This window comes from Halorussus lipolyticus, from assembly GCF_029338375.1.
GTDB classification, from domain to species: Archaea; Halobacteriota; Halobacteria; order Halobacteriales; family Haladaptataceae; genus Halorussus; species Halorussus lipolyticus.
The window spans coordinates 441,984-888,182 of sequence record NZ_CP119804.1 but is presented as its reverse complement, the minus strand read 5'-3'; the positions used below and the strand labels follow the sequence as shown (position 1 = coordinate 888,182).

Genomic DNA, 446,199 nt, shown 5'->3' with positions numbered 1-446,199 from the left:
ACGCCACGACGGTCAACGTGACCGACAACGCGGGCCGACAACTCGACGCCTACACCGATGTCCGCGGCGGGAACGGCGGTTGGATATTCCAGTACGGGCACGGCCAGCAACTCGACCGGCCATCGAACACCGACACCCGGACGGTGGACCTCACCAACGGCACCCACCCGGCGACCATCCACGACTCGTGGACCCACGACGTTCTCGGAACTGGCTTCGTCACGGTCCGGGGCACCGACCGCACCACCACCTTCGGCGTCGATAGGTTCAACGGCACCCGCGTCTCCGGCGCTGTCGGAACCGCGGTGGCCCGCGACCTCCAGACGCCGACCGACGACCAGACCGCGCAGGATGTGCTGAATCAGGGCGTCAACGTCCGACTGTTCGTCCTGAACGCGACGAGCGAGACGGACCTGCACGTCGCCGAACTCCTGCCCGAGGGCTACGAACTGAACGGAACCACGGCGAACGTCTCGGCCGACGGGCCGGGCCACATCGAGAACGTGACCTACGGTAACGGCGTCCTCACCTTCGACGTGAAAGGCGAGGTCAGCGAAGTCCGGTATCGGGCCGTTCCGAACGGGACGGCCTCCTCGGAAGTCCGGTTCGCCGGTGAGTTCGGCGGCGACACGCCGACCATCGGGCAGTCCTCGCTCCCGGCAGAGGCCAACGTCTCGGTGTTCGCACCCGCCGACGGCGCTGTCGTCGGGTCCTCGATGCCGACCGTCCAGTTCGTCACGCGCCACCCCGACGCGGCCAACGTCACCGACGTCGAGTACCGCGTCGATGGCGGTTCGTGGCAGGACGTTTACGGCACCCCGGCTATCGGCGGCGCACAGCTATCCAGTCTCGCGGACGGCCAACACACCGTTACCGTGCGACTGGTGAACGAGAACGGAACCGTCGTCACCGACACCACGACGTTCACCGTGGACACGGCGTAGCGACTCCGTTCTTCGTATTTTTGCTATTTTTCGAGGAGTATCGTATCGAGGGCCGAAAAGCGGAGGGAGTGGAACTCGATGACATCGGTACCGCGTCGGATGGCACAAACGCGGGCCACGGATGACAGGCGGGCGGGCGGCTCGGTCATGGGCCATTTGGCGGCGCAACCGGACGCAACCGCAATTAACTCATTTGGTAGTACCTAGTTAGTTGTTATGGCCGTAATCCGAGTATTTTTGTCCGGACCGCGCTTTTCCCGTCCGAATCGGTCCCGGTCGCTAGTGACCGCTACTCGCGGTTCGGCACAGCGCCTTCGAGTTCGAGGAGTCGCCTCTTGAACGCCACGCCGTCGCCCGCCGAGTAGCCACCGAGCGAGTCCGCGCCGACGACGCGGTGGCAGGGCACGACCAGCGGGACCGGATTCGCGCCACAGGCCCGGCCGACGGCGACCGGTGCTGTGTCGAGGCTGGCCGCGATTTCGCCGTAGGTCCGAGTCTCGCCGTAGGGGATGTTCTGCATCGCGGCCGTGACCTCGCCTGCGAAGTCCTCGGGCAGGTCCACCGAGAGGTCGAACTCCCGGCGCTCGCCCGCGGCGTACTCCTCGACTTGCGCTCGGATTTCGGCCTCCGAGGCCGAGACGCGACTGGCGTCGAGTGCGACGGTGCGGTCGAAGATTTCGACGTTCATCGCTCGGAGGGAGGTGGAGTGGAGGCTTCTACGTTGGGGTTAGGACCGGCTAGGTATCGAGAGTAGCGCACCTACCAACCGGTTTCGGCCGGTGGACCAACCGACCGCCTCGGCGGACTGAAAGGGCGAGCGCGGTTCGCGTGTAGTTTAGTCGCCTCAGCGACCCCTATCTGAGACGAACCGAAGGTGAGTCGAAGATATGTCGCTGAGCGACCGCGAACCGCGCGAGGGCTTTCGAGACCCTTGCCGTTGCGTTCGTGGCGTGATTTGAATAGGGGCAGATAGATGTCACGACCTACTTCACATCGACCGACCGACGTTGCTCGTACTTCGGAAGCGTAATCCGAAGTTGGCCGTTCAGGTACTCGGCGTCGATTCGCTTCTCGTTCACTCGCTCGGGCAGTCGAATCGTCCGACTCACGGGACCGTGGTCGCGCACTCGCCGGACGAAACTCCCCAGCTCGGCCTCGGACCCGTCGGGGTCCACGGCGATTTGGACGCGGTTCTTTCTGGCCCGCAGGTCGATGTCCTGCTTGCGGACGCCGGGCAGGTCGGCGGTGATAACGTACTCTCCGTGTCGGTCGGCGACATCGACCCGAATCTGTGGCTTCGGCCGGGTGTCGCTCGGGCGTCGCTTTCTGGGCGTCATTCGTGGTCTCCTCCGACTCTCTGGGCAACGGCGAGCGGCGTAAGCGTTCGGTCGAAGCGTGCGTCTGTTGCCCAACTAGGGAATTGTATAGATATTCTTTAGAAATATTTTTGTTTTCTTCAGTAGCATAATATTGTCTTGAAGGAGAAAGAGAACGAGGAGGTACCGGGACCCAGCACGAGGATGAAAGGGAACCGAAAGTAACCGAGACGATGGAAAGGGACCAGAAGCTAGCTTCAGGCTTGAGCAAATGAGTCTCCGCAACCGCACCGCCACCGCTCCGCACGGCACCGCGACCGCGGGCCTCACACCTCCCCAACCTCCTCGCTCACTCCCGCCGGTCGTTCACTCGTCCCTCGCGCGATTCGGCGCGACCAGCAAGCGGTCGCGCCAGCGCGCGCCGGAATCAAAATTCAATTGGTACCAGACCGAACCCCCACATCCCGCCACGTCCCGAAGAACGCAGGTTTAAACGCGAAGACGCGCAAGCCTCGGGCATGACCGAGGACACAACCCGCCCGGACGAGACCGCCGGGTGGTTCGAGGGGGTAGCCCCCGACGACGCCGAGGCCGGCGCGGCCCGAATCCGGGAGGGCCGGGCCGACGCACCCGACGACTGGCCCGAGCGGGCGATTGCGGCCGGGTTCGCCGACGACGCCGACGACTACTACGCCAAACTGCGCGAGGCGTCGCTCACCGCCGCCAGAGAGGCCGTCGCCGAGCGAGAGCAGGCCGGCGACAAGCAACTCGTCCACGCGGTCCGGGCGATGGACGACTCTGCGGACGAGGCCAACGAACTCGCCGAGCGCGTCGCCGAGTGGGCCGGAAGCCGGTACCCTGACGCCGGGACCGGGGTGGACTACGCCCGCGAGTTGTCCGCCCGCGACCCCGAGTCGCCGACCGACGAGCGACTGATTTCGCTGGCCGAGCGGGTGGCTGACCTCGCCGACGAGGCCGACGACCTCCGGGAGTTCCTCGAACGCGAGACGCCCGAGGTCGCTCCGAACCTCTCCGCGCTGGCCGGGCCGGTCCTCGGCGCGCGACTCATCTCGCTGGCGGGCGGCCTCGAATCGCTCGCCAAGATGTCGTCGGGGACCGTGCAGGTCCTCGGCGCTGAGGACGCGCTGTTCGCGCACCTCCGGGGCCGCGCTCCCTCGCCGAAACACGGCGTCATCTTCACCCACGAGTTCGTCCGGGGAACCCACCCCGACGACCGGGGGTCGGCGGCCCGGACCCTCGCCGGAAAGCTGACCATCGCGGCCCGCATCGACCACTACTCCGGCGAGCGCAAACCCGAGTTGGACGACGAGCTACAGCGCCGGATGGACCAGATTCGCGGACGACGGAACGACGAGCAAGGAGGTGACGGCGAATGAGCGACCTGCCAGACGACCGGTCGGCCGACCTGCCCGACGGCCTCCCCGAAGGCGTTGAGCGCCGGAGCTTCGGCGACCGTAATCGCCTCGCCACCCGAGGAGAACCGGTCTACGGCGAACCCACCGACGAGGGCTGGCGGTGCTGGGACGCCGGGCGCTCGAAACTCGCCGCGATGGTCGAGTCCGGGATGGACACCGGCCTCGCGGGCAGAGAGACGGTCCTCTATCTCGGCGCGGCCAGCGGAACCACCGTGAGCCACGTCGCCGACTTCGCCGGACCGACCTACGCCGTGGAGTTCGCTCCTCGGCCGGTCCGGGATTTGGTCGGCGTCGCCGAGGACCGCAAAAACCTGTTCCCCCTGCTGAAGGACGCTCGCCGACCCGACACCTACGCGCACGTCGTGGAGGCCGAGGTGGACGCCATCGTCCAAGACGTTGCGACCCGCGGTCAGGCCCGCGTGGCGGTCGAAAACAGCCGGTTCCTCCGGGACGACGGGCGACTGCTGGCGGCCATCAAGGCCCGGAGCGAGGACGTGACCAGAGACCCCGAAGACGTGTTCGAGGACGCGCTGGCGGACCTCCGCGAATCCTACGAGGTGCTTGAGACCGAACGCCTCGAACCGTACCACGACGACCACCTCGGCGTCGTCGCCCGGCCGAGGTAGGTTCTGGCACGCTCCGGCGACTGGGCCTGCCGGGTTCGGAACTATTTATACGCCGGATTTCGAAATTCCGGGAAATGGACTCGGGTTCGGCTGCAAGCTTCGAGGAGATGGGCACGCTGGGCATCGAGGAGGAGTTTTACGTAGTAGACGACCGCGGGGTCCCCACCGCGGGAACCGACGAACTCGTCTACGAGCGCGACCCGCCCGAGATACTCGAGGAACGACTCGACCACGAACTGTTCAAGTGCGTCATCGAGACCCAGACGCCGAAAATCGAGCGTCCGGGAGACGCCCGCGAGAACCTGCTGGCGGTCCGGAACGCCTTGGTGGACCACGCCGAGGCCGGTGGGTTCCAAATCGCGGCGGCGGGCCTCCACCCCGGCGCGAAGTGGCGCGAACTGGAACACGCCGAGAAGGAACGCTACCGCGCCCAACTGGAGCGGATTCAGTACCCACAGCACCGCAACACCACCGCGGGCCTCCACGTCCACGTCGGGGTTGACGACGCCGACAAGGCGGTCTGGATTGCCAACGAGATTCGGTGGTACATCCCCGTGATGCTCGCCCTCTCGGCCAACTCGCCCTACTGGAACGGCTTCGACACCGGCCTCCAGTCGGCCCGCGCCAAGATTTTCGAGGCCCTGCCGAACACCGGGATGCCGACCTGCTTCGACTCCTACGACGACTTCGCGGACTTCGAGGCGACCATGCTTCGCTCCGACTCCATCGCCGACCGGGGCGAACTCTGGTACGACGTGCGACCCCACACCGGCCTCGGCACCGTCGAGGTCCGGACCCCCGACGGGCAGGCGAATCCCGACCGCGTGATGGCGTTCGTGGAGTACACCCACGCGCTGGTCGAGGACCTGTCTGCGAGGTACGACGACGGCGAGGAGGGCTATCGACACCGCCGGGAACTGTTGGACGAGAACAAGTGGCGCGCGCTCCGCTACGGCCACGACGCCGGGTTCATCCGGCGGGACCGCGAGGGCGAAATCGGCCTCGGCGAGGTCGTAGACCGCGAGTGTGAGCGACTGGGCGTCTCGGGAATCCGGGACATCTACGAGGCCGAGAGCGGCGCGACCCGCCAGCGCCGGATTCGAGACGACGAGGGCGTGGGTGCCCTCTACGAGTCACTGCTCCTCGAACGCCGGTAGGCCGCGAGCGTCCGGCGGTTCGCCGACATCGACGAAGCCCGAGAGCGCGTCGTTTCCGGCCGTAAGCAAGGTTTTTACTCGCGGACAGCTTTTGTCCTCGTAGAGAGGACATGTCCGGGGAAAATTCAGACGACGACGAAATCGACGTGAGCGTCGAGGACGATACCGTCGAGGAGTCCGAAATCGACGACGTAGACGACGACGTAACCGTCGAGGAGGAGTTGGAGGTCGAAGACGACGGCGACGTGACCGAGGAGGTCACAGTCGAGGTGGCCGGCGACAAGGCCCTCTCGGTCGAGCAGGAGGTCGAAGACCCGGAGCGCGACCGCATCTCGAAGGGCCGCGAGCGCCTCGAGGAGGAGGCCGACCGGGCAGTGGACCAGTTCGACCAAGGCATCGTGGACCTGCTGTCGTGGGTGCTGGACACCGAGACGCGGGCGCGAATCTACGTCTACCTTCGCCAGCATCCCCACAGCACCAGCGAGGAGATAGCCGAGGGGACCGGTCTGTACCCCTCGACGGTTCGGGAGTCGCTGGCAGAACTCCACGACGAGGAGAAGGTCCAGCGCCGAAAGCGCGAGAGCGAGGGGGCCGGGAACAACCCCTACGAGTACACTGCCATCGCGCCGAGCGAACTGGTCGGCGGCATCGTCGGGCAGGTCCAAGACGAACTCAACACGGTGTTCAACCTCGACACGCACCTCGAATCCGACGACCGGTCGGACCGGACCGACGCTGTCGAGACCACCGAACCGGTCAGCATCCGGGTCGAGGAGCGCGAATCGGACGATTCGACCACGGAGTCGGGCGAAACCGACGAATCCGGCGAGTCCGACGACGAGTAAAATTCAGCGAATCGGCCGCTATTCCGAAGGCACTAAGCCGCGGGGAACCCTTCGCGGGGGTATGAGGGTTGCCTTGGGCGGGACGTTCGACCCGGTCCACGACGGCCACCGGGCGCTGTTCGAGCGTGCGTTTCAGGTCGGCGACGTGACGGTCGGACTGACCAGCGACGAACTCGCACCGAAGACGCGCCACGAGGACCGGTACGTTCGCCCGTTCGAGGAGCGAAAAGCCGACTTGGAGGCCATTCTCGCCGAGTTCGCCGACGAGTACGACCGCGAGTTCGAGGTCCGCGAGTTGACCGAACCGACCGGCATCGCCACCGAACCGCAGTTCGACGCGCTGGTGGTCTCGCCCGAGACGACCGACGGTGCCGAGCGCATCAACGAAATTCGAGACGAGCGCGGATTCGACCCGCTCGAAGTCGAAATCGTGCCCCACGTCGAGGCCGAGGACGGCGACATCATCTCCAGCACGCGAATCGTCAAGGGCGAAATCGACGAACACGGGAACCTGACCCCCGAGCGCGACGGCCGAGACGCCGAACGCTGAGACGACTCGACTGCTGGTTTCTCCAGACTGCTGTCCTTTTCCACTGGAAGTGAGGAGCGCCGGCGGTCCTCGGGGGCACTCGGTGACACTTTCCACGAGGACGCGCTCGGTGGAGCAATTGCGTCTGGGTGGATGAAGGGGCCGCCCGGTCGCGGGTCACGCGAGCGAAGCGAGTGTGACCCGCGACCGGCGGGGGCTTCAAAAAGACACCACTCCAGCGATTCTGCGGTTCGCGGTCGCAGTTCTACCGAGACCAATCCCGATTACTGCACCGTTTCCAGTACCTCACCAAGACGGCGGTTCCAAACCCGCTTCCCGAAGCAGTTCCTTCCAGCGTTGCTGAATCGTCAGTCGCGCGACCCCCACGGCCTCCGCAACCTCGCTCTGGGACCGCTGGTCGCCCTCGATGAGCGACCCGGCGTAGAGGCTGGCCGCCGCGACGGCCCGCCGGGAGTCGGCGTCCCGGTCGCTTGGGTCGTCCCACTCGGAGACGGTCGAGAGGAACAGGTCGGTCGCTCGGGAACGGGCCTCGGTCCCGAGTGCTAACCGGTCGGCGGACTCCTCGATTTCGGCCAGCCAACGCTCGTTTTCCACGTGGTCGCGTGCCCGATACACGAAATTTGGTTGCGTCTGGGGTTACATAAGTATCTCGGGGATGCTTGAGAGAATCGCGCTATAAATCTCTATTTGGTCCTCGCGTTTTTCGATGACGACGAGTGCGGACAGCAGAACTCTTGGGTGCTGTCCTCTTGAAGCCCCCTTCACCCAACCCACGGTGGTTCGGCCGGGCGGGCGCTCCGGTGGTCTGGTCCTTCTTGCGTCTTAGGCAAATGTACATGTATTGTAAGGAAACAATTTCAATTCCCTACTGATTGTTTTGGTTTCTCTGGTCGCCGTAGTAGCATCTGACCGTACCGCGTGCCCACCCGGCGCGGGTCTCGCAGAGAACGACAGTTTCTTATCGGCCTCGCCGGAATTGGGGGATGCGCGCGGGTTGCCAAGCCAGGCCAACGGCGTAGCGCTTAGGACGCTATCCCGTAGGGGTCCGCCGGTTCGAATCCGGTCCCGCGCATTTTCCACGTATACATTTTCCACGTCGAGAAAATCCACCAACCATCTGCCATCTATTCTGTCCTTCCCGGAGCAACGCCATGCAGTCCCCGGAACGTCACTCGGACCCGAACAGACGGGTTGGCGACATATGTCCCCACAAACCTTTTCTCCGGTCGCTGAGTCGTTTCGGGTAATGGCTGACGTGAGCGAACTGTTGGTGGACGTGACCGACGATGCGGACGCCGTCTTTTTGTTCTCCCCGAGCGGTTCCTACTACGACCGCTACGCGGACCTCGACGCGGAGGTGGACCTCGTTGTCGTCGGCCCCGAGAACTCGGTGGGGGCCGACTCGTTCGTGGAACTCCCGCTGGAGTTCGACAACGTTCACGAGCGAATCCGGTTCGGCGTCGAAGGCGCGATGGAACAGGGACTGGTCGAGGACGGCGACGTGGTCGTCTGCGCGGTCGGCATGTTCGAGGACAGCATCGACACCGTGACCAGAGCGCAGGCCAGCGACTCGATGCACTCGGGGGTCTACGACCTGTTCGCCAACTCGCGGGCCGACCCCGGCGTCATCCGGGACGTGTTCGAGGTCGCAATCGAGTTGGGTCAGAAGGGCCAGAAGGGCAAACCGGTCGGCGCGCTGTTCGTCGTCGGCGACGCCGGGAAAGTGATGAACAAGTCCCGGCCCCTCAGCTACAACCCCTTCGAGAAGTCCCACGTCCACGTCGGCGACCCCATCGTGAACGTGATGCTCAAGGAGTTCTCGCGCCTCGACGGCGCGTTCGTCATCTCCGACGCGGGCAAAATCGTCTCGGCCTACCGCTACCTCGAACCCTCCGCCGAGGGCGTGGACATCCCGAAGGGACTGGGCGCGCGCCACATGGCCGCCGGGGCAATCACCCGCGAGACGAACGCCACCGCCATCGTCCTCTCGGAGAGCGACGGACTGGTCCGGGCGTTCAAGGGTGGTGAACTGGTTCTGGAACTCGACCCGGAGGAGTACTGATGGCCCTCGCGCAGGTCGATTTCTCGGTCCTCCTCCGAGACCAGTTCCAGTTCGTCCTCGCCCTCCTCATCCTCGTCGTCGGTGGGGTCGGCGGCCACGTCATCGGCCGACTCAATCGGCGACTTCTGACCGCGGCAGGGGTCCCCGAGGCAGTCGAGCGCACCCCCTTCGAGCGCACGGCCCAGAGTCTGGGAACCGATACTGTCTCGCTGGTCTCGCGTCTGAGTTCGTGGTTCATCTACGGCGTGGTGGTCCTCATCGCGCTGAACGTCGCGGAACTGCTGAACGCCCGCCTGTTCTGGAACGGCGTGCTAACCTTTATCCCCGACCTGTTCATCGCCATCCTCGTGTTCATCGTCGGGTTCGTGGTCGCCGACAAGGCCGAGTTGGTGGTCGGCGAGCGCCTGCGGTCGGTCAAACTCCCCGAGGTCGGTCTCATCCCGCGACTGGTCAAGTACACCATCGTCTACCTCGCGGCGCTGGTCGCGCTCGGGCAACTCGGCGTGGCCGTCGTGGCCCTCCTCATCCTGCTGGGGGCCTACGCCTTCGCCATCATCCTGCTCGGCGCGGTGGCGCTCCGGGACCTCCTGCGCTCGTCGGCGGCGGGAGTCTACCTCCTGCTCAACCAGCCCTACGGCATCGGCGACGAGGTCCGGGTCGGCGAGGACAGGGGCATCGTCCAAGAGGTTGACGTGTTCGTCACGCGCATCGAGAACGACGGCGAGGAGTACATCATTCCGAACAGCCGGGTGTTCGAGCAGGGCGTCGTCCGGATTCGGGAGTAGGATGCCGGGAACCCCAGACCCCGTCTTGGGAAGTGACGCGCTGACGCTCGCTGTCGCCTGCTTCGTCGGCGCGCTCGTTGCGACCGTTCCCTACGGTTTCCGAGAGTCGCTCCCTCGTCCGGCCCTCCTCGCGGTCGGCGGCGGCGCGGTTTACGCCGTCTTCTGTCTCGCGGTCTGGGCCGGTGCGCGACTGGCGACGGTGGGCTTTCCACCGGCGGCCGCCGACCGGCCTGCAACTCTCGCGGTCGTGGTGGTCCTGAACGCGCTCGTCATCGGCGCGCAGGTCGCGGTTCCCTACTACCTCTACGCCCGGTTTCGGTTCGTCGCGCCCCTCGTCGGTGCGTTCGCCGCCACGGTCGCCGTGCTGGTCCTCTTTCTCGGCGTCGGGGGCGAGACCGACCCCATCGCGCTCTACCCCCTCCTGTTCGGTCCCCTCCTCGTCGCGGCTATCTGTCTCCTCGGACTCGCGGAGTTCGGCGTCCGGCGATTCCTGCTGGCTGGCTGAACAGACAGACGAGGGTTAGTCCGGCGACTCGTCGCTTCCCATCGGTTTCGCTGGCACCCCTGCGACGGTCTCACCGGGTGGCACGTCCTGCGTGACCAGCGAGTTGGCGGCCACGCTCGCGCCCTCGCCGATTTCGACGCCCGGCAGGATGATGGCCCCCGCGCCTATCATCGCGCGTTCGCCGATTCGGACCTCGCCGGTCCGGTACTCGTCCTGTAGGAACTCGTGGCACAGGATGGTCGCGTCGTAGCCGATGATGGCGTGGTCCTCGACCGTGACGAGTTCGGGCCAGAACACGTCCGGAGTGGATTCGAGGCCCCACGAGACGCCCTCGCCGACTGTCACGCCGATGCTCCGCAGGAGGAGAGTCTTCAGTTGCAGACTCGGCGAGATGCGCGCGAGGACGATGACGGCGTAGTTCAACGCGACGCGGAGGGGATGCTTGGCCCGCGTCCACGACTGGAGGGAGTTGCCCGGTCCCGGCGTGGCGTGGTGGGCGATTCGGTCGTGGCGTGAGGTCTCCTCGGCGTCGGAACCGTCTCGCTCGTCGGGAGTATCCCGGTCTCGGGGGTCGTCCGTTTCGTCGGGCACGGACTGAGTTTGGGCGGGTTCGGCCTTGAAAGTAGCTAGTCAGACCGCCTCGTCTCGGGCATCTCACTCGGAAGCGTTGGCCTCGATGACCTCAAAGTAGGGGTCCAAGTCCTCGGCGAGTTCAGTCAGTTCGACCTCGCCGGCCATCGGGTCGTACTCGGCGACGTTCGCGTCCTCCAACCGGGGGAGGTGGGCGTGGTGCAACATCGCCGCGGTTCGCTCGCGCCGGTCTTCGGAGATGTCTCGTGGGTCCGCGTTCTCCCCGCGGGCCGCGGTCTCCTCGGCCAACTCGTCCAATTCTACCGTGCCGTCGGCCTCACGGAGGACGCCGATAGCACGCCGACGCTGGCCGTCCCCCAAGAGGTCGAACACTTGGTCGGTCGTCAGCGAATCGGCGGGCGGGTCTTCGGAGGAGGCGTCGTCGCTCAGGGACATGCCCGGCGAAACGGCCAGAAGTGGGTTTGTTATGAATCGCCTGCACGGGCGGTAGGCAGACCCTGAACAGCGGTAACCGTCGCTTAGCCTACCTTACTCGCCCTGCTCGCCGCGAAGCTCTGCCATGTGGTCGATGCGCTTTTGCACGAGGTCGGATTTGCCGATGTCGTGGCGCACGTCCAGACCCTCCTCGCCGGCGACGGCGAGGGCGTCCTCGGCGATTTCTTCGGCGTCGGCGATGGAGTCGGCGACACCCACGACGGCGAACGCTCGGGAGGTGGTCGTGTAGATGCCGTCGTCGCGTTCGTCCACGCTGGCGTAGAACAGGAGGGCGTCGCCCGCGCTGTCCTCGTCCACTTCGACTTTCGCGCCTGCGGTGGGATTCTCGGGGTAGCCCTCGGGGACCGCGTACTTGCAGACGGTCGCCTTCGGGGCGAAGGAGAGTTCCGGCAGGTCGCCGTCGCGCGCGCCGGTCAACACGTCGAGGAGGTCGGTGTTCAGGACGGGCAGGGTGTTCATGGCCTCGGGGTCGCCGAAGCGAGCGTTGAACTCCACGACCTTCACGCCCTCGGCGGTCAGCATGAACTGGCCGTAGAGGACGCCCTTGTAGTCGCCCAAGGCCTCGACGGTGGCTTCGAGGACCGAGACGGCCTCGTGGTAGTCGTCCTCGGACATGAACGGCAGGGCGAGGCCCGAGTCGCTGTAGCTTCCCATGCCGCCGGTGTTCGGCCCCTCGTCGCCCTCGTAGGCCCGCTTGTGGTCCTGCACCGCCGGGGTGACGCGCAGGTCGCCGTCGGCGACGAAGGCTTGGACCGTGAACTCCTCGCCGACCAGTCGCTCCTCCAAGACCACCCGGTCGTAGTCGGAGTTCCGGAGGTACTCCTTGGCCTCCTCGGGGGTCACTTGGTCGCCGATGACGCGGACGCCCTTACCGCCGGTGAGTCCGGCGGGTTTGACCGCCAAGTCGCCGTCGTAGTCGTCGATGAACTCGCAGGCAGACTCCATGTCGTCGAAGGTCTCGAAGTCCGGACACCCCGGAACGTCGTGTTCGCGCATGAACCGGCGCTGGTAGGCCTTGTCGGTCTCGATGCGGGCCTCGGCCTCGTTCGGGCCGAAGGCGTAGATGCCGGCGTCGTCCAGCGCGTCGGCGACTCCCCCAGCGAGCGGGCCTTCCGGGCCGACGACTGCGAGCGTCGCGCCGACCTCCTCGGCGTAGGAGACGACCGCGGTGGGGTTCTCGGTCTCCAGCGTCTCGAAGCCCTCGGCGATGGCTGAAATGCCGGGGTTGCGGTTTCCGGCGCAGGCGTAGAGGTCCGCGTCGCTCTCCGCCAGCGCCCGAGCAATCGCGTGTTCGCGGCCGCCGCCGCCGACCAACAGGACTGTTTCGCTCATGCCCGGAGAAAGTAGGCACGGGAGTGTAAAGGTTGCTCTTATCGCTGTCGAAAGTATGCAAGAATGTGGTTCGGCGGAGATTTCTCGCGGGCGAAACGGCGCGAAACGGCGCGATTCAGGCGGCGTCCTCGGCCAGCACTTTCCGGAGCGAGACGGCCAACTCCTCGAAACTCTGGATGTCCATGCTGTCGGTGGTCAGCAGGACGCCGTGGTCCCCGACGATGACTCGACTGACGAACCCGTCGGAGAACACCCGGACGGTGAACTCGTATTCGCCGATGTCGGGTTCGGAGTCGGCCTCCTCGTGGAGTTCGCGGTAGGTCTCCTGCGACCCGAACCCGAGTCGCTCGTTGTCCACGAACCGGCCTTTGACCCGGCGCGTGCGCTCCGGGTCGCCGCCGTAGAGGTCCGACCGGGTGTAGAGAACGTCGAACTCCTCGGGCGTGAAGTAGACGATGGTTCGGAGCGTGTCGCCGAGCGCGGTCCGGGCAGTGCTGACGAGGCTGTCGCTGAGGGATTCAGAGATGTCTGTTCTGGTCATACGACTGTCCTAGGTGGCGACGGAGCATCAAGCTACCTAGCAGTTCGATAGGAGAACGACTAACTTCATATTTCTTTCTCATATGTTTATATATACTAAAGCAACCTCTGTATTTCCGCCACCTAGCGACCGGAGAACTATCTTCCGCGAAGTGGTATCATCCCGCATGACAAAGTTCACCGGCGCGTGGACCGAGGAGGAAGTCGAATCGTACCTCCGGGACGCCGCGATTCCCATTCGCCTCGCGTGCCACCGGCCCGACGAGTCGCTCTGGATGGTCGCACTGTGGTACCGCTACCGGAACGGCACCTTCGAGTGTTCGACGTGGGCCGAGGCCGACGTAGTGCGGTACCTACGCAACGACTCGGAAATCGCCTTCGAGGTGTCGTCCAACCACCCGCCCTACCGGGGCGTGCGGGGCAACGGTTCAACCAGTCTCGCCGAGGACGAAGGCAAGGCGGTCCTCCGGGACCTGCTGGAGCGGTACCTCGGGGGCACCGATTCCGAACTGGCGAGGTGGCTCCTCTCGGAGGACCGCGAGGAGGTCCGCATCCGGGTCAACCCCCGCCGGGTCTACAGTTGGGACTACACCGACCGGATGCAGGGAGTCGCCACCGGGGAATAGACCCTTTCGGAGCGTGGGCGCTCGGCCGACTCACCGCCGAGGGTTCGCTCGGTGAACCAAGCCACCGGCGAACGCTCGATTGAGCGACCGCACGGGCGGGATGAAGGGGCCGGCCGGTCGCGGTCACGCGAACGAAGTGAGTGTGACCTTGGAAGACGCGGTTTGTCTTCCAGCGTTTACTGTAGTCGCTGGTCGGCCTCTATCCGGGCCGGGTAGTGCGGAGAGGCCCGGATATGCCGGCCAGCGACCGCGACCGTCCGGGGGCTTCAAAAGATATCACCGTGGCGATTCTACAGTTCACGGTTGTACCGAGGCTTGCTTCTCCCCCTACTCCTCCAAAACGCAATTCCGAAAACCCGACCGCTCCAACCACAATCCGAATGTACGAGGTCGAAGTCAAGGTCCCGGCCGACCACGACGAGGTCCGCGAACGCCTCGCCGAACTCGGGGCCGAACCCGTGAACGAAGTCACCCAAGAGGACACCTACTACGACGCGCCCCACCGCGAGTTCGCCGAGACCGACGAGGCCCTGCGCGTCCGCCGCGAGACCCCTGCAGACGCCGAGGAGTTCGCCGAACTCACCTACAAGGGGCCGCTCGTGGAGGCCGAGTCGAAGACCCGCGAGGAGATAGAGACCGTGGTCGAGGAGGGCGAAGCGACCGGAAATCTCCTCGCGGCGCTCGGGTTCGACCCCGCCGCGACGGTCCGCAAGGAGCGCGAGCGGTTCCTCCTCGACGGCTACACCGTCACCCTCGACGCGGTGGATGGTCTGGGCGAGTTCGTGGAGGTCGAGACCGAAGTAGAAGGCGAAAGCGAGGTCGAATCCGCCCGCGAGAAGGCCTACAGCGTGCTTCGGGACCTCGGTCTCGACCCCGACGAGCAGATTCGGACCTCGTATCTGGGACTGCTCCTCGAAGCGTCTGAGGAGTAGCCGAGCTAGTTTGTCGGTCCGAGTCCAGCGACTCCTAAATCGAAGTTGCGTCATCTGACAGGTGCCGGAGGAAGGGTCTCGAAAGCCCCTGCCCGGCACTTGGTTTCAGGGTCTGCGTCCGAAATATCGGCCGAATTTTCCGGGAAACCAGATAACCGGAGGTTATCGCCGATACCCCACTTCGTTTCCGCAAGTTATAGAATCCGTGACCGGATAGGACAGGGTAATGACCGAACGGAACATCCAAGTCGAACCTATCCACCGACCGGCAGTCGAAGACCAAGAAATCGAAATCGTTGAGCGAAAGGGCCTCGGCCACCCCGACTCCATCTGCGACGGCATCGCCGAGCGCGTCTCGCAGGCGCTCGCCAACGCCTACCTCGACCGAGTGGGTAAGGTTCTGCACTACAACACCGACGAGACCCAACTCGTCGCCGGACGCGCGGACCCCGAGTTCGGCGGCGGCGAGATGATAGAACCCATCTACCTCCTCATCGTCGGGCGCGCGACCAAGGAGTACGAGGGCGAGACCATCCCCACCGAGACCATCGCGCTGAAGGCCGCCCGCGAGTACCTCGGCGAACACTTCCCCGAACTCGACTTCGGCACCGACATCATCGTAGACGTGAAACTCGGCGAGGGGAGCGGCGACCTCAAGGAGGTCTTCGGCGAGGACGGCGTGACGGTCCCGATGGCCAACGACACGAGTTTCGGCGTCGGCCACGCGCCCCTGACCGAAACCGAGCGCATCGTCCTGAACGCCGAGCGACGACTCAACGGCGAGTTCGCCGACGACAATCCCGCGCTGGGACAGGACGTGAAAATCATGGGCAAGCGCGAGGCCGACTCCATCGACATCACCGTCGCCGCCGCCCTCATCGACAAGTACATCGAGGACCGCGCCGACTACGACGACACCATCGAGGCCATCCGGGAGTTCGTCCGCGACGTGGCCCACGAGTACACCGACCGCGACGTGAGCGTCTACGTCAACACCGCCGACGGCGAGGGCGAGTCCGAGGAGAACATCTATCTCACCACCACGGGCACCAGCGCCGAGATGGGCGACGACGGCTCTGTCGGCCGGGGCAACCGGTCGAACGGTCTCATCACGCCCAACCGCTCGATGTCGATGGAAGCCACGTCGGGCAAGAACCCCGTCAACCACATCGGGAAGATTTACAACCTGCTGGGCACCGAAATCGCCGAGTCGGTCGTCGCCGAGGTGGACGGGATTCGTGACCTCCGGATTCGTCTCCTCTCCCAAATCGGCCGGCCCATCGACGAACCCCACGTGGCCGACGCGCAGGTCGTCACCGAGGAGGGCGTCGAGATTTCGGACATCGAGGCCGACGTGGTGGACATCGTGGACCGCGAACTCGCCGACGTGACCTCCATCACCGAGCGCGTCATCGACGGCGAACTCACGACGTTCTGAACGCTCCGCGCCGGATTTCTCTCTTTTCCTCGCTTCGGGTTCGCAATCGAACTTGAATCGGGTTCGTGATGGTTTCCGAGGCGGTTTTCCCGTCTCCACGGGAGATGGTTTTCCCGCCTCGCAACCGAAGGCTGTTTTCCCATCTCCATGGGAGATGGTTTTCCCGCCTCGCAACCGAAGGCTGTTTTCCCATCTCCACGGGAGATGGTTTTCCCGCCTCGCAACCGAAGGCTGTTTTCCCATCTCCACGGGAGATGGTTTTCCCGCCTCGCAACCGAAGGCTGTTTTCCCATCTCCACGGGAGATGGTTTTCCCGCCTCGCAACCGAAGGCTGTTTTCCCATCTCCACGGGAGACGGTTTTCCCGCCTCGCAACCGAAGGCCGTTTATTCCCGTCACGTCTACCCCCGGATATGCGACCCCCCGGAGCCGAGACGGTCCTCGTCCGCCACGCCGACATCGGCGTCAAGAGCGGCAAAGTCCAAGCCGAGATGGAGCGACGGCTCCGGGACAACATCGAAGCCATCGTCCGCGACCGGAACATCGACGCCGAGGTCGAACGCCGCTGGTCGCGGATACTCCTCCACGCGGATTCGGAATCGGTCGATGCCGCGACCGAGGCCGCGGCCGACACTTTCGGCGTCCGGTCGGCGAGTCCCGCCGTCGTGGTCTCGCCCGAGAAGCAGGCCATCGTGGACGCGCTGGCCCGGACCGCTCGGGCCTACGCCGACGCCGAGGACAACGAAGACCATCCTTTGAGAAACAAAAACAATTCTAACGGAAACGAGAACGATGCCGAGAGCGTGCTGGGCGACACCTTCGCCGTCCGCGCTCGCCGGGCCGGCAACGCCGACGCCCACCCGTTCACCAGCGAGGACTTGGAGCGCGACGGCGGCGCGGCGGTCTTCGAGGAGTTGCCCGACCCCGAGGTGGACCTGACCAATCCCGACACCACCTTCTCGGTCGAGTGCCGGAAGAACGAGGCGTTCGTCTACACCGAACAGCGCGACGGTCCCGGCGGCCTGCCCCTCGGGAGTCAGGCCAAGGTCGTCGCGCTCGTCTCGGGCGGCATCGACTCGCCCGTCTCCGCGTGGGAGGTCATGAAACGCGGCGCACCCATCGTGCCGGTCTATCTCGAACTCGGCGACTACGGCGGTCCCGACCACGAGGCCCGCGCGATGGAGACGGTCCGCCGCCTCGCCGAGTTCGCGCCCAACTACGACATGCGCGTCCGGAAGGTGCCCGCCGGCGACGTGATGGACCTCCTCGGCGAGGAGGTCGGCCCGGCCAGAATGTTGGTCTATCGCCGGTTCATGTACCGCGTCGCCGAGCATATCGCCCGGAAGGAGGACGCCACCGGCATCGTGACCGGCGAGGCCATCGGCCAGAAGTCGTCCCAGACCGCCCGGAATCTGGGCGTCACCAGTATGGCAACCGAGATGCCGATTCTGCGCCCCCTGTTGACGATGGACAAGACCGACATCACCCAGCGCGCCCGGCGAATCGGGACCTTCCGGGACTCGACGATTCCCGCGGGGTGCAACCGAATCGCGCCCGACTACCCCGAGACCAACGCCACGGCCGAAATCGTGGACAACGCCCAACCCGAGGGCCTCTACGAGCGGGCGAAGGAGGCCGCCGACAACGCGACCATCGTGGACATCTGAGGAAGCAGTCGGCGAAACCGTTTTCTTCGCGTCCGTCGCGCTTCCGGTCGGGACTGGGGAAGATGACCGCACACACCAGACGAGCAGTTCTCACCGCACTCGGGAGCGCCGCGGCGGGGTGGCCCGCGCTCCGACGAGAGACGCGAACCGCCACCGCCGAGCCAGACGCTTTCGGCGCGTTGCTGACCGGCGCGAACGAGCGCCCGCCGGTCCAGACCGATGCCCTCGGATTCGCAGTCTTCAGCGTCGGTCCCGACGAGGAGCGAATCGACTACTGGCTCGTCGTCGCCGGCATCGAGGACGTGGACGAGGCCCACATCCACAAGGGACCGCCCGACCTGAACGGCAACGTCGTGGCGTACCTGTTCGGGCCAGCACCGGAGCCTGTCTCGAAGACCGGCCTGCTGTCGTCGGGCGCGCTGAACGACGACGAGATGATTTGGCCCCTGACCGACGCGGCCGAGATGGCCGACCAGATGCACGACGAGAACGTCTACGTCAACGTCCACACGACCGCCCATCCATCGGGAGAGATTCGAGGCCAGATTCGTTCGCTAGACACCTGAATCGCCGCGGAACGAAATCGCTTTAGGACGTAGGGACCACCGAACAGGTGTGACTCGGGTGTGTCTCGTCGGTTCCGAGGACGTGGACTTGCGCGCCGAACTCGTCTCGCGGGAGACTGCCCGCGAGGCGCTGGCGACCTACGACCTCCGGGAGCAGTACCGAAACTCGCTGTCGGCCGAGACCATCAGCCTCGGCTCTGCGGTGGCACTGCTGAACGACCTGAACTGGTACCTCGTGCGGTTCACCGACGACGCGCTGGTGCTGGAACCCAGCGTGAGCGACGACGAGTGGCTCTCACGGGACCTCGCCGAGGCGGTCCGGGACGGCGCAATCGACCCCGCCGAGACCGGAGAATATCTCAAAGTCTACGGCCTGACCGAGGAGAAAGAACTGGTCGAACCGATGTACCTGACCCGGCGCGACGGCGAAATTCCGGCCTACGACCTCCGAGACGTGAAAGACACCGTGGTCGTCCGCGTGACCGAATCCGAGTTCGGCGGCTAAGTCGGACTCACGCTGTTCTCTGCACCACCAATCGCCACCCGACCAGACCGAAGACTGCGAGGAGCAACCCGGTTCCGGCGAGACCGACTCGCAGATGGCGGGTCGGTGCGACGTGGGCCACCTGTATCCCGGCCAGCGGCGGGGCGAACGCGAACAGCGCGACTGCGCCCCGAGCAACCGCGTCGCCGACAAGACCGGCGGCCACGAGCGCCAATCCGCCGGCGAGCGCGCAACCGACCGCGACCACCGGGCCGAGGACGACCCACGCGCCGAAGGGGTTGACCAGCGATTTCTGGACAGTGAAGAACGCCAGCGTCGGGAGGGAGGCCGCTGTCGTCAGGACGACGCCGTGGACGCCGACCACCGCCAGCACCGACTCGACGGTCGCTCGGTCGGCGTCGTGGTCCAATTCGGTCGCGGTCGTGACGCTCCCGAACTGCCAGCCGTGAACGAGGACCGAGGCCAGCGAGAAGCCCAGAATCGCGCCGAACAGGCCAACCAGATACGGTCCCTGATAGAGCGCCATCACGAGGCCGGCGGCGTGGGGCCACGCGAGACCGGGGTAGAACTCGCCCGCGGTGGCCCGGACCGCTGTCCGGGTCGTCGGCGTGAGGGTACCGGGGTCGAACGCGGTCGAGACCACGAGTCCGGCGGCCACGAGGCCGCCGCCGACCGACCACAGGTAGAGTCGCCAGCGAGTCACCAATCGTCGGGTCAGCGTCTCGTCCATCGTCCGACCAATCGCCGTTCCGAAATGTAGGTGTTTCCGGTTCGGTCCGGGATTAGACCTCGGTCTCGGCGACGTGTTCCGCAAGGTCGTGGACCGCCTCGCGGAGCGCCGACAGACCGTCGCCGGCGTCGGGCCACGAGAAGCAGACCCACTCGCGGTACTCGCCCTCGTCGTGACGCTCGGGCCGGTTCTTCCGCCGGGGGTCAGCCACCGGCGCAGAATCGAGCGCCCGGTCGGAGAGACCGGTCTCGACTTCCACGAGGCCGCGGAACTGGGGCGCGTCGTCCACGTCGGTCCGCTGAATCTCGCACTTGCGGCCCTTGTACGTCCATCGCTTCGCAGTCTGCCAGAGTATCATCGGAAAGGCTCTGGCTACGTCGAATCGAGGGACAACAAGTACTTTTTGGTGTCCGGTTCCCGGCCGAAATAATCGTGAGAGACGGCTGACGGGAGGTCGCGGAGATACCGAGCAAACATAACTCAAAAGTTCCCTAGAATAGGAACTCAGTTGCGAAGGAACGAATAGTATTGCTTCTGGGCTTAGTCGAACATCCCGGTCGAGAGGTAGCGCTCGCCGCTGTCGGGGAAGACCGTCACGACCAGCGGGCAGTCGTCGTAGCCGTCGAGCGAAGAAGACGGCCAGAGGAGTTCACAGAAATCGGCGGGTGAGTTTTCGTCTACGGAAACAAAGATTTAAGCGGCGATTAGGGCTGTGAACAGACGTATGGATGTTGGACTTGTGAGTTGTTCGAGTTCGAAGACAGATGAAGCGAGCCAACCGAGGGACCTCTACATGGAATCCATACTTTTCGAGAAAGCCCGTCGGTATTGTGCGGAGTTTCACGATACGTGGTACATTCTCTCGGCGAAACACGGATTACTGAAGCCAGATGGTCCCGCGATAGAACCGTACGACCTCGCCCTCTCGGACCTCGACGCCGAAGAACGGCGTGAATGGGGTGCCGACGTTGCGACGGAACTCCGTCAGCAGAACGTGACCAACGAGCGACTCGTGATTCACGCCGGGAAGGACTACTACGAACCGCTGTTGGCTGGTCTCGGCGAGGTCGAACACGAGTTACCGACCGAAGGACTTCGATACGGTGAATCGCTTTCGTGGTACAACGACCAGATGGAGGACCTATGACTCGGCGAGCCGACCTCGATAGATTCTACGATTTGCTTTCCGAACTCCACGAGCGGGTTGACGGGTACCGGTATCTGGCGAACTCGACCGGGCATATGGATTGGCCCGAGCGAGGAGTGTATTTCTTCTTTGCTCGTGAATCGACTCGTGCCGACGACGACCAACGACGGGTATCCAGAGTCGGTACCCACGCTGTTTCGACCGGAAGCGGGACGAAGCTATGGGACCGCCTTCGCGGCCACAGGGGAACGTTCAGCGGTGGTCACGAAGACGGTGGAAACCACCGAGGCTCCGTCTTTCGGCTTCGAATCGGGGAAGCACTTATCGAACGTGAAGGGCTGACCAACGAGTATTCCTATTGGGGAGAGGGGTCGAGTGCCCCGAAAGACGGTCTGCGGGACGAAGAATACGACATGGAGAAGCGAGTGAGTTTCTACGTTCGTGGAATGCCGTTACTTTGGGTGGACGTGAACGACGAACCGGGTCCGGATAGCGACCGTGCGTACATCGAACAGAATGCGATAGCACTTTTGAGCAACTATCAGCAGAACTCGCTCGACGCCCGCGATACGGGATGGTTGGGGAAGGATAGTCCGAGTGCAGAAATTCGTCGGTCCGGTTTGTGGAACGTGAACCACGTCGGAGAGAGCTACGACCCGAAATTTTTGGACGTACTCGAAGACTACGTTGCCGAAATGGGGGACTAGTCGAACATCCCGGTCGAGAGGTACCGCTCGCCGCTGTCGGGGAAGACCGTGACGACCAGCGGGCAGTCGTCGTAACCGTCGAGCGCGCCGCCGTCGGACTGGACCTCTGCGGGTGTTCCGGCAGAGGACTCCCCGCCGTCCGAGGCCAGTTCGTCCGCGAGGTCCCCGAGGTTCTCGGGCGCTTCGGGGCAGTTGAGTTCGGGTCGGGCGATGCGCTCGGCGACCCGGCGGGCGGCGACCGAGGCCGCGCCCGACGACTGGCCGACCAGAATGCCCTCCTCGTGGGCGAGTCTGCGGGCCTCGTCCTCGGCGTCCTCCAGCGCGACGGTCTCCACCGAATCCAACAAGTCCGTCTCCAGCAGGTCGCTGACGAACCCCGGTCCCATCCCCTGATAGTCGTCGTCGCCGATAGAGTGGGCCTCGTCCGACTCGTCCGCCAATTCCTTCGTGAGGACCGCGCTCCGCTCGGGTTCGACCGCGACGACCTCCATGTCGGGGAACTCCTCGCGGAGTCGGGAGGCCGTGCCGGTGATGGTGCCGCCGGTGCCGACGCCCGCGACGAAGGCGTCGATTTCCCGCCCTTCGACCTGTTCGAGAATCTCCTCGGCCGTGGTCCGGTAGTGGGCCTCGGCGTTCGCGGGGTTCTCGAACTGGCTCATCTGGACCGCGCCGTCCTCCTCGGCGATGCGGTCGGCGCGCCGGCGGGCCGACTCCATCTCGCCCTCGACCAGTTCGAGGTCCGCGCCGTAGGCTTTCAGCAGTTTCCGGCGCTCGGGCGACTTCGATTCGGGCATCACGATGGTCAGGTCGTAGCCCCGTGCCGCAGACGCGACGGCGAGGCCGATGCCGGTGTTGCCGCTGGTCGGTTCCACCAGTCGGTCGCCGGGGGAAATCTCGCCTGCGCGTTCGGCGGCGGCTATCATCTCGCGGGCCGGTCGGTCCTTGGCCGACCCGCCGGGGTTGAACCCCTCGATTTTGGCCGCGATGGTCGCTCCCTCGGGTGAAGCGACTTTCACGAGAGGAGACCCCACCGCGTCGAGGATAGAGTCTTGCATTACCTGCGAATAAGCACGGACCGTATAAACGAATGACGGCTTGGGGCAGGATATGCCGGATGTTTTCGGGACGAGTCGGGGGTCGGTCGTCAACTCGTAACTGGCGCGGAGCGACCCACCGGGACCCGTGGGTCTAAACCCCTCAAGCGACTACCTCCTCGCATGGAGACCGCCCAACCGAATCCGACGTGGGACGCCGAAGCGCACAGCGAAGTCGTAGACGCCCTCGAAGCGGGCGTCGGCGAGGTCAGTTACCGAGTCTGGGGTGCCGACTGGTGCAAAGATTGTCGGTCTACCCTGCCGGACTTCTTCGCCGCGCTGGAGTCCGCGGGCGTCTCGGACGACGACGTGGCAGTCCACGAGGTGGACCAGAACAAGGACGGCGAGGGCGTCGAGGAGTACGACGTGACCCTCATCCCGACCATCGTCGTGGAACACGAGGGCGAGGAGATAGCGCGGTTCGAGGAGAGCGAGGACTACCCGCCGGCCCAGTACGTCGCCGACCGACTCCTCGACGCCGACGTGATGGTGTAGCCCAGCGCGACGGACCGCAACGCCGACGCGACGTTTCGACACTTTTTGCGGCTTAAGTACCCAATTCGAGACCTTCGATGCCGGCAGTGGCCGACAAATATTTATTTGTCTTCGACTCGTCTGCTCATCTTAACATTACATCTAGTTTTAAATTAAATTTTTCTGTTACAAAGTATTAGAAAATTAGAATTTCAGAGCCTGAGAATGCTAATTTGCGATGCGAAGCAAAGCTATCGGTCGAGCCGAAATCCAGAATTGGGTCGCAGAGAATCCGAAACTGCTCGGTGCCCTCTGGGCACTCACGCTATTGCTAACCGAAGTTGCGCCCGTCGTGGCGGGAGGAGGCGGTTCGTCGCAGGGGCCGTAACGCGCTATTCGGCGGCGTCGCCGCCGAACCACTTATCGGTCCATCGGAGTTCGCCGCCGACGACTATCGGCGCGGAGTAGTCACCCAACACCGATTCGATTTCTTTCCCCGTATTCGTGAACTGCTGAGAACCGGGCACGAGGTGGAAGTCGGCGTCCTCGTCGTTCACGAGGTACGAGTCGGCCACCGACCCCGTGGAGTACTCCGGCGAGGGATGGCTGGTGACGGTCGTGGCTACCTCGTCGTCGGGACCCGGCGGCGCGTCGGCCTCCCAGTCGAGTTCGTAGAGTCTCGGCCCGCCGTCCTCGCACTGGGCTACCGAGACGCTCGGGTCGCCGACCACGACGTAGTGGCGACCGATGCTGGTGTACTCCTCGACGATTTCGAGCGCGATGCCCACGCCGAAACCGTAGTTGAGCAGGCGGGCGAACGTCTCGCCGACTTCGACCGCACCGAGGTTGCCCACGTCGCCCCAACTCACGATTGCGGCCCGCGCTCCGGCCTCGACCAGCGCGACGCCTTGGTCGTGGGACCGACAGGCGTTGAGGAGGATAGTCTTCGCGCCGGTCTCCGAGACCGTCTCGGCGTCCAAAATTCCGTCAGGGCACGCGAAGCCCCGACCGTCGATGTGGCCGATGAAGTGAAACAGGTCGTGGTCCTCGGCCAACAGGTCCCGGAGTTCGTCGGTCGAGACGCCGAACCGACAGTCCACGTCGAACGCCACCACGTCGCGCGTGCCGTAGACTTCCGAGACGGTATCCCACTCCTCGCGCATCTGTTCGTCGTTACAGACCACGATGACGTCGATGACGCTGTCGGTGGGTTCGAGGCGGTCCCGGTCGAACGCCGACCCGAGGAGCTTCGCGCCGTGGACCGGCGTCCCGTCGCCGACCCACGCTCGCTCCATCGCGTCGGTTTCTGGCAGGGGGACGTACTCGCTCTGGTCGGGGACCCCGGCGGTCTGCTCGCTCGGCGGCGAGGGCAGGTCGAGGTCAGCGAACCCCGAACTGCGCTTGAACGAACTCAGCGCGTCCTGCTGGCGGGTACGCTCTGCGCCCTGTGCGTCCTGTCCGTCCTGTTGGTCGGCGGTCGGCGACGGTTCCGGAGCGGCGGACTTGGTTCGGACCAGCGAGAGGTCGTTGACGATGAACGGGAGGAGTTCGACGCTCTCGGGGGTCGGCCGGACGTGGGTCACCCGACTCCAGAGGGTCATCGCGTCGTCCGACACCGGCGCGGGGACCGAGAGGTACGCCGCCAGTCGCTCGGCAGGCGAGGCGTCGTAGAGGTCCGGAAAGTCGAGGTCGGCGACGGCCTCAATCGCCCGACGCTCGGTGAGGTCCATCGGGTGAAAGCCCTCGGTCCGGGTCGCACAGTCCAGCGCGAACACCTGTTTCAGCACTCGCGCCACCTCGTCCTCGAAGCCCCGGTAGGTGTCGAGGCGATGCTCGAAGTCCTCGTCGGTGGTCAACCGCGGCGTCTCGCCCGGTACGACTTCGGCCCCGAGGTAGTACGCCAGCGGCGCGACCGGGTAGAGGTATTCGTAGTCCGCGGGAACCCGAATCGTGATGCCGGTGTCGGGCGCGTCGAGGCCGTCGGGAATCGAGAGTTCGTCGCCGCGCTCGACGCGGGGCGGATGGCCCCGGAGCGTGGGCCACGACCGCTCGGGCGAAGTCGTCTTGAGCGCCGAGGAGAACGCCGAAATCGCTTCCATCGCGTCCTCGGGGTCGTCGGGCACCGTAATCGTGTCGGCGGGGGAGTTGTGCGACGACCGCGCGCCGACCTCGACCGCGGTCGGGCCGTCGAACTCGATGCGGATTCGCTCGGTGGTGGCGTCGATGGTGAGTGCGGACGCGAACCTGACGTAGAGTTTGATGGGCGCGCTCACTTCCAGCAGGTAGTCGTCGGCGTCGAGTTCGTGGGTCTGCTCGTGGCCCACGTCCCTGAGGTGCGACCCGTCGTCGTCGCGTACCGCGGCCGTGACGTTCTCGGGAATCGTCAACGCCGAGGTGACGAACTGCCGCGCGACCGATACCGGGAAGGTGAACGCCTCGGTATCGGTCGGCGTCGGCGTGACCTCCTCGGGCGTGTGGAAGACGTAGCGGTTGCTCTCGATTGGGTCGAGTATCTCGACGCCAGTTCGTTCGCCCAGCGAGTTAATTTCTGGTCCCATGGTGACAGACCTCGAACCGGGTTCGCTGGAGGGCGACGCCCGCGGTCATATGGGGAACCACTCGGTGGTCAGGTCGCGGTCGGAGACGTGCCAGCGCTCCTCGGCGTCGTGGCCGCGTTCGGCCGAGTCCACCGCGCGAATCTCGACCACGGCGTCGAAGGTGTCGGCGAGACGCTGAACCCGGTCGCTTTCGAGGGGTTCGGCCAGCACGTAGTGGCCCATCGCCCGGTAGTCCCGGACGTACCCGGTGACGACTTGGAGGCACCGGCGCACGACATCTTCGTCGTAGTGTTCGAAGAGTGCGCCGAGCGAATCGACGCCCACGCGCAGTTGGGCCGGGCGGAGGCCGCCGGCGTGGCGGTTGAACGCCGCCATCGACTCGGCGAGTTCGGCCTGCAAACCCGCGAGTTGGGGGTCAACGACCCGGCGCTCGGAGACGTCGCCCAGCGGCGGCAGTTCGGATTGGGGGTCCGAGGACCGGTCGGCGCTCACCACAGACCGCGGCGGCGAGGCGTGGTTGACGATTTCAGTCGTCTCGGCGAACTCGCCCGGCGTCTCGTCTGGGTCGGGGAGTCGCTCGACCACGCTCTGGGGACTGGCGTCGGTGACCGCCAGCAGGCGGTACCTGCGCTCGTCGGTGCCCCCCAGTAGACTCCCGCTGGCCGCGGTGAACAGTCGCCGGGGCGCGTCCCCCACGACGAGGAGATTACAGCCTTCGGACTGTAACTCCCGGAGCACGTCGAGAAATCGCTCGCCGCCGTCCGACACGGCGTCGCTCCCCGAGTCGCCACCCCGATTGCCGGAACTCCCTGCGCTCATTCGCCGAATCGTTGAAGATGTAGAGTTAATAAACTTTCGCACGCCGGACAGCGGAAATCTGCAAGCAGGCAGAGTCGAACCGGTTTGCACGGAATCGGAACTTTCGTCGTCTCGTCGCCGAGTCGGCGAGGTGCGGGAAAGAGTGCCGACCGGTGGGATGCCCACAGGCGAACTCCCGACCGAATCCCTAGACAGGGTAAAACACCTAGTAGAGAACAGTATCGAATTAGGAGAAGGGTTAATACTGTGTCTATCGGTAACTATGCTCATGGTTCGGGAAGATTCCTACGAGGCCGGTGGGGGAACCTACGAGTGTAACGGCTGTCGCCACCGCGAGCAGGCCGACAGCTATCCGGGGACGTGCCCGGAGTGCGGCGGCGAGATGCGGAACATCGCCGTGCCCCGCGAGTGACCCGCGGACCCGCCGAGCGAGGAGACTACTCGCCTTCGGCCCAGTCGAGGGCCTCGGCGAGGTCCGTGTTCGGGGGTGAGCAGGCGAAGTTTCGGCAGACGTAGGCGGTGGGTTCGCCGTCGCGTTGGGTCCGGTCAGCCCAAATCGGGGGCGTTTCGGCAATATCGAGTTGTTCTAACCAATTCTGTAGTTGGTCTTCGCCGGGCGGTCGGCGCGAGAGCAGTCGAGTGGGGAGGTAGCGCCCGGCGATTTCCTCGTGCCACGACTCGGGCAGGTCGTCGGCGACGGCGGTTATCTCCAGCGACCCGCGGGCGTAGCGGTCGCCAGCGAGCGCGAGCGAGGCGTGCTGAAGCGGGTTCGACCGAATCTGCTGGCCGCGGCGTTCGAGGACCTGCTCGGCGATTTGCTGATACTCGTCTCCGGTCTCGAAGTGGTCCAGCGCCAGCAGGGTTTCGGTGGCGACGCCGAGACTGGAGGGCGTCGATTGGTCGTGTGGTTCCTGCGGGCGGGCGACCAACTCCTCGCCGCTCTCGGGCGTGAAGTAGATGGTACCGTCGTCGGCGTCCCAGAACTCGGCGACGATTGCGTCGGCGAGGTCCAGCGCGAACCCGAGATGGTCGGCGTTTCCGGTGGCCTCGTAGCAGTTCAGCGCGCCGCGGGCGAGGAAAGCGTAGTCTTCGAGGTAGCCCCGTATCGCTACGTCCTCGTCCTTGAACCGCCGGTAGAGGGTCCCGGATTCCCCTTCGTCGGGTTCCCAGAGCGTCTCGCGGACGAAATCGAGGGCGTCCTCGGCGAGGCCGGCGTAGCGGTCGCCCTCGTCGGGAAGCACCAGCGCGCCCTCCGCGAGCGCCGAAATCATGAGACCGTTCCACCCGGCCAGCACCTTCTCGTCGCGCCGGGGTCGAGCGCGCTCGGCGCGGGCCTCGAAAACCTGCTCGCGGGCGTCCTCGACGGTCTCCTCGATTTCGGTCTCGGTTAGGTCGTACTCGTCGGCGAGGTCCGGAATCGACTCGCTGACGGTCAGGACGTTTTTGCCCTCGAAGTTGCCCGACTCGGTGACGCCGAACCGATTACAGAAGATTTCTGCGGCGGTTTCGTCGGCTATCGCGTCCCGAATCTGGTCGGGCGTCCAGACGTAGAATTTGCCCTCCTCGCCCTCGCTCTGTGCGTCGAGGGTGCTGTAGAACCCACCGCGGGACGGAGTCCCGCGAGCCTCCGAGTGTGACTCGGAGACCCCCTCAGGATGGGTCATCTCGCGCTCCACGAACTCGAAGGTCCGGCGGGCCGCGGTAGCGTAGCGGTCGTCGCCCGTGACCTGATAGCCCGCGAGCATGGCGCGGGAGATTTCGGCGTTGTCGTAGAGCATCTTCTCGAAGTGGGGCACGACCCACTCGCGGTCCACGGTGTAGCGGTGGAACCCGCCGCCAGCGTGGTCGAAGATGCCGCCCTCGGCCATCGCCGAGAGGGCTTCGTCGGCGATTTCGCGGTACTCGTCGGTCTTCTCGTCGTCTCCGGCACGCTCGGCGCGGTGGGCGGCCCGCAAGAGGAGATGGATGCGCCCGGACTGGGGGAACTTCTGGCCGGTTCCGAACCCGCCGTGTTCCCGGTCCGCGCTCCGGACTGCGGCGTCCGCGGCCGACGAGAGGAGGTCCTCGCCCGGAGCATCGCCGGGGTCTGGGACCGACTCTAACTCGCACTCGATGGCGTCGGTCCACTGGTCGGCCCGGCGCTTCATCTCCCGGCGGTCGTCGTCGTCGGCCCACGAGTCGGCGATGCTTTCGAGCAAGTCCCGGAAGCCGGGTTGGCCGCGCTTGGCCTCTTTCGGGAAGTAGGTGCCGACGTAGAAGGGCCTGCCGTCGGGGGTGAGCCAGACCGACAGGGGCCACCCGCCCCGGCCCGAGACGGCCTGACAGATGGTCTGATAGATGCTGTCCACGTCGGGGCGCTCCTCGCGGTCCACCTTGACCGGGACGAAGTTCTGGTTCAGTACCTCGGCGATTCCCTCGTCCTCGAAGCTCTCCTCCTCCATGACGTGACACCAGTGGCAGGCCGAGTAGCCGACCGAGAGGAAGATGGGCACCTCGCGCTCCTCGGCGGCGTCCAGCGCGGCGTCGTCCCACGGTTGCCAGTTGACCGGGTTGTCGGCGTGCTGGCGGAGGTAGGGGCTTTGCTCCTCGTCCAGCCGATTCCGCGAAGTCGGGTCTCCGGAGTCGCTCATGACTCGACGGAGGGGCTTGAGAGACGTAAAGTCGGGGCTTCGGGAAGGGCGGCTTTCGCCTCGGTGCGCTCCTCAGCAGATTTCGCCCCGCGAATCGACCATCGTCCTCGGCGGACCGAACGGGCGAACGCGGTTCGCGGGCCAGCGGCCGGTCCGAGAGATTTCGAGGCTACAGTCGGTTGCTCCGGTGACTAGACCGAATTCGACCGAGGTCACAAAGTAGTGCGACAAACTTCAGCGGTTCAGGGGGAGATTAAACCAACACGAAACTCCCCGGAACCGATAGGTATTTGTGTCGTGTTCACATGCGACTAACAGTATCGCTATGCAACCGTGCCAAAACTGTCAGGCGGTCATCGACGAGTACATCTTGGACAAACAACTCGAACCCCTGCGGGAGCTGACGGTAGACGACTTCAACGTCTGCGCCGACTGCGCGACAATCGTCGCGGACGCCTGCGTGGAGTGCGGCGGCGGGGTCTACGTCCCCCGAGGAGTGGCGGGCACCCCCGACTACTGCCCGGCGTGTCGGTCGGACCTCCTCGACCGAACCGGCACCGACCCCGGTTGGCATCTCGATACGACGCCTTCGACCTGAGCGGTCCTCGTTTCGTCATTTTTTTTCCGGGCGTTACTAAGAAAACGTTACATTGGTAAAGAAAGCAAAAACGGACTCGAAACTATTCTCTACGGTTTGCTATGGCCACCCGAAAGCAAAACTGAGTTACCCGAGCTGAATCGCGCGCTGTTCCTCGTGAGACCGGTAGATGCCGTCGATGACACGCTGGACTTCGAGGGCTTGGTCCACCGTGTTCACGGTCGGGGTCACGCCGTCCCGAACCGCCTCGAAGAAGACGCGCTGTTCGGCCTTGTGGGGGTCCTCGTGGCGGGTCTGGATTTCGGAGTCCGAGAAGTGGTCGGTGCCCTGCCGGCCCGTCTCGTAGATGGTCAGCGAGTCGTCGGACTTGTCGAAGTTCGCGCCCGCTTCGGTGCCGCGGATGACGAACTCCTCGTTGGGCGAGCGGTTGGCGGCCCACGCGACTTCGAGCGTGAACGTCTTGCCGTTCTCGCACCGGACGAACGCGCTCACCGAGTCGTCCACCGAGAACTCGCCCGACTGGGCGTCCTCGCCCCACATTTCGAGGTAGGCGTAGTCGTCACGGGACCCGAACTGCGACCGGATGGTGCCCGAGACTTCCTGCACTTTCGGGAAGTCGTGGAAGTGGAGCGCTAAGTCGATGGCGTGGACGCCGATGTCGATGAGCGCACCGCCGCCTGCTATCTCCTGATTCGTGAACCACGACCCCCGTCCGGGCACGCCCCGCCGCCGGATGAAGTTGGCCTCGACGTGGCGGGTGTTGCCGAATCGGCCCTCCTCCTGATAGGACTTGACGACCTCGACGGGATTCCGGAAGCGGTTGTGGAACCCGACCATGCAGAAGCCCTCGGCGTTGCGCGAGGCCTCCGCGATACGCTCTGCACTCTCTAAGGAGTGGGCAAGCGGCTTTTCGAGGAGCACGTCCAGTCCGCTCCGGAGGGCCGCGACCGCGTACTCCTCGTGGAACTTGTTGGGCGTCGTGACGATAACCGCGTCCACCGCCGCGTCGTAGAGGTCCTCGTAGCTCTCGAACGACTCCACCCCGTACTTCTCGGCGAATCGGGCGCGGGCGTCGGGGTTGATGTCCACCCCGCCGACGATGTCCACGCCGTCTACGTCTCCGAGTCGGTCGGCGTGGTAGTGGCCGATGTTCCCCAACCCGACGAACCCGACCCGAACTGGCTCATTTTGTCTGGACATGAATAGTGTTACTAGTGGTAGGCAACCCTGAGGCGGTGTTAGGTTTTTCCCTTCGAGCGTCTATCAGAACGCCAGAACGTAAACTTTCCCGAGGATTCAGTTCCGGACACTTCGAACGGAACGCGGACATCCATCAGTAGAGTTGGCGCTCTTTGTCCTCCCGTTCGCCGTCGCGTTCGGCCTCCCGCTTTCGTTCGCGTCGGGCGGCCACCCACTGGCGAAGCAGGGGGAGGAACTTGTGCTTGCAGTCGAGCGCGAACGAGACGATGCCGTAGGCCCAGAAGAAAAACAGCACCGTCCCGCCGACCAGATAGAGCCATCCGACGGTCGTCACCATCAGTCGTCGCCCTCCGCCTCGGTCTCGGTTTCCGCTGGACCGGCCTCGGTCGCCGGGAACTCCAGCGTGTGACTGATGGCGTCACCCGTCTCGGTGTCGAACAGGTGGACTCGCTCGCGGTCGAGGACCACCTCCACGTCCTCGTCGCTCTCGATGTCCGAGTCGGGACTCACGCTCATCAGCAGTTGGTTCTCGGATGTCTCGGGGTCAACCTCCATGCTGGGTTCGGCCGCCTCGCCGGTCAGCAGGTAGACGAATATCTCGTCGCCCATCGGTTCCAGCACGTCGGTCCGCGCCCGAATCGGCTGGGTGGGATTGGTGACGCTCTCGCTCCCCTGTCGGAGATACACGTCCTCGGGTCGGACGCCCAGCGTGAGGTGGTCGCCCTCCGCGACTCCCGAGAGCTGGCCGGGGTCAAACTCCACGTCGAAGTTAGGTGTCGAGAGGCCGGTCGAAGTGACCTCGCCCTCCACGAAGTTCATCGACGGCGACCCGATGAACCCCGCGACGAACAGGTTGGCGGGTTCGTTGTAACACACCAGCGGCGGCGCGATTTGCTGGAGTTCCCCGCCGTCGATGACCGCGATGCGGTCGCTCATCGTCATCGCTTCTGCTTGGTCGTGGGTGACGTAGATGATGGTGGTGTCCAACTCCTTGTGGAGTCGCTGGAGTTCGGTCCGCATGTGGACCCGGAGTTTGGCGTCCAGATTCGCCAGCGGTTCGTCCATCAGGAACACCTCGGGTTCCCGGACGATTGCTCTGGCAATCGCCACGCGCTGACGTTGCCCACCGGACATCTCGTCGGGCATCCGTTCTAACATGCCCTCCAACTGCACGATGTCGGAGGCCCGGTCTACCCGCCGGTCGATTTCGTCCTTCGGGTAGTCCCGAAGCCGCAACCCGAAGCTGATGTTGTCGTAGACGTCCATGTGCGGGAACAGCGCGATGTTCTGGAACACCATCGCAATCCCGCGGTCTTTCGGCGGGAGGTTGGTGACCTCGCGTTCCGCAATCGTAATCGTCCCCTCGGTGGGGATTGTGAGTCCCGCGATGGTCTCCAGCGTCGTGGACTTCCCGCACCCCGAGGGACCGACGAGCGTGACGAACTCGCCGTCCTCGATTTCGAGGTTCATGTTGTCTACTGCCGTTACGTCCGCGTAGCGTTTCGTGACGCCGTCCAAGATGACTTTACCCATTGTGAATCACTCCTTGAGCGCACCTGCGGTGAGTCCGCTGACGATTTTCTCCTGTGCCACGACCACGAGGATGGCGACGGGCAGGACCCCGACGATGCTCGCGGCCGCCATGAGGTTGTAGAGTTGGGTGTATTGGCCCTGATAGCTCAGGATGCCCCAGACGATGGGTGCCCAGTTGTTCGCCTCGCCCGAAGTCATCAGGAACGAGAAGAAGAACTCGTTGTACACCGAGATGAACGTCAGCACCCCCGCCGTCGCCACGCCCGGTGCCGACAGCGGCATGATGACACGGAACAGCGCGCCCAACCTCGTGGTCCCCTCGATTCGCGCGGCGTCCTCCAGACCGTCCGGAATCTGGCCGTAGAACGTCGAGAGGATGAAGATGGACAGCGGCATGAACAGCGCGCTGAACGGGAGCATCATCGAGAACGGCGTGTTGAACAGGTTCGGACTCGACACGCCCAACAGCGAGACGTTCCCGGTGAATAGCCGGAACAGCGGGATGATGAACGCCGCCGGCGGGAAGTACGACACCGCCAGTATCAGCAACATCAGCGGTCCCTTACCGGGGAAGTCGAGCCTGCCGAACACGTACCCCGCGAGACTCGCCAGTACCAGCACGATTGCGGTCGTGGCGATGCCGAGGACGAAGCTGTTGAACATGTAGATGTGGAACGGGACCGTGGTGAACACGTTCACGAACGCCTCGGGGTTGAACCCGTTGGGCACCGGCGGGAACCCGAAGCTAGTGATGGCCTCGTTCGGCGTGAGCGCCAGCACCAGTAGCCAGTAGAACGGGAACAGCGTGGTGAACAGGAAAAAGAGCATGGCGACGTAGAACATCGCCCTGTACACCTTCTCGGGGTTCTGTATCGCCGAATCGACCCACCGCGAGAACACACCTTGATTCGAATCAGTTTCCGTAGCCATGTTATGTCCCCGTCTCCGTGTCCGCGTATTTGACGATGTACACCGTGACGACGAGGCCGATGAGGCCCGCCGTGATGAACGCGACTGCCGCCGACGTGCCGTACATCCGCGACCCGCGGAAGGTCGTGACGACGAGACACGACAGCGACGGCACCGTGTTACACCCCACGACCGTCTCGATGAGACCGTAGATTCGCATCGCACCGATGGTCCGGAACAGCATCGCCACCAGCACCGACGGCAGGACCAGCGGTAGGGTTATCATCTTGAACTGCTGGTACTTCGACGCGCCGGCGACCCGGCCCACGTCGTAGAGGCTCCGGTCCACACTCTGGAGTCCCGCGAGGATGATGAGCGCCATGAACGCCGAAGTCTTCCACACGTCGGCCACGATGAGGATTATCATCGAGTCCACCGGGTTCGACAGCGGCGTGGCGGTGAAGATGCCCCAGTTCTGAAGCGGGTCCACGAGGAACCCGATGTTGGGCTGGAACAGCAGGAAGAATATCATCCCCTGAATCACGATGGGCACGGCCCACGGGATGATGACGGCGACCCGGACCCACCGCCGACCCCGGAACTCTTGGTCCAGCACCAGCGCTTGCGCGAACCCGACCAGCGTCTCGAAGAAGACGCTGAAGAACGTGAAGATGAGCGTCACGGTGAGCGCGCTCCGGAAGGGCGTCGCCGGGTCGAAGAACGGCCTGACGAGCAGAGCGTCGCGCTCACCGGTCAACAACGCGACGTAGTTCTCCAAGCCGACGAACTCGCCGAGCGCGGCGCTCCCGACGAGGTTGTCTGCGAACAGCGACATCCGGAAGGTACTCAGTAGGGGCCAGAACGCGATGAGACCGAGCAGGAGCAGTACCGGCGTCAACAGCAGGTACGCGAACTGGGTATCGCTCAAGTTCTCCATCCAGCGTACTGCCGAGACGTATGCCCCGGACCGTTTGGAGTCACGAACCCCCTCGTCAGTTGTTGACATAAAAGGCGTGTAAGGTTTGAGCGTCCCTTGTCTCTATGCGCTACTCTCGATGGCTTCGAGTTGTGCTTTGAGCTGGGTCATCGCTTGGCTGGGGTTGCCGCCCCGACTCATCGCGCCGTTGACCTGCTGGGCGATTTTCGAGGACTGGGCCGGCCAGACCGCGGTAACCGGTCGCGGAATCGCGTTCTCCCCAGCGATGCGAAGCTGTTCGAGGTACCGACCCATGATGGGCACCTCCTGCGCGCGGTCCGAGGTCAGCAGTTGGGGTTCCGGCGGCAGGAAGCCCAAGACCTCGAATAGCTTGTACTTGAACTCGTCGCTCATCATCGCTTTGAGGACCTCAACCGCGGCCTCCTGGTTGTTGGAGTTAGGGTTGACCGCGTTGTGCCAGCCACCGAGCGCCGCGACCGGTCCGCCAGTCATCGGGTACTGGGCCTCCTGCTGGGTCTTGGCGTAGGGAATCGGCATCACGCCGAGGTCCTCGCCGAGGTTGTCCTCGGACCCCGAGATGTTGATGGCGTAGGGCCAGTTGCGGTGCATGATGGCGTCCTCGTTGGTGAAGGGTTTCCGAGACGGCTCCTCGGTCCACTGCATCACCGCGGGCGGCGCGATTTGGCCCTGATAGTTGTCCAGCGTGTTGTTGGCGTCCGACCCGTGGATGAAGGTCCGAATCATCCTGATGGAGTCCACGACCTGCTGTTCGTCCACGGTGATGGGTCGGTCGCCGACCGGGCCGAACAGGTACTGCTCGGGGTTGCCGAAGTAGGCTCCGCCCCAACTCGACATGAACTCGTTGAAGTCACAGCACGACAGTCCCTCGTAGGCGCTCCCTTGGAAGGTGTAGCCGTACTGGACATCGTTGTTGTTCATCGCCTCGGTCGTGACCTGCGAGAACTTCTGCCACGTCATCGAGTCGGTGGCCCACGTGTCGAAGTCCGACTGCCCGTATCCCGCGTTCCGCAGGTACTCCTTGTTGTACTGCATCGTCGGGAAGTCCGGGAACAGCGGGACGGCGTACAGGTCGCCGTTCGGCCCCTTGGCAGTCGAGACGCTGGCTTGGAAGTAGTCGTTTTCCAACTCCTGCATCCGCTCCTGCGGGAAGTTCCCGGCCTCGCTCAGATTCATCAGCTGATTCCGGACGATGAACGGAATCGTCCACCCGCTGTCCACGTAGAGGATGTCGGGCTTGGCGCGTCCCGCGGACAACCACTGTTGGTACTGCGCGCGCCGATTGTCGGTCACGGACGGTCCGGCGAGAATATTGACCTCGATGTCCTTCGAGAGACCGTTTTCGTACAGAATCGGTTGGAGTTCTTGGTTCCACGTCGAACCTTTGAAATCCGGGTCGGTGGCCCACTGTAGGGTGGTCTTTTGCCCTTGATTGTCTACGTTTCCGACCGTGCCCGCGTCTTTCGGTTGGTCACTCCCCGTACACCCCGCGATGCCCGCCGCGGCTCCTGACGCCCCCACAGCCTGCACGAACTTCCGACGCGAGACTCCCCCATCCCGCTCGGCGTCGTCAGGCTCGTGTGAACTACTGTCAACCATTCCAGTCACTAACACGGCGTTTCCCCATATATACCCTAGTGATAGTAACTACATTCGTTGTTACAAATATGCCAACAGTAAGGTCTGGTTTCCGAACGGGCGCGGTTGGTTGTGTGACGCCTAATCGAGGAGTCGGTTCTTCACGCCGAGTTCCGGCGGAAAAACAAACGCCATCTACTGTTCGGAAACCGACCGTTTCGACCGTTTCACCTCGCGTCGGAGAGACGTTATGCTCGATAGCTACCGACTAACCGCAGTCTACAAGTCGGCTATCGACCGGGACCAAACCGGGTTTTTCGGCGCTTCGAGGCGTTGGACCTCGTTGTCGGTGAGTGATACCTCGAACGCGCCGAGATTCTCCTCCAAGTGGTCGAGGCTCCGCGGGCCGACGATTGGCGCGTCTACCACGTCCTTGTGGAGAAGCCACGCGAGACTGACCTGCGCCGGGGTCGCGTCCTTCTCGTCGGCGATTTCGCGGACCGCATCGAGGACCCGCCAGTTCTCGTCGGTGAATCGCTCGCGGGTGTGTTCGTCGGTGGCGGCCCGGCCCTCGTCGGGGTCGTCCTCGCGGTCGTACTTCCCGGTCAGGAACCCGCCGCCGAGGGGACTCCACGGGATGACGCCCACGCCCTCGTCGGCGCAGACCGGCAGGACGTTCTCCTCCTCTTGGCGGTCCACGAGGTTGTACTGGGGTTGCATGCAGGTGAACCGGGCGTAGTCGTGCAGGTCGCTGTCGTAGAGCGCCTTGGTGAACTTCCACGCTGGCATCGTGGAGGCCCCGATGTACCGGACTTTGCCGGTCTCGACGAGGTGGTCGAGCGCGTGTAGGGTCTCCTCGATTGGGGTCGAGTCGTCCCACCGGTGAATCTGGTAGAGGTCGATGTAGTCGGTTCCCAGACGCTCTAAGCTTCCCTCCACTTGGTCTAAAATGTGTTTGCGCGAGAGGCCCTGCTTGTTCGGTCCCTCGCCCATCGCGCCGTAGACTTTCGTGGCTATCACCAACTCCTCGCGGTCGTGGTCCTCGATGGCGTCCCCCACGATGTCCTCGCTCTCGCCGTGCGAGTAGACGTTGGCGGTGTCGAGGAAGTTGATTCCCAACTCGATTGCCCGGTCGATTATCTCGTGGCTCTGCTCGTCGTCGGCTATCATCCACTCGCGGTCGCTCCCGAAGTTCATGCACCCGAGGCAGAACCGCGAGACTTCGAGGCCGGTGTCGCCGAGGGTCGTGTACTCCATGTCGGTGTCTGGCACGCCCCGGCCTACGACGACGTTCGGTAAAACGGTGCGGGGCGGAAATCGCCCGCGGGCGATTTCCGGAGACTTCGGCGGCCAACCACCGGCAGACGCTCGGTGAACCAATCAACGCCCCTCGGCGGACTGAAAGGGCGAGCGCGGTTCGCGCCCGAAGGGCGTGGTCGTCTCAGCGACCCCTATCCGCAGGCGAACCGCAGGTGAGCCGAGGATATGTCGCTGAGCGACCGCGAACCGCGCGAGGGCTTTCGAAACCACCGTTTCAGTTCCATCTACGTATTCGAAAAGTACCGCGTATTCTAAGCCGACTCTCGCCAAAACCTGAAGCCCCGTCACGTCGATAGACACAGTATGACCTCCTTCCTCGACCGACTCCGGAATCCGGACCACACCGGCGAGCGCCGATGCTGGCCCTGCACCGTGACGAACGCGGTCCTGTTGGGCCTCGCGTGCGTTGGCCTCGCCCGGCGACGCTCACGGACCCTCGCCGCCGCGCTCGGTGTCGGCGGCGTGGCCGCTATCGCGCTTCGAGGCTATTTTGTTCCCTTCACGCCCAGATTCGCGCCGCAACTCACCCAACGACTTCCGGGCAACGTCTTCCACGCCGACGCTGGCGAGGACCGCGAACAGCGCCACGCCCCCGACTCGCCGGGGTCGCTCGGGGGCGAAACCGACGAGGAGACCGGCGAAGCAGTCCTGCAATCGCTCCTTGAACGCGGCGTGGTGGTCGCCGACGGAGAAACGCTCTACCTCGCCGAGGACTTCCGCGACGAGTGGCGCGAGAAAGTACAAGCCCTCCGAGGACGTGACGACCGGGGCCTCGCCGACGCGCTCCGCGAATCAGCGCCCGAGGAGACCGTCACGGAGATAGTAGAGCAGGACGGCGGCCGATTCGGCGAGGCAGAACGCTGGTTCGTCGTCTCCGACGGGAGCGGCGACCCGGCCCGCGAGCAGTGGCTGACTCGACCGATTGCGGTGGCCGAAATCGGGGCGGTGCGAGCGCTAGCTGACAGCACTTCGCTGTCGGCGACTCGGCGGGCGCAGTCTGCTGGGGCGCTCCGGATGCTCCTCGAAACCTGCCCGGTCTGCGACGGTCCGGTCGAGGAGACCACCGAAGTCGAGTGCTGTGGCGGACCGGGCGGGACGCGGGCCGACGCGCCCGACGACGTGCTGGCTTGCGGGGATTGCGGTTCTCGGCTCTACACCTTCCAGTGAATCTTGGGGCGTCTTGCTCCGCTCAGACCTCCGGAGGACCGTTCCGCGCGACCCGAATCTCGTGGGCTTCGATGTCCTCCAGCGCGGCGACCTGTCCGCCGACCGTGACCTCGCCCGCCTCGGTCTGAATCTTCATCCCGGCGACGCGCTCGCCGGCCTCGAAGGAGAAGCCGACGACTTCGCCCTCCACAACCCACGACGACCCGGTTTCGATGTCACGGCCCTCGATGGTGGCGTAGAAGTCGCCGTCGAGTTCCTGCAGTTCCTTCACACAGCGCCGGATGGACGAGTACCGGCGGGGGAACGGGCGGTCCTCGCCGTTCGTGGCCAGCGTGCGCTCGGCGGTGGTCCACAGGACGGTGCCGAAGAACCCGGAGACGAGGAACCCGAGCGCCGAGCGGTTGAAGATGACGCCGTAGCGGTCCTCGTCGTCGCGGAGGGCGTCCTGCGTGGCGTAGATGGAGTACTCGCCGTCGGCGACGGCGATGACCGGCGTGGTGATGCCCCGGCGGGCGCGGGCGGTGGTCGCCACGCTCAGGTAGTCGAAGTCGTCGGGTTCGGGCGCTTCCGAGGCGGGCGTGACCAGCAGTTCGACGCTCACGCCGTCGTCTACGGCGTTTCGGAGGTCGTCCTCGAACCGCTCCAGCAGGTCGGGCGTCAGCGAGAGCGCCAACTCGAACTCCGCGGCGGCGATGACGTCCTCCAGATAGCGAAGGATGGTCGAGCGCGACTTGACCAGCGAGACGGCCTCGGTGTCGCGGGCCGGCGCGGTGTACCGGGCTTCGAGCTCCGACACCATGTCCATCAGCGACGACTGGATGCCCGAGAAGGCCTCCTCGGGGTCCACGGCGATGACTTTCATCGGCCGGGACTCGCGCAGTTCCACGAGGCCGCGGTCGCTCAGACTCCGCACGGTGTCGTACACTCGCGGTTGCGGGATGTCGGTCCGGTCGGCGATTTGGCTGGCGGTCAGGTCGCCGTGTTCGAGGACGGTGAGGTAGGCGTCGATTTCGTACTCCCCGAGGTCGAACCGGTCGCCGACCTGTTCCATCGTCGCGTGCAAGTTCTCCGAGGTCATATGGGAGTATCTTCTCGCAAGGGGTAAATGATTTATCCGATTTCGAGTAGCACCGATTTCCGTAAACGGGTTTCATCCTATGTGTAGTTGCGGGCGACGACTCCGCGAATCGACCGCCGAAAGAAATGTAGAGAAATATTATAGCAATAAATACAATTTCTAGATAAATAATTTCGTTTTCATTCGACGGATTCGGGTCTCGCTCGGCACGCCACGGGGTTGCCGCGGCTTTATTTATAAATTCTCGGCAAAGGAGGTGGCTTCGAAAACCACTCTGCGACCGGCGAACCGAACCACCGGTCCAAGCAGTTCTACCGCGAGCGAGGAGCGATAGCGACCGACTGCTCGGAAGGCGCGGTTTGCCTTCCGGTGTTTTTCATGAAAGTTTTGCCAGCGAGGAAGCGCCGCTGGCGCTTCCTCGCGCAGCAAAAGTTTCACATGAACATCCGACCTTCCGGTTGGTCGGCCTCGGCGCGCTCTTGGAGTCGCTCGGCCAACCCCTCGTAGTAGCCCTGCACCTCGGCGGCGAACTCCTCGAGCGGTCCGGTGTCGATTTCGAGGCCGTAGACGGTTTGGACCGTCTCCAGTAGTCGAATCGCGGCCTCCACGTCCGGTGCTTGGGCGTGGACCGGCGTGAGGAACACGGCGGTCCGGAGGTCCGACTCCATCCCGCGGGCCATCAGTTCGGCGTTCATGCCGTCCAAGAACCCCCGGCCCATCGCCGAAATTCCGGCGTCGGCGAGTCGGTGGTCGTGGTAGTCCTCGGTGGCGACGTAGAACACCTGATGCTCCTCGGGCGCGTGGGGAATCGTGACCCCGTGGAGGACCGCCACCTCGTCTACGTCCTCGGTCTCGGTCCATTCGAGGACGGCCTCGCTGAACGGTTGGGCCGCGAACGCCGGGACGAACAGTTCGCCGACCACGACAGAGAGACCGGCGTCCTCGTGGGAGAAGACGCGGGTGTGGTGGCGCGGTTGCCCGTTCTCGAAGGGCGTGATGGCGGGGAGTTGGTCGGCGGAGATGTGGCCGACCTGCTGGAAGTCGAGGTGGTCCACGAGGTAGTCGGCCGCAGTCAGTCCTGCGAGGCCGAACTGCGAGAATCCGGCGATGACGGTATCCTCGGGGTTTTCAGCAGTGATTTCGAACGAAGCGCCTGTCGAGCGAGCGTCCCGACTCATGGACAGCCATACGCTAAAACCGGTCTTAGCTCTTTGTGAGCCAACAACTCTCCGAGCGGACGAAACGAAGGCGAATCCGACAGCAAGCGACGAGTCGTGGGGAAAGCGTTTTGCCAACTGCGGGAAAGGTTGGTGTCATGGTCGGTGTCGCGGACGTACTCGACGAGGCGATCCGAACTTTCTGGACCCTGCCGGGCGCGGGATTCATCGCGGCCATCCTCGTCCTCCTCGCCGGATGGTACGGGAGCAAGTTTCTCATCCGGTTCGCCGGGCGGCCCGTCGCCCGGCGGTTCCAGCGCCCGAGTCTGACCAAGACCGTCCTCGGCGGGATACGCGCCATCGTGATGGTGTTCGCGGCGTCGATTGCGGCCAACCAACTCGGGTTCAAACCCGGCGACATCCTGCTGTCGGTGACGGTCTTCTCGGCCGTGCTGGGTCTGGTCCTCGCGCCCATCATCGGGAGCGTCATCAACGGCTTGTTCCTGCTGGCCGACCAGCCCTACGAAATCGGCGACATGATAGAACTCGTGGACCGCAACAAGCGGGGCTACGTCGAGGACATCACGCTCCGGTACACCAAGATTTTCACGCTCGAAAACACCTTCCTCGTGATTCCCAACTCCAATATGCGCGACCGGGACGTTATCAATTACTCCGCCGAGGACACCCGGTCTCGCCTCTCGCTCGAACTCCTCGTGACCTACGAGGGCGATTTAGACGAGGCCCGCGCTATCATGGAACGGGCGGCCCGCGAGACCCAAGAGGTCGTGGAGGGCGGTCCCGACATCCGAATCGGGAGCGCGCGCTACCCCTCGGCACCGGTCAGCTACATCAAGGAGTTCGCGGACCACGGCGTCCTGTTGGACCTGCGCTACTGGGTCAAAGACCCCTACTACGTCCCGCGGGTCGAGTCGAAGATTCAGGAGAAAATCTGGACCGAAATCGAGGAGGCCGACGTGGAAATCGCCTACCCCCACCAACACCTCGTCTTCGACGAGACCAGCGGAATCGCCCGCGTCGAGGTCGAACGGGGCGAGCGCCGCCCCCGGCCCGAGGAGTTCGACTCGACGGACTGATTCGTCCGACTACGCTTTGCCGACCGTGACGACTTCGGCGTCCAACTTCTCCCGGAGGTAGCCGTCGATGTCCGGATTCGAGGTCAACTTCTGGAGCATCTGTCGCCATCGACCGACCTGCTTGTGACCGATGACCACCACGTCGGCCTCCTCGGCCGCGACCTCCTCGAGGATGGTTTCTTCGACCAGAAAGCCCTCGCGGACGACGTACCGGGCGTGTTCGACCCGGCCGACTTCGGTCTCGACTGCTCGCTTGAGCGCCGCCCGCGACACGTGCCGCCCTTGGTGGTAGAGGTTGACGTGGAGAATCGTCAGCGCCGCGTCGCGCTCGTCGGCGATGCGGACCGCCTCGGTCAGCGTTCGCTTCGAGTGGTCGGTCAGTGGGTAGCGGACGGGGACGACGACGCGAGTCACGTTTTCAGCAACGCCGTCCGGGTCCTTCTACCTCTCGGTCGCACCGACCTCGCGGGTCGCCCGCTGTCAGTCGGTCGCTTCCGATTCGGCCGTCTCCGTCCCGACGATTCGGCCCTCGATTTCCGGCGCAATCTCGTTCTCGCGGACGTACTCGACCAGCACGTCGTACTGGATGCCGCCGGTCTCGACGCGGTAGTCCTCGCGCAGGGTCGGGAACTCGTCGTCGGTGTGGAGAACGTAATCCGAGAGCGCGACCGAGTAGGTCCGGTCCTCGGCCAGCGGTTCGCCGCCGACCCGGACCGACTCGACGGTCGCCTCGTCCGGGTTCCAGACCACTTCCGCGCCGCTGACGTGAGCGTGCCACCAACCGGGTTCGGCGAATCCCAACTCCGGACTCGCGGCCCACTCGAAGGCCTCGTGGAGGGCGCTCCCCGGCACCTCCGCGAGGACGATTCGCTCCTCGAAGGGCGTGACGCTCACGAGGTCGGCCGCGGTAATCTCTCCAGCGATGGCGTCGCCGGTCCGGACCCCGCCGCTGTTCTGGAGGCCCACGTCGGCCCCGGTTGTCCTCCGATAGGCGTCGGCGACCAGATTCCCGAGTCGGGCCTCGCCGCCGAACAGGGTGGATTCGGCCCGGTCGAGTGGTTCCGAGACGGTGCCGACGACTTCGTTCAGTCCGGTTTCGGCGAGTCTGTTGCGCATCGCCTCGGCGACTTCCTCGCAGAGTGGCGCGTCGGCAACTCGGTGGCGCGTGACCTCGCCGGTCCCGAGGTCGATTTCCAAGACCACGGAGCCACCGTCTCCGGGGCGAGTGAGGAGCGTCCCGTCGATTCGGTCCCGGCGCTCGGTCGGGACGTGGCCGCCGAGGATGGCGTCGGCCTCGACTGCGCGGGCTAACTCCTCGTCGCCCTGACCGAGGTGCGAGACGACGACCGAGTAGTCGGCGTCCATCTCTGCGAGGACATCACCGGCTGTCTCGATGGGGTCGGTGAAGTCGAGGTCCGTGGCTTCGGGATTGATGGAACCGGTTCGCTCGGTCGTGACGCCGACGAACCCGACTGTGTAGCCGTCTGCTTCCGCGACTGTCGAAGGGACGACCCCGGCCTCGGCGGCGAATCGGTCGGCGTCCGACCGGTTGGCCGGGTCGGCGTCGTCCTCCCAGACGTTGGCGCTGACCCACGTTTGGGGTGAGTCGGCGACCACCGCTCTGAGGGCCGGGAGGCCGTGGTCGAACTCGTGGTTGCCGAACGTCTCCACGTCGGGGTCGACCGCATCGAAGAAATCGATGGCCTGCGCGCCCTCCTCGACCAGCGCGAGGACGCCGGGCGAGGTGTTGTCGCCGGACCCCGCGAGGAGGGCGTCCTCGCCGTCGAGTTCGCGGAGGAGGCCGGCGAGTCGGCCGGCGCGCTCGGGGGTGTCGTAGACGTTCTCCACGTCGGAGTAGTGGACGAGGCGGGGAGCCATTTGGTCGGAGTTGCGATGCCGGGGCTATGATTCCTTCGGCACGGAGCGGGAACCCTAAATTACTCGGGAGACAACTCCGAGGCGATGGACGAGACCACGACGGAGGACGGACAGACGGTGTACGTCTCCCGCGACGAGGGCGACCGGGGTTCGAAGGGACCTTTCTTCGTCGTCTACAGCGACGAGGACCGCGGGAACCGGTACGGCTACCTCTGCGGGAACTGCGAGCGCATCGACAACGCGATGGACCCGATGGGTCGCATCGAGTGCAACGTCTGTGGCAACGTCCGGAAGCCGACCGAGTGGGACGCCGCCCACGAGTAGTTGGCCAGTTTGCTTTTGGGGACAGTTCCCTAACCCCCGCCATGACCGACCCGAGAGACGAGGTTGTAACCCAACTCGAAAAGCACGAGGAGACCCTGCGACTCCACGAGTTCGTCCGACTCGTGGAGATTCACCACCGCGACGAGGGACCGGGCGTCGAGCGCGAACTGCTCGAAGCCTACGCCGACGCGGTGTCCTTCGACGTGGACTCGTCGGCGATAGACGACCGACTCACCGACAGCGAGCGTTGGGAACTCGGCCATCGCCTCTACGAACTCGACAGCGAGCGAATCAGCAACTACCCGCCGGACTGGCACGACCGACTCGTCGGGACCGACGACGTGCGGGAGATAATCGAGGTGATTCAGTCCGAGGTCACGGAACCCGAGGGCGACGAGCGCGAGGCCGTCACCGACGAACGCGGCGTCCCGCAACCGAAGGTGGTCCGGGTCGGACAGGCCATCGCCGACATCGACCCGGATACGACCCGCGAGCGAATCAACCAGATGCGCGACGACGACGACGTGGAGGAGTTCGCCACCCAGCATCGGGACCCGACCATCCGGTTGGAGTGAGTCGCAAGAAGGTTTATTAGCTTCTCCGTGCAACCTCTACTCGGATGGCCACTGTTAGCACACCGCCCATCGAGCAGGCGAGGACCATCTTCGACGACTTGGGCTACTCCGTCTCCGGTGACGGTGACGAGTTCCGAGCCGAGCGAAAATGGCGGGTCGTGCGTGTCACGGCTCTGACCGATTCGGACGAGACGCCGGACGACGGCGAACTGCGCTGTTTCGTAACGTGGAAAGAGTATGCGTCCGACCTCCGAGCGCGACTTCGGCGGACCGACCCCGAGTACGAGTGGGCCATAATCGGGGTCCGAGACTGTGGCGACTACGAGGTGCTTCGCGCGCCGCCGAGCGGGGCCGCCGCGGTTTGAATTAATTTCGGCCGGGGATTCCCGGCCCGACTTCTCCGAAACTCAGCGTTCGCCCAGTTTTTCGGCCGTCACAGCGAGGCCGGCATCTACGTCCACGTCAGCACCCTGCTTGTTGAGCGCGTCACCGAGCGCGCCCATCAGGTACGAGATGGTCTCGGCGCGCGACGAGTAGCCCATACAGCCGATGCGGAAGATGTCGCCCTCCAAGTCGCCGAGTCCGGTGGCGATTTCGAGGTCGTACTGGTCGATGAGATACTCGGTCACGTCCGTATCGGTCACACCCTCGGGGACCCTGACGGCGTTGAGGCTCGGAAGCCAGTACTCGTCGGGCGCGTTCATCTCCGCGCCCATCGCCTCGACGCCCGCTTTGAGGGCCTCGGCGTTCTCCCGGTGGCGCGCCCACCGGTCCTCGATGCCCTCCTCGGCGACGAGCCGCAAGGCCTCGCGGAGCGCGTAGACGTTCGTGATGGGGGCGGTGTGGTGATACGACCGGTCGTCGCCCCAGTACCCTTCCAGCAGGGAGAGGTCGAGATACCACGAGCGAGCGTCCTCGTCGCGGGACAGCACCTTGTCCATCGCGCGGTCGTTGAGGGTCAGCGGGGCCGCGCCCGGCGGACACGAGAGGCACTTCTGGGGGCCGGAGTAGGCCACGTCGATGCCCCAGTCGTCTACCTTCAGTTCGACGCCGCCGAGCGAAGTCACGGTGTCGGCAATCACGAGGGCGTCGTGGTCGTGGGCCACGCTGGTAAGTTCGGACACTTGGGGCTGGAGGACCCCCGTACTGGTCTCGGCGTGGACGAACCCGAACACGTCGGGTTGGTGTTCGTCCATCGCGTCGGCCACGTCGGCCGGGTCCAAGGGTTCGCCCCACGGGGCGTCAACGTGGACGACTTCGCCGCCCGCGCGCGACGCCATCTCCTCCATCCGACCGCCGAAGTAACCGTTGGTCGGGACCAGCATCGTGTCGCCGGGTTCCACGACGTTGCCGATTGCGGCCTCCATCGCCGCGGACCCGGTGCCCGAGACCGGAATCGTCCACTTGTTGTCGGTTCGGAAGGTGTACCGCAGGAGGTCTTGGACCTCGTTCATGATTTCGATGAACGAGGGGTCCAAGTGGCCGACCAGCGGGGTACTCATTGCCCGGAGTACCCGCGGGTGGACCTCGCTCGGTCCGGGACCCATCAGCGTCCTGTCCGGGGGTGTCAACTCGCCAACGTCCGGTTTCTCCACCATGGAGCGTGGTATCGCTCCGGGGCGACTTAAAAAATTTCACCGGCGAACCCGCGTTATTCGACCATTGCGCCCGAATCGACGAGTCGTAACGCGGCGTTTCCAGAGTCCGAGACCCCGGAACTGGGGGAAACGTATCGTTGCGACAACTGAACAGAAGAAACGGTCGTATCGGTTTATTCGGGTCTCTACTGTACGAGATAACGCCCCGACGGACGCGACGGGGGCGCGTTCGACGGGCGAGATTCAGAAACGGCACGACCGGACCCGCGGGGACCGCCACCGCGGGAGCGACCGACGACGGCCACGATTCCAGCGCGCACGAGGGTCGAACCAAACGGGGGAGGTTGGTTCGACCCCGTGCGGGCACCCAGCATGCCCGCTTACGGGCGGCCGCTCGGTCGGTCGCAACCGCTTGCGCGGCGACCCGAGCCGTCTCTTTCGACACCACTGGCGGGCGTGTTTGCCCGCCGACCGTACTGCTTTCGGCAATATTTCAATTTTAAAGGGCAATAAGAACGTTTTCTTGAGCATTGTATATAATTATGTAAGCAATGTGACGGGCGCGATTCGCGTGTCTTCCGGCGGTTGACCCGAACGCTATCTTCGATGCTTCTCTGAAGTACGATACCTCATCCCACGACCGACAAGAAGCTTATATCTCCTGAGCGCCAACCCTCTTTCCCATGATGGTCGGCCACGCGATGCTGGCGTTCGCCGTCGCCACCGCCGTCGCCATGCGGCGCTGGCCTTCCGAGCGGGCGCTGGCGTTCGGCATCGCGGCGGGCGCGTTCGCCGCCGTGCCGGACGTTGACATGTTTTACGCCGTGGTCGGCCTCGCGCAGGCCGGCGTCGGCGGCGTCTGGGAGATGACCGAGGCCTTCTGGGGGAGTTCCCACCTCGTCCACCGCGCAGTGACCCACTCGCTGGTCGTCGGAATCATCGGCACGGCGGGGTTCGTCGGGAGCGTCACCGACCGCTGGCGGCCGATTTCGGGACTGCTCCTCGCGGGACTGACGGCCGTGGCGTTCGCCGAGAGCGGTCTCCTCGGCGGAATCGTCATGCTCGTGTTCGCCGTCACCGGCGTCGCCGTGGCGGTGGCGCTGGCGCGGGCGACCGACCTCGGTCCTCGGGCGCTGGTCTCCGCGGCGCTGGTCGGCCTGCTGAGCCACCCGTTCGGCGACCTGTTCACGGGAGCGCCGCCCCGGTTCCTCTACCCGTTCGACGTTCGCCTCCTGACCGAGCGCGTGGTTCTCCTCGCGGACCCGACGCTCAACCTGCTGGCGGTGTTCGGCGTCGAACTGGCGACGATTTGGCTCGCGGGGTACGTCTACCTCCGGGCGACCGACCGACGGGTGTTCGCCCACATCGACACCCGCGCCGCGGTCGGGGTCGCCTACGCCATCGCCGCGATTACGATGCCCGCGCCGACGATGGAGGTTTCGTACCACTTCGTGTTCTCCATTCTGGCGGTCGGGATGGTCGGAGTCGCGCCCCACCTGCTTCCGTCGCGGTCGGTCCTCTCGGCCGAGTGGGACGAGGGCGTGACGTGGGTGCTGACCGGCCTCACCGCGGTCAGCGTCGCCGGCCTGACCTACACGCTGGTCTACGTGATTTATCCCTTCCCGTGAGTCCCGGTCCGGGGTCGCCACTCCCGACCGTCCCGACACCCCTGCTTTCTTACCGGATGGCTGTCTACGCCCCGATATGGCACGTCGCGCCGGCACGCTCGACCGAGTTGTGGAAGACGAGCGCGTCAACGCCGGACTCGGGTGGGCGCTAGTCGCATTTCTGGCACTCGTGGCGACCGAGGAGGTCCTCGACGGGAACCTCCTCTGGGCGGGGTTCTCGATGTTCGTCGCTGGCGTCGCGGTGGTTCCCTCGGTGGCGTACCGCGACTGGACCGCGATGCTCCCGTGGGAGGTGCTGGCGATGTCGGCGCTCCCCATCCTCGGGCGGGCGCTGGCCAACGAGGTGTTCGCCTCGCAGGTGGCGACGTACCTCTCGGTGGCGGCGCTGGCGCTCGTCGTCGCGGTCGAGTTACACGCATTCACGCCGGTCGAGATGACCGACTGGTTCGCGGTGCTGTTCGTGGTCGTCGCCACCATCGCCACCGCGGGCGTCTGGGCCGTCGTCCAGTGGCTCTCGGACATCTACCTCGGCACGGCGTTCATCCACAGCGAACACCGCCTGATGTGGGACTTCGTGGCCGCCACCGTCGTCGGCGGGATGGCGGGGGTCGTCTTCGAGTGGTACTTCCGGCGGTTCGCGCGGGTCGAGACGCGACTCCCAGACCACGCAGAAACGCTCCAGCGAGGTGACAACTCGTGAGAATCCGCGACCGACTCAGAATCTCCGAACGCCGACAGAGCCAGTTGACCAGAGCGATGGAAATCGGTCTCGTCGGCCTGTTTTTCATCGGTCTCGACCGAGGGAACGTCGGCATCGTGGTCAACTCGGCCATCGCGTTCGCGGTCACTTTCCTCCCCGCGATTCTGGAACGGGACTACGACATCCCGATGGACGCGGGCCTGACCCTCTGGATTACGGCCGCGGTGTTCCTCCACGCGCTCGGGACCATCGGCCCCTACCGCGACCCGACCCTCTGGTGGTGGGACCACATGACCCACGCGCTGTCGTCGTCGCTGGTCGCGGCCATCGGCTACTCGACCATCCGCGCCCTCGACGCCCACACCGAGGACATCTATCTCCCGCCGCGATTCACGTTCGTCTTCATCCTGCTGTTCGTCGTCGCCTTCGGCGTCATCTGGGAGGTCATCGAGTTCGCCATCGGCGGCGCGGCGAGTCAGTTCGGGAGCGCCAAGATACTCACCCAGTACGGTCTCGAAGACACGATGAAGGACCTGCTGTTCGATACCGTCGGCGGCCTCCTCGTGGCGATTTGGGGCACCGCGTACCTCTCGGACGTGGTGGGCGCGCTCACCGACCGCCTCGACGGCCACCAGCGCGAGGGCGACTGAGCGCAGTGAGAGTCCGCGAGGCCCCGTCCGGCCGATTGGCTTTAAGACGCTCTGCGTCGTACCCGTGAGGCGCGATGGTTTTCAAGAAAATCACGCTCATCGGGACGAGCGAGGAGAGTTTCGACGCCGCCGCGGACGACGCCATCGAGCGCGCCGAACAGACGCTGAACAACGTCAAGTGGGTCGAGGTGGACGAGTTGGGGGTCGAAATCGCCAACGCGCCGGACCGCGAGTACCAAGCCGAGGTCACGGTGGCCTTCGAGTTGGAGGAGTAGCGAACCGAATCGCGGTCCTCCTCGACCGGAGACGTTCGGGACCCAGCGTCAAGGTTAACATCCCGGACGCGAAACCATGTACCCATGAGTACCGATACCGCCCCGAAGGGCGACCCCACGACGAAAATCGAGGTGACGGAGGAGGCCGCCGAGGAAGCCCTCTCGCTGTTGGAGGGCGAGGAGTTAGACACCGACATCGCCGGACTCCGCCTGTTCGTCCAACAGGGCGGGTGTGCCGGCCTCTCCTACGGGATGCGCTTCGACGAGGAGGCCGAGGAGGACGACACCATCTACGAGCATCACGGCCTCCGGGTGTTCGTGGACCCCGCGAGCATGAACTACATCGAGGGGAGCGTCGTGGACTACGAGGACGGCCTGCAAGGCGAAGGCTTCCACGTGGACAACCCGAACGTGGTCAGCGAGTGCGGGTGCGGCGAGAGCTTCCGGACGTAAATCCGCAGAAAACTCCGTTTGTCAGTCCTCTTTCTCGAATCGCTTGCGAACGCTTTCTGCGTGCGCTTCCAACCCTTCTGCCTCGGCCAGCGTCGTAATCGTCTCCGAGAGGTCGCCCAGTGCGTCCTCATCCAGTCGCTGGACCGTAGTCGAACGCAGGAAGGTATCGACCGAGAGGCCGCCCGTAATCTTGGCGAGTCCGTTGGTCGGCAAGACGTGGTTGGTCCCGCTGGCGTAGTCGCCCGCCGCGACCGGGGTGTAGGGACCGAGGAAGACGCTCCCGGCGCTGTCGATTCGGTCGAGGAGGTCCTCGTCGTCCTCGGCCTGAATCGAGAGGTGTTCGGCGGCGTACTCCTCGGCGAACAGGATGGCCTCGCTCGGTGAGCGAGCGAGGAGGACCCCACTCTCGTCACTGTCGAGTGCCTCGCGGGCCACCTCGGCGCGCTCGCGGTCCGGGAGTTGGGCCTCGACCTCCTCGGCGATTGCCTCGGCAGTGTCCTCGTCGGCGGTGACGGCGACGACCGAGGCCTCGGGGTCGTGTTCGGCCTGCGCCACGAGGTCCGCGGCGACGAATCGGGGGTCTGCGGTCTCGTCGGCGAGGACGAGGACCTCGCTCGGACCAGCGAGGAAGTCGATGGCCACGTCGCCCTGCACTTCGGCCTTGCCTGCGGTGACCCACTTGTTTCCGGGGCCGACGATTTTCTGCACGCGGTCGATTTGCTCGGTGCCGTAGGCCAGCGCGGCGACTGCTTGGGCACCGCCGACGTTGAACACGCGGTCCGCGCCCCCAGCGTGGATGGCCGCCAGCGTGACGGGGTTCATCTCGTCGGCCGGCGGGGTGGCGACTGCGACCTGTTCGACGCCTGCGACCTTCGCGGGGATGATACCCATCAGCGCGCTGGAGGGGTAGGCCGCGGCCCCGCCGGGGACGTAGACGCCGACTCGTTCGAGCGGTCGGAACCGCCTGCCGAGTTCCCGCCCTTCGGAGAACTCCCGCCGCCAGTCGTCTGGCAGTTGGGCCTCGTGGAACTCCCGGACGTTCTCGGCAGCGGTCTCGATTGTCTCGCGCATCTCGTCGTCCAGTTCCTCGTAGGCGCGTTCGGCCTCGTCGGTGATGTCTAAGTTGCCGACCGACACGCCGTCGAACTCCTCGCAGAACTCCCGGACCGCCACGTCGCCCTCGTCGCGGACTCGGGACACGATGTCGCGCACGTCGTCGCGGACCTCCTCGACGCCCGCGTCGCGGTCGAAGAAGGCCCGGCGCTCGTCGGGTCCGAGGTCCGGTAGCGTTCGTACTTCCATGGGCGAAGGTTCGGAGCGCGGGCGAAAAACGGTTGTCCTTCGGCCGAGGTGTCCGCCACGTCCGCGCGGGGCGACCCGCCGAGATACGACGCCCTACATACGTAAAGAAATAAATACAGTCATCGAAACAACTCGGGATAGATGAGACGTTCGCTCGTTCGCGGTTCGATTTTCTTGTGCGCCGTGGTGGTACTCGTCCCGATGGCCGTGAGCGGCCTCGGGGCCTCGAACGACGTCCTCGCGGGGTCGGGGACCGACGCTCTGGGTACCGGTAACAAGACGAGTGACGTCATCAACATCTCCAACGAGCGGACCTCGATATATCTCTCGTCACAGCGCGTCGTCGTGGAGAACGGCGGCGAGGCGCGTCTCGATTTCAGCGCGGTCAACTACGTCACGAACGAGCGACCGATGACTGTCCAACTCATCTTTCAGGCACCCAGCGGGGTGTCGGTCACCGGCGTAAACGACGTAGACGAGGGGGACAACCAGTACGTCGCCACGCGAACGCTCGAACCCGGCGGCGAGTTCGGGACCGGCATCGCCATCGACCCCGAGAGTCCGGGCACGTACACAGTCACCGCCAAGGCCGTCTACTACTTCGGGACCGACCGCGCCGACGGTGGCGGGAAGGAGGTCGAACTCGAAATCACCCACCGAGCGCCGCCCAAGGCGAGTTCCGAGAAGGTCGTCTCGAGCGTCACGAGCGCGCCGTCGGGACTGTTGTCGGAGTTCACCGACCCGTTCCCGGCAGAGTACGCGCCGCTGTTCGGTTCGACGCTGGTTCGCATCAACGTCGTCTACGCCTTCTTCGACTACCTCTTTCTGCTGTTTTTCCTCTTTCTCCTGTTCGACGCCAACAGCAGTGGTAGCAACGACGAAGACGATAATTTCAGTTTGGCGAACATCCTGTCGATGATTCTCACCCCGATACTCCTCGCGGTCGGGGTTACGAGACCGGTCCTCCTCGTGGGTATCGGGCTTACCGTCTCGGCTATCGCGCTGTTGGTCGGGATACTGTTGTTCCGGACGGTCCTCGGTTGAGACCAGTATCGTTCGTCTCGCGGACAAGGAAATAATATTATTTTCTTCGGAATTAGATATAGATGGGATAAAAATAGAGAGTTATCTCATCGTCGTCGAACCGGTAGCTCAGCAACTGTCCACGATTTCGTAGTAGCCCTCTGAGGTCTCTTTCAGCGTCGTGGTCTCGTAGGTGTTGTACAGGCCCATGTTTTCGTCGGAGCCTTCGGCGTAGGCGTAGCTACCGTCGGTCCACGCCCGGCCCTGCTGGACGTGGGTGTAGTTGTCCGCGGTGCCGCAGTAGCCCTCGAAGCTACCGCCGCCGACCGAGATGGTGACTGTATCTGTGTCCGTCGCGCCCGCGTCGTCGGTGACGGTCAGCGTGGCGGTGTAGTCGCCCGAGGAGCTATAGCTGTGACTCGCAGTTTGGCCCGTGGCGGTCGTCCCGTCGCCGAAGTCCCACTCGTAGGACGAGATGGACCCGTCGGAGTCCGACGAGTTCGACCCGTCGAACGAAACTGTCTCGTCCACCGCGGGGTCGGTCGGCGAGGCGCTCGCGGAGGCCGTCGGCGCGGCGTTGTCGTCACCACCACCGCCGCCGGACCCGTCGTCGGGGCCGTCGAGGGTGAATCGACTGAAGAAGTTCCAGATGCGCTGGCTGGCGTCGGGACCGCCGGGTGCGGTGTAGGAGCCACCCGACGCGCCGCCGGACCATGCGTGGCCCATGCTATCGACCTTGTACTTCTCGACCCAGACGGTTCCGTTGTCGTCGGCGTACTCGTACTTGGTGTAGCTCAGACTGTCGCCCGAACCGGTCGTGGTGTTGTCGGCGGTGTAGTCGAGGTTGTCGTCGTCGGTGCCGTCGAGCGCGAGGTCGTTGGTGTAGGTGGCGCGCTCGGTCTCCTCGTCGCCGTTGCAGGGGTAGACCGTGTAGTCGCTCGTACCGTGGAACACGATGGTCGGCACCGGTCGGGTGATGCCGAAGTCCTCCATTCGGTCGTAAGCGTCTTGGCCCTCCTCGGCAGGCGAGGGGCCGGAGCTACAACTCGACATCACGGTCGAACCGTCGGATTGGGTCTCGGCCACGTCGTACATCAGACCGGAGTGGACGCCGCCCGCGGCGAACACGTCGGCGTACTCCACGACGAGGTTCGGGACGAATGCGCCGCCCGCCGAGAACCCGGCGGCGTAGACGCGCTTGTCGTCGATGGCGTGATTGGACTTCACTTGGTCCACCATGCCCTTGATGAGTGCCAACTCGCCGTTCCCGCGGGTCGTGTTGGCGTCGTTGAACCACTGCCAGCACTCGTTGAAGTCGGCCGTCGTGGTCTGGTCGGGGTAGATGACGATGAAGTTCTCCTGTTCGGCGACCTGATTCATCTGGGTCTCGTCTTTGAACCCGTCGGGACTCTGGGTACACCCGTGGAGCATCACCACGAGGGGGACGTTGGTCGAACCGTCGGCCCCGGTCGGGACGTACTTCTTGTAGGTCCGACCGTCGTAGGTTTCGGACGTGTAGGTGCCTTCAGCGCCCGCCGAGACGCCTGCGAAGGAGACTGCGCCACTCGCGCCGACTGCGCCACCGAGAGATTTCAACAGCGTGCGTCGTTCCAAATTCATCGTTATTCACTCCGCGTTCGGCCTTCGAAGAAGTTCCAGAGAAGCTGGCTCGCGTCGGGACCGCCCGGCGCGGTGTACTCGCCGCCCGACACGCCGCCGGACCACGCGTGGCCCATGCCGTCCACCATCATCTTCTTGACTATCGTCTCGCCGTTCTCGTCGTGGTAGTCGTAGGTCGTGTAGTTGTAGGACTCGGAGGTGCCGTCAGTCACGACGTCGGCGGTGTAGTCGGTGCCGTCGTCGTCGGCGTCGTCGGTGGCGAGGTCGTTGGTCTGGGTGGCCTGTTCGGCGGCCTGATGCCCGTTGATGGGATAGACGGTGGTGTCGTCGGTGCCGTGAATCACCATCGTCGGGAGGTTGCTGGTGATGCCATAGTACTCCATCGCGTTGTAGGCTTGCGTGCCTTGGTCTTGGGGGTCGGGACCGCCGTAGGTCATGGCGGTCGTCCCGCCGTAGGAGGTTTCGGCCGCGTCGTACTCCAGTCCGGAGTGGACGCCGCCCGCGGCGTAGATGTCTGCGTACTCCGCGAGCATGTTCGGGACCATCGCCGCGCCCGCCGACAGACCAGCGATGTAGACGCGCTCGGGGTCCAGCCCTTCGGCGTCTACGGTCTCTTGGGTCATCCCGGCGATAACCGCGGCCTCGCCGTCTCCCCGCGTCGTGTTCGCGTCGTAGTACCAGTTCCAGCACAGCGCGCCGTTTCTGGCGTTATACTGGTCAGGATAGATGACGGCGAAGCCTTCACGGTCGGCCACCGCGTTCATCCGGGTCTCCTCGCGGAACTGATCTGCGGTCTGGGAACACCCGTGGAGCATCACCACGAGCGGGTCGCCCGCGCCGACTCCATCCGGGACGTACTTCCAGTAGTCGAAACCGCTGTAGTAGTGGTTCGTGTACGACCCCGAGGCCGCGGCGGAACCGGCACCGCCGAGGACGCTTGCTGTGCCGATTGCGCTTCCGGCCGACTTGATGAAGGTTCGTCTGTCGTAGTTCATGACGTGACACTACGTACCAATACCTACTAATAAATCTAAGCCTAGGTTAATATGTAAAATACGTCGGGCGCACCGAGGTCGTCGGCGCGCGAGAACGGTCGCCGACGAACTCCCAGCGGTCGGTTCGTCCAGCGACTTCCGCGAGGGCGCAGAAACAGCAAGGACACCCGACACCAGCGGATTTATTCGAGCGTTCGAGCAAGTTGGCCCGTGGCCTCCAAATCGAACGACCGGGACCTCGCCGTGGAGACGCCGGACGTGGGGACACCGGATTCCGACGCGGGAACGCCGAACCCCGACGCGGCGCGCGACTCCGCCGACGAGCGACTCGAAGACGCGCTGGAACGAGTCGCCCACGGCGCGACGATTTCGGTCCCGTCGATTCTCGTCCAGCGCGGACTGACCCTCGCGTTCACCGCGATGCTGACCAACGGATTCACGGCGAGTTCCTACGGGGCATTCGCACTGGCCCGGCGACTCCAACGGTTCCTCCTCAGACTCACGCTCGGGTTCCGGAGCGGACTGAGCCGATTCCTTCCCAACGCGGATTCGCGGGCCGAGCGGGACGCGCTGGCGACGTTTGCGAGTCTGCTGTTGGTCGGGGTTGCGACCGCGTTCGGGGTCGGCCTGTTTCTGGCGGCCCCGGTGGTGACTCGGATAGCGAGCGAGGGCGCGCAGTTCGAGTTGGTCCTGCGAATCTTCGCGGTCGGCCTGCCCGCGGGGGTCTGGCTGTTCACCGTCACCGAGATTCTGCGCGGCATCGAGGCGGTCGGCCCGCTCAACCTCACCTTTCGAGTCGGGTTCCCGACCGCTCAGTTGGTCGCGGGCGCACTCGCCGTCGTCGTCTTTCGGGACTTGGCGGCGGCCGCGGTGGGAGTTCTGCTGTCGATGGGGGTTGTCGGAGTCGGCGGGGCAATGTGGCTCGCTCGGGAGCGAGACTTTCGTCCTCGGGTCCGGGGTCCCGACGCGGCCCGACTCCGGCGCAAGTACCTCTCGTTCACGCTCCCCCTGTTCGTCGGCGGGTTCGCCACCACGACCCAGCGGTTGGGGTTCTACCCGCTCATCGCGGTGTACCTGTCGAGCGTCGCGGGCGGGGTGTTCGCCATCGGGGTGCTGTTAGGGACGCTGGTCCGACTCCCACTGATGGGCATCAACCAGTTCATCCCGCCGGTCGCGGCGGCGCTCAACGAGGAGGACCACCGGGAAGCCCTCAAACGGCTCTACCACGTCACGAGCAGGCTGGTGCTGGTCGGGGTGACGGGACTGGCGATTCCGGTCGTCGTCTACCGGGAGTCGGTGATGGCGCTGTTCGGACCGACCTACGTCGAGTACGCCCCGCTCCTGCCGGGGTTCATCGTCGCCCAGTACGCGGCGTGCGCCGCGGGGTCGGTCGGGATTCTTCTCAAGATGACCGACAACCAGCGGGCGCTGTTGGTGGTCAACGTGGTGATTACCGCGTTTCTGGCCGTGACCGCGATTCCGCTGACCACGCGGTTCGGCCTGCCGGGACTGGTGGTGGGATACGTGCTGATGTTGACGGTGAACAACGGACTGGAGGTCGTCGTGCTGTACTACCTCGAAGGGCTTCAACCGTTCACGCGCCTGCACACTGCGCCGCTGGTCGCGGCGGTCCCGCTGGCGACGGTGGCGCTCGTGGCCAAGACGGCGATTCCGGGTCCGGTCGGGCCGGTCGTCGGGACCGCTGGGGGACTGGTCGCCTACGCGAAATCGCTCGCCGCGCTCGGGTTCACGCCGGTCGAGCATCGACTGGCAGAGACGCTGGTCGGTCGCTACCGGGCGGCGTTCGCGGGCCGGTGGCCACTCTCCGGGCGGTAGTTCGGGGGTTACTCGTCCAGAATCGTCTCGGCGAGCGCCGGGAGGAAGGTCCCGATGTCCGTGACCATGCCGATTGCCTGCGCGCTCCCCCGGTCGAGGAGTTGGGTGACGGTCGCAGGATTGATGTCCACACAGACGACGCGAGTCGTCGAAGGCAGACAGTTGCCGACCGCGACCGAATGCAAGAGCGTGGCGAGCATCAATACGAGGTCGGCCTCGTGGGCCTGCTCGCGGATTGCGTTCTGGGCCTCCACCGCGTCGGTCATGGTATCGGGAAGCGGCCCGTCGTCCCGGATTGACCCCGCGAGGACGTAGGGCACGTCGTTCTCGACGCACTCGTACATCACGCCCTCGTCCACGAGGCCCTCCTCGACCGCTTCGTGGATGCCGCCCGCGCGGATGACCTCGCTAATCGTGTAGATGTGGTGTTTATGTCCCTTGCGGGGGTTTTCGAGCGTCTCGACGTTCATCCCGAGCGACGTGCCGTAGCGGCCGCTTTCGAGGTCGTGGACCGCAAAGCCGTTGCCCGCCGAGAGCATATCGACGTAGCCCTCGCTGACGAGTCTGGCGAGCGCATCGCCCGCACCGGAGTGAACGACCGCGGGACCGGGAACTGCAAGGACGGACCCTCCTTCCGCCTTGGTCTCGGCTACGGCCTCGGCGATTTGCCGGATGAGCGACTCGGAGGGCCGCTCGGCCGAGACACCACCCTGCATGAACCCGAAGGGACCTCCCGAGTCGCGGGGACGCTCGGGCGGGTCCACTCGAACACCGGCGTCGTCAGTGACTACCAAGTCGTCCTCGTCTATCGCATTCAAGACCTTGGTGTACGCGCGCGGCCCGTCGGGGTCCACGACGACGGCACAGTCCATCTCGATATTCTCGACGGGAAGCCACTCGCCGTCGTATCTGACCTTCGTCGGATGGTTCGTCGTCGAGTAAAAGCCGTCCGGAACCACACGGTCCTCGGGTGCCGGCTCGAGGGTCGCGTTCGGCGGGTCCGAGAGGTGCGCGCCGTTCTGGTTGAGTTCGTGCAGGATTTCTCGAAGTTGGTCCTCGTCGTCCGCTTGGACTATCATCCGGCAGTAGGACTCCTCGTCTTTGTGCTTGCCGACATCGAAGACTTCGACGTCGAAGTTCCCGCCGAGGTCCATCACCACGCCGAAGCACCGTTGCATCATCCCCGAGTCGATGATGTGTCCCTCGAGTTCGACACTTCTTGCTACTGTCATACTGTGACGACGAGCGACGATACGATGAACGTTTTGCCGAGTGGAGATGGTGCTGGTCAGTCAGTTCGAAATGAAAAAACCCCCACACAGCATCGTGCTGTGTGAGGGTTGTATGAATGGAGGCGGCGAATCGGGGTTCCCAGAGGCTCGCGCACTCCAGTACTAACCGAAACGCAGGCAGGCTTAACTTCCGTGTTCGGGATGGGTACGGGTGTCACCCTGCCGCTCTGGCCGCCTTAACGCCGACTCACGGAATCGAACCGTGATGGTATGCCAGTGTCGGTGGTTCGACTACGACCGTAATGTACGTGCAATCCAGTTTGCGCCTGGACCCGAACGCTGTGTTCGAGTCAGTGCGAGAGTTGCAACACCTGATATGAGTGTTGGCTTGACCTGTTAGTGCTCGCGGACTGAACGCCTCGTTGCCTCGGCGCGTACATCCCGAGTCTATCGAACTCGTCTTCTACGAGTGGTCTCGGTGGTGTCTCTTTTCCAAGTGGGTTTCGAGCTTAGATGCGTTCAGCTCTTACCCCGTGTCACGTGGCTGCCCGGCACGCGCCCTTTCGGACGACCGGTACACCAGTGGTGACCAATCGTAGTTCCTCTCGTACTATACGATTGTTCTTGTCAGACACCGTAACACCCCCAATAGATAGCAGCCGACCTGTCTCACGACGGTCTAAACCCAGCTCACGACCTCCTTTAATAGGCGAACAACCTCACCCTTGCCCGCTTCTGCACGGGCAGGATGGAGGGAACCGACATCGAGGTAGCAAGCCACTCGGTCGATATGTGCTCTTGCGAGTGACGACTCTGTTATCCCTAAGGTAGCTTTTCTGTCATCAATCGCCCGCATCAAGCAGGCTGATTGGTTCGCTAGACCACGCTTTCGCGTCAGCGTCCCTCGTTGTGTAGGACACTGTCAGACTTCCTTTTGCTCTTGCGCTCTGTTCCGGGTTCCCGACCCGGATGAGGAAATCTTGGGGCACGCTCGATATCTTTTCGAGCGTGTACCGCCCCAGTCAAACTGCCCGGCTACCGGTGTCCTCCTCCCGGAGTGAGGGTCACAGTCACTGACGGGTAGTATTTCAATGATGGCTGGGTGGCCCGCTAGCGCGGGTACCTCTGTAATGCCTCCTACCTATGCTGCACATCAGCGACCGTGTCCCAGCGACAGCCTGCAGTAAAGCTCTATAGGGTCTTCGCTTCCCCTTGGGGGTCTCCAGACTCCGCACTGGAACGTGCAGTTCACCGGGCCCAACGTTGGGACAGTGACGCTCTCGTTGATCCATTCATGCAAGCCGCTACTGAAGCGGCAAGGTACTACGCTACCTTAAGAGGGTCATAGTTACCCCCGCCGTTAACAGGTCCTTCGCCCCGTTGTACCGGGTGTTCAGATACCTGCACTGGGCAGGATTCAGTGACCGTACGAGTCCTTGCGGATTTGCGGTCACCTATGTTGTTACTAGACAGTCGGAGCGTCCGAGTCACTGCGACCTGCCTCTATCCGAGGCAGGCATCCCTTATCGCGAACTTACGGGACTAACTTGCCGAATTCCCTAACGTCGGTTGCTCCCGACAGACCTTGGCTTTCTCCGCCTGAGCACCTGTGTCGGATCTCGGTACGGACGCTATGCTCCCTTTTCACGGGCCCTAGGTAACATCAACTTGCGCTATCTTCAGCTTCGTTCGCTTCGTGCCATTACGGCTTCCACGAAGTTCCTGAATTCGACCGGGCGAATGCCCGGCTTGATGGTTCCCAAGGCGTCGGTTTCACTGCATAGCGGCACGGGAATATTAACCCGTTTCCCTGTTGTCTCATTCGAGTTGCGGTGAGACTTAGGACCGGCTAACCCTCGGCTGTTCAGCATTGCCGAGGAACCCTTGCTCGTAAGGCCGTCGGGGGTCTAACCCGACTAACGCTGCTACTATGACCAGGATTTTCGTTCCCGTTCGGTCCACGCGAACTCTCGCCCGCGCTTCCATCCGACCGGAATGCCAAACCTACTCGATCACCCTGTGATGGGTGCGGCCAGGTCTCGGTGGTAGACTTGAGCCCCGATCATTTTGGGCGCCTCAAACCTCGGCCGGTAAGCTGTTACGCTTTTCTTAGAGGGTAGCTGCTTCTAAGCTCACCTCCCGGCTGTCTAGGGCTTGAGACCACCTTCAATCGCACTTAGTCTACACTTTGGGACCTTAACCCGGCTCTGGGTTGTTCCCCTCCTGGTGCACAGGCTTACCCCGCACACCGGATTCCCCGCGTCGACAGTGTCCGTAAGTTTGGAGTTTGACAAGGAGACCAACTCCTCTCGGAGGTGGTTCTCCTAATCGGTCGCTCTACCTCACGGACGACCTCGGCGGAGGTCATGCTTCGACATGTTTCGGTTGGAACCAGCTGTTGCCAGATTCGATGGGCCTTTCACCCCTACACGTAGGTCACGGGAGGGTATTGTAGGACACCATCCCTAACAGGCCTCCACGTGCCTTTCGGCACGCTTCACCTTGCCCACGCGTAGATCATCTGGTTTCGGGTCGTGTCCGATTGACTCCCCGCCCTTGAAGACGGCGGCCCTCGTCAAAGACTGCGGCCATGTTGGTTTCCCTATGCCTTCCCGGGTTCACCGGTTAGACTTGCCAATCAGACACACTCCCTGGGTCGTTTTTCAAAACGTACGACGAGACACCGGCTTCCAATGAGTCCTACTGCGACCTTGCGGTCGTGTCGTTTATCATTGGACCTTTTGAGCCTCGTCGCTCGATCGCCAACTGATTTCAGGCGCTATTGCACCTCCCTTTGTGGGGTGCTTTTCAGCGTTCGCTCACGCTACTTGTTCGCTATCGGTCTCGAGTCGTGTTTAGTCTTCGCGGTTAATGCCCGCGGTATTCACAAGGAATATCCAATCCCTGCTACTCTGGAACTAACGCACGCTGTACTAACTCAACGTACGGGGCTTTCACCCTGTATCGCGCTCCATTCCAGGAGACTTCGGTTGAGTGGTCGAGCGCTGAGAGTTAGTCCGAACACCACATTGCCCGTAAGGGCTTCGGTTTGGACTGGGTCGCGTTTACTCGCGGTTACTAACGACATCCCATTCGGTTTCTTTTCCTGCCGGTACTGAGATGTTTCAATTTCCGGCGTTCCCCATTGCGCAAGGCAATTGCTGTGGGGATTCCCATTCGGAGATCCTGAGTTCTTCGCCTCCGTGCGGCTCCCTCAGGCTTATCGCAGCTTGGCACGTCCGTCATCGGCGCTCGAGCCGAGCCATCCACCAGCTGGCACAGTAGCCACGCTGTTGGTTATCGTGTGTTGCATCGCACTTGACCCGGAACACTGCATTCGGATCCAGTGGACGCCTGGATTGCACGTACATACGGTCGTCATCATCACGTCCCATAGGTGATACGGGAGCGTGCATCGAACCCTTCCTACTCGCGCTTTCACGGAGTAGTGCATCGGTTAGTGTGGATTCAATCATTACCCCGCATCCCACTTAAGGGACACGGTTCGATTCAACCCACGGCATGGACCCACTAGGAGTCGAACCTAGGGCTTCCTCCTTGCAAAGGAGGCGCTCTGCCACTGAGCTATGGGCCCTTCCCCAGAACGGGGAAGTGAATGTAGCCCTGGTAGTTCAAAGGTGCTCGGTCGGCACCAAGATGGGTCGTCGAGGAACCCTCGTGTGTCTGTCGTGATGACAGACGGTGGTGGGCCAGGTCGTGTCGACCTGGTCCCGTGTGTTAGGAGGTGATCCAGCCGCAGATTCCCCTACGGCTACCTTGTTACGACTTAAGCCCCCTTGCGAAGCCCAGATTCGACCACCGGATGGTGGCCTCATCCGGACCTCACTCGGGTGCTTTGACGGGCGGTGTGTGCAAGGAGCAGGGACGTATTCACCGCGCTCTTCTGAAGCGCGATTACTACCGAATCCAGCTTCATGAGGGCGGGTTTCAGCCCTCAATCCGAACTACGACCACGTTTAAGAGATTACCGTCCTCTTTCGGGGTTGGAACCCGTTGTCGTGGCCATTGTAGCCCGCGTGTAGCCCAGCTCATTCGGGGCATGCTGACCTACCGTTGCCCGTTCCTTCCTCCACGTTAGCCGTGGCGGTCTCCCTAATGTACCCAACTACCACAAGGGTATTGCTGGCAATTAGGGATGCGGGTCTCGCTCGTTGCCTGACTTAACAGGATGCCTCACGGTACGAGCTGACGGCGGCCATGCACCTCCTCTCTGCAGCTCGGGTAAGCCCATCAGACTGACCGTCGTTACTGCAGTCGGAGCTGGTGAGATGTCCGGCGTTGAGTCCAATTAAACCGCAGGCTCCTCCGGTTGTAGTGCTCCCCCGCCAATTCCTTTAAGTTTCATCCTTGCGGACGTACTTCCCAGGCGGCTCGCTTCACGTCTTCACTGCAGCACAGCACACACTCGTAGTGTGTGCCATACTTAGCGAGCATCGTTTACAGCTAGGACTACCCGGGTATCTAATCCGGTTCGTGACCCTAGCTTTCGTCCCTCACCGTCGGGTCCGTCTTCTCGAGGCGCTTTCGCCACCGGTGGTCCGTCCAGGATTACGGGATTTCACTCCTACCCCGGACGTACCCCTCGAGTCTTCCGGCCCCAAGCCAGCTGGTTTCCGCCGGACGCCCACGCGTTAAGCGCGTGGATTTCCCGACGGACCTGTCTGGCTGGCTACGGACGCTTTAGGCCCAATAATAGCGGCCATCACTTGGACTGCCGGTATTACCGCGGCGGCTGGCACCGGTCTTGCCCAGTCCTTATTCGTACACCACCTTACGGTGTACAAAAGCGAGGACTATATGCCCTCGCACTCGGAGTCCCCTTATCGCACTATCGTGCAGTGTAAAGTTTTCGCGCCTGCTGCGCCCCGTAGGGCCCGGAATCTTGTCTCAGATTCCGTCTCCAGGCTCTTGCTCTCACAACCTGTACCGATTATCGGCACGGTGGGCCGTTACCCCACCGTCTACCTAATCGGCCGCAGCCACATCCTATGGCGCCGGAGCGTTTCTAACTCTCGTCACTCCAGACTGAGAGTCGTATCCAGCATTAGCCTCAGTTTCCCGAGGTTATACTGGTCCGTAGGGTAGTTTGGCCACGTGTTACTGAGCTATCTGCCACGGGTCTAAACCCGTGCGACTAGCATGGCTAAAGCGGACTCCGATAGCAATGGCCTCCGGCAGGATCAACCGGAATGGTTGCCGAGCACAAGGCTCGGTGGGTTTCTGGCGGAGACACGCTATCGTGTCTATCTTCTATGGTCCGTTAGTTCGACGACCTCGTTCGTGTTGCCGACCGAGTGTCACCGAACTACCAGGGCTAACATCAGATCCCATCATATACGGCGGACCGCAGGGGTGGAATCCTCATTGGTGTGTGACTGTCGGACGAGTTGAACGCCCAACCATCACGTCGTATCTTCTTCGCATTACGGTTCAAGGAACCCATACTACTTAAGGGCACCGAACCGCGTTCGTCCTTCGGTGGGAAGACCCCCGAAGGCTCGTTCACACCCAATCCGAGTGCCCTTATACACTTAAGGGCATCGAATCGGAGGTGTTTCGCACCTCGCAAACCGCACGAGGGCGCTCACATCCAATCCAAGTACCCTGTTACACTTAAGGGCATCGGACTGCGTGCGTGGCGAACGTCCCGTGGCGCGGGACGCCGCGTACACCAATACGAAACCACCGGATAAGTTTAAGCCCGTCGAATCAATGTCGCATTGCGTGGTGTTTCCACCCGTGTAACCGTGACACGCTCGCAGGCCGACGGCTGACTCCAGTATTCTCGTGGAAAGAGGAGCATCAAGAAGACCAGACTCCTCACACGCGTGCGCGCAAAGTACAATAATATGTGCTTACCAAGGCCTGTCAAAACAGTCAAGCTCAGCAACTGGACCGACGGCAGACAGAGTGTACCGAAATGTCGCCCGGAACACTAACCTCCAGCGTCATCCGTGGCGGCGTGCCGAGTCTGCTGGCAAACCCTCGTGCCGGGCGGGTGCTGATGTCCAGCACCGAACTGCTGTCAGAGGAGCAACCTCGTAACTGTCGCGTACCCGGGTTCTCCGCGCTGTCATCGCTCCCGAGTGGGACTGCTCGGGCGGGGACTTGAGGTACGCGTTCGTAGGTAGACGCTCGCCGGGATTAAGCGTTTCCGACCGCGCGTCAGAGTCGGCTCGAATCCACGTCCACGTCGGCGGGTGTCACGAGGAGAAACTCTCGAAAGTGAACCAGACTCCCGCCGCGTTCTTTCACTCGCGGTACGAGGCCCTCGGCCAATTCCGATAGTTCACCTTCGACCGCGAGGACCAACACGTCTCCGCGGTCCACGATTTCGAACCACTCGCGTTCGTCCTTCGTCCCGTCGAGGGTTCCGAGGACGATACTCCGGTCGGTGTGGCCGTCGCCGCCGCCGCCGCTCTCCTCGATTTCCTGTTCGACCGTCTGGAGGTCGAGGTCGAAAGCTCGGCTCATACGCGCTCGCTCGCACTCCCTCGGCAAAGTCCTTGCCCCCGAGGCCCCTCCGGGGATGGCACATTTTAAATAAATGGCCGTAACCTTTTTCAAGAAGTTTTCTATTATCATCTTTTAGATAGATTCAACATCGTCGGGTGCCTTGACAAAAGTGGACATGGCACAGACGAAGGCAGACAGCAAGATAGCGACGTTCCTCGAAGACCACCCGCGGATGACCGGCGCGCTGTTCACGATGAGCATCCTCCTGATGCAGGCAGGAAACGTGGCGGCGAATGCGGCGTCGTCGAATAGTGGACCGTAGTTAGAACGTATCGGACGTAATCTGTCCACTCCAGTACAGCTTTCCGTCGTATTTGACTGGCATCGCTTCGCGGTCCAAGAAGTCGTCTAGTTCCTCCGCCGAGACCTCAAACGTATCGATAACGCCGGACGAGAGGTATCTAGTCTGTCCGTCTTTGAGAACGGGCATAGACATAGTACCCATTCCATAGCCCGAGACCGGATGCATGATAACGTCAACTGTGAAACTGCACTCTGCATCCCGGACAACCAACTCGATGGGAACGCCACTTTCGCTCTGACACAGCGCCAATCCGCCGTCGCCGACGGTCGAATACTGGTAGGCGGGCGCGATGGTATCCTTGACGATGGCCAGCGCGACCCGGAGCGGGAAGCCGCAGTTGAGGAGTCGCGCCAAAATCTGGCCGATTTCGGTGGCGACGCTGTTGGCGATTTCCGCGAGGGTGACGACGCCGCCGTAGCTTCCGGACTCGACCAGCGCCTCGCCCTGCGCGTAGGACCGGCAGGCGTTGAGGACGAACGCCTTCACGTTCACCTCCTCGAGCGTCCGGGCGTCGAGGTGGCCGTCCGGGCATCGCATCCCGTGGTCGTCCACGTGGCCGATGTAGTGAACGAAGTCCGCGGGGTGGGCAAGCAGGTCCCGGAGTTCGTCGGTTTCGAGTTCGTAGTGGACCGACACGTCGAACTGGAGGAGGTCGCGTAGCCCGTAGAACTCCTCGACAACGCCCTCCTCGCGCATGCGCTCGTCGTTGCAGACGACGTGAATCTCGATGTCGGTCTGTTCGGGGGCCGACCGCTCGACGCGCCGCCGGTAGGATTCGGCGGTGGCCTTGTTCGCGCCGACCGGGAACCCCTCGCCGACCCACGCGTGTTCGACCGTCTCGGCCGGTTCCGGGTTGAAAATCTCGCGCTGGGCGGGCGTGGCGGGGGCCGCGTCGGTCGTACTCCGGGTGAAGTCGTCTGCCGGCGCGTCGGACCCGCTTCGGAAGAACTCGTCGATGGGTTCGGGCGTCGGATTCACCGAGGCTGTAGTCGGTTCGCCGGGGCACCGGACAAGCGCGAGGTCGTTCGCCACGAAGGGAAGCACCTCGGCGTTGTCGGGGGTCGCCATCACGTCGGTCGTCAGGTTCCAGTCTGGCACGCACGCCTCGATGGTCTCGAAGGGGACCGAGAGGTAGGCTTCGAGGCGCTCGGCCAGCGACAGGTCGTAGAGGTCTGCGAAGTCCAACTCCACCGCGGCCTCGACCTGCTCGCGCTCGTGGAGGTCCACCTGATAGTAGCCCTCGGTCCGGGTCACGCAGTCCAGCAGGAATGATTGGCGCAGGACGCGCCCCACCGTCTCCTCGTACCCGAGCGGTCCGGCGAGGTCGTACTCGAATCCCGAGTCGGTGACGAGTCGCGGGCGGTCGCCGGGGACGACCTCTGCCCCGAGGTAGTACGCCAGCGAGGACGCCGGGTAGACGTACTCGTAATCGGCTGGGACCTCGATGCGGACGCCGGTCTCCGGTCGCTCGATGCCCTCGGGCGCGTCGAACTCGTCGCCGACCTCGATGAGGGGCGGATGGCCGCGAAGCGTCGGAAAACTCCGCTCGGGCGAGGTCGTCTTGAGCGCGGACCCGAGGAGCGAAATCGCTCGCATCGCACCCACCGGGTCGCCAGTCGTCGTAATCGTCCCGGCGGGTCGGTCGTGGAAGGAGCGCGCGCCGACCGCAATCTCGGTGGAGCGGTCGAACGCGATGGTGACGGTCGAGTCGTCGTGGCGCACGTCGAGGGCACCGTCCGCCGAGAGGTAGAGTTTCATCGGCGCGGTGCTGAGTTCGACGTTGTACGCGCCCGATTCCAGCGACCGGTCCACGTGGTCGGCGTTGTCGGCCACGAGGTCACCGGATTGTGTTCGGACGAGGACGTTGGCCAGTTTCGGGACGACGATGGCGCTGGTCTCGACCGTAATCGCCGAATCGACGGGAAAGTAAAACTGGTCGGCGCTCACGGGCGTCGGTTCGACGGCCGTGGGGGTGTACAACTCGAAGCGGGCGTTCTCGATGGGGTCTGCTATCTCGATGCCGGTGCGGTCAGAAGTTTCCGTGAACGTCGGGTCCATGAATCACCTCACAGGCGCACCCAGTCGGTCGTCTGTTCGTACTCCGGGACGTGCCAGCGCTGTTCGGTCGGGAGGCCGTCGCGCTTGCGGAGTTCGATTCGCGCGTCGAACAGCGGCGAGAGTCGGTCCACTATCTCGTCGTCGTCCGGTCGCGCGAGGTGGTAGTGGGCCATCCCGTGGACTCCCTGCACCATCGCCGACACAGACCGGACGAACCGCGCAATCGCGTCGGCGTCGTGTTCGTGGGCCAGACGACCGAGCGACGACACCGACAGGCGGAGTTCCGAGGGGTCGAGACCGTCCTCGGCGCGCTGGAAGTAGTCGATGGCGACGATTACCTCCTCGCGCAGATTGGTCAGCGCGTCCTTGTCGCCGTCGACGGTCGGAAACTCCACCTCGCCGCCCTGCGCGGCCTTCGGAATCGACCGTTGACACGTCTGCTGGTCGATTATCCACACGTCGGAGTCGTCGGAATCGACGCCCGTCGGTAGTCGCTCGGCGACGTTCCCGCGCCGAGAGTTGGCCAACGCGACGACTCGCTTGCGCTCGGCGTTCGGCGCGCCAAGCAGTGTTCGAGTCGCCTGCACGGTCACGTCCTTCGATACCGCACCGGTCACCAGTAGGTTGCAACCGTCGTGCTTGAACCGTTTCAACACCTCCTGAAACTCGTGGGTAGAGCAGTCCCCACGAAAGCTTGCCCGCTGGAGTGACATCTCGTCTCATACCACAGAGCCGGTGAAAATAAAATTTTGTATTCTTTCGGAACAGAACAAAATGGTCCGTTCCGGGAGACACGTGCCTAGTAACCAACTCGTTTTCTTCGCCCTCCATACAACGTGAACAGGTAGTCGGCGATTAAAAACATGGCGGCATGCCATATCATGCCAGTGGCCTAAAATCGGCGAAATCGGCGACTTCAGTCGTCGTCGTACTCGCGCTTGAACCCGCGGAACTCGGTCCGGTGAGCCTCCTCGTCGCTCAGAATTGTCACGGCGATGTCCTCAGTTACGGGGTCGTCGTCACCTGCCGCCTTGATAAGCGACCGGTAGGTCTCGATGGCGTCCTCCTCGGCGTCGAGGACGCCGTTGATGACCGACAGCACGTCGGTGGTGTCCTCGGGTGGCTGGAGGCTCTCTTGGCGGGCCTCGAAGTCGTAGGAGGCCGGCGGGCGCTCGTCGAGTTGCTTCAGGCGCTGGCCCAGCATCTCGGCGTGGTTGAGTTCCTCCTGAATGTCGGTTTCGAGGCTCTCTTTGACCTCCTCGGCGCTCACGCCGTCGAGGACGATGGAGTTGGTCAGGTAGTTCATCACCGTCTCGATTTCGTCGCTGTACGCCTTCTTCAGCAGGTCCGTGACCTCCTCGGATGTCATACGCCCTCTACTACGTCCGCCAGCCTTCTTACTGTTCTGGCAGTGACAGTCCCTCTCGGTCGATTTACCGAGGCGTCGAGCGCGACCGACCCCCGACCGAGCCGTTCGAAATTGGTGGCATCTCCTCGCCGAGAGACAACTATCTAATTCTAAAGAGGTTGGAAAAATTTGTGAAGCAATTTTCTTTGATTCCCTCAACGCCGCCGCCGGGTTCACCGCTACTCGGGGTCCGCGTCCCGCCTCCGCTCGCGCCCGAGGACGTTCCGCGTCTAGATTCGTAATATAAACGCAGATTAGAGCCGAGTAGAACACTACTCGGAATTCCGAATTTAAGGACCATTAAGGACCCTCCGACAGTCACAGGACGTTTCAGTCGGGCGATTTTCCCGATAGTGTAATTATTTATAACATATTGGCCGTCCGAACCGACCTGTCGCTACGGAACCTTTAAATAGCAGAAAGTGGCCAGCACGAGATACGATGTCTGACAACGACATGCACTCGTCCGATACCAGTCGGGCGGGTCGAGTTCTTCGACGGTACGCTGAGAACTAACACCGAATTCGAGTCCGCGCGGGTCTTCGACACGACCCTGCGCGACGGCGAACAGGCCCCCCGCACGTCCTTCTCCTACGACGAGAAGCGAGCAATCGCTGAGACCTTGGACCGGATGGGTACCCACGTCATCGAAGCAGGGTTCCCGGTCAACTCCGACGCCGAGTTCGAGGCCGTCAGCGACATCGCCGACAGCACCACCGCGACCACCTGCGGCCTCGCCAGAGTCGTGGACAAGGACGTGGAAGCCGCAATCGACGCCGGCGTCGAGATGGTCCACGTCTTCGCCTCGACCAGCGACGTGCAAATCGAGGACTCCATGCACGCCACCCGCGAGGAGGTCCTCGCCCGCTCGGTCGAAGCGGTCGAGCGCGTGAAGGAGGCGGGCGTCATCGCGATGTTCTCGCCGATGGACGCCACCCGGACCGACGACGAATACCTGAAAGAGGTGGTCCAAGCCGTCTCCGAGGTCGGCGTCGATTGGATAAACATCCCCGACACCTGTGGGGTCGCAACCCCGACCCGGTTCGGGGACCTCGTGGAGATGGTCGCGGACAACACCGACGCCAGAATCGACGTTCACACTCACGACGACTTCGGCATGGCCAGCGCCAACGCCGTCGCCGGGTTCGAGGCTGGGGCCGACCAAGCCCAAGTCTCCATCAACGGCATCGGCGAGCGAGCAGGCAACGCCGCCTACGAGGAGGTCGTGATGACGGTCGAATCGGTCTACGGCGTGGACACCGGTATCGACACCACCCACATCTCGGAAGCCTCCGCGATGGTCGAGGAGTACAGCGACGTGCCAGTCCCCGCGAACAAACCGATTACCGGCGACAACGCTTTCGCCCACGAATCCGGCATCCACGCCGCGGGCGTCATCGAGAACTCCGACACCTTCGAACCGGGCGTCATGACCCCCGAGATGGTCGGTGCCGAACGCGAGTTCGTGATGGGCAAGCACACCGGCACCCACTCGGTCCGCAAGCGACTGGAGGACCGCGGATTCACCCCGACCGACACCGAGGTCCGGAAGGTGACCCGCCGGGTCAAAGACTACGGCGCGGAGAAGAACCGCGTCACCGTCGCCGACCTCGAACGCTTCGCCCGCGAGGCCGGGGTCGCCCGCGACGAGAAAGACGCCGCCCGAGACGACAAGGAGGTCAGAGCCTGATGACCGCCCCCGAAGTCGCCTCCTCCGGCCAGCGGCGCGCGGCGCACTCCGGGGAAGATTCGGAGCGAGCGTCTCGCAGTTCGAGACGATTGCATGCACCCTGTAATATGCAAACTCTTGTCGTGAGGACTTGTACCGTGTCACAGCCCCGATTCCCGTGCAAAGGTTGCGACAGGGGAAAACGTTATTTCGGTCGGCGTTACTACGTTCCCAGTAACGATGCGACAGTCGAATCCCGCCGCGTGGACGCTCACCACGAGCGGTGCGACTGTCGAGCGCGTGATTATTGTAGGGGTCTAAGCCCCTACACTACCACTTTTCCCGACCGGTTCGCAACGCCGCCGACCTTCCAGTCGGACCCAAACTTCGCATCGACTTCGAACAGCCCAGCACGCGCTCGACAAATCGTGACACTAACTGACACGAAGCGAACAAGCTACGCACGGACTCGGAAGTATCGACCAACGACTGTATCGACCGACGACTGCTACGGGGGTGGCCGGACGTGAGTGAGTCCGCACCGCCGCGGTTCGAGGACGGCGAAGAAACCGAACCGGTAAATGGCGACCCGATTACCGGAGACGCCGACTCGGCCGCCAAAACCACTCGGACCGGCGCGCAGTCCGTGGTCGCCGCGCTCGAACGCGCCGGAGCGGAAACCCTGTTCGGCGTGCAGGGCGGGGCAATCATGCCGGTCTACGACGCGCTCTACGACTCTGACCTGCGCCACGTCACCATGGCTCACGAGCAGTCCGCGGCCCACGCCGCCGACGCCTACGGCATCGTCTCGGGAACGCCGGGGGTCTGTCTGGCCACGTCCGGACCGGGCGCGACAAACCTGACGACCGGCATCGCGGACGCCGACATGGACTCGGACCCGATGGTCGCGCTGACCGGGCAGGTCCCGACCGATTTCGTCGGAAGCGATGCGTTCCAAGAGACCGACACCACCGGTCTGACCGCGCCCATCACGAAGACCAACTACTTCGCCCAGCGCGCCGACACGGTGGGCGACACGGTGGGCGAGGCCTTCGCGCTCGCCGGGGAGGGCCGACCCGGCCCGACGCTGGTGGACCTCCCGAAGGACGTGACCAACGCCGAGACCGACGCCGAACCCAAAGACGCCACCACGCCCGACACCTACGACCCCCAGACCGAGGCCGACGACGAGGAGGTCCGGGCCGCGGCCCGAACCCTCGAACGAGCCAAGAAGCCGGTCATCTTGGCGGGCGGTGGCGTCGTCAAAGGCGAGGCCAGCGAACAACTCCGAGCGTTCGCCCGCGAGTACGGCATCCCGGTGGCCTCCTCGATGCCTGCGGTCGGGGCCTTCCCCGAGGACGACGACCTCGCCTTGGAGATGGTGGGGATGCACGGCACGGGCTACGCCAACATGGCGACGACCCACTGCGACGTGCTGTTCGCGGTCGGATGCCGGTTCGACGACCGACTGACCGGGGGCGTCGATACCTTCGCGCCCGAGGCCGAGGTGGTCCACGCCGACATCGACCCCGCGGAAATCAGCAAGAACGTCCACGCCGACGTGCCTCTCGTCGGGGACGCTGGCACGGTCATCTCGCAGGTCGGCGACGAGATGGAGCGCGCCCCGGACTGCGACGAGTGGCGCGACCAGTGCCAGCAGTGGAAAGACGAGTACCCGATGGACTACCGGACGCCCGACGACGAACCCCTCAAGCCCCAGTTCGTCGTGGAGGCGCTGGACGAGGCCACCGACGACGACGCCATCGTCACCACCGGAGTCGGCCAGCACCAGATGTGGGCGGTCCAGTACTGGACCTACACCGAACCCCGGACGTGGGTCTCCAGTCACGGATTGGGCACGATGGGCTACGGCCTGCCCGCCGCAATCGGCGCGAAGATGGCCGCACCCGACCGAGAGGTCGTCAGTTTCGAGGGCGACGGTTCGTTCCTGATGACGATTCAGGAGTTGGCCGTCGCGGTCCGGGAGAACTTAGACATCACCGTCGCGGTCCTCAACAACGAGTACATCGGGATGGTCCGCCAGTGGCAGGACGCCTTCTTCGACGGGCGGCGGGCGGCCTCCGACTACGACTGGTGCCCCGAGTTCGACAAACTGGCCGAGGCCTTCGGCGCGGAGGGGTTCGCCGTCTCGGACTACGACGAGGTGACCAGCACCGTCGAGTCGGCGATGGCCTACGACGGCCCCTCGGTCGTGGACTTCCGCATCGACCCCGCCGAGAATGTCTACCCGATGGTGCCCTCGGGCGGCGCAAACGGACAGTTCGCGCTGTCGGAGGACCAGTTATGAGTGACAGCGAGCGCGGAACCGGGGACGCCGGATTGCAGGGTCCGGCCCCCGACGAGCGTCCTCACCCCGAGGGCCGCCGGAACCGTCACGGCGAGCGAATCGAGTCCGTGACGGACGCCGAGCAGGACCCCCGGACCGGGGTGGTCTCAGCGCTGGTCGAACACGAACCCGGCGTGCTGGCGAAGGTCTCGGGTCTGTTCTCCCGGCGGCAGTTCAACATCGAGAGCCTGACCGTCGGGCCGACCACGGTGGACGGTCACGCGCGAATCACACTGGTTGTAGAGGAGACCGACTCGGGCATCGAGCAAGTCAAGAAACAGGTCGAAAAACTGGTCCCGGTCATCGCGGTGGGCGAGTTGGGCGACGACGCGGTGCAGGCCGAACTCGTCCTGCTGAAGGTCCGGGGCGAGGAGCCGGACAAAGTTCACGCCATCACCCAGATGTACGAGGGCCAGACCCTCGACGCCGGACCCCGGACCATCACGGTCCAGATTACCGGCGACCAGCAGAAGATAGACGACGCGGTGGACGCCTTCCGGCAGTTCGGCATCATCGAAATCGCCCGGACCGGCCAGACCGCCTTGGCGCGGGGCGACACTCCGACGACGCCCGGCGAATCGCCCGCGGCCTCCGCCGAGAGTACCGCCGACACCGAGACGACAGCAAACACCACGATAGCAACCGACGATGACTGACGAATTCGACACCACTGTATACTACGACGACGACGCGGACAGCACCCACATCGAGGACGAGACGGTCGCGGTCCTCGGCTACGGGAGCCAAGGCCACGCCCACGCCCAGAACCTCGCCGACAGCGGGGTGGACGTGATTGTGGGACTTCGGGACGGGTCCTCCTCGCGGGAGGCCGCCGAAGCCGACGGCCTCGACGTTGCGACCCCAAAAGCGGCCGCCAGCGAGGCCGACATCGTGTCGGTCCTCGTCCCCGATACGGTTCAGCCAGCGGTCTACGACGACATCCGGAGCGAGTTGGAGGCGGGCGACACCCTCCAGTTCGCTCACGGGTTCAACGTCCACTACGGCCAAATCGAACCGCCCGAGGACGTGGACGTGACCATGATAGCCCCCAAGTCGCCGGGCCACCTCGTCCGGCGCAACTACGAGAACAGCGAGGGCACGCCCGGCCTGCTGGCGGTGTATCAGGACGCCACGGGCGACGCCAAGCAGGAGGCGCTGGCCTACGGGAAGGCCATCGGTTGTACCCGAGCGGGCGTGGTCGAGACCACCTTCCGCGAGGAGACCGAGACCGACCTGTTCGGCGAGCAGGCCGTCCTCTGCGGCGGCGTCACCGAACTCATCAAGGCCGGCTACGAGACGCTGGTGGACGCGGGCTACAGCCCCGAGATGGCCTACTTCGAGTGCCTGAACGAGATGAAACTCATCGTGGACCTCATGTACGAGGGCGGGATGGGCGAGATGTGGGATTCGGTCTCGGACACCGCCGAGTACGGCGGGTTGACCCGCGGCGAGATGATTGTGGACGAGACTGCACGCGAGAACATGGAGGAGGTCCTCGAAGCGGTCCAGAACGGCGAGTTCGCCCGCGAGTGGATTACCGAGAATCAGGCCGGACGCCCGAGTTACCACCAGCGCCGGACCGCCGAGAAGAACCACGAAATCGAGGACGTCGGCGAGCGCCTGCGCGAGTTGTTCGCGTGGGCCGACGACGCCGACCAGACCGAGGAATCGAGCGACCAACAGACCACCGAGAAAGCGACAGCGGACGACTAACCCAATGAACCGAGCAAACCGACGCCGAGAGACCCGAACCGACCGACGCAACCAGACCGACCGGCGCAACCGACGCAACCGGACCGGCCGACGAACCGACGATTCGACCGGGAAAACGATGGGCGAGGTCAGCCACACCCATCCCTATTCGGACAACGGTGCAGTCAACCGACCGTTCCAGCGCGGGCCAATCGTGGCCGCCGACGGAGGAGAACGGGAATCCTACGACGAGGACGCCGACGAGGAGCCGCCAGCGACCGAGAGCGCCGACGCCCGCGAGGAAGACGACGAGCGGGAAGGCGACCAGATGAAGGACGTGAACCACACGCCGCCCCACGGGGCGAGCGCCAACCCGGTCTTCGAGCGCGGTGGGAAAGAGGAACCAGTCGAGTCCGAGGAGTAAGCCCGCCGAAAGCGACGAGCGTATCGACTGCTTTTCCGGGCGTCGCGCCGACCACCGGCCGGTCCGGAGCGGCGCAGGAAGACACCTATACAATCGCGAGGGAAACACAGACAATGTTTAAAGAAATAGAAAGTACTGTACCAGCGACGAACGGGGACGAGAACGAGAGCGCGGGGCGGTCCGTATGAGCGAGGACACCCTCTACGACAAAGTGTGGGACCGCCACAAGGTGACGGAACTCCCGACCGGACAGGACCAACTGTTCGTGGGTCTCCACCTCGTCCACGAGGTCACGAGTCCCCAAGCGTTCGGGATGCTCCGCGAGCGAGGACTCGACGTGGCCTACCCCGAGCGCACCCACGCCACAGTGGACCACATCGTCCCGACCGAGGACCGAAATCGACCCTACGAAGGGCCAGCAGAGGAGATGATGGCCGAACTGGAGCAGAACGTCCGGGACGCCGGCATCGACTTCTCCAGTCCCGACACCGGGAATCAGGGCATCGTCCACGTCATCGGCCCGGAGCAGGGCCTGACCCAACCCGGCATGACCGTGGTCTGCGGCGATTCCCACACCTCGACCCACGGCGCGTTCGGTGCCCTCGCGTTCGGCATCGGCACCTCCCAGATTCGGGACGTGCTGGCGACCGGCACCGTGGCGATGGAGAAGAAGGACGTGCGCCGAATCCGCGTCACGGGCGAGTTGGGCGAGTGCGTCGAGGCCAAGGACGTGATTCTCGAAATCATCCGCCGACTCGGCACCGACGGCGGCGTCGGGTACGTCTACGAGTACGCCGGGGAAGCCATCGAAAACCTCGACGTGGAGGGTCGGATGAGCATCTGCAACATGTCCATCGAGGGCGGCGCGCGGGCCGGATACGTCAACCCCGACGAGACCACCTACGAGTGGCTGAGAGACACCGACGCCTTCCGCGACGACCCCGAGAAGTTCGAGAAGTTGAAGCCCTACTGGGAGTCCATCGCCTCCGACGCCGACGCCAAATTCGACGACGAGGTGGTCATTGACGGCGACGAACTCGAACCGATGGTGACGTGGGGCACCACGCCCGGACAGGGCGTCGGCGTCACCGAACCGATTCCCGACCCCGACGAACTCCCAGAGGACAAACAGGACACTGCCCGCCACGCCCAAGCCCACATGGGCGTCGAACCCGGCGAGACGATGGAAGGCTACCCCATCGACGTGGCTTTCCTCGGGTCCTGCACCAACGCCCGACTGCCCGACCTCCGGCGGTCTGCCCGACTCGTCGCCGGCCGCGAAGTCCACGACGATGTTCGCGCCATGGTGGTCCCCGGAAGCCAGCGCGTCAAGTCAGCGGCCGAGGAGGAAGGCCTCGACCGAATCTTCGAAGACGCCGGGTTCGACTGGCGCGGGGCCGGTTGCTCGATGTGCCTCGGGATGAACCCCGACCAACTGGAGGGCGACGAGGCCTGCGCCTCGTCCTCGAACCGGAACTTCGTCGGGCGACAGGGGAGCAAGGACGGCAAGACCGTGCTGATGAATCCCCGGATGGTCGCCGCCGCCGCAATCTGCGGCGAAGTCACCGACGCCCGCGAACTGGACGAGACGAAACTCGCCGACTCGGAGGTGGAAGCATGAGCGAGGAAATCGAGACGATTGAACACGTCTCGGGCACCGCCATTCCGGTCCGGGGCAACGACATCGACACCGACCAAATCATCCCCGCCCGGTTCATGAAGGTCGTGACCTTCGACGGACTGGGCCAGTTCGCCTTCCACGACCAGCGATTCACCGCGGACGACGAACCCAAGGACCACCCCTTCAACGACGAGCGATTCCGGGACGCCTCGGTTCTGGTCGTGAACGCCAACTTCGGGTGTGGCTCCTCCAGAGAACACGCTCCGCAAGCCCTCAAGCGGTGGGGTATCGACGCCGTGGTCGGCGAAAGCTTCGCCGAAATCTTCGCGGGCAACTGTCTCGCGCTCGGCATCCCGACAGTCACCGCCGACTCCGAGCAAATCGAGGCCCTCCAGAGCCACGTCGAGGAGAATCCCGAGGCCGAAATCTCGGTGGACGTGGCCGACCAAATCGTGAGCTACGACGACCGCGAAATCGACGCCACCGTGGACGACGCCCAGCGCAAGGCCCTCGTGGAAGGAGTCTGGGACACCACCGCCCTCCTGAAGTCGAACGCCGAGACAGTGGCCGAAACCGCCCGAAACCTGCCCTACGTCGAGGAGGTCCGGTAACATGAGCGAGAAGATTGCAGTGATTCCCGGCGACGGCATCGGCAAGGAGGTCGTTCCCGCGGCCAGAGAAGTGCTGGAAGCGGTCGCCCCCGACTTCGAGTTCGAGGAGGCCGACGCGGGCGACGCGGTGAAAGCCGAAACCGGCGACCCACTCCCCGACTCGACCCGCGAACTCGCTGAGAGCGCGGACGCCACCCTGTTCGGCGCGGCGGGCGAAACCGCGGCCGACGTCATCCTGCCCCTCCGCCGGGCGGTCGATTCGTTCGCCAACGTCCGACCGGTCCGGGCCTACCCCGGCGTGGACGCGCCGAACCCCGAGACGGACCTCGTTTTCGTCCGAGAGAACACCGAAGGGGTCTACGCCGGCCACGAGTCCGAGATTGCGCCCGGCGTGACCACGCTGACACGGGTCGTTACCAAGTCGGCATCCGAGGAAATCGCCCGTTACGGCTTTCGATACGCCGAAGAACGCGGATTAGGCGTGACAATCGCTCACAAGGCAAACGTGATGCGGACCACCGACGGCCTCTTTCTGGAAACCGCCGAGGAGGTCGCCGGCGAGTTCGACGTGCCCCACGACGACGCGCTGATGGACGCGCTGGCGATGCACCTCGTCCAGCGCCCCGGCGAGTACGACGTGGTGGTCTGTCCCAACCTCGCCGGAGACCTGCTGTCGGACCTGTCAGCGGGCCTCGTCGGTGGCCTCGGTCTCCTGCCGAGCGCGAACGTCGGCGACGAGCGCGCGCTGTTCGAGCCAGTTCACGGCACCGCGCCGGACATCGCCGGCGAGGGCGTCGCCAACCCGTCTGCGGCGATGCTCTCGTCCGCGATGCTCTTGGAGTACTTGGGCCACGACCACGCCGGCGAGCGCGTTCGCTCAGCGGTCGAAGCGACGCTGGAGTCCGGCCCGCACACGCCCGACCTCGGCGGCAACGCCACTACCCGAGACGTGACCGACGCGGTGCTGGCGGAGTTGTAGTACACGAAGAATCCACCGCGGCCCTTTCTACTGCGATACGTTCGCCGGAACGATACTCAAAGCGGTCGAAACCGTTATCGGAGCGGTTCTCGGCCGCCGATGAGATTGGTCGTGTCCACCTCGTCGGCCCGCGCCCCGCCTTTCTTGACCTCTGTCGCGGTCATACACTCCAGACAGCCGAAGACCTCGTTGTGGTTGTTCCCGAAGACGCGAGCGAAGTCCCGCGTGACGAAGGAGCCACAGCTCTGGCATCGGTTCTCGGCCATCGTGTCGTCGCCGTTGGTGAGTCGGTTGTCGGTCGTGGTCATGTCTGCGCGATAGATACACACAATCCTATCCACTTTGTTATCCAGTACCTACACCCCCGTAATCAACCATTAGCGGCCCCAGTAAGCGGTTGTTACGCCGTCTCCCACCGCCCGGTTTATTCCGAAAAGATACCCCTAATTTAAGGTAACGGGGTGAGAAAGTCAGGCTTCGTCCGATTTACTGGGTCACGTTACCGCACCACGTGCCCCTGTCGCTTAAGAGGTTCGCTGGCTTACGAGGAGACGATGCCGAAGATTCAACTCGACGAGGACACCATCGAGCGCCTCGACAGTCTCCGGGTGGAAGACGAGTCCTACGACGAAATCGTCACCGAACTCATCAACATCTACGAGGCCGAGGAGCGCACGCTGTTCCACGGCGGCGACTACAGCGGATAGGCCCGCCCGCTATCGGCGGGCCAGCACCGTCTCGCCCGCCCGGACCTTCCGGCCGCGTTCGACCGCCACGTCGTCGGGGTCGAACTCGGCGGGGAGAAGCACGTCGGCGCGACTCCCGAACGAGATGTGTCCCAGTCGCTCGCCCCGGCCGAGTTCGTCGCCGGGTTCGACGTAGGGGTGGATGCGCCGGGCGAACGCCCCGGCGATTAGCGTGACCACGTGGTCTGAAAACCGGATGTGAAGTTTCTCGTTGTTGTCCGACTCCTTGGAGAACGCCGGCCGGTGCTTGCCGGGTTCGTGTTCGACGGCCTCGATTTCCCCGCCGAGGGGCGCTCGGTTCACGTGAACGTCGGTGACGTTCATGAACACGCCGACCCGGACGCGCTCGTCGCCGTCGGGACCGGTCTCCTCGCGGACGACCGAGACCCGGCCGTCGGCGGGCGCGATGACGCCCGAACTGGCTACGTCGGGGGCCGGATTTCGGTCGGGGTCCCGGTGAAAGAGCAGGGCACCCACGGCGAGGAGAGGGCCTGCAACGCCCCATCGACGCGCCCACTTCTCGGACCGCGCGACGAGCGCAGACGGAATCGCCACCGCGAGCGCCAGCAGGGCGTAGCGCCACGCACCCGGCGTGAACCCGTCTCCGAGCCGCCAGCGCGAGGAGTCTTGTTTCTCCCCCATCAGTTTTCTGCGGCCTCGCGGACTCTGGCCCACTTGCCCTGCGATTCGAGGCGTTGCTGGAGTTCGTCGGCGTACTGCTGAGCGAGTCTGCTGGCGTCGTCGATGCGGTCTTGGTCCGCACCACCACCGCCGCCGCCGCCGAGGCCGAGCGCGTCCTTCACCGAGTCGAAGACGCCGCCGCCCTGCTTGCCGCCTCCGCCCCCGCCGCCAGCGCCGCCCGCCATCGAGTTCATCTGGTTCCGGATGTTCTCGAGTTCGGGCATCACCTGTTCGATTTTCGAGGTGTCGGCGACGATGCGGGCCTGTTCGGCGTCGCCGGGGTTTTCGATTTCGAACTCCACCGCGGTCATGATGAGTCCCCACTCCTGCCGGGAGAACTGCGAGTCAGTGACCTGCTGTGCGAACTCCTGATCGACGGCCATCCGGTCGCCGACGATGAGGTCCTGCCACGCTCGTTCGGTCATACCGGACACTTCGATTGGGGACCGTATCAGGGTTTTCCTGTCCGCTGGCCGGGATTCGGTCGCTTCGGCGTGGTCGGGTCGGTCGGACGAGAATTCCGCGCGGGCCTCGACGCCGGACGGGAGTGGTCGCAAGTCGGTATCGGATACTCGCAAAGCCTCCTCTTAGTTTATTAGAACTATATTTTTATAGTCTAAGGAAACAATAAAGTTTCTTTCTCGCCGAGGACGCCCCCGGCCGACCACCCACCAGCAAATGCTCGGCCGACCAGACCACGGGGTGGGATGAAGGGGTCGGTCACGCGAGCGGTGCGCGGCGCTCCGCGCCGCGACTGGCGAGCGGTGGAACCGCGAGCAAAGCGAGTGTGACCTCGGGAGTCGCAGTCCGCGCAGGAGCGAAGCGACGAGCAGAACCGTCTTCCGGTGCCCGGTCGCGGGCTTCAAGAAGACAACATAACTCCAGTTCTGCGGTTCGTGCTTAGACCAAATCCAAACCACTTCGCCACGCCTAACGACAAGGTTCATTTCCGCAGTTCCGCTACGTACACCCAGAATCGCAGACGACGAATGAACGACGAAACCCACCGAACCGACCGCCGACCCGACGAAAGCCCCACAGTCGTAACCTCTTTCGAGGAGTTCCGCCAAACCGCAGAAAGCGCACCCGAAGGAGCGCGGGTCCCGGTCGAGGTCCGAATCGAGGTCCCAGACCCCTTCCTCGCCTACCGCCGCGCCCGCGACGAGTCGGGCGGCGTCTACTTCGAGACCACCGGCGGGGAGTCCGGGTGGGGCTACTTCGGCGTCTCGCCGGTCGAGTGGCTTGAAGTCGAACCCGACGGGGTTCGGGACGTGGCCGACGAGACCCGAGGAGGCGACCAGCGAACGACCAGTTTCGACGCGCTCGAAGGTCTCCTCGACGGCGAGACGCTGGCCCGAGGACACTGCGACGTGCCCTACCCCTGCGGGGCGTTCGGATGGCTCTCCTACGACGTGGCCCGCGAACTCGAAGCCCTGCCCGACACCACCGCCGACGACCGGGGCCTGCCCCGATTGCAGTTCGGCGTCTACGACCTCGTGGCGGCGTGGGAGGAACCGTGGGACGAGAGCGCCACGCTCCGGATTACCGCCTGTCCGAGAGTCGAGGGCGACGACTCGCTCCGCGTGATTTACGACCGGGCCAAGAATCGCGCCCTCGACCTCGCCGACGAGGCCACGACCGGGGACTCCTCGGTGGGCGACCCGCCCGCAGACGGCGACACCGCCGAGTTCACCAGCCAATGCGGCCGCGAGGAGTACGCCGACCGGGTACGGAAGGTCAAAGAGTACGTCCGAGACGGCGACACCTTCCAAGCCAATATCTCCCAGCGACTGGTCGGCCCGGCCATCGTCCACTCGGTCGAGGTGTTCGAGGCCCTCCGCGAGGTCAACCCCGCGCCTTACTCCGGACTGTTGGAGTTCCCCGGCGTGGACCTCGTGAGTACGAGTCCCGAACTCCTGCTGGACGCCGACGGCCGGGACCTGCTGACCGAACCCATCGCGGGAACCCGGCCCCGAGGAGCGACCCCCGACGAGGACGCCGAACTCCGCGAGGCCTTGCTCGACAGCGAGAAGGAACACGCCGAACACGCGATGTTGGTCGATTTGGAGCGCAACGACCTCGGCAAGGTCGCCGAGTACGGGAGCGTCGAGGTCACCGACTACCGGCGCATCGACACCTATTCGGAGGTGATGCACACCGTCTCGGCGGTCGAAGGCCGACTCCGCGACGACGAGTCGATAGTCGACGCCATCGCCGGGATGTTCCCCGGCGGCACCATCACGGGCGCGCCCAAACCCCGGACGATGGAAATCATCGACGAGGTGGAAGACTACCGCAGAGGACCCTACACCGGGAGCATCGGCGTCCTCGGCTTCGACCGGAAGGCCACGATGAACATGACCATCCGGACCCTGACTCGCCACGAAGACCGGTTCTACCTCCGGGTCGGGGCCGGCATCGTCCACGACTCGGTGCCCGACGCCGAGTTCATCGAGACCCTCGACAAGGGCCGGGCGCTGGTCAACGCCATCGACACGGCGCTCGACACCGGGCGCGAACTGACGACCGCCGACTGGCCGACCCGCGACGACGTGGGGGAGAGGTAACGCCGCCATGATTCTGGTCATCGACAACTACGACTCGTTCGCCTACAACCTCGTCCAGTACGTCGGCGAGTTCGCCGACGAAATCGAAGTCCGGCGCAACGACGACATCGACGTTGCGGGCATCCGAAATCTCGACCCGGACGGAATCGTCGTCTCGCCGGGACCGGGAACCCCGGAAGACGCCGGCGTCTCTATCGACGTGTTCGCCGAGACCGAGTACCCCGCGCTCGGGGTCTGTCTCGGCCATCAGGCCCTCTGCGCCGCGGAGGGGATGGCGGTCGGCCACGCCCCCGACGTGGTTCACGGGAAGTCCTCGATGGTGCGCCACGACGGGAAGGGCCTGTTCGCGGACCTGCCCGACGAAATCGAGGTCGGGCGCTATCACTCGCTGGCCGCCACCGAAAACCTCCCGGCCACGCTGGTCGAGACGGCCCGGACCGCCGACGACCGCGAGGTCCTGATGGGCGTGCGCCACACCGAGAAGCCCCACTTCGGCGTCCAGTTCCACCCCGAGAGCATCCTCACGCCGACCGGCAAGCGGATGATAGAACGCTTCTGCGACGACATCGCAAATGAATCGTGATTTCAGGTAGACAGAATTAGGTTTCGAAGGCCCGTTCGCCCTTTCAGTCCGCCGAGGTAGCGGTTGCTTCACCGGGCGAAACCAGTCGCTGGACGTGCTTATCGAAACACCGTCAAAAATGAGAAGTTGCGAAAACCGGTTCAGAACGCGCCGGACTCGACGGTCACGTCGGCTTCGAGTTCGGCCTTCAGCGCGTCGTGGACCTTACAGAGTTGATTCGCGCGCGTGACCACCTCGTCGGCCTGCTCGTCGGTCAGGTCGGCCTCGGTCTTGACCGTGAACTGGACGGCTTCGAGTTTGTCGTCGTCGTTCAGGTCGCCGGTTACGTCGATTTCGATGCGACCGAGGTCGCCTACGTTGCGCTGTTCGGCACCGACGCGGAGCGCCGGGACGTAGCACGACCCGTAGGACGCCAGCAGGGTTTCGAGCGTGCCGGGACCCTCCTCGCCCGTGGCGTCGATGGTGACCTCGAAGTCGCTGGTCTCGTTTTCGGACTTGTACCCCTCGTCGGAGATAGTGGTGACTTGCTTCGTCATGCGCCCGGACGTTGCCCCGCCAGTGCCCTAAGACTTGCTCAAAGTCGAGACACATTTCGCCGGAGTCGCTCACAGTCCGGGCCGCCACCCTCGCAGGAAAGCGACCGCGAGGCCGCCCGCCGACAGGGCGAACGGGAGACTCGCGGTTCGCACGACCAGCACCGCGGCGGCCGCCCCCGCAGACGGCGCACCTGTCGTCGCAACGAGCGCCCCGACGAGGAGAACGTCGTACGCGCCGATGCTAGCCGGAATCGGGACCGCGCTGGCGACCTGCGGGAGAGGGACGATGGCGACGATGGGAAGCACGGCGACGTGGGTTCCGGTCCCGGCGAGTGCGACCCAGAGGGCGGTCGCGGTCAGAAGTTGTTCCAGCACGCCGCCGAGACCGATGAGCGCGACCAGTCGCGGTTCGGCCCGGAATCGGAGGATTCGGGTCCAGAACCGGTCGAGCGCGCTCTCGACAACCGACTGGTCGTGCGGAGTCTCCCGGTAGAGCGACGAGACGCGCGCGACGACCGGTCCGAGGACTGCTGTGAGACCCTTCGAGACCGTCTCGCGCGACCGGACTGCCAGACCGCCGACGACCGCGAGGCCGACCAGCGACCCGCCGAGCGAGACCACGAGGAATCTGGCCGCGGGCACGTCGAGAAGCAGGATGGCCGCCAGCACAGTCGAAACCAGCAGTTGGGTCCCCGACTTGACGTACTTGGCGACCGACCGGACCCCGAGGGCATCGCTGTAGGTCGTTCCGGTGGTGACGGCGAAGAAGCGGGCCATGATGGGTTCGGAACTCACCGGGCCGGCCGGACTCAGGGTGTCGAAGAAGTCCCCGGCGAACGCGAACTGGACGGATTCGCCGGGCGAGAGGCCTCGGCCGAGCGGTTTCACCGAGGCCCAGACCCCGATGCCGTCGGCGAGACCTTCGGCGACGACCAGCGCGACGACGACCGGAATCGCCCACGATGCGATGGCAGTCGCGCGTTCGACCACGCTGTCCACGCCGACGAACCAGAGGTAGGCCGCGAAGGCCCCGCCGCCGAGGACGACGCCGACGAGGAACCGGGCTACGCGGCGCATCGCTGACCCTCCTCCAGTGAGAGTGACTCAGTAGTCGCCGAGCGACGGGGACGCTCCATGCGAGTTGCACTCTCGGACGCCCGGTTTACGGTTTCTATGAGAACTATATTCTGCTATATATTTTCGGCGCGTCCGAAAAAAGGAACCGTCGGCGGGAGCGGACCTCAGTAGCCCAGTTCGTCGCCGAGGTCGAAGGACTCGTCGCCTTCGAGAATCTTCACTTCGGCGTCGCTTCCCGTGCCCTTGACCTCCTTGCGGAAGTCCTCGGGGTCCTGCTCGATCGGCGGGAAGGTGTCGTAGTGCATCGGGAGCGCGTAGTCGGCGTCCACCCAATCGACCGCGATGGCGGCCTGCATCGGTCCCATCGTGAAGTGGTCGCCGATTGGCACCGCGACAGCATCGGGTTCGAGGTACGGGCCGATGACCTCGCGCATCTCGGTCTGGAGCGAGGTGTCGCCGGCGTGGTAGAACGTCTGGCTGTCCTCGTCGCTGATTTGGGTCGGCTTGGTGTCGCTGACGACGAATCCGCCGGGCATCCCGCCGGAGGTGCCGTAGGAGGTATCCATCCCGTTGGTGTGGTCGGCCCGGACCATCGTGACGAAAGCGTCGTCGCACTCGACGGTCCCGCCGAGGTTCATCCCCATCCCGCCGACGGCCTCGAAGTCGCCGAACTCGTCGCGGCAGTACTCCACGACTTCGGGCGTGGCGACCAGTTCCGTGCCCTCGTAGCGGTCCACGTCGCCGATGTGGTCCGCGTGGCCGTGAGTCAGCAGGAGGTAGTCCGGGTCTAGCTCCTCGGGGTCGGTGTCCGTCTTCGGGTTGTCGAAGAACGGGTCGATGAGCAGGTCAGTGTCGCCGACCGCTACGTGCCACGTCGAGTGGCCGTACCAAGTGAGTTTCATGGACGGGCAGGACTACGCCCGTTTCGCACTTAAAGGATGTTGGCGTCGCGGAGAGTCACTCGCCTCGCCCGCGGTCGGACGCCGAGAGGCCCACCCCGCGACCCGACGAGCGCCCCAGTCCAGAAGCAGGCCGACCCCAATCACGGCGAGCGAGAATCCGCCGAACCGAGAACCGAAGCCAGACAATTCTGTAGTTAGTCTTAGAAAATAATATCAATTTTTTAAGTCAACTGCAGATATTCTTCTCCCCTTTCACGACACCAACGACATGACAACCCCTAAGTTTTAGGCCGACCTAACTCCGCCGACATGGAACTGACTCGTCGGGACGCGCTGGCCGCGGTGGCCGCGACCGGGGCGGCGGTCGGCACCGGCGCGATTCTCGGTGACGACCTCGCCAATCCATTCGCGGGAAACGCCTCCGAGGCCTCGCCCGAGGACCGCCTCGACACGCTCCTCTCGGTCGCGGATGTCGTCTACCCCGCCGAGGTCTCCGGCGTCGAGGAGTTCGTCCGGACCTACGTCCTCGGTCGAGTCGAGGACCGGCCCGCCTACCGCGAGGAGATGGTACAGGCGCTCTCGACGCTGGACGACTACGCCCGGACGTGGCACGACGACCTGTTCCGCGAACTCGACGCCGGGACCCGCGAGTCGGTGCTGGACCAGATGGGCGTGGACACCGCCGACCCGGACCCCGAGGGCGGCGACCCGGCGCGGGTCCGGTACTACCTCGTGAACGAACTCCTCTACGCGCTGTACTCCTCGCCCACGGGCGGGAAACTCGTCGGCATCGAGAACCCGCAGGGCCACCCCGGCGGGAGCGGTAGCTACCAGCGAGGGCCGCGAAAATGACCGAAACAGCAGACAGAACCCCGTCGGAGCGCGCCGACGTGTGCATCGTCGGGGCCGGTCCGGCGGGCGCGCTCTCGGCCCATCGACTCGCCCGGCGAGGCTACGACGTGGTGGTCCTCGAAGCGGGCGAGCGGTTCGACTTCGAGGACCGGAAAGCGCGAATGGAGCGAGACATCCGACCGGGCCACGGCCCGCTCTCGGTCTGGGAGATGGGCGGCCCGAGAGACCGGTTCTCCTCGGAAGGCGAATGGTTCTACCCGCTGAACGCCGCCCGCGTCAAGGGCGTCGGCGGGACCACGCTCCACTGGCAGGGGATGGTGATGCGCCTCCACGAGACGGATTTCCACTCGTGGCCAATCGAGTATTCGGACCTGCGGCCCTACTACGCCCGAGCAGAGGAGGCCCTCGGTGTCGCGGGCGCGGACGACAACCCCTACGCGCCGCCCCGCGAGCGACCCTTCCCGATGCCCGCCTTCCCGCCCTCCCACAGCGATTCCATCTTCGCGGAGGCCTGCGAGGACCTCGGCGTGACGATGCACTCGGTACCAAACGCCCGCAACTCCGAGGCCTACGACGACCGAAGCGCCTGCGTGGGGTACGGCACCTGCAAACCGGTCTGCCCCTCCGGCGCGAAGTACACCGCCGACCACCACGTCGAGAAGGCCGAATCGGAGGGCGCGCGCGTCATCGACCAAGCCCCGGTCCAGCGCCTCGAACACGACGACTCGGGCGAGCGCGTGACCGCCGCCGTCTACGCAACCCCCGACGGCGCGACCCATCGACAGGAGGCCCGCGAGTTCGTCCTCGCGGCGGGCGGCGTCGAGATTCCGCGCCTGCTTCTCCTCTCGGAGTCGTCGCAGTACCCCGACGGACTGGCGAACTCGTCGGGTGCGGTCGGTCGGTATTTCATGGACCACCTGTTCGCGGGCGTCGGCGGGACCGTGGACCGCGAGACCCGCCAGAACCACGTCGGGTTCATCACCAGCGAGTGCCACCAGTTCTACGACGACCCGACCCGAGGCACCGAGGGAAGCGACGGCGGGATTCCCGAGTGGACTGCCGAGGACGGGTCGGAACCCGCCCCGGACAGCATCAAACTGGAGTTCCTGAACTACGCCGGCCCCTCGCCGGTCGAGATGGCGCTGTCGGGCGACGAGTGGGGCGACGACCTGCTCGACACCCTGCGCGAGGGGTACGGCAACTCGATTGCGATGGGCGGACTGGTCGGCCAGCGTCCTCGGAAGGAAAATTGCATCACGCTGGACTCCTCGACCACCGACGACCACGGCAACCCGGTGCCCGAAATCCACTGGCGCGTGGACGACCGGACCAAGGCCTCGCTCCGGCGCGCGAACGAAATCCAGCGTGCCGTCATGGATGAGTTGGGCGCGGACGTGTCGTGGACCGTCGGCCCGGAGAACACCGGACCGGCGTTCCATCACATGGGCACGACCCGGATGGGGACCGACCCCGCCGAGAGCGTGGTGAATCCCCGACTCCGGACCCACGACCTGCGGAATCTGGCCATCGCGTCGAGTAGCGTCTTCCGAACCAGCGGTGCCCTGAACCCGACGCTCACCATCGCGGCGCTGGCGCTGAAGGCCACGGACCACGTGGAAGAGCGGTTGTGAGTCGAGTTTCGGTCGCAAGCCGTGGTCTGGGTTGGTCCTCGTCCCTCGCGCGTATGGGCGCAACGCACGAGCGCCGCGCTAACGCGCGCAGAGATTTTGAATATAGCACCTAGTCGGCCGAGGTTGGAGAAAAGATTTTGGCGTCAGTCGTCGTCCTCGTCCGAGGAGTCCCCGGCGTTTCTCGATTGGGGCGACTCGGGCGCGTCGGGGCGGTCCTCGCCGGTCGAGGACCCCGACTTGCGCCGACGCCAGAGGGCCACGACTCCGACGACCGGAATCCCGAACGCCAGCACGTAGGGGAGCGCGTAGGCCAGTCCGACCGCGAGGCCCCGCGTGACCACGACAACACCGTGGGCCGACGAGGCGAACGCCGACAGCAGGCCAGTCTCGTACCACGCCGACGGGGCGTCGTCGGTCGATTTCGTCTTCGGCGGGCGCTCCTCGAGGCGGACCGTCAGCGTCGAGTAGGCCACCTGCCGGTTCAGGGACTTGCGCTGTGCTTCGAGTTGCTCGATTTCCGACTGGACCTCAGAGAGGCGCTCTTGGACTTCGAGGACCGTCTCGGTGTCGTTGGCCTCGTCGTAGAGGGTCCGGAGTTTCTCGCGCTGGGCCTGCAGGTTCTTCAGTCTGGCCTCGATGTCCACCAGTTTCTTGGTAACGTCTCGGGTGCTGGTGCTGGCCTCCCGGACCTCTCCCGACTGCTTCGCCTGCGAGACCAGCGCCGAGAAGTTGTCCTTCGGGACTCGCAAGACGAGTTTCCCGGAACTCCACGACTGGTTGCCCCACGTATTGACCTGCTCGGTGGAGTCGCTGACGAACCCGCCGCGTCGCCGGGTCTCCCGCGAGAGGTTCCGACGGACAGCGTCGTAGTCGTCCACTTCGACCACGACTGTCCCGGTCCGAATCAGCGCGCGCTGACTCGCCTGAAAGTTCGCGCTCCCACCGCCCGCGCTGTCGGCGTTCGGACCGCCTTTCGAGGCGTCCTGTCTCTGTGCGCCCGTTTCTTCCGCTTTGTCGCCCGCGGTGGCGCTCATCGCGTCTCCGCCGCTACTGCCGGAACACCCGGCCAGCACGAGGAGGACCGCGAGCGCCACGGCGACCAGCAATCGTCGTCTCTCGCGTGCCATACAACCTACACGAAACCCGACTGATGTAAAACTGCGGATGGGTGAAACCCGCGTTTGAGTCACGCCTAAACCGGCGACAGGGGCCGGCCCAAAATCAGCCGGACCGCGGGACAGTTGCGCGCATCGAAGTCGAATTCGACGGCGATGCTAATGTGGAGTACACAAAGCTTACTTTACTACTCTAGAAATAGGGGTACTGATGATGTCATCCGTACTCACAGCGACATCTGAGGCCGGTGTCACGCTGTATACCGTGCCGATTGTCGGTATCGAACTGGGCCAGATGGAGGTCACCGCAGTCGGCATTCTCATGATTCTGTTACTCCTCATGGGGTCGGGGTTCTTCTCGTCGTCGGAGATTGCCATGTTCTCGCTCTCGCCCCACCAAATCGACGCGATGGTCGAGAAGGGAGAGCGGGGCGCGCGCGCAGTCAAATCGCTCAAAGACGACCCCCACCGCTTGCTCGTGACGATTCTCGTGGGGAACAACATGGTCAACATTACGATGTCGTCTATCTCGACCACTATCGTCGGGTTCTACTTCGACCCCGGCACGGCCGTCCTCGTCTCGTCGTTCGGTATCACGTCGATGGTCCTGCTGTTCGGCGAGAGCGCGCCCAAGTCCTACGCCGTCGAGAACACCGAACTGCACGCGCGGCGCGTCGCCCGAGGACTGAAAATCGTCGAGACAGTGCTGTGGCCGCTGATTACGCTGTTCCACTATCTGACGAGCGCCGTAAACAGGATTACCGGCGGCGACTCGTCCATCGAGTCGTCCTACGTCTCCCGTGACGAGATTCGGAACATGATTAAAACGGGCGAGCGCGAGGGCATCCTCAACGAGGAGGAACGCCAGATGCTCCAGCGCACCCTTCGGTTCACCGACGCCAGCGCCAAAGAGGTGATGACTCCTCGCCTCGACATGGCGGCCATCTCCAAAGACGCGACTGTCGAAGAGGGAATCAAAGAATGTATGCAGGCGGGGCATGCCCGTCTGCCGGTTTACGCGGGGTCGCTGGACAACGTTGTCGGCGTCTTCGACATCCGCGAACTGGAAGACGACAACTTCGACACCTTCGCCGACCGGACCGTCGAGGACGTAGTTAACCCGACGCTTCACATCCCGGAGTCCAAGAGCGTGGACGAACTCCTCTCTGAGATGCGCGAGAACCGGATGCACATGGTCATCGTCATCGACGAGTTCGGTGCCACCGAGGGCCTCATCACGATGGAGGACGTCCTCGAGGAAATCGTCGGCGAGATACTGGTCGGCGACGAGGAGCATCCAATCGAGTTCGTGGACGACACGGAAGTAGTGGTCCGGGGCGACGTCAACATAGACGAGGTGAACGAGGCCCTCGAAATCGACCTGCCCGAGGGCGAGGAGTTCGAGACCATCGCCGGGTTCCTGTTCAATCGCGCCGGTCGCCTCGTCGAGCAAGGCGAGGAGTTCGAGTACGAGAGCGTGATGTTCCGGGCCGAACAGGTCGAGGACACCCGCATTCAGAAGGTCCGAGTGACGGTCAACCGCGACACCCTTGACCCGGTTGAGGAGCAGTCGTCGGGAGGCAAAATCGACTGACGGGGTGTCTCAGCAGTCGGGACCACCCCCTCGACAGACAGGTGAAAACCATTAGAAGGCCGGGAAACGTAGTCCGTCGTATCGAGTCATGTACGAGGACATCCTCCTCCCGTTCGACGGTAGTGACGGTGCGGCCGAGGTACTCCATCACGCCGCCGAAATCGCCCATTGGGCCGACGCGACCATACACGTACTCTACGTTGCCGACACGACGCGCGATAGCGTCACCGTCGTCGAGGGAGAAACTGTCGATGCCCTCGTACAAGAGGGCGAAGACATCCTCGACGAGGCCGCAAAAACGTTGGACACGCTCGGGGTTTCCTACGACACCAACGTCGTGCAGGGGAATCCGGCCTCGACAATCGTGGAGTACGCCGAGGAGTACGACCAAGATTTGGTCGTGATGCCGACCCACGGCCGGGAGGGCGTCTCACGATACCTCATCGGCAGTGTCTCCGAGAAAGTCGTGCGCCTCTCGTCGGTCCCGGTACTCACGGTCCGCATGCAACCCGACGAGACGCTGAAATTCCCCTACGAGAACGTCCTCATTCCGACCGACGGGAGTGGCGCTTCGACCCACGCCGCCACTCATCTCGTGGAGTTCGCGGCGGCGCTCGATGCGACCGTTCACGTCCTCTCTGTCGTGGACGACACGACGCTCGGGGCGGACATCCGCTCGACGTCCGGGAAAGAGAACGAACAAGCCGCGACCGATGCTGTCGAGACTGTCATCTCGGAGGCCGAGTCCCGCGGAGTCACGAACACGGTTCGCCACGTCGAACACGGAACGCCGGTCGAGGAGATTCTCGATTACATCGACGCGAACGACATACAGGTCGTCGGGATGGGCACGACGGGCAGACGCGGCACCGACCGCATCCTGTTGGGGAGTGTCGCCGAAAAGACCGTGCGCTCGGCACCGGTCCCCGTCATGACCGTCGCGGAACGCGAATAACGCGGTCAGGCCGGTGGCTCACCGGAATTCGGGCAGAATCTCGTCGGCGTAGAGGTCGAACAGGGCTTCTTGGTCCGGACCGATTTGGTGGACGTACACGTGGTCGTAGCCCGCGTCGGTGAACTCCCGAATGCTGTCGATGTGGGCCTGCGGGTCCGGGTCGGTCAGGATGCTGTCGGCCTCGCGCACGTCCTCCTTCTCGACCATCTGGCAGGCCTGCTCGAAGAACTGCGGCGTCCCGAGTTCGGTGGCGAGTTGGCCCGGCAGGAGACTGTTGGGCCACCACTCGTAGGCGGTTTCGACCGCCTCGTCCTCGCTGTCGGCGTAGCAGACCGTGAGTTGGCTGAACTTCGGCCCCTCGCCGCCCTCGTCCTCGAAAGTCTGCACCACGTCCTGCGGACCGACCGACCAGAACCCGTCGCCCATCTCGGCGGCGTGGGCGGCGGTCTGGTCGCCGTAGGCCGAGACGCAAATCGGCGGGTCGTCGTCCGGGAGCGTGAACAGTTTCGCGTTCTCGACGGTGTAGTGGTCGCCGTGGTGGCTGACCATCTCGCCGGTCCAGAGCTTCCGAATCACCTCGACAGCCTCTTCGAGCATGTCGAGGCGGACGCTGTGGGAGGGCCACCGCTCGCCCGTGACGTGTTCGTTCAGGTTCTCGCCCGTGCCGACGCCGAAGTAGAACTGCTGTCCCGACTCCTCGAACATGTCGGCGACGGTGGCGGTGGCCTGCGCGAGGAGCGCCGGGTGGTAGCGGATAATCGGGCAGGTGACGCCCACGCCCACGTCGATTTCGTCGGTCGCAGACGCGACCCCGCCGAGGGTTGACCAGACGTAGGGCGCGTTCCCCTGCTGGCTGACCCACGGGTGGAAGTGGTCGGAGATGGAGGCGAAGTCGAAGCCGACCTCCTCGGCGCGCGTGGCGTGGTTCACGAGGTCCATCGGGCCGTGTTCTTCGCTGGAGAGGGTGTAACCGAGTTCGACCATGGAAGTGCCACGGTAGTAGTCGATAAGGGGGTTGTGGCCACTCGATGAGCAACTAGATGGATTGCTTAAGAAATCTATATATTTCTAAAGTAATTGTTTTTATTTCCAGAACGGGACGAAGCGGACCTCTCGGCGAACGACCCTCGTTCCACCGAAAAGCGTTTCAAATCGCTGTGAGATACACCGATTGACATGAGTCCGCCCAGTGATACCTCCTCCACTCTGCGAACGCTCGCCCAACTCACGCCCGATAGCCGTCGGTGGCGTCGGCGCGTCGCCGGACTCGCGGCGGTGGGGGGCGCGCTGTCGTTCTACGCGGCGTTCGCGGTCGCCTCTGGCGTCAAGAGTGGGTTAGTGTACGACCTCCTCATCGTTCTGTTCGCCTTCCTCACCCTGACTCTCCCGGCGATTGCGTCGGCGACCCTGCTCGCTCCCGACTCGGGTCTGCCCCGGACGAAGACGGCCCGAGCGGAAACGACCCGCACGGAGGCGTCCCGCGACGAAAACGCAATCGAGACGCTGAAAGCCCGATACGCCGCTGGCGAAATCGACCGCGAGGAGTTCGACCGACGCCTCGACGCTCTCGTGGGTGCATCCGGCGATACCAGCGGCGGTGCAGTCGAAGTCGAGACTCACACCGGGCGGGGTTCGGAACTCGACCGCGCCGGCCGATAAAAAGGAAGGTTCGGAGCGCGGTCCGCGGTCAGTAGTTCGGGCGCTGGTGTTCTTCGCTACGACTCCCGCGTTGGGACTCGTCGTCGCGGCCGTGCTGTTCCTGACCGCGCATCATCGTCTGCTCGACGGGGTTGAAACCGCTCTCAGAGCTACCGCCGTACTGATTTTGTCCCTCCTCGCGCCGGCCGGAGTCGCGGTCCGACTGGCCGTGGCGCTGACTCGTCTCGTGCGGACCGGTCTGCTGGTGGCGTTGTCCGGACTGCTGGTGCTGTTGACCGCGGTGTTGGCGGCCGGACTGCTGTTGGCCGGATTGGTGCTGGCCGGTCTGCTGGTGTTCGCCAATCTGGTGCTGGGCAGACTGTCGATGCTGGCCCGACTGCTGGTGTTGGCCGCTCTGCTGGCCGGACTGCTGGTGCTGGCCAGACTGCTGGCCGGACTGCTGGTGCTGGCCAGACTGCTGGCCGGACCGCCGACTCCCGTACCGGCCGCCGCTTCCGCCGTGCTGGCTCAGTTCGTGAACGCCGCTCTGCTGACGCCGGGACTGGCCGCGCTCTTGGTTCTGCCCGACCTCGTGGCGCTGACTGGCCTCGTGTCGGCCGGACTGTTGACCGGACTGCTGGTGGCCGGACTGCTGACCGGATTGCTGGTGGCCGGACTGTTGGTGACTGGATTGCTGGCCGGTCTGATGCCGACCGGTCTGCTGGTGCTGACCCATGTGCCCGGACTGCTGACCGGTCTGCCGGCGGTCGCTTCCGTATCGCTTGCCCTGCTGGCCGGACTGGTGGCGACCGGACTGGTCGTGACTGCCTCCACCGGACTGCATGTGGCCTCCTGAACCGGAGTGTTGTCCTCCCTGCCGGCCGGTTTGGATGTCACCGCCGCGCGTCGAGTGCTGGGCGGTCTGATGGCCCGTCGGTTGCTGTCCGGATTGTTGGTGCCGTCCGGATTGCTGGTGCTGTCCGGACTGGTAGCGTCGCCCGGACTGCTGGTGTCGTCCGGATTGCTGGTGGCCGGACTCCTGACGCCCGGACTGTCGGCCGCTCTCTCCTCGTCGGTCTCGGCCACCCGACGAGTACCGGCCACCTGCGGTATCACCTTCGCCCTGCGAACTGCGCTCGTGACGGTTCTCGTCTCCGCGATTCTCTCCCCAGCGGTTGCGATTGTCTCGTGCCATAATCAGGTCCTCCCGTGGGGAGACGCCACGGGATTTTCCTTATGTGTACTGGGCGGAGTCTGACAGAATTCCGGCCGGCGTCGGGGCGCGGGCCGCGCTATCGGAGGTGAGCACGCTTAAGGCGAGTCGCCTACACCTCTCTCACATGGAACCACGGGACCTCTCCTCGCACACGGTGTATCAGGCCGGGCGAGGCATCGAGGAGGTCGCTCGGGAACTCGGACTGAATCCCGACGACCTCGTGAAACTCGCCTCGAACGAGAACCCCTTCGGCCCCAGTCCGGCCGCGGTCGAGGCCATCGAGGACGCCGCGGGGTCGGCCAACTCCTACCCCAAGGCCTCCCACGCCGACCTCACCGAGAAACTGGCCGACGAGTGGGGCGTCGAATCCGCCCAAGTCTGGTTGGGCAACGGCGGCGACGGGGTGCTGGACTACCTCGCTCGCGCCACGCTCGAACCCGGCGACACCGTTCTCGTGCCGGAACCGGGCTTCGCCTACTACGGGATGAGCGCGCGCTTCCACCACGGCGAGGTCGAACAGTACCGCGTCTCGAAGATGGAAGACTTCGCGTTGACCGCCGAGACGGTCCTCGACGACTACGACGGCGAGCGAATCGTCTACCTGACGAGTCCCCACAACCCGACCGGCAAGCGATTCGACCTCGACGCAATCAAGGAGATTGCCGACGAAACCGGCGACCACACCCTCGTCGTGGTAGACGAGGCCTACGGCGAGTTCGCCGACGCGCCGAGCGCAGTCGAACTTCTCGAAGACCGAGACGACATCGCAGTCCTCCGGACATTCTCGAAGGTCTACGGATTGGCGGGCGTTCGACTCGGCTACGGCATCGTCCCCGAGGAGTGGGCCGACGCCTACGCCCGCGTCAACACGCCCTTCGCCGCGAGCGAAATCGCCTGCCGGGCGGGCCTCTCTGCGCTGGACGACGACGACCACGCCGAGAAGACGGTCGAGACTGCCGAGTGGGCACGGGAGTACATGTACGAACACCTCGACGCGCCGACGTGGGAGAGCCACGGCAACTTCGTCCTCGCGGAGGTCGGCGACGCCGAGACGGTCGCCGACGAACTCCAGCGCCGAGGAGTAATCGTCCGAGACTGCTCGTCGTTCGGCCTGCCCGAGTGCGTCCGCATCACTTGCGGAACCAAAGACGAGACCCGGCGCGCGGTCTCGGAACTCAACGAGGTGCTGTCGCCGTGAGAGTCGTCGTGACGGGCACGCCCGGCACGGGCAAGACCTCGGCGGTCGAGCAGTTAGACACCGATTTGGAGGTCGTCCACCTCAACGACCTCATCGAATCCGAGGGCCTCTGGACCGAGCGCGACGACGAGCGCGACAGCCTCGTCGCCGACCTCGACGCGGTGGCCGAGCGGTTGGAGGGCAAAGACGGCCTCCTCGTGGAGTCGCACCTCGCGCACCACCTCGGCGCAGACGAGGACGACGCCGCGGACGAGGGAGTGGACAAGGTAATCGTCCTGCGGTGCCACCCCGAGGAGCTACAGCGCAGGCTCACCGAGCGCGGCGAACCCGACGCCAAAGCCGCGGAGAACGCCGAGAGCGAGGCCCTCGACGTGATTCTCTCTGAGGCGGTCAACACACACGGCGTCGAGAACGTCTACGAAATCGAGACGACCGACCGCACGCCACCAGAGGTCGCCGCCGAGATTTCGGCGGTCGTGGCGGGCGAACGCGAACCGAGTGCGGGCGAGGTGTCGTACATAAACTACCTATGACGCTCGACCAGTTCCGACACGTCGCCGACCGGGCGCTCGAACCGTTCGTCTCGCTCTCGACCAGACTCGGCCTGACACCCGACGCGGTTAGCGTCGTCGCCTTCGCGCTGGCGGGCGGTGCCGGCGGGACGTTCTATCTCGGGAGCGACGAGCCGATTTGGTATCTCGCCGGGTCGGTCCTCGTCTTTTTGAACGGGTGGCTCGACCTGCTGGACGGCGCGCTGGCCCGCGAGTTGGGAACCGACTCGAAGGCCGGCGACCTGCTGGACCACGTACTCGACAGGTACGCCGACATCGTGGTCATCTCGGGGCTGGCGGCCGGAATCGGCGAGTACGCGCTCGGCCTGCTGGCGGTGACGGGCGTGCTGATGACCTCGTATTTGGGCACGCAGGCCCAAGCCGTCGGACTGGACCGGGTGTACGGCGGCCTACTGGGCCGGGCCGACCGCCTCGCGCTCATCGGCGTGACGGGCGTCCTTGCCGCAATCGTGACGGACGCGTTCGCCGGATTCACGGTCGTCGGGTGGTTGCTGGTCGTCTTCGCGGTTGTCGGGCACTTCACCGCACTCCAGCGATTCTACTACGCGTGGCGCGAACTATCGTCGTGAAAATTGCGCGCCGTTTAGATACCTTTTTCATCCCTGATAGAAACGAAACTAACCGAGGTAGCGACGTGTCATGACGGACAAAAGACCCGGCGAGTCGGGCATCAACGTAGATTTGGAAGATATCCTGCCGGCGAACAGTCACATCACGATGGACGAGTTCCTCGAAACCGCCGAGGAGGTAGACTCCCTGTTCGAGTTGAGTAGAGAGACGCGCCTCTCGCGCGAGAAGTGCAGGCGAATTCTGAAGTACTTCGAGCGAAGCGAGGAGGTAAAGCAGGGCTTCGGGTTCCTGCGCGACCAGCGCGACGAGCGCGTGCCGTAGCTCTCGGACAGGGATTTCGGTTCCGACTCGTCCCGCCATCGGCGTGGAATTTAAGACCGGCGACAGACTACCTCTCGGTATGGTTCAGTGTGAGATGTGTGGCGCCGAGACTGGCTCCCCCAAGACCATCAAGGTCGAGGGAGCCGAGTTGGACGTCTGCGACAACTGTTCGGACTTCGGGACCGAGGTCAAAACGCAGGACGATGCGAGTTCGACCTCCACGAAGTACTCGACCTCCTCGTCGAGTAGTTCGTCGTCCTCGTCGTCGTCCAGTACGTCGTCGAGTTCCTCCCAATCGCGGCGCTCGGACATGTTCGACGATATGGACGAAATCGCCCCGGACTACGACGACCGTATCCGAAACGCCCGCGAGAGTACCGGCATGAGCCAAGAGGACCTCGCCAACGAACTCAACGAGAAAGCTAGCCTCATCCGGAAACTCGAACGCGGCGACGTGCTTCCCAGCGACGAAGTGCAGAAGAAACTCGAAAGCGAGTTGGGCATCACGCTAACGACCGGCGGGTCCGGCGACGACGAGGAGTGGAGCGGCGGCAGTTCCACCGGCGAGTACACCCTCGGCGACGTGGTCAAGCGCAAGGACTAGAGACGAGGTTTTTGTTGCGAGAGGAGTCGCTCCCTCGCGGTGCAACCGCTGGTGCGCTCCGCGAGGAGTCGCGTAGCGCGTGCCGAACTGATTTCACACCCGCGAAAGCTATCTGACCAGTCTACAGCTTTCGCGGGGTGGATGAGTCTGATCTCCCGCTCCACCCTTTCCGTCGGAACCGTCCCCATCGAAGACAGGACACGACAATCGCGCTCCCTTTCGTTCTCGCAACCTATTAGTCGCGCCCGACGGTCGGTTCAGGTATGGAAATCGTCGTCAATCTCAAGGCGTACCCCTGCGACCCAGTGGAAGTCGCCACCGCCGCCCGCGAGGTCAGCGAGGAGACCGGCGCGAGCATCGCAATCGCACCCCAGTCAGCGCACCTCCAGCGCGTGGCCGAGACGGGCGTCGAGACGTGGGCACAGCACGTCAGCCCGGTCGAACACGGCAGTCACACCGGTTCGACGCTCGCGGAGGCCACAGCGGAGGCGGGCGCGACCGGGACCCTCATAAATCACTCCGAGCGAAGACTCAAACTCGCCGACATCGACGCGGCGGTCGAAGCGGCCGAGCGCGCGGGTCTCGAAACCTGCGTCTGCGCCAACAACCCCGACCAAATCGGTGCCGTGGCCGCGCTCGGTCCGGACGCCGTGGCGGTCGAACCCCCGGAACTCATCGGCACCGGCACGCCGGTCAGCAAGGCCGACCCGGACATCGTGACCGACGCCGTGGCCGCCGCCGAGGACGTGGACGACTCCGTGCCGGTCTACTGCGGCGCGGGCATCTCGACCGGCGAGGACCTGACCTCGGCCCGAGAGTTGGGCGCTGAAGGCGTCCTGCTGGCCAGCGGCGTGGCGAAGGCAGACGACCCCAAGGAGGCGTTGGAGAATCTGGTCGCGCCGTTGTAATCCCGCCCCAGAATTGTAATTCGTTGTTTTGCAATTGTCCTTCGTTCTTTGAGACTGCCGTGTCAGGCTTCGATAATCCAGTGGTCGTCGTCCTGCTTGCGGAGCGTCGATTTCTCGCGCATCCGGACGACGTAGCCCGTGACGGTGTTCTCTAACTCGTGGTCGGCCTTGACGCGGACGAGGTTGCCCAGCACTTGGGCAGAGGGCGGTTTCTGGGCCGCGCCGCAGTCGTAGATTGTCAGCAGTTCGGTCTCGCGCTCGTCGTAGACCACGACGTAGGCGTGTTGGGGGAGTTGCCACTCGTCCTCGGCGTTTTCGTCGGTCCGGGCCAGCGTGTTCATATCCGAGGATTGTCCTCGGCGGGGTAAAAAGCCTCGTCGTCGGACGCCAGCAGTCCGAATTCGGGAGTCAGTCGTCCACGTCCGGCAGTTCCTCGGCCACCTGCGCTAAGGTCTCCTCGCGGGTCTCGTCGTCCATCTCGCCGTCGGTCAGCGCCGCCAGCAGACTCGGCAGGGCGGCGACGTACTCCCCGCTCCCGGCGTGCTGGACGAACCCGCGCTGGCGGAGCGTCCGGTTGTGGTTGTACGCGAGGTGGCGGTCCTCCGGGCCGCCAGCAGAGACGTGGGACTCGTCCGGACTCGCGGGACCCTCCCGGAGGTAGTAGGCCAGCATCCCGCGCTCGACCGGTTCGAGGGCGTCTAACTCCTCGCGGATGGCATCGAGGGGGCCGCGCTCCTCGTCTCGGCGCTCGGCCTCGGCGTCACCTCCGGTCTCGGTCCCCGAATCGGTCGCTCGGGTCTCGGTTCCCGATTCGGCGTCTTCGGGGTTCATCCCCGGCCCGGCGTCTTCGGGGTCGAACCCGCCGAGGTCGGCCTGTTGGGCCTGCTGGGCCTGCTGATTTTCGCCGGCAGTACCGCCGGCAGGGCCGCCTGCCGGCCCCTGTCTGGCGGGTTGGTCTCGGACGATTCGGCCGCCGCTCTCGCCGCCCCCGCCAGCGTCGATGTAGGGATTCGCGCGCCGGTTCCGCGACTGGTCGAGCATCGCCTTGGCGAACTTGTCGGCGACCTCCTCCATCTCGCGGGCCTCCTCCAGTTGTCGTTCGAGGTCGGTGATTCGCTCGTCTTTCTTCTGGAGTTTCTGTTTCAGTTCCTCGATTCGGTCCTCCCTGCGGGCCTCCTCCTCGCTTATTTCCCGGAGGTCCGAAACGAGGTCGTCGCTGACCGACTTCAAGTCCGGGCGCTCGAAGTCGTCCAACCCCGGCGTGGCCCCGGCGTCGAACGTCTGCTTGCGGTGGAACTGGACCCGGCGGGTCTCCTCGGACCAGTCGGTCGTCAGGAAGGCCTCGCCGTCGCCCATGTCCTCGATTGCGTCGGCGTACTCCCGGCCCAAAATCCGCCCGACGACCTTGGTGTCGTTGTTCCACGTGAGTCTGTGCCACACTAGCCAGTCGCATTGGGTGATGAAATCTTTCTTCACATCTGCGGGGCGCTGGCTGATGCCCGCGATTCCGAGGCCGTGCTTGCGGCCCCGCTTGCCGATTTTGATGAGCATCCGACCGCACTCGTCCATTCCGCCGCCTTCGGGAATGTACTCGTGGACCTCCTCGACCACCATCAGGAAGGGCTTCTTGAGTTTCTTCTCCTTGGCGAACAGTTGGCGCGCGACTTCCGTCAGGAGTTCCTTGCCGTCGTCCTCGTTCAGGTAGCCCGACACGTCGAGGATGATGGGCACGTTGTCCTCCAACGCGAGCGAAGCGAGTCGCTCGGCGTGTTCGGGGTTGACTTGGATGTCGCACTCGTCGTCCGCCCCGGCGTGTAAAAGTTCGTACTCCTCTTTGAGACCGTAGTACTCCCCATCTGTGTCCACCAGCATTACCGGGTATCCGCCGTCTAAGAGCTTTTCCGCCACGACGCTCATCGTGTTCGACTTCCCGCTTCCGGACTTGCCGGTGATGAACGCTCGGCCGGTCAACACTTCCACGACGGGCAGTTCCACGGGGTCGCCGGGGTCGCCAGCGGTGCCGCCCTTCCCGGCGCTGACTTCGGCCACGTCGATGGTCTCCTGCGACATTCCTTGCGGGCAACCTCTCACCCGGCCCTCATAAACTGTCGGGCACCGACGTTTCGCCGATTTCGAGAGGACGCCCCGGACCGAAATCAGCCGAAATCGCCGAGTGAGACCTGTCCCTCGGACCCGGAATCGTCGGCGCGGTCGGCGTCCGCGTTTTCGTCCTCGTCGTTCAGGGCCAACTCGTCGGCGGCCTCGTCCACGGCGTCCCACTCCCGGCCGAGCGACAACTGGCCATCGGGGTCGGACTGGTCGGTTGCTCCGTCCTCGGAGCCGCCGGAGTCCGCGGGTTCACCCGGCGAATTCGGCCATCCAGCGCCGAGCGATAGCTGGTCGTCGTCCGCGGGACCGCCGGTTTCCGGGTCTGTCTCGGCGCTCTCTGCCGACTCCCACCCGTCGCCGAGACTGGCCTGCTCGCCTTCGGCGAACGAGAGGTTCGAGACTCGGACGCCGACCTTCCGGACCTCCTCGCCGTCGAACTCAGAGAGGAGGTCGAGGCCGATTTCCGTCACCAGTTCGGGTTCGTCTACCGGCCCCGGAAGCGACTTGGCGCGGGTGTTCACGTCGAAGGGCGGCGTCACGGCCTTGATGCCGATGGTCTGGTAGAGCGCGCCCTTCCGACTCGCCCGGTCGGCCACCGCCTCGGCGAGCGTCCGAATCTGGTCGCGCTTGGCCTCGTCGTCGTCGGTGGCCTCGGTGAAGGCCGACTCGCGCGAGAGGCTCTTGGGCCGGCCGGTGGGCGTGACCTCGCGCTGGTCGTCGCCGCGGGCGCGGCGGTGCATCTCCGCGCCGCGCTCGCCGAAGGTCGCTTCGAGGACCCCGCGGTCGGCCTCGGCGAGGTCCCCCGCTGTTTCGATGTCCATCCCGCGCAGTTCGCGGGCCGTGACGGGGCCGACGCCGTGAATCTCGCCCACGTCGAGGGGCGCGAGGAAGTCCCGGACCTCACCGGGTTCGACAACCACGAGACCGTCTGGCTTGTCGTAGTCGCTGGCGATTTTCGCTGTGGACATGTTGGGCGCGACCCCGACGCTGGCGGTGACGCCGACCTCCCGGTCGATGCGGTTCTTGACGTGACGGGCGAACCCCTCGGCGACCTCCCACGCGGTCCGGTCGGTCACGTCGAGGTAGGCCTCGTCGATGCTGACCTCCCGCACCACGTCGGCCGAGTCGTGGAGGATTTCTTTGACCTCCGAACTGACCTCCTCGTAGTAGTCCATGTCCACCGGTCGGTAGTAGCCCGCGTCGGCGGCGTCCTCGCCCTCCGCCACCTCGGCTTTTCGGGGGAGGCGTTCGAGCGCGGTCGAGATGGCTTGGGCGCTATCGACGCCGTATTCGCGGGCCTCGTAACTCGCGGTGGCGACCGCGCCGTGGGTCGCGCCCTCCTCGTAGCCCATTCCGACCACGACCGGTTCGCCAGTCAGCTTCGGTTCTCTGCGGCGCTCGCAGGCCGCGTAGAAGCAGTCCATGTCCACGTGGAGGACGATTGGGTCGGCGTCCTCGTCGTCGGGCGTCCCCGGTAGACGCGACCCGCCAGCGGTCATTGACAGGGGTTGGTTTCCGCGGTGGGTTAAAGGTTCAGTTCGGGTGCCGGTTTACCCGAGGACCCACTCGTCCACGAACCGATAGGCCGAGGAGACGCCCGAGTAGACCGGATAGGGGGTGCGCTGGGCGAGGGCGTAGAGCGCCCGGTTCCGGTTCGAGTCGGCCGGGTCGGCCCCCAGATTCTCGACGTTCTGGTTGCGCAACCACGCGAAGAACGCCTCGGCCTCGGGATAGGGGTACTCGTCGCCGGGGTTCGTCCGCTCCTGCATGTCGCGCCACATCAGGCGCTCGTAGTCGCTGAGTCGCCAGTCGTCGGTTTCGAGTCGTCGCCGGACGTACTCGAACGTCTCGCGGTCGAACTCGTAGCCGTGGTCGGCGGGGTCCAAGCCCGAGAGCAGGAGACCGACCGCGGTCCGCATGCACTTCAGGCACTCCGAGCAGTTGTCGCCCTCGCGGGAACACGACCGAATCTGGAGGTCCGGGGCTTGCTGGCGGACGTAGTCGGCGATGCGCTCGATTCGGTCCTGTCGAGTCAGGTCGTAGACGGCGTGTTCGACGGTGGTGTCGGCCCACGCCACCTCGTCCACGATTCGGTGGTGTGAACCACCCGGCGGTTCGCCGCCCTCCCACCCGGAGGCCGCGATGCGGAGGGTATCGACGCCCTCGGCCGCCGTGAGGGGCGCGCAGGTCCCTAGCAGACTCAGGCCGTAGCCAACTGAGGTTATCCAGTCGTCGGCGTAGTGGTCGCCGAACCGGGCGTTGAGGAGGAACACGTCGAGCGCCGAGTGGAGATTCATCCGGACGAACCGGTTCTTGACGCCGCGGGACTCGCCGAACTCGCGGAGTTCGGGCGCTCGCTTGGCCCACGCGGTCCGGTCGTCTAACTCGATGTCGAAGCCGTGGATGGAGACCAGTAGGGGGTCGGCCTCGCGGTGGCGGACGTAGGAGGCCACCGAGTCCACGCCCCCGCTGAACAGCACCGCGTCGTCGCTGTCGGCGAGCGACGACTGCGGGCCGGTCCCGTCGCCCGACGACCGCTCGACGCTTCCGCCGTCGAACGCCACGTCCGAGGTTTCGACGCGCCGGTCGGCCCGCACCTCGCTGGCGGATACGAACTCGGGGTATAGCTCCTCGAACCCCTCGCGGACCGCTTCGAGGGCGTCCAGAAACCGCGAATCGACCGCCGGGGCCGACACGTCCGCGCCGGTGGCCCACGCCACCGGGCAGAGGTTGGCCAGACAGGGGATGACGAGAACGCTCTCGGGGACCGCGCTCACGTCCACGTCGTACTCGACGGCGAGGTCCTCGGCGAAGAACCGGCCGACAGAGGTCGAGCAGTCGTACTCGTACTCGACTCGCCCGCCCGCGACCGCTACGTCGGTGATTTCGATGTCGGGCATCTCAGGTTCTCGGAGGGTCGACGCGGGTCCAGTTTCGGGATGGCGCGGCCGGTGGTGTCGCTGTGCGCTGGTCGCTCGGTTGGCGGTCTCCCGGTTGCATGCTCCCCTCTGGGAGACGCGCGCCATTAATTCGGGTGGCCGCCGCCGACGACCGGCCATACCGCGGATTCGGAGCGGTTCGGGCGGGCGCTCCGCCATTTTCCGCAAATAATTCTGATTGGTAAAGACACGTTTATATAGTTCTAGAAAAGGTTCTGTTGTGTTTGGGACCTACCCCGACAGGCGCTCGTCGAGGTAGGAGTACGCCGAGTAGAGCGGCGAGTAGACCCCGGCGGGCGTGTGGCGGGCGACGGCGTAGAGCGCCCGGTTTCGCACCGAGTCGGTCGAATCGGCGTTCGTGGACCGCACTGCGAGCGCGTCGATGTCGGCGTTCCGAAGCCACCGGAAGAAGTCCTCGGCCTCCGGGTAGGGATACTCACGCTCCGGGTCGGCGTGGTTCTGGATGTCTCGCCACATGAACCGCTCGTCCGCGCCGAGGTGCCAGTTGCCCGCCTCGAACTGCTCGCGGACGTATTCGAGGGTCCGGCCGTCGAAGTCGTAGCCGTGATTCGCGGGGTCGAGTCCCGCCAGCAGGAGACCGGCCCCGGTCCGGGCGCACTTCTCGCACCGCGAGCAGTTGCCTGCGACCGCCGAGCAGGTCCGGAGTCGGAGATTCGGGGCTTCGTTCCAGACGTACTCGGCGATGCGATAGAGTTTCTGCTGGCGGGTCCACTCGTAGGCGTCGTGTTCGACGGCGGTGTCGGCCCACGCCACCTCGTTGTCGGTCACCGGGTGAGACCCCCACTCGTGGTCGAACTCCGCCGAGTGGGTCGCCGCGATGTAGAGGGTCCCGATGTCTTCGACTTCTGCGAGTGGCGCGCACGCCCCGAGCAGGCCGAGACCGTGGTGGACCGAGGTTATCCAGTTGTCGTCGTAGAACCGCCCGAAGTGAGCGTTGAGCATCACCAGATTCAGCGACGACTGCATGTTCATCCGGACGAACCGGTGGTCGAGGCCCCGGTCGTCGCTGAACTGCCGGAGTTCGGCCCGGCGTTCGGCCCACTGGTCGGTCGCGTCGGCGGGAATGTCGAACCCGTGGATAGAGACGAGGAGCGGGTCCTCGTCGCGGTGGCGGACGTAGGACGCCACCGAGTCCACGCCCCCGCTGAACAGCAGGCCGCTCCGGGCGTCCGCGCGCGAGGAGTCCGTCGCGTTCTCCACGATTTCCTTGGCGTACACCGTCGCCTCCTCGGCGAACTCCGGGTGGAGGCGCTCGAACCCCTTCCGAACTTCCGTCAGCGCCCGGAGGAAGGTCCCGTCGATTTTGGGGACGTACACGTCCGCGCCGGTCGCCCACGCCACCGGACAGAGGTTCGCCACGAGGGGAATCACGAGGAGACTCTCGGGGACCTCGCTCACGTCCACGTCGTACTCGACGGCGAGGTCCTCGCCAAAGAACCGCCGGACGCCGGGCGAGGGCCGGTAGTCGTACTCGACCCGCCGGCCGTCGGTCCGCACGTCGGTCACGACGATACTCGCTGAGTCGCCACCCGAGGACATACCTCTGTTCGGGGGCCGGACCGCCAATAACTCGTTCGTCCGTTTACCCGAGTAACATCTCAGTTCGCCGACTAACGTCTGACATTCTTCGGGATGGCCCGCTTACGACCGCAGAACCGCGTCGGAGGGGGCGGACAATCGGTCGTTGAACCCCGACCGACGCTCGGTCGTCGTCCGGTCGCCGCGAGTATCGGCCCGTGTCTCGGCAGATGCTCGCGCCGAGCGAGCAGTAGCGTCCTATCAGGCGATGTCGCCGTCCCGGAGGAGGTCGGCGACGACGTGAACGTAGAGGACTCCCGCGGTAAAGACGGCGTACACCGGCGCGACGAGCGCGAGGCCGGAGACCAGCGCCCCGCCGACCAGCGCGTGGGTCAGCAGGCGGTGGGTTTCGAGCGTCCCGGTGTCCACGCCGTCGAAGACCTGCTCCTGCTCGGTGAACGCGAACTTCGGGTCGGTGACGCACCGCCGGAAGTGCGACCAGTCGCCCGCGTGGTACCGTGCCACGGCGAAGTGGTCGAGGTCGATGAACACCGACAGCAGGACGCCGTAGGCGAACAGCGCGAGGGCCTCGGTCGGCACCGAGACGGGGAGCGCCGCGACCAGCAAACCGGACGCCACCGCGCCGAGGGCGGCGTGTTCGGGGGACTTCATCGGCCGGGGGTTCGCAGGCCGGGTAGTTAGTACGTCGGGATTCCCGGCTTACTCGCTCTCGCTGACGGGAATATCGACCGCGTTCTCCGGGTCCGAGTCGGGGCGCTCGGGGACCGCCTCCCGCACGGCGTCGGGAATCCGGACCTCGGGCTTGTCTGGCAGGTCATCGGTCCCCGGCAGGTAGAGTCGCTTCTCGGTGCCCGGAATCCCGACGCCCGACTCGGCGCTTGGCAGGTCGATTTCGTCGGCCACGTCGGGCGTATCGCGGTCCACCGACCGGAACTGGCGGTAGGCCTCCGCGAAGTTGATGGCCTCCTCCTCGGTCCCCTCGAAGGCCTCGTTCAGGGCCTCGACGTTCTCGCCGAGGTACTGAGTGAGGGAGTGGTCCTCGCCGTACTTTTCGGCGGCGCGGTCGTGGAGGAACCCGCCGATGGCGGCTCCTCCGGTGTTGGCGTACTTGACGATGGTGCCCTGATTCTCGTAGACGATTTGCCCGGCGAACAGCGCCGCGCCGAGGTAGTTGGTCGAGATGCCGAGTTTGGTGGCGACGGGTTTGACGACCGTGAGCGGGATGTCGCTGTGTTTGACGAGCCACGACGCGATGTGATGGGTGGGCATTAGCTACGTTGGGTAGTGGACGAGGACGGGTTACTGTTGTGGCGGTCAGATACCCGGAGTTCGGCGGTCGGTTCGGTAGCGCGAGCAACTACGCTGTGGCGCGAGTTTGCTTACGCTGTGACGCGAGTCGGACGTGCCGACAGCTTCAGCTATCGGGCTACACGGCGTCGCTCAAAATAAGGACAGTTGAAACGGATTTTACCAAGTCGAGAACGGACTGCAGGTGAAGCCACAGCCGTCACTGTGGTCGGACTTCTGCTCGGGGGCGTCCTCGACGGACGTGTTGAACTCGCTGTCGTACTGTGCCTTGCTACCAGCGTCAGCCTCGATTGCAACGGACATAGCAAAAGGTATATTATTATTCCCTAGTGTTAAGTTTTTATTTCCATCTAGACTCGAAACTTTAATAATTGCTTTGTATATGGTTGTATTAACGGCTAGACAACAACACTACTCTAATTTTTTCTATGGAAAAAGTAATAAAATTAGATTTGTGGAGGGTGGCGTACCCGCCGGGAAAATAAGCCATCCCGAGAGAACTGCCAGCGCGAGGAGCGAGGCCTACGTGGCGGTCATTCGAGCAGAAGGACGCAGGGTAACTCCTCGGGGTTCCGCAGTCGGAGGAGGGCGTACGCCGGACCGGAGGCCCCATCGAAGAACGTCGGGTTCACGAACTCGCGGTGGTGTCCGGGAAGCGAGAGAGCGCCGTCACGCTCCCGGCGAGCGAGACACCGATTCGCTAGTTCCGGCGCGAGCGCCTCGTCGCAGTCGGCGCGCCGCGCGCCGACCAGCAGAGCCTCGGTACGGCCGAAGTTCCCGCAACAGAGGTTGTCGAGGTTCGACGGTTCGGCGGTCCCGGTTTCGGCCAGCGCGTCGCTGGCCTCGGCGAGCAGTGCGTCGTCACCGAGGTGAGTTCCGATACCGATTCGGGCGAGCGCCATTCCGGCCCGTCCGTGGCACCACCGGTCCTGATAGTCCTCTACTCCGGCGAACCGCGGCCAGTTGGCTTGGTCCGGCGAGTACAACTCCGACTCGAAGTCGAGCGCCTCGCGCGCCGCCTCGGCGTACCGGGACTCGTCGGTCGCCGCGGCGAGCCGAGCCAGCGCGTAGGCGATTCCGCTGGAACCGTGCGCGAAGCCGGTGTACGGAACCTCGTCCTCGGTCGTCTCCCAGACGCGGTGCCCCTCGACCTCGGTTCGGGCGTCGAGCAGTCGGTCGCCGCAGTCTGCGGCCCACTCAAGAACCGCACCGTCGCCTGAGCCACCGAACCGCTCGTGGTACGCGAGCAGGCCGAGCAGGGTCCCCGCAATCCCGTCCACCACGTCCAGCGAGTCGGCGTCGGCTATCGGTTCGTCTGTCACGGTTTCGGCCGCGGCCAGCGCGGCCTCCCGGTACCGGTCGTCGTCGAGGAGGTCGGCGACGACCGAGAGGACGTAGACGACCGAGCCGATTCCTTGGAACCCGCCGTGGTCGGCGGACACGGTTCCCTCGGTGACCGCCTCGACGGTCGGAGCGAGCGTCTCGTCAACGAGTTGGCGGTAGCGTTCGTCGCCGGTCTCCTCGTGGAGCGCCGCCGCCGTCAGCGCGATGCCGCCCGTACCCCAAAAGAGCGAGCGGTCCGCCGAGTAGAGATTGAGGCCGGACTCGGGAACGATGGATGTCCAAGCGTCGTTCCCGTTGACCTCGACCGACGCGTCGAGGACATCGTCGAACAGTTCGACCGCTTCCCGCCGGAACCGGTCGTCCGAGGCGTCGATACCGGACGGCGGCGGTCCCTCGGCGGTCGTGGATTCGCCCAGCGCCTGCCGAACCAGCCACGTCTGGCGTCGCAGGTCGGAGTCGTCCATCGCGTCGAGTCGCTGGCGGGCGAATCGGTAGCCCGTCTCGTCCGCGGTCACGTCCAGTCGCTCGCCGCGGTGGAACAGCGCCCGGTCGTCGGCGCGCGACGCGAACCGCGGCACGTCGAGATTCCGGAGCGACCGACGTTCGCGGGCGTACAGCGGCCAGAGCCGGTCCGACTCGATGGTCCCGTCGAAGAAGGGTACCGCGAGTTTCTCGAATTCGACCGAGAGGCGAGCGCCGTCCCGGAGCGGATTCCAAGCGGCGGCCGACCGGAGAGTCTCGGCGTACCGGCCCGTCGAGCGGTACAGCAGTCGCGTCTCGACCTCCTCGACCAGTTCGTGGGGAACGACCTCCGACAGGAATCTCCCCTCGTCGTGGAGTTCGCGTATCGTCTCGTAAGTCTCCTCGAACCCGCGAATCAAGGCGTCGGCGTGGTCCTCCGGTGGAAGGTCCTCGCCGTCCACGGACGCCGTGTTGGTACTCGGATCGACCGTGACAGACTCCATCTCGACGCTCATCACGTCCGTGTTGACGGCCTCGATGGTCGGTCGGGACAACCCTGGGAGGGGCGTCTCCTCGCTATCGCTTCCCAGCCCTGCGACCTTGTCCGCGAACCGTCCACCGCGTGCTTCCCGAGGGTCGCCGGTCGAGAAGGGCAACAGCACCGACAGCAGGACCGACCGGTCCACCACGGCGCTGGCTTCGGTCTCGAAGGGCTTGGCCTCCGAATCGACGTGTGGGTGAAACACCGTCTCGCCGTCGAGCAACGTCGGGACCTCTCCGTCGATGAGCAGATTCTCGTAGTGACAGTCGGTGAAGTTGAGCGCGTAGGCGAGGCACGTCAGGGCTCCGGCCCGCTCGTAGTAGCGGTCGGCCGCGGACGCTCCGGGGAGGTCGCGGTACTCGACTCGCTCCATCCAGCCGTACCCCTCACGTTCGAGGAGCGACGGCCTCTCGAAGTCCGGCGTCGAGAGGTGGTCGTCCAGTCTGTCGAGGACGGTGTAGAACACGCTTTCACCCCCGACCGGCCGGGGTTTGTAGACGACCGACCCCTCCTCGAAGGAGACCAGAACCGGCACGCGACCCCCTGCGTGGGTGTCCGTGGTCAGCGGGTCGAGGTCAGTCACGTCTCCGGCGAGGTCGAATCGCTGGCGAAGCGCGTCGCGGTCGTCGCGCAGACGTCGACACAGCTCCTCGACCGCGCTCCGCCAGTTGTCGAGCAACGTCGCCAACTGCCGCGCGAGTACCGGATACTCCAGACAGAGGTTTCGGAAGCCGCCGTCGAACATCGCCGCGACGAACTGCTCGTAGTACTCCGTGGGGTACTCGGTGAGCGAGTCGAAACTCGTCGCCGCCAACTCGGCGTCGTGGACCTCGACGAAGCTCTTGAACTCGACGTACATCGCCCGAACACAGCGGGTTTCGAGTCTCTCGACCAGTTGTGCTTCCAGCGACGACGTGGCGGCCGTCGGAACGACCGCATCGGACAGCCGCTCGCAAGCGAAGCTAGCGACCGCGGCGAGCAGTTCCCGAAACGGCATCTCGTCGGGCGTCTCGACGGACTCCCACCGGTCGGGCCCCTTCGTCTGGACGTGTCGAACCAGCGCCGAAACGGTGTCCAGCCACTCCGGAAGCGCCTCGTCGGCGGGCCAGCGGGTCGCGGCGATGTGTTCACGCACCGCCTCCTCGGTCAATCCGTCGTGTTCGAGCCGCGCACGAAACGACTCCTCGTCCGGAAACTGGGACCGCCACTCGTCAAGGACGCTCTCGGGGTCTATCGGTGGCGACGACCCAGAACTGTTGGCCGGGCCGTCGAGCCGTTCCGCGAGCGTCCTCGCACGACCGGCGATTTCGCGTCGCTGTTCTTCGGTGAATACCGAACTCATTCTGTGCAGTATCCTACGAGTGACGGGTTTAAGAATTGCTGTCCTCTGCAAGAAAGTTCAGATAACGCCCAATGTGTCAGAATCATATATTTTCGGGCAGTTCCGTCGGTCAGGGTCGAAGATTTCGAACGACAGTAATCCTCCTATCACGTTTTCACGGCCCACAGTGCGGCGAGCAGACGAGCTACTCGTAGCGTAGTTCGCCTCGAAAAGTGGGGTCGGAGGGATTGTGAACTACGGCAAGAGATTCCTGCTCACTTCGTTGCGCGGGCATGCCTCTTGCCTCGTTCAAATCCTCCTCCGATCACGATTTACCGCTCGTGCTTTGGCGAGCAGATGAACTGCTCGCCGTTTTACTCGCGGTAAAAGTTAGTGGGGTCGGAGGGATTTGAACCCCCGATCGACTGATATCTCCGGTGTGTGCGCCTCGGAACTCCAGAGGGTCGTCGTCGCGGACCGATGATCAGTCGGCCGCTCGGTATATCAGCTGGAGTTTCGTCCCGGGCGCGTAGCCTCTGGAGTCAGTCGCCATCCCTGACTTGGCCACGACCCCGCAGGCATTCGTTGGTCCATTCGCACTAAAGGGGTTTCGATTTATTCTCGGTCGGTATCTGACCAATCACACTCTTGGCACTTCCAGCCGGTGACGAACTCGGTCACGCTCGGCATGTACCCGACCTCCAGTACGTCCTCGCCGCAGTCCGGGCACTCGCGGTCGGTGTCTTCGATGGACTCGGCGTCCATCACGTCCTCGCCCTCGATTATCTCGGCGAGAGCCTTCGGCGTCACCATGCGACCCTGCACGACGCGGTTGTCGGCCATATCCTACGAAAGCGGGTCCGCCGGGGTAAGCCTTCCCGTCTCCGGACGCCGAGGAGCCTCGCGGAAACAAGACAATCAAGAATCAGACTGCAACTACAGCCACGGTTCGCGCTCGTCGCCGTCCTCCTCGCCGGGGTAACCGTAGCCCGCGTCGTCGGTCTCAGAGCCGCCCGAGCCATCGGTGGCGACCGCCTGCGTGCCGTCCGAACTCGGGGCGGTGTCGGCCGCGTCCGCGGCGTCAGCGTTCATCGCCTCGGTGGCCGCGGTCTCCTCGGCGGGGTCGTCGTCGCTCTCTGCGTCCGGGTCCTCGGCCGAGTTGGGGTCGAACGCGAGGAGGCTCGTGACCGCCAGCACCGCCAGCGGGGCGTTGCCGGGGGCGAGACCCAGCAGGCTCAGGGGCAGGACGCCAAGTGCGACGGCGCTCCCGAAGCGGAAGCGGTCGATGTCCACGACGCCGCGGAGCCACGGCGAGGTCAGCGCGACGGCGAGGGCGAACGCGACGCCGGTCGCGGCGGCCGCCGTGGCGCGCAGGATGAGGCCGTAATCGACCACGGCCAACTCGAAGCCGGAGGGTTGGAAGCTGGCTATCATCCCGAGGCCGACGATGACGCCCGGACCGGGCAGATATTCGCCGATTCGAGAACTCGCGGTTTTGGCGGCGATGGCCAGCATGACCAGCGCGGCGAAGCGCTTGAACGTCTCGGGCCGGAGGACGCTCTCGATGGTCGGCGCGAACGCGGCTTCGACCGCCGCGAGCGCGACGATGCCGACGCCGACGGTCAGCACGGACGCCGCCTGTTGGCGAGGAGTCCCGTCCATCTCGGCGAGGATGACCGCGACGGTTGCGCTCCCGCCGAAGACCAGCAAGCCGACCTGCAACATGCCGGCGATGCTATCGACGCCGCCCGCGAGGACCAGCGCCGGGAAGATGCCGTCTACCAACGGGAGGCCCATGACCGTGGCGAGCAACTTGGTCGCGCCGCCTACCTGTCGCTCTAAGCGGAGCGCGACTGGATGCTGTGAGCTACTCATTGGACACTAGCTGGCGCGGCCGTAACCACCGGCCGAACGGTAGTGATACTCGCGGTACCTACGATGGTCGCCGACTGGTGGGTTGGCGTCGAAATCCCATCGTCGTCCCACGAATAGATTCTCTACCAGTGTAAGGAGTCCCATCGCAAAAATCGGTTTGCAGGAGTTCGCGGAGTCAGCACTCGTCTGACCTGCAATACACGCGGCGATGGGACTGGTAGAGTCCATGTTAGACAAAAGACGGTTTTTCAGCATAAACGTTGCGTGAGAGACAACCCCAATCAACAGAAAATCGTAGATTTGATTCTAATACTCGGGTTCGAATGGTGATTTATAACCGCCCGATTTCTACTACTTTCGAATACTCGTATTGACATGGAAGCCGGGTGGGATATTACACGACCGTGCATATCGGTGTGTCACTGACTGGTAAAGGTTGCAGAATCTCGCAACGTTTTTGACGGGGCGCTACGTTCGCCTTACATGGAGAGAGATTCTGACCGGACGGGAGCGTTCACCGACAAACTCCGCGTACCGGAGGCGCTGACGTTCGACGACGTACTTCTGCGACCGAAAGAGAGCCGCGTCGAACCCGACGAGGCCGACGTTTCGACTCGCGTCTCGACCAACGTCGAGTTGAACGTCCCGATTCTGTCCGCCGCGATGGACACCGTGACCGAGAGCCAGATGGCCATCGCCATGGCTCGACAGGGTGGTCTGGGCGTCCTCCACCGGAACATGGACGTGGACGAAGTGGTCGCCGAAGTCGAGCGAGTCAAGCGCGCGGACGAACTCGTCATCCGCGACGTCGTGACCGCCGACCCCGAGCAGACCGTCCGCGAAGTGGACGCGATGATGGACCGAAAGGGTGTCTCGGGCGCGCCGGTCATCGATGACGACGACCAAGTACTCGGAATCATCTCGGGTACCGACATCCGGCCCTACCTCGAAGTCGGCGAGAGCGACGAGGTGCGCGAGGCCATGACCGACGAGGTTGTCACGGCCGGCGAGGACGTGACCCCGCGCGAGGCCCTCGAACTGATGTACGAACACAAAATCGAGCGCGTCCCCATCGTGGACGACGACGAGCGACTCACGGGCCTCGTCACCATGCAGGGCATCCTCCAGCGCAGAGAGTACGGTGACGCCGCCCGCGACGACAACGGCCACCTGCTGGTCGGGGCCGCGGTCGGTCCCTTCGAGACGGACCGCGCCGTCGCCGTGGACGAGGCCGGCGCGGACGTGCTGTTCATCGACTGCGCTCACGCCCACAACCGCAACGTCATCGAGGGCGCGCGGGAAATCCGCGAGTCGGTCGAGGCCGACGTGGTGGTCGGCAACGTCGGCACCCGCGAGGCCGCCGAGGACATCGTGGACTTCGCCGACGGCATCAAGGTCGGTATCGGTCCGGGGTCCATCTGTACGACGCGAGTCGTCTCCGGCGCGGGCATGCCCCAGATTACCGCGGTCGCAGAGACCGCCGACGTGGCCGCCGAACACGACGTGCCGGTCATCGCCGACGGTGGCATCCGGTACTCCGGCGACGCCATCAAAGCAATCGCGGCGGGTGCCGACGCCGTGATGCTCGGGTCCTACTTCGCGGGCACCGACGAAGCGCCCGGCCGGGTCATCACGGTTGACGGCAAGAAGTACAAGCAGTACCGCGGCATGGGGTCAGTCGGAGCGATGCAGTCCGGCGACGGCGACCGATACCTCAAGGACGAACCCGACGAGGAGGAAGAATACGTCCCCGAGGGCGTCGAGGCCGCCGAACCCTACAAGGGAAGCCTCGAAAGCGAACTCCACCAACTCGTCGGCGGGATGCAGTCGGGCATGGGCTACGTCGGCGCGGAGACGATTCCGGCGTTCAAGGAGCGTTCGGAGTTCATCCGGGTCTCCTCGGCGGGCCAGACCGAGGGCCACCCCCACGACGTGATGATTACCGACGAGGCTCCGAACTACAGTCCCAGCGAGTAACGACCAAAAAATCGGACTCGGTTCGACCGATTCCGACAGCGAACTACGCCGTCGTCTGGCACTTCGGACTACAGTACCCGTTTTCGGCGGCGTTTGCGCTCTCGTGCGCCTTGAACTCGTCACCGCAGTTCTCACAGGTGTAAGTCTCGAAGTCAGACATCGCGCCGGGCGATTCGACCGCCGAAGCCAAAAATTTCTCGTTCCGAAACGTTCAGGCCGGTGCGACAGGTAACCCGACCGATGAACTACCACTACCGAGTCTGTCGGGCCGAAACCGACGCCGAGGAGGCCGACGCCCTCGAAGTCCGGCGAAGCGTCTTCGTCGAGGAGCAGGGCGTCCCCGAGGCGCTGGAAATCGACGGGAAGGACGACGAGGCCGCCCACGTCGTCGCCTATCGAGATGCCGAGGACGATTCGACGCCGGTCGGGGCGGGCCGACTGCGGGAAATCGAGGACGGCGTCGGCAAACTCGAACGCATCGCGGTGCTGGAACCCCACCGCGGGGAGGGAATCGGGAGCGAACTCGTGGCCGAACTCGAAGCCATCGCCGACGACAGGGGCCTCTCGATGCTGACCATGCACGCCCAGACCCCCGTCGAAGGGATGTATCGAAAACTCGGCTACGAGACCACCAGCGACGAGTTCGAGGAGGCCGGGATTCCCCACGTCGAGATGGAGAAATCGCTGTCGTGAATCCGTTTCGGGACTGCCGAGCGAGGTGGCGTCACTTCCCGGCCTTGATAACGCCAACCGCACAGACGACGACGAGGCCCAGCAGGAGTTGTCGGTCACTTACGGTACCGTCTTCTACGATTCCGGCGATGGTTTCTCCGAGCATCACGCCACGGTTGTCATCCGACGAGTAAAAGTATTATTTTTATATTCTTTTTAGTTTGTCCATCTTCTAGAATGGGAAAATATCTGCTCTGGTGACGGGAGAGAGCGACAGTAGTCGGATTTCTAACTATGTATTTCCACCAATCTTTTTACGTGTCTCCGCGCAGTTGTCGTGCGTACTCACACCAAATCTCCGCGGTCCGCCTCGCGGTCCACCCCTGCGGTCGATACCCTCGCGGACCATCCCCCAGACCACAACCCGAACTCGCCATGTCCGAGAAGCCGTCACCGCTGTTGCCCGCCGACGAACAGTCCCGCGACCGACTTCGCGCCGCGCTCGCGGTGTTCTGCGTCCTCGCGGTCGTGTTGGCGGGCACCGTCGTCCCCGCAGTCTCGGGTGCCGGACTGGGCCGGACCCCGCTCGGGTCGGTCGTCCCGACGCCGAACGTCAACGTCGGCGGGATGAGCGGCGGCGGAGCAGGCGGCTCCGGGGGCGACCTCGGCGCGCTGAATCCGGGCGAGGAGACCTCTCTCGGCGGGTCGCTGGCCGAGAACGGGAGCGCCTTCCGGTCGCAGAACGCCGAGGTCCACTTCCGGGTGCGAAGCACCTCGGCGTCCTACTGGCGGACCGGTGCCTACGATAGCTACACCGGGTCCGGGTGGAAGAAGTCGGGCGACCGGCAACCCTACTCGGGCCCCATCAGGGGCGCGGGCATCCAAGGCCAGCGAGTCGAGTACCGCGTCACCCTCGGTCAGTCGGCGTCGTCGCTCCCGACCGTCTGGCAGGCCAATTCGGTCTCCCAGTCGGCGACCGACTCGCTGTCCGTGACCGACCAGCGCGCGTTCGTCACCGACAACCCCGTGCCCGCCGGGACGACCTACTCGGGGGTTAGCCACCGGCCGCCGCGGGACCCGACCGTCCTCCGGACTGCGGGCCGGAACTACCCGAGCGAAGTCGAGCGCCGGTACACCGCGCTCCCGAACGACACCGACCCCCGCCTCGCCGAGTTCACCGAGCGCCTGACCGACGGGGCCTCCTCGCCCTACGGAACCGCCGCGCGCATCGAGTCGTGGCTGGAGGCGAACAAGAACTACTCGCTGAACGCCTCGAAACCCTCCGGCGGAGACGTGGCCTCCGAGTTCATTTTCGAGATGGAGCAGGGCTACTGCGAGTACTTCGCCACCGCGATGACCGTGATGCTCCGGTCGCAGGACATTCCGGCCCGATACGTCGTTGGCTACTCCACCGGCCAGAAGGTCGGGGCGAACACCTACAAGGTCCGGGGGATGAACGCCCACGCGTGGGTCGAGGCCTACTTCCCGCAGGTCGGATGGGTCCGGTTCGACCCGACGCCGGGGCGAGAGCGCCTCCAGTCCGAGCGACAGGCCTTCGGGAACCAGACTCAGAACCCCCCGAGCCAGTACGACCACGCCGAGTCCGGAAGCCCCGGCGAGATGTTCTCGGCGACGGACGCGGGCGGTCGGCCCGGCCTCGGGACCACTACGCCCGGCGACGGCGGTAGCCCCGCCGAGGACACCTCCTCGGAGTCGGGAACGACCGCCGCCGAAACCGGGACGCCCGTCGAGTACGACACCCGGACCACCGAGGACCCCGGCGAATCCAGCGGTGACGAGGCAACCACGGCGGCCCCCGGCGAGACGACCACCGCCGACTCGGGCGGGGGCGACGGCGACCGCTCCTCGAACGGGTACGACGTGACGCTCAACCGGACGCCGGTCCCCGGCGCAGTCGTGGAGGTCACGATAACCGACAACGCCAGTGCCGTCGGCCGTGCGCCGGTCTACTTCAACGGCGAGCGTATCGGCGTCACCGACGTTGACGGGACCGTCACCGGGCAGGTCCCCTACGCCGAGACGCTGAACATCCGAGTCGGCGGTGACGGAAGGCGTGACGGCGACGGCGCGAACGCGAGGACGGACACGCAGATACAATCCTTTAAGAATCAGTTTTCGATACCTAAGCATTCATATGAAGTGTCCGGGCCGCCCGTCGGCCTCGGCAGTGTCTTCTCGCTGGCGGGTCCGCCGCCGACCGGTCTCGGGGACGGCGAACCACAGACTGTCCTCGGGGACGACACAGTACCGGCCCACAACCTCGCGCCCGGCAACGAGACCAACGGCACCGACTACTCGCTGGTGACGAACGCCACGCTCGCGGTCTCCGGCGACGTGATAGCCGGACGCGAAGTCGTCGTGACGGCGACGGTCCGGGGCGTCCCGGTCCGGAACGCCGACGTGACCCTCGACGGCGAGACGGTCGGCACGACCGGGAAGAACGGCCGCGCCAGCGTTCGACTCCCCGAATCGCCGGGCAACGTCACGGTCGGCGTCTCCCGAGGCTCCGTCGAGGGCGAGACGACGCTGGTCGTCCCGAGACTCGAAGTCTCTGCCGACCCGAAACTCCCGCTCGCGCTCCCCGGAACCGGCGTCGAAGTCAGCGCGACCTACGGCGGCGAACCGATTAGCGACGCGGAGGTCCGGGTCGGCGACGCGAAGCACCGGACCGACATCAACGGCACCGCGACGGCCTCGCTCCCCTTCGGCGGGAGCGCCGAAATCGCGGTCTCGGCCCGCGGCCAGACCCGCCGGACGACCGTCTCGGGCCTATTCGTCAACCTCGCGGGACTCGTCGGCGGGGCCGCCCTCGTCCTCGGGGGTCTCGGATTCACAGCGCGCCGCGCTGGCATCGGTCCCCGGCAGGCCGTCGCGGCACTCGTCGGTGCGATTCGGGCGCTCCCGGACCTCGCTGTCGCGGCGCTGTTCGGGACAGCAGACCGCCTCTCGTGGGCCGTCGAGCGCCTCCTCGACGCGCTGGCCGAACTCCGGTCGGGCGAGACCACGCTGAGGGAGCTACTGGCCAGATTCCGGGCGTGGCTCGCCGACCGCCTCGAAACCGTCCGCGAGAGCAGTCGCCAGTCGCTTGCCGACCTCGCTGGCGACGGCGCGCAGTCCGGGCCGCGAGCGGACGACGACTCGGCAGACCGGTCCTACCGAACGCTCCGGGACGCGTGGACCTCCTTCCTCCGGACCGTCTCGGTTCGGCGGCCCGGCGCGATGACCCCCGGCGAACTCGCCACCCACGCGGTCCGCGAGGACGACCTGCCGCCCGGCGCAGTCGTCACGCTCCGAGACGCCTTCCGCGACGTGGAGTACGGCGCGCACTCGCCGGACGACCGACTCCCCCGAGTCGAGGAGGCCATCGAGGACATCGAGCGAGCGCGCCACGAGGAGACCGACCGGGCCGACCCCGAGCGAACCGAATCGCCGAACGGACCCACCATCGCCGACTTCTTCGGAGGTGACGACTGATGCGCGCTCGCCTGCTGGGCGGTCTCGGCGTCGTCGTGACGCTCGTCGCGGCGGCCCTCGTCGCCGTCCCCGGCCTCGCCGACCCGCTCTCGGCGGTCGTTTCGGTCGTCGAATCCCAAAGTTCCGAGCGCCTGCTGTTGGTCCTCGGGTCGGTCGTCGGTCTCTACGCCGCGTGGGCCGCCCGCGCCGGGTCGCCCGACGCCCCCGCGCTCGACGGCCCGGCCCGCAGATTCGAGAGCGCGCCCGACACCGCCGAACCGCTCGACCCGCCCGAGACGGTGAGTGCGACCGACCGGACTCTGACCGGCCAGTCGCTGGACGAGCGAATCGAGATGGCCTGCAAGGGCGACGACGCGGCTTTCCGGGCGGTCCGCGCCGACCTCGCCCGGACCGCGGCCAGCGCCTACGCCCGGACCGCCGACCTCGAACCCGCCGAGGCCCGCCGGGCGATTCGGTCGGGCAGGTGGACCGACGACACGATTGCGTCTGCGCTCCTCGCCGACGAGTCGGGACCCGACTTCCCGCTGGTGGCCCGCCTCAGGTCGTGGCTCGACCCCGAGACCGAGCGCCGCCAGCGAGTCGAGCGAACCGTCGAGGAGGTCGAAGCGATTTTCGGCGGGTCCGGCGAGACCGGCCGCGCCACCGCTGACGAGGAGGACGACCGATGAGCGACGAGCGACGAGCGACGAGTCGGACCCGCGAGCGAGTGCCCCGGTTCCGGGGCGCGCTGGCCGGGACGTTGCTCTTGACCACGCTCGGCCTGCTCTACGCCGACCCGCGACTGTTCGCGGCCGCCGTGGTTCCGCTGGCTTACGTCGCCTTCGGCGCGCTGTCGTCGCTGTCGGGGGCGACGAAACCGGAAATCGAGCGGGCTTTCGACTCGGCGAGTCCCGCGCCGGGGAGCGAAATCGAGGTCACGCTGACGGTCCGGAATCCGGGCGAGTCGGCCCTGACCGACGTGCGAATCGTGGACGGCGTGCCCGACGAGTTGTCCGTGGTCTCGGGGTCGCCCCGGTCCGCGCTCGCGCTCCGCCCCGACGAGGAGGCCACCGTCACCTACTCGGTCGTGGCCAAGCGCGGCGAGTACGACTTCGGCGACCCAGCGGTCAGGGTCCGGACCGCGAGCGCGACGGACAGCGCCACGCTGGCGGTCGAACCCTCGGGCGAGACCACCCTCGACTGCGCTCGCTCGGTCTCGGACCCGCCGTTCGGGGAGGCCTCGCCCCGGCGCGTCGGGACCCACACCACCGACTCCGGCGGCGAGGGCGTCGAGTTCCACTCGACCCGCGAGTACCGGCCCGGCGACCCCATCAGTCGCATCGACTGGCGGCGCTTCGCCAAGACCGGCGACCTGACCACCGTCGAGTTCCGCGAGGAGCGCGCTGTCCGGGTCGTGGTCGTGATAGACGCCCGGCCAGTCGTCAGAACCACGCCGAGCGCGGGCTATCCCAACGGCGCGGAACTCTGCGCCTACGCGGGCAGACAATTATACGACGCGCTAACCGCAGGGAACGTAGCGACCGGCGTGACCGCGGTGGGTCTCGCAGACGAGGACGCGCCCGGCGGACTCCCGGCAGACGGCCTGCTCTGGGCGGCCGCCGACGGGGATTCGAGCGCGCGACTCGTCTTCGAGGCGGTCGGGAGCGCTGGGGACCGCGACGCCCCCCGGCAGGTGCCCGGCGACGGGACCGGTCCAGCGCACGAGGCCGAAGTCGGTTCGGACGCCGGCGACGGGACGCCCGACGAGGCACCGATTGGGACGGTGGCCGACGGCGGTGAGCGAACCGGGAGTTCCGGGGCCTCGTCGGAGGCAGACGGGGCCGAGGACCCGACCGTCCGGCGACTCCTCGCTCGCCTGCCGGCCGACTCGCAGGTCGTGGTGGTCTCGCCGGTGCTGGACGACTGGCCGCTGTCGCTGGCCCGGTCGGTCACGGCGCGAGGCCACGACCTCGCCGTCCTGAGTCCCGACGTGACGGGCGCAGAGTCGGCGACGACCGCCGAGTCCGCTGGCCGGACCATCGCCGGAACGCGCCGCGAGGTCAGACTCTGGGACCTCCGGACGACCGGCGCGAAGACGGTGGACTGGTCGGTCTCCGACCCGCTGGAAATCGCGCTCGAACGCTCGCTGAGAAACCTGCTCTGACAATTAAATAGATTTTTCTAACAATTACAGAACTTGCTTTGCCGATGATGGAAGAACCTCACGACACGGCCGACCGCTCGGAGACGAACTGGGCACCGACGCGCGCGAGTACCGCCGTCGCGCTTCTGGGCACCGTCGTCAGCGTCGGGGCGCTCGTCCTCGCGGTCGGGGTGCCGAAGGGCGCGGCGGTCTCTGCGGGCGGCGCGATATGCCTCGCAGTCGCGCTCTGGCTGTTGACCTTCGACCGGTGGCAGGTGCCCGCCACGCTCGGCGCGAGTCTACTCCTCGTCCCGGCCGGCGCGGGCATCACCGCGGGCGTCGGCTACGAGGCGCTGGTGGCGTTCGCGGTTTCGTTCCCGGCCGGGTCGCCGACCAACGTCGTCGGCGAGATTCTGCGCATCGTCGGCGTGATGGCTGTCCTCTGTGGCTGTACGATTGCGGTGTTCGGCGCAGTGGCCTCGACTCGCGGGGTCGGGACCTCCCGGTCGGTCTCGGAGTGCATGGCGCTCGTGACTCGGGTCGCCCTGCTCCCGGTCAACCTGTTCATCGCACTCGCAGGCTACGCGCTGGTCGATAACCTCCAACTCGGCGTCGGGAGCGTCGTCGGCGGTGCGATTTCGTCGGCGACCGACTGGCTGTTCGCGCCCACGCCGGGAAAGGTCCACCTCCTCCAGTTCGGCGTGCTGGCCGGGGCCGCGACCTACGCCGGCTATCGCGCCCTGCGAGACCTGCCGACCGAGGAGTTCGCGGGCGAGGCCACTGTCGGCGACGTGAAGGTCGCCGACGCGCTGAGTCTGGTAGAGCGAGGACTCGGCGGACTGCTCGCGGTGGCCGCGCTCGGGATTCCGGTCGCGCTCGTGGTCGAGCTCGCGGTTCCGGCGTCGGTCGGCAGGCAGTACCTTCCGACGGCGGGCCACGACTTGCTCGTGGCCGTGACCTCCTCGGCGGGCCTTCGGGACCTCCTGTGGTGGGCCACGCTCCTCGCCGGGGCCTCGGCGGCCGTCGCCACGCTGGTCCGGCGCTCGTCACGGGCCTCGGTCCGGGAACTGCTGGTCGGCTACGCCCCCTTCGTCGCCGGCGGAGTCGTCGTCGCCGGCGTCCACTTGGCCCACGGGCCGGTTCTTCGGGGGCTAATCGGCTTCGTGGAGAGCCGACTCGAATCGCCGCTTTCGGGCCGGTTCGCCGACCTCGCGGACGGCGTGGTGACGTTCTACGGCTCCGAGACGGTGGTCTTGGGACTGATGGCGGGCGTCCTCACGCTGGCGACCGTCGGCGTGTTCGCGCTCTGGTTGGCGTTCGCGCTCGGGTTCGTCTCCGACCGGGTGGCCGGGTCGTCGCTGGCGGGCGGCGGCCTGTTCCTCTCAGCGGCGTTCGCCGGAACGGTGGACGCGCCGTTCTGGCTGGTGCTTGCCGGGTTGGTCGTCGCGCTGGTGGTCTGGGACGCCGGGGAGTTCGCTGTGACCCTCGGCTCCGAGGTCGGTCGGCGCGCCCCGACCCGGCGCGTCGAACTGCTTCACGGACTGAGCGCGCTCTCGGTCGGGGCGGTCGGTGCGCTCGCGGCCGGGGCGCTGGCGACGGTGGTCTCGTCCGGTGGCGAGTCCGGCATTCCGAACGGCGGCCTCGGCGACCTGTCTGTCGCGCTGTTCGGCGCGGTCGCTGGCGTGGTGCTGTTGGTGATGGCGTTGCGCTGAGTGGCAGTTTCAGCGCCTGTTTCGGTTGATTTTCGCGCAGGGTTAGATATATACCCCCGGTGGTTCGGCGAGGGCTATACACGTACCTGCTAAGCCTATCCCCGTCACGCCACTACGAGAGGGTGAACGAGCCATGAGCCAGACAATCCACATCGCCCCCGAGGAGTCCGCGACGACGACCGTCATCGAAGCCATCGCCGACGAGACCGGACGAGACCCCCGAGACCTCCCGACGCTGTACCGCGTCGTGGACCCCGACGCCCTGAATCGACTGGCCGAGGGGCCGCGAACCGGCCGGGACCCGAACGTGACCGTGACGTTCGCCGTGGCCGGTTGTCGCGTCGAAGTCACCGATACCGGCGCGGTGACAGTCGAGGACGACCCGGATTTCGACGTTCCCTCGGAGACTGCGCGAACCGAGACTGCCCGGACCGAACCCGCCGCGGTCGAATCCGGCGACTCCGGCGCAGTCGAGTCGTCCGGTGGCGAAGTGGCCTTCGAGGGGACCCGATGACGGACGCCGACCAGCGCCGCGAGGCCCCCTCGCGCTACCGGTGCATCGAGTTCGAGGACGACGACGCCGACACCATCACCATCGTCCAAGACACCGAGAACGACCGCGCGTGGATTCAGTCCACCGTGGCGTTGCCGGTCGAACCCTAGCCACGTCCCCGCGCTACAGTTCGTGGGTCCGCTCCTCGCTCCCCGAGTCGGGCACCGCCTGCGGTCTCTCGACCGCCTCGTTTTCCTCGGCCGCCGAGAACCGCCGAATCTCGTCGGTCGGACAGACCCAGACCTCGTGAGCGTACCAGCAGAACAGTCGGGTGGCCTCCTCGTGGGCCTCGCCGGCGTCCTCGGCCCGGACGGTGCCGACGTATCGCGGTGGGTCGCCGGGTTCGTCGCGGGCCAGAATCTCCCACTCAGGGTCGGCGTCCGGGCGGCCCTCCTCGACCTCGACTCGTCGCGCCTTCTCGACCATGCCGGGCGATTTGCTCGCTGGAAAAAGTTCGCTTCGGCGATTCTCCCGGCACGAAAACGGGGGCGATGACGTTCGGGACCGGATTGATTTTGAGCGTCGGCGGCGGCGGTCGGCCCACCGCGGATTCGCTTCGCTCCCGCGCTACGCGGACGAGGATTTCACCGCCGGCACCTCCACGCGGTCCAGCACGTCGGCGACGACCGCACTCTGGTCGGCCCCGCGCACGCTGGCCTCGTCGGTCAGCACGAGGCGGTGGGCGAAGGTCGGTTCGGCGACGCGCTTCACGTCGTCGGGGACGACGTACTCCCGGCCCGCGATGATGGCGTTGGCGCGGGCGGCCTCGAACAGGCGCTGGATTCCGCGAGGAGAGACGCCGACCGCTACCCGGTCGTCCTGCCGGGTGGCCCTGCCGAGCGCGACCACGTAGTCCCGAATCTTCCCATCGACCCGGACCGCTTCGAGGACGCGCTGGACCTCGGCCACGTCCTTGCCCTGCAAGACCGGTTCGACGCTCGGGGCCTTGGCGGTCCGGTCGGCCCGGCGGTCCACCAGTTCGCGCTCGCCGTCGAAGTCGGGGTAGCCCATCGTGGTCTTGACGATGAAGCGGTCGCGTTGGGCCTCGGGCAGGCCGAAGGTGCCCTCCTGCTCGACGGGGTTCTGCGTGGCGAGGACGAAGAACGGTTCGGGGAGTTTGTGGGTCGTCCCGTCTACCGTGACCTGCCCCTCGCCCATCGCCTCCAGCAGGGCGGCCTGCGTCTTTGGGGGTGCCCGGTTGATTTCGTCGGCCAGCACGACGTTGGCGAAGACCGGGCCGGGCGAGAACTCGAACTCGCCGGTGCCCTCGTTGTAGACGTTCGACCCGGTGATGTCCGCCGGGAGGAGGTCGGGCGTGAACTGGATGCGCGAGAAGGAGAGACCGAGCGCCGACGCGAAACTCCGGGCGGTCAGGGTCTTGCCCGTTCCCGGCACGTCCTCGAGCAGGACGTGGCCGCGGGCCAAGATGCCGGTCAGGACGGTTTCGAGGAACTCCTCGTCGGCGATGACGGCCGAGCCAACTGCGTCGAGAACGCGCCTGCATCGCTCGGTCGCCGTGGACTGATTCATGCCGAGTAAGTCTCAGCGATTCGTAAAAAGCGTTGGTACTGTCGGGTGTCACCGAGAACCTTCCTTCGACCGACACCCCCTTGCTCCAGCCACCCTAACCCCCTGCCATGCGCAGAGTCGGTCTCCGCGCGCTGATGGTTCTCGTCGGCGTCGGCCTGCTGGTCGTCTACGCCGGGGTCGCGTACCTCGGCTACCGACTCCTCGGGGCGATTTGGCTGGCCCGAGGAGACCTGCTGACCGTGATTGCGTGGACCACCGTCCTCACCGTCCTGCTCGGGTACCTGAGCTACCGGTTCGGCACGGTGCAACTCCTCGGGAAGGTGCAGGCCGCCGACCTGTCCCGAGGACGAGCGCCCGAGGTCCACGCCCGACTCGACCGACTCGCCGAGGAGATGGACGCTGGCCGTCCTCGCTTGCTGGTGGGTCGCCTCGGGTCGCCCAACGCGATGGCGCTCGGCGGGATTCGGGGCGGCGTGGTCGTCCTCGACCGGTCGCTGTTTCATCTCCTGTCTCCCGACGAGTTGGAGGCCCTGCTGGCCCACGAACTCGCCCACCTCGAAAGTCACGACAGTCTGGTCCAGACGCTGGCCTACAGCGCCGGGCAATCGCTGGTCTGGGTCGTCGTGGCGCTGGCGCTCCCCTTCGTCGTGGTCGGGGCGGGCCTGCGTCGCGGCCTCGACTGGATTCGAGGCCGACCGCCCGCCGACTCGCTCGCGCCGGTCTCCGCGCTCCGCAGGCGGGTCGGACAGGTCGTGATGTTCGGGTTCGTCGTCCTCACGCTGGTTCTGCTCGCTCACTCCCGTCGCCGGGAGTTCGCGGCCGACGACCGGTCTGCGGCGGTCACGGGCAACCCGGTCGCGTTGGCCCGCGCCCTTCGGAAAATCCAGCGCGCGACCGACCCCCGGTGGACGATGGTCTCGCCCCTGCAAGTCCGGGGCGACGACGAGGGCGCGCTGGGGCGACTCCTCTCGACCCACCCCGCGATGGACGACCGAATCGACCGACTGGTCGAGCGCGCAGACCGAGAGCGCGGCGCGGTGTCCATCGAAGTTCGATAAGCGTTGAGAGTCGGTGAGCGCCGGGATTCGGTGAGCGCCGGGGCGCGGCGACTACGAGCGATACCGCCCGGACGAGAACGGCGCGACGGTGGCGGTTCGCTGGGCGACCCACGCGAGTCGGAGGACGAACGCGAACAGGATGGCCAGCGGCGCGAACCCGAGGACGAACGCCACGGCCACGACGGCGTAGACGACCAGCACCGGAATCGTCTCGGGGCCGAGCGCGTTGTAGAACACCAGCGCGAGGCCGTCCACGACGATTGCGGGGACCCCGACGTAGAGGAGGACCCGCGAGAGGTACGCCAACTCCTTCTGGACGTAGACCGTCTTGAAGTAGTTGCGCGCCACGTCGATTTGGAGCAGGGTGGTTTCGAGCGTGTCGAGCAGGTCCCGGAACTCCGCCGACAGCGAGTCGGCGTGTTCGTCGGCGAGCGCGGCGATTCGCTGGAGTTGGTCGGCGTGGTTCGTCGCTATCGTCGCCGACACCACGCTGAAGATACCGTCGTCGGCGTCGAGGGTCCGGTTCACGAGGTCCACGTCGTCGTAGAGCGACGAGGTGAGCGTTCGGGCCTCCTCACGGACCGCCTCGTCGTCGAGACTTGCGGTGGCCGCGTCGAGTCGGTGGGTCTGGTCCTCGACTCGCTCGTGGAGGAAGCGCAGGAACCGGGTCGGCGACTTGGGCAGGGTCCCGGTTTCGGCGGCCTCCTCGACGTCGCCGCGGTACTGCAACGCGCCCTGAATCCGGTCCTGAAGCGTGCCCGGTGAACCGAGTTCCCGCGAGAGGACGAGTTGGTTGATGGAGAGGACGACGGTGACGAGCGTCAGGTCGCCGGTGACGAGCGCACTGAACAGGAAGTACATCGGACTCGACGCTCGGAAGGGGGTGAACCCGTAGGCCCACACCAGCGAGAACAGTCCGACCAGCGCGAACGCGAGGACTCCTCCCGCGACGACGAGGCGGTTGCCATCCACGAGGAGCCAGTTTTTCGCCCCGCCCGAGCGGAGTCTGCCGTCGCTGTCGGAGTCCGACGCCCCGGCGGGTCCGCCCTGCTCGGACCTCGAAGACACGACGTTCGGTAGGATTTCGAGGGGCAAAAGCCGTTGGGCGGACCGAGAGTAATGTTTAGATAAGCAGTGGGAACTGGGGACGAGCAGGGCACCGTGTTGTTCCTCGGCCGGGTGACCGACGCCGGGTCGGCACAGAGCGACGCGTAGCCCCGGTGATTCGATTGTTCAGTGAGAACGCGAGACACACCTAGCCACATCCGTTATTCTGCTCGAAGCCCTACTTCCGAGTTGTGAATCGACGCACACTTATCAAAGCGATGAGCGCCGGCGCGACTGGGGGTCTCGTCGGCCTCGCGGGGTGTAACGCACCGGGTGGAAACGGTGGGGACGAAACCACGACCGAGGCGGGCGGCGAGACGACCACGACCGAGGGTGGAACGACTACCGAAGGCGACGGCGAGGAGACCGAAACCACGACCGGCGGAGCGGGTGGCGGCACCGAGCAGGTCCGGATGGTCACCGAGGACAGCGAGTACTTCTTCGACCCAATCGGCCTGTTCGTCGAACCGGGAACCACGGTCGAGTGGGTCAACGAGGCCGGGTCGCACTCCTCGACGGCCTACGCCGAGAGTCTCGACTCGGCCGACGTGACCCGGATTCCCGACGACGCCGAACCGTGGAATAGCGAGATTCTGACCGAGGAGGGCGCGACGTTCAGCTACACCTTCGAGGTGCCGGGGACCTACGACTACTTCTGCATTCCCCACAAGGCCCTCGGGATGGTCGCTCGCGTGGTCTGCGGCGAACCCGGCGACGTGGAGGGCAACCCGCCGGACGGGGCCGTGCCCGCCGCGCAGGACATCGTGGACGCCGGGGCGATTTCCTACGACGAGTTCAACGCGGACGGCGGCGGCGGCGATGGCGGGAGCAACAACAGTAGCGAGTAGCGCACCCGCCAGCGTCGGCTACGCGGCGGGGAAACGAGGCGAGGAGCCTCCGGAGAAGTGTCGGTTGCACGCCGGTCGCGCGAGGACCGCGCCGGTCCTACGAGTCGTCGGTCACGGCGTCGAGGTTGGCCTCGGTCAGCGCGTCGCGCCACGACCCGAACCGGCGGTGATAGGTCACGGGAGCGTACTCGCCCCGGTCGTCCATCTCGGCGGCCTTCGGCGCGCGGCCGAGTTCGCGGGCGAGGCGCTCGATTTCTCGCAGGAGTTCGGCCTCGGAGATGCCGTCGTTGGTCTCCAACATGGCCTCCTGTAGCGCCGCCGACCAACTGCCGAATCGGAGTTGATAGGTTCGGTTCGAGTACTCGCCGTGTTCGGTCATGTCGCGCTGGGTCGGGGGCTTGCCGAGTTCGGTGTAGAGGCGCTGGAGTTCCGCCAGCAGTTCTCTGTCGGGAATTCGCTTGGTCCCGATTTCGTCGGGGTCGAGTCCTGCGGCCTCCAGCGCTTCGTTCCAACTGCCGAAGACCTCTTGGTAGACCTTCGGCGCGTACTGGCCCTCCTCGTGCATGTCCACCACGGTCGGCGTCTTGCCGAGCCGGGCGGCCAGCGACTGCAGTGCGGACCGTAGCGTCTCCGGAGACACTTGCTGGCTCATCAGTTTCCAGATAGGAGCCAATAGTCTTAAATGTGAGCGTTATCGGACGTATTCCGTATGTGATAAAAAAATATGTAAATTCCAGCAGAGCATCAAATTCTATAATCGCATTTTCAGGTAAGCAAGTATTTATATAGGGGGACTACGAACGAGCCAATTAAGCACGTATCATCGCCAGAGAAGTGCCGGTCCGGGGCGGCTTTGGCGGTCCCCCGCCGACGAGTGACCGTTGCTCGTCGGCCATCATAAAGTGTATGGCCACTTCTCAGGGATGATAACGTGCCGGAAAACGGAGAAATACGAAACATGAACCTAAAAGCACTCTTCGAAGACGACGGCGCGGTTTCGCCGGTCATCGGCGTCATCCTCATGGTGGCGATTACGGTGATTCTGGCGGCCGTCATCGGTACGTTCGTCCTCGGACTCGGACAGAACGTTCAGTCTTCGAGTCCGACGGCATCGATTTCGTTCGACCAGCAAGGGTCGGCAGGTAGCGCAGACGTGCAAGTCGCACACGATGGCGGTGACCCGCTTGAGAAGGATCAGATTGACATTACTGTTACTGGCAATAGTATCAGTAACCCGAGTAATCCTGTCGATGATTGGGCTAGTGACAGTGAAATTACTGCAGGAGAATCTGTCACTCTTAAAGCCTCCAGCGGTTTCAATGCAGAAGACACCATCAAAGTTGTCTGGACCGCTGACGGCGGAGAGTCCTCGAACGTCCTCGGTGAGTTCACGGTTGAATAAACAATGAATCTGAAACAACTCCTTCACGACGACGACGCGGTTTCGCCGGTCATCGGCGTCATCCTCATGGTGGCGATTACGGTGATTCTGGCGGCCGTGATTGGCACGTTCGTCCTCGGCCTCGGTCAGAACGTTCAGCAGTCGTCGCCGACGGCTTCGATCTCGTTCGACCAGTCCGGAGCAGGTAACAGCGCAGATGTCACTATCTCTCACGATAGCGGTGACCCGCTGAAGCAAGGGAACATCGAAGTGATGGTTGACGGTTCCCCTGAGGGCGTTGCTAGCTCGTGGGCCAGTAAGTCCTCGCCGAATGACAAGGTTACTGCTGGCGAATCGATTAACATTCCTAGTGGTAGTCTCAACGGAGATTCGGTCATCAAAGTCGTCTGGACTGCTGACGGTGGCGAGTCCTCAAACGTCCTCGGCGAGTACGAAGTCGAATAACTACCTTCTGACGCGGTTTTCCCGATTTTTCGAGGCCTCCTCGCTCACTACTCCCAAGTCTGCCTAGCAGTACTGAAACCACTCTCTAATTCTCTAAACCAACTATAAAATCCTAAAAGAAATAATTACAATTCCTTACACCTCGACCTCACCACTCGCCAGAAACAGCAACTGCTCGCCCACGTCCTCCACGGCGTCCATCGCGGCGTCGAGCGTCAGCACCAACTCGCGGACCACCAGCGCGTCGGCGGTCGAGTGGGCGTCGAACGCCGCCGAGAGCGCGTCGTACTTCAGGCCGTCACACTCGCTTTCGAGGACCGCCAACTCGTCCACGCGCTCGGTGACGCCGGGGGTCGGGTCGTCGGGCGCGGCCTCGGGCGCGACCAGTCGCGCTACGTAGTCGGCGGTCAGGTCGGCCAACGCCGACGCGGCCTCGTGGACGAGGAGCGCCATCTCCCGGCAAGTCTCGCGGGTCCGGTCGTCCAGCGCGGGGCGCATCGCCCGGAGTTCCCGGACGAAGCGCTCGGCGCGGTTCGGAATCTCGTCGATGGCGGCGTAGAGGCGCGACACGTCGTCGATGCGCAGGTAGAACCGACTGTAGTTCGGCGGCATCGACTTGCCCACCGCGGTGCGGAGGTCCCGGAGCGTCTCGTCGCAGGCCGACTCGTGGTCCGCAACTGTCTGGGTGGCCTCCTCGAAGGCGTCGGCGTCCTCGTCGTAGGCGTCGAGTGCCGCCGGGAGCGCCGCGGTGGCCTCCGCGACCCGTTCGAGATACTGCTCGGTCAGCGCGCAGACCTCCTCGGCGTACCCCGACTCGCTCGGCGTGGTCGTCATCGACTGGAAGGGGGCCGACGACAGAGGAAAAGCCTACTATGACCGATACGTTCGTGAATGTACGCCACGTTCGGCGGGCATCCCGAACGTTAATTTCACGCTCCGTCCAAGTTCGAGCGTGTTCCCCGACATCGCGTATCTCGACTGGATTTCCGGGCGGCCCGAGGAGGCCGAGTACGACCTCGGGTCGTCGGACCTGCGCCGCGCGCCCGCCGAACCGAACGAGGTCGTTCCGCCCGCGCTCGCCGGGACGCCGACGCCGGGGGCGACCGTCGAGCAACTCGTCGCCGACGAGTACGGCGTCGGTCCCGAGAACGTCCTCGTGACCGCCGGGGCGACCCACGCCAACTTCCTCGCAGAGGCCGCCGCGCTCTCGAAGGCCGAGGACCGGGCGGACGAGGACGGCGAGGCGGACGACGAGGAGTCCGCGACCCACCGCGTGCTGGTCGAGAAACCCGGCTACGAACCTCTGCTGGCGACGCCGGAGGGACTGGGCGCGACCGTGGACCGATTCTTTCGCCCGCCCGACGAGGGCTATCCCCTCGACCCGGACCGAGTGGACGCCGCGCTCCTCGAGGATACCGTCCTCGTGTCGGTCTCGAACCGCCACAATCCGAGCGGTCGCCGAACCGACCGCGAAGACCTCGCAGAGGTCGCTCGCACCGTCGGCGACGGGGGTGCCACGCTCCTCGTGGACGAGGTGTACGCGCCCTTCGGCGGGGAACTAACGCTGGACTTGTCCTCCCAGCGTTCGTCGCCGGTCGGTCCCTTCGGCGGCCCCTCGGCAGTCGACCTGCCGAATACGGTCGTCACGAACTCGCTCACCAAGTTCTTCGGCTTCGGCGACCTGCGTCTCGGATGGCTGGTCGCCGACGCCGATTTCGTGGCCCGCGCGCGGTCGGTCAAGAACCACGTCCCGGCAGTCGCCGAACCGAGCAGGCGACTCGCTCGCCGGGTCCTCGCCGACGCCGACAGCCTCGTCCCCGAGTCCCGCGAGCGCATTCGGACCAACCGCGAGGCGTTGGCCGAGTTCGCCGACAAGCGCGGGGACCTCCTCGGTCGTGTCGAGGAGGGTTGCACCTACGCTTTCCTGAGCCACGAATCGGCCGACGGCGACGAGGTTGCACGGTCAGCGTGGGACGAGGGCGTGCTGGTCGTCCCCGGTCGCTTCTTCGACGACCCCGAGAGTTTCCGAATCAGCGCGTGCGGGACGCCGAGCGAGGTCCGGGCGGGCCTCGACAGGTTCGGGGACGTGCTGGACGGACTCACCGAGTAGACCGAAAAGAGCGCGACGGGCCTCACGCCGACCGGACGACCCGCAACGCGCCGAACCCGACCTGTATCAACACGACCAGTCCGGCCATCGTTATCGAAATGGCCCAGAGGACGTTCGCCAACTCGTGGTCGAACACCGCCAGACTCCCGTAGGCGAGGCCCACGAGGAGCGCGACAGCGACCAGTCCCTTGACCATCCAGAAGTTTCTGGTGAGCCAGTTCCCCTGTGTCGTGTCCTCGTCCTGACCGCTCCGTGAGCTGTCGATGGCGTCGGACACGTCGGGCATTGTTCACGAAGTCAGAAAAGCTCCGTGGCAGTCGGTAGCATTGACCGGGCAGTGATTGGCCGGGCAGTGATTGTCGCGGCGGGAGTGTCGCGGGCGCAGTCGTCGCGGCGTCGCGGTGTCTCGATTCTGCGGCTAATTTCGTGAGACTCTGCCAAAAGTTAAGACCCACCCTTACCATCGTTTCCCACATGGACGGAACACCGCAGGAGATTACGAGTCTAGTCGGCCGGGAGGTGTACTCCAACAACGGCGTCTTCGTCGGGGAAGTCGAGGACGTTCGATTGAACGTGGACGCCTGTACCGTCACGGGCATCGCGCTCGGCGAACTCAACAGCGAACTGTTCTCTGACGTGGTGGGCGACGAGAACGGCGTGATGATTCCCTACCGCTGGGTACGCGCCGTCGGTGACGTGGTTCTCATCAATGACACCATCGAGCGCCTCCGCCAACCCGACGCCGACGACGAGGACATCGCGGTCTGAAATCGGATTTCGGGTAGACTCTCCACTCGGGAATTTTCGATTTTCGGGGGTTCCGGTGATAGCTATCGACTAGCGGTAGTTTCGGGCCGTGGCAATGCTGTTGCAGGGCCAAAGGAGCTAGCTACTGCCGAAGCCGAGGAGGACCGCACTGCAACCGCCGCGCGCCGGACGGAAACGTATCGAATCGAGGGAACAAACGTCGAAAACAGCGCCGAGAAATTCGGAAATCTCCGCCTTAGCTTCCGTTACTGCCTTCGCCGCTCTCGACGCCCATCGCGTCGAACAGTTTGCGCTTGACGGCCTCCTCGGTCAGCGAGAGGAGCGTGTCGCGGTTGTCGTCTGTGGTCTCGATGCCGGTAAAGATGCCCAGCGGAATCTCGACGCTGGCCTGCGTCGAGTGGCCCGCGGCCTCGCCGATTTCGCTGAAGGCGTCCTGAAGCACCTTGCCGATGTTCATCCGGATGTCCTTCGACCGGGCGGCGAGGTAGATGGTGTCGTCGGCGATGCCGAAGACGGCGGTGGTCGTGATGCCCTCCAGATTCAGCAGGTGGGAGGCGGCCTGCGTCAGGGCGTCCCGGTCGCGGATGAACCCCGCGTTGCTCACGAGGTGACTCCCCTGCACTTCGCGGTTGGTGATGGCCTCCGCCAGCACGTCCAGCGTCTCGGGGGACATCGAGGGCGATTCGACCTGTTCGAGCGTGTCGTGGTTGGCGAAGGGGTAGAGGTAGGCCGCGGCGGTCAAATCCGCTGGCGTCGTGTCGCGCTTGAAGTCCAGCGTCTCGGCCCGGATGCCGTAGAGCAGGGCGGTAGCGACCTCCTCGCTGACGTTCAGGTCGAACTCCTGAATGTACTTCGTCATGATGGTGGAGGTCGAACTCACCGAGGGCCGGATGTCCACGAACTCGGCTTCGTACTCCTCGTCCGGTTCGAAGTGGTCGATAAAGATGTCTACCGGTTGGTCGAAGGTGGCCTCGGTCGCCTTGGCGTGGTCCACCAGCGCGATGGTGTCGTAGTCGTCCACGTCGGCCTCGGCGTAGGGGAACAACTCGATGCCCAGCAGGTTGACGAACGCCCGGTTCTCCTGATGGCCGATGTCGCCGATGTAGAGGATGTCGGACTCGACGCCGAGCGTGTCGGCGATGGCCTGTAGCGCGACTGCGCTGGCGATGGAGTCGGGGTCTGGGTTGTCGTGGGTGACGATGGCGAGTCGGTCGCCGGTCGCCTCCAAGACCTCGGCGAGCTGTTGAGCCTTGTACTCCAACTCGCCGGTTTCGAGCGCCCGAAGCGCCGAATCGGCGATGACCTCCGAGGGATTGATAACCACGTCCGCCCCGAGGTCGGTGAGTTCGTCTTCCGAAACCGGGTCGCTCGCGCGCACGACGATAAACTGCTCGCCGTCGTGTTCCCTGATGTTCCGAACGGCCTCCTTGTTTGCCTCCACGTCGGAGGCCATGATGAGGACGACCTCGTTGTCAGAAATAGTCTCGTAGAGGTCGTCCTCGCGGATGTCGGCGGTCTGGGCGTTGAGGTCTTGGTCTCGCAGGGCTTCCACCCGGTCGGCGTCCCGGTCGATGATGAGTACGTCTTTGCCCTGCTCCACTAGCTCCTCGGCGACAGCGTGCCCGACGCTACCACAGCCCAAAATGGCGTAATCGGACATAGAGGAGATGGTAATCCCGGCGCTCATGATACTGTGGCGTAGCTTCGGACCACACTTAATGTTCCCGGAGAAGTTTTTCGGCGGAAATTCGGGGACTACGGCCGGACGCGACCGGGAAGCCTTCACCGGGTTTCGCCGGGAATCGAAAGCCGTAACAGTTCGGCGAAACGGAAACGTATTTACGTAACCCACGGCAAGAATGGGATGCGTTGGGCCGGTAGCTCAGTTAGGGAGAGCGTCTGACTCTTAATCAGACGGTCAGGGGTTCAAATCCCTTCCGGCCCGCTATATTTTGCGACGAGCAACACGGTGAGCGCCTTGTGCGCTCGCCACTCCGCGAGTCGCAAATTCGCATCGCCGGAAGGATTTGAACGAGGCAAGTCGCACGCCCGGAATGGCCCGGAGGGCCACACGCCCGGAACGTCTTGACGTAGTTCAAATCCCTTCCGGCCCGTATTCTTTCCGTGAGCAAATCGGCGAGCACCGCGTCTTGCCAATCAAAAGTAGAAAACTTATCACGTCGGAGCGACCGCACTCCGGAGAATGGCCGATTGGACTCGCCGCGAACTCCTCGCAGGCCTCGGCACTGCCGCGGTCGGCGTCGGCGGCTACTGGTGGTTCGAGGAGGACCACTGCATCGACCGGCGCGAACTGCGGTGGAACCTCGACGGCAGGCACTGGTCGCCCCCAGTCACCGACGAGTACTCGGTCTACGTCTCCGAGAGGCACGGCTACACCGGCGAGGACCTCGTTTCCCGAGTAGCATCGCTGAAACGATTCGACGGGGAGCCAAACTGGGTGTTCACCGTGACTGGCGGCGGTGCGGGCGTCCCGCTGGTCGGTAGCGAGACGATTTACGTCGGGACTGGCGCGGACTACGTGTACGCCCTCGACAAACAGACCGGCCACGTTCAGTGGCGCTACGACGCCGGCGGCCGGGAAACCTACGGCGGCGGCGCGTGGGGCCAACCCGAGTGGGTAGACGGCCTCGTGGTCGTCGGCATCTCCCACACCCCGGACTCGGACGCCGGGCCGAGCGACGGCAGTTTCGTCCACCGGGTCGTCGCGCTCGACGCCGGGACCGGCGAGGAGGTCTGGGCGCGCTCCGTGGACGCGAAGATCTGGACCGGACCGGTCGCAGTCGGTGAGACCGTCGTCGCGGCGACAGAGGCCGGAGGAGTCTACGGGCTTGCGGTCGGTGACGGAACTGAACGCTGGCGAACCGACGTGGGCGAGAGGGTCTGGGAGTCGATATTCGGGGGCGACGACGGAGCAGTCTACGTCGCCAGCGAGGACGAACAAGTCGCAGAAATCGCGGCGCTCGACGCCGAATCCGGGGACGAGCGATGGACGGCCGCGGTGTCTGGCGGCGTCTCGGCGACCGAGCGCGACGGCGAACGCTTCTTCGTCGGCACCGACTCGGGGAGCCTAACCGCCTTCTCGTTGGCTGATGGTCAGGGCCAATGGAATTTCGGCAGTGAGGCCGCGATAGCCGCGGTCTCGTCAGATGGCGCGCTGGCCTACGTTCTCGACCAGCGAGGGTACGTCTTCGTCCTCGACGCCGGGACCGGCGAGCGCTGGGACCGATTCCGCGTCGTCGAGGAGTCGCTGGGGGACAGATGCGGGTGGAGTCCCAAGTACGAGCGAGCGACTGGACTGGTCGCTGGCGACGACGAACTGTTCGTGACCGGGCCGTGGGTCGGGAGCGTCCAGCGCCACCGCGAGGAGTAAGACCGAACTCGTCTCACCGCGCCAGCCGCCACCGTTTTCGAGGTGCGAGTCCATTGGACTGCCAGATGCCAGCCTACAGTCCCGGATTCCGGTCGCTCGACACCGAACACGACGGCCTCGCGCTCGACGTGGACGGCGAGATTCCTGCGTGGCTCTCGGGGTCGCTGGTCCGCAACGGCCCCGGCAGGTTCGAAGTCGGCGGCGAGCGCGTCGAACACTGGTTCGACGGACTGGCGATGCTCCACAAGTTCCGGTTCGAGGAGGGCGGCGGCAAGGTGTGCTACTCGAATCGCTTCCTTCGGACCGAGGCCTACCGCGAGGCGGTCGAGGAGGGCCGACTCACCAGCCAGTTCGCCACTTCCGGGAGCTACCTCGACCAACTCAGGTCGTTTCTGGACGACCCGACAGACAACGCGAACGTCAACGTGGACCGAGTGGGCGGGGAGTACGTCGCACTGACCGAGACGCCGCGGCGCGTCCGGTTCGACCCGACCGACCTGTCGGCGCGGGGCGACCAGACCTACGCCGACGACATGACGGTCCACCACGTCACCGCCCACCTCCGGCACGACGACCGGCGAGGTGAGACCGTCGGCTACGCGACCCAGTTCGGGCGCACGAACAAGTATCACGTCTATCGCGTGCTGGACGATTCGACCGCGAACGGTGCCCGACCGAGCAGGGTTCCCGTCGCCTCGCTCGAAGTCGAGCGACCGGCGTATCTCCACAGTTTCGGGCTGACGCGCCGATACGCCGTCATCGTGGAACCGCCGTTCGTGGTCAACCCGATGCGGTTCCTCCTGCCGGGGAGCGGCGGGTTCATCGACAAGTTCCGGTGGAAACCCGAGCGCGGGACGCGATTTCTGGTCTTCGACCGGGAGACGGGGGACCTCACGGCCGAGCGGACCGCGCCGCCCTTCTTCTTCTTCCACACCGTCAACGCCTTCGAGGACGACGAGACCGGCGAAATCGTCGTGGACCTCGTGGCCTACGAGGACGCCGCCATCGTCCGCGACCTGTTCATGGCCTCGGTCGAGGGGGACCGCGAGGACAGCGCGGCCGACGCCGGGCCGGTCCTCGACGCCGCGACCGGAGAACTCGCGCGATTCCGGGTCCCGGTCGAGGACAGTGGCCGGGGTGCGGACGGTGGCCGGGTCGAGCGCCGGAATCTATACACCGGGATGGAACTCCCGCGAATCGCCCCGCGGGCGAGGATGGAACCCTATCGCTACGCCTACGGGCAGGCCACGGCCCGCAAGGGCCAGAACGGACTGGCGAAGGTCAACGTCGAGACTGGCGAGGCCACCGAGTGGTGGGCAGACGGGTGCTACGCGGGAGAGCCGATTTTCGTCCCGAAACCGGCCTCGGAGGAGGACGACGAGGATTCCGTCGCGCCCGAGGACCGCGAGCGACCAGAGGACCGCGGCGTGGTCCTTGCGCCCGTCCTCGACACCGAAACCGAGGAGTCCCTGCTGGTCGTTCTCGACGGCGAAACGTTCGAGGAACTGGCGAGAGCGCACGTCCCCCACCACATCCCGTTCGGCTTCCATGGCGAGTTCTTTGCCGAGATTACAACGTAGTGTCAGTCTGACAGAAAGATTACGACGCAGTATTCCGGGCGACAGAGGAAACAACCTCGGTCTCGAAAGCCCTCGCGCGGTTCGCCACCGGAAGACATTCCTGCTCGTCGCTACGCTCCTGCGCGGGCTGTGACTTCCGAGGTCACACTCGCACCGGAAGACAAACCGCGTCTTCCGAGCCGTTGCCTCGCTTCGCTCGGCAAGACGCCAGCACGCGCCGGGTTAGAGGTGGAAGATTCGGAGTATTTCGTCTTGTCTACCTATCCCGCGTCACCACTTCGCCCGGTTTCGTCGTCGCACCTTCAGAGAGCTTCACGCCGGCGTTCAGACTCGCGTTGATGCCGGTCTTGGCTTCGTCGCCGACCACGACGCCGAACTTCCGTCTGCCGGTCGAAACCCGGTCGCCCTTGACCGTCAGTCTCACCGGTTCGCCGTCGTGGCGGAGGTTGGCGACGTTGGTGCCTGCGCCGAAGTTCACGTCCCGGCCCAGCACGCTGTCGCCGACGTAACTCAGGTGCGCGACGTGGGAGCCTCGCCCAAGGACGCTGTTCTTGATTTCGACCGAGTGGCCGACGTGGGCGTCCTCACCGACGAGGGTCGCCCCGCGGATGTAGGCGTTCGGCCCGACGCTCGCCCCCGACCGAATCAGGGCGGGGCCTTCGACCACGACCCCGGCGTCGATTTCCGCGCCCGATTCCACCACCACGTCACCCCGGAGTTCGGCGTCGTCGTGGACCTCGCCCCGAATCTCGCGGTCCAGTTCGCCCAGTTTCCACTCGTTTGCCGCCAGCAGTTCCCACGGCCGACCCACGTCTAGCCACCGGTCCATCACGGCGACTCCCACGTCGTACTCCGCGATGACCTCGGCCACCACGTCGGTAATTTCGTGTTCGCCGCGCTCGCTTTCGGGCACGTCCAACCAGTCGCGGGCCTCCGCGGGGAAGGCGTAGGCCCCGGCGTTGGCCAGATTCGTCGGCGGGTCGTCTGGCTTCTCCACGATGTCGGTCACGGTGTCGTCCTCGGTGGAGAGGACCCCGTAGTTCGTCGGGTCCTCGACCCGGACCGCGCCGACCGCCGGTCCCTCCTCGAACAACTCGGCGATGGCCTCGGGTTCGTAGAGGTTGTCGCCGTTGAGAACCGCAAAAGGACCGTCGAGGTACTCGCTGGCAGACCGAACCGCGTCGGCGGTCCCGGCCTGTTCCTGCTGGACCGCGTAGGTGACTGGGACCCCGGCGTACTCGTCGCCGAAGTAGTCCCGGACCTCCTCGGCCTCGTAGCCCACGACCAGAATCAACTCGTCTGCGCCCGCCTCGACGGCGGCGTCGGCGGCGTGGGCAGACAGCGGTCGGTCGGCCACCGGGAGCATCGGTTTCGGGAGCGACGCCGACAGCGGCCGGATTCGGGTTCCCTGACCGGCGGAGAGAACGACTGCTTGCATGGTGACTACCTTCGGAACCCACCGGTTTCAGTCTCCCGAAGTCGCCCACCCCTCGAACCCTCGGCCTCGGGTCGTCAGGTCCCTCGCCGAGTTCGTCGGTTCTATCGCCGAAATCCGACGTTTGCATTTAAACGGCGTGACCAGTCACCCCGAGTCCTTTTCCCTGTGGCACGTTTGACTTTACCTGATAATGCAGGGCGCTAAGGCCCCACCCTCAAGGAGCGACCGACCAGCGGGAGGGAGCAAGTAGGGTGGGGATACAGCGCCCGTCATCATCTGAGAAACCATGTGCATCGGTGCCCTTACTACCCCTGCGGTCAAAGCGGGTAGTAAGACGGTCGTCGGTCGGCCCTGCGTTCAAATCCAAAAACACGGATGCGCAGTCAGCCACTCCCGACAACAGGACCGTCGAACAGGTAGGACGGGGACGGTCCGAACCCAACGCCCTCGGAGACTGCGCTCCCTGTGCGACTCACCGTCGTAAAAAAGCGCGCCGGAGAACAGGGAAGCCCCACCCTCAGCGAACCGCCATTGCCGGTGAGCAGGGTTGGGGTAGTTCACAGCATATCTCGTTTAGCGGGTATCGTCGCTGTAACGACCGAAGCGTCGGGCCTCGGTCGTGGACGACCGCTTACGGCACAGGAGATACTGATAAGCTAACAGTCATCGCTCGTAGTGATAACAGGCGCTCTCCTCCGGACGGCGCGTCCGAGGGCAACGACTTAATATTTGTTAGAACGTCATTACCTATCACTCGCGGTGACTTCGGGCGGATTCACGACCGGGGACGAAATCACGAACCATGGCCACAAACGAATGAACATCGATACATCTGATAGAAGACAGTTAGAGCAGTCCTCTAACGTCCTCCTGTTGGCACCGCTGACGCCGACGGGCAATCGGACGTGTCTCGAACTGCTCGCCTCAACCACGTCGCCGGACGAGGCGAACGTCGCCGCAGTAACCTACACGCCGCCGCCGGAGACGTGGATTTCCGACTGGAAGACCCACATCGACCGACTGCCCGCGGAACTGGCGTTCATTCACGCGAACACCGTGGATACCGACGACGAGGAGACCGCCGGTATTCCGCCGGGAGTGTCGGTCTCACGAGTGGACCCCAACCAGCCGATGGACATCATCGCGCCGCTGAGCGAGCGCCTGACGCGCTGGAAGGGCAACGGGAATCGGACGATGGTGTCGGTCCAGACGCTGACGATTCTGCTGGAGTACGTGGACTTCGACACGGCGTTCCGGTACCTCCACATCCTGACCCACCGGGTGCAGGCGGCCGATGCCATCGGGTTCTACCACATGGACCCCGAAATCCACGACGAAGAGACCATCAACACGCTGAAATCGCTGTTCGACGCGGTAGTCGAAGTCTCCGACGACGGCGAGAAGTGGTCGGTCACGGAGACCTACGGCGACCAGCGAGCGACCAGCGACCACGCCCAGTCTCACGATACCGACGTATCGGTGCCCGACTCCGAGACCGGACTGGTCGCGTCGATTCGGGACTCGCTGACCGGCGTGTTCTCGGGGGCGTCCGAACCCGAACCGGTCGGCGCAGACGCCGGGACGGTACCCCCGGACCTCGACGACTCGGATTCGGCCGACGCCACCGACGAGTCGGGTCCGGATTCGGGCGTCGAGGGACTCCCCGAGGAGGCCATGCTGACCGACGAGGACCGAATTCGGGAACTCCTCACCCAGTACGGCGGTCGGATGAAGCAGGCCGACGTGACCGAGGAGACAGACTGGTCGAAATCGACCGTCAGCCGGAAACTGTCGAAGATGGAGGAGAAGGGACTCATCACTCGGGTACAGGTGGGACGAGGGAACCTCGTCTTCCTCAGCGGCTACGAACCCGAGACCGCCAAATCACCCTTCGAACAGGGAGGGACCGACTGATGACTCGATGCCGACCGAGCGCAATCGACGGTGCGACAGGCGTCTCGAAGCGACAGACGAGTAGGATGGCGAGACAAGGTAGTTTAACACCCACGCAGTATGAATAACTCATCAGAACGGGAAGGCGACACCGGACTCATGCCCAACAACGCTACAGTGCTCATCGTCGACGACGAGAAGCCGATAACCGATGCGTACGCCCAGTGGCTCGAAGACGACTACAGCGTCCGCACGGCCTACAGCGGGTCGGAGGCCCTCGAAAAACTCGACGAGGAGGTCAACGTGGTCCTGCTAGACCGCCGGATGCCCGACCTCTCGGGCGAGGACGTGCTGGACGAGATTCACGAGCAGGAACTCACCTGCCGGGTCGCGCTCGTCTCGGCGGTCGAACCCGACTTCGACATCCTCGAACTCGGCTTCGACGCCTACCTCGAAAAGCCGGTGTCCGACCCCGACGAACTCCTCGAAACCGTCGAGAAGTTGCTCCGGCGCACCACCTATGACACCCAGATACAGCAGTTCCTCTCGCTGGCGAACAAGAAGGCGGCCTTGGAGACCAAAAAGAGCGACGAGGAGCTACGGGCCAGCGACGAGTACGCCCAACTCACCGACGAGTTGGCCCAACTCCGGGCGGAACTCTCGAACACCGCGACGGAACTCGACGACGAGGACCTGCGCGCGGAGTTCCAAGGGTCGGACGCCGACCGCGGGTCCGACGAGTGAGTCCTCACGGGGCGTGTCGCCTCCCGAGACCGGCGTGAGTCGTTTAAGTGCTTCTGGCGACAAGGGATAGATACGAGGGAAGACGGCCTCGTTCTGACGAACTCACACCGACCAGACGCCAGTCCGTGCGTCGGCGCAAATCTCTGAATCGCCAGCGATAGCTCGGCTCGCTTTAAGTGCTTCTGGCGACAACGGGTAGATACGGAGGAAGACGGCCTCGTTCTGCTGGACTCGCACTGACCAGCGGTGGGTCCGACGTATCGGCCAGCGACGACTCCATTCGTTCGCCACGCCCCGCGCTCCCGATTTCGTTTAAGTACTTCTGGCGATAACGGATAGATACGAGGAGCATTCGCCCGCGGTTTCTCACGGCTCTCACTCTCCCGTAGCCTCTCGCTCGTTCTCGCCGTCGTCTACTGTTCGTGTGCTTCGTCGGCCCGCCGGGCCTCGACGCTCGGCAGGTTCGGGTCGCGGTGGGGGTTCCGGCCGTAAACGGCCTCCTCAAGCCCCTGCTCTCGGAGTTGATCTTTGAGCGTCCGCCGGAGTCGGTTCAGACTCGTGACGTTCAGGTCGTGCTTGGACAGTAGCTCCTCGAATCGGTCCTCGTCCGAAATCGAGTCGAACTGGTCGTAGAGACTTTCGAGGCGCTCGGGCGAGAGGCCCCGAATCCACTCGTCGTCGTGGAGACCCAGATAGTGTTCGCGCTCGCGGTCCACGACGTGGCGGATGACCACCAGCGCGACCTTCGGAATCGCGCGCTGGCTTCCGAACGCGGTCAAATCGAGGTCCGACATGACGCCCACCACCCTGTCGCGTTGCCACGGCGTCAGCGACAGGTCGTTACAGAGCGCGTGAGCGATGCGGAGTTTGTCGAGGCGGTGCATCCGGGCGCTGTGGCCCGCCATCGCCGAGTGGCGCTCCTCGTGGAGTCGCCGAACGCTGTCGGAGAGGTCGGCGTCGGGCGACTCGGCCCGGCCGATTTGGGTCGCGCTCGGCGTCACCGGACCCCACTTCCGGACGGTCTGGTCGCGCTGGAGGTCGGCCCGCGCCACCGCGCCGTCTCCGGGACGCTGGCTCAGCGGTCGCTGGGCGTCTGGGTCGTCTGCGAGAGACTCGGACTGCCACGCCGGCAGTGAGTCGGTCCACCCCTCGGTCATCGGTATCAGTACCACGTACTCGGCGGGAGTGGGTTAAATGTGTTCCCCGCGGTTCGAAGCCGGGGCTATGGGATTTGGTCCGACAGAACGAGGCCGTCTTCCCTCGTATCTATCCCTTGTCGCCAGAAGCACTTAAACGAACTCCGAGGATGCCGTTCGAGTCGAGGACGGGTAGTCGAGGACCACGCCGGTTGTCCCACTCACGACGCGCACCAAAGTATAGACAACTATATCATTGTTATAGAATTCTAAGAAACTATAATACAAATATAAATAATTATTTCGGGTGAGGGCCGACGGGACGCTCGCGGACCGACGGCGCGGTTGCTTTCGCGGAGGGAACCACAAAACCAAGTTCCCCCGGCGAACACACCCGAATAATTAGATGATAGAAGTCGAAGACCTCCGGAAGACCTACAGCGGGTTCACCGCCGTCGAGGGAAGCACCTTCTCGGTCCCCGAGGGCGAAGTGTTCGGCGTCATCGGTCCCAACGGCGCGGGCAAGACCACGACGCTGAAGATGCTCGCCGGATTGGTCGAACCGACCGGCGGCACCGCCCGCGTGGCGGGGTACGACGCCCAAGACCCCGAGATGCGCAAGCACCTCGGCTTCCTGCCCGAGGAGTCCCCGCTCTACGAGGACATGACCGCGATTTCCTACCTCCAGTTCTTCGCGGACCTCTACGACGTGCCGGGCGACGTGGCCGACGAGCGAATCCACGACACCTTGGACCGCCTCGACTTGGAACACCGCGAGCGAAAAATCGGCGACATGTCCAAGGGGATGACCCGGAAAGTCGCCATCGCCCGGTCGCTGGTCAACGACCCCGAGGTTCTGATTTACGACGAACCCGCGAGCGGCCTCGACCCTCTCACGACCAACTACATCATCGAGTTCACCCGCGAACTCGCCGAATCTGGCAAGACCGTCGTCTTCAGCGCCCACAACCTGTTCCACGTCGAGAGCATCTGCGACCGCGTGGCGGTCATGAACGACGGTCGAATCGTCGCCCGCGGGAGCGTCGAGAACATCCGCGAGGAACACGGCCGGACCGAGTACCGGGTCTACACTACCGTGGAAGTCGAGGGGTCGGTCCGCGAGAATGGCCACTTCCGGCGCACCGTCGAGAGCATGGACGCGGTGGAGGAGACCCGCGAACTCGCCGCTTCGGCCGGTGGCGAAGTCGCCGACATCCAGACTCACACCCCGAGCCTCGAAGACATCTTCCTCGACCTCGCCGAAAACTCGCCGGACGTGGAGGGCCGACCGTGAACCTGCGAAAGACCCTCCGCATCGCGCGCTGGGAGGTCTCGAAGAACGCGGGCCAACTCGACCGCCGGACGCTCGCGGTCGGTCTCGCGGTCCTGCTGGCGGTCGGCGCGCTGACCCCGATGGTCGCCCAGAAGGGCGTCACCTTGGACGACGGCATCTACAAAATCGGCGTCTCGCCCGACAGTCCCTACTACGAACCGGTCGCCGACGACCCGACGTTCGTCCCGGTCGAACCGGACCGCAACGCCGCCGATGTGGTCGTCTGCACCGACGAGACACCCGGTTGTCCAACTGGCGAGATTCTGTGGGACGACACCCGGAAGGGCGAGGCCGCAGTGGCCGAGTTCCGCAAGACCGTCAAACGCTACAACGACGGCCTGATGGCCAGCGAGTCCGACCAGTCCGCCGCCTTCCCAGTGTCGGTCTCGGTGCGCTACGAGGAGCAGACCGGTCTCAATCCGACCGGCGCAGGCTCCGACCCTGAAACCCGGCGCACGACCCGAGAGGACCAAAAGCGCCTCGGCGGTGGCGGAAGCCAACCCGACGGCGCGGACTCGCCCGGAGCGACCACCGCGCCGGGGGCCGGGACGGGCCAGAGCGACGGCCCGGTGCAGGCCCCCTCGGTCGGGAGCGGCGGCGGGTCGCTGTTCGGCGGGAACGCCCGCGGCGGCACCCCCTCGGACATCGCGCCGCCCTTCCCCTTCGAGTCGCTGGTGCTGGCGTTCGCGTTCGTCCTCCCGATGAACTTCGTGATTCAGGCCTACGCTTCGACGATTCTGGACGAGCGAATCAACGAGCGCGGCGAACTCCTGTTGGTCTCGCCGGTGAGCAGGGGTGACATCATCGCGGGCAAGACCCTGCCGTACCTCACCGGCATGATTGCCATCGCCTCGATTACGGCGGTCGGTATCGCGGTGCTGACGCCCGCCGCCGAGGGAGCGATGGCGGTCGCCTCCACCGCGGCGGCCGCAGTTTCCGCGGTGGTCCCCATCGCCCTGCTGTTCCTCGCGTCGGCGTTCGTCGGCGGGATGTTCGCCCGGTCGTTCAAGGAACTCACCTTCGTCACGGTGACGCTCTCGGTGTTCCTGACATCCTACGCGTTCATCCCGGCAATCTTCACCAACGTCCACCCGGTCGCGGCCATCTCGCCCCTGACGCTCGTGGTGAAGGCCCTGCGAGGCACCGCGTTCTCGCTCGGCGAGTACGCCTTCTCGACCGGGCCACTCTACCTCTCGGCGGGCGTGCTGTTCGCGCTCGGTGCCGGCGTCTACCGCGAGGAGGACATGTTTACTCAGCGCCCGGTCCCCCTCAAATTCCTCGACGCCCTCGACAGCCAGATTTCGGGACGGCGCTCGATGGTCAAACTGAGCGCGCTCTCGATTCCGTTCGTCTTCGTCGGCGAACTGTTGGCGGTGGCCCTGCTCTTTGCGCTCCCGGTGTCGCTGTCGATGCCGGTCCTGCTGGTGGCCATCGCGCTGGTCGAGGAGGTGGCAAAGAGCGTCCACGTCTACGCCGGAATCGCCCACGACAGATTCGACCGGACCCTCCGGTCCGCGGCGACTCTCGGGTTCCTCTCGGGACTGGGCTTCTTCCTCGGCGAGAAGGCGACCGCGGTGGCCCAGTTGGTCGGCCTGCCGAACCTCGAACTCGGGCAGGCCGCGTTCGGCACCGTGACCGGTCTCGGCGTCGAAACCTCGCCGCTGGTGTTGGTCGGCCTGCTGTTCGCACCGCTCGCGCTTCACACTGTCACGACGACTATCAGTGCGGTCGGGGCGACCCGCAACCGAAACTGGTACGCCGGGACGCTGGTGGTGGCGACGCTACTTCACGCTGTCTACAACCTAACGGTGGTGAGTTACCTTGGGTAAGCGCCTGACGGTCGCCAAGCGCGAGTTGGCGTCGCTCCGGAGCGAGAAGACCATCGTGCTGGCCATCCTCATCCAGTTGTTCGTCGCGGCGTTCTCGTCCTTCCTCGCGGTCGGGTTGGTCTCGCTCTACGACCCCGGTTCGGTCTCGAACCAGTTCGTCGTGAACTTCGGCGTGACCGGCGAGGCCCGCGAGGACCTCGTGCCGGTCATCGAGGAGCAAGACGGGTGGCGCGCAGTCGAGTACGGCGACGACGCCGCCGCGCGGCGCGCGTTCGACCGGGGGGTGATTCACGCCGTACTTGAAGTAGAACGTACGCCCGACGGGCGGGCGCGCGTGAGGGCAGTCGCCCCCGATGGAAACGTCAGGACCACGCTGGTCGTGACCCAAATCAAGGGCGTGCTGGAGGCCTTCGAGCGGTCCGAGCGAAAGCGTCTGAGCCATCGCCTCGAACGCCAACCGGTCGAACTGCCGCCGGACTCGTCGTCCAGTCCCTACTTCGGGTTCACCTACACCGTGCTGGTGCCCCTGCTTACCTTCCTGCCGGTGTTCGTCAGCGGGAGCGTCGCGGTGGACGCCATCGCAGAGGAGTACGACCGCGGGACGCTGGAACTCCTGCGGGTGACGCCCCTGACGAGCGTGGACATCGTGGACGGCAAGATGCTGGCGATGGGCGTCCTCGCGCCGGTGCAGGCCGGGGCGTGGCTGGCGCTGTTGTCGTTCAACGGGACGACGATAGCGAATCCGGTGGAGATTCTGGTCCTCGTGACCGGCTTTTCGGTCGGCGTGGTGACGATGGGTGCGACCGCCGCGCTGGCCTTCCGGGAGCGCAAGCAGGCCCAGTTCCTGTTCTCGATGGGCGTGCTGGTCGTGTTCAGTTCGACCTACCTCCTGCCCGAGTCGCCCGCCAACGCGGTGGCGAAGTTGGCCATCGGGAGTCCGACCCGGTTGACCCACCTCTCGGTGGTCGGCTATCTCGCGGTGTCGCTCACAGCGTTCGTCGTCCTCCGGCAGTTGGTGGCACGGCGAGGACTGGGTTCGTAGCTCAGAGCGCTACGACGAACGCGCTCGATGCGAGAATCACGTGGGCACTCGCGTGACCGACCATCGCGGCTTCGAGGCTGTCGCGCCAGAACAGCCAGCCAAAGAGTATTCCGCCCACCGAGTTCAGAAGAATCGTCCGGGCGACAATCAGGGGTGTCAGCCCGGCAGTCTGCGCGACGGCCGGGAGGTGGGCGAGACCGAAGACCACGGCGCTGACCACGATGCTCGTCCACATTACTCCTCGACTCGGGGTCCGGCCCTGTCCGGCGACGCCGGCGATGACCAACGCGAGCAACGCCATGAACCCCCACCGGAGCATCACTTCCTCGGCGATACCTCCGTAAAGGAACCGCATCGGGAGCGAAGCGATGACCGCTCCGACCGTGGACCCCCCGGTTGCGAGCGACAGGTCGGTGACCGCCGCGAACGTCGCGTCGAGTCCGACGAGGAGGACGCCCGCGAACAGTCCCCACGGAATCGCGTGGCGGGCCTCCGCGGTGACTCCTCCGGTCACACCGTTCGTCTCCGTCGCTCGCTCGACGGATACACCGGCGATGTGCGACCGGAGGCCCACTCGGGGCGCGCAAAACGCGCCGACAGCAGACGCGACTAACAGCAGTATCGCCGGCGTGACGAGCGAGAGCGCGACGGCCACGGTCGGCGACACCTCCGGAATCGGCGGGAGGGTGTCGCCGAAGTAGAGACTGATTCCGAGGCCGGCGATGCCGACGAGCGAGACGGCGAACACCCGAAGTGTTCGCCCGATGAGAGACCCACCTCCTCGTGTGCGACCGACGCTTTCGTCATAATTGGTTTCCATACCGACTGATATTCGCCCTTCAGTCTTAACCGATAGGGACCGACTTCATCGCGTGTAGTCGGCCGTGTCGCTTTATGTTCTCATAGGAGAGGTATTCACCGTGAGCGAGGAGAGCGACGTGTCGGACGTGGCGGCGTTGCTGGATAACGCCACCGTGCGTCAGATGCTGGTCGAGGCTCGGACCGAGGCACTATCGGCACGCGAACTGGCCGACCGGTGCGGCGTCTCGACCCCGACCGTCTATCGCCGACTCGAAGCGCTCCAGAGATACGATATGATGACCGAAACCATGCACGTGGACGACGACGGCCACCACCACAAGGTGTACAGTTCGGACCTCGAACGCGTCTCGTTCGAGTTCACCGACGATGGCGTCGAAGTCGTCGTCTCGGGCGGCGAGAGCATGTCCGAGCGGTTCGTCAGGCTCGTGGAGGAACTATGACCGGCGTCCTCGCCGCGGTGTCGCTCGCAGGCGGTCCGTTGCAGGTCGCGGTCCCCGAGGCAGTATCCGGGTTCGTAGCGTTCACCGAGGCCGTGAGCGTCTTGCTGGGCCTCGTTATCAGCTATATTGCGTTCCGGGGGTATCTCGACCACCAGAGCCGGCCGATGTTCTTCGTCGCCCTCGGGTTCGTGCTGATCGTCGGGGTGCCCGCTGGACTGTTCTTGGTCTACCTCGCAGTGCCAGCTATCGGGGAGACGCCGATAGCTCTCCTGACCCAGACCAGCAAGGTCGGGGGAATGGCGTCGATCCTCTATGGACTCCGAACGCGAAACTGAGACGTTTGCTCTCCGGTTGCGTCGTCGGCGGGGCCACCACGTTTAGCCCGTAGACTCCCGTCAGTTCCGTAGGATGAACGCTGACGCGCCCCAGCAGTGGGAGTACCGAGTCGTCCAACCGCCCCGCGAGACCTCTCAGAAGGAGGCCCGCGACCCCTCGTCGGTCCTGAACGAGGCCGCCGACGAGGGGTGGGAACTCGACGAGACCATCGACTACGTGGGTGGCGGGACCAAGTTCCTCGTGTTCAGACGCCCCGCCGACGGGGACGATGGCGGGAGCGACGAGACGACCACCGATTTCGAGACCGACGATGAGTGAGTCCGGCGACTCCGACGAGATTCGGTCCGCCAACACCCTCCGCGAGCGCGTCGGCCTGAACCGGTTCTACGACTGGTTTCTGCTGGGCGGAAACCGATTCGCCGTGACCGGCCTGCTCGCTGTCGCCGTCTTCGGCGCGTTCGTCGCGGTCAGCACCGTGGCCTTCCCCTCACTGCAGACCGCAGTTCAGTCGGCCGACACCATCGAAACCATGTTCTCGACTATGATAGGCACCGTCATCACCGGGACGACGCTGGTCGTCACCATCAGCCAACTCGTCATCTCCCAAGAGAACGGGCCGCTGGGCGACCAGCGCCAGCGCATGAGCGACGCGATGGACTTCCGGACCTACGCGACCGACCTGTTCGAGTCCGCGCCGGAGGCCGACCCCGCGAAGTTCCTCGGGCAACTTCTGGAAGCCAACGAGCGCCGGGCCGACGACTTGGAGGAGCAACTCGCGGACAACGACGACGACGAGTTACGTCGGCAAGTCGGCGAACTCCTCGACAGCCTTCGGCAGAATGCCGACAAGACGATGCGGAGACTCGAAGACACGCAGTTCGGCACCTTCGGCGTGTTGGGCGCGGCGCTCGACTACAACTACTCGTGGAAAATCTACCAAATCGAGCGCATCACCGAGGAGTTCTCGGACAGTCTGGACGACGAGGACGACGAGGCGTTTCACGACTTGGAAACCGCGCTGACGATGTTCGGCCCCGCCCGCGAGCAAATCAAGACCCTCTACTTCCAGTGGGAACTCGTGGACCTCTCGCGGTACATCCTCTACGCGGCAGTCCCGGCGCTGGTCGTGGCCGGGACGATGCTGGCGTTCGTCGGCGCGAAGACCTTTCCGGGGGTCACGCTCGGCGTCCCGAACATCACGTGGGTCGTCGGGGCCGCGTTCACCGTCACGCTCGTCCCCTTCCTGCTGTTTCTGACCTTCATCCTGCGAATCGTGATGGTGGCCAAGCACACGCTGGCCATCGGCCCGTTCGTCCTCCGGCAGTCGTATCAGGAGTGACTCACGTTTCGTCGGCGTCGTGCTTCGCCGGACGGTGCTATCGCCGCCGGAGTACCGCGGTAGCGGTGAACCCGATTCTTGTTGTACCTCGTTTTTAACGCGGGCTACTTGGGCGTCCGGGCCGTAGCCGAACTCATGACACACCGAGGGGGAGAGACGCCCCGAGGAGGACGCACGCCACCCGGACCCGACGGTCTTCCGGTACTCGGAAGTCTGCCGGAGTACGCCCGCGACCCGTTCGGCTTCGAGCGCCGGGTCCACCGCGAGTACGGCGACGTGGTGCGCTGGAAGGTCCCCGGTGGGTGGATGTACAACCTCGCCAATCCCGAACACGTCGAACACGTGCTGGTCCAGAACAACCAGAACTACGTCAAGGGCGAACTGTTTCAGGAGACGCTCGGGCCGGTCCTCGGGAACGGCGTGCTGAACGCCGAAGGCGAGTTCTGGCGGCGACAGCGCCACCTCGTGGAACCCGCCTTCCACCCCGACCGCATCTCGACCTACGCCGAGATGATGACCGACGTGACCGAGGACCACATGGGTCGGTGGCGGGCGGGCGAGGTCCGAGACGTGCATTCGGACATGACCGCGCTGACGCTCGAAATCATCGGACGCGCCATGTTCGGCATCGACCTGAGCGACGAGTCCGAGGAGGTCGGCGAGGCGTTGGAAACCGTGATGAAGGCCTCGGAGTTCTCCTACGCCGACCTCCTCCCCGAGCAGGTGCCGACGCCCGAGCGCCGGCGCTTCGAGACGGCCGTCACCGACCTGAACCGCGTCGTGGCCCGAATCATCAAGGAGCGAAAGCGCAACCCGACCGACGAGGACGTGGTGTCGATGTTGCTCACAGCGCGCGACGACGAGGGCGAGGGGATGAGTCTGCGGCAGGTCCGCGACGAGGTGATGACGCTCCTGCTGGCGGGCCACGAGACCACCGCGCTGGCGCTGACGTTCACCTTCTTCCTGCTGGCCCAGCACGGCGACGTGGAGCGGAAACTGGTCGAGGAGTTGGACGACGAGTTGGGTTCGAAGACGCCGACCTTCCGCGACCTGCCGGACCTCACCTACCTCGAACAGGTCGTCAAGGAGTCGATGCGCCTCTACCCGCCGGTGCCGAGCATCGTCCGCGAACCGGTCGAAGACGACCGGGTGGGCGACTACCGGATTCCGGCGGGCGAGACGGTGGGGATGAGCCAGCACGTCGTCCACCGCGACCCCCGGTGGTACGACGACCCGATGGCCTTCCGGCCCGAGCGGTGGACCGGCGACTTCGAGCAGTCTTTGCCCCGACTCGCGTACTTCCCGTTCGCGGCCGGACCCCGGCGGTGCATCGGCGACCGGTTCGCCATGCTGGAGGCCCGCCTCGTGCTGGCGACGATTCTCCAGCGGTTCCACCTCGAACAGGTCTCGGGGCCGAGTCTGGACCTCCGAATGAGCATCACCGCGAGACCCAAAAAGCCCGTCCAGATGAAGGTTCACGAGCGCGAGGAGTGGCGCGAGCGACGGGCACCGGCCGAGCAGTCGGTCGAGTCGCCCGCCGAGTAGCCGCGGGGACCGGCGTCGTTCACGCGGACGGCCGTTGTAGACAGAATAATAATTCCTTTGAATATCCATATAATTCTTTTAGAAGCATTTGGATTTCCTAAAGCATTGTATATCTTTCCAACGCCACAACGGCAAAGCGCGTCGTCTTCCCGCCGGACCGCCGGAACCGGCGGGATTTATCGGCGTCGTGATACCACCTTCGACCATGAGCGCCGACCTCGTTCCGACCCGCGACGTTCGCCGCGACGACCTGACCGGCACCCTGTTCGCGGGCCTCGGCAGTGGCCCGCACCCCGGTCTCCTCGTCGTCCACGGGTCTGGCGGCGGTGGCGGCTACGAACGCCACTACGCTCGCCGCCTCGCGCACCACGGCTACGCCGCCTTCTGCGTCGAGTACTTCGACGGGCCGGGCCGCCCCGACGGCCTCGACCGCATCCCGCTGGAGTACTTCGGGCGCGCAATCGACTGGCTGGTTGACCAACCCGAAGTAGACGGCGAGCGCGTCGGCGCGGTCGGATTCTCGCGCGGCGGCGAGGCCGTGATGCTGACCGGCGCGCACTTCGACCGAGTGGGCGCAATCGTCGCCTACTCGGCCAGCGGCTACACTTTCCCCGCACCGACGTGGATGCCCGGCGTCGAGGAGGAAGGCCCGGCGTGGACCCTCGACGGCGAGGTGATTCCCTACCTCCCGGTGGACGAACTCGTGACGGCCGAACAGGACGGTTTCGAGGACGTGGTGGAGAACGACGACGTAGACGCCTCGACGCTCGCGGTGGAGAACGCCACCGACGAGCAACTCCGCGAGGCCGCGATTCCGGTCGAACGCATCGACGGGCCGGTCCTGCTGGTTTCGGGCGGCGACGACGCAATCTGGCCCTCGGCGGACCTCGCGGGAGTCGCGGACGACCGTCTCGCCGACCACTCGTGGCCCGCAGAGCATCTGGTCTTCCCCGACGCGGGCCACGCGATTCGGACGCCCTACCGACCCGACGGGCGCACGAATCCCGACGCCACCCACCGACTCGGCGGGACCCACGGGGCGAACGCCCGCGCCGCGGCGGACGCATGGCAGGCCACGCTCGACTATCTCGGTCGGGGCCTCGGCGGCCACTCGTCGCCGGACAGTTCACCGGGTGCTCGCCGGTAGGAAATCCGCCGGGCAGTTGCCCGTCAAAAACCACCGAGTGCCCCGACAGCAGTCGTCACCGGACGCTCGGTCGTCACGCGGCGTCTCTCGGCGGTCGGCCGCCGAACCGCCGGTTTCCGCGGTCAGTCGCTACGCCGAGTCGTTGATGCGGCGGTTGGTCGAGTAGGGCGCTTCGCCCCGGACGAAGTGGCCCGCCGGGTTGGCCTCGCCGTCGCGCTCCATCGAGAGGAGTTCCACGAACCACGCTTCGTGTTCTATCTCCTCTTGCAGGATTCGACTGGCCATGTCGTAGGTCCGGGGGTCCTTGCCCTGCGTCATGTCACAGATTTCGGCCCACGTCCGGATGGCGCACCGCTCTGCTTCGAGTAGAACCTCCAGAATCTCCTCGGCGTCGGCACCCTCACTAATGTCGGCCGCTCCCTCGCCCTGATAGGACGCCGGCAGTTCGGCGTGCGGACACGACGCCCGACCCATGAAGTCGCCGATGTCGTTGGGAAGCGACCCGCCGAGTTCGTAGACGCGGGGCGCGACCAACTCGAAGTGCGCGCGGTCCTCCAGTCGCGCGTCCTCGGTGATTTCCTTGTAGTCCTCGTGGCCCGCGAGGTGCATCCGGAGGTTGGTGTAGTAGTGACTTCCTCCCCACCCTATTCGCTCACCGCTGACGCGGTTCGTTCCTTGAGGGTGGGGCTTCCTGCTTCGATGACGCGCTTTGCAGACACCGAATCGGTGTCCGTAGGGAGCGCAGTCTCCACAGGCGTTGATTCGGGACAGCCCGTCCCTACGTTGTCGAAACCGCGAGAACGAATGTTCCACGACGCATTCGCGTCTCTGTCCGCCTCGAACCCACACGACGGACACGAATGCTCGCGTACCCACAACGGCTTGTCCGTCTCGACGCCACACGACGCGCACTCTTTGGTCGTGCCTCGGGGGTCCACGGCGACGAAGTACGTTCCTTCGCGTTCGCACTTGTATTCGAGCATTCGGAGGAACGTCCCCCACGAGGCCCCGGCGCGGTTTCGAGAGTTGCCCGGTAGTTCGACCAGTCCCTTCGCGTCCAAGTCCTCGACAGCCACAAGGTCGTACTCGCGGGCGTAGTACGCCGAGAGTTTGTGCAAGAAATCACGTCTCTTGCGCTTCAAACCGGCGTGGCGTCGAGCGACCGTCTTGCGTTGTTCCTCCCAGTTGTTCGAGCCGTGTTCTTTCCGCGAGAGGTTGCGTTGGGCGCGTTCCAACCGCTCGCGTTCGTCGGAAAGGTCCGGCGACTCAACAGCAGTTCCATCGCTGTCGTGGACGTATTTCAGAATACCCACGTCGATGCCAACTGCGTCAGTCACTTTGTCGGGTTTCTCGGGTGGGTCGTCGGGGGTTTCGACGCCGAGGACGGCGTACCACTTGCCGGTGGGTTCGCGTTTGACCGTGACGGTTTTGATGGTAGCGTCGTCGGGCAGGTTGCGGTGAAATGTGATGGGGATATCACCAATCTTCGAGAGCCAGAGTCGAGTCCGACCACTCGTGTTTTTGAGTTCGAAGCCGGACTGACTGTAAGTGAACGATTGGTACTCGCCCGGTGCTTTCCACTTTAACTCCCCGACGCTGTAGCCGTTCTGCTTCCGGGCTTTGAGCGTCGAGAGGTTGTCGTACAACCGCTGGACGACTTTCTGCAACACCTTCGAGTGAACGTCTCGCAGGTCAGTCCACCAGTCTTTCAAGCCCGGCAGGCGCTTCTGCTCGGAGTACGACGAGGTATCGTCGTGTCTATTGAGGCGGTGGAGGAAGTGGTTGTAGACCTGTCTACAGGTATCGACAGTCCACGTTAACCGCTTGTGGAGGTCATCGGACGGTCGGATTCGATACCTGTAGTTGTAGTTCATCTATTCGTCGGTAGGGTCGGATGTGCGGACGACTTTCACGTCCGCGCCACGCCACCGTTTCGGGACGTAGACATGAGCGCCGTTGCCGGTGGCTTTCACGTCGCCGTCCACGACTTCGTGGCCGTTGATTGTGAACTGCCCCATGTACAATGTAGATACATTGTCGGGGCTGATAAACGTGTCGGTTGGCCTGTGGGCCTGTCGTGCAGAGTGTCTGTGAGACGATGACGGCGCTGTATCCCCGCCCTACTGCGCTACTCGGCCTTCGGCCTGCGTTGCTCCTTGAGGACCGGGCATTAGCGCCTGTTTTTTAGGTAAAAGTACTGAACTCCGCGCCGATGGCGTCGATGAGTCGCTCCCGAAGTTCCTCCGGGTCGAGTCCGCGCTCTTTGAGAACTTCCATTCCCACTCGCTTGCTCGTATCTCCCGGTTCGACGCTCCCGGAACCGTGTCGGCGTTCGTCGTCTGCCGTTTCGAATCTCCCCCGACGGGGGACACGACTTTCAAACGCTTAATTATTCTTCCCAGATTACAAACACCGTTTCGGGCTCATCGGTGGTGGTTCCGCCGATTATTTCTCGACGGTGGTTCCGCCGACCACTTCGACGTTGGCCCGTCTCCGGTCGGCGGGCAGTTCGAGTCGGAGAACTATCTCGTCAGTCTCGGCCGAGATGTGGTCACCGAACGACCACGTCTCCTCACGTCGCTCGCCGGCCGGGACCGAGAGTTCGGCGGGATAGGGAGCGTAGGTCGGACCCAACTGGTTCAGGGACGCTCGAAAGACGCCGGCGCTCTCGCCGACGTTCTCGACGGTCAGCGATACCTCGAACGTCTCGTCGTGGGCGACCGTTTCCGGTGCGTCGAACGAGACCAGACCGAACTCGGCCGGGGGTTCCCGGAGGTCCGCGGCGAGGCCGGCACCGACCGACTCGCGCCGGTCCTGATACGCCAGCGCGATGTCGTCGGCGTCGAGGGGATTGGGAACCTCGAACGCGACCCATCCGGGTTCGACCTCGCCGGAGTGGTAGCCAGACCCCAGTTCGTACACTCGGTGCGGCCCGGCCACGTCGCCCGGCGCGAGCGTCCCCCAGAACCGGCGGCCGTCGGCGACCACCGAGAAGTCGCTCGGCGGGGGCGAGTCGGTCTGGGGTCGAACCTGTACGAAGGCGAATTGGGTCTCCTCGGCGGTGACGACGGCGACCGAATCGGGCGACGGGCAGTAGAAAAACGACGACTGGACGCCGACCGGAACGAACTCGACCGCCGACGGCCCGGCAGTCGCGGTGTCGGTCTCGGCCGGTTTATCGGTCCCGACGGTAGCCGAGGAGTCGTCACCGGTAGCAGTCCGGCGCTCGCTCGTGGTTTCGGCCGGGCCTTCGCCGAGGCCGCCGATGCACCCGGCGAGGCCGCCCATAGCGAGGACGCCGGTCCGGAGGAGGGCGCGGCGATTCCGAGGACGTGTCATTGGTACCGAATTTCAGCCATGGTTGGAATAAGTTTTGGGTCGTCTGCGGGCCGTCCCGGCGTTCACTTTCGCTGTGCGGCGAAAGCGGTTAGGCACCCCGACCCTATCGCCGACTCGTGGACGAGACCATCGATTGGCTCCGAGGTCGGCCCTACTACGACGCCCAAATCGAGAGCCACCGGACCCTCCTCGGCCGAGACGGCGAGTTCTGCGACGTGGACCTCGAAGCGCGACTGGCGGGCGCGTTCGACGAGCGGGGCATCGACGGCCTCTACCGCCATCAGGCCGAGGCCATCGAGGCGGTCCGACGAGGAGAGAACGTCGTCCTCGCAACGCCGACCGCGAGCGGAAAGAGCCTCGCGTACACCGTTCCGGCGTTCGAGCGAGCGATGGACCACGGCGGGCGAACGCTCTACGTCGCGCCCCAGAACGCGCTCATCAACGACCAAGACGAGACGCTCTCGGCGTTGGCGCGAGACCTCGGATTCGGGAGCAAGGTCTCGGTCGAGCAGTACACCGGGCGACAGAGCAAGTCCGAGAAGCGCGAGGTTCGGGACCGGCGACCGACCGTGGTCCTCTCGAATCCCGATATGCTCCACTACGCGCTCCTGCCCCACGCCCACCGCCTCTGGGACTGGTTTTTCGAGGGATTGGAGACTGTCGTGCTGGACGAAGTTCACGAGTATCGAGGCGTCTTCGGGAGCCACGTCGCGCTGGTTCTGCGTCGGCTTCGGCGAATCTGCGACCGATTCGGCTCCGACCCGCAGTTCGTCTGCTGTTCGGCGACCATCGGGAATCCGGTCGAACACGCCGCGAGCGTGACGGGGACCGACCCGGACTCGTTCTGCCTGATAGACGAGGACACCAGCGACACCGGGCCGACCCACTGGTTGCTCTGGAACCCGCCGGAGTACGAGAATCCGCAGGCCGGGACTTCGGGCCGGCGCAAGTCGAGTCACGCCGAGACCAAGCGCGTCTTCGCGGATTTGGTCTCGAAGGGCCACCAGACGTTGACCTTCACCCGCGCCCGGCAGGCCGCCGAGCAGTGGGCGATGGAGAGCGCGAAGGAACTCCGGGAGCGGGGTCGCGGGGACCTCGCGCCCGACGTGACGGCGTATCAGGCCGCGCTGAAGAACGACCGCCGGAAGGAAATCGAGGAGGGCCTGAACTCCGGGTCGGTCCGGGGCGTCTGGAGTACCAACGCGCTGGAACTCGGCGTGGACATCGGGGGCCTCGACGCGGTGCTGTTGGACGGCTACCCCGGCACCCGGATGGCGGCTTTCCAGCAGGCCGGGCGGGCCGGCCGGGGCGACGACCCGAGTCTCGTGGCGATGGTCGCGGGCGAGGACCAACTCGACCAGTACCTGATGGCCAACCCCGAGGACTTCTTCGCCGGGAATCCCGAGCGCGCGGTGGTCAACCCCGAGAACGACCAACTCCTGCCGAATCACGTCGTCTCGGCGGCCCGCGAGACGTGGCTCTCGCCCGACGACAGCGACTACTTCGGCGACTCCTTCCCGGACCTCGTGGCGGACCTCGAATCCGAGGGTCTGCTGGAGAGCAGGCTAACCGACGACGGCCTGCGCTGGACCTACGACGGCGAGGGGAGTCCCCAGCACGAGATGAGTCTGCGCTCCATCGACGACCGCGAAGTGGAGTTGCTGGACCGCCGGAACGACGACACGATTGCGAGTCTGCCCTTCGAGGACGCCCTGACCGACGCTCATCCGGGAGCCATCTACCACCATCAGGGCCAGTCCTACGAGGTCGTGGACCTCGATTTGAGCAAACAGGTCGCGGAACTCTCCCCGACGTGGGCCGACTACCACACCAAGGTCCTCCACGAGAAGGAGATTACCGTCGAGGAGGACATCCGCGAAAAGACCCTCTCGACCCGCGAGGACGTGCCGGTCCGGTTCGCCGACGTGACGATGCGCAAGCAGATTACGGGGTTCGAGCGCCGGGACCGGTCGGGCGAGACGCTGGGCAGGGAGACGCTGGACATGCCCGAAATCTCGCTCCGGACCAAGGCGCTGTACTTCACGGTGCCCGACGACGTGGAGCAGACGATGCGCTCGCGGGGCGACTTCAACGGCGGCATCCACGCCGCCGAACACGGCATGATTTCGCTGTTCCCCCTCGAACTGCTGTGCGACCGGGCGGACATCGGCGGCCTCTCGACGCCGATGCACCCCCACACCGGCCGAAGTACCATCTTCATCTACGACGGCTATCCCGGCGGCGTGGGCCTCGTGCGCGAGGGCTACGGGACTGTCGAGGACCTGATGGCAAACACCGCGGAGATGATTGGGGCCTGCGACTGCGACGAGGCCGGCGGGTGCCCGGCCTGTGTGCAGTCTCCTCACTGCGGGAACGCGAACGACCCGCTGGACAAGGAGCAGGCCCGGTTCCTGCTTGAAGAACTGACCGACACCGACGCCGATTCTGGGGAATAGCCTCACCGAAAGCGCGCCCCAGCGGGCCGCCGGGGCGCGCTCGGTTGTCTCAGCAATCTCTATCGGCGCGCGAGTGGTGCGGAGAGCGCGCCGGCATGTCGCTGAGCGACCGGGTGGGGCTTGAAGAAGCGTTCACGGCTACGATTCTGCCGGCTATCAAAACGAATCCAACTCCCACAACCCCCTAAAACACCCAGTCAGAATTATCACGTCCGAGAAAAGCACCGTAAAATTAAGTCACGTGCCGTGTAACCCCCGACTAGCATGGAGGACGACGACCTCTCGGAGGTGCGGGAGCGCAAGAAGCAAGCGCTCATGCAGAAACACGGCCTCGGAGCGCCCTCTGCGCCGGTGTACGTCGATGGCTCGCAGAACTTCGAGCAGACCGTGGCCGCCCACGAGGTCGTACTGGTCCACTACTACGCCAACCGCGGTGCCGGCCAGCGCCTCCACCCCATCGTGGAATCGGTCGCAAACGAGACGCTCGCCGGGGTGGCGAAGGTGAACGTCGTGCATCACCAGAAGTTGGCGCTGGAGCAGGGCATCGAGTCCACGCCGACGTTCGAGGTGTACGCCGACGGCGAGTGCGAGGAGCGAATTCAGGGCCACGTCGAGAAAGCCGACCTCGTGGAACTGGTCGAGGAGTACACGGTCCTCTGAGCGCCATCGGTTGGGTCGGAGTCGGGACGGTCCGGCCTCCGGCAGAACGACTGCTACCACCGAACCACATATTCAATTTCATACACATTGTTTTTGTTCGTTTTAGAAATACTCAGGATGTACACTCGCCTATCCGAAACACCTTTTAGGCCGACCTAACTTAGATTAGGCTGACCTAAACCATGTCCGACTCCCTCGAAGCGCTCCGCCGCCAAATCGCCGAGTGCGCCACCGACGACGGTGATTTCTACGTCGCGTGCGCCGAGACCGACGAGCGCCCCGCGCCGCTGACCGGCCGGCGATTCCCCTCCGAGGAGGCCGCCGAGGAGGCCGCCCAACTCGCTCGCACCTACCGGAGTCGCCTCCGCGAGACCGACCCCGAACTCCCCGAGCATCGCTTCGCCGTCTACGAGCAGTCCGGCAACCCCCTGACCATCGTCTCGACCCGCGAGCGAACCGAGGAGAAGCGCGAGAACGGTCTGCCCCGGACCGAGCGGTCGGTCACGGTTTCCGGCGACGGCGAACACGAGTGGCTCCGGATGGACAACGCGCCGGTGGTCCACGTCCGGCAGGACGGCGAACCGCTCCCTGACGATGCGGTCGAGCGCCAACTCGATTCCAAGCTATGACTCTCAAACAGACGAGTGCCGAAACGACGACGGTCGAACGCCGGACCGCCGACGCAATCGAGCGCGCCGAGGCCGAACGCGACCGAATCGAGGAGAAAGCGACGGCCTTCGAGGAGTTCGGCGAGCGCGTCCGGGAAGTCTCGGCCGACGCGGGCCAGCAGGGCGGCGGTGCGACTGCCTCGGCGAACGGCCGACTCGGCCAGTCCGCCGGAAGCACGCTCGCCGTGGGGACCGCCACGGGAACCGCGAGCGCCAGCGCCGCCGAATCCGTCCGCGAGGCCTTCACCGAGACGGTCCTGCCCTACGCCGACGCCGGGACGCTCTCGGAGGCGATGGCCGACGAGTTGTCCGCCGAACTGGCCGCGGCGCTCTCTCCCGCGGCGGGTGGGTTCGCGCCGGGACTCAAGGCACAACTCGTCTCCCGAATCGAGGCCCGCCGGAAGGAGGTCGGACTGCTGGCCGACGCCATCGGGGCCGAGCGCGACCGAATCCGGGAGGTCGCCGACGAACTCGACGCGATTACCGAGTGGCTCGCCGACGCCGACGAGACGCCCCTCCTCCAACTCGGTTTCGAGGAGTTACGGGAGCGCCACGACCGGTTGGCGTCCTTCCGCGAGACCTGCGACCGACTCGCGGACGAGCGCCAGTCCGCAGTTCGGGGCACTCAGAACGACGGCCTGACCGGCATCCGGGAGTCGGAACTGCTGGACCACCTCTACGGCGAGTTCGAGGCGGACTACCCCGTCCTCGCCGACCTCGCGGAACTCGACGCCGCGCTCGCCGACTGCCAGCGCGCGGTCCGGAGCCATCTCTGCGCTCGGGTCTGAAAGTCCTACCTATCATTCTCTCTACCAATGGCGATTCCGAAACCTCTTAGCGACTCCGCTGGCGTCTCCCACCGAACCCCCATGACAGACCGTCTCGAACACCTCCACCAGCGGATAGCCGACTTGGCCGACCCCGATGGCGATTTCGCCGTCGTCTGTCCGCTGTCTGGCAAACGCCCGGTCCCGGTGCGCGGCGAGTCCTTTCCCTCGGCGACCGCCGTCGAGGAGGCCGTCGAACTCGTCCGTGAGTACCGCACGCTCCTCCGGGAAGTTGACCCGCACCTCGAAAACATCCCCATCGTGGCGACCGAGCGCGGTGCCGACCCCCTCGCACTGGACGACGATTCGGCGGGAATCGGGCGGTCCTCGGGGTCGATTTCGCTGTCGGGCGAGACCGACCGCGAGTGGCTTCGGATGGACGACGCGCCCGTGGTCCACGTCCGGCGGGACGGCGAACTGCTCGACGACGGGTCGGTGGCGTGGCAACTCGACGCGAAACTCTGACCTCACCCGGCGTCTCGAATCTCCCGGCGGAGTTCCGGAATCAGGTCGAAATCCCGGTCGGTGTCGCCCAGTACCAGCAGTGAGTGGTACCGGAGGTACGTCTGGACCGGCACGAAGACCACCGCGAGCGTGGCGGTCAGAAGCACGAAGTACGACAGCACCAGCAGGACCGCGACGGCCACCGCGAGCGGGTTCGCCAGCAGTCCGGCCGGGCCGCCGAGCGCGGGGACGGCGAAAATCCCGACGACCACGAGCGGCGCGACCAGCACCGCGCCGACGACGCCGCCGATTATCGACGCGAGGACGCCGACGGCGAACGAGAGGCCGACCCGGACCAGCGCGTAGACGCCGTACTGCTTCCAATCGCGGGTCAGCGTCGGCCAGAATCGCTTCCACCCCGCGGCGACGCCGACGTTCTTCAGAATCATCACGGGGACGACGAAGTTGACCGTGAAACCGTCTACGATTGCGACGGCGATGCCGACGAGTATCAACAGCGGCGCGAGGACCACCAGCAGGCCGACCGGAAGCGCCGGGGCGATTCCCGCGAGCGAGAGGACGCCCGCCACTACCCCGAGCGCCGGGAGCGCGACCAATAGCCCGAGCAACACCCGGAAGACGAACAACTGGACGGCCTGCCCGGTGTGCTGGCCCGCGTAGTCCCGAATCCGGACGCGCCGTCTGCGAAGCGACTCCACGAAGACGAACTCCATCACCGACCCGACCAGCGCGTAGAGCAGGCCGACCACCAGCGCGACGGCGACGACCCCGACGAGTATCGGCAGGAACTCGCCGAATTCGGCGGGGAGGTCGGTCTCGATTCCGGTCGGTCCCGGCGGGCCGCCGGGAGTTCCGGGACTGGTCGAACTCCCCGTAGAGGCAGAGGAGCCGCCGCCTCCTCCGCCGGCGTTACCGAGGAAGAAGACGACCAGCGCGAGTTTGAGCCATTGGCGAGCATCGAGCGGGGTCAGAAACGCCTTCGTCGCGTCGAAGGCGTCGTCCAGCACAGCGACTGCGTACCACGACATGTCAGGGGGTACACGGCCGACCGAGAAAACTGTCGGGGGAGTGTGAGAAACGAAAATCTACTCGAAAGCAAGAAAAATAATCGGAAAGTAAATATTCTCGTTTCCTACACCGATACAGCTTCGCCGAGGCCGCCGTCGATGAGTTGGATGAGGACCGCGGCGATGCCGGTCCGGGACGACCAGATGGCTGTCTCGTCGTCGAGTTCCGCGTTGTCGCGCTGGTTGCGGACGCTCAGCAGGACCGTCTCGGCGTCCACGACCACGACCCGACCCACCGGGTCGTCGCCGTGGGGGTGGTCGGCCGGGACTTGGACGACCTGCACGTCGCTGTCGGCGAAGATTTCGCCGAGCGCCTCGTCGCCGATGACGACCACTTCGACGCCGGAATCGGCCTGCTCGCGCATGAGGTCCGCGAGTTCGTTGGTCAGACCGCGGGCGTCCCGCCCGACGCCGAAGACGACCCGGTGTTCGGCCTCCTCCAGCAGTTGCTCGACCCGACCGTCGATGCTGGTCCGACCGTGGACCGTCCAGATGTCCTCGCGCTCCTCGTCGCCCTCGCCACGCTGTTCGCGGGCCGATTCGAGGTAGTCGAACGCGCGTTCCTTGGTGCGCTCGAACTCTCCTCGGAGGTGCGACCGGGCGGCTTCGAGGCTGACGGGCCGGTACTGGATGGGCTTGGACTGCTGGACCTCGACCAGACCGCGCTCTTGGAGCGACTCGGCCGCACCGTAGACCTGCGACCGGGGCACGTCCGTCGCCCGATGCACGTCGCGGGCGGTGCCGGTCCCGAGTCGCTGGAGCGCGGTGAAAACCTTGGCCTCGTAGTTCGAGAGACCCAGATTTTCGAGGGCCTCGATGGCGTCGGGTTCGTCCATTAGTCCTCTCCCACCTCCGTCGCGCCGCTGTTTGCGACCGGGCTACCGGCGGTCTGGGTCGTGGCCTCGCCGGTCTCGCCCGGCCCGAGGTAGCGCGTCCACAGCACCAGCAGGCTGGGAAGCACCAGCACGCTGGCGAGGAAGGCGTAGATGATGGTCAGGCCGGTGATGATGCCGAACTGCTGGAGCGCGGGCAGGATGGCGAACGAGAGGACGCCGAACCCGCCGACGGTCGTCGCCGCGCTTCCCAACAGCGCGCCGCCGGTTCCGGTGACGCTCTCGTGCATCGCCTGCCAGATAGTGTCACGCCGACCGAGTTCCAGCGTGAACCGCTCGCTGAGGTGGATGCTGTAGGCGACGCCCAACCCGACCGTGAGGCTGGTAATCATCCCCGTCAGGACGTTGAAGGGCATCCCCAGCAGGTACATCGTCCCGAGAATCCACGAGACGCTGAACGCCACCGGGAGGAGCGTGATGGCTCCGAGGGTGGCGCTCCCGTGAGCGAGTCGGTAGGCTATCATCAGGAAGCCGAACGTCGCGCCCAGCGTGATGATGAGGCTCTGGATGACCGTATCGAGCAGTTGGTCTTGGACGATTTCGAAGACGATGGGCTGACCGGTCGCGGTGGCGGTCAGGTCGTCGCCTTCGACGCCATCGGCAACTTCGCGCATCTGCTCGGTGACTGCCGACGACGAGGCCCCGCCCTTGACCGAGACGACCATCCGGACCGCGGTGTACTCGCCGTCCTCGCGGGCGACGACGCCCTCGGCTTGGTCGGGTGCGACCTCGTAGAGTTCGTCGTAGACCTGTTCGACGTTCTTGTCGGGCACGCCGTCACCGTCGGTGTCCGCAGACTGAAGCGTCGCGTTGAACGTCTCGTTCTCGGCCGCGACCTGCGACATCACCGAGAGCGGACTCTGAATCCGGGGTTCGCCGTTCGAGAGGACGACCACCACGTCCTTCTCGGCGGCCGAGTCGCGCGCCGACTGGACTTGCTCTAAGGCTGACGCGCTCGCCACGTCACCCTCGATGAGAACTTGGGCCTGCGAGTCCTGTCGCAGGAAGTTCTCGTTGACGTACTCGAGGTTCGCCTTCGCCGTGTAGGTGCCGGGCGCGAACGGTTCGGGCAGGTCCTTCATCCACCCCGGCGGGTCCTCGGCGAGGAAGTCGCTCTGAGAGAAACTGGTATCGACCTGCGTCGCGCCGTATGCGCCACCGGCCGACAGCACCAGCGTCAGCGCCAACACCACGATGGGGGCCTTGCGCGCCGCAGTCGCACCGACCGACAGCATCGACCCGAGCGCGCCGCCGCCGGTTCCGAACGCTCGCTTCTGGCGGTCGAAGCCCTTCGATTCGAGGAGACTGTCGATTTCGACCTTCAGGGCCGGAATCAGGCCCCCGAACACGACCAGCGCCGCCAGAATGCCGACCGAACTCACGATACCGAAGTCCTGAATCGGCGGCAGGGGACTGACGAGGTTCGACATGAAGCCGATGACCGTCGTCGCCGTGACCCAGACGAGCGCCACGCCGACGCTCGCCAGCGCCACCGACATGCCTTCACGGACGCTCTCGCCTTCGTGTTCTTCGCGCTCCTCGCGGTGACGCATGAAGACGTGAATCGCGTAGTCGATGGAGAGACCGATGAGGAGGACGGGCACCGCGATGAAAATCTGGTTGAACGTGATGCCTGCCCAACCCATGAACCCGAAGGTCCAGACGAGGACCGCGAAGATGCCGAACACCCCGAGGAGGATGTCCAGCAGGTCCCGGTACGCGATGATGAGAGTTATCACCACGAACAGCAGGGCCATCGGGCCGACGATGGCGATACTGTCGGCCATCGACTGGTCGGTCTCCTCGCTGATGATGCCGGACCCGAAGACCAGCACGTCGCGGTCTATCGACTGCTGGGCGAGCGTCTGCATGGCGGTCTGGGACTCCACGATGGTCGAGGAGGCCATGCTTTGGACGGTCTCGCTCTGCTGGGTCTGGAAGACGACCAGCATCGTCGCGTCGGCCTCGGTGCTACCCGGTTCGTAGGAGGTCGGCATGAACGCGAAGGCCTGCTCGGCGGGACCGTTACCGCCCTCGGTCAGGACCGACCCGACGAGCGATTCGACTTCCGACTCGTTCATCGATTGAAGCTGTTCGATTTGCTCCGAGAGGGTCGGCGCGGAAGCGTTCTGCAACTGCGCGCGTTGCTCCTGCAACTGCGTGCCCTGTTCTCGAAGTTCGGCGAACTCCCCGCGGAGGACGCCCGGCAGACCCTTCGTGTAGGTCTGCTCGAAGCTCTGTTGAATCGGTGCGGCGCGCTCGCGGTAGGTCGAGCGGTTGATTTCGCCCGCGGCCAGCGAGGCGTTGAGCGTGTCGAGTTGCCCCTGAAGCGTCCGGGTCTGGCTCATCAGCCGCGTGAATCGAGCGGCCTGCGTGTCGGTCAGGGATTGGTCCACGCCGCTCCGAATCTGGCGAAGCTGACTGTCGAGTTGACTCGCTTGCTGGCGGTAAGCCGAGTCGTTAATTTGACCGCGCTGGCGCGACCGGTTCAGTTGGTCGTACTGGCGCTGAATCTCTCGCGTCCGGTTCAGCGCGTCGGAAAGCTGGCCGGCCGTGGCGTTGAGTTTCGCGCGCTTCTGGCGGAGCGCCGCGCCCTCCTCGCGGAGTTCGGTCGCCTGCTCTTGGCGAATCGCCACGGTGGCGACGATGTTCGCCACCCCGGAAGTCGGGGTGTTGTTCGCCAGCGTCTGGTTTATCGTCCGGTTGTTCCGGAGCGACTGCTGGAGTTCGAGCGTCTCGATTAGTGCGCCCTTCGAGAGGACGTTTCCGTCCTCGTCCCGGACGATTAGCTGTACTGACGTTCTGTTCTGGTCGCCCGAAGCGAAGTTCGACTCGATGAAGTCCAACTTCTCGGCGGCCGTACTGTCGCTTTGGAACTGCTCGAGCGACGACGACTGGCCGACCATCGGTGCGCCCGCCCCGACCAGTACGGTCAGGACGAGGAGAACCGCGATAATTCCGCGACTGTACTCCGTGACGGCCGCAAAGAGGTCGCTCGCCTTCACGCGACGACCCCCTGCGGTGCTGTTTGTAGGAACATACTATCAGCGGTGTTGTTAGAAGGGTACTAACAGCTCGGCCATAAAGGTCTCGGATTCGAAATCGCCCCGTGGAGATGGTAACTCCGGCAAACGCCGAGACCGAACGCGAGCAGTCGAGGAAATATTCCAATAATTCAAATGACCCTATATACGTCTAAAACATAGAAATATACTTTTCAAATGAACACGTGGCGTTGTTACGCGCGTTCGATTCCCGGCGGTTCGACACGACCTCGAAACCAGTCGGTCGTCCGTCAGTATCGAGCGACGACGCACCGTCAAACGGGCCGAATCGACCACTAGACGCCTTCTTTCCGGCAAATCGCGCTTCGCTCGACACCTTTTAGAGCGGGGCGTGTCCAATAGAGACGTATGCCAGTTTCTCGAACCGCCCTCAGCGACGACCGAAAGGTGAGTACGGCGGTCGTCGAGGCGGTGGCCGAGGCCGAAGGCGTCACACCGGTCGAAATCGACACGCCGCTCCACCGCGCCATCGACCCGGACGCGTTGAACCGACTGTTCGGGCGCGAGTGGACGAGAGCAGGGACTCCTCGGGTGCGGTTCACCTACTCCGGGTACGAGGTAACTGTTCTCGACGCGGAGCGAATCACCGTCCGGTCCGCCGACGAGGACGAACGCGGCGCTCCCGACGACTCAGCGAGCGGCCAGTAAAAAACGGTTGAACGTTCGGTCTACTTCAGCGCGGCGTAGGGGTTCAGCACGCCCGAACTGTAGTAGGCCTTGTCGAACTCATCAACTTCGTCCGCGCTGTTCTCCAGCGTCTGGCGGACCTCGTTTGCGTTGAGACCGGGGTTCTGACTCCGGACGAGCGCGGCGGCACCAGCGACCTGCGGTGCGGCCATCGACGTACCGGCAATCCACGAGTAGTCGTAGGTGGCACCGAGGTAGTTGCCCTCGTCGTCGAAGTTGGGCATGGCAACCGTGTTGAACACCATGTCGTAGTACCAGCCGGCGGGGAACTCGGCGTCGTAGTTGCCACCGGGTGCGCCGATGTCCACGGCGTTGGTGCCGTAATTGGTGTACTTCGCGGGCGTGTAGGTCGGCGATTCGAGACCCTCACCGCCCCAGTTGAAGCCGATGGGACCGGTCGCACTGACCGAAATCACGTTGGCGGCCTCTGCCGGGAGGCTGACGACGTTGCCGTCGTGCTGGAGGTCAGCGCCGTCGTTACCGGCCGCGACGACGATGACGGTGCCCTGATTGTTGGCGTAGGTCGTCGTCCGGTTGAGGACCTTGCCGTAGAACTTCCCTTGGCCCTTCCGGGTGGAGGGGTACGCGCCGAGGCTGAGGTTGGCGGCGTCCGAACCGATGCGGACGCTGTAGACGATTGCCGCGAGGATGTCGGCGAACGACGCGAGCGAACTCGGCGAGAAGACCCGGCAGTCCACGATTTCGGTACCGGGGGCGCTCCCGACGACGCCGGCGTCGTTCTGGTCGTCGGCCGCGACGATACCTGCGACGTGGGTACCGTGGTAGCCGCCGTAGGGACCCGCCGCACCGTAGCCGTCGCCGGTGAAGTCCTGCGAAAGCTCCTCGTTGACGGCGTGTTCGAGGTCCGGGTGGCCCGCCGCGACACCGGTGTCGATGACGGAGACGCGGGTCTCCTCACCGCGCGTGATTTCGTGGGCTTCCGGGATGTTCTGGGCCTGCTTGTCCCACTGAATCGGGTACGCGGGTTCGTCGCTCGCGTCCTCGGCCGTGATGGGCGACTCTCGCTCGATGGGGAGGTCGAGCGAGTAGGCGCTGTCGGCGGCGTAGTCGATGCCGAGCGATTCGACGTCGGACTCCGACCCCTTCACGACCAGCACGTTGATTTCGTGGAGGTCGTGGACGACTTCGAGGCCCGCTGATTCGACCTCGGACTGGGAGGTCTTCGCCGTGTCCACGAGGAATCGCTCGGTGGACGCCGCGGCAGTGACGGAACTGCCGACCGCGATGCCGCCGAGTGCTGTACCGCTGAGCTTGAGGAACGACCGTCGGTTGTAACCGGCCATAAGAGATTTAATTGGGATGTTACTTTATAACATCTTTGGTATGGCATTCCATTACTTGTGGCATACATAAGTAAGCACTCTCGGTCGGGAAATAATTAGCCACCGATAGGTCCGGGTTTCTCCGGAGGGTTCGCTGGGCCGACGACGAGTCCCCGTCAGTTCACCCACTAACTTTATGCGTCTTTCGCGTCGATTTTCGGACAATGGTTGCGTTGGATACGGTCCTGCGAGTCGCCGGTGGTGGCTTGCTGTTACTCGGCAACGGCTACTTCGTCACCATCGAGTTCGCCATGACTCGCGTTCGGCAGTTCACCGAAGGCGAGTTCCAAGGGTCGATGGGATTGGAGCGCGCGTGGGAGATGACCGACAAGTTGGAAATCTTTCTCTCGGGGTGCCAACTCGGAATCACCATCTGTAGCGTCGGCCTCGGCGTGGTCGCCGAACCCGCGCTGGCGACCCTCCTCACACCGGTCATCGCACTAACCGGCATCAGTTCGCACGCGGCGAGCGCCATCGCCGCCCTCACCATCATCAACCTCCTGCACGTCATCGTCGGCGAGCAGGCCCCGACGTATCTGGGCATCGAGCGCACCCGGTTCGTCGCCAAGTACGGTTCGGCACCGCTCTACTACTGGACCAAGATTTTCTCGCCCGTCATCATCCTCTCGGACAAGGCGGCGAAGTGGCTCCTCTCGCTGTTCGGCGTCGAAATCACTCGGTCGTGGACCGAGGCCGAGGAGGGCGAGGACACCCAAATCTCGACCAGAGGAGACGTGCGCCGGGAAATCGGCGACCTGCTGAGTCGGACCGACCTCGAAGACGAGCGCGAGGAGGAGGTCCTCGCGGCGTTCGCCATCGACGACATCCTCGCCAGCGACATCATGGTGGACCGCGAGGACGTGGTGTCGCTGTCGGTGGACGACGACCCGGACGCGGTGGTTCGGACCGTCGAGGAGCATCCCTTCTCCCGGTTCCCGCTGGTTGACGGCGAGTTAGCGGAGTTCGTCGGTGTCATCCACGCACCGGTCCTCGTGACCAACCTCGACGGACTCCGGGCGGGCGAGACGACGCTCGCGGAAATCGCCATCGACCCGATGACGGTGCCGGCCGACCAAGCCGTCAGCGAGGTCATCGACCAGTTTCAGGCCCAACACCACGAACTCGCGCTGGTCGAGTCCGAGGGAGAAGTCGTCGGACTGGTCACGGCGACAGACGCTTTCGAGGCCGTGATGGGCGACCTCGAAGACCCCTTCGACGAGGAGGAGAGACCGGAAGCGACCTCCTGAGAGTCGCTATCCGCGAATCGTGCCCGCGGAGAGGTCTTTCAGTTTTCCTTCGACGGTGTAGCCCGGCGTCTCGACTTGGATGGTCGAGTCGGGACCGACCTCGTGGAACTTGAGGTGAAGCTCGTAGCTACCCTCGTCGGCGATGTCGGTCGATTCGACCTGTTGGGTCTTGCGGTGACGTGCCCACGCGTTCTCTCCGGCAAAGTCGGCTTGGGTCTCTCCCTTAATGACCCAGTTTTTGGGCGTGCTGTCAACGTCGTTGCCACGCATCGGGTAGCCGCGGTCGTGCCACTCCCAGAAGCCCTCGTCGATGACGTAGACGTTCTCGTAGCCCTCGTTGATGAGTTGGGACGCCCGGATGGACGAGAGGTGGTGGGGACACCCGCAGTAGCAGACGATGCGGTCGTCTTTGGGCCAGTCCATCACGGGATCGTCCGACGCCCGGCGATTCGGCGAGGCCTGACTCAGGACCGAACCGTAGACGCGGGAGGTTTTGTACTGCTTCTCGCCGCGGGCGTCGGCGATGCGGGCCTCGCCGCGCTTGTACCAGTAGTGAACCACGTCTACCGGGGCCAGCGGGACCTGCACGCCGTTCTCCTTGACCGTGCCGAACGACGAGGTGTCGATGTTGCGCTTCTCCGGTTGGTCGTCGAACGCCGGCGGGTAGCCGTCCAGATTCCCGTCGGTCGGCGTGACAGCGAGTTTGCCCCCGCCACCGCCGCCGCCGAGACATCCGGCGACTGCCGACAGCGAAACCGCGCTACTCGTCAGAAAGGCTCGTCGTTTCATCTATGAGTACCCTTAGCAAATGCCGTGGTATTAATTTTACCCTTACTCCTTCCGCATCCAGTTCGGGGAAAATCAGCGCGAGCGCGGACTGAACTATTCGATGGAAACGCGAGCGACCTACTCCAGCGAGACGGTGCGGTCACAGAAGTTCCGAAACCGAGAGTACGTCTGGTCGGTGACGGCCTCGCGGACCGTGCAGTAGGCACCGCAGGCCTCCTTGGCGCGGGCGCTGGATACGACCGACTCGAACAGGCGAAAGACCTGCTCCTCTCTGCCGTACATCAGCAGGACGTTCACGTTGTCCACGACCACCCACCCGCCGCGCATCACGTACTCCATCGCCTTCGAGAACCGGATGCTGATGCCGGTGAGGTCGCTGGGGTCCACCGCGTCGGTGGTCCAGAGCGGCCCGTCGTACTCGACCTGCGACCCCGTGACCGGGACGACCCCGACCTTCTGAGGGTCGCCTCCTCGCTGACGGACGATGGCCTCGACCTTCTCGGGGGCGGCCGTCGCCGAGACGACCAGCAGGTTCTCGAAGGCCTCGTCGGGCAGGACCGACAGCGGCGACTCCATCGAGGGCACCGAGACCAGCGCCTGCTCGCCGGGCGAGAGGGTGAACGACCCGCCGTCAGTCCTCCTCTGCACTCTCGAACCCCCCAGAGGAGTCGGTGACGGTCACGGTGGCTTCGACCTCGCCGCCGTCGAACCGGACGAACGGTCGGGCGAACTGCCAGAGACCGAGCGCCGCCAGCAGGGCCGACACCACGTCGAGGACCGCCGAGGTGAGTGTCATGCCCAGCGGAATCGCCGCGACGTACGAGACGGTCAGCGCGAGGAAGGCACCGCTCAGCAGGAGGAGTCCTCGCGTGTGCGCGACGTTCTGAGCGTAGGCCAAGACCGGATAGACCAACAGCGCGCTGGTCAGGACCATCATCGTGGTCTGGGCGATGAAGACCAACGAGACGAAGTTGTTCATCGGATTCATAGTTTCCTCCGTTCGGTCAGGAGGACGAGGACCCGCGCGGCCGACACCAGCGCCCCGAGCGTCGCCACCGACGACACCACGAGGGCGAAGGAGATGGAGGCGGGCATCTCCACCACTGCGCTGGCGTTCAGTCCGACGTATCCCACCAGCACGACCGGGAGCGGTCGCAGGACCGCACCGAACGGCGCACCCCGGAATCCGCGGGCCGCGATGACGGCAATCGGGACCGTCCCCGCGAGGATGAGCGTGGTCGCCAGCGTCAGCAACTGTTCGAGTTCCATCGAGCGCGGGTTTTCGCTAATAGATTAAATAACCCGTTGTTGAACCGGGTGGCGCGGACCGCCGACAAGTCCGGAGCGCCGAGTGGACCGGTGGAACCGGGAAAATCCGCTCCTGAATGGTCAAAGAAAATATAAAATTGGGGCGGTGAAACCGAAACGATGAGTTCCCAAATCGACGCGCTGGTAGCGGCGCTCGAAGAACGGGTCGGCGACGGCCTGCGCGGCGTCTTCTACGGCGACTTCCGGGAACGGGAGTACTCGGTCGCCTACGCCGACGACGGGGCGCTCGAAGGCTACTCGGTCGAGGAGGTCGGCAAAGTCATCGAGGACGTGTCGTTCGAGAAACTCCACAGCGACCGACGGAGCGACCTCCACGAACCGCTCGGACGCTACACCGCCACGGTCGAGGTGTTCGACGACGGCATCAACCTCGTCGTGGTCGGGTACGACGACGCGCCGACGATTTTCGTCGGGATAGAGGGCGACGTGGCGAACGTCACGCCTGCGCTCGAAGCGATGCGCGAGGTCTTGGACTAAAACAATCCGAACAACCGTTTTAGAATTGTTTATATGGTTAAAATAATCCAGTAGTTGTTTCTCGGACTACTCAAGCCACTCGTCGGCCAGCACGCCGAAGTAGCGCATATCGACGTACTCGCCGTCGGTGAACGCCTCGTCTCGGTGGACGCCCTCCTCCTCGAAGCCCAACTTCTCCCAGATGCGCGCCGAGGCCTCGTTAGTCGCCAGCACGCGGGCCATCACGCGGTGCATCCGGAGTTCGCGGACGGCGTAGTCGGTCAGCAGGCGCGAGGCCGCGGTGCCGTAGCCCCGGCCGTGGAACTCGGGGGCAAGCCAGATGCCGATTTCGCAGTGGCCCGCCCGCTGGTTCAGGTCGTGGAGACCGATGGTACCGACGATTTCCTCGTCGTGACAGATTGCGAGGTTCACGTCCTCGCGGTTCGACACCTGCTCCTCGAAGTACTCGCGCTCCTGCACGGCGTTGAGCGGGAACGCCGTGGTCAAGCCAGCGCGCACTTCGGGCAAGTTGATGGTGTCGCGCAGGAACTCGATGTCGTCCTCCTCGATGGTCCGGAGCGTCACGTCGTCGCCCCGAAGGAATACCGCACCGGGCATACGAGAGGCTTCTTCGGGAACCGATATAAACGGGCAGGATGGCGTGGGGGTTTCTAACAAATGAAGGTTGGGAGAAGCACAACTGACCACGCGCTTCACTCGGTGAAACGGGAGACTTCCTTGGCGGACTGAAAGGGCGAGCGCGGTTCGCGTACATCTTGGTCGTCTCAGCGCGGCCCTATTTCGCGGGCGCAGAACCGCGCCCGCGAAATATCCCGGTGAGCGACCGCCGGAGGACAAACCGCGTCCTCCGAGATCACCCTCACTTCGTTCGCGTGACCGCGAACCGCGCGAGGGCTTTCTAAACTGCAGTTGGTGTTCTCGTTGTTTCGCTGAAACAGTACCCGAGAACTGCACCGTCGCGCCAGCAAATCAGGATACTTCGAGAATCCCTCCCACCTCTCGCACGAATCGCTTTACTCCTCGAAACCGAACATCCGCCATGCGCACCGCAGTCCTGAAAGAACCCGGCCGACTCGAAATCGAGGAGCGCCCCGAACCCGACCCCGCGTCCGACGAGGTGCTGGTCGCAATCGGCGAGGTCGGCATCTGCGGGTCGGACCTCCACTACTACGAACACGGCAGAATCGGCGACTACGTGGTCGAGGACCCCCTGATTCTGGGCCACGAGAGCGCGGGCGAGGTCACAGCGGTCGGCGAGCAGGTCGCTGACCTCCGAGTGGGCGACCGGGTGGCGCTCGAACCGGGCGTGCCCTGCCGGCGGTGCGCCCACTGCAAGCGCGGCGAGTACAACCTCTGCCCGGACGTGACGTTCATGGCGACGCCGCCGGACGACGGGGCGTTCGCGGAGTACGTCGTGTGGCCCGCCGACTTCGCCTACCGCCTCCCCGAGTCGGTCTCGATTCGGGAGGGCGCGCTCTGCGAACCCCTCAGCGTGGGCATCCACGCCGCCCGGCGCGGCGAGGTCGGGGTCGGCGATTCGGTCCTCGTCACCGGCGCGGGACCCATCGGTCTGCTGGCGATGGCCGCTGTCCACGCTGGGGGAGCAAGCGAGGTCCTCGTCTCCGAGGTAGTGGACGCAAAGCGCCGCCGCGCCGAGGAGCGCGGTGCCGACGCGACCATCGACCCGAGCGAGACCGACCTCGCGGAAGCGGTCGCCGACCACGCGAATCGCTCCGGCGTGGACGTGGTAATCGAGGCCTCGGGCGCGAAATCCGCCATCGCGGGGTCGCTCGACGCGGTTCGCCGGGGTGGCACCGTCGTCTTCGTCGGCCTCGCGCCCGAGGCCGAGGTCCCCCTGAACGTGCTGGACATCGTGGACAACGAACTCGACGTTCGGGGGTCCTTCCGGTACCGGAACACCTACCCTTCAGCCGTGGACCTCCTCGCAGACGGCGCGGTGGACGTGGAAGGCATCGTGGACTTCGCGGCCGACTTGGCCGACGTAGACGACGCGTTCCGGCGCGCGATGGACGGAGAGACGGTGAAAGGGATGGTGACGGTCGGAGAGTAAGGTCAAAACCGACGAGGGTTCTTCTCGGGTTGGCGGTAGACCTCTGTCGTCCGGTTTCTACAGCACTGACACTCCAGCGTCTCGCGGATGTAGACGCCCGAATCCGACTCGACTGCCGACTCGTTGCGGACCGGGCGCTTGGCGACGCGCTCTCTGGCGAAGGCGGTCCCGCACTCCGAACAGGCCGTGTGGTCGCGCACGGCGTAGTAGTTCACGCCGAACCCAAACAGGAGGACGCCGCACAGAACCGACCACGGCGGGAGTCCCGACCAGTCGCCGGGACCGAAAATGAAGGCGTAGAACTGCCGGACTAAAACGAGGAGACCGACCGTTCCCATCCCGGCAAAGACCTCGGTCCGGGGTCGCACGGCGCGGTGGAGAAAGCCGTAGAGCGATACCCACGGGCCGTAGTTCGGGAGTGCGACCTCGCCAGTCTCGTCGGATTCCTCGGGTTCGGTGTCCGGTTCGTATACGTTTCTGCTCACGCCACCAACTGCCTCTGGACAACAATTACCACGGTCATTATTTATGTTTTCTGGTAATTGCTGAGGTGACGTATCATTACCCGCGACGGAACGCCGTTGGGCGATTATTCGGCGTTACCGCCCTCGGGGGAGTCGCTCTCGGGGTCGTCGTCCGACTCGGGGTCGGTCACGGCGGACGACTCGCCTGCGCCGACGATGGCCTCCACGTCGGCGTGGTCGTGGAGCAGGTCACGCATCGTCTCGACCGTCTCGGCGTCTCGGGTCCGGCCGCTCCGCACGATGTCCTCGGCGCGTTCGATGGTCGTCAGCGTGTCCGACTGGACCAGCAGGACGGGGACGCCCTTCTCCTCGGCCTTGCCGACGATTGCCCCCGGCGGCCGGAATCCGCCGGTCAGGATGAGGCACTTCACGCCGGGCGCTTCGAGCGCGACGCGCTGGAGGTCCGGCCGGTCGCCCCCGGTGATGAGCGCGGCGTCCTTGGTCCGGCGGAGGTGCCTGAGCGCGGAATCGCCCGACATCGCGCCGACGAGGAACCGCTCTACGAAGGCGTCACCCGGCGCGTCGTTCAACTGCTCCGCGGAGAGTTCCGCAGAGAGGCCGTCTACGGTCACACCGGCCAGCGACTGCTCGCGGGGGACGACCCCGAGGACCGGGACTCCTCGGCCTTCGAGGAAGGGCACCACCTCGGTTTCGAGGTCGTCGAAGTTGGCGTCCGAGATGGCGTTGAACAGCACGCCGAGCAATCGGTCGCCCACGTCGTCGGCCGCCGCCAGCAGGTCGTCAACGTCGCCGCCCTTCGCGTACTTCGAGAGGAGCAGAACTTCGGCATCGAGCAGGTCGGCGACTTCGGGGTCGGTGAGGTCCACGATGCCGCCCGTGGTTAGCTTGCCGCCGCCCTCCACGACCATCAAATCCTTTCCTTCAGCAAGTTTTTCAAAGCTCTTGCGTACCTGTTCACGGATTTCGTCGGCGTCCTCCCGGCCTCGAATCGCCTGCTCGATGAACGTCGGCGAGTAGACGATGGGTTCGAGATTATGCATCTCGGCGTCCAAATCCAGCAGGTCGCGGGCCAGCATCGGGTCCTCGTCCAGCGTCTTGCCGACGTTGGACTGGAGTCGGGTGCCCTTGGGTTTCATGTAGCCGACCGACAGGCCGCGCTCGGCGGCCAGTTTGGCCAGCGCGAGCGCGACCGCGGTCTTGCCTGTACTCTCCTCGGTCGCGGTAACGAGTATCGTTTTCATAGTTTATCAGGGTCCACAGTCAGTCGCACGTCCACGGCCTGCACCCCGTCGGGACCGGCCACGAGGGGGTTCACGTCGAGTTCCAAGATTGCGGGGAAGTCGGTCACGAGTTGCGAGAGACGCTGAAGGCTCTCTACGATTGCCTCCCGGTCGGCGGGTTCGCGCCCCCTCGCTCCTCGCAGGAGGGGTGCCGACCGGATTCCCTCGACCATCTCGGTGGCCTCTCGCTCGCTGACCGGGGCGACTCGGGTCTCGGTGTCCTCCAGAATCTCCACGAAGATACCGCCGAGACCGAACAACAGCAGGGGACCGAACTGCGGGTCCCGGTTCATCCCGATGATGGTCTCGGTGCCCGAATCGAGGTCCACCATCTCTTGGACCTGCACGCCCAGAATATCGGCGTCTGGCTGGTAGTTCCGGGCGCGAGTCACGAGGTCCTCGTAGGCATCGTACACGTCTTCCGGGGCGACACCGACCTTCACGCCGCCGATGTCGGACTTGTGGAGAATGTCGGGGGAGACGATTTTCATCACCACGTCGCCCTCGATGTCTTGGGCCGACGCGACGGCCTCCTCGGGGTCCTCGGCGATGGTCCCCTCGGGGGTCGGAATCCCGTAGGCGTCGAGCAGACCCATCGCTTCCACGCCGAGGCGATTGTCGCCGCGCTCCTCGACGCGTTCCAGAATTTGGCGGGCGCGCTCCCGGTCCACGTCGAATTTTTCGGGGTCCTCGTACTCGCGCTGGCTGATTTCCCGGTAGCGCGAGAGCGAATCGAGACTCCGGACCGCCCGCGCCGGGTCGAAGTAGTTCGGAATGCCGCCCTCGCGCAGTTTCTCCTTGGCCGACGAAGTGCGCTCGCCGCCCATCAGCACCGACGCGACGGGCTTGTCGTACTCGGCCTGCAAGTCGGTGACGACCTCGGCGAGTTCGTCGTAGTCGAGGACCGCGGTCGGTGCCGAAAGGACCACCGCGCACCCGACGTTCTCGTCGGCCAGCGCGATGTCCAGCGCCTGCTCGAATCGCTCGATGTCGGCGTCTCCGATGGCGTCGATTGGGTTGTAGATGTTGGCCTCCTCGGGCATCGCCTCCGAGAGCGCCGAGAGAGTCTCGTCGGAGAACGAGGCCAGCGAGAGGTTCGAGTCGCCCACCGCGTCGGTGGTCATCACGCCCGGACCGCCAGCGTTCGTGACGATAGCCACGTCGTCGGAGTCGGGCAGGGGTTGGCCCGACAGAATCTGGGCGAAGTCGAACAGCTCTTGGACGTTCTCGACCCGGAGGACGCCCGCCTGCTCCAGTCCGGCCTCGTAAGCCTGCTCGCTCCCGGCGAGGGTGCCGGTGTGCGACGAAACCGCTTGCGCGCCGGCCTCGGTCCGGCCCGACTTGACCATCACGATGGGAGTGTCGCCGGTCACTCGGCGGGCCGAGTCGATGAACTCCCCGCCGTTCTCGACGCCCTCCAGATAGCCCAGAATTACGTCGGTGTTGGGGTCCTCGCCCCATGCTTCCACGAAGTCGGTCTCGTCCAGTACTGCCTTGTTGCCCAGTGACACCACGTCTTTGAAACCGATTCCCTCGTCGTTAGCCCAGTCGAGGACCGCGGTGATGAACGCCCCCGACTGGCTCATGAACGAAATCGACCCGGAAAGCGCGTTCTCGGGGCCGAAGGTGGCGTTCATCCCGTTCGGGGTACTCATCACCCCGAGGCTGTTGGGACCGACGAGGTTGAGGTCGTACTGCTGGGCGACCTCGGTGAGTTCGGCCTCTCTGCTCGCACCCTCGCTTCCGGTCTCGCCGAATCCGGCGGTGATGACCACCACGTTCCGGACGCCGGCCTCGCCGCACTGGCGGACGGCCTCGACTGCGATTTTCGGGGGCACGACGACTACTGCGAGGTTCACTTCGCCCGGCACCTCGGCGATGTCGGGGTAACACTCCAGACCCAGCACGTCGTCGTATTTGGGGTTCACCGGGACGATTTCGCCCGCGAAGTCGGCCTGCAAGTTGCTCGTAATCGCCCGACCTATCGACCCTTCGCTCTCGGTCGCGCCGATTACGGCGACTCGCTCGGGGGCGAACAGTCCCGACAAACCGCCCGTATTCTCGTCCACGCCCGGAGGTTCGCCCGGTTTTCGCTTAAAAGTGGTGTCCGGTTTCAGCCGGGTGGGAATCCGAGGAGTCGAGCCATCTCGGGCACGTCGGCGGCGAATCGACGCCGGACGAATAATCCGCGAGAGGACGCGGTTGCTTTAGCGGGCGGATAATTCGTACCTACTCAGACACAATCGCCACCATCCGCCACAAAACCCAGATTATTTACTCGCATCCGAAATCAAAAATCCGCAGAAGAAGACGCAACACTCGGGTAAATGGTGCATAATTATACGTCCCCGTACTCTGTCTTCACTTGATGTCAGAATCCGGGAAGACAGTTCAATCGCTGGAGACAGCACTCCCTGACCCGGCCGAAGCGGACGACGTGATTTATAATCCGTCGATGGACCGACTCCGCGAGTTCTCCGAGCATCTCGAAACGACGACGGAGTTCGGTTCTCCGTCCTACGTCAGCGAGGAGCGCTCGCGCAACGCCGACAAGACCAAGAACGCGGTCGATTCGAACTTCGGCGCGGACGATTACTCCCGCATCGAAGACGCCTTCGCCGAGGCCCGCGAGCGAGAGATGGTCTGCGTGGACCGCCAGATGGGCCGCCACGACGGCCACTCCTACGTCTGCCGACTCTACGTCCCCAAGGAGTTCGGCCGCATCGCGCTGGCGTGGTCGAAGCTTTTCGAACCCGTCCAGTACGACGGCGACGAGACGCCCGACCCCGACTTCGTGACGGTGCAGGTGCCCGACGCCGACGAGGTGGCCATCCGAATCCTCCCCGACGAGGGGACCACCGCGGTCCTCGGGAGCGACTACACCGGCGAGGCCAAGAAGTCCTTCCTTCGGCTATTCATGTACTACGCCAAGCAGAGCGGAGGACTCGGCCTCCACGCCGGAAGCAAGCGCGTCCGCCTCGAAGACGATTCGGGCGAGTTGTCGGAGGTCGGACAGGCCTTCCTCGGACTCTCCGCGACGGGCAAGTCCACGCTGACCGCCCACGGTCTCTGGCTTGACGAGGAGTCGGGCGAGGAGGCCACCATGCTTCAGGACGACGTGTGCGCGCTCCTCCCCGACGGGACGATTGCGGGAAGCGAGGGCCACGGTCTCTACGTCAAGACCATCGGACTGGAGGAAGAAGAACAGCCAGCACTCTACAGCGCCGTCACCGACGAGTCGGCCGTGCTGGAGAACGTGGACGTTGCTGAGGATGGCACCGTGGACTTCGACAGCGACCGCCACACCTCGAACGGACGCGCCGTCATCGAGCGCGACGAACTGTCCTCGGCGGGCGAGGACATCGACCTCGGTGGGGTTGACCAAGTGTTCTTCATCACGCGCAACCCGGTGATGCCCCCGGTCGCCAAGTTGACGCCCGAGGAGGCCGCCGTGGCGTTCATGCTCGGCGAGTCCATCCAGACCAGCGCGGGCGACCCCTCGAAGGCCGGCGAGTCCATCCGCGTGGTCGGCACCAACCCCTTCATCATGGGTTCGAAGGGCGAGGAGGGCAACCGATTCCGGAATCTCGTGGCGGACCTCGACGTGGACTGCTACGTGCTGAACACGGGCCACCTCGGCGAGGGCCAGAAGGACATCGGCGTCGAGGAGTCGGTCACCATCCTGCGGGAAATCGCCCGCGGGACGGTCGAGTGGGGCGACGACGAGGCCACCGGCCTGACGACACCGACCGAGGTCCCCGGCATGGACATCTCGGCGTTCGAGGTGGCCGACAACGTGGCGAATCTGGACGAGAAACTGGCCACGCTCCGGACCGAGCGCCGGACCCACCTCGACACGTTCGAGGACCTCGCCGACGACATCCGCGACGCGGTGTACTGACGGCGGGACTGCGGCGGTTCTTCTCTCTGTGCTTTCTACTGCTTTCGCGAGCAGGTGTCGATGCCGAGGAGCGCGTTCAGGCCGCAGAACTGGGTTGCGGCGTTGAACAGGAGACCAGCGCCAGCGAGCGCCGCGGCGGTGGCGACTCCTCGGCGCGCGGTGAGGAACGCGCCGACTGCCACCGCGACCAGCGCGACGCCGACGACGGCGCGAGCGATTCTGTCGAGTCCGCCAACGTTTCGTTCGAGTGCCATACTCGGGTGTGAGGACGCGAGGCAGTTAGTTCTACCCCGGAGCGCGACGGTCGGGCGGTTTCGTAGAGATGCGCTCGGTGGGAGAAATCACCGGGACGCGCTCGGTGACGCAAACCACCGGCAAACGCTCAACTGACCATCCGCCAGCGAACCCTCGACTGACCAACCGACAGAACACTCGGCCGACCAAACCACCAGCAAACGCCCGGAGAACCGGCCGACGGGTGGGATGAAGGGGCCGCCCGGTCGCGCCGGAGGCTTGGTCGCTGGTCGGCCTCTATCCGAGGTCGGGGGGTGCGGAGAGACCGAGGATATGCCGACCAGCGACCGCGAGCGGGCGGGGGCTTCAAGAAACGTTCATCACGGTAGTCCTGCTGTTCACTCTCACAATCAAATCCGGACGAAAGAAGCCATGCCGATACTCTACTCCGTCGCCGTCTCGTGCGCCCGTCGAACTCCTCGCTCTAAGGCCTCACGCTCGGCCGCAAATTTCAGATGCGAATCGCAGTCGCAGTCCGAGGCCCCGAGGCCCGCGATTGGTTCGGCGTCGAGTTCACGGCTCACCTCGCATTCCACGTCCTCGTCGGCCGTCTTTACGACCTCTGCGACCCTGCTCTCGGGGTGCCCGAGGAGGTAATCGACGTGCCAATGGCGGACATCGCGCTCCTCGGCAGAGAGTTCGCGGTGGCGTTCGACCCGCGAGAACCCGCCGGTGCCGAACGCGCTCCCGGTGTAGGCGTACCACCCCGACGAGAGGGCGCGCTCGCCGACAGCGCCGAACTCGACGGTGGCGTCCGATTCGAGTTCGATGAGCAACGTATAGGTTCCTTTTGCCATCGTTTTTATTTTCTTAGCAAACGCATAGCATTCTCAGACGTGCGAGAGGACCAACGCTGTGCCGACGGCCAGCATCGTCACGCCGTTGAGCGCGACCGACTGCTTGTGGTACTGCGCGAAAGCGTCGTCGCCAGCACGGTCCATCTTCGGAATCAGAACCCATCGGGCGTAGGCGTTCATCCCGATACCGCCCCCGACGAGTGCCAGCAGGCCGATTCGCGGTGCGTCGAAAGCGGTCACGAGGCCAGCGACCAGCACCGCCACCAGCGCGGCCGCACCGAGACCGACCCCGAGGAGGTAGTACTTCGGGAAGATGGCGTTGACCACCTGCCCGGCGTCGTCGCCCAACACGTCGAAGGTCGTCGGCGCGCCGACGAACGAGAAGAACAGGATGGTCCCGAGCCAGATGCCGAGCGCGGCGTCCGTGGCGGTCGTGAGCGCGGTCTGGAGGAGGCTCATGTTCGGCGATTAGGATGGGTGGGAAATCAAGAGTTCGACTTCACCGAAGCGTCTCGCCAGCGACACCGGATGCGGAGGCCTCAAGACCATCGCATCCGTGTCCGAGAGTAGTGAGTCAGGACTTTCTCGCACCCCTGCTGGTGGACCCCTTCACCGCGATGAACACGGTCGGATTGGTGGCGTTCGCGCTCGTCGGCGCGACCAAGGCGATACGAGAGGAGTTCGACGTGTTCGGAGTCGCAGTCGTCGGGTTGGTCACGGCGTTCGCTGGCGGGGCGACACGGGACCTGCTGGTGAATCGCGTCCCGCTGGTACTCCGGTCGCTCGGCGAAATCGGTCTCGGCCTCCTCGGCGTGGCGCTGGCGGTCGGACTGAGCGTCGTCCTCGACTCTCCCGACGACCATCCGGTCACGCTGGTCTCCGACGCAATCGGACTCGCCGCGTTCGCCACTGCCGGAGCCATCGTGGCGGCCGACGCCAGCGTCTCGGGGTTCGGTGTCGTCGCCGTTGCGACCATCAACGCGGTCGGCGGTGGTGCCTTCGCGGACATCCTCCTCGACCGCTCACCGTTCATCTTGTTCGACGATTTCTACGCGAGTTGCGCGGTGCTGGGCGGAACGACCTACTGGGTCGCGGTGACGCTCGGCGGAACGGCGGGGACTGCCGCGGCGGTGTGCGCGGCGGTGACGGTTGGGACGCGGTTGGCGGCGGTCAACTACGGGTGGAGCCTTCCAACGGCTCAGACGCTCGGGTTAGCTCGTGATAGCTCCTAAACGGTCGAGAACCGCGAAAGCAGTTACTCCGCCACGTCGGCGACCTCAGCACCCGAAAGCGTCCGAAGCTCCTCGGGGTCGATGGGAAAGACCGCCTCGGGCGTCCCCGCGGCGGCCCAGACCGTCTCGAACTCGGTCAGCGTCTCGTCCAGATACACCGGGACCTCGGCGTCGTGGCAGAACGGCGGGACACCGCCGATGGACCACCCGAGCGCGGCCTTGATTTCCCCGGCGTTGGCCATTGCTACGTCGTCCTCGTCCAGTCCGAGGAGGCCCGCCAACTTCGCTTCACTCACGCGGTTGGCCCCGCTGGTCACGACCACGACGAGTCTGTCGCCGGCCTGCATGGCGATGCTACTGGCGATTTGGGCCACGTCGCACCCGATGGCCTCGGCGGCGTCCTCGGCGGTCTTGGTTCCCTCGGGGAACTCCTTGACTTCGACCTCGAAATCGTACTCCCTGTCCGCCCGGTCGGCGAACTCCGCGGCTCGCTCGTGCATGGCCGTGGATTGTGTTGCCATTGCACAAATATTTCGGGGGCGTCGGCCACCTTGAGGCCGACTCCGCGGCCGCGAACTTCGAGGACAGGAGCGTCGTCGTAGCTTTTCGCTCGTGGGGTCGCCGCGGTCGATTCAGTCCCGGAACTCCCGGACCGCCTCGCGGGTCGGCAGGGCCGCCATCGCGCCCTGCGCTGTGGTCGTGACCGCGGCGACAGCGTTGGCGAACCCGATGACCTCGGACAGCGAGGCCCCGTCGCCCTGCTCGGCGAACGCCGCAATTGCTCCGGCGGTGAAGGCGTCGCCAGCGCCGGTGGTGTCAACCGGGTCCACGTCGTACCCCGAGTGAGACGCCGCGCCAGCGCCCCACGGGGCCGCCTCGGTCGAGAGGGCGAACGCGCCGGTCCCGCCGAGGGTGAGGAGGACGGTGTGCGGGCCAGTCCGATTGGAGCTGGCCTCAGCAGGACCGGCCTCGGTGACGCTCCGGGCGAGCGCCTCGGGCGAGTCGCCCTCGAACCCGGCGTCAGCGAGGTCCTCGGGCGTGGCCTTCACTACGTCGGCGAGGTCGAGCATCTCGGCCACGAGGTCGGCAAAGTCGCGGTCCGCGTCTCTCCAGAGTTCGGGGCGAGCGTTGGGGTCGAAGACCACGGTGCAGTCGCGGTCGGCGGCGCGCTCGGCGAGGTCCAGCGTGGCCGACCGGCCGGGGTCCGCAGACAGCATCACCCCGCCGACCGAGACCCATTCGACCGAATCGAGGGTTTCGTCGGGGACTCCGCCGGGTTCGACGCGAGTGTCGGCGGTGCCATCGCGGTAGAAGGTGAACTCGCGGTCGGCCTCCTCGTCGTGGCTGACGAACGCCAGCGCGGTCTTGGCCGAGGAGTCGCGCTCGACGAACCGGTCGGGGACCCCGAACGACGAGAGGGTTTCTGCGAGGTGGTCGCCGAAGGGGTCCTCGCCGACGCGGGTCCAGAACCACGGGGTCGCGCCGAGGTGAGCGAGCGCCACGGCCACGTTCGCTGGGGCACCGCCAGCGCGCCGGGAGAAGTTCGCTACGTCGGCGAGCGCCCCGGCGCTATCGGGCAGAAAGTCGATAAGCGATTCTCCGGCGACGAGGACGTCGGGGTCTGGGTCAGGCATGAAGGGGATTTCACGAGTTGGTCGTAATTACCCTTTCGCCGGGGAGCCTATACTTCGACTTTACTGGCCGAAACCGTTCCGTTTTTCCGGAGTTCGAGTCGATAGCCCTCGTACCAGCGAATGGTCTCGTTCCACGCAAGCGACCCGTTCGTATAGAGTCGGGCTTCGACCACGCCGTTTCGGGGAATTTCCTCGCTCAGGTCGATTATACCACTCTCCGAGTCGGTGTAGTTTTCTTCGACCAAGACCGTCCCAGTCGAAGCATTCACGACTTCGACAGAGAACGGTCCCCGATAGTTGTCTTCGACGACGAGTTTGGTGGTGGGCGGGTCCATCCTCGTGGTCGTCCGGTCGGTACCGTCGGAGAGAACACTCGCTGTGTCGACACATCCGGCACTAACGACAAGGACGACTAATAGGGTAGCAGCTAACTTTCTCATTAGTCGAAAAAAGTTCGTACTAAAATAAATCGTTTCTGGCTACACCTGAATCCGACCGATCATGATTCGGTCGTCTCGGAGCGCGATGGAGACGGCCTCGTAATCACGCTGAGATACGTCCGCAAACGGAATCGTTGCGGAGTCCGAGCGACCGTCGCTGGTCGAAATCGAGACCTCAATCTCACCACCGGGCACGTCGAGCGCATCGATTTCCCAGCGATGCTGCATCGACCCTTCGCCGCGCGGCGACTGGACCGTGACGGTGTGTTCGATGGAACCGCTCACTTCGGGATGAGAGGCTTCGATACTGAGTTCGAGTTCGTCGTCCACTCGGTTGACGACTTCGAGGTCGTGGTCGATAGTTCTGTCGTGGATGGGTTCGTCAGTAGTTGTTTGTGCTGCGCCACCCATCGTCCCGACGGTGGCGGCAGTAGTCGATGCGCCGATAGCCTTCAGTACGTTCCGGCGATTGGTGTCTTCGGTCATTATTGGTGGTTGGTGGTGTTGGTGAAGTGGTCAGTCGCACAGTCCGGGTCCCAGTACATCGCGTTACAGCTGTCGTCGTGGTCGCTCGGGATGTCGTCGTAACAGGCGTTGGTTCCGGCGTCTCCACCGTGTCCGATAGGCGTTCGATACCAGTTGCTACAGAAGTATCCACAGTCGTGCTGGTAGACGTTACCGTGGTCGTGTTCGTCGGTCTCGTCGAGGAAAGCGTGAGCCATCTCGTGAAGGACGTTCTGCATGTCCTCCCACTTCTGGCCGCAACCGAACTTCGAGTAACTACCGTCGAGTTTCGCAACGTCTGGACCGCCTTCGACGACGGCGTAGTAGTTCTGCCACGTCGAACCAGAACCACTGTCTTTCGCGGTGAGAAGGAGCATACAGTCGTTTCGTTCGGTGAGGTTACAACTCACGTAGTCTTCCCACCAGTACACGAGACCGTTGTAGTCTTGAGTCGTCGGGGAACCACACGGGTCGTTAGTACTGATGGAGTCACTCACGTTCTGCACGGGAGCGTACACGTCCTCGAAGGGATTGTCCACGTTGACTGTGTGCTGATTCCCGCTATGATCGAACGCACCCTCGATGAACGTGCGCATCGCTTTGCTGGCTTTGTATCTCTCACCGTAATTGGACTCGAGTTTATCCCCGAGTTCCGCTGTTTGGAATACTGCTACTTCGAACGATGACATGCATCCATATGTTAGTGGAGTTAAATTTGTATTTTTCTAACTAATTATTACATAATCAAAGTAGGTTAGTTTTCCTACTAGAACGACGTCGGGTTATCAGTTGATGGGATTTAGTACGCCATCGAGATACTCCTTGCTCACGCCGATGTAGCCGTAATCCAGCGTGAACACCTCCAGCGAGAGCGTCCCGGACCAGTCGTCGGGGAGCGCGCCCAGAATCTCCTCGAAGTCGATGGTCCCGGACCCGAAGGGCAGATGCTCGTCCTGCGGTTTCCGGGTGTCGTTGAGGTGGAAGTGCGAGATGCGGTCGGCGTGGTCGGCGACGAAACTCGCCATCTCCGCCGAATCGAGGCCGTCCACCCGAGCGTGGCCGGTGTCGAGGGTCATCGCGGCGTCGGTGGCCTCGAACAACTCGGGGAAGTCCCGCGTCGAGCAGGGATTCTTGGGGATGTTCTCGAAACAGACCGCGAAGTCCTCGGGCGTCCGGATGTTGATTTCCCGGACCGACTCGAAGACGCGCTCGCGGAGGTCGGCGTCGTCCCACGCTGAACCCCACGCCTTCGAGTTGGCGTGCGCCACGCCCTTCCGGGCACCCGCCGCGGTGGCGACTTCGGCGGCAGAGACGAGTTCCCGAATCGCGCCCTCCCGGACGTGTTCGTAGGCCGACCCCACGTCGAGCGCGAACGGGAGATGGACCAGCAGGTCGAGGCCGCGTGCCTCGGCGGCGTCGGCGACGGCCTCGGGGTCGAGCGCGCGGCGTTCGTGGTCGCCGTCCATCAGGAGTTCCACGTAGTCGAAGGATAGCTCCTCGGCCACGTCGAAGGCCGTCTCGTAGTCCATGCCGAGTTGGGTGACGAATCCGGTGCGAGCGTCCATGGCGGCGAAACGGTGGCGAGGGAGTTAGTGGTTATCGACGCGGGACGGCGGAGAGGAGATGCCTTCTGAAGCTCCACTCGCTCCGTCTCGATGAAACCGGAACCGAAGACAGCAAGAACCATCGTGATGAACGCTTCCTGAAGCCTCCCGTCGGTTGTCGATTGAGGATAAGGAAATGTTTTCATTACTTAAGACTGTATAAAAGAGTGTCAAAGATGCTTCTGTAATTGCCCGTACCGAAATCGCCGCGACGACCGAACGTGTCCGGTGGCCCGTGGACTCTTACGGATTCCCGGTGAAGGTACCCAGAGAGGGAGATGATGGGGGAATCTTCGACTGCCGAGAGCGAGCGGGCGGGGTCTGCCGAGGACGAGATAGCCAGCGAAACCGACCCGACGAGCGAGGACGAGGAGGCCCTAACCCGGCGCGGATTCGTCCAGCGGGCGGGCACAACAGCGGCCGCTGTCGGGGCGGCCGGTATCGCCGCGAGCGGGTCCGCGACGGCCCAAGACACCGAGACCTACCGGTTCGGCGGCGAGGTCGCGGCGTGGCGGGGCCGCGAACCGGCCCCAATCGAGGGCGAGGACAACCCGACCATCGAGTTGGAGGCGGGCCAAGAGTACGAATTCTGGTTCGAGAACATCGACGGCGCGCCCCACAATATCACGATACAGGACGGGAGTGGCAACGCCATCGTCCAGAGCGAACTCGTCACCGGCGAGGGTACGACGGCCTCGGTGACGTTCACCGCGACCCCGCAGATGACGCAGTACATCTGCACGATTCACCCGACCACGATGGTCGGCGACCTGAACGTGACCGGGCAGGTCGAAGGCGGAGGCGGCGGGATTCCGCTCCCGATACTCCTGTTTGCCAGCGCCGTCGTCCTCGCGTTCGTCTCGCCAATCCTGTTCGCGGTGTTCCTCTTTTCGCGGGGCGGCGGGCGCGGAGGCGGGGAAACGCCTGCTGGACCGCGGTAAATCGTCCCTTTCCCGGATTTAACGGTCGCTCACCGAGTGTGGCGTTATTGTTCTCGGGAACGCATTAGCGTGTCATGAGAACCACAGTCGCGTTCGTCGCCGCGGTCGTGACGGCCGCGTTCGTTGCGACGAGCGGAGGTCCCGCGTTCGCCGCGACCGCCGGTAGTTCCGCACTCGCGCAAGACGAGGGCACGGTCGTCGGTCGTCCCAATATCGAACTCTCGGCGACCGAGAACCGTCTCGGGGCGGGCGAGCAGGCCGTCCTCGACGTGTTCGTCTCCAACAGCGGCGACTTGGACCGCGGCGGCCCCGCCCAGTACGAACAGCGCGTGACGACTGCCCGGAACGTGAGACTCGAAATCGACGAGACCCGGATGGACGACCGACTGGCCCGGAATATCGAGGTCGAGACCGGGACGGTGTTCGCCGGAACCGTTCCCGAGGGCGTCTCCGGGCCGTTCGGGTTCAACGTCGAGATTTCGGACTCCATCGCGCCGGGCACCTACGAGATTCCGGTTCGGGTCGAGTACGACTACACCAACTTCGTGCGCTACGGGCCGAACGCCGCGCCGGAGTACGGCGACTCCACCAGAACCACCACCGCGTACCTCACTATCGTCGTAGAGGACCGTCCCAGATTCGAGATTCGGACCCAGAACCTCACGCGCGTCACCGCCGGTGACACCACTACCTATCGGCTCAACGTCACCAACACCGGCACCCAACCCGCCACGAACGCACAGGTCCGACTCTCGGCGGCGAACTCGTCGGTTTTCTTCGGGGGCGCGAACGACCGCCGACAGCGCACCAGCGTCTTCTTCGACCGCCTCGAACCCGGCCAGACCCGGACGTTCGAGATTACAGTGGGCGCGAGCGCCGACACCGCGCCCGGCACCTACCTCGCCGACGCCGTGGTGGCCTACGAGAACCCCAACGGCGTCACCGGGCAGTCCAAGCGCCTCACTTTCGGCGTGGCGGTCGGCACCGAACAGACCTTCGCGGTCCGACAGGTCGATAGCTCGCTCCGGGTCGGCGACACCGGCCTCGTCACCGGGCGCGTGGTCAACACCGGCGAGACCGAAATCTCGAACGCCGTGGTTCTCCTCCAAACGAACGGTTCGAACTTCCGACCGAGAGCGACCGAGTTCGCAATCGGGGACCTCGCACCGGGCGAATCGACCAACTTCAGTTTCACCGTCGAGACCGGAAACGACACCGAACCCGGCCCTCGCAGAGTCAGTTTCCGGGTGCGCTACCGCAACCCCTCGGGCGACACCCGGACTAGCGACGCCATCGACGCCCGCGTCGCCGTCGCCCGCGAACAGACCTTCGGCCTGCGAGCGACCGCCGCCGGCCTCTCGGTCGGCGAGCGCGGCACCATCTCGGGCACGGTCGTCAACACCGGGACCCGAAACGCCTCGGACGCCGTGGTGGTCCTCCGGACCGAAGGTACCAACTTCGAACCCAAGACCACCGAGTTCGCGGTCGGTGACCTCGCGCCCGGCGAGTCTGCCCAGTTCGACTTCGAGGCCTCGGTCCCGAACGAGTCCGACCCCGGCGTCCGACAGGTATCGTTCAGGATACGCTACCGGAACGCCGACGACGAAATCCGATTCAGCGATTCCCTCGACGCCAGCGTCCGGGTCGGCGGCGAGCGCACCTTCGCGGCCCGGAGCGTCGTCAGCGACCTCCAAGTCGGCGACAGCGGTACCGTCTCGGGCACGATTACCAACACGGGCGAGACCAGCGTCTCGAACGCCGTCGTGGTCTTCGGCACGGACGCGACCAACCTCCGACCCAGAAGCGCCGAGTTCGCACTCGGGACCCTCGAACCCGGCGAGGAGGTCCCCTTCGAGTACACCGTAGACGTGCCCAACTCCTCGGACGCCGGTCCTCGGCAAGTCTCGTTCCGGGTGCGCTACCGCAACCGGGACGGCGACCCTCGCGTCAGTTCTCCGCTCGACGCTCGCGTCCAAGTCGGCGAGGAGCAAGCCTTCTCGGTCGGAAACGTCCGGGGTGACCTCCGGGTCGGCGATACCGGGGACCTCGCGGGCGAAGTCGTCAACGCCGGGAACCGCACGGTGTCGAACGCCGTGGTGGTCCTGCGGACCAACAACCCGAACCTCGACCCTCGCGAAACCGAGTTCGCGGTCGGACAACTCCAACCCGGCGAGTCGGCCTCCTTCGAGTTCACCGTGGACGTGAACGGCGAGGCCGAGGCCGGACCCAGACAGGTCTCGTTCAGAGTGCGCTACCGCAATCAGAACGACGACCTGCGAATCAGCGACACCGTGGATGCCCGCGTCACCATCGCCGAGGAGAGAGACGAGTTCCGGGTCGAACCGGTCAACGCCACCGTCTCCTCTGGCGGGTCCGAAGTCGTCGCCTTCCGAGTCACCAACACCGCCAACCAGACGCTCAGAGACGTGGAGGCCAAACTGTTCGCCAGCGACCCCTTGTCGAGCGACAATGACGAGGCGTTCGTCTCGCGTCTCGAACCCAACGAGTCCGCAATCCTGCGGTTCGCCGTGGCGTCTGCCGGCGGCGCGATTCCGAAGACCTACCCGGTCTCGGTCGATTTCACCTACGAGAACCAACGCGGCGATACGGTGCTGTCGGACACCTATCGCGTGCCGGTCGAAGTAACCGAGCGAGAGCGCCGAGGACTCCCGCTCCCCGCCGACCTGCCACTCACCGGACTGGTAGTCGGCGGCGCGGCGCTCGTCGCGCTGGTCCTCGCGTGGTGGAAGCGAGAGGCCATCGCAGGGCTGTTGCCCTGACTCCACCCCGATTGGTTTAAACCCCTCGGGGTAACGACTCCGGAGACGAGGTACACAGCTACTTACTGGCGTTAGCCTCGCTCTGTGGACCCGCCTACCGAGCGAACGGACCACAATCGAGGGATAACGGCATATAAGCGATGGTACTTGCCCTTCGAACGAGAGTCGAATACGGACGTGACCGTACCGAGACAGTTCAGTTGGATTATCCTAACCGGTCGGCTCTCGTATGCTTTCGCAGATGATAGGTCCTCGGAGTTCATTCCGTGCGCAAATAGAGGTAACACGGCATTCTACGCGAGTTTCGTTCTCAGACCGGGGCGACCCGTGGAACTCGCACGAATCGCGGTATGACCGAATTCGGATACTACTCTCGGCCTATCCTCAATCTCTGGGAGAGATATTCTTGGCCTATGTGAGTAACCTGCGTTGTCCGGAGTTCACTCTCTCGTGGACTCGGCGTATTAGGGAATACCTAAGCAGTCGGGCCGAAAACGGTCTGCGCTCTTTATCAGTCAATCTGGCGTCCAGTTCGTCTGAGGTGAAACTCGGTAGCAGTCAGGTGCGGAGACGACGATTTGACGGGTGACGACGGGATGGGGGGTACCGCTAGCCGAACACTGGTAGGGGTCTGAGAATCCCCATATCAGAAGCAGATAATAGAAATAATGATAAAAATAACATCAAGAAAGAAAGCAAGTGCACTCGTACTTACAGCACTGATGGTTCTCTCGACCATAGCGATGTCGGGGGCCGTGTTGGGTGCCGACGTACAGCGCGGGGGGAATCAACCGACGTTCAATCCGGGCGTCGGCGGGCCGAACGACGTAGTCGTCTCCGAGCAGAAGCCGGTCGTCTTCCAAGGTGAGGACGACATCGACTTCGTTACCGACAACGGTGAGCAGGTCAACCCGGCCAACCTCATCGGCGTCTCGGGGAACGCTGAGGGCATCCCCCTCGAATCGCCCGTTCCCGAGGACCAAGAACTCGGTCAGTACGCCATCGACGGCCGCGCCGCGAACATCGGCGTGACCGTCCAGCGACCGCGCGTGACCGACCTCGAAGTCTTCAACACGCGCGGCGTGGACGTGGAGGGTTCGACCGTCCAAGAAGACGAGACGCTCCTCATTAGCGCCGAGTGGAACTTCCAGCGCGCCGAGGACCTCTCGCTCGAAGTCACCGACGAGGACGGGAACGAAATCACCGGCGACGTGCTGACCAGCGTCGAAGACCTCTCGGACCAGCAACGCCAGCGTCTCACCGGTCCCTACGCCGATAATCCCGGACTGGTCGAGAGCGTCGGCCAGCGCGGTACCGAGACCGGTGTCGAGTACCTGCAGGGCCTCGGTCAGTTCAACGATACCGAGGGTCCCACGCAGGACCTCGAAGCCACGTACTGGGCAATCGACCTGAGCGACCAAGACGCCGGTGACTACACCATCACGGTCGAAGGGTGGGACGAACTCGACACCGGGTCGGCCACTCGTTCGACTGTCATCTCGGTGACCGGCGACGACAACCCGGTCCTCGACCTCGACAACGACGAGGCGACGCGCGGCCAGAACGTCAAGTACACCATCCGGGGTTCGACCGCCGGTGCGACCCACATCGTCACCATCGAGGACACCGACTTCCGGAACAATCAGGTCGATGAGCGCGTCTTCCGCGACGTGGAAGACGTCATCGACCGCGGGAGCATCGACACGAACGACGACGACCGCGCCGACTTCGCGTGGGCGCAGATCGAGGTTGACGACGACACCGGTCTCGGCGTCGGTCAAATCGACACCACGTACCTCGACGACACGAGTGTTGACGTGAACCTCTACGACGCCGACCAGAACATCTCGGAGGTCGCAGAAGACCTCGGCGACACCGAGGACGACTTCTCGCTCGACATCCGCGAGGGCGTTCTCAACATCGATAGCCCGGCCGGGACGTACATCGCCGGACAGGAAGTCGATGTGAGCGGTACCGCCGCACCCGGCGTGGACGACGTGGCAGTGTACGTCCGCGACCAAGGCGACTGGGAACTCGTGGACATCAGCGAGGACGGCGAACTCAACCAGCAGGACCTCATCAGCGTGGACGCCGACGGCGAGTGGGAGGAGCGCGACGTGCGCCTCTCGCAGGCCAACGACATCCTCTCGATTCCGGGTCGCTACCGCCTCGGCGTGGTCGAAGCCGTGGACGTGACCCAGAACGGTGACATCGCCGAGACGCTCTCGACGTCCGAGTTCAGTAGCGCCACCAGCGAACAGAGTTCCATCATCGTCACCGAGCCGACGCTCGGCGGCGGTGGTGGTAACTCCTCGATGGTCGCGTACTTCGGTGACGGAGCCGGAATGAACATGCAAACACAGCAGAATCAGACTCAGCAGGAGAACCCGACCTACGTCTTCCAGACGTACAACGACCAAATCGCCGTCGAGGACGGCACCGTCGAGGTCACGGGCGTCGCGCCCGGTCTCGACGAAGTTCTCGTCGTGATGATAGACTCGCGCGGTCGGACCGTCACCGAGACGGTGAGCGTCGACGACAACGACGTCTTCGAGGAGGACGACATCGAACTCGTCACCCGCGAGGGCCGACAGCTCAACGAGGGCCAGATTCGCGGCATGGTCATCGGCCTCGGCCGGGACGCCGTCGTCGGTGACGGTGTGCTACCGGGCGTTGACGACGCCGACATCGCCGGACTCGAATCGTGGATTGCCACCTTCGGGACCGGGCTGACCCAACAGCAGGTCTCCGAGCGCATCACCGACGAGACGACCGACGAGGCCGGTAGCGACGACCTCATCCTGACTCAGAACTTCCGGTACGCTGACGCCGCGACTTCGGTGTCGGCGATTCTGCCGGCGGGTGAGGCCGGCCAGCCGGAGATGCCCGGATTCCAGACGCGGGTCCAGCCCATCGAGGTCGGGCAGGACATCGTTGTCCGGGGCGTGACCAACCGGCGGCCCGACGATAACACCATCACGGTCGAGGTCATCGACGGCCCGAGTGCCGCCGAGTTCGACTCGGCCGCGACCGACGAGTGGAGTCGGAACGGCATCTGGTCGGTCAACCTGAGCGCCCAGAACGTCGAACCCGGCACCTACACGCTCGAAGTGGACGACGGTGACAACACCGACATCGTTCAGTTCGAAATCGTGGCGGAAGGCGAGGGCCAACAGGACGGGACCGACGAGGCGACTACGACGACCACCACGAACGAAACCGAAGCAGGAGGTAACGAAACCACGACCACCACGACCACAGCGGGAAATGAGACGACCGCGGCGGGGCAGGGCGACGACGATGCAGGAAACGAGACGGACGCCGCCGCGGGTAACGAATCCCAAGCGCAAGCACAGGCAGGAAACACGCTCGAAATCCGGACCGACGGCGGACCGCTGAACTACACGCTCACGTTCGCCGGAACGGTCGAAGGCGTCAGCGACCGGACCGAGGCCAGCGACCGGATTCGGGGCAACACCGTCACCGGGCAGGTGGGTGACGGCGACTCCGCCGACGCCTACCAGTTCGTCGGCCAGATTACCGACGTGTCGGCCGAGGGCGACCTGAGCAGTGCGACGTTCGTCCTCAACGGCGAAGAAGTCGAACCCGGAGAACTAACCAACGCCAGCGCGACGAACTCCGCGCTGGTCGGTCCTCCGGTCGTCGGTCTCTCGGCGTAGCGAGCGCCGACCGGATTTCGATTTCGCGGCGATTTTTCTTACTCCGATTCGCTCCGAGCGACGGGTGACTCCGGCGTCTCGGCGTCGGTCCTCGCGGCCTCGAACCGCGCCCAGACCGAAAGCACCGAGGGCAAAATCAGGACCGACGCGAGGTAGGAGTAGACCACGCTCAGTGCGGTCAGGAGGCCGAACTGGCCGATTGCGGGGAACACCGCCAGCACGAGGACCCCGATGCCGAAGACGGTGGTGAGCATGCTCCCTGTCAGCGCGCCCCCGGTCCCGGTGATGGTCCGCCGGAGCGCGGGGAGCGTGTCGAAGTGTTCCCGTTCGTCGGTAAATCGGTGGACCACGTGGACCGAGTAGTCGATGCCGAGACCGATGGTGATGGCGAGGACCGTCGCAGTGAAAGCGTTGAGCGAGATGCCGACCGCCCGCATCGTCCCCGCGAGGGCAGAGACTGTCACCACGATGGGCACGAGGTTGGCGAGGCCGAGGGTCGGATAGCCGACCAGCACCCAGTAGGCGAACACGAGGAAGACGGCGGTGCCGGCGAGCGCGACTGCGAGACTGACGATGGCCGACTCGAAGATGAGGTCCGAGATGGCCTGAAAGACGACGATACTGCCCGTCGCGGTGGCCTCGTAGCGATACCGGTCCGCGACCTTGCGGGCGTCCGCCGTGACCTCCGCGGGGTCGGCGTCGGCCTCGACCGAGTAGACCACGCGGGCGCTCCGGCGGTCCTCGGCGAGGTACTGGCTGGCGAGGGGCGCGAATTGGGAGTCGAAGACCTCAGCGTAGATTTCGTCCAAGTTGTCGTCGGGGATACCGTTGCCGTCACGGTCGTTGCGCGTGACCAATCGGGCGAACTCGGGGTCGGTCGCCGACAGCGAGCGAATCACGGTGACGATGCTCCGCTCGCTGGCGCGGCGGCCCTCGCCTTCTGCCGATTCCAGTGGCGAGGCCCTGACGAAGGTGTCGGGCGGGTCAGCGCCCGCCCGGTGGATGGCTTCGAGCGCCGTATCGCGGGTCATCGGCCCCTCGACGTAGATAACGACCTCCTCGTCCTCGCCGGTCTCGAAGTTGTCTTCGAGGAAATTTATATCGCGGGTGACGGTGTATTCGTTGGGTCTGAACGGTTCCGGAAGTGTTCGAAGGTAGTCAGGAGTCTCCTCGGGCGGCAGAAACTGCTCGTCGCTGAAAGAAGTGTCCACCCCGGTCGCGTACCCTGTCGCTCCGGCGGTGAAGGCGGCGGTGAGCAGGAGGAAGGCCAGCGGTGCGCGCCCCGCGATGGCGACGCCGCCGGTCAGCGCGCGGCCGAGCGCCGAGTCCTCGGACCCGAGGGGCGTCTGGCTGAAGGTGGGAATCGGATATTTTTCGCGGGCGTAGTCCAGCAAGACCTTCGCGGAGGGCAGGAACACGCCGAAGATGAGCGCGGTGAAGACGATGCCGACGCTGGCGACCACGCCGAAGTCCCGGATGGGGACGAGTTGGCTCGTCAGGTTCGAGGCGAAGCCGATGACCGAGGTGGTCGTGACGATGAAGAAGGCCACGAGCAACTGGTCAGTCGCGGTCCGCATCGAGTCGGCGACGCCGACGCCCTCGACGCGCTCCTCGCGGTAGCGGTTGACCGCGTGGATGCCGAAGTCGATGCCGACCGCGAGCAAGAGCGGCGGGACCGCGATGAGAATCTGGTTGAACGGGATGCCCGCGAACCCCATGAAGCCGAAGGTCCAGACGATTGCCATGAGCAGGGCGACGATTCCGAGGAGCAAGTCGGCGAGGTCCCGGTAGGCCACGACCAGAAATAGGACGATGAGGACCGCCGCAGAGGGCACGACGATGAGCAGAGTGTCGCCGATGACGGTCCCGAACTCGGCGTCGATGATGCCCGCGCCGAAGACCCGGATGTCGCCGCCGACCGACTCGGTGACCGACTGCATCTCGCGCTGGATGGCCGTCATGGGGTTGGTGCCCGCCGATTGCTCGCCGGCGACGAGTTCCGGAATCGCGTGTTCGACAATCGTAATCGAGGACGACGCCGCGGCGGACTCGGAATTGAAGTCCTCGCTCAGGAGGTTCCGAAACGAGGGGTTGTCCCGCGCCGACGCTCGGACCGCGGCGTCGATGCGGTTGGGAGTCGCGCGCTCGACGGCGCGAAGTTGCTGTTCAGGCGTGGTGGCCTCCGGATTCAGGGTCCGCGCGACGATGCTCGCGGGACCGGTCGCGCCGGTTATTCGGAGGTCCGCCCGGCGTTCGAGGCGGTACTGGACCGTGAGCATCCGGACCAGCGCGGGCTTGGAGAGGACGTTTTCGCCGGTGTGGATGAGTTGGGTCGTGGTCCTCCCCGCCCCGAAGGCGGGTTCGAACTCGCGGTTGACCGCTTCGAGGGCGTCCTGTTCGGGCACGTCCTCGGCGAAGCTCTCGGTCCCCGATTCGGTGGAGACACTGGCGAATCCGACCGCGAAGACGGCCGTGACGACCAGAAAGGCGGCGACGACTCTGCCCGGTTGGTCCACGATGCGGTCGTCCAGCCAGTCGATGACGCGCTGGTAGTCGAGTGCCACGGTGTTTTCCCCTGTTCTTCGGTCTCTCTGCGTTAGCCTCGTTTCGCCCCGATTTCCTCCTACGACGATGGAGTACAGACAGGGTAATACGGCGAGCAGGTTATAGACGGGGGTCGATGCGTACGCAGAAAATATTCTCCTATATTAAAATAATATAGAAACACATTATTTATATACTTATAATTGTTTAAGACATGTATAGAAATGCCAGAAGAAGACACAGACGATGAACTGACCGAAGACGAGTTTCGAGAGCTACTCGAAGATAATGACGACGTAGTGCGTTCGGTTCTCCGTGACGAACTCGATAGTCGAGCAGTCGAGAAAGAAACGTCTTCTCGCCGGGACGTACTGAAAGCCATGGGTCTCGGCGCGGTCGGTCTCGGTGGGAGCACCGTAGCAGTGAAAGAGTCGGTCGGGACCGCGAACGCGGCACTCGATAGCCAGATTCCCGGCATTGACATGGCGGCCGGATACGGTATCGAGTGGAACAACACGCCGTGGCAGGTCGGACACAACATCGATACGGGACGACTCGAATTCACCACCGACAACAACGGCAACACTGCCTACATTCCGGCGGGAGCGAGCGGTGACCTCACCGAGGGCGGAAGCGGAGTCATCAGTGTGCCTGACGACTACTCCACCGTTCAGGCCGCCCACGACAACGCGTCGCCCGGTGATACCATCAAGCTCACCGGAGTTTCGAACGAGAACGGGACGACGATCACGAAGCCCCTACGAATCGTCGGTGGCGGGACCTCTTACACCGACTCACAGGACCCCGATACTTATATCGACGTTTCTGGCGGGGATGGAATCACCTTCGACGCACCAGTGGTGGTCGAAGATCTCCTCGTAGACGGCAGTGGCGGGTCGTTCAACGCGAAGTGGATCGGGACTGACAACCGTAATATCACTGCTCGGAACGTCGTGGTTCGGAACGGAGGAGGCGTCGGTCATCTGCTGACCGGTGAAACTCAGCAGATGGACCTCCATCTCGGGGCAAACGCCAACGCCAGTCACGGAATCCACGTGCTTCTGGACTCGAACTCTGAATACTTCAGCGCGAACCGTTGCGTCTTCCACGCGGAGAACAACGGTAGCGACGGAATCCACGTCTCCACGACCAGTTCTGACCGGTCGCCAGTCACCGGAAACGTGTTCTCGAACGTGCTGGCCGAGAACAACGGCGGATGGGGACTGTACGTCGCTGACGGCGTCTCCTTCGAGGCGAACACCGTGACGGGCTACGGATTCGAATCGAACACGGCTGGCGGATTCCGCGTAGTCGATACCGGCGCAGGAAACATCGGGGGAAGCGGCGGAAACAAGATGAACGTGCGCCGTGCCGGTGACAGTACGTTCAACGCCGCTCTCTTCGAGTCGCTCGACGTCACCGACCTTCCGAACACGGTCGGTTCGTCGGCACCGCGACTCTCGAACTACTTCTACGACGACTTCGAGGACGGGTCGCTCCGGGACCGTGTGGGCCGTCGGACAGGTCAGTACGTCTCTTCAGACGAGCCGGGTCGGGTCTACGCTGGCGTTGAGCGACCCATCTGGAAGACGGGTGACGGGTCGCCGTCCGTCTCGAACGGCGCGTTGGAAATGCCTGCCGCCGACACCACTAATCAATTTGTCGTTGCGACACCGTACCGATTCGAGGTCGGAACGTACGAATTTACGTTCCAGTTCTCGTCTACTCCATCGACCGGACGGGTTCGCTTCGAGTTCCTGACTGAGACGGCGGCGAAGTGGGTCCAAATCATTGTTGACCCCGATGGTACACTACGACTAGAACGGAACGACGGAACGGGTAAAACGACGATTATTAGTGGGTCGTGGAACGGGGACACGAATCAGCACACGGCCAAGGCAACTCGTGACGAGTCCGGAAACTACGAACTGTTTGTCGATGGAACTTCTCAAGGGACAGCATCTGATACGTATCTACCAAACGCCAAGCGCGTTCGGCTCATAAATACGTCAGATGCAACCGTTTCGATTGACAGGGTAAAGATTCGCTAAAATTTCTATAAATAGTCTTTGACACTCGCGTGGACCCCCATCGACTCGAAGGTTTCTTCGAGGGCGTCGAGGACAACCGCCAAATCTTGCTGGAGGTCGTACTCCCGATACTTGCCGCCTGCGGACCCCTCGTTGATTTCGGTGACGTTGAGGATGCCGAGCATGGCGAGGTCGTCCAGATGCTCGCGTAGCCAGCGGGCCGTGAGCGAGTCCTTTCCAGCGGCGTCCGCGAGGGATTTGTAGCGCGTGTAGATTTCTCGGGAGCGAGCGGGCGTGTCGCTCTCGGCTTCGAGGGTGGCGAGGGCGTAGACCACGAGGCGCTCGTGGTCGTTCAGGTCCGCGATGCCGCGGGCGACCTGCTCGCGTTCGAGGAGTTGCCGACCGCGCCTGACGTGCTCCTCGGCGACTTGCTGGTCGTTCTCCTCGCGGGCGAGGTCCCCGGCCTTGAGCAGGAGGTCGAGGGCTTTCCGGGCGTCGCCGGACTCTTGGGCACCGAACGCGGCGCACAGGGGTACCACGTCGTCGGTCAGCACGTCGTCCTTGAACGCGACTTCCTTGCGCTGTTCGAGGACCGCGCGGAGTTCGTTGGCGTCGTAGGTCGAGAAGGAGATGGCGCGTTCGCAGAGCGACGAGCGAACCTTGGGCGAGAGGGAGTCACGAAACGTGAGGTCGTTCGAGATGCCGATGAGACCGATGCGGGCCTCGGTGAGGTTTTCGTTCTCGCGCGCACGCGAGAGTTGATAGAGGATGGAGTCGTCTTTGAGGTGGTCGATTTCGTCCAGCACGATGAGGATGATGCCGCCGTACTCGTCGAGTTCCTCCCACATCAGGTCGTAGACCTGCGAGCGCGAGTAGCCCGTCTCGCTGATGTGGTTCGAGGGGTCGCGCATCGTGTTGACGAGGTTGCTGGCGACTCGATAGGACGAGTTCAGGCCGTCGCAGTTGATGATTTCCGTGCGAACGTCCAAGTCCTCGTACTCCTCGGCGTTGTCCTCGAGTTTGTTCAAGAGGAATCGCGTCGCGGCGGTCTTGCCCACGCCGGCCTTGCCGTAGAGAAAGATGTTGTCGGGCTGTTCGCCGTAGATGGCGGGTTGGAGCGCGCCGTGGTACTCGTCCAGTTCGTCGTCGCGCCCGACCAGCGTGTCAGGCGTGTAATCGTCCAGTAACGCCTCCCGGTTAGTGTACGGCGAATACTCGCGGACGAAGTCGAAAGACCCCATGGTACTCGTGGCGGAGTAGCGGGCCGACCTTCAAGGTGTCGAAACCACCCGTTCCGCTGATTCCGCTGATTCATCTGAATCGGTTGTTTAAGAAACACCCCCACCCCAGCGTTCCGCTGAATCTCGGTAGAGAAGGGTAGGGTGGGGTATCTCATCGAAACAGTCTATAGAAAGGGGAAGTTTCTTGTGGTAGTTGTCGAAACAGTATCCGCAAACTAGTCAGAGTAGTCTATTTCGTCTGTTTAGGTGTGGAAATAACTGCACGACCTCCGTCCGGCAGTCCATCGCTCCGAAATCGTCCTCCCCCCGCCCCACCTTTCGCGGACGATTCAGCGGAACGCTGGGGTGGGGGAGTTTATAAATGAATCGAAACAAACGAAACAGCGGAAATGGTGGTTATCCGTACCACGGTTCGGCGTGGCGTTCGTCTGCTTGAACAGTACGGGCATCCAACACGAACCGAGACCAGTTCCCCGAGACCAAAAGACCAGTTCCCCGAGACCAAAACGTCCAAGATAGCACGACAAACACCTGTTTCGAGGCCCGAACGTTTTTATCTCGGGTTCACTCACCCTCTCCGTGGACGGTGACTTCCGACCCCGTGGACAGTGACTCCCGACCCCGTGGACAGTGACTCCCGACCCCGTGGACAGTGACTCCCGACTCCGAGGACGGAAGGGCGCGGTGTACCTCCCGCAGAAAGATTGGAACGCCTACCAGATGTGGGCCGACTACAGCAACCCGCTGGTCGAGCGTGACCTCGGGTACGCCGCCGACCTCGGCCTGAACAGTCTCCGGGTGTTGGCCTCCTACGAGTGCTGGCGCGAGGAGGGACCGACCTTCTTCGCCCACGTCGAACACTTCCTGACCGCCTGCGAGGCCCGCGGTATCCGACCAATCGTCGTCCTGTTCGAGGCCCCGCCGGAGTCCCCGCCGACCGAGGAGAACCTCCGCGCGACCGACCCCCGGAAGGCCTTCGGGGTCCACTCTCCCTCCCGGTCCGAAGTTCTCCAACCGCGAAACTGGAAGGGGTATGCTCGCTCGCCCATCCACTTCGCTCGGCGGTGGGCGCAGGAGTTCGCCGAGGACGCCCGCCTCCTCGCCACCGAAATCATGAACGAACCCGGAGAGGTCCGACCCCGCCGGGAGTTCGTCCTTGACGCGCTTCGCGCGGTCCGCCGGCAAGCCCCCGACGCGCTCCTCACGATGGGGACCAAGGACGTGCGCTTCGCCCGGTTGTACGACACCGACGCTCTCGGCGGACTGCGTGGTCTCGACGCCTACCAGTTCCACATGAACCTCCCGAAGAATCCGACCGCCGCGCGCCGCTACGCTGTCGAACAGCGCGAACTCGCCGACGAAATCTCTGCCGACGCCGGCGATGGTGACGCCGACAAACCCCTCTGGTGTACCGAGTGGCAACGCACCCTCGAAGAACCGCCCTCCCGATTCGCGCCCAACCTCGCCAGTCTCGCGCCGACGATGCGGGACCTCCGCGAGGAGGACGCCAACAACCGTGACGAGAGGCCCACTATCGACGGCGACTTCTTCTGGAGTCTGATGCTCCGCCCGGCGTACCTCCGGAATCCCCGCGAGAAGGGCCGAGTCAACGGCCTGTTCCACGCCGACGGCGCGGTCTACTCGCGGGCCGACGCCGAAACCGTCGCCGGGCAACCACTCGACCGACCGGACCGACACACCTTCCCCGAGTCGTGGCGCGCACACCGGTTTCCGTATCCGGGCCTGAACTCGGGAGTGCGGAAATCCGGCGGAATCGGAGCGCAACGCCCGCCGGACTCCCGTTCCGACTCGTCGGGACCCCGCGGCCTCCGCGAGTCGCTGGCCGAGCGACTCCGGCGGATACTGGACTCCGACGAGAAGTAGAGAAGTAGTGAAGTGGCGAAGTTAGTCGAATCTGTCCCGCGCTTAGAGGATGATGCTCTTCTCGCGGACCATCTCCTCGATGGTCGTGTGAAGCCCCTGCCGACCGATACCGGAGGCCTTGTTGCCGCCGAAGGGGATGTCGCCGAGTCCGTGGCTAGGCGCGCCGTTGATGCGGACCGCGCCCGCGTCCAACTTCTCGCCAAGTTCCATCGCGCGGTCGTAGTCCTTCGTAAAGACCGAGGCGTCGAGCGCGAGGTCCCCGCGGTTCGCAATCTCGATGGCCTGCTGTTCGTCCTCGAAGGTCGTGACGGCCGCGACGGGACCGAATTGCTCCTCGTGGACGATTCGGGCGTCGTGGGGCACGTTCGCCAGCAGGGTCGGTTCGAAGTGAATGCCGTCGCGCTCGCCGCCCCGAACGAGGTCAGCACCCTTCTCCACGGCGTCCTCGACCAGTTCCTCGACCCACTCGGCTTGGCCCTCGTTGATGAGCGGCCCCATCGTGGTGTCGTCCTCGAACAGGTCGCCGGGTTGCCAACTGTCCATCTCGGCTTCGAGGAGGTCCACGATTTCGTCGTGGACCTCCTCGTGGGCCAGCACGCGGCTCACGGCGGAACACCGCTGTCCGGCGTACTTGAACGACCCCTTGGCGCACTGGCCCGCCACGTCGGCCAAGTCGGCGTCGGGGAAGACGACTGCCGGGGCGTTACCGCCCAGTTCCATGTGGAGATTCACCATGCCGCTCTCCTTGGCGACGTGCTTGCCGGCCCCGCTGGAACCAGTCATCGAGATGGCGTTGATGCGGTCGTCGCCCGAGAGGACGTCGCCGATGTCGCTGGCGCTACCGGGCACGAAGTTGAACGCGCCGTCCGGCAGGTCCACCTCCGAAACCACGTCGGCCAGAATCGCGGCGCTGACGGGGGTGTCGCTGGCGGGCTTGAGGATGACCGAGTTCCCACCAGCCATGGCGGGTGCGACCGACAGCGCGGTGGTCGAGAGGGGGTAGTTGTAGGGCGTGATGGCCAGCACGGTGCCGACGGGTTCGTGTTTGACGATGGCCTTCCACCCCTCGTGACCGTCGGTGGTTCCCTCGCGGAACTCGCCTTTGAGTGCGCGGACCTCCTCCTTGGCGCGGCGGAACCGCTCGGCGGCGGACTCGACTTCGCCGCGGGCCGAGGAGATGGGCTTGCCGGCCTCGCGGACGATGACCTCGGCGAGTTCCTCCTTGCGCTCCAGCAGGCCGTCGGCGATTTGGTCCATCCACTCGGCGCGCTCGGGAATCGTCGTCTCGCGCATCTCGGCCTGCGCGGACTGGGCGGCGGCCAGCGCGTCGTCGGCCTGCTCGGGACTCGCTGACGCGACCTGCGCGAACGACCCGCCGTCCGCGAGGTCGGTGACTTCGAGTACGTCGTCGGCGTCGAGCCATTCGCCGTCGATGTAGAGACGTTCTCGACGCTGGAGTGGTTGTTGTGACATACACCCCACTTGGCGCTCCGCGGGTAAAATATTTACTCAAAATTGGATTAATGATGCTTTTTCTCTCGCGCCCGCCACCACCCGACAATGACCGACGCCGACGACGATTCCGCCGCCGACCCGCCAGAAGCCATCCCGACGGTCTCAGCGTGCCAGATGGCCGTCGCAGACCTCGACGTGGCCGCGAACCTCGAAACCGTCGAGGAGCGCGTGGCCGGTCTCCCCACCGACGTGGACGTGGCGCTGTTCCCCGAGTACGCGCTGACCGGGTTCGCTGGCGACGAACGAATCCGGGAGACTGCGCTGGCCCGCGACGGCGAGGTGCTGACCCGCCTCCGAAATCTCGCGGTCGAGGAGGACACCGCGCTCCTCGTCGGGTTCGCCGAGGCCGGGAACTCGAACTACTACAACGCCGCGGCGTACCTTCACCCTGACGGCGACTCGACGGTCTACCGCAAGCGCCACCTCTGGGCGAACGAGCGCGAGGTCCTCGAACCCGGCCGTGAGCGCGTCACCGTCGAGACGCCTGTGGGGACGACGGCCCTGCTGACCTGCTACGACCTCAATTTCGTCGGCGAGAGCGCGGCCTTCGCCACCCCAGAGGTGGACGCGCTGTTCGTCGTCGGCGCGTGGCCCGCTGTCCACAGTCAAAATTGGAAGCTCCTCGTCCGCGCTCGCGCCCTCGACGGCGTTCGCTGGGTCGTCGGCGCGGGCCGGACCGGTCGGAGTACGGTCGGCGACCCGACGGAGTACGCCGGACGCTCGCGAGTGGTTCGGCCCGACGGGAGCGTGCAGGCCGGGTTGAACCGGAGCGAGCGCGATTTGATTGCCGACTTGGACCCGGCAGTGCTGGCGGAGTGCCGGGAGTTCATCCCTGTTCTAGATGACTCTAAGAATTGAGAATCGTTCTTTAGGAAATCTCCCATTGTCTTTTAGAATTATAAGTCGTTGTCTGTTGTTTCGGAGCGATGCGGAGCCGAAGACGAGACTGCTCGTCGGAGCAACTGATGGTGAAACGGGACTAAAGCGAGCGTCAGGCGTGAGTCAAGGCGTCTCCCGCACGGCACCGCCCGCATCGCAACCGCGGGCCTCACGCCTCACCAACCTCCTCGCTCACGCTGTTCGCTCGTCCCTCGCACGCAAGGCGGGACGCCACCAGCGTCGCACCACCGCGCGCCGGTTCGCGAATATCGATTCTGCTCGTGTCCGTCCAATCCGCGAGTAGGCTTAAGCGCCCGCCGATGGTACCCGGTTCAGGAGGAGCAACCCACATGAGCCAACAGCGACAGGTGCGCCAGCAGGCCGGCACCGTCGAAGGAAACGCGGTCCGATTCGACCCCGAGAAAGCCCAGCAGGTCGTAGAGGCCCTGAACGCCGACCTCTCGGCGACCTACGTCCTCTATCACCAACTCCGCAAGCACTACTGGACCCTCTCGGGCGCGCAGGCCGACGAACTCCGGCGGTTCTTCGCCGAGGCCGCCGACGAGGCCGAGCGCCACGCCGACGCGCTGGCCCGCCGAATCGGGGAAATCGGCGGGGTGCCCGTGACCGGCCCGGCCGCGCTGGAGCGCCACAGTCCGGTCCCCTTCGAGGGCGAGGACGTCTACGACGCGCGGGCCTCGCTCGAAAGCGACCTCGAAGCCTACGGCGACCTCGTAGAGAGCGTCAGCAGTCACATCGAACTAGCCGAGGGCCTCGGCGACCACGCCACCGGCCACCTGCTCCGCGAGCAACTGGTGGGCCTCGAAACCCGCGCTCACGCCATCGACGGACTGCTGGCCCACGATTCGCTCACGCTCTGGTAGCCTCGTCTCGACTCGGTTCTCCCCGGTCGATTCTCGCGGTTGATAATCCACGGGAGGTTTATTACGGTATAATTTCTTGTCACAGGTAACACTAGATGGTGTCGAAAGCGTTCTTTACGGGCTCGAAGTACCTCGTCGAGGAGAACGACGGACGTTACAACTACGTCCGCTACGACGGCGAGCGATTCCTCGAAGCGCTCTCGACGGCCGGCCAGAAGGTCGTCCGCCTGCCCGTCGAGGCCGACGACGAGAAGTCGGCCTACCTCAAGTCGCTGGTCGGTCTCAACGAGAGCTACTTTTTGGCCCGCGAATACGAGGACGACGCCAAGGGCAAGTACCTCAAGCACGACGAGGACGCCGAGCAACTCTTTCGGGTCAAGACGGCCGAGAAACTCGGCGAGCGAGTGGACGAACTCCGAACGCTGTTGTCGGCCCACGACGCGCTGGTCGATGCCGCGGTCGAACAGGCCCGACCTGCCGGCGACGAGTCGGACCGACCCTCCCGCGAAGCGGTCCGCTCGACCCTGTTGGCCTGCACGAATCGGGCGGTCAGCGGCGGTTGGTATCCCGTCTTCGAATCCTACTACTACAGCCTCAGTCCCCGAGAACTCGTCGCCGAGGACCGCGAACGCCGGAAACAGCGCATCGAGGGCACCGAGGAGTCCCGCGGCATCCGGGAACTACTCAGCAAGCCTCACTTCGACCGACTCGCCGAGCGTGACCTCCGCCGAATTCGGGAGATAAACCGGAATTCGCCGGGTGCAGACCCCAAAGTCTGGAAGCGACTCCTCGAAGAGTACAGGTGGTTCGTCGGCCACGAACGCGACCGCGGCCAGAAAGTCGCCGCAGGGAGCGGCGCGAAGGGTTGAGACCGAAAGCTTCGGTGTCGTCCGAACGACTCGAAGCGACGACAGAGCCACCAATCGGTCGTCCTACAGGGGCACCCAATCGGTCGTGATTTCGGGGTCCTGAAGGTGCCAGCGTTGCTCTACCTCGCCGTCGGCGTGGCGGACCTCGACCACCGCGTCGAACAGCGGTTCTAACTCCGCGACCGTCTCGGAGTCGTACTCGCTGGGCAGGTGGTAGTGGGCCATCCCGTCGTACTTCTCGACCGTCTCGGTCAACCCTAGCAGGAACCGGCGCACGTCTCGGGCCTCGCGGTCGGCGACCAGCGGCGTCACCGAATCGAAGCAGAGCCGTAGCTCTGCCGGCGAGAGACCGTTGGCCTGCTCGTGGAACTCCTCGATGGCCTCCTCGACGGCCGTGCCGAGGTCCCTGAGGTCGCCGGTATCGACCGAGCGCTGGCGGAACGACGGGCCACCAGAGTCTCGCAGGCCGGTCCCGCTCAGCGAGTCGAAGTCCTCGCGGTCGGTGTGACTGCGTTTGGTCGCGGTGCCTCCTCGGACGTCGGCGTCCCAGTCCACCACCGCGGCGGCGTCGCTATACGGTCCCGACTGGACCGCTTTGAGCCTCGCGTGTGCCCTCGGCGGTCCGGCGTCGGTGGTTACGAACAGTCGGTATCGCGGCCCGGCGCTCGACTCTCCCAAGAGTCGCTCGCAGGCCGAATCCAGCGCGTCGGTGCCGACCAGCAGGATATTGCATCCGTTTCGCTTGAGGTCGGCCAACCGATGGCGAAATCGCGCTGTCGCTTTCGAACTCCCCCTTCGTTCCTCCCCACACATTAATTCACCAATAACGGCGAGAAGTGCAATAAGTATTTCGGACATCTGAAAAACGTCCTGCGACCGCCGACAAAGAACCTCGACGGTACCTCAGCGGGGGACCCTGACGAAACCCACGTCAGGGAACCCTGACGAAACCCACGGCAGGGAACCCTGACGACATCCACGGCAGGGAACGGCACCCCCGGCAAGAAACGTGGGCGAGCGGAGACCTTTCAGATTCCCGGCCCCGAGTGTGGGCCGATGAGCGACCACCTATTCAGTCCGCTGTCGATTCGCGGAACCGAAGTCCGAAATCGCGTGATGGTCTCGCCGATGTGTCAGTACTCCTGTGAGGGCGACGGTCTCGCCACCGACTGGCATCAGGTCCACCTCGGGAGTCGGGCCACTGGCGGCGCAGGCATCGTGATGACCGAGGCCACCGCGGTCGAACCCCGAGGACGCATCTCGCCCGACGACCTCGGCATCTGGAGCGACGACCATGCCGAGGCCCTCGCCCCCATCGCGGAGTTCATCTCCGACCGAGGAGCAACCCCGGCAATCCAGTTGGCCCACGCCGGCCGGAAGGCCAGCAAGACGCCGCCGTGGGACGGGAGCGAACCCCTCCAACCCGACGAGGGCGGATGGGAGACCATCGCGCCGAGCGAGGTACCCTACCCCTTCGAGGACGACGAACCGCCCCAGACCGCGCGGATGGACGCCGACGACATCTCTGCGGTCAAGGACGCCTTCGTCGCCGGAGCAGAGCGTGCTCGGGACGCCGGCTTCGAAATCGCGGAGGTCCACGCGGCCCACGGCTACCTCCTCCACGAATTCCTCTCGCCAGCGACGAACCGCCGCGACGACGAGTACGGCGGCGACTTCGAAGGCCGAACTCGTCTCGTCCGCGAAATCGTCTCCGAGGTCCGCGAGGTCTGGCCGGGCGACAAGCCCGTGTTCGTCCGGGTCTCGGCCACCGACTGGCTTCCGGACCGCGAGTCGTGGACCGTCGAGGACACCGCCAGACTCGCGCCCCTCCTCGCGGAGGCAGGTGCCGACCTCGTGGACGTGAGCGCCGGGGGCATCCACCCCGACCAGCAGATTCCCCAGACCGGCCCGAACTATCAGGTGCGCTACGCCGAGCGAGTGGCCGAGGAGACCGACGCGCTCGTCGGCGCTGTCGGCGGGATTTCGGAACCCGCGCAGGCCGACGCGCTGATTCGGAACGGCCGGGCGGACCTCGCCATCGTCGGCCGGGAACACCTCAGAGACCCCTACTTCGCGCTCCACGCTGGCGAGGAGTTGGGCGTTGACGACGACATCGAGTGGCCCCTCCAGTACCGGCGCGCGGTCGGAAATTAGCTGGCTTCGACCAGCAGTTTACGGGCGATTGCGACGACGCCGACCAGAAACGCGACGACACTGCCGAGGACGACGAAGATGCCCACGAACGAGACGAACGAGTTCCGGGCAGAGATGGCGAACTGACCGACCAGCATCCCGACCCATCCGACGACCAGAACACCGTAGAGTTTCAGCATCTCGTCGCGGGTGGCGTATTCGAGGGCATCGCGGGCCGAAATCGAGGCCGAATCTGAGGAGGGCGGCGCATCGGAGGACATATTTGGGCGTGTCGCGCAGTCGGGAAAGTTCTTGCTGGTCGGAGGTCTGAGAACCTGTCTCATACCGGAGCAACCTATTTGTCCGGGCCGGACCCGCCTTCGGTATGGACTACCGCGAACTTCCGGACGACCGGAAGAAGGAGTTTCAGGACTTCGTTCACTACGCCTTCAGTCTCGAAGACGGGCCGCAGGACGACCACGACTGGGACCCAACCGAGCAACCCGGTGCGGACAGAGGCCTGTTCGACGGCGACGAGATGCTCTGCGTCTGTGGCCACTACTGGTTCCAGACCTCGCTTCGGGGCCAGCAGTTCGAGATGCCCGGCCTGTCGGCGGTGGCCTCGCCGCCCCAACACCGCCGGCAGGGGTACGTCGCCCGACTCCTCGGCGAATCGCTCTCGGAGTACCGCGAGCGCGGCGACTTCCTGACGGCGCTCTGGGCGTTCGAGCATCCCTTCTACGAGCGACAGGGCTGGGGACTGGCGAACAAGTGGACCCGGTACGAGTGCGACCCCGAGGCCCTCGCGTTCGCCAGAGAGTCCCCGCTCGCTGGCGGCGAGTTCCGCCCCGTGAGCGCCGACGAGTACGAACGCCTCGCAGAAGTCCTCGCGGCGGACAACGAGGACTACGAGCTCTCCATCCAGCGCACCGCCGAGTGGTGGCGCGAGCGCACCTTCAGCAGTGTGGAGACCGACCCCTACGCCTACGGGTGGGAGAGCGACGGCGAACTCCGGGGCTACGTCGTCTACCGCGTCGAGGACGCCGACGAGGGCAAGCGACTCGACGCCCACGAGTTCGTGGCCCCCGACCGGGAGGCCCGCGTCAACCTCCTGCGACTCCTCGCCAACCACGACTCGCAGGTCGAGCGCGTGAGCATCAACGGCCCGGTGGATACGACCCTCCTCGATTTGGCCGACGACCCCGCGAACATCGACTGCGAGGTCAAACCCGGCCCGATGGTCCGCCTCGTGGACGTGCCCGCCGGATTCGAGGCGCTGGAGTACCCCGCCGACCTCGACGCCGAGTTCACCCTCTCGGTCGCCGACCCCCTCGCGGACTGGAACGACGGTACTTTCCGGGTCACCGTCGCCGACGGCCGCGCGACCTGCGAACCCGCGACCGAAGGCTCCGCCGCGACTGCCGACGCGGACGTGTCCGCCGACGTGAGCGCGCTCTCGCAGGTTTTCGTCGGCTACCACTCGGTCGCAGATGCCGAGGCCTTCGCGGGCCTCGAAATTCGCAATTCCGAAGCACGCGAGGCCCTGACGGCGATGTTCCCCGAGCGCGATGTATTCCTGCGCGAAGGATTCTGAGCGCCTTCAGAAAATAATTTTATTTACTAAAACACCATATATACAAGTCAGACAATTGTATTTGTTTCCACTGCGGCTGGCGCGTGCGGGTGCGGCGCTTGTGAGCGCCGCGCCTCGCGCGCGAGGGACGACCGACCGACCGCAGGGAGTGAGCGAGGAGGTTGGGGAGGCGTGAGGTTCGCGGTCGCGGCGCGGTTGCGGTCACGCCTGTGTTCAAGCCTGAAGCTAGCTTCCTCTTAGCCTTCACTACCGATTTCCGGAATCGATTCGACCTCGAAACGGAGGAGCCAAACCGAATCCCGGCCCCGAAAAGCGGCCAAACTCTTTACGGCGCGACACGTAGACCCGGCCATGAGAGACGACCGCGACGACCGACGAGATGGGGACCCGCCCGACGACCCGCGCGACTACGGGGGCGGCCGCGACCCCGCCAGCGACGAAGACCTAGACGAGCGCGTCGAGGTCCTCGAAGCCCGAATCCGGGAACTCCGCGACGAGTTGGGCCGCCCGCCGGAGGGGCCGCTCGGCCTGCCCCGGCCGCCGACGCCGCGGGAGGTCCTGTCGTTCACCGGCGAGTACGCCATCCCGACCGCCATCGCCGTGCTGGAGGCCAACATCCGGGCGCTGAAGGCCCTCGAACAGGTCATCCGGGTGCTGGACCCCGAGCGGAGCGTCGTGAACGAGGAGCGCGGGCGACTCGAACGCCGGGCGAGCGATGCAAGCCGACTCACCCTCGACCGCCTCGAATCGGCGCTCGAAGACGTGGAGACGACGATTCGGGAGAGCGACCTGCCCCGCGAGGACGAGGCCCGGAGCATCCTCGACGACGCCCGGCGCATCAACCGCGAGATACGCGACCGAGTGGAACGCGAGGCCCGAGAGGTCGAGGAGTCCCGCGAGCGAGAGCGGGACATCGACCGCGAGAGCGCCGATTCCGACGACGACGCCCGCGACCGAACCAATTCGGACCGCTCCACTCCGGACCGTCCGGGCGCGGACCGCGATGCCGACCTCGATGGCGCGACGACCATCGAACTCACCGACGAGGGCGAAGACGGCGAGAGCGAGGCCGACGAGGACGGAACAGAATCGTCGGACCACGCCGACCGCGCCGAGGTGGACGTGGAGGCCGAACTCGAATCCATCAAGAACGAACTCGAGGAGCGCCAGCGCGGTGACAGACGCGGGGCCGAGGAAGTGGATGCCGACGAAGCAGACCCGGACTCCGAAACCGACGAGGGCGACGACACCACCCAGTCCGACGCTGACGACCCAGACGGCGCAGACGACGCAGACGACGAGTAGCTATTCTGCCACGGTCTCCCCGCCCCGGAGTCGGCGGTAGAGACGCCGGGCGAGGGTCGGGCGAGCGTCGTCGGGCCGCCCGAGCGACCACGCGAGGAGCGCGATTCCGACGCCGACAGCGAGCATCGCGTAGTTGGCGGCGTCGTTGGTCGCGCGCACCAAATCCAGCGAGTAGAGCGCGGGCGAGGCGGGGTAAATCGGCATCACGCCCCACGGGTTGAGCAGGTCGGCGAGCAGGTGGGCGACCACCGCGAAATTCCCGAGGAAGAACGCCCAGAGCGCGCCCCGGAGGGCCTCGCGCCGAGGCCGCTTCGCCAGCGAGGACCCCACCACCAGCACGCAGAGGGTGCCCACCGCGAGCGCGAACCAGAGGGTGTGGGTTACTCCTCGGTGGACCAGAAACTCGAACTGCCCGTCAACGTCGGGAAAGAGCGTGTACGAGAGGACGATTCCCCCGCCGGAGAGGGCGTCGCGGACGTATCCCCGCGAGAGCAGGGCGTATCCCACCACGGCGTAGAGCGCGAGCGCCATCCCGTAGTGGCCCGGCGGGAACATGTCCCAAACCGGCCGTGGATTCAATGTTAATCTATCGGTTTATCAGGTGTTGGCGGTCGAACAGGCCCCGAGGACGAAACTGCGAACGCTGAGATTCGTCGGCGAGTCCGGCCTACTTCCAGACCAGTCCCTCGACGGTCCCGGTCATCACTTCCTCGTCGCGCTCGTTCCAGCAGGTGACGGACCCGCCGAGGTCGTAGTGGTCGTCGCGCACCGCCACGGAGTCGATTTTCATCTCGCAGGTCAGGGCCTCGCCAGTGTAGACCGGGCGGTGAAACTCGAACTCCATCGAGCGCGCCAGCACGTCGAGGTCGCCGCCGATTTTGGTCGGGAGCGAGGCCGTCAGCAGTCCGTGGACCAGCAGTCTGCCCTCGTCGTCGGGTTCGAGGTGCCGGGCCTGCTCGTCGCCCGAGAGGTCGGCGAACTGGCGGACCTCCTCGGGGGTGAAGGTGCGCTCGAAGGTGTGGGTGTCGCCTTCTCGTGGTCGCGTCATCTGCTCGGTACTCGTCGCTCCAGACTAGTATAATTATCCGTGACTTTCGTCGTGATTTTGACCGCCGTCCACCATCGCTCGCTGTCGTGATTCGCGCTCGGGGTCGTCTCCGACGGGCGACGCCGGGGCCTCGCCCGCCAATCGCTTGTCTGCCAATCGTTCTCCGGTCGGTCGCTCGTCGGCCAATCGCTCGCCGGTCGGTCGCTCGTCGGCCAATCGCTCGTCCGCCTGTCGTCGGCTTTCGGTCCCGAGAGCGTCGCTTGCGTCGGTCTCCGCCGAGTCCTTCCGCGGGTCTGATACTTCCCCGCCGCCGACCAGCGCGCCGAACGTGTTGCGAACGTCCCGGAGGAAGGGTCTCGGGTCGCTCGGGTCGAGGTAGTCGAACCGGGGATGGCGGACGAGCGAGGTCAGCACCTCGGCCGCAGACCGGACGAACGACGGGCGCTCCACGAGGGGATAGTCGTCGAAGACGATGCTGTGGAGGTGACAGAGTTCTCCTCGCAGGAGGTGGCCCGCGGTGCCCACCTCGTAGTCGGCGTCGATGCGCTCGGACTCGCCCGTGGCCTGTCGCCAGTAGTAGGCCGGGAAATCGACGCCCGCCTGCACCGTGAAGGGAAGCGAGGTCCAGAACCGGGGGTTGATTTCCATGAGTTCGAAGTCGCCGGTCGCTGGATTCCGGAGGAACTCGACCATCGCAAGCCCGTGCCAGTCGAGTTCGTCCAGCAGTCGCCGGCCGGCCGAATCGAGCGCCGGAATATCGACCGACTCCCGGAAGGCGCTCGGGCCGCCGCAGTAGTTGCACCCGCGGCGCTGGCGGTGCTGGAAGGTCGCAACCGGGTCGCCCTCGTCGTAGAGCGCGAAGAAGGCGTACTCGTCGGAGTCGGGCACGTACTCTTGGACCAGCGGGACGTGGCCCATCTTCGACACGAACTCCTCGGGGTCGGGTTCGGTGTCGGCGGGCACGTACTGGGTCGAGTGGGTCTCGGTCGTGCTTTCGGCGAACTCCTCGGCGTACTCGCTGGCGTGGAGGGTGTAGCGCGGCTTGACGATACTCTCTCGCCCCCAGTCGTCCCACTCGTCCAGCACTTTCGTCCTCGGGGTGGAGACGCCGGCGTCCTCGGCGGACTCGAACAGTCGCACCCGGTCTTGGACGCTTCGGAGCGTTTCGAGGTCGGGCCACGGCGTCCCGACGACGCTCGATAGCGCGTCCCGGTTGCGAGCCAACACGTAAATATCGGCCTCTCGGACGGGGATAATCGTCCGAACGTCGTCGCGCCGAGCGAGCGTCAGTAGCTTTCGCTCGTAGGCGTCCAAGTCGCTGGTGGGGTCGGGCACCGTAATCGTCTCGTCGCAATACTTCGAGGAGAGGCCCGGCGCGGTCGGGTCGTCGGCGATAGCAATCGTTCGGGCGTCCTCCTCGCTGAGCGAACGGAGGCACGCGAGGCTACTCGCCGCGTGGATAGCCGGAACGACCACCCCTGCGTCGGACGTGTGGGACTGCGGCGGCATACTGTCGTATTTGAAACTAATTATCATTGTTATGGGGTTGTTGCAGACTGACATAGAATGCCATCGGAGCGTCCAAAAGCGTCAGACCGGCCCTACTGGGCCTTCAGACAGAGCCTGAGGAGGATTGCGAAGCGATTCCGACCCGCGACAAGCGACTCGCCTAGCGGTCGTTGGCTACTTGGAACCCGTATCGGTCGGAAGTAGCTAACTCGCCTAGCGGTCGTCGGCTACCTCGAACCCTATCGCTCCGAGGTAGCTGACTCACCTGTCGGTCGTCAGACTACCTCGAAGCGATACCCATCCCACTCCTGACTCTCCTCCTCTCGAATTCCGGCCTCGGGGTCGCGCAACTGTTCGGCGTAGACCGGTCGCACCTCGTCGCCGATTTCGACCTCGGCGTCGTCGGCGAGTTGCCCAATCGCTCGGACCGAGGACCCTTCGACCTCGAACTCCACGATGGCCAGCGAGTTCGGTTGCCGGACGCCCGGAGGAGTCGCGGTGTTCGTCGTCCACGTCACGACCTCGCCGGTTTCGTCGCTCAGGTCGATGATTTCGGTCTGGTCCTCGGCGCACTCGGGACACAGTTCGTGTTCGGGGTAGGTCACGTGCCCGTTCGGGCATCGGTAGGCGTTCAAGGTCATTTAGGGTTCCTCCATGATGGTGGTGGTCACGCAGTTGCCGAACCCGCCGACGTTGCAGGCCAGTCCGACCTCGGCCTCGACCTGCCGGTCGCCAGCGTCGCCGAGCAACTGCTGGTGGAGTTCGTAAGCCTGTGCGACGCCGCTCGCGCCGAGGGGGTGGCCCTTCGACTTGAGACCGCCGGAGGTGTTGATGGGCAGGTCGCCGTCCCGGTCGGTGACGCCCTCCTCGACCGCTTTCCAGCCTTCGCCCTGCTCGAAGAAGCCGACGGCCTCGCTCTGGAGGAATTCGAGGATGGTGAACATGTCGTGGAGTTCCGCCACGTCCACGTCGTCGGGACTGCGGTCGGCCATCTCGTAGGCGGTGTCGGAACTCTCGACCGCCGCGCCCATCACGGTCGGGTCGTCTCGCTCGTGGACGACGTGGGTGTCGGTCGCACCGCCGATGCCCGAAATCACGGTGTACTCGTCCTCGGGGACGTGTTCTTCGGCGACGGACTCCGGGCAGAAGAGGAGTCCCGCACTTCCGTCCGTAATCGGGCAGAAGTCGTAGAGGCGCAGGGGGTCGGCCACGATTGGCGACTCCATCACGGTCTCCAAATCGACCGCCTTCCGGAACTGGGCGTGGGGGTTGTCCAGTCCGTTTTTGTGATTTTTCACCGCGACTTTCGCCAGACTCTCGCGGGGCGCGTCGTACTCGTGGAGGTACCTGCGGGCGGTCAGACCGGCGAAACTCGGGAGCGTGACGCCGTGCTTGTACTCGACGGGATGCGTGAGGGAAGCGATTACGTCGGTGGCCTCGGCGGTGGTCCGGTGGGTCATCTTCTCGCCGCCGACCAGCAGGGTCATCTCCGAGGCCCCGGAGGCGACCGACTGCCAGCCAGCGTAGATTCCCGCCCCGCCGGAGGCGCTGGTCTGGTCCACGCGCTGTGCGTAGGCCGGCATCGCGCCGAGGTCGTGGGCTAAGGCGTTGCAGACGCCGGTTTGGCCCTCGAACTCGCCGCTGGCCATGTTCGAGACGTAGAGGTGGTCCACATCGTCGGGGGCCACGCCCGCGTCGGCGAGGCACTCCCGACCCGCTTGGGCGAGAAGTTCGCGTAGCCACTCCTCGCGCTCGCCGAACTCGGTCATCGAGGCTCCGATGATTGCGACTCGGTCCATGCCCGTGGGAAGGTGGAGTGCGGGTTTATAAGTCGGGGATTGGCCGAGATGTTGGCGTGAATTCGTGATTTGTTCTTCGTATGCCAGCTAACTGCACTAGCCCGACGACAGTCGAGGTGGTGAACGTCTACGAAAGCCCTCGGCCGCTCGCGGTCGCTCTGCGGGATATTCTCGTGGCTCGCTCCGCTCACCGCTCGAATAGTGGCCCGCAGAGACGACCAAAATGAACGCGAGCGGCCGACCCCTTCATCCCACCCGGCGGTTGGTCGGTCAAGCGCGCTCCGGTGGTTGAGTCGGTGGTCGTTATTGGCATGACTTTCTATTTGTTTTAGGATTGAAAATCAGTCTTTTAGCAATATATTCAATTCACAATAGCGCCGCGAGGGGTATCGACTGGGAGCGACGACAGGCCGAAAAATCATCATAGGTGGGATGAAGGGGCCGCCCGGTCGCGGTCTCGTTTACTTTGTTCACGAGACCGCGACCGGGCGGGGGCTTCAATAAGCAGTCACCACTTCGATTGCTGTCGAATCGGTAGCAGTACAAATTCTCACAGAAACTCCTAACCAACGATGGATACTAACACCCGCAAACGAAATTCACAACCCAAGAACCGATGTCAGCGCGGAACAACCCCAAAGACCCCATTTCCGTCGAACTCACGTTCTACGCCACTTTCCGCGAGGAGGTCGGCCAGAAATCCCTCACGCGCGAACTCCCCGCCGAAGCCACCCTCGCGGACGCAATCGCTGATGTCGCCGAGGACCACCCGTCCCTCGAAAGCAAACTCCTCGCCGACGACGGGGAAATCGCCACCAGCGTTCGGGCGCTCAAGAACGGCCGGGAGCGCGCCGAGGCCGAAACGGTCCTCGAAGACGGCGACGACGTGAGTTTCGTGAACCCCATCCACGGCGGTTGAAACGAGTCGCAAAAAGCAGTTCTCAGTCCGCGCTCGCCGCGCTCTCGTCGCCCGAAATCCGACTCTCGGGCACGGTGCCGTCCTGATTCCACCCGCGCTCCGCGTAGTACTCGTCTAACGCCTGCTCGAAGTCCGGCAGGTCGTAGGGCAGGTCGTCGTCGCTCCGGTCGAACCCGCGCTGGTTGTTGAAGTGGCGTTCCAGTTCCACGATGCGACCGCCGATTTCGAGGAGTTCGTCCCAGTCCGCGCCGAACAGTTCTTCGATGCGCTCCTCGGTGGCGTAGTCGCTGGAGAACGCACAGAGGACCCCGCTGTCCTTGAACGCCGCCGAGTTCTCGGATTCCACGAGGAAGGGAGCCTTGCCCTCCAAGCCTTCCGGGTCGAGTTCGCCCGAGTACTCCGCGCCCAGAATCTCCGAGTACATGTGGTCGGCCCCGCTGTTCGAAGTCGCGTAGGAGAGGCCCTGTCCGTTGATGGCCCGGCCGTCGTGGGCCGCGAATTCGAGGCCCTTCGAGGTCCAGTTTTCGACGCCCAACTCGTCGTGGCACCGGTCCACGCCCTCCGCGAGCAGGTCGCCGACGCCCTCTCTCCGGCCGATTTTCTCGACCAGTTCGTGGACCAACTCGGCGTTGCCGAACTCGTCTTCGCTCTTGAGGTACGCCGAGACGGTGACGCCGGCCGAGATGGTGTCGAGGCCCAACTCGTCGCACAACTCGTTGGACTTCATCACGTCCACGATGTCGCCGACGCCCGCGTTGGACCCGAACGAGAAGACCGTCTCGAACTCCGGTCCCTCCGTCTCCAAGCCGGTCTCCTCGTCTCTCGTCGGCAACTTGCACCCGAAGGCGCACTGCGAGCAGGTGCCGCGCTTGTACTTTTTCTCCTCGACCGCATCGCCGCCGATGTGTTCCACGTCCTCGAAGGAGAACTCGGTGAAGTACCGGGTCGGGAGCGAGAAGTTGTCGTTGATGAACTCGGTGCCGCCGGTGGTGCCCTGTCGCTTCATCGAGTCGTCGCTCTGGGCGGCGTCCCGGTGGACATCCATCTGCACGTCGGGAATCTCGATTTCTGGCGCGGAGTCGCCGTCGAAACTCATCGTCTTCAGGTTCTTCGCGCCCATCACCGCGCCGAGGCCGCCCCGGCCGAACGCCCGCGTGTCAGAGGTCATGACGCAGGCGTACCGGACCTCGTTCTCGCCCGCCGGGCCGGCGGTCACGAGGTGTTCGGCCCCCAAATCGCGCACGCCCTCGACGTACTCGCTGGTCGCCGAGACTTCGGCCCCTTCGAGTTCGGGGACCTCCTCGAACTCCACCCCGTCGTCGGTCACGTGAACCGCCAGCAATTCGTCGCTCTCGCCGACGATTTCGACCGCGATGTGGCCCGTCTCCACGAAGTTCCGCGAGAGGAACCCGCCCGCGTTGGTCGAGCGAATCCCGTCCGTGAGCGGGGAAATCGCGGTGGCGTTCATCCGGCCCGTGAAACTCATCTGGGACTGCTGGAGCGGTCCCGACGAGAAGTAGAGCCGATTCTCCGGCCCGAGCGGGTCGGCGTCGAAGGGAATCCGGTCGTGGGCCAACTTGGTGGCGAGTCCTCGGCCGCCGACGAACGATTCCAGCACGTCGTCTACGTCCTCCTCGCGGGGCTCGCGTTCGGTCAGGTCGATGGTCAGCAGGGTTCCCTTTCCGTGAAGCATTCTCGGGTAGTAGTACGCCACGCGCGACGTAAATTCGGGGGTATCGGAAACCCGCCGAGGACGCCCGAACTCCGGTTTCGGGTTTCGGTCGCGCGCCAATTCGCCCCTCGGAGAAGGCTAAAACGTCCGGGCACCCTACCCGGATTCATGGGGGAAGACAAAGACATCAGCGACGTTTCGGGGCTTCCGGACGAACTCGGAATCGACGAGGACCTCGGGCGCGCCGAGCAGAGACTCACCATCCGGACCGAGGAGCGAACCTACGGCAAGGCAGTCACCATCGTAGAGGGGTTCGACCAGTCGGACGTGGACCTCGGGGACCTCGCCTCGATGCTCAAGAGCCAACTCGCCACGGGCGGCACCGTCGAGGACGACCGCATCGAACTACAGGGGGACCACGGCGAGCGCGCGGCCGACCTGCTCCGCGACGAGGGTTTCGAGGTCGAAGGGTAGTTCGAAGTCGGTAGGGAGACCGGAGGGCCGCCGGACCGCCTCGGGCAGATACGGGTCCGAGACGTAGGGATGCAGATGCTCGGCCCACAGCAAGTCCAGCGGCGTCTGCCACCCGAGGGCGTGACTCAGCGCGTCGTCCCACGCGACCAGTAGGCCGAGCAAGAGCGCGCTCCGGGCCAGCAGGGTCGTGCGCCACCAGAAGGGCCGGACCACCGACACTGCAGTCGCCACGCCGAGGAGGACAAGCACGCCGAGCGCGCCCACTATCGGGTAGTAGGGCCACGTCAGCGCGAACGCGAACACCGACAGGAGCGTCGCGCCGGTCACCACCCACGGCCCGGAGTCGGAGTCGCTGTCGGCGTAGAGTATCCAACACACCATCAGTATCAGCAGAACGCCGAGATAGAAGTGGTGCGGACCGAACACGGCCCCGTCGGGTTCCACCTCGCTGGGAAAGCTCCCGAACACACGACACGTACGACGAGGTAGAATAAATAAATTTCCGAGAGAATTTGAGTTCTCTCGCGCGCTAGACAACTATATAATAAACTCGAAAACCCAGAATTCTCGCCAATCCCGTAGGTTCTTGACGGAGACGGCCCCAGTTTGGGCCATGCTCCCGCGAGTTCACGTGATTGCGACAGGCGGCACCATCGCCAGCACGCCCGACGAGGAGGGCGCGTCTCCCAGTCTCGACGGCGCGGACCTCCTCGAATCGGTCCCGGACCTCTCGGCCCACGCCGACCTGAGCGTCGAATCGGTCTCCCAACTGCCGGGGTTCGACATGGACTTCGAGACGATGGCCGAAGTCGCAGAGCGCGCCAGCGAGGCCGCCGAATCCGGGGGCGACGCAATCGTCGTGACCCACGGCACGGACACGATGGCCGAGACGGCCTACTTTCTCGATTTGACCTGCTCGCTGTCCGTACCGGTGGTCGTCACGGGCGCACAGCGCCGACTGGACGAACCGAGTTCCGACGCGCCCGCCAACCTCCTCACAGCGGTCCGCGCGGGGACTCACTCCCGAGTCGATGAGGGCGTCTTCCTCGCGTTCGACGACGAACTCCACGCTGGCCGGGACGTGCGCAAGACCCACTCCCACAAGTTGAGCGCGTTCTCCTCGCCGAACGACGGCCCGGTCGCTACCGTGACCCGCGACGGCCTCCGATTCCACCGCGAACCCGAGAGCGAGTCGGTGTACCTCCCGGTCGAAGGCGAGGACGCTCCGGTCGAGGCCCCCGACGCTCGCGTCGAGATGGTCGTCTCGGCGGCGGGAGTTGACGGCGCGCAAGTCGAGCGCGCAGTCGAGGCGAACGCCGACGGTCTCGTAATCGCGGGCACCGGCCTCGGGAACACGACCGGCGAGTTGGGCGAGACCGTCCGAGATGCAATCGAGTCTGGCGTCCCGATTGTGCTGACCTCGCGGTGCGGTGCCGGTTCGACCGGCGCGGTCTACGGCACCGCGGGCGGCGGCAAGACCTTGCAGGACCGGGGCGCGATTCCCGGCGGCGACCTCGCGCCGTGGAAGGCCCGAGTGAAGTTGGCGCTGGCGCTGGACGCGGTGAGTGACGAAGACGGCGATGGCGCGGAGAAAGTCACCGACTACTTCGTGGAACCGGTGGAGTGACCGCCGTCCGCTCGGGGGGTGTCGCCCCGAGGACTGTCCGCGCGGGGCGCGTCGCCCCGGCCACTGTCGTCGCGGGGACTGCTCACGCGCTGGCCATCGACCTCGGGACGCTCCCCCGGACCGACCTCGGGAGGAGTCTCCGACAGTGGCAGTTCGACCGCGAAGACGCTCCCCTCGGGACCGGTCTCGGTCAGTTCGGCCGACCCGCCGTAGCGTTCCACGAGGGTCCGGACGAGATAGAGGCCCAGTCCGTGCTTCGCGCCGGTGTTGTCGCCGCGCTCGAACAGCGTCGAGCGCTCGCCGTCCGGAATTCCCGGCCCGTTGTCGGCCACCCGGACCGTGGCGGTGTCGTCGCCCTCGTCGACGTTGACGCGGACCTCCGGGTCGCCGTCGTTGTGTTCGACCGCGTTCCGGAGGAGGTTCGAGAAGATTCGGGGCAGGAGTTCGTCGGCCCGGACGGTCACGCCGTCGGGAATGGTGGCCTCGACAGTCACCGAATCGTAGGTGTCTCTGAGTTGGCTCAGTTCGCTGTCGAGCGCCGACGAGAGGTCTACCGGTTCGAGATGGGCGATGTCGGAGGTGGTCTCTATCAGCACCTGCACGTCCCGGATGACCTTCGTCATGTTCTCGCCCTGCCGGTGAATCGTCTCCAGTTGGGTCTGGGTGGCGGGGTCGATGTCGTCGTCCTCCAACACGAGCGAGGCGTACCCGACGATGACGTTCGCGGTGTTCAGCACCTCGTGGCGGAGGAGTCCGTTCAGGTAGTCGAACCACTGGCGCTGATTCTCGGCCTCCTCGGCCCGAATCGCGGCGCGCTGGGCTTGGAGTTCGCGCTGGATGGCGCGGGCCTCGATGTAGCCGACTAACAGGCCGCCCGCCGCGCCGATGCTCGTGGCCCAGCGACCCCACGAGACTCGGAAGGCGAAGTCGTCGAACGTCATGACCGCCATTACCGGGAGGTTTATCGAGAGGAAGAAGGCTGAACCGCCCAGAATCCACTTGCCGATTCGGGGGTACCGCTTGGTCGGGAGGTCGGTCCGGGCGAGCCAGTAGCCCCCACCCAACACCGGGGCGATGAACACCATCGCCACGAAGAAACCGACGAGAAAACCCCTCGAAGTGAGGTCAAGCGGCCAGTAGAGAAATCGCTGTTCGGCGAGGTAGACGGCCAACAGCACCGCGCCGAGGACGCTCACGAGACTGGGTATCCACTCCGCGACCGCACGTCGGGAGGGGCCCCGTTCCGCAGTCATATCGACGTAGTTCTATTCTCGTATCATAATTCTTTCCAAATCATACGGTGAAATAAGATGTCAGTCGGTCCGAACCGCTCCCGTCCGCGAGTTACTCGCCGAATTTCTGTCGTTCCTCTTTCCGGAGTTCGATGCGTCGAATCTTCCCGCTGGAGGTGGTCGGGAGTTCATCGACGTACTCGATTCTGCGGGGGTACTTGTACGGGGCCGTCTCCTCTTTCATGTAGTTTTGCAGTTCGTCGGTCAACTCGTCGCCGCCCTCGCGGTCGTCGGCGAGGACGACGTAGGCTTTGACGACGTTCCCGCGCTCGTCGTGGGGGCTGGCGACCGCCGCGGCCTCTGCCACTGCGTCGTGGCCCACGAGGGCGTCCTCGACCTCGAAGGGGCCGATTCGGTAGCCAGACGAGATGATGATGTCGTCGGCCCGGCCCTCGAAGAAGAAGTAACCGTCTTCGTCCATCCGGGCGAGGTCACCGGTCCGGTAGTAGTCGCCATGGAAGGTTTTTTCGTCCAAATCGGGCTTCTCGTAGTAGCCGTCGAAGATGGCGGGCGAGTCCACCGGGACCGCGATTTCGCCGGTTTCGCCGGGTTCGACTTCCTCCTCGCTTTGGGTATCGAGGAGCGTCACGTCGATGCCGGGCACGGGCTTGCCCATGCTTCCGGGTTTCACGTCGATGCCGGGGTAGTTGGTGACGAGCGCGACGGTTTCGGTCTGGCCGTAGCCGTCTCGCGGGGTGACGCCGAAGGCCTCCTCGAACTCCTGAATCGGCTCCCTGTTCAGGGGTTCGCCCGCCGAGACGGCCTCTGTCAGCGCGAGGTCGTAGTCGCCGAGACCATCGACTTGGGTGAACATCCGGTACTGGGTCGGGACCGCACAGAGTCGGGTTACGTCCTCTTCGTCCATCAGGTCGAGGAAGGTTCTGGCGTCGAAATCGCCGTCGTAGATGAACTGGGACGCTCCGGTCGTCAGGCCGACGCCGACCGGACTCCAGAACCACTTGGCCCACCCGGTGCCGGTGGTCGCCCAGAGGAGTTCGTCGGAGAAGTCGGTCTCCTGCGTGACGCCCCACCAGTAGGGCGCGTTGACGAGTTCGAAGCACCGGAGCCAGCGGTGGCGGTGCAGGACCGGCTTGGGTTGGCCGGTGGTCCCGCTGGTGTAGTTGATGGACATCGGGTCGTCGGCGGAGAGTTCGGGGCCGTCGTGGGCGGTTCCCTGCCCGTCGAGGAGGTCGGAGAATGCGTGCCAGTCCTCGCGGTCCACCGTCTCGGCGTCGGCGTCCAGCACGACCACGCGCGAAATCGGCGTCTCGGAAAGAATCGGTTCGACCATCTCGGTCAGGTCCTCGTGGACCACCACGGTTTCGGCCTCGCAGTCGTTCGCCCGGAAGGTGAGGTCCTTGGGCTTGAGCATGGCCGAACAGGGCACGAGCAACGCTCCGCGGGTCAGCGCACCCAACTGGACGGCGAAGGCGTCGGGGTGCCGGGGGAACAGGTGCATCACCCGGTCGCCCTCGCCGACGCCGAGGTCGGCCAGCGCGTTGGCGAACCGGTTCATGTCGTCGCGGATGTCGGCGTAGGTGCGTTCGGCCTCGGTCTCGTCGTCTCGGAACCGGACCGCGAGTCGGTCGCCGAAGTTTTCGGCGTGGTCGTCGATTACCGCCGGGAGGTTGTAGTCTTCGGGGATGTCCCACTCGAACTCCTCGCGCTCTTGGTCGTAGTCGAGAGGCATATGCCGAACACTCGGCGGACGAGCATTTGGTTTTATCGCTGGTTCCTAAATTTCGAGAGCGTCGGCGCGGAACTCTCAGACCGCCCGTCCTCGTTGCGAGAGGCCGATGAGGAGCGCCCCGCCAGCGAGGACGAGGACGGCCACGGACAGCAGTATCGTGGTGTAGGCGAGTTCCAACAACAGCGGCGCGAACAGAATCAACGCGCCGACGAGAATCAACCCGGCCCCGCCCCAGAGTTGCGTGCTGTCGTCCATGCAGGTCGTCACGACGCCCTGCCACTTAGCTCCGATGCCGAAAACCCGGCCACTCGGGGTCGAGCGGTCGCTCAGTCGGCGGACGCGGCGTCGAGGCCGGTCCCGGCTTCCAAGTGTTCGCCGAGGCGTTGGACGAACCGCGCGGCTTGGCCGCCGTCCACGACGTCGTGGTCGAAGGTGACGGTGAGGCTCAGATACTCTCTGGACTCCAGTTCACCGTCGATGAGGCGGGGTTTGGTGCCGATGCCGCCGATAGTAAGCTGGAGGGTGTAGTTGGTGGGACTGATGGCCCACCCGTTTCCGGTGCCGAACATGCCGACGGAGGTGACGGCGACGGTGCCGGCGAGGTCCGTCCACCGCGAGGGAAACAACTGCGGGAGCCGCCAGAGTTGCCTGCGGACGAATCCGGGAAGCCAGCGGGCGAGTTCGGCGGTTGCGGCGTCGGGACCGCTCGAAGCGTCGGCTTGGACGCGCCGAATCTCGTCGTGAATCGACCGAATCGTCCGCCGATTCGCTTTCCGGACGACGTGCGGGACGCCGATTCGCTCGCCCTCGACTTCCCGCTCCACGAGGAGATTCACGTCCACGTCCTCGAACTCGTGAATCCGTCCTCGCCAGTCGTGGTATCGCTGGACCGCCGGCTGTTCCGCCACGGCGGTCGCCAGACAGGCGACGACGAACGCCGTGAACGAGAGGTCCGTTCCGGTCTGCTCCTCGATGCGCCGAATCCGCTCTCGGGCGTTGGTAACGTCGATTTCCACGAGGCCGTGGACGTTGCTCCGGCGTCCCGCCACCTGCATGTACTCCGCCGTCAACCGCTTCTGGGGAGACACGCGCTCGGGGTCGGGTCCTCGGTCCCTCATGGACTCACATCGACGGGGCGAAGTAAAACCGTATCTGCGGGGTCCGTGTCTGCTTCCGGTCCATCGACAGGAGCCATCTCGACAAACAGCACGGATATTAAAGCAATGAAATCAAATTTGTAACGATGATTTTACTGTCCCTATTCGACTGTCGCGCTTCGCGTCTCTCCTCGGCACTCAGACTGGGGCACTCACACCGGCCGCTCGTCGCCCGCCGTCCCGACGAGGACCGCGCCGCCCGCGAGGCCGAGGACCGCGACGGCGGCCGACGCCTGCGTGAACGCGCCGAGTGCGGTCGGGACGAACAGGAGTGCGCCCGCGGCGACCAGCAGTGCGATGCCGACCCGAAGTTGGCGTTCGTTCGAGACCATGCGCGTAGTTACCACGATAAACTGCTTGGGTTCTCTCGCGGACATGTTCGCCAGACGGCCGGAAACGCCTCTTAAACCGGTCTCCGCGAGCGCGGATAGACAAGCTTTTAGGTTTGCCTAAACCAACCCCAATCTAACGAATGAGCGCGACCGAGGACATCTGCGTCGTCGTCCCGACGATACGAGAGTACGAGTGCATGCGGGCCTACTTCGACAACGCCCGCGAACACGGCTTCGACTTGGACCGACTTCACGTCCTGCTGGTGACCGAGGACTTCTGCGACACCGAGGAGATGGCCGACATGCTGGCCGACGAGGGCGTCTCGGGCGAAGTCTTCGACGGTACCCGGCGCGAGGAGTGGTACGAAGACCACGGTATCGCGGAGTACGGCCACGTCGTCCCGTCTGCGAGTCACGCCGAGACGAGTTTCGGCCTGTTGTACATCTGGGCCAACGACTTCGACTACGGCTTTTTCATCGACGACGACACCCTGCCCCACGACGACTTCGACTTCTTCGGTCGCCACATGCGGAACCTCGACTACGAGGGCGAAATCGAGGAGGTCTCGTCTGACGAAAACTGGGTCAACGTCCTCTACCAGAACTTCGAGGACCACGGTCTCTACCCCCGAGGATACCCCTACGCCGCGATGGACGAGACGGTCGAGACCGCCACGACCGAAATCTCCGACGTGGTGGCCTCGCAGGGCCTCTGGACCAACGTGCCGGACTTAGACGCCGTGCGAATCCTGATGGACGGCGACTTGCAGGGGCAGGCCCAGACCCGGACCTCCAAAGCCGACTACACCGGCGATTTCGTCGCTGGCGAGGGCAACTACCTCACCGTCTGCTCGATGAACCTCGCCTTCGAGCGCGAGGTCATCCCCGCCTTCTACCAACTCCCGATGGACGAGAACAAGTGGGACGTGGGCCGGTTCGACGACATCTGGTCGGGCGTCTTCCTCAAGCGGGCCTGTGACGTGCTGGACAAGACCATCTACAACGGGTTCCCGCTGTGCGAACACAACAAGGCTCCTCGCTCTACCTTCGGCGACCTGAACAACGAGGTGCCCGGTCTCGAACTCAACGAACACCTCTGGGAAATCGTGGACGAAACCGCCACAAACGCCGACTCCTACGCTGGCGTCTTCGAGGAGATGGCGACCGAACTCGCCGAGGGCGACTACGACGAGTACGAAAACGGCGGATTCTTCAACTACGTGGGCGAATACATGCTCGATTGGCTGTCTGCGCTGGACGAACTCCAGTCGCTCCAGACCGCGCCCGCACCGGCCGACGACTGACCGCCGAGGGCTATCGAGACGACCCCATCGCCGACGATTGATTGTCCGCGGGCCGGTTTGAGGCTCGAATCGGTAAGTATAAGAGTTTTAGGCAAGCCTAATTCTAAACATGAGCGAGCGTCGCATGTGGACACGTCGTCGGCTTCTCGCGTCGAGTGCGGTCGGCGCGACGGCAGGGCTGTCAGGCTGTATCGGTCGGTTCACGAACCAACAGGAGAGCGGTTCGTCGCTCTCGCTGTCTGACTTCCGCGGGTCCGGACCGCTGGTCGAGTCCCGGTCCGCGCCGGGCGGCACCTCGATGGACGACCTGCCGGACTTAGAGGGCACGCTGAACGTCTACCTCGGCGGCGGCGAGGGCGGCCTCTACGAGAACCTCGTCAGACTGCTGGAGAAGAAGTACTCGGGCTTCACCGCCAAGACTCGGATGGCCTCCTCGACCCAACTGGCCAACACCATCGTCGAGGAGACCAAGGGCGGCCAGTCCCCGGCCGACGTGTTCTGGTCCATCGACTCCACCTCGCTGGGCATCGTCGCCGACGCGGGCGTGACTACTACCCTCCCGGACCGCGTGCTGAACCCGGTCCCGAAGGGCTTCCGCGACGGCGACGGTGACTGGGTTGGCATCGCTGGCCGCGCCCGGTCGGTTCCCTACAACACCGACCACTTCTCGGAATCCGACATTCCGAACAAAGTTCAGGCGTTCACCGAGAACTCCGGTCTGAAGGGGACGATGGGCTGGGCACCCACCTACGGCGCGTTCAAGTCGTTCGTCACCGCGATGCGTCTTCTCAAGGACGAGGACGCCACCAAGCAGTGGCTGACGGGGATGCAGAACCAGAACATCACCGAGTACCCCGACGAGTTCCTCGTCTCGAACGCGGTCGCAGACGGCGAAATCAAGGCCGGGTTCGCCAACCACTACTACGCGCTCCGGGTCCTCTCGTCGCGGCCCGACGCCCCGCTGGACCTCGCGTTCACCAAGGGCGACGCGGGCGGTCTGGTCAACGTCTCGGGCACCGAAATCATCGAGGGCACCGACCAGCAGGAACTCGCGGCTGACTTCATCCGCCACCTCCTCTCGGCGGAGGCACAGGAGTTCTTCGCCACGACCACGTTCGCCTACCCGATGATTCCGGAGGTCGAACCGGTCGGCCCGCTTCCGACGGTTGACGAACTCGCGCCCCCGGAAATCGACCTCTCGAAGCTCTCGAACCTCGAACCGACCCTGAAACTGATGCGCGAGGTGGGTGTCCTCTGATGGCTGTGAGCGACCGTCTTCGAGGACTCGCCACTCGTCTCGCCGACGACGACGAGGAGTCGCCGTCGATTGGCCTCGTTCTCCTCGCGGGGTCGGTGTCCGCGGCCGTCGCCTTTCCGGTCGCGTGGCTAGTCCTCCGGTCGCTCGAAATCGGCTTCGAGCGCGCAGTTGAACTGCTGGCGCAACCTACCACTGTTGAGGTCCTGACCAACAGCGTCGCGCTCGTCGCTGGCGTCACGCTCGGGTCAGTCCTCATCGGCGTCCCGCTGGCGGTCCTAACCGTTCAGACCGACCTCCCGTTCCGGCGGTTCTGGACCGTCTTAGCGTCGCTCCCGCTAGTCGTGCCGAGTTACATCGGCGCGTTCGCGTTCGTCTCGGCGTTCGGTCCCCACGGCGTCCTCTCGAACTTACTCGCGCCGCTCGGCATCTCTGAGATTCCGACGATTTACGGCGTCGAAGGCGCGATACTAGTCCTCACGCTGTTCACCTACCCCTACGTGTTCCTGACGACTCGGGCCTCTCTGCTCTCGTTCGACGGGACGCTGATGGAGGCCGCCCGGACGCTGAACCACGGGCGCTGGGCCGCATTCCGGAAGGTGACCCTGCCCCAAATCGCGCCCGGCATCGCCGCCGGGAGTCTGCTGGTCGCGCTCTACGCCCTCTCAGATTTTGGTACTCCCGCCATCATGCACTTCGACGTGTTCACCCGGAAAATCTACGTCAGCATGTGGCAACAGAACTTCGCGGCCCTGCTGTCGCTCCAACTCCTCGGACTCGCGGCGGTCATCCTCGCGCTGGAGAACCGCATCGCCGACAGCGAGGAGGGCGCGCACGTCTCTCGCGGGTCGGGGTCGGTCCGTATCTCGCTTGGCCTCTGGAAGGTTCCGGCGCTCCTGTTCTGCGCGCTGGTCGCCGCGCTCTGTCTGGCCGTGCCGGTCGGCATTCTGTTCATGTGGCTGACCCGGAGCGGACCGGGCTACACCGGCGGCGGCTTCGAGTTCCAGCTATACTTCGGCCTGAACTCGGTGTGGGTCGCTGGGCTGGCCGCGGTGGCCGCGACCCTCGGCGCGCTCCCGGTGGCGTACTTCTCGGGACGCTCGGACTCCCGACTCGCCACGCTGTTCGAGCGCCTGAGCTACGTCGGCTACGCGACTCCCGGCGTCGTGCTGGGCCTCGCGCTGGTCTACTTCGCGTCGGCGAACGCCCCGGCGGTCTACCAGACCGTCCCTCTGCTGGTGTTCGCCTACGTGGTCCGGTTCCTGCCCCAAGCCGTCGGCGCGATTCGCTCGTCGGTGCTTCAGGTTGACCCCAAACTCACCGAGGCCGCCCGAACGCTCGGCGAGACGCCGAAATCCGCCTTCCGGCGGGTGACCTTCCCGCTGGTCAAACCCGGCGTGGTGGCGGGCGCGGCGCTGGTGTTCCTGACAACGATGAAGGAACTACCCGCGACCCTGCTGGTGCGTCCGACAGGTTTTGAAACCCTCGTCACCTACATCTGGCGAGTGCAGGACGCGGGGTACTACGGGCAGGCCGCGGTCCCCGCGCTCGTCCTCGTGGCCGTCTCGGCGCTCTCGATGCTGGTGCTACTCAAGCAGGACGGGAGCCTCGTCAGTCAGAAAGGAGAGAACGATGCCTAGAGAACTGCTACACGACGACTCCAAAACGATGGACGGAATCGACTCAGAACCCGCGGCCGCCGCCGAAGCGCGACGAGAGAGCGACGACACCGACCACGAGACGGTGCTGGAACTCGACGGCGTGGTCAAAGAGTACGCCGCGGAGACCGCGGTCGATTCGCTCTCGCTGTCGGTCCGCGAGGGGGAACTACTGACTCTGCTCGGCCCCTCGGGGTGCGGCAAGACCACGACGCTCCGGATGATGGCGGGCCTCGAACGCCCCGACGGCGGCGAGGTCCGTCTCGGTGGCGACGTGGTGGCCGACGAATCCCAGTTCGTCAAACCAGAGGACCGAGACGTGGGACTGGTCTTTCAGGACTTCGCGCTGTTCCCGCACCTCACGGTCGCCGAGAACGTCGCGTTCGGCCTCACCGAGGCCGACGACGACGAGACCGAACGCCGCGTGGACGAACTCCTCGAACTCGTGGACCTCTCGGGCCACCGCGAGGCCACGCCCGACGAGTTGTCGGGCGGCCAGCAACAGCGCGTTGCCCTCGCTCGGTCGCTCGCGCCGGAACCCGAGATTCTCCTGCTTGACGAACCCTTCTCGAACCTCGACGTGCGACTCCGAGTCGAGATGCGCGAGGAGGTCCGCCAGATTCTGAAGGAGGCGGGCGTGACCGCCGTCTCGGTCACCCACGACCAAGAGGAGGCCCTCTCGATTTCCGACCGGGTGGCCGTGATGAACGACGGGCAGGTCGAGCAGGTCGATACGCCCGAGACCGTCTTCGAGCATCCCGAATCCCGGTTCGTGGCCTCCTTCCTCGGGCAGGCCGGGTTCCTCTCGGCGTGGCACGAGGAGGGGACGGTCGTGACGCCAATCGGGAACTTCGCGCCACAGCGCCTCAACGGCCTGACGACCGAGTACGCGGGCACCGACCTCGACGTGTTGGTCCGGCCCGACGACCTGCGAGCGACCGTCGTGGACGAAGCGGAGGCAGACGGCCACATCGTCCACCGCCAGTACACCGGCCCCTCCTTCGTCTACCGGGTCGAACTCGAAAACGGCGACTTGGTTCACTGCCAGCACAACCACGTCAAGGAGTTAGACATCGGCAAACCGGTCCGGGTCGAGTTGGACGCCGACCACACGCTGGCGTGGTACCCGCCGGAGGACGACGGCGACGACGAGTCGATAACCGACCGGGTTTCCGAGTCTGCGCGTCCTCGATGAACCGATGAATCGGCGGCGGTTTCGGCTCTTTTCGGCGGTCCTGTCGCTGTTCGCGGGCGGGGTCGTCCTGCTGATTGCGACAGAACTGTTCCCGTACCACACGACCAACCACGACGAGGCGGTCTATCTCCAGCAGTCCGCGATGCTGTTGGAGGGCCAGTTTTCGATTGCGCCGCCGGTCCCCGAGGCCTTCCGGCCGTGGTTCTTCGTCCGAGACGGTGCGTCGATGTATCCCAAGTACGCGCCGGTTCCGGCCGCGATGTTCGCGGTCGGGAAGCTTCTGGGCGGATTTCGGCTCTCGCTCGCTCTGATTGCTGTCGGCAACGTGGCGCTGACCGTGGCCGTCGCTACCGAGGCCTTCGACAGGCGGACCGGTCTGCTCGCCGGCACCTTTCTGCTCGCCTCGCCGCTGTTCCTCGTCGACTCGTCGGTGTTCCTGCCCTACGCGCCGACGACGCTCTGGAACCTCCTGTTCGCGTTCGCCTACCTCCGGTCGGCCCGGCGGGAGGCAGACGACAGTACCGGTCGGGAGATGCAAGGCTACGCCCTGTTGGCGGGCCTCGCCGTCGGCGCGGCGTTCTTCGCGCGGCCCTACACCGCGGTCCTGTTCGCAACGCCGTTCATCGCCCACGCGGGCTACTCGCTGTGGGCCGGTCCCTCGGCGAAACGCCTGACTCGGCTTTCGCTGACCGCGCTCGGGGGACTGGTCGGGGTGGCGGCCGCGCTCGGCTACAACGCGATGATGACCGGTTCGGCGTTCACCTTCCCCTACGCCGCGTTCGCGCCCCACGACGGTCTGGGGTTCGGCCACCGCGAGATTCTGGGCTACGCGCGGGACTACACCCCGGCGCTGGCGCTCCGGGCGAACGCCGAGGTCGTAACGCTGTTGTTCACCGAGTGGGTGGTCGGCGGGCCGGTCGGGACGCTCCTCGCTGTCCTCGGAGTCGGCGCGTTCCTCCGACGCGCGGGACTCCGGCCCGCCGACTGGTCGGCCGACTTCACCGACGCGCAGGCGACGGCGATTCTGGCCGGCCTGTTCGTCTCGGTCGTCGTCGGCAACGTCTACTTCTGGGGCAATTTGAACGTCTTGGGCGCGCTCGAAGTTCCCGACGACGGCCTCGTGGATACGCTCGGCCCCTACTACCACTTCGATTTGCTGGTGCCGACCGCGGCGTTCGCGGCCAGCGCGGCGCTTCGGGGAATCGACCGCGCGGGCGAACTTGCCAGCGACCGATTCGGCGCGTCTCGGCCGCGGCAGGTCGCCGTCGGGGTCGCGCTCGTCGGGATGCTCGTGATTTCGGGAGCGACTGCGGGAGTCCTCGCCGGTCCGGTCTCGGAACACGCCGAAATCACGGCCGAGTACGAGGACGCCTACCAACCGTTCGAGGAGCGAAACCTCTCCGACGCCGTGGTCTTCCTGCCGACGCCCTACGGCGACTGGCTCAACCACCCCTTCCAAGTTCTCCGGAACGACCCCGGTTTCGACGGCGACGTGGTGTACGCCCTCGACGGCGAGGAGAGTCTTCGAGTCGCCACGGCGTACCCCGACCGAACCTACTACAGATACGTCTACCGGGGCGAGTGGGCACCCTACACCGGCGAGTCGGTCGAACCGGCGCTTCAGCGCGTCCGGGTGGTCCGGAGCGAGGCCATCGCGCTGGACGCCACGCTCGGAGTTCCGGACCGCGCGACAGGGGTCTCGGCCCGACTCTCGACCGGCGGCGAATCGGCCTACTACGGCGTGAACGGGACGCTCGGGAACGGAACCGCCGGGAACGTTTCGGTCGGCCTCCGAGTTGCGAACGGGACCGCACGGCTCGCCGGTCCCGGAGTCGCCGCGGTCGGCGAGAACGCCAGCGTCTCGGTCGGCCCCGAGGACGAAATCGTGGTGCAGGTGTTCGTCAGCGACGCCGGCAGTGGGTTCTCCTATCGCCTCGAACTCCCGGTTCGGCAGGCTAACGGTACGCTCGCGGCGCTCTCGCCCGCTCGGGAGGTCTGTCTCGTCGCCCGCAACTGCAACGGCGCGGCGGCCTACGTCCCCGACGCGGTGCCGGAGTACGCCGGGATGGAGACGCGTCTCCGCGCGGTGAACTCGTCGCCGAACAAGTCCGTCTCGGGCCGGAACGACGGTAACTCGACTGCTCGTGCGACGCTACGTCCGCAACTCGCAACCGACACCCAGAGCTAACCGGTCCGGTGCGCGCTGGTGGCCCGCCACCGCTGAGTTGCCGCTTCCGCCCGCGACCAGCGACACGTCTATAGGATTCTTTAGAGTTGGTAGATGCGTCTTTGACGATTCTTTGGATTGCCCCAAGTTGGCTCGGCCCTCGCGGGCTACTCAGACTGGCGGTCCCTGACCCCGACTCCGGCGTGACCACCGGAAGACAAACCGCGTCTTCCGAGGTGTTGCAAATCGAAGATTTGCCACATCACGAAAACCTTCGATTTTCGCCGGTTACACTCGCGCCGCTCGCGTGACCGCGCGAAGCGTCCGGGCGGGGTTCGTCCCGTCTTCAGATGTAAACCCTCGCTTCGCTCGCAGTCGGCGCGCTACTCGCCCGACCCGCCGGTCGGCAACGCCGGGAGGTTCGCTTCTATCTCGTCGCGGCGGTCTTCAAGCCACTCCGGGAGGACGAGGCGCTGGCCGAGTTCCTCGATGTCCTCGTCCACGGTGTAGCCCGGTTCCTTCGTGGCGAACTCGAAGAGAACGCCGCCCTTCGTCCGGGCGTAGACCGACTCGAACCACTTCCGGTCGATTATCTCGGTCGGCCGGAGACCGTGGCTGGTCAGCATCTCGCGCCACTCCGGTTGGTCCTCGCGCGTCACCTGAAACGCGACGTGGTGGACCGTCCCCGCGCCGGGTCGGCCCCGCTGGGCCTGCGGGTCCTCGTACACGTCCACGACGTAGCCGAGTTCGCCGTCGGCCTCGTAGCGCCGGCAGTGGCGCTCGCTGTCGGTCTCTCGGAACCCCATCGTCTCCAGCAGGTCCGCGGTCGGTTCGGCCGACTCCAGCGAGAGCGTCACCCCGAAGAAGCCCCGAATCGCGTGTTCGTCGGGCACCGGCCCGTCTGGCGGGTCGCCTGCCGGGGCGTCCTCGCGGGCCACCAGTTCGAGGTGCAGGCCGTCGGGGTCCCGGAAAGGAATCACGGTGTCGCCGAATCGCTCGCGCGGGTCGTCGGCATCGACCCCGGCGTCTGCGAGGCGCTCGACCCAGAAACCGACTGATTCGCCCGGAATCAGGAAGGCCGTCGTGCTGACCTGTCCGGTGCCGACTTGCCCCTGTTGTGCGCCCTCGTAGGGGAAGAACGTCATGCTGGTTCCGGGACTCCCGCCGTAGTCACCGTAGAACAGGTGGTAGACCGACACGTCGTCCTGATTCACGCTCCGCTTGACCAGTCGCAGTCCGAGCGTCCTCGTGTAAAATTCGAGGTTCTCGCTCGGGTCGCTGGCGATGGCCGTGACGTGGTGGATGCCGGGTACGTCGGATGGCATGCAGTGACGTACCTCGCCGGTAAAAATAACTCTGCGGGCCTCTCCCCCGAGAAGACTACCTGAAGTCGGGCTTGCGCTGTTCTCGGCGGCGTCGCTCCTGCACGCAGACCTTCACGATGGACTTCGCAATCGCCGCGCCGCCCGTGAAGGGGTCGAGTTTGGTCTCGCCGGCGCGCTCGTCGTACGCGATGGGAATCTCGCGCACGTCGTAGCCCCGCATCTTCGGGCGGATCAGCAGTTCGGCCGAGAGACCGGTGTTTTCGGTCCACTCGATATCCTCGATGACCTCCCGGCGGTAGGCCCGCATCCCGGTGGTGGTGTCGTGAACGCGCTCGTCCAGCAGGAGCATGTCGAGGAGGTCCTCGCCCATCAACACGCTCGCCAGCGCGGCGAAAGCGTGGTTGCCCCACCGGTTCAGGTCCGGCATCTCCTCGGCACCCCAGTAGAGTCGGTCGCCGCTCACCACGTCCCGACCTCGGTTAATCTCCGCCAGAAACTCCGGCAGTTGTTCCATCGGATAGGTGTCGTCGCAGTCGGTCGTCACGACCACCGGTCGGTCGGGGGTCAGCAGGGCCTCGCGCACCGCGACGCCGTAGCCCTGCGGTTCCTGCTCGACCACTCTCGCCCCCTTCTCGCGGGCGATTTCGGGCGTCCGGTCGGAGGAGCCATCGACGCAGACGACTTCGGCCCGACCGTCGGTCACGCGCTCTACGTCGTCCAGTACTGTTCCGATGGCGGCCTCCTCGTTGTAGGTCCCCATGACGACGCTCACGTCGTCGAAGGTAAACTGGTCGGAGGTCCCTGCCTCCTCGCTGTCCCGAATCTCCTCGTCGTCCCCGTCTGCCGCGTCCGTATTCATGCTACTCGACGGTTGTCACGGCGCGTATTTGAGCTTTTAGGTTCGCCAAAAATATCGAGGGCGGGAGGTCCTCGACTGCGGTGTTTCGATGGGGAAGACGCTGACCGTCCCTCGCCGGAGGCGTCTGTCCTCGGTCGCGCTCGCCTTCAAGTCGCTCGCGCCACGCCGAGTCGGAGGAAACGAGGCCGATTTCGGCCGCGAGTCCTCTCACCGCGTCGAAAAGGGGTGTCTCGTCCTATCGCGTTTGGTCCTAACTCCAACGAGGAGAACATCGAAATCCTTCGCAGTAACAATATCGCCCCGTCCCGACGGAGCAAGATTCCATATACCGAATGAAGGTTTACGAGTTCGAGATGCGACGCCGTTTGGACCGCGGCCACTCTCTGGTCCGCTTGCTCGGCGCGTGAATCATGTGGCGAGTCATCGGTCGGCACGTCTGGACCGGCGTCGAGTCCTCGCGCTTCTTTCCGCCGGCATCTCGACGGTCCCCGGTTGTATCGAGCGCGCGGCCCGCATCGGTTCGTTGGCACCCGCCGGTCCTCGGGTCGAACTCCCAGACGGCTCCGAGACACCCGCCGACGCCGACACCGCTATCTCGGTTCGAAGTCGTCCGCCCGACACCGACCGACGAGCGACCACCGGTTATTTGCGCGACCTTGACGAACGAGGCCGATGCGCGTCGTCGCTACACTGCTGGTGGCTACGTCGCCGAGTTCCCGATTCCGTTTTTGCTCCGCGTCGAAAAGACCGGGGGAAGTAGTCTCCGTCAGTTGAACCGGAGACCAATCTGGGCCACGATGTATCTCGTAGTAGTCAGCTCGACAACTATACTACCGGCTAGACATCTGCTCGTAGACTCCCCTACCCGGTCGCCCAGTTGGTTGTCGGTGTCATGGGGTCCTCGGCACCGCCGCCTTGGCGGTACTATCCGGTCTCGTTGAGCGACTCGTCCGAGAGTCGGACCATCGAGAAGGGCGTCGTCGGCCCAGTGCCTGCGAGTCCTGACGAACAGGTGTTCGACCTCGGGGCGTCGGGTCGGACCGCGAGCGACTGGGTTCTCGGACTGCGACGGGTTCGCCATCGACCCCATAGTGGTGTGCCTTCGCTCGTTCGCGGGACTCGCTCGTCGTAGTCGCAGGTCGCTCGCTCCTGTCGTGGAATCGGAGGCCTTTGAGGAGGTTGCGGCGTGGTCGGGTCGCCCTCGCCCGCGGTCAGATACTTGTTATCACCGACCACAATTCCAACCCTATCGACTTCAGCACTGAACTCGGTTCTCGTTCTGTCGCTCTTGAGACTGTTTCCGAACAGCCGTCGAAGCCGCCCGCAGTCCCTCACCAGTTGGCTCCACGATAGGTATCGCCAGAATGGAAGGTGTCGAGAAGCCCGGTTTCGGGACCGTCACCCTTGGGGTCGAGTCCTCGAAAGACCCTTCCGCGGGTATTCTCAACTTCAGACATATATTTATTGCTTTGAATAGTATTTTAATTGCTCTAATATCTGGAGAGCGATGCCAATGCTCCGACCGACGATTTGTGGTCGAACGACTATGCGAATCCGACCAGAAAATTAAGAAATTTTATATTTTTGCGGGCAGATTGTGGTTACCGGACGTGAGCTAAAGTATTAGATAGAAATCATGTAGTCTGCCACTTCGATACCGAAGCTGAAATTAGAGACGTGGGTATGGGACAACTAGGGGACAATCGTAGTCCTATACTCACTCATAACTTACTCTCGTGGGTGGTATGAACGGACTAGTCTCAAGAATAAGATTGTTTATTCGTGGCTCTGGGATACTTTGATACTGGTGCGGTGAGAGGACCGAAATATGTCCGGAGACGAGAACGTCGATACTTCTCGGAAAACTGTAAAGACGTTCGTCCCCGCGTACCAGAAAGACGAGTGGAAGCGACACGCCGACGAACTCGACATGAGCCAGAGCGAGTTCGTGCGGACGATGGTGCAGGCCGGTCGGAGCGACTTCGAATTCGACGCACCGGGGGCCTCCGAGTCGGAGACGGAAACCGACGAGACCGGGAGCGATGGCGAAAACTTAGACGAACACGTTCTATCCGTTCTCTCGACCACCGAACACCTGTCTTGGGACGAACTCCTCGACCAACTCACCAACAGCATCGAGGACAGACTGGAGGAGACCCTCCAACAACTCCAGACCGAGAATCGGGTCCAGTACAGCGGCCGCCACGGCGGCTACACCTTGATTTCGGGGGACGATGGCGACTGAGCAGTCCCGAAGCCAAGACGGCGAGGATTCGGTCGCGTACTTCCTCCAAGACATGACCTACCACGGGAAGACCGACCGGACCCGAGACGCCTACGAGCGGGTCCTCCGGCGGTTCGAGGCCTTCCTCGACAATCCCTCCGAAAATCCGATGGGGGCCAGCAAGACGCCCGCAGAGGCCACTCGACGCGACTGTATGGCGTGGATGCACGAACTTCGAGGAAGTGTCGCCGAGAGTACGGTGGCCACCTACGCCTCGTACCTCCACCGGTTCTACGCCTACATGACGCAGGTCGGCGAGTTCGAGTCGAACCCGATGACGCTCGTGGTTGAGGAGATGGACGAACGAATCGACACGAATCCGACTCGCCGGGACATTTCGGTGCCGGAGATGCGAACGTTCGTGGCGGAGATACGACACCCTCTCGACCGGGCTATCGTCGTCACCCTGCTCAAGACCGGCATGCGGGCGGGCGAACTCTGTAACCTCGACCTGCGCGACGTGTCGATGTCCGGCGTCGAGGACGCGACCCGCCCGCAACTCGACGGGAAGGCCGACTCGATATACGTCTCGCCGGAACCGACCATCGGCGAAGCCTTCAACGGCGAGGAGCGTTCGGCCTCGAACAAGCGCAAGCGGGCAACCGTGATACCGATGGACGACGAACTGACTCAGACGCTCAAGCGTTGGCTGGCTATCCGGCCCGACGCGCCCTCACCTGCCGACCCGCTTTTCACGACGACCCGAGAGGGCTGGGGAAATCGAGTGACGCCGGATATGGTCTACGCCGTCGTCAAGAAGTACGCTCGTGAGTACGGGTGGCACCAGCAGGGCGGCGGTGCCGAGGAGAACGTCACGCCCCACTACTTCCGACACTTCTTCACGACTCATCTGCGCGACCGGACCGGCGACCGGGGTATCGTCAAATACCTCCGGGGCGACGTGGCCGAGGACATCATCGACACCTACACCCACAACTGGGGCGACCGGGTGCGGGAGGTCTACGAGCAGAACATCTACGAACTCTACTGCGCGTCGGCAGAAATCTAAATCACATATCGCTATATCTACTCGCCAGCGCTCGCTTCGAGTGACCGACCGAGTTCCGGGACTCGGCCACGAGGAGTCGCGGAGCGTCTCAGTAAATCGCCATCTCGGTCTCGGTTCGCTCGAACAGTTGCTTGGCCGTCTCGGCCGACTCGTCGGTCTCCTCGTAGTTCTCCATCAGCACCGTCTCGCTCGGGAATAGCTCCTCGCCGACGACTAAGCCGTGTTCGCGGGCGGTCGAACCAGTCACGGTCAGGTAGACGCCGACGCCTGCGTCGGCGATGGCGGCCTCCTCTTCTTCGTCCTCGGCGGGGTAGCAGAAGTCGAGATTGTCCGAGTTGCGCGTGCCCACCACGGCCTCCACGAGGCGCTCGTAGCGCGGCGAGATGCAGAGGTCGCCCGCGTAGTTCCGCAGAAATTCGCGGGAGGGCTGGCCGCCCTGCGGGAGGGCCTCGGGGGTCGCCATCAGCGTGTGGTACACAGTGTCGCCCATCCCGGCCACGACCCGAACGTCGGTGTCGTGGGGGTCGATGCGGGCGTTCACGTCGGCGATGCGGGTCAGGGGGTCAGGCCGGAGTTCCACGACTTCCTCCAGCACGAGGTCGGCGCTGTCGAACCCGAGCGCGAAGTCGTGCTTGCGAAGCGACCGGAAGGGTTCCTCCCTGCCCACGAGTCGGAGGTTCACGTCGCCCGCCGGGACCGTCACGCTGTCGAAGACGATGCGCCGGGGCTTGCCCGCCCGGTCGTCGCGCAGGAGGGTGAAGTCCGGGCGCGTCTCGTCGCCGACGTGGCTGTACTCTGCGAGTCGGTCGTAGACGCTCTCGTCGGTCGTCTGGTTGCCCTTCGTGACGGCCTTCTCGTACCGGAGCGTCGAGGTGATTTCGTCGGCGACTCCTTCGGCGTCGGCCTCCTCGGCCACGCGCTGGAGGACCGCCTCCAAGGGACGGCCCTTGCGCGGCACCGCGACGGAAATCGTGTCGGTCATTGTTCACCCAAAAGAGAACCGGGAGTAAACGCGTTGCGCTTCCGGCTATGCTCCCGACCAGCACTCCCGCTGGCCGCCGTCCGGCGCGCTCAGTTCCCGAACACGTTGTTGATTTGCTCGCGCCACTCTTGGATGCCTTCGAGTTCGTCGTGAATCGCGGCCACGTCCTCCTCGACGCTCTCGACGCGCGCAGTCAGGTTCTCCTCGAGCGCGTCGAGGTCAGCAGACAGCGATTCGACGCTTTCCGAGACATCCTCGATTTCGTCGGTCGCCTCGCTCACGTCGCCGAGTTCGTCGCGGACCGCCGAGAGTTCGTCGGCGACCGTCTCCAACTCGTTGCCGACCGAGGTCACGTCGTCGGTGTTCGCGCCGACGAGTTCCTCGAGTTCGTCCAGTCGGGTTTCGAGGGTCTCGACCTCCTCGCCGACAGCGCCCGCGTCTTCGAGTTCGGCTTCGAGGGCCTCCACCTCGTCGCTGATGCCCTCCAGCGCCTCGATTTCCTCGCGGAGCGTCTCGATTTCGGCCACCTCGTCGCGCAAGTCGTCCACCGCGCCGAGTTCGGATTCGAGGTCAGACACGTCGTCGCGGACGCCTTCCAGCTCGCGGAGGTCCTCGCGCAGGTCGGCCTCGGTCGCCTCTATCTCGTCGCGGAGGCCACTTTCGAGGTCCTGCAAGTCGGCTTCGAGCGTGTCGAGGTTCGACTCGATTTCGTCCACGCTGGATTCGACCTCGCCGACGCTAGACTCGACGCCCTGCACGTCGGATTCGACACTGCTCACGTCCTCCTCGATACTGTTCACGTCTTCCACGACGCCTTCGACGTCGGACTCGATTTCACTCAGGTCCGACTCGACGCTTTCCACGTCGGATTCGAGGCTGTCCACGTCTCCCTCGACTGCCGACACGTCGTCGCCGAGGTTGGCCACGCGCTCGTCGGTGTCGTCGGTCTCGGTACGGAGCGCCTGCACTTCGTCCTCGAAGGCCCGCACGTCGGCTTGAACCGCGGCGAGATCGTCCTCGAAGTCGGCGAAGATGTCGTCGGCCACGCCGTTCTCGTCGATGAACGCTTCGAGGGCCTCGGTGTACGCCGAGAGGTCCTCGACGCGCGACTGGAGGTGGCGGATGCGGACGTTGGTACTCTCGGGCATCTCTACGTCGAGTTCGCGCTGGATGGCCCGCAGGTCGTCGTCCTCGACCTCGCCGGCCCGAATCTCGTCGGCGAGCGCGGCCGCGACGCTTCCGGGACGCGGCGGCGACGCCTCGGGTTCGGCGGCCTCGGTCTCGTCCGCTGTCTCGGAGGGTCGCGTCGGGTCCTCCGCTTCGACCTGCTCGTCCGGGGTCTCGTCGCCGAGCGCGTCGGACTCGTCCCCGTCGCTCGTCTCTCCGACGGTCTCGCCCGCGTCGGCGTCGCCGATGCCGGGGTCGGCCTCGTCCGTCGCCTCGTCGGTGGTCTCGGTCGCGTCGCCGACCGACTCGTCTTCGGGTTCGAGGAAACTCTCGGAATCGTCGTCGGCGGGCGACTCGTCGTCGCTCCCGGCGAGTGCGTCGGTTTCACCGAGCGGGTCGTCGCCGCTTTCGGCCAGCGGGTCGTCCTCCTCGGTGCTGGCCGCGAGGGGGTCGTCTCCGGCGTCGGCGAGGGGGTCCTCGCCCTCCGTTCCCAGTGGGTCGTCATCGTCGTCCAGACCGAGGTCGTCCTCGCCCGCAACTACGTCGCGGACGAGTTGGCTGTCCTCCTCGGATACGATGTCGGTGATGGTGTTGCCGTCCGGGCCACCGACCTCACCGTCGAGGTTCGGCGCGTCCGGGTCGGGGTCCGCGCCTACGGGGTCGGCGTCGGTGTCGTCGGCCCCGGTCGCTCCCGAATCGACCGCAACCGGCGAAACGTCTTCGATGGTCGGCGTCCCGAGGAAGGTCGAGGGGTCGTCGTCCTCGGCGAGGCGGACGCCGTAGACCGTGACGAGTTCCTCGCCCGGTTCGAGTTCGCGCTCGAACTGGACCCGGTGGTCCTTGTACGCGGTCCAGTTGTCGTTCTCGTAATCGGGGTGGAAGCCCACGTTGTCCATCGGGAACTCCTCGGGGATGTCGTCGGCGAGTCGGAGGGTCGCGCTTTCGTCTCGCTCGCACCGAATCACGAACTTGATTGCGGGGACCGCGAACTCGTCGCCCTCGAAGGACTTCTCCACGACGACGCCGCTCTCGTTCGTCGTCACCACCTCGGTCATGCTGTCACTCATACGGTTCACATCCCAGAACGGCCATATAAATCACACGCCCCCGAGAGACGAAACGACCCGAAATCCCGGCCCGAAACCCTCGGCCGGGCGGGTTGCGGGCGGGTCGCAGGTGGGTCGCGGGCGGGTCGAAGGCGGGTCGCGGCCGGGACGTATCTATTTGGAGCCACCGGCCCAACTACGAGTATGCTACTCGCAGGAACCTACGACGGCGTGTACCGCGCCCGCGGCCCGCGCTTCGACTCGGCGGAGCAGGTGCTGGACGCCGGGCGAGTCATGCGCGTTCGGCGCTTCGAGGAGTGGGATGGGGTGTTCGCCACCACCAAGTCGGGCCTCTACCGTTCGACCGACGGCGGCGACTCGTGGACCGACCTCGGCGTGCCCCGCGAGGAGGTCTACTCGGTCCTCGGCGGTCCCGACGGCGACCGACTCTACGCCGGGACGCACCCGGCCCACCTCTACGTCTCCGACGATTCGGGGGAGACGTGGCGGGAGCTATCGGGCCTTCAGGACTTGCCCTCGCGCGACTCGTGGCACACGCCGCGCCACCGCGACGAGGCCCACGTCCGGAGTCTCGGCGCGCACGCCGACGCGCCGGACCGTGTGGTCGCCGGAATAGAGGTCGGCGGCGTCCACGTCAGCGACGACGGTGGCGAGGCGTGGACCGAACGCCGGTCGGGCGTCCACGACGACGTGCATCACGTCCTCGTCCGCGGGCCGGACCACTACGTCGCCTCCTGTGGCGGTGGCCTGTACCGGACCCGAGACGCGGGCGAGACGTGGGTCCGATTAGACGACGGCGTAGAACACACCTACTTCCGCGAGGCCTTCGCCCGCGACGGGACGCTCTACGCCGCGGCGGCGCGCTCCTCGCCGGGCACGTGGCAGGGCAAGCGCGGCGCGGACGCGGCGCTGTTCGAGTCCGAGGACGACGGCGACACCTTCGAGACAGTGGCCTATCCGGGCCACCCCGACGAGGTGGTTCTCGCGTGGACTGCCGACGACGGCCACGTCCTCGCGGGCACGAACGACGGGCGCGTCGTCTTCCGGTCGTCGGGCGAGTGGGTCGAAGGCGGTCGGCTGTCGGCGGGCGTGGCCGCGCTCTGCTGGGTGTGAACCGGTCGATTTCGACACGGACGGCGCGCTCCGGGCGGCGCAGGCCGGTCTTTCCGGCCCGCGACGAGCGAAAAATGTTAACAAGCCGCGAACTCGACGTTCCCTATGGTGGGTCCTGCCCAGAAAGTGGGGATTCTCGTCGAGGTCAGCGTCTTCGCGCTGTTCGTCCTGCTGGTCGTCCAACTGCTGGAACTATCCGGCCTGCAGGGGGTGGGACTCGTGGTCGGGCTACTCGTCGTGCTAGCGCTCCTCGCGCTCGTGACGCGACTGTCGCTCACCGTGTTCGACCTCCTTACGGACGGTGTGGGGAAGACTCGCAACGCGCTTCGCCATCGCCGGGAGTGAGGTGAGGTGAGGTGCGGTGAGGTGTCCGTGGAAACACGGCGTCGGCGCAGGTGCGGCGGCGGCGGCCAGACTAACGACTCCTTGACCCTCGAAACCGGCGTGATTTTTGGCTCGGCCGTCTCCGGTTAGTCGGACTGGCGGTCCCCGCCCCCGACTCTGGGTGACCACCGGAAGACAAACCGTGTCTTCCGAAATCACACTCGCACCGCTCGCGTGACCGCTCGAAACGTCCGAGGAGAATTGGCCTCGGCTTCGGATTTGAACCTTGGCGTCATCCCGGAAATGAAAATGTGTTTCTAGGACCTAATTTTCTATATCTAAGGAATATTTTTATTTCTTTTCGGTCGGCGGTGCGGTGCTGTGCGGTCTTCCGATGCTCGACCAGTAGCTAACTCGGTGGATTTGGGGATTCGGGACTCCCTCGAATAACAGGAAACAACCGGCATCGACGCAGAAGAAATCGCGGACTCTCCCGATTCAGAGGTCCACTCTATCACCGATTTCGGCGATTTCCAGTCGCTCGGGGTACTCGAAGCTCCGAACGTGGTCGTGGAGCGCGGTCGGGTCCGCGGTCAGGCCCTTCCACATATCCCAGTGGCTCGGCAGGAACCGGTCGAACCGGAGGGCGCTGGCAGACTCGACGGCCTGATTCTCGTCGTTGTACCACCGGGTGCGCTTGGGTTCGCGGGTCTCCTTGTCCGGAATCTGACCGACGCTCCCGAACGCCAGCACGCCGAGGTTGATGTCGTACTCGTCGCCCAGTCGCTCGAACTCGTCGCTCGGCTTGGTGTCGCCGCCGTGGAAGAAGGTTCGACCGTCGTACTCCACGACGTAGCTCACGGGGTGAGTCGCGTCGGGGTCGTGGGCGGGTTCGACGTGAATCGTGAACGCGCCGACCTCGAAGGTGTCGCCCTCCGCGACCTCCTCGAATTGGGAGTCGTCTACGTCCCACTCGTCGGTCCAGTTCTCGTCGTCGCGGGCGACCGCGAGGCTGTCGTCGGGCGCGTAGAAGGTCGCGCCGGTCGATTCGAGGATGGGGGCCTGACTCGGGCCGTGAACGTGGTCGGTGTGTTCGTGGGTCGCCAGCACGGCGTCGGCCTCGGCCACGTCCTCGGGGTCGAAGGGCACCGGGACCATCCGGACGGTTCGGGGCGGGTCGCCGGTCCCGAGGTAGGGGTCGATGTAGAGGGTGGTCTCCTCGGCTTTCAGCACGAAGCCGTTACAGCCGAGGTACCAGACCGCGATGCCCTCGGGGTCGGCGTCCTCGACCGCTCGCGGGAGCCAGTCTCCCCAGTCGCTGTGGATTGCCATGTCGTCCAATCGGCCCAGAAAAGAGGTAAGTGTTGTTCTTCGCGGCGACGCTGGTTCTCTCGTCTCTCAGCACCGAGCTACATACTCCGGAGGTGGACGTAATCGTCGTCGATTTTCGAGATTCGGTCGGGTTCGACCGAGTAGGCGTCGTCGTCGTGACCCTCCCAGCCGAGTCGGGTCTTGACGCGCTGGGCCAGTCCGGGGTTCGGGTCCACGTAGAGTCGGTTGGCGTCCTCGTCTACCTCGGTGACGACGCCGACCTTCTCGTCGTTGGCGTCCACCACGTCCTTGCCCACGTCGTCGTCGTCCAGCGTGACGGCCTCGTCCTCGACCACCGTTTCGTCGCCCATCGTCTCGTCCCCCATCGTGGTCTCGGCCGTTTCGGCGTCCGCAGTCGAGGACTCCGGTGTCGCCGTCGCAGTCGTCTCGTCGCGGTCGATGCGGATGCCCTCGGCGTCGATGCGCTCGCCCTCGGCGAACTCCTCGGTCGCGTCGGAGCCGATGAGCATGGTCTCGACCAGTTTCGAGTCGATGGTCTCGCTGTCCATCAGCGCCTCGTCGGTCAACTCGAAGGTGAGTCGCTTGCGGTCCACCACCTCGTCCTCCACGATGCGGCGCTCGTAGAGGTGGGTCTCGATTGTCCCCTCGTCGGTGAATTCGCTCTCGACGTGCCCGCTCTCGATGGCCTCGTCGGTTTCGATGCGGCCGCCGAGGAGGTCGCTTTCGAGGACGTTGCGCTGGACACCTTCGAGGTCCACCCGACTTTCGAGCGTGTCGGACTCGACGGTCTCGGTCTCCTCGACGTCGTGGTCCACGACCCTGCTCTCGACGGTCTTGCGCTCGATGAGTTCGCGGGTGACCTCGCGGGTCTCGTCCACGTCCAACGTGATGATTTCGCGCTCGGTCACGTCGATTTCCTGCACGTCGTCCTCCCACCCGGCGCTCTCGCTGTCCTCCACGATGGCGATTCCCTCCTCGTTCTCGCCGATGTGGATGCCCACGATTTCCCGCCGGACGAGTTCGGTGTCGATAATCTCGTCGCGGACGATTTCGCTGTCCACGACCTTGCTCTCTATCGTCTCGGTCTCTTGGACCGTCTTCTCGATGACCTTGGTCTCGGTGATTTGGGTCTCGACCGTCTCGCCCTCCATCAGGGCCTGTTCGACCTCTCTGTCGTCCAGCGTGGCGCGCTCGATGGCCTCGGTTCGGTCCACGAGTTCGAACTGCTCCCTACCTTCTTTGGGTCGGTCGGCGTGGCGGACCAGCGCCAGTTCGTGGTCGTCGAAGTCGCGGTGGAAGTCGTCCCAGTCGGTCTCCTCGACGTTTTCGTCGTCCTCCTCGCCGGGGTAGTAGATGTAGGGTTCTCGGTCGCCGGCGTCGGTGGTGCGATAGCCGGGCTTGGCCCCGCTGTCCTCTATCCACGTCCGAATCGTCTCACGGTCGGTCGTGACGTTCTTGTCGTCGTCGCTCTCTCGATGCGTCTCGCTGTCGATACGCGCCTCGTCACTCTCGGTTCTGTTATCGCCTACCATAATTCCCACCGTGTTACCACTCACTCTCGGGAGACTTAGGCGTCGTTGCCAGATTTCGGAAACGAATCGAAAAATCGCGGCGGTCGAACGACCAGAAATCGACCGGTCCGGCGTCAGTTAGTCTTCACAGCAACCGCTGGACTGGTCGCTGAAGTCCACTGCCAGCGGCTCCGAAATGGCGTCGTTGAGGGCTTCGAGTCGGGCTTCGAGGTCCTCTTGGGCTTGGAGGTACTCGTCCATCACCGGCAGGGAGTGAAGCTCCTGTTGGGCCTGCTGGACCTTCTTGACGTCCTCTTGGGTGGCCTCGCCGGTCTGGCGGGCGAGCATGAACTCTTGGCGGAGTTGCTCGAACTCCTCGACCTTCTCTTGGGCCTCGTCGTCGTCCTCGACGGCCTGCTTGGTCTCCTCGAACTTCTGGTACTCGGGCGTCTGGGCGATTGCCTCGCCGAGTTCCCCTGCGAGTTCTTCGACGCGAGCGAGTTCAGTCGCCTCGCCGTCGGCCTCAGTTTCGATGCTCATGTGTATTCGGGTTGGGACTGTGGCGTTTTAGACCTGCCGGATACTTCGCCAGTCGGGTCGAAATTTCAGTCCGCGAGAGAACACCGTCCTTAAACGTCCCCGCGAACAAAACAGTTCCAATGAGCCAAGACAGCGAGTACAGCGAGGGAGACCTCCGAAACACCGGGATGTCGCTGAAGCACGACCGGGAGTGGGACTACGAACTCGACCGCATCGTGGAGGCGGTCGAGGAGCGCGACGCCACCAAGGTCGGTCTCCAGTTCCCCGAGGGACTCAAGCGTCGCGGTCCGCAGGTCGCCGACGACATCCGCGAGTTGGTGCCCGACGACGTGACCGTGATGATTTCGGGCCAGCCCTGTTACGGGGCCTGCGACCTCGACACCTTCCTGATGAAGCGCACCGACGTGTTCGTCCACTTCGGCCACTCGCCGATGAAGAACACGGACAAGGTAATCTACGTCCCGCTGTTCTCGAACGTGGACGTGTTCCCCATCATGGAGGAGGCCCTCGAAGAACTCCCCGAGGACGACGTTGGCCTCGTCACCACCGCCCAGCACATGAACCAGTTCGAGGACATGAAAGAATGGCTGGGCGAGAAGGGCTACGACGTTCACACTCGCCGGGGCGACGACCGACTCACCCACGAGGGGCAGGTCCTCGGATGCAACTACGCCAGCGCCGACATCGACGCCGACCAAGTGCTGTACGTCGGCGGCGGGAAGTTCCATCCCCTTGGCCTCGCCATGGAGCATCCCGACAAGAAAGTCGTCATCGCCGACCCCGTGAACAACGTCGTCACGATTGCCGACACCGAGAAGTTCCTGAAACAGCGTTACGCATCGGTCCACAAGGCGATGGACGCCGAGAAGTGGGGCGTCATCTTCTGCACCAAAATCGGGCAGGGTCGCTGGGAGCAGGCCGAGGAGATTCTGGAGAACAACGACGACGCCTACCTCATCACGATGGACGAGGTGACGCCCGACCGCCTCCGGAACTTCGACATGGACGCCTTCGTCAACACCGGATGCCCGCGAATCACGACCGACGACGGCCCGCAGTTCCACAAGCCGATGCTGACCCCCGGCGAGTACGAAATCGCCGTGGGGAACAAACCCCTCGAAGACCTCTCGTTCGACACGTTCCACGGCACGTGGTAAGCGCCTGACGCGCTGTTTTTTGCGGTCTCAGAAGTCCGAGACGACTTCCGACATACAGCCCTCGCCGGGTTGATGGTACGAGAAGTGGTCGGGCACGTAGTCCACGTTGTGGTCGGTGTAGTTGGCGGGCGTCGAACCTTCCGCGCCCTCCTCGCCGACCGCGGAGTCGAACTCGCCGGTCGAGTAGGCCCAGTTCAGCACGTCGTCGTCGGACTTCCAGTAGTTGTGGACATCCGCGCCGACCGCGGCGATGTCGTCGCCGTACTCGCCCTCCCACGAAACGGCGTCGTTGTCCACCGCCGCGCCGAGGAACGTCGCCGACGCGAGGTTGTTGGGCTTGTCCAGTCCGTTGAGTTCCTTGATAGTCGAGGCGACGACCCGGCCACCCATCGAGTGACCGATGAGGCGGACCTGCGCCCCGGTCTTGGAGACGTAGTAGGTGAGGAAGTTCGCGAGTTTCTTGCCGTTTCGCTCGGCGATGTCGGTGGTCGGCCACCAGTTGTCGGTGCTGGTGTCGGAGTCGTAACTGAATCCGATGACGGGGTGGTCGTAGCCGTTGTCCCGGAGCGACTGCTTCACCGTGGCGAAGTGGTCGGGGGCGTCCTCCGGCGCGACTCGCCACCCGTGGACCGAGATGACGACCTCCTCGGGGACTGGACTGGTGCCGTAACCGGGGATGTCGCCGGTCGTGCTGTAGTCCCACGCGGTGTGGCCGTCGGTCAACTGGTCGCCGTACCACCAGTGGATGTCGAAGTGTCCTCGGGTGGTCGCCCGCGGGAAGTCCGCGGGACCGGTGATGTCGCCGTCGTCGCCCTCGAACGCGGACGCAGACCCGGCGAATCCGGCCAGACCGGCCGCGACGGCAGTCCCGCGCAGGACCGCTCGGCGCGTCGCTCGGGGTTTTTGGGCGTCCTCGTCAGCCTCGTTGCCATTCGTTCGCATGGTCGTTTCGGACGGATTGAACTATATTAAATTTAATCGTGAGATTCTAAACTAGACTTCGGTTTCGGCAGGTTAGAATCCTGTCACCGTCTGTGCGCTCACGCTCTATTACTACTACGCATTTACTAACCTTTTTGTATGAGGCATGTGTATTGACTGGTAACGATGAGCGCCACTCGCTCCGCCGACGTCCGAACCGCAATCGAACGCTGTCGCGTCGAGGACCTCACGCCCGTCAGCCTCGACGCCGAATCGATTCCCTCGACCGCGCCCGAGAGCCTTCGGGAACTCCAGCGCGAACTCGATGCCGACGACCTCGTGCCCGCTCGCATCGTCGTTGACGCCTGCTTCGGCGAGGACTGCTCGTTCGCCACCCAAGACGAGGCCGACCGGGTTCGGGAGTACGTGCAGGCCGCCGCTTTCCTCGGCGCGAGTATCGTCACGGTCGAGTTCGACAGCGTGGGCGACGAGTCGAAGGTCCGGCCCGCGCTGGCGGCCGTCGCGGAGCGCGCCCGCAGAGAGGGCGTCACCCTCGACGTGGCCGGTCCCATCACGCTCGACGACTGACGACGCAGGTCTTCGCATATATTATTATTTCTAAAAGTAGTATTTCTGATTTCTAAAGCAATAATAAACCACTCGAAAGCAAGCGGCTCGGCGCACGCACCGAGACGCGACACTCGGCCGACCAACCGCCAGCGAACGCCTCGCTGACCAACCGCCGGGACGCGCTCGGCGAATCAATCGAAGGGCGGGATGAAGGGGCCGCCCGGTCGCGGTCACGTGAGCGGAGCGAACGTGACTTCGGAAGACGCGGTTTGTCTTCCGGCGGCCGGACGCCGTGGTCGTCTCTGCGGGCAACTATTTCCGCGCGGGCTGTGTCTCGCCGAACGGAGAGAGGCGATGGCTCGGAAGACGCGGTTTGTCTTCCGGTGCGGAGAGCGCGGAAATATCCCGCAGAGCGACCGCGACCGGGCGGGGGCTTCAAGAAACGTTCACGGCTACAGTCCCGATTGAGTTTGCAGTGGCGGAGAGCAAGTAGGGCCTCAAAAACATTCACGGTCGCAGTTCTACTGTTCGCGCTCGGATTCAGGCCACGACAAACCCGCACTCTCACACCAAACCCAAACTCTCACCTTTCCCACCGACCTCCCTCCGAGCATGGACAAGGCCGCGCTGGAGCGCCGACTGTCGCACGTCTCCGGGTTCCGGGACCCCCGCGTCGAGTTCGAGCAGTACCCGACGCCCGCCGACCTCGCGGCCCACCTCGTCCACCTCGCCGACGTGCAGGGTGACCTCGCGGGCCGGACCGTCCTTGACCTCGGCACCGGAACCGGGATGCTGGCGCTCGGCGCGGCCTTCCGCGGTCCCGCGAGAGTCGTGGGCCTTGACCGAGACTCCTCGGCGCTCGAACAGGCCCGCGAGAACGAGGCCCGAATCGCTGGCTCGGACGCGCCGGCCTCCTCGGCCGAAATCGACTGGGTGCTGGCCGACGCGACTCGCGCGCCGCTCTGCGTCTCGGACTCGGCCGCCTCCCTCGCCCGCGAGGAGACCACCGTCCTGATGAACCCGCCGTTCGGCGCGCAGACCGGCAACGAACACGCCGACCGGGCGTTTCTCGCCACCGCGAGCGAGATTGCGGGCGTCTCCTACTCGATTCACAACGCCGGGAGCCAAGACTTCGTGGAGGCCTTCGCGGACGACGAGGAGGGCGCGGTCACCCACGCTTTCCGGGCGGAACTCGACCTGCCCCGGCGCTTCGACCACCAGACCAGCGAGCGCGAGACCATCGACGCCGAGGTCTTCCGAATCCGGTGGGAGTAACAAGGTTTTCGTCCCGGCGTTCGTGTCAGGCCGTATGGACGAATACCTCGAAACTCGGCTCCGACTCATCGGCGGCGGCGTCCAGACGACGCTCGTGGGAATCGCCTCGCTTCAGTTCGGTGCGCTCGGTTTCGGCGGGGTCCTCGTGTTCGTCGGGACCGCGATTACGCTCGGTGGATTGGTGTGAGTGAAAATTTCTGAACTATTGGTGGAACAGCAGAAGCAAACAGGACCGTACTGTTCTCGAAAGCCCTCGCGCGGCTTGCGGTCGCTCAGCGGGATATTTCGCGCGCAGTTCTGCGCGCGAAATAGGGCCACGCTGAGACGACCAAGTTGAACACCGGAAGACAAACCCCGTCTTCCGAGGTCACACTCGCTCCGCTCGCGTGACCGCAAGCCACGCTCGCCCTTTCAGTCCACCGAGGACCGCACGTGTTCCACCGGCCGAAATCTGTCCGTTACGCTCGTTTCAGTTGTACGTCTCGCGGACCGCGACCCGGACGCGGGTCCCCTCGAAGGCCGCGAAGACCTTCCGGCCCTCGCGCTCGAACCGGATGCCGGAGAGGGTCACGGCTTCTCCTCGGGCGGGAATCGGCGCGTCGGCGACCGTCGAGTTGTTCCGCAGGACGTGAAGGGCGAACCGGTCGCTCTCGGGGACCACCGCGACCGAGCGGTTGGCGAGTCGGGCCTCGGCGATTGCCGGGTCCGACGAGAACGTGGTGGTCCAGTTCCCATCGTCCGGTCCTCGGAGTCGGACCTGATAGGCCGTCCCGCCGCCGACGGCCGACCAGCCACGGCGCTGGACCGTGACGACCTCCGACCACCCGACGCCGCCGACCCGGACCCGGACGCGCCCGGTGAACGCGAGTCTGCCCTTCGAGACGGTCGTGGCCCAGATTTCGCGGTCGTCGTTGACCACGATGACGCCGCTCGTGGTCACGTTCGTCGTCTCGCCGAACAGCGACACGTCGATGGCCGAGACCTTCTGGTTCTGGACGCCCTCGGCGTAGGTGACGTTGTAGCCGTCGGCCTCGATTGCGGGACCGTCGCCCGGCACCCCGGCGTCACCGACCGCGGTGAGGTTGACCGGGACGGCGACACCGACCATGACCGCCAAGGGGAGCAGAAGCGCGAGCAGGCCGACCTGCTGGTGGGAGACGTCGCCGAAGATGGGCCGACGGTCGGCGGTCGCCGCGACGGTCGTCAGCGCCGCGAGTCCGACCACGAAGACCACGCCTGCTCCTCGGTAGAGGACGTAGGTGCTCTCGCCGCGGTACCACCAGAGCGCCCAGAGGCTCATCGACATGCCGAGGAGGACCGCCCCGGTCCAGATACGGAGCGCGCCGACGCGCTCTCGCCGCCGGTAGAGGACCGTGACCCCGAGCAGGATGCCTAGCAGGAGACCCAACACGTGGCCCTGAACCGCGATGCCGAACCACCACGGGTCGCCGAAACTCGGCGAGGCCGACCCCGTAATCGTCGGATTCCGGAGCGCGCGGTAGGCGGTCCGAATCGCGCCCTGCGCCGAGACGGCGACCACGGTCATCAGGGGGTATCGGACCAGCGCGAACCCGACGAAGGCGAACACGACGCCCGAGAACCCGATTATCGGTCCCCACGAGAACAGGCTGGTTGCGAGGCCGACCAGCGCCACGCCCGCCGGAAAGAGGACGAACGCGCGAATCCATGGGTTCGAGGTCCGGGAGAAAAATGGATTCTCGCCGCGCTTGGTGGGGTAGTGGCTGAAGAAGTACTCCGCGAGGGGCGCAACGGCGAGCGTGGTCGTGAGGTTGCCGAGCAGGTGGCCCGGCCCGGAGTGGGAGAACGGCGCGAACAGCCACCCGACCGGGTAGAGGTACGACCACGACGAGAACGGGAGCGTGACGGGACTGCGCCAGTGGCTCCACCCCTGCTGGACGAACAGGTAGACCGCGAGGACGCCCAGCGCCGAGACGAGCGTGCCCCACGGAACTCCGAGGAGAAACCGCGACCGGAGTCGCTGGCCCCACCGACCGCTCGGGCCGTCGAGTCGGCGCGCCAGCGCGAGCGACAGCAGGACCGCCAGCGGGATAGCGACCTGTTCCGGCGCGGGCACCCACGGAGGCAACTGAACCATATCCGGTGTTTTCGGCCACCGGAGTATAAATGAGTGGCTGGATTTAGCTCACTGGGATTTGATTCGCTTCACAGAACGAGCGTATATTCACAAAAATGGCGGTAGGACGACCTGGTCGAAAGTAGTTGTCTACCAGCGAACTTCGTACGCCGCCTTCTCGTCGCTGCGGGTATCGACTTCAGTGACGTTCCCGTTCGAACTGGACAGCGAATCGACAACTCCTTTGATGACACCTTTGTAATTTTCGACGGGATACGGCGAGTGGTCGAGGATACTGACTCGACTGGACGTGCTGTCCATTTCTTCGACCCTGTAGTTCGATTCGACCGTACCAGACGGCGAGCGGAATGCCTCCTCGTCCGCGTCTTCGAGGAATTGCAATCCGTCGGCGGCAGAGTTCACGTGTTCTGGCCACGGGACGTTTTTGGCTTGCTCGGCCCCTGCTTTTTCGAGGGTCTTCTCACCGACTTTGTCTCGGATTTCGTGCATTGCGTCTGCGTACTTCTGGGCGTCGTGCCAACTGTCCTCTTCGACCTCACCCACATCTAACCCGATTTCTTCGAAAGTCTCGCGCGTCTTTCGTTCGAACACGGTCGAAACGTCGCCAGTACTCTCGACGAATGCAAGGATGTAGCGGCCAACGATTTCTGTATCGTCTTCCATGGCTGTCCTGAGCTACTGCATCACTTGGTTTATAATTTATGAAATCTATAACTATTATAACAGTAATCAAAAATATAAGTAAAAATAGATTTAAGAAAAGATATTTGTTACTAAAGCCACTAGAGATTTAAATATTTATACTTCTATATATTTTGGGTGTACATCTATAATTAAAGATGAAGGTGTTGTAGGTAAACAAAGTAGATGAGTGAACTACCATCTATATGAAATCATTAGTATAATAACTATTATGGTATGTGCTTAATAGGGAGTCCTTTGAAGGACCGTATCTAGTGACGCTTACTGTATCCGCCGAATTTTGCCGCGGTTATAACTACTGGTATTTAAAATTTATATTAAATAAAAATATAAAAAAAGAAGTATCGGAAGTGTAAATCACAGCTCTGTGAGCAGAAATCAACGACCTCCAGGACCGTCCGGACTGCCGCTGATTGGTAGCATGCCTAAGTATGGACTGAATCCGTTCAAATACCGAAAAAAGTGGGCCGAAAAATACGGAGACCTCGTCTACGTGGACGGCGGAGTGGGGCGAGACGGCTACATACTCGGAAGTCCGGAACTGTTCGAGCAGGTGCTCGTCGAAGACGACTCGAAATACCAGCGTCCAAGAGAGTACCGCGAAGTGTTCCGCGAAGGTATCGGTGCGAGCGAGGGTGAGTTTTGGCAACAACAACGGGACATGATTCAACCAGCGTTCTATCCCCAACGCATCAAGGCGTACGCCGAGCAGATGCAGACTGCTACGGAGGACCTCGTCGAGGGATGGAGCGACGGTGAAACTCGGGACATCGAGAAACAGATGAAGGACCTCACGCTCGATGTCTTCGCCCGAACGGCGTTCGGAATCGAGAACGTGGGCGACTACCCTGCGATTCGAGACGCCTGTAACGCGATTGGAGCGAAGACCTCTGCGAGTAACCAAGTCTTCCCGGGTTGGTTCCCGACTCCCGCTAACCGTCAATTCGACCGGGCCCAAAAGCGGCTAGACGAGACCTTAGACCAAATCATCCAATCGGGTGCGGACGACGACACGCTTCTCTCGGTCATGATCGACGCAGAGGCCGACGACGGACACCAGATGTCGACCGAAACACTCCGCAACGAGATGATTACGTTGCTGTTCGCTGGACACGAGACCACCGCTCTCGTCCTCACTTACGCGTTCCATCTCCTATCGAGAAACGAGGACAAGCGACAGAAGTTCTTCGACGAAATCGACGAAGTAATCGATGACGACGGACTGTCGCCAGCCAACGTCCAAGGCCTCGATTACACGAACAAGGTCATCAAGGAGGTTCTCCGCCTCCGAGCGCCCGGTCACACGATCTTCAGAGAACCCAGTGAACCAGTCAATATCAATGGGTACGAAGTCACCGAAGGGTCGGTACTCTTTCTCCCGGTCTGGCTGATTCATCACAGCGAGGAGTACTACGACGACCCCATGACTTTCCGTCCGGAACGGTGGGATGGGACCCTCGAACAGGACCTACCGAAGTACGCTTACATCCCGTTCGGTGCGGGACCCCACCGATGTGTCGGCGAGCGGTTCGCAAAGATGGAACTCCGAATCATGCTCCCGACGATAGCTCAGCAGTTCAAACTCGATTACGTCGGCGAGAATCCGCTTGAGTTCAAGGACGGACTAGCCGCACAACCGAAGAACGAGATGTTGATGGATATTACTGCACGCTGAGGTTTACCAGTCGAGAAGTGCGGGGCGACGCCGGAAAAGTCGTGAGTTTGCCACCTTGTGTCGGCTATTCGTCGTTTTCCCCTCCCGTCCGGTCAAGAACTACCGTTCCGTAATGTTGAAACGCCCAAAGACAGAACTGCAGGGTATGGAACTACGGGTTATCGAGAAGGAAGCCGACGAAATCTCCATCGAAATCGCCGGGGAGGACCACACCTTCATGAACGTGCTGAAGGGCACCCTCCTCGAACACGAGGGCGTCGCGGCCGCGACCTACGACGTGAACCCCGAGCAGTCCGGCGGCCAGACCGAGCCGATTCTGACTATCAAGACCGAAGGGGAAGACGTGGACCCCCTCGACACCCTCGAAGACGCCGCGGGCGACATCAAGGACAAGACCGCCGCTTTCCGAGACGCCTACGAGAGCGCGGCCTGATTCTGCGGGAGTCCGCCGACGCGCCGAGAGCGAAGTCGATTCCCATCGACGGCAATTCTCTGCCTACGGAAAACAAATAATTCCATTTCTATAACCGTTGTAGCGGTGTCTCTGTGTTCCACGTGGCCGTGGCCTGCCCCACCTTCGGAGTCGTCTTCGCGCTTCGAAACTGTTCACTCCGTTTATCGGCCAGCAGGAGGCCGTTCGCTCGGTCCTGCGCGCGCCGACCGCCGGCGACGAGTAAGCGGTGCGTAACCGGGGTAATCGGGCACGGAACTCCGAAACGGTCGCGGCCGTTTATTGGCGCACTCGGGAAACTCCCCTGCGTATGAGAACACGTGCAATCGTCGTCGCAACGCTCGTCCTCCTCGCCGGGGCCTCGTCGGCGCTCGCTGGGGCACCGAACGCACACACCGAGTCGCAGGCGGTCCAGTCCGCTGTCGGTGCGAACGCGGTCACGGCACAAGACGACGCACAGACCTACGAGTACCAGACCCTCACCATCGAGCGCCTGCAGATGACGAACGTCTCGGTCCAGCAGGCCGTACTGAACGAGACGGAACTGGAGCAGAACGGGACCGACGAGACCAACTCCCTCGGTACGGCCACGGCGTCGAACCTGACCGTGGTCAACGCCACGCTCACGAACGTCACGCTCGAAGATGTGACGATTCGCAACGAGACGGTCGCCCGGCAGTTGTTCGGCGGCGAGACCCCGCCCGAGGGAGAGACCGCGACCGTCGAGAACGCCACGCTCTCTGAGGTCGGCGTCGAATCACTCCGCATCGATTCGAGTCTCATCGGAACCGTCGAGGTCAACAGCGTGCAGGCGTCCATCTCTCCCGGCGGTGCGACCGACAACGCCTCGGCCATCGAGGGGCAACCCACCATCGGCGTCGAGAACATGACCGTCGAGAGCGCCTTCCTCGATAGCGTCGAGGCCGGAAGCGTCAGCGTCGAGAACGCCTCTGTCGGCATCGGCGTGCTGGCCGGCGGCGGCCTCGGTGGCGACGAGGAGACCACCGCGGCAGGAAACGAGACGGCAGGAAACGAGTCCAGCGCGCTCCGAGCGCCGGACTGGTAGACGACTCCAGACCAGACCCTATTTTTCGTCCAGCAGTCGCTCGGCTTCGTCCACGCTGTCGGCAGTTTCGACTTCGTACTCCTGCTCGCCGGTCCGGTCGAACTGCATCTGGGCCAGCGGCGAGTCGCCGACGACTCTGACCACGGTGCCAACGTCGTGGGCCGCGAGGAAGGTTTTGGACCGCTGGAGGTGTTCTTTTGCCTCTTGGGGACTCGCTTCGAGATTTCGGATGTCCGTCACCACGTCGAATCCCGAATCGAGTCGCTGGGCCGCTTCGATGGTCTCCTCGGCCGAGGAGGCCGCCTCGTCTGCTCCGAACGTCCCGCCGAGGGTGACGTAGAGTCGATTCGCGCCGGCGTCGGCTTCGATTTCGTGCATTACTACCGGCGTCTAGCCACCGGAATTTTTATCTTCTGGATTTGAGTCCAAAAATGGTAGTTATTTAACCCCTATCCGGCGGAAAATACTCAGAGTCGAACCGGGATGCCGCGCTCGTCCAGATACTCCTTGGTCTCCCGAATCGTGTACTCGCCGAAGTGGAAGATAGAGGCCGCGAGGCCGGCGTCAGCGCCCGCCTCGGTGAACACTTCGTACATGTCCTCCGGACCGCCGCACCCCGACGAGGCGATGACGGGGGTCGAAACGTTGTCGCAGACCGCCTTCGTCAGCGGAATGTCGTAGCCCTCCTTGGTCCCGTCGGCGTCGATGGAGTTGACGAACAGCTCGCCAGCGCCGCGCTCCTCGGCCTCTCTGGCCCACTCCACTACGTCGAGACCGGTGCCCTCGCGCCCGCCCTTGACGGTACACTCGAACCAGCAGGACTCGCCATCGACTTGGACGTAGTGTTCGCCCTCCTCGTCGAACCTGCGGCGGGCGTCCACCGAGATGACGATGCACTGGCTACCGAAGGCGTCTGCGCCCTCCTCGATGAGGTCCGGGTTTGCGATGGCCCCGGAGTTGATAGACACCTTGTCGGCCCCCGCGCGCAGGGTCTCCTTGATGTCGTCTTTCGTTCGAATCCCGCCGCCGACCGTCAGGGGGATGAACACCTCGTCGGCGATGTCCTCAACCACGCCGAGCATGGTCTCTCTGCCCTCGGCGCTCGCCGTGATGTCGAGGAAGACGAACTCGTCGGCCCCGGCCTCGTTGTACTCGCGGGCCATCTCCACCGGGTCGCCGGTGTATTCGAGGTCCTCGAAGTTGACGCCGGTGTAGACCGCCGGATTCCCGTCGTCGTCCACGTCCACGTCGATGCACGGGATGACGCGCTTGGTGAGAGTCATTCCTTGCGCGACGATTGGCGCGAACGCGGTTTCACGGTTTCGACTGCGGCAGGGCCTCGCATCCCACCGCAAACTCTTTGCTTCGAGCGTTATCGTGGTGAAACGTGTCACGGACTGTCATCGCCTGCGTCCTCTGTCTGTTGTTGGCGGGGTGTACCGCCCCGACTGCACCGAGTCAGACGCCGACTCCCGAGACCGGCGGGCCGAACGCGACTGCCGAGTCGAAGACGAGCGGCGAGGCCGACGACGACTCGGCGACGAATCGCTCCGCGCTCGCGGACATCCCGGTCAGCGGCGGGTCGCTCCCGGTCGAACACGAGCGAGTCTTCGCCCGGACGACCGACTTGCTCGGAGTCAACGTCTCGCCGCCGACCGTGGTCGTGGTAAAGCCAGCATCCGAAATCGGCGGAACTGGGGGTGGAGCAGGGGAAGACTCCTCGGGCGGAAAATCGGCGAGGACCTTCGCGGACGTGATGGGAATCTCCGGCGGCGAGTCGGCCGACAGCGAGGAAAGAGGCGATGGAGAAAGCGACGGCGACGGCGGGAACAGCGGCGTCTCGGTGGCGGCCTACGCCCCCTCGGCTCACTCGGTCGTGGTCAACGAGCGCATGACGGTGGCGGGCCGGGAAGGCCCGCTCGAACGGACGATGGCCCACGAGTTCGTCCACACCGTCCAGTTCCGCCAGCAGGCGTTCAGCAGGACGCAGACCGCGCTCGGCGCGGACCGGACGCCGACGCGGGACACCTACCTGACCTACGCGAGCATCGTGGAGGGCACCGCGGCGTTCGTCGGCGAAACCTACGACCGGCGGTATCTGGCGGGCGACTGGGCGACCATCACCGACGCCGAGCGATACCGGTCGTCGCCGGCGCGAGTCAAGTACAAAATCGCGCGCTACTACTTCGGCGTGCGCTATCTTCGGCACCGCTACGACTCGCCCGCGAACCTCTCGGCGGTGTACGACGACCCGCCCCAGACCACCGAGCAGGTTCTGCACAACGACACCGACGACTCCGAGAAACCGAAATCGCTGGCGGTGTCGGTCGATGCCGGCCAGAACCGGACACTCGGCCGGACCGACACCTACGGCGAACTGTTCACCCGCATCGCGCTCGGCACCGAGATGAACGAATCGCAGGCGGCGGACGCCGCGGCCGGATGGGGCGCGGACCGCCTCGTGCCCGTGACTGGTCCGAACGGGACCCGAAGCTACGTCTGGGCGACGCGATGGGACTCGTCGGCCGAGGCCGACGAGTTCGAGTCCGGAATGCGCGAGTATCTGTCCTCGCGGGCGAACCGGTCGGGCGGGACGTGGCGCGACGACGAGGTAGCCCTCCGGTCGGTTCAGACGAGCGAGGAGACGGTGGTCCTCCTCGTCGGAACGGAGTCGTTCGTTAGCGGGGCGAACGCATCCGGGACGAACGCAAGCGTGTCGGTCGTCACGGGCGACGACCACCGGTAGCGAAAATAAATTTAGTTCTCTAGGCAGTAATTACGTTTCTTAGGGAAATAAATTGATTGCTCTCTGCCCGTCCGAGGTTCGGAGTCGTCCGCTCAGGCCGCGACGAGCGGGAGCGCGAACGCGACGGCGAGGCCGACAGCGAGGACGGCGAAGCCGATGCCGACCTGCGACATCGAGAAGTCCTGCATCGGCGACGTGACTCGGTGTAGTCCCTCTACGTCGTGGCCGTGGTCGGTGTGGTCTGCGTGGTCGTCCATACTCGGGATTTCCGGGTCCTCCTACTTAAGCGCAACCAAAGCTAAACCGCGGGAACTCGTTAGTGGGTCTCGATGGATGGGGATTCGCCAGCGGGGGATTCGATGGGGCAGGGAGACGCGCAGTCGCCCGGCGACGTCGAGGAGAACCGCGAGTGGTGGAAGGAGGCCGTCGTCTACCAGATTTACCCGCGGAGCTTCTTCGATTCGGACGGCGACGGCGTGGGCGACATCCGGGGCGTCGAGGCGAAACTCGACTACCTCGACGCACTCGGGGTAGATGTGGTGTGGCTGAATCCGGTCTACGACTCGCCGAACGCCGACAACGGCTACGACATCCGGGACTACCGGGCCATCATGTCGGAGTTTGGGACGATGGACGACTTCGACCGACTGCTCGACGGCCTCCACGAGAGGGACATCAAACTCATCATGGACCTCGTGGTCAATCACACCTCCGACGAACACGACTGGTTCCGCCAGTCCCGCGAGTCCAAAGACAGCGACCTGCGGGACTTTTACATCTGGCGCGACGGCCGAGGAGACGGTCCCGGCGGCAAGGGCAAGCCACCGAACAACTGGGAATCGGCCTTCGGCGGGTCGGCGTGGACCTACGACGAGCAGACCGAACAGTACTACCTCCACCTGTTCGACGAGAAGCAACCCGACCTGAACTGGGAGAACCCCGAGGTCCGTCAGCGAATCTACGACATGATGGAGTGGTGGCTGGACAAGGGCATCGACGGCTTTCGGATGGACGTCATCGACCTCATCTCGAAGGCCGACGGCCTGCCCGACGGCGACCCCGATTCGGGATGGACCGGCGCGGAACACTTCATGACCGGGCCGAGGGCCCACGAGTTCATCTCCGAGATGTACGAGGAGGTCCTCGCTGGACGCGACGTGATGACGGTCGGCGAGATGCCCGGTGCGACAGTCGAGGAGGCCCAGCAGTACCTCGGCCCGGACGGTGACGGCCTGAACATGGTGTTCCACTTCGAACACGTCACGCTCGACTACGGCGAGAGCGGCGACCGCTGGACCATCGGCGAGTGGTCGCTGTCCGAGTTCAAGCAGGTCCTCACGAAGTGGCAGAACGGACTGGGGGACGAGGGTTGGAACAGCGTCTACCTCGGGAACCACGACTGGCCCCGCCCCGTCTCGCGGTTCGGCGACGACGGCCTCTACCGCATCGAGTCGGCCGAGATGCTCGCCACCCTGCTGTTCACGCTCCGGGGGACGCCCTACGTCTATCAGGGCGACGAAATCGGGATGACGAACTTCCCCTTCGAGCGCGAGTCGCAGGTCAACGACGTGAGCGCCCGGAACTTCGTCCGACGCGAACGCGAGACGGGTCGCCCGATGGACGAGATTCTCGACATCGTGAGCTACCGAAGCAGGGACAACGCCCGGACGCCGATGCAGTGGTCCGACGCCGAGAACGCGGGCTTTACCGAGGACGACCCGTGGTTTCCGGTGAACCCGAACTACGAGGCGGTCAACGTCGCCGATGCGAGGAGCCGCGACCAATCGGTCTGGCACTACTACCGGGACCTCATCGACTACCGGCGCGACAGCGACGTGGCGATTTACGGCGACTACGAACTCCTGCTTCCCGACGACCCGGAGGTCTTCGCCTACCTCCGGACGCTCGGCGACGAGCGCCTGCTGACGGTGCTGAATTTCTCCGAGGGGACGCCGACGTTCTCGCTCCCCCAGAGCGTCGAGTACGGGGACGCCGAGTGCGTCCTGCACAACTACGCGGTGGACGACGCGGAACCCCGGTCGTTCGAGATGCGGCCCTACGAGGCGAGAGTGTACGAGTTGGAGTGAGAACGGGCGCACGGGACTCGCAAATTAGCGTATCGGCGCGCGCTCGGTGAGACCGACCACCGGCAAATGCTCGACCGAGCAACCGCCTCGGGTGGATGAAAGGGCCGTCCGGTCGCGGGCTTCAGAAAGTGTTCACCACCTGATTCCTGCGGTTACTCTGCTTCCTGCGACTCAAACCCGGACTGACAAAAATAGAAATAAGCCACTAAATCCGAGTTATTCGGCCTCGAAATGCGTCTTCTCGTCCGCGGCGGGAATCATCTTCGTCGCCTCCATGTCGAGGAAGGTCGTCGCGTCCTGCTGGACCTCTTGGCCGGCCTCGGACTCGAAGGCCTCGTTCATCGCGCCGGGACCGTCGAACCAGAGTTGGGCCACGTAGTCGTAGCCCGCCTTCTCGGGGTCCATCGGGACCGAGGAGCTATACTTCTCCAACCCCGGCAGGTCGTTCACGAGCGGTGCGTGTTCGTCGTACATGTACTCGATGCACTCGTCGTGGGTGGTCTCGTCGTCCCGGACCGCGAGGATTACCATCTTGCAGGTCATGGCGGTGGATTCGGGGCGCGGAGTCGTGAAAGTTGGGATTGGACGTTCGTTTTGTTTAGGTGAGGCGACGAGCGATATAGCGAAATGTAGTTGAGAAATCGCTACTGCTGACGAGAGGACAAAGAGGCTAGCGTCAGGCGTGAGCAACGCCGTCGCTCGCCAGCACAGCGACCGCACCTCGTCCTCCCCAACCTCCTCGTTCGCTCCTGCCAGTCGCTCACTTCGTCCCTCGCACGCGAGGCGCGGCGCTCGGGAGCGCCGCGCCCGCACGCGCCAGAAGTGGACGACAAATATCCACCCAAGCTAAGGAATCAGAAATAATTCCAAAAGAACGAATAAGTTAGTCTAGCTCGCGCGCAAGCACATCCCGAAGCTCCGCAATCTCGTCGGCGTCGTAGGCCAGCGTGTCGTCGCCGACTTCGAGGCCCAGCGTGCCCGAATCGTCCGCTTCGCCGAGTTCCGAAACGGGAGCGACGCCCTCGAACGCGTCCCGAACTGCTTCGGGGTCGTCGGTCTCTACGACGGCTCTGCCGGGCGTCTCGGCGAACAGGGCTTCCGGCGAGTCGAGTTCGACCGACGCGCCCGCTTCCTCGGTCACCATCTCAGCGAGTGCGACCGCCAGACCGCCGTGGCTCACGTCGTGGACCGCCGCGGTCGAGTCGAAGTCGGCCACCTCGGCCAGTGCCGCCACGACCTCACGGGGGTTCTCGGGAAGCGCCGGGAAGCGGTCGCTCCCGCCCGTCTGGGCCAGATACTCCGACCCGCCGAGGAGGCCGCCGCCGTCCTCGCCGACCACGAGCAGGGTGCCCTCGCCAGAGAGCGAGGCCGGCGGCGCGTCGTAGCCGTCCTTCGTCCCGGTCATCGCCAGCGTCGGCGTCGGCGGAATCGGGCCGGAGGGCGAGTCGTTGTAGAGCGAGACGTTGCCGCCGACGACCGGCGCGTCAAGCGCCGAACACATGTCGGCCAGTCCGTCAACGATGCCTTTGAAGCCGCCGTACACGTCGGGCTTCTCGGGGTTGCCGCCGTTGAGGCAGTCCACTGCGGCCAGCGGTGTCGCGCCCTTGACAGCGAGGTTCGTGGCGTTCTCCAGCGCGACTGCTCGCGCGCCGTCGTAGGGCGCGGCGTCGGTCCACCGCGGGTCCGCACCCGCCGAGATGGCCAGTCCCTTCTCGGCGTCGCGGAGCGCCAGCACCGCCGAATCGTCGCCCGGTCCGGTCGCGGTCCGGACCTGCACCTCGTGGTCGTACTGGCGGTAGACCCACCGCTTGCTCGCGGTGTTGGGGTTGCCCACGACAGCCTCGAAGGCCGATTCGAGGTCCGCGTCGGGTAGGTCCCGCTCGGGTTGGGGTGGCTCCTCGGATTCGAGGTCGTTCATCGGCGCGCCGTCGCCGAGGAACTCGGCGTCCACGTCTACCACCGTCTCGCCCTCGAAGGTGCAGACGTAGTTGTCCTCGGTCACGTCGCCGATGACCGAACACCCCAAATCGTACTTCTCGGCGACCTGTTCGACCGCCTCGACGTTCTCGGGCCGGACCTCGTAGCACATCCGCTCTTGGGACTCGGCGAGCAGGATTTCGAGGGCATTCATGTTGGGTTCGCGCTGGTGAACCCGCTCCAGTTCGATTTCGGCCCCCAGACCGCCCTTGGCTATCATCTCGCTCGATGCACCGCCGAGTCCGGCCGCGCCGAGGTCCCGCGCCGACTCGACCAAATCGCGGTCCACGAGGACCTCGTTGGCCTCGATGAGCAACTTCTCGGTGTAGGGGTCGCCGACCTGCACCGCGGGGCGGTCTTCGGTCTCGGCGTCCTCCGAGAGGTCCTCGCTGGCGAAACTCGCGCCGCCCAGTCCGTCCCGACCGGTCGCGTTGCCGACCAGCACGAGTTTGTTGCCGGGTTCTTTCACGTCGGCCGTGACCAGTCGGTCCTCGTCGACCAAGCCGACGCAACTCACGTTCACCAGCGGGTTGCCCTCGTAGTCGGGGTGGAAAGCCGTGCTTCCGGCCACGGTCGGTACGCCGATGGAGTTACCGTAGTCCGAAATCCCTTCCACGACGCCTTCCAGCAGGTACCGGGAGTGTTCGCGGTCGAAGTCCCCGAAGTACAGCGAGTCGGCCAGCGCGATGGGATAGGCACCCATCGAGAGGGTGTCGCGGACGATACCGCCGACGCCGGTGGCCGCGCCGTCGTAGGGGTCCACGAACGACGGGTGGTTGTGGCTCTCGATGCCCATCGTGATGTAGGTGGCGTCGCCCTGCGAGTCGGATGGAACTTCCACGACTGCGGCGTCGTCGCCCGGTCCGACGACGACCTGCTCGCCCTCCGAATCGAAGGCCGACAGCAGAGGACGGGACGACCGATACGCGCAGTGTTCGCTCCAGAGGTTCTCGAACAGCGCCGCCTCCGCCGGGGTCGGTTCGCGGCCGAGTTCGGCGACGACCAGTTCGCGGTCTGGCTCGGAGAGACTCATTCACCTGTCTGTACAGACACGCCGGATTAATGCCTTTCCATGTGCAGGTGCTTGCATACTTCGAGCCGTCCGGGACGCCGAGGACGCGAGTGCTGGCACCCGAACCGTTCGCTGTCGGCGGTGCGAAGGCGCGCGACGTTCCCCGTGAGTTCGGTATCTCGGCGGCAATAGACAAATAAATATGATAAATTAAATTATATAATCCGTCTCCTTGGCAACTCGTAAACCACATTTCGGTATATCAAATTCAGCTATCTGCGCCACCAGCCGACAGTTCCGCGAGCGGTGCGAAGAAGCCTCGAACGCCGAAAACGAGCGTTCCGAGGCCCGGACGCGGGACGACGGCGTACCGAGGCGTTTTTGCCGTCCGCCTGCCAAGCACCACTCGTGCTATCGGTCGAGCTTCACGCCCACTCGTCGCTGTCCTACGACGGCCGCGACCCGGTCGAACTTCTGTTGGAGCAGGCCTCTGCGGTCGGCCTCGACGCGCTGGCGGTCACCGACCACGACGAAATCGAGGCCAGTCTCTCCGCGGTCGAGCAGGCCGAGGAGTACGGTCTCGTCGGCATTCCGGGCATGGAGGTCAGTTCCGCGGCGGGCCACGTCCTCGGGTTGGGCATCCGCGAGCGAGTTCCCGCCGGTCTCTCGTTCGGCGAGACGCTCGACCGAATCCGCGAGCAGGGCGGGGTCGCGGTCGTTCCCCATCCCTTCCAGAAGTCCCGGAGCGGCGTGATGGCAAACATCACCGAGTCAGAACTCGCCGAGGCCGACGCCATCGAGGTCTACAACTCCCGACTCCTGACGGGTCGCGGAAATCGGAAGGCCAAGCGATTCGCCGAGCGCCGCGGCCTGCCCCAGACCGCCGGGAGCGACGCTCACATCAGCGAGATGGTCGGGCAGGCGGTCACGCGAATCGACGCCGACGAGCGGAGTTCGGCGGCGATTCTGGACGCCATTCTCGACGGTCGAACCACGGTCGAAGGCAAGCGCACCCCGTGGCACATCAGTTTCCGACAGGCCGCGGGCGGTGCCAAGCGCCGGGTGAAGAACCGACTCGGCGAGTTCATCGAATGACCTCGGACTCGTCTCTCTCGTCCGCCGAACTACGAGGTGCGTCCGCCGATGCGGTTGAACGGGCGATTTCTGCGGGCGACTCGCTCTCGGGAACGGCGGGGTTCGCCGGGCGACTGGGCGACGGCCGCCTCGTCAGGGACGTGCTGGGCCGCCAGCCGATTTTCGTGGAGGGCGGCGACGGGGCGGAGGAAAACGAGAACCATTCCAAAGCAAACGTTTTGAATGCTGAAAGCAATGTAACGTGTTCCGAAAGCGGCGAACCGAGGAGATGGGGGTTCGCTCCGGAGGACCTCGCGGACCCGAGACCACTCCCGGCGGGGCACGTCCTCGCGCCCGGTGAGACCGTTCCCGAGGACCTCCTCTCGCTCCCCGACCCGCCGACAGTCTCCGACGGGCGCGAGGCAGTCGTCGCGGTCCGGGACGCCATCGCCGAGACGCTGGCCTCGATTTCGCCGGGGACGGCGGATGGAGCGGGCGATTTGGCGGTCGCGTTCTCCGGGGGCGTCGATTCGGCGGTGGTCGCCAGCGCCTTCGACGCGCCGCTGTACGTGGTCGGGTTCCCCGAGAGCCACGACGTTGCTTCGGCACGGCGGTCTGCCCGGTTGATGGGCAGAGAGGACGATTTGGAGGTCGTGGAACTCTCGCCATCGGACCTCGAACGCGCCGTGCCGAGAGTCGCGCAAGCCACCGGCCGGACCAACGCGATGGACGTCCAGATTTCGCTCCCGCTGTTTCTGGCGGCGGAGCGCGCCGCGGCCGATGGCTTCGACCGGCTCGCGGTCGGGCAGGGCGCGGACGAACTCTTTGGCGGCTACGCCAAGGTCGCTCGCGCGCCGGAGGACCCCCGCGTCGAGGCCGAGACGGTCCGCGGCGCGGTCCGCGAGGTGATGGGGACGCTCCCGGACCAACTCGAGCGCGACGTGCTGGCGCTCCGAGGAGCAGGCGTCGAACCGGTCGCGCCCCTGCTGGACGACCGGGTGGTCCGGGCGGCCCTCCGACTGCCGGGCGACCTGCTGGTCGATTCCCGCGGCGAGCGCAAGAAAGCCCTCCGACTCGCGGGCCGGGAGTTCGTCCCGGACCCGGTGGCCTTCCGAGAGAAGAAGGCGGTCCAGTACGGGAGTCTGGTCGCCCGCGAGTTGGACCGTCTCGCCCGTCAAGACGGGTTCAAGCGCCGGATGGACGACCACGTGTCGAAGTACGTCGCCTCGCGGGTCGAGTGACCGGCGACTCAGGCGAGGAACTCACGCCAGCAGTTGCGTGTAGTCGTCCAGCGCCAGCGCGAACTCGGAGTGCGCCGGGAGTTCGACCCACGAGAAGTCGAATTCGAGGCCGTTCTCGCTCCCCTCGCCGGTGACGGTGTGAGTCCACTCGTCGCGGGGTTCGTGGACCGGGGCGTGGAAGAAGTGCCGGACGTACCGCTTGGGCGGCGACCGGCGGCGAGTCCACACGTCGGTCGTCAAGTGCTTGACCTCGCCGACCGCGCCGAGACCGCTCTCCTCGGCGATTTCCCGGAGGACCGCGGCGCGAGGCTCCTCGCCGGCCTCGATGGTTCCTTTCGGCACCTGCAAGCCATCGTGTTCCGGTCCCTCGAACACCAGCAGTTCGCTCCCGTTGCGAGTGATGTACGCACAGGCCTTTTCGACGTAGGTGACCGTTTCCGACGACAGTTCGGTTTCCGAGGAGGCTCCCGAGGACATTTGGGTCACGTACGCCGATTCGGCTCAAAAGCGTTTCCGGAAAGGACGATTTAGGGGTTTTAGGAATGTAACCGTCTTCGGCGAGGTCACCCTTCGACCAGTTCGACCAGTTCCGCGCCGACCGCTTCGTCCGCCGAAAACGAGAGGCGCTGGCGCTCGTTGTCGATGACGAGGGTGATGGTCGCCTGCTCGGGACCGTTGCCGAACGCGCTCCCCGCCACGAGGAGCATCACGGAGAGCAACATCAACCCGACGCCGTTGGTGAAATCGTTGGTGGCGACGACGAGACCGACGAGGAGACAGAGGCCGCCACAGACCACGAACGCCACCGAGAGGTCGAGGTCCTCGCCCGCGGGGTCGGTTCTGACGGCCCGGATGTGGTTGTACCCGATGGAGGTCACGCCCTCCTCGGTCTCGAACAGAACCCGGCGGTCGGTCACAGCGAAGGCGGTCGGCGAGTCGGGCGTCGGTTGCCACTGATTCGCCCACCGGACGTTGCTAGCTTCCCACGTTCGGTGGACGCGCTCGTTGCGCTCCAGCGCGTCAGCGAACGCTGTGGGAGTCCCCGGTGGACTGTCGCTACCTTCGGTTCGACCGACGCTCATACTGAAGCCGTTATCACGTTGGGTTTATCAAACTTCACGATGAACGAAGTTGTAGAGTTATCGAACCGAAAAAAGGGTGTCGAGGCCCGAGTTCGGCTCAGTCCCGCCTGACTGCCGCCGAAACCAGCAGGGCGGCCAACAGCGCGACCAGCGCAACACCGACTCCGAAACCGGGGATAGACGCCCCGCCGGAGTCGCCGCCCGAGTCGTCACTCGAACCGGCCGACTCGCTCGGCCGACTCGTCCCGGCGTTCGAGTCGTCTCCCTCCTCGTCGCTTTCATCGCCGCCGGACGCCGAGGTTTTGGTCGTCCCGTCGTTCGCTCGGTCGCTGTCCGAGACCGATTTCACTCCGACCGCGACGGTCGAGTATCCCGGCGCGGTCGCGGCGTAGCGGTTCCCGCCGCGGTGGGTCGTCGGGAGCGCCCGCCATTTTCCGTCCCGATACTGGTAGAGGACCACGGACTCGGGTGAGCCACCGGCGTCCGAAATCAGCGCGTCGATGACCGAGAACCGATACCTGACCTCGCTCACGTGTTCGCCGGTAATGTACTTCGGCGTCATCGTGAGGTGACCACCGACCGCGTCGGGGCCGCTCGGTTCGCCGAGGCCGTCCGAGGAGTTCGTCCGCGGCGTCAGCGTGAACGCGAAGTGAGGGTTCTTCGCCGCCATCGTGACCGTCACCGATTCGTAGGCCACTCCCGCCGTGGGGTCCGCCGAGAGTTCTATCGGGATGCTGAGACCCTCTCGACCGTTCTGCACGTCTGCGTAGAACCCGTCGCCACGCGGTTCGAGTTCCACGGTCGGGTCCGGCGGTTCGACGTTGGTTCCGCCTCCGCCAGAGCTTCCGCCGGACTCCTCGTCCGAATCGCCGCCGGAGTCACCGTCGTCCCCGTCACCGGGGCCGTCGCTGACGTTCTCGGTGACCTCGAAGGTCACTGGCTCCCGGACCCGGTTTCCGGCCTCGTCTTCGACGGAGAGTCGGGCAGTGTGGTTGCCGAGACTCGGCGAGTCGATGGTGTACTCGATGGCACCGTCTGTCACCTCGGCCTCGGTCGTCACGTCGCGTCCATCGACGTTCAGCGACAGCGTCGAGAGGTTGACGCCCGACCCGCCGTCGGTGAACTCGTACCGAACCTGCACCGACTGGTTGGCGGCGACCTCTTCGACTGCCGGAGAGGCCGCGGTCACGCTCGGCGCGGCGTCGTCGCGTGCGATGGCACCGTAGACCGAGAAGTGCGTGACGTTCGCGGTCCAGTACCGCCGACCCTCCTCGGTCGTGATAGTCGTCGGTAGCTCCTCCCACTCGCCGGTCGTCCCGTTGTAGTAGGAGATGTTGACGCTCTCGGTCGGCAGTCCGTCGGGAAGCCGCGACTCGTTGACCGGGATACCGATGGTCGCCTCGGTCAGGTTCGCGCTCAGGTCGGAACCGAGTCGGCCATCGATGAAACTCGCGCCGATTTGGGAAGCCGGAAGGTCCGCCAACGGCGAGTCAGTCTCGGTGAACAGCGCCGTTCCGTCCTCGACCGCACGCTCGGTCCGGAGTCGGATGAACGTGCCAGACTGTTCGTCTACGAGCGTCGTCGTACGGTCCTCGGTCCGAATCGACGACTGCACGACTGTGACCGCTCGCGCGGTTCCAAGGTTCCCCGTCTCGTCCCGGCCGGTCGCTTCGATGCGGTACGCGCCGGACCCCGAGAGGTCGAACGTCCCGGACCACTTCGTCGGCGAGTCCTGCGAGACCGACACCGGAGTCGTGGTCCCGGTGTGCGAAATCGTCACGTCCGGCGTCCGGTCAAGCGGTTCGCTACTCTCGATAGTGAGTGCCGCCGTCTCGTCGGCATTCTGAGCGACCGTTACAGCCAGTTCGGGGGCGGTCTCGTCCACGACCACCGTTTCGACTGTCTTCTCGTTCTCGTTACCGGTGTCGTCCTCGGCGACCACGACGAGCGAGTAATTCCCTTCGACCGGGACGAATCGCGCCGGAATCTCGGCGTCCCACGACTCACTGCGCTTGGTCGCCGGGACCGTCACCTCGAAGGAGTAGTTGTCGGGCGATAGGACGACCCGAGCCGACGAGACACCGTTTCGGTCGCTCAGTCGCGCTTCGACGCCGATGCTTCCGTTCGTTCTGACGGCCCCGTCACTTCGCGTCACCTCGTCGAGAGTCACCGAATCGACCGACGGACCCGACACGTCGAGGTCGAACGTCGCTTGGGCTTCGGTCGCCGACCCCGAAAGCGGGTCGCCCGAGGAGTCAAGCAACGTGAACTCGACTGTGTGTGACCCGTTGGAGACCTCCGAGAGCGTGAGCGTGCCGGTCTCTCGAACGTCGTCGGTCGAGACGTTGGTGAGCGACCCGCCGTCGATGCGGTACGCGAGCGTCGTGGCGTTGCCCGTCAGGGTCGCGTCCCACGAAATCTCGACCGGGCGCGAGGACACGACGGACTCGACCGCCGTGGCCGAGACTGTCGGCGAGGAGCGGACCTCGACCCCGGCCGTTCCGACCGCGGTGTCCTCTCCGTCGGTCGCCCGAACCGCGACTGCGTGGCTTCCTGTCGTCGTGAACGTGGCCGTCGCCGTTCTGCCGCTCGCGTCGTCGAACTCGCCGTCGTCGTCGAGGTCCCACTCGAGGGTGGCGTTGAGCGAGGCGTTCGCCACGCTGGCCTCGAATGCGACCGACGTGCCGACGGTCGAGACGCTCCGGGACGCGCTAGCACTCACGTCGAGCGGCGCGTCCGGGTTCGGCCGGTCGTCGGGGTCGAGCGGGTCGGTCCCGGACTGGACTTCGTAGTAATCCGAGAAACCGTCACCGTCGGCGTCCACGACCAGAATCGCGGGGTCCTCGCCGTCATCCAGTCCGTCGCCGTCGTTGTCGGGGTCAGCGTAGTTCTGGATGCCGTCGCCGTCGGTGTCCTGAAAGCCTTCGCCGCCGACGCCGTCGTCCGGTCCCGTGGCGTCGGTATTGTTCGTGTTCGGCGTCGGGTCGTAGCTGTCGTACCAACCGTCTCCGTCGCTGTTCTCTCGCACGACGGCTTGCCTGTTCAGCGAGTGGGAGGTCGCTGGCGAGGCGTCACCGTCTGTCGCTTCGACCGAGAACGAGACCGACGACACGTCGTCACCGACCGACGGAACCGTGCCGTGCCACGACCCGTTTGCCTTCGACATCGTGGCCGTCCCGTTCGTCCCGTTCGAGTAGTGGTAGTGAAGCGTGACGCTGGCGACGCCGCTCGGGTCCGAGACATCCACGGACACCGGCACCGAGTCACCGGGACGAATCACGCCGGGATAGCGCCACTCCGCGGTTTCGGGACCCGAGGTGTCGTCGTCGATGACCGTCGGTCCAGCGAACGGACCCCACGTTCCGGCGTGGCCGTTCCCGTCGTCGTAGACGACGCGATAGGTCGTAGACTCGCCCTCGTCGTCAACCTCGAAGGGCGAGGCGTACCAGCGAGCCGTGGCGATGCCATCGACCTGCTGGCTTCCGACCGACTCCCAACTGCCCGCGGAGGGGTCCCAGACCTGTAACTCCACGTTCACGGTGTCGCCGTCGTGATCGAGAACGTCCACCGCGTACTGGATGCTCTCCCCGGCCGTGGCCGTGTCGGGCCAGATGCTCGCCTGTCCGACGACCGGCGGGTCGTTCGGCGGCGTCAGGGTGATGGTTGTGTCCGCGTCGTCGGTGTTCGAGGCCGTTCCGAACTCCACGTTCGCCGACCGGTCCTCGGTGAGTTCTATCTCGAAGTAGCGCACGTCGGACTGCTTCGGGTCGAGAGTCTCCTCGCTCCCCGGCGCGTAGCCGTCGGGCCACTTCACTACGTCGATAGCGTCGCCGTCGGTGCCGCCGCTGGTCCCCAGCACAACGTCGGTCGCGGTCCGCCCGCCGTCGTTCTTGACGCTGACGGGAACCCGGACCGTCTCGCCGACTCGGACCTCCTTATCGAACTCGCCGACCGAGAGGTCGAGGTCTACCTCCTCGAAGTAGGTGTAGTGGAGCGCGGTGTCGTCGAAGTCGTCTTCAACGTCGTAGGACGAGTAGCCCGAAGTTTTCAGTTTCACCGTGTTGTCACCGGCGTCGAGGTCCTCGACCGGGACCGGAATCGTCTCGACGTGATAGTCGTCGTCCGCGGGCGGTGACGAGATTTCGGTCAGCTTCTGGCCGTTGAGATACACTTCGAGGGGATTATCTTGCCTCTCGTCGCCGTCGGCCCTGACCGATACTCTGAGTTCCGCGCTGTCGATACCGGCGTACTCGTCGCTCGGGATGTTCGCCGTGTCCGACCACACTCGACCGGACACGTCACAGAACGTCCACTGGTCGCCGTACACGTCCGTGATGAAACCACCGCAATTGTGTTCGTCCTCGACCGATGCGTCCTCGGTCCGGGTCAACTCGTCGTCACCGATGACCGTCACGCTGAGAGGAATCGCCGTCTTCCCGCCCTCGTGGGTGACCACGACCGGAGTACCGTCGTACTGGTCGGCATCGAGCGTGACTTGGAACGAGGCCGTCTCGCCGGCGTTCAGCGCCGAGGGGGCGTCCGAAATAGAGAGTCCCGACCCACCCGAAATCGAGACATCGGTCGGGTCGTCGCCCTCGTTCGTGATGTGGATAGTCTTCGTACGAGTTCCGCTCTCGAGCGTCGAACCGATGTCCCACGTTTCGGGGTCGGCCACGACGCTGGTGGTCGAGGACGAGATAGTGACCGACCGCTGGGTTGTGGCTGTCGCACCGTCGTCGTCTACCGTCGTTAGCCTGACCGTCTTGGTTCCCGACTGGTCGTAGTCGTAGGCTATCACCGGTTCGCTCGCCGTCTTGTCGATGGTGCCGTCACCGTCGAAGTCCCACTTGTACTCGGTAATTGACCCGTCGGAGTCGGCCGAGGAGCTAGCATCGAACCGGACGCTCTCGTCGGTCTCGGGGGCTGAAGTTCCGAGCGCGAACTCGGCCGTCGGGTCGGCGTTCGGCGAGGGGACATTTACCACGACTTCGCGGCGGTACTCGGTGAACAGCGGGAGCGTCCCGGTGATGCGGTCGGTCGTGACCTTGATGGCCTCACCGCGCATGTCGAGCAAGAATCTGAGGTCGCTCGACTCGATGTCACGCTCGGTGTGGACCCGAAGCTTCAGGGTGTAGGTTCCAATGCTGGTCACTTCGTCGTAGGCCCACTGGTCGTTCGAGAAATCGACCAGTAGTGCCTCTTGGCCCTCGGCGGTGGTGTGTTCGGCCGGGGTGTCGAAGTGGAGGAACGAGGTGACGAAGTTGTATCCGGCCTCCTCGGCGAGGCCCTTGACGACTTCGACCGCGACGGCCTTCAGACTGGTCGAAGAGCCGAGCGACACGAGGTCGAGGACGCTCGTTATGGCCTCTGCGGTCTCCATCTCGGTCGTCTTGCCGCCATCGACGCCGCTCTCGACCGAGAAGACGGTCATCTCGTCGGCGTCGTAGGTGACGAGTACTTGACTCGACCCGTGGCCACGGAGGTCCTGCAACTGGTTCTTGTCGAGTTTCAGTGTTATCTCGTAGGTGTTCGGGTCGATTCTCTCTCGGTCGATGCTCGCCTTCAGTCCGGTGTCGCTGGCGGCCTTCTCCGGCAACTCCTGTACGTCGGTCCACGGGTAGGTGTCGGGGTAGGCGGGTTCCTGCGGGGCCGCGACCTGTCGCTTCGCCGTCTCGGCCGCGACGACCGTTCCGCCGTAGGTTTCGCGTTCGAGTTGCATGTAGAGTTTCCTGTGACCGCCGGGAGCGACGTTGAGGTCGTCGGCGACGGATACGTCGAACGAGACCGTGTAATCGCCGGCATCGACGTTCTTACAGGCGACCGTCGTGGTGTCGATGATGGAGTCGGTGATAGGGTCGTCGGCGTACAGACAGAGTTCACCGGACCTGCGGTTCTGCCCCGTCACCGTCACCGTGAACGAGTCGGTGGTCTCGACCCGTCGCGGCGGTGGCGTCTGCCACGACATCGTGGTCTCGGTGAGGGTCGAAGTGGCGACCGCCCCACTTCGATGCGTGGCGTTCTGCGCGAGTACGCTCGGTCCTCCGGCCGACGCGGTTTCGGCCCCACTCGGGGTCGCCTCGGCCGGTTGCACCGCGAAACCACCTGCAATCGGCGACCCAATCATCAGGACGACGAATAGAACCACGACTGTTCGCCGTCGTAACTTCTCGCGCGGGCCGCGTGAACCGCCCCCTAAACCCCATCTCGTCTCGCCCTTTCGGCGTTCCGGAAGTGACCTCGCCATGACGAAATCCCAGAATTGCCCAATATTAATATCTTTTATGATGTGAAAAAATGTATTCTTCACAACTATTTTCCGAACCGACCAACCGACGACTTCGACTGTCAGGGTGTCTCGCCCGGTTAGCGCGTGCCGACCGCCTCGATAGCTTCCAAGCCGATTTGGACGACCTCCTCGGTGAGTTCGTCGTCGGTCCGGAGGTCCTCGGGCGTGAACCAGACCCATTCGTCGGCGTCGGCCTCGTCGTGGCCCTCGGGAGCGATGTCGCGGTCCTCGGCCTCGGCGAAGTAGACGAAATCGATGTGCTGGTGGCCGACCTCGCCGTCGGGGTGGACGTTGATGTCGAATAGCATAACGTGTTCGGCGGGCGGGAGTTCCCTGCCCGCTTCGACCGGGACGGAGGTTTCGGGTTCGAGGAGGTCCACGTCGAGGCCGGTCTCCTCGCGGACCTCCCGGCGGGCGGCCTCTCGCGGGAGTTCGTCGCGGTCCACGTGGCCGCCGGGCGAGAGCCACATTTCGAGTCGGTCGTGGTAGTGCAGGGCGAGCGCGCCGTCGTTGACGACGTAGGTCGTCGCGGTGAAGTGGCGGGTAGTCTCCATGTCGGAGGACAAGGAGGGTCGGAATTTGCGAGTTACGGTCTGAAGTCGCGGAGCCTATTCTGATAGCGTCTGTAAAGCCGAATCTACGGAGCTGTACCGGTCATCAGTCACCCGATGACTACTCTGGGGATACGAACCGTAGCCAAGGACCGTTTCTACGTCTACAATCGACTTCGAAATCGGCTCGAAGTCGGTAACGGTGTAGGCGAGTCGAGCGAGCGGCGTGTGAAACAGCGTTTCTGCTTGCTCCTCGGTCAGTCGCTTCGTTTCTCCGACACGTCCAACGCCGACGTACCGACCCTCATCTTCTGCGTGTCCGCGTTGTACTTTATAAAAGAGGAGTCCATCGCCGGATTCTATCGCGGCGTATACCTGCTCTCCCTCCTCGGAGCCTTTCTGCGCCCAGAGCCGCGATTGGCGGAAGTCGAGTAGACCTGCATCTTCCAAAAGTGAGTCTTCAGGCGGGGTTCCGAGGACGCGACTGTAATTTGGTTCGTCAACGGTGATTCGGAAGATGTCGTCTGCCATACCTCCGCCTTATGTCAGAGATATAAAAAGCAAGTACCTTCGCGTTCGGAAAAACCCGCCCGGTGAGACGACTTGCGGCCTCTGACCACGAGTCGCCAGTGCGATAGTCAGTCACCGTCGAGAATAACCGCCGACAGATAGCCCCCTTGCCACCGGCAGACATAATTAGACCATTCCATAGGACATAAATACATTTCTCAAACAAACAATTATATTTCCACTTGCCAAACGGCTCATCTTCCCCGCGACTGACGCGACAAAAACAGCGAGTTAGGGCGCGATAGTGTCCTCTTTCGCTTCGAGGAGTTCGTGATACCGGTTCCGAATCGTGACTTCACTGATGTCGGATACGTCGCTGACCTCGCTCTGGGTCACCTTCTCGTTGCTCAGCAGGGCGGCGGCGTAGACGGCGGCCGCGGCCAGACCGACCGGCGACTTGCCGCTGTGGATGCCCTTCTCGGTGGCGGTGTCCAGCAGGTCCCGCGCTCGGCGCTCTACCTCGTCGCTGACGCCGAGGTCCGAGACGAACCGCGGGACGTAGCTCTTGGGGTCCGCGGGCTGAATTTCGAGGCTCAGCTCTCGGACCACGTAGCGGTAGGTCCGGGCGATTTCGTCCTTCTCGACCCGCGAGACGTTGCTGATTTCGTCCAGACTCCGCGGGGTGCCGGCCTTCCGCGCGGCGGCGTAGAGTGCAGAGGTGGCGACGCCCTCGATGGACCGTCCGGGCAGGAGGTCCTCGTCGAGCGCCCGGCGGTAGATGACCGAGGCCGTCTCCCGAACGTTGTCCGGCAGGCCGAGCGCCGACGCCATCCGGTCGATTTCGCCGAGGGCCTGCTTGAGATTCCGCTCCTTGGAGTCCCGCGTGCGGAACCGCTCGTTCCACTTGCGGAGCCTCTGCATCTTCTCGCGCTGGCGAGAGCCGAGGGAGTTGCCGTAGGCGTCTTTGTCCTGCCAGCCGATGTTGGTCGAGAGGCCCTTGTCGTGCATCGTGTTCGTAGTGGGCGCGCCGACCCGGCTCTTTTGGTCCTTCTCCTTGGCGTCGAAGGCCCGCCACTCCGGACCGGGGTCGATTTGGTCCTCGTCTACGACGAGGCCGCATTCCGCGCAGACGGTCTCCCCGCGTTCGTCGTCGCTGACGAGGTTCCCACTGCACTCCGGACAGCGGTTCTCCTCGTGTTCACGCTCCGTTTCGTCGGTCGTCTGCTCGTCGGTGTGGGTTCGAGTGCGTGTTTCGGTCATGGTGGAAGTGTAGCGAGACAGCCATCGGTAGATAGGGCAGTACTCCGCGGACGGGACGGTGGGATACCGGGGTTCAGAAGACGTACTCTAGTAACGGCCGTCTCTACTTAAAGACTGTGGCAACGACCGGTTTCTCCGATTTCAAGCTTCGGGCGGTGCCTGCCATCTGTGGCGTCTCAGTCGGCCGTATTCCGACACTCCAGTTAGCCCCGCATTCGGCAACCTTTAATACCAGTTCTGTGGGGTCGGTATCGAAACCCTTACCGCCGGTCCGTGGCGACTCTACAGGTATGAGCGACACGTCTCCCGGTCCCGAGGAGGTCCGTCACGTCGCCGACCTCGCGCGGGTCGGCCTCGACGACGACGAGGTCGAGCGATTCACCGACCAGTTCGCGGACATCCTCGACTACTTCGAGACCCTCGAAGAGGTGCCCGAGGTCGAGCGCGAGTCCGACCTCGTGAACGTGATGCGCGAGGACGAAGTGCGCGACTCTCTCAGCCAAGAGGACGCGCTCTCGAACGCACCGGAGACCGAGGACGGCTACTTCAAGGGACCGAACGTCTCGTAATCCACCCATGAGCGCAGACAACATCTTCATCACCGAGGAGACCATCGAGGGCGACGACGACGGTCTCCTCGCCGACAAGACGATTGCGGTCAAGGACAACATCAGCACCGAAGGAGTCAGGACGACCTGCGCCTCCGAGATGCTCGAAGACTACGTGCCGCCCTACGACGCCACCGTGGTCGAAGCCCTGAAAGACGCGGGCGCGACCATCGTCGGCAAGGCCAACATGGACGAGTTCGGCATGGGTTCGACCACCGAAACCTCGGCATTCGGCCCAGCGCCCAACCCGGTTGCCGAGGGCCACGTCCCCGGTGGCTCCTCGGGCGGAAGCGCCGCGGCAGTCGCCGCCGGCGAGGCCGACCTCGCGCTCGGTAGCGACACCGGTGGCTCCATCCGCAACCCGGCCGCCTTCTGCGGCGTCGTCGGCATCAAGCCCACCTACGGACTCGTCTCGCGCTACGGATTGGTCGCCTACGCCAACAGCCTCGAACAAATCGGCCCGCTCGCGCCGACTGTCGAGGAGGCCGCCGAACTCTTGGACGTAATCAGCGGTCCCGACGAACACGACGCCACGACCCGCGAGGAAGGCGAAGACAGCGACTACGCCAGCGCCGCCACGGGCGACGTGGAGGGCACCACCATCGGCGTCCCCACCGAACTCGTGGAGGGTGCAGACGAGGGCGTGAAAGAACGCTTCGAGGAGACGCTGGACGACCTCCGCGAACAGGGCGCGACCGTCGAGGAGGTCTCGCTCCCCTCGGTCGAACACGCGGTGGAAGCCTACTACGTGATTGCGATGTCGGAGGCCTCCTCGAACCTCGCACGCTTCGACGGCGTGCGCTACGGCCAATCGGGCGGGTTCGACGGCAACTGGAACGAGGCCTTCAGCAACTCCCGAGAGGCCTTCGGCGAGGAGGTCAAGCGCCGCATCCTGCTTGGCACCTACGCCCTTTCTGCTGGCTACCACGACAAGTACTACAAGCAGGCTCAGGACGCCCGAGCGTGGGTCAAGCAGGACTTCGACGAGGCCTTCGAGTCGGTGGACGTGCTGGCGAGTCCGACCATGCCGACCCCGCCGTTCGAGATGGGCGACAGTCTGGACGACCCGCTTCAGATGTATCTCGCCGACGCGAACACCGTCCCGGTGAATCTGGCCGACCTCCCTGCGATTTCGGTGCCTGCGGGCGAGACAGACGGGCTTCCGGTCGGGATTCAGTTCATCGGCCCGGCGTTCGGCGAGGACGAGATTATCCGCGTCGGAAGTGCAGTAGAGCAGTAGTTTTGCGAACTCCTCGCTCTTTGACTGATTTCTCTCTACCGGTTTTTATCTCGAAACATAGAAAGAGTGAGCGATATGGGAACCTCGAACTCCGATGCGACCTCGCAAAAGTCCGTACTCAACCCCGAGAAAGACGACATCGAGGTCGAACTGGAGTTCTACGACGAGACAATGGAAGGCGTCGAAGGCGTCTCGATGCCGGACCCAAGTAAATAGACGGCGGGGTAGTTCTGACCCCAATCATTTGTCACTCCGCGTTGTCTAGCCCCCATGAGCGACCCCGCAGAACCGACTCCTGAACCCTCTCCTCCGGCAGACGAGGTTACAGAAGAAGGAATCCACCCCGAGGAGGGCGAAACCACAGACGAGGCCACCGTCCACGAGGGCGGCGTCGAACTGGAGCGCACCATCGGTCTCGGCGGGGGTATCGCCATCGGCGTGGGGACGATGATAGGCGCGGGTATCTTCGTCTTTCCCGGTCTCGCGGCTGGAGAGGCAGGCCCGGCCGCGGCGCTGTCGTTCGCCATCGGGGCCGTCATCGCCCTGCTGGTGGCCCTGCCGACCGCCGAGTTGGCGACCGCGATGCCCCGGAGCGGCGGGGGCTACTACTTCGTCTCGCGGGCGATGGGGGCCGCGTTCGGGGCCGTCGTCGGCCTGAGCGTCTGGTTGGGACTCGTCTTCGCCTCGGCGTTCTACCTCGTCGGGTTCGGCCAGTACGCGGTGGCCACGCTGGCCGAGGTGGGCGTCTCCTTCGGGGGTATCGGGCCGGTGACGCCGCTGGCGTTGGTGTTCGGCGCGCTCCTGACCACGGTCAGCATCACCGGGACCGAGAACGCCGCGAAGTTCCAGAACGCGGTGGTCGGTCTCCTCATCGTGGTCCTCGTCGGGTTTCTGACCTACGGCGTCTTCGACGCGCTCGGGGTGTTCGGCCGGGAGTCCGCGCCCGAGACCTTCCTGCCCTTCGGGCCGTTTCCGGTGATAACGACCGCCGCGTTGGTATTTACCTCGTATCTGGGCTTCGCGCAGGTGGCGACCGTCGCGGGCGAGATTAAGTCGCCCTCTCGGAATCTGCCCTTGGCGATGGTCGGCTCTGTGGTGGCAGTCGGGGCGCTCTACGTCGTGACAATCTTCGTGGCGACCAGCGCGTTCGGGAGTGCGAGGCTTGCGGCGTTCGGCGAGACGGCCATCGTCGCGGTGGCGCGGGAGTTGCTGGGGAACGCGGGTGCGGTCGCTATCCTACTGGCGGGCCTGTTGGCTACCGTGTCGAGCGCGAACGCCTCTATTCTGAGTTCGTCGCGGGCGCTCTACGCCCTGAGTCGGGACGCGCTGGTCCCCCGGCGGGCGAGCGAGGTCAACCTTCGGTGGGGGACTCCTCACGTCGCGCTCCTGTTGGCGGGAGGACCGGTCCTCCTGCTGGTCGCCATCGGTCGGGTCGAGGTGCTGGCCGAGGTGGCCTCGTTCCTCCATCTGGTGATGTACGGTCTCATCTGTGTTGCGCTGATTCGCCTGCGGCGCTCGGACCCCGAGTGGTACGACCCCTCGTTCACGGTGCCGGGGTATCCCCTCGTGCCGGTTCTGGGCGCGATAGCGAGTTTCGGACTTCTCGCGTTCATGCAACCCCTCTCACAGGTCGTGGGCGTCAGTATCATGGTCGGCGCTGGCGTATGGTATCAGGTGTACGCCTCTGACGTGCAACTGCGGGGTGCGCTATGAGCGTCCCCGACGAACCCAAAGTGTTGGTCCCGCTGGCGGTGCTGGAGGGCGAAAGCCTCGCTCCCGCGCTGGTCGAGGCCCTGTCTGGCGTCCCAGTCGAGTTGGTCGGCTATCACGAAATCCCGGAGCAGACCGCGCCGGGACAGGCCCGGATGCAGTTCGAGGAGCGAATGCAGTCCGAACTGGCCGACCTCGTGGCGATGTTCGAGGAGGCGGGCGGCCGGGTCGAGACCCGGATGGTGTTCACCCACGAACCGAAACAGACCTTCGAGCGCGTGGCGGTCGAGGAGTCCTGCGACGCCGTCCTGCTGAACAACCCGGCGACCGAAATCGCGGACGTGCTGGTCCCGCTCCGGGGCGAGGTCAACGTCGAGCGCGTGATTGCGCTGGTGGCCGGCGTCCTCGAAGCCACCGGGGCCGACGTGACGCTCTATCACGTCGCCGAGTCGGACGACGAGCGCGAGGCCGGGCAGGAACTCGTGAATCGGGCCAGAGAGGCGCTGGTCGAGTCGGGCATCGCCGCCGACAGAATCGCCGAGGAGATTGTGGTCTCGGAGACGCCAATCAAGACGCTCGTGGCGACGGCGGGCGAGGCCGATTTGGTCGTGATGGGCGAGAGCAAGCCCTCAGTCCGGGAACTGTTCTTCGGCGAGGTGTCCGAACAGGTATCGACCCAATCGGTGACGCCCGCGCTGGTGGTCCGGCGACTGCCCGCGGTGGAGACGGACTCCGACGCGGAAAAAGACGAGTCGGCCGACGAAGAAGCGACCGGAGAATCCGACTGACCGCGAGACCGGTTTACTCGCTGTACGCGAGGTTCATAATCCACTGCGAGAAGGCGTCGCTTTCGGCGTCAACTTCCTCCTCGCCGATGAACGGCGAGAGCATGTCCCCGGCCATCAGAAGCGAGAAGTCGAGGTCACGCGCCGCGGGGGTGATGAGATAGGTGTTGTGTCCCTCGTAGATGGTCTCCTCGCGCTGGACGAGACCCTTGTCGTACAGCGATTCCACGATGCGACTCCCCTTCCGGGAATCGACGCCCAACTCCTTCCAGAAGTCGCTCTGGTGGATGCCGCCGGACTCCCGGACGAGTTCGAGACCCGCGCGCTCCGCCTCGGTGAGGTCCTTCTCGGATACTGCCATACCCGGAATACGTACCCCGAGGCGTTTAAAACTGACCGTCCGCGTCGTCAGCATCTGATTGCGCCGACTCGTCGGCCGAGACGACCGCGTAATCGGTCTCGCAGGGCTTGCCGTCGGCGAACCAGTAGCGTCCGTCGTCGGCGGCGTCGATGGCGACCAGCGACGAGGACCGGGTGCCGTACCCATCACCGTGGACGCAGGCCCCGACATCGTGGTCGCGCAGGACGCCGACAGCGCGGTCAAGCCACTCCTCGGCAGTCATCTCGGGCATCGCGCGGGCGGACTGCTGGATGCGTGCCGCCTTCGCGGCGGCCCCGTTGTAGCCCTCGTTGACGACGACGTGGACGCCGGGATTGAAGTGGGTGGTTCGCAAAACGCCGTCCCACTCCAGCAGTCCGGCCTCGTCGGCGTCGGCGATGACGAGGTTGAACCCGGCGTACTCCCGGTCGGCGAGTTCGTTGCGGACGAACGACGCGGCCTCGGCCGCGCTGGACTGGGCCAGTGCGTCCCGGACCAGCAGGCCCCGCGAACGCTCGCCCTCGATGTCGGTCCGGCGGTTCGTGACGCCGACGAACACGCCCGCGTCGTTGTAGCCTATCCACGTCCCGCCGGCCTCGTCGTCCTGCGGCGCGACCACGGTCGGGTCCCGGTCGAGGACCCCCGGCGGTCGTGAGGGCCGGTCGGTGGCTTCGTCGCGGTTCGCCGCCGCGGCTATCGGAGTGCCGTCGAAGACCTGCCACGCGAGGATGAGGGTACACACGTCCGGAATTACGCCCTCCGCTGGCTAAAAACTCGCGGCTACGGTGGTCCGTGCCATGGAAGTTCGTGAGGTGAGGGTTGATTCTCACGATAGCAATATATATGATTGTTTGGAGGTCAAAGATAGTTCCTTAACAATTAGATGGTTAGTCTATCGTTACAGCGGGCTACTGATGGAAAGTGCCACCGAGCGCGCCCGGCGGTCCGTCACTCCGAATCGGCGTTCCGAAGCCGCTCCCTGACCGCCTCGCGCTCGACGGTCCCCGAGGCCGTCCGCGGAAGCTCCTCGGCGAACGCGACCGTCCGAGGACGCTTGTAGCCCGCGAGTCGGTCGTCACAGAAGTCCGCGATGTCCTCGGCCGACAAATCCGCACCCTCCTCGGGAACCACCAGCGCCCCGACGCGCTCGCCCCATTCGTCGTCGTCGAGGCCAACGACCGCGGCGTCTCGCACCTCGGGGTGGTCCCGGAGGACTTCGACCACTTCGCCGGGGTGGACGTTCTCGCCGCCGGTGATGATGCGGTCCTCGCGCCGGTTTAGGACCCAGACCCGGCCCTCCTCGTCGCGGTAGCCCACGTCGCCGGTGTGGAGGCCGTACTCGCCGAAGGCGTCCGCAGTCGCTTCCGAGTCGCCGTAGTAGCCCCGCATCACGGTGGGACCGGAGACGACGAGTTCGCCGGTCTCGACCGCCGAAACCGGGTCGCCGTCGTCGCCGACCACGGTCACGTCGGTCCACTGGAGCGGTCGTCCGACCGTCCCGCGGTGCGCGAACGCCTCGCGTGGCCGCGCCGTAGCGATTTGAGAGGCCGTCTCGGTCATGCCGTAGGTGGGGTGGACCGGCACGCCGCGGGCCTCGCACCGCGAAAGCAGTTCGTCCGGCGCGGGCGCGCCGCCCAGCAGAACGAATCGGAGCGACGTGGCGACCGACTCGCGGGCGTCGAGCATCCGCCGGAGCATCGTCGGCACGAGCGAGACGCCGGTCACGCCGTACTCCGCGATGGCGTCCGCGGCGCACTCTGGGTCGAAGTCCTCCTGCAAGACCACCGCGGTCCCGTAGAGCGCCGACCGCAGAACGACCGAGAGACCGCCCATGTGGTACATCGAGAGGCAGAGCAACCAGCTATCGTCGGGCGTCACCCCGAGGCGAAAGGCCGAGGAGGTCGCACTCGCCAGAAAGTTCCCCATCGAAAGCGCCACGGCCTTCGGGTCGCCCGTGGTCCCCGAGGTGAACAGCATCGCGTGGGTCCGGTCGCGGGACCACTGCGCTGGTTCGAAGTCCGCCGGGTCCTGTTCGCCCAGCGCCGCGACCGCACCCTCGTCGGGCGAATCGGCCGCAGGCGTATCGGTCGCGGGCGCATCGACCGACGCGACCGGAGCCTCCGAAATCGCCACCGCGTCGGCCTCGGTCGCACTCTCACAGACCACCAGATTCAGGTCCGCGACCTCTGCCTGCCGCGATAGCTCCGGACGCGCCAATCGGGCGTTCAGGGGCACCAGCACCGCGCCGAGGCGCATCGCGGCGTGGACCAGTCGAACGAACGCGACTCGGGTCTCCATCACCACACCGAGGTGGTCGCCCGCCCGGACCCCGAGCGCCGAGAGTCGCCCGGCGGTCTCCTCGACTGCGGCGTCCAACTCCCGGTAGGTCCATTCGGTCCTGTCGTCGGTCGGTTCGGCCTCGCTGTCGGTCGATTCGTCGTCGGCCACCACGAGCGCCCTCGCTTCGGGGGAGGTCCGCGCTCGTTCGGCCAGCCAATCCATCGTCGTTCGGTCGGTGAATTTTCGCTCAGTCATGGTACCTCCACGTGTCCGCGGTGCCGTTGCCCTCGCCCTGCGGGACCATCGCTCGGCCGTCCGCGACCGGCGCGAGGTCCGGGCCGAGGTCGGTTTCGAGCATCTTGGCGGTCGCCAACCCGCAGGCCGAAACGTCGGGAATCGCGGCTGAGATGTGGACCGCGGCGGTCCGGGCCACCGCGCCGTCGATGGTGGTGGTCACGATTGGCGAGACGCCCTCCTCGCGGGCGCGCTCGGCGACTTCGACCGTCCTCTGGGGTCCACCGAGCGCCATCGGTTTCAGGACGACTGCCTCGGGCGCGGTGTCCAGCGCGTCCTCGAAATCGACCTCGGCGAGGGTCTCGTCCAGCGCGACAGGCCCGGAGAGCGCCGCCAGTCCACCGAGGTCGGTCGCCGGCAGGGGTTGCTCGACGTAAGCCAGTCTGTCCCCTACCGCGTCCAGAAACTGCTGGGCCTGCTGGCGGGACCACGCGCCGTTGGCGTCGGCCCGGAGTTCGACCGCCGGGAGCGCGTCGGCGACCTCCTTGATGCGCTCGATGTCGGCCGACAGGGACCGCGCGCCGACCTTGATTTTGAGGCACTCGAAACCGGCGTCTACGGCCGAGGAGGCCCCAGAGACGGTCTCCTCGACGCCCGAGTCGCCGACCGTCGCGTTCACCGGGACGCTCTCGACGCGCGCTGACCGTCCGAGCCATCGATAGAGGGGATTTCCCGCGCGCGAGGCGTGCAGGTCCGCGAGCGCGAGGTCGAGCGCGTGACGCGCAGACGGGGTGTATTTTGAATTATGGTCCGAGAGCGCCGACTCCGGGTCTTCGCCGGCGTCGATAGCGTCGGCGGCGTCTTCGAGCGCCTGCCGGCACTCGTCTCCGGTTTCGGTCCACCCGGCGAGTGGGGTGGCCTCGCCGACGCCGACCGCGCCGTCCTCGGCTTCCAATCGGAACAGAAACCCCTCCCTGCGCTCGATGGTCCCCCGAGCGGTTTCGAGGGGGTCGGCAAGCGGGAGCGAGAAGGGGCGAAGTTCGGCGTTCATGGGTTCTCACGCGACGAGGCCCAGTGCGAACAGCACCGAGTGGCCGGCGAGCAGTTTCCCGGTCTGTTCGAGCGCGGGGTTCAGGGCCTCGCCCGAGGAGTCGGTGACGACGGTCCGGGCGATGGCCGCTGAATAGGGAATCGTCAGCAGGGGCGAGAGGACCGCCGGGGAGTAGCCCCGTGCGAGCCAGAACCACGCCGGGACGAGGTACGAGAGTCCCAGAAAGCCCACGAACTCGGCCCGACTGGCCCGGTAGCCGATGAGGACCGCCAGCGTCTTCTTGCCCGCCTCGCGGTCGGTTTCGAGGTCTCGGACGTTGTTCACCACGAGGATGTTGGTCGAGATGGCCGCGACCGGGAGGCTGGCGGCGAACGCTGTGAGCGTGACCGTACCCGCCGGAATCCCCGTCGGGAAGGGGCCGGCGAGGACGCTGGCGGCCTGCACGTAGAAGGTGCCCATCACGGCGACGACGCCGAAGAAGACGAAGACGAACAGGTCGCCGAGGCCGTGAGAGCCGAGGGGGTAGGGACCCCCGGCGTAGGCGATGCCCGAGACCACGCTGGCGAGGCCGATGACGAGGATGGGCAGGCCGCCGACCCACACGAGGTAGACGCCGACGAGAATCGCCAGCGCGAAGGTGGCGTACATCGCTCGCTTGACCGATTCGGCGGCGATGAGGCCCGACTGGGTGACGCGAGTGAATCCTTTTCGCTCGTCGGTATCGACGCCCTTCACGGCGTCGTAGTAGTCGTTGGCGAAGTTGGTGCCGATTTGGATGAGGGCCGCGCCCACGAACGCCGCGAGCGCCGGGAGGGGCGCGAACAGACCTTCGTGGACCGCCAATCCGACGCCGACGATGACAGGTGCCGCGGCCGCCGGGAGGGTGTGGGGTCGGGCGGCCATTAGCCACGCCTCCCTGCGGGAGTGTTCGGTAGCCGTGTCGCTCATTGTCGGAACTTACGGCAGACGGCCAATAGCCCCTGCGGTTTCGGCAGAGCGACCGCCCGACTTCGACGGAGCGAGAGCTACGAAAGAAAACTACCGAGAGAACCGTTCTCCGCTCGTATCTACTCCTTGTCGCCAGAATTACTTAAAGGACGAGGCGGTCCGTCGCTCCTTCCAGTCAGTCGTCCCCGGCGACCCGGAACTCGCGGGCGGCCTCCCGAAGCTTTCGGGAGATGCCCGGCACCTCGTCGCGGGACACCTCGCCCTCGGCCTCGATGTCCTCGACGGATTTCGGGAACTCCCGGAGACCGTAGTGGATGTCGATGCCGGCGTTCGCGCCCTCGCCCATCGCCACGGGAATCTGGTTGTGGCCGGGCGTGAGGTCGCCGACGGCGTAGACGCCGGAGACGCTGGTCTCGCCCGCGTCGGTGACAGCGACGGTGCCGTCGTCGTTGCGCTCGCACCCCAACTGCTCGACCAGTTCGGCGTTGTAGTTCGACCCGTACATCGGGAACCCGCCGCGGTACTCCCTGAACTGGCCGTCCTCGAACTCGAAGCCCGCCAGCCACCCGTCGTCGTCCTTCTCCATCTGAACGATGTCGTCCTCGATGATTTCGACGGGGTGAGCGCGGAGTTGGCGGTCGGTCTCGTCGCTCCACTGAATCTTGTCGCCGCGGGTCAGCAGGTCCACCTCGTCGGTGAAGTTGAGCATAATCATCGCCACGTGGGCCGCCGACTCGCCGGTCCCCATCACGAAGACGGGTTCGTCCACGAACATGTAGGCGTCGCAGTGGAGACACCAGTGGAGGCCCCGACCGGTCGGCGGCAGGGGCGGGTCGGGTCGCTCGTCGTTGAACCCGGTGGCCAGCACCACTCTGTCGGCGACGAACTCGGGGTCCTCCTCGCCGTCGCCGGTCGAGAGCCTGAATCGGCCGTCGTCGGTCTCCACGACCGATTCGACGTAGTTCCGAACGTAGTCGGCCCCGTAGTGCTGAATCTGCTCGCGCGCGGTCCGGAGGAGTTCGTTGCCCGATACGTCCTCGGTAATTCCGATGACGTTGTGGGTGTCGGTCATCATGGCCGCGCGACCCCCTCCCCGGTTGATTACCACCGTGTCGTGGCTCAGTCGGGTCGTGTAGAGCGCGGTGGTGAGACCGGCGGGTCCTCCTCCGACGACCGCGACCTCGTACTCCCGAACGTGGTCTGTCATACTCACAAATTAGAGTCTGAGAGTCTTAAGTCGGCGGGCGGGAGCGAGTTCGGCCGCGAGCGAAGGCGTTGCCCGAGTGAGCGGTCGAACGACGGAGCGGCGAGGGGGTCCGCTCGACCCGTCGTCAAGGAAAATAAAATCATTTGCTTAAGAAATAAGAAGATGGTCTAGAACAACATAATAATGTCTAGGATTGCTTTCTGATGGGCCGACCAACCGCCGCGGTGGCGGTGCAGTTGCAGTGCGGAACAAACTAGCTGATTCTACCGCGAGCGACCGACGGGAGCGAGCGGCCCTTTTTTGGTCCAGATTTTTTCGAGGAGGGGTGGCCGAAGGGCGCGACCTGCGGTCGCGCCCGAGGACACCCGACGAAGAAAAAAGGTGGTTTCAGTAGTGCCAGTCGAACTCGTCAAACTCTGGCTCACGACCTTCAACGAAGGCGTCTCGGCCCTCTTGGGCCTCGTCGGTCATGTACGCCAGTCGGGTGGCCTCGCCAGCGAACACCTGCTGGCCGACCATGCCGTCGTCGGTGGCATTGAACGCGTACTTTAACATTCGCATGGCGGTCGGACTCTTTTTGTTCATCTCCTCGGCCCATTCGAGCGCGACTTTTTCGAGGTCCTCGTGGGGCACGGCCTCGTTGACCATCCCCATCTCGGCGGCCTCCTCGGCGTCGTAGTTCTTCCCGAGGAAGAAGATTTCACGGGCCTTCTTCTGGCCCACCTGCTTGGCGAGGTACGCAGAGCCGAATCCGCCATCGAAGGAGGCCACGTCGGGGTCGGTCTGCTTGAACAGCGCGTGTTCCTTGCTGGCGATGGTCATGTCACAGACGACGTGGAGACTGTGGCCGCCGCCGACCGCCCATCCGGGGACGACGCAGAGGACCGGCTTAGGAATGTGGCGAATCAGGCGCTGAACTTCGAGGATGTGGAGGCGACCGCCCTTCGAGGCCCGGTCGGTCTCGCCGTCCTCGCCGCGGTATTCGTAGCCCTCCTCGCCCCGGACAGTCTGGTCGCCGCCCGAACAGAACGCCCACCCGCCGTCTTTCGGCGACGGACCGTTACCGGTCAGGAGGACACACCCCACGTCGGTCTGGCGCTTGGCGTGGTCGAGCGCGTCGTAGAGTTCGTCCACGGTCTTGGGCCGGAAGGCGTTGCGGACCTCCGGCCGGTCGAACGCGATGCGGACGGTGCCCGAATCGACCGCTCGGTGGTAGGTGATGTCGTCGAAGTCGGGTCCCGCTTGCTCCCACTCCTCGGGGTCGAAAATCTCGGATACCATGTGTCGGCGTCGGGTCGGGACGAACAAATAGGTTCCTCGTTTCCGCGCCCGCGACGACGCCTACCGTGACCGCCTCCTCCTGCGTTTGTGAACGCCCGACAATTTAACGAACCTCCGTTATCTAGTATTCACTCGTACTTTCATCAAACGTTAGAAAACTCTTTTCGAGTTACGTCGCTATCCCTGAGTGCAACATGTCAGAACGTACCCGCCGCTCCGCCCTGAAGGTAATGGGTTCGACAATTGCACTCGCGGCCGTTCCCGGCACGACGGCCGCCGCGAGCGGTTGGACCTCCGTGGAATCACCGGTTCAGACGACACTCTACGACGTCGAGTACACCAACAGCGGTGCGTTCGCGGTCGGTGGGTCTGGCGACGTCATCGAGCGGACCTCGAACGGCTGGCAGAAGGTCGTGGATGGTGGTCCGGGCAGTAACGGTAGCGACCTGCTCGGCTCTGACGTGACCGACGACGGCGAGCGACTCTGGTTCGTCGGCAAGAGCGGTGCCGTCGGCGAGTACGACGTGAGTACCGGGTCGCTCAACGACTACTCCAACCCGCTCAGTTCCGGCGACAACTTCTCCGACGTCGCGGTCACGGGTAACGCGGGCGAGGCCAACGTCTACGCGACCAACAAGTCGGGCAAAATCTTCTACAACTTCGATAACGGGAAGGCCGGAAAGTGGCACTCGGTCACGCCCGGTAGCGGTGCCGCGCTCCCCGCGCTCGACTTCTTCGACCTGAAGGACGGCCACGCTATCGACACCAACCAGAAGGTCTTCGAGACGACCGACGGCGCGTCGTGGCAGGCCATCGGCAACAACGACGCGGGCGTCACCTTCTACGGTATCGACAGCGACGGCTTCGATGACGTGTGGGTCTGTGGCGGGAACGGGAAGGTCTTCCACTACGACGGCGCGAACTGGACGCCGAACAACCTCGGCGACCCCTCGCTCCGGGACATCGAAGTTACCGACGACGACCAAGACGGCTACACAGTCGGCGACAGCGGTGCCGTCTTCGACCTCACGAGCGGTACGTGGTCGCAGGACACGACGCCGACGGGCGCGAACCTGAAGGCCGTCGTGCGCGGTAGCCCCGACATCGCGGTGGGTGCTGGCGGCACCATCATCGAGAACTGACGCGACTCGCGGCTTCTTTCGACCCGTCGCTCCGACGAGGGTGTGAGAAACTACTTGTCGGGCCGTTCCGTGGCTACGGCCATGACCGACGCAGGCCAGCGCGAGGCCACGGCGCGCCTCGCCGACCGGACCCGGAGCCTCGAACGCTCGAAGATTCGCGTGATGTTCGGCCTCGCCGAAGGGGCCGACCGTGACCTCGTGCGCCTCGAAGTCGGCGAACCCGATTTCGGCACGCCCGACCACATCATCGACGCCGCGGCGGAGGCCGCACACGACGGCGCGACCCAGTACACCGAGAACGCGGGCATCCCGCCGCTCCGGGAGGCGATTTCGGAGACGATGGCCCGCGAGAGCGGCGTCGAGTACGACCCGGAGCAAATCACGGTCAAGAACGGCGCGATGGAGGCCCTCTCGCTGTCGATGATGGCGCTGGCCGGGCCGGGCGACGAGGTGGTCGTGCCGACGCCCGCGTGGCCCAACTACGTGAATCAGGTCCAGTTGGCGGGTGCGACCCCGGTCGAAGTCCCCCTGCCCGCCGAATCCGGATTCGACCTCGACGCCGAGCGCGTGGCGGGCAAAATCGGTCCGGATACCGCGGCCGTCATTCTGACCTCGCCCTCGAACCCGACCGGACAGGTCTACGACGAGGAGGCCGTCTCGAAAGTCGCGGAAGTCGCAGAAGCCAACGACGCCTACGTCATCGCCGACGAGGTGTACGGTCGCCTGACCTACGACGACGAGTTCCGGGGCACAGCGTCCTACGTCGATTCGCCCGAGAACGTCCTGACGGTCGATTCCTGCTCGAAGACCTACGCGATGACGGGGTGGCGTCTCGGATGGCTGGCGGGACCGCAGGAGGTCGTGGACGCGGTGACCAGCATCGGCGAGAGTACGACCGCCTGCACCTCTGCGGTGAGCCAGCAGGCCGCGCTGGCCGCGCTGACCGGGCCGCAGGAACCGGTCGCCGAGATGAAGGCCGCGTTCGCCGAGCGCCGGGATTTCGTGGTCGAGAAGGTGGCGGCGATGCCGGTCGTCTCCTGCCCCCGGCCCGAGGGTGCTTTCTACGCTTTCCTCGACGTGACCGACCTGCCCGGCGGGAGTTTCGAGATAGCGAAACGGCTCCTCCGGGACTACGGCGTCGTGACCGCGCCCGGCGACGGGTTCGGCGACGCGGGCGAGGGGTATCTCCGAATCAGTTTCGCCAACAGTCTCGACCGCATCGAGGAGGGTCTCGACAGAATCGAGGAGATGGTGCGAGCGGAAACCGAGTAGAGCGCGTCGGCGCTACTCGCCCATCGCGTCGAGACACTGCTCGACGAAGGTGTTGTGCATCGGGAACACCTCGCCGTCGAGCGCGACGGCGGTGCCGCTGGTCTCGTCGTGGGGGAAGTGCAGTTCCACGGCGTCGCCGAACAGTCGGAGGGTGCATTCGAGCGGGCCGTGGACGTAGAGGCTCTCTTGGTGGGGTTTGTCCACGGCTTCGAGTCGCACGTCTTGGACGACTTCCGATACGTCCTCGTCGGTGTACTCGTCGGCAACGTCGTCGCGGACGTATATCACTTCGCCGCCGGTGTCGTCGTAGAAGATGACGCTCCTGAGGTGACGACCGACCTGCTCTTTCAGGAACTCGGTCAGGGCCTCTGACGAATTTTCTGACATGTGTGGTACGGGAAACTACGACTCGAAATATATCAATCTTATAGTCTGTAGTCTATCTAGACTGAGTGGGTCAAGATAGCTACGCTATCGACGCAGTAGAACAACCTATACAATTTGAAAAGACAAGAGAATATTGCTTTGAGACAGCGTTACTGTCCGAGTTCGTCGCCAACGCGCTCGGCCACCTCGTCGCGGAACCGATGGCTGTCGTCGGCGTCGGTCGTGACCTCGATTACCTGCGTCCCCTCGCTTCCGACCGACTCGCGGAAGGCCGACCGGAAGGCGTCGAGGTCGGCCACGCGCTCGAAGTCCAGTCCGTAGAGGACCCCGGTGGGTTCGTAGTCCAACCCGTGAGGAGTCCGGAACTGCTCGGTAAAGGGCGGGTCGAACTCCTCGATGGGGAGCATGTGGAAGATGCCCCCGCCGTCGTTGTTGATTTCCACGATAGTCGCGTCCACGCCGCACCGCGCGACGGCGAGCAGGCCGTTCATGTCGTGGTAGTAGGCCAAGTCGCCGGTCACGATGACGAGTGGGTCGTCGGTGGCGCTCCCCGCGCCCAACCCGGTGCTGGTGATGCCGTCGATGCCGCTCGCGCCCCGATTGCCAAGCACCGAGAGGTCCGCCGACCGCGGTTGGCCGAACCGGTCCAAGTCCCGGACCGGCATGCTGTTCGAGACCATCAGGGTGGCCGGGTCGGGGGTGTCTTGTGCGACTGCCGACAGCACGCCGCCCTCGAACAACCGTTCCGCCCGCGCGTCCGCCACGAGGTCCCAGTATCGGTCCTCGGTCTCGGCGAAGCGACTGCGCCACGACTCGCTCACGGCCGATTTGGCCGCGGCCGAATCGGTCGTTTCGGCTAGTGTTCGAGCGAGTCGGGTCGGGTCGGCAGACAGCAAGTCGGTCGCCGTGAAGGTGGCCTCGCGCCACCCGCCGGCGGGGTCCACGAGGAACTGCCGGGCGTCGCTGGCCTCCAAATACTGTCGAAGCACCTTCGAGGTCGGCGACGCGCCGAAGCGCAGGACGACCTCGGGGTCGGGCCACGAGTCGCCCACCGCGTCGAGGTAGCCGTCGTAGCCGCCCAGAATCGGGACCTCGGCGTCGTGGCCGAACCGGTGGCCCGAGAGCGGGTCGGCGAGGACCGGGAATCCGGTCGCTTCGGCAAGGTCGGCCAGCGCCGCTCTGCTCGGCGTCGGCGAATTCGCGGGACCGGCGACGACGAGACCCCGGTCGGTCTCCTCGATTGCCCGCCGGACGCGCCGAATCTCGTCGTCGGCCAACTCCGGTCTGCCCTGCGCGGTTCCGACGAAAGCACCGTCTCGGCCCTCGGCACCGAGGGGCGATTCCGCCGCGAAGTCCTCGGGTACGTCGCCGGGGACCTCGACCGGTTCGAGGGGTTTCCGGAAGGGCACGTTGAGGTGGACCGGTCCCGGCGGCGTGCCGGTCGATTCGACTACCGCCCGCGCCGTGGTCGCCCGGAGCGACCGCAACTTTCGGCCGTCCGCCTCGGGTTCGGGCAGGTCCTTGTACCACCGAACCGCGTCGCCGTAGAGTTTCTGCTGGTCGATGGTCTGGTTCGCGCCCGAATCCCGGAGTTCCGGGGGTCTGTCGGCGGTCAACAGGAGCATCGGAACGCGGGCCTGATTGGCCTCGATGACCGCGGGGTGGAAGTTCGCCGCCGCGGTGCCCGAGGTGCAGACCAGCGGCGTCGGCTTGCCGGTCCGTTTCGCTCGCCCCAAGGCGAAGAACGCCGCGGAACGCTCGTCCAAGTGCGAAAACACTTCGATGTCGGGGTGCTGAGCGAACGCGACGGTCAGGGGCGTCGAGCGACTTCCGGGGGCGACGCACACCGCGTCGATGCCCGCGGATTCGAGTTCGGAGACCAGCGCCCGCGCCCAGAGCGTGTTGCGGTTGGGGGCACTCATTTCTCGAGTTCGTCCAGAATCGGCAGGTACTTGAGCTGTACCTCCTCGTACTCCTCGTCCGGGTCGCTGTCGCCGACGATGCCGTTCCCGGCGAACAGCGTGGCCGACTCGCCGCTCGTGACCGCCGACCGGATGCCGACCGCGAAGGTGCCGTCGCCCTCGGCGTCGAACCACCCGACAGGCGAGGCGTACCACCCGCGGGCGAAGGTCTCGGTCTCGCGGATGGTTTGAAGGGCTTTCTCGGGCGGGAGGCCGCCGACAGCGGGGGTCGGATGCAGAGCTTCCACGATGGAGAGGACGTGGCCGGACGAAGCGAGGTCGGCCTCGATTGGCGTCCAGAGGTGCTGGATGGTCGCCAGCTTTCTCACCCTGCGGTCCTCGACCCGGACCTCCGCCGAGAGGGGTGCCAACTGCTCGCGGATGGTCTCGACCACCAGTCCGTGTTCGTGGGCCATCTTCTCGCTTTCCTCGATGCTGGCCTCCAGTTCAGCGTCCTCCTCGGGGGTGTCTCCTCGGCCGACAGACCCCGCAAGCGCGTCGGTCTCGACGGTTCGTCCTCGGAGCGTTGCGAGTCGCTCGGGGGTCGCGCCGAAGAACGCGGCTTCGGGGGTCGGCTCGAAGCAGAAGCGGAAGCAGTCGGGGTACGACTCGCCGAGGCGGGCCAGCACGTCGGGTATCGACACCTCGTCGGCCAACTCGACCGCGAGGGCTTGGGCCAGCGTCACCTTCTGCAAGTCGCCAGCGTCGATTCGCTCGACGGCGGCCCGAACCTGCTCGGCCCACTCCTCGCGGGTCGTGGTGGGGTTGGTCGCCACGACGCCCGGCGGGTCGCCCCGCGGTCGCTTGGGGTCCTCGGCGAGGGCGTCTCGGACGTCCGAAAGCTCGGCTTCGACGGCCTCGGCGGGCGCGTCGCGGGCCGAGACGGTCAGCCACGTCTCGCCGTCGGCGCGGGTCAACTGGGTCCGGGGCAGTACGAACTCGCCGGTACCGAAGTTCTGCCACGGCGGGGCCGGTTCGTGGTCGGCGTGGAACGAGAAGCCGCCGAACAGCCGCGGTCGGGCCGGTTCGGGGCCGTCGTAGTCCATCCCGTCGAACAACTCGTCTGCTGTCTCGGCGACCGACTCGAACCGGTCGGTTCCGCCGGCCCCGTCGGCCGTGATTCGGGCCGCGGTGCCGCCGCCGGCGAACTCGGGACCGTAGGGACTGGTCCAGTAGATTCGCGGCGCGTCCCGCCCGGCGAGGAAGGGTCGGGGGTCGCAGTCGGGTAGCTTGCAGGCCCGGCTCACGAGGGCGGAGCCGGTCGGTTCAGCCGACACCTGTCCGTCGCGGGGCGGAGACTCCATTCAGTCGAACTCAGGAGTCGGGAGCCTTTAGTCTAACTGAATTACTCGTGACTCGGGTGGGGTTCGGGCACCGTAATCAGACTCCTCGGAGCGCCGAAAACTCGTAGATTCGAATTTCGACTTTTGGCTACGCCAACGATTCCAATTGCTGTCCGGCGCGCGCTGGCGTGGCTTCATGCCACGCCATCGTCGCGCGAGGGACGAACGACCGCGCTCTGCGCGGGAGTGAGGAGGCTGGGGAGGCGTGAGGCCGACGCTTGATTCCCCAAACCACCGGCAAAAGCCCCGTTCCTCCTCCGACAGTTTGGGTGTCTGTGCGAACGAAGTGAGTACAGGCTCGGAGGACGCGGTTTGTCCGCCGGCGGACTGAAAGGGGCCGGTCGCTTTCTAAGAAGATGCCGCAGTTCTCCTACTCACGATGTGGTCCATCCATCTACGACTCTATCGACCCCAAATATCGAAAAGACAGAAACTGATTAACTGTATCGCTCCTCGTTCCACGGATTCGCGGTGTTCGAGTAACCCCGCTTCTCCCAGTAGCCGCGTTCCTCGTCGGTCAGGAACTCCACGCCGTCAACCCACTTCGCACCTTTGTAGGCGTACTTGTGGGGCGTCACGACCCGCAGAGGACCGCCGTGTTCTGCCGGGAGGGAGTCGTCGTCGAACTCGTAGGTAAACAGGACCTCCTCGCGCATGCAGTCCTCGAGGGGCAGATTCGTGGTGTAGCCGTCCAGCGCCGAGAACATGACGTGTTCCGCGTCGTCTCTCACGCCCGCCATCTCCGCGAGGTCCGGGAAGGTGACGCCCGTGAACTCGCAGTCGAACTTGCTCCACCCGGTCACGCAGTGGAAATCCTGCTTCTGGGTCTCGCTTGGCAGGTTCTGAAACTCGTCCCACGAGAAGGACAGTTCGTCCTCGACTGCGCCCGAGACGGTGAACTCCCACGTCTCGGGGTCCCAGTCGGGCGTCCCACCCTTCGAGAGGACCGGGAACTTGCTGGTCTCGCGCTGGCCCGGCGGGAGGCGCTCGCCGTCGTACTCCTCGTGAAGGTCCGTCACGTCGATGACGCTCATGTGTCGGGGTGAGTGTCGAACGCAAGTAGATTTATCGACTGCGCACGGGCGCGAGGGAAATCGAGGGACGCCGACGAGACTATGGCCGAGCAACGTGAGGTTTCGGCTCCGGTAACCCGGACCTAACCCGCGTGGGACGGAACGAGTGGGAGTATAGACTGAATAACAAAGGCGCGGGTCTCCTAACGCATAGTTCGCATGGCAACTCAAGAACAACGCACGGCCGGTCAAGACAAGACCGTACAGGCCGCCGAGGAGACCGCGACCGACGTGACGGTCCTCGCCGCCGCTACGTCGGTGGGCCTCGCGCTTCACCAGTTCTTCGTCCGGGGCAACCGGATGCAGGGCATCTTCATCGGCCTGTGGCCGCCGACGATTCTCGCGTTCGCTAGCTACTACAACCAGAAGCGAATCGAGAAAGCCGTCACCGCGCTCGGGCCGAACCGCATCATCAACTCCATCGAGCAGATGCTCGGCAGTCGCTGAACGACTGACGTTTCATTTTTTGGACATTCGCCCGATAATCGGGCATTGTGTATCGTCAACAACAACCTCGATTATCGAATCGCAACTCTGAGTTCCGGGAACGAGAATCGTTCTTTTCGATAGCACCTAAATGGTTTGTCGTCCGCGGTAGCTATCCCCGTCAGACTTAAGAACACCCCTCCCGAAGCCACCAATGTTCCAATGCCGAAGGTAGAGATAACTATTCCGGAACATCTCGAGATGCAGATCGCCCAGATGGTCGAACAGGGCGAGTTCGTCAACCGAGAGGAAGCCATCGAGGACCTCCTCTCGACCGGGCTAAAAGCCTACAAGACCAGTGGTCCCATGGACGACGACGACCACGACCCCGGTCTGGAAGACGAAGGAATGATGGGTCACGAGGACGAGTACGTCTTCTAAACCTCCGTTTTTGGTGTGCGTGGGAAGTCATCTCAGAAACCCTTAAGCCAGACACTTCCGTATCCACGGACATGCACAAGGACGAGCTTCTGGAACTCCACGAGGAGATGGTCCTCATCATGGAGTACTTCCAAGACCAAGAGCGCGTCAGAGACGGCCTGTTCGACCCCTACGAGGAACTTGACGTGGACCCCTCGCACGTCCACAAGTCCAAGAGCGAACACAAACACGCCGTCTTCGTCCTCGGCAACGCTCTCGCCACGGCCATGAGCGACGACGAGTTCAGCGAGGCCGGGCGCATCGGCAAGCGCATGCAGGAACTCGCCGACGACGCAGAATCCAAAATTTAAACCACGACCTTTTCCAGCGGTCGTTCACGCCTGAGCCGACGGCTCAGGCGTTCTCTCCCTTGCAAAAGCTCGACCAAAAACACCGGAAGACAAACCGCGTCTTCCGAGCAGTCGGTCGCTTCGCTCCCGACAACACGGCGGTCGTCCCGCCGCTCGCTTCGCTCGCTTTGGTCCTCCCTTGGTCCGCTCAGTCGTCGTTTCACTCCTCCTTCGCGGTAGAACTGCTAGCCTGTGGCTTCTGCTCGTGCGCTCGCTCCCTTCGGTCGCTCGCTGTCCGAGTCTGATGACTATGCGCGCGCAAGCTAAGAATTGATAACCTGCCTTTAGAAAACGTAAATACACTTTTAGAAACGGATTTCATTGCTTAGAATTCAGCCTGTTTCGCGCGTGTTCGACTTTCCACGCTGACCACCAGCAGTCCGACCGCGAGCGACGAGCGAACCAAGGAATCCCTCGAAGCCTCGCGCCGACGGCGCGAGGCTGAGGGGGTGACGCCGGTTTTTCATCGAAGTTTTGCAAGGGGCGCGCCTCTTGGGGCGCGCCCGTTGCAAAAGTTCGGGCCGCAAGATATTTGAGAGGGCTTTGGTTTCCTCGTAATATGGAAACGCGCACGGTCGAGCAGGTCGAAGATTGGGATACTCGTTCGTTTGCGGACGGGTTCGCTGGCCTGCGCGAACTCTCAGACGGGGAGTTCTCGGGGGCAGTCAGGGCCGGTGGCGCGTGGCTGTTCATGCTCAACGGGCGGATAATCGGGGTCTACGAGGGGAGTCTCGACGACTTCGAGGACGCCGGTGGCACCGCCTACGCCGCGCCCCATCCGTCGCTCCCGCTCCTGTTCAGCATGCAGGAGGAGGGCGGCGAGACACAGGCAAAATACTACACGAACGACACGCCGCTGTCGGAGGTCGATTCGACGCTCACGGACGGCAAGTTCACGGGGTACGTCGAACTCAGCGAGAACGTGCTGAGCGGCGACTACTACGTAGCCTACTACGGTGGCCGGTCGATGAGCGTCGCGTTCGTCGGTGCGAGCGAACAGGTCGTGACCGGCGACGAGGCCTTCGAGCGCGCCAACGACGAGGTTGGCATCTACGAGGTTCGGGACGTGGACATCGAGGTCATCGACGTGCCCGAACCCGACGAACCCGACGAATCGCCGGACGGCACACTGGACTCGCCGACCAGCGCACCAGAGTCAGCCAGCGGCGATGAGTCGGGCGCGACGGGAGCGACGGACGACGGCGCGTCGGGCCTGTCCGGCACGGGCGGCACCGGCGGACCCTCGCCCGAATCCGGCGGGGCCGGGCGAACCGCTGGGACCGATGCGACCGCAGGCGGGACTGCCCGAGAGACCGACCAGACCGCAGACGTCGGAACCGAGGCCTCCTCGGAACCCGACCCCGGTAGGAAACCCGGCCGAGGACAGTCCGCGACGGCCGATTCCGGCGCGGCCGCGACCGGCACCACCGACGCCACCGAGGAGACCGCGAACCCGGCGAGCGCGAGCGCCGGGGCGGCCGTCGAGTCCGTCGAGACGCCCGACTCGGGGGCTTCCCGCCCCGAGGAGACCCAGAGCGATGCCGAGACCGACTCGGCGACTGACACCACCGACGAGACCGACAGCGACGCCTTCGAGGAGGAAGCCCAGTGGCGCGAGGCGACCACGATTCCGTCGCTCGACCCCGACCGGAGCGCGGGTCCCGCCGAGGAGGACAGCGACGAGTCGGCCCGGAGCGACGCGGCCGGGTCGGCCGTCGGGTCCGGTTCGACCGCACCCGGCGAGCAGTCTCGGACCGACGACGCCGCGACCGCCGGGTCGTCGTCTTCGGGGGCCAGCAGTGGTGAGTCCTCGCAGGCGGGTTCGGCGTCCAGAACCGGGTCACAGTCGAGGACATCGCCCGGCGGGTCCGACGGCCAGTCGGGTGGCCCGGACGAGCAGTCGCAGGCCAAAATCCAGAAGCTTCGGTCGCAACTCCGCCAGCGCAAACAGCAGGTCCAGCAGTTGAAAGAGCGCCTCTCGAACGTCGAGTCCGAGCGCAACGAGTACAAGCGGGAACGCGACGCCCTCCGCCAAGAGGTCGAACGTCTCGAAGCCAAACTCGAAAACGCCGGGTCCGGCGGGTCGGGCGCGAGCGGTCGGCAACTCAGTCGCTCGCAGGCGTTCGACCAGACCAACCTGTTCGTGCGCTACGAGTCGAAGGGGGAGGCAACGCTGGACGAGGCCGCCGAGGGCCAAGTCAAGCCCGAGGAGGTCAACCAGAACCTCCGCCTCGAACACCACACCCAGTTCGAAACCGAGGGCGCGACGGTCGAGGGCGAACCCTTCGAGGAGTTCCTGCACGACTCGTTCGAATACCAGTTCGTCTCGTGGATAATCGAGGAGTTACTGTACGAAATTCGGGACACCGGCCACCGGAACGGTCTCAAGGACCTCTACGAGTCGATTCCGAAAATCGACCGGGTGGACCTCCACGGGTCGGTCGGCGCGGGCGGCGACACCGACGACACCCGCCAAGAGTCGTTCGACATCATCATGCGCGACAGGATGGGCAACCCCCTCGTGGTCGCGGACCTCAACGACTCGCGGGACCCGACGACCGGCGACATGATGGGGGCGCTCGTGGACGCCGCCGACGGCGTGGCCCACGCTCACGACGAACTATCGGGTGCCTTCCAAGTCACCGAGAGCTTCTTCGAGCCGAAAGCCCTCGAAACCGCCGAGAACGCGACTGCTGGTGGATTCTTGAGCCGCGAGAAAAGAGAGAGCTTCGTAAAACTCTCCCGCAAACGCGGATACCATCTGTGTCTGGTGGAGTCACGCAGTGGCGGATTCCACCTGAACGTGCCGGAACTCTAAGTTCAGTTCTCGGCTTCGGCGGTTTCGCTAATTTTCATCTCGTCGAGTTTCGAACCGATTTCGTCTATCTTGTCGTCGAGTTCGGCGACGAACTCCTCGGTTCGCTCGGTCGTGATGGCACCCTGACTCGACGGCTCGATGAGGTTCTCCTCTTCGAGGACGCGCAGGGAGTACCGAACCTTGTGGTGCGGGTAGCCCGTTTCGTTCGACATTTTCACGATACCGATGGGTTCGCTCTCGATGACCATCTTCAGGACCTGCAGATGGCGCTCCAACATATCGACTTCCTTCTCAAGTCTATCTATCATGGCATGTGTTAACTTGTCTTAGAGACTTTTAAAAGTTGCTGTCCGTCGAAGCCGTCACGGACCCAGTAACCCGACGCTTTGTGGTGCGAGTAGTTAACAGTTCCGTGGTCGATTGGCCAGCCCAATCGGTCCGAGACCCGACGAGTATCCTCGATACTGTGGCTTTCCGACCCTAAGTCGGCCGAGATAGGCACGAATATGTATCGTTTCGGGATAGGGACCGTAATCGGTTTACCGGGTGCCCGAGAATCAATCCGCGTAATGACCGTAACCATCGTCGGTTCGCAACTCGGCGACGAAGGAAAGGGCGGCGTCGTGGACCTCTTTGGCGACGCCGCCGACGTGGTTGCCCGCTATCAGGGCGGAGACAACGCGGGCCACACCGTCGTCGAGGACGGCACCGAGTACAAACTATCGCTCGTTCCGAGCGGGGCGGTCCGGGGCAAGGTCGGCGTCCTCGGAAACGGGTGTGTCGTCAACCCCTCGACCCTGTTCGAGGAGATAGACGGCCTGCGCGAGCGAGGCCTCGACCCCGACGTTCGAGTCGCCAAGCGCGCTCACGTCATCCTGCCGTACCACCGCGTGCTGGACGGCATCGAGGAGGAGGCCAAAAGCGAGTCCGACCAAGAGGTCGGCACCACCGGTCGGGGCATCGGCCCGACCTACGAGGACAAGGTGGGTCGCCGGGGCCTGCGCATCGCGGACCTGCTGGACCCCGACATTCTGCGCGAGAAACTGGAGTACGTCGTCCCGCAGAAACAGCGCCTCGCCGAAGACGTGTTCGGCGTCGAGACCGGCGAGGAGTTCGACATCGGGAGCCTCTACGACGAGTACCGGCGCTACGGCGAGCGACTCGCCGAGAACGACATGGCCGTTGACGCCGGCGAGTTCCTCGCCGACCGACTGGACGACGGCGACGAAGTGATGTTCGAGGGCGCGCAGGGCACCCTCATCGACATCGACCACGGCAACTACCCCTACGTGACCTCCTCGAACCCGACCGCTGGCGGCGCTTCCACGGGCACAGGTCTCAGCCCCGGCGTCGTCGGCGGTGGGGAAGTCGTCGGCATCGTCAAGGCCTACCTGACCCGCGTCGGAAGCGGACCGCTCCCGACCGAACTCGGCGGCGTCGAGGGCGACACCCCCGGCTACGACGAGCAGGGCGAGGGCGAAAACGAGGAGCTAGCCACCTACATCCGCGAGGAGGGCGGCGAGTACGGCACCGTCACGGGTCGCCCGCGACGAGTCGGTTGGCTCGACATGCCGATGCTCCGCCACTCGGCGCGCGCCAACGGCTTCACCGGTCTGGCGGTCAACCACATCGACGTGCTGGCCGGACTGGACGAGGTGAAGGTCGGTCACAGCTACGACCTGAACGGCGAGGAGGTCTTCACCATGCCCGCGACTACCGAGCGATGGGGCGACTGCGAACCCAACTTCCGGACCTTCGACGGTTGGGACGACGTGGACTGGGCCGAAGTCGCCGACGAGGGCTACGACGCGATTCCGGAGAACGCTCGGGCCTACCTCGAATACGTCAGCGACGAACTCGACGCCGACATCTACGCGGTCGGCCTCGGACCCGGCCGCGAGGAGACCGTCGTGCTGAACAACCCGCTCGAATAGCGTCCGAGAGGGCTTTTTTCGCCTGCTAGACAGCTCTGGGGCGCTGGCGAGTCCGGTTGGCGGTCAGGCTTAAGGTCGTGTGCCTGCACACTCGTACCGAGGGGTAGTCGGGGATGTGGCGTGGGAGACCGAGGAGCGTTAGCTACGCCGAACCGACGGCTACGCCCGCGGCGCAACTATGCGCAAAGTCGAACTCATCTACCTTCACGCACTGCTCGCAAAGACCCACGAATACCTCGCGGTCCGTCACGACCTGCCCGAACGGTTCGAGGAGTACGAAACGGGGGAAATCGGCCCGTACCAGATTCAGCGTCGCAAGGACGAACACGAGTCGGCGGCGAAACTCCTCGCCGAGCGTCTGGCCGACGAAGTGGCCGAGGAGAAGCAGGAACTCGAACTGCAGGAAGCGTGACGTGACTGCGAGGTGGCGGCGGTAGTCGTCCGGTGGTTCCGCTCGCGCTGAAACCGCGTTCGTGGCGGTCGCTCGAACGACCAGCGTTCTCGAAGAAATGGGGAATGATGTTCGTCAGCGTTTAGCAACCAAGGTAGTCGCACCAAATCATCGTGCCGAAGTCAATCATTATTTTTCACCTCCGTGTGAATGACTCTCTGACGCGATATTAAAAATTTAATTAAACTCGCTTTATTATGTAAGCTGTTTAAATGCGGAAGGATTCATCACCGAGGCTCACAGCGAGTGCTTCGGCCACGGGCGCTCCGACTCGCTCGCCACCGGACGCTCGACGCGGAGCGGTCTGCTGTCGCCAATTAGTACGACTCGGTAGCTTCGAGAGTCACGCTTAACAGCCCTCAAGGCCGCGGTAGTACAGGACTTTGAATCCGAACAACGTGTTCACCTCCGCCAGAAAACCGCGCGTCGTGTTGATAAATCTTCATTAGCTAAATTATTATAACATAATGAACAAAGAGGGAATATCTCGGGTGCGACCGACGAACCCGTCACGCTTTTGGCCTACCCACCCACACCCGGTAGTATGAAGCAATCGCTGATGGACATTATCTGTTGTCCGCTCGACAAACAGGAGTTGGAACTCGACGCGACCGAGACCGACGACGAGGAGGTCCTCTCCGGGACGCTGACCTGCACCGAGTGCGGTGAGACCTTCCCCATCGAGGACGGCATCCCCAACCTCCTCCCGCCGGACATGCGCGACGTGGAGGCGTAGTTTTTTCTCCCCTCGGTCGGAGGTGTCGATAGCGTGCCAGAGAGTCTCCCAGTCCGTCTCAACTCCAGTGGCCTCCACGACATCGAGACTAGCGCGTCGTTCGAGGCCACCGAGTCGTTCCCAATCCTACTCCACAACGGCGACGCGCCGGTCCACGTCCACCTGCATCTGGACGACGCGCTCTCGCAGGTCGCGTCTATCCCGGCGAACAACCACTTCGTGGACGCGGATTCGACCCGGCAGGTCAGCGTGGAGATAGCCGACGGTCCGCGGCCGGTCGAGGGGCAACTCAAAATCGTCACCGGCCACGGCGCGGAGACCGATTACGTCTCGATTTCCGTCGTGGAACCCGACGAACGCGCCGACGCGGTGGACGTAGACGCCTCCCTCGCCGACCCCGCGAGCGGCACTGGTCCCGAAATCGAGGACGCCGATGACGACGAGGACGCGGACGACGAATCGGTCGGGTTCGACCTGCCCGACCGTTCGCTCCGCACCCCCTCGTTCGGCGAGAACGCCCCCGTCGCCGTCCTCGGGGTCCTCGCGCTCGCCGTCGCGGCCGGGTCGGCGACCCTCTCGAACAGCGCCGTCGTGCTGGTCGGCATACTGATTCTCCTCGGAACCGTCGTCGCCGCGGGGTACATGCTGGTCGAGTAGTCCGCCCTCAGACAACAATACGTTGCTAAAGCAAACACACTTGATTGTCTAAGAAATAATTGGATTCTTCTCACCGCATCGTTTTTGCTCGTCGCCGCCGTTGGTCCTCACATGTCACTCTCCGAGGAGACCCGCGAGGAGGTCCGACGGCGGCCCTTCCTGCTGACCGCGCTGAGGGCGGGCGTGGTCAACTACACCGCGGCGGCCCGGTCGCTGGCCGACGAAATCGAGGGCGACCCCGACTCGATTGCGACCGCCCTCCGGCGGTTCGCCGAGTCGTTGCCCGACTACCAACCCGAGTCGCGGAGCGCCCGCGTCTCGATGCGGAGCGGTCTGGGCGTCGTAGAGCGCGACGACGCGACCGCAGAGGCGCTTCTGACGGTCGGCGATACCGCGCTCGCACCCGGCGAGGGGTCGCTGACCGCCGTGGTCGTCTCGGGCGAGGTGGATGGGGACGCGCTGGTGCATCTCCTCGGCCGCCTCCGAGCGGCGGAAATCGAGGTCCGGACCGCGGCGTTCGCGGGCGATTCGCTGGTGGTCGCCGTCGAGCGCCGAGACGGTCCCGACGCGGTGCGAATCGCGGAAGACGCCTCGGAGGCGGTTCCGAACGCCGGGACCGAGTAATCGACGCCGACAATCGGCGCGAAGTGCGTCTATCGACGCTTTAAAACGGTCGCTCGGGGAACTAGCCCCTAATGACGCTTCAGGTGACGAACACCCTGACCGGTGAGCGGGAACCGTTCGAACCGGAAAATCCCGAGTCGGTACTGCTCTACTACTGCGGCCTGACGGTCTCCGATTTCGCCCACCTCGGACACGCCCGGTCGTGGGTCCACGTTGACGTGATGCACCGATGGCTCGAACACCTCGGCTACGACGTGCGCCACGTCGAGAACTTCACCGACGTAAACGAGAAAATCGTCGCGCGCGTCGGCGAGGACGACCTCGGCGACAGCGAATCAGAAGTCGCTCGCCACTTCATCACGGAAGTCATCGACGACATGCGCTCGCTCAATCTCCTCCGGGCCGAGGTCTACCCCCGCGTCAGCGAACACGTCCCCGAAATCATCGGCCTCGTGGAGACGCTGGTCGAGAAGGGCTACGCCTACGAGTCCAACGGGTCGGTCTACTTCGACGTGACCGAGTTCGAGGAGTACGGCAAACTCTCGAACCAGCAAGTCGAGGAGATGGAGGCCCAAGGCGAGGAGGACGAACGCCAAGAGAAGCGCAACCCTGCGGACTTCGCGCTCTGGAAGGCCGGCGAGGCCCACCCCGACGACGCGCCTGCCGGCGGCCAGACGTGGGAGTCTCCGTGGGGCGAGGGCCGACCCGGATGGCACATCGAATGCTCGGCGATGAGCATGACTCATCTGGACGAGACGCTGGACATCCACGTCGGCGGCCAAGACCTCGTGTTCCCCCACCACGAGAACGAAATCGCCCAATCGGAGGCCGCGACCGGAAAGCAGTTCGCCAACTACTGGATGCACGTCCGCCTGCTGGAGACCGGCGGCGAGAAGATGTCGTCGTCGCTCCAGAACTACTTCACGGTCCGCAACGCAGTAGAGGAGTTCGGCACCGACGCGATTCGGATGTTCCTCCTCTCGACGGCCTACAACAACCGCCAGACCTACAGCGAGGAGACCCTCGACGAAGCGGTCGAACGCTGGGAGCGTCTCGAACGCGGCTACGACCGCGCCGTCGAAGCCACCGATAGCGTGGACGCCCGAACGAAGGTCGAGGACGCCGACCTCCGGAACGCGGTCAAGGCAACCCGCGACGAGTTCGCCGAGGCGATGAACGACGACTTCAACACCCGCGAAGCCATCACCGCCCTTCTCGACCTGACCTCGGCGGTCAACGTCCACTTGGACGAGCGCGACGAGTACGACTACCGGGCGCTCCGCGATGCGGTCGAGACCTTCGAGGAGTTCGGCGAAAGCGTTCTCGGGTTCGCCCTCGCGGGAGACGCCGAGGGCGAGGTCGAGGTGCTGGACGAAGTGGTCGAACTCGTGCTGAATGTCCGCGAACAGGAGCGAGACGCCGGAAACTACCAGCGCGCCGACGAACTCCGCGACGAACTCGAAGCCCTCGGCGTCGAAGTCCAAGACACCGACGACGGACCGACCTTCCGGTTGGAGTAAGCGCCCTCACTCGCCGTCTACTGGCTGGAATCGCAGGACGAAGACGGTCCCCCGAGGCTCGTTTTCTTCGACAGTCACGCTCCCCTCGTAGCGTTCGACCAGCGTCTCGACCAGATGGAGACCCAATCCGTGGGTGCCTCGGTCGGTCGGTTCGAACAGGTCCTCGCGCTCGTCCTCGGGGATTCCCGGCCCGTTGTCGGCGACCCGAACCCGAATCTCGTCGTCGCGGCGTTCGGCCTCGACGTGGACTTGGGGCGTCTCGCGGTCGTTGTGTTCGACCGCGTTCGTCAGCAGGTTCTCGAAGATGTTGGCGGCCAGCGAGTCGGCCCGGACCAGCAGGTCGTCGGGCATCGACGCGGTGAACTCCGCGCTCGGGTGGGTCTGGCGGGCCGCCGCCAACTCCTCGGTGAGGAGGTCCGAGAGGTTCATCGCGGTCAATTCGGCGTCACTCGTCCGGGCGTCGATGAGGAGGCCGACGTTCTCGACCAACTCGATGATGGCCTCGCTCCGGGTCTGAATCGTGTCGAGGTGTCGTTGGTCGGCCTCGCCCTCCGAATCTTGGAGGAGTTCGGCGTAGCCCAGAATGACGTTCGCGCCGTTCAACACGTCGTGTCGCAGAAGGCTGTTCAGAAACGAGAGCGTCTGGCGCTCGCGCTCGGCGGTCCGGGCCGCGGTTTTGGCGCGCTGGGCCTCCCGGACGTTCTCGATGAGGCGGGCGTCCCGGACGCCCAACAGTGCGCCGCCAATACCGCCGACCGACGACGCCAACCCGAACGAAAAGAGGCGCTCGGCGATGACGACATCAGGGTAGAGAATCAGCAACAGCGTCAGCAGGTCGAGCGCCAGAATGCCCAACACCATGTAGCGCGCCACCAAGGGGTAGTGTTCCGAATCCACGTCCCCCGCGACGACCGAGTGGCCGAGATACGCCAGCACCGTTCCCGGAAACACTAACAGCGCCAGACTGGAGGGCGTGAGTCCGGACTCCACCACCCCGACCTCCGAGAGGACGAGATAACAGAGGGGAACGACGACTAGCACGCCACCCAGCAGGAGAGCGGCCCGCAGATACCCTAATTCCCGACGAGAAACGGCCGTGACCGACGGCAGAGGCATTATCGTGGATATGTAAAACCACTCTTATACCTCCGTCGATTATATCAGGTGATAATTATTTAAGTCTCCAAATGGCCGCCATCTGCCACAAGCCCGACTCGGAGCCACGAGGTTCTTAACCCCCGCCTGTTTACCCCGCCAGTAGCATGACACGCAGAGTAGCCGCTGGCGTCCTCCTCGCCCTGCTGGTCGTCACTAGCGGGTGTACCGGCGTCCTGTCGGGACCGCTCACCTTCTCGGCCTCGGAGGCCACGGTCAGCGACGCCGCGCTCGAGGAGACCGGATACGAACACAACAGCACGAAGGCGATGAACGTCTCGCGGACCTTCTCGGCGGCCGGTCAGTCCAAGGAGGTCGAAGTCACCAACTGGATTTCCGAGTACCACCAGAAGGTCGGATTCGGGGGCCTCGGCGAGCAGAAGGTCTCGGTGTTCGCTGTCTTCTCCAGTCCGCAGGTCGAAGTCCTCGGCCAGTCGTTCAATCCCCTCGCCAAGTACAGCAATCAGCAACTCGCCCAGCAGTTCACCAGTCAACTCCGGAGCGTGAACGACGTCCGGAAAGTCGACAGCCAGAACCGCACGATGCTGGGCAAGACCACGCAAGTCTCGAAGTTCGAGGCCAGCGTGCGGACCGCCGTGGGTATCGAGTTCGACGCCTACGTCCACGTCACGAAGGTCGAACACGAGGGCGACCACGTGGTCGCAATCGCCGTCTATCCCCAGAAACTTCCCGGACAGGAGGACGACGTGTACCGACTCCTCCGGGGCATCGAACACGGCGAGTAACACTGCTCTCGCACGCTGACCCTCCAGAAACGCTTTTTTCGGTCGGGCGTGTCACCGAACTGTATGAATACTGCGTTGGTCCTCGGCGGCGCGCTGACGCTCGCCGGACTGGGCGGCTATCTGGCCGGCGTCGTCGCGCCCTATCCGGGTCGGGCCTTCTCGGTGGCGGGCGTGATGGTCGGCATCACCCTGCTGGCAATCGGTCGGGGGAGTGGTTCGGCGTGACGGGCGACTCGGGAGGAGATTCGGCGTGACGGTCGAGGCCGTGGTCTACTCCGAGGACGGCACCACCGACTACACCGACCTGCGGAGCGCCCGCGAAGCCACCGGCACCACGTGGGTCCGGGCGTCGGACGCCTCGCAAGCGGAGATGGAGCGAGTCGCCGCGGTGTTCGACATCCACGGCCTCTCGGTCGAGGACGTTCGCAACGGCGTCCGGCCCAAGACCGAGGAGTTCGACGACCACACCTTCGTTCTGCTGAAGACCGCCACCCTGCGCCGGGGCGAGACCACGTTTCGCGAGGAGATTCGCAAGCGGTCGGTCGGCTTTTTCGTCGGCGACGATTGGCTGGTCACGATGTCGATGGAGTCGGTCGATGCGGTAGAGCGCGTCTGGCGGATGGTGGTCCGCGAGGAGGGCCGCATCCTCCGACAGGGACCGGATTTCGCGGCCTACCGGGTCATCGACGGTATCGTAGATAGCTACTTCGACGTGCTGGACCGCATCGAGGACCAAATCGAGCAGGTCGAAGACGAGGTGACGACTTCCACCGACATCGAGACGCTGGAGACAATCAACAACGTCCGGCGTGAACTCCTCTCATTTCGGAAACTCCTGTGGCCCTCCCGCGAAGCAGTCGGCTACCTCGCGCGGGGTGACCCCGACCAGATTCGTGAGACCACCGAGAAGTTCTATCGGGACGTGTACGACCACCTCGTCCAACTCGTGGACCTGACCGAAACCTACCGCGATTTGGCCAGCGGCGCGCGGGACATCTACCTCAACACCCTCTCGCTCTCGACCAACGAGGTCATGAAGAAACTGACCGTCGTGGCGACCATCGTCCTCCCCCTCACCTTCGTCGTGGGCGTCTACGGCATGAACTTCTCGGGAGGTCCCTACAACATGCCGGAACTCGGGTGGACCTACGGCTATCCGGCCGTGATGCTCGGGATGCTCGGCGTGACGATTGTGTTGGTCGCGTACTTCCGCGAGTCGGGATACATCTGACCGGTTCTCTGCGAACGCTCGGGCCATAAATTTATCACTCGGGTTTGCGCACCTGCCCTCATGATACTCGAATCGGTGCGCGAGCGCCCCGTCGTCGGCCGAAATCCGGAGGCCGTCGCCATCGGGTCGCTGTTCGTGACGCTGTTTGCGGTCTCCCTCTGGATGCGACTCGTCGCCGGGGTCGGCTACCACCGACTTCACGCCCTCTTGGACCTCGGCGGGCCGAGTCCGCTCTACGTCATCGCCGTCCCCACGTTCTTCCTCTACGTCGTCGGTCTCGCACTCGGGGCCGTCGTCTGCGCTCGGGTCCGACACGTCGAAATTCCGTTCGACCTCCCGGCGAGAGACGACCTGCCGGTCGCGGTGGCGACGGTTCTCTCCGCGCCGCTCCTCGTCGCCGCCGCGGGCCTCGCGGGCCACCTCCTACTCGACACCTCGATGAGCGCGATGGCCCAGATTCGCTACGCGCCCGACGCCGGTCTCTCGTTTCTGCTTCTCGCCTCGGTCGTCCCGGCGGCGTTCGAGGGTCTGGGCTACGGGTTCCTGTTTTTCGGCGTGGTCCACGAGCGATTGCGGACTGCGACGACTCCTCGCCACGCGGTCGTCCTGACGCCCGCCGTGGTCTGGTTCTTCAGAGAGATTCACGGCGAGGTCCAGACCGACCTCCTCTCCCCGACGGCGCTGGTCCACCTCGCGCTGTTGGTCGGCGTCGGCGTCGCGTTCGGGTCGTCTGTCGGCCTCCTCTACCGCGGGGCGGTCCGGGACTCCGCCGGCCAACTCGTCCGCGCAATCTACATCCCGGTGTTCACGCTCGGCCTGCTGGGCGTCTTCGGCGTGGTTTCGGAACTGACGTTCCCGACGGCGGTCCTCGAAGCGGTCCACCTCGCCGGGTTCGGCCTCGCAGGCTACGGCTACGAACGCACCCGGTCGATTTGGGTACCGGTCGTCGTCCTCGGCGTCCTCTTCGGGACCCCCGACATCGTTTCCTTCGCCGAGACTGCCACGGGCGTCGTCACCCCTGTTTGACGGGTCGCGCTCGGCTAAAGAAACCTAAACAATTCTTTAACAAACAATTTTGATTGTCTGGACCGCCAAACTTCAAGTGCGAAAGCGCGGCTAACCCGTCTCGGACGCTTCGTGGTCCGCGAAAGCGTGGCCTCGGCGGACGCGGTTCGTCTGTCGGTGTCGTCGGGAGGAGCGACCGACGGCCCGGCAGAGAGTTCGTCCGCCGGCGGTTGCGGGCAGATAGCCGGCGAGTCAGTCGGCACTGTCGCCCAGCGATGCCGCCGTGACCGCGGCGGCACCGCCCTACCCCGCTAACTGCCAGTCCGACTACTCCGAAAGGACGGAGCCAGAAGACTGCCAGCAGGACGAGCGACGGCTATATCACCCACGAGACACGACCGGAGGACATGCGCCGCCGGTCGCTCCTCGCGCTCGCTGGCACCGTCGGTATCGGCGTCGTCGGGTCTGTCACCGACGCGCTTCCCGTCTTCTCCGTCTCGTCGTTCGCGGTTTCGACCGAGAAGGCGGCCCCCGAACACCGATGGGTCCTCACGGTCACCGAGCGGTACGCACCCGACGAACGCGAGTCGATAGACGGCGAGGTTGTGGACCTCGCTGACCTCGATGCCGAGATGTCCTCGTTTCTCCGCGCGGCGGTTAGTGACGACGACGGCATGACCCAGCGAGCGGGTCGGGACGAACTTCCAGATGGACTATCCACGACGCTGGACCGGTACGAGGCCGTCACCGGATTCCCCGACACCGAGGACCTCTGCGGGTTCGAACTCTGGCGGCGGGACCCCAACCGAGCGCCTGCGCTGGCGTTCGACGCGGAACTCGTGGACGACCGAATCGCGTTCGGCAACCCCGGCCGAATCGAACTCTCGGTTCGCAACCGGAGCGACGAGCGCCAATCGCTGTTCACCGGGAGACATCCCCCGTTCGGCCACCAGTGGGCCGAGCGCACCGATACCGACCGGTTCGTGCATCTCTGGCACCCGGACTCGCCGTTCGGGCACCTCGACCCGCTGGCGACCTCGATTTCGGCGGTCGGGATGCACCACCCGGTCGAACCGGGCCAGACCCAGACGCAGGCGTACGAACTCCGCGCCGGCGACCGGTCGCTGGCGGTCGGCGAGTACGAGGTCACGAACGAACTCGACTACCGACCGGCAGACGCCCCGTGGTCCGCGCCCTACTCGCGGGTCGAGTGGCGCGTCGGGTTCGAACTCGGGCGGTGACGAAATGGCTACTGACGAAAAGGTGGGCTTAAGCGCCCGCCGTGTAACGTCAGGGACGATGACGTGGTTGGCGTCCCTCGAAGAACGCACCCCGCCGATGGCGGCCCTCGCCGTCTCCATCGTGGCGGTCAGCACCAGCGCTATCCTCGTCCGGTACAGCAACGCGCCGAGCATCGTCAAGGCGCTCTACCGGGTCGTGTTCACCACCCTGCTCCTCGCGCCGTTCGCCGTGACCCACTACCGCGAGGACCTCCGCGCGCTGTCGGTCCGGGACGCCGCCATCGCAATCGTCACCGGCGTCGCGCTGGCGGCCCACTTCGCCACGTGGTTCGAGAGTCTGGAGTGGACCAGCGTGGCCGCCAGCGTCACGCTCGTCCAGTCCCAACCGTTGTTCGTCGCAGTCGGCGCGGCGGTTCTGCTGGACGAGACCATCAACCGCCGGATGGTCGGCGGGATTCTAGTCGCCGTCGTGGGGGTCGCGGTGATGTCGCTCGGCGGCCTCCTCTCGGGGGCCGCGCTGGCCGGCGCACGACCGCTCTACGGCGACGGCCTCGCGCTCGTCGGCGCGGTCATGGCCGCCGGCTATGTGCTGGCCGGCCGGTCGCTTCGCCAGCGAGTCGCCTTGGTCCCCTACGTCACCGTGGTCTACTCGGTCTGCGCGGTGGTCCTGCTGGGGGTTGCGCTCGCCGAGGGAGCCACCGTCGCGCTGACCGCCTACCACCCCGAGGAGTGGCTCCTCTTCTTCGGAATGGCCATCGGGCCGGGCATCTTCGGCCACACGGTCATCAACTGGGCGCTGAAGTACGTCGAATCCAGCGTGGTCAGCGTCACTCTGCTTGGCGAACCGGTCGGTTCGACCCTGCTCGCGCTCGTCCTCCTCAACGAGGCCCCCGACGTGTTCACCGTGGCGGGTGGTGCAGTCGTCCTCGCCGGTATCTACGTCACCGCGACGGGCCGCCCCGACGAACCGTAGCTGTGCTAACGTAGCACAAACTATCCCCTGAATCCACCAGCAGGCGTCGGGAGTAGACGGCGCTTACGCCGTTTTCGAATGCGGTCAGTCGAGTTCACGCCCCGCCAGAGACATCTCTCGGCGGCGTAGGTCGGGGCTTCTGGGGCCACAGGCGGCGTCTTCGCGGGCGACAGTCGAAGGATAACAAAGGGCGATTGTGCCGGAAGCTCGGGATAACGATGCTCTGACGAACGACTTCGAAGTTACGATGGGCAGAACGAGCGGCAAACCCGAACTTACCCCCAACACCACGCGAATGCTCGAAACGAATTCCTTCCGAAAACGCTACGGCTCGACCCCGACGCGGCCGTACTCACCGACTAGCACAGATAAGCCGACCGAAACGGAGTTCGGTCCTCAGACGACCACTCCCCGAGGAGGTGGCGCTTCGTGAACGACCAAGCGCGGAGCGTCCTATTGGCGCTTCTCCTCGTGGTCTCCTCGGTCTCCGTCGCGGGCGTTGGCGCGGCGGCTCCGTCGAGTTCGCCGTCGACCTTCCACGTCACGCAGGGTGGCGAGTGCTACGAGGTCGCACCGGTCGGCGATGGCACGACCTCAGTCGAGGAGTTCTACGACTACCAAGCGCCCGGACCCGGCTACCTCTACGGCTCCTACGGCGAAGGCTCACAGCGAGTACAGCAGAATCAGGTGAGCCACGTGTTCGTCTACCGTGGTTCGCAGGGCCTGAGTCTCGTGATGCTCCACGACGACCTCAATCGCTCGCAGGGCGGCGGTATCACCTTTGACATCTCCGGTCTGCCCCAAGACCACCAGTGGCTGGTCGAGGACGACGACTACGAGGGCCGCGACGACAACTTCCAGTACGACGGCACGAGCGCCAAAATCGACTGGATGTGGTCGTCGGGCCGGACGGACGGCGGAGTCGTCCGCGGTCTGGGCAACGACTTCTCGGCCATCACCATCGACCCGGCGTTCGGCGAGGAGTCGTGGGCCTACCAAGAGCGCACCAAGAACGGCGAACCCGCCCCGTGGCCCTACGCGACTAACGACACGTCGTGGCAACTCCAGTCGGGCACGGGCGACGAGATTCCCCTCGACAAAACCCAGTCGCTGAGTCTCTCGAAGGGCAAGTGTCCCGACGAGACCAACCCGCAGGCCGCGCTGTCGGCCTCGCCGAACCCCGTCGCTAACGACGAGTCGGTCACGTTCGACGCGAGCGATTCCGCCGACAACCGCCAGATTGCGGAGTACCGCTGGGACTTCGACGACGACGGCACGATTGAGAGGACGACCGATAGCGCGACGATACAGCACACCTACGCCAGTACCGGAACCTACACGGCCTCGGTCACGGTCGTAGACGGAAACGGCAACACCGACACGGCCACCGAGACGGTCGAGGTCGACCCCGCCGAGTCGCCCGACCCGACCGTGACGGTGGACGCGCCCGCGACGGTCAACGTCAGCGAGACGTTCGAGGCCTCGGCCAGCGCGAGTGACGAGAGCAAGGTCGAGAGCTACCAGTGGGACTTCGGTAGCACCACGAAGACCGGCGGTACGGTCACCCATAGCTACGCCGAGGAGGGCGACCGAACGGTGACGCTGACGTGGACCGAGACCGACGGCGAGACTCACACCGAAACTACCACCATCGACGTGGTAGCCCGCCAGAACGTCACCTATCTCAACGCGACCGCAGTGAAAGTCACCGGGTCGTTCGACAGCGTGGACCTGACCTACGGCTTCTACACCCAGAGCGGGTACGGCCAGTCGCACAAGGTCGTCGAGGACATCTCCGGTCCGACGGTCATCACGGTGCCAGATGACGAGGGCGTCAACGGGACGATGATAAACCTCGTGAGCGCCTACGAGAGTTCGCAGGCCGACCCCGTCCTCCAGAAGCAGAACCCTCGGCGCGACTACTACGCCGAGACCATCGAACCCGAACCGGTGACTATCTCGGTCGAGAGCGTCGAGGAGACCGGCGAGGGAACGTACAACGTGACCTTCGGCTACGACAACCCTAACGAGGAGGTCCTCGACATCCCCAACAGCACCCTCTCCGGGAACGTGACGGGCGACGCGCCGACGACGTTCGAGTCGAGCGACCACACCGTCACCGTGACGTGGACGCCCGATAGCGACGACGAGCGGGCGACATGGACGCTGAACCGGAGTCGCTTCGACCAGTCCACCGTCACCGCCAGTACTCCGCCCGCCAGCGAGGTCGGTGACGATTCCGATACGACTGCCCCGGACGCCGCGCTGGTGGCGGTGCCTTCCTTCGGAAGCGTCGAGGAAACCGAGTTCGTCTTCAACGCCAGCGAGTCCGCGGACGACCGCGGAATCGCGGCCTACCACTGGGACCTCGACGCCGACGGCGAGTTCGAGACGACGACCACCGAGTCGCGGGTTGCGACCACCTACTCGGAACCCGGTCGCCGCGAAGTCGCCGTGATGGTCGAGGACGCGGCCGGAAACACCGATACCGCCACGACGAACGTCTCGGTCTCCGAACTGAAGGCCGAGCAGGACCTCGAAGTCGTCAACGCCACCGCGGTCGAGGTCACGGGCGAGTTCGCCGAGGTCACGCTGACGACGACCCACTTCACTCAGCAGGGCGTCCAGACTGCGACTCACACCTACGACGACAACATCTCGAACACGACTCTCCTCTCGGCCCCCGACGGGGGCGTCTGGGGTCCGGTCGTGCAGTCGGCAGAGGCCTTCGAGAACGCCTCCGACTCCGAGGCCGAACTGACCGCAGAGAACGCCGACTACAGCACCCACCTCGCGGAGGCCCGACCCGAGAAGGTCAGCACCTTCGTCGAGGACGCCGAACAGGTCTCGAACGACACCTACGAAGTGACGTTCGGCTACCACAACCCCAACGACGCCGCGATGGTCGGCGTCGGAAGCGCGTTCTCCTCGGGAAGCGCATCCCCGACGCCCCCGGAGCGGTTCGAGTCGGGCCGTCACACGTTCACCGTGACGTGGACGCCCGACAGCGACGACGCGAACCTCGTCTGGGAATCTGACCTCTCGAACTTCGGCTACGGCGCGTCCACCGCGACGAGTCCGACGCCGAGCCAAATCGAGGCCGGCGAGATGCCGCCGACCGCCGCGCTGAACGCGGCCCCGACCACAGTTGCGCCCGGCGAGGAGGTCGCCTTCGACGCCTCGGCGTCCTTGGACCCCGAGGGTGAGAACCTCACCTACCGGTGGGACCTCGACGGCGACGACGACCCCGAGGAGACCACCGACAGTGCGACCCTGACGCGCTCGTTCTCCGAGACGGGCACCCAGCAGGTCGCCGTGACGGTCGTGGACGAGTCGGGCCAGACCGACACCGCGACCGAAATCGTCACGGTGCGCGAGCAGTCCAGCGACGACGCGCCGAACGCGAAACTGACCGCGCCCGACTCCGGGTCGATGAGTCAGTTGCTCTATCCCTTCGACGCCTCGGCCTCGACCGACGACGAGGGCATCGTGGCGTACCGCTGGGACTTCGACAGCGACGGAGAAGTCGAGTGGACCGAGGAGGACGCTGTCTCCTCGTTCAAGCCCTATCAGGTGTTGGACGAACCCGGCACCTACGAGGCCACCGTCACCGTGGTTGACACCGCGGGTCAGACCGATTCCGCGACGGTCGAGTACACCGTGACGAAGGTCGTGCCCGACGCGGCAATCCACGCCTCCAGTACCACGGTCGAAGTCGGGGAGAACGTCACCCTCGAAGCGAGCGACTTCAACGAAAAGCCCGGCACGCTGGCCCACGTCTGCTGGAAGGTCGGCGACGAGGCCGGTCCCGATGGAACCACGTGGACGACCTCCTTCGACGAGGCCGGCGACAAGACGGTCACGTTGGTCCTGCGAGACCGGGCGGGCTACGAGAACGTCGTGACGAAGACGATTACCGTCACCGCGGACGACTCCGGCGGTTCTGACGACGGTAACTCCGACGACCCGAACCCCGGCGAGGGCGGCCTCGAAGACGACGACAACGACGACAGCACGGGCGGCGGTCTGCCGTCCCAGCGTCCGAGCAGTACCGGCGGTCAGAACCAGAACGGCGGCAACGACGACGGCGGAAGCGACGCGAAGGTCTCCGCGCCGCTGAACTCGTCGGACGGACAGGTCGGCACCGTGACCCTGCGCGCGTCGGGTAGCGCCGACCCCGCAATCGACGTGGCCGACGCCGCGCCCCGGAACGTCACCGCACCGACGGCCGAGGACGAGGGCTTCGCCGCGCTGTCGTACCTCTCGGTCTCGGGCGGTGACCGCGCGACGTTCACCGTCTCGAAGGGCGTGCTGAACGCCTCGGGCGCGACGGCAGGCGACGTGACGCTGTTCCGCGACGAGAACGGCACGTGGACTGCCACCGAGACTTCGCAGGTCGGTCAGACCGACGACGCCTACCGGTTCGGCGCGAACGTCTCGGAAGGCACCTACGCGGTCGGCATCGACCGACCCGCCACGAGCGTCGCCGACCTCTCGCTCGGGAGCAAGCAGGTCGAACCCGGCCGGTCGGTGACCGTCACTGCGACCGTCGAGAACACCGGTCGCGCCGACGGCACCCACGAGGTCGTGCTGACGGTCGGCGGGGAAGCGGTCTCCACGAAGACCGTCTCGGTCGAAGCGGGCGAGACTGCGGAGGCCACCTTCTCGGTCTCGCTCGATTCGGGCGGGACCTACGAGGTCGGCGTCGGTGACGCCACCGCGGACCTCGTGGTCGAGAGCGCCGAGACGACCACGACCGAGGAATCCGACAGCAACGAGACGACCACCACGACCGCGACGAGCGACGGCCCCGTCCCCGGATTCGGCGTCGGCGTCACGCTGGTCGCGCTACTGGCCGCTGGTTTGGTCGCGCTCCGGCGACGCTGACGGGCAGAATCGAATCGAGTTCGGTCCCTCTCTTTTTCGGGCCGCCCGACCGCGGTGGTCGAGGAAGGCCGAGGCTAACGCCGAGCAGAGCAGAGATACGGGGATAATCGTTTTACTCGTTCCCGAAGTTATGACGTTCCATGCGACCCGACCACCCCGTTCGGCAACTCTTTCGGTTCTTCGCAGTGTCCGTCCTCCTGTTCATCGGCGCGGTCCTCTTTCTGTTCCCCGAACCGTTCACGTCGGTTCTGGGACTGCTCCTCGTCTTCGCGGCGGTTCTGTGGGTCGTCTGGAGTCGAGAGCGAATCGAGGAGTTGGAGGCGTTGGACGAACTGGACGAGTCCGACGACGACTCGTTTCAGTTCACGTAACTCGCCAGAATCTCTTTGGCCGTGTCGCCCAGTCGTTGCATGTCTTCTGCGGTCAGGTGGAACTTGGGGTCCCAGTCTTCGAGGCCCAGATAGTCGCTGACGACGAACATCGAACCGGCATCGACGCCGCGGTAGTCGGCGACGGCGAAGACCGCTGACGCCTCCATCTCGACGGTCAGGACGCCCTCGTCGGCGTAGTCCGCGACTTCGGCCTCGGTCTCCTGATAGATGGCGTCGGTGGTCCACGACGGGCCGACGTGGTACGACCGGTCGCGCGCGTCGAGTTCTCGGGTGGCGTGGTCGGTGAGGTCGTCGCTGGCCTCGGCGTACTTCTCGGACTCGACGTAGTGGTGCGAGACTCCCTCGTCGCGGATAGCCCGGTCGCAGACGATGAACTCGCCCATCTCGATGTCGTCGTCCAGACACCCGGCGAAGCCAATCGAGAGGAAGGCCTCCACGCCGTCGGCGACGAGTTCGTCCATCAGCATCGCGGTGGTTGGTGCGCCGATACCGAAGTTCCCGAGGACGCCGACCTCGTGGTCCGCGTCGGCGAACAGGAACAGTTCGCCGTAGTAGTGGTCGATGGTCTCGCCCTCGTAAGACTCGGTGAGGTAGTCCATCAGTCCGCGACTGTAGCAGACGACGACCGCCTCGGGTGGCTCCGGTCCGTCGTCCTCGGCTTGGGACTGGCGGTAGTCGGTGTGGGCTTCTGGCGTGACAAGAGGGTCGGCCTCGTGCTTCTCCGGGTGATTCGGGAACGGCATCGCTCCGAGCCTACAGAACGGGCGACGAAGTGCTTTTTGCACGCTTGGGAGGGCATGGCAGGCTCCTCGGGGGCGAAGTTCGCCCGCGAACCGCGCGAGGGCTTTCGAGAACACGAATCTGCGGAGTCTCTACGTTCTCGGGGTCTCTCGGAGTACTGTTATTTCACCGGCGTCCGTGACTCTCGCCATGAGCAAAATCAACGCCGACGACCTCGATTGGACCGAACTCGAACGCGACGAGACCCGATTCAAGCGCAAGCAACTCGCCGAGGCCACCGACGCCGAACAACTCGGGTGCAGTCTCTACGAACTCCCGCCGGGCAGTCGCTCGTGGCCCTACCACTACCACACCGGCAACGAGGAGGCCATCTTCGTCCTCTCGGGCACCGGCACCCTCAGACTCGACGGCGAGACGGTCCCGCTCCAAGCGCACGATTACGTCGCACTCCCGGCAGACGAGTCGGGTGCCCACCGCGTCGTCAACGACTCCGACGCGCCGCTCCGGTATCTCGCCGTCTCCACGATGGAGGACCCCGACGTGACCGTCTACCCCGACTCGGGGAAAGTTGGGGTTTTCGCGGGGTCTCCTCCGGGCGGGCGCGACGAACGGACCGTAGAGGGCTACTACCGACGCGACGACGACGTTGACTACTGGGAAGGCGAGGACAAGGAGTAGCGATTCGAACGTTTTTCCGGAACTGGTAGCGCCAACCGCAGAGTCGTAGCGATGAACGTCTCTTGAAGCCCCCGGCCGGTCGCGGTCGCTGAGCAGGATATTCGACGCTCTCCGCAACGCTCGCGTCGAATAGTAGCCTGCTCAGACGACTACAGTGAACGCGACCGGCCGGCCCCTTCACCCCGCCCACGGTGGTTTCTCCGTCGAGTGTTCGCCGGCGACTGGTCGGCCGAGCGCGTCCCGGTGGTTCGGTTCGCCTGCTATCGCGCCTTTCGCCACCGCTAGCGACGGCGAGCGTTTCGCCGATTTCCGGCGAAACGCTCGTCTTACAACGGAAAATATTTCTTTAGACTATGTTCTTATTTCTTTAGAAATGTCTCCGATTTCTTTCTAACGAACGATTCCGATTTCTCCAGACCGCCGACCCCGCCGTCGTCCCGACCGTTTCACCGACCGCACACCGCCTAAGCCGCGACTGTCGGCGGTTAAGCGCCCACGACGCCCGGCGTCCGGCCGAGGCTACCGCCCCTCAGACGACGTATAACAAAGCCCTTCTCGCGGGAAACTCCGGGCAAGCCGCCCGCCCGCTGGCGGTCGAACGGCACGCGGAATCCGGACTACAGCGTCCGGCCTCGGCGGCCGGGCGCGGTGCCCGGAGTCGCCCGCCGGTCCTCGCACTTGACAAATCTCAGCATGACTCGGACACGAACACGACTCGCTATCGTCGGCATCGCTCTCTTGGTCGTCGCGTCGGCCGTCCCCCTTCCGCCCTCCGGGGGCACCGCCGCGGCCGCACAGCACACCTTCGTCGTGGAACAGGGTAACCGCTGTTTCGAGGTCTCACCCCTCGCAAACGGCGAGGAGGCCGCCTCGTTCTACGACTATCGCAACATCGAGAACGACGACGGCGACGAGCGCTACACCTACAGTTCCTACATGCCCCGGCACCTCCACCAAGCGGACACCAGCCGTCTGTTCCTCTACGACGGCCCGAACGGCGTGAGCCTGATGATAGTCCACAACACCCTCGGTGGCGACAGGGGCGACGGGAGCGCCGCCACCTTCCGGTTCAGCGGTCTGCCGGCCGGCGGCGACTGGATAGTGATGGACGACGACTACTACGACCAAGACGACCGCTTCTCGCGCAATCGCATCAGTTGGTCGTGGTACGGCGACCGGACCGACGGCGCGGTCTTCCGGGGCCTCGACCGGGACGGCACCGCGGTCACTATCTCCCCGCGATTCGACGAGCGCGCCGCGCTCTACGACAGTCCGGTGGACCGCGACGGCGACACCCGCGCGTGGCAGTTCCTCACCGGGAGCGTCGGGAATCCGAGCGCGGTCGGTCTCGACATGACCGAACCCATCACGATTCGGACCGGCTACTGCGGTCCCGACGAGACACCGCCGAACGCCGCCCTCTCCGGCGGTAACGGCGTCGCTGGCTACCCGGTCTCGTTCGACGCCGGCCAGTCGTCCGACAACCGCCAAATCACGGAGTACCGCTGGGACTTCGACGGCGACGGAACCCCCGACCGAACGACGAACGACCCCACCGTCGCCCACGAGTACGGCGCACCGGGGACCTACAACGCCACCGTGACAGTTGTTGACGAAGGCGGCAACGCCGACCGGGCCAGAGTCCAAGTCAGCGTCGAGGCCGACGACCCGCCGGACGCGGCGCTCTCGGTCGGCGACTCGCCCACGCAGGGCTTCCCGGTCACGCTCGACGCCCGGAACTCGACCGACGACGTGGGCATCTCCGCCTACCGCTGGGACCTCGACGGCGACGGCCAAGCGGAGCGGACCACCGACTCGGCGACCATCTCCCACACCTACGAGGACGCCGGCGACTACGAAATCGCCCTGACCGTGGTGGACGGCGGCGGCCAGAACTCGACCGCGACCCGGAGCGTCTCGGTCGGCGCGGACGACCCGCCAGAACCGGCGATTCGGGTCTCGTCGCCCGGACTCCCGACCGAAGGTCGTCAAATCGTCCTCGACGCGCGGAACTCCACCGACGACACCGGCATCACGGCGTATCGCTGGTCGCTCGGCGACAACGCCACCGCGACCGGTGACCGGGTGGCCCACACCTACGCCGGCAACGGGACCTACACCGTCACGCTGACCGTGGTGGACGAGGGCGGCCAGAACGCCACCGAGACGAGACAGGTCGAGGTCCGAGCGCCGGACCGGACTCCTCCCGAGGCCGGCCTCGCCGTGGGGGCGAACCAAATCGCGGCAGGTGCGAACGTCGGTCTCGACGCCAGAAACGCGACCGACAACCGGAACATCGCGGCGTACCGCTGGGACTTCGACGGCGACGGGCAAGCGGAGCGGACCACCGATTCGCCGACAGTCGAACACGCCTACGGCGGCACCGGCACCTTCGACGCCACCGTGACGGTCGCCGACTACGCTGGCAACACCGATTCGGCCAACGCGACGATTCGGGTCTTCCCCGAGGACGACACCCCGCCCAACGCGGCGCTCTCGGTCGGGACCAACCGGACCGACGCCGACACCAAAATTTCCTTCGACGCGAGCAACGCTACCGACGGCCAGACTACCGTCGCGGCGTACCGCTGGGACTTCGACGGCGACGGGAAAGCGGAGCGGACGACTGACTCCGCGACAGTCGAACACGCCTACAACTCGGCGGGCACCTACAACGCCACCGTGGTCGTCGCGGACTTCGGGAACAACACCGACAACGCCACCGTGCGAGTCAAGGTCGAACCCAACGAGCAGGCCCACTCCGGCGGTGGCGGCGGTGGTGGCGGAGGCGGCGGCGGTGGAGGCGGAACCAGCGTCGGACCGCCGCCGGTCGATATTCAGCGCCAGCAGACCGGGGCGAACGCCGGCCTCGTGGACGTTCGCAACGCTCGGGGCGACGAGACGGTTCGGTCGTCGCTTCCCGCCCAAGCGACTGCCGAGGAGACCGGCGTCGCGTTCGACTCCATCGGCGTGGACCTCCGGCGCGACGACGCCCACTTCGCGGTCGAAGTCGGTCGGCCCGCAGGGGAGTCGGTCGAATCGGTCCCGGCCGACGTGACCCTCGGGTCGCTGTCGGTCGCCGGGAAGTACGTCGAATCCCGGCAGGTTTCGGGCGTCAGCTACGAGGTCGCAATCGACGGGGGCGTCCTCGCCGACGAGGGCCTCACGCCGGCGGACCTGACCGCCTACCAGCGCACCGGCGGTGAGTGGGACCGAGCGAATCTCTCGGTCTCCTCGGGCGGCGAGACGGTCGTGGTTCGAGTCGAGACCGATGGCCTCGCGCCGATTGCGGTCGGCGCGGAGCGGTCGGTGACGGTCGCAGACGCCGACCTCGGCGCGCAGACGGTCGCCGCCGACGAACCGGTCTCGGTGACGGCCACGCTCGAAAACGCCGGCGAGGAGACCGCCGGGTTCGGCGTCCTCCTCCGGGCGGACGGCGAGGAGGTCGCCACCAAGAACGTGACGGTGCCCGCAGACAAGACCACCAAAGTCACCCTCAACGCGACGCTCCCGACCGGCACGCACGCGCTCACCATCGGCGGTGAGTCGGCGGGCAACGTGACAGTCGTCGAGGACGCCGGGTCGCTGTCGGTCGCCGACGTGTCGCTGAACGAGTCCGCCATCGCGGCGGGCGAATCGGTCGAGATTACCGCCACGGTCGAGAATACCGGCGGTACCGCCGCCGAGCGCGAGGTCGCGCTGACCCTGTTCGGCGAGGAGGTCGGGTCGAAGACGGTGGCGGTCTCTGCGGGCGAGACGGAGCAGGTGACGTTCGTTCGAGCGATTGACGCCGCGGGGAACTACACCGCAAAAGTCGGCGACGAGTCGGCCGCGCTGGAGGTCTCTGAGTCGGGTGGCGATGGCGAGAGCGACGGCCCGACCGCACCGGCCGTGCCCGGATTCGGCGTCGGCGCGGCGGTGGCGGCGCTGTTGGCGGTGGCGTTGGTGGTTCGACTGCGGACCGACTCGACATAGGGAATCAACCACCTCGGAAACTTCTACAACCTTCTAACATAGTAGTACAATGCTTTACTATATGTTTAGAAACTTCTATGGTCTATTCTGATTCGTCGACGGAACGAGTCGGAAGAGAAGTGAATTCCTTTCGAAGCCCCCGGTCGCTCGCGGTCTCTCAGCGGGATATTTCGCGCCTCTCCGCACAACCCGGCGCGAAATAGTGCCACGCTGAGACGACCACGGCCTTCGGCCGCGAGCGACCGGCCCCTTCACCCCACCCACGGTGGTTTGGACAGTAGCGCGTTCCGGCGGTTGGTCAGTCGAGTGCGTTTTGGAGAAAACAGAACCGGGCGCATCCGGGTTGAAAGACCGATCCGGCTGGCATGCTGTCGGTGCGGCCGCCGAACCCGCGAAACGAGGAGCAAGCGAGCGAACGTCCGCGGTGAGAATCAGTCGGTGTAGTCCGGGCGCTCGTCGTACTCGATGGGGTCCCGGACGCCGAGATTCTGGAAGGCTTGGAGTCGGAAAGCGCAGGCGTCGCAGGTCCCGCAGGCCGGGGCCTCCTCGCGGTAGCAACTCCACGTGTGTTCGTAGGGCACCCCGAGGGTCTCGCCGCGGCGGGCGATGTCGGTCTTGCTCTGCTCCACGAACGGCGCGCGGAGGTCGATTTCGGTCTCGTCTTTGGTCCCGGCGTCGATGACCTGCTGGAAGGCGTAGAAGAAGGAGGGCCGACAGTCGGGATACCCCGAGAAGTCCTCGCTGTGGGCACCGATGAAGACCGCTTCGCAGTCGTTGGCCTCGGCGTAGGAAGTCGCCATCGCCAGCAGGTTGGCGTTCCGGAAGGGGACGTAGGACGAGGGGACCTCCTCCGAATCGAGGTCGGCCTCCTCGACATCCATCTCGTCGTCGGTCAGACTCGAATCGCCGATGGCCGACAGGTGGCCCGTCTCGACCCGGAGGAAGTCCTCGGCGTCGATTTCGTCGGCGAGTCGCCGGGCGCACTCGTACTCTTTGCCTTCGGTCTCCTGCCCGTAGGAGGTGTGCAGGAGGTAGAGGTCGTAGCCCTCGTCGTCTGCGACGTAGGCCGCGGTGGCGCTGTCCATCCCGCCGGAGGCGAGGACGACGGCGCGCTTCTCGGCGGACGCGGATTCGGTATCGCTCATGCCCGACCACTGGGCCGCCGGAGGCATGAGTGGTGCGGTCCCGACCGGCGGACCGCCGCTCGATTCTCGGCTGACCGACAGGATTATCAATCAGACGTTTGACTTCCCGCTATGGGTGTCGTTTCCTCACTTTCGACCGCAGTTCAGACGCTGAAACGAAACCCCGTGCTGTTCGTCGCGGGGTTCGTCGTCGCGTTCGTGAACGCCACCGTCGCGGGCGGCCAGATGCTCTCGACCGGTCCGGCCAGAATCGCGTGGAGTCTCGGCACGTTCGTCGTCCAACTCGGGTCGCTGGTCTTCGTCGTCGGTGCCTACGGGATGACCGCCGAGGCCCTCGGTGGGACCACCCGACTGAGGACGCTGGTCTCGGCGGGCAAGAAGTACTTCGCGGACGCGCTGGCCGCCACGGTGTTGGTCGTCATCGCCGTGGTCGCCACCTCTGTCGTCACCATGGTCGTCGGTCTGGTCGGGTTCTTCGCGGTCGTACTGGGCGGAAGCGGAACCGGGTTCTCGCCAAATCTGCTCGCCGTTGTGATGGGCGCGATATACCTGCTCGGCCTCCTCCCGCTGTTCTTCCTCCAGTTCTACCTCCCGGCGGTCGTGGTCTCGGACTGCTCGCCCGCCGAGTCGCTCAAGCAGAGCTATCGACTCGTGAAGGGCAACTTCGTCTCGACGCTCGGGTTCGACGCGGTGCTGGTCGCCGTCGCGGCGGTCGGAAGCCTGCCGACCATCTTGCTCGCCGTCCGGCAGATGAGTCCGCTGTCGCCCGGCAGTGCGGGGATGGGCGGTGCGGGAATGGGCGGTGCGGGAATGGGCGGCGCAGGAATGGGCGGCGCGGGAATGGGCGCTGGCGGGCCGATGATGTACCCCTTCGCCGGCCTCTCGCCCGGCACGGTCGGCATCGTCTTCGCGCTGACCGCGGTGGTCGGCACGCTGACCGGCACGTTCTTCTACGCCTACCAAGTCGCCTTCTACGAGGAGTCGCTCCTCGACGGTGCGGGCGGGGAGAACACGAACGGGACGGGCGGTGACGGGATGGACGCCGACGACGTGACGCCGGTCGGGACGGACCTGTAGGTAGCGACTCGTCTCAGGTCTCGGGCGCGTCGTTCCAGAGGTTGACGTGGAGTCGCGGCGTGTACCGAAAGCCGTACTCTTGGGCGAGTTCGGCCGTGAGGTGGCGCGTCTCCTCGATTCGGTCCTTTGTCGCGCCCTCGGGCATCAGCAGGACGGTGGAGTCCGGGATGGGGACCGCGGCGGCGTCCCGGATTCGCCCGAGGAGGTCGGTGATTTCGGTCATGTCGTCGCGCTCGCTGACGACGAACTTGAGTTGGAAGTCGAAGGTTTCCACGAGTTCGGCCAGCGCGTCGAGGTCGATGCGGCGCTCGTCGTGGCGCTCGGCCCACTCGCCCTCTCCTTTGGGGTCCTTCTCGGGCGTCGGCGTGCTGGAGGCCAGTTTGGGACTCACGCTGGCGAGGTCGATGGGGGCGTCCGGGACGATGGTCCCGTTGGTCTCGACGGTGGTGTGGTAGCCCCGCGCGTCGAGTTCGTCCAGAAGCGTGGCCGTGGCGTCGTGCATCAGGGGTTCGCCGCCGGTGACGACCACGTGGTCGGCGTCGGAGGATTCGACCTCTGCGAGTATCTTCTCGACGCTCATCGTCGCGTGGGTCGGTTCCCACGAGGTGTGATACGAATCGCAGAACCAGCACCGGAGGTTGCACCCCGAGGTCCGGACGAAGACGCTCGGGACGCCAGCGAGTCGGCCCTCGCCCTGTAGCGACTCGAACAGTTCGTTGATAGGCAGGGCGTCGTCGCCTCCCGACGCGCCGTCACCCGCGTCCTCGGCGTCGGTCGATTCGCCGGTGTCTCGGTCTACATCGCTCGAAACCGGCATCGTCAGAACGAGGCCCCGCCGCAGAGTTCAGAGGTCTCGCTGACCTGCACGGCGACCTCCGAGACGTTCTCGGGCAGTTCGTCGGCGAGTCGGCGCTCCAGAATCGCACTCATGACCTCGGCGGTCGGCGGAGCGTCCAGCACCACCAGCGCGTCGCTGTCGCCCGACTCCTCGAAGGCCTCGACGAGGGGGTCGCCGTCCTCCAGCAGGAATCGGTGGTCCCACTCGGAGATTACCGAGGTAATATCGCCCTTGTCGACGACCCATCCCTCCTCGCGGAGTTCGCCGACGACTTTGACGGTTATCTCGTAGTTGTGACCGTGTGGACGACTGCACTTGCCGTCGTGGTGGAGAATGCGGTGCCCGGCGGAGATGCGGATGGGTCGGTCCCGACCCACGTAGAGCGTTCGCTCGCCAGCGTCTTCGAGAGGAGATTCGGATACTCGCTGAGCCATACTCGGAGATTATTCGGCGCGCACTTAAGTTCACGCAAACGGCCGGGATTCGGGACACCGACACACCGTGGGCGATACTGAGCGTGGGGTTGGATTCCCGATTCGGCGCGCGCTGGCGAGAGTTTATCTCTCGCCATACCGTGCGAGGGATGAGCATCGCAGGGAGCGTAGCGACCGAGAAGCGCAATCGGTTGGGGAGGGTGTGGCCCGCGGTAGCGATGCGGTTGCGGTAGACGGCTATGAGTCGGCAGTAGCTAGCTAGCTAGCTAGCTTCCGTCCGGTTCAATTCCTCTCCGCGCTGGCGTCACAGATAGGTAAACGCTGGCGTCACAGATAGGTAAATTACTCGCAAAGACACCAAAATATGCATTATAAACACAAAAATGTTCTTAATAGAATTCTATTTCTGTCTTCCTTCATCACTCGACTCGTCCGGCCGCTCTGCCAACCTGTCGAACCGCGATTGAGCGGACTCAACCCGGCGCGCCGTCTCCGAGGAGTCGTACTCTATCGAGACCACGAACCCGTTCCTCACGGCGAGTTCCAGCACCGCGTCTTGGCGGCGGGCGTCCTCGGGCAGTCGCCACGCCGGAATCGCGCGCTCGGCGACCACCTCGTCGCCCGATTCGAGCAGGAGGACGGCGAGTTCGCCACCGCCGCGCGCCGGGTCGCGCTCCTCGAAGCGGTCCAGTACCGCGGTGTAGCGCCCGTCTGCCGGTTTCGGCTTCTCACCCATCGTATTCGACCTCCAGCACGAGGAGACCGTCGGCGTCCCGGACGAAAATGGTGTCGCCCGCGTTGTTCCACACCGGGCGTTCGGCCCCCCAGTAGTAGTCCCCGCCGCCGTCTGCTCCTCTGCCGGTCCGAAGCGTCAGCGTCTCGCCCGGTGTGAGGGTGGTTCCGGCGGGGAAGGTGTAGCGGTGGTCGGCCTCGTCGCTGACGGTCCACCCCGAGAGGTCGAGGGACTGGTTCCCGGCGTTCCGGAAGACGACGTACTCGTCGTTCAGGTTCTCGTCCTCGTCGCCCCGCGCGTTCGCGTGAACCTCGGCGACTTCGAGCGCATCGGAACTGCCGGGGGGTTCCCCGCCGTCGGTCGCTACGGTCTCTTTCCCGCCGTCCGCAGAGTCGGTTCCGGTCGGGGAAAAGTCCGACCCCGGACCTACCGCGAAACTCGCCCGGCGTTCGAGCGGACCGTCCGCGCCGGGTTCGACGCCGGGCGCGCTCCGGAGTTCGAGGGGGTCGGTCGGGGCCGCTCGCTGGGTCCGGACCACCACGCGCTCGCCGTCGGTTTCGAAGACGATGGTGCCGTGGACGCCCGTCCAGTAGGTCGGAATCCCGCGCTCGGCGAGGCGGCCGAGGAGTTCCCGGTGCGGGTGGCCGTAGGGCGAGTCGAACGCGCTTTGGATGGCGACCGCTCGGGGGGCGACTTCGGCGAGGAATCGCGGTCCCGTGCTGGTGTTGCTCCCGTGGTGGCCCGCCCCGAGGACCGTCGCGTTCAGCGCGCCCTCGCTGGTCTCGGTCAGGAAGCGTTCGGCGTCGGCCTCGGCGTCGCCCGGCAGGAGGACGCTCGCGTTGCCGTACCCGACCCGGAGGACGAGGCTGTTCTCGTTGCGCTCCCTGCCGTCGAGGGAGTCCTCGGGCGGTGAGAGAATCCGAACCGAGACCCCGGCCATCGGAATTCGGTCGCCGGCCTGCGCCCGGTAGAGGGTGACGTCGTGGCGTTCCACCGCGTCGAGGTAGTCGTCATAGGTCCGGGTGCCCGCCGAGATGCCGGGGTCGTAGATAGCCCCGATGCCATCGGCCTCGGTCTCGAAGTAGTCGATGACCTCGGCGTGGCCGCCGATGTGGTCGGCGTCGGCGTGGGAGGTCACGAGGTAGTCGATGCGCTCGATGTCCCGCTCCCGGAGGTAATCGAGGACGTACCGGCCGTCGTCGTTCCAGTTGCCCGTGTCGTACAGCAAGGTCTCGCCGGAGGGTCCGACGACGAGGATGCTCGCGCCCTGCCCGACGTTGAGGAAGTGAACCGAGAGATTCCCGCCCTCGGCGAGCGCGGCCGAATCGACGCCCGGCCCTGTCGTGGTCGCGGTCGAATCTGCCGGGCCGACCCCGAGACTGCCCAAGCACCCGGCGAATCCGGACAGGACGACCAGCAAGACGACCGCGAGCGCGAGGCGGCGGGACGGGGAAACTCGACCCGAGGACGCAACTCGTCGGGAGGACGCGACTCGACCCGAGGAGTCGGCGGGAGGACTCATCGACTCCACCTACGACGAGCCGGAACAACACTTCTTCTGATGGAAATTTTACACTCGCGGCCGGAATAATCCGCGAAGCGCCTACAGCACCCGACGCTCGACGCTCTCGGGGACGAGTTTTGCGTCGGCGAGGGGTTCGAGGGTGACCGCCACGCCGTGTTTGCGCTCGGGGCGGTACCCCGCCGTCGTGATTTCGGCGAGCGCCCGCGTTTTCCAGTCCGACGAGAGCGACCGCTTCAAGTCGGCACACTGGTCCTCGATTTCCTCGGCCAGCGACTTGTACTCGTCCACGTCGGCCGTGAGGTCCGCCAGAATCTCGGCCGTCTCGTCGCTGGGATTCGCTGTGGATTCGCTCGGATTCTCCGTGGATTCGCCCGGACTCCCCTCCGGTTGCTCCTCGTCGAGGTGCCGAATCTCCTCGCGCTCGAAGTAGTAGGTCGTGAACAGCACGCCGTTGCTCGAATAGTGGTCCGACCCCGCCAAGTCGGGAAAGTGCGCCAGCAGGTCGTAGTGGTGGGCCTCGACCGGTTTTTCCGCGGGGCGGGCGTAGGCCGAACAGGCCGCCTGTAAGTCCTCCAGCGCGCTAATCCACTCGCCGCGGTTGGCCGCGACTTTCTCGCGGAAGGCCGGACTGAAGACGTCCGCGAACCACGCTTCGTCGTGCAGGTCGGCGAGTTTGTCGAGTCCGTCGAGTTTCTCGTCGGTCCGCTCGCGGAACTCTGCCACGTCTCTGCCCAGCGCCTCCGCTCGCTCCCGGTCGTCCGGTCCCCACTCGCGGGGCGACTCGTCCGACAGCGCCCGCATCGCCTCCTCGAACGCCTCGATTTGTTCCAGTCCGCTGACACAGCGGTCGTACTCGTCGGCGGCGTCGGCCCGCTCGGACGCCGAGAGCGAGTCGTCGGCCCGGCGTCGCTCGGCGGCGTTGCGACGCTCGCGCAGGTCGGCCTTCCGCGGTTCGAGATACTGAGTCTCTAGTCGGTCGAACAGCGACGAGTCGATTTCGGCGTAATCGACCAGACAACCGAACCCCTCGCCCGCGGGGTCAGAGACCAGTCGAGCGGTCGTCAGTCGCCAGATTACGGGCGTGTTCTCGAACTGCGACAGGTGAGCGTCGAAGAACTCCTCGCGGACCCACCGCTCGACGTTAGGGTACGCCGAAGACTCGGCCGACTGCGCGCCGAGCGTCCGGTCGATGTCCGCGAGGACCGCCTCGGGCGGCGCGTCGAACAGGTCGTGGAGTTCGTCGGCAATCGCGTCGTGGAGGTCCTCGCCCGGCCGGAAGTCGGCGCTCAGGTCCACGATGCCGTCGTCGCTCTCGCGGACTGCCCGCAGGACGAGGTGGGACACGAGTCGCCGGCAGACCGCTTCCTCGTCGGTCGGCAGGTCGGACGTGTCGTAGGGAACCGGGTCGAAACCGCCGTATCGCAGGGCGGCCTCGCGCTCGATTTCGGCCAGCACGTCGTCGCCGATGGCCAACTCTCGGGCCACGATGGCGTCGATTTCGGCCTTCCGCTCCCGCATCCGGCCGACTATCTCCTCGATGGCGTTTGCTCGCTCGGCGACGAACTCTGCTACGTCCTCGTACTCGCCCAGCGTCTCGCCGTAGCGACCCGACCGCAACCGGCGGGACTCGAATCGCTCGACCAGTTCGGTCAGCTCGGCCGAGGCCTCGGTCAGTTTCCGTCTGGCCTCGTCGGGAGCGTCGAAGTACGGCAGGACTGCGACATCGGACAGATTCCACTGTCTCTCGGGCGTCTGTGCCAACATCAAACCAGTGTAAATCGTGCTGTTGAGCAGGGCGGTCAGGTACGCGGTCGATTCGTCGTCGGGGTAGAAGCACGGCCCGCCGTTGTCCGAGACGCCGCCGCTCGGAAACCGGGCGAACCGGTGGCCCGAGTCCTTGATGAGCGGCCACGTGACGGCTTCTCGGCCCTGAGCGTCCCGATTCCGGATGGTCGAACTATCGTGTCTGGAAATCTCCCGCCCGGCGTCTTCGCCCGTCCCCCACAGCACCCGGAAGTCGTCGGGGTAGTGGAACCAACTGCGCTCGCCGCCCTTGGCGTAGGGCCGCCAGCGGGACTCGTCGTCGCACTCCCACGACCGACGCACGAATCGGTCGTTGTCGCCCGTGTCGATGCCCTTCTTGGCCGACCCGATGCCGTCCCGGTCGAGACCGGCCTGCTCGGCGTCGAGGACCGTCTCGCTGGCGTAGAGTTCGCGCAGGTCCGAGGGCGTCCAGTAGGTCAGCATCCCGCCGGGGACGGTCCGGAACTCGTCGGTCGGGACCGAGTGGCGTCGCCACGCTACTTCGGGGTCGTCCCCGAGAACCCGCGCGAAGGTTTCTTCCTGCTCGTCGGCGCGCACGTCCGACAACTGCACGAACTCGCCGACCGATTGGTGGTCGTCGCCTCCTCGGGAATTTTCGGTCTCGCCCTTCGTCAGGACCGTTCCGACGGTCCGGACCGTCGCGTTGTCGAGGACGCCATCGCCGAACTCGACCAGAAAGTCGAAGTCGAACTTCCCGTCGGGTTCGACCAGTTCCCGGCGCACGTCCTCGAACGACTCCTTGTACATGAACGACCGGGGGACCAGCATCCCGATTCTGCCCTGCGGTTTGAGGAGTCGCCCGGACTGCTCCAAGAAGTTAGCGTAGTATTCGGGCTTGAACTCGTAGTGGTCCCCGACGTACTCCTTGACCCCCTTGGGCATCCGGCGGTGGCCGCCGTAGGGCGGATTCATCACCACGGCGTCGTACTCGTCGGTCAGCAGACGCACGACTCGGAGGAAACTCCGGAGATTCTGGTGGCAAAACCGGTCGCCTGCCTCGCGTTCAATCTCGTCGTGGAGTCGGTCTATCCACGCCGACAGCGAGGAGGTGTCGCCCGCCTCCTCCGAGTGGGTGGCCCGGTCGAGTGCGTCCGCCAGCGTCCCCGTCACGTCGAGGAGGCCCCCGAGGCCGTCAGTCTCCCGAAAATCTTCGAGGACGGTCTCTAGCGCCCCGGCGAACTCGTCGCTGGTCTCGGCCAGCGTCTCGATTACCCCCCGCGCTCGGGTCGTGTCCGAGCGTTCGCTGTCGGCGCAGACGACCCCGAGAGTCGGCATCTCGAAATCGTCGCCGCCCTCGGTCTCGGCCCGACTGCGGGCCTTCAGATAGAGGTTGAACGCCGACAGTCGGCACGCCTGCATGTCGATGTCGATGCCGTGGAGGTTGTGCTTCAGAATCCGCGCCGGAATCTCGGCCGGGTCCACGTCCGTCGCGTCGCGCCAGATTCGCTCCAGCACGTCGAAGGCGTACAGCAGGAAATGGCCGGTCCCGCAGGCGGGGTCCAGCACTCGAATCTTGGAGGGGTGTCGGTCGGGCACCACGTTCCCGGCGTCGTCCGATTCGGCGGCCACGAGGTAGGTGCAGAGGTCCTCGATTTCCGGCGCGGCGTCGTATCCGGGGTCGCGCTCGATTCGCTCGTCCGGAGAGAGTCCACGCTGGGCCTCGATGCAGGCGTCTCGCTCGCCACTCGCCAGCAGGTGGGGCTTGGCCACCGCGTTGTCGGTCAGCAGTCGCGCGACCCAGTGGGGCGTGTAGAACTGGTTTGCGACCGCCACGTCGTCGGCGTCGAACCGGCCGGTCCGCATCCGCTCTCGCACCTCGGGGAGTTGGCTGACGTTGTAGTACTCGTAGACCCACCCGAGTACGTCGTCTGCCCGCCACACCTCGTCGGGAACCTCGTCCAGCAGGGCACAGAGGTCCTCGAAGGCGTCGGCATCGGGTTCTATCTGACTGTCGGCAGACGACCGGTCGAACAGGAGTTCGATTTCCTCGGTCAACTCGTCGCAGGCGTCCCGATAGGCCGTCAGGACGGCCTCGTCCGCTGGCAGAGACTCGTCGCGAACCAGTGTCTCCGCCGAAGGGGTGAGACCGTCGTCGTTGAACGCCGTGACCTCCTCGTCGAGAAATCCGCGGACCTCCATGCACCGGAGCGCAGAGAGGCGATTGACCACGGTGTAGCCGACGCCAGTGACGTACTCCGACACCACAGCATCCCAGTCGCCGTCGTCTCCCGCTTCGAGGGCGATGGCCTCGGCTACTTGTCGGGCCTCGTCGTCTAACCCGGCGTCATCGTCGGGTTCGGTGTCGAGGCCCATCTGTGAGAGTCGGAGCGCGAGGTTGTCCTCGACGCGCTCACGCATCTCGGCCACGACGCTTTCGAGATGGTCGCGCTCCGGTGTGTCCAGTTGGGCCTTCCGCCGGGAGAGAGAGTCGCCCGCCATGAGTTCCGTCTGCTACGTCTGATTCCACAGGAGGACATTAATTGTTATTAAACGGGCACTGGGCGTATGGTTGGTGGGCATCGGGGTGTTCTCGGAAGTGCAGACCGCTCTTTACGAGGGTTTGAAAATTCGGTAGGAGGGGTAGCGAATTAATTACGATTCTCTATACGTTAGAACGCAACTACCGCTCGCCGATTAGTTCGCTTAGAAGAGTGCTCCGTTAGGGATTTGAACCCTAGTCCTTGCCGTGAGAGGGCAAGATGATTGGCCGGACTACACCAACGGAGCGTGCTTCGCGTCTGCACTCATTCGTAGTGGCACGGACTGTTTAACAGTTGCGCTTTCTCGGCGCTGTGTCCCGGTTACACACGGGACTCGGACCCGTAAACAGTTCACAGAAACGAAACCTCGGCTTGACAGCCCTCCGACTACCGACATTGCCAGTTACCCGTCAGAATGAACGAAGATGAACGATTATTCCTCGAGCGGCGACCCGGCGGCGTCGGGTTCGTGGCCTTCGAGGCTAATGATGTTCTCTCTGCCGACCCGGAGCTTGCTGATTTCGCCGTCCTCCTCCATCTCCGAGAGGAGCATGCTGACCTTCGACTTCGACCATCCCGTCTCGTCCACGATGTTGACCTGCTTCATCCGACCGCCGTTCTCGTCCAAGAGTTTCTTCACGCGGGCCTCGTCGGTGAGAAGCTCCTCGTCGCTGACCGACGGTTCGTTCGGGGTCGATTCGTTGTTCGCCGCCGCGGCCCCGCCGCCACTGCTCCCGTCGTCGTCGCCGGGATTGTCGGTGTCGCTGGCAAACGACCCGAAGTCGCCCTGTCGCCACGCGAAGGCGGCCGCGAGGCCCAGTAGAACGACCACGGCCCCGATGAACATCATCAGCGGCGACCAGTCGTCACCCGACGAGGGGCCGGTCGCACCGTTCGGAGTCGTCTCGGTGGCGTTGTCGCCGCCGGACGCGCCCGTGCCCGTCGTGGTGGTCGTCGTGGTCGTGGTTCCCGCCACCGGGTCGAACTTGACGCGAGGACGCTGGTCGATGAAGTCGCGTTCGCCCTGCCACGTCACCGACTCGCTGGCCGCCAGCGTGTCGCCGGAGGCCTTGGCGGATTTCATCGGGTCGGCCGATTCGAACTGGAGGCCGGGACCCGAGTGGACGACCAGCGACTGGTTGGGTCCGATGTAGAGGCCGCCTTCGAACACGTCGCCGATGATGATGGTCTCGCCCTGCGAGTAGGTGAATCCGGTCCACTGGAAGGACATCTTGACGATGCCTCGGTTGTCGTTGACCAGTCCGCCGACGTAGGCCCGCTTGCCGAAGTTCTGGGCCTTCATCGTGCGGCCGGTGGTGTTCTGGCCAGCACCTGCGAGTCGCCGGGCCTGTTGCCTGAACTCCGACCACATCGCGGTGGAGTTGTTGTTGAACTCGTCGGCGAATCGCTCGAACTGCTGGCGCTCGGTCTCGTTGTTGAGCGTGCGCTGATAGGTGAACGTCCACCCGGCGGTGCCGTTCTCGTAGACCGTGATGTGGAACTCGACGCTATCGAAGTTCTCCGCGACGCCGAGTGTCTGTGGTGCGCCGGTGACGACGTTGGGGGACGCTCCGTCGCCGACCACGTGGGGCGACCAAGCGGGCGTCTGCGGGGAGGCGGTCGCCTCGTGTGCGGGGGTACCGCCGAGTACCGCCGCTGTGGGGACCGTCCCGACGAGTAGCACGACTACGAGGCCGACAGCCAGCAGCCGTCTCATGTACCTTAATTCTCCATTGCCCGGTATAAAAGACCTTTTGACGTAGCCCTGTCACCGGACCACGGTTCCACCCGCCACGACACGCGCTGGCGATTGCCACGTCGTCACGTCCGAGCGCGGGTCCGAGTCCAGCACCACGAGGTCGGCGCGATACCCCTCCTCGACCAGTCCGACTTCGCCGTCGAGGCCCAGCAGGTCCGCAGAGTTGACCGTCGCAGATTCGAGGGCTTGCTCCTCGGAGAGACCGTGGTCCACCATCAGTTCCAGTTCCTCGGGGATGTCGCGGTGGTGGTTGAACGGCGTGCCAGCGTCGGTCCCCATGGCGATGGGAACCCCGGCGTCGAGCGCGTAGTCGAAGGCGTCGGCCCACGCTTCGATGGCCTCCTCGGCCTTCTCGACGGCGAACTCCGGGACGCCCTTCTCGGTCCCGGCCTCGACGATGCCGTAGAGCGCCTTGGCGGTCGGCACCCAGTAGGTTCCCCGGTCGGCCATCAGTTCGGCGGCTTCGCGGTCCATGAACGTCCCGTGTTCGATGCTGGAAATTCCGGCCCGGACCGCGTTCTTGATGCCCGCGGTACCGTGAGCGTGGGCCGCGGTCGGCACACGCTTGGCGTTGGCCGCGCTCACGATGGCGTCGATTTCGGCCTCGTCCAACTCGGGTGCGCCGGTCAGCGCGCCCTCCGTCAAGACGCCGCCGGTCGCCATGCACTTCACCACGTCAGCGCCGCGCTTGAGTTGCTCGCGGGCGGCCCGCTTGGCCTCGGGCACGCCGTCGGCCTCCCGGCCGAACCAGTAGCCGTGCCCGCCGGTCATCGTAATCGCCTCGCCGGCAGAGAGGACCCGCGGTCCCTCCAGCACACCCTGCTCGACGGCATCGCGGGCGTCGAGCGCCAGCGACCCCGGCGACCCGAGGTCCCGGACGGTCGTGACGCCGGCGTCGAGGGCGTCCCGGAGGTTGCTGGTCGTCCGGTAGGCCAGCGTGGCCTCGCTGTCGTCGTAGACCTCGCTCGGGTCGGCCCGGCCGTCCATCATGACGTGGACGTGGGCGTCCACCAGTCCCGGCGCGACGAACTGCCCGCCGGCGTCTATCTCCTCGTCGGGGTCGTCGGGTGCGTCCCCGACGCCGACGATTTCGGCGTCCTCGACCGCTACGTCGGCCTCGCGCGCCCCGTCGGCGTCAACGACCGTGGCTCCTCGCAGTACGAACATGTCTACCTGTTCGACGCCGACGCCCTAAATCTCAGGGTCCCGGCGATTGGCGACAGGACCTATGGACGTGCGAAATCTGTGATTCTACGTGACAACGCACGACCAGCGGGGTCGCGCTCCGGTACGCGGTCCACCGGCCCGACGCCGTGGACCGACTCGTGCTGTCGAACGCGGTTGCCTACGACGTGTGGCCCGTCGAACCCATCGTGGACATCGGCCTGCCCTCGACCGCCCACGAGCGGAGCGTCGAGGAAAACAGGAATATCGTTCTTTAGGCAAACCAGATATTTATTAAGCGATTGTATACAATGGTAGAATCGCCCTTCGGACCGACTCGGCACGCACCACGACCGGCGAAAGAGCCAACCCCTTCGGCGTCGCAGAGGGCGGCATGACCGACCACCCACTCGACGGCAAGTCAGCACTGGTCACTGGCGCGAGTTCCGGCATCGGCGAGGCCACGGCCCACGCGCTAGCCCGCGACGGCGCTCGGGTCGCGCTGTCAGCACGGCGCGAGAAGGCACTGAACGACATCGCGTCGAAAATCGAGAGCGAGTGGGACGCCGAGACGCTGGTCGTCCCGACGAACATCCGCAGTGAGGACTCGGCCGAGGAGATGGTCGAAACCACCGTCTCCGAGTTCGGGGGCCTCGACGTGCTGGTGAACAATGCCGGGACGGCCTGCGGCGAATCGGTCGAGAACATGACGACCGGCGACTACGACAAGATGATGGAGACCAACGTGGACGGCGTGTTCTACGCGACTCGGGCCGCGGTGCCCGCTCTCAAGGAGGCCGAAGGCAATCTGATTTTCGTCGGGAGTTTCGCCGGGCAGTACCCCCGGCCGTTCAACCCCATCTACGCCGCGACCAAGTGGTGGGTCCGGGGGTTCGCTCACAGCATGGCGGGCAACGTCGGCACTGACGGCGTTGGGGTCACTGTGGTCAACCCCTCGGAAGTCCGGACCGACTTCGGCGGGGCCTACGGCGAGACGTTCGCCGAGCGATTCGACGAGGGCGAGGTGACCGAACCGGAAGAAGTCGCGGACGCCATCGCGTTCTCCGCGAAGCAAGAGAACTCGACCGTCAGCGAGTTGGACCTCTACCGGCGGGACAAGTTCGCTGGCTTCTGAGTCAGACCGAAACGTAGTCCTCCTCGGTCAGCGATTCCGGGAGGTCGAGTCGATACATAGTGGTCGCGCCCGACTCGCTCGAAATTTTCAGTCCGACCTCGGTTCCTTCCCGGAGCGGTTGGGAGTACGGCGGCGTAACCGGGTCTCGGGTGTCGGCCTCGATGAGGCCAGCGTTGAAGTAGAGTTTGATTCGCTGTTCCTCGCTGTCGAGGACGAGGTGTTGGTTACCGTCGATAGCGTAGGTGTTGAACACCTTGTGGGCCTCGCTGGCGTCGGTACTACCGCCGCCACCGCGGCCACCACCGCCGCCGCCGCCGAGGCCGAAGGTGCCGGGGTTGCCAGTGTTCTCGACGCCCGGTGCGTGTTTGGCGGCCTTACCGTGGACGAGGGTCGTCGTGCGGCGCGGACCGACCCACGAAATCGTCGCGCCCGAGAGGTTCACCGTCCCCGAACCGGGCGCGAGTTTCACCGTCAACTCGACGGTATCGACGCTCTCGTTTAGCATGATGTCCTCGGTGGACTTGGGTGCGGAGTTCATTTTCTCGTCGGTGACGTGACCGTAGGCACTCACGACCATGAGTCGGTTCGAGACCTGATGGGTCGCCTCCTCGCCGGTCTGCTCGGCCGCGCTCTGCAGATACCCCGAGGTATCGAGGAGGACGCCCGCGGCGATGGCCGCCACCAGTACCATCGCAATGAATACGATGAGCGTCCCGATACCGACCTGTCCTCGCTCGCCGTCCGTCCGCTCGTCTGTGCCCATTTTGTTACCTCCAGCCATCCGATAGATACGGGCCGTGATTGTCCCGCACCTTACTTAAAATAACCGGTACTATTGGCACGCTGTAACGCGGCCTCGACTTTCTCGATGGGATGGGGTGGCTCCTCACTCAGTTGCTCCCAGTTCCCGAGTTGCGAGCGACAGGACGAACCGGGTGCGACCACTGTCTCGCCGTCGCTGTCCTCGATTTGGTCGAACAGGATGTCGGCGATTTTTCGGCTCATCGAGTAGTGTTCGGCCTCGTAGCCGAAACTCCCGGCCATGCCGCAACACCCCGAATCGAGCGCAGAGACCTCGTATCCGGCCTCTCGGAGGACGCTGACGGCGTGGGAGTCCTTCTTCGTCGCCTTCTGGTGACAGTGGCCGTGGTAAGTCAGGGTCTCGTCAGGCGCGGACAACGGCAGGTCGAACTCGAACGTGTCGAGGTACTCGCAGACGCCGTAGGTGTTGGCGGCCACGCGCTCCGCGGCAGTCGTGAGGTCGTCGCTGGTCTCGTCTCGATTTTCCAGCCCTGCTTCCGGGTCGGCGGTCCGGGGTTCGGCGTACTGCTCGCCGGACCGACTGGCCTCCGGTCCCTCCGCCCCGAGGAGGTCGAGGTAGTCCGACTGGAGCATCACCGCGTCGGAGGGTTCGACCACTACCACGTCCCAACCGTCCCGGACCTTTGGCGCGAGCGTCGAGACGTTGGAGCGGGCGATTTCTCGGGACTCGTCGAGAAAGCCTTTCGAGTGGGCAGGTCGTCCGCTGTCGTTCACGTCGGTCGGGATGCGCACTCGGACTCCCGCAGTTTCGAGGACCCGGACCGCGGCCTTCCCCGCCTCCGGGTGGTTGTGATTGGTGTAGACGTCGGGGAACAGCGCGACCTTCCGGGTGGCCTCCTCGGCGGGAACTCGGGGGCCGCCGCGGTCCTCGAACCAGTCCACCAGCGTCTCCCGGTGGAAGGTCGGCAGGTTCTGCTCGCGGGCGATGCCGAGGGTGGATTCGAGGAGTCTGCGCGCTCCCGGCACCTTGCTCGCCCAGTTCGAGAGCGGTGCGAGGGCGCTTCCGACCTTCGAGAGGGTCCCGACGTTGGCGAAAAGCTTCTCGCGGAGGCCCGCGCCGTGACGCTGGTGGTACTCGTGTTCGATTTCGGCCTTCATCTTGGCCATGTCCACCTCGGAAGGGCAGTCGCGGGCGCACCCCTTGCACCCGATGCAGAGGTCCATCACCTCGCTCATGAACTCCACGTCGAACTGCTCGTTCTCGGACAACTCGCCGCTCATCGCCTGCCGGAGCATGTTGGCCCGGCCTCGGGTCGAAGTGGCCTCCTCGTCTACAGCGCGGTAGGTCGGGCACATCACACTGCCGGTGGTCTCCTGCCCGCCGCGACACCCGCCGCACCCGTGACAGAGTTCGACCATGCCCTCGAATCCGTTTTCGTTCTCCCAGTTCAGTTCGGGCGCGAACCCGGCGGAGAACTCGTAGTCCGGGTCGAACCGCAGGTTCTCGGTCATATCGTGGTCGCCGCAGACGTTGCCGGGGTTCAGTAGCCAATCGGGATCGAAGGCGGTCTTCAAATCGCGGAAGATTCCCCAGACCTCCTCGCCGTAGAGTTTCCGGTTCCACTGGGTCCGGGCGCGGCCGTCGCCGTGTTCGCCCGAGACGGACCCGCCGTACTCGACCACGAGGTCGGTGGCTTGGTCCGCGATGGCCTCCATCTGGTTGACCCCGGCGGGCGATTTGGTGTTGACGAGGGGCCGGATGTGGAGACACCCCGGCCCGGCGTGGGCGTAGAAACTGGCGAAGGTGTCGTTGTCCTCCAACACCTGCTGGAAGTCGGCGACGTACTCGGGCAGGTTCTCGGGCGGGACCGCGGCGTCCTCGATGAACGAGATGTGCTTGGCGTCGGAGGTCCGGGACAGCAGGATTGGAAGCCCGGACTTCCGCATCTTCCAGAATCTGGCGCGTTCGGCGTCGTCGTGGGCCTCCATCCCGGCGAAGGCGATTTCGCCCTCGCGGTCCGCCCGGAGAGCCTCGACTTTCTCCTTGCCCTCTCGGTCGCTCTCGGCGTAGAACTCCACGAGGAGGACCGAATCGGTCCCCTCGGGGAGCATCCCCACCACGTCGGCGAACTCCTCGGTGTCGCGGGCGAGGTCAAGCAGTACGTCGTCCAGCACTTCGACCGCGGCCGGGTCGTGTTCAAGGACGTGTGCCACGTCCTCCATCGCGTCCAGCAGGTCGTCGTAGGCGAACAGCGCCATCGACTTGGTTTCGGGGACCGGTTCGAGGCCGACCGTCGCCTCGGTCACGATGGCGAGGGTGCCCTCGCTTCCCGCGAGGAGTCTGGCGAGGTTGACCGTTCCCTCCTCGGCCTCGTCTACCAGTCTGTCGAGGTTGTACCCCGAGACGTTGCGCTTGAGTTGGGGGTACACCGCGTCGATTTTGTCGGCCTCGTCGTCCACGATGCGAGCGACCGCGGCGTAGATTCGCGCTTCGAGGCCGCCCTCGGGGTCGGCCTCCTCGCGGAGTTCGGTCAGGTCCACCTCGCCGAAGGTGGTGACGGTCCCGTCGGCGAGGACCACCTCGCACTCCTCGACGTAGGCGTCGGTCTTGCCGTACTTCAGCGAGTGGCTCCCGGTCGAGTTGTTGCCGATAGCGCCGCCGAGCGCCGACTTGTCGCCCCACGCGGGGTCCGGCGCGAACTTCAGACCGTGGGGTGCGAGTTCCTGATTCAACTCGCCGAGAATCGCGCCGGGTTGGGCGCGGGCCGTGGGGTCGTCGTCCTCCGGTTCGATTTCCAGTACAGCGTCCATGTACCGGGTGAAATCGAGAACCACGGCCTCGTTGACCGACTGGCCGGCGAGGCTGGTGCCGCCGCCGCGGGGCAAGACCGGAATCTCGCGCTCGGCGCAGTACTCCATCACCGCCGATACGTCGTCGGTGTCGGTCGGAAAGACGACGCCGATGGGCGTGACCTCGTAGGCGCTGGCGTCGGTAGCGTAGAGTTGGCGGGAGTAGCTATCGAATCGCACGTCGCCGTCCACGAGACCGGTGAGGTCAGCGACCAGTCCGGGCCGGTCCTCGTCGTCGGACCGGTAGTCGTAGTCCGCCCGCGGGTCGCGGGCCGGGTCCGCGTCGTGGGTAGCCATACCGCGGGGTACGGACGGCGGGCCGAAAAGTGGTGCGTTCGGGGAACCGCTGGATGGTGATGCTCCCGGAGACCCGGCCTCGGGAAACGCTTTCGATGGTCCGGTCCGTAACCGGAGTGTGTCCACGACTGTCTCTACCCCCGATGCGAACGAGACGTGTACGTACTGCGAATCGCACATCTTCGACCACGACCCCATCTGCGTCCGCGACTGCGCCGACGACTGCGGGTCCCCTACGTACTTCTGTAACTACGCATGCCTCTCGGCGCACGTCGAGGAAAACGACCTAACGACCGACGACGCCTGCGAGTGGTCGCCCGACGATAGCGGATGTTGCTGACGAAGCGTCCGACAGACGGGAGACGGCGCGCGCGTCGGCAGTCGCCCGACTCGAACGATAAGACAACTATAGATACTCTTAACAATTGTATAGTGTATTGAGAGAAATAGAGCGTTAGTCGTCAGCGGGTCCGACCGACCCGGACCACGCCGACTCCTCGACTTCCTCCTCGACCGACGAGCGCACCGAGTCTGCGAACCCGCGCACCTGTCGCCAGTTCAGCACCGCGAACCCGGCGAAGATGGCACCGAACCCGACCAGCGTCGAGGACGACACCAACTCGCCCAGCACGGCCCAACTCGCCAGCGTCGCCACGACCGGTTCGAGGTACCCCACCAGATTCAGTCGCGTCGGACCGATGTCGTCGAGCAGGTAGAAGTACAGCAGGAAGGCCACCACGCCCGACAGCAGGGTCAGGTAGGCGAACGACGCCAGCGCAGTGGGAGTCAACCGAATCGCCGACAGGGATTCGCCACGGACCGCGCCCGCGACGAACAGTAGGGCCGACCCGCCGACCATCGCCCACCCCTCCAGCGCCGCTATCGAGAGTCCGGTCCGGAGCGGCCGGGTCAGGACCGCGCCGAGCGCGAAGCACGCCGCGCCGAGGAGAACCAACCCGACGCCGACGACGTTCGCCGAGAGGGCAGTCGTGGGCGTCAGACCCGCCACGATTGCTACGCCCGCGACGCCGAGGGTGAAACCGAGGCCCTTCGGGAGGGTCAGGCGCTCGTCCAGCACCACCCCAGCGAACCCGGCGGTCAGGACCGGCGAGAGACTGACCACGACCGCCGCAATCGCGCCCGAGACGTGCTGTTCGCCCAGATAGAGCAGGCCGTGGTACCCGGCGATGACGAACGCGCCGACTACGGCGACCGAGAGGTACTCCTCGCGGGCGCGAGGCCGCCAGCGGTCGGCCGTCATCACGGCGTAGCCCAGAATGACCACGCCCGCGGCGGCGTACCGGACGCCGGCGAACACCATCGGCGGGAAGTAGTGGAGGCCGATTTCGATGGCGACGAACGACCCGCCCCAGAGAGTTGCGAGAACTGCGAACAAAACAGCCGAAATTGGGATACGGTTTTGAATATCACTCGAAATCATGATTCTGTTTCAACCGTCGTACTTTCGGCCACTTAAACTTCACTACAAGCTGTCGCCAGTAGTTCGAAAGAAAGTCGAATACTGGGTCGAAAGTAGGTTTGTCCGACTGCATCTCTTTCAGAGTTCGATTTCTGTTGGCAGAATATTGACTGCTTCAGCGGGACGCTCAAGTCCCGGAACGCCGACAGACGGACGTTAAGTAGACGCGGACGCAACGTGGAGGAAAATGGACGAACGCGACGTGACCATCCTGAAGGCCATCGCGGACCTCGGGACCGGAAGCCCCGAGCAACTCAGCGAGGAGACCGACATCCCAGTCTCGACCATCCACTACCGACTCAACAACCTGCGCGAGGAGGGCGTCATCGAGAACGACCTCTACGACCTCGACTTGGAGAAGGCAGGCCTCGGCGTGACCGTCCTCGTGGAGGTGCTGGCCGACTACAGCGACTCCTACGAGGACTTCGGCGAGAAACTACTGGCGGTCGAAGGCGTCACCCAAGCCTACTTCGCCATGGGTGAGACCGACTTTATCGTGGTCGCCCGCCTCCCCGACAGCGATGCTGTCGAACGCCTCATCAGCGACTTCGAAGGCATCGACGGCGTCGAGCGCACCAACTCCACGTTCGTCATCTCGACGCTCCGAGACACCGACAACCCCTTGGAGAGTTACAGTCTGGAGACGCTGGTCGAAGAACTGGCCGACGAGTAGGAGCGAGTTCGAGAGTCAGGGCGCGAGTCGATTCTTTCGGTTCTTCATGTTCTCCTCGTAGTAGTCGAAGGTGATGGGACACCACTCTTTCGCTAAATCCAACACTTGTTCGGTCATCTCGCGTATTTCCCACTGTGCGTCCGCCGCGGCGCGCATATCTCCCACGTGCATTAACATGCGGGGGTTCATCGACATGACCATGTTGACTTTCGTGCCGATGGGGAGGACGAATCGGGCGTCCTCGGGCGGCACGCCGAGGTCGAGGAGTTCCTGATACGCTTCGACCGACTCCGTAATCGAGGACTCGAACACCTCCTTGCGCTTTTCGACGGTCTCGTCGTCAACCGACCCGCCTTTCTGGTTCCGGCCAATCCAGTCGGGGTCGTCTATCGAGGGCGGCATCACTATCATCTCGCCGTCGCCGACCTCCTCGGGGTCAATGTCGTCGAACGAGACGTACCGCATACTCTGAACGTCGAAACTGACGTGGCGATGCCGTGTTATCTGTGCCATGCACGACCGACTGATTCCCTTCACCGCGAAGACGGCTTGCGGGTGTTCGAAGGGACCGAAATGTCCGTGTTCCAGCAGGTGACTGATGAGCGTGGATTGTTTGTCTTCCATCGTGTCGCCCTCGATGGACGCCATGATTTCTTCGAACGACTGGTCGCCGACCCACCCGTTCATGTAGTCGTTGCGCGCCGCAGTACAGATTGCCTCCTCCGGGTCCTCCGTCGCTTTAAGTAGTTTGACTTCCATGGTAGGCTTCGGTTACCCGAATAGTCCCACAGAACTACCTTGCATGTTTCGCCTTTTTCCTCTGTCAATCCGAAACCGTACTCGCGCCGAGACAACGACACCCACAAACCCCCGCCACTCCTACCCTCGCGCATGATTACCAACGTCGCCCGAGGAGTACAGGCATTCACCAGCAACGCCTTTCTCGTGGAAGGCGAGCGGACTGTCCTCGTGGATACCGGGTCGAACTTCGACGTGGTGGAACGACTTCGGGACCGGGATGTGGACCTCGACGCGGTGGTTCTCACCCACACGCACCCGGACCACGTGGGTAATCTCGGCGCAGTCAAGGAGGCCTTCGGCGTCGAGGCGTGGGGCTTCGACACCGACCAACCGGGCGTGGACCACGCCATCGAGGACGGCGAGACGGTCCAACTCGGCGACGACGCCTACGTCGCGCTCCACACGCCGGGGCACAAGAACGACCACCTCTGCTTCTACTCGTCGGGAGCGCAGGTCCTGTTCGCGGGCGACCTGATTTTCCAGAACGGGAGTTTCGGCCGGACCGACTTGGAGGAGGGCGACCGGAATCAGCTAATCGAGAGCATCGACCGCGTGAAGGACCGAGTGGACGAACACCTCGCCGAGATGTACGTCGGTCACGGCCCGAGCGTCACCACCAACCCCTATCAGGACGTGGAGTTAGCGGGGCGCGCGGCCCGGATGCGGTGAGTGGTCAGCCAGCTTTATTTTCTCCGGGTCCGCAGGTGACGGCGTGACCGACCGAACGCACCTGACGACCGTCGAGGAGGTCCGCGAATCCGGTTCGTGGCTGTTCACCGCGCGTGACCAGTACGGCGAGCAGGAGGAAATCATCCTCGTGCCCTGCGAGGACGCCGACGACGCCGAGGACAGCGATTCGCCGGGCGTCGAGGCGTGGGTCAACCGATGCACCCACGAGGCCCAGAAACTCGACCGGGGGTTCGGCACGGCGATGCGCGACGGCCAGATTATCTGCCCCAAGCACGGGTCGATGTTCGACTCCTGTTCGGGATATTGCGACAACGGCGAGGCCGCCGACACCACGCTGGTCTCGGTCGATGTCGGCGTCGAGGCGGGCGCGGTCTACCTCACCGACGAGGGTTACGAGTTCGACCACGAGGGAAGTGTCGAAGACGGTAGCGACGACGCCGATGGCGATGGAGAAAGCGAGGACGACGATGACGACGTGCCGAGTTCGACCTCGCACATCGGCTTCTAATCAGTTCTCGGCGATATCTAGCAGTTCGTCGTAGGCGTCGGCGTACTCCCGAGCGACTGCCGCGGGAGTCTTCCGGTCGGCGTCGGGGAGCGCCGACAGCGAGGCCGTCGCTTTGGGGTCGGCGAGTTCGGTCACGTCGGGGGTGTGGACCTCCAGTTCGCCCTCTCGGGCGCTCCCGCCGGCGACCTCGCAGGCCTTGAGAAAACGGTCGCCGCCGTAGACTGCCATCCGGCCGGGTTCGACCACGGCCACCGCGTCGAAGGTGACGCCGCGAATCGGGACCGCCACGTCGCCGTAGGACTCCACGACGACGTGTTCGGCCTGCTCGTCGGTCCTCCGGATGCGGTCGGCGAACCCCTCGAACATCGGCAGGTGGAGTTGCTCGGTGATTTCGTTGAGTCGCCCGACTGTCTCGACGGTCGGCGCGTCCGACAGCGGAAGCTTCTCGCGGGCCGATTGGGGCACGTCGGCGTGGGCGTTCACGACGAACGACTCGCCCACCCTGTCGAGGACGAACTCGCGGTGGGACTGGCCGACGAGGCCGGCGTCCGGGCCGGGCGAAGGCCGCCAGAGTCGGTGGACCGGGTTCAGGTCCTCGGGGGCGAAATCGCCCGCGCTGGCCTCGGCCAGTCGTTTGGCGTCCTTGCCGTAGAGGCGGCCCTCCTCGACCGCCCGCAGGTAGTCGTCGTGGTCGAACCAGTGGTCGTTGCCCGCGCGGGGCTTGAATCCGACGCCATCGAGGCGGTCCAACAACCCGGTCGTGAACGTGGTCTTGCCGGCGTCCACTCGGTCGCCGCCCGCGACCAGAAGCCTCATCGGTCGTCGTCGGTCTTCAACCCGTAGTAACCGGGTTCGTCGTCGGCCTCGGGTTCGGCGATAACGAGGTCGCCGGCGTTGTTCATGACCCACGGGATGGCCCAGTCGAGCAGGATGTCCTCGGTTTCGGCCTCCAGTTCGGCGTCGGGGTCCAACCCTTGCAGGAGGCGGGCGATTTCGTAGACGGTGTACATCTGGTCGGCTTCCAGCAGTTCCTCGGCGGTGTAGAAGTCGCAGGGGTGTAACTGGTCGAAGTCCGATTTGGGTCGGGGCATGGCCGGAGGTACGGCCGAGCGCGGGGTAAATCGTTCGCCTCGGCTTCAGAACACGTTCTGCTGTCTATTAGAATTGCACATCTTGTTTAAGAATATTAATAGTAATGTAAAAGATAACTATAGTTGGTTGTAGGGGGCGAGTCCCCTCGTCGTTGCACCCTCGTCGCTCGGGCCTCCTCGGCGATTTCCAACGGCCGAACGGTCCTAATTTTTATATCATAAGCGGACGGACGTTTCTCTCCATGGGAGGACACGACGGAGAACGCCGAGGAGACGCCAAGCCGGCGCTCGTCGAGGCGTTTTCGACGTTCGGGAGCGACGCCCTCCGCGACGTGTGGCTGTTCGACCAGCGCGACCACGAGGAGCTATACCTCCGTGACGACGTGGGCGAAAAGATAGCCGACGTGGACGTACCGCGGTTCGTGGACAACGAACGCTACGGCTACGTCACCCGCGACACCTACGCGGACCTCTACTACGCCGACTACGGCTACACCGTCCGGGGATTCGACGGCTTCGAGCAGTTCCGGACGTTTCTGGCCGACGGCGACGAGAAGGTCGGCGTGTTCGGCAGTTTCGACCACCGGGAGGGTGGCTACGACTTCTCGGCGCTCGACGCGGCAGTCTCGGCCGTCGTCGCCGACTACCCAATCGAAGCGTTCGCGCCGGGTCGAACCGAGAAGTGATTCCGACTGCCGAGCGCGTTCACCAACCGCTGACCGACGCGCTGGCCGAGTGAAAAGCGACCGCGAAAAAAGCGTCAGACGACAGGTGCCACGGCGCAACCGACCGAGTTAGTTCTCGGGTTCGGGGAGTTTGCTCATCTGGTTCTGCTGGCGCTCGTCGGTGAGCGTCGCGTAGCCCTGCGTCTCGACGTAGTTCTCCTGCCCGAAGTCGCTCATTATCATCCGGAGGTAGGCGGCCTCCTTCTTCGAGGTGCCCTCGTAGGTGTAGCAGTGGAGGTCACGCGAGAGGGGGTAGTTCTTGTCGGCGAGGTTCTTGCCGGGTTCGTAGGTCGTGCCGTCGAAGTCCAGCGCGATGGAGGGCACGTCGCCGGTGACGAACGCCAGCGCCATGTACGCGATGGCGTTGTCGGACTTGCTGACCAGCGTCTTGACCTGCTGGTTCTGGCCCTTGCGAACGTCGACGCCGGGCATCTTGGCGTCGGGACCGCCGAGCATGTTCGCTCGGAAGGCGGTGTCGGTACCCGAGCCTTCGGCGCGGCCGACCGCCTGAATCTCCTTGTCCTCGCCGGTGTAGGCGTCGATTTCCGACCAGTTGGTGATGTCGCCTTGGTAGATTTTCCGGACCTGCTCGGCGGTCAGTTTCTCGACGCCCGCGTCGTAGATGTCCTTGCTGACGACGATAGGCTGGGCGTCCACCCCGACCACGTGGTCTTTGAACTTGTTCAGTTCCTCCTCGCTCGCGTCGGGAAGTTCGGCCGAGACCGACGCGCTGGCGTCGGCGATGTCTACGAGACCGTTCTTGGCCTTTTCGATGCCAGTACCGGAGTGGCTCAGACCGACAGACACGTCGAACGGCGGCGAGGCGCTCCCGGTGGACTCGAAGCCGTACAGGCCCGCCCAGTAGTCGGCGAGGCGCTTGTCGGTGTCGATGTCGTACTGGCCCGGACCCCAGTACTCCTTGTCGTCGGCCGGCGGGTTCGACGACCAGACCGAACCTGCCGTACTCGTAATCGGGTAGACGGTCGAGGAGCCACCGGCCTTCAGTTTCGAGGGACCGGATTGGCTGTCTCCCTTCGACTCCGAATCGGATTCGTCCTGCTTACCGCTTTTCTCGGTTTCGTTGCCACCAGTTCCACCTGTACATCCAGCGAGCGCGAGTGCTCCGCTTGCCCCTGCGGCGGTCAAGAACTTCCGGCGAGTCGATTTGTCTGCCATCACGTGGTCGAAGCCGCGACTGGGAAATAAAGCTACCGAATAAAATATATATTTTCTAGTTATCTATATATTGGTTTCCATTGAGGGAGTTTCTCAGGGATAGCGTCAGGATTGAGAACTGTTCTCATTCGTACTCGTAGCGATAGAGACCTGTCAGGAACAGACAGATAGGGGGAGACCTACGGCTACTCGGGACGTAGCGACCGAAAGAAAACGGTAGTTCGGAGCTTACTCGTGGTTGCCGACCGTCTTCTCGTACTGGTCCGCGACGTGGTCCCAATCGACGACCTCGAAGAAGTTCTCTACGAAGTCGCCGCGGTCCGGTCCGTAGTCGTAGTAGTACGAGTGCTCCCAGACGTCGAGCGCCAGAATGGGATGGGCACCCCAGAGCGCACCTTGGTCGTGCTTGTCCACGGCGAGGTTGCGCAGTTGCTTGGCGACGGGGTCGTAGACCAGAAGCGCCCAGCCACCCGCGGCGCTCGCGGCGGCCTCGAACTCGCCCTTCCAGCCCTCGTAGGAACCGAAGTCCTCCTCGATGCGGTCAAGGAGGTCGCCCTCAGGCTCGCCGCCGCCGTTGGGGTCCATGTTCTCCCAGAAGAGCGTGTGCAGGTAGTGACCCGAGCCGTTGTGGGTCACGTCGCCGAGCGCGCCCGCAGTGCCGCCGAAGTCACCGCTCTCGCGGTTCTCCGCCAGCGTCTCCTCGGCGCTGTCGAGACCGTTCACGTAGCCCTGATGGTGGGTGTCGTGATGCCACGTCAGCACCTGTTCGCTGATGTGGGGTTCGAGTGCGTCGTAGTCGTACGGAAGCGGTGGCAGTTCGGGGTTAGATTGCTCGGACATAATTGAACCTCCACCCTATATGTGTCACTTCTCGGTCTTAAACCTTGAGTAGTCGTTTGGTAACACGTGGCTTTCGAGAAGCGTATCGACGCTTTTCGGGACTCTCTGACGGTTTCGGCGGCCCGGTGGTGAAACTCTTTAAAGTAATAAATTTTATATTTCTGCGAGCGCGGCGCTGGCCGCGGACGCTCGCCGACGTTTTCGGCGTTCTCGCTGCCCCCGACTCAGTGCGACCCGGTGTGTTTCGGAATCGCGTCGGCCTGCTTGGCTTGCTGGTAGCGTGCTTCTACGTCGTCCCAGTTCACCACGTCCCAGAAGTTGTTCACGTACTCCCCGCGGTTGTTCTCGTACTGGAGGTAGTAGGCGTGTTCCCACACGTCACAGACCAGCAGGGGCGTCGCTCCCTGCGGGTGCTGATTCTGGTGGTTCTCGGCCGCCGCGACCATCGGCTTGTCGGCGATGTGGTCGTAGACCAGCATGCCCCATCCGGAGCCTTCGACGCCCTTCGAGGCCTCCGAGAAGTCGTCTTTGAACTGGTCGTAGCCGCCGAAGTGGTCGTCGAGCGCGTCGGCCAACTCGCCGCCGGGTTCCCCGCCGCCATCGGGGTGCATGTTCTGCCAGAAGACGGTGTGGTTGACATGCCCCGAGAGGTTGAACGCGAGACTCCGCTTGACCGACCGCACGTCGCCCCAGTCGCCCGACCCGCGCATCTCCTCTAACTTGTCGAGGGCGGCGTTCGCGCCGTCTACGTACCCTTGGTGGTGTTTGTCGTGGTGAAGCTCCATGATTCGCTGGTCGATGGCCGGTTCCAGCGCGTCGTAATCGTACGGTAGTTCCGGTAGTTCGTAAGTAGCCATTTGTCTCCCCCGTCTCTCGGGGCAACGGCCACGGGGTTAAACTTTAAGCGAGTAGTCGAATCCGCGATATGCGGGTTGTCGGACACTCGGAGAGTCGGGGGTGCGAACGCTCACAGCGCGCACTCTCGGGGGTCCCCGGAACGCGCGAGGAACCCCAGCAGGAGCGCGATACCACCGACCCGGAGGAGGTCGCCGTGGAAGGGAAGCGCCGCCATCGCCCCGGCGAACCCGAGGAGGCCGAGGAGTCCGGCCCCGCAACTCGCGCACCCCGAGGCCACCAGTCCCGGAAGCACGCCCACCAAATCGGAGGCGCTGGAGACACCCATCGTCCGAACCTGTCCGGCGGTGTTGACGACTGCGACGCCGGTGAGACCGGCGTAGACGACTATCATTCCGAGACCGGTCGCGCCGTTGGTCGCGTAGGTGTTCTGCGTCAGCAGAATCAGGGTCTCGTCGAACCAGTGAAGGCCCGCCCCGAGCATCTGCACCGACATCTGGGGGAAAGTCGAGAGGATGAGCAGGACGTAGGTCACGACACCGATTGCGCCGACGGCGAGCGCGCGCCGACTCGACTCGAACGGGTAGGCCAGCGCCCCCCGGAGTTGCCCGCCGAATCGCGCGGCCGATTCAGTCACGGTCATGCGTCTTCGACTTTCTCGATGGCGGTCTCGAATCGGTCGTAGGGCTGTGCGCCGACGATTTTGCCCGCCTTGTCGGAGTCGGAGTTGTAGAGGACGAACGCGGGGGTGGCCGTGATGCCACTCTGTTGGGCCGCTTTCACGTCGTCCTCGACGGCCGACTCGGCCCACGAGCGGTCGGATTGCAGGCAAGACTGGACCGAATCGGCATCGACGCCCCCGACGTTTCTCGTGATGTCGAGCAGGTTGTCCGTCTTCGCCCACCCCGAGTTCGGTTTCTCTTGGGCGTCGAAGACCGCGGTGTGCCAGTCGAGGTACGCGCCGGGGTCGCTCTCTCGGACCTGTCGCCAGACGCACTTGGCCATCCGGGCGGCGGGCCGCGACGCCTCGCCGATGTTGGGCAGTTCGAGGAAAGTGAACCGAACTTTCTCGTCGGTGACGTCGTTCTCGACCAGTTTCGGGAGGGTGTTCTGCTCGAATCGCTTGCAGAACGGACACTGGAAGTCGGTCCAGTAGTAAACGTCCACGGGGGCGTCGCTCGGCCCCATCACGGGATTTCCACTCAGGTCGATGCCGAATCCGGTCTCGCCGTCGGCAGGGTGCATCGCCGAGTCGCCCATCGCGGACTCCGACCCGGCCGTCGTCGGGTTCGAGTCGGTCGGGGATTCTGACCCCGTGATGGACGAACAGCCAGCGAGTCCGGAGAGGGCGGCGGTCGTTCCCGCGAGGAGGGCGCGTCGAGTCGTCTGCTTCGTCATCGTTACTCTTGTATGAAATTGGAAGACCTAAACATTATTCGGCGGTTCCAGTTCGAACGTCCGGCCTCCCCGTCGCAAACAGCGGTCGGTTCCACCGCGGGCGTAAGTCGTTTTGAGCTACTGCCCCTCTGTCTGTCCGTGACACTCGAAGACTCCGACGCGCCCGATTTCACGCTCGAAAGCACCTCCGGCAGTGAGGTAACGCTTTCAGACACGCTCGAATCCGGTCCTACCATCATCCTCGTCAACCGAGGACACTGGTGTAGCTTCTGCGCCGAACAGTTGGCGACGTTCAGCAGAGTCTACGAGGACCTCCATTTCAACGAGGGCGTGAGCGTCCTCCCGGTCGTGACCAGCGAGACCCCGAAATTGGTCGAGATGCGCGACCGATTCGACTACGACTTCCAACTCCTCGCCGACCCCGACGGCGAAGTCGCCGACCAGTACAGCGGCACCGAGGAGACCAGCCACGGCGTCACGGGCATCGCGGGCACCTACGTCGTGGACACCGACGGGCAGGTCCGGTACGAGCAGGTCGCCGACGACCTGACCGACCGCACCTACGGCAACTGGGTCCGGTACTTCGTCCGCAACGACTTCGAGGACCCCTTCGGCGAGTAGCGCCCCTGTAGAAACAAATGCAATTCTTTTACTTTCCTAGAGGAGTCTCTAACAATCATATAGTTATTTGTCCGATGCGAGTAGCTTTTCCCGCCGTCGGCCCCTACTGAACCCATGGACGACGTTTCGACCTATCGCGTACTCGCCACTCCCGCTGTCGGACGGCTTCGACTGCTCGACCGCGACACCTACGAACCCATCGTCACCGCCGACGAGGGCCACGACGCCGCCGTCGAGGAGGTCCGGCCGGGCTACCTCGTGGACGCCGACCTCGATTGGTCCACCTCTGAGCCGACTGTCGAATCGCTCTCGGTGCGCAGACCGACGCTCTACGCCTTCGCCGACGAGGCCGAACCGGTCTTCGACGTGGCCCAAGAAACGTGGTCCGAGGCCCGCCTCGCGGGCGACTCGATGAACAGCCGCGTCACCCGCAACACCGACAACGAGGTCAACGGCGTCCTCTACGTCTTCGGCGAGGACGGCACCACCTTCGAGTCCTTCCGGGACGGCGAGCGCCCGGTCGAACCGCTGGTTGACCGGGTGAACGAGCAAGAGGGCGAGGCTCCTCGGGAGGTGTTCGTCCTCCGACCGGCGAGCAAGGAGTTCGTCATCGTCACGATAACGCTCCGGAAGAGCGGCCAGTTCGCCGATACGCTTCGGGAGACCTACGAGCGTCCTCGGCCCTCGGAACCGCTGGAATAGTCGGTCTCGTAGTCGCTATCCCGTGGTGGGTTTCTGGGTCCTGTGACAGAATCGTCAGACGACTACGACGGGTTCCTCTCCTAGTTTCAATCCCGATGTGGGTTTTCTGGGTCCTGTGACCCAGCGCGGTATCCTGCCGACCTCTACCCGTCGCCATGGTTTCAATCCCGATGTGGGTTTTCTGGGTCCTGTGACGAATGTGCCACTCGCGCTGGGCCAATCGATATGCGAGTTTCAATCCCGATGTGGGTTTTCTGGGTCCTGTGACGAGACGTTCCCCAGCATGTGGAACTCGCCGTGTTCGTTTCAATCCCGATGTGGGTTTTCTGGGTCCTGTGACAGCGTCCTCGTCACCGGCGAAGTCGGCGAACAAGAGTTTCAATCCCGATGTGGGTTTTCTGGGTCCTGTGACCTCCACCTCCGCAACACCAGCGTCGCCGTCGAGCGGTTTCAATCCCGATGTGGGTTTTCTGGGTCCTGTGACGAGGATGTTGTCGGCCAACTCGACCAGCGTCGTGTCGTTTCAATCCCGATGTGGGTTTTCTGGGTCCTGTGACGGCAGGTGCCATGATCCGGGTCCGGTTCGGGAGCAGTTTCAATCCCGATGTGGGTTTTCTGGGTCCTGTGACTCGTGGGCGGACACGCCTACCTCGCCTACACAGCGTTTCAATCCCGATGTGGGTTTTCTGGGTCCTGTGACCTCGTGCATGAACACGTCGAGATGGGGGAACAGGTTTCAATCCCGATGTGGGTTTTCTGGGTCCTGTGACAAGGCGACGCGCGTCGCCGAACAGCACGAGTTGACCGGTTTCAATCCCGATGTGGGTTTTCTGGGTCCTGTGACTATCGGAGTCGTGTAGCGGGACCTACGACTCGTTTCGTTTCAATCCCGATGTGGGTTTTCTGGGTCCTGTGACATGGTGGTGCTTCAAACACGTACAGACAGGTGAATCTGTTTCAATCCCGATGTGGGTTTTCTGGGTCCTGTGACGGACTACGCGAGTTACGAGACGAAGCCGACCACGCAGTAGTTTCAATCCCGATGTGGGTTTTCTGGGTCCTGTGACAGGGGGTGAAAATCAGCCCACAGCCAAAATAAAGCTTTCTCCTGCGCTCGCTCGACGCCCGAACTTCGTGGACCGGGGCTGTACAGAGACTTTAAAAAGGTCCACGAAGACCGAGTATCGAGACTCCTCGGAGACGCTCAGGTAGCCACTCAGTCGTCGCCTCTCGCTCGCTCGAACATCGAGATGGCCTCGTCTCTGCGTTCGCTGTGGTCCACGATTGGCGCGGGGTAGTCCGGCGCGATTCGCTCGCGCTCCTCGGGGGCGAGTTCGTGCCACCCGTGAACGTCCTCGGGGTAGGCGTCGGCGAGTTCCGGCACGTACTCTTTGATGAACTCGCAGTCCGAGTCGTATCGTTCGCCCTGCGTCATCGGGTTGAAGATGCGGAAGTAGGGCTGGGCGTCGGTGCCGGTCGAGGCCGCCCACTGCCAGCCTCCGGTGTCGTTGGCGGTGTCGTGGTCCACCAGTTTTTCGCGGAACCAGTCGTAGCCCTCGCGCCAGTCCAGCAGGAGGTCCTTCGTCAGGAAGGAGGCCACGACCATCCGGAGGCGGTTGTGCATGTAGGCTTCTTCCCGGAGTTGGCGCATCGCGGCGTCCACGATGGGGTAGCCGGTTCGGCCCTCTTTCCACGCTTGCAGGGCCTCGGGGTCGTCGCGCCAGTCGATGTCGTTCTCGTAGGACTTGTAGTTACGAGTCACCACGTCGGGTCGGGCCGAGAGGACGTGGGCGTAGAACTCCCGCCACGCGAGTTGGCTCTGGTACTCCCGGACCGACGCGGCCTCGGTGCCCTCCTCGTCGTAATCGCTCGGGTCGCCCTCGGCGCGCTCCGCGGCCTCCTCGGTGGCCTGCCAGACCTCCCGGATGCCGATGGTCCCGTACTTCAGGTGGGGCGAGAGCCGAGAGGTTCCTCCTCTGGCGGGGTAGTCGCGGTCCTCGGCGTACCGGAAGATGGCGTCCTCGCAGAAGTCCCGGAGACGACGCCGGGCCTCGTCGGTCCCTGCCGGGGGAATCTCGGCCTCGGGGTCCTCGAATTCGAGGTCCGCGAGCGTCGGAATCTCGCCGCGGTCGTCTACCGCGGCCACCGTGCCTTCGTCGGGCGCGTCGAAGGGGTCGTCTTTCTCCCGGTCGCGCCACTTCTTCCAAAAGTAGGTGAACACCGAGTAGTGTTCGCCCTTGTTGGTCCGAATCGACCCCGGTTCGTGACAGAGGGCGTCGTGGTAGGCCGCCCGCGAAACCCCGGCGTCGTCCAGCGCGAGTCGGACCTCGCTGTCGCGCTCCGCCGCGAGACCGGAGTAGTCGCGGTTCCAGTAGATGGCGTCGGCCTCCTGCTCGTCGGCGATTCGGGGTAGCTCCTCGCGGGGGTCGCCGCGAACGACTAGCAGGTCGCCGCCCAACTCGCGGTACTCCTCGCGGAGCGATTCGAGCGCGCCGAGGAGAAAGGCCACTCGCGGCGACCCGGCGTGGTCCAGAACGCCGGGGTCGAGGACGAACACGGGGAGGACCGCGCCGTTCTCAGCGGCCTCGGCGAGCGCCCGGTTGTCCGAGACCCGGAGGTCCCGGCGGTGCCAGTGGATGTTCATGCGAGAGTCGTAGGACTGGCGGACCGTCAAACGAGGGGGTCCGAAGGAGGTTCGGAAAAGTCTTAGAAATAGTTTCTAAGAGCATGTACTTATGTCTAAAATTTGTTCTGGACTTGCTTCATCACCACCGACGCCGCGACGCCGACCGCAAACGCGACCCCGACGTTCGTCGCCGCGCCCAGCACGCCGACGCCGACCGTCAGGCCGAGCGCGTCGGTATCGAGACTTGCCCGGCCCAACTCGACCGCGACCAGCACGAGGACCACCCCGAGCGCCGCCATCGGAAACGCCGCGACCACCTCCGCCGCGGCGAGCGCCGCTGTCGCGTAGAGACCGCCCAGAATCAGATTCGCGCCCGCCGTCTCCGCGCCGAAGGCGTGCTTGCCCGCCACGCCGCCGCTCCCGTGACACATCGGGAACGCACCCAGCGGGACCGCCAGTAGGTTCATCGCACCCATGCTGGTCGCCAACTCGTCGGGCGAGGCCTCGGCGTCGAACAGGTCCGAGAGGAGCAGGGAGGTCGCCACCGCGGCGTTGCCCACGGTCATCGCCAACTGCGCCCCGGTCGCCGAGAGCGCGTCCGGCGTCAGCGCGAACCCCGAGACGCGCCGAATCCCGCCGAACGCCGGGAGCGCGACAGTCGGTGCGCCGACTTCGCCGACCGCAATCAGCGTCCCGAACGCCAACACGACCAGCGCGCTCGCTCTCCGGTATCCCAGCGCGACGACCGCTCCGCCGACCGCCCCGGCCGCGAGCGCCGTCTTCGGTGCGCCCGCGCCGAGTTCGAGGCCGGTCTGTGCGAGGAGCAACGCGACGGCCAACTGCACCCCGCGAATCACCCCGGCGTCGATGCGCTCGGCCAGCGCCCCGAGTACCCCCGTCGCTCCGCAGGCCAGCAACACCGCCCCGGCCAGCGTCCCGGCAACCGCGAGTTCGCCCACCGACAGCGACCCGGCGACCACCAGCGCCGCGAGCGCCTTCATCGGTTCGACCGAAATCGGCGCGCCGTATCGCAGGCCCCAGACCACCTGAAACGTACCGAACCAGAGCAGAAGCACCGGAAGCCGAAGTTCGGTCAGCGCCGACACCGCGACCACCACCGGCAGGACCGTCACCGAGTCGCCGACTGCACCGGTCACGTCACCCGTCGAGAGCGTCGTCGCTCGCTCCGAGAGGCTCCGGACCGGGAACTCCATAGTCAAGACCGAAGGCCGTAACCTCCTTGAGTTTACTGGGAAACCCGAAACGGCCGGAAATGCGGAATTCGTAACTGGTATCGGTTACGGACCCACTCTCCGGCGTTCGATAAACCGTCTCGGGGAGTCACCCCAGTTCAACCCATCCTTATCAGGTATCGGCCTGTAGGGAGATGCGATGCGAACTGCTACCACGCGACAACGGAGGTCCCGATGACCGACCACCTCGACCGGTTCTCCGTGGCGGACCGGACCGCCATCGTCACGGGCGCGAGTTCCGGCATCGGCCGCGCCATCGCCGAGGAGTTCGCGGCAGACGGCGCAAACGTCGTGGTCTGCTCCCGAGAACAGGAGAACGTGGACCCGGTGGCCGACGAGATAGAGGCAAGCGACCGGGACGGAAGCGCCCTCGCCGTGGAGTGCGACGTGACCGACCGCGAAGCAGTCGAGGCGCTCGTGGAGGCCACCGTCTCCGAGTTCGGCAGTCTCGACGTGCTGGTCAACAACGCCGGGGCCTCGTTCATGGCCAACTTCGACGACATCAGTCCCAACGGTTGGCAGAAGATTCTGAACATCAATCTCGGCGGGACCTACAACTGCACGCAGGCCGCCGCGGAGCATCTCAAATCCGGCGAGGACGACGAGACCGGCGGAAGCGTCGTCAACGTCGCCAGCGTGGCGGGCCAGCAGGGCGCGCCCTACATGAGCCACTACGGCGCGGCCAAGGCCGGGGTCGTCAACCTCACCCGGACGCTGGCCTACGAGTGGGCCGGGGATGGCGTGCGAGTCAACTGCATCGCGCCGGGGTTCGTCGCCACGCCGGGCCTCGCCAGCCAGATGGGCCTCTCGGCCGACGAGGTGGACCGCGAGGAGGTCGAGCGCCGGGTCGGCACCAGCGACGAGATAGCCGACGTGGCCCGATTCCTCGCCAGCGACGCCTCGTCGTTCGTCGTTGGTGAGACGATTGCCGTCGCGGGAGTGCCCGACGTGCTGGAGTCGCCCGACGTTTGACGCCGACCGAAACGCAGTTTACTGGAAAGCCAGTCTGACGTGGCCGAGGAACGGAATCTTGACCTCGGCGGTCCCGCGAATCCACGAGGGCCGGACCGGGCGACTGATGCCGGTCACTTGGTCGTAGTACCGGTTGTTGTCGCCCAGCGTGACGAACCCGGCGTTCGGTGCCGGGCAGTTGGCTATCTCGGTGCAACTGTCGCCGGGGAGGTACCTCGGGTTCGCCTTGTCGTACCAGTTCTCCGAATCGTTGACCCAGAACCTCGCGCGGTGGATGACGGGCGTCCGCCCCTTCGCGCCGTCCCGCCGGAAGATGATTACGTCGCCGTAGTCGCCCGATTTCCGGAACTCCTCGGACTTCCCGACTCGGTAGGTGACGACCCCCGTCTCGGCGGTGTCGAACTCGGGCGCGAGTCGATGCTCCTCCATCACGAACACCAAATCGCCCCGCTCCATGTGGGGTTCCATGCTCGGACTCTCGACTGCGACCATCGGCGGCCAGATTCCGCTCGCACCGAACAGCACGAGGCCGACGAGGACGACGACGAGCGCGCTACTCGCCGTCTCGCGGAGGAACTCGATGGCGGTGTGGTCAGTCCGGCGAAGCCACGTGACCCATTCTCGCAACCCTTCGGGAGGTGCGTCGTCGCTCATCGACTCGGTAGTGGCCCGGCGCTCTAATCAAGCTTCTGTCGTTTTCGGCCAAACTTCGCGCCGAATAAACCGCGTTTCCGGGGTCGGGCGTTGGCAGGGAACTATGGTCCGGGCGTGCATCGGTACAGCCATGACAGACCGCACCATCCACCTGCCGGTCGCCGCGAGACCGAGCATCGCGGACATCGTTTCGCTCGCACAGCAGGCCGAAAATCGGGGCTACCGCCGGGCGTGGCTCCCGGAGACGTGGGGGCGAGACGCCCCGACCGTCCTCTCGGCCATCGCCGAGCGCACCGACGAAATCGGCATCGGACCGTCGATTCTTAACGTCTACTCTCGGTCGCCCGCCCTGATGGGCCAGACCGCCGCGACTCTGCAGGAACTCTCGGAGGGCCGCCTCCGGGTCGGTCTCGGTCCCTCGGGTCCCGCCGTCATCGAGGGCTGGCACGGCCAGAGCTTCGAGCGACCCCTGCGTCGGACCCGCGAGTACGTCGAAATCGTCCGGCAGGTGCTGTCGGGCGAGACCGTCAACTACGCTGGCGACATCTTCACCGTCGGCGGATTCCGCCTGCGGTCGGACCCGCCCGAGGAGACCGTCCCCATCGACGCGGCAGGGATGGGTCCCAAGTCGGTCGAGTTGGCCGGGCGCTTCGCCGACGGGTGGCACGCCCTGATGTTGACCCCCGACGGGGTTCGGGACCGCCTCGAGGACCTCCGGCGCGGGGCCGAGTTGGGCGACCGAAATCCCGACGACGTGCAAGTCACGCTCTCGCTGACCTGCGCCGTCTCCGAGGACGGCCAGCGCGCCAGAGACCTCGCCCGCCAGCATCTGGCCTTCTACGTCGGCGCGATGGGGACCTTCTACCGCGAGGCCCTCTCCCGGCAGGGCTACGCCGACACCGCCGAGGAGGTCGCCACGGCGTGGGGTAGCGGCGACCAAGACGCCGCGCTCGCGGCCATCGACGACGAACTCCTGAAGGACCTCGGCGCGGTCGGGACCCCCGAGGAGGCCCGCGCCGACCTCGAAAAGTTCGAGGAAATCGAGGGCGTGGACCGCGTGGCGGTCTCGTTCCCCCGCGGTGCCGAACAGGACGAACTCGAAGCCACTATCGACGCGCTGGCACCTGACGCCTGATTTTCTCGGGGTTTCAGCCGGGCGGCGGCCCCGGCCGCCGCCCGGCGTTCGCTCGGTGGACCAAACCGCCAGCGAACGCCCGGTGGACCAACTGCCAGCGAGCGCCCGGTGAACCAACTGGCGGGTGGGATGAAGGGGCCGTCCGGTCGCGGTCACGCGAACGAAGTGAGTGTGACCTTGGAAGACGCGGTTTGTCTTCCAGCGTGCAGTTTAGTCGCTCCGTGACCCCTATCTGAGGTCGGGCGTTGCGGAGAGACCGAAGATATGTCACGGAGCGGCCGCGACCGGGCGGGGGCTTCAAGAAGCGTTCACGACCGTCGTTTTGCGGTTCGCGCTACTCACTTCGCTCTAAGACTACTTAAAGTGTCTTTAAGCCATATACTAAAATATAAGACAAACAAATATATTTCTAAATCTGTAACAACCCCGGTATCCACCCAAGACCTATCCAGTCCGAGGTCGCAGACGAAACCCATGTCCGACCCATCTGAACCTCCCGAAATGCCCGAAATCCGCGTGGACCACATCGGCATCGCCGTCCACGAGGTCGCCGACGCCGAACCGCTGTTGGACCTCCTCGGGGCCGAAAAACTGGTCCACGAGGAGGACCCCACCAACTCGTTCCGGTGGGCGTACTACCTCCTCGGAGATGCGTCGAGAGTCGAACTCCTCGAACCCGTTGCCGACGACTCCTCGTTCCTCACCGACTTCCTCGCCGAGAACGGGCCGGGGATGCATCACGTCACCCTCGAAGTCGCCGACATGGACGCCGCGATTAGTGCGCTCGAAGCCGAGGACATCCGCGTGGTGGACCGGACCGACTACGACGAGTGGGCCGAGGCGTTCGTCTCGCCGCGGAATCCGACCGGGGTTCTCTGGCAGTTGATGGAGTACCACGAGTCGTTCTCTGACGGGCGGCCAGCGCCCGAACGGCTCTACATCGGCGGAGAGCGGTTGTCGGAATAGTGGTGTGATCGACCGCGATGACCGTGGTCTCATCAGTGAACCGCGACGACGCGATGACTGTGATGAACGCTTTTTGAAGCCCGCGACCGGACGGCCCCTTCATCCCACCCCTGTCGGCTGGTTCACCGCGCGCTCGCTGGCGGTCGGTCGGCCGGGCGTCTGGTGGTGGTTTGCTCTACCGAGCGCACCCACCGCGGACCGGTTGGTCTGCTTTCGCGTCTCAAGAGTATCGTCCTCGTCGGGTCGCGGAAAAACTGACCACGGCATGAGAGTTTATCCCCCTTCGGCTTGAAGACGAGGCCATGCAGAGAGTCGAAGTCACGGAGTTCGGCGACAGTAGCGTGCTAGAAGTCACAGACGCGGAGAAACCCGACCCCGGACCGGGCCAAGTCCGAATCGAGGTCGAGGCCACGGGGGTCAACTTCGCTGACATCATGCAACGCCGAGGACACTACGTCGGCGGCCCGGAACCGACCTACGTCCCCGGCATGGAGGCCGCGGGCACCATCGACGCTGTGGGCGAGGGCGTAGACCGCGAGGAGGGCCAACGCGTCGTGGCCATGACCGGCCAGAACGCCTACGCCGAGTACGTCCTCGCGGACGCCGACTCGCTGTTCGAGGTCCCCGAGTCGATGTCGTTCGCCGAGGCCGCCGGGTTCCCGGTCCAGTTCCTGACCGCCCACGCCGTCCTCCACGAGTGGGGCGAACTGGAAGCAGGCGAGCGCGTCCTCGTCCACGCCGCGGCGGGCGGGGTCGGCACCGCGGCAGTCCAACTGGCGAGCGCGGCGGACGCCGAGGTGTTCGGCACCGCCAGCACCGACGCGAAACTCGACCTCGCCGAGCGACTCGGGTGCGACCACCCCATCAACTACGAGGACGAGGACTTCCGCGAAATCATCGAGGACGAAACCGGCGGCGAGGGCGTCGATTTGGTCCTCGACGGCGTGGGCGGCGAGACGTTCGCCCGGAGCCTCGACGCCCTCTCGCACTTCGGGCGCGTGGTGGCCTACGGCGCGGCCAGCGGCGAACCCGGCCAAGTCGAGACCACGCGACTCCTGTTCGAGAACAAGTCGGTCATCGGGTTCCACCTCGGCAACGCGCTCCAGCGCGACCCCCAGCGCGTCCTCGCGTCGGTGCCCGAACTACAGGAGATGCTGGTCGCCGGCGACTTGGAAGTCGTCGTGGGCGAGACCTTCGCGCTGGAAGACGCCGCCGAGGCCCACGAGGCCATCGAGAACCGCGAGACGACCGGGAAGGTCGTGCTGGAACCCTGAAATCGGTCTGTCGCTGTCTCTGCTGGTCAGAAGACGAGGACCGTCCTGTCGCTCTCGACGCGGACTCGGTGCGGTCCGTACTCGAACGCGACGGTGCCCCCGGAGACGCGCGGCGTGCCATCGGACTGTGGCGCGAAGATGCTATCGAGCGCGTCGGGGTCCACCGCCGAGTAGAGCGGCCGTAACTCGGTCGCGCTCGTCCCCGACGCCGAACTGACTGCGGCCACGACTGCGTTGGTAATCGACTCGCCGTCATTCACGTCGTAGGTCACGACGGGATTCTCTGCGTCCTGCTCGTTAGCCAGTTGGCTCTCGTCGGCATTCATGCTTCCACCGAACCAGACATTGGCCCTTACCTCGTCCTTCCTAAAGGTCCCGTGTGGTAGCACTACCACCGTTTTATGTCCCGGTTCCGTGGCCACTCGCCGGGCGTCGGCGTCCGGCGGTTTCGGTGTTCACTCGTCGTGGACCATCGTGTTCGCCAGTAGGTTCCGGTGGCCGCGGCGGAGGCGCGCCGAAAGAGCGTTTCGGGAGATGCCGAGTTCGTCGGCCAGTTCGGTCAGACTCACGTCTCGCGGCACGTCGAAGTACCCGGCGTCGTAGGCCGCGAGGAGGGCCTCGCGCTGGTCGTCGGTCACGTCGTACTCGCCGACCTCTTGGGGATTTTCGGGCTGATACACCCGTTCGAGTTGAAAGGAGAAATCGCGCTCGACGCAGTAGTCGTGAAACCCCGAGAGGTCGTCGCGGCCCGGAAAGAGGACCTTCAAGTCCCAGAATTTCCCGTCGTCGCTGACGGCTTCGAGGATGGTCGCTTTCGCGTCGGAGATGGCGGCCATCAGAGTCTCTACGTCGGCCTGCCACGTCACGCGATAGAATCGCTCGTCGCCATCCTGCTCCTCCAGCGTGAGAATGTCCTGCACCGTGTCGTCGTCCCGAAGCGCGTCCTCGAAACGATTGAGGTGGTCGCCGGACGCCCAGAAGTAGGGGGTGACGTGTTCGGTGTCGGCGACGACCCGCTTGATTTCGATGCGCATCTCGGGGACGCTTTGCAGGGTCTCGGACAGAACGAACTCGCTCGCCGGAACCGTCAACTCGGCTAAGACACTCATATGACTCTACTCGGGAGAGGAGACCCGCCCGTAAACTGCCTGCGGTAAATCTCGGCCGGGTCCCCTCTAAAACCGAATCTGTTGGCCTCAGTCGGGGAACTCGCTCACGTCGATTGCTCCCCGCCGACCGTCTAACACGCCGAACTCCTCGCCGCGGCGGACCTCTAGCCACCGAAGCAGTCGCTCTGCCCACTCCAATTTCCGGGCCTTCATCGGGTCCACGTCGGGGTCCTCGAAGTCCCACCCGACGAAGACGAGGGTCCTCGCGCCGAGGTGGTCCGCGAGAAAGGCCGCCCTGTCGCCGTCCGTGAACCCGCCGAAGTTCCGGACGTGGCCGACCGGTCGGGCCTGCGTGGTCGGCAGGACGTTCGCCCGGTCGAACCGCGGAATCCATTTGCAGACCATATTAATATTGTCCCCGTGCGCGTGAGACGCGACCGGCGTGTCCTCCTCGGTCAGTTCGCGGGCAGTAGCGGGGTTCTTGTCCAAGTCCGTCACCATGCAATCGACGCCGACGCTTGCCTGCCGGAGTTCGTCTACTGCGGTCGAGGCCGCGAACACGGCGTCGGCGTCCCTCGCTCGGTCGAGTTGGACCGGACGGTCGGGGTGGTCCGGGTCGGTCAGCGAGGGACCAGCGCCCGCGATAGCAACGACTTCGCCCGACACGTCGAGGCGAGTCAGGTCGAACTCGGAAGCCGCGGCTATCGGGCGCGTCAGGTCGGCGAGTTCGTCGCGGGCCTCCTCGTCGGCCTCCCGGCCGAAGCCGAAATCGTCCAGAATCTGTTCGTAGACGGGTCTCCACGTTTCGTAGTTCATGTCAGAACCGTTCGAGCCGGAAGTGCGCGAGCAAGTACCCCTACCCGCGAGCGCCCTTCCGGCTTCCCATGCCCGATTTCTTCCTCTCCCGGCATAAGTTTTCTCTTACTGGTCCGAGCGAACGACCGCATCGAGCGCCGCGTCGAGGTCCTGTGTGCTTTCGGAGACTTCGCTGACGCGCGAGCGCAGGTCGGCCAGTACAGCGGGCGAACCGCCGAGGAGGACGCCCGCCGGACCGCCAGCGACGAGCGCGCCGACCTCGCTCGCAGACGAGTCGAGGACATCGCGTTCGCTGTCTCCGAGGCCGGAGAGTTCGAAGACGCGGGCCGCGGCCTCGTCGGCGCGGGCGGGGTCGGCACCGATGCGTTCGAGGTGGCGAGCGACCTCTCGGGAGTTGGTCGCGTCTAGCTCCTCGACGGCGATACCGTCTCGGCCCCGACCGTCACTGCCGCCGCAGTCCGCTCGAATCCGATTGCGGGCGAACTCTGCGCCGATTTTGGCGGCGTCGGCGGTCTCGGCCACGTCGTGGGTCCGGACGACGTGGGCACCGCGCTCGACCGCCATCGAAGTCGCCGCCAGCGAGACCGGCAGGGCCTCCTCAGTACTCCTGTCGGCGAGGTCCCGCAGGAAGTTCTTCCGGTTGATGGAGACCAGAATGGGACACCCGAGGCCCCGGAACTCCCGGAGTCGCCGGAAAGTCTCTCGGTCGTCCTCGAGGGTCTTGGCCTCCGACCACCCGCCGAACGCGGGGTCCACGATGGTCTTGTCGGTCAGGCCCTCGCGTTTGAGCGCGTCGTAGATGTCGTCTGGCTTCTCGATTGCGCCGGGGCGTTCGAGGTCCGGCGGACTCGCCATCTTGACCACCGCGGCGTCGTGATTTCGGCACACGTCGGGCATCCGGGGGTCGGCGAACCCGCAGATGTCGTTCACCATGTCGAAGCCACGCGAGAGGGCCTCGTCCGCGACTTCGGCGTATCTGGTCTCGATGGAGAAGACCGCATCGCCCGAGACGCTCTCGATGGTCTCGATAGCCGTGTCGAGGCGTTCGAGTTCCTCGTCGGCCGAGAGGACCTCGAATCGCTTGTTGGCCGATTCCAGCCCCACGTCCACGATGTCCGCGCCCTCGCCGATGAGTTCGGAATCGACGTACTCGGCGGCCTCGGCCGGGTCGTCGTAGACGCTCGGGTCGTAGGGCGACTCCTCGCTGACGTTCAACACGCCCATTATCCGCGGCGGGTAGTCGTCGCCGATGCCCATGCCCCCAGCGGTGACGTTCTGCATATCGGGTAGGCGGCACGGGAGGCTTAAAAAGAGGGCTGTTCCGGAATCTTTCGTCGCCTCCGAATCGGGGACGGAGAACGCGCTCTTTTTCACCTCCGAGCGCCAACTTCCCGAGCAAATGGGCAAAGTCAACATCGGGCTTCGCGGCTGGCGGTTCGACGAGGACGAGGTGTTCACCGACGACGACAACTTTCGGCCGGTGGACCAGATGCCGGACGACACCCGCAAGCGCCTCGTCCGACTCCAAGCACTCGTCGGGTCGCCCTGCGACGCCTGCTGGCTGGTTCACGGCGACGAGAACCTCCCAGACTGCAACGTCGCCGAGGTCGTCTACGGCGAACCCCTCTCCGAGGTGGTCCTCTGTCGGGAACACGAACCCGACTTCCTCTACTGGTTCGGCGAGGCCGGCGGAAGCCAGTTCAAGGGCGAGGAGCGCCTCCAAGACGAGTTCCACGAGTGGTTCTTGGACGGCGGCCGCGCGCCGGAAGGCTACGGCGGCATCGAACACGTCGAGACCGACCCCGACGACATCCCGGAACCGCCGGAGCCGGACCAAGAGGCCCTGAACGTCGAACTCCCCGAGGAGGAACAGGAGCGAATCAATCTCCGCGACATGGACCTCGACGACGACGACGAGGACGAGAGCGAACCCCTCGAACCCGGCGACGAGTTGGACGACGACCTCGACTTGGATCAGGACTACCCCTCATGAAACCGCCGGCCGTCGCCGTCGTGGAACCGAAGACGCCCGGTAACGTCGGGACCATCGCCCGAGCGATGAAGAACTTCGGGATGGACGACCTCAAACTCGTGAATCCGCCGGAGTTCGGCAGAGACAGCGAGGCTTACGGGTTCGCCGGGCAGGCCCGCGAGGACGTACTGCCGAACTACGACGAGGTGACCTTCGACCACCTCGTGGAGAACTACCACACCGTTGGCCTGACCGCGACGACCAACGAGGACGCCCGGAAGCACCGCCGGTTCCCCTTCGAGACGGTGGACGAGTTGGCCGACGACCTCGGCGAGGTGGAGGCCGATACCTGCCTGATTTTCGGCAGGGAGGACAACGGCCTGACCAACGACGAGATAGCCCGCGTGGACCAAATCTGTTCGATTCCCGCCAGCGACGAGTACTCGTCGCTGAATCTGGGGCAGGCCGCGACCGTCACGCTCTACGAACTCCGAGACCTGACCCTCGACGGGACTCACCTCCCCGACGTGGAGCGCGAGCGCGCCGACGAGGCCGAAATCGAGGGGTTCTACGACCACTTCGCCGAGTTTCTGGACGCCATCGACCACCCCGCCGAGAAGCGCGACAAGACGGTTCGCCTCGCCCGACGGCTCCTCGGGCGCGCCCACCCGACCGGTCGAGAGGTCCAGACGCTCCGGGGCATCCTCCGGCGCGCGATGTACCACGCCGAGGACGACCCACAGCGCGAAGGAAAGTAGAACCGCGGAGACGCCACGCCGAGTAACGAGGGCTTTCGCCCGAACGGTTTTCCGCGTCGGGAGAGATACGTTTTGGAGAACGCGCTGACAGAGGTGAGATTGTGCTACGAACGCCCAACCGGCGATTTCGGCGGGCGAGTTCCAGTGCGCACACAGATAGTCAAATCTTTTATCGAACTGGCGTCTAGCTACCTACGAGTATGTTTGCCTCCCTCCCGCTCGGTACGCAATTCACCCTCCTCGTCGCCGTCCCGAGCATCGCCGCCATGCTCGTGGGCAAGCGACTTTTCCTCCCCGACCAGCGGTTCCGGACCCTGCTGGTGGAGTTTTTGAAGACCGACTGGAAGTACCTCGGGGTCGCGTGGGTCGTCACCGAAATCGTGAACAAACTCGCGCTCAACTTCCACGTCGCCCGGACGTTCACCGGCGCGATTTACGCCGTCGAGGGCGCGACCGTCGCGGTGTTTCAGGCGTTCGTCGCCACGCCGCTGACGGTACTTGCGACCGGGGTCTACCTCGTCGGGTTCCCCTTCATCGTGCTGTTCACCTACTTCAAACTGAAGGCCCACGACGAGGAGGAGGCCCATCGCTACGCGCTGGCCTACATCATCGTGGTGGTCTGTGCGGTGCCGTTCTTCCTCCTGTTCCCGGTAAAAGTATCGTCGCTGTACCTCTCGACGGTCGAACCGTTGATGTACGAACTCACGCCAGCCATCCAGCACGGCATCTACAGCACCGACACGCTGGTCAAGGCCTTCCCGAGTCTCCACACTGGCCTGTCGGTGCTGGCGGCGCTCTACGCCCGGAAGGCAGATACTCGGTACGCTCACACCGCCGCGATTCTGGCGGTCGCCATCGTCTTTTCGACGCTCTATCTGGGCGTCCACTGGGTGACCGACGCCGCGTTCGCCATCCTGTTGGTCTACGTGGCCTATCGACTCTCCCAGCGCGTCAGCGACCCCCGGTGGTCGGCGGTTTCACAGGAGTTCCTGTCGGGGGTCCAGAAGTACGCGTGGCCCTGACGGGGGTCGGTCAGTGCCCGCCCGAGGACAGATGCAGACCGACGATACCGACCACGATGACGCCGATGAACGCGACCCGCGTTAGCGAGGCCGGTTCGTCGAACAGGAAGATGCCCAACGTCGCGGTGCCGACAGCGCCGATGCCAGTCCAGACCGCGTAGGCCGTGCCGACCGGGAGGTCCTCGACGGCGATAGCCAGCAGGCCCATGCTGACGACGAGCGCCACGACGGTCCCCGCGGTGGGAATCGGTTTTGAGAGGCCGTCGGAGTATTCCAGACCGATAGCCCACCCGATTTCGAACACGCCGGCGAGGAGCAGGACGTACCACGACATCTGTTCGGCGTAGGTGTCTCGCGGGGCTACGTCTTTTGCTTTCGTCGCGTCCCACCTTTCTCACGCCCGATAATTTCAAGAAATATTAAGTCGCGTGGGTTCCCCCACGGGTACATGGAAACTGCGGGCCCGGACGGCCGACTAGCAGAGCGGATAGACGGCGATGCTCTACTGGCGGATTTGGATGTAGACGACGAAGAAATCGAGTGGCGAAAGGAGTTCACTGGGTTCGGCGAGGACGACGCCGAGCGTCTGGCGGGCCAATCCGACCTCTTCGAGTCCATCGCGGACGACGCCGTGGACGAGTTCTACGACCACCTGACTGACTACGACGAGACTACCGAGGTCCTCGGTCGCTCTACTCGGACCATCGACCAACTCAAACAGACCCAAGCCGAGTATCTGGTGTCGCTGGCCGACGGCGAGTACGACCGGGAGTACTTCGCCGACCGCGCTCGCATCGGCAAGATTCACGATATGTTGGACATGCCGATGAAGCACTATCTCGGAGCCTATGCCCTCTACTTCAATTTCCTCGTGCCCGAAATCGGCGACCGGGTAATCGAGCGGACCGCCGAGCGCGTGGACGACGAGGCCGCCGAGGTCGTCCGCGAGGAGTTCGCCGAGGGTATCGAGGAGATTCTGTCGCTGTTCCGCATCGTGAACCTCGACATGCAGATGGTGTGTGACACCTACATTCAGTCCTACAGCGACGAGATGCGCGAGACCAACGCGCAACTCGTGGACCTCCAAGACGCCATCTCGGAGACGGTCGAGGACTCGCTCGAAGACCTCGCGGACTCGGCAGAAGACGTGGCCGAAAGCGCCGACGAAATCCACGACGTGACCCGCAAGCAGGCCGGCGACGTGGACGACATCGCCGAGGAGACCGAGAACATGAGCGCGACGGTCGAGGAGGTCGCCGCCAGCGCAGAGCAGGTCGAGCAGACCAGCAGAGAGGCCAAGAAACTCGCCACCGAGGGCCAAGCCGCCGCCAGCGACGCCATGACTGCGATGGAGGACATCGACGACGCGCGGGCCGACGTGACCGGCGACATGGCCGACTTGCAGGAGACCGTCGCCGAAATCGACGAAGTGGTCGATGTCATCGACGACATCGCCGAGCAGACGAACCTCCTCGCCCTGAACGCCTCCATCGAGGCCGCTCGGGCCGGCGAAGCGGGCGACGGCTTCGCGGTGGTCGCCGAGGAGGTCAAGAGCCTCGCCGAGCAGTCCAAACAGCAGGCCAGCGAAATCGAGGAGATGGTCGGCCAGATTCAGTCCAAGACCGACGATACGGTCGAAAGCTTGGACCGGACCGAGCGCAGGATTCAGTCGGGCGTCGAGAACGTCGAGTCCTCGCTCGAAACCCTCCGGGAAATCGTGGAAGCGGTCGAGGAGACCGTCCACGGCATCGGCGAGGTCGCCGAGGCCACCGACGAGCAGGCGGTCGCCGCCGAGCAGGTCTCGGCGATGGTCGAGGAGGTCTCCCGGCACGCCAGCGACATCGCCGACGAGGTGGCCGACGTGGCCCGAGCGACCGACCAGCAGGTCGAGCGAATCGAGAGCATCGAGAAGTCGGTCGAGCGCCTGCACGACGATACGGCCTGAGACAATGAACTTGCTTTTCTGACCGATTTCGGGGGCCGCGCCGACTCGCCACGGTCCGCCCCGACCCCCGCGGTCCGCGGGTGGCGCTCGGCCGACCAACCGACGGGGTGGGATGAAGGGGCCGCCCGGTCGCGCAACGCTTGGTCGTCTGAGCGACCTCTATCCGCGCCGGTGCGGTGCGGTGCGGTGAGGCGCGGATATGTCGCTCAGCGACCGCGACCGGGCGGGGGCTTCAATAAACGTTCACGACCACGATTGCACTCATTCTAATACGGCAAAAGAAACCCATAGAATAGCACGGGAAAGAAAAACAAATACTAAAGAAACAATATCCGTTCTCTAAGCCCGTTTCTGAATCTCCTCGCGCAGAAGTTCGCTCACGGTGTCACCGTCGGCCTTGCCGCCGAGAGCGCCCATCGCTTCGCCCATCAGGCCGGAGAACGCCTGCATTCCTTCCTCGGCGACCTGCTCCTCGTTGCGCTCCACGACGCCCACGACGGCCTCGCGCACTTCGTCCTCGCCCGCGCTTCCGAGGCCTTCCTCCTCGATGGCCTCGCTGGCGGTCAACTCGGGACTTTCGGCGAGCGCGGTCAGGACCTCGCCGACGTTGCCCTTCGCCGTCTCGCCGTCGGCCACCGCGTCGAGGACCTGCAGGAAGTGGTCGTCGGCCAGATTCTCGACCGGCACGCCGTCGCGCCGGAGTTCCGTCACGGTACTCTCGACGGTCTGGGCCGACAGGGTGGCGTCAGCGCCGGATTCGACCGCGCGCTCGAAGACCGGCATGCGCTCGCCGTAGGCGACCTGCTCGGCGAGGCCCGCGTCGAGACCGTACTCGTCCTGATAGCGCTCGACCTTCTCGGTGAGGAGTTCGGGGGTCTCGACCTCGCTCGGGTCGGGTTCGACCGGCGGCACGTCGGTCTCGGGGTACATCCGGGCCGCGCCCGGCAGGGGTCGGAGGTAGCGGGTCGTGCCGTCCTCGTTCGCGCCGCGGGTCTCCTCCGGCACGCCCTCCAAGGCGGTCTCTGCGCGCTCGGCGGCGGCCTCGATGGCCAAATCCGCCGTCTCGGGGTCGGCCGCGACGATGGCCACCGCGTCCTCGTCACCAGCACCGACTGCCTCGCGGAGCGCCGCCACCTCGTCGTCGGTCACGCCGTAGGCCGGGAGTTCGTCGGTGTGGAAGATACCGCCCGCGCCGTGGCGCTTGGCGTGGTCGGAGAGTTCGGTCCCGAGGCGTCGGTCCGGCTGGATTTCGGCACCCACGAGACCGTCGAAGCCGTAGAGGGGGACCGCCGTGACCTTCCCGCCGGAGTCCAGCGCACCCCGGATGACGCCCGAGTCAGTGTCGGCGAAGGTGTCGGTCACGTCCACCACGTCGCCGACCTCGGCGTCCCGGTCGCGGAGTTCGTTCCGAATCTCCAGCAGGCGGACCTGCCGGTGGACCTCGTTCGCCACGAGGTCGTCGATGTCGTCCAGACTCTGGACGCCCTTGACCTCGACACGCGCGCCCTCCTCGATGGAGATGTTCACGTCTTGGCGAATCGTCCCGAGGCCGCGCTTGACCTTGCCGGTCGAGCGCAGGAGCATCCCGATTTGCTCGGCGGCCTCGCGGGCCTGCTCGGGCGACCGAATGTCGGGCTTGGTACCGATTTCCACCAGCGGGATGCCGAGTCGGTCGAGGCTGTAGAGAACGCCGTCCTCGCGCTCCTCGACGCGCTGGGCCGACTCCTCTTCGAGCATCAGGTCCTCGACGCCGACCGGCCCCTCCGAGGTCGAAATCTCGCCGTCGGTCGCCATCAGCGTCGAACGCTGGAATCCCGAGGTGTTCGACCCGTCAACGACGAGTTTCCGCATGACGTGGGCTTGGTCCACCACGTCCATATCCAGCAGTTGCGCGATTTCGAGGACGACCTCTTGGGCCTCGGCGTCGAGGCGATGGGGCGGTTCGTCGTCCTCCTCGACCAGACAGGTGGTGTCGTAGGCCAGATACTCGAACTCCCTATCGACGCGACTCTCTTCGAGCGCGGCCTCGTCCATCTCGCCCAGTTCGCTCTTGGTCGGGTGCAGGAAGCGCGTGAACTCGCGTTCGGCCTCCTCGGGTTCTCGTAGCTCGGTCGGACAGCCACAGAACAGCTTCGACTCGGTGTCGAGTTGCTGGTGAATCTCCAACCCTGCGACGAGGCCGAGGTCCTCGTAGTCGTGGTCAGTCATTACCCGGCAATGAGTCGGCGAAGGGTAAAAAACCGTTCAGTCTCGGCGACGAGACTCGTCGTCCGAGGTCGAACTCGACTCGGCCGCTTCGCGCCACCGCTCTCGTAAACTCTCTTGCAACTTCTCGCCGACCAACTCCCGGAACTCGGTCGCCTGCTCGGCGTCCAAGTCCACCGCGACAGCAACCCTGCCGGCCGAACTCGCCGTATCGACCACCACGCTCGCCAGATTCCGGCGGCGCTGGAAGACGGTCTTCGTCTGAATCACCGTCTGAACTCGGTAGTAGGGCACCACCTTGGTCGTCCGGTCCCAGAAGCCGTTCCGGGTGAAAGCGTGATTTTCCCCCACCGCATAGCCCCGGTTGCGCCACTTCAGGTGGGCCGCGACCGGCGCGAGGACGACCAGCGCCAGCGGAATCGCCCAGAGCGGAACCGGACCGGGCGCGGAGGGACCAATCACGACCTCCAACGCACCCAGCGCCACGGCGAGGCCGCCGAGCGTGAGACCGTACCGGAAGGCGTAGCGAGTCCGGGCGCGCTTGGGCGGCCGGGAGAACTCGGGGAGGTCGAACGGTTCCACGTCCTGCGCGAGCCGAACCACCCGGTCGCGGGTCGCCAGCGGAATCGCGGCCTCGGAACCGCCCGAGGGCGTCTGGCCCGGCCCGTAGCCCGCGGTTTCGACCGCGAGGGTAGCGTAGCCGAATCGGCGCATCAGCGCGTTCTCGGTCATCGTGAGCGTCTGGACCTTCGAGAGCGGAATCGACCCGTCGTATCGCTGGAGGAGTCCGCGCTCGTACCGGAGTTCGTCGCCGACCTGCGTGAGGCGGAAATCGTAGTATCGGGCGAAGGTGACGCCGGCGCTGATGACCCAGAGCGCCACGATGAGGAAGGCGACTAGCATCACTCCGCCGATGAGTGCGACCTCTGTCAGGCCCGGCACGAAGGGGAAGGCCGCCGGGCCGAACGCCAACAGCGAAAGGTACCGGAAGTCGAACGAGAGCGCACTGAGCAGGCCCAGCTCCGCGGTCTGGAGTTCGAACAGGACCTCCTCGCGGTCGTCGCGCTCCTCGCCTTCTGCTGATTCGCCCGTCCCCGATTCGGCCGCGCCGCGCTTGAGGCGCTGGATTTCCCGCTGGAGGCGCTTGGCTTCGTCGTAGCCCACGAACCGGAGACTGGCCTCGGTCGCGCCGCCGCCAGCGGTTTCGAGGTCCAACACGGCGATGCCGAGCGCGCGCTGAATCAGGTTACGCGAGATGTCCACGTTCTGGATTCGCCGGAGCGGAATCTCGCGGTTGCGCCGCGAGACGACGCCCGACGCGATTTCGAGGCCGTCGTCGGTGAGGCGATACTCGAACCGCCGGTAGTAGGCGACCTGCCAGACCGCGACCGCGACGACGCCGACGCCGGCGAGTGCGATTAGTGCGGGACCGGCGAGCGGGAAGGGCAGGGCGTCGGTCCCCGACAGCGACTGGCCGAGGAAAAACAGCATCAGGCCGACGCTCATCCCCCGCGAGAGCGCCCGGTAGGGGACCGAGAACGGGTGGAGTCTCATACGGCGTCGGACTCGCGCTCGCTCTCGATGGCGAGGCGGCGAAGCTGTTCCTGCAAGTCGTCGGCGCGCTCGGGCGTCAGACCCGGAATCGTCACGTCAGCGCCCCGCGACCCGGCGGTGTAGACCACCACGCTGGCGAGTCCGAGCGCCCGCTCGACCGGTCCTCGCTGGGTGTCCACGTGCTGGACGCGGACGAACGGAACCACCGTATTGACTCGGGTGAGTACTCCTCGCTCCAGATAAAGGTCGTCGTCGCGGACCTCGAAGCGCCAGATTCGGTACCGGAGGACGGCGAAGACAACCCCCAGCACCAGCGCGAGACCGGCCACGGCGAGGCCGACCCAGAGGCCCGCGCCGAGCGCGAATCGGTCCACGAGCGCCGCGACGACTCCGAAGACGACCGCGGTCACGGCCGCGCCGACGCCCCAGACGAGGCGGACGCGCGGATTCAGCACTTCCATGCCTTGGGGAACTACCTCGCCGCCGATAAGTTCCCCTGATACAGTTGCTGTCGAACGTCTCGGGAAGCGTATCGAACAAGACAAAGAAAAATCAAGTGAACAGGTTGATATTTTCCCGGTCGGAATCGAGAGTGTGTCCACGCAGAACGCCATCGAGACGAACTCGCTCACGAAGCGGTTCGGGCCGGTGACCGCTATCGAGGGTATCGATCTCACGGTCCGGTCCGGGGAAGTTTTCGGACTTCTCGGTCCCAACGGTGCCGGCAAATCGACCGTAATTGACCTCGTTCTCGGGTTGACAACACCCACCGAGGGTCGGGCACTCGTCTTCGGTACGGACGTGGCGAACAATCCGCGTGCTGTTCGACGTCGAATCGGTGTTCTCCCGGACGATTACGCTATGTACGACGGTATGACCGGCCGAGAGCATCTCCGGTCTATCCTGCGATTGAAAGGGGCCGACGACGACCCGGAGGACCTTCGTGACCGAGTGGGACTCGATGACGAGGCGTTCGACCGCCCGGCGGGAGACTACTCCAAGGGCATGAGACAGCGACTGGCGTTGGCGACCGCCCTCGCGGGCGACCCCGACCTCTTGATACTCGACGAACCGTCTTCGGGGTTGGACCCCGGAGGAATCGCACTCGTCCGGGAACTCGTCGGCGAACTATCGGAGCGAGAAACGACGGTCTTTTTTTCGAGTCATCGGCTGGCCGAGGTCGAGGCCGTGTGTGACCGTATCGGAATCGTGAACGACGGACGTCTCGTCTCGGTTCAAGGTGTAGACGGTCTCACGGACCAAGCCAGCGATTCGGAGCGACTGCAACTGCTTACCGACGAGTCACCCGACGCGGACTGTCTCGAACGAGTTCGGTCAGTGAACGCCGTCGAGCGGGTTCGGGTGGACGAACAGACCCTGACTGTCGATTGTCTTGCCCCCGAAGTGAAAGCCGACGTAATCGAACTTGTCAACCGAAGCGTTTCGGTCCGGGACTTCGAACTGGAGGAGAGGAACTTAGAAGACGTGTTCGATGCGATAGTCGAGCGTGATCGGTCGGCCACGCCGCAACAGAATGCCGTCGTCACTGGCGGTGATCCCAAATGACTATTGGCAGAGTTTTCGGTCACGAACTCACGGTGATTCGGCGGACGGCCGTCGGCAAGTTTCTCGTTGCGCTGTCGCTGGTAGGGGCCCTCGGTGGCACCCTCGTCGGGTACGGCTTGTCGAACGACCCGCTGACCGGGGACTTCCTCGCGTTCTCACTCTGGCTCGTCGCCGGGACTGTCCTCCCCTTCGGGGCGTTGCTGACCAGTGCGGTCGCAATAGCGGCCGACAGAGAGTCCGGACGCCTCAGACTGCTGTTCGGTACGCCGGTGACGCGGGCAGACGTGTTCGTCGGGACACTACTCTCGCGGGTGGCCGCGACCTGCGTTTCGGTCGGCGTTGGGTTCGCACTTACGGTGGTCGTCGTCTCACTCTTTTCGGTCGAGGCAACCCGAGGGATACTGCGGCTTGCTACGTTCACGCTCCTGTTCTGTGTCGTGTACACCACGGTTGGAACGGTCATTTCGGCCATCTCTCCGACCCGATTGCGAGCAATCGGATTGGCACTCGTCTTCTACGTCTGGTCGGCCATGTGGCCTCAAATCGTCGGCATACTCGTGGGACCGAACAGGTCTCCGCCGGGACCGCCGACGAGCGCCGAGCGACTGACTCACTTCGTCGGGACGCTGAGTCCTTTCGGTGCGTACAGCCAAGTCGTCACCCCGGCCCGAGCGATATACGCCGAATCTGTGGCGGGGAGTTTACTGGCGACACCGACGATGTTGCTCATTCTGGTCACGTGGGCAGTCGTCCCGGTTCCCATCGGGTACTGGTGGCTCTCTCGAATCGACCTGTGAACTACCTACTTGCGTGTAGCTGACGGCGTTCGCTCCTCGGTCTGTGGGCTACATTGTCGTCGGAAAATCTCCGAGCTTTGCAATCACGGGAGGTCCTCGTTCTCTCGAACGACTCCACGAGGACGAAGACGTAGCGCCTGCCTTCTGCTAAAAATCGAAACGGAGTTTGGGAGTCGATGCTCTCGGACCGTCTCAACAACCGCAGTAACAGTTGTCGTGACAGTAGTAGTCGCCCGCGTTGTCCTGCCGACAGCTCTCGGTACACTCGCGGTCTTCGAGCCAACAGTTGCCTGCCGGGGAGCAGGTACTGCCACCACAGGTCGAGCCACATTCCGAAGTCGCGGACACGTCTTGGGTGTACTCCATCTCCGTCGTTTCGACAGTGCCCTTGATTTGGTCGAAGCGGACGCGCTTGCCCGGACCGGAACCGTCGGGTGCGTAGATGGCGTAGGGGTCGCCACCTTCCGGCAGGTTGATAGTGAGCTTCGTCCCGTTCGAGCGAACGACGAACGTGTGGACGACTTGCTCGCCGTACTTGAGGACGGCGCTCCCGGTGTCGTTCTTCCCGAGGGGTGCGTTCGAGAAGGCAGACGGGGAAGCGCGCGAGATTAGCCCTTGGTCGGCGAGTTCCTCAAGTAGCAGTTCGGCGTTTTTGAGCCGATTCCGGCTAGCGGTTTTCTGGGCCACCTCGAAGTCGTCGCTTTGACCGGACGCCGAGGCCGAACCGGCGACACTTCCGAGTCCGACCGCGCTAGCGAGTGCGGCGACTGCTCCGGACTGGAGAACCTTCCGACGGCCGTGGTCGGCTCCACTGTCGTCTTTTGCGATACTGTCCAACAACTGCTTCTTATCTGGCTTGTCAGCCATACGAACATATTAATCCACCCACATTAATATTTTTCTACTAATTCTAGACAGATAACTTTCATTTATGTGTAATATAATTATGGTGTTTGGAGCATGTGAGCGAGTGCGCGTCGGACTCCGAATCCGATTCACGAACCCGATATTTATATCAGGAGCCTGTGAAACGCCGCATATGGGAACGCGAGGCGACGAAATCGAACCGGACGACCGAGTTCACGTCCGGCGACTCGACGCCGTGGACACCCTTCGGTGGTCGCGCGGCGTCCTCGCCGACAGCCTCGAACTCGTGGGTCTCGCGTTCGCCGTCGGTCTCCTGTCGGTCGTCGCGCTGGTGGGCGTCTCGCCGACTGCGACCCCGCCGACCGAACCGCCCCGAATCGACGGGTGGGTGTGGCCGGTCTACCTCGTCTTCTTCGTCGGCATCGCGCTGGTCTGGGGTGCGGTCTACGCCACCGCCGACGCCGCCGTCGAGGAGCGCGACCCTTCGCTCGCCGACCGACTCAGACACGCTGTGACTCGGCTTCCGGCGCTCTTTGCGACCGGCGTGCTGACGTGGGTCGTCTCGGCGCTGGGCTTCATCCTGTTCGTCCTACCGGGCGTCTACCTCTTTCACCGACTCGTGCTGGCGTACCCGGCCTGCGTCATCGACGGGACGGGACCGGTCGGAAGCCTCCGGGCCGGATGGCGGGCCAGCAAGGGCAACGCGGCGACAGTGTTCGGAGTCAGCGTCGGCTACTTCGGCCTCGCCGTCGGGTCGAATGTCGCGGCGAGCGCGCTCGGCCAGTACACCGTCCTCGGCAGGTTGGTTTCGGCCGGACTGACCGCTGGCGTGCTTCCCCTGTTCGGTCTCGCGTTCGGCCACCTCTACCTCGAACGCAGTCGAAACTGGTAGTTCGTCGCTCGGTTTGGACCGGTCGCTCGATTCGTCGGACGGTTCAGCGACTCACTCAGTCGCAGGAGCATTTAGAAGAAAAGGCCTTTTTACTTTAGACGTGTCTAAACCATAGTAATCATGCTATCCGAAACCACGGTGGGTTCGTCCGGTCTCCTCCACGGACCGACCGCGGAGGTGGCCGACAGATGACCGGTTGGCTCGAAATCGCGGTCGTGGCCTTCACGACCCAACTGCTCGTTCTCCCCGGCGAGAAGGTCCAGTTCATCATCGCCGGCCTCTCGACGCGCTACAACCCGTGGGTCGTCGTCTCTGCCGCGGGGAGCGCGTTCGCCGGATGGACCGCGCTCGAAATCTGGTTCGGGAACCAACTCAAGGGCGCACTCCCGCCGGTCTATCTGGACGCTTTCACCGCCGTTCTGTTCCTCGCCTTCGCGGTTCTCCTCGTGCGGTCCGCGCCGGAGCGAGGCGAGATACCCGCCGAGACAGACGGCGGCACCGAGATAGACGGCGGCGTGACGAGCGCGGGCGACATCGACATGACGGTGTTCGGCAGAGAGGTCCCCGACGCCTTCGGCGGCTTTCTCCCCATCTTCGCCATGATGGCGGCCGGCGAATTCGGCGACAAGACTCAACTCGTCACCATCGGGTTGGCGGTCCAGTACGGCGCGACCCCGGCCATCTGGGTGGGTGAGATGCTGGCCATCATCCCGGTCAGCATCGCCAACGCCTTCTTCTTCCACAAGTTCTCCCACAAGTTCGACGCACGGAAGGCCCACTACGCCGGCGCGGCGCTGTTCCTGTTCTTCGGTCTCGACACCGTGCTGTCCATCGTCACGGGCTTCTCGGTCTGGGAGACCATCGTCGGGACGCTGGCCGGCGCGATTTCGGCCGCGATTCCGGTTGCGGTGCTGATTTAGCGGTCGAACGAATCGGCGATTCGCTGGCGCACGTTCTCGGCGGTCCCGGCGTTCTCTTTGGTTTCGTCCAACTCGAAGTCGGCGAGCGCGTCGGTCACCACGTTGGCCTCGCCGCGCGAGAGTTCGATTCGCTCGGCGTCGTCGGGGTCGTTGTCCCCGAAGATGGCGTCGTTGTCGAGCCATCCGGTGTCGTCCTCGGCCGCCATCTCGCCCTTCTCGACCCCGCGATGCTCGTCGAAGTCGAACTCCGCAGAGAGGCGGTCTTGGATGTTCTGGATGCGCATCCCCCGGTCGCTAGAGGCAGTCATCTCCTCGTCGGAGAGCGCGGCGATGACCACGCGGGCCTCGTTGCGCGTCATCTTGAAGTTCGCCGTCTCCCCGTCTCCGTGTCGGTCGTCGGACATGGATTAGGGCACGGTAGCCTCCCTGAAACGGTTGACGGGCGTTTTCGGAAAGTGGATTTGTAAGTCTGCATCTGTCCTGCTGTCGGTCGAAGCGAGCGAGGGACGAACGTCGGGAGTACCGAGAAGAAGGTTCGAAGCAGACCGTCCCTCAATTATCGGGGCAACCCTCACAACTCTGCCGAACTCCCGTCATTCGTCACAAAAAGAAAAACGAAGAACTAGTCCGTTCGCTCCTAGTCGTCGCTACCCAGAATCCCGCGATGGGTCATTTTCTCGGGGTCGATGACCTCCTCGGCTTCCTCCTCGCTGAGGTAGCCCTTCTCCACGACGACTTCCTTGACCGTCTTGCCCTCCTTCAGGGCGGTCTTGGCGGCGTCGCTGGCCTTGTCGTAGCCGATGTGGGGGTTCAGCGCGGTGGCCAGCGCCATGCTCTGTTCGACCTGCTGTTCGCAGTGTTCTTCGTTGGCTTCCAGTTTGCGGACAAACTTCTCGCCGAAGACTTCGGAGGCGTTGGCGAGCATCTCGGCGGACTGGAGGAAGTTGTGCGCGAGGACTGGCTTGTAGAGGTTGAGGTCGATTTGCCCCTCGGCGGCACCGGCGCTCACGGCGGCGTCGTTGCCCACGACCTGCTTGTGGACCTGATTGACTGCCTCGGCGACGACGGGGTTGATTTTGCCGGGCATGATGGAGCTACCGGGCTGGTTTTCGGGCTGTTCGAGTTCGCCCAGACCGTTGCGCGGCCCGGAGGCCAACAGGCGCAGGTCGTTGGCGATTTTGTTGAGCGAACCGGCGATGGTTCTCAGCGCGCCGTGGGCCTCCGACATGGCGTCGTGGGCGGCCTGCGCTTCGAAGTGGTTGTCGGCCTCGCGGAACTCGACGCCGGTCTCCTCGGAGATGTACTCGGCCGCCTTCTCCGGGAACTCCGGGTGGGTGTTCAGGCCGGTGCCGACCGCGGTGCCGCCGAGCGCCAACTCCGAGAGGTGGTCCCGAACTTGGTCGAGGCGGGCGAGGCCCTTCTCGACCTGCGTGCGGTAGCCGCCGAACTCCTGTCCGAGGCGGACCGGCGTGGCGTCCTGCAAGTGCGTGCGGCCGGTCTTGACCACGCCGTCGAACTCGTCTTCTTTGGCTTCGAGGGCCTCGCGGAGGCTGTCGAGCGCGGGCAGGAGGTCCTTCTCGACGGCTTCGAGGGACGCGACGTGCATCGCGGTCGGAATCACGTCGTTCGAGGATTGACCGAAGTTCACGTGGTCGTTGGGGTGAATCTCGCGCGTGCCGATTTCGCCGCCGTAGATTTCGGTCGCGCGGTTGGCGATGACCTCGTTGGCGTTCATGTTCGAGGAGGTCCCGCTTCCGGTCTGGAACACGTCCACGGGGAACTGGTCGTCGTGCTGGCCTTCGATAACCTCGTCTGCGGCCTCGACGATGGCGTCGGCCTTGTCGTCGGGAATCATTTCGAGGTCCCGGTTCGCTCGGGCCGCCGACTTCTTGACGACGCCGAGCGCGCGGACGAACCGCCGCCCGAACGTGATGCCCGAGATGGGGAAGTTCTGGAGCGCGCGCTGGGTCTGTGCGCCCCAGTAGGCGTCGGCCGGTACCTGCATCTCTCCGAGGCTGTCCTCCTCGATACGGTAGTCCTCGTCGCTCATACGTTCGAAGGTCCTTCCCCCGCAGATAAATATCGTGCGCACTTGGCCTCGCCGCCGCGCCGGGTCCCGCGGACACGGGGTGACGCGGACAGTTCCGTCACGCCGAGGAGCGTCGCTCCGAACAGTTCTAGTTAGCTAGAATAAATTTAACTTCTAACAGAAATATCATTAGATGCATGTCAGGTAATGACAACCAGTTCGACCGTCGAAGCGTTCTCAAGACTGTCGGGTCGGCCGCCGTCGCCGGTATCGGCCTCGGCGCGTCCTCGAACTCGGTCGCCGCCGTCGAGACCAAGCGACGCCTCACTCGGGCCTACAGTGACGAACAACGACTTCGCGCGGCCTTCGAGCAACACGCCGAGAAGGTCCGTCGGACGCTCGTGGCCGAGGGCTTCGTGGCCGAGGAGTTCGCCTTCAGCGACCTGACCATCGACATCGACCCGACCGAGAGCGGCCTCGACCCGACGGCCGAGGACGGTCGGGCGGGCGTCACCGGTGTCACCGAAGACGGGACGGCGACCGCCTTCGCGTCGGTCTCGACCAGTAGCGAGACCCACGAACTCACCCTGTTCGTCCAACCTGAGCGCGACGAGGCCTACGCGCTGGTCGAACCGGCCGACGGCGGCGACCGGACGCTCGTTACCGACAGCGAGGTCAGACCGCAGGGGTGTATCAAAGACGAGTGTACGACCGACTGCTGTGGCGGCGACAAGGAGTCGTACCTCAAGCAATACGAGTGTGACGAGAACTGCGAGAACTGCAACACCCTTATCGGGACCTCTTGCTCGTGCGAGACCTGCGAGTGCGCGACGAGCGGTCACATCTGTTGAACAACTATACAACTGCCCCAAACAACTAAATATTGTTTTAAATTGTCTTTTGATTGCTCTAGGTGTCGAGTCCGCGTCGGACTCGGGGAACGACCGGTCCCAGAGCGGTCGGTTTCGGGCGTAGAATAGTTGATTATTTGCCTAGAAATCCTGCTCCGTAGTGTTGAGAAGGTAATAAATTCCCCGATGTCGGAACTGTTTTCCCGGCCGAGTTCCCCAAATCGGGGGCGTGAGTCGGAGTGTACCCACACCTCTATCGGTGTGTTACCGAGTAACACTTTACTCGGTTCTGCATTAATTTCAACAACGTTTAAGTGGGTGGTGGTAGATGAAATCTCGTAGGCTACAGTATGACAGATGCCAACGAAGGTTCCGACGTTTCTCGGCGCGACTATCTCAAAGTAGCCGGTGCGGGCACCCTCGGTGTCACCGCTCTGGCAGGTTGTATGGGCGGCGGCGGTGACGACGAGGACACCACGACCGACTCGGGTTCGGACGAGACCACCGAGTCGATGGATGGCGAGGACACCACAACGGAGTCCTCGACCGACTACGAGACGCTGGAGGTCCAGCACTGGTGGACCGGCGGCGACGGCGCGAAGGCCGTTTCGGCGCTGTTCGAGGGCTTCAAGCAGGAGTACCCCGACATCGAAGTCAACCAGAACCCCGTGTCCGGCGGTGCGGGCCAGAACCTCCAGACCGTCATCAAGAAGCGCGTCCTGAACGACAACCCGCCGAGTTCGTGGCAGGCGTGGCCCGGCGCGAACCTTCAGCCCTACGTCGAGGCCAACAAGCTGGAGGACATCGGCGAGTCCGTGTGGGGCGAGAACGGCATGAAGGATGCCTACCTCCAAGGACCGAAGGACGCCGCCAAGCCCGGCGGGAAGTTCGTCGCGGTCCCGCTCAACATCCACCGACTCAACAACCTCTTCTACAACACGAAGGTCGTCGAGGACGCGGGCGTAGACCCCTCGTCCATCTCCAAGCCCAGTGACCTCGTGTCCGCGATGGAGACCGTCGAGTCCGAGACCGACGCGGTGGGCATGGCCCACCAAACCAAGTCGGCGTGGTCCACCTCTCAGCTCTGGGCGCAGGTCCTCCTCGGCGAGTACGGCGTCGAGACCTACGAGGCCTTCACCGAGGGCAAGGTCGAGGCGAACAAGGACGCCATCAAAGACTCGCTCCAGATAGTCAAAGACTTCCAGAGTCACTTCAACAGCGACGCCGGGTCCATCTCGTGGACCGAGGCCAACAAGAAGGTCATCAACGGCAAGGCCGCCTTCTTCCACCAAGGCGACTGGGCCGCGGGCATGTACCGCGGACAGGACGGCTTCGAGTACGAGTCCGACTGGAACCACGTGCCGTTCCCCGGAACGGAAGGCGTCTACGCGCTCAACATGGACTCGTTCCCCATGCCGACCAACAACCCGTCGCCCGAGGCCGCCAAGAAGTTCCTCCAGTACGTCGGCAGTGTGGACGCCCAAGAGCGGTTCAACCCCAAGAAGGGGTCCATCCCGCCCCGGACCGACGTGCCCAAGGACGAGTTCGGTCCCTTCCTGAGCCAGCAGATGGACGACTTCGCCAACTCCGAGACGCAGGTCAAGTCCATCGAGCACGGTCTCGCCATCCCGCCGGAGGTCAAGAGCAACTTCGGCGACGCGATGACCACGTTCACTTCCGGGTGGAACGTCGATAAGACCTACAAGCAGATGAAGCGAGCGTTCAACTGAAGGCAATTCCCACGTTCCTTTTTCACATGCAACGACTCAGAGACGTACTCCGACGCCTCTCTCCGGGACGGGAAGCCGACAGCGGGGACCGGGAGCTTCGCGCCGACGGGGGTGGAGCGACCGCCACTGCGGAACGCACCGACTCCGACACGAGAACTGGCCGGTCGCTCCTGTCGAGCGACTTCGTTCAGTCGATGCCGTTCTGGCTCCCGCCCTTCCTGCTGATGGGATTCTTCGTCTACGGAGCCATCGGGTGGAACCTCGTCATCTCGCTGACGGACTTCGAGGGCCTGCTCTTGCCGGAGTACAAGGTTTCGGAGTTCGACCTCGAGATGTACCGCGAAGCGTTCTCGGACCCCTCGTTCTGGACCGCGGCCCAGAACACGCTGGTCCTACTGGTCGCGTTCACCGCGGTCTGTCTGCTCTTCGGCCTCCTGTTGGCCATTCTGGTGGACCAAGAAATCCGGTTCGAGAACACCCTCAGAACCATCTACCTCCTGCCGATGAGCCTCTCGTTCGTCGTGACCGCGAAGTTCTGGGCGTGGATGTACAATCCCGAAATCGGGATGGTCAACGTCACGCTCCGCCAGTTGGGACTCGATTTCCTCACGCTTCAGTGGATTTCGAATCCCGACACGAAGTTGGCCGCGGTCATCTTCGCGCTCATCTGGCAGTTCTCGGGCTACGCGATGGTGGTGTACCTCGCGGGGCTTCGAGCGATTCCGACCTCTCACTACGAGGCCGCGAAGGTGGACGGCGCGAGTACCGTGAAGATGTACTGGCGGGTCATCCTGCCCCAACTTCGCGCCTCGACCATGAGCGCCGCGGTGGTGCTGATGGTGTTCGCGCTGAAGGCCTTCGACTTCCTCTACGTGATGTTCGGCAACAACCCCGGCCCGGCCGCCGACATCCTCGCCACGCTGATGTTCCGCGAGGCGTTCGGGTCGAACAACTGGGCCTACGGTTCGGCCATCGCCATCGTGCTGTTCGGCATGGCGCTCGCGGTGGTCGCGCCGTACCTCTACAGCGAATACCGACGAGGTGAACTATGAGCAGTCCGCCAGCAAGTCCGAATCCGGACGACCACACCCGCCGCGAACGAATCGAGCAGACGCTCCGAGACGCCGACCGCACGAGGGTCGCGCTCTACGCGATTCTCCTCGGTCTGGTCGGGTTCTACCTCGCGCCGCTGGAAGCGGGCCTGATGACGGCGTTCAAGACGACCGACGCGTTCAACCGGACCGTGCCGTTCTTCCCGCCGGTTTCGGGCGGGTTCACCTTCGAGCCGTGGGAAATCGCGTTCGACGCGATGAGCAACGCGCTGATAAACAGCCTCCTGCTGGCTGTTCCGGCGACCATCCTGTCGGCGACCCTCGGGTCCATCGCGGCCTACGGACTGACGACTATCGACTGGAAGTACCAGATGCCGCTGGTGGCGCTGTTCGTGGCAGGCATCTTCATCCCGTATCAGGCGGTGTTGGTGCCCCTGTCCCGACTCTACGCTATCGTGGACACGCAGGAACTGCTGAGTTTCCTGTGGGGCCTGCCGCTGATGCACGAGCATTACGCTAGCATCATCAACCTCATCGTCACCCACACGGCGTACGGAATTCCGATTACCTTCCTGCTGTTCCGGTCGTACTACCAGTCGCTGTCGGGCGAGATGATAGAGGCCGCGCGCCTCGACGGTGCAAGCGTGACCAGCATCTACCGGAATATCGTCCTGCCGCTGTCGAAACCGATGTTCGCGGTGACGCTCATCTACCAGTTCACGCAGGTCTGGAACGACCTGCTGTTCGCGCTGGTCATCCTTCCCTCGGGAGGAGGCGCGGCCGCCCCCGTCACCATCGCGCTCAACAGCCTGACGGGCGGTATCGTGGAATCGTTCAACACCCAGATGGCGGGCGCGTTCGTCGCGGCCCTGCCCACCCTGCTGGTGTACGTCCTATTCGGCGAACAGTTCGCAAAAGGAGTCGCAGGCGAAACATGACCAAGATTTACACTACTCTACGACGGAGGACAGAGCAATGGCCGAACTGACCCTAGACGGGGTAACCAAGTGGTTCGAGGACGATGGCGGGCGAATCGTCGCGGTGGACGATGCCAACATCGAAATCGAAGACGGCGAGTTCCTCGTGCTGGTCGGCCCCTCGGGGTGTGGCAAGTCCACGACCCTGCGGATGATTGCGGGCCTCGAAACCGTCTCGGCCGGCGACATCCGACTCGGCGGCCACGCCATCACCGACGAACCGCCGACGGCGCGGGACATCGCCATGGTGTTCCAGTCCTACGCGCTCTACCCCCACATGACGGTGCGGGAGAACATGAGCTTCGGACTGGAGGAGTCCACCGACATGCCCGACGACGAGATTCGCTCGCGGGTCGAGGACACCGCCGGGATGATGGGCATCGAGGACCTGCTCGACCGCAAACCCGGCGAACTCTCGGGCGGTCAGCAACAGCGCGTGGCCCTCGGCCGCGCCATCGTCCGGGACCCCGAAGTCTTCCTGATGGACGAACCCCTCTCGAATCTGGACGCCAAACTCCGCTCGCAGATGCGGACCGAACTCCAGCGATTGCAGGAGGACTTGGGCGTCACCACGGTCTACGTCACCCACGACCAGACCGAGGCCATGACGATGGGCGACCGCATCGCCATCCTGAACGACGGCGAACTTCAGCAGGTCGGCACGCCCTTGGAGTGTTACCACGAACCACGGAACGTCTTCGTCGCGGGCTTCATCGGCGAACCCTCGATGAACTTCTTCGACGCGGACCTGCAAAACGGCAGTCTGGTGGCCGACGAGTTCGAGTACCCCCTCTCCGACGAGACGCTGGCCGACGTGGAAGGTCACGACCGACTCGTCCTCGGGATTCGCCCGGAGGACATCGAAGTCGTCGGCGAGGGCGAGGGCCGCCACGACTTCCGGACCGCGGTGGACGTGGTGGAACCGATGGGCGACGAGAACAACGTCTATCTCACCTTCGCCGACGCCGACCGCGCTGGCGCGTCCAACGAGGAGACCGACACCTTCGTCGCCACCGTCTCGGGCCTCCGGAGTGTCGAGAGCGGACAGGAGGTCGTCGCCCGCATCCCCGAGGAGGCGATTCACGTCTTCGACCGCGAGACGGGCGAGGCGCTCCACAACCGGAACCTCGACCGGACTGAAGTTCCGCAACCGAACGTCTGAGACTCTGGGGTCCGGTTACTCTCGGTTTTTCGTCCCGGATTCTAGTAGCACGTCAGCGGCGGTCTGGTTCGGCGGGCCGAGATTCTGCTCGCGGCCGAGTCGCGCTATCTGCTGTTGGGCGTCCCGGACCGAGATTGTGCCCGATTCGAGCGCCGGGAGGAGGTCGGCGTACAGTTCGAGTTCGGCATCGAGCGCCCGAGCGAGTTCGGTTCGGGCCTCGCCGTAGGCGCTCTCCTCGTCCAGATAGACGTAGAGTTTGGTGCTGTACTCCGCGAGGCGCTGTTTCGTGTGGTCGCTGACCGCGGGGTGGTCGAGCAGGTCCTCGGTCGGGATGTCGTCGGGGTCCCTGTCGTCGTCGTCGCTCGCGTCCCGAATCTCGTCGCGCGCGAGGTCCTTGGCCGACTCGTACTTGGAGGCGAGTTCGGTCCGGGTCTCCCTGCTCTCCTCGGTCCAGTCCTCGAGGAGTTCGAGGGCCTCGCCGAGCGTCTCGACTCGCTCGCCGACCACGCGGCCGAGTTCCGTGGGGTTGTCGGTGGCGACCGACTGGACCCGTTCGACGAAGGTGGGCACGGTCACTCTGCCTGCTCGGCGTACTCGTCGGGCGTGTAGGTCGAGACTTCCAGCGCGTGGATGTCCTCGGTCATGTGGTCGCCGAGCGCGTCGTAGACCATCTGGTGTTGGTCCACCAGCGATTCGCCCTCGAAAGCGGGCGAGACGACGGTGGCTGAGAGGTGGTCCTCGTCGTCCACGCCGCGGGGGTGGCTGACAGTCGCGTCGGCGTCTTCGAGGTTCTCCTCGATGAGTGCTTCCACGTCTTCGGCGTTCATGGCTCGGGATACGAGACGGGCGGTGAAATGCGTGTGGATAACTGAGCGGAGATGAACCCGTGTGGGTCGGTGCTTCGCGGCCCACGCACCGGCCTTCTTTCGAGGAGCAGTACGTTGTCGTTTCGAAATTTCGTTGTGGGGACATCGCAAATAAATTTAATATATCTAAGGTATTCTCTCCGAGTTGGGGTGGGAATCATGGGTAGTGATACCGAAAGACAAGAAAAACTCGAACAGTTCCGGCGCGAAGTCGAGGGGTTGGAGAACGTCCAAGGGGTCGCCTACGACCCGAAAGAGAAGCGATTCGTCGCGCTCGTCAGCAAGAAGAAACCCGAGAGCGAGCTCCCGGAGGACCAACTCGTGGCCAATCGCACGTCGATGTCCGAGGACGAACACGGCGTGGTCGAAATCGGCGAACTGAAGGCGCACACGCTTCGAATGGCGATTTCGTCCGACAGCGGCGAAGTGATGGACCCCGAATCGTCCGCGGAGTTCCGGCCGGTCATGGCGGGCGCGGAGGAACAGCCAGATAGCCTCCCGATAGTCGGGACCGGAAGCTACGTGGCCCGCGTGACCGACCTGTCGAAGGGCGAGTGGACCGAAGGCGTTTCCGAGGGCGACGTGGTTCGCGTCTCGAACTGGCACGTCTACGTCGCCGACGGCTTCGAGGCCAACCGTCCGATTCACCAACCGTTCCGAGGCGGCGAGGTCGGAGAACTCGTGGGCTACGCGCCGCTCGAAGACGGGTCGAAGGCCGACGCGGCCGCTCGCACGGTCACGAAACACGACGGTTGGGGGACCATCGGTCTCGACGTTGCCCGGAACGGCGACGAGTACGGACGCTCAGTCGTCAGGGACATCACCGACGAACACGGCGGCGCGACGGTGACGAAGACTGGCCGGACGACCGACACCACGACGGCGGAAATCGACCTCATCGACGTGTCCGTCAACGTCAACTACGGCGACGACGAGAACCCGAACCTGATTCGAGTCGAGGACTGCGTTCTCACGACGGCGCTCGGGAGAAACGGCGACTCGGGGTCCGCGGTCTACCTCGAGGAGAACGGGGCGCTCTGTGGCCTCTACTTCGCCGGTAGCGAGGAGGCGGGAACGGGCGTGTTCGCTCAAATCAACAACGTCGAAGCGGAACTCGGAATCGAAGCGATTACCGACTGGGAGGAGGAGACGAAGCCGATAGAGTACGGGCGGTCCGGCGACGGTCCGTCCGACGAGGTCCAGCAGTTCAAAGACGACCTGAAGGCGTTCATCGAGAACTGGTAGCCGCCGGTCCCGTTTTTTGGGCGGTCAGGCCCGCGTTATCGAGTCGAGTCGCCCGACCGTCTCGGTGTTTGGCTCCTCGTCGCCGTCCAGACCGCCCTCGACGCGCTCGACCACCGGGTTCCGGTAGTCGGTGTAGACGTTGATGGCGTCGTCGTCCCGTTCGACCGTGAACTCCTGCACGTCGTCGTCCGGCCGCCAGACGCGGGTCACGTCGCCCTCGGCGGTGCTTCCGGCACCGCGGCCTCCTCGGGGCGACCATTTGAGTCGAACGCTGGTTCCCTCCTCAAGGTCGTTCGGCTGGAGTTCGTCGCTCGCCATACTCGAAACTGGGCCGTCACGTCCCTCAAGACTTCGGCCGAATCGGTTCGGGAGCGACTTGCCGAACTGATTCGCCGAGACGGTCGAGCGGGCCTTCGAGACAACTATACAATCGTTTAAGGAATAATTTTGTTTCTCAGTCGCCATTCGCGGCCACAGGGGCTTCGTCGTCTGAATCGGGGCCGAGGACAACCGGCGTTTCGGCGCGCTACCGGAGCGACGCGCCCGACCGCAGGCGCTCGATGGTCGCGGTGAGGAGCGGCGACTGACCCATCAGCGCGCCGACCGACCCGAAGACGAGCGGCGCGAAGACGACGACGAGCCACCACCTGCCGCCGGCGTAGTCGCCGGGTAGTAGGACGCTCGCGGATGCACTCACGGGGCCGACTGCGCCTGCGAACACCGCCGTCGAGAGCAACGTGGCGAACAGGTATCCGAGGACCATGTGCGCGCCGACGCTCGCCGGGACCGGCGACGACCGACTCCTCGCGGTCAGTACCGCCCCGACCAACAGGCACGCGACCATCGGGACCAGTCCCAGCAATCCGGGAATCGCGCTGAACCACATCGCTCCGTCAGCGACGAAGTTTCCGGAGTCCCGCACGGCGACGACATCCACGGGAACGCCGTGGGCGTTCAGCGTGAACCACCCGACGGCCTGCCAGAGCGGACTCCCGGCCGAGTGGTACACGTCGAGGACGGTGACGGCCTCGTCCGACGAGCGACGGAGATACCGGTCGAGTCGGGGGACCGTCACCAGTCCGACGAGGAGATACGAGACGAGGTAGGCGAGCGCGCCACCAGCGATGCGATGGAGGGCAGTTCGCATACTACAACCGCATCTCCGGCGCTCGTATGAGTTTTTTGACGCCCGAACGGAACAGTTAGGTCCAGTTGTCGAGTCCGGTCTGGACCACCGACTCCTCGATGCGCTCGAAGCCTCGACTCACCTCGTCTTCGTGGACGCCCCACTCGCCGACGACGTACTCCCGCGCAGAGTCGAGGTCCGGGTCCATCTCGGCGTCGAACGCGTAGTCGTCGGTGACGGTCGGGTTCAAGAACAGTTCCCGAATCACGTCCACGTCCTTGTCGATGCTCGCGCCGCGGTCCTCCAGCACGCCCCAGATGTCGCCGTGTTCTGTGACGCCCTTCAGGGCGGTCTTGGGGCCGATTCCCGACACGCCCTCGTTGAAGTCCGTGCCGCAGAGGATGCCGATGTCCACCAACTGCTCCCACGTCACGTCGTGCTTTTCGAGGGTGGCCTCGAAGTCCATCAGTTCGGGGTTTCCTTTGCTCGTGAGTTGGCGCAGTGTGAGGGGTGCCCCGAGGAGAAGCGAGTCGTAGTCCTCGGTCCCGCAGTAATCGACCGCGCCGGTCCGGTTCATGTGGGCGGCCTGTGCCTCGCCCTCCGCGGGGGCCTCGATGTAGGGCACGTCGAGTCGGTCGAACAACTCGCGGGTGGTCCGCTGAATCGTGTCGGTCAGGCGTTGGGTGTGAGCCTCCAGTCGCGCGATTTCCACGGCGTCGCCTTCCTCTCGGGCCTCCTCCAGTTTCTCCTCGCGCTTGGCGCGCTCCTCTCTGCGCTGTTCGATTTCGGCCTCCTTGTGGTCGGTGACCGCGCCGTCGAAGACGAATACGGGCGTCAGGTCGTTCTCGAAGAACTTGGGCAGGCCCTGCACGACGCCGATGAGGTTGGCGACTTCGGTGCCGTCCTCGGTGGTGTAGGCCTCGTCCGTGGTCCACTTGACCGTGGTCGTGAGGTACTTGTAGAGCCAGTTGTGGGCGTCCACGGCCACGGTGTCGCCTTCGAGTTCGTCGAAGGGGACCTCCTCGAGGGCCGCGAGTTGCCGCATATCGGTGTTTCCCATTACTCGGGGGTAGGGGTCGAGTGGGTTTGAAAGCTACTACTACCGTATCTCGACGTGACCGCGAACCGCAGAATTGGCGTGGTTCTCCTCGTGCATTCGTCCAATATTCGTCCAATAGCTCTCTCGCGTGTGGGCGCGCTCACGAGAGCGCGCCGCCACGCGCATATCACTTATTTATACCCTCGAAACGCACCAGTTTGGTCCGCCTCGGCGACTCACTCGCCGCGTTTCGGCAGGTCCTCGACCGCAGGCCCCTCCAAGACTTCTCCGTCTATCGAGAACCGAGAGCCATGACAGGGGCAGTCCCACGACTGCTCGCCGTCGTTCCAGTGGACGATGCAGTCCAGATGGGGGCAGACCGCCGACGAGACGTGCAGGTCGCCCTCGTCGTCGCGGGCCGCGGCGAGGGGCTTGCCGCCTCTGCGCACGACTTGTCCCTCGCCGGGGGCGATGTCGGCGTCCTTCCCGCCGAGCAGGGCCTCGGCCCAGTCCTTCGTGAACTCCTTGCCGACGTTGAGATTCTCGGTGACGAGATTTTTGCCGCCAGCCTCCGGGTCGATGCGGGTCGGGTCGAAGGCGTCGGCCCACCGGGGGTCCTCTCCTCGGGCGAATTCGGCGAGCATCCGGCCCGCGGCGGTCCCGTTGGTCATGCCCCATCCGCCGAATCCCGTGGCGACGTAGACGCCCTCGGTGGTCGGACCGAGTTCGCCGACGTAGGGCATCCGGTCCACCGAGACGTAATCCTGCGTGGACCACCGGTACTCGACCGACTCCACGTCGAAGTGGTCGCGGGCCTGTCGTTCGAGTTTCCGGTACCTGTCGGCGGTCGAACCGCCCTGCCCGGTCTTGTGGTTCTGGCCGCCGACCAGCATCATCGGCCCCTCGGCGCTCGGGTGCGGGCGGGCCGAGAAGTAGGGCGATTTATCCCGGTAGAACATGCCACGAGGAGGCTCGTCGGCGAGTTCGACCGCCAGCACGTAGGACCGCTTTGGGTACTGGCGCGCGAAGTAAAAACCGGGGTCCTCGATGGGGAAGTGGGTCGTCAGCAGGACCGATTCCGCGGTGACGACGCTGTGTTCGGTCTCGACACGACAGTGGTCGCCGCCGTCCCGGTCGTCTACCGCGGTGACTTTGGTCTGCTCGAAGATTTCGGCCTCGCCGTCGGCCTCGAGAATTTGGTCGGCGAGCGCGAGGAGGTACTTGCGAGGGTGGAACTGGGCCTGCTCCTCGAACTCGACCGCGCCGGGCGTCTCGCCGGGGAAGGGCGGGTCCGGTTCGAACTCGGCGGGGAGGTCCAAGCCTTCGGCGACGGTGGCCTCTCTGCTGACCGCGCCGCGTTGGTCCTCGTCCCCAGCGTAGGTGTAGGCCGGCAGGCGCTCGAAGTTACAGTCGATGTCGTGGCGTTCCACCCTGTCGGCGATTTCTTCGATGGCCGCCGAGTTGGCCTTGCCGTACTGGCGGGCGGCGTCCCGGCCGTGCTTGTCGAGGAGGTCGGCGTAAATCAACCCGTGCTGTGCGGTGACTTTCGCGGTCGTCTTGCCAGTCACGCCCTCGACGATGCGGTCGGATTCGAGGACCGCGACAGATTGCCCGGCCTCGGCGGCGTGGAGCGCGGCCGTCACGCCAGCGATTCCGCCGCCGACCACCGCGGTATCGACCATTCGGTCACCGTCGAGCGGTGGATAGTCGGTCCGCTCGGTCGTGTCCAGCCATAGCGATGCGTCCCGTCCCGGTAGCGAATCTCGGTCACTCATGCCCCAGAAACCCCAACGGCGTGAGATTTCGGCCCCGCTGTGCTTAACGTCGGTGGCCACCGGGGTCGGTTTCTCGGAGCCAGAGCCATATCAGTAGTTGAAAAATACAGCTATTCGGAAGCACTTCCCAAGGCCACTGTCTGAACAACGAAAACCGCACAATTAGGTTTCAGTCATCGGATTTTCCTATCTCAAATAAATATCGGATTATGGCCCAACTGTGGTTTTAGTCGTACCTTCGAAGTCCTATTCAACCACAGAATCACCTAACTAGACGGTTCCCAGCAACGCATTTGAGTCTTTCAAGAGATGATTAGTTATTTCACTTGTAAGGCTGTAAGTCCGCTCAAGGATGTCGTTCCCATCAACAGAGGTCCGACTTATTGCGACGTTCAAGCAGGGCCTCAAGCAGGCCGTCAGCGATATTGATGGTTACAGTTGGGACGACGTTGATTCTATTACTGAGCAGAAGCTCCTCTTGATGGCTATTCGAGACCACGACTTGGAAAGCGAGGTGACGATACAGTGGTATGCTGATGGAGACATGCTTCCCGAGCTTGACCACGGAATCGAGAACGGTGAAAAACTCGCAATCCGTGATGAAGGGGGGCCTTACCCGACTGTGAAACAGGTCGCTGAGTATTACATCGCAACGGAGGGGGACTCGGAATCTCTCCCAACGGGAACGTCAATTACCGAGGTCATCGACGCCGAAACGTTCAGTTGGCTCCGAGAATACTACGAACAGCGTGACGGTCCATTCCAGGACCTGTATTTAGCCAATATAGATATTCACCTCCACCTCTACCAATGCGCAAGAGCATGCGACCCGGAGGCGGAAGTTGACGAATTTCCTGAGAATCTCATCCAGTCCCTTTCCGAGCGGGCGGGCGATATGAAACGTGAGCTACTTCGCTTCCAGATCTTCGCGGGTTTAGAGCCGTACGTTACCGAGTTTACCCAAGTCGCAGAAACCGTACTAAATGAATGCGCTTACCAAGGGGTGAGAGCAATGGGGCAGGAGGAGCGTTCTGAGTACCAGAAACTCCTACAGCATTTAGATACCTTTTATTACCATGGTCTCTGGAAACAAATCACTCGTCTAATCGCAGTCCATACTGTTAGCGGTCCCGAAGACTATTTCGAACGAGCGGCTAACTGGGGCCGCGTCGAAAAAACAGAGCAAAAATTCATCGAAGTCTTCAGGGAATTTAAAGAAACTGCATCTGAATACGATATTGACGTAAATATCAAGGAAAAGAAACTTCCAGAGGTGTGGATAAACCGAGAATCGATAACTAAAGAAGAATTCCTGAGTTGGGAATTGGACCAATCATTGCCGAAGGATGCTGTATCATCGGTACCTGAGGACGACCCTATTTACGACCTCGTAGGGTAAGTTGGATGGCCGAAATTGCAGAACTACGGGAACCATATCCGGGTGACTTTATTCAACCATCTGAAAACGGGGATATAGGAGTCCCAAGCACGGATATTTTTGTCGGAAAGCGTGTCCTAGAAGGATTTTTCCATACGGATGCTGAAGAGCTGGACCCAGAAACAAAAACTAAACAGAGATACGCTCATTTTCTGTTAGAGCGGGTGGTCGGTAACGAGCTACCCTTCTCGACAATTCATACGACAAGAGAAACTTTGAATATAGCTATCACGAGCTTAGGTCACGGGAACGGTGACCGGGGCGGAGCCGACGACTGCTTAGAAAAAGTTCGTGAGAGCGACGTATTTGAAATTCACCATTGTTCTTCTGCGGAATATGAATCGGTCGTGAGCGATTTTTTGGAATATCGCCCCCGTGAAATCAGTATTCAAGAAGCGGTTCTCGCAAACATAGCAAAATCCGTTGACATAACACATGTTGCTACTTGGGACTCAGATTTTACCCGATATACTGATGAGTTGACGCTTTATCCCCGGAATTATTGGGGGTCGTAGAGTAAAGGTCACCTCGAATATTTGCTGTAGCAGTTCGGCTGGATAGAGAGGTCTTCACTCCACGAATCCGAACACCCTTTTCCCGGTCACCCTCGAATACTTGGTACACGAGAACATACCTCAAACTGGAGATTCGGAGCATGGTCAAAGGCACAGTCGTGTTCTTCCACGACCAGAAGGGATACGGCTTCATCAAACCCGAGGACGCCGACGACGACGAAGACGTGTTCTTCCACATGGAGGACGTGGAAGGGCCGGACCTCGAAGAAGACCAAGCAGTCGAGTTCGAAATCGAGGAGTCCGACAAGGGGCCGCGGGCCACCAACGTCACGCGACTCTAAGAGGCCGCACTACGGCGTATCCGACTGCTACTCGGGGACCGGAACCACGTCCGGCGGGTCCGCACCGGCCTTCGCCGACAGGAACTCGCGTTCGGCCTGCGAGAGGCCTTCGCGCTCCCGGTAGGCGGCCAGTCCTTCGCGGTAGCGGTCGGGCGAGCGGTCGCCGGGTCGGGCGAGTACCAACTCCGCGATGCCGGTCTCCTCGGCGGTGTAGCCGAATCCGGCCTTGTAGAGGGCGTGGTAGGCGAAGGGGTTGTTGACCGCGATTTTGACCCGCTCGTACCCTCGCTCGCGGAGTCTGGCAGTGGCGAACCGCGTGAGGCGCGCGCCGAGGCCCGCCCCGCGGCGGTCGTCGCGGACGGTGACGTACCGTAGCCACGCCGTCGCCGAGTCGGTCCGGTCCTCGTTGAACGCGACGGCGGCGACGATTCGGGAGTCTCGTATCCAGTCGCGCTCCTCGGGGGTGTCCGCGCCGTGGCGGTCGGTCCCGTCTGCCCCGAGAGCGCCATCTTCGTCACTGACGCCTCTTTCGTGGTCGCGCACCACGGCCTTGCCGGTGTTCGACATCACGAACTTCCCGGCGTAACTGAACTCGCGGTAGTCAAGACGGAGTTTCGGGTCCTCGTCGGGCCACCCCAGCACCGCGTACTCCATGGCGGGACTTGGACGCGCTGTCGTAACTGTGCTTCGCTCGTCAATAGCAGTGGAAGGAACAACTATGACTTTCTTAAAGCAATCTACACAATTTCCTGCTCGGAAGACGAACCGCCGACGAGGACGAAACCAGCGACGAAACGAAAGACCGCAGAAAATCGAGAACTGCCGGGAAACCGCTCAGTCCGCAGGCTCGAAGCTCTTGGACGACGACTCGACAGTCTCCGTCGGGGACTGGGTATCATCGACGGGACTGTTGACGAAGAGTGCGTGTCCGATGAGCGCCACGGGAATGCTCGCGGCCAGCGGCACGGCAGACGTCACTGAGAAGCCAACGAGGCTCAGCACGCCGGTTACGCCAATCAACGAAAGCGGAATCAGCCCAAGGATGAGGTCGTAGTACCCAGTCATAATCCATTACAAAATATGCGGTATGGGTATATAACTCTTTCCCGTAGTTGAGGGAAGCATTTTCAGTTGGTGAATCGTAGGCACTGAATCACATCTCTATAACTTATGAGTTGGTTACGAATCTGTTTTTCACCGCAGAGGCGCGAAAAACAACCGTATGGAGGTGTCTCAGACCGCCGAAAAAATTTCTGGCAGTAATCTCACGCTCGCGCCCGGCAACGTCACATCGAGACGCGAGCGGCGACCGAACCTTTCGCGGTGAGACGCCCCGGACGAAAGGGCCGAAACTGACGAGTCTCGCCAGTGATGCGCTCCGAACTTCCGAAAAATCCGCTCTCGTTCGGTCGCTGGCCTCGTTACTCCTCGGGTTCGCGAAGTACCAGCGCGGCGATGCCCGACACCACCGCCAGCACGCCGCCGAGGGCGAACGCGGTGGGCCAACTGGTCTGGGTCACCAGCCATCCCGCGACCCCACCGCCGAAGATGCCGCCCCACATCTTGCCCGAGTACAGCAGGGCGTAGTTCGCCGACGAGTGCTTCTGACCGTAGTAGTCGCCCACGACGCTCGGGAACAGGGTGTACTGGGGACTCCAGAAGAACGTTGCAATCACCACCGCAGAGAGGAATCCGAGCGAGGTCTGGGTCACGCCGAACCAGACCACCGCGAACAGGCCCAGTCCGCAGAGCGTGAACGAAATCGCCATCGCTCGCTCGCGGTCCACCCTGTCGGAGAGGTCCCCGACCACGAGTCGGCCGACCCCGCCGGCGATTGGCAGGAGGGTCGCTCCGGCAGTCGCCGTCACCGCGTTCAACTCGACGTTCTGTGCGAACGAGACCACCTTCGCGGTCAGCATCAACCCGGCCCCGCTGACGAAGATGAACATGGCGTACATCAGCCAGAACTGCCACGTCCGAATCATCTCGCGCCACGTGTACTGCTTGCCCCTCGCGTGGGCCGGTTCGGTCGCGTCGGCGTCGCTGTCGGAGTTCTCGCCCCCGTCGGTCGCACCGGCCCACCCGGTCGGCGGGTCACGAAGCACGACCGCACCGACCAAGATTCCGGCACCGATGAGAATCCCCATGTTGCGAAGCACGTCGGGGTAGCCCCCGACGGTGGCGTTCGCCCGGACGTAGGGCACGAACAGCGCGCTTCCCCCGGCAAACGCCATCGTGCCGACCCCCGTCGTCAGACCACGCCGGTCGGGGAACCACTTCAGCGCGGTGTTGACCGCCACGGTGTAGACGATGCCGACTCCGATGGCCCCCAGCGAGTAAAGGAGGTAGAGTTGCCAGAGCTGGTCAGCGAAGGCCAACCCGACGTAGCCACCACCCGCCAGCACGCCGGCCAGCAGGGTCAGTTTCCGAGGACCGTGGCGGTCACGATACCACCCGACCGGGAACTGGGACCCGGCCTGAAAGATGACGAACAGGGTGAACACGAACCCGAGACCGGTCGGGTCGAGTTCGAGCGACCGAGCGATTGGCGACTCGATGGACGACCAGACGTACTGGTAGGGACTGATGAGACCCATCATCACCGCCGCGGCGGCGACCTGCCACCACCGCGAGAACCCCAGCACGTCCCGCGCCCGGTCCGCATAGTCGATGTCGGACTGCGACGACGCTGTCATTACCCGAAACTGTCTGTGGCCCCCAATCAGCGTTGCGCTTTCGGCAGTTTGTCGTGAAGACTGGTTATTGACAGATGAAGCTACGGACAAAGCGACTGAGGTTTCGAAAGCCCTCGCGCGGCTCGCGGTCACGTGAGGGGTGGCGGCGCTCCGCGCTGTGACTGGCGAGCGGTGGAACCGCGAGCGAAGCGAACGTGATTTCGGAAGACGCGGGTTGTCTTCCGGCGGTCGCCCTTTCAGTCCGCCAAGGAGGATGCTTGTTCCGCCAAGCGACACAAGTGGTTGGTCGCGCTTATCTGAACTCTCCCCGGTGTATCGGCCCTAAACTTATATACGGAAAGGGACAAGTTCCGGCTATGAACCTCCGACGGAGCTACCTCGTCGGCATCGTCCTCGTGGCGCTCTCGGCGGTCCTGAGCGCGCTGGCGTACCCCGAGATGCCCGCCGAGATGGCGACCAGATGGGGCGCGTCGGGCGAGGTCAACGGTCAGACGCCGAAACTCGTCGCGCTCTCGCTCCTTCCGGGCCTGTCGGCGCTCCTGCTCGGCGCGTTCGCGGTCCTCCCGCGAATCGACCCCCTCGGCGAGAACGTCGCCCAGTTCCGCGAGCAGTACGACACCTTCGTCGTCCTGATGCTCGCGTTCTTGGCGTACCTCAACCTCGTCGTCGTCGCGGCCAACGCGGGCTACGAGTTCGAAATCGCGCAGGCGCTCGCTCCCGCCATCGGCACGCTGTACTACTACGTCGGCGTTCTCTCGGCCCACGCCGAGCGCAACTGGTTCGTCGGCATCCGGACGCCGTGGACGATTTCGAGCGACGAGGTGTGGGAGCGCACCCACGAGCGAGTCGCCCCGCTGTTCAAACTCGCCGGGGTCGTGGCCGTGTTTGCCGCGCTGGTCCCGGCCTACGCCGAGTTGCTCCTCGCCGCCCCTGTCGCTGGTGTCGCGCTGTACGCCACGGTCTACTCGTTCTTCGAGTACCGCCGCGTCGGAGCGTAAAATCCGATTTCACTGCCGACCTACCGCAGAGACGCCACGAGACCGCGCCACGCCGAGAAGAAGACCAGACCGATGCCGGTCACGACGAGCGCGAACGACAGGGGCGAGTCGCCGTGGAACAGCGAGGTCGCACGGAGTGCCAGCCCGATAATCGCCGCCAAAACCCACGTACTCGCTACCCGAACAATCGCGGTCTTGACCGTCTGGGTCGCGTCGGGGGCGTAGGCTCCGACCGCGAGTGCCGCGATTACCCACCCGAGGAGAAACGGCGCAATCGTGTCGGCGACGACCAGCGGCGACTCGACCGGGTTCACGTCGTGGCGGAGTTCGCCCAACACGAGAAAGCTGACCAGTACAAACAGGTCGCCGACCGCGAGGACCGCGGTACTCGGCGAGCGCGACACCCGCGACCCGAGGAGTCCTTCGGCGTTGCTCATGCCCGCGAGTTAGGGCCGGTCCGTTATCATTCCCGCGGTGCGAACTCGGCGAGAAACCAGTCGATGACTGCGCCCTCGGCGCGCTGGAGGATGTCACTGGCGGTGGCCTTCGAGACGTCGAGCGACTCGGCCACCTCGGTGAGGGTCGCGGTCCGGGGAGTCTCGTAGTAGCCCTGTTTGGCCGCGGCCCGGAGGACCTCCAGTTGGCGGTCGGTCAGCAGGTCGTCGGCCGGGCCGGACTTGACCCCGCGGACGTACTCGACCTCGAACTCGACGCCGAACTCGGCCAGCGCATCGCCGAAGGCCGCGAGTCGGTCGTCGGTGGTCGTCGTCTCCCACGTCGTCCGGCCGTCGCGTATCTCGAAGGGAGTGCGAAGCGGGACGCCTGCCTCCCAGACCGGGGCGAGCGGCAGGGGGTCTTCGGTCTCGATTTGGAGGAGTGCCTCGTCGTCGCGCTTCCAGAGGAGCGCGAGGTCGGTCACGTCCTCTCGCTGTTCGATGGCCGAGATGACCGCTACTGGGTCGCCCGAGACCACCTCGACCAGCGCGACGCCGGTCCCGTTCCCGCCGAGCGTGGCGACCACTCGGAAAGTAGCGTCGGGGTACTCGGTCGACAGCGAGTGAATCCACGTCTCTTTGGGAAGCGTTATCGCGAGTCTAGCCTGTGGCATGTCGTGTTCTCGTTCCGAGAGATGGCCCACAACCGATTAAAAACGTAGTCTAACATGTTCGAAGGCGGCTCGCAGGTTCGGACGAACTGCTACCCTTGGTCCGCGTGAAGCCAGAGTCGTGACGACTAACACGACCGAGACGACTGAAACTGCGCAGACTCCCGAGATGGGGGTACGAACGAACCCGTTCCTCCTGATGGCGGGCCTCTACCTGACGGTGGGCGCGCTGGCGGTGGGCGGAAAGCTCGCGGCCGAGACCGGGACGCTAGACGCCCTGACGCGACTCCGGTGGCTGACCATCCACTTCGTCACCATCGGCGCGATGACCCAAGCCCTGTTTGGCTCGCTCCCGAATCTGGCGGCGTCGGTCGGGAAGAGTAAGACGCCGCCCGCTCGGAGTCGCTGGCTCCAATGGCTGACGCTGAACGCGAGCTATCCGGTCGTCCTACTCGGCATGGCGACCGGCGCGCTGACGACGGCCGCGGTCGGCGCGACCGGCGTACTGATTGCCCTCGCGCTCCTCGTGGCGTCGGTCTACCGGACCGACGGAAGTAACTCCGCGAGAGACGCCGCGGACGAGGGACTGCTCCGGTACTACGCGCTCGCGCCGTGGTTCCTCGGTGTCGGCATCCTCGCGGCGTTCGGGATGCTCCTGAATCTCCACGGTCCCGGCGGCTACTTCGGGAGTCTCGAGGCCCACGTCCACGCGAACGTCTGGGGCTTCCTCGCGCTGGTCGCCGGCGGGACGTTGCTGGCCGTGGTTCCGGCGCTGGCCGACGCGGAGTTGCGCTACCCGCGACTCGTGCCCGTGACGTTCTGGGGCGTGACTTTCGGCGCAAGCGGTCTAATCGCCGGGCCGTGGCTGGCGGTCAACTCGCTGACGATGGCCGGACTCGCCGTCTACGTCGTCGGGACGCTCGCCCTGCTGGCGAACCTCGTCGGGACGTGGCGGGCAGACGGTTGTCAGAAAGACGCGCGATTCGCCCACGTCGTCGGCGCGTACGTCTGGCTGGTCTTCCCCGTTCCGTGGGCACCGCTGGTGTTGCTGGTCCCCGAGACGGTTCCGGCGGCCGGCATCGAGGCCGCGGCTATCGAGGGACTGGTCTTCGGGTGGATGCTCCAGTTGGCGATGGGTCTCCTGCCAAGCGTCGTGGTGGCCCTGCGCGAGACGCCCGGTGACCTCCGAGCGTCCATCGGCGAGGCCGCCCATCGACCGTCGTGGCTCGGCGTCGTCGCCGTCAACGCCGGAATGCTGGCGCTCTGGGCGACCGCCTTCCCGGCGTTCGGCGCGGTCGAGGAACTGCTGACGCTCGGCGGGTACGCGCTCGTCGGTCTCGCGTGGCTCTGGTTCCTGCCCGGCCTCTGGCGGGCGTTGCTCGGCGAGGAGGAGAGTGGTCGCGGGACGGACCGCGGTCAAGACGCGGACAGAGTCGCCGACGGGACCGAGAGCCTCTCGGACTGATTCAGAGAACTCATTCGCTTCCGGGCGCGCGCCCGACGACGGTGTACTCGAAGCCCCGCGACCGGAACTTGGCGTCGAGGCCCGCGTCGGCGACCAGTCGGCCGAGGTCCTCGGGCGCGAAGAACGTCGAGTCGAAGCCGTAGAGGTGTTCGAACGCCTCGGTGAATCGGCCGACCGGCGCGGTCGGGTCGATTTCCCGAATCACGACGACCCCACCCGGCCGGAGGACGCGGGCCGACTCGGCGAGGGCCGACTCGGGACTACCGATGTGGTGGAGCGCATCTACGATTGTCACCGCATCGACGCTCTCGTCGGCGAACGGGAGACTCGCGGCGTCTGCGCGGACGGCCTCAAACCCTTTCCGGCGGGCTTGGCGAGTCATCCCCTCTGCGGCGTCGGCGACGATGCGCTCGCTGGCGTCGAGGGCCGCCGCGCCGCGGCCGGTGCCTCCGGCCACGTCGAGGACGCGCTCTACGTCCCGGTCGGCGAACGCGACGGCCTCGCGGAACTCGTCGGCGTCGGCCTCGGGCGTGAACCAGTCGTAGAACCGGGAGAAGCGGTCGAACGCCGCCACGTCGCCCAGCGCGTGGTTCACGGTTGGTCCTCGCGCAGTTCGTCGTCGGCGCGGTGTCCTCGGCGGGCCAGCACCCAGACGAGGATGGCGATACCTTCCACGCGGGCCATCGTGTACACCCACGGTCTGAGAGCGACCTCCTCGTCGCCCTTCACAGCGCGGCGCATCCAGAAATCGACCACCGGGCGCGGAAAGAGCAGTTCGAGGACGCCGAGCGCGAGGAGTACCAGTCGGAAGACCATAGCCGAACTACACGAAGAAATTACAAGAGTGTATCGCCGGAGCGGTCTGGACGGTGGACCCGTCGAGCGAGAAACGTCTATCTATTTTCTTCAGCTAAACCTAGATACGTTAAATATATATTTAGAATGTTTAGACTCCGAGAGACACGTCTCGCGCTGTCGGAACTACCTTCCGCACGCCCGCGGTCGAACCGGTGCCTCAACGACTTTGAGGCTGGACTGTGTTGTCCCGGTCATGACCGAAGCAGTATTTTTGACCAGCGAGGAGGTCGCCGGACTCGCGTCGCCCGCCGAATACGTCGAAGCGGTCCGCGAGGGCTACCGCCAGCGCGGCGAGGGCGCACCGGCCCGGCCGCGCTCGAAGTTGACCAACGCCGACCCGCCCGGAATGTTGACCGACTACTCGGCAATCCTGCCCGAGACCGGCGCGATGGGCGGGTACATGTACGCCGCCGGATTCGCCGACGAGGACGCGTGGTTCATGACCCCGCTGTTCGACAGCGAGTCGGGCGAACCGCTCGCCCTGCTGGACGGCGCGAGCATGAACCCCTTCAAAACCGGCGCGACCGGCGCTGTCGGAACCGACGCGCTGGCCCGCGACGACGCCAAGACCGTGGCGCTCATCGGAGCGGGGTCGCAGGCCCGCGGCCAACTCCGAGCCATCGACGCCGTTCGGGACCTCGAAAGCGTCTGGGTCTACTCGCCGACCAAGGACTCGCGCGAGGAGTTCGCCGGCGAGATGAACGAGCAAATCGACCCCTCGGTGGCCGCCGTCGCGTCCAGCGCCGCCGCCGTCGAGGAGGCCGACATCGTGATTACCGCCACCACCGCGAGCGAACCGGTCTTCGACGGCGACCTGCTGGCGGAGGGCACCCACGTCACCGCGATGGGCCAGTACCACCCCAACAAGCGCGAACTCGACGCCAGAACTATCGAGCGCGCCAAGTACGTCCCGGACCTCCGCGAGCGAGTCGAGCAGGACGCCGGGTCCTACATCGCGGCGCTCGACGAGGGCGCGATTTCGGACGACCACGTTCACGCCGAACTCGGCGAGGTCGTCGCGGGCGAAGCGCCGGGCAGAGAATCGGACGACGAGATTACGGTCTTCGACAGCGGCGGGACCGGCATCGAGACGGTCGCGTCAGCGTACATGCTCTACGAGAAAGCGAAAGACGAAGGCCTCGGGTCGGAAATCTCGTTCGCACCGGCGAGCGAGGCGCTCACGGGTCGATAATTCGAAGAAGGAAAACGGCGAAGGCGAGTCATGCCTGTTCAGGCCGCCAGCATCATCGCCGCGATGAACGACGAGTTGGTTCCGGCCTTGGCTTCCTTTTTCTTGCGCTCTACGTCGGTCATGTTTCGTGGGTGCTCCCATCGCATATCTCTACAAAATATTTACTCACACTTGAGTATGTTGTCTTGGTTATGTCTCTGTGACGTCCTCGCAAATCATTTGTGATGGCATATCACGGTGGATTGAGAGAACCCAGACGGAGAACAGTGGGAAAACAGAAAACCCGCTACAGTCCCAACGCCTGCACCAGCGTCATGCCGCTGGCAAGTGCCCCAATCAGATAGCCGCCAATCGCGCCGCCGTTCAGCAGAGGCAGTCCGGCGTGCGCCCGGCCCTTCATGACCATCCACAGAAGCACGAGGAGACCGGCAATCGTCCCAATCATCGAGGTCAGCGCGGGCAGATTGAGCGCGAGGCCCGAGACCAGCGATTCGGCGGGCGCGAAGAAGGCGGCGCTGGCGACCATCACCGAGGGCATCACCGCGTCTCCGAGGCCGATGAAGAACACGTCGCGCTCGCCCATCTCCGGGCGTTCGGCCTCGGCGTCGGTTTCGGGGGCCTCCGCGCCGGTCTCCGGGGAGTCGTCCGAGGCTTTCTCCGGGGCCTTGCCGCCGTCTGCCGCGCTCGCATCTTGCTGGTCTGCCGGTTCGTCGGCGTCCTCGGCCATCCCGTCGTCGTCGAGGAAGGAGTAGGACGCCGAGAGGGGAATCACGAGGATGACGGGAATCTTCAGGTCCATCACGCCCGAGGCCAGCGTCAGCATGTGTTCGGTGCCGTAGACGCTGATGGCGTCGTAGATGGCCAGCACCGACAGCAGGAGGATGGCTGGAAGCAGGCCGAAACTGATGCCGAACAGACCGGCCGCCCCGGCACCCATCAGGACGCCAGCGGCGTCGATGACGTACCACTCGGGGTGGACCGCCAGCGCCAGCGAAACCAGTCCCGCGGCGGCCAGCGCGGCGACGTTGACCGGTGCGCCCCCAATCGAGACGACCAGCCACGCCGGAACCAAGACCGAGAAGACGTACCACGAGAGCAGACCACTCGTCAGGATGAGGACACCGCGGAGCAACCACTCAACGTTGAGTTTGATGATGGCGAGCATCGCGCCGGTCATGACCAGCACCGCCCCGACGTAGACCAGACTGTTGGTCGGGTCCGAGGGGTTCTCGACCTGCTGGTAGCCCGCCTGCTGGAAGGGTTCGACCAGCGCCAGCGCGCCGAGTTGAACGAGCAGAAACATCAGGACCGTCAACCCGACGGCCGCGAACGCACGGGTTCGATTCTCCATATCCGGACCGACACACCCCTCGGCCTTTGGGGTTGTGGTCTCCCCTCGGAGTCGAGAATCGACGGCAAACGGCAGGTTTTTGTCGGTGGCATACCCGTGTGACGGTATGTCAACGCACGGGACGCGAGGAGTGTCGGCGGACTCGAGCCATCTGCCCGACGCGGTTCCGTTCTGCCTGCCCGCGCTCTCTCGCCTGAGTTGGGAACTCGGGTCGCGGGTCGTCGCGGACGCCGAACTCCTCGACGAATGGGAACACGCCGCGTCAGGCCGGACGCTCGGCGTCTACGACGTGACCGACCACACCGTCGTCCTCGGCGTCCGAACGCCGGTCGGACGCGAGCGATTCTTCGGCGCGACCAAAGAGGACTTCGCGGAGAAGCGCCCGCTCCTTTCGGACGCCGACGACTGGCTTCAGCGCGAGTGATTTCTGCTCGCTACCGGGCGTAGAGTTTCTGCCCGAGAAGCGTCGCCAGCGCGACTCCCTCGTCGGGCGTGACCGCGACGTAGGGCCGAGAGACGGGACCGAACACGTCCACGACCCGGCCCACCCTATCGAGTTGCTCGTCCACGGCCTCCGTTCCCACGTCGGGGTGTTCTTCGTCGCCACACCGCACGACTGCGAGGCCTTGGGCGGTCCGGACGACCTCGCCGAGTCTCTGCATCGGACTCATTCTCGGAGGGCCGTGACGTAGGCGGCGACCGCCTGAATCAAGTCGTTCTTCGTCGAGTCGTCGGCGTTCTGGACCAACACGCGACCGTTCTCCGCCCAGTTCTCGCGGGAGTAGGCTTTGTCGCGCTCGATTATCGCGTCGTAGCCCACCTGCTGAACCGCTTGGGCGATTTCGTCCACCGTCGGCTCCTCGACGGCCATCTCCTCGGCGACCCGGCGTCCCTCGCTACGGGTCTTCTCCGCGTCGAAGTACGCGGGCCACAGCACTTTCTCGACCATACGTCAACGTCTTCCCCCGGCCCCTAAACACCTTAGGAAACGGGTTGGAAAAACGGGGAGTCGCCGATTCGGAAGCGATTCAGTCGCGGCGAGCGAGCAGGGCCGCACCTGCCAGTGCTGTGAGTGCCGCCGGGACGCCGAATCCGGGCGTGCCGCCCGAGGACTCACTGCCGGTCGTCGTCTCGCTCTCGTCTTGCATCGCGCCCTCGGTGGTCGTCTCGGGCGCTTCGGTGGTGGTTTCGACCTGCGTCGTCATCTCGGCCGCTTCGGTCGTGGTCGCGTTTGCCTCGGTCGTGGTCGCGTTCGCCTCGGCGTAGGCCTCGGGGTGGAAGGCCTCTGCCATCTTCGTGATGGCGTAGACGACGCGCGGACCGGGTTGGCTGACGTTCTCGTTGCTGACCGTGATGACGTTGCCCTGCTTCACGGCGTCGGTGCCGTTGTAGGCCTCAGTCTTTGGGTACGCGCCGAACGCGCCGAGTTGGACTATCCACTCGGGGTTCTGCTTCACGATGACCTCCTCGCTTATCTTGCCGTAGCCCGAGATGTTGGCCTCGGTGGCGACGTTGCTCCCGCCGGCGACTTCGACCATGTTGCTGATGAACGTGCCTTCTCCGGCGGTCCAGCCAGCGCCCTGCGAGATGAAGACGACGGGGCGCTCGGAGTTTTCGACGGCCTCGCTGACCGTGCCGATTCGGTCCTGCATCCACGAGACCGTCTCGGTCGCGCCCTCACAGTTGCCGGTGAGTTCGCCCGTGAGTTCGGTCTTGGCGTAGATGTCCTCGACGGAAGTCGCGTAGCCGAACTTGTAGACAGTCAGTCCGGCATCCCGGAGCTTCTGGACCGTCTCGTTCGGGATGACGTTGGGCGCGAGAACCAAGTCGGCCTCTGTCGAGACTACTTTCTCGACGTTGACGAACTGCTGGCCGCCCGCCGAGACGTTGGTCAGCGAGTCGGTGCCTTCGAGGTAGGAGGCGTACTGAGAGACGCCGACGACCTGCGACTGGCCGCCGATTTCCCACATCGTCTGGGCCGCGCTCGGCGCGAGCGTGACGACTCGCTCGGGTTTCTGTTCGACCGTAATCTCGGTTCCCGTCGCGTCGGTGCTATCGACCGGGAACGAACAACTCGCCTGTGTCGCTCCAGATGCGTCCGCCGCGGACGCGCCGGAGACGGCTCCGACCGGCGCGACACCGGCGAACAGCAACAGCAGGACCGCGAAAACGCTCGTAACCTTCTGGCTCATGCGTCCCCACCTCGGACCGTTTGCAATAAGTATTTACCTAAAGCAATCTGGCTTTCATACGATGGCTGATTCGGCGCGTATCGTGGGCTGGTCGGTCGGGCTAATCGCCGCGCTGGCGGCCGTGGTCGTCGCCAGCGCCGCAATCGGCCCGGTATCGCTGGACTACCTCGTGGTCGGGAAAGTTCTGCTGAACGCGCTGGCGGTCCCCGCGGGGGTCGGCATCGCCGAGCAGACGCTCCGACTCGCGGGGCAGGCGGTGACGGTTCCGGGACCGACCGTCGAGTTCGCACCGATATTCCACTTCGCGGTGCCGGAGACGGCCCGGACAATCGTCGTGACGCTCCGCCTGCCCCGCATCGCGCTCGGGGCCGTGGTCGGGTTCGCGCTCTCGACGGCGGGGGTCGTGATGCAGGGGTTCTTCCGGAATCCGATGGCCGACCCCTCCATCATCGGGGTCTCGTCGGGCGCGGCGGTGGGCGCGGTGGCGACCATCGCAATCCCGTTCGCGGTGCCCTTCGCGCTCCCGACGGCGGCGTTCGTCGGCGCGGTGCTGGCCGCGTTCGGCGTCTACCTGCTCGCCACCGAGGAGGGCCGCACACCTGTCGCCACCCTGCTCCTCGCTGGGGTCGCGGTCCAGACCTTCCTCGGCGCGGTGGTCTCGTTCTTGCTCCTCCAGAGCGGCGAGAGTTTGCGGCGGGCGGTCTACTGGCTGATGGGCCACCTGCATCTGGCGTCGTGGGAGGACGTGACGTTCGTCCTCCCGGTGGCGCTCGTCGGGTTCTTCGCCCTGCTGGCCTACGCTCGGGACTTGAACGTCCTGCTGTTGGGCGAGGAGGACGCCCACGCGCTCGGCGTCGAGGTAGAGCGCACCAAGCGCCTCCTGCTGGGCGTGGCCAGCGTGATGACCGGCGCGGCGGTGGCCGTCTCGGGCGTCATCGGCTTCGTGGGTCTGGTGGTGCCCCACGTCATGCGCCTGCTGGTCGGGCCTGACCACCGGATTCTTCTGCCGACCTCTGCTCTCGCTGGCGCAACCTTCCTCGTCGCCACCGACACGGTGGCCCGCTCCGGCGCGGCGGAGTTGCCGGTCGGCATCGTGACCGCGTTCCTCGGCGCGCCGTTTTTCCTCTACCTGCTCCGAACTCGGGAGGTGCATGCTCTGTGAACCGACGTTTCGGACGACCACGCCGGAATCACCGAGAACACCGGAAACGCTCGACTGACCATTTCGCTTCCGGCGCGTGCTGGCGCGGCGTCTCGTCGCCGCGCCGAACCGCGCGAGGGATGAGGACCACAGGGAGGAGCGAAGCGACGACCGAGGACCGCAATCGGTTGGGGAGGACGTGGCCTCTGCGCTCGGCCGATGGTCCACCGGTTCCGACCGGGCGACAAAACCGCCGTGGGAGGGATGAAGGGGCCGCCCGGTCGCGGGCCGCAGGCCCGTGGTCGTCTGAGCAGGCAACTATTTCTGCGCGGGCGGTGCGGAGAGCGCAGAAATATCCTGCTCAACGACCGCGACCGGGCGGGGGCTTCAGAAGCGTTCACCCCACCAGTTCTGTCTTCGGCACTCATTCTGACGGTTCGGAGCGACCGGGCGGGGGCTTCAGAAGACGACACCACACCAGTTCTGACTACTCCATCACCCACTTGTCCGATTCCGCCAACACGAAATCCACCAGCAGAGGTGTCGAGACGCCATGATACAGATACGAGACCTAGAAGTCGAACTCGGTGGGACCGAAATCCTCGACGGCGTAACCACCGACATCGAGGACGGCCAGTTCGTCGGCCTCGTCGGTCCCAACGGCGCAGGCAAGACTACATTGCTTAGAGCAATCCACGGCGTGCTTAAACCCGACTCTGGAAGTGTCTCTGTCGATGGCGACTCTGTGACCAGTCTGTCTTCGAAGGAGGCCAGCCGTCGCATCGCGGTCGTGCCCCAAGATACCAGCCTCTCGTTCGACTTCCCGGTCGAGGAGGTCGTCGCCATGGGTCGCCACCCCTACCAGTCGCGGCTCTCCGGCCCGACCGCGGCCGGCTCTCACGACGAACTCGTCACCTCTGCGATGGAGCGCACCGAGGTCGCCGACCTCGCGGACCGCTCCATCACCGCGGTCTCCGGCGGTGAGCGCCAGCGCGTCCTGCTGGCTCGGGCCTTGGCTCAAGACACCCCCGCGCTTCTGTTGGACGAACCCACCGCGAGCCTCGACATCAACCACCAAGTCCGGACGCTCGAACTCGTCCGCGAGTTGGCCGACGAGGACGGCAAGACCGTCGTCGCGGCCATCCACGACCTGAATCTGGCGGCCCACTACTGCGACGAACTCCGCCTGCTGGCGGGGGGCGAGATTCGCGCCAGCGGCGACCCCGAGGAGGTCCTCGCCGAGGACCACCTCGAAGCCGCGTTCGACACCCGCGCTGTGGTCTCTCGCCACCCCGTCACGGGTTCGACCTACGTCACGGCCCTGCCCGAGCGTCCCGACGACTCGGCGGGCCGGGTCCACGTCGTCGGCGGGGGTGGAAGTGTCTCGAGACTGCTCTATCTCCTCTCGGCCGCGGGCTACGACGTGTCGGTCGGCGTCCTCAACGAGGGCGACTCGGACTTGGAGACCGCCCGGTCGCTCGGTCTCGACACCGTTACCGAAGAACCGTTCGCGCCTGTCGGCGAGTCAGCGCGCCGCGAGGCCGAGCGAAAAATCCGCGAGGCCGACGCGACGATTCTGGGGGACGTGGAAGTCGGCGCGGGCAACCTCGCTAACCTCCGGTCTGCGCGCGAGGCCGACTCGGTGGTCGTGGTCGAGGAGCGCCCCTTCGAGGAACGCAACTACGCGGGAAGCGACGCCGGGGCGCTCTACCGGGAACTCGGCGAGCGCGGGCAGGTGGTGGGACCCGACGACCTCCTCTCGGCGGTCGAACGCGCGGTCCGTCGGAGTCCGGCGACCCCGCCCTGACCTCGAAGGCTCCTCGGTCGCCTACGCCGCGATTCGCTGGCGCTGTTGGAGCAACTCGAACAGCATCAGCGCCGCGAACGTGCTTGCGGCGAGAAGCACCATCCCCGCGATACCCACGCCGACCGTCGGTGCGGCCAGACTCGCAGTCCCGAGGACCACGCCCGACCCCAGCGCGATGAGCATCCGACCGGGCTGAGAGAGGTTCGCGCACCGCTGGGCGAGCGTCGGGTCCAGACCCACGATGCGGGTCCAGACCACGTATAGCGACACCACGAACAGAAACGACAGCAGTCCGACGCCCAACAGGAGGGCGAACTTCGCCGGGTTCATTTCCTGTTTTCAATAGGACAGTAGTTCGTATATAACTCTACCGATGACACGTCGAGTCTGTTACAGGACGGTGGGGTGAGCCACGCCGGCCCGCGGGTCGAACCGGTCCGCCAATTTATGTGACTCGCGCCCTCAGCATCCGATATGCAACTCTCGGACCGGTCAGTCGTGGTCGTCGGCAGTGGCTTCGGCGGACTCTCGACCGCCTGCTACCTCGCCGACGCCGGCGCAGACGTGACTGTCGTAGAGAAGAACGAACAGTTGGGCGGCCGGGCCAGCGTACTCGAACGCGACGGGTTCCGGTTCGACATGGGTCCCTCGTGGTATCTGATGCCCGACGTGTTCGAGCGGTTCTTCGGCCACTTCGGCAGGAGTCCCGCCGAGTACTACGAACTCGAACACCTCCACCCCCACTACAAGATTTTCTTCAAAGACGGCGACAGGGTGACCGTCACGGCCGACCGCGAGGAGACCAAGGCCACTTTCGAGGAGTACGAACCCGGCGCGGGCGAGGCCCTCGACGCCTACCTCGCGGAGGCCGAGGACACCTACCAAATCGGGATGGAACACTTCGTCTACACCGACCGGCCGCGGTTCCGCGACTACGTGGACTTGGACGTGTTCCGCCACGCTCGCGGTCTGACCTTCCTCGGGTCGATGCAAGACCACGTGGAGGACTACTTTAATCACCCCAAACTCCAGCAAATCATGCAGTACACGCTGGTCTTCCTCGGCGGGTCCCCCAAGAACACTCCGGCGCTCTACAATCTGATGAGCCACGTCGATTTCAACCTCGGGGTCCACTACCCCAGAGCCAAGGACGGGGCGGCGACCGACGGCGGGGCGACCGATGGCAGGGTGGCCGGTGGGACTGCCCCCGGAGACGAGGCCGACCGGACTGCGACCGACGAAGGGACCGACCAGACCGCGCCCGGCGGGATGGGCGTCGTCGTGGACGCCATCGCCGAGATGGGCCGAGAGATGGGCGTCGAGTACCGGACCGACAGCGAGGTCGAGTCGATTCTGGGGTCGGCGGGGAACTTCCGAGTGGAGACCACAGATGGATTCCTGCAGGCCGACCTCGTGGTCAGCGACGCCGACTACGCCCACACCGAGCAGGAACTCCTCCCGCCCCAGAGCAGACAGTACGACGCCGACTACTGGGACTCGCGGACCTACGCCCCCTCGGCCTTCCTGCTGTACCTCGGTGTCGAGGGCGACGTGGACGGCCTCGAACACCACACGCTCGTCCTACCCGACGACTGGAACACCCACTTCGACAAGATTTTCGAGGACCCCGCGTGGCCCGACAACCCGGCCTACTACCTCTGCGTTCCCAGCGAGACCGACGACTCGGTGGCACCCGAGGGCCACAGCAACCTGTTCGCGCTGGTCCCCATCGCGCCCGGTCTGGACGACAGTCCCGAAACCCGCCAACGCTACCGCGATTTCGTGCTGGACGACATCGCCGAGAACACCGGCGTCGAACTCCGGGACCGAATCGTCGTGGAAGAATCGTTCTGCGTCTCGGACTTCACCGAGCGCTACAACTCGATTCAGGGCACCGCGCTCGGGTTGGCCCACACCCTGCGCCAGACCGGGCCGCTCCGGCCGGGCCACCGCTCGTCGGAGGTGCCGGGTCTCTACTTCACGGGGTCGTTCACCACGCCCGGCATCGGCGTCCCGATGTGTCTCATCAGCGGCCAGCACACCGCAGACGCCCTGCTGGAGGACTACGGCCAGTAGCGCCATGCCCGAACTCCGCTCGGCGACCACGTTCGGCTACCTGCTGACGCTCTCGCGGCCCCGGTTCTGGCTCTACCTCGCCGGACCGGTCCTCGTGGGCGTCGCCTACGGCGCGTCCACCGCCGGCGACCTGTTCGCCCCGACCGCAGTCGCGCTGTTCGCGTACTTCCTCGTCCCGGCGAACGTCTACCTCTACGGCGTCAACGACGTGTTCGACGCGGACATCGACGAGATAAATCCCAAGAAGACGGGCGAGTCGGCCAAGGAGACCCGCTTTCAGGGCGGACCCGCAGTCACCGCCATCGTCGCGGTCTGCGGCCTCGCAGGCGTCGCCTTCCTCGGGGTTCTCCCGGCGTCCGCCGCGCTCTGGGTCGTTGCCTTCCTCGTCCTCGGGTACGCCTACAGCGCGCCTCCCTTCCGACTCAAGACTGCGCCACCCCTCGACTCGATTTCGAACGGCCTCTACGTTCTGCCGGGCGCGGCGGCCTACGTCGCGCTGGCGGGTCGCCAACCCCCGGCGCTCGCCGTCGTCGGCGGGTGGCTCTGGGCGATGGCGATGCACACCTTCTCGGCGGTGCCCGACATCGACCCCGACCGGCGGGCCGGGATTCGGACCACCGCGACCGTGCTGGGCGAGCGCAGGACGCTGGCCTACTGCGGAGTCTGCTGGTTGTTCTCCGCGGGAGCCTTCGCCCTGCTGGATGTTCGGGCCGGGGCACTCCTCCTGCTCTATCCCCTCCTCGCTGTCGGGGTCGCCGAGACCGACGTGTCGGTTTCGCGGGCCTACTGGTGGTTCCCGGCCATCAACACGCTGGTCGGGATGGTGCTGACCTTGGGCGGCCTCTGGGGGGTCGTGCGTGGGTAATCTCGACCTCAATCGCCGCGAACTGGAAGCGCAACTCTCGGACCTCGTGCGGGAGAACCGATTCACCATCGCGGTCGTCTTCCCGCTGGTCGGGGCCGTGTTGTTCGTCCTGAGCCACGAGGAGATTCTCCTCCCGCCGTGGCTGGCGATGAACCCCCTGCTGGTGCTGTTCGGGACCGCCGTCATGCGACTGCCTCTCGTCGCGGGTCTCGCACCCCTCGTTGACCGCCGGGCGGGAATCGCCCTCCTCGCGGTCACGGCCTACAGTTACGCCATCGAGTACGTCGGCGTCCACTACGGCGTGCCCTACGGCGAGTTCAGCTATCAAATCGAGTTGGGGCCGATGGTCGGCGGGGTGCCGGTGGGCCTGCCCGTCTTCTTCCTGCCGCTGGTGGTCAACAGCTATCTCCTCGTTCTGCTGTTGCTCCCGCGGGCGGGCCGAGTTCTGCGGACGCTCACAGCACTCGGCCTCGTGCTGGTCGTGGACTTGGTGCTGGACCCCGCGGCGGTCGGACTGGGATTCTGGGCCTACGACGGCGGCGGCGTCTACTACGGCGTTCCCCTATCGAACTACGCGGGATGGGTCCTGAGCGGCCTGATTGCGGTCTCGTTCGTGGAGTGGGGATTCGACCGCGAGGAGCTTGGTGCGAGGCTCCGGAACTGCGAGTTCGCGCTGGACGACTTCGTGAGCTTCGTGGTCCTCTGGGGTGCGATGAACGTCTACTTCCAGCACTGGGTGGCGGTGGCGCTGGCGGTGGGACTGTCGATTGGGTTGGTTCGGACCGACCGGTTCGACTTCGTTGGCGTCGGTCGGGAGCAACCAGAACGAGGCTAAGGTGCGATATTCGATGGGGGACGCTCAATCGGCCTGTGGCGTCCCCTCCGGACGATGGGTGGCACGACCTCCGTCGGCCTCGGGCACGGCGCTCACGGCCCGGAACACCGTCACCGGGTCGCGGGACTTCTGCCAGTACCACCGGGTCTTCGCCCAGAGCCAGACAGCGCGGAAGGCCCCGACCTCCGGCTCTGACGAGAACACGTCGTAGTCGAGCGCCCGGATGATTCGGTGGTGTTCGGCGTAGAGGACCGCGGCGTACAGCACCGCGAACTGGCAGTCCTCGGGCAGATACTCGATGCCCGCGACACCCTTGCGGTACTTGTGCTCGGCCCGTCGGAGTTCGTCGGCCATCGCTGACCGGAAGCCGTCTGTCGGGTTGCAACGCCGAATGTCGGCTTCCGTGACGCCGTGGCGCTCGCGAGTTGTTCCGGGGAGGTAGATGCGGTCGTGGTCCTCTATGTCCTCTCGAACGTCGCGCAGGAAGTTCGTCAACTGGAAGGCCTCGCCCAACGCGACGGCGTGGGGCTTGGCCCGCTCGGGGTCCTCGATACCCATCACCGACTGCATCATCACCCCGACCGCGGAGGCCGACCCGCGCATGTAGGTTTCGAGTTCGTCGTAGGTCTCCCAACGACTTTTCTCGATGTCCGAGAGCATCGCGTCGATGAAGATTTCTATCTCGTCGTCGGGAATGCCACGCTCCTCGCTGACCTCCTGAAACGCCGTGAGCACCTCGTCGTCCGCCTCCACTTCGCCGAGGGCTTCCGCCCGGAGTCGTTCGAGTCGCTCGCGTTGCTCGTCGGGCGGTAAGTCGGTCGCGCCGTCTACAACCTCGTCGGCGACGCGGAAGAACGCGTAGAGGACGTAGGTCGGATGGCGTATCCGTTGCGGAAGTAGCCGCGTAGCGAAGTGGAAGGTTCTGCCGGTTCGCTGCTGAATCGTCTTACTTCGTCGGAGTTGTCGGTCGGTGACCATCGTGAATCCTATGTTGTGCAGAGTCCGGTCGAACAGCAGCGGCCCCAGCACTCACTTTAGGGATTCTTCAGTGTTAACTGTTGGCGTCGATGAAATCCCAGCCGTCAGACAGACCCGTCGGTAAGTCGGCCTTATTTCACGTATGCCGGGTTACCGACTGCAAGGACGCGGCGGTCCGGAGACTGCCACCACGCCTTTCTACGTCGCTGTCCTCGATTCGGACGGATGAGTTCTTCCGACACCGTTACCGAAACGTTAGACGAGGGTGGAAACGGAATCGCGGGGCGGGTCACGTCGCTGTCGGAATCGGTCGCTCCGGCGCTCGCCCGGCAGGCCGAGTCGGGCACCCTCGCCGCCGCGTCGGGGGTCGTCTCGCTGGTCCGGGCCGGTCGGACCTTCCTGAAAGGCAACCGGAAGAAGGGCGCTTTGCAGGCGCTTGCTGGCCTGTTCTGGGTCGCCGTCGCGCTCGCCCAGCGCCGGTCCGGGTCCGCCGAGGAGTCGAGGTCCGGAAGCGACTTCGACTCGACCGAGCGCGGAACTGATTTCGGCGACGTGGTGGACTCGTCGGCCGACATCGGCGAGGTCGAGACGGACGACACCGCCACCGACCACGCCACGGGCGAGGCGGTCGTAGACACCACCGACGCCGACGAGACCACGCAAGCCGAACCCGACGGCGGCACCGAGACGGACGAGAAGTGACTCCGGACTCAGCAGAAGCCGAGTAGAGAAACCATATTCTTTCTTTAGGCAAGTAGAATATTTCCTAAAAGATTCTAACGAATTCTCAAACCAGAAACCCCCCGACCGGGGGCTTCAAAGGACACCACTCTGACTCTGGCAGTTGGATTCGTCTCTCCGCTATCCGTCACGGAGACCAATCGGCCCCGCGAGTTTTACCCATCAGCGTCCAAACCGACACCATGACCGACGAACTGCTCGTCTACGGCGCATACGGGTACACCGGCGCGCTCGTCGCGGAGGAGGCCGTCGAAAACGGACTCTCGCCCGTCCTCGCGGGTCGGACCGCCCAGAAAGTCGAGCGCCAAGCGACCGACCTCGGTCTCGACCACCGGGTGTTCAGCCTCCAGCACCCGCAAGTCGTGGAGAAGCAGGTCGGCGACTTCTCGGCGGTGCTGAACTGCGCGGGACCGTTCTCCGCGACGGCCCGACCGATGTACTCGGCGTGCCTGCGGACCGGGACCGATTATTTGGACATCACCGGGGAAATCGACGTGCTGGAGGCCATCGCCGAGCGCGACCGAGACGCCGAGGAGGCCGACGTGACGCTCCTCCCGGCGGTCGGATTCGACGTGGTGCCGACCGACTGTCTGGCCGGCTACCTCCAGACCGAGATGGACTCGGCGACGAGGCTCACGCTGGCCATCGACGGCCTCGGGACGTTCTCGCCGGGCACCGCCAAATCCATCGTGGAGGGCCTCTCGCAGTCCGGCGCGGTCCGGCAGGACGGCGAACTTCGGACCGTCCCGCCGGCGTGGAAGACCCGCAGACTCGACTTCGGGCAAGGTCCCAAACCCGCGGTCACGATTCCGTGGGGCGACATCTCGACCGCGTACTTCACCACCGGGATTCCGAACGTCGAGACTTACGCCACCGTGCCGGGGTACGTCCCCGAGGTCATGCGCAAGACGCGGGCACTGATGCCGGTCCTCGGGTCGCGGCCAGTCCAGCGCGCGATGAAAGGTGCCATCGACGTCCTCGTCTCGGGACCGACCGCCGAGGAGCGCGCCCAGAGCGCGGCCCGCATCTGGGGCGAAGTCGAGGACGACGCCGGCAACCGGTTCTCTGCCCGGATGCGAACCCCCGATACCTACGACCTGACCGCCCGAACCGCGGTGGAGTCGGCGCGTCGGGTGGTCGAGGGCGAAGTTAATTCTGGGTTCCAGACGCCCTCCTCGGCGTTCGGTCCGGAGTTCGCGCTGGAGTTCGACGGCGTAGAGCGCGAGGACGTGCGGGAAGTCTCGGAAGTCGGCGCGAGCGTGCCGGAGGAGTAAGAGCGAATTTCCCTACCAGTCGTTTCGGAGAGCGTTGTGTCTATCGTCAGACGTACTCGGCTCCGTTTGTCAGTCTCCCTCTCGCAGATTAATTATTATAATCTAACAACTAAGAAAATACTATGTGGTATTGAACTATAATTGTTAGATGGATGTCCGAAAAAGATAACACGACTCGGCGTAGCGTTCTCAAATCCGCCGGTGCCGCACTCGGTACCAGTGTCGCGGCACTTGCGGCTACTAATCCCGCCGCTGCGACACACAACGAGTTCAACCAAGGTGACATCGTTTCCACGGACGGCGCTGGCGTCCCCGGTTGGGAAACGTGTGAACTCAATAACTACGAGAAGTTCATCGACGGAACTAGTGGTGAAATCATCGGCGGCCCGTGCTACAACTACGGCAATTACTGGGAAGTCGAACTGGGCATCAACGGTGACGTGTACTGGTTCTCCGAGGACCTCCTCACGAACGAGCGCGACGGATAATCCGTCACCCCATCCTGTTTTATCGCTCCCGCTCACGACGACGGAGTTCGAGACGAGCAGAGAGCTGAAAGGTAGTTCGCGGAAAAGTAAGCCGGTGGAGGGATTGTGAACTACGCCGAGACGTTCCTGCTCGGCCTACGGCCTGCGCGGGCCTGCGACTCGTCTCGTTCAAATCCCACCACAAAAGGCTCTTCAGCCTCACTACGTTCGGCAGAAAGAGCCGGTGGAGGGATTGTGAACCACCTGAAAACGCTTCCTCGCCTCCGGCGAGACTGCCTTTTCCGTAGTTCAAATCCTCCACAGGTCGATTTCCGCTCACAGAAATGCGAGCGCACGAGGCGCTCGCCGTGTAGTTCGCGGAAAAGTAAGCCGGTGGAGGGATTTGAACCCTCGGCCTATTCCTTACGAAGGAATCGCTCTAGCCAGTCTGAGCTACACCGGCAGACTACTTCGCCTGCACTCTTTACTACTTCCCACAGCCAAAATAAGACTTCCGGAATCGCCCGCCGTTAGCGAGATAGTCGCACGTCGAGACAGACGTTCACCTCGTGGGGCGCGTAGGAGCGGACGACGTGGCGCGTCTCGACTTCGACCTCGTACTCGGGTTCCGCGACGGCGCGGATGGCCTCCTCGCCCGGACCGAAGGGGTCGTCCTCGTGCTGGATGTCGTAGTAGTGAATCACGCAGTCGTCGCCCGCGAGTTCGACCGCAGTGTCGAGGAACTCGTCGGCGCTGTGGGGCAGGTTCATCACCACGCGGTCGGCCCAGTCCGAATATTCCGGGGCAACCTCCCTCACGTCCCCCTGAATCGCCGTCACTCCGTCCGCCACGTCGTTTCTGCGGGCGTTCTCCCGGAGGTACTCGATGGCCTTCTCGTTCAAATCCACGCCGACGACCTCCGCGCCGCGCTTGGCGAAGGGGACGACGAAGGGGCCGACCCCGGCGAACATGTCGAAGGCGCGCTCGGCCTCCTCGACCTGTTCGGCGACCCGGTGGCGCTCGGTGGCGAGCCGAGGAGAAAAGTAGACCTCGGCCACGTCGAGCAGAAACTCACAGCCGTATTCGCGGTGGACGGTCTCGGTTCCGGAAGACCCGTCTTCCGACCCTCGGCTCGCTTCGCTCGCCTCAGTTCCGTCTCCCGCAAGCACCTCCCAGTCGCGGACCCGCAGTTCGCCCTTGACTTTCGAGGCCCGGTTGACTACCGTCTTCACGGGGATGTCCGAGGACATCACGGCGTCGGCGATTTCGCGGGCTTGCTCGGGGTCGTCCTCGTCGAGAATCACGATGTCGCCGAGGCGCTCGTAGGTCGGTTCGTAACCCAGCAGGTCGGTGGGCGTGTCCGGCGTGTCGCGCTCGCCGACCGCGCGCGAGACCACCGGTAGGTCCTCGGGCACTCGGTCACGGTCGGTGACCGGGAGGTAGAGATTCCCGTCTGCGACCTCGATTTCGAACTCGGCGGCGAGGAGGTCGGCCTCGGCTAACCGCTGGCGAGTCTCCTCGCCTCGCTCGCGCTCGACGCGCACGCACGGAACTTCCATACACCTGCTTCTGGCGGTGTGGCGGTAAGCGTGACGCTTCGCGGTCGGGTTCGACGGCCGGCGATGCCAACAGCCGAGAACGTTCGACAATCGCCTCGGACAACTCGACAATTGGAAACAAATTGTAGAAGAACGTCTCCGACTCTCTCGCTGTCGGCGCAATCCCGACTCGAAACGCTATAACCCGCTGGCGGTCCTATCCCACGTATGCTCACATTCGTCGGCCTCGGTCTCTACGACGAGCGGTCGATTACCGTCGAGGGCCGGGAGGTCCTGCGAGACGCGGACAGCGCGTTCGCCGAGTTCTACACCAGCAAACTCCTCGGCGCGAGCGTCGAGGACTTGGAAGCCTACCACGACACCGACATCGAGGTCCGAAATCGGGCGGGCGTCGAACAGGACCCCGAGGACATCCTCCGGGCCGCAGAGTCGGGAGAGGCGGTCTTTCTCACCGCGGGCGACACGATGATTTCGACCACCCACGTTGACCTCCGCCTCCGGGCCGAACAGCGCGGCATCGACACTCGCGTCGTCCACGCGCCGACCGCCGAATCGGCCGCCAGCGGCCTGACTGGCCTCCAGAACTACCGCTTCGGCAAGGCCACCACGCTCCCGTTCGACTACGCCCACGGTGCCGATGGGGTCCCCGCCAGCGTCACCGACGCCATCGACGAGAACCGCGAGCGCGGCCTGCACACGCTGGTCTACCTCGACATCAAACTCCGCAACGACGACTACATGACCGCCGACCACGCCGCCGACCTGCTGGCCGAGGAGTACGGCGACCTGCTAGGCGTCGTGGTCGCCCGCGCCGGGAGTCCCGACCCGGTGGTGGCCGCCGACCGCATCTCGGCGCTCGCCGACCGCGAGTTCGGCGACCCGCTCCACCTGCTGGTGATACCCGGCGACCTGCACCACATCGAGGCCGACGCGCTCGGCGAACTGGCGGGCGCGCCCGACGGCCTCCTCGAAGTCGAATAATCCCGAAAACAGAACTTCGCCGCTACTTCACTCGCCTTTTCCGTCCGTCGCAATCGGCCGCTCGGTGCCGACGGCCTCGTGGAGGTCGTACTCGTCGCCGGTTGCGATGTAGAGGACGTCCTCGCCGACCGTCAGGAGTTCGGGGACCTCGCGGGCCACCGCCCACGCGATGCCGACCAGCGCGACCACCGAGAGGCTCTGGGCCATCACGCGGTCGGAGATGAAGTACGACACCATGTGGGGGTCCTGATAGCCGAGCAGACTCATCGTCGGGTCCACGAAGACCTGCAACCACTGGTGGCTGAACGCCAGCGTGATGAACACCACGCGGACGAGGTTCAGCGCCCAGATAATCGGGATGGCGATGGCGAGGCCCCGGAGCTTTCGACCCACGGGCGCGCGGACCGCGGCGATGAGACCGCCGAAGATGGCCATGCTCCCGAGACCGGTACACGCCAGCAGGACGTTGACGTTGAACCGACCGTCAGCGGTGTGGAAGAAGTACGTCCCGCGAATCCCGCCGTCGCGCTGGACGACCTCGAACTCGTAGCCGAGCGTCCGCATGACGAACTCGCCCTGCCACGTCACCGTCTCGATGAGCCACTCCTTGCCGGCGGGAATCATCGTGAACGGCAGGTAGATGAGACCCATGACGGCGACAGCACGCGAGAGGAGAAAGAGGGTCTCTCTGCCCTGCAGAAGCAGGTACGCGGCGTACAGGCAGGCCGGAAGCGCGGCGAGACTGAGCGCGCCCTCGACGAAGCTCTTTTGCTCGAAGGCGAAGTGCGGGAACAGCGCGAGCCAGAACACGCCGAAGACGACCCACGCGAACGCCGCCACGTAGCGAGCGCGTCCTCGGCCGTGGTCGCCATCGTACCAGTCGAGACTGGCGGCCCCAGCGAACAGTCCGACGACGAGCCACGCGAGTGTGTCTGTCAACGGCGTAGTCACGGTTAGAAGGGTCAAAGCGCGCCCCGGATAAAGAGTTGACGGCTCGTGTCGCCTCGGTTAACGTCCGCTTAGACGACTCGAAACGTACCGTTTCTCACGCGCGACGAAGCCGTCGCTACGGGAGTTAGCACGCAAAAAATGGAACCGCGAAAGACCGGAGAAATCCGGTAGTCAGTTAGCTAGCTTAGTTGCTACGGCGGAGCGCCAGTAGCGCGGCGGCGACGAGGGCGACGAGAGCGACACTCACGCCGAAGCCGGGGATGCCACCGTCACTGCTCGTGGTAGTGGTGGTCTCCTCGGTCGTCGTTTCTTCGGTCGTCTCCTCGGTCGTCGTGGTCTCCTCGGTCGTCGTAGTCGTCGTGGTCTCCTCGGTCGTCGTAGTCGTCGTGTTGTTGGAGGAGGTGGTCGTGGTGGTCGGCTGGTCGCCTTCAGCGTCTGCACTCACGGTACCGGAGATGGTGTCGTAGTCGATGTTCGCACCGGTGTTACGGAGCGAGACAGTGAACTCGGTGCCGTTGTTGGCGTCGCTGAAGTCGAACGGAGCGGAGAAGCTACCGTCCGGGCCGACTTCGACGTTGGCCGACTTCAGGAAGGAACCGCCAGCCTTGGCCTGCACGGTGAACTCCGTGCCGGGCGCGAGGTTGGTGGTACCCGTGACGTTGGTCTCGCCGACAGGCACGACGACGCTGTTGCCGTCGTTAATCTCGGCGGTCGGGTCCTCGACGGTGAACGTCGTGGAGACCGTCTCGTTCTCGCTGACGAGCGAGTGGAAGTCAGGCGTCACGGTGAAGCTGGCGTTCCATTCGCCGGTTGCGAGACCCGTGCGGCTGTCGCTGGCGTCAGCGTCAACTGCGTCGGTGTCGATGGCCACGTAGAACGTGTTGTTGTCGGGGTCTTGGAACAGGCTCACGGCGGCGTTGTTACCCGAGAAGGTGTTCGGGTTGGAGTTCGGGCCGGGGTTGGCCTGCGTGACGGTGAAGTCGAGACCGTCGGAGCTGGCCGCCGAGCTGAGCTGGCTCTTGTTGAGGTCGCCGTAGAGGCCGGAGGCCTGAACCTGAACGATGGCGTAGTCACCGTCAGCGACGTTGTCGCGGTCGGTGACGATGCCGGGCAGGTCGCTGACCGTCGTGTCGCCAGTGACTGCGGAGTCGGGGGCGATCCACGACTGGGCGGCGTCGGTCGAACGCTGGCTGATCGACATCGTGGCAACGTTGACGGCTCGCCAGTTACCGTTCGCGTTGTCGTCCTCGATGGCGATGCTCAGCTCGTAGTTACCCGAGGCGAGCGGGGTTTCGAGGTTCTCACCGGCACGGTAGACGACACCGTCGCTGTCGTTGTCGTTAGCCGTGTTCGTGACGAAGCTGTCCGAGTCGTCCTCGAGGGTGATGAACTCGGAGTGGCCGGGGGTCAGTGCGGTGTTGAGCTGGATGGTCGCGTTGGAGCCGTCGTCGTCACCGTCCTCGACGTGAACGTCGGCGACGAAGTTCACGTCGGAGGAACCGATGGTGACGTTAGCGGTGTCGGTGTTCTCCATCTCGACCGGGATGTCAACCACGTCACCGCGCTCGTCGCTGATGACGCTGTCGGGGAAGAAGGCAGTGACCGAGCCGGGCTCGGTGAATTCGAGGTTGATGTCCTCGGACGCGGTGGTGTCCGTAACGTCAACGCTCAGCGTGTAGTTGCCCGTACCGGCCGTGTCGGCGAGCGAACCAACCGCGACGTCGATCGAGGTCTGGTTGTCGCGGTTGACCACGATGTTCGTCTGGTTGTTGAAGCCGTCGGCGGTGGACGTGACGTTAACCGTGAAGTTGCCCGCACGGTTGGTCTTGTCCAGGTTGACGGTGATGTTGTTGGCGTCAGTCGTCGTGGAGACGTTCGTCTTCTTCAGCGAGAACGTCTGGGGCACGACTTGGAACTGAGTGCCGTTGTTACCGCTCTGGTCGGGACCCTGAAGGATGTACTTGCCTTCGAGGTCGGCCGACGAGAACGAGATTTCACCGCTACCGTCCGCGGTGTACTGGTCAACGTAGGTGCCGACACCGTTGTCGTAGGTGTACAGCTGAACCGTGTCGCTACTCCAGTCGCCGTTCTGTGCAACGACCGTCTCGCCTTGGAAGACGATGGAGTCGTCATCGAGATTAGCTACTGCGGCGGCACTTCCCGCGGATGCAGTCACGCCGGCGACGACCGACATGACCAGCAGGGCCGACAGGAAGACACTGCGTAGCTTGTCTGTTGTGTTTGTCATGGTTGGGTTGGTTATTCGGTCGGCGACAGCACCTTTCCTGCGACCCTCGGGGGAACCCGAAATCGCTCCGGGTGTGGGCCACCTGTACTCGCTACTGCCACCATGGGTAGGGGTACAGGCCAAAGGTTAAGCCGTGGTTATAAGTGCTTTGTGGTATTCTCGTCGGGAGGTCAACCCTTCTCACGCCCGAAACGGGGGGTTACAGCCTGTTACGCGCAGAGAGATTACTCTGCTCAGCCGAAATTATCTTATAAAGAAACAGACCGTTTCTCCCGTTCGCTCCGGAGAGAACGAGTGTATTCCGTATTTTTACTCGCAGACGGGTTAGTCGGTCAAGTTACGAGAATAGCTGGCTCACTCGTCGCGCTCGATGACCTCGATTTCGTGGCCGTCTTGGTCCTTGGTGAACGCGTAGCGGTTGTCGCAGGACTCGGGATTGCGGTAGTCCTCGGCGTCGCGCTCCATCAGCGTCGTCCAGTCGTCCTGCAAGTCGTCGGCGCGGACCGCGAGATGGCCCCACGCGTCGCCCATCGTGTAGCTCCGGCCGTCGTAGTTGTAGGTGAGTTCCACGGCCATCGCCTCGTCGGCCGCCTCCTCGGGCTTCATGAAGTAGTTGGCGAAGGTGTCGGACTCCCAGCGACCGGTGTGTTCGTACTCAAGCTTTCGGGTGTACCAACCGAGGGCCTCGTCGGCGTCCTCGACGCGAATCATGGTGTGGTCGAGGCTCCAGCGCGCGCCGTAATCGCGCTCGACGATTTCGACCTCGTGGCCATCGGGGTCCTTGACGAAGGCGTAGGAACCGCCACAGGAGTCGGGGTCGCGGTAGTCCTCGACGCCCTCGTCCATCAGTTGTTCGTAGGCGTCGTACACGTCATCCACGCGCACGGCGATGTGACCCCACGCATCGCCCATCTCGTAGGTCCGGTCGTCGTGATTATACGTGATTTCGAGGACAGCGCCCTCGTCGTGTAGGTCCTCGGGACCGAGGTAGACGTTGGTGAACGTGTCGGCCTCCCAGCGACCCTTCTCCTCGTAGTCGAGGTGAGTCTGGTACCAGTCGAGGGTTTCGTCTAAGTCCTCTACGCGCATCATCACGTGGTCGAGCGTGGCGTTCATGCGTTCGAAACTGGTCGTTCTGGGCCGAAAAGGCTACCGCTCGCGGAAACCGGAGCGCGTCTCGCACCACCGCGACCCGTATCCGGTTCGGGTCGCGCGTGGGCACGCGCAGAAGACAATCTAATATGTTCGGCCAGCAACCAGAAACAAACCCCTACATGTCTTAAAGAAATGTTATTATCTCTCTCGAAACACAAAATACGTCCCGAAGGCTCACTTCCAGACCGCGCGCCGGATGTCGGACCAGTAGAACCACCACGCCGCGGTCCAGACGAGGACGACCCCGACCGGAACCACGACGAGCCCCCGCCGGGTCATCCCGAGCGCGAACTGGAGGCCGCTGACGCCCGCGAAGACCAGCAGGCCACCCGTGACCCGGCCGTCCTCGCGCCCGACGAGGCCCAGAAGCGCGCTTCCGAGCGCCAACAGATAGAGGAGAACCGAGACGGGCCACGCGAGGAGTCGCCGGGGGAGTCCCCGAGTGTAGACGAACAGGTAGTCCGGAAGCGTCGTGAGGTGGAGCGGGTCGAGGTTCACCAGTCCCCACGCGAACACCAAATCCCCAGTAGTGAACACCGACCACGGGAGGAAAAACATCGCCGCTAGCGCGAGCAGTCGCCCTCTCACTTCCGGACGATGAGTCGGAGGACGTCCTCGTCGGCGAGTTCGTGGTCCTTACCGACCTGTTGCTCGTCGTGCTTGGCGCTCGGCCCGGAGACGCGGGCGAACCGGAACCGGTCTTCGAGTTCGCCGCCGAGTTTCCGGGCGGCGTCGCCGACGGTCGAACCCTTTTCGAGGACAAGCGGTTCGTCCTTGTCCACGCCGCGACCGGGCTTGTCCATGTAAATTCGCATCAGGCCCAGTTCCTTCCAGATGGTCTCTTTGAGCGAGTCGAGGCCCTTCTCCTCCACGGCGGAGATGAAGACGGCCTCGTCGGGATTGATGTCGAACTCTCGAAGCTCCTCGTGAACCGTGTCGATGTAATCGGGTTCGATGAGGTCCACCTTGTTGACCGAGACGATGGAGGGAATGTACTCGCGGTTGTCCATCACGCCGTCAACGAGGCGGTCGATGTCAACCTGCTCGCGGACGGTCACGTCGGCGTTGACGTAGCCGTGTTCTCTGAGGACTTCCTTCACCACGTCCTTCGGGAGGTCTAAGTCCACGCTCGACGTGACCCGAATCCCGCCCTTGCCCTTCTTGGCAATTTTGACGCTCGGGGGCGACTGGTCGAGGCGAATCTTGTTGGCGTAGAGTTCCTTCTTGAGGCGCTCGTACTGGTCGATTTCGAAGACCGAGAGGACGAACACCACTAAGTCGGCCGCTCGGACCACAGACAGGACCTCCTGTCCGCCACCCCGGCCTTGGGCCGCGCCCTCGATGAGACCCGGCACGTCCAGCAGTTGGATGTTCGCGCCGTTGTACTGAAGCATGCCGGGGTTCACGTCGAGCGTCGTGAACTCGTAGCTCCCCGTCTCGCTCTCGGCGGCGGTCAGCGAGTTCAACAGCGTGGACTTCCCGACGCTGGGGAATCCGACGAACGCCACCGTCGCGTCGCCGTGCTTCTCGACGTGGTAGCCCTCGCCACCGCCGGCGGAGGACTGGTTTTCGAGTTTCTCCTTTTTCTCCGCGAGTTTGGCCTTGAGCCGTCCGATGTGTGCCTCCGTGGACTTGTTGTACGGAGTCTCGGCTATCTCCTCGCGGAGGTCCTCGATTTCTTCCTCCAGTCCCATTACCAGTCAATCGGTCGCACGGGCCGAAAAACCCTTTCTTTCTTCGGGACTGTGTGCCGAGTCGCGCTGGGATTTCGACACGTTGATACCATCGGTAGAGAACAACTCCCATACGACGATGCCCGAACCGGTCGCTCTCCGCGAGACTACGCAACTCGTCCTCCCGGCGGACCTGCTGGAGGAGTTCCGGCCAGCGTTGGACGAGCGATTCACCCTCACCTTCTCCGAGGTCGGCGACGAGGCGGGCGGCGAGTTCGTCCGCGTCATCGGGAGTCCGGTCGAAATTCGGGACGCCAGCGAGTTTCTGAGCGGTCGCGGCGTGCGCTTCCAGTGAACGACTGACTTAGCAAGCCTTAAAACCGCCGCGCGGGTTCGTTTAGGTATGGCTGAGACGATAGAAGTACTCGTCGCTGGCGGGCAGGCGGACCCCGGTCCGCCGCTCGGTCCGGAACTCGGACCGACCCCGGTTAACGTACAGGAGGTCGTCAACGAAATCAACGACCAGACCGAAGCATTCGACGGCACCGAGGTCCCCGTGACCATCACGGTCGAGGACGACGGTAGCTTCGAAATCGAAGTGGGCGTCCCGCCGACGGCGGCGCTCATCAAGGACGAGGCCGGTTTCGAGACCGGAAGCGGCGAACCCCAAGAGGATTTCGTCGCGGACCTCTCCATCGAACAGGTCAAGACCATCGCCGAGCAGAAGTCCCCGGACCTGCTCGCCTACGACACCAAGAACGCCGCGAAGGAAATCGTCGGCACCTGCGCCTCGCTGGGCGTCACCATCGAGGGCGACGACGCCCGAGAGTTCAAGGAGAAGGTGGACGCTGGCGAGTACGACGACACGCTCCTCGAAGCGTAATCTTTCTTGCCGCTTGTTTCGACCGAGAGACCCCGCTCGCTACTCGTGCGTTTCGCGTCCAGCATCCCGTGCGTCTCGCCAGTGACAGGTTCTGCGTCGAAGAAAGCGAATCGTCACGTCCGGACTCGTCAACAGGTCGGCGCTACACGTTCGACATTTGCAGAGTGACGCCGGTGGAGAATCCGGGTTCGCGCTCCCGAGTGCAACGCAGGAGCGGGTCGAGGTTCCTCGCGGACTCGGCGAGTTCGACCGTGCCCGCCTCGCGGTCGTACTCGACCACATCCGCCGCCTGCAGTTTGGGCAGGTGCGAGTGAACCAGCGACATCTCGACGTCTGCTGAGTCGGGTGCCCGTTCGCCCTCGCCGGACTGCCACGCCGAGATGCGCCGGGCGAGCGTCTTCACGCCGGTCTGGCCCTTCTGCCGGAGGACGTAGAGGACGCCGCGGCGTCGGGCGTTTCTGAGTAGATTGAAAGCCTCGCTTACGTCCTCGATTGTCTCGTTTCCGAATTGGTCCGTCATACGTGAACCACGTAGCGCCGGGGGTACATTAACCGGTACTTCGGTCCCGCCGATTTCGACCGTCCGTTCCGACTGTTCCGACTGTTCAATGCAGACTTACTGGTTTAAAATATCCCCGAACGGTCTCGTTGCGACGAGTTCGGTGGTCCGCCGGGACCGACCGCAACCCGTACCTCTTTAACCTATCAGGAACCGAACGTCGGGTAATGCTCGCGGGAGTCAACGTCGCGCTGGGTGTGACCGGTAGCATCGCGGCGGTGAAGGTAGTCGAGTTGGCCCACGAACTCCGCCGCCGCGGCGCGTCGGTCCGGGCGGTCACGACCGACAGCGCGCAGGGAATCGTTCACCCTTGGGCGGTCGAGTTCGCAACGAACAACCCCGTCGTAACCGAGATTACGGGCGACGTCGAACACGTCGAACTCTGCGGTCGGGACGGGTGGGCCGACGTGTTCCTGATTGCGCCAGCGACCGCCAACACGGTCGGCAAAATCGCGTCCGCAATCGACGATTCGCCCGTCACCACCTGCGCGACCACCGCCCTCGGCGCGGGCGTCCCGACGGTCATCGCTCCCGCCATGCACGAACCGATGTACGACCACCCCGGCGTGCTGGAGGCCATCGACAGAGTAGAGTCGTGGGGCGTCGAGTTCGTCGCGCCCCGAATCGAGGAGGGCAAGGCCAAAATCGCCACCGAGGACGCCATCGCCACCGAGGTCGCCCGCGCCGTCTCGCCCGACCGCTTCGAGGGCGCGAACGTGGTCGTGACCAGCGGCGCGACCAGCGAACCCATCGACCCGGTGCGCGTCCTGACGAATCGCTCGTCGGGCAAGACCGGTCGGGCGGTCGCTCGGGCCTGCTACGTCCTCGGCGCGGACGTGACGCTGGTCCACGACGGCGAGGACGTTCCCTACGCCGAAGTCGCGCAGGTCGAAACCGCCGAGGAGATGACCGAAGAAGTCGTAGACCGGGCCTCGGCGGGTGCCGCAGACGCGCTGGTCTCGGCCGCGGCCATCTCGGACTACACCGTCGAGACTGCAGACGAGAAGATTCGGTCCGGGAAGGACCTCAGCCTCGACCTGACGCCGACGCCGAAACTCATCGACTCGGTTCGAGCGGTCAGCGACCTGCCCATCGTCGGGTTCAAGGCCGAGACATCGGGCGACGACGCGGCGATGATTTCGGCGGCCCGCGACACCCGCCAGCGCGCGGACCTCTCGTTCGTCGTCGCCAACGACGCCAGCGTCATGGGCGACGACCAGACCCGGACGCTGTTCGTCCGCGAGAACAGCACGCGGGAGTACGAGGGGACGAAATCGGAGTTGGGGCGGAAGGTGGCCGAGGAGTTGGCCGAGGAACTGTAACCGTCGCTTGATTCGGTGCGGAGTCGCTTCACCGACGTAGCGTACCCAGACGGGCAATCAAAATACGGCTTTAGAAAACGAAAACAATTGCGTGGTCGGCGAGCGTGTTCGTCAGTCCGACTCCTCGCGCGGTCGGAGCGCCAGCAACGCCAGCGCCAGCAATGCCACGACCACGGTTGCGGGGGTGAATCCGGGCGAACTCCCGGTTGCGGCCGATGCGTTCTTCGCGGGGTCGAACTGGACGTTCGAGACGCCCGCGGTCGAACCTTCCGAGACGGCTGACCCGTTGCCGGAGGCGAGCGCGCCCGTGTCCGGGTCCTCGAACGGCGCATCACTGTCCGACGAGTTCGACGACGGCCCGCTGGCCTCGCCCCAGTAGTTACCGGTCGCGTTCACCACGGCGTTGTCCTCGTGGTTGTAGACGCCGTACTCGACGTTCCCGCCGAGGTTGTTGTTGTGAATCTGGACTCGGTTCGCCGGGGCACCTGCCTCGAGGAGGACGCCGGCGTAGTTGTTCGTCTCGATTCGGTTGGAACGGATGGCGGGACCGTGGGAACCGTTCGCCACCTCGACGCCGACCCAGTTGTCTTGGAAGCCGTTGTCGAAGACGTTGACGTTCCGGTAGTCACCGCGGAGTTCGAGACCGGTCGATGTGTTGTCCGCCCGCTTGAGGTGAGCGGATACGTCGTTGTTCGAGAGCAGACTCGCGGGGGAGTCTTCGAGGAGGATGCCGCCCAGTCGGTTCGCAACGATGGTGTTGTTGCCGATTCCGGTCTGTGGCGACCCCTCGACGCGAATCCCGTGGAGGGCGTTCCCGCGGACGCTGTTGCTGGTGACGGTCACGCTCGAACTGTTCTCCGGGAACTTCCGCGTGTCGGTGACGTTGATACCGTTGCCGCTGTTGTTTTGGACGGTGTTGCCGACGACTTTGACGTGCTTCGAGTCGGAGACGGCGATACCGCTCGGTTGTCCGAACGGAGCGCCCACGTCGCCGGTCGTGTCGAGGACCGTGTTGTCGGCGACGGCAGTGTGGTCGGACCCGTTAGTGACGTTGATACCGTTGAGTCGGTTGCCGACGGCGGTGTTGTTCTCTATCGTCGTGTACTCCGAGGCCTGCGAGACGAACGCCCCGAAGAGGAAGTTGTGGTTGAGCGTGTTGTTGACGATGCGGACTCGCCGGCTACTGCTGTTCTCGAACGGATAGGCTCCGACGTGGATGCCGCGCCCGTCGTTGTCCGAGAGGTTGTTTCGAGCGACGGTCGTGTTCCGGGCGGTCCAGAAGACGACGCCCTCCGCGAACTGCGTGGCGGTCACGTCGGTGACGGACGAGTCGTTCACCTTGTAGAAGACGACGCCTCGGAGGCCGTCGCGCAGATGGCTGTCGGTGACGGTCACGTCGGACGCCCGGCGAACCCATACCGACCGGGTCCAGCCCTCAGCGCGGACGTTTTTGATAGTGACGTTCTCGATGCCGGGCGTCCCCTTCTGCGGGGCGACGGCGCTCGAAGCGTAGAACGCGCTGAGGTTGCCCTCGCCGGTTCCCGTCAGCGTGTGGCCGTTGCCGTCGATAACCACGTCGCTGGCGTCGATTTCGATGCACCCGTCGGCGGTACTGTTGGTCAGATTGCTGGTCAGCGTGTAGACCCCGGACTGGGTGATGGGGGCTTTCGGACAACTCGAAATAGTCTTGGTCTGCGTGGCCGATGTGTTGGCGCTACTGCCGGGTGCGACCGCTCCGGCGACCGGCGTGACGACCGCCGACGAGACCACGAGGAGGGCCACCGCGGTGGCCAGTATCTCTGCGAATCGGTGCGTGCTAAATCCGTGTGAGCGTTCTCCGGAACTCATCTCTCGCTTTTCGGTCATATCCAGACGTTTATAATTCTTCCACTTCGGGCATGAAAAATACCGTTTCACGGTCGGACTCGCCTTCGTTGGCGAAGTCCGAACCGATTGTACTCCTCGAAGACGATTCGGCCGACGGTCGGCTGTGTTGGCTACGACTGTCGGTTTCGCACTGCGAGGAGGGCGAACGTCAGCACCGCCACGACCGCAGTGACGGGGGTGAATCCGGGCGTCGAGGCCTCGCCGCCAGTCGCTTCGGCGTCCTCGCCGGAGGCTTTCGTCTCGGTGCCGGTGGTGGCGTCGAGCGCCTCGGTGGTCGTGTTGGCCGACCCCATCGCAGTCGTCGCGGTTCCGTTCGTCTCAGTTCCGGTCGTCGCGGTCGCAGTCGGGGCCGCGCCGGTCGTGGTTGCGGTCGGACTCGCCGTCGTGGTTGCGGTCGGACTCGTCGTCGTGGTGGCGGTCGAACTCGTCGTCGTGGTCGTCAGCGAACCGACACGGAGCGGGTCGAACCGGACGTTCGAGACGCCGGGGGTCGAACCCTCAGAGACCATCGCTCCGCCGCCGTCTGCCAGCGCGCCGGAGGACGGGTCGGCGAAGGGCGCGTCCGCATCAGTCGAGTCCGAGGACGGACCGGTCTTCGCGCCCCACCGGTTGTGGGTCGCGTTCACGACCGCCGAGGCGTTGCGGTTGTCCACGCCGTACTCGCTCACGTTCCGGAGGTCGGTGCGGTGGATTTCCGTCTGCTCAGCGGGCGAATTCGCGTCCAGCACCACCGCCGACTGACTGACATTCACGAAGTCGGTGAACGAGACGTTAGCGACCGAGGATTCGAGGAGCAGGCCGTGGCCGCCCACGTCCCGTATCGTGTTGTCCGAGAACAGTGTGACGTTCGAGTCCACGAGGCGGACCCCGTGGCTGTCGGAGCCGCGAATCACGTTCTCGGTGAAGTGGCCGCTGGACGACCCCGAGTCGAGTTCGACGCCGACCTCGCTGTCGGCGATGGTGTTGTTCCAGAGGTAGGCCGACGAGAAGGTGTTGACGAAGACGCCCGTGATGGCGGCGTCCTCGATGGTACTCGTCGTCACGACCAAGTGGGTGTGGTCGTTGACTCGGACTCCTCGCTGGAGGTTGGTGTCGTTGGCGTCGGTGATGCGCGAGGTGAACACCGTCAATTCGGAGTCGGAGGCCTGTAGACCGTCGTCGTCGGCGGTGACGAGCGTGTTCACGAGTTCGACCGTCGAGTTACGCGCCGTCACGCCGTCGAGGTCGATGTCGGTAATCTGGGAGTCGTAGATGTGCGACGAGGCGTTTCGGTAGGCGACGCCGGTCTGCCAGTGGTCGATGGTGACGTTCCTGATAGTGACGTTCCGGCCGGTGACGTAGACGCCGACCGGCGGGGTAGCGATGGTGTCGTTCCCCACGCCGACGCCTTGGAGGGTGTGGCCCATCCCGTCAAGCACCACGTCGTCGGCGGTGACGTTGAGGCAGTACTGCTGAGTACTGTCGGTCACGTCGGCGGTCAGGTTGTAGACGCCCGACTGGTCGATGGGGGCTTGCTGACATCCCGAGATAGCGGTCCCGGACACCGACGCGCCCGTCCTCGCAGGGGAGTCAGTCATCGTTTCCGTACTTGCTTCGTCTGCGGTCACAGCACCTGCGACCGGTGCGACACCCGCGGTCAGCACGAGGAGTGCCACTGCGACCGGGACGACGCCGACCCCGGCGATACGTTCGCGTACTCGTCGTCTGTTTCCGAACTTCATCTGAATCTACGGTATCTGACTCTGTGAAGCCATCTATACCTATCGAATAGATTAAATTAAAGTAAGTAAACTAGAACAAATTATGGCGACGTTGGTTTCGAACGCCGGCCGCCCGCTGGCGATTCGAGCGCCGCCGGTCGGTAGAGACACCGCTACGATTGGGAAAGAAACAATCTCGTTTGCGAAAGAACTGTCCGGGTTGCCTCGGGGGAATCAGTCGGACTCCTCGCCCGGCCACTTGGCCTCCTTCCCGAATAAGGGCACGCCCATCTTCTGGGCCGACCGGGAGATGAGGTGCGCGCCGGTCGGCGCGGTCAGGAACAGGAAGACGATGCCGACCAGCGAGGTCAGGCCTGCACCCTGCGGACCGTAGTAGACGAACCCCGCGAGGAGCAGAGACGAGGCCCCGAGCGTGGTCGCCTTGCTGGTAGCGTGCATCCGGTTGTACACGTCGGGAAGCCTGAGCAGGCCGACCGTACCGACCAGTAGGAAGAAACTCCCGACGACGACGAGCGCCGCAACGACGAGTTGGTGGATTTCGTTCATGGTTATTCGATGATGTCTCCCTCGATGACGTACTGGCTGACCGCGATAGTGCTGATGAACCCGATGATGGCCAACACGAGGCTGACCGTCACGAACAGGCCCTGCCCGGAGTCGAGCGCGAACAGGACCGCGATGGCCACGACGTTGGTCCCGATGGTGTCGAGCGCGACCACCCGGTCGGGCACCGTCGGTCCCTTGATAACCCGATAGCCCGCCAGCAGGGTGAGCGCGGCGGCCAGAATCAGGCCGGCGTCAACGACCGGCCCGAGGAGCGCGAGGTCACTCGCCATCGGTCTCACCTCCGTCGTCGTCGTCCTCTACCGCCGGACCGCCATCCGTGCGGCCCTCCGCCTGCGGCGCGCCGGGGACTTGGGGCACGGGGTCGCCGGGCTTTCGCTCCTCGTCGAAGATAACCAGCGCGTAGTCCTCCCACGTCCGGATGGGTTCAACTACGTCCTCGCGGTTCCGGCCGGTGATACCGTGTACGTACAGCGTGTTCGTCTCGTCGTCGTAGTCCATAGTGAGGGTACCGGGTGTCAGCGTAATCGAGTTGGCAATCGTCGTGATGGCGGCGTCGGTCTCGACCCGAAGCGGGACGACCACCACGTCGGGGTTGATGGGCATCCCCGGCGCGAGGACCCGGTAGGCCACGTCGAGGTTCGCCGTCAGCAGTTCCTTGAGGAACACGCCGACGTAGACCGCGACGTAGGGGGCCGCCCTGACGTTTCGCGCCAGCGCGGTCCGCTCGGTGTAGAACCGCCGGAAGGCGAACGCGACCGGGAGGCCCAAGCCGAGACCGATGATGAACTCGCCGAGGATGGCCATCGGGTCGAGTGCGACCCCGCGGACGAATAGCCAGAGGACCGCCAGCAGGACGCCGATGACAGGCCACTTGCGGGGGTTCATGCGTGACCACCTCCGCTACTCTCGCCAGCACCAAGCACGGCGTCGATGTATCCCTGCCTGTCGAGTGCGGCCTCGGCCCCGGCGTTCGCGGCCTGCATCACCACGTCGAACCCGACGCCGAGGAGCGCGATGGCCAGCGCCAGCGCGACCACGACTGCGACCAGTGAGAACTTGGCGTCCGCGTTCCGGACCAGCAAGGGCGGTTCGCCCCAGAAGCCGCGGTTCCACGCTCGGGAGAAGTACGCGATGGTCAAAATCGCGCCGACCAGCGCGACCCCGAGCGCGGCGTTCGACCCGTCGATGCCCGCGGCGCTCGCTCGGCCCGCCGCGTCGAAGACCAGCATCTTGCCGAAGAAGCCCGATAGCGGCGGGATGCCGATGAGCGCCAAGGCCCCGACGAAGAACCCGCCCGAGAGCCACGGCGCGCTCTCGGTCAGGCCGCCGAGGTCGGGGAACTCCTCGGACCCCACGGCGTCGTAGACCGCGCCGCTGGCGAGGAACAGCAGGCCCTTGGCGAAGCCGTGATTGAGCGCGTAGACCAGCCCAGCGGCCACCCCGAGGACGCGAATCTCCTCGGTCGGCGCAGTCGCCGCGATGGCCAGCGGCAGGACGATGAACCCGACCTGACCGATGGACGAGTACGCCAGCAGGCCGTCGATGTCGTCGCGGGCGACTGCGCCCAGACCGCCGACGATGATGCTCGCAGACGCCATCACGAACAGGATGGGTCCGTAGAACGCCAGCAGGGCGCTCCCGCCATCCGGGACCGACATGCCCGGAAGCGACAGCCCCGAGATGGCGGCCGCGCCGAACACCGTGAAGTAGACCCGGATGATGGCGTAGATGCCGACCTTCTTGACGACGCCAGCCAGCATCGCCGAGACCGGTGCGGGCGCGGCGCGGTAGGCCGAGGGCACCCAGAACTGGAAGGGCGCGAGACCGGCCTTCAGCGCGAAGACCGCGAACAGCAGGGCCGACAGACCCAGTACCGGCGCGATGGCGAAGTCGCCGTAGGCCGCGGGATTTGCGACCCGGCGAGCGAGGTCGGCCATGTTGAGCGTCCCGGTGGTCGAGTAGAGACCGCCGATGGCGAGCAACATCACGGCGCTCCCTACGAGGTTCAGCACGACGTATTGGAGCGCCGCCCGCGTGTGTTCCTTCCCGCTGTAGAAGACGACGAGGACGTAACTCGACATCAGCATGACCTCGAACCAGACGAACAGATTGAAGATGTCGCCCGTGAGGAACGACCCCGTGACGCCGACCATCATGAAGTGGAACAGCGGATGGTACGAGACCTGCTGGCCGAAACTGTCCACGTAACTCGCCGAGAAGACGAGCGCGGCGAACGCGATGACAGCTGAGAACGCCAGCATGAACGCCGACAGCGAGTCGGCGACTATCGTGATGCCGAACGGTGCCTGCCAGTTCGCTAGCTGGTAGCTGAAGATGTTGCTCGCGCCGAGGGGGTCCACCTTCGAGACCAGCCACGCGACTGCGCCGAGGTAGCCGAACCCGCCCAGCAGACTCAGGATGACCTGCACTCGGCCGAACCGCCGGGTCAGCAGGGTTGCGATTGCGGTGACGAGCGCCACGAGGAGCGGTGCGACGACGAATTGCTGGCTCATGCCTTCTCACCCAGTTCGAGGAGGTCGATGGTTCCGTGTTCTTCGTACACTCGGTAGGTCAGGACGAGAGCGAACGCTGTCGTCCCGAAACCGATGACGATGGCGGTCAGGACCAGTGCCTGCACCAGCGGGTCGGTGACAGCGTGGCCGCCGCCGTGGCCGCCGTGAGACAGAATCGGGACGCCGCCCGACAGGCCGCCCATCGTCACCAGATAGACGTTGGCCGACTGGCTGATGATGGTGACGCCCCAGACCACGCGAACGATGTCCCGTCGCAGGACGAGGAAGGTCCCGAGGGCGAACAGCAGACCCAGCACGCCGGCGAGGACGAACTGCGTCATTCTGTTCCCACCACCCCGAGAATCGTCAGGAGCGCCCCGACCACGACGAAGTAGACGCCGAGGTCGAAGGCGAGGGCGCTCGCCACGTGCAGTTTGCCGTAAATCGGCAGGGGCTTGATGTACCAGTGGGACTGATAGAGGAAGTTGTAGTCGAACAGAATCGGGACGAGTCCGGCGACCACAGCGACCGCCAGACCCACTCCGAACGCGACCTGATAGTTCTCCACGATACCGTGGCGAATCGACTCCAGCAGAGGGTCGCGGTTCCGGTGGAGCAGTTCCTCCTCTAGGTAGTCCAGTCCGTAGATGACGTAAATCAGGGCGAACGCCGTCACGGTCAGCACGCCGCCGATGAACCCGCCGCCGGGCAAGTTGTGACCCTGCAAGAGCAGGGCGATTGCGGTTACGAGGATAATCGGTACGACTGTCCGGGTGACTGTTCGTGCGATGACTGTACTCATTGGGTCTCACCTCGTTCGCGCATGGCGACCAGCGTCAACACCGAGAGGGCGGCCATCGCCACGACCGCGATTTCGCCCATCGTGTCGAACGCTCGGAAGTCCACGAGGATGACGTTGACGACGTTGCCACCGCCACCCTGCGGGACGGCCTCCTCGAGGAAGAACTGGGCGATGCCGTCCTCCGGCGTGGCCGCGGTCGAGACCAGTACGGTCACGAACACGGTCGCGCCGACGACTGCCGAAAGCACGCCGTCTCGGACCATCTTCCCGCGGTCGGTGTTGCCGTAGAACGCCGGCAACTTGTCCAACACCAGCAGGAAGATGACCAGCAGAAGGGTCTCGACTACCAACTGGGTCAGCGCGAGGTCCGGCGCGTCTGCGAGGACGTAGAACACCGCGACCATGAAGCCCAGAATCGAGAGCGTCAGGACGCCCGAGATGTGGGAGGGCGCGATGGACACCGCGACTGCGCCGACGATGGCGACCCCCAGCACGAGCGCGATGGGAATCGTCACCGCGAAGTTCGTGAACTCCGGGAGCGCGACGTTCGTGGCGGCGTAGCCAGCGAGCGCGAGGCCAGCGACCGACGCCAGCGCCCACGTCGCGTAGGTCCGAAGCAGACCGTTCTGGACGACTCGACTGGTCCGGTCGCTGAGACCGTTCAGGCCGAACACCGCCGAGTTGTAATACCAGTTAGCTCGCAGGACGTTCACGTCGGTCACGCGGTTGACTCCTCGGTGGAGCGTCCCGTAGAAGGGGTAGGCGACAGCGCCGAGAACCAGCGTCACCGCGCTCATCGCCACGGCGGGCGTGAGGTGGTCGGGGAAGTAGTAGCTGAACCCGCCGTGGAGGTCGGCGTCCGGCGCGACCGTACTCGCCCAGACCTCGGTGACGAAGTTGTCGAAGGGGCCGAAGTGGATGCCGAACGTGCCCAGCACGCCGCCGATGCTGACGAGGCCCGCGATGACGCCGAGCAAGAGCGGCGGCGCGAGCATCGCCTTCGGCGGGGAGTGGACTTTGTGAAGCCCGGTCGGTTTCTCGCCGAAGAACAGCATCAGGAACCGAATCGAGTAGAGGAAGGTGAAGACGCTTCCGAGGACGGCGACTGCGGGGTAGATGTACGCCAACCCGCCGCCAGCGTGGACCGCGGCCTCCCACGCAGACTCGAACAGGAGTTCCTTGGAGTAGAAGCCGTTGAACGGCGGGACGCCCGCCATCCCGAGCGCCGCGACGGCGGTGATTCCCGCGGTGATGGGGAGGTCGTCTTTGAGACCGCCCAGATTCTCTATCTTCCGGGTGCCGGCCTCGTGAGCGATGATACCGGCCACGAGGAACAGCGCGGCCTTGAACGTCGCGTGGTTGATGATGTGGAAGGCTCCCGTCTCGCCGCCGAGTTCCGAGACGAAGCCGAACCCGGCCACGATGAGACCGAGGTGGCTTGCGGTCGAGTACGCCAGCAGTTCCTTGATGTCGGTCGCGCCGACTGCCAGAATCGCGGCGACGGTCATCGTGGTCAGACCGAGGACGGCGAACAGCAGTTGCCACTCGTCGCTGACCAGCACCGGGCGGAACCGCCCCAGCAAGTAGACGCCGGCCTTGACCATCGTCGCCGAGTGGAGGAACGCCGAGACGGGCGTCGGGGCCTCCATCGCGTTCGGAAGCCAGATGTGGAGGGGCACCTGCGCGGACTTCGCGGCCGCGCCGACCCCGATGAGGCCGAGGACCGGCAGGAACAGCCCCGCAGAGCGAAGCTCCTCCTGTACGAGTTCGGGGTTCTCCAGCATGTAGACGATGCTGAACTCACCGGTGACTGCGTGGAGCAGGAGGAAGCCGACCAGCATGAACAGGCCGCCCGCGACGGTGATGAGCATCGACTTGCGGGCGGCGTACTGGGAACTCTCTTGGCGCTGGTAGTGGCCGATGAGCATGAACGACGAGAGGCTGGTCAGTTCCCAGAAGACGAACAGCGCGATGAGGTCGCCGGCGAACGCCACGCCGAGCATCGACCCCATGAACGCCAACAGCGAGGCGTAGTACTTGGGCTGAGACGGTTCGCCGTGCATGTAGCCGCCGGAGTACGTGAGGATGAGGACCCCGACGCCGCTGGCGAGGAAGCCAACGAGCAGTGAGAGGCCATCGACGTAGAAACTCAGTGATACCCCGAGCGAGCGAATCCACGGGAACGACACCGTGCCGTGCGTGCCGTACTGGCTGGCCACGAGACCGAAACAGGCCAGCGCGATTGCGGCCGCGTAGTAGGCGGTCCGCTCGCCTACCAATCGGTAGACGAGCGGAACCAACCCTGCGGCTACGAACGGCAGGAACACGACGGCGAGGACTGCCGACGCCACCGGGTCCGTTGTCGGTTGCACGTGCGAGACTCACCTCGGACCGGACTTAACAGTTCTCAAATTCAGGGACGTTCCGAGCAGTGAGGCGGCGTCGGCCGGGGCGTCGTCAGCGCCGCTTCGGGTGGGTAAACGTATGTCTGTGAGTGTTTAAGGCTGATATAGATTTGTTTCGGAAATGTGAATATTTCCTCACGCGCGGAAAGATAATACTTAGACCGAGACGTGAACCATCTGGCACTCGCAGTCTCCTCGGTCCCGTCGTCGGGCAGTTCGCTTGCTATCGGACCTCGCGCTAGATTGATTCCGTCACCTTTTATTGGCGCGTCGAGTACCCCCAACATGGATAAGCTCAAGCAGTCCCTGCTCGACGCGCCGATTATCGAGAAAGACGGCTACCACTACTTCGTCCACCCCATCAGTGACGGTATCCCCGTTCTGGAGCCGGGCCTCCTCCGCGAAATCGTCATCCAGATTATCCGGAAAGCCGAACTCGAGGACGTAGACAAAATCGTCACCCCCGCGGCGATGGGCATCCACATCTCGACCGCTGTCTCGCTGATGACCGACATCCCGCTGGTCGTCATCCGCAAGCGCGAGTACGGACTGGAGGGCGAAGTCGCGCTCTCCCAGCAGACTGGCTACTCCGAGAACGAAATGTACGTCAACAACGTCAACGAGGGCGACCGGGTGCTTCTGCTGGACGACGTCCTCAGCACCGGCGGCACGATGAAGGCCATCACCGAGGCCCTCGAACACATCGGCGCGGACGTGGCCGACGTGGTCGCAGTCATCAAGAAGGAAGGCCCGAACGAACTCGACGACACCGACTACGACGTGAAGACGCTCATCAACGTGGACGTGGTGGACGGCGAGGTCGTCATCACGGACGAAGACGGCGACGGGTAGACTTCATCGGCTGTTCTTTTCATCGACGTTTTGCAAGCGAGCGGTCCCGACTGCTCGCGCAGGAAAAGGTCGGACGGCGAGGAAACTATGAGAATTATAGAGTGAATATAATCCTTCGGATCGCTACAGATGAAAGAATACATGAAATAGCATCAAGATTTTTGAAAGGGGAAATAATGGTAGAGTTCAATGATATTGCGGCATATTTATTGCTTTTGTCGGTAGTAATCGGTGCTTTTCACGAAGAACTCAAACTGCTATTGACTCCAAAAAGGGTATCGAATTTTATCCCAAAACGACTTATCCGCAATGATTTGATACAAATTTCGAAGATAATATTGATCTCATATAGGCTTACTGGGTTCTTTTTCACTCTCTTTTTCGGCGTTAGTCTTCTTTTTGCAAAACCGAATACTGGGGCCTCGTGGCTCAATTCTGCTACCGCACTATTCGTTGCAACTTGGACTACATTTACGGTTTCTATAGCTATAAATTCCAGCTATAAACGACTACAAGCATGGGGGGCAGAGATTCAAACAAGAGTTCTGTATGGAGAGGAACCAATACCTGCCTCACCATGGTATGTTGGAACAGTAGCATTCATTATTGCCTTCCTATTAACAATCGGAATATATGGACATATAGCAGATATTCTTTCTTTACCGAGTCTATATGACCTATCAATTGAAAATCAGATTGCGGTTCTATTGTTCGGATTGGTCATTTCATTTTTCTACGGAGTGTATAAGTTCGGAGAACACATGTTGAACAGTTAGGCCATTTAAACCCTAATTATACTAATTTTGAGACTACACGTGATACTCTGTCAAAGTTATAATTTAGTTCTGACGGCGACCGGAGCGCGGCGATGCCGCCCCAGAGGACCCCGGTCAACAGCGACCCCGAGGCCGAGAACACCATCCCCATGCTGTAGAAACTCGCGCCGTACACGACGCCGATTGCCGCGGAGGGGAGACTGGTCCCCAGTGGAACGTTGGCGGTCCGGTCCTTCAGCGTCGGCACGAGGAACAGTATCGAGAAGACGCTTCCGACGAGGAACACGAGGTCTTGCCACATCATCGGTCCTCCTCTGCGAAGAGTGAGTTTGCAGTCATCACTTCTTTGTAGGCGCGACACGGTGGTAACGCTGGCCCGTATCAGTATTCGACGCCGCCGCAACAGGGGGTTCGATAACTAGCGTTGCGAATTGCTGTTGCGGGTCGCGGGGCGGTTGCGGTATTGCTGTTGCAGTGGCGGTTGCTGTCGCGGTGCGGTTGCTGTCGCGGTGCAGTTGCTGTCGAACTAGCGATTCTACCGCGAGCGAAGCGAGCGGACCAAGGAACCGTCGAAGACCGTGCCTCCGGCACGGTCTGAGGCGGTGACGCCGTGTTTTTGATCAACCTTTTGCAAGGTCGGCGCGTTCATGCGCCGACCGCTGGAAAAGGTTGACGGGCGTGACGGGATTCGAACCAGAGCAAGACAGTCCGGGCGTGTGGCCTTCGGCCATTCCGGGCTGTGACTTGCAGGGTTCGAATCCCTTCGCCGTTTCCCGCCTCGCTTCGCTCGGCGGAAAACGGGCGTGGCGGGATTCGAACCCGCGGTCAGAAGGTTAGGAACCTCCTGCCCTAATCCACTAGGCCACACGCCCCGCGAAAAAAGCGATTTAGCTGTTGTTCGTCTCGGTTTCCGTGTCGGTGGACTCCGTGTTGATGGACTCCGTACCGTCGTCCTGCATCTCGCGGAGTTCTTCTTCGACTTCCTGACGCCCTTTCTTGAACTCGCCCATGGCCTCGCCGGTCGAACGGGCGAGCTTCGGAATCTTGTTCGCGCCGAACAGCAGGACGGCGATGAGGAGGATGACCATCATCTCCATCCCGCCGGGCACGGGTCCGAACAGTGGAATCATCTCTACCATCTCTATCTGAGGTTAGCTGATTCTGGATTATAGGCTTTTTGCTCCCCGACACCTTCGGGGAAGCGCCTTTGCTGGGGCGAGAGACGGGACTCCTCGGTGCGTCCGGGAGGAGTTTCGCGGACGAGATTTCGGCCGCATTCGGAACTGTCTTTTCCCCGAGTCGTCTACCTCGGAACGCATATGGTCGAAGTCGGAGACGCCGCACCAGATTTCACGGCACCGCTCGCAAACGGCGACGTAGAGGAGTTCGCCCTCTCGGAGAATCTCGACGAGGCCCCAATCGTCCTCGCGTTCTTCCCCGGCGCGTTCACCGGGGTCTGCACCACCGAGATGGCCACCTTCGAGGACAACCTCGATGACTTCGAGGACGCGACGGTCTACGGCGTCAGCGTTGACGCTCCGTTCTCGCTCAACGAGTTCCGCGACCAAGAGGGCCTGAGTTTCGGTCTCGTCAGCGACTCGAACAAGGAACTCATCGACGCCTACGACGTCGAGATGGACTTCGCCGACATGGGCTACTACGGCGTCGCCAAGCGGTCGGTCTTCGTCGTGGACGACGACGGCGAGATTACCTACAAATGGGTCAGCGACGACCCCGGCGTCGAACCCGACTACGACGAGGTTGCCGAGGCGGCGGCCGAAACGGACGAGTAAGCGAGTGGGCCTGTTTTCGAAGATATTTTCGTCGGGATGCCCGGCCGAGGGCTTTTTCCGCTCGGGCACGACGTATCCGGTATGAGCGACATCGACGAGACCGAGCAGTCCGACGACGAGGGTCGGGAGTACGACCCCGAGGCCGACCATGCGTTCCCCGACGAGCGTCTCAACGAGGTGCTGGAGTACGTCGAGAACGACCCCGAGATTCAGACTTATCTCGACGCCCAGAACGTCAACCCGGTGGTCCGGAAGGGGTACAACGACCACGGGAGCAAGCACATCTCTATCGTCCGAAATCGGGCGCTGGCGCTCTACGACCTGCTCAAGCGGGGTAACATCGAGTTCAACGGCGCATCCCAACAGGGGTTGGACGAGGCCGACGAAGGAGTCATCATCGCGCTGGCGGCGACCATCCACGACATCGGCCACGTCGTCCACCGCGACGAACACGCCTACTGGTCGATTCCGCTCGCCGCGGACTTGCTGGACCGCATTCTCCCGGAGTTCGACTTCTACGGCACCGAGGAGGTCGTCCGAGTCAAAGGCGAGGTCCTCCACGCCATCCTCTGTCATCACACCGAGGAGGACCCCCTCACGACCGAGGCGGGCGTGGTTCGGGTGGCCGACGCCCTCGACATGGAAAAAGGTCGCTCGCGGATGCCCTACGAGAAGGGCGGCCGGGGCATCGACACCGTGTCGAGTCAGGCCATCAAGCGCGTCTCGTTGATGCAGGGCGACACCGTGCCGGTTCTTGTGGAAATCGAGATGCTGAACGCCGCGGGCGTCTATCAGGTCGATAATCTACTGAAGGCCAAACTCCGGGACTCCGGACTGGAGGACGACATCCGAATCGTCGCGGTCAACATCCGCGACGGCGACAACAATCTGGTCGAGCGCGTGGAACTGTAACGATGGTCGAGCGCGTGAAACCGTAACGACCGCCGACCCTACCGAATCGAGTCGTAGACGTCCCGGAGTTTCTCCACCGCGTGTTCGACGCTGACCGAATCCCGGCGTGCCAGACACGTCTCGCGTAACTCCTCGCGCTCGGCCAGCGTCCGGCGAATCGCGTCTCGGAAGTCGTCGATGTTCCCGCTCTCGTAGTGATAACCGGTTTCGCCGTGGTCGATGGTGTTGGCCAGCGCGCCGGCGTCAGCGCCGACGACGGGGGTCCCGCAGGCGTTGGCCTCCAGCGCGACGAGTCCCTGCGTTTCGACCGGACTCGGGAAGGCGAAGGCGTCGAGGGCCGAGTAGAACGCCGGCATCTCCTCGCGGTCGAGAAAGCCCAAGAATCGGGCGTCAGCGCCGATGCTCTCGGCTTGGGCCTCCAAGTCCTCGCGGGCCGGGCCGTCGCCGCCGAAGACGACGGTCACGTCCATGTCGGCGGCCGCGGAGACGAGTTCCGAGAGGCGCTTCTCGTAGCCGTGGCGACCGGTGTAGCCGAGTAGGGGGCGCTCGCCGCGGAGGTTGTGACGGTCCAGAAAGTCGCCGGTCTCGACGGGTTGGAACCGCTCGGTGTCGATGCCGTTGGGGACGACTTCGACGTTCGTGTCCACGCCAACTTCGTCCTTCAGGTGGTCGCGGGTCGCCGACGAGGGCGCGAGAACCGCGTCGGCCCGGCCGAAGAACCAGCGTTCGTAGGCCTCGGAAATCCGGCCGACCAGCGACGCGATGGAGTCGGTGGGCGAGACGTACTCGGCGTACTCGCTGGTCGGGGTGTGATACGAGGCCACCAGCGGGACGTTCTGGTCGCGGGCGAGGCGCAGGCCGCCGAGGCCGATACTGAAGGGGGTGTGAGCGTGGACGACCTCGGCGTCCCGGACCTGCTTTGGCACCGTGGGCGTGCCCAGTCGGAACCCGTCGTAGAACGGGAAGGGGAGGCTTCCGACCGGATGCTCTCCGTCGCTGGGCCGGTGGCCGTCGGCGTTGGGGTAAACCACGTCCATCCGACCGCCCGCACGTTCCCAGCGCTCGCGCCACGACGCGATGGTGTAGCTCACGCCGTTGACGGTCGGCAGGTAGGTGTCGGTGAACGCGGCGACCTGTTCCATTGTTGGCCCCTTTGGGAACCGATACTTAAGGACTTGTGAAGTCCGCTCGTCGGCGCTGGTCGAGTCGAACTCGTCGGTGGGTGTGGCGTGTGATGTGGTAACGAGAATTGAGGAGTATGCCGGACAACGGTGACGACTGCTCCGTCGGGCGAAATCCTCGCGTCGGCCGGTCGGTGGTTCGGTTCGGACCCGCCCGCCGTCGAACTGACGGTGGGTAGAACACAATTACCGTTCCTAAAATAACTATAAGATGCTTAGAGTAGTGGTATTATTTTCTAAACCTATCTATACGAGGTCGTGGTACACCGCCACGAGGTCGTCACCCACCGCGTCCAACTCGAACTCCTCGCTCTTTTCGGCGGCGTTCGCGCCGACCTCCTCGCGCAGGTCCGGGTCGCGGAAGCGGTCGAGTTTCCCAGCGAAGTCCGAGACGTCGCCGCCGGCCTTGAGACAGTGGGTACCGTCGTCCAACCACTCGTAGGTCGGGATGTCCCGAATCACGAGCGGTTTGCCGCAGGACATGGCCTCCAGCAGGGCAATGCCCTCGTTCTCGTTTTTGCTCGGCCAGAAGAACACGTCTCCCGCGGCGAACGCGCCTTCGATGTCCTCGACGTAGCCCGTGAACTGGCAGTTGTCGGGCGCGCTCTCGACCAGTCGCTTGGTGTCCTTGCTCTTGAGGAACCGGTCGAGTTCGCCGCCGGCAGGGTTGAGATAGCCGAACCAGACGAAATCGAGGTCCGGCATCGCGCGAGCGGTCTCCACGAACGACTGCAGGCCCTTGCGCTTGATGACGTGGCCGACGTTGAAGATTACAGGGGGTTCGAGGTCGTAGCGGTCCAGATACGTCTGGCGCAGGTCGTCGTCGTCGTATCCCTCGACCTTCTCGGGGTCGAACCCGTTACTGACGACGGTCTTGGGCGCGTCGGCGTACTCCTCGATGACCCGCCGGTTGTACTCGGAGGGACAAATCAGGTGGTCGGCCAGCGAGTAGGCGTATTCGAGGTAGGGACGCATCGGCTTGGCGAGGACGTTCGAGAACGCGAAACTCTCCCGGAAGTCCTCGGCGGTCTGGTGGGTGTGGACGAGGACGGGCACGTCGGCGCGCTGGGCCTTTTTCGCCCAGTAAATCGACTTCGGTCCCATGTTGTTGAGGTGGAGGAGGTCGGCCTCAAGCGTCGGTTTCGGCGTGTACTCGATGCCCCGCCGAGCCATGATTTTGCGCTGATTGTCTACCGACTGGGCGTGGCCGCCGGTGATGTACTCCTCCCACTCGAAGTAGTGGCTCACTTTCATGGTTGAAATCGTCCGAAAACGTGCAATCGTCTGAAAACTGCGAATCCGGCGTCGTCGCGCGTACTCACTATCCGAGCGAAAACGCGCCCGTGACAAAACCCTACCGGAACCCGGTGGAATTCGTCCCGGAACTCGATGGAACCCGTTGGACGATAGTCGATTTCGCGCGCCGAAAACCAAAAACTATTTTACCCACTTAGAGAATTACCCCCATGGGGCAACACAGGCACTTTCTATCCTTGTCCTGTCTCGCCCCGGAAACCCCCACCCCCCATTCCCATACTACATGACGATAGCTGAGGAGCGCATCGAGCGTCTGGCCTCGCTCGCCCGCGACGCCGCCGCGGAGTGTCACGACCAGCGCGCTCGTAACTACGTCCGACTCGCCCGCAGACTCGCCGAGCGCAATCGCGTCGCCCTGCCCCGCCAGTTCAAGCGGTTCACCTGCGACGCCTGCGACAGGTACCTCCGCCCCGGCAAGAACGCCCGCGTCAGAACGCGGGACGGCCACGTCGTCGTCACCTGCGACTGCGGCGAACAGTCCCGATACCCCTACAAGTGACCCCGCAATTTACTGACCGAATATCGCTACGCATCGAATAGCGACCACTGTTCATCGAGCAGACACCTCTATCGATTTGTTACCGGTTCCGGAAGTGACTCCGTGACACACCTCTATCGAAGTGTATCGGCGTGTTGCCGGTGGGGAAGGGATGCTCCCCGACCAGACGCATCTATCGAAGTGTGTCGTGGATGGTGAAACAAACCCAGAGACACCTCTATCGAAGTGTTTCGGCGTTGGGTGCGTCTGTTCGTTCGTCGCCTCGTCGTCGCTTCGTCTCTCGACTGCGTTCTTCTCCACGCTTTGTCTCCTGATTGCGTTTCTCTCCTGTTTGTTGCCGTAGTTTCTCCTCTCTCTGACGAGGAGTCTCCATCACGTGGAACACATCGAACACTTCGATAACGGTGGGTGGGTGTTCTCTCTAGCTAGACTGTCCTCTCTAGCTAGAAGTACGACTCTAGCGACGAGTCGTCCGTCGTAGAGTTGTATCGGGGCCACCGAAGCAGATTCGCGCAATCACGCGAGGAGACTCACGGAATCGACAATCGCACTTCGACGCCGCAACCCCAGTCGCAAAACCGGACTGCGGCCAAACCCCACCCTCCGTTCCCCTCGAAACACTTCGATAGAGGTGTCTCTCTGTCAGACGAGATTCGACGTGCGCCAGTCGAACGAACTGACGGTCTCACCGCAACCGTCCGACGACCCCTGAACACTTCGCCAGTGCCTCTGGAATACACCGCACTCACAGCACCGAGGCCATCGAATCCAGCATCGAGGTGGTGCGTGCAGGGAGAACACACATCGATAACGGCAACGTTTAATGGGAGGGACGAGACGCCCGAAGCATGGATTCCGACGCCTCAGTAGGCCCTCCCGACGAGGACGACACGTCTCTCTGCGACGAGGACGACACGTCTCTCTGCGACGAGGACGACACGTCTCTCTGCGACGAGGACGTCGATTCGCGCGCTTCGAACTCCCAGACCGAGGTGGTGGACGCCGATGGGCGGGGTGAGACGCTCGAACCGGGGGAAACGCTCGAACCGGAGGACGCGGTGACGCCGGAGAACGAATCGAAGTCAATCGAGGAGATGCTGTTGGACTTCGACCAACAGCAGTCGCTCATCCGAAATCGGTCGCTCCTCAACCCGAACGAAGTCGTCGAGGAGGAACGCATCGTCGGCAGGGACGAGCAGTTGACGCAGGTCACGAAGATGCTCCGGGTCGCAATCGGCGACAATCGACCGCCGAACCTCTTTCTCTACGGACCCTCCGGGACGGGGAAGTCGCTCATCATCAACGCCGTCTGTGGCAACATCGGCAGACTCTGTGACAACCGCGGGATTCGGTTCGGCGTCATCGAGATGAACTGTCAGGACATCGGGACGCTCGGGTCGGCCGTCTACGAACTCGCCATGAAAGTCGCCGACGAGGCCGACGTGCCCCTCGAAGTGCCCCAGCACGGCGTCTCGACCAAGGAGAAGTGGCGGGAACTCTACCGACTGGTCAACGAGAACTACGATACCGTCGTCTTCGTCTTGGACGAACTCGACATGCTCGTGGGCCGACGTGACAAGGACCAACCCGCCTTCTCCCGACTCCTCTACCAACTCTCGCGGGCCGGGTCGAGCAACGACATCACCGCGCAGGTCTCCATCGCCGCGATTACCAACGACACCAAGATGCTCGAATCGGTCGGCAGTCGGGCGCTGAGTTCGTTCACCCCGGAGGACGTTCACTTCGACGACTACGACGCCAACCAACTGCGCGCGATTCTCCGCCATCGGGAAGACGCCTTCCACGACGACGTGCTGGAAGACGAGGTGATTCCCCTCGCCGCCGCGTTCGCCGCCCAGAACCACGGTGACGCCCGGAAAGCCATCGACCTGATGCGGGTCGCGGGTGACCTCGCCGAGCGAGAGGGTGCCGACCGCGTTGGCGAACAGCACGTCCGGAAGGCCCAAGATAAGGTCGAGCGAAACCGGGTCCTCGAAGTGACGCGAGGCATCAGCACCCAGAAGAAGCTCTGTCTGTACGCCACCGCCGCGGTAGCCGACGAGAGCGGCGACAGTTCCGCCCGGAGTACGACCGGGTATCAGGTCTACCGATTCCTCACGGACGCCCTCGACGCCGACCAGTACCATCAGGAGACCTACGTCAACAAGATGAAAGAGCTGACGACCTACTCCATTGTGGAGTCCGAGCGCAAGAGCCACGGTCCCTCGTCGGGCATGTTCATCGAGTTCACCTTCAACGAGCAACCCGACACCATCATGGAGACGCTCGGCGAGGACTCCCGATTGGGCGACCTGTCGAGAGACGAGGTGACGGCAGTGGTCCGGGCGCAACTCTCGAACGGGAGCTAACGCCGACCGGACTGGTGCAAGCCTTTTAAGGCGATTCGCTCCCCAAACGGGAGTATGACAGACGAAGAACTCCGCAAGCAGGCCCACGACCTCGACGTGACCGTCTGGGTCGGGAAGTCCGGCATCGACGCCGTTACCGACGAACTCGCCGACCAACTCGCCGACCGAGAACTCGTGAAGGTCAAGCTCCTCCGGTCAGCGCGCGGCGGTACCACGACCGACGAACTCGCCGACGAGTTGGCCGACCGGGTGAACGCCGACCTCATCGAGACTCGAGGTAACACCGCGGTTCTGCACTGATGGTCGAACCGCTCCCGATTTTAGAGCGATTGCTCGGTAACTCCGGGTACGCGCTGGCAGTCACGCAGGCGCTGTACTTCGTCGTCTCGTTCGTCGTCATCTACGTCGTGGGCCGACTGACGCTGATTCCGCTCGTTAGTCGATTCCTCGACCGGCGAGACGTGGAACGCCACGCCAAGACGCCCCTGCTCAAACTCACCCGATTCGGCGTCGTGTTCGTGGCTATCTCGGTCGCGTTCGGATTCGCCGACTACGGCAACTTCCTGACCTCGCTGGCGACCATCGCCGCCGCGGCCACCCTCGCCATCGGTCTGGCGACCCAAGACGTCATCAAAAACTTCGTCTCGGGCGTCTTCATCTACACCGACAAGCCGTTCAAAATCGGCGACTGGGTGGAGTGGGACGGCGGCAGTTACTCGGGCGTCGTGGAGGACATCGGTCTGCGGGTCACCCGCGTCCGAACCTTCGACAACGAACTCCTGACGGTTCCCAACTCCCAACTCACCGACGGCGTTATCAAGAACCCGGTGGCCTACGACGAACTCCGCCTGAAGTTTCTGTTCGGCATCGGCTACGACGACGACATCGAGCGCGCCACCCAAATCATCGTCGAGGAGGCCGAGGCCCACCCGGACATTCTCGACGACCCCGCGCCCTCGGTGCGACTGACCGAGTTGGGTGACTCGTCGGTTGGTCTCCAGTCCAGAATCTGGATTGCGAACCCGAGTCGGAGCGACTACGTGAAAATCAAGGGTGACTACGTGACCAACGTGAAGAACCGCTTCGACGCCGAGGACATCGACATCCCCTACCCCAACCGGACCATCGGCGGCGGTCTGGAACTCACCGATGTCGAGGGGATGGTCGAAGCGACTGGCGACGATTGAGCGGTCTGCGAGCCGTTTTATCCGAATGCCCGTATTACCGGTGCAGGAAATACAGAAATCTATAGATACCCATAAGAATCAATTTTATTTCTTTTACCATGACATGGCAACCCAGAAACTCGTAGCCGAACGAAAGACGGCGAGCCATCGGCTTACCGGTGTAGCGGCAGTAAAATGCGTTATGAGTGGTGGACAACCGGATTTGCCCGGCGTTCCGTACCGGGGAATCCCGGTCGCGTCCTCCACCCCGCGACCCCACGAGCGACAGGTGTCCAGTGGTCCGCTGCTCGCTTCCGCGCCTGACGGATTACCACCGGTAAATCCCGACAGCGACACTCCTGCGAGTGCCCGCCGAGAACCGCTGTCCCCGTAGGACGAGGCTTCGAAGTTGGCTTCCGGGGCCCGGCACGGTCTGACCGGACGCCTCCGGAATTCGGCCCCCGCTAAAGACCATAGTGCGGGTGACGAGGAGGGCCTAACTCCCCGACCTAGTCCATCTCCAAGTAAGGGAGCGCGGACTTAAGGGCCTTTCGCTAACTGCCCGAGAGCGGGGAGCGGAGGACCCACCGTCGCCGAAATTAGGCGACCGCAAGGAGTGCCCAGACGTTCGCGGCCACGACGACGAGGCCCACGAGGAGGTAGACGGCGCTCCCGGCCCGGAAGGTCTGGCGGGAGTCGCCGGTCAGGCCGGACAACCCGACGAGCATGACCGCGGCCATCGCCTTCACGAGGACGAGGCCGCCGAGACCGGCCTCCCGGATGACGACCCCTGCGACGGGGTTGGCCTCCTCCAACCCCATCGCCATGCCGACGCCCGTGGTAACGACGTCGCCGAGCATGACCGCGACGACGGCACCGAACAGGACCGGCGAGACGTAGCCAGTCCACGACCGGCCCTCGTCCCGGAGGACGTACTCGCGGTCCTCCTCGAGCAGGAACTCGTCGTCCCGGAGCATCCACTTCTCGCGGGCGTCCTCGGACTCCACGACGTCGGCCAGCGCCTCGCTCGGGGAGTCCTCGCGTCCCTGTGCGTCACTGTCGAACACGACTCAGTGGTGGGACGCTTCGGGCCTTTGTTATGCAACTGCTAAAAGCCGAGTAGGCGGTGGTTACGGCGAACCTATCGGGAATAATTACAGTACTTCGCGCGCGAACCACCCGGCGCTCCCGGCGAGCGCCAGCGCGGCGAGGAGCAGAATCCACCGATGGTAGTCGAACGCCGCGACCTCGGTGAGACTGCCGACCAGACTGCCCACCGCGATGGCCCACCAGAGGACCAACAGCGCGACGAACCCGCCGAGGACGACGGCCGCGCCTGCCGCGGTCGGCGCGTCGGTCCGACCGTTGCGTCCTCCGGCGAAGACGATGACTGCGACTGCGGCGAACAGGCCGACGACGAGGTGGACCGGGAGCGCGGTCGGCGCGCTGTAGTAGACGCCGACCTCGGTAGCCCTGATGAGGAAGTACGGTGCGACGACGACGGCCAGAACCGCGAGCGCGGAGACGATGCCGACCGTCGGCGCTGGCGTCTCGGGCAACTGTTCCTGCGACATACGCGAAGGTTTTTGTGGTGGGTGGAAAAGGCCAGCGGTCGAGTCGGAAAAGTCACGTATCGGGCGACAGAACGATTGGGTATGGGATTCGGAAGCACGGCCAAGAAAGTCCAGAAGTTGGCCGACACCGCCGAGAAGTTGTACAGCAAACTCAATGACCTCCGCGAACAGGTCGCCGAGATGCGCGAGAAACTGGACTCGACCAGCGAGCGCGTCGAGCGACTGGAACGAGAGAACGCACAACAGCGCGCGCTCCTCGAAGCCATCGCCGAGGAGCAGGGCATCGACACCGCAGACATCGAGGCTGACGCCGCCATCGCGGACGGGTCCGGCGAGGACGCGGACGAGTCCGAGACGTAGCCCCTGCGGACGCGGCGCGTTCTGCCCCGAGA

Annotated in this window: 428 protein-coding genes, 7 tRNA genes, 3 rRNA genes, 1 other RNA gene, 1 pseudogene and 1 CRISPR repeat array (1 of these 441 cut by a window edge); of the genes and pseudogenes, 215 read left to right on the top strand and 225 right to left on the bottom strand. The window is 64.6% G+C overall.

From position 1 onward, the window contains the following. On the top strand, positions 1–944 hold the 3' end of the coding sequence (locus P2T57_RS04505; RefSeq protein ID WP_276301286.1) for a hypothetical protein. It extends 2,278 nt beyond the left edge of the window; 944 of the gene's 3,222 nt are visible here — the last part of the coding sequence; its start codon lies off the left edge, out of view; its stop codon occupies positions 942–944. 289 nt (positions 945–1,233) lie between these two features. Here P2T57_RS04505 and P2T57_RS04500 read toward each other — a convergent pair whose 3' ends face one another. Beyond that, positions 1,234–1,632 carry a methylated-DNA--[protein]-cysteine S-methyltransferase gene (locus P2T57_RS04500; RefSeq protein WP_276301285.1) on the bottom strand — a complete coding sequence of 133 codons (399 nt, stop codon included), beginning with the start codon at positions 1,630–1,632 and terminating at the stop codon, positions 1,234–1,236. Between the two features lie 295 nt (positions 1,633–1,927). Next, on the bottom strand, positions 1,928–2,281 hold the full coding sequence (locus tag P2T57_RS04495) for an Hsp20/alpha crystallin family protein (protein ID WP_276301284.1): 354 nt from the start codon (positions 2,279–2,281) through the stop codon (positions 1,928–1,930). 497 nt (positions 2,282–2,778) lie between these two features. Here P2T57_RS04495 and P2T57_RS04490 point away from each other — a divergent pair, with 497 nt between their 5' ends. From P2T57_RS04490 to P2T57_RS04470, 5 genes are all read left to right on the top strand, one after another. Then, positions 2,779–3,657, top strand: a complete 879-nt coding sequence (locus tag P2T57_RS04490) for an NOP5/NOP56 family protein (protein WP_276301283.1) — start codon at positions 2,779–2,781, stop codon at positions 3,655–3,657. Continuing rightward, on the top strand, positions 3,654–4,322 hold the full coding sequence (locus P2T57_RS04485) for a fibrillarin-like rRNA/tRNA 2'-O-methyltransferase (protein WP_276301282.1): 669 nt from the start codon (positions 3,654–3,656) through the stop codon (positions 4,320–4,322). The genes P2T57_RS04490 and P2T57_RS04485 overlap by 4 nt, the downstream gene beginning before the upstream one ends. Before the next feature lie 74 nt (positions 4,323–4,396). Beyond that, positions 4,397–5,479: a glutamate--cysteine ligase gene (locus tag P2T57_RS04480; protein WP_276301281.1), complete on the top strand. Its 1,083-nt coding sequence runs from the start codon at positions 4,397–4,399 to the stop codon at positions 5,477–5,479. A 269-nt stretch (positions 5,480–5,748) separates the two neighbouring features. After that, a complete protein-coding gene (locus P2T57_RS04475) occupies positions 5,749–6,324 on the top strand; it encodes a helix-turn-helix domain-containing protein (protein WP_420028525.1) in 576 nt (191 codons plus the stop codon). 61 nt (positions 6,325–6,385) lie between these two features. Continuing rightward, the gene (locus P2T57_RS04470; RefSeq protein WP_276301280.1) at positions 6,386–6,874 is read left to right on the top strand and encodes a phosphopantetheine adenylyltransferase; all 489 of its coding nucleotides are present in this window, start codon (positions 6,386–6,388) and stop codon (positions 6,872–6,874) included. 285 nt (positions 6,875–7,159) lie between these two features. Here the strand turns inward: P2T57_RS04470 and P2T57_RS04465 are convergent, their stop codons facing one another. Beyond that, positions 7,160–7,489, bottom strand: coding sequence for a cyclin family protein (locus P2T57_RS04465; RefSeq protein ID WP_276301279.1), 330 nt, complete (start codon positions 7,487–7,489; stop codon positions 7,160–7,162). 372 nt (positions 7,490–7,861) lie between these two features. On the opposite strand from P2T57_RS04465, the gene P2T57_RS04460 reads away from it, so the two are divergent. The 4 genes from P2T57_RS04460 (at position 7,862) to P2T57_RS04445 (ending at position 10,226) form a co-directional block, all read left to right on the top strand. Then, positions 7,862–7,946 (top strand) — tRNA-Leu (locus P2T57_RS04460). A gap of 174 nt (positions 7,947–8,120) precedes the next feature. Beyond that, a complete protein-coding gene (gene dacZ, locus P2T57_RS04455) occupies positions 8,121–8,936 on the top strand; it encodes a diadenylate cyclase DacZ (protein ID WP_276301278.1) in 816 nt (271 codons plus the stop codon). After that, on the top strand, positions 8,936–9,721 hold the full coding sequence (locus P2T57_RS04450) for a mechanosensitive ion channel domain-containing protein (RefSeq protein ID WP_276301277.1): 786 nt from the start codon (positions 8,936–8,938) through the stop codon (positions 9,719–9,721). The genes dacZ and P2T57_RS04450 overlap by 1 nt, the downstream gene beginning before the upstream one ends. A 1-nt stretch (position 9,722) precedes the next feature. After that, positions 9,723–10,226, top strand: coding sequence for a hypothetical protein (locus P2T57_RS04445; RefSeq protein WP_276301276.1), 504 nt, complete (start codon positions 9,723–9,725; stop codon positions 10,224–10,226). A gap of 15 nt (positions 10,227–10,241) precedes the next feature. Here the strand turns inward: P2T57_RS04445 and P2T57_RS04440 are convergent, their stop codons facing one another. From P2T57_RS04440 to P2T57_RS04425, 4 genes are all read right to left on the bottom strand, one after another. Further along, positions 10,242–10,727 carry an acyltransferase gene (locus tag P2T57_RS04440; protein WP_276302080.1) on the bottom strand — a complete coding sequence of 162 codons (486 nt, stop codon included), beginning with the start codon at positions 10,725–10,727 and terminating at the stop codon, positions 10,242–10,244. A gap of 153 nt (positions 10,728–10,880) precedes the next feature. Further along, positions 10,881–11,252, bottom strand: a complete 372-nt coding sequence (locus P2T57_RS04435; protein ID WP_276301275.1) for a DUF7344 domain-containing protein — start codon at positions 11,250–11,252, stop codon at positions 10,881–10,883. Positions 11,253–11,345: 93 nt separating this feature from the next. Then, on the bottom strand, positions 11,346–12,644 hold the full coding sequence (purD, locus tag P2T57_RS04430) for a phosphoribosylamine--glycine ligase (RefSeq protein ID WP_276301274.1): 1,299 nt from the start codon (positions 12,642–12,644) through the stop codon (positions 11,346–11,348). 115 nt (positions 12,645–12,759) lie between these two features. After that, positions 12,760–13,185: a DUF7522 family protein gene (locus P2T57_RS04425; protein ID WP_276301273.1), complete on the bottom strand. Its 426-nt coding sequence runs from the start codon at positions 13,183–13,185 to the stop codon at positions 12,760–12,762. 166 nt (positions 13,186–13,351) lie between these two features. Between P2T57_RS04425 and P2T57_RS04420 the strand changes: the two genes are divergently transcribed. From P2T57_RS04420 to P2T57_RS04395, 6 genes are all read left to right on the top strand, one after another. Next, a complete protein-coding gene (locus tag P2T57_RS04420) occupies positions 13,352–13,810 on the top strand; it encodes a pyridoxamine 5'-phosphate oxidase family protein (RefSeq protein WP_276301272.1) in 459 nt (152 codons plus the stop codon). 380 nt (positions 13,811–14,190) lie between these two features. Then, positions 14,191–14,742, top strand: a complete 552-nt coding sequence (cyaB, locus tag P2T57_RS04415; RefSeq protein ID WP_276301271.1) for a class IV adenylate cyclase — start codon at positions 14,191–14,193, stop codon at positions 14,740–14,742. Between the two features lie 226 nt (positions 14,743–14,968). Next, a complete protein-coding gene (locus P2T57_RS04410; protein ID WP_276301270.1) occupies positions 14,969–16,180 on the top strand; it encodes a methionine adenosyltransferase in 1,212 nt (403 codons plus the stop codon). A gap of 412 nt (positions 16,181–16,592) precedes the next feature. After that, positions 16,593–17,846, top strand: coding sequence for a tRNA sulfurtransferase (locus P2T57_RS04405; RefSeq protein WP_276301269.1), 1,254 nt, complete (start codon positions 16,593–16,595; stop codon positions 17,844–17,846). Positions 17,847–17,908: 62 nt separating this feature from the next. Continuing rightward, on the top strand, positions 17,909–18,412 hold the full coding sequence (locus tag P2T57_RS04400) for a CHRD domain-containing protein (protein ID WP_276301268.1): 504 nt from the start codon (positions 17,909–17,911) through the stop codon (positions 18,410–18,412). A 49-nt stretch (positions 18,413–18,461) separates the two neighbouring features. After that, positions 18,462–18,917 (top strand): DUF5804 family protein, encoded by a 456-nt coding sequence (locus P2T57_RS04395; RefSeq protein WP_276301267.1) that lies wholly within the window; start codon positions 18,462–18,464, stop codon positions 18,915–18,917. Between the two features lie 7 nt (positions 18,918–18,924). Here the strand turns inward: P2T57_RS04395 and P2T57_RS04390 are convergent, their stop codons facing one another. Beyond that, positions 18,925–19,647, bottom strand: coding sequence for a hypothetical protein (locus P2T57_RS04390; RefSeq protein ID WP_276301266.1), 723 nt, complete (start codon positions 19,645–19,647; stop codon positions 18,925–18,927). Positions 19,648–19,699: 52 nt separating this feature from the next. Then, complete coding sequence (locus P2T57_RS04385) at positions 19,700–20,005, bottom strand: hypothetical protein (protein WP_276301265.1); 306 nt, start codon at positions 20,003–20,005, stop codon at positions 19,700–19,702. Between the two features lie 366 nt (positions 20,006–20,371). On the opposite strand from P2T57_RS04385, the gene P2T57_RS04380 reads away from it, so the two are divergent. Then, complete coding sequence (locus P2T57_RS04380; RefSeq protein ID WP_337250811.1) at positions 20,372–20,794, top strand: DUF6884 domain-containing protein; 423 nt, start codon at positions 20,372–20,374, stop codon at positions 20,792–20,794. Then, positions 20,791–21,501 (top strand): GIY-YIG domain-containing protein, encoded by a 711-nt coding sequence (locus tag P2T57_RS04375; RefSeq protein WP_420028524.1) that lies wholly within the window; start codon positions 20,791–20,793, stop codon positions 21,499–21,501. The genes P2T57_RS04380 and P2T57_RS04375 overlap by 4 nt, the downstream gene beginning before the upstream one ends. Here the strand turns inward: P2T57_RS04375 and P2T57_RS04370 are convergent. Further along, the gene (locus P2T57_RS04370) at positions 21,498–22,556 is read right to left on the bottom strand and encodes a PLP-dependent cysteine synthase family protein (RefSeq protein ID WP_276301262.1); all 1,059 of its coding nucleotides are present in this window, start codon (positions 22,554–22,556) and stop codon (positions 21,498–21,500) included. The two genes, P2T57_RS04375 and P2T57_RS04370, sit on opposite strands and share 4 nt — an antisense overlap. Before the next feature lie 162 nt (positions 22,557–22,718). Between P2T57_RS04370 and P2T57_RS04365 the strand changes: the two genes are divergently transcribed. Together P2T57_RS04365 and P2T57_RS20335 are read left to right on the top strand one after the other, a co-directional pair. Beyond that, positions 22,719–23,090 carry a thioredoxin family protein gene (locus P2T57_RS04365; protein WP_276301261.1) on the top strand — a complete coding sequence of 124 codons (372 nt, stop codon included), beginning with the start codon at positions 22,719–22,721 and terminating at the stop codon, positions 23,088–23,090. 217 nt (positions 23,091–23,307) lie between these two features. Next, positions 23,308–23,457, top strand: a complete 150-nt coding sequence (locus P2T57_RS20335) for a DUF7503 family protein (RefSeq protein WP_420028513.1) — start codon at positions 23,308–23,310, stop codon at positions 23,455–23,457. A 4-nt stretch (positions 23,458–23,461) separates the two neighbouring features. On the opposite strand, the gene P2T57_RS04360 is transcribed toward P2T57_RS20335, so the two are convergent. Beyond that, positions 23,462–25,627, bottom strand: coding sequence for a CHAT domain-containing protein (locus tag P2T57_RS04360; RefSeq protein ID WP_276301260.1), 2,166 nt, complete (start codon positions 25,625–25,627; stop codon positions 23,462–23,464). Positions 25,628–25,672: 45 nt separating this feature from the next. Next, positions 25,673–26,446, bottom strand: a complete 774-nt coding sequence (locus P2T57_RS04355) for a DUF7504 family protein (RefSeq protein ID WP_276301258.1) — start codon at positions 26,444–26,446, stop codon at positions 25,673–25,675. A gap of 268 nt (positions 26,447–26,714) precedes the next feature. Here P2T57_RS04355 and P2T57_RS04350 point away from each other — a divergent pair, with 268 nt between their 5' ends. After that, the gene (locus P2T57_RS04350) at positions 26,715–26,858 is read left to right on the top strand and encodes a rubrerythrin-like domain-containing protein (protein ID WP_276301257.1); all 144 of its coding nucleotides are present in this window, start codon (positions 26,715–26,717) and stop codon (positions 26,856–26,858) included. A gap of 25 nt (positions 26,859–26,883) precedes the next feature. Here P2T57_RS04350 and P2T57_RS04345 read toward each other — a convergent pair whose 3' ends face one another. After that, positions 26,884–29,076 (bottom strand): thioredoxin domain-containing protein, encoded by a 2,193-nt coding sequence (locus P2T57_RS04345; protein WP_276301256.1) that lies wholly within the window; start codon positions 29,074–29,076, stop codon positions 26,884–26,886. A gap of 325 nt (positions 29,077–29,401) precedes the next feature. Between P2T57_RS04345 and P2T57_RS04340 the strand changes: the two genes are divergently transcribed. Next, complete coding sequence (locus P2T57_RS04340; protein ID WP_276301254.1) at positions 29,402–29,674, top strand: DUF7571 family protein; 273 nt, start codon at positions 29,402–29,404, stop codon at positions 29,672–29,674. A 126-nt stretch (positions 29,675–29,800) separates the two neighbouring features. Here the strand turns inward: P2T57_RS04340 and P2T57_RS04335 are convergent, their stop codons facing one another. The 7 genes from P2T57_RS04335 to P2T57_RS04305 form a co-directional block, all read right to left on the bottom strand. Continuing rightward, positions 29,801–30,874, bottom strand: a complete 1,074-nt coding sequence (locus P2T57_RS04335) for a Gfo/Idh/MocA family protein (protein WP_276301253.1) — start codon at positions 30,872–30,874, stop codon at positions 29,801–29,803. Positions 30,875–31,007: 133 nt separating this feature from the next. Further along, complete coding sequence (locus P2T57_RS04330; RefSeq protein ID WP_276301252.1) at positions 31,008–31,211, bottom strand: DUF8005 family protein; 204 nt, start codon at positions 31,209–31,211, stop codon at positions 31,008–31,010. After that, positions 31,211–32,407: an ABC transporter ATP-binding protein gene (locus P2T57_RS04325; protein WP_276301251.1), complete on the bottom strand. Its 1,197-nt coding sequence runs from the start codon at positions 32,405–32,407 to the stop codon at positions 31,211–31,213. The genes P2T57_RS04330 and P2T57_RS04325 overlap by 1 nt, the downstream gene beginning before the upstream one ends. Positions 32,408–32,413: 6 nt before the next feature. Next, entirely contained in the window at positions 32,414–33,337 is a 924-nt protein-coding gene (locus tag P2T57_RS04320; protein ID WP_276301250.1) for a carbohydrate ABC transporter permease, read from the bottom strand. Position 33,338: 1 nt separating this feature from the next. Then, a complete protein-coding gene (locus P2T57_RS04315) occupies positions 33,339–34,322 on the bottom strand; it encodes a carbohydrate ABC transporter permease (RefSeq protein WP_276301249.1) in 984 nt (327 codons plus the stop codon). A 33-nt stretch (positions 34,323–34,355) separates the two neighbouring features. Continuing rightward, a complete protein-coding gene (locus P2T57_RS04310; RefSeq protein WP_276301248.1) occupies positions 34,356–35,870 on the bottom strand; it encodes an extracellular solute-binding protein in 1,515 nt (504 codons plus the stop codon). A 258-nt stretch (positions 35,871–36,128) separates the two neighbouring features. After that, entirely contained in the window at positions 36,129–37,106 is a 978-nt protein-coding gene (locus P2T57_RS04305) for an aldo/keto reductase (protein WP_420028523.1), read from the bottom strand. A 366-nt stretch (positions 37,107–37,472) separates the two neighbouring features. On the opposite strand from P2T57_RS04305, the gene P2T57_RS04300 reads away from it, so the two are divergent. Then, positions 37,473–38,336, top strand: coding sequence for a DUF8054 domain-containing protein (locus P2T57_RS04300; protein WP_276301246.1), 864 nt, complete (start codon positions 37,473–37,475; stop codon positions 38,334–38,336). A gap of 22 nt (positions 38,337–38,358) precedes the next feature. On the opposite strand, the gene trmB is transcribed toward P2T57_RS04300, so the two are convergent. Next, positions 38,359–39,414, bottom strand: coding sequence for an HTH-type sugar sensing transcriptional regulator TrmB (trmB, locus tag P2T57_RS04295; RefSeq protein ID WP_276301245.1), 1,056 nt, complete (start codon positions 39,412–39,414; stop codon positions 38,359–38,361). Between the two features lie 434 nt (positions 39,415–39,848). Then, complete coding sequence (locus tag P2T57_RS04290) at positions 39,849–40,592, bottom strand: proteasome assembly chaperone family protein (RefSeq protein WP_276301244.1); 744 nt, start codon at positions 40,590–40,592, stop codon at positions 39,849–39,851. Between the two features lie 137 nt (positions 40,593–40,729). Here P2T57_RS04290 and P2T57_RS04285 point away from each other — a divergent pair, with 137 nt between their 5' ends. Then, positions 40,730–41,668: a mechanosensitive ion channel family protein gene (locus P2T57_RS04285; RefSeq protein WP_276301242.1), complete on the top strand. Its 939-nt coding sequence runs from the start codon at positions 40,730–40,732 to the stop codon at positions 41,666–41,668. A 9-nt stretch (positions 41,669–41,677) separates the two neighbouring features. Here the strand turns inward: P2T57_RS04285 and P2T57_RS04280 are convergent, their stop codons facing one another. Together P2T57_RS04280 and P2T57_RS04275 are read right to left on the bottom strand one after the other, a co-directional pair. Next, complete coding sequence (locus tag P2T57_RS04280) at positions 41,678–42,082, bottom strand: universal stress protein (RefSeq protein ID WP_276301241.1); 405 nt, start codon at positions 42,080–42,082, stop codon at positions 41,678–41,680. A 66-nt stretch (positions 42,083–42,148) separates the two neighbouring features. Continuing rightward, positions 42,149–43,546: a bifunctional metallophosphatase/5'-nucleotidase gene (locus P2T57_RS04275; protein ID WP_276301240.1), complete on the bottom strand. Its 1,398-nt coding sequence runs from the start codon at positions 43,544–43,546 to the stop codon at positions 42,149–42,151. Between the two features lie 84 nt (positions 43,547–43,630). On the opposite strand from P2T57_RS04275, the gene P2T57_RS04270 reads away from it, so the two are divergent. The 3 genes from P2T57_RS04270 to P2T57_RS04260 are packed head-to-tail and all read left to right on the top strand — an operon-like array spanning position 43,631 to position 44,810. Beyond that, on the top strand, positions 43,631–43,870 hold the full coding sequence (locus tag P2T57_RS04270) for a DUF5816 domain-containing protein (RefSeq protein ID WP_276301239.1): 240 nt from the start codon (positions 43,631–43,633) through the stop codon (positions 43,868–43,870). A 41-nt stretch (positions 43,871–43,911) separates the two neighbouring features. After that, positions 43,912–44,445, top strand: coding sequence for a hypothetical protein (locus P2T57_RS04265; RefSeq protein ID WP_276301238.1), 534 nt, complete (start codon positions 43,912–43,914; stop codon positions 44,443–44,445). A gap of 44 nt (positions 44,446–44,489) precedes the next feature. Further along, complete coding sequence (locus P2T57_RS04260; RefSeq protein ID WP_276301237.1) at positions 44,490–44,810, top strand: DUF7116 family protein; 321 nt, start codon at positions 44,490–44,492, stop codon at positions 44,808–44,810. A gap of 42 nt (positions 44,811–44,852) precedes the next feature. On the opposite strand, the gene P2T57_RS04255 is transcribed toward P2T57_RS04260, so the two are convergent. Further along, complete coding sequence (locus P2T57_RS04255) at positions 44,853–46,043, bottom strand: pyridoxal-phosphate-dependent aminotransferase family protein (RefSeq protein ID WP_276301235.1); 1,191 nt, start codon at positions 46,041–46,043, stop codon at positions 44,853–44,855. Positions 46,044–46,726: 683 nt separating this feature from the next. Between P2T57_RS04255 and P2T57_RS04250 the strand changes: the two genes are divergently transcribed. The 5 genes from P2T57_RS04250 (at position 46,727) to P2T57_RS04230 (ending at position 49,749) form a co-directional block, all read left to right on the top strand. Then, on the top strand, positions 46,727–47,671 hold the full coding sequence (locus P2T57_RS04250; protein WP_276301234.1) for a metal-dependent hydrolase: 945 nt from the start codon (positions 46,727–46,729) through the stop codon (positions 47,669–47,671). A gap of 76 nt (positions 47,672–47,747) precedes the next feature. Continuing rightward, complete coding sequence (locus tag P2T57_RS04245) at positions 47,748–48,371, top strand: hypothetical protein (RefSeq protein ID WP_276301233.1); 624 nt, start codon at positions 47,748–47,750, stop codon at positions 48,369–48,371. Further along, positions 48,368–49,021 (top strand): DUF2238 domain-containing protein, encoded by a 654-nt coding sequence (locus P2T57_RS04240; RefSeq protein ID WP_276301232.1) that lies wholly within the window; start codon positions 48,368–48,370, stop codon positions 49,019–49,021. The genes P2T57_RS04245 and P2T57_RS04240 overlap by 4 nt, the downstream gene beginning before the upstream one ends. Positions 49,022–49,095: 74 nt before the next feature. Next, positions 49,096–49,296, top strand: a complete 201-nt coding sequence (locus P2T57_RS04235; RefSeq protein WP_276301231.1) for a dodecin — start codon at positions 49,096–49,098, stop codon at positions 49,294–49,296. An 84-nt stretch (positions 49,297–49,380) separates the two neighbouring features. Continuing rightward, positions 49,381–49,749 carry a HesB/IscA family protein gene (locus P2T57_RS04230; protein WP_276301230.1) on the top strand — a complete coding sequence of 123 codons (369 nt, stop codon included), beginning with the start codon at positions 49,381–49,383 and terminating at the stop codon, positions 49,747–49,749. 21 nt (positions 49,750–49,770) lie between these two features. Here P2T57_RS04230 and hisD read toward each other — a convergent pair whose 3' ends face one another. Beyond that, entirely contained in the window at positions 49,771–51,051 is a 1,281-nt protein-coding gene (hisD, locus tag P2T57_RS04225) for a histidinol dehydrogenase (protein ID WP_276301229.1), read from the bottom strand. 201 nt (positions 51,052–51,252) lie between these two features. Between hisD and P2T57_RS04220 the strand changes: the two genes are divergently transcribed. Next, entirely contained in the window at positions 51,253–52,095 is an 843-nt protein-coding gene (locus P2T57_RS04220) for a hypothetical protein (protein ID WP_276301228.1), read from the top strand. 108 nt (positions 52,096–52,203) lie between these two features. Here P2T57_RS04220 and P2T57_RS04215 read toward each other — a convergent pair whose 3' ends face one another. Together P2T57_RS04215 and P2T57_RS04210 are read right to left on the bottom strand one after the other, a co-directional pair. Further along, positions 52,204–53,694 carry an extracellular catalytic domain type 1 short-chain-length polyhydroxyalkanoate depolymerase gene (locus tag P2T57_RS04215; protein ID WP_276301227.1) on the bottom strand — a complete coding sequence of 497 codons (1,491 nt, stop codon included), beginning with the start codon at positions 53,692–53,694 and terminating at the stop codon, positions 52,204–52,206. A 2-nt stretch (positions 53,695–53,696) separates the two neighbouring features. Then, on the bottom strand, positions 53,697–54,689 hold the full coding sequence (locus tag P2T57_RS04210; protein WP_276301226.1) for an extracellular catalytic domain type 1 short-chain-length polyhydroxyalkanoate depolymerase: 993 nt from the start codon (positions 54,687–54,689) through the stop codon (positions 53,697–53,699). Between the two features lie 210 nt (positions 54,690–54,899). Between P2T57_RS04210 and P2T57_RS04205 the strand changes: the two genes are divergently transcribed. Then, positions 54,900–56,525 carry a lipopolysaccharide biosynthesis protein gene (locus P2T57_RS04205; protein WP_276301225.1) on the top strand — a complete coding sequence of 542 codons (1,626 nt, stop codon included), beginning with the start codon at positions 54,900–54,902 and terminating at the stop codon, positions 56,523–56,525. Positions 56,526–56,533: 8 nt separating this feature from the next. On the opposite strand, the gene P2T57_RS04200 is transcribed toward P2T57_RS04205, so the two are convergent. From P2T57_RS04200 to P2T57_RS04175, 6 genes are all read right to left on the bottom strand, one after another. After that, on the bottom strand, positions 56,534–57,757 hold the full coding sequence (locus tag P2T57_RS04200) for an ornithine cyclodeaminase, nickel-pincer nucleotide-dependent (RefSeq protein ID WP_276301224.1): 1,224 nt from the start codon (positions 57,755–57,757) through the stop codon (positions 56,534–56,536). Between the two features lie 117 nt (positions 57,758–57,874). Beyond that, positions 57,875–57,996 (bottom strand): 5S ribosomal RNA (gene rrf / locus P2T57_RS04195). A gap of 138 nt (positions 57,997–58,134) precedes the next feature. After that, positions 58,135–61,051 (bottom strand): 23S ribosomal RNA (locus P2T57_RS04190). A 229-nt stretch (positions 61,052–61,280) separates the two neighbouring features. Further along, a tRNA-Ala gene (locus tag P2T57_RS04185) sits at positions 61,281–61,352 on the bottom strand. Between the two features lie 145 nt (positions 61,353–61,497). Continuing rightward, a 16S ribosomal RNA gene (locus P2T57_RS04180) occupies positions 61,498–62,969 on the bottom strand. Together the 16S, 23S and 5S rRNA genes with 1 tRNA gene alongside form the textbook arrangement of a ribosomal RNA operon. A gap of 974 nt (positions 62,970–63,943) precedes the next feature. Further along, positions 63,944–64,252 (bottom strand): DUF5779 family protein, encoded by a 309-nt coding sequence (locus tag P2T57_RS04175; protein WP_276301223.1) that lies wholly within the window; start codon positions 64,250–64,252, stop codon positions 63,944–63,946. Between the two features lie 157 nt (positions 64,253–64,409). On the opposite strand from P2T57_RS04175, the gene P2T57_RS04170 reads away from it, so the two are divergent. Next, positions 64,410–64,556, top strand: coding sequence for a DUF7503 family protein (locus P2T57_RS04170; RefSeq protein WP_276301222.1), 147 nt, complete (start codon positions 64,410–64,412; stop codon positions 64,554–64,556). Here the strand turns inward: P2T57_RS04170 and P2T57_RS04165 are convergent, their stop codons facing one another. From P2T57_RS04165 to P2T57_RS04155, 3 genes are all read right to left on the bottom strand, one after another. Beyond that, positions 64,557–66,656, bottom strand: a complete 2,100-nt coding sequence (locus P2T57_RS04165; RefSeq protein ID WP_276301221.1) for a hypothetical protein — start codon at positions 66,654–66,656, stop codon at positions 64,557–64,559. An 8-nt stretch (positions 66,657–66,664) separates the two neighbouring features. Then, positions 66,665–67,369, bottom strand: a complete 705-nt coding sequence (locus P2T57_RS04160) for a DUF7504 family protein (RefSeq protein ID WP_276301220.1) — start codon at positions 67,367–67,369, stop codon at positions 66,665–66,667. 203 nt (positions 67,370–67,572) lie between these two features. Then, positions 67,573–68,025 (bottom strand): ferritin-like domain-containing protein, encoded by a 453-nt coding sequence (locus P2T57_RS04155; protein WP_276301219.1) that lies wholly within the window; start codon positions 68,023–68,025, stop codon positions 67,573–67,575. Between the two features lie 451 nt (positions 68,026–68,476). Between P2T57_RS04155 and P2T57_RS04150 the strand changes: the two genes are divergently transcribed. The 8 genes from P2T57_RS04150 to P2T57_RS04115 all read left to right on the top strand — a co-directional run bounded on the left by P2T57_RS04150 (position 68,477) and on the right by P2T57_RS04115 (position 77,407). Next, on the top strand, positions 68,477–69,754 hold the full coding sequence (locus P2T57_RS04150; RefSeq protein WP_420028522.1) for a LeuA family protein: 1,278 nt from the start codon (positions 68,477–68,479) through the stop codon (positions 69,752–69,754). 505 nt (positions 69,755–70,259) lie between these two features. Next, entirely contained in the window at positions 70,260–72,041 is a 1,782-nt protein-coding gene (ilvB, locus tag P2T57_RS04145; protein ID WP_420028512.1) for a biosynthetic-type acetolactate synthase large subunit, read from the top strand. Further along, on the top strand, positions 72,038–72,736 hold the full coding sequence (gene ilvN, locus P2T57_RS04140; protein ID WP_276301218.1) for an acetolactate synthase small subunit: 699 nt from the start codon (positions 72,038–72,040) through the stop codon (positions 72,734–72,736). Before ilvB ends, ilvN begins: the two co-directional genes overlap by 4 nt. Further along, the gene (gene ilvC / locus P2T57_RS04135; protein WP_276301217.1) at positions 72,729–73,793 is read left to right on the top strand and encodes a ketol-acid reductoisomerase; all 1,065 of its coding nucleotides are present in this window, start codon (positions 72,729–72,731) and stop codon (positions 73,791–73,793) included. The genes ilvN and ilvC overlap by 8 nt, the downstream gene beginning before the upstream one ends. Before the next feature lie 4 nt (positions 73,794–73,797). Next, positions 73,798–74,196 carry a DUF7989 family protein gene (locus P2T57_RS04130; RefSeq protein WP_276301216.1) on the top strand — a complete coding sequence of 133 codons (399 nt, stop codon included), beginning with the start codon at positions 73,798–73,800 and terminating at the stop codon, positions 74,194–74,196. Positions 74,197–74,380: 184 nt separating this feature from the next. Next, on the top strand, positions 74,381–75,817 hold the full coding sequence (gene leuC, locus P2T57_RS04125) for a 3-isopropylmalate dehydratase large subunit (RefSeq protein WP_276301215.1): 1,437 nt from the start codon (positions 74,381–74,383) through the stop codon (positions 75,815–75,817). Beyond that, positions 75,814–76,428: a 3-isopropylmalate dehydratase small subunit gene (gene leuD, locus P2T57_RS04120; RefSeq protein WP_276301214.1), complete on the top strand. Its 615-nt coding sequence runs from the start codon at positions 75,814–75,816 to the stop codon at positions 76,426–76,428. The genes leuC and leuD overlap by 4 nt, the downstream gene beginning before the upstream one ends. A gap of 1 nt (position 76,429) precedes the next feature. Then, positions 76,430–77,407 (top strand): isocitrate/isopropylmalate dehydrogenase family protein, encoded by a 978-nt coding sequence (locus tag P2T57_RS04115; RefSeq protein ID WP_276301213.1) that lies wholly within the window; start codon positions 76,430–76,432, stop codon positions 77,405–77,407. A 74-nt stretch (positions 77,408–77,481) separates the two neighbouring features. Here the strand turns inward: P2T57_RS04115 and P2T57_RS04110 are convergent, their stop codons facing one another. Continuing rightward, positions 77,482–77,715: a DUF7563 family protein gene (locus P2T57_RS04110; RefSeq protein WP_115863977.1), complete on the bottom strand. Its 234-nt coding sequence runs from the start codon at positions 77,713–77,715 to the stop codon at positions 77,482–77,484. Positions 77,716–77,961: 246 nt separating this feature from the next. Between P2T57_RS04110 and P2T57_RS04105 the strand changes: the two genes are divergently transcribed. Then, the gene (locus P2T57_RS04105; protein ID WP_276301212.1) at positions 77,962–78,114 is read left to right on the top strand and encodes a DUF7557 family protein; all 153 of its coding nucleotides are present in this window, start codon (positions 77,962–77,964) and stop codon (positions 78,112–78,114) included. Between the two features lie 9 nt (positions 78,115–78,123). Here P2T57_RS04105 and P2T57_RS04100 read toward each other — a convergent pair whose 3' ends face one another. Both P2T57_RS04100 and P2T57_RS04095 read right to left on the bottom strand, forming a co-directional pair. Next, entirely contained in the window at positions 78,124–78,795 is a 672-nt protein-coding gene (locus P2T57_RS04100; protein ID WP_276301211.1) for a protein sorting system archaetidylserine decarboxylase, read from the bottom strand. After that, on the bottom strand, positions 78,795–79,259 hold the full coding sequence (locus P2T57_RS04095; RefSeq protein WP_276301210.1) for a DUF5799 family protein: 465 nt from the start codon (positions 79,257–79,259) through the stop codon (positions 78,795–78,797). The genes P2T57_RS04100 and P2T57_RS04095 overlap by 1 nt, the downstream gene beginning before the upstream one ends. Before the next feature lie 564 nt (positions 79,260–79,823). On the opposite strand from P2T57_RS04095, the gene P2T57_RS04090 reads away from it, so the two are divergent. Together P2T57_RS04090 and P2T57_RS04085 are read left to right on the top strand one after the other, a co-directional pair. Further along, positions 79,824–81,401, top strand: a complete 1,578-nt coding sequence (locus P2T57_RS04090) for an anthranilate synthase component I family protein (protein WP_276301209.1) — start codon at positions 79,824–79,826, stop codon at positions 81,399–81,401. A 7-nt stretch (positions 81,402–81,408) separates the two neighbouring features. Beyond that, complete coding sequence (locus P2T57_RS04085; RefSeq protein WP_276301208.1) at positions 81,409–81,984, top strand: anthranilate synthase component II; 576 nt, start codon at positions 81,409–81,411, stop codon at positions 81,982–81,984. 140 nt (positions 81,985–82,124) lie between these two features. On the opposite strand, the gene P2T57_RS04080 is transcribed toward P2T57_RS04085, so the two are convergent. From P2T57_RS04080 to P2T57_RS04070, 3 genes are all read right to left on the bottom strand, one after another. Continuing rightward, positions 82,125–82,520 (bottom strand): OsmC family protein, encoded by a 396-nt coding sequence (locus P2T57_RS04080; protein ID WP_276301207.1) that lies wholly within the window; start codon positions 82,518–82,520, stop codon positions 82,125–82,127. 69 nt (positions 82,521–82,589) lie between these two features. Next, entirely contained in the window at positions 82,590–83,597 is a 1,008-nt protein-coding gene (locus P2T57_RS04075) for a lysylphosphatidylglycerol synthase transmembrane domain-containing protein (protein ID WP_276301206.1), read from the bottom strand. A 164-nt stretch (positions 83,598–83,761) separates the two neighbouring features. Then, complete coding sequence (locus P2T57_RS04070) at positions 83,762–84,499, bottom strand: metal-dependent hydrolase (protein ID WP_276301205.1); 738 nt, start codon at positions 84,497–84,499, stop codon at positions 83,762–83,764. Between the two features lie 309 nt (positions 84,500–84,808). Here P2T57_RS04070 and P2T57_RS04065 point away from each other — a divergent pair, with 309 nt between their 5' ends. Then, complete coding sequence (locus P2T57_RS04065) at positions 84,809–85,351, top strand: gluconate 2-dehydrogenase subunit 3 family protein (protein WP_276301204.1); 543 nt, start codon at positions 84,809–84,811, stop codon at positions 85,349–85,351. After that, positions 85,348–86,982 carry a GMC family oxidoreductase gene (locus P2T57_RS04060; protein ID WP_276301203.1) on the top strand — a complete coding sequence of 545 codons (1,635 nt, stop codon included), beginning with the start codon at positions 85,348–85,350 and terminating at the stop codon, positions 86,980–86,982. The genes P2T57_RS04065 and P2T57_RS04060 overlap by 4 nt, the downstream gene beginning before the upstream one ends. 143 nt (positions 86,983–87,125) lie before the next feature. Here P2T57_RS04060 and P2T57_RS04055 read toward each other — a convergent pair whose 3' ends face one another. Continuing rightward, the gene (locus tag P2T57_RS04055; RefSeq protein WP_276301202.1) at positions 87,126–88,109 is read right to left on the bottom strand and encodes a DUF4349 domain-containing protein; all 984 of its coding nucleotides are present in this window, start codon (positions 88,107–88,109) and stop codon (positions 87,126–87,128) included. A gap of 199 nt (positions 88,110–88,308) precedes the next feature. On the opposite strand from P2T57_RS04055, the gene P2T57_RS04050 reads away from it, so the two are divergent. Both P2T57_RS04050 and P2T57_RS04045 read left to right on the top strand, forming a co-directional pair. After that, on the top strand, positions 88,309–89,691 hold the full coding sequence (locus P2T57_RS04050; protein WP_276301201.1) for a hemolysin family protein: 1,383 nt from the start codon (positions 88,309–88,311) through the stop codon (positions 89,689–89,691). A gap of 88 nt (positions 89,692–89,779) precedes the next feature. After that, positions 89,780–90,646, top strand: coding sequence for a universal stress protein (locus tag P2T57_RS04045; protein ID WP_276301200.1), 867 nt, complete (start codon positions 89,780–89,782; stop codon positions 90,644–90,646). 18 nt (positions 90,647–90,664) lie between these two features. On the opposite strand, the gene P2T57_RS04040 is transcribed toward P2T57_RS04045, so the two are convergent. Next, positions 90,665–91,630 carry a TIGR03557 family F420-dependent LLM class oxidoreductase gene (locus P2T57_RS04040; protein ID WP_276301199.1) on the bottom strand — a complete coding sequence of 322 codons (966 nt, stop codon included), beginning with the start codon at positions 91,628–91,630 and terminating at the stop codon, positions 90,665–90,667. A 192-nt stretch (positions 91,631–91,822) separates the two neighbouring features. Between P2T57_RS04040 and P2T57_RS04035 the strand changes: the two genes are divergently transcribed. The 9 genes from P2T57_RS04035 (at position 91,823) to tpiA (ending at position 97,673) form a co-directional block, all read left to right on the top strand. Beyond that, complete coding sequence (locus tag P2T57_RS04035) at positions 91,823–92,305, top strand: SHOCT domain-containing protein (RefSeq protein ID WP_276301198.1); 483 nt, start codon at positions 91,823–91,825, stop codon at positions 92,303–92,305. A 166-nt stretch (positions 92,306–92,471) separates the two neighbouring features. Further along, positions 92,472–93,140 carry a hypothetical protein gene (locus P2T57_RS04030; RefSeq protein WP_276301197.1) on the top strand — a complete coding sequence of 223 codons (669 nt, stop codon included), beginning with the start codon at positions 92,472–92,474 and terminating at the stop codon, positions 93,138–93,140. 69 nt (positions 93,141–93,209) lie between these two features. Further along, a complete protein-coding gene (locus P2T57_RS04025; protein WP_276301196.1) occupies positions 93,210–93,542 on the top strand; it encodes a hypothetical protein in 333 nt (110 codons plus the stop codon). Between the two features lie 82 nt (positions 93,543–93,624). Beyond that, positions 93,625–94,698: a histidinol-phosphate transaminase gene (gene hisC / locus P2T57_RS04020; RefSeq protein ID WP_276301195.1), complete on the top strand. Its 1,074-nt coding sequence runs from the start codon at positions 93,625–93,627 to the stop codon at positions 94,696–94,698. After that, entirely contained in the window at positions 94,695–95,231 is a 537-nt protein-coding gene (locus tag P2T57_RS04015) for an adenylate kinase family protein (RefSeq protein WP_276301194.1), read from the top strand. The genes hisC and P2T57_RS04015 overlap by 4 nt, the downstream gene beginning before the upstream one ends. Beyond that, entirely contained in the window at positions 95,228–95,839 is a 612-nt protein-coding gene (locus P2T57_RS04010) for a CDP-alcohol phosphatidyltransferase family protein (protein WP_276301193.1), read from the top strand. Before P2T57_RS04015 ends, P2T57_RS04010 begins: the two co-directional genes overlap by 4 nt. 70 nt (positions 95,840–95,909) lie before the next feature. Next, complete coding sequence (locus tag P2T57_RS04005) at positions 95,910–96,161, top strand: hypothetical protein (protein ID WP_276301192.1); 252 nt, start codon at positions 95,910–95,912, stop codon at positions 96,159–96,161. Between the two features lie 79 nt (positions 96,162–96,240). Next, complete coding sequence (locus P2T57_RS04000; RefSeq protein ID WP_276301191.1) at positions 96,241–96,765, top strand: multiprotein bridging factor aMBF1; 525 nt, start codon at positions 96,241–96,243, stop codon at positions 96,763–96,765. Positions 96,766–97,028: 263 nt separating this feature from the next. Next, on the top strand, positions 97,029–97,673 hold the full coding sequence (gene tpiA / locus P2T57_RS03995; RefSeq protein WP_276301190.1) for a triose-phosphate isomerase: 645 nt from the start codon (positions 97,029–97,031) through the stop codon (positions 97,671–97,673). Between the two features lie 62 nt (positions 97,674–97,735). On the opposite strand, the gene P2T57_RS03990 is transcribed toward tpiA, so the two are convergent. The 13 genes from P2T57_RS03990 to P2T57_RS20430 form a co-directional block, all read right to left on the bottom strand. Beyond that, positions 97,736–98,014: a hypothetical protein gene (locus tag P2T57_RS03990; protein WP_276301189.1), complete on the bottom strand. Its 279-nt coding sequence runs from the start codon at positions 98,012–98,014 to the stop codon at positions 97,736–97,738. 67 nt (positions 98,015–98,081) lie between these two features. Beyond that, positions 98,082–99,743, bottom strand: a complete 1,662-nt coding sequence (locus P2T57_RS03985) for a helicase HerA domain-containing protein (RefSeq protein WP_276301188.1) — start codon at positions 99,741–99,743, stop codon at positions 98,082–98,084. Positions 99,744–99,829: 86 nt separating this feature from the next. Beyond that, positions 99,830–101,281 (bottom strand): DNA polymerase IV, encoded by a 1,452-nt coding sequence (gene dinB, locus P2T57_RS03980; protein WP_276301187.1) that lies wholly within the window; start codon positions 101,279–101,281, stop codon positions 99,830–99,832. 51 nt (positions 101,282–101,332) lie between these two features. After that, positions 101,333–102,682 carry an adenine nucleotide alpha hydrolase family protein gene (locus tag P2T57_RS03975; protein WP_276301186.1) on the bottom strand — a complete coding sequence of 450 codons (1,350 nt, stop codon included), beginning with the start codon at positions 102,680–102,682 and terminating at the stop codon, positions 101,333–101,335. 270 nt (positions 102,683–102,952) lie between these two features. Beyond that, entirely contained in the window at positions 102,953–104,281 is a 1,329-nt protein-coding gene (locus tag P2T57_RS03970) for an adenine nucleotide alpha hydrolase family protein (protein WP_276301185.1), read from the bottom strand. Positions 104,282–104,521: 240 nt separating this feature from the next. Further along, positions 104,522–104,932: a hypothetical protein gene (locus P2T57_RS03965; protein ID WP_276301184.1), complete on the bottom strand. Its 411-nt coding sequence runs from the start codon at positions 104,930–104,932 to the stop codon at positions 104,522–104,524. A gap of 48 nt (positions 104,933–104,980) precedes the next feature. Next, entirely contained in the window at positions 104,981–105,550 is a 570-nt protein-coding gene (locus P2T57_RS03960) for a hypothetical protein (protein WP_276301183.1), read from the bottom strand. Positions 105,551–105,748: 198 nt separating this feature from the next. Then, on the bottom strand, positions 105,749–105,892 hold the full coding sequence (locus P2T57_RS03955) for a hypothetical protein (protein ID WP_276301182.1): 144 nt from the start codon (positions 105,890–105,892) through the stop codon (positions 105,749–105,751). A 230-nt stretch (positions 105,893–106,122) separates the two neighbouring features. Beyond that, on the bottom strand, positions 106,123–109,278 hold the full coding sequence (locus P2T57_RS03950; protein ID WP_276301181.1) for a type 2 lanthipeptide synthetase LanM family protein: 3,156 nt from the start codon (positions 109,276–109,278) through the stop codon (positions 106,123–106,125). A gap of 373 nt (positions 109,279–109,651) precedes the next feature. Beyond that, a tRNA-Trp gene (locus P2T57_RS03945) sits at positions 109,652–109,831 on the bottom strand. Positions 109,832–109,872: 41 nt separating this feature from the next. After that, entirely contained in the window at positions 109,873–110,100 is a 228-nt protein-coding gene (locus tag P2T57_RS03940; RefSeq protein WP_276301180.1) for a DUF5795 family protein, read from the bottom strand. Positions 110,101–110,193: 93 nt separating this feature from the next. Then, positions 110,194–111,132 carry a DUF5794 domain-containing protein gene (locus tag P2T57_RS03935; RefSeq protein ID WP_276301179.1) on the bottom strand — a complete coding sequence of 313 codons (939 nt, stop codon included), beginning with the start codon at positions 111,130–111,132 and terminating at the stop codon, positions 110,194–110,196. 6 nt (positions 111,133–111,138) lie between these two features. After that, positions 111,139–111,360, bottom strand: a complete 222-nt coding sequence (locus P2T57_RS20430) for a DUF8099 family protein (RefSeq protein WP_474198309.1) — start codon at positions 111,358–111,360, stop codon at positions 111,139–111,141. Between the two features lie 255 nt (positions 111,361–111,615). On the opposite strand from P2T57_RS20430, the gene guaB reads away from it, so the two are divergent. From guaB to P2T57_RS03895, 8 genes are all read left to right on the top strand, one after another. Further along, entirely contained in the window at positions 111,616–113,109 is a 1,494-nt protein-coding gene (gene guaB / locus P2T57_RS03930; RefSeq protein WP_276301178.1) for an IMP dehydrogenase, read from the top strand. A gap of 240 nt (positions 113,110–113,349) precedes the next feature. Next, a complete protein-coding gene (locus tag P2T57_RS03925) occupies positions 113,350–113,802 on the top strand; it encodes a GNAT family N-acetyltransferase (protein ID WP_276301177.1) in 453 nt (150 codons plus the stop codon). Between the two features lie 414 nt (positions 113,803–114,216). Next, positions 114,217–117,276 carry a transglutaminaseTgpA domain-containing protein gene (locus tag P2T57_RS03920; RefSeq protein WP_276301176.1) on the top strand — a complete coding sequence of 1,020 codons (3,060 nt, stop codon included), beginning with the start codon at positions 114,217–114,219 and terminating at the stop codon, positions 117,274–117,276. Further along, positions 117,276–117,944, top strand: coding sequence for a DUF7269 family protein (locus P2T57_RS03915; RefSeq protein ID WP_276301175.1), 669 nt, complete (start codon positions 117,276–117,278; stop codon positions 117,942–117,944). Before P2T57_RS03920 ends, P2T57_RS03915 begins: the two co-directional genes overlap by 1 nt. Beyond that, positions 117,941–119,419, top strand: a complete 1,479-nt coding sequence (locus P2T57_RS03910; RefSeq protein ID WP_276301174.1) for a DUF58 domain-containing protein — start codon at positions 117,941–117,943, stop codon at positions 119,417–119,419. Before P2T57_RS03915 ends, P2T57_RS03910 begins: the two co-directional genes overlap by 4 nt. A 44-nt stretch (positions 119,420–119,463) precedes the next feature. Continuing rightward, the gene (locus P2T57_RS03905) at positions 119,464–121,110 is read left to right on the top strand and encodes a DUF7519 family protein (protein WP_276301173.1); all 1,647 of its coding nucleotides are present in this window, start codon (positions 119,464–119,466) and stop codon (positions 121,108–121,110) included. A 133-nt stretch (positions 121,111–121,243) separates the two neighbouring features. Beyond that, entirely contained in the window at positions 121,244–121,624 is a 381-nt protein-coding gene (locus P2T57_RS03900; RefSeq protein WP_276301172.1) for a HalOD1 output domain-containing protein, read from the top strand. Beyond that, positions 121,621–121,773, top strand: a complete 153-nt coding sequence (locus P2T57_RS03895; protein WP_276301171.1) for a hypothetical protein — start codon at positions 121,621–121,623, stop codon at positions 121,771–121,773. Before P2T57_RS03900 ends, P2T57_RS03895 begins: the two co-directional genes overlap by 4 nt. Before the next feature lie 13 nt (positions 121,774–121,786). On the opposite strand, the gene P2T57_RS03890 is transcribed toward P2T57_RS03895, so the two are convergent. Both P2T57_RS03890 and P2T57_RS03885 read right to left on the bottom strand, forming a co-directional pair. Further along, entirely contained in the window at positions 121,787–122,089 is a 303-nt protein-coding gene (locus tag P2T57_RS03890) for an Htur_1727 family rSAM-partnered candidate RiPP (protein WP_276301170.1), read from the bottom strand. Positions 122,090–122,230: 141 nt separating this feature from the next. Beyond that, the gene (locus P2T57_RS03885; RefSeq protein WP_276301169.1) at positions 122,231–123,193 is read right to left on the bottom strand and encodes an AAA family ATPase; all 963 of its coding nucleotides are present in this window, start codon (positions 123,191–123,193) and stop codon (positions 122,231–122,233) included. A 107-nt stretch (positions 123,194–123,300) separates the two neighbouring features. On the opposite strand from P2T57_RS03885, the gene P2T57_RS03880 reads away from it, so the two are divergent. Continuing rightward, a complete protein-coding gene (locus tag P2T57_RS03880; protein ID WP_276301168.1) occupies positions 123,301–124,251 on the top strand; it encodes a M48 family metallopeptidase in 951 nt (316 codons plus the stop codon). 51 nt (positions 124,252–124,302) lie between these two features. On the opposite strand, the gene P2T57_RS03875 is transcribed toward P2T57_RS03880, so the two are convergent. Further along, positions 124,303–125,319 (bottom strand): DUF7972 family membrane protein, encoded by a 1,017-nt coding sequence (locus tag P2T57_RS03875; RefSeq protein ID WP_276301167.1) that lies wholly within the window; start codon positions 125,317–125,319, stop codon positions 124,303–124,305. A 230-nt stretch (positions 125,320–125,549) separates the two neighbouring features. Here P2T57_RS03875 and P2T57_RS03870 point away from each other — a divergent pair, with 230 nt between their 5' ends. Further along, positions 125,550–126,206 carry a plastocyanin/azurin family copper-binding protein gene (locus P2T57_RS03870; protein WP_276301166.1) on the top strand — a complete coding sequence of 219 codons (657 nt, stop codon included), beginning with the start codon at positions 125,550–125,552 and terminating at the stop codon, positions 126,204–126,206. A 97-nt stretch (positions 126,207–126,303) separates the two neighbouring features. On the opposite strand, the gene P2T57_RS03865 is transcribed toward P2T57_RS03870, so the two are convergent. Further along, the gene (locus P2T57_RS03865) at positions 126,304–126,858 is read right to left on the bottom strand and encodes a homing endonuclease associated repeat-containing protein (protein WP_276301165.1); all 555 of its coding nucleotides are present in this window, start codon (positions 126,856–126,858) and stop codon (positions 126,304–126,306) included. Between the two features lie 306 nt (positions 126,859–127,164). Here P2T57_RS03865 and P2T57_RS03860 point away from each other — a divergent pair, with 306 nt between their 5' ends. Then, positions 127,165–127,608, top strand: coding sequence for a type IV pilin N-terminal domain-containing protein (locus P2T57_RS03860; protein ID WP_276301164.1), 444 nt, complete (start codon positions 127,165–127,167; stop codon positions 127,606–127,608). A 3-nt stretch (positions 127,609–127,611) separates the two neighbouring features. Next, entirely contained in the window at positions 127,612–128,052 is a 441-nt protein-coding gene (locus P2T57_RS03855) for a type IV pilin N-terminal domain-containing protein (protein WP_276301163.1), read from the top strand. Positions 128,053–128,187: 135 nt separating this feature from the next. Here P2T57_RS03855 and P2T57_RS03850 read toward each other — a convergent pair whose 3' ends face one another. Further along, positions 128,188–128,886, bottom strand: a complete 699-nt coding sequence (locus P2T57_RS03850; protein ID WP_276301162.1) for a DUF47 domain-containing protein — start codon at positions 128,884–128,886, stop codon at positions 128,188–128,190. 118 nt (positions 128,887–129,004) lie between these two features. Between P2T57_RS03850 and P2T57_RS03845 the strand changes: the two genes are divergently transcribed. After that, complete coding sequence (locus tag P2T57_RS03845; protein WP_276301161.1) at positions 129,005–130,162, top strand: pyridoxal phosphate-dependent aminotransferase; 1,158 nt, start codon at positions 129,005–129,007, stop codon at positions 130,160–130,162. Between the two features lie 22 nt (positions 130,163–130,184). Here P2T57_RS03845 and P2T57_RS03840 read toward each other — a convergent pair whose 3' ends face one another. Then, positions 130,185–130,448, bottom strand: coding sequence for a hypothetical protein (locus P2T57_RS03840; protein ID WP_276301160.1), 264 nt, complete (start codon positions 130,446–130,448; stop codon positions 130,185–130,187). A gap of 188 nt (positions 130,449–130,636) precedes the next feature. Here P2T57_RS03840 and P2T57_RS03835 point away from each other — a divergent pair, with 188 nt between their 5' ends. Continuing rightward, positions 130,637–130,930 carry a PRC-barrel domain-containing protein gene (locus tag P2T57_RS03835; protein WP_276301159.1) on the top strand — a complete coding sequence of 98 codons (294 nt, stop codon included), beginning with the start codon at positions 130,637–130,639 and terminating at the stop codon, positions 130,928–130,930. A gap of 235 nt (positions 130,931–131,165) precedes the next feature. On the opposite strand, the gene P2T57_RS03830 is transcribed toward P2T57_RS03835, so the two are convergent. After that, a complete protein-coding gene (locus P2T57_RS03830) occupies positions 131,166–132,617 on the bottom strand; it encodes a DHH family phosphoesterase (RefSeq protein ID WP_276301158.1) in 1,452 nt (483 codons plus the stop codon). Positions 132,618–132,801: 184 nt separating this feature from the next. Here P2T57_RS03830 and P2T57_RS03825 point away from each other — a divergent pair. The 3 genes from P2T57_RS03825 (at position 132,802) to P2T57_RS03815 (ending at position 135,901) form a co-directional block, all read left to right on the top strand. Next, a tRNA-Lys gene (locus P2T57_RS03825) sits at positions 132,802–132,875 on the top strand. Between the two features lie 258 nt (positions 132,876–133,133). Further along, positions 133,134–134,321: an outer membrane protein assembly factor BamB family protein gene (locus P2T57_RS03820; RefSeq protein WP_276301157.1), complete on the top strand. Its 1,188-nt coding sequence runs from the start codon at positions 133,134–133,136 to the stop codon at positions 134,319–134,321. Positions 134,322–134,386: 65 nt separating this feature from the next. Further along, on the top strand, positions 134,387–135,901 hold the full coding sequence (locus tag P2T57_RS03815) for a carotenoid oxygenase family protein (RefSeq protein ID WP_276301156.1): 1,515 nt from the start codon (positions 134,387–134,389) through the stop codon (positions 135,899–135,901). 256 nt (positions 135,902–136,157) lie between these two features. Here the strand turns inward: P2T57_RS03815 and glmU are convergent, their stop codons facing one another. Continuing rightward, a complete protein-coding gene (glmU, locus tag P2T57_RS03810) occupies positions 136,158–137,339 on the bottom strand; it encodes a bifunctional sugar-1-phosphate nucleotidylyltransferase/acetyltransferase (RefSeq protein ID WP_276301155.1) in 1,182 nt (393 codons plus the stop codon). An 816-nt stretch (positions 137,340–138,155) separates the two neighbouring features. On the opposite strand from glmU, the gene P2T57_RS03805 reads away from it, so the two are divergent. Together P2T57_RS03805 and P2T57_RS03800 are read left to right on the top strand one after the other, a co-directional pair. Continuing rightward, positions 138,156–139,253 carry a helix-turn-helix transcriptional regulator gene (locus P2T57_RS03805; RefSeq protein WP_276301154.1) on the top strand — a complete coding sequence of 366 codons (1,098 nt, stop codon included), beginning with the start codon at positions 138,156–138,158 and terminating at the stop codon, positions 139,251–139,253. 138 nt (positions 139,254–139,391) lie between these two features. Next, the gene (locus tag P2T57_RS03800; RefSeq protein WP_276301153.1) at positions 139,392–139,976 is read left to right on the top strand and encodes a HalX domain-containing protein; all 585 of its coding nucleotides are present in this window, start codon (positions 139,392–139,394) and stop codon (positions 139,974–139,976) included. Between the two features lie 413 nt (positions 139,977–140,389). Here P2T57_RS03800 and P2T57_RS03795 read toward each other — a convergent pair whose 3' ends face one another. Further along, positions 140,390–141,133, bottom strand: a complete 744-nt coding sequence (locus tag P2T57_RS03795; protein WP_420028521.1) for a DNA-directed RNA polymerase subunit epsilon — start codon at positions 141,131–141,133, stop codon at positions 140,390–140,392. A 385-nt stretch (positions 141,134–141,518) separates the two neighbouring features. Between P2T57_RS03795 and P2T57_RS03790 the strand changes: the two genes are divergently transcribed. From P2T57_RS03790 to P2T57_RS03780, 3 genes are read left to right on the top strand one after another with little or no spacing between them, the layout of a single operon-like run. Further along, entirely contained in the window at positions 141,519–142,406 is an 888-nt protein-coding gene (locus tag P2T57_RS03790; RefSeq protein ID WP_276301152.1) for an ABC transporter ATP-binding protein, read from the top strand. Continuing rightward, complete coding sequence (locus tag P2T57_RS03785; protein WP_276301151.1) at positions 142,403–144,274, top strand: ABC transporter permease subunit; 1,872 nt, start codon at positions 142,403–142,405, stop codon at positions 144,272–144,274. The genes P2T57_RS03790 and P2T57_RS03785 overlap by 4 nt, the downstream gene beginning before the upstream one ends. Then, entirely contained in the window at positions 144,267–145,316 is a 1,050-nt protein-coding gene (locus P2T57_RS03780; protein WP_276301150.1) for an ABC transporter permease, read from the top strand. Before P2T57_RS03785 ends, P2T57_RS03780 begins: the two co-directional genes overlap by 8 nt. A gap of 1 nt (position 145,317) precedes the next feature. Here P2T57_RS03780 and P2T57_RS03775 read toward each other — a convergent pair whose 3' ends face one another. Beyond that, positions 145,318–146,136: a CPBP family intramembrane glutamic endopeptidase gene (locus P2T57_RS03775; RefSeq protein ID WP_276301149.1), complete on the bottom strand. Its 819-nt coding sequence runs from the start codon at positions 146,134–146,136 to the stop codon at positions 145,318–145,320. A gap of 100 nt (positions 146,137–146,236) precedes the next feature. Here P2T57_RS03775 and P2T57_RS03770 point away from each other — a divergent pair, with 100 nt between their 5' ends. The 6 genes from P2T57_RS03770 (at position 146,237) to P2T57_RS03745 (ending at position 150,945) form a co-directional block, all read left to right on the top strand. After that, positions 146,237–146,578, top strand: a complete 342-nt coding sequence (locus P2T57_RS03770; protein WP_276301148.1) for an ArsR/SmtB family transcription factor — start codon at positions 146,237–146,239, stop codon at positions 146,576–146,578. Beyond that, entirely contained in the window at positions 146,575–146,913 is a 339-nt protein-coding gene (locus P2T57_RS03765; RefSeq protein WP_276301147.1) for a DUF7521 family protein, read from the top strand. Before P2T57_RS03770 ends, P2T57_RS03765 begins: the two co-directional genes overlap by 4 nt. A 73-nt stretch (positions 146,914–146,986) precedes the next feature. Continuing rightward, on the top strand, positions 146,987–147,232 hold the full coding sequence (locus tag P2T57_RS03760; protein ID WP_276301146.1) for a DUF4177 domain-containing protein: 246 nt from the start codon (positions 146,987–146,989) through the stop codon (positions 147,230–147,232). After that, a complete protein-coding gene (locus P2T57_RS03755; protein WP_276301145.1) occupies positions 147,225–148,253 on the top strand; it encodes a DUF7972 family membrane protein in 1,029 nt (342 codons plus the stop codon). The genes P2T57_RS03760 and P2T57_RS03755 overlap by 8 nt, the downstream gene beginning before the upstream one ends. A gap of 135 nt (positions 148,254–148,388) precedes the next feature. After that, on the top strand, positions 148,389–149,798 hold the full coding sequence (locus P2T57_RS03750; RefSeq protein WP_276301144.1) for a cytochrome P450: 1,410 nt from the start codon (positions 148,389–148,391) through the stop codon (positions 149,796–149,798). Between the two features lie 205 nt (positions 149,799–150,003). Then, positions 150,004–150,945, top strand: a complete 942-nt coding sequence (locus P2T57_RS03745; protein ID WP_276301143.1) for an acyl-CoA thioester hydrolase/BAAT C-terminal domain-containing protein — start codon at positions 150,004–150,006, stop codon at positions 150,943–150,945. A 129-nt stretch (positions 150,946–151,074) separates the two neighbouring features. Here the strand turns inward: P2T57_RS03745 and P2T57_RS03740 are convergent, their stop codons facing one another. From P2T57_RS03740 to P2T57_RS03725, 5 genes and pseudogenes are all read right to left on the bottom strand, one after another. Then, positions 151,075–151,707, bottom strand: coding sequence for a ferritin-like domain-containing protein (locus tag P2T57_RS03740; protein ID WP_420028520.1), 633 nt, complete (start codon positions 151,705–151,707; stop codon positions 151,075–151,077). Beyond that, positions 151,590–152,819 carry an RNA-guided endonuclease InsQ/TnpB family protein gene (locus P2T57_RS03735; protein ID WP_276301142.1) on the bottom strand — a complete coding sequence of 410 codons (1,230 nt, stop codon included), beginning with the start codon at positions 152,817–152,819 and terminating at the stop codon, positions 151,590–151,592. The genes P2T57_RS03740 and P2T57_RS03735 overlap by 118 nt, the downstream gene beginning before the upstream one ends. Beyond that, positions 152,820–152,963, bottom strand: a complete 144-nt coding sequence (locus P2T57_RS03730; protein ID WP_276301141.1) for a DUF2080 family transposase-associated protein — start codon at positions 152,961–152,963, stop codon at positions 152,820–152,822. A 172-nt stretch (positions 152,964–153,135) separates the two neighbouring features. Next, a pseudogene (locus tag P2T57_RS20330) lies at positions 153,136–153,255 on the bottom strand (DNA protection protein DPS); the annotation flags it as partial. Positions 153,256–153,390: 135 nt separating this feature from the next. After that, complete coding sequence (locus tag P2T57_RS03725; RefSeq protein WP_276301140.1) at positions 153,391–154,284, bottom strand: hypothetical protein; 894 nt, start codon at positions 154,282–154,284, stop codon at positions 153,391–153,393. A 116-nt stretch (positions 154,285–154,400) separates the two neighbouring features. Here P2T57_RS03725 and P2T57_RS03720 point away from each other — a divergent pair, with 116 nt between their 5' ends. The 5 genes from P2T57_RS03720 to P2T57_RS03700 all read left to right on the top strand — a co-directional run bounded on the left by P2T57_RS03720 (position 154,401) and on the right by P2T57_RS03700 (position 159,360). Next, on the top strand, positions 154,401–156,740 hold the full coding sequence (locus P2T57_RS03720; RefSeq protein ID WP_276301139.1) for a DEAD/DEAH box helicase: 2,340 nt from the start codon (positions 154,401–154,403) through the stop codon (positions 156,738–156,740). Between the two features lie 264 nt (positions 156,741–157,004). Next, positions 157,005–157,400, top strand: coding sequence for a thioredoxin family protein (locus tag P2T57_RS03715; RefSeq protein WP_276301138.1), 396 nt, complete (start codon positions 157,005–157,007; stop codon positions 157,398–157,400). 182 nt (positions 157,401–157,582) lie between these two features. Beyond that, the gene (locus tag P2T57_RS03710) at positions 157,583–158,029 is read left to right on the top strand and encodes a DUF7552 domain-containing protein (RefSeq protein ID WP_276301137.1); all 447 of its coding nucleotides are present in this window, start codon (positions 157,583–157,585) and stop codon (positions 158,027–158,029) included. After that, positions 158,026–158,856, top strand: coding sequence for a DUF7260 family protein (locus P2T57_RS03705; protein WP_276301136.1), 831 nt, complete (start codon positions 158,026–158,028; stop codon positions 158,854–158,856). The genes P2T57_RS03710 and P2T57_RS03705 overlap by 4 nt, the downstream gene beginning before the upstream one ends. Positions 158,857–158,937: 81 nt before the next feature. Continuing rightward, on the top strand, positions 158,938–159,360 hold the full coding sequence (locus P2T57_RS03700; protein ID WP_276301135.1) for a DUF7552 domain-containing protein: 423 nt from the start codon (positions 158,938–158,940) through the stop codon (positions 159,358–159,360). A gap of 2 nt (positions 159,361–159,362) precedes the next feature. On the opposite strand, the gene P2T57_RS03695 is transcribed toward P2T57_RS03700, so the two are convergent. The 3 genes from P2T57_RS03695 to P2T57_RS03685 form a co-directional block, all read right to left on the bottom strand. Further along, positions 159,363–160,388 (bottom strand): DUF7544 domain-containing protein, encoded by a 1,026-nt coding sequence (locus P2T57_RS03695; RefSeq protein WP_276301134.1) that lies wholly within the window; start codon positions 160,386–160,388, stop codon positions 159,363–159,365. A gap of 104 nt (positions 160,389–160,492) precedes the next feature. Then, positions 160,493–161,263: a TrmB family transcriptional regulator gene (locus tag P2T57_RS03690; protein ID WP_276301133.1), complete on the bottom strand. Its 771-nt coding sequence runs from the start codon at positions 161,261–161,263 to the stop codon at positions 160,493–160,495. Further along, positions 161,263–164,325 (bottom strand): MMPL family transporter, encoded by a 3,063-nt coding sequence (locus P2T57_RS03685; protein WP_276301132.1) that lies wholly within the window; start codon positions 164,323–164,325, stop codon positions 161,263–161,265. The genes P2T57_RS03690 and P2T57_RS03685 overlap by 1 nt, the downstream gene beginning before the upstream one ends. Before the next feature lie 408 nt (positions 164,326–164,733). On the opposite strand from P2T57_RS03685, the gene P2T57_RS03680 reads away from it, so the two are divergent. Then, the gene (locus P2T57_RS03680; protein WP_276301131.1) at positions 164,734–165,033 is read left to right on the top strand and encodes a HalOD1 output domain-containing protein; all 300 of its coding nucleotides are present in this window, start codon (positions 164,734–164,736) and stop codon (positions 165,031–165,033) included. Between the two features lie 20 nt (positions 165,034–165,053). Here the strand turns inward: P2T57_RS03680 and P2T57_RS03675 are convergent, their stop codons facing one another. Continuing rightward, the gene (locus P2T57_RS03675; RefSeq protein ID WP_276301130.1) at positions 165,054–166,376 is read right to left on the bottom strand and encodes a S8 family serine peptidase; all 1,323 of its coding nucleotides are present in this window, start codon (positions 166,374–166,376) and stop codon (positions 165,054–165,056) included. Between the two features lie 203 nt (positions 166,377–166,579). Between P2T57_RS03675 and P2T57_RS03670 the strand changes: the two genes are divergently transcribed. After that, positions 166,580–167,662: a CNNM domain-containing protein gene (locus tag P2T57_RS03670; RefSeq protein ID WP_276301129.1), complete on the top strand. Its 1,083-nt coding sequence runs from the start codon at positions 166,580–166,582 to the stop codon at positions 167,660–167,662. A gap of 6 nt (positions 167,663–167,668) precedes the next feature. Here the strand turns inward: P2T57_RS03670 and P2T57_RS03665 are convergent, their stop codons facing one another. The 4 genes from P2T57_RS03665 to P2T57_RS03650 form a co-directional block, all read right to left on the bottom strand. Continuing rightward, the gene (locus P2T57_RS03665) at positions 167,669–168,451 is read right to left on the bottom strand and encodes a rhodanese-like domain-containing protein (RefSeq protein ID WP_276301128.1); all 783 of its coding nucleotides are present in this window, start codon (positions 168,449–168,451) and stop codon (positions 167,669–167,671) included. A 117-nt stretch (positions 168,452–168,568) separates the two neighbouring features. Beyond that, on the bottom strand, positions 168,569–169,099 hold the full coding sequence (locus tag P2T57_RS03660) for a DUF7504 family protein (protein WP_276301127.1): 531 nt from the start codon (positions 169,097–169,099) through the stop codon (positions 168,569–168,571). Further along, positions 169,083–169,439 carry a hypothetical protein gene (locus tag P2T57_RS03655; RefSeq protein WP_276301126.1) on the bottom strand — a complete coding sequence of 119 codons (357 nt, stop codon included), beginning with the start codon at positions 169,437–169,439 and terminating at the stop codon, positions 169,083–169,085. The genes P2T57_RS03660 and P2T57_RS03655 overlap by 17 nt, the downstream gene beginning before the upstream one ends. Next, positions 169,436–169,720 (bottom strand): hypothetical protein, encoded by a 285-nt coding sequence (locus P2T57_RS03650; RefSeq protein WP_276301125.1) that lies wholly within the window; start codon positions 169,718–169,720, stop codon positions 169,436–169,438. The genes P2T57_RS03655 and P2T57_RS03650 overlap by 4 nt, the downstream gene beginning before the upstream one ends. Positions 169,721–169,879: 159 nt before the next feature. On the opposite strand from P2T57_RS03650, the gene P2T57_RS03645 reads away from it, so the two are divergent. Next, a complete protein-coding gene (locus P2T57_RS03645; protein WP_276301124.1) occupies positions 169,880–170,257 on the top strand; it encodes a DUF7522 family protein in 378 nt (125 codons plus the stop codon). A 66-nt stretch (positions 170,258–170,323) separates the two neighbouring features. Here P2T57_RS03645 and P2T57_RS03640 read toward each other — a convergent pair whose 3' ends face one another. After that, entirely contained in the window at positions 170,324–170,854 is a 531-nt protein-coding gene (locus tag P2T57_RS03640; RefSeq protein WP_276301123.1) for a GNAT family N-acetyltransferase, read from the bottom strand. A 442-nt stretch (positions 170,855–171,296) separates the two neighbouring features. Between P2T57_RS03640 and P2T57_RS03635 the strand changes: the two genes are divergently transcribed. After that, on the top strand, positions 171,297–172,328 hold the full coding sequence (locus P2T57_RS03635) for an NAD(P)-dependent alcohol dehydrogenase (protein WP_276301122.1): 1,032 nt from the start codon (positions 171,297–171,299) through the stop codon (positions 172,326–172,328). 2 nt (positions 172,329–172,330) lie between these two features. Here P2T57_RS03635 and P2T57_RS03630 read toward each other — a convergent pair whose 3' ends face one another. The 3 genes from P2T57_RS03630 to acs all read right to left on the bottom strand — a co-directional run bounded on the left by P2T57_RS03630 (position 172,331) and on the right by acs (position 176,162). Then, entirely contained in the window at positions 172,331–172,813 is a 483-nt protein-coding gene (locus P2T57_RS03630; protein WP_276301121.1) for a hypothetical protein, read from the bottom strand. A gap of 104 nt (positions 172,814–172,917) precedes the next feature. After that, positions 172,918–174,054, bottom strand: a complete 1,137-nt coding sequence (locus P2T57_RS03625) for a phosphotransacetylase family protein (RefSeq protein WP_276301120.1) — start codon at positions 174,052–174,054, stop codon at positions 172,918–172,920. Then, the gene (gene acs / locus P2T57_RS03620; protein WP_276301119.1) at positions 174,051–176,162 is read right to left on the bottom strand and encodes an acetate--CoA ligase alpha subunit; all 2,112 of its coding nucleotides are present in this window, start codon (positions 176,160–176,162) and stop codon (positions 174,051–174,053) included. Before acs ends, P2T57_RS03625 begins: the two co-directional genes overlap by 4 nt. A 299-nt stretch (positions 176,163–176,461) precedes the next feature. On the opposite strand from acs, the gene P2T57_RS03615 reads away from it, so the two are divergent. Beyond that, positions 176,462–177,994, top strand: coding sequence for a phosphoenolpyruvate carboxykinase (ATP) (locus P2T57_RS03615; RefSeq protein WP_276301118.1), 1,533 nt, complete (start codon positions 176,462–176,464; stop codon positions 177,992–177,994). A gap of 35 nt (positions 177,995–178,029) precedes the next feature. Here P2T57_RS03615 and P2T57_RS03610 read toward each other — a convergent pair whose 3' ends face one another. The 3 genes from P2T57_RS03610 to P2T57_RS03600 all read right to left on the bottom strand — a co-directional run bounded on the left by P2T57_RS03610 (position 178,030) and on the right by P2T57_RS03600 (position 179,544). Beyond that, positions 178,030–178,248 (bottom strand): YgaP-like transmembrane domain, encoded by a 219-nt coding sequence (locus P2T57_RS03610; protein WP_276301117.1) that lies wholly within the window; start codon positions 178,246–178,248, stop codon positions 178,030–178,032. Positions 178,249–178,671: 423 nt separating this feature from the next. After that, positions 178,672–179,085 (bottom strand): GIY-YIG nuclease family protein, encoded by a 414-nt coding sequence (locus P2T57_RS03605; protein WP_276301116.1) that lies wholly within the window; start codon positions 179,083–179,085, stop codon positions 178,672–178,674. Between the two features lie 33 nt (positions 179,086–179,118). Further along, positions 179,119–179,544 (bottom strand): DUF4149 domain-containing protein, encoded by a 426-nt coding sequence (locus tag P2T57_RS03600; RefSeq protein WP_276301115.1) that lies wholly within the window; start codon positions 179,542–179,544, stop codon positions 179,119–179,121. 158 nt (positions 179,545–179,702) lie between these two features. Here P2T57_RS03600 and P2T57_RS03595 point away from each other — a divergent pair, with 158 nt between their 5' ends. Further along, the gene (locus tag P2T57_RS03595; RefSeq protein ID WP_276302075.1) at positions 179,703–180,317 is read left to right on the top strand and encodes a trimeric intracellular cation channel family protein; all 615 of its coding nucleotides are present in this window, start codon (positions 179,703–179,705) and stop codon (positions 180,315–180,317) included. A 23-nt stretch (positions 180,318–180,340) separates the two neighbouring features. Here P2T57_RS03595 and P2T57_RS03590 read toward each other — a convergent pair whose 3' ends face one another. The 6 genes from P2T57_RS03590 to P2T57_RS03565 all read right to left on the bottom strand — a co-directional run bounded on the left by P2T57_RS03590 (position 180,341) and on the right by P2T57_RS03565 (position 184,460). Continuing rightward, a complete protein-coding gene (locus P2T57_RS03590) occupies positions 180,341–180,817 on the bottom strand; it encodes a YbaK/EbsC family protein (protein WP_276301114.1) in 477 nt (158 codons plus the stop codon). 132 nt (positions 180,818–180,949) lie between these two features. Beyond that, complete coding sequence (locus P2T57_RS03585; protein ID WP_276301113.1) at positions 180,950–181,951, bottom strand: carbohydrate kinase family protein; 1,002 nt, start codon at positions 181,949–181,951, stop codon at positions 180,950–180,952. Positions 181,952–181,998: 47 nt separating this feature from the next. Then, on the bottom strand, positions 181,999–182,286 hold the full coding sequence (locus P2T57_RS03580) for a hypothetical protein (RefSeq protein WP_276301112.1): 288 nt from the start codon (positions 182,284–182,286) through the stop codon (positions 181,999–182,001). A gap of 144 nt (positions 182,287–182,430) precedes the next feature. Continuing rightward, the gene (locus P2T57_RS03575; RefSeq protein ID WP_276301111.1) at positions 182,431–182,877 is read right to left on the bottom strand and encodes a hypothetical protein; all 447 of its coding nucleotides are present in this window, start codon (positions 182,875–182,877) and stop codon (positions 182,431–182,433) included. Next, positions 182,877–183,491, bottom strand: coding sequence for a hypothetical protein (locus tag P2T57_RS03570; protein WP_276301110.1), 615 nt, complete (start codon positions 183,489–183,491; stop codon positions 182,877–182,879). The genes P2T57_RS03575 and P2T57_RS03570 overlap by 1 nt, the downstream gene beginning before the upstream one ends. A 189-nt stretch (positions 183,492–183,680) precedes the next feature. Then, positions 183,681–184,460 (bottom strand): sugar phosphate isomerase/epimerase family protein, encoded by a 780-nt coding sequence (locus P2T57_RS03565; protein ID WP_276301109.1) that lies wholly within the window; start codon positions 184,458–184,460, stop codon positions 183,681–183,683. Positions 184,461–184,777: 317 nt separating this feature from the next. Between P2T57_RS03565 and P2T57_RS03560 the strand changes: the two genes are divergently transcribed. The 3 genes from P2T57_RS03560 (at position 184,778) to P2T57_RS03550 (ending at position 191,900) form a co-directional block, all read left to right on the top strand. Next, positions 184,778–185,440, top strand: a complete 663-nt coding sequence (locus P2T57_RS03560; protein ID WP_276301108.1) for a cupredoxin domain-containing protein — start codon at positions 184,778–184,780, stop codon at positions 185,438–185,440. A gap of 74 nt (positions 185,441–185,514) precedes the next feature. Then, complete coding sequence (locus tag P2T57_RS03555) at positions 185,515–188,220, top strand: CARDB domain-containing protein (protein ID WP_276301107.1); 2,706 nt, start codon at positions 185,515–185,517, stop codon at positions 188,218–188,220. A gap of 722 nt (positions 188,221–188,942) precedes the next feature. Continuing rightward, positions 188,943–191,900, top strand: coding sequence for a hypothetical protein (locus P2T57_RS03550; protein ID WP_276301106.1), 2,958 nt, complete (start codon positions 188,943–188,945; stop codon positions 191,898–191,900). Positions 191,901–191,938: 38 nt separating this feature from the next. On the opposite strand, the gene P2T57_RS03545 is transcribed toward P2T57_RS03550, so the two are convergent. Beyond that, the gene (locus P2T57_RS03545; protein ID WP_276301105.1) at positions 191,939–194,464 is read right to left on the bottom strand and encodes an efflux RND transporter permease subunit; all 2,526 of its coding nucleotides are present in this window, start codon (positions 194,462–194,464) and stop codon (positions 191,939–191,941) included. 204 nt (positions 194,465–194,668) lie between these two features. On the opposite strand from P2T57_RS03545, the gene P2T57_RS03540 reads away from it, so the two are divergent. After that, positions 194,669–196,495 (top strand): right-handed parallel beta-helix repeat-containing protein, encoded by a 1,827-nt coding sequence (locus P2T57_RS03540; protein WP_276301104.1) that lies wholly within the window; start codon positions 194,669–194,671, stop codon positions 196,493–196,495. A 5-nt stretch (positions 196,496–196,500) separates the two neighbouring features. Here P2T57_RS03540 and P2T57_RS03535 read toward each other — a convergent pair whose 3' ends face one another. Then, the gene (locus tag P2T57_RS03535) at positions 196,501–197,715 is read right to left on the bottom strand and encodes a Cdc6/Cdc18 family protein (protein ID WP_276301103.1); all 1,215 of its coding nucleotides are present in this window, start codon (positions 197,713–197,715) and stop codon (positions 196,501–196,503) included. A 630-nt stretch (positions 197,716–198,345) separates the two neighbouring features. Between P2T57_RS03535 and P2T57_RS03530 the strand changes: the two genes are divergently transcribed. Then, a complete protein-coding gene (locus tag P2T57_RS03530; protein WP_276301102.1) occupies positions 198,346–199,599 on the top strand; it encodes a glycoside hydrolase family 5 protein in 1,254 nt (417 codons plus the stop codon). A 42-nt stretch (positions 199,600–199,641) separates the two neighbouring features. On the opposite strand, the gene P2T57_RS03525 is transcribed toward P2T57_RS03530, so the two are convergent. Then, positions 199,642–201,072 carry an aldehyde dehydrogenase family protein gene (locus tag P2T57_RS03525; protein WP_276301101.1) on the bottom strand — a complete coding sequence of 477 codons (1,431 nt, stop codon included), beginning with the start codon at positions 201,070–201,072 and terminating at the stop codon, positions 199,642–199,644. Between the two features lie 87 nt (positions 201,073–201,159). Here P2T57_RS03525 and P2T57_RS03520 point away from each other — a divergent pair, with 87 nt between their 5' ends. The 3 genes from P2T57_RS03520 to P2T57_RS03510 all read left to right on the top strand — a co-directional run bounded on the left by P2T57_RS03520 (position 201,160) and on the right by P2T57_RS03510 (position 203,746). After that, complete coding sequence (locus P2T57_RS03520) at positions 201,160–201,972, top strand: carbon-nitrogen hydrolase family protein (protein WP_276301100.1); 813 nt, start codon at positions 201,160–201,162, stop codon at positions 201,970–201,972. 371 nt (positions 201,973–202,343) lie between these two features. Further along, positions 202,344–202,877 carry a DNA starvation/stationary phase protection protein DpsA gene (gene dpsA, locus P2T57_RS03515; RefSeq protein ID WP_276301099.1) on the top strand — a complete coding sequence of 178 codons (534 nt, stop codon included), beginning with the start codon at positions 202,344–202,346 and terminating at the stop codon, positions 202,875–202,877. 95 nt (positions 202,878–202,972) lie between these two features. Continuing rightward, positions 202,973–203,746, top strand: a complete 774-nt coding sequence (locus P2T57_RS03510; RefSeq protein WP_276301098.1) for a hypothetical protein — start codon at positions 202,973–202,975, stop codon at positions 203,744–203,746. A gap of 63 nt (positions 203,747–203,809) precedes the next feature. Here P2T57_RS03510 and P2T57_RS03505 read toward each other — a convergent pair whose 3' ends face one another. Beyond that, positions 203,810–204,559, bottom strand: a complete 750-nt coding sequence (locus P2T57_RS03505) for a DUF7504 family protein (protein ID WP_276301097.1) — start codon at positions 204,557–204,559, stop codon at positions 203,810–203,812. A 243-nt stretch (positions 204,560–204,802) separates the two neighbouring features. On the opposite strand from P2T57_RS03505, the gene P2T57_RS03500 reads away from it, so the two are divergent. Then, on the top strand, positions 204,803–205,900 hold the full coding sequence (locus P2T57_RS03500; protein WP_276301096.1) for an NADH:flavin oxidoreductase/NADH oxidase: 1,098 nt from the start codon (positions 204,803–204,805) through the stop codon (positions 205,898–205,900). Here P2T57_RS03500 and P2T57_RS03495 read toward each other — a convergent pair. Further along, positions 205,897–206,160, bottom strand: a complete 264-nt coding sequence (locus tag P2T57_RS03495; protein ID WP_276301095.1) for a hypothetical protein — start codon at positions 206,158–206,160, stop codon at positions 205,897–205,899. The two genes, P2T57_RS03500 and P2T57_RS03495, sit on opposite strands and share 4 nt — an antisense overlap. A gap of 104 nt (positions 206,161–206,264) precedes the next feature. Here P2T57_RS03495 and P2T57_RS03490 point away from each other — a divergent pair, with 104 nt between their 5' ends. Together P2T57_RS03490 and P2T57_RS03485 are read left to right on the top strand one after the other, a co-directional pair. After that, complete coding sequence (locus tag P2T57_RS03490; protein WP_276301094.1) at positions 206,265–207,473, top strand: GNAT family N-acetyltransferase; 1,209 nt, start codon at positions 206,265–206,267, stop codon at positions 207,471–207,473. 351 nt (positions 207,474–207,824) lie between these two features. Then, positions 207,825–208,778 (top strand): DUF7547 family protein, encoded by a 954-nt coding sequence (locus P2T57_RS03485; RefSeq protein WP_276301093.1) that lies wholly within the window; start codon positions 207,825–207,827, stop codon positions 208,776–208,778. Here P2T57_RS03485 and P2T57_RS03480 read toward each other — a convergent pair whose 3' ends face one another. From P2T57_RS03480 to P2T57_RS03460, 5 genes are all read right to left on the bottom strand, one after another. Beyond that, positions 208,779–209,333, bottom strand: a complete 555-nt coding sequence (locus tag P2T57_RS03480; RefSeq protein WP_276301092.1) for a metal-dependent hydrolase — start codon at positions 209,331–209,333, stop codon at positions 208,779–208,781. It abuts the gene before it with no gap. A 112-nt stretch (positions 209,334–209,445) separates the two neighbouring features. Next, a complete protein-coding gene (locus P2T57_RS03475) occupies positions 209,446–209,826 on the bottom strand; it encodes an FAS1-like dehydratase domain-containing protein (protein ID WP_276301091.1) in 381 nt (126 codons plus the stop codon). A 33-nt stretch (positions 209,827–209,859) separates the two neighbouring features. Next, positions 209,860–211,335, bottom strand: coding sequence for a carboxylate--amine ligase (locus P2T57_RS03470; RefSeq protein WP_276301090.1), 1,476 nt, complete (start codon positions 211,333–211,335; stop codon positions 209,860–209,862). A gap of 275 nt (positions 211,336–211,610) precedes the next feature. Further along, positions 211,611–211,976, bottom strand: a complete 366-nt coding sequence (locus tag P2T57_RS03465) for a Zn-ribbon domain-containing OB-fold protein (RefSeq protein WP_276301089.1) — start codon at positions 211,974–211,976, stop codon at positions 211,611–211,613. Next, positions 211,977–213,134: a thiolase family protein gene (locus P2T57_RS03460; protein WP_276301088.1), complete on the bottom strand. Its 1,158-nt coding sequence runs from the start codon at positions 213,132–213,134 to the stop codon at positions 211,977–211,979. It lies immediately after the preceding gene. 616 nt (positions 213,135–213,750) lie between these two features. Here P2T57_RS03460 and P2T57_RS03455 point away from each other — a divergent pair. After that, entirely contained in the window at positions 213,751–214,053 is a 303-nt protein-coding gene (locus P2T57_RS03455) for a ubiquitin-like small modifier protein 1 (protein ID WP_276301087.1), read from the top strand. Positions 214,054–214,075: 22 nt separating this feature from the next. Here the strand turns inward: P2T57_RS03455 and P2T57_RS03450 are convergent, their stop codons facing one another. Next, complete coding sequence (locus tag P2T57_RS03450) at positions 214,076–215,746, bottom strand: aldehyde ferredoxin oxidoreductase family protein (RefSeq protein ID WP_276301086.1); 1,671 nt, start codon at positions 215,744–215,746, stop codon at positions 214,076–214,078. A gap of 147 nt (positions 215,747–215,893) precedes the next feature. On the opposite strand from P2T57_RS03450, the gene yciH reads away from it, so the two are divergent. Then, complete coding sequence (gene yciH, locus P2T57_RS03445; RefSeq protein WP_276301085.1) at positions 215,894–216,199, top strand: stress response translation initiation inhibitor YciH; 306 nt, start codon at positions 215,894–215,896, stop codon at positions 216,197–216,199. Here yciH and P2T57_RS03440 read toward each other — a convergent pair. Beyond that, the gene (locus tag P2T57_RS03440; RefSeq protein WP_276301084.1) at positions 216,131–216,667 is read right to left on the bottom strand and encodes a hypothetical protein; all 537 of its coding nucleotides are present in this window, start codon (positions 216,665–216,667) and stop codon (positions 216,131–216,133) included. The two genes, yciH and P2T57_RS03440, sit on opposite strands and share 69 nt — an antisense overlap. A 145-nt stretch (positions 216,668–216,812) precedes the next feature. On the opposite strand from P2T57_RS03440, the gene P2T57_RS03435 reads away from it, so the two are divergent. After that, positions 216,813–217,826 (top strand): asparaginase, encoded by a 1,014-nt coding sequence (locus P2T57_RS03435; RefSeq protein ID WP_276301083.1) that lies wholly within the window; start codon positions 216,813–216,815, stop codon positions 217,824–217,826. On the opposite strand, the gene P2T57_RS03430 is transcribed toward P2T57_RS03435, so the two are convergent. The 5 genes from P2T57_RS03430 to P2T57_RS03410 all read right to left on the bottom strand — a co-directional run bounded on the left by P2T57_RS03430 (position 217,802) and on the right by P2T57_RS03410 (position 222,342). Next, positions 217,802–219,079 carry a sensor histidine kinase gene (locus P2T57_RS03430; RefSeq protein ID WP_276301082.1) on the bottom strand — a complete coding sequence of 426 codons (1,278 nt, stop codon included), beginning with the start codon at positions 219,077–219,079 and terminating at the stop codon, positions 217,802–217,804. The two genes, P2T57_RS03435 and P2T57_RS03430, sit on opposite strands and share 25 nt — an antisense overlap. 91 nt (positions 219,080–219,170) lie before the next feature. After that, complete coding sequence (locus P2T57_RS03425; protein ID WP_276301081.1) at positions 219,171–220,808, bottom strand: acetate--CoA ligase; 1,638 nt, start codon at positions 220,806–220,808, stop codon at positions 219,171–219,173. Positions 220,809–220,883: 75 nt separating this feature from the next. Continuing rightward, the gene (locus tag P2T57_RS03420) at positions 220,884–221,063 is read right to left on the bottom strand and encodes a hypothetical protein (protein ID WP_276301080.1); all 180 of its coding nucleotides are present in this window, start codon (positions 221,061–221,063) and stop codon (positions 220,884–220,886) included. A gap of 71 nt (positions 221,064–221,134) precedes the next feature. Then, a complete protein-coding gene (locus P2T57_RS03415) occupies positions 221,135–221,926 on the bottom strand; it encodes a 2-oxo acid dehydrogenase subunit E2 (RefSeq protein WP_276301079.1) in 792 nt (263 codons plus the stop codon). A 191-nt stretch (positions 221,927–222,117) separates the two neighbouring features. Next, positions 222,118–222,342: a hypothetical protein gene (locus P2T57_RS03410; protein WP_276301078.1), complete on the bottom strand. Its 225-nt coding sequence runs from the start codon at positions 222,340–222,342 to the stop codon at positions 222,118–222,120. A 95-nt stretch (positions 222,343–222,437) separates the two neighbouring features. Here P2T57_RS03410 and P2T57_RS03405 point away from each other — a divergent pair, with 95 nt between their 5' ends. From P2T57_RS03405 to P2T57_RS03385, 5 genes are all read left to right on the top strand, one after another. Then, entirely contained in the window at positions 222,438–223,601 is a 1,164-nt protein-coding gene (locus tag P2T57_RS03405) for an alpha-1 4-glucan-protein synthase (RefSeq protein WP_276301077.1), read from the top strand. 109 nt (positions 223,602–223,710) lie between these two features. Then, complete coding sequence (locus tag P2T57_RS03400) at positions 223,711–224,859, top strand: extracellular solute-binding protein (RefSeq protein ID WP_276301076.1); 1,149 nt, start codon at positions 223,711–223,713, stop codon at positions 224,857–224,859. Then, positions 224,859–226,496, top strand: coding sequence for an ABC transporter permease (locus P2T57_RS03395; protein WP_276301075.1), 1,638 nt, complete (start codon positions 224,859–224,861; stop codon positions 226,494–226,496). The genes P2T57_RS03400 and P2T57_RS03395 overlap by 1 nt, the downstream gene beginning before the upstream one ends. Next, on the top strand, positions 226,489–227,709 hold the full coding sequence (locus P2T57_RS03390) for an ABC transporter ATP-binding protein (RefSeq protein ID WP_420028511.1): 1,221 nt from the start codon (positions 226,489–226,491) through the stop codon (positions 227,707–227,709). The genes P2T57_RS03395 and P2T57_RS03390 overlap by 8 nt, the downstream gene beginning before the upstream one ends. Before the next feature lie 4 nt (positions 227,710–227,713). Then, the gene (locus tag P2T57_RS03385) at positions 227,714–229,897 is read left to right on the top strand and encodes an ArnT family glycosyltransferase (RefSeq protein WP_276301073.1); all 2,184 of its coding nucleotides are present in this window, start codon (positions 227,714–227,716) and stop codon (positions 229,895–229,897) included. 362 nt (positions 229,898–230,259) lie between these two features. Here P2T57_RS03385 and P2T57_RS03380 read toward each other — a convergent pair whose 3' ends face one another. Continuing rightward, positions 230,260–231,201, bottom strand: coding sequence for a ring-cleaving dioxygenase (locus P2T57_RS03380; protein ID WP_276301072.1), 942 nt, complete (start codon positions 231,199–231,201; stop codon positions 230,260–230,262). A 55-nt stretch (positions 231,202–231,256) separates the two neighbouring features. Next, the gene (locus P2T57_RS03375) at positions 231,257–231,961 is read right to left on the bottom strand and encodes a dolichyl-phosphate hexose transferase (protein WP_276302074.1); all 705 of its coding nucleotides are present in this window, start codon (positions 231,959–231,961) and stop codon (positions 231,257–231,259) included. 1,927 nt (positions 231,962–233,888) lie between these two features. Between P2T57_RS03375 and P2T57_RS03370 the strand changes: the two genes are divergently transcribed. Beyond that, positions 233,889–234,305, top strand: coding sequence for a DUF5805 domain-containing protein (locus P2T57_RS03370; protein ID WP_276301071.1), 417 nt, complete (start codon positions 233,889–233,891; stop codon positions 234,303–234,305). Further along, a complete protein-coding gene (locus P2T57_RS03365) occupies positions 234,295–235,353 on the top strand; it encodes a tyrosine-type recombinase/integrase (RefSeq protein WP_276301070.1) in 1,059 nt (352 codons plus the stop codon). The genes P2T57_RS03370 and P2T57_RS03365 overlap by 11 nt, the downstream gene beginning before the upstream one ends. A gap of 88 nt (positions 235,354–235,441) precedes the next feature. Here P2T57_RS03365 and P2T57_RS03360 read toward each other — a convergent pair whose 3' ends face one another. Both P2T57_RS03360 and P2T57_RS03355 read right to left on the bottom strand, forming a co-directional pair. Then, positions 235,442–236,335: a phosphoribosyltransferase HisG-related protein gene (locus tag P2T57_RS03360; protein WP_276301069.1), complete on the bottom strand. Its 894-nt coding sequence runs from the start codon at positions 236,333–236,335 to the stop codon at positions 235,442–235,444. Between the two features lie 89 nt (positions 236,336–236,424). Beyond that, positions 236,425–238,569: an AAA family ATPase gene (locus P2T57_RS03355; protein WP_276301068.1), complete on the bottom strand. Its 2,145-nt coding sequence runs from the start codon at positions 238,567–238,569 to the stop codon at positions 236,425–236,427. Positions 238,570–238,752: 183 nt separating this feature from the next. On the opposite strand from P2T57_RS03355, the gene P2T57_RS03350 reads away from it, so the two are divergent. Both P2T57_RS03350 and P2T57_RS03345 read left to right on the top strand, forming a co-directional pair. Further along, complete coding sequence (locus P2T57_RS03350) at positions 238,753–239,682, top strand: WD40/YVTN/BNR-like repeat-containing protein (RefSeq protein WP_276301067.1); 930 nt, start codon at positions 238,753–238,755, stop codon at positions 239,680–239,682. 105 nt (positions 239,683–239,787) lie between these two features. Then, positions 239,788–240,027 (top strand): hypothetical protein, encoded by a 240-nt coding sequence (locus P2T57_RS03345; RefSeq protein WP_276301066.1) that lies wholly within the window; start codon positions 239,788–239,790, stop codon positions 240,025–240,027. Between the two features lie 477 nt (positions 240,028–240,504). Here P2T57_RS03345 and P2T57_RS03340 read toward each other — a convergent pair whose 3' ends face one another. The 3 genes from P2T57_RS03340 to P2T57_RS03330 all read right to left on the bottom strand — a co-directional run bounded on the left by P2T57_RS03340 (position 240,505) and on the right by P2T57_RS03330 (position 243,389). Beyond that, a complete protein-coding gene (locus tag P2T57_RS03340) occupies positions 240,505–241,338 on the bottom strand; it encodes an MBL fold metallo-hydrolase (protein ID WP_276301065.1) in 834 nt (277 codons plus the stop codon). Positions 241,339–241,415: 77 nt separating this feature from the next. After that, positions 241,416–242,870 (bottom strand): hypothetical protein, encoded by a 1,455-nt coding sequence (locus tag P2T57_RS03335; RefSeq protein ID WP_276301064.1) that lies wholly within the window; start codon positions 242,868–242,870, stop codon positions 241,416–241,418. 117 nt (positions 242,871–242,987) lie between these two features. After that, positions 242,988–243,389: a YlbF/YmcA family competence regulator gene (locus tag P2T57_RS03330; protein ID WP_276301063.1), complete on the bottom strand. Its 402-nt coding sequence runs from the start codon at positions 243,387–243,389 to the stop codon at positions 242,988–242,990. Between the two features lie 119 nt (positions 243,390–243,508). Here P2T57_RS03330 and dph2 point away from each other — a divergent pair, with 119 nt between their 5' ends. Continuing rightward, positions 243,509–244,546, top strand: coding sequence for a diphthamide biosynthesis enzyme Dph2 (gene dph2, locus P2T57_RS03325; protein WP_276301062.1), 1,038 nt, complete (start codon positions 243,509–243,511; stop codon positions 244,544–244,546). Positions 244,547–244,573: 27 nt separating this feature from the next. Here dph2 and P2T57_RS03320 read toward each other — a convergent pair whose 3' ends face one another. Then, the gene (locus P2T57_RS03320) at positions 244,574–245,488 is read right to left on the bottom strand and encodes an esterase/lipase family protein (protein WP_276301061.1); all 915 of its coding nucleotides are present in this window, start codon (positions 245,486–245,488) and stop codon (positions 244,574–244,576) included. A gap of 165 nt (positions 245,489–245,653) precedes the next feature. On the opposite strand from P2T57_RS03320, the gene P2T57_RS03315 reads away from it, so the two are divergent. The 3 genes from P2T57_RS03315 to P2T57_RS03305 all read left to right on the top strand — a co-directional run bounded on the left by P2T57_RS03315 (position 245,654) and on the right by P2T57_RS03305 (position 247,499). Next, the gene (locus tag P2T57_RS03315) at positions 245,654–246,055 is read left to right on the top strand and encodes a DUF7961 family protein (protein ID WP_276301060.1); all 402 of its coding nucleotides are present in this window, start codon (positions 245,654–245,656) and stop codon (positions 246,053–246,055) included. A 594-nt stretch (positions 246,056–246,649) separates the two neighbouring features. Next, complete coding sequence (locus P2T57_RS03310) at positions 246,650–247,312, top strand: METTL5 family protein (RefSeq protein WP_276301059.1); 663 nt, start codon at positions 246,650–246,652, stop codon at positions 247,310–247,312. Between the two features lie 34 nt (positions 247,313–247,346). Continuing rightward, positions 247,347–247,499 (top strand): hypothetical protein, encoded by a 153-nt coding sequence (locus tag P2T57_RS03305; RefSeq protein WP_276301058.1) that lies wholly within the window; start codon positions 247,347–247,349, stop codon positions 247,497–247,499. Between the two features lie 282 nt (positions 247,500–247,781). On the opposite strand, the gene P2T57_RS03300 is transcribed toward P2T57_RS03305, so the two are convergent. Further along, a complete protein-coding gene (locus tag P2T57_RS03300) occupies positions 247,782–249,428 on the bottom strand; it encodes a rhomboid family intramembrane serine protease (RefSeq protein WP_276301057.1) in 1,647 nt (548 codons plus the stop codon). A gap of 129 nt (positions 249,429–249,557) precedes the next feature. Next, positions 249,558–250,091, bottom strand: coding sequence for a hypothetical protein (locus tag P2T57_RS03295; RefSeq protein ID WP_276301056.1), 534 nt, complete (start codon positions 250,089–250,091; stop codon positions 249,558–249,560). A gap of 406 nt (positions 250,092–250,497) precedes the next feature. Between P2T57_RS03295 and P2T57_RS03290 the strand changes: the two genes are divergently transcribed. From P2T57_RS03290 to P2T57_RS03280, 3 genes are all read left to right on the top strand, one after another. After that, positions 250,498–251,805, top strand: coding sequence for a cytochrome P450 (locus tag P2T57_RS03290; protein ID WP_276301054.1), 1,308 nt, complete (start codon positions 250,498–250,500; stop codon positions 251,803–251,805). Between the two features lie 145 nt (positions 251,806–251,950). After that, positions 251,951–252,238, top strand: a complete 288-nt coding sequence (locus P2T57_RS03285; RefSeq protein WP_276301053.1) for a DNA-directed RNA polymerase subunit L — start codon at positions 251,951–251,953, stop codon at positions 252,236–252,238. Positions 252,239–252,566: 328 nt separating this feature from the next. Next, positions 252,567–253,322 (top strand): hypothetical protein, encoded by a 756-nt coding sequence (locus P2T57_RS03280; RefSeq protein ID WP_276301052.1) that lies wholly within the window; start codon positions 252,567–252,569, stop codon positions 253,320–253,322. 18 nt (positions 253,323–253,340) lie between these two features. On the opposite strand, the gene P2T57_RS03275 is transcribed toward P2T57_RS03280, so the two are convergent. Together P2T57_RS03275 and hisF are read right to left on the bottom strand one after the other, a co-directional pair. Next, the gene (locus P2T57_RS03275; RefSeq protein ID WP_276301051.1) at positions 253,341–253,700 is read right to left on the bottom strand and encodes a response regulator; all 360 of its coding nucleotides are present in this window, start codon (positions 253,698–253,700) and stop codon (positions 253,341–253,343) included. 89 nt (positions 253,701–253,789) lie between these two features. Further along, the gene (gene hisF, locus P2T57_RS03270; RefSeq protein WP_276301050.1) at positions 253,790–254,605 is read right to left on the bottom strand and encodes an imidazole glycerol phosphate synthase subunit HisF; all 816 of its coding nucleotides are present in this window, start codon (positions 254,603–254,605) and stop codon (positions 253,790–253,792) included. A gap of 104 nt (positions 254,606–254,709) precedes the next feature. Here hisF and P2T57_RS03265 point away from each other — a divergent pair, with 104 nt between their 5' ends. Further along, the gene (locus tag P2T57_RS03265; protein ID WP_276301049.1) at positions 254,710–256,068 is read left to right on the top strand and encodes a hypothetical protein; all 1,359 of its coding nucleotides are present in this window, start codon (positions 254,710–254,712) and stop codon (positions 256,066–256,068) included. A gap of 92 nt (positions 256,069–256,160) precedes the next feature. Here P2T57_RS03265 and P2T57_RS03260 read toward each other — a convergent pair whose 3' ends face one another. After that, positions 256,161–256,325: a DUF7550 family protein gene (locus tag P2T57_RS03260; RefSeq protein ID WP_276301048.1), complete on the bottom strand. Its 165-nt coding sequence runs from the start codon at positions 256,323–256,325 to the stop codon at positions 256,161–256,163. Positions 256,326–256,427: 102 nt separating this feature from the next. Here P2T57_RS03260 and P2T57_RS03255 point away from each other — a divergent pair, with 102 nt between their 5' ends. Next, on the top strand, positions 256,428–258,155 hold the full coding sequence (locus P2T57_RS03255; protein WP_276302073.1) for a glycoside hydrolase family 13 protein: 1,728 nt from the start codon (positions 256,428–256,430) through the stop codon (positions 258,153–258,155). Positions 258,156–258,371: 216 nt separating this feature from the next. Here P2T57_RS03255 and P2T57_RS03250 read toward each other — a convergent pair whose 3' ends face one another. Continuing rightward, complete coding sequence (locus P2T57_RS03250; protein WP_276301047.1) at positions 258,372–258,698, bottom strand: EthD family reductase; 327 nt, start codon at positions 258,696–258,698, stop codon at positions 258,372–258,374. Between the two features lie 340 nt (positions 258,699–259,038). After that, positions 259,039–261,165, bottom strand: a complete 2,127-nt coding sequence (gene purL, locus P2T57_RS03245; RefSeq protein WP_276301045.1) for a phosphoribosylformylglycinamidine synthase subunit PurL — start codon at positions 261,163–261,165, stop codon at positions 259,039–259,041. 387 nt (positions 261,166–261,552) lie between these two features. Here purL and P2T57_RS03240 point away from each other — a divergent pair, with 387 nt between their 5' ends. Further along, the gene (locus tag P2T57_RS03240) at positions 261,553–262,239 is read left to right on the top strand and encodes a PHP domain-containing protein (protein WP_276301044.1); all 687 of its coding nucleotides are present in this window, start codon (positions 261,553–261,555) and stop codon (positions 262,237–262,239) included. Beyond that, a complete protein-coding gene (locus tag P2T57_RS03235) occupies positions 262,236–263,459 on the top strand; it encodes an asparagine synthase C-terminal domain-containing protein (protein WP_276301042.1) in 1,224 nt (407 codons plus the stop codon). Before P2T57_RS03240 ends, P2T57_RS03235 begins: the two co-directional genes overlap by 4 nt. A gap of 21 nt (positions 263,460–263,480) precedes the next feature. Here P2T57_RS03235 and P2T57_RS03230 read toward each other — a convergent pair whose 3' ends face one another. From P2T57_RS03230 to P2T57_RS03205, 6 genes are all read right to left on the bottom strand, one after another. Further along, positions 263,481–263,936, bottom strand: coding sequence for an NUDIX hydrolase (locus P2T57_RS03230; RefSeq protein WP_276301041.1), 456 nt, complete (start codon positions 263,934–263,936; stop codon positions 263,481–263,483). Between the two features lie 86 nt (positions 263,937–264,022). Beyond that, complete coding sequence (locus P2T57_RS03225; RefSeq protein ID WP_276301040.1) at positions 264,023–264,541, bottom strand: hypothetical protein; 519 nt, start codon at positions 264,539–264,541, stop codon at positions 264,023–264,025. A 97-nt stretch (positions 264,542–264,638) separates the two neighbouring features. Beyond that, positions 264,639–270,686: a PKD domain-containing protein gene (locus P2T57_RS03220; protein ID WP_276301039.1), complete on the bottom strand. Its 6,048-nt coding sequence runs from the start codon at positions 270,684–270,686 to the stop codon at positions 264,639–264,641. 218 nt (positions 270,687–270,904) lie between these two features. After that, the gene (locus P2T57_RS03215; RefSeq protein WP_276301038.1) at positions 270,905–271,381 is read right to left on the bottom strand and encodes an NUDIX hydrolase; all 477 of its coding nucleotides are present in this window, start codon (positions 271,379–271,381) and stop codon (positions 270,905–270,907) included. A 54-nt stretch (positions 271,382–271,435) separates the two neighbouring features. Further along, entirely contained in the window at positions 271,436–271,909 is a 474-nt protein-coding gene (locus tag P2T57_RS03210; protein WP_276301037.1) for a hypothetical protein, read from the bottom strand. A 270-nt stretch (positions 271,910–272,179) separates the two neighbouring features. After that, on the bottom strand, positions 272,180–273,148 hold the full coding sequence (locus P2T57_RS03205; RefSeq protein WP_276301036.1) for a transcription initiation factor IIB: 969 nt from the start codon (positions 273,146–273,148) through the stop codon (positions 272,180–272,182). A 290-nt stretch (positions 273,149–273,438) separates the two neighbouring features. Here P2T57_RS03205 and gatC point away from each other — a divergent pair, with 290 nt between their 5' ends. The 5 genes from gatC to P2T57_RS03180 all read left to right on the top strand — a co-directional run bounded on the left by gatC (position 273,439) and on the right by P2T57_RS03180 (position 277,494). Continuing rightward, positions 273,439–273,717, top strand: coding sequence for an Asp-tRNA(Asn)/Glu-tRNA(Gln) amidotransferase subunit GatC (gatC, locus tag P2T57_RS03200; RefSeq protein WP_276301035.1), 279 nt, complete (start codon positions 273,439–273,441; stop codon positions 273,715–273,717). 7 nt (positions 273,718–273,724) lie between these two features. After that, positions 273,725–274,996 (top strand): Asp-tRNA(Asn)/Glu-tRNA(Gln) amidotransferase subunit GatA, encoded by a 1,272-nt coding sequence (gatA, locus tag P2T57_RS03195; protein WP_276301034.1) that lies wholly within the window; start codon positions 273,725–273,727, stop codon positions 274,994–274,996. Positions 274,997–275,071: 75 nt separating this feature from the next. Beyond that, positions 275,072–275,212, top strand: a complete 141-nt coding sequence (locus tag P2T57_RS03190) for a hypothetical protein (protein WP_276301033.1) — start codon at positions 275,072–275,074, stop codon at positions 275,210–275,212. 54 nt (positions 275,213–275,266) lie between these two features. Beyond that, on the top strand, positions 275,267–276,709 hold the full coding sequence (locus P2T57_RS03185; RefSeq protein ID WP_276301032.1) for an APC family permease: 1,443 nt from the start codon (positions 275,267–275,269) through the stop codon (positions 276,707–276,709). Further along, positions 276,706–277,494, top strand: coding sequence for a universal stress protein (locus P2T57_RS03180; RefSeq protein ID WP_276301031.1), 789 nt, complete (start codon positions 276,706–276,708; stop codon positions 277,492–277,494). Before P2T57_RS03185 ends, P2T57_RS03180 begins: the two co-directional genes overlap by 4 nt. A gap of 13 nt (positions 277,495–277,507) precedes the next feature. On the opposite strand, the gene P2T57_RS03175 is transcribed toward P2T57_RS03180, so the two are convergent. The 7 genes from P2T57_RS03175 to P2T57_RS03145 all read right to left on the bottom strand — a co-directional run bounded on the left by P2T57_RS03175 (position 277,508) and on the right by P2T57_RS03145 (position 284,871). Continuing rightward, on the bottom strand, positions 277,508–277,852 hold the full coding sequence (locus tag P2T57_RS03175; protein WP_276301030.1) for a helix-turn-helix transcriptional regulator: 345 nt from the start codon (positions 277,850–277,852) through the stop codon (positions 277,508–277,510). Between the two features lie 25 nt (positions 277,853–277,877). Beyond that, the gene (locus P2T57_RS03170; protein ID WP_276301029.1) at positions 277,878–278,612 is read right to left on the bottom strand and encodes an NRDE family protein; all 735 of its coding nucleotides are present in this window, start codon (positions 278,610–278,612) and stop codon (positions 277,878–277,880) included. 206 nt (positions 278,613–278,818) lie between these two features. Next, complete coding sequence (menE, locus tag P2T57_RS03165; RefSeq protein WP_276301028.1) at positions 278,819–280,405, bottom strand: o-succinylbenzoate--CoA ligase; 1,587 nt, start codon at positions 280,403–280,405, stop codon at positions 278,819–278,821. Next, positions 280,398–281,435: a mandelate racemase/muconate lactonizing enzyme family protein gene (locus P2T57_RS03160; protein ID WP_276301027.1), complete on the bottom strand. Its 1,038-nt coding sequence runs from the start codon at positions 281,433–281,435 to the stop codon at positions 280,398–280,400. The genes menE and P2T57_RS03160 overlap by 8 nt, the downstream gene beginning before the upstream one ends. A 6-nt stretch (positions 281,436–281,441) precedes the next feature. Next, positions 281,442–282,383 carry a 1,4-dihydroxy-2-naphthoate polyprenyltransferase gene (locus P2T57_RS03155; RefSeq protein WP_276301026.1) on the bottom strand — a complete coding sequence of 314 codons (942 nt, stop codon included), beginning with the start codon at positions 282,381–282,383 and terminating at the stop codon, positions 281,442–281,444. Between the two features lie 175 nt (positions 282,384–282,558). Next, the gene (locus P2T57_RS03150) at positions 282,559–283,590 is read right to left on the bottom strand and encodes an NAD(P)/FAD-dependent oxidoreductase (RefSeq protein ID WP_276301025.1); all 1,032 of its coding nucleotides are present in this window, start codon (positions 283,588–283,590) and stop codon (positions 282,559–282,561) included. Between the two features lie 387 nt (positions 283,591–283,977). Continuing rightward, entirely contained in the window at positions 283,978–284,871 is an 894-nt protein-coding gene (locus P2T57_RS03145; protein WP_276301024.1) for a 1,4-dihydroxy-2-naphthoyl-CoA synthase, read from the bottom strand. Positions 284,872–285,065: 194 nt separating this feature from the next. Here P2T57_RS03145 and P2T57_RS03140 point away from each other — a divergent pair, with 194 nt between their 5' ends. Beyond that, positions 285,066–286,013, top strand: coding sequence for a WD40/YVTN/BNR-like repeat-containing protein (locus P2T57_RS03140; protein ID WP_276301023.1), 948 nt, complete (start codon positions 285,066–285,068; stop codon positions 286,011–286,013). Between the two features lie 81 nt (positions 286,014–286,094). Then, positions 286,095–287,285: a pyridoxal phosphate-dependent aminotransferase gene (locus P2T57_RS03135; RefSeq protein ID WP_276301022.1), complete on the top strand. Its 1,191-nt coding sequence runs from the start codon at positions 286,095–286,097 to the stop codon at positions 287,283–287,285. Between the two features lie 12 nt (positions 287,286–287,297). Here P2T57_RS03135 and P2T57_RS03130 read toward each other — a convergent pair whose 3' ends face one another. The 4 genes from P2T57_RS03130 to P2T57_RS03115 all read right to left on the bottom strand — a co-directional run bounded on the left by P2T57_RS03130 (position 287,298) and on the right by P2T57_RS03115 (position 292,010). Next, on the bottom strand, positions 287,298–287,672 hold the full coding sequence (locus tag P2T57_RS03130) for a DUF7522 family protein (RefSeq protein WP_276301021.1): 375 nt from the start codon (positions 287,670–287,672) through the stop codon (positions 287,298–287,300). Between the two features lie 149 nt (positions 287,673–287,821). Next, complete coding sequence (menD, locus tag P2T57_RS03125) at positions 287,822–289,594, bottom strand: 2-succinyl-5-enolpyruvyl-6-hydroxy-3-cyclohexene-1-carboxylic-acid synthase (protein WP_276301020.1); 1,773 nt, start codon at positions 289,592–289,594, stop codon at positions 287,822–287,824. Further along, positions 289,591–290,937, bottom strand: a complete 1,347-nt coding sequence (locus P2T57_RS03120; RefSeq protein WP_276301019.1) for an isochorismate synthase — start codon at positions 290,935–290,937, stop codon at positions 289,591–289,593. The genes menD and P2T57_RS03120 overlap by 4 nt, the downstream gene beginning before the upstream one ends. Positions 290,938–291,413: 476 nt before the next feature. Further along, entirely contained in the window at positions 291,414–292,010 is a 597-nt protein-coding gene (locus tag P2T57_RS03115) for a sulfite oxidase-like oxidoreductase (protein WP_276301018.1), read from the bottom strand. Between the two features lie 198 nt (positions 292,011–292,208). On the opposite strand from P2T57_RS03115, the gene P2T57_RS03110 reads away from it, so the two are divergent. The 4 genes from P2T57_RS03110 to P2T57_RS03095 all read left to right on the top strand — a co-directional run bounded on the left by P2T57_RS03110 (position 292,209) and on the right by P2T57_RS03095 (position 296,123). Then, on the top strand, positions 292,209–292,496 hold the full coding sequence (locus tag P2T57_RS03110) for a hypothetical protein (protein ID WP_276301017.1): 288 nt from the start codon (positions 292,209–292,211) through the stop codon (positions 292,494–292,496). A 201-nt stretch (positions 292,497–292,697) separates the two neighbouring features. After that, positions 292,698–292,916: a ribbon-helix-helix domain-containing protein gene (locus P2T57_RS03105; protein WP_276301016.1), complete on the top strand. Its 219-nt coding sequence runs from the start codon at positions 292,698–292,700 to the stop codon at positions 292,914–292,916. 71 nt (positions 292,917–292,987) lie between these two features. Then, positions 292,988–293,266, top strand: a complete 279-nt coding sequence (locus tag P2T57_RS03100) for a UPF0058 family protein (protein WP_135826121.1) — start codon at positions 292,988–292,990, stop codon at positions 293,264–293,266. Between the two features lie 598 nt (positions 293,267–293,864). Further along, positions 293,865–296,123 carry a DUF7527 domain-containing protein gene (locus P2T57_RS03095; protein WP_276301015.1) on the top strand — a complete coding sequence of 753 codons (2,259 nt, stop codon included), beginning with the start codon at positions 293,865–293,867 and terminating at the stop codon, positions 296,121–296,123. A 2-nt stretch (positions 296,124–296,125) separates the two neighbouring features. Here the strand turns inward: P2T57_RS03095 and P2T57_RS03090 are convergent, their stop codons facing one another. After that, complete coding sequence (locus P2T57_RS03090) at positions 296,126–296,431, bottom strand: hypothetical protein (protein WP_276301014.1); 306 nt, start codon at positions 296,429–296,431, stop codon at positions 296,126–296,128. Between the two features lie 261 nt (positions 296,432–296,692). Between P2T57_RS03090 and P2T57_RS03085 the strand changes: the two genes are divergently transcribed. The 6 genes from P2T57_RS03085 to cysS all read left to right on the top strand — a co-directional run bounded on the left by P2T57_RS03085 (position 296,693) and on the right by cysS (position 302,045). Beyond that, positions 296,693–298,057 (top strand): adenylosuccinate synthase, encoded by a 1,365-nt coding sequence (locus tag P2T57_RS03085; RefSeq protein WP_276301013.1) that lies wholly within the window; start codon positions 296,693–296,695, stop codon positions 298,055–298,057. A 178-nt stretch (positions 298,058–298,235) separates the two neighbouring features. After that, positions 298,236–298,469, top strand: coding sequence for a UPF0058 family protein (locus P2T57_RS03080; RefSeq protein WP_276301012.1), 234 nt, complete (start codon positions 298,236–298,238; stop codon positions 298,467–298,469). A 583-nt stretch (positions 298,470–299,052) separates the two neighbouring features. Next, entirely contained in the window at positions 299,053–299,244 is a 192-nt protein-coding gene (locus P2T57_RS03075; protein ID WP_276301011.1) for a methytransferase partner Trm112, read from the top strand. A 33-nt stretch (positions 299,245–299,277) separates the two neighbouring features. Then, positions 299,278–299,901: a DUF7524 family protein gene (locus P2T57_RS03070; protein WP_276301010.1), complete on the top strand. Its 624-nt coding sequence runs from the start codon at positions 299,278–299,280 to the stop codon at positions 299,899–299,901. A 111-nt stretch (positions 299,902–300,012) separates the two neighbouring features. Then, the gene (locus P2T57_RS03065; protein WP_276301009.1) at positions 300,013–300,525 is read left to right on the top strand and encodes a DUF7523 family protein; all 513 of its coding nucleotides are present in this window, start codon (positions 300,013–300,015) and stop codon (positions 300,523–300,525) included. A gap of 71 nt (positions 300,526–300,596) precedes the next feature. Further along, positions 300,597–302,045, top strand: coding sequence for a cysteine--tRNA ligase (gene cysS / locus P2T57_RS03060; RefSeq protein ID WP_276301008.1), 1,449 nt, complete (start codon positions 300,597–300,599; stop codon positions 302,043–302,045). A 6-nt stretch (positions 302,046–302,051) separates the two neighbouring features. Here the strand turns inward: cysS and P2T57_RS03055 are convergent, their stop codons facing one another. Continuing rightward, a complete protein-coding gene (locus P2T57_RS03055) occupies positions 302,052–303,161 on the bottom strand; it encodes a sensor histidine kinase (RefSeq protein WP_276301007.1) in 1,110 nt (369 codons plus the stop codon). 146 nt (positions 303,162–303,307) lie between these two features. On the opposite strand from P2T57_RS03055, the gene P2T57_RS03050 reads away from it, so the two are divergent. The 8 genes from P2T57_RS03050 (at position 303,308) to P2T57_RS03015 (ending at position 313,654) form a co-directional block, all read left to right on the top strand. Continuing rightward, positions 303,308–303,946, top strand: a complete 639-nt coding sequence (locus P2T57_RS03050; protein ID WP_276301006.1) for a DUF6517 family protein — start codon at positions 303,308–303,310, stop codon at positions 303,944–303,946. A gap of 63 nt (positions 303,947–304,009) precedes the next feature. Further along, the gene (locus P2T57_RS03045) at positions 304,010–304,171 is read left to right on the top strand and encodes a hypothetical protein (RefSeq protein WP_276301005.1); all 162 of its coding nucleotides are present in this window, start codon (positions 304,010–304,012) and stop codon (positions 304,169–304,171) included. A 25-nt stretch (positions 304,172–304,196) separates the two neighbouring features. Next, entirely contained in the window at positions 304,197–305,177 is a 981-nt protein-coding gene (gene corA / locus P2T57_RS03040) for a magnesium/cobalt transporter CorA (protein WP_276301004.1), read from the top strand. Between the two features lie 60 nt (positions 305,178–305,237). Beyond that, positions 305,238–306,203, top strand: a complete 966-nt coding sequence (locus P2T57_RS03035; RefSeq protein ID WP_276301003.1) for a hypothetical protein — start codon at positions 305,238–305,240, stop codon at positions 306,201–306,203. A 386-nt stretch (positions 306,204–306,589) separates the two neighbouring features. Further along, positions 306,590–307,423 (top strand): hypothetical protein, encoded by an 834-nt coding sequence (locus P2T57_RS03030; protein ID WP_276301002.1) that lies wholly within the window; start codon positions 306,590–306,592, stop codon positions 307,421–307,423. 58 nt (positions 307,424–307,481) lie between these two features. After that, positions 307,482–308,396 (top strand): DMT family transporter, encoded by a 915-nt coding sequence (locus P2T57_RS03025; RefSeq protein ID WP_276302072.1) that lies wholly within the window; start codon positions 307,482–307,484, stop codon positions 308,394–308,396. Positions 308,397–308,825: 429 nt separating this feature from the next. Next, positions 308,826–313,283 (top strand): PKD domain-containing protein, encoded by a 4,458-nt coding sequence (locus P2T57_RS03020; protein WP_276301001.1) that lies wholly within the window; start codon positions 308,826–308,828, stop codon positions 313,281–313,283. 140 nt (positions 313,284–313,423) lie between these two features. Beyond that, positions 313,424–313,654 (top strand): hypothetical protein, encoded by a 231-nt coding sequence (locus P2T57_RS03015; RefSeq protein ID WP_276301000.1) that lies wholly within the window; start codon positions 313,424–313,426, stop codon positions 313,652–313,654. Here the strand turns inward: P2T57_RS03015 and P2T57_RS03010 are convergent. Next, on the bottom strand, positions 313,642–314,418 hold the full coding sequence (locus tag P2T57_RS03010) for a nucleoside phosphorylase (protein ID WP_276300999.1): 777 nt from the start codon (positions 314,416–314,418) through the stop codon (positions 313,642–313,644). The genes P2T57_RS03015 and P2T57_RS03010 overlap by 13 nt on opposite strands. A 187-nt stretch (positions 314,419–314,605) precedes the next feature. On the opposite strand from P2T57_RS03010, the gene P2T57_RS03005 reads away from it, so the two are divergent. Both P2T57_RS03005 and P2T57_RS03000 read left to right on the top strand, forming a co-directional pair. After that, positions 314,606–315,094, top strand: coding sequence for a cupin domain-containing protein (locus tag P2T57_RS03005; protein ID WP_276300998.1), 489 nt, complete (start codon positions 314,606–314,608; stop codon positions 315,092–315,094). A gap of 693 nt (positions 315,095–315,787) precedes the next feature. Next, positions 315,788–319,069, top strand: a complete 3,282-nt coding sequence (locus P2T57_RS03000) for a PKD domain-containing protein (protein ID WP_276300997.1) — start codon at positions 315,788–315,790, stop codon at positions 319,067–319,069. Between the two features lie 431 nt (positions 319,070–319,500). On the opposite strand, the gene queC is transcribed toward P2T57_RS03000, so the two are convergent. Further along, the gene (gene queC / locus P2T57_RS02995; protein WP_276300996.1) at positions 319,501–320,214 is read right to left on the bottom strand and encodes a 7-cyano-7-deazaguanine synthase QueC; all 714 of its coding nucleotides are present in this window, start codon (positions 320,212–320,214) and stop codon (positions 319,501–319,503) included. A 111-nt stretch (positions 320,215–320,325) separates the two neighbouring features. Between queC and P2T57_RS02990 the strand changes: the two genes are divergently transcribed. After that, positions 320,326–321,291 carry a DUF7847 domain-containing protein gene (locus P2T57_RS02990; protein ID WP_276300995.1) on the top strand — a complete coding sequence of 322 codons (966 nt, stop codon included), beginning with the start codon at positions 320,326–320,328 and terminating at the stop codon, positions 321,289–321,291. Positions 321,292–321,304: 13 nt separating this feature from the next. Here the strand turns inward: P2T57_RS02990 and P2T57_RS02985 are convergent, their stop codons facing one another. The 8 genes from P2T57_RS02985 to P2T57_RS02950 form a co-directional block, all read right to left on the bottom strand. Next, positions 321,305–322,108 carry a 7-carboxy-7-deazaguanine synthase QueE gene (locus P2T57_RS02985; protein ID WP_276300994.1) on the bottom strand — a complete coding sequence of 268 codons (804 nt, stop codon included), beginning with the start codon at positions 322,106–322,108 and terminating at the stop codon, positions 321,305–321,307. A 2-nt stretch (positions 322,109–322,110) separates the two neighbouring features. Beyond that, positions 322,111–322,563, bottom strand: a complete 453-nt coding sequence (locus P2T57_RS02980; RefSeq protein ID WP_276300993.1) for a 6-pyruvoyl trahydropterin synthase family protein — start codon at positions 322,561–322,563, stop codon at positions 322,111–322,113. Between the two features lie 400 nt (positions 322,564–322,963). Next, a complete protein-coding gene (locus tag P2T57_RS02975; protein ID WP_276300992.1) occupies positions 322,964–323,299 on the bottom strand; it encodes a DUF3006 domain-containing protein in 336 nt (111 codons plus the stop codon). Further along, positions 323,292–324,818, bottom strand: a complete 1,527-nt coding sequence (locus P2T57_RS02970) for a lamin tail domain-containing protein (RefSeq protein WP_276300991.1) — start codon at positions 324,816–324,818, stop codon at positions 323,292–323,294. Before P2T57_RS02970 ends, P2T57_RS02975 begins: the two co-directional genes overlap by 8 nt. A gap of 81 nt (positions 324,819–324,899) precedes the next feature. Then, positions 324,900–329,084, bottom strand: coding sequence for a BREX-5 system adenine-specific DNA-methyltransferase PglX (gene pglX / locus P2T57_RS02965; protein ID WP_276300990.1), 4,185 nt, complete (start codon positions 329,082–329,084; stop codon positions 324,900–324,902). 213 nt (positions 329,085–329,297) lie between these two features. Then, positions 329,298–329,372 (bottom strand) — tRNA-Glu (locus P2T57_RS02960). 186 nt (positions 329,373–329,558) lie between these two features. Continuing rightward, positions 329,559–330,842 (bottom strand): helix-turn-helix transcriptional regulator, encoded by a 1,284-nt coding sequence (locus tag P2T57_RS02955; protein ID WP_276300989.1) that lies wholly within the window; start codon positions 330,840–330,842, stop codon positions 329,559–329,561. A gap of 51 nt (positions 330,843–330,893) precedes the next feature. Next, positions 330,894–332,051 (bottom strand): metal-dependent hydrolase family protein, encoded by a 1,158-nt coding sequence (locus tag P2T57_RS02950; RefSeq protein ID WP_276300988.1) that lies wholly within the window; start codon positions 332,049–332,051, stop codon positions 330,894–330,896. Between the two features lie 146 nt (positions 332,052–332,197). On the opposite strand from P2T57_RS02950, the gene P2T57_RS02945 reads away from it, so the two are divergent. Both P2T57_RS02945 and P2T57_RS02940 read left to right on the top strand, forming a co-directional pair. After that, positions 332,198–332,326, top strand: a complete 129-nt coding sequence (locus P2T57_RS02945; protein WP_276300987.1) for a hypothetical protein — start codon at positions 332,198–332,200, stop codon at positions 332,324–332,326. A gap of 116 nt (positions 332,327–332,442) precedes the next feature. Next, on the top strand, positions 332,443–333,183 hold the full coding sequence (locus P2T57_RS02940; RefSeq protein WP_276300986.1) for an SDR family oxidoreductase: 741 nt from the start codon (positions 332,443–332,445) through the stop codon (positions 333,181–333,183). 1 nt (position 333,184) lies between these two features. On the opposite strand, the gene P2T57_RS02935 is transcribed toward P2T57_RS02940, so the two are convergent. Continuing rightward, positions 333,185–333,946 carry an archaellin/type IV pilin N-terminal domain-containing protein gene (locus P2T57_RS02935; protein ID WP_276300985.1) on the bottom strand — a complete coding sequence of 254 codons (762 nt, stop codon included), beginning with the start codon at positions 333,944–333,946 and terminating at the stop codon, positions 333,185–333,187. Between the two features lie 50 nt (positions 333,947–333,996). Then, entirely contained in the window at positions 333,997–337,092 is a 3,096-nt protein-coding gene (locus tag P2T57_RS02930) for an FAD-binding and (Fe-S)-binding domain-containing protein (protein ID WP_276300984.1), read from the bottom strand. Positions 337,093–337,210: 118 nt separating this feature from the next. Here P2T57_RS02930 and P2T57_RS02925 point away from each other — a divergent pair, with 118 nt between their 5' ends. Continuing rightward, positions 337,211–337,432: a hypothetical protein gene (locus P2T57_RS02925; RefSeq protein ID WP_276300983.1), complete on the top strand. Its 222-nt coding sequence runs from the start codon at positions 337,211–337,213 to the stop codon at positions 337,430–337,432. Positions 337,433–337,546: 114 nt separating this feature from the next. On the opposite strand, the gene P2T57_RS02920 is transcribed toward P2T57_RS02925, so the two are convergent. Continuing rightward, positions 337,547–338,533: a DMT family transporter gene (locus P2T57_RS02920; RefSeq protein WP_420028510.1), complete on the bottom strand. Its 987-nt coding sequence runs from the start codon at positions 338,531–338,533 to the stop codon at positions 337,547–337,549. 226 nt (positions 338,534–338,759) lie between these two features. Here P2T57_RS02920 and P2T57_RS02915 point away from each other — a divergent pair, with 226 nt between their 5' ends. Beyond that, on the top strand, positions 338,760–339,245 hold the full coding sequence (locus P2T57_RS02915; RefSeq protein WP_276300980.1) for an Lrp/AsnC family transcriptional regulator: 486 nt from the start codon (positions 338,760–338,762) through the stop codon (positions 339,243–339,245). A gap of 15 nt (positions 339,246–339,260) precedes the next feature. On the opposite strand, the gene thyX is transcribed toward P2T57_RS02915, so the two are convergent. Beyond that, entirely contained in the window at positions 339,261–340,004 is a 744-nt protein-coding gene (thyX, locus tag P2T57_RS02910; protein WP_276300979.1) for an FAD-dependent thymidylate synthase, read from the bottom strand. A 132-nt stretch (positions 340,005–340,136) separates the two neighbouring features. On the opposite strand from thyX, the gene P2T57_RS02905 reads away from it, so the two are divergent. Then, positions 340,137–340,715 carry an MBL fold metallo-hydrolase gene (locus P2T57_RS02905; RefSeq protein WP_276300978.1) on the top strand — a complete coding sequence of 193 codons (579 nt, stop codon included), beginning with the start codon at positions 340,137–340,139 and terminating at the stop codon, positions 340,713–340,715. A 43-nt stretch (positions 340,716–340,758) separates the two neighbouring features. Then, entirely contained in the window at positions 340,759–341,244 is a 486-nt protein-coding gene (locus tag P2T57_RS02900) for a Rieske (2Fe-2S) protein (protein ID WP_276300977.1), read from the top strand. Here P2T57_RS02900 and P2T57_RS02895 read toward each other — a convergent pair whose 3' ends face one another. Continuing rightward, a complete protein-coding gene (locus P2T57_RS02895) occupies positions 341,245–342,060 on the bottom strand; it encodes an ATPase (protein WP_276300976.1) in 816 nt (271 codons plus the stop codon). Next, positions 342,057–342,335 (bottom strand): DUF5827 family protein, encoded by a 279-nt coding sequence (locus P2T57_RS02890; protein WP_276300975.1) that lies wholly within the window; start codon positions 342,333–342,335, stop codon positions 342,057–342,059. Before P2T57_RS02890 ends, P2T57_RS02895 begins: the two co-directional genes overlap by 4 nt. Positions 342,336–342,577: 242 nt before the next feature. Here P2T57_RS02890 and P2T57_RS02885 point away from each other — a divergent pair, with 242 nt between their 5' ends. Then, the gene (locus P2T57_RS02885) at positions 342,578–343,021 is read left to right on the top strand and encodes a DUF7522 family protein (protein WP_276300974.1); all 444 of its coding nucleotides are present in this window, start codon (positions 342,578–342,580) and stop codon (positions 343,019–343,021) included. Positions 343,022–343,129: 108 nt separating this feature from the next. Here P2T57_RS02885 and P2T57_RS02880 read toward each other — a convergent pair whose 3' ends face one another. The 5 genes from P2T57_RS02880 to P2T57_RS02860 all read right to left on the bottom strand — a co-directional run bounded on the left by P2T57_RS02880 (position 343,130) and on the right by P2T57_RS02860 (position 347,329). Next, positions 343,130–344,236 carry a PstS family phosphate ABC transporter substrate-binding protein gene (locus P2T57_RS02880; RefSeq protein WP_276300973.1) on the bottom strand — a complete coding sequence of 369 codons (1,107 nt, stop codon included), beginning with the start codon at positions 344,234–344,236 and terminating at the stop codon, positions 343,130–343,132. A gap of 228 nt (positions 344,237–344,464) precedes the next feature. Next, a complete protein-coding gene (sod, locus tag P2T57_RS02875; RefSeq protein ID WP_276300972.1) occupies positions 344,465–345,076 on the bottom strand; it encodes a superoxide dismutase in 612 nt (203 codons plus the stop codon). 224 nt (positions 345,077–345,300) lie between these two features. Further along, complete coding sequence (locus P2T57_RS02870; RefSeq protein ID WP_276300971.1) at positions 345,301–345,933, bottom strand: superoxide dismutase; 633 nt, start codon at positions 345,931–345,933, stop codon at positions 345,301–345,303. 110 nt (positions 345,934–346,043) lie between these two features. Further along, positions 346,044–346,574, bottom strand: coding sequence for a hypothetical protein (locus P2T57_RS02865; RefSeq protein WP_276300970.1), 531 nt, complete (start codon positions 346,572–346,574; stop codon positions 346,044–346,046). Next, positions 346,571–347,329: a DsbA family protein gene (locus P2T57_RS02860; RefSeq protein WP_276300969.1), complete on the bottom strand. Its 759-nt coding sequence runs from the start codon at positions 347,327–347,329 to the stop codon at positions 346,571–346,573. The genes P2T57_RS02865 and P2T57_RS02860 overlap by 4 nt, the downstream gene beginning before the upstream one ends. Positions 347,330–347,467: 138 nt before the next feature. On the opposite strand from P2T57_RS02860, the gene P2T57_RS02855 reads away from it, so the two are divergent. Beyond that, the gene (locus P2T57_RS02855) at positions 347,468–347,950 is read left to right on the top strand and encodes a peroxiredoxin family protein (protein WP_276300968.1); all 483 of its coding nucleotides are present in this window, start codon (positions 347,468–347,470) and stop codon (positions 347,948–347,950) included. A gap of 114 nt (positions 347,951–348,064) precedes the next feature. Further along, entirely contained in the window at positions 348,065–348,652 is a 588-nt protein-coding gene (locus tag P2T57_RS02850) for a DUF6663 family protein (protein WP_276300967.1), read from the top strand. 83 nt (positions 348,653–348,735) lie between these two features. After that, positions 348,736–349,719: direct repeats of the CRISPR family, unit length 37 nt; unit sequence GTTTCAATCCCGATGTGGGTTTTCTGGGTCCTGTGAC. A gap of 149 nt (positions 349,720–349,868) precedes the next feature. On the opposite strand, the gene P2T57_RS02845 is transcribed toward P2T57_RS02850, so the two are convergent. Both P2T57_RS02845 and P2T57_RS02840 read right to left on the bottom strand, forming a co-directional pair. After that, the gene (locus P2T57_RS02845) at positions 349,869–351,296 is read right to left on the bottom strand and encodes a cryptochrome/photolyase family protein (protein ID WP_276302071.1); all 1,428 of its coding nucleotides are present in this window, start codon (positions 351,294–351,296) and stop codon (positions 349,869–349,871) included. Positions 351,297–351,391: 95 nt separating this feature from the next. Continuing rightward, a complete protein-coding gene (locus P2T57_RS02840; protein ID WP_276300966.1) occupies positions 351,392–352,492 on the bottom strand; it encodes a putative sulfate/molybdate transporter in 1,101 nt (366 codons plus the stop codon). A gap of 213 nt (positions 352,493–352,705) precedes the next feature. On the opposite strand from P2T57_RS02840, the gene P2T57_RS02835 reads away from it, so the two are divergent. Continuing rightward, positions 352,706–353,503, top strand: a complete 798-nt coding sequence (locus P2T57_RS02835; RefSeq protein WP_276300965.1) for an SDR family NAD(P)-dependent oxidoreductase — start codon at positions 352,706–352,708, stop codon at positions 353,501–353,503. A gap of 18 nt (positions 353,504–353,521) precedes the next feature. Here P2T57_RS02835 and P2T57_RS02830 read toward each other — a convergent pair whose 3' ends face one another. After that, positions 353,522–354,157: a S26 family signal peptidase gene (locus P2T57_RS02830; protein WP_276300963.1), complete on the bottom strand. Its 636-nt coding sequence runs from the start codon at positions 354,155–354,157 to the stop codon at positions 353,522–353,524. Positions 354,158–354,287: 130 nt separating this feature from the next. Between P2T57_RS02830 and P2T57_RS02825 the strand changes: the two genes are divergently transcribed. Next, a complete protein-coding gene (locus tag P2T57_RS02825; protein ID WP_276300962.1) occupies positions 354,288–355,292 on the top strand; it encodes a TIGR04024 family LLM class F420-dependent oxidoreductase in 1,005 nt (334 codons plus the stop codon). A 474-nt stretch (positions 355,293–355,766) separates the two neighbouring features. After that, positions 355,767–356,258: a VOC family protein gene (locus P2T57_RS02820; RefSeq protein WP_276300961.1), complete on the top strand. Its 492-nt coding sequence runs from the start codon at positions 355,767–355,769 to the stop codon at positions 356,256–356,258. A gap of 99 nt (positions 356,259–356,357) precedes the next feature. Here the strand turns inward: P2T57_RS02820 and P2T57_RS02815 are convergent, their stop codons facing one another. Beyond that, complete coding sequence (locus P2T57_RS02815) at positions 356,358–356,525, bottom strand: hypothetical protein (protein WP_276300960.1); 168 nt, start codon at positions 356,523–356,525, stop codon at positions 356,358–356,360. 35 nt (positions 356,526–356,560) lie between these two features. On the opposite strand from P2T57_RS02815, the gene P2T57_RS02810 reads away from it, so the two are divergent. Next, positions 356,561–357,532 carry a quinone oxidoreductase family protein gene (locus P2T57_RS02810; protein ID WP_276300959.1) on the top strand — a complete coding sequence of 324 codons (972 nt, stop codon included), beginning with the start codon at positions 356,561–356,563 and terminating at the stop codon, positions 357,530–357,532. A gap of 26 nt (positions 357,533–357,558) precedes the next feature. Here the strand turns inward: P2T57_RS02810 and P2T57_RS02805 are convergent, their stop codons facing one another. From P2T57_RS02805 to folP, 4 genes are all read right to left on the bottom strand, one after another. Next, complete coding sequence (locus P2T57_RS02805; protein ID WP_276300958.1) at positions 357,559–357,858, bottom strand: DdfA family disk-determining factor; 300 nt, start codon at positions 357,856–357,858, stop codon at positions 357,559–357,561. A gap of 129 nt (positions 357,859–357,987) precedes the next feature. Further along, positions 357,988–358,641, bottom strand: coding sequence for a helix-turn-helix domain-containing protein (locus P2T57_RS02800; protein WP_276300957.1), 654 nt, complete (start codon positions 358,639–358,641; stop codon positions 357,988–357,990). 87 nt (positions 358,642–358,728) lie between these two features. Next, on the bottom strand, positions 358,729–359,457 hold the full coding sequence (locus tag P2T57_RS02795) for a 6-hydroxymethylpterin diphosphokinase MptE-like protein (protein WP_276300956.1): 729 nt from the start codon (positions 359,455–359,457) through the stop codon (positions 358,729–358,731). Between the two features lie 105 nt (positions 359,458–359,562). Next, complete coding sequence (gene folP, locus P2T57_RS02790) at positions 359,563–360,738, bottom strand: dihydropteroate synthase (RefSeq protein WP_276300955.1); 1,176 nt, start codon at positions 360,736–360,738, stop codon at positions 359,563–359,565. Positions 360,739–360,856: 118 nt separating this feature from the next. Between folP and P2T57_RS02785 the strand changes: the two genes are divergently transcribed. The 3 genes from P2T57_RS02785 to P2T57_RS02775 all read left to right on the top strand — a co-directional run bounded on the left by P2T57_RS02785 (position 360,857) and on the right by P2T57_RS02775 (position 363,209). Beyond that, a complete protein-coding gene (locus P2T57_RS02785) occupies positions 360,857–361,450 on the top strand; it encodes a DUF8114 family protein (protein WP_276300954.1) in 594 nt (197 codons plus the stop codon). Then, a complete protein-coding gene (locus P2T57_RS02780) occupies positions 361,447–362,187 on the top strand; it encodes an RNA methyltransferase (RefSeq protein WP_276300953.1) in 741 nt (246 codons plus the stop codon). The genes P2T57_RS02785 and P2T57_RS02780 overlap by 4 nt, the downstream gene beginning before the upstream one ends. Positions 362,188–362,387: 200 nt before the next feature. Further along, positions 362,388–363,209, top strand: coding sequence for a phosphatase PAP2 family protein (locus tag P2T57_RS02775; protein ID WP_276300952.1), 822 nt, complete (start codon positions 362,388–362,390; stop codon positions 363,207–363,209). 10 nt (positions 363,210–363,219) lie between these two features. On the opposite strand, the gene sugE is transcribed toward P2T57_RS02775, so the two are convergent. Next, on the bottom strand, positions 363,220–363,543 hold the full coding sequence (gene sugE, locus P2T57_RS02770; RefSeq protein ID WP_276300951.1) for a quaternary ammonium compound efflux SMR transporter SugE: 324 nt from the start codon (positions 363,541–363,543) through the stop codon (positions 363,220–363,222). A 114-nt stretch (positions 363,544–363,657) separates the two neighbouring features. Between sugE and P2T57_RS02765 the strand changes: the two genes are divergently transcribed. Next, complete coding sequence (locus P2T57_RS02765; protein ID WP_276300950.1) at positions 363,658–365,154, top strand: globin-coupled sensor protein; 1,497 nt, start codon at positions 363,658–363,660, stop codon at positions 365,152–365,154. Between the two features lie 339 nt (positions 365,155–365,493). On the opposite strand, the gene gatE is transcribed toward P2T57_RS02765, so the two are convergent. The 3 genes from gatE to P2T57_RS02750 are packed head-to-tail and all read right to left on the bottom strand — an operon-like array spanning position 365,494 to position 369,374. Next, the gene (gatE, locus tag P2T57_RS02760; RefSeq protein ID WP_276300949.1) at positions 365,494–367,362 is read right to left on the bottom strand and encodes a Glu-tRNA(Gln) amidotransferase subunit GatE; all 1,869 of its coding nucleotides are present in this window, start codon (positions 367,360–367,362) and stop codon (positions 365,494–365,496) included. A 36-nt stretch (positions 367,363–367,398) separates the two neighbouring features. Further along, positions 367,399–368,913, bottom strand: coding sequence for a PH domain-containing protein (locus P2T57_RS02755; protein ID WP_276300948.1), 1,515 nt, complete (start codon positions 368,911–368,913; stop codon positions 367,399–367,401). Next, positions 368,910–369,374 (bottom strand): PH domain-containing protein, encoded by a 465-nt coding sequence (locus tag P2T57_RS02750; protein WP_276300947.1) that lies wholly within the window; start codon positions 369,372–369,374, stop codon positions 368,910–368,912. The genes P2T57_RS02755 and P2T57_RS02750 overlap by 4 nt, the downstream gene beginning before the upstream one ends. On the opposite strand from P2T57_RS02750, the gene P2T57_RS02745 reads away from it, so the two are divergent. Continuing rightward, on the top strand, positions 369,373–370,479 hold the full coding sequence (locus tag P2T57_RS02745; RefSeq protein ID WP_276300946.1) for an ABC transporter ATP-binding protein: 1,107 nt from the start codon (positions 369,373–369,375) through the stop codon (positions 370,477–370,479). The two genes, P2T57_RS02750 and P2T57_RS02745, sit on opposite strands and share 2 nt — an antisense overlap. Then, positions 370,476–371,276 (top strand): ABC transporter permease subunit, encoded by an 801-nt coding sequence (locus P2T57_RS02740; RefSeq protein WP_276300945.1) that lies wholly within the window; start codon positions 370,476–370,478, stop codon positions 371,274–371,276. The genes P2T57_RS02745 and P2T57_RS02740 overlap by 4 nt, the downstream gene beginning before the upstream one ends. Before the next feature lie 192 nt (positions 371,277–371,468). Here P2T57_RS02740 and P2T57_RS02735 read toward each other — a convergent pair whose 3' ends face one another. Then, positions 371,469–372,143, bottom strand: coding sequence for a hypothetical protein (locus P2T57_RS02735; protein ID WP_276300944.1), 675 nt, complete (start codon positions 372,141–372,143; stop codon positions 371,469–371,471). A 172-nt stretch (positions 372,144–372,315) separates the two neighbouring features. On the opposite strand from P2T57_RS02735, the gene P2T57_RS02730 reads away from it, so the two are divergent. Continuing rightward, complete coding sequence (locus P2T57_RS02730) at positions 372,316–373,035, top strand: hypothetical protein (RefSeq protein WP_276300943.1); 720 nt, start codon at positions 372,316–372,318, stop codon at positions 373,033–373,035. A 188-nt stretch (positions 373,036–373,223) separates the two neighbouring features. Further along, a complete protein-coding gene (locus P2T57_RS02725; protein WP_276300942.1) occupies positions 373,224–373,955 on the top strand; it encodes a TMEM165/GDT1 family protein in 732 nt (243 codons plus the stop codon). On the opposite strand, the gene P2T57_RS02720 is transcribed toward P2T57_RS02725, so the two are convergent. Next, positions 373,952–374,359 (bottom strand): hypothetical protein, encoded by a 408-nt coding sequence (locus P2T57_RS02720; RefSeq protein WP_276300941.1) that lies wholly within the window; start codon positions 374,357–374,359, stop codon positions 373,952–373,954. The two genes, P2T57_RS02725 and P2T57_RS02720, sit on opposite strands and share 4 nt — an antisense overlap. A gap of 233 nt (positions 374,360–374,592) precedes the next feature. Continuing rightward, positions 374,593–376,005 carry a class II fumarate hydratase gene (locus P2T57_RS02715; RefSeq protein ID WP_276300940.1) on the bottom strand — a complete coding sequence of 471 codons (1,413 nt, stop codon included), beginning with the start codon at positions 376,003–376,005 and terminating at the stop codon, positions 374,593–374,595. A 176-nt stretch (positions 376,006–376,181) separates the two neighbouring features. Here P2T57_RS02715 and P2T57_RS02710 point away from each other — a divergent pair, with 176 nt between their 5' ends. From P2T57_RS02710 to P2T57_RS02690, 5 genes are all read left to right on the top strand, one after another. Continuing rightward, entirely contained in the window at positions 376,182–376,835 is a 654-nt protein-coding gene (locus P2T57_RS02710) for a hypothetical protein (protein WP_276300939.1), read from the top strand. Between the two features lie 350 nt (positions 376,836–377,185). After that, positions 377,186–378,565 (top strand): ABC transporter substrate-binding protein, encoded by a 1,380-nt coding sequence (locus tag P2T57_RS02705; protein ID WP_276300938.1) that lies wholly within the window; start codon positions 377,186–377,188, stop codon positions 378,563–378,565. A gap of 26 nt (positions 378,566–378,591) precedes the next feature. Beyond that, on the top strand, positions 378,592–379,617 hold the full coding sequence (locus tag P2T57_RS02700) for a carbohydrate ABC transporter permease (protein ID WP_276300937.1): 1,026 nt from the start codon (positions 378,592–378,594) through the stop codon (positions 379,615–379,617). Continuing rightward, a complete protein-coding gene (locus P2T57_RS02695; protein ID WP_276300936.1) occupies positions 379,614–380,555 on the top strand; it encodes a carbohydrate ABC transporter permease in 942 nt (313 codons plus the stop codon). Before P2T57_RS02700 ends, P2T57_RS02695 begins: the two co-directional genes overlap by 4 nt. Before the next feature lie 37 nt (positions 380,556–380,592). Then, the gene (locus P2T57_RS02690; protein ID WP_276300935.1) at positions 380,593–381,756 is read left to right on the top strand and encodes an ABC transporter ATP-binding protein; all 1,164 of its coding nucleotides are present in this window, start codon (positions 380,593–380,595) and stop codon (positions 381,754–381,756) included. 15 nt (positions 381,757–381,771) lie between these two features. Here P2T57_RS02690 and P2T57_RS02685 read toward each other — a convergent pair whose 3' ends face one another. Continuing rightward, positions 381,772–382,332 (bottom strand): hypothetical protein, encoded by a 561-nt coding sequence (locus P2T57_RS02685; protein WP_276300934.1) that lies wholly within the window; start codon positions 382,330–382,332, stop codon positions 381,772–381,774. Further along, on the bottom strand, positions 382,329–382,583 hold the full coding sequence (locus P2T57_RS02680; RefSeq protein WP_276300933.1) for a BolA family protein: 255 nt from the start codon (positions 382,581–382,583) through the stop codon (positions 382,329–382,331). Before P2T57_RS02680 ends, P2T57_RS02685 begins: the two co-directional genes overlap by 4 nt. Positions 382,584–382,781: 198 nt before the next feature. Between P2T57_RS02680 and P2T57_RS02675 the strand changes: the two genes are divergently transcribed. Then, a complete protein-coding gene (locus P2T57_RS02675; protein WP_276300932.1) occupies positions 382,782–383,867 on the top strand; it encodes a hypothetical protein in 1,086 nt (361 codons plus the stop codon). Between the two features lie 24 nt (positions 383,868–383,891). Here P2T57_RS02675 and P2T57_RS02670 read toward each other — a convergent pair whose 3' ends face one another. From P2T57_RS02670 to P2T57_RS02655, 4 genes are all read right to left on the bottom strand, one after another. Further along, entirely contained in the window at positions 383,892–384,185 is a 294-nt protein-coding gene (locus P2T57_RS02670; RefSeq protein WP_276300931.1) for a hypothetical protein, read from the bottom strand. A gap of 208 nt (positions 384,186–384,393) precedes the next feature. Beyond that, a complete protein-coding gene (locus P2T57_RS02665) occupies positions 384,394–385,014 on the bottom strand; it encodes a DUF7978 family protein (protein ID WP_276300930.1) in 621 nt (206 codons plus the stop codon). Between the two features lie 55 nt (positions 385,015–385,069). After that, positions 385,070–386,053, bottom strand: coding sequence for a flap endonuclease-1 (gene fen / locus P2T57_RS02660; RefSeq protein ID WP_276300929.1), 984 nt, complete (start codon positions 386,051–386,053; stop codon positions 385,070–385,072). 215 nt (positions 386,054–386,268) lie between these two features. Then, positions 386,269–387,807 (bottom strand): FAD-dependent oxidoreductase, encoded by a 1,539-nt coding sequence (locus tag P2T57_RS02655; RefSeq protein WP_276300928.1) that lies wholly within the window; start codon positions 387,805–387,807, stop codon positions 386,269–386,271. Between the two features lie 352 nt (positions 387,808–388,159). Between P2T57_RS02655 and P2T57_RS02650 the strand changes: the two genes are divergently transcribed. The 3 genes from P2T57_RS02650 (at position 388,160) to P2T57_RS02640 (ending at position 390,101) form a co-directional block, all read left to right on the top strand. Further along, positions 388,160–389,206, top strand: coding sequence for a DUF8098 family protein (locus tag P2T57_RS02650; RefSeq protein WP_276300927.1), 1,047 nt, complete (start codon positions 388,160–388,162; stop codon positions 389,204–389,206). Positions 389,207–389,211: 5 nt separating this feature from the next. Next, positions 389,212–389,760 carry a hypothetical protein gene (locus P2T57_RS02645; protein WP_276300926.1) on the top strand — a complete coding sequence of 183 codons (549 nt, stop codon included), beginning with the start codon at positions 389,212–389,214 and terminating at the stop codon, positions 389,758–389,760. Positions 389,761–389,900: 140 nt separating this feature from the next. Continuing rightward, entirely contained in the window at positions 389,901–390,101 is a 201-nt protein-coding gene (locus P2T57_RS02640) for a cold-shock protein (protein WP_276300925.1), read from the top strand. 27 nt (positions 390,102–390,128) lie between these two features. Here the strand turns inward: P2T57_RS02640 and P2T57_RS02635 are convergent, their stop codons facing one another. The 3 genes from P2T57_RS02635 to P2T57_RS02625 all read right to left on the bottom strand — a co-directional run bounded on the left by P2T57_RS02635 (position 390,129) and on the right by P2T57_RS02625 (position 392,797). Further along, positions 390,129–390,755, bottom strand: a complete 627-nt coding sequence (locus tag P2T57_RS02635) for a GNAT family N-acetyltransferase (protein WP_276300924.1) — start codon at positions 390,753–390,755, stop codon at positions 390,129–390,131. Positions 390,756–390,935: 180 nt separating this feature from the next. Next, a complete protein-coding gene (locus P2T57_RS02630; RefSeq protein ID WP_276300923.1) occupies positions 390,936–391,166 on the bottom strand; it encodes a DUF8015 family protein in 231 nt (76 codons plus the stop codon). A 356-nt stretch (positions 391,167–391,522) separates the two neighbouring features. Continuing rightward, positions 391,523–392,797, bottom strand: a complete 1,275-nt coding sequence (locus tag P2T57_RS02625; protein ID WP_276300922.1) for an OFA family MFS transporter — start codon at positions 392,795–392,797, stop codon at positions 391,523–391,525. 356 nt (positions 392,798–393,153) lie between these two features. On the opposite strand from P2T57_RS02625, the gene P2T57_RS02620 reads away from it, so the two are divergent. Then, complete coding sequence (locus P2T57_RS02620; RefSeq protein WP_276300921.1) at positions 393,154–393,795, top strand: SdpI family protein; 642 nt, start codon at positions 393,154–393,156, stop codon at positions 393,793–393,795. A gap of 20 nt (positions 393,796–393,815) precedes the next feature. Here the strand turns inward: P2T57_RS02620 and P2T57_RS02615 are convergent, their stop codons facing one another. Both P2T57_RS02615 and P2T57_RS02610 read right to left on the bottom strand, forming a co-directional pair. Next, positions 393,816–394,232, bottom strand: coding sequence for a DUF3054 domain-containing protein (locus P2T57_RS02615; RefSeq protein WP_276300920.1), 417 nt, complete (start codon positions 394,230–394,232; stop codon positions 393,816–393,818). A 26-nt stretch (positions 394,233–394,258) separates the two neighbouring features. After that, positions 394,259–394,903: a helix-turn-helix domain-containing protein gene (locus P2T57_RS02610; protein WP_276300919.1), complete on the bottom strand. Its 645-nt coding sequence runs from the start codon at positions 394,901–394,903 to the stop codon at positions 394,259–394,261. Positions 394,904–395,069: 166 nt separating this feature from the next. Between P2T57_RS02610 and P2T57_RS02605 the strand changes: the two genes are divergently transcribed. Further along, the gene (locus tag P2T57_RS02605) at positions 395,070–396,365 is read left to right on the top strand and encodes a heme-copper oxidase family protein (protein ID WP_276300918.1); all 1,296 of its coding nucleotides are present in this window, start codon (positions 395,070–395,072) and stop codon (positions 396,363–396,365) included. 10 nt (positions 396,366–396,375) lie between these two features. Here P2T57_RS02605 and P2T57_RS02600 read toward each other — a convergent pair whose 3' ends face one another. Both P2T57_RS02600 and P2T57_RS02595 read right to left on the bottom strand, forming a co-directional pair. After that, on the bottom strand, positions 396,376–396,960 hold the full coding sequence (locus P2T57_RS02600; RefSeq protein WP_276300917.1) for a class I SAM-dependent methyltransferase: 585 nt from the start codon (positions 396,958–396,960) through the stop codon (positions 396,376–396,378). After that, entirely contained in the window at positions 396,957–397,181 is a 225-nt protein-coding gene (locus P2T57_RS02595) for a hypothetical protein (RefSeq protein WP_276300916.1), read from the bottom strand. The genes P2T57_RS02600 and P2T57_RS02595 overlap by 4 nt, the downstream gene beginning before the upstream one ends. A gap of 235 nt (positions 397,182–397,416) precedes the next feature. Here P2T57_RS02595 and P2T57_RS02590 point away from each other — a divergent pair, with 235 nt between their 5' ends. After that, positions 397,417–398,415: an ornithine cyclodeaminase family protein gene (locus P2T57_RS02590; RefSeq protein WP_276300915.1), complete on the top strand. Its 999-nt coding sequence runs from the start codon at positions 397,417–397,419 to the stop codon at positions 398,413–398,415. 286 nt (positions 398,416–398,701) lie between these two features. On the opposite strand, the gene P2T57_RS02585 is transcribed toward P2T57_RS02590, so the two are convergent. Then, entirely contained in the window at positions 398,702–399,766 is a 1,065-nt protein-coding gene (locus tag P2T57_RS02585) for a presenilin family intramembrane aspartyl protease PSH (protein WP_276300914.1), read from the bottom strand. Positions 399,767–399,872: 106 nt separating this feature from the next. On the opposite strand from P2T57_RS02585, the gene P2T57_RS02580 reads away from it, so the two are divergent. Next, positions 399,873–400,190, top strand: coding sequence for a hypothetical protein (locus P2T57_RS02580; protein WP_276300912.1), 318 nt, complete (start codon positions 399,873–399,875; stop codon positions 400,188–400,190). 10 nt (positions 400,191–400,200) lie between these two features. Here P2T57_RS02580 and P2T57_RS02575 read toward each other — a convergent pair whose 3' ends face one another. The 3 genes from P2T57_RS02575 to P2T57_RS02565 all read right to left on the bottom strand — a co-directional run bounded on the left by P2T57_RS02575 (position 400,201) and on the right by P2T57_RS02565 (position 401,958). After that, positions 400,201–400,428 (bottom strand): H/ACA ribonucleoprotein complex subunit GAR1, encoded by a 228-nt coding sequence (locus P2T57_RS02575; protein WP_276300911.1) that lies wholly within the window; start codon positions 400,426–400,428, stop codon positions 400,201–400,203. Between the two features lie 5 nt (positions 400,429–400,433). Then, on the bottom strand, positions 400,434–400,715 hold the full coding sequence (srp19, locus tag P2T57_RS02570) for a signal recognition particle subunit SRP19 (RefSeq protein WP_276300910.1): 282 nt from the start codon (positions 400,713–400,715) through the stop codon (positions 400,434–400,436). A gap of 79 nt (positions 400,716–400,794) precedes the next feature. After that, positions 400,795–401,958 carry a PGF-CTERM-anchored ABC transporter substrate-binding protein gene (locus tag P2T57_RS02565; protein ID WP_276300909.1) on the bottom strand — a complete coding sequence of 388 codons (1,164 nt, stop codon included), beginning with the start codon at positions 401,956–401,958 and terminating at the stop codon, positions 400,795–400,797. Positions 401,959–402,019: 61 nt separating this feature from the next. On the opposite strand from P2T57_RS02565, the gene btuC reads away from it, so the two are divergent. Together btuC and P2T57_RS02555 are read left to right on the top strand one after the other, a co-directional pair. Beyond that, a complete protein-coding gene (gene btuC / locus P2T57_RS02560) occupies positions 402,020–403,120 on the top strand; it encodes a vitamin B12 ABC transporter permease BtuC (protein WP_276300908.1) in 1,101 nt (366 codons plus the stop codon). 532 nt (positions 403,121–403,652) lie between these two features. Further along, on the top strand, positions 403,653–404,906 hold the full coding sequence (locus tag P2T57_RS02555) for a heme ABC transporter ATP-binding protein (protein ID WP_276300907.1): 1,254 nt from the start codon (positions 403,653–403,655) through the stop codon (positions 404,904–404,906). A gap of 21 nt (positions 404,907–404,927) precedes the next feature. Here P2T57_RS02555 and P2T57_RS02550 read toward each other — a convergent pair whose 3' ends face one another. After that, complete coding sequence (locus P2T57_RS02550) at positions 404,928–405,236, bottom strand: hypothetical protein (RefSeq protein ID WP_276300906.1); 309 nt, start codon at positions 405,234–405,236, stop codon at positions 404,928–404,930. A 144-nt stretch (positions 405,237–405,380) separates the two neighbouring features. On the opposite strand from P2T57_RS02550, the gene P2T57_RS02545 reads away from it, so the two are divergent. From P2T57_RS02545 to cruF, 3 genes are read left to right on the top strand one after another with little or no spacing between them, the layout of a single operon-like run. Then, complete coding sequence (locus tag P2T57_RS02545) at positions 405,381–406,982, top strand: phytoene desaturase family protein (RefSeq protein ID WP_276300905.1); 1,602 nt, start codon at positions 405,381–405,383, stop codon at positions 406,980–406,982. A gap of 4 nt (positions 406,983–406,986) precedes the next feature. Then, entirely contained in the window at positions 406,987–407,847 is an 861-nt protein-coding gene (locus P2T57_RS02540) for a prenyltransferase (RefSeq protein WP_276300904.1), read from the top strand. Beyond that, positions 407,840–408,682 (top strand): bisanhydrobacterioruberin hydratase, encoded by an 843-nt coding sequence (gene cruF, locus P2T57_RS02535; protein ID WP_276300903.1) that lies wholly within the window; start codon positions 407,840–407,842, stop codon positions 408,680–408,682. Before P2T57_RS02540 ends, cruF begins: the two co-directional genes overlap by 8 nt. A gap of 24 nt (positions 408,683–408,706) precedes the next feature. Here cruF and P2T57_RS02530 read toward each other — a convergent pair whose 3' ends face one another. Further along, positions 408,707–409,660 carry a phytoene/squalene synthase family protein gene (locus tag P2T57_RS02530; protein WP_276302070.1) on the bottom strand — a complete coding sequence of 318 codons (954 nt, stop codon included), beginning with the start codon at positions 409,658–409,660 and terminating at the stop codon, positions 408,707–408,709. Between the two features lie 225 nt (positions 409,661–409,885). Between P2T57_RS02530 and P2T57_RS02525 the strand changes: the two genes are divergently transcribed. The 3 genes from P2T57_RS02525 (at position 409,886) to P2T57_RS02515 (ending at position 412,163) form a co-directional block, all read left to right on the top strand. Next, positions 409,886–410,362, top strand: a complete 477-nt coding sequence (locus P2T57_RS02525; RefSeq protein ID WP_276300901.1) for a hypothetical protein — start codon at positions 409,886–409,888, stop codon at positions 410,360–410,362. Positions 410,363–410,583: 221 nt separating this feature from the next. After that, on the top strand, positions 410,584–411,675 hold the full coding sequence (locus P2T57_RS02520) for a saccharopine dehydrogenase family protein (protein WP_276300900.1): 1,092 nt from the start codon (positions 410,584–410,586) through the stop codon (positions 411,673–411,675). Positions 411,676–411,827: 152 nt separating this feature from the next. Beyond that, positions 411,828–412,163 (top strand): hypothetical protein, encoded by a 336-nt coding sequence (locus tag P2T57_RS02515; protein ID WP_276300899.1) that lies wholly within the window; start codon positions 411,828–411,830, stop codon positions 412,161–412,163. Between the two features lie 367 nt (positions 412,164–412,530). Here P2T57_RS02515 and P2T57_RS02510 read toward each other — a convergent pair. Together P2T57_RS02510 and P2T57_RS02505 are read right to left on the bottom strand one after the other, a co-directional pair. Then, positions 412,531–412,605: transfer RNA gene (locus tag P2T57_RS02510), tRNA-Thr, on the bottom strand. 67 nt (positions 412,606–412,672) lie between these two features. Next, positions 412,673–413,701 carry a class I SAM-dependent methyltransferase gene (locus P2T57_RS02505; protein WP_276300898.1) on the bottom strand — a complete coding sequence of 343 codons (1,029 nt, stop codon included), beginning with the start codon at positions 413,699–413,701 and terminating at the stop codon, positions 412,673–412,675. A gap of 207 nt (positions 413,702–413,908) precedes the next feature. Between P2T57_RS02505 and dph5 the strand changes: the two genes are divergently transcribed. Continuing rightward, on the top strand, positions 413,909–414,682 hold the full coding sequence (gene dph5 / locus P2T57_RS02500; protein WP_276300897.1) for a diphthine synthase: 774 nt from the start codon (positions 413,909–413,911) through the stop codon (positions 414,680–414,682). 27 nt (positions 414,683–414,709) lie between these two features. On the opposite strand, the gene artA is transcribed toward dph5, so the two are convergent. The 5 genes from artA to P2T57_RS02475 form a co-directional block, all read right to left on the bottom strand. After that, positions 414,710–415,621, bottom strand: a complete 912-nt coding sequence (gene artA, locus P2T57_RS02495; RefSeq protein ID WP_276300896.1) for an archaeosortase A — start codon at positions 415,619–415,621, stop codon at positions 414,710–414,712. A 196-nt stretch (positions 415,622–415,817) separates the two neighbouring features. Beyond that, the gene (locus tag P2T57_RS02490) at positions 415,818–417,881 is read right to left on the bottom strand and encodes a BGTF surface domain-containing protein (protein ID WP_276300895.1); all 2,064 of its coding nucleotides are present in this window, start codon (positions 417,879–417,881) and stop codon (positions 415,818–415,820) included. A 354-nt stretch (positions 417,882–418,235) separates the two neighbouring features. Then, positions 418,236–418,997: a VOC family protein gene (locus tag P2T57_RS02485; RefSeq protein ID WP_276300894.1), complete on the bottom strand. Its 762-nt coding sequence runs from the start codon at positions 418,995–418,997 to the stop codon at positions 418,236–418,238. A 213-nt stretch (positions 418,998–419,210) separates the two neighbouring features. Continuing rightward, on the bottom strand, positions 419,211–419,624 hold the full coding sequence (locus tag P2T57_RS02480) for a TIGR04206 family protein (protein ID WP_276300893.1): 414 nt from the start codon (positions 419,622–419,624) through the stop codon (positions 419,211–419,213). Continuing rightward, the gene (locus P2T57_RS02475; RefSeq protein WP_276300892.1) at positions 419,621–420,730 is read right to left on the bottom strand and encodes an OBG GTPase family GTP-binding protein; all 1,110 of its coding nucleotides are present in this window, start codon (positions 420,728–420,730) and stop codon (positions 419,621–419,623) included. The genes P2T57_RS02480 and P2T57_RS02475 overlap by 4 nt, the downstream gene beginning before the upstream one ends. A gap of 118 nt (positions 420,731–420,848) precedes the next feature. Between P2T57_RS02475 and P2T57_RS02470 the strand changes: the two genes are divergently transcribed. After that, positions 420,849–421,064, top strand: a complete 216-nt coding sequence (locus tag P2T57_RS02470) for a VNG_1110C family protein (protein ID WP_276300891.1) — start codon at positions 420,849–420,851, stop codon at positions 421,062–421,064. 48 nt (positions 421,065–421,112) lie between these two features. Further along, entirely contained in the window at positions 421,113–421,592 is a 480-nt protein-coding gene (locus tag P2T57_RS02465; RefSeq protein WP_276300890.1) for a 50S ribosomal protein L11, read from the top strand. A gap of 142 nt (positions 421,593–421,734) precedes the next feature. Here the strand turns inward: P2T57_RS02465 and P2T57_RS02460 are convergent, their stop codons facing one another. Continuing rightward, positions 421,735–422,112 (bottom strand): DUF7344 domain-containing protein, encoded by a 378-nt coding sequence (locus tag P2T57_RS02460; protein WP_276300889.1) that lies wholly within the window; start codon positions 422,110–422,112, stop codon positions 421,735–421,737. A 206-nt stretch (positions 422,113–422,318) separates the two neighbouring features. On the opposite strand from P2T57_RS02460, the gene coaBC reads away from it, so the two are divergent. Next, positions 422,319–423,473 (top strand): bifunctional phosphopantothenoylcysteine decarboxylase/phosphopantothenate--cysteine ligase CoaBC, encoded by a 1,155-nt coding sequence (coaBC, locus tag P2T57_RS02455; RefSeq protein WP_276300888.1) that lies wholly within the window; start codon positions 422,319–422,321, stop codon positions 423,471–423,473. Between the two features lie 111 nt (positions 423,474–423,584). Here the strand turns inward: coaBC and P2T57_RS02450 are convergent, their stop codons facing one another. From P2T57_RS02450 to mbhE, 9 genes are all read right to left on the bottom strand, one after another. Next, positions 423,585–425,321, bottom strand: a complete 1,737-nt coding sequence (locus P2T57_RS02450; RefSeq protein ID WP_276300887.1) for a right-handed parallel beta-helix repeat-containing protein — start codon at positions 425,319–425,321, stop codon at positions 423,585–423,587. Between the two features lie 149 nt (positions 425,322–425,470). After that, positions 425,471–427,081, bottom strand: coding sequence for a right-handed parallel beta-helix repeat-containing protein (locus P2T57_RS02445; RefSeq protein WP_276300886.1), 1,611 nt, complete (start codon positions 427,079–427,081; stop codon positions 425,471–425,473). A gap of 213 nt (positions 427,082–427,294) precedes the next feature. Then, positions 427,295–427,627 carry a monovalent cation/H(+) antiporter subunit G gene (gene mnhG, locus P2T57_RS02440; protein ID WP_276300885.1) on the bottom strand — a complete coding sequence of 111 codons (333 nt, stop codon included), beginning with the start codon at positions 427,625–427,627 and terminating at the stop codon, positions 427,295–427,297. A 2-nt stretch (positions 427,628–427,629) separates the two neighbouring features. Continuing rightward, positions 427,630–427,917 carry a monovalent cation/H+ antiporter complex subunit F gene (locus tag P2T57_RS02435; RefSeq protein ID WP_276300884.1) on the bottom strand — a complete coding sequence of 96 codons (288 nt, stop codon included), beginning with the start codon at positions 427,915–427,917 and terminating at the stop codon, positions 427,630–427,632. After that, positions 427,907–428,533: a Na+/H+ antiporter subunit E gene (locus P2T57_RS02430; protein WP_276300883.1), complete on the bottom strand. Its 627-nt coding sequence runs from the start codon at positions 428,531–428,533 to the stop codon at positions 427,907–427,909. The genes P2T57_RS02435 and P2T57_RS02430 overlap by 11 nt, the downstream gene beginning before the upstream one ends. Continuing rightward, complete coding sequence (locus tag P2T57_RS02425; RefSeq protein ID WP_276300882.1) at positions 428,530–430,161, bottom strand: complex I subunit 5 family protein; 1,632 nt, start codon at positions 430,159–430,161, stop codon at positions 428,530–428,532. The genes P2T57_RS02430 and P2T57_RS02425 overlap by 4 nt, the downstream gene beginning before the upstream one ends. After that, the gene (locus P2T57_RS02420) at positions 430,158–430,502 is read right to left on the bottom strand and encodes a sodium:proton antiporter (protein WP_276300881.1); all 345 of its coding nucleotides are present in this window, start codon (positions 430,500–430,502) and stop codon (positions 430,158–430,160) included. The genes P2T57_RS02425 and P2T57_RS02420 overlap by 4 nt, the downstream gene beginning before the upstream one ends. Then, the gene (locus P2T57_RS02415; protein WP_276300880.1) at positions 430,499–430,963 is read right to left on the bottom strand and encodes an MnhB domain-containing protein; all 465 of its coding nucleotides are present in this window, start codon (positions 430,961–430,963) and stop codon (positions 430,499–430,501) included. The genes P2T57_RS02420 and P2T57_RS02415 overlap by 4 nt, the downstream gene beginning before the upstream one ends. Continuing rightward, a complete protein-coding gene (gene mbhE, locus P2T57_RS02410) occupies positions 430,960–433,335 on the bottom strand; it encodes a hydrogen gas-evolving membrane-bound hydrogenase subunit E (RefSeq protein ID WP_276300879.1) in 2,376 nt (791 codons plus the stop codon). The genes P2T57_RS02415 and mbhE overlap by 4 nt, the downstream gene beginning before the upstream one ends. Positions 433,336–433,653: 318 nt before the next feature. Between mbhE and hpt the strand changes: the two genes are divergently transcribed. Together hpt and P2T57_RS02400 are read left to right on the top strand one after the other, a co-directional pair. Next, positions 433,654–434,220: a hypoxanthine/guanine phosphoribosyltransferase gene (gene hpt, locus P2T57_RS02405; protein ID WP_276300878.1), complete on the top strand. Its 567-nt coding sequence runs from the start codon at positions 433,654–433,656 to the stop codon at positions 434,218–434,220. Positions 434,221–434,321: 101 nt separating this feature from the next. Further along, positions 434,322–434,996: a hypothetical protein gene (locus P2T57_RS02400; protein WP_276300877.1), complete on the top strand. Its 675-nt coding sequence runs from the start codon at positions 434,322–434,324 to the stop codon at positions 434,994–434,996. Between the two features lie 16 nt (positions 434,997–435,012). Here the strand turns inward: P2T57_RS02400 and P2T57_RS02395 are convergent, their stop codons facing one another. From P2T57_RS02395 to P2T57_RS02385, 3 genes are all read right to left on the bottom strand, one after another. Beyond that, positions 435,013–435,300, bottom strand: coding sequence for a hypothetical protein (locus P2T57_RS02395; protein ID WP_276300876.1), 288 nt, complete (start codon positions 435,298–435,300; stop codon positions 435,013–435,015). A gap of 494 nt (positions 435,301–435,794) precedes the next feature. Further along, a tRNA-Arg gene (locus P2T57_RS02390) sits at positions 435,795–435,868 on the bottom strand. 15 nt (positions 435,869–435,883) lie between these two features. Beyond that, a complete protein-coding gene (locus P2T57_RS02385) occupies positions 435,884–436,135 on the bottom strand; it encodes a Sec-independent protein translocase subunit TatA/TatB (RefSeq protein WP_420028509.1) in 252 nt (83 codons plus the stop codon). A gap of 180 nt (positions 436,136–436,315) precedes the next feature. On the opposite strand from P2T57_RS02385, the gene P2T57_RS02380 reads away from it, so the two are divergent. Both P2T57_RS02380 and P2T57_RS02375 read left to right on the top strand, forming a co-directional pair. Continuing rightward, positions 436,316–436,789, top strand: a complete 474-nt coding sequence (locus tag P2T57_RS02380; protein WP_276300875.1) for a redoxin domain-containing protein — start codon at positions 436,316–436,318, stop codon at positions 436,787–436,789. Between the two features lie 81 nt (positions 436,790–436,870). Further along, positions 436,871–437,701, top strand: a complete 831-nt coding sequence (locus tag P2T57_RS02375; protein WP_276300874.1) for an HD domain-containing protein — start codon at positions 436,871–436,873, stop codon at positions 437,699–437,701. 38 nt (positions 437,702–437,739) lie between these two features. Here the strand turns inward: P2T57_RS02375 and P2T57_RS02370 are convergent, their stop codons facing one another. Beyond that, positions 437,740–438,843 (bottom strand): glycosyltransferase family 4 protein, encoded by a 1,104-nt coding sequence (locus tag P2T57_RS02370; protein WP_276300873.1) that lies wholly within the window; start codon positions 438,841–438,843, stop codon positions 437,740–437,742. A 285-nt stretch (positions 438,844–439,128) separates the two neighbouring features. Further along, positions 439,129–440,136, bottom strand: coding sequence for a glycosyltransferase family 4 protein (locus P2T57_RS02365; RefSeq protein ID WP_276300872.1), 1,008 nt, complete (start codon positions 440,134–440,136; stop codon positions 439,129–439,131). A 286-nt stretch (positions 440,137–440,422) separates the two neighbouring features. On the opposite strand from P2T57_RS02365, the gene P2T57_RS02360 reads away from it, so the two are divergent. The 4 genes from P2T57_RS02360 to P2T57_RS02345 all read left to right on the top strand — a co-directional run bounded on the left by P2T57_RS02360 (position 440,423) and on the right by P2T57_RS02345 (position 444,254). Beyond that, entirely contained in the window at positions 440,423–440,698 is a 276-nt protein-coding gene (locus P2T57_RS02360; RefSeq protein WP_276300871.1) for a ribonuclease P protein component 4, read from the top strand. Between the two features lie 1,094 nt (positions 440,699–441,792). Beyond that, positions 441,793–443,067, top strand: a complete 1,275-nt coding sequence (locus tag P2T57_RS02355; protein WP_276302068.1) for an orc1/cdc6 family replication initiation protein — start codon at positions 441,793–441,795, stop codon at positions 443,065–443,067. Positions 443,068–443,121: 54 nt separating this feature from the next. Then, complete coding sequence (locus P2T57_RS02350) at positions 443,122–443,367, top strand: YhbY family RNA-binding protein (RefSeq protein WP_276300870.1); 246 nt, start codon at positions 443,122–443,124, stop codon at positions 443,365–443,367. Continuing rightward, positions 443,364–444,254 (top strand): mechanosensitive ion channel family protein, encoded by an 891-nt coding sequence (locus tag P2T57_RS02345; RefSeq protein ID WP_420028519.1) that lies wholly within the window; start codon positions 443,364–443,366, stop codon positions 444,252–444,254. The genes P2T57_RS02350 and P2T57_RS02345 overlap by 4 nt, the downstream gene beginning before the upstream one ends. 186 nt (positions 444,255–444,440) lie before the next feature. Here the strand turns inward: P2T57_RS02345 and ffs are convergent. From ffs to P2T57_RS02330, 3 genes are all read right to left on the bottom strand, one after another. Continuing rightward, positions 444,441–444,753: signal recognition particle sRNA (ffs, locus tag P2T57_RS02340), an RNA gene on the bottom strand. 79 nt (positions 444,754–444,832) lie between these two features. Next, entirely contained in the window at positions 444,833–445,300 is a 468-nt protein-coding gene (locus P2T57_RS02335; RefSeq protein WP_276300868.1) for a DUF5658 family protein, read from the bottom strand. Between the two features lie 87 nt (positions 445,301–445,387). Next, positions 445,388–445,807: a DUF7548 family protein gene (locus tag P2T57_RS02330; protein ID WP_276300867.1), complete on the bottom strand. Its 420-nt coding sequence runs from the start codon at positions 445,805–445,807 to the stop codon at positions 445,388–445,390. 81 nt (positions 445,808–445,888) lie between these two features. Between P2T57_RS02330 and P2T57_RS02325 the strand changes: the two genes are divergently transcribed. Next, entirely contained in the window at positions 445,889–446,167 is a 279-nt protein-coding gene (locus P2T57_RS02325) for a DUF5798 family protein (protein ID WP_276300866.1), read from the top strand. Positions 446,168–446,199: the final 32 nt, after the last annotated feature.

Excerpts from the sequence above, each read along its gene's own strand:
- P2T57_RS03905 (WP_276301173.1), top strand. The coding sequence starts at position 119,464 with ATGATGGAAGAACCTCACGACACGGCCGACCGCTCGGAGACGAACTGG.
- P2T57_RS03710 (WP_276301137.1), top strand. The coding sequence starts at position 157,583 with ATGTCCGACTCCCTCGAAGCGCTCCGCCGCCAAATCGCCGAGTGCGCC.
- P2T57_RS04115 (WP_276301213.1), top strand. The coding sequence starts at position 76,430 with ATGAGCGAGAAGATTGCAGTGATTCCCGGCGACGGCATCGGCAAGGAG.
- P2T57_RS04160 (WP_276301220.1), bottom strand. The coding sequence starts at position 67,369 with ATGTCACTCCAGCGGGCAAGCTTTCGTGGGGACTGCTCTACCCACGAG.
- menD (WP_276301020.1), bottom strand. The coding sequence starts at position 289,594 with ATGAGTGCCCCCAACCGCAACACGCTCTGGGCGCGGGCGCTGGTCTCC.
- P2T57_RS02890 (WP_276300975.1), bottom strand. The coding sequence starts at position 342,335 with ATGCCCCGACCCAAATCGGACTTCGACCAGTTACACCCCTGCGACTTC.
- sod (WP_276300972.1), bottom strand. The coding sequence starts at position 345,076 with ATGTCCGAGCAATCTAACCCCGAACTGCCACCGCTTCCGTACGACTAC.
- btuC (WP_276300908.1), top strand. The coding sequence starts at position 402,020 with ATGGCTGATTCGGCGCGTATCGTGGGCTGGTCGGTCGGGCTAATCGCC.
- P2T57_RS04330 (WP_276301252.1), bottom strand. The coding sequence starts at position 31,211 with ATGGTGACGACCGTCGGATGGCTCTATCTGGTCGGCGGGACGGTGCTG.
- dpsA (WP_276301099.1), top strand. The coding sequence starts at position 202,344 with ATGAGCCAACAGCGACAGGTGCGCCAGCAGGCCGGCACCGTCGAAGGA.
- P2T57_RS02365 (WP_276300872.1), bottom strand. The coding sequence starts at position 440,136 with ATGAAAGTGAGCCACTACTTCGAGTGGGAGGAGTACATCACCGGCGGC.
- P2T57_RS02690 (WP_276300935.1), top strand. The coding sequence starts at position 380,593 with ATGGCCGAACTGACCCTAGACGGGGTAACCAAGTGGTTCGAGGACGAT.
- P2T57_RS02870 (WP_276300971.1), bottom strand. The coding sequence starts at position 345,933 with ATGGCTACTTACGAACTACCGGAACTACCGTACGATTACGACGCGCTG.
- P2T57_RS03565 (WP_276301109.1), bottom strand. The coding sequence starts at position 184,460 with ATGGACGCTCGCACCGGATTCGTCACCCAACTCGGCATGGACTACGAG.
- P2T57_RS03645 (WP_276301124.1), top strand. The coding sequence starts at position 169,880 with ATGAGTTCCCAAATCGACGCGCTGGTAGCGGCGCTCGAAGAACGGGTC.
- P2T57_RS04065 (WP_276301204.1), top strand. The coding sequence starts at position 84,809 with ATGGAACTGACTCGTCGGGACGCGCTGGCCGCGGTGGCCGCGACCGGG.
- P2T57_RS03015 (WP_276301000.1), top strand. The coding sequence starts at position 313,424 with ATGCGACCCGACCACCCCGTTCGGCAACTCTTTCGGTTCTTCGCAGTG.
- P2T57_RS02380 (WP_276300875.1), top strand. The coding sequence starts at position 436,316 with ATGGTCGAAGTCGGAGACGCCGCACCAGATTTCACGGCACCGCTCGCA.
- P2T57_RS02505 (WP_276300898.1), bottom strand. The coding sequence starts at position 413,701 with ATGGAAGTTCCGTGCGTGCGCGTCGAGCGCGAGCGAGGCGAGGAGACT.
- P2T57_RS04075 (WP_276301206.1), bottom strand. The coding sequence starts at position 83,597 with ATGCGCCGCGTAGCCCGGTTCCTCGTCGGCGTCGTCCTCGGCGGCGGG.
- P2T57_RS03690 (WP_276301133.1), bottom strand. The coding sequence starts at position 161,263 with ATGGACGAACCCGACGCCATCGAGGCCCTCGAAAATCTGGGTCTCTCG.
- P2T57_RS04230 (WP_276301230.1), top strand. The coding sequence starts at position 49,381 with ATGAGTACCGATACCGCCCCGAAGGGCGACCCCACGACGAAAATCGAG.
- P2T57_RS02325 (WP_276300866.1), top strand. The coding sequence starts at position 445,889 with ATGGGATTCGGAAGCACGGCCAAGAAAGTCCAGAAGTTGGCCGACACC.
- P2T57_RS02830 (WP_276300963.1), bottom strand. The coding sequence starts at position 354,157 with ATGAGCGACGACGCACCTCCCGAAGGGTTGCGAGAATGGGTCACGTGG.
- P2T57_RS03370 (WP_276301071.1), top strand. The coding sequence starts at position 233,889 with ATGTCCGGAGACGAGAACGTCGATACTTCTCGGAAAACTGTAAAGACG.
- P2T57_RS03355 (WP_276301068.1), bottom strand. The coding sequence starts at position 238,569 with ATGAGTGACAGCATGACCGAGGTGGTGACGACGAACGAGAGCGGCGTC.
- P2T57_RS02835 (WP_276300965.1), top strand. The coding sequence starts at position 352,706 with ATGACCGACCACCTCGACCGGTTCTCCGTGGCGGACCGGACCGCCATC.
- P2T57_RS03975 (WP_276301186.1), bottom strand. The coding sequence starts at position 102,682 with ATGCCCGACATCGAAATCACCGACGTAGCGGTCGCGGGCGGGCGAGTC.
- P2T57_RS03025 (WP_276302072.1), top strand. The coding sequence starts at position 307,482 with ATGACGTGGTTGGCGTCCCTCGAAGAACGCACCCCGCCGATGGCGGCC.
- P2T57_RS02370 (WP_276300873.1), bottom strand. The coding sequence starts at position 438,843 with ATGGAACAGGTCGCCGCGTTCACCGACACCTACCTGCCGACCGTCAAC.
- P2T57_RS03135 (WP_276301022.1), top strand. The coding sequence starts at position 286,095 with ATGACCGACGCAGGCCAGCGCGAGGCCACGGCGCGCCTCGCCGACCGG.
- hisC (WP_276301195.1), top strand. The coding sequence starts at position 93,625 with ATGGAACCACGGGACCTCTCCTCGCACACGGTGTATCAGGCCGGGCGA.
- P2T57_RS02555 (WP_276300907.1), top strand. The coding sequence starts at position 403,653 with ATGATACAGATACGAGACCTAGAAGTCGAACTCGGTGGGACCGAAATC.
- P2T57_RS04235 (WP_276301231.1), top strand. The coding sequence starts at position 49,096 with ATGGTTTTCAAGAAAATCACGCTCATCGGGACGAGCGAGGAGAGTTTC.
- gatE (WP_276300949.1), bottom strand. The coding sequence starts at position 367,362 with ATGACTGACCACGACTACGAGGACCTCGGCCTCGTCGCAGGGTTGGAG.
- P2T57_RS03145 (WP_276301024.1), bottom strand. The coding sequence starts at position 284,871 with ATGGTATCCGAGATTTTCGACCCCGAGGAGTGGGAGCAAGCGGGACCC.
- P2T57_RS03540 (WP_276301104.1), top strand. The coding sequence starts at position 194,669 with ATGCCAGAAGAAGACACAGACGATGAACTGACCGAAGACGAGTTTCGA.
- P2T57_RS02850 (WP_276300967.1), top strand. The coding sequence starts at position 348,065 with ATGGACGACGTTTCGACCTATCGCGTACTCGCCACTCCCGCTGTCGGA.
- P2T57_RS04090 (WP_276301209.1), top strand. The coding sequence starts at position 79,824 with ATGAACGACGAAACCCACCGAACCGACCGCCGACCCGACGAAAGCCCC.
- P2T57_RS03100 (WP_135826121.1), top strand. The coding sequence starts at position 292,988 with ATGCACAAGGACGAGCTTCTGGAACTCCACGAGGAGATGGTCCTCATC.
- P2T57_RS04435 (WP_276301275.1), bottom strand. The coding sequence starts at position 11,252 with ATGTCCCTGAGCGACGACGCCTCCTCCGAAGACCCGCCCGCCGATTCG.
- dph2 (WP_276301062.1), top strand. The coding sequence starts at position 243,509 with ATGAGCCAAGACAGCGAGTACAGCGAGGGAGACCTCCGAAACACCGGG.
- P2T57_RS03080 (WP_276301012.1), top strand. The coding sequence starts at position 298,236 with ATGCGCAAAGTCGAACTCATCTACCTTCACGCACTGCTCGCAAAGACC.
- P2T57_RS04310 (WP_276301248.1), bottom strand. The coding sequence starts at position 35,870 with ATGGTTGACAGTAGTTCACACGAGCCTGACGACGCCGAGCGGGATGGG.
- P2T57_RS03560 (WP_276301108.1), top strand. The coding sequence starts at position 184,778 with ATGATGGGGGAATCTTCGACTGCCGAGAGCGAGCGGGCGGGGTCTGCC.
- P2T57_RS04095 (WP_276301210.1), bottom strand. The coding sequence starts at position 79,259 with ATGACCGAACGAGCGTGGCAGGACCTCATCGTCGGCGACCGGATGGCC.
- P2T57_RS04480 (WP_276301281.1), top strand. The coding sequence starts at position 4,397 with ATGGACTCGGGTTCGGCTGCAAGCTTCGAGGAGATGGGCACGCTGGGC.
- P2T57_RS02425 (WP_276300882.1), bottom strand. The coding sequence starts at position 430,161 with ATGAGCCAGCAATTCGTCGTCGCACCGCTCCTCGTGGCGCTCGTCACC.
- P2T57_RS02330 (WP_276300867.1), bottom strand. The coding sequence starts at position 445,807 with ATGTCGCAGGAACAGTTGCCCGAGACGCCAGCGCCGACGGTCGGCATC.
- P2T57_RS02450 (WP_276300887.1), bottom strand. The coding sequence starts at position 425,321 with ATGAGTTCCGGAGAACGCTCACACGGATTTAGCACGCACCGATTCGCA.
- P2T57_RS03085 (WP_276301013.1), top strand. The coding sequence starts at position 296,693 with ATGACCGTAACCATCGTCGGTTCGCAACTCGGCGACGAAGGAAAGGGC.
- P2T57_RS02710 (WP_276300939.1), top strand. The coding sequence starts at position 376,182 with ATGTCAGGTAATGACAACCAGTTCGACCGTCGAAGCGTTCTCAAGACT.
- gatC (WP_276301035.1), top strand. The coding sequence starts at position 273,439 with ATGAGCGACACGTCTCCCGGTCCCGAGGAGGTCCGTCACGTCGCCGAC.
- P2T57_RS03580 (WP_276301112.1), bottom strand. The coding sequence starts at position 182,286 with ATGGACCCGCCCACCACCAAACTCGTCGTCGAAGACAACTATCGGGGA.
- P2T57_RS02940 (WP_276300986.1), top strand. The coding sequence starts at position 332,443 with ATGACCGACCACCCACTCGACGGCAAGTCAGCACTGGTCACTGGCGCG.
- P2T57_RS03985 (WP_276301188.1), bottom strand. The coding sequence starts at position 99,743 with ATGTCGCAGGAGACCATCGACGTGGCCGAAGTCAGCGCCGGGAAGGGC.
- P2T57_RS04260 (WP_276301237.1), top strand. The coding sequence starts at position 44,490 with ATGGCCACTGTTAGCACACCGCCCATCGAGCAGGCGAGGACCATCTTC.
- P2T57_RS03205 (WP_276301036.1), bottom strand. The coding sequence starts at position 273,148 with ATGACCGAAACACGCACTCGAACCCACACCGACGAGCAGACGACCGAC.
- P2T57_RS03120 (WP_276301019.1), bottom strand. The coding sequence starts at position 290,937 with ATGGAGTCTCCGCCCCGCGACGGACAGGTGTCGGCTGAACCGACCGGC.
- P2T57_RS04500 (WP_276301285.1), bottom strand. The coding sequence starts at position 1,632 with ATGAACGTCGAAATCTTCGACCGCACCGTCGCACTCGACGCCAGTCGC.
- P2T57_RS03890 (WP_276301170.1), bottom strand. The coding sequence starts at position 122,089 with ATGGTCGAGAAGGCGCGACGAGTCGAGGTCGAGGAGGGCCGCCCGGAC.
- P2T57_RS03185 (WP_276301032.1), top strand. The coding sequence starts at position 275,267 with ATGAGCGACCCCGCAGAACCGACTCCTGAACCCTCTCCTCCGGCAGAC.
- P2T57_RS02935 (WP_276300985.1), bottom strand. The coding sequence starts at position 333,946 with ATGGGCACAGACGAGCGGACGGACGGCGAGCGAGGACAGGTCGGTATC.
- trmB (WP_276301245.1), bottom strand. The coding sequence starts at position 39,414 with ATGACCTCGGAGAACTTGCACGCGACGATGGAACAGGTCGGCGACCGG.
- P2T57_RS04325 (WP_276301251.1), bottom strand. The coding sequence starts at position 32,407 with ATGGGTAAAGTCATCTTGGACGGCGTCACGAAACGCTACGCGGACGTA.
- P2T57_RS03640 (WP_276301123.1), bottom strand. The coding sequence starts at position 170,854 with ATGCCCGGTGCGGTATTCCTTCGGGGCGACGACGTGACGCTCCGGACC.
- P2T57_RS03385 (WP_276301073.1), top strand. The coding sequence starts at position 227,714 with ATGAATCGGCGGCGGTTTCGGCTCTTTTCGGCGGTCCTGTCGCTGTTC.
- P2T57_RS02435 (WP_276300884.1), bottom strand. The coding sequence starts at position 427,917 with ATGGCGAGTGACCTCGCGCTCCTCGGGCCGGTCGTTGACGCCGGCCTG.
- P2T57_RS04305 (WP_420028523.1), bottom strand. The coding sequence starts at position 37,106 with ATGGAGTACACGACCCTCGGCGACACCGGCCTCGAAGTCTCGCGGTTC.
- P2T57_RS03840 (WP_276301160.1), bottom strand. The coding sequence starts at position 130,448 with ATGCCCGACGTGTCCGACGCCATCGACAGCTCACGGAGCGGTCAGGAC.
- P2T57_RS02730 (WP_276300943.1), top strand. The coding sequence starts at position 372,316 with ATGGGAACGCGAGGCGACGAAATCGAACCGGACGACCGAGTTCACGTC.
- P2T57_RS02470 (WP_276300891.1), top strand. The coding sequence starts at position 420,849 with ATGCCCGAACCGGTCGCTCTCCGCGAGACTACGCAACTCGTCCTCCCG.
- P2T57_RS02825 (WP_276300962.1), top strand. The coding sequence starts at position 354,288 with ATGACAGACCGCACCATCCACCTGCCGGTCGCCGCGAGACCGAGCATC.
- P2T57_RS04285 (WP_276301242.1), top strand. The coding sequence starts at position 40,730 with ATGGTCGGTGTCGCGGACGTACTCGACGAGGCGATCCGAACTTTCTGG.
- P2T57_RS03295 (WP_276301056.1), bottom strand. The coding sequence starts at position 250,091 with ATGGAAGACGATACAGAAATCGTTGGCCGCTACATCCTTGCATTCGTC.
- P2T57_RS02950 (WP_276300988.1), bottom strand. The coding sequence starts at position 332,051 with ATGTTCGTACTGCGAGGAGCCACGGTCGTTGACGCCGACGGGGCGCGC.
- P2T57_RS04370 (WP_276301262.1), bottom strand. The coding sequence starts at position 22,556 with ATGCAAGACTCTATCCTCGACGCGGTGGGGTCTCCTCTCGTGAAAGTC.
- P2T57_RS03935 (WP_276301179.1), bottom strand. The coding sequence starts at position 111,132 with ATGAGTAGCTCACAGCATCCAGTCGCGCTCCGCTTAGAGCGACAGGTA.
- P2T57_RS03225 (WP_276301040.1), bottom strand. The coding sequence starts at position 264,541 with ATGAGCGTCGGTCGAACCGAAGGTAGCGACAGTCCACCGGGGACTCCC.
- P2T57_RS03895 (WP_276301171.1), top strand. The coding sequence starts at position 121,621 with ATGACGGACGCCGACCAGCGCCGCGAGGCCCCCTCGCGCTACCGGTGC.
- P2T57_RS03520 (WP_276301100.1), top strand. The coding sequence starts at position 201,160 with ATGACCGACGCCGACGACGATTCCGCCGCCGACCCGCCAGAAGCCATC.
- P2T57_RS03815 (WP_276301156.1), top strand. The coding sequence starts at position 134,387 with ATGCCAGCCTACAGTCCCGGATTCCGGTCGCTCGACACCGAACACGAC.
- P2T57_RS03030 (WP_276301002.1), top strand. The coding sequence starts at position 306,590 with ATGCGCCGCCGGTCGCTCCTCGCGCTCGCTGGCACCGTCGGTATCGGC.
- P2T57_RS03940 (WP_276301180.1), bottom strand. The coding sequence starts at position 110,100 with ATGGCCGACAACCGCGTCGTGCAGGGTCGCATGGTGACGCCGAAGGCT.
- P2T57_RS02775 (WP_276300952.1), top strand. The coding sequence starts at position 362,388 with ATGTTTGCCTCCCTCCCGCTCGGTACGCAATTCACCCTCCTCGTCGCC.
- P2T57_RS03670 (WP_276301129.1), top strand. The coding sequence starts at position 166,580 with ATGGTTGCGTTGGATACGGTCCTGCGAGTCGCCGGTGGTGGCTTGCTG.
- P2T57_RS03915 (WP_276301175.1), top strand. The coding sequence starts at position 117,276 with ATGCGCGCTCGCCTGCTGGGCGGTCTCGGCGTCGTCGTGACGCTCGTC.
- P2T57_RS02865 (WP_276300970.1), bottom strand. The coding sequence starts at position 346,574 with ATGACCGTGACTGAATCGGCCGCGCGATTCGGCGGGCAACTCCGGGGG.
- P2T57_RS03885 (WP_276301169.1), bottom strand. The coding sequence starts at position 123,193 with ATGAATCAGTCCACGGCGACCGAGCGATGCAGGCGCGTTCTCGACGCA.
- P2T57_RS04025 (WP_276301196.1), top strand. The coding sequence starts at position 93,210 with ATGGCCCGTCGGTTGCTGTCCGGATTGTTGGTGCCGTCCGGATTGCTG.
- P2T57_RS04085 (WP_276301208.1), top strand. The coding sequence starts at position 81,409 with ATGATTCTGGTCATCGACAACTACGACTCGTTCGCCTACAACCTCGTC.
- P2T57_RS03715 (WP_276301138.1), top strand. The coding sequence starts at position 157,005 with ATGGAGGACGACGACCTCTCGGAGGTGCGGGAGCGCAAGAAGCAAGCG.
- P2T57_RS03035 (WP_276301003.1), top strand. The coding sequence starts at position 305,238 with ATGATACTCGAATCGGTGCGCGAGCGCCCCGTCGTCGGCCGAAATCCG.
- P2T57_RS02415 (WP_276300880.1), bottom strand. The coding sequence starts at position 430,963 with ATGAGTACAGTCATCGCACGAACAGTCACCCGGACAGTCGTACCGATT.
- P2T57_RS04390 (WP_276301266.1), bottom strand. The coding sequence starts at position 19,647 with ATGGACGAGACGCTGACCCGACGATTGGTGACTCGCTGGCGACTCTAC.
- P2T57_RS03275 (WP_276301051.1), bottom strand. The coding sequence starts at position 253,700 with ATGCACGAAATCGAAGCCGACGCCGGCGCGAATCGACTCTACGTCACC.
- P2T57_RS02615 (WP_276300920.1), bottom strand. The coding sequence starts at position 394,232 with ATGAGCAACGCCGAAGGACTCCTCGGGTCGCGGGTGTCGCGCTCGCCG.
- P2T57_RS04405 (WP_276301269.1), top strand. The coding sequence starts at position 16,593 with ATGCGACCCCCCGGAGCCGAGACGGTCCTCGTCCGCCACGCCGACATC.
- P2T57_RS04250 (WP_276301234.1), top strand. The coding sequence starts at position 46,727 with ATGATGGTCGGCCACGCGATGCTGGCGTTCGCCGTCGCCACCGCCGTC.
- P2T57_RS02975 (WP_276300992.1), bottom strand. The coding sequence starts at position 323,299 with ATGGGTGAGAAGCCGAAACCGGCAGACGGGCGCTACACCGCGGTACTG.
- thyX (WP_276300979.1), bottom strand. The coding sequence starts at position 340,004 with ATGGAAGTCAAACTACTTAAAGCGACGGAGGACCCGGAGGAGGCAATC.
- P2T57_RS03570 (WP_276301110.1), bottom strand. The coding sequence starts at position 183,491 with ATGCGCACGTTCATCGAGGGTGCGTTCGATCATAGCGGGAATCAGCAC.
- P2T57_RS04110 (WP_115863977.1), bottom strand. The coding sequence starts at position 77,715 with ATGACCACGACCGACAACCGACTCACCAACGGCGACGACACGATGGCC.
- P2T57_RS03485 (WP_276301093.1), top strand. The coding sequence starts at position 207,825 with ATGAGAGACGACCGCGACGACCGACGAGATGGGGACCCGCCCGACGAC.
- guaB (WP_276301178.1), top strand. The coding sequence starts at position 111,616 with ATGGAGAGAGATTCTGACCGGACGGGAGCGTTCACCGACAAACTCCGC.
- hisD (WP_276301229.1), bottom strand. The coding sequence starts at position 51,051 with ATGGAAGTACGAACGCTACCGGACCTCGGACCCGACGAGCGCCGGGCC.
- P2T57_RS02645 (WP_276300926.1), top strand. The coding sequence starts at position 389,212 with ATGGCCGAAATTGCAGAACTACGGGAACCATATCCGGGTGACTTTATT.
- cysS (WP_276301008.1), top strand. The coding sequence starts at position 300,597 with ATGACGCTTCAGGTGACGAACACCCTGACCGGTGAGCGGGAACCGTTC.
- P2T57_RS04380 (WP_337250811.1), top strand. The coding sequence starts at position 20,372 with ATGGATGTTGGACTTGTGAGTTGTTCGAGTTCGAAGACAGATGAAGCG.
- P2T57_RS03695 (WP_276301134.1), bottom strand. The coding sequence starts at position 160,388 with ATGTCGTGGTACGCAGTCGCTGTGCTGGACGACGCCTTCGACGCGACG.
- P2T57_RS04220 (WP_276301228.1), top strand. The coding sequence starts at position 51,253 with ATGGCCGTGAGCGGCCTCGGGGCCTCGAACGACGTCCTCGCGGGGTCG.
- pglX (WP_276300990.1), bottom strand. The coding sequence starts at position 329,084 with ATGGCGGGCGACTCTCTCTCCCGGCGGAAGGCCCAACTGGACACACCG.
- P2T57_RS03555 (WP_276301107.1), top strand. The coding sequence starts at position 185,515 with ATGAGAACCACAGTCGCGTTCGTCGCCGCGGTCGTGACGGCCGCGTTC.
- P2T57_RS04170 (WP_276301222.1), top strand. The coding sequence starts at position 64,410 with ATGGCACAGACGAAGGCAGACAGCAAGATAGCGACGTTCCTCGAAGAC.
- P2T57_RS03350 (WP_276301067.1), top strand. The coding sequence starts at position 238,753 with ATGCTACTCGCAGGAACCTACGACGGCGTGTACCGCGCCCGCGGCCCG.
- P2T57_RS03925 (WP_276301177.1), top strand. The coding sequence starts at position 113,350 with ATGAACTACCACTACCGAGTCTGTCGGGCCGAAACCGACGCCGAGGAG.
- P2T57_RS03675 (WP_276301130.1), bottom strand. The coding sequence starts at position 166,376 with ATGGCCGGTTACAACCGACGGTCGTTCCTCAAGCTCAGCGGTACAGCA.
- P2T57_RS02780 (WP_276300953.1), top strand. The coding sequence starts at position 361,447 with ATGAAACCGCCGGCCGTCGCCGTCGTGGAACCGAAGACGCCCGGTAAC.
- P2T57_RS02695 (WP_276300936.1), top strand. The coding sequence starts at position 379,614 with ATGAGCAGTCCGCCAGCAAGTCCGAATCCGGACGACCACACCCGCCGC.
- P2T57_RS02720 (WP_276300941.1), bottom strand. The coding sequence starts at position 374,359 with ATGTCCGACGACCGACACGGAGACGGGGAGACGGCGAACTTCAAGATG.
- P2T57_RS04270 (WP_276301239.1), top strand. The coding sequence starts at position 43,631 with ATGGACGAGACCACGACGGAGGACGGACAGACGGTGTACGTCTCCCGC.
- P2T57_RS02420 (WP_276300881.1), bottom strand. The coding sequence starts at position 430,502 with ATGACGCAGTTCGTCCTCGCCGGCGTGCTGGGTCTGCTGTTCGCCCTC.
- P2T57_RS03575 (WP_276301111.1), bottom strand. The coding sequence starts at position 182,877 with ATGACCGAAGACACCAATCGCCGGAACGTACTGAAGGCTATCGGCGCA.
- P2T57_RS02915 (WP_276300980.1), top strand. The coding sequence starts at position 338,760 with ATGGACGAACGCGACGTGACCATCCTGAAGGCCATCGCGGACCTCGGG.
- P2T57_RS04105 (WP_276301212.1), top strand. The coding sequence starts at position 77,962 with ATGCCGAAGATTCAACTCGACGAGGACACCATCGAGCGCCTCGACAGT.
- P2T57_RS04485 (WP_276301282.1), top strand. The coding sequence starts at position 3,654 with ATGAGCGACCTGCCAGACGACCGGTCGGCCGACCTGCCCGACGGCCTC.
- P2T57_RS03490 (WP_276301094.1), top strand. The coding sequence starts at position 206,265 with ATGGACTACCGCGAACTTCCGGACGACCGGAAGAAGGAGTTTCAGGAC.
- P2T57_RS03820 (WP_276301157.1), top strand. The coding sequence starts at position 133,134 with ATGGCCGATTGGACTCGCCGCGAACTCCTCGCAGGCCTCGGCACTGCC.
- P2T57_RS03380 (WP_276301072.1), bottom strand. The coding sequence starts at position 231,201 with ATGCCATCCGACGTACCCGGCATCCACCACGTCACGGCCATCGCCAGC.
- P2T57_RS02705 (WP_276300938.1), top strand. The coding sequence starts at position 377,186 with ATGACAGATGCCAACGAAGGTTCCGACGTTTCTCGGCGCGACTATCTC.
- P2T57_RS02680 (WP_276300933.1), bottom strand. The coding sequence starts at position 382,583 with ATGAACGCCGAAGACGTGGAAGCACTCATCGAGGAGAACCTCGAAGAC.
- P2T57_RS02565 (WP_276300909.1), bottom strand. The coding sequence starts at position 401,958 with ATGAGCCAGAAGGTTACGAGCGTTTTCGCGGTCCTGCTGTTGCTGTTC.
- P2T57_RS03190 (WP_276301033.1), top strand. The coding sequence starts at position 275,072 with ATGGGAACCTCGAACTCCGATGCGACCTCGCAAAAGTCCGTACTCAAC.
- P2T57_RS03900 (WP_276301172.1), top strand. The coding sequence starts at position 121,244 with ATGAGCCAGACAATCCACATCGCCCCCGAGGAGTCCGCGACGACGACC.
- P2T57_RS04130 (WP_276301216.1), top strand. The coding sequence starts at position 73,798 with ATGAACCGAGCAAACCGACGCCGAGAGACCCGAACCGACCGACGCAAC.
- P2T57_RS03215 (WP_276301038.1), bottom strand. The coding sequence starts at position 271,381 with ATGGAGACTACCCGCCACTTCACCGCGACGACCTACGTCGTCAACGAC.
- P2T57_RS03525 (WP_276301101.1), bottom strand. The coding sequence starts at position 201,072 with ATGTCACAACAACCACTCCAGCGTCGAGAACGTCTCTACATCGACGGC.
- P2T57_RS03045 (WP_276301005.1), top strand. The coding sequence starts at position 304,010 with ATGAATACTGCGTTGGTCCTCGGCGGCGCGCTGACGCTCGCCGGACTG.
- P2T57_RS03235 (WP_276301042.1), top strand. The coding sequence starts at position 262,236 with ATGACCTCGGACTCGTCTCTCTCGTCCGCCGAACTACGAGGTGCGTCC.
- P2T57_RS03430 (WP_276301082.1), bottom strand. The coding sequence starts at position 219,079 with ATGACTGCGGAACGGGGCCCCTCCCGACGTGCGGTCGCGGAGTGGATA.
- queC (WP_276300996.1), bottom strand. The coding sequence starts at position 320,214 with ATGAGCGATACCGAATCCGCGTCCGCCGAGAAGCGCGCCGTCGTCCTC.
- P2T57_RS02795 (WP_276300956.1), bottom strand. The coding sequence starts at position 359,457 with ATGAACTACGAAACGTGGAGACCCGTCTACGAACAGATTCTGGACGAT.
- P2T57_RS03160 (WP_276301027.1), bottom strand. The coding sequence starts at position 281,435 with ATGAACGCCGAACTTCGCCCCTTCTCGCTCCCGCTTGCCGACCCCCTC.
- P2T57_RS02755 (WP_276300948.1), bottom strand. The coding sequence starts at position 368,913 with ATGAGACTCCACCCGTTCTCGGTCCCCTACCGGGCGCTCTCGCGGGGG.
- P2T57_RS03745 (WP_276301143.1), top strand. The coding sequence starts at position 150,004 with ATGAGCGCCGACCTCGTTCCGACCCGCGACGTTCGCCGCGACGACCTG.
- P2T57_RS02475 (WP_276300892.1), bottom strand. The coding sequence starts at position 420,730 with ATGGGACTGGAGGAAGAAATCGAGGACCTCCGCGAGGAGATAGCCGAG.
- P2T57_RS20335 (WP_420028513.1), top strand. The coding sequence starts at position 23,308 with ATGCGAAGCAAAGCTATCGGTCGAGCCGAAATCCAGAATTGGGTCGCA.
- P2T57_RS04070 (WP_276301205.1), bottom strand. The coding sequence starts at position 84,499 with ATGAAACTCACTTGGTACGGCCACTCGACGTGGCACGTAGCGGTCGGC.
- P2T57_RS02970 (WP_276300991.1), bottom strand. The coding sequence starts at position 324,818 with ATGAGTCCTCCCGCCGACTCCTCGGGTCGAGTCGCGTCCTCCCGACGA.
- menE (WP_276301028.1), bottom strand. The coding sequence starts at position 280,405 with ATGACTGAGCGAAAATTCACCGACCGAACGACGATGGATTGGCTGGCC.
- P2T57_RS02360 (WP_276300871.1), top strand. The coding sequence starts at position 440,423 with ATGACGATAGCTGAGGAGCGCATCGAGCGTCTGGCCTCGCTCGCCCGC.
- ilvN (WP_276301218.1), top strand. The coding sequence starts at position 72,038 with ATGAGTGACAGCGAGCGCGGAACCGGGGACGCCGGATTGCAGGGTCCG.
- P2T57_RS03115 (WP_276301018.1), bottom strand. The coding sequence starts at position 292,010 with ATGAGCGTCATCGACGTGACGGACCTTCACGAGGAGTACGACGGCGAG.
- P2T57_RS03425 (WP_276301081.1), bottom strand. The coding sequence starts at position 220,808 with ATGCCTCTCGACTACGACCAAGAGCGCGAGGAGTTCGAGTGGGACATC.
- P2T57_RS04200 (WP_276301224.1), bottom strand. The coding sequence starts at position 57,757 with ATGACAGTAGCAAGAAGTGTCGAACTCGAGGGACACATCATCGACTCG.
- P2T57_RS02355 (WP_276302068.1), top strand. The coding sequence starts at position 441,793 with ATGCTGTTGGACTTCGACCAACAGCAGTCGCTCATCCGAAATCGGTCG.
- P2T57_RS02430 (WP_276300883.1), bottom strand. The coding sequence starts at position 428,533 with ATGAACCCCCGCAAGTGGCCTGTCATCGGCGTCCTGCTGGCGGTCCTC.
- tpiA (WP_276301190.1), top strand. The coding sequence starts at position 97,029 with ATGGAAATCGTCGTCAATCTCAAGGCGTACCCCTGCGACCCAGTGGAA.
- P2T57_RS04315 (WP_276301249.1), bottom strand. The coding sequence starts at position 34,322 with ATGTCAACAACTGACGAGGGGGTTCGTGACTCCAAACGGTCCGGGGCA.
- P2T57_RS04300 (WP_276301246.1), top strand. The coding sequence starts at position 37,473 with ATGACCTCCTTCCTCGACCGACTCCGGAATCCGGACCACACCGGCGAG.
- leuD (WP_276301214.1), top strand. The coding sequence starts at position 75,814 with ATGAGCGAGGAAATCGAGACGATTGAACACGTCTCGGGCACCGCCATT.
- P2T57_RS03910 (WP_276301174.1), top strand. The coding sequence starts at position 117,941 with ATGAGCGACGAGCGACGAGCGACGAGTCGGACCCGCGAGCGAGTGCCC.
- P2T57_RS04045 (WP_276301200.1), top strand. The coding sequence starts at position 89,780 with ATGTACGAGGACATCCTCCTCCCGTTCGACGGTAGTGACGGTGCGGCC.
- P2T57_RS04335 (WP_276301253.1), bottom strand. The coding sequence starts at position 30,874 with ATGTCCAGACAAAATGAGCCAGTTCGGGTCGGGTTCGTCGGGTTGGGG.
- P2T57_RS04255 (WP_276301235.1), bottom strand. The coding sequence starts at position 46,043 with ATGGTGGAGAAACCGGACGTTGGCGAGTTGACACCCCCGGACAGGACG.
- P2T57_RS02885 (WP_276300974.1), top strand. The coding sequence starts at position 342,578 with ATGGGAGGACACGACGGAGAACGCCGAGGAGACGCCAAGCCGGCGCTC.
- P2T57_RS04215 (WP_276301227.1), bottom strand. The coding sequence starts at position 53,694 with ATGAATTTGGAACGACGCACGCTGTTGAAATCTCTCGGTGGCGCAGTC.
- P2T57_RS03655 (WP_276301126.1), bottom strand. The coding sequence starts at position 169,439 with ATGAATCCGATGAACAACTTCGTCTCGTTGGTCTTCATCGCCCAGACC.
- P2T57_RS03410 (WP_276301078.1), bottom strand. The coding sequence starts at position 222,342 with ATGTCCGCGAGAGAACCCAAGCAGTTTATCGTGGTAACTACGCGCATG.
- P2T57_RS03005 (WP_276300998.1), top strand. The coding sequence starts at position 314,606 with ATGAGCAAAATCAACGCCGACGACCTCGATTGGACCGAACTCGAACGC.
- P2T57_RS04210 (WP_276301226.1), bottom strand. The coding sequence starts at position 54,689 with ATGAACTACGACAGACGAACCTTCATCAAGTCGGCCGGAAGCGCAATC.
- P2T57_RS03590 (WP_276301114.1), bottom strand. The coding sequence starts at position 180,817 with ATGCACGAGCGAGCCGCGGAGTTCGCCGACCGGGCGGACAGGGAGTAC.
- P2T57_RS04490 (WP_276301283.1), top strand. The coding sequence starts at position 2,779 with ATGACCGAGGACACAACCCGCCCGGACGAGACCGCCGGGTGGTTCGAG.
- P2T57_RS03855 (WP_276301163.1), top strand. The coding sequence starts at position 127,612 with ATGAATCTGAAACAACTCCTTCACGACGACGACGCGGTTTCGCCGGTC.
- P2T57_RS04035 (WP_276301198.1), top strand. The coding sequence starts at position 91,823 with ATGAGTCCGCCCAGTGATACCTCCTCCACTCTGCGAACGCTCGCCCAA.
- P2T57_RS03920 (WP_276301176.1), top strand. The coding sequence starts at position 114,217 with ATGTCCGAGAAGCCGTCACCGCTGTTGCCCGCCGACGAACAGTCCCGC.
- P2T57_RS02575 (WP_276300911.1), bottom strand. The coding sequence starts at position 400,428 with ATGCAGAGACTCGGCGAGGTCGTCCGGACCGCCCAAGGCCTCGCAGTC.
- P2T57_RS03800 (WP_276301153.1), top strand. The coding sequence starts at position 139,392 with ATGCCCAACAACGCTACAGTGCTCATCGTCGACGACGAGAAGCCGATA.
- P2T57_RS04000 (WP_276301191.1), top strand. The coding sequence starts at position 96,241 with ATGGTTCAGTGTGAGATGTGTGGCGCCGAGACTGGCTCCCCCAAGACC.
- P2T57_RS04400 (WP_276301268.1), top strand. The coding sequence starts at position 17,909 with ATGACCGCACACACCAGACGAGCAGTTCTCACCGCACTCGGGAGCGCC.
- P2T57_RS03750 (WP_276301144.1), top strand. The coding sequence starts at position 148,389 with ATGACACACCGAGGGGGAGAGACGCCCCGAGGAGGACGCACGCCACCC.
- P2T57_RS04470 (WP_276301280.1), top strand. The coding sequence starts at position 6,386 with ATGAGGGTTGCCTTGGGCGGGACGTTCGACCCGGTCCACGACGGCCAC.
- P2T57_RS03585 (WP_276301113.1), bottom strand. The coding sequence starts at position 181,951 with ATGCCTGACCCAGACCCCGACGTCCTCGTCGCCGGAGAATCGCTTATC.
- P2T57_RS04420 (WP_276301272.1), top strand. The coding sequence starts at position 13,352 with ATGACAAAGTTCACCGGCGCGTGGACCGAGGAGGAAGTCGAATCGTAC.
- P2T57_RS03260 (WP_276301048.1), bottom strand. The coding sequence starts at position 256,325 with ATGGACGACCACGCAGACCACACCGACCACGGCCACGACGTAGAGGGA.
- P2T57_RS03805 (WP_276301154.1), top strand. The coding sequence starts at position 138,156 with ATGAACATCGATACATCTGATAGAAGACAGTTAGAGCAGTCCTCTAAC.
- P2T57_RS04350 (WP_276301257.1), top strand. The coding sequence starts at position 26,715 with ATGGTTCGGGAAGATTCCTACGAGGCCGGTGGGGGAACCTACGAGTGT.
- P2T57_RS03470 (WP_276301090.1), bottom strand. The coding sequence starts at position 211,335 with ATGCCGCCGCAGTCCCACACGTCCGACGCAGGGGTGGTCGTTCCGGCT.
- P2T57_RS02820 (WP_276300961.1), top strand. The coding sequence starts at position 355,767 with ATGTCCGACCCATCTGAACCTCCCGAAATGCCCGAAATCCGCGTGGAC.
- P2T57_RS03990 (WP_276301189.1), bottom strand. The coding sequence starts at position 98,014 with ATGAACACGCTGGCCCGGACCGACGAAAACGCCGAGGACGAGTGGCAA.
- P2T57_RS04365 (WP_276301261.1), top strand. The coding sequence starts at position 22,719 with ATGGAGACCGCCCAACCGAATCCGACGTGGGACGCCGAAGCGCACAGC.
- P2T57_RS02485 (WP_276300894.1), bottom strand. The coding sequence starts at position 418,997 with ATGAACGCCACGCTCGACCACGTGATGATGCGCGTAGAGGACTTAGAC.
- P2T57_RS03950 (WP_276301181.1), bottom strand. The coding sequence starts at position 109,278 with ATGAGTTCGGTATTCACCGAAGAACAGCGACGCGAAATCGCCGGTCGT.
- P2T57_RS02540 (WP_276300904.1), top strand. The coding sequence starts at position 406,987 with ATGCCCGAACTCCGCTCGGCGACCACGTTCGGCTACCTGCTGACGCTC.
- P2T57_RS03595 (WP_276302075.1), top strand. The coding sequence starts at position 179,703 with ATGAACACGGTCGGATTGGTGGCGTTCGCGCTCGTCGGCGCGACCAAG.
- P2T57_RS03505 (WP_276301097.1), bottom strand. The coding sequence starts at position 204,559 with ATGTGTGGGGAGGAACGAAGGGGGAGTTCGAAAGCGACAGCGCGATTT.
- P2T57_RS03075 (WP_276301011.1), top strand. The coding sequence starts at position 299,053 with ATGAAGCAATCGCTGATGGACATTATCTGTTGTCCGCTCGACAAACAG.
- dacZ (WP_276301278.1), top strand. The coding sequence starts at position 8,121 with ATGGCTGACGTGAGCGAACTGTTGGTGGACGTGACCGACGATGCGGAC.
- coaBC (WP_276300888.1), top strand. The coding sequence starts at position 422,319 with ATGCTCGCGGGAGTCAACGTCGCGCTGGGTGTGACCGGTAGCATCGCG.
- P2T57_RS04355 (WP_276301258.1), bottom strand. The coding sequence starts at position 26,446 with ATGAGCGCAGGGAGTTCCGGCAATCGGGGTGGCGACTCGGGGAGCGAC.
- P2T57_RS02805 (WP_276300958.1), bottom strand. The coding sequence starts at position 357,858 with ATGAATGCCGACGAGAGCCAACTGGCTAACGAGCAGGACGCAGAGAAT.
- P2T57_RS02395 (WP_276300876.1), bottom strand. The coding sequence starts at position 435,300 with ATGATGTGGCAAGACCTCGTGTTCCTCGTCGGAAGCGTCTTCTCGATA.
- P2T57_RS02955 (WP_276300989.1), bottom strand. The coding sequence starts at position 330,842 with ATGAGACGGCTGCTGGCTGTCGGCCTCGTAGTCGTGCTACTCGTCGGG.
- purD (WP_276301274.1), bottom strand. The coding sequence starts at position 12,644 with ATGAGCGAAACAGTCCTGTTGGTCGGCGGCGGCGGCCGCGAACACGCG.
- yciH (WP_276301085.1), top strand. The coding sequence starts at position 215,894 with ATGGGGGAAGACAAAGACATCAGCGACGTTTCGGGGCTTCCGGACGAA.
- fen (WP_276300929.1), bottom strand. The coding sequence starts at position 386,053 with ATGGGAAACACCGATATGCGGCAACTCGCGGCCCTCGAGGAGGTCCCC.
- P2T57_RS04155 (WP_276301219.1), bottom strand. The coding sequence starts at position 68,025 with ATGACATCCGAGGAGGTCACGGACCTGCTGAAGAAGGCGTACAGCGAC.
- P2T57_RS02635 (WP_276300924.1), bottom strand. The coding sequence starts at position 390,755 with ATGGAGTACGCGGTGCTGGGGTGGCCCGACGAGGACCCGAAACTCCGT.
- P2T57_RS04275 (WP_276301240.1), bottom strand. The coding sequence starts at position 43,546 with ATGGCTCCCCGCCTCGTCCACTACTCCGACGTGGAGAACGTCTACGAC.
- P2T57_RS03465 (WP_276301089.1), bottom strand. The coding sequence starts at position 211,976 with ATGACCTTGAACGCCTACCGATGCCCGAACGGGCACGTGACCTACCCC.
- P2T57_RS04410 (WP_276301270.1), top strand. The coding sequence starts at position 14,969 with ATGACCGAACGGAACATCCAAGTCGAACCTATCCACCGACCGGCAGTC.
- P2T57_RS02715 (WP_276300940.1), bottom strand. The coding sequence starts at position 376,005 with ATGAGCGACGAGGACTACCGTATCGAGGAGGACAGCCTCGGAGAGATG.
- P2T57_RS03475 (WP_276301091.1), bottom strand. The coding sequence starts at position 209,826 with ATGACGCGACCACGAGAAGGCGACACCCACACCTTCGAGCGCACCTTC.
- P2T57_RS03360 (WP_276301069.1), bottom strand. The coding sequence starts at position 236,335 with ATGACCGACACGATTTCCGTCGCGGTGCCGCGCAAGGGCCGTCCCTTG.
- P2T57_RS03765 (WP_276301147.1), top strand. The coding sequence starts at position 146,575 with ATGACCGGCGTCCTCGCCGCGGTGTCGCTCGCAGGCGGTCCGTTGCAG.
- P2T57_RS02595 (WP_276300916.1), bottom strand. The coding sequence starts at position 397,181 with ATGGTCTTCCGACTGGTACTCCTCGCGCTCGGCGTCCTCGAACTGCTC.
- P2T57_RS04495 (WP_276301284.1), bottom strand. The coding sequence starts at position 2,281 with ATGACGCCCAGAAAGCGACGCCCGAGCGACACCCGGCCGAAGCCACAG.
- P2T57_RS03150 (WP_276301025.1), bottom strand. The coding sequence starts at position 283,590 with ATGACAGACCACGTTCGGGAGTACGAGGTCGCGGTCGTCGGAGGAGGA.
- P2T57_RS02880 (WP_276300973.1), bottom strand. The coding sequence starts at position 344,236 with ATGGCAGACAAATCGACTCGCCGGAAGTTCTTGACCGCCGCAGGGGCA.
- P2T57_RS03280 (WP_276301052.1), top strand. The coding sequence starts at position 252,567 with ATGAGAACACGTGCAATCGTCGTCGCAACGCTCGTCCTCCTCGCCGGG.
- glmU (WP_276301155.1), bottom strand. The coding sequence starts at position 137,339 with ATGCAAGCAGTCGTTCTCTCCGCCGGTCAGGGAACCCGAATCCGGCCG.
- P2T57_RS02520 (WP_276300900.1), top strand. The coding sequence starts at position 410,584 with ATGACCGACGAACTGCTCGTCTACGGCGCATACGGGTACACCGGCGCG.
- P2T57_RS04375 (WP_420028524.1), top strand. The coding sequence starts at position 20,791 with ATGACTCGGCGAGCCGACCTCGATAGATTCTACGATTTGCTTTCCGAA.
- P2T57_RS03735 (WP_276301142.1), bottom strand. The coding sequence starts at position 152,819 with ATGAACTACAACTACAGGTATCGAATCCGACCGTCCGATGACCTCCAC.
- P2T57_RS03860 (WP_276301164.1), top strand. The coding sequence starts at position 127,165 with ATGAACCTAAAAGCACTCTTCGAAGACGACGGCGCGGTTTCGCCGGTC.
- P2T57_RS02920 (WP_420028510.1), bottom strand. The coding sequence starts at position 338,533 with ATGATTTCGAGTGATATTCAAAACCGTATCCCAATTTCGGCTGTTTTG.
- P2T57_RS02815 (WP_276300960.1), bottom strand. The coding sequence starts at position 356,525 with ATGCCGTGGTCAGTTTTTCCGCGACCCGACGAGGACGATACTCTTGAG.
- P2T57_RS04425 (WP_276301273.1), bottom strand. The coding sequence starts at position 13,185 with ATGACCAGAACAGACATCTCTGAATCCCTCAGCGACAGCCTCGTCAGC.
- P2T57_RS03850 (WP_276301162.1), bottom strand. The coding sequence starts at position 128,886 with ATGACGACCACGCCGAGCGAGTCGGGGTACGCCGAGGAGGTCTGCGCG.
- P2T57_RS03050 (WP_276301006.1), top strand. The coding sequence starts at position 303,308 with ATGACACGCAGAGTAGCCGCTGGCGTCCTCCTCGCCCTGCTGGTCGTC.
- P2T57_RS03395 (WP_276301075.1), top strand. The coding sequence starts at position 224,859 with ATGGCTGTGAGCGACCGTCTTCGAGGACTCGCCACTCGTCTCGCCGAC.
- mnhG (WP_276300885.1), bottom strand. The coding sequence starts at position 427,627 with ATGAACGAAATCCACCAACTCGTCGTTGCGGCGCTCGTCGTCGTCGGG.
- P2T57_RS02385 (WP_420028509.1), bottom strand. The coding sequence starts at position 436,135 with ATGGTAGAGATGATTCCACTGTTCGGACCCGTGCCCGGCGGGATGGAG.
- P2T57_RS03625 (WP_276301120.1), bottom strand. The coding sequence starts at position 174,054 with ATGAAAACGATACTCGTTACCGCGACCGAGGAGAGTACAGGCAAGACC.
- P2T57_RS02530 (WP_276302070.1), bottom strand. The coding sequence starts at position 409,660 with ATGGTCACCGACCGACAACTCCGACGAAGTAAGACGATTCAGCAGCGA.
- ilvC (WP_276301217.1), top strand. The coding sequence starts at position 72,729 with ATGACTGACGAATTCGACACCACTGTATACTACGACGACGACGCGGAC.
- P2T57_RS03340 (WP_276301065.1), bottom strand. The coding sequence starts at position 241,338 with ATGGCAATCCACAGCGACTGGGGAGACTGGCTCCCGCGAGCGGTCGAG.
- P2T57_RS03110 (WP_276301017.1), top strand. The coding sequence starts at position 292,209 with ATGGCAACTCAAGAACAACGCACGGCCGGTCAAGACAAGACCGTACAG.
- P2T57_RS03610 (WP_276301117.1), bottom strand. The coding sequence starts at position 178,248 with ATGGCACTCGAACGAAACGTTGGCGGACTCGACAGAATCGCTCGCGCC.
- P2T57_RS03300 (WP_276301057.1), bottom strand. The coding sequence starts at position 249,428 with ATGGTTCAGTTGCCTCCGTGGGTGCCCGCGCCGGAACAGGTCGCTATC.
- P2T57_RS04385 (WP_276301265.1), bottom strand. The coding sequence starts at position 20,005 with ATGATACTCTGGCAGACTGCGAAGCGATGGACGTACAAGGGCCGCAAG.
- P2T57_RS03865 (WP_276301165.1), bottom strand. The coding sequence starts at position 126,858 with ATGAGCCAGCAAGTGTCTCCGGAGACGCTACGGTCCGCACTGCAGTCG.
- P2T57_RS03480 (WP_276301092.1), bottom strand. The coding sequence starts at position 209,333 with ATGTTCCCGCCGGGCCACTACGGGATGGCGCTCGCGCTCTACGCCGTG.
- P2T57_RS03790 (WP_276301152.1), top strand. The coding sequence starts at position 141,519 with ATGATAGAAGTCGAAGACCTCCGGAAGACCTACAGCGGGTTCACCGCC.
- P2T57_RS03605 (WP_276301116.1), bottom strand. The coding sequence starts at position 179,085 with ATGGCAAAAGGAACCTATACGTTGCTCATCGAACTCGAATCGGACGCC.
- P2T57_RS03955 (WP_276301182.1), bottom strand. The coding sequence starts at position 105,892 with ATGTCCGTTGCAATCGAGGCTGACGCTGGTAGCAAGGCACAGTACGAC.
- P2T57_RS03175 (WP_276301030.1), bottom strand. The coding sequence starts at position 277,852 with ATGGCAGTATCCGAGAAGGACCTCACCGAGGCGGAGCGCGCGGGTCTC.
- P2T57_RS03650 (WP_276301125.1), bottom strand. The coding sequence starts at position 169,720 with ATGGAACTCGAACAGTTGCTGACGCTGGCGACCACGCTCATCCTCGCG.
- sugE (WP_276300951.1), bottom strand. The coding sequence starts at position 363,543 with ATGTCGTGGTACGTCCTGCTCCTCGCCGGCGTGTTCGAAATCGGGTGG.
- P2T57_RS04265 (WP_276301238.1), top strand. The coding sequence starts at position 43,912 with ATGACCGACCCGAGAGACGAGGTTGTAACCCAACTCGAAAAGCACGAG.
- P2T57_RS02655 (WP_276300928.1), bottom strand. The coding sequence starts at position 387,807 with ATGAGTGACCGAGATTCGCTACCGGGACGGGACGCATCGCTATGGCTG.
- P2T57_RS03835 (WP_276301159.1), top strand. The coding sequence starts at position 130,637 with ATGGACGGAACACCGCAGGAGATTACGAGTCTAGTCGGCCGGGAGGTG.
- P2T57_RS02460 (WP_276300889.1), bottom strand. The coding sequence starts at position 422,112 with ATGACGGACCAATTCGGAAACGAGACAATCGAGGACGTAAGCGAGGCT.
- P2T57_RS03095 (WP_276301015.1), top strand. The coding sequence starts at position 293,865 with ATGGAAACGCGCACGGTCGAGCAGGTCGAAGATTGGGATACTCGTTCG.
- P2T57_RS02810 (WP_276300959.1), top strand. The coding sequence starts at position 356,561 with ATGCAGAGAGTCGAAGTCACGGAGTTCGGCGACAGTAGCGTGCTAGAA.
- P2T57_RS02725 (WP_276300942.1), top strand. The coding sequence starts at position 373,224 with ATGACCGGTTGGCTCGAAATCGCGGTCGTGGCCTTCACGACCCAACTG.
- P2T57_RS03345 (WP_276301066.1), top strand. The coding sequence starts at position 239,788 with ATGGTGGGTCCTGCCCAGAAAGTGGGGATTCTCGTCGAGGTCAGCGTC.
- P2T57_RS03375 (WP_276302074.1), bottom strand. The coding sequence starts at position 231,961 with ATGGGGACCTACAACGAGGAGGCCGCCATCGGAACAGTACTGGACGAC.
- P2T57_RS02840 (WP_276300966.1), bottom strand. The coding sequence starts at position 352,492 with ATGGAGTTCCCGGTCCGGAGCCTCTCGGAGCGAGCGACGACGCTCTCG.
- P2T57_RS03760 (WP_276301146.1), top strand. The coding sequence starts at position 146,987 with ATGAACGCTGACGCGCCCCAGCAGTGGGAGTACCGAGTCGTCCAACCG.
- P2T57_RS03400 (WP_276301076.1), top strand. The coding sequence starts at position 223,711 with ATGAGCGAGCGTCGCATGTGGACACGTCGTCGGCTTCTCGCGTCGAGT.
- P2T57_RS03535 (WP_276301103.1), bottom strand. The coding sequence starts at position 197,715 with ATGGGGTCTTTCGACTTCGTCCGCGAGTATTCGCCGTACACTAACCGG.
- P2T57_RS02745 (WP_276300946.1), top strand. The coding sequence starts at position 369,373 with ATGCCTTGGGGAACTACCTCGCCGCCGATAAGTTCCCCTGATACAGTT.
- P2T57_RS03665 (WP_276301128.1), bottom strand. The coding sequence starts at position 168,451 with ATGAAACGACGAGCCTTTCTGACGAGTAGCGCGGTTTCGCTGTCGGCA.
- P2T57_RS03250 (WP_276301047.1), bottom strand. The coding sequence starts at position 258,698 with ATGACCTGCAAGATGGTAATCCTCGCGGTCCGGGACGACGAGACCACC.
- P2T57_RS03055 (WP_276301007.1), bottom strand. The coding sequence starts at position 303,161 with ATGCCTCTGCCGTCGGTCACGGCCGTTTCTCGTCGGGAATTAGGGTAT.
- P2T57_RS03700 (WP_276301135.1), top strand. The coding sequence starts at position 158,938 with ATGACAGACCGTCTCGAACACCTCCACCAGCGGATAGCCGACTTGGCC.
- P2T57_RS03500 (WP_276301096.1), top strand. The coding sequence starts at position 204,803 with ATGAGCGACCACCTATTCAGTCCGCTGTCGATTCGCGGAACCGAAGTC.
- P2T57_RS03130 (WP_276301021.1), bottom strand. The coding sequence starts at position 287,672 with ATGTCAGAAAATTCGTCAGAGGCCCTGACCGAGTTCCTGAAAGAGCAG.
- P2T57_RS02610 (WP_276300919.1), bottom strand. The coding sequence starts at position 394,903 with ATGCCACAGGCTAGACTCGCGATAACGCTTCCCAAAGAGACGTGGATT.
- P2T57_RS03965 (WP_276301184.1), bottom strand. The coding sequence starts at position 104,932 with ATGAAGTCCCCCGAACACGCCGCCCTCGGCGCGGTGGCGTCCGGTTTG.
- P2T57_RS02625 (WP_276300922.1), bottom strand. The coding sequence starts at position 392,797 with ATGACAGCGTCGTCGCAGTCCGACATCGACTATGCGGACCGGGCGCGG.
- P2T57_RS03285 (WP_276301053.1), top strand. The coding sequence starts at position 251,951 with ATGGAACTACGGGTTATCGAGAAGGAAGCCGACGAAATCTCCATCGAA.
- P2T57_RS03495 (WP_276301095.1), bottom strand. The coding sequence starts at position 206,160 with ATGTCCTCCGATGCGCCGCCCTCCTCAGATTCGGCCTCGATTTCGGCC.
- P2T57_RS02630 (WP_276300923.1), bottom strand. The coding sequence starts at position 391,166 with ATGACTGGGTACTACGACCTCATCCTTGGGCTGATTCCGCTTTCGTTG.
- P2T57_RS03635 (WP_276301122.1), top strand. The coding sequence starts at position 171,297 with ATGCGCACCGCAGTCCTGAAAGAACCCGGCCGACTCGAAATCGAGGAG.
- folP (WP_276300955.1), bottom strand. The coding sequence starts at position 360,738 with ATGCAGAACGTCACCGCTGGGGGCATGGGCATCGGCGACGACTACCCG.
- P2T57_RS03450 (WP_276301086.1), bottom strand. The coding sequence starts at position 215,746 with ATGCTTCACGGAAAGGGAACCCTGCTGACCATCGACCTGACCGAACGC.
- P2T57_RS04055 (WP_276301202.1), bottom strand. The coding sequence starts at position 88,109 with ATGGCACGCGAGAGACGACGATTGCTGGTCGCCGTGGCGCTCGCGGTC.
- P2T57_RS03335 (WP_276301064.1), bottom strand. The coding sequence starts at position 242,870 with ATGGTAGGCGATAACAGAACCGAGAGTGACGAGGCGCGTATCGACAGC.
- P2T57_RS02490 (WP_276300895.1), bottom strand. The coding sequence starts at position 417,881 with ATGACAAACACAACAGACAAGCTACGCAGTGTCTTCCTGTCGGCCCTG.
- P2T57_RS02905 (WP_276300978.1), top strand. The coding sequence starts at position 340,137 with ATGATTACCAACGTCGCCCGAGGAGTACAGGCATTCACCAGCAACGCC.
- P2T57_RS03960 (WP_276301183.1), bottom strand. The coding sequence starts at position 105,550 with ATGCCCACCCATCACATCGCGTCGTGGCTCGTCAAACACAGCGACATC.
- gatA (WP_276301034.1), top strand. The coding sequence starts at position 273,725 with ATGAGCGCAGACAACATCTTCATCACCGAGGAGACCATCGAGGGCGAC.
- P2T57_RS03090 (WP_276301014.1), bottom strand. The coding sequence starts at position 296,431 with ATGATAGATAGACTTGAGAAGGAAGTCGATATGTTGGAGCGCCATCTG.
- P2T57_RS02765 (WP_276300950.1), top strand. The coding sequence starts at position 363,658 with ATGGAAACTGCGGGCCCGGACGGCCGACTAGCAGAGCGGATAGACGGC.
- P2T57_RS03065 (WP_276301009.1), top strand. The coding sequence starts at position 300,013 with ATGTCACTCTCCGAGGAGACCCGCGAGGAGGTCCGACGGCGGCCCTTC.
- P2T57_RS02665 (WP_276300930.1), bottom strand. The coding sequence starts at position 385,014 with ATGCGAACTGCCCTCCATCGCATCGCTGGTGGCGCGCTCGCCTACCTC.
- P2T57_RS04340 (WP_276301254.1), top strand. The coding sequence starts at position 29,402 with ATGCAACCGTGCCAAAACTGTCAGGCGGTCATCGACGAGTACATCTTG.
- P2T57_RS04100 (WP_276301211.1), bottom strand. The coding sequence starts at position 78,795 with ATGGGGGAGAAACAAGACTCCTCGCGCTGGCGGCTCGGAGACGGGTTC.
- P2T57_RS03455 (WP_276301087.1), top strand. The coding sequence starts at position 213,751 with ATGTCAGCGCGGAACAACCCCAAAGACCCCATTTCCGTCGAACTCACG.
- P2T57_RS03330 (WP_276301063.1), bottom strand. The coding sequence starts at position 243,389 with ATGAGCATCGAAACTGAGGCCGACGGCGAGGCGACTGAACTCGCTCGC.
- P2T57_RS04040 (WP_276301199.1), bottom strand. The coding sequence starts at position 91,630 with ATGGTCGAACTCGGTTACACCCTCTCCAGCGAAGAACACGGCCCGATG.
- dinB (WP_276301187.1), bottom strand. The coding sequence starts at position 101,281 with ATGACCGCTGGCGGGTCGCGTCTACCGGGGACGCCCGACGACGAGGAC.
- P2T57_RS20430 (WP_474198309.1), bottom strand. The coding sequence starts at position 111,360 with ATGGACTCTACCAGTCCCATCGCCGCGTGTATTGCAGGTCAGACGAGT.
- P2T57_RS02740 (WP_276300945.1), top strand. The coding sequence starts at position 370,476 with ATGACTATTGGCAGAGTTTTCGGTCACGAACTCACGGTGATTCGGCGG.
- P2T57_RS03755 (WP_276301145.1), top strand. The coding sequence starts at position 147,225 with ATGAGTGAGTCCGGCGACTCCGACGAGATTCGGTCCGCCAACACCCTC.
- P2T57_RS02985 (WP_276300994.1), bottom strand. The coding sequence starts at position 322,108 with ATGCCGGTTTCGAGCGATGTAGACCGAGACACCGGCGAATCGACCGAC.
- P2T57_RS03510 (WP_276301098.1), top strand. The coding sequence starts at position 202,973 with ATGGTGTCGAAAGCGTTCTTTACGGGCTCGAAGTACCTCGTCGAGGAG.
- P2T57_RS03775 (WP_276301149.1), bottom strand. The coding sequence starts at position 146,136 with ATGGAAACCAATTATGACGAAAGCGTCGGTCGCACACGAGGAGGTGGG.
- P2T57_RS04005 (WP_276301192.1), top strand. The coding sequence starts at position 95,910 with ATGACGGACAAAAGACCCGGCGAGTCGGGCATCAACGTAGATTTGGAA.
- P2T57_RS03305 (WP_276301058.1), top strand. The coding sequence starts at position 247,347 with ATGGACGAATACCTCGAAACTCGGCTCCGACTCATCGGCGGCGGCGTC.
- P2T57_RS02620 (WP_276300921.1), top strand. The coding sequence starts at position 393,154 with ATGAACCTCCGACGGAGCTACCTCGTCGGCATCGTCCTCGTGGCGCTC.
- P2T57_RS02750 (WP_276300947.1), bottom strand. The coding sequence starts at position 369,374 with ATGGAAGTGCTGAATCCGCGCGTCCGCCTCGTCTGGGGCGTCGGCGCG.
- P2T57_RS03210 (WP_276301037.1), bottom strand. The coding sequence starts at position 271,909 with ATGGCAGACGACATCTTCCGAATCACCGTTGACGAACCAAATTACAGT.
- P2T57_RS04290 (WP_276301244.1), bottom strand. The coding sequence starts at position 40,592 with ATGAGTCGGGACGCTCGCTCGACAGGCGCTTCGTTCGAAATCACTGCT.
- P2T57_RS03010 (WP_276300999.1), bottom strand. The coding sequence starts at position 314,418 with ATGCCGTTCCCGAATCACCCGGAGAAGCACGAGGCCGACCCTCTTGTC.
- P2T57_RS04450 (WP_276301277.1), top strand. The coding sequence starts at position 8,936 with ATGGCCCTCGCGCAGGTCGATTTCTCGGTCCTCCTCCGAGACCAGTTC.
- dph5 (WP_276300897.1), top strand. The coding sequence starts at position 413,909 with ATGCTCACATTCGTCGGCCTCGGTCTCTACGACGAGCGGTCGATTACC.
- P2T57_RS03320 (WP_276301061.1), bottom strand. The coding sequence starts at position 245,488 with ATGCGAACGAATGGCAACGAGGCTGACGAGGACGCCCAAAAACCCCGA.
- P2T57_RS03405 (WP_276301077.1), top strand. The coding sequence starts at position 222,438 with ATGAGCGCGACCGAGGACATCTGCGTCGTCGTCCCGACGATACGAGAG.
- hpt (WP_276300878.1), top strand. The coding sequence starts at position 433,654 with ATGGATAAGCTCAAGCAGTCCCTGCTCGACGCGCCGATTATCGAGAAA.
- P2T57_RS03155 (WP_276301026.1), bottom strand. The coding sequence starts at position 282,383 with ATGAGCGACACGGCTACCGAACACTCCCGCAGGGAGGCGTGGCTAATG.
- P2T57_RS02590 (WP_276300915.1), top strand. The coding sequence starts at position 397,417 with ATGACCGAAGCAGTATTTTTGACCAGCGAGGAGGTCGCCGGACTCGCG.
- P2T57_RS03180 (WP_276301031.1), top strand. The coding sequence starts at position 276,706 with ATGAGCGTCCCCGACGAACCCAAAGTGTTGGTCCCGCTGGCGGTGCTG.
- P2T57_RS02930 (WP_276300984.1), bottom strand. The coding sequence starts at position 337,092 with ATGGCTACCCACGACGCGGACCCGGCCCGCGACCCGCGGGCGGACTAC.
- leuC (WP_276301215.1), top strand. The coding sequence starts at position 74,381 with ATGAGCGAGGACACCCTCTACGACAAAGTGTGGGACCGCCACAAGGTG.
- P2T57_RS02350 (WP_276300870.1), top strand. The coding sequence starts at position 443,122 with ATGACAGACGAAGAACTCCGCAAGCAGGCCCACGACCTCGACGTGACC.
- cyaB (WP_276301271.1), top strand. The coding sequence starts at position 14,191 with ATGTACGAGGTCGAAGTCAAGGTCCCGGCCGACCACGACGAGGTCCGC.
- P2T57_RS04245 (WP_276301233.1), top strand. The coding sequence starts at position 47,748 with ATGGCACGTCGCGCCGGCACGCTCGACCGAGTTGTGGAAGACGAGCGC.
- P2T57_RS03460 (WP_276301088.1), bottom strand. The coding sequence starts at position 213,134 with ATGGACCGAGTCGCAATCATCGGAGCCTCGATGACCGAGTTCGGCGAG.
- P2T57_RS02640 (WP_276300925.1), top strand. The coding sequence starts at position 389,901 with ATGGTCAAAGGCACAGTCGTGTTCTTCCACGACCAGAAGGGATACGGC.
- P2T57_RS03880 (WP_276301168.1), top strand. The coding sequence starts at position 123,301 with ATGCGCAGAGTCGGTCTCCGCGCGCTGATGGTTCTCGTCGGCGTCGGC.
- P2T57_RS02700 (WP_276300937.1), top strand. The coding sequence starts at position 378,592 with ATGCAACGACTCAGAGACGTACTCCGACGCCTCTCTCCGGGACGGGAA.
- P2T57_RS02650 (WP_276300927.1), top strand. The coding sequence starts at position 388,160 with ATGTCGTTCCCATCAACAGAGGTCCGACTTATTGCGACGTTCAAGCAG.
- P2T57_RS04080 (WP_276301207.1), bottom strand. The coding sequence starts at position 82,520 with ATGACGAAGCAAGTCACCACTATCTCCGACGAGGGGTACAAGTCCGAA.
- P2T57_RS04445 (WP_276301276.1), top strand. The coding sequence starts at position 9,723 with ATGCCGGGAACCCCAGACCCCGTCTTGGGAAGTGACGCGCTGACGCTC.
- P2T57_RS03420 (WP_276301080.1), bottom strand. The coding sequence starts at position 221,063 with ATGGACGACAGCACGCAACTCTGGGGCGGGGCCGGGTTGATTCTCGTC.
- P2T57_RS02465 (WP_276300890.1), top strand. The coding sequence starts at position 421,113 with ATGGCTGAGACGATAGAAGTACTCGTCGCTGGCGGGCAGGCGGACCCC.
- P2T57_RS03830 (WP_276301158.1), bottom strand. The coding sequence starts at position 132,617 with ATGAGCGCCGGGATTACCATCTCCTCTATGTCCGATTACGCCATTTTG.
- P2T57_RS02735 (WP_276300944.1), bottom strand. The coding sequence starts at position 372,143 with ATGGCTGACAAGCCAGATAAGAAGCAGTTGTTGGACAGTATCGCAAAA.
- P2T57_RS04175 (WP_276301223.1), bottom strand. The coding sequence starts at position 64,252 with ATGAGCCGAGCTTTCGACCTCGACCTCCAGACGGTCGAACAGGAAATC.
- P2T57_RS04060 (WP_276301203.1), top strand. The coding sequence starts at position 85,348 with ATGACCGAAACAGCAGACAGAACCCCGTCGGAGCGCGCCGACGTGTGC.
- P2T57_RS03390 (WP_420028511.1), top strand. The coding sequence starts at position 226,489 with ATGCCTAGAGAACTGCTACACGACGACTCCAAAACGATGGACGGAATC.
- P2T57_RS02675 (WP_276300932.1), top strand. The coding sequence starts at position 382,782 with ATGGGTAGTGATACCGAAAGACAAGAAAAACTCGAACAGTTCCGGCGC.
- P2T57_RS02515 (WP_276300899.1), top strand. The coding sequence starts at position 411,828 with ATGTCCGAAAAAGATAACACGACTCGGCGTAGCGTTCTCAAATCCGCC.
- P2T57_RS03365 (WP_276301070.1), top strand. The coding sequence starts at position 234,295 with ATGGCGACTGAGCAGTCCCGAAGCCAAGACGGCGAGGATTCGGTCGCG.
- P2T57_RS03105 (WP_276301016.1), top strand. The coding sequence starts at position 292,698 with ATGCCGAAGGTAGAGATAACTATTCCGGAACATCTCGAGATGCAGATC.
- P2T57_RS02845 (WP_276302071.1), bottom strand. The coding sequence starts at position 351,296 with ATGAACATCCACTGGCACCGCCGGGACCTCCGGGTCTCGGACAACCGG.
- P2T57_RS04165 (WP_276301221.1), bottom strand. The coding sequence starts at position 66,656 with ATGGACCCGACGTTCACGGAAACTTCTGACCGCACCGGCATCGAGATA.
- P2T57_RS03680 (WP_276301131.1), top strand. The coding sequence starts at position 164,734 with ATGCCAGTTTCTCGAACCGCCCTCAGCGACGACCGAAAGGTGAGTACG.
- P2T57_RS04360 (WP_276301260.1), bottom strand. The coding sequence starts at position 25,627 with ATGGGACCAGAAATTAACTCGCTGGGCGAACGAACTGGCGTCGAGATA.
- P2T57_RS02545 (WP_276300905.1), top strand. The coding sequence starts at position 405,381 with ATGCAACTCTCGGACCGGTCAGTCGTGGTCGTCGGCAGTGGCTTCGGC.
- P2T57_RS03230 (WP_276301041.1), bottom strand. The coding sequence starts at position 263,936 with ATGTCCTCGGGAGCCTCCTCGGAAACCGAACTGTCGTCGGAAACGGTC.
- P2T57_RS02670 (WP_276300931.1), bottom strand. The coding sequence starts at position 384,185 with ATGGCGAGCGACGAACTCCAGCCGAACGACCTTGAGGAGGGAACCAGC.
- P2T57_RS03435 (WP_276301083.1), top strand. The coding sequence starts at position 216,813 with ATGCTCCCGCGAGTTCACGTGATTGCGACAGGCGGCACCATCGCCAGC.
- P2T57_RS04345 (WP_276301256.1), bottom strand. The coding sequence starts at position 29,076 with ATGAGCGACTCCGGAGACCCGACTTCGCGGAATCGGCTGGACGAGGAG.
- P2T57_RS03600 (WP_276301115.1), bottom strand. The coding sequence starts at position 179,544 with ATGAGCCTCCTCCAGACCGCGCTCACGACCGCCACGGACGCCGCGCTC.
- P2T57_RS03415 (WP_276301079.1), bottom strand. The coding sequence starts at position 221,926 with ATGAGGGACCGAGGACCCGACCCCGAGCGCGTGTCTCCCCAGAAGCGG.
- P2T57_RS03310 (WP_276301059.1), top strand. The coding sequence starts at position 246,650 with ATGGACAAGGCCGCGCTGGAGCGCCGACTGTCGCACGTCTCCGGGTTC.
- P2T57_RS02585 (WP_276300914.1), bottom strand. The coding sequence starts at position 399,766 with ATGGAGAATCGAACCCGTGCGTTCGCGGCCGTCGGGTTGACGGTCCTG.
- P2T57_RS02375 (WP_276300874.1), top strand. The coding sequence starts at position 436,871 with ATGAGCGACATCGACGAGACCGAGCAGTCCGACGACGAGGGTCGGGAG.
- P2T57_RS03725 (WP_276301140.1), bottom strand. The coding sequence starts at position 154,284 with ATGACACGTCCTCGGAATCGCCGCGCCCTCCTCCGGACCGGCGTCCTC.
- purL (WP_276301045.1), bottom strand. The coding sequence starts at position 261,165 with ATGAGTCTCTCCGAGCCAGACCGCGAACTGGTCGTCGCCGAACTCGGC.
- P2T57_RS03140 (WP_276301023.1), top strand. The coding sequence starts at position 285,066 with ATGTCAGAACGTACCCGCCGCTCCGCCCTGAAGGTAATGGGTTCGACA.
- srp19 (WP_276300910.1), bottom strand. The coding sequence starts at position 400,715 with ATGGTCGAGAAAGTGCTGTGGCCCGCGTACTTCGACGCGGAGAAGACC.
- P2T57_RS03705 (WP_276301136.1), top strand. The coding sequence starts at position 158,026 with ATGACTCTCAAACAGACGAGTGCCGAAACGACGACGGTCGAACGCCGG.
- P2T57_RS04320 (WP_276301250.1), bottom strand. The coding sequence starts at position 33,337 with ATGGCTACGGAAACTGATTCGAATCAAGGTGTGTTCTCGCGGTGGGTC.
- P2T57_RS03000 (WP_276300997.1), top strand. The coding sequence starts at position 315,788 with ATGACTCGGACACGAACACGACTCGCTATCGTCGGCATCGCTCTCTTG.
- P2T57_RS02785 (WP_276300954.1), top strand. The coding sequence starts at position 360,857 with ATGGGCAAAGTCAACATCGGGCTTCGCGGCTGGCGGTTCGACGAGGAC.
- P2T57_RS02525 (WP_276300901.1), top strand. The coding sequence starts at position 409,886 with ATGAGTTCTTCCGACACCGTTACCGAAACGTTAGACGAGGGTGGAAAC.
- P2T57_RS04050 (WP_276301201.1), top strand. The coding sequence starts at position 88,309 with ATGATGTCATCCGTACTCACAGCGACATCTGAGGCCGGTGTCACGCTG.
- P2T57_RS03970 (WP_276301185.1), bottom strand. The coding sequence starts at position 104,281 with ATGTCCTCGGGTGGCGACTCAGCGAGTATCGTCGTGACCGACGTGCGG.
- P2T57_RS02445 (WP_276300886.1), bottom strand. The coding sequence starts at position 427,081 with ATGAAGTTCGGAAACAGACGACGAGTACGCGAACGTATCGCCGGGGTC.
- P2T57_RS03795 (WP_420028521.1), bottom strand. The coding sequence starts at position 141,133 with ATGACCGAGGGGTGGACCGACTCACTGCCGGCGTGGCAGTCCGAGTCT.
- P2T57_RS03730 (WP_276301141.1), bottom strand. The coding sequence starts at position 152,963 with ATGGGGCAGTTCACAATCAACGGCCACGAAGTCGTGGACGGCGACGTG.
- P2T57_RS04010 (WP_276301193.1), top strand. The coding sequence starts at position 95,228 with ATGACGCTCGACCAGTTCCGACACGTCGCCGACCGGGCGCTCGAACCG.
- P2T57_RS03315 (WP_276301060.1), top strand. The coding sequence starts at position 245,654 with ATGAGCGCCACTCGCTCCGCCGACGTCCGAACCGCAATCGAACGCTGT.
- P2T57_RS02550 (WP_276300906.1), bottom strand. The coding sequence starts at position 405,236 with ATGAACCCGGCGAAGTTCGCCCTCCTGTTGGGCGTCGGACTGCTGTCG.
- P2T57_RS02980 (WP_276300993.1), bottom strand. The coding sequence starts at position 322,563 with ATGGCTCAGCGAGTATCCGAATCTCCTCTCGAAGACGCTGGCGAGCGA.
- P2T57_RS02605 (WP_276300918.1), top strand. The coding sequence starts at position 395,070 with ATGGGGGTACGAACGAACCCGTTCCTCCTGATGGCGGGCCTCTACCTG.
- P2T57_RS02580 (WP_276300912.1), top strand. The coding sequence starts at position 399,873 with ATGTCAACGCACGGGACGCGAGGAGTGTCGGCGGACTCGAGCCATCTG.
- P2T57_RS03550 (WP_276301106.1), top strand. The coding sequence starts at position 188,943 with ATGGTTCTCTCGACCATAGCGATGTCGGGGGCCGTGTTGGGTGCCGAC.
- P2T57_RS03615 (WP_276301118.1), top strand. The coding sequence starts at position 176,462 with ATGTCAGAATCCGGGAAGACAGTTCAATCGCTGGAGACAGCACTCCCT.
- P2T57_RS02895 (WP_276300976.1), bottom strand. The coding sequence starts at position 342,060 with ATGAGGCTTCTGGTCGCGGGCGGCGACCGAGTGGACGCCGGCAAGACC.
- P2T57_RS02800 (WP_276300957.1), bottom strand. The coding sequence starts at position 358,641 with ATGAGTGTCTTAGCCGAGTTGACGGTTCCGGCGAGCGAGTTCGTTCTG.
- P2T57_RS03255 (WP_276302073.1), top strand. The coding sequence starts at position 256,428 with ATGGGGCAGGGAGACGCGCAGTCGCCCGGCGACGTCGAGGAGAACCGC.
- P2T57_RS02860 (WP_276300969.1), bottom strand. The coding sequence starts at position 347,329 with ATGACGAAGCAGACGACTCGACGCGCCCTCCTCGCGGGAACGACCGCC.
- P2T57_RS02990 (WP_276300995.1), top strand. The coding sequence starts at position 320,326 with ATGGGTGTCGTTTCCTCACTTTCGACCGCAGTTCAGACGCTGAAACGA.
- hisF (WP_276301050.1), bottom strand. The coding sequence starts at position 254,605 with ATGACTCTCACCAAGCGCGTCATCCCGTGCATCGACGTGGACGTGGAC.